At 62.9% G+C, this 451,718-nt stretch carries 455 protein-coding genes, 7 tRNA genes, 2 pseudogenes and 1 riboswitch (1 of these 465 running past the window's edge); of the genes and pseudogenes, 253 read left to right on the top strand and 211 right to left on the bottom strand.

Translation table 11 applies throughout. From position 1 onward, the window contains the following. Both V8192_RS00005 and V8192_RS00010 read left to right on the top strand, forming a co-directional pair. The coding region (locus V8192_RS00005) for an RHO alpha subunit C-terminal catalytic domain-containing protein (protein ID WP_341631007.1) at window positions 1-834 on the top strand (834 nt) is incomplete at its 5' end. A gap of 105 nt (window positions 835-939) precedes the next feature. Next, entirely contained in the window at window positions 940-1,452 is a 513-nt protein-coding gene (locus V8192_RS00010; RefSeq protein WP_341631008.1) for a hypothetical protein, read from the top strand. A gap of 48 nt (window positions 1,453-1,500) precedes the next feature. On the opposite strand, the gene V8192_RS00015 is transcribed toward V8192_RS00010, so the two are convergent. Genes V8192_RS00015 through V8192_RS00030 form a run of 4 tightly spaced genes read right to left on the bottom strand, consistent with a single transcriptional unit; the run spans window position 1,501 to window position 8,601 of the window. Further along, window positions 1,501-4,056, bottom strand: a complete 2,556-nt coding sequence (locus tag V8192_RS00015; protein WP_341631009.1) for a PEP/pyruvate-binding domain-containing protein — start codon at window positions 4,054-4,056, stop codon at window positions 1,501-1,503. A gap of 27 nt (window positions 4,057-4,083) precedes the next feature. After that, window positions 4,084-5,013 carry a DUF7064 domain-containing protein gene (locus V8192_RS00020; protein WP_341631010.1) on the bottom strand — a complete coding sequence of 310 codons (930 nt, stop codon included), beginning with the start codon at window positions 5,011-5,013 and terminating at the stop codon, window positions 4,084-4,086. 16 nt (window positions 5,014-5,029) lie between these two features. After that, a complete protein-coding gene (locus V8192_RS00025) occupies window positions 5,030-7,543 on the bottom strand; it encodes a PEP/pyruvate-binding domain-containing protein (protein ID WP_341631011.1) in 2,514 nt (837 codons plus the stop codon). After that, window positions 7,534-8,601, bottom strand: a complete 1,068-nt coding sequence (locus V8192_RS00030; RefSeq protein WP_341631012.1) for a DUF7064 domain-containing protein — start codon at window positions 8,599-8,601, stop codon at window positions 7,534-7,536. The genes V8192_RS00025 and V8192_RS00030 overlap by 10 nt, the downstream gene beginning before the upstream one ends. An 80-nt stretch (window positions 8,602-8,681) precedes the next feature. On the opposite strand from V8192_RS00030, the gene V8192_RS00035 reads away from it, so the two are divergent. Together V8192_RS00035 and V8192_RS00040 are read left to right on the top strand one after the other, a co-directional pair. Next, complete coding sequence (locus tag V8192_RS00035; RefSeq protein ID WP_341631013.1) at window positions 8,682-9,989, top strand: cytochrome P450; 1,308 nt, start codon at window positions 8,682-8,684, stop codon at window positions 9,987-9,989. Between the two features lie 11 nt (window positions 9,990-10,000). Beyond that, a complete protein-coding gene (locus V8192_RS00040) occupies window positions 10,001-10,543 on the top strand; it encodes a nuclear transport factor 2 family protein (RefSeq protein ID WP_341631014.1) in 543 nt (180 codons plus the stop codon). A 59-nt stretch (window positions 10,544-10,602) separates the two neighbouring features. Here the strand turns inward: V8192_RS00040 and V8192_RS00045 are convergent, their stop codons facing one another. Genes V8192_RS00045 through V8192_RS00055 form a run of 3 tightly spaced genes read right to left on the bottom strand, consistent with a single transcriptional unit; the run spans window position 10,603 to window position 13,316 of the window. After that, window positions 10,603-11,379 carry an enoyl-CoA hydratase-related protein gene (locus tag V8192_RS00045; RefSeq protein WP_341631015.1) on the bottom strand — a complete coding sequence of 259 codons (777 nt, stop codon included), beginning with the start codon at window positions 11,377-11,379 and terminating at the stop codon, window positions 10,603-10,605. Further along, window positions 11,376-12,539 carry an acetyl-CoA C-acetyltransferase gene (locus V8192_RS00050; RefSeq protein ID WP_341631016.1) on the bottom strand — a complete coding sequence of 388 codons (1,164 nt, stop codon included), beginning with the start codon at window positions 12,537-12,539 and terminating at the stop codon, window positions 11,376-11,378. Before V8192_RS00050 ends, V8192_RS00045 begins: the two co-directional genes overlap by 4 nt. Window positions 12,540-12,554: 15 nt before the next feature. Further along, window positions 12,555-13,316: an SDR family NAD(P)-dependent oxidoreductase gene (locus V8192_RS00055; protein ID WP_341631017.1), complete on the bottom strand. Its 762-nt coding sequence runs from the start codon at window positions 13,314-13,316 to the stop codon at window positions 12,555-12,557. Between the two features lie 84 nt (window positions 13,317-13,400). Here V8192_RS00055 and V8192_RS00060 point away from each other — a divergent pair, with 84 nt between their 5' ends. Next, window positions 13,401-14,021, top strand: a complete 621-nt coding sequence (locus V8192_RS00060; protein WP_341631018.1) for a TetR/AcrR family transcriptional regulator — start codon at window positions 13,401-13,403, stop codon at window positions 14,019-14,021. An 86-nt stretch (window positions 14,022-14,107) separates the two neighbouring features. Here the strand turns inward: V8192_RS00060 and V8192_RS00065 are convergent, their stop codons facing one another. Genes V8192_RS00065 through V8192_RS00075 form a run of 3 tightly spaced genes read right to left on the bottom strand, consistent with a single transcriptional unit; the run spans window position 14,108 to window position 19,636 of the window. After that, a complete protein-coding gene (locus V8192_RS00065; protein WP_341631019.1) occupies window positions 14,108-15,388 on the bottom strand; it encodes a peptide MFS transporter in 1,281 nt (426 codons plus the stop codon). Window positions 15,389-15,422: 34 nt separating this feature from the next. Beyond that, window positions 15,423-17,408, bottom strand: a complete 1,986-nt coding sequence (locus V8192_RS00070) for a serine hydrolase domain-containing protein (RefSeq protein WP_341631020.1) — start codon at window positions 17,406-17,408, stop codon at window positions 15,423-15,425. 11 nt (window positions 17,409-17,419) lie between these two features. Further along, window positions 17,420-19,636, bottom strand: a complete 2,217-nt coding sequence (locus V8192_RS00075; RefSeq protein ID WP_341631021.1) for a TonB-dependent receptor — start codon at window positions 19,634-19,636, stop codon at window positions 17,420-17,422. Window positions 19,637-19,774: 138 nt separating this feature from the next. Between V8192_RS00075 and V8192_RS00080 the strand changes: the two genes are divergently transcribed. Together V8192_RS00080 and V8192_RS00085 are read left to right on the top strand one after the other, a co-directional pair. Next, window positions 19,775-20,407 (top strand): helix-turn-helix domain-containing protein, encoded by a 633-nt coding sequence (locus V8192_RS00080; RefSeq protein ID WP_341631022.1) that lies wholly within the window; start codon window positions 19,775-19,777, stop codon window positions 20,405-20,407. Window positions 20,408-20,453: 46 nt separating this feature from the next. Then, window positions 20,454-21,464, top strand: a complete 1,011-nt coding sequence (locus V8192_RS00085; protein ID WP_341631023.1) for a dipeptide epimerase — start codon at window positions 20,454-20,456, stop codon at window positions 21,462-21,464. Here the strand turns inward: V8192_RS00085 and V8192_RS00090 are convergent. Both V8192_RS00090 and V8192_RS00095 read right to left on the bottom strand, forming a co-directional pair. Continuing rightward, window positions 21,458-24,940 carry a trifunctional glycoside hydrolase family 18/polysaccharide deacetylase/glycosyltransferase family 2 protein gene (locus V8192_RS00090; RefSeq protein WP_341631024.1) on the bottom strand — a complete coding sequence of 1,161 codons (3,483 nt, stop codon included), beginning with the start codon at window positions 24,938-24,940 and terminating at the stop codon, window positions 21,458-21,460. The two genes, V8192_RS00085 and V8192_RS00090, sit on opposite strands and share 7 nt — an antisense overlap. A gap of 48 nt (window positions 24,941-24,988) precedes the next feature. Beyond that, window positions 24,989-25,750: an MBL fold metallo-hydrolase gene (locus V8192_RS00095; protein WP_341631025.1), complete on the bottom strand. Its 762-nt coding sequence runs from the start codon at window positions 25,748-25,750 to the stop codon at window positions 24,989-24,991. Window positions 25,751-25,796: 46 nt separating this feature from the next. On the opposite strand from V8192_RS00095, the gene V8192_RS00100 reads away from it, so the two are divergent. Further along, complete coding sequence (locus V8192_RS00100; protein ID WP_341631026.1) at window positions 25,797-26,735, top strand: ketopantoate reductase family protein; 939 nt, start codon at window positions 25,797-25,799, stop codon at window positions 26,733-26,735. Window positions 26,736-26,745: 10 nt separating this feature from the next. On the opposite strand, the gene V8192_RS00105 is transcribed toward V8192_RS00100, so the two are convergent. Next, window positions 26,746-27,288, bottom strand: a complete 543-nt coding sequence (locus tag V8192_RS00105; protein ID WP_341631027.1) for a YdcF family protein — start codon at window positions 27,286-27,288, stop codon at window positions 26,746-26,748. A gap of 245 nt (window positions 27,289-27,533) precedes the next feature. Between V8192_RS00105 and V8192_RS00110 the strand changes: the two genes are divergently transcribed. Then, window positions 27,534-28,220: a hypothetical protein gene (locus V8192_RS00110; protein WP_341631028.1), complete on the top strand. Its 687-nt coding sequence runs from the start codon at window positions 27,534-27,536 to the stop codon at window positions 28,218-28,220. After that, window positions 28,217-28,840: a hypothetical protein gene (locus V8192_RS00115; RefSeq protein WP_341631029.1), complete on the top strand. Its 624-nt coding sequence runs from the start codon at window positions 28,217-28,219 to the stop codon at window positions 28,838-28,840. Before V8192_RS00110 ends, V8192_RS00115 begins: the two co-directional genes overlap by 4 nt. 51 nt (window positions 28,841-28,891) lie before the next feature. Here the strand turns inward: V8192_RS00115 and fahA are convergent, their stop codons facing one another. The 3 genes from fahA to V8192_RS00130 form a co-directional block, all read right to left on the bottom strand. Further along, window positions 28,892-30,178 (bottom strand): fumarylacetoacetase, encoded by a 1,287-nt coding sequence (gene fahA / locus V8192_RS00120; protein ID WP_341631030.1) that lies wholly within the window; start codon window positions 30,176-30,178, stop codon window positions 28,892-28,894. Beyond that, window positions 30,175-31,458 carry a homogentisate 1,2-dioxygenase gene (gene hmgA, locus V8192_RS00125; RefSeq protein WP_341631031.1) on the bottom strand — a complete coding sequence of 428 codons (1,284 nt, stop codon included), beginning with the start codon at window positions 31,456-31,458 and terminating at the stop codon, window positions 30,175-30,177. Before hmgA ends, fahA begins: the two co-directional genes overlap by 4 nt. 119 nt (window positions 31,459-31,577) lie before the next feature. After that, on the bottom strand, window positions 31,578-31,787 hold the full coding sequence (locus V8192_RS00130) for a hypothetical protein (protein ID WP_341631032.1): 210 nt from the start codon (window positions 31,785-31,787) through the stop codon (window positions 31,578-31,580). 81 nt (window positions 31,788-31,868) lie between these two features. Here V8192_RS00130 and V8192_RS00135 point away from each other — a divergent pair, with 81 nt between their 5' ends. Further along, the gene (locus V8192_RS00135; RefSeq protein ID WP_341631033.1) at window positions 31,869-32,375 is read left to right on the top strand and encodes a hypothetical protein; all 507 of its coding nucleotides are present in this window, start codon (window positions 31,869-31,871) and stop codon (window positions 32,373-32,375) included. On the opposite strand, the gene V8192_RS00140 is transcribed toward V8192_RS00135, so the two are convergent. The 5 genes from V8192_RS00140 to V8192_RS00160 are packed head-to-tail and all read right to left on the bottom strand — an operon-like array spanning window position 32,372 to window position 34,896. After that, complete coding sequence (locus V8192_RS00140) at window positions 32,372-32,524, bottom strand: hypothetical protein (protein WP_341631034.1); 153 nt, start codon at window positions 32,522-32,524, stop codon at window positions 32,372-32,374. The genes V8192_RS00135 and V8192_RS00140 overlap by 4 nt on opposite strands. Window positions 32,525-32,557: 33 nt before the next feature. Then, window positions 32,558-32,779 carry a KTSC domain-containing protein gene (locus V8192_RS00145; RefSeq protein WP_341631035.1) on the bottom strand — a complete coding sequence of 74 codons (222 nt, stop codon included), beginning with the start codon at window positions 32,777-32,779 and terminating at the stop codon, window positions 32,558-32,560. A 27-nt stretch (window positions 32,780-32,806) separates the two neighbouring features. Next, window positions 32,807-33,733, bottom strand: a complete 927-nt coding sequence (locus V8192_RS00150; protein ID WP_341631036.1) for a DMT family transporter — start codon at window positions 33,731-33,733, stop codon at window positions 32,807-32,809. Continuing rightward, entirely contained in the window at window positions 33,730-34,731 is a 1,002-nt protein-coding gene (locus V8192_RS00155; RefSeq protein ID WP_341631037.1) for a threonine aldolase family protein, read from the bottom strand. The genes V8192_RS00150 and V8192_RS00155 overlap by 4 nt, the downstream gene beginning before the upstream one ends. A gap of 42 nt (window positions 34,732-34,773) precedes the next feature. Beyond that, window positions 34,774-34,896, bottom strand: coding sequence for a hypothetical protein (locus tag V8192_RS00160; protein WP_341631038.1), 123 nt, complete (start codon window positions 34,894-34,896; stop codon window positions 34,774-34,776). Window positions 34,897-34,986: 90 nt separating this feature from the next. On the opposite strand from V8192_RS00160, the gene V8192_RS00165 reads away from it, so the two are divergent. Next, a tRNA-Thr gene (locus V8192_RS00165) sits at window positions 34,987-35,061 on the top strand. Window positions 35,062-35,136: 75 nt separating this feature from the next. Here V8192_RS00165 and V8192_RS00170 read toward each other — a convergent pair. The 4 genes from V8192_RS00170 to V8192_RS00185 form a co-directional block, all read right to left on the bottom strand. After that, the gene (locus V8192_RS00170) at window positions 35,137-35,265 is read right to left on the bottom strand and encodes a hypothetical protein (RefSeq protein WP_341631039.1); all 129 of its coding nucleotides are present in this window, start codon (window positions 35,263-35,265) and stop codon (window positions 35,137-35,139) included. 86 nt (window positions 35,266-35,351) lie between these two features. Next, window positions 35,352-35,750, bottom strand: coding sequence for a cupin domain-containing protein (locus V8192_RS00175; protein ID WP_341631040.1), 399 nt, complete (start codon window positions 35,748-35,750; stop codon window positions 35,352-35,354). After that, window positions 35,747-36,121, bottom strand: coding sequence for a VOC family protein (locus tag V8192_RS00180; RefSeq protein ID WP_341631041.1), 375 nt, complete (start codon window positions 36,119-36,121; stop codon window positions 35,747-35,749). Before V8192_RS00180 ends, V8192_RS00175 begins: the two co-directional genes overlap by 4 nt. A gap of 49 nt (window positions 36,122-36,170) precedes the next feature. Then, complete coding sequence (locus V8192_RS00185) at window positions 36,171-37,970, bottom strand: aminopeptidase P family protein (protein ID WP_341631042.1); 1,800 nt, start codon at window positions 37,968-37,970, stop codon at window positions 36,171-36,173. Between the two features lie 135 nt (window positions 37,971-38,105). On the opposite strand from V8192_RS00185, the gene V8192_RS00190 reads away from it, so the two are divergent. Genes V8192_RS00190 through V8192_RS00210 form a run of 5 tightly spaced genes read left to right on the top strand, consistent with a single transcriptional unit; the run spans window position 38,106 to window position 43,180 of the window. Beyond that, window positions 38,106-40,166: a S9 family peptidase gene (locus V8192_RS00190; RefSeq protein ID WP_341631043.1), complete on the top strand. Its 2,061-nt coding sequence runs from the start codon at window positions 38,106-38,108 to the stop codon at window positions 40,164-40,166. Next, window positions 40,163-40,567 carry an acyl-CoA thioesterase gene (locus tag V8192_RS00195; RefSeq protein ID WP_341631044.1) on the top strand — a complete coding sequence of 135 codons (405 nt, stop codon included), beginning with the start codon at window positions 40,163-40,165 and terminating at the stop codon, window positions 40,565-40,567. Before V8192_RS00190 ends, V8192_RS00195 begins: the two co-directional genes overlap by 4 nt. 10 nt (window positions 40,568-40,577) lie before the next feature. Beyond that, window positions 40,578-41,219, top strand: coding sequence for a maleylacetoacetate isomerase (gene maiA / locus V8192_RS00200; RefSeq protein WP_341631045.1), 642 nt, complete (start codon window positions 40,578-40,580; stop codon window positions 41,217-41,219). A 35-nt stretch (window positions 41,220-41,254) separates the two neighbouring features. Further along, window positions 41,255-42,031 carry a class II aldolase/adducin family protein gene (locus tag V8192_RS00205; RefSeq protein ID WP_373276323.1) on the top strand — a complete coding sequence of 259 codons (777 nt, stop codon included), beginning with the start codon at window positions 41,255-41,257 and terminating at the stop codon, window positions 42,029-42,031. 3 nt (window positions 42,032-42,034) lie between these two features. After that, window positions 42,035-43,180 (top strand): L-lactate dehydrogenase, encoded by a 1,146-nt coding sequence (locus V8192_RS00210; RefSeq protein WP_341631047.1) that lies wholly within the window; start codon window positions 42,035-42,037, stop codon window positions 43,178-43,180. On the opposite strand, the gene V8192_RS00215 is transcribed toward V8192_RS00210, so the two are convergent. The 5 genes from V8192_RS00215 to V8192_RS00235 form a co-directional block, all read right to left on the bottom strand. Beyond that, window positions 43,165-45,504 carry a putative bifunctional diguanylate cyclase/phosphodiesterase gene (locus tag V8192_RS00215; protein WP_341631048.1) on the bottom strand — a complete coding sequence of 780 codons (2,340 nt, stop codon included), beginning with the start codon at window positions 45,502-45,504 and terminating at the stop codon, window positions 43,165-43,167. The genes V8192_RS00210 and V8192_RS00215 overlap by 16 nt on opposite strands. A 4-nt stretch (window positions 45,505-45,508) precedes the next feature. Beyond that, window positions 45,509-46,135 (bottom strand): cupredoxin domain-containing protein, encoded by a 627-nt coding sequence (locus V8192_RS00220; RefSeq protein ID WP_341631049.1) that lies wholly within the window; start codon window positions 46,133-46,135, stop codon window positions 45,509-45,511. Between the two features lie 49 nt (window positions 46,136-46,184). Then, the gene (locus tag V8192_RS00225; RefSeq protein ID WP_341631050.1) at window positions 46,185-47,450 is read right to left on the bottom strand and encodes a hypothetical protein; all 1,266 of its coding nucleotides are present in this window, start codon (window positions 47,448-47,450) and stop codon (window positions 46,185-46,187) included. A gap of 165 nt (window positions 47,451-47,615) precedes the next feature. Continuing rightward, on the bottom strand, window positions 47,616-48,191 hold the full coding sequence (locus V8192_RS00230; RefSeq protein WP_341631051.1) for a TetR/AcrR family transcriptional regulator: 576 nt from the start codon (window positions 48,189-48,191) through the stop codon (window positions 47,616-47,618). An 11-nt stretch (window positions 48,192-48,202) separates the two neighbouring features. Further along, window positions 48,203-49,747 (bottom strand): DHA2 family efflux MFS transporter permease subunit, encoded by a 1,545-nt coding sequence (locus tag V8192_RS00235; protein WP_341631052.1) that lies wholly within the window; start codon window positions 49,745-49,747, stop codon window positions 48,203-48,205. A gap of 153 nt (window positions 49,748-49,900) precedes the next feature. Here V8192_RS00235 and V8192_RS00240 point away from each other — a divergent pair, with 153 nt between their 5' ends. Genes V8192_RS00240 through V8192_RS00250 form a run of 3 tightly spaced genes read left to right on the top strand, consistent with a single transcriptional unit; the run spans window position 49,901 to window position 51,908 of the window. Then, complete coding sequence (locus V8192_RS00240; RefSeq protein WP_341631053.1) at window positions 49,901-51,055, top strand: HlyD family secretion protein; 1,155 nt, start codon at window positions 49,901-49,903, stop codon at window positions 51,053-51,055. Then, the gene (locus V8192_RS00245) at window positions 51,052-51,195 is read left to right on the top strand and encodes a hypothetical protein (protein WP_341631054.1); all 144 of its coding nucleotides are present in this window, start codon (window positions 51,052-51,054) and stop codon (window positions 51,193-51,195) included. Before V8192_RS00240 ends, V8192_RS00245 begins: the two co-directional genes overlap by 4 nt. Next, entirely contained in the window at window positions 51,192-51,908 is a 717-nt protein-coding gene (locus tag V8192_RS00250; RefSeq protein ID WP_341631055.1) for an SDR family oxidoreductase, read from the top strand. Before V8192_RS00245 ends, V8192_RS00250 begins: the two co-directional genes overlap by 4 nt. An 83-nt stretch (window positions 51,909-51,991) precedes the next feature. On the opposite strand, the gene V8192_RS00255 is transcribed toward V8192_RS00250, so the two are convergent. The 3 genes from V8192_RS00255 to V8192_RS00265 form a co-directional block, all read right to left on the bottom strand. Beyond that, a tRNA-Pro gene (locus V8192_RS00255) sits at window positions 51,992-52,068 on the bottom strand. Between the two features lie 92 nt (window positions 52,069-52,160). Then, window positions 52,161-53,459, bottom strand: a complete 1,299-nt coding sequence (locus V8192_RS00260) for an FAD-dependent oxidoreductase (RefSeq protein ID WP_341631056.1) — start codon at window positions 53,457-53,459, stop codon at window positions 52,161-52,163. 73 nt (window positions 53,460-53,532) lie between these two features. Continuing rightward, the gene (locus V8192_RS00265) at window positions 53,533-53,847 is read right to left on the bottom strand and encodes a polyhydroxyalkanoic acid system family protein (protein ID WP_341631057.1); all 315 of its coding nucleotides are present in this window, start codon (window positions 53,845-53,847) and stop codon (window positions 53,533-53,535) included. 64 nt (window positions 53,848-53,911) lie between these two features. On the opposite strand from V8192_RS00265, the gene V8192_RS00270 reads away from it, so the two are divergent. Together V8192_RS00270 and clpB are read left to right on the top strand one after the other, a co-directional pair. Next, window positions 53,912-54,766: a hypothetical protein gene (locus V8192_RS00270; protein WP_341631058.1), complete on the top strand. Its 855-nt coding sequence runs from the start codon at window positions 53,912-53,914 to the stop codon at window positions 54,764-54,766. A gap of 65 nt (window positions 54,767-54,831) precedes the next feature. Then, entirely contained in the window at window positions 54,832-57,438 is a 2,607-nt protein-coding gene (gene clpB, locus V8192_RS00275; protein WP_341631059.1) for an ATP-dependent chaperone ClpB, read from the top strand. A 20-nt stretch (window positions 57,439-57,458) separates the two neighbouring features. Here clpB and V8192_RS00280 read toward each other — a convergent pair whose 3' ends face one another. The 6 genes from V8192_RS00280 to V8192_RS00305 all read right to left on the bottom strand — a co-directional run bounded on the left by V8192_RS00280 (window position 57,459) and on the right by V8192_RS00305 (window position 66,289). Next, on the bottom strand, window positions 57,459-57,719 hold the full coding sequence (locus V8192_RS00280) for a hypothetical protein (protein ID WP_341631060.1): 261 nt from the start codon (window positions 57,717-57,719) through the stop codon (window positions 57,459-57,461). Between the two features lie 57 nt (window positions 57,720-57,776). Continuing rightward, window positions 57,777-58,049: a hypothetical protein gene (locus tag V8192_RS00285; protein WP_341631061.1), complete on the bottom strand. Its 273-nt coding sequence runs from the start codon at window positions 58,047-58,049 to the stop codon at window positions 57,777-57,779. Between the two features lie 136 nt (window positions 58,050-58,185). Further along, a complete protein-coding gene (locus V8192_RS00290) occupies window positions 58,186-59,694 on the bottom strand; it encodes a 2OG-Fe(II) oxygenase family protein (protein WP_341631062.1) in 1,509 nt (502 codons plus the stop codon). Further along, entirely contained in the window at window positions 59,691-60,842 is a 1,152-nt protein-coding gene (locus V8192_RS00295; RefSeq protein ID WP_341631063.1) for an aspartyl/asparaginyl beta-hydroxylase domain-containing protein, read from the bottom strand. The genes V8192_RS00290 and V8192_RS00295 overlap by 4 nt, the downstream gene beginning before the upstream one ends. Before the next feature lie 3 nt (window positions 60,843-60,845). Continuing rightward, window positions 60,846-62,867: a tetratricopeptide repeat-containing sulfotransferase family protein gene (locus V8192_RS00300; protein ID WP_341631064.1), complete on the bottom strand. Its 2,022-nt coding sequence runs from the start codon at window positions 62,865-62,867 to the stop codon at window positions 60,846-60,848. A 107-nt stretch (window positions 62,868-62,974) separates the two neighbouring features. Further along, window positions 62,975-66,289 (bottom strand): TonB-dependent receptor domain-containing protein, encoded by a 3,315-nt coding sequence (locus V8192_RS00305; RefSeq protein WP_341631065.1) that lies wholly within the window; start codon window positions 66,287-66,289, stop codon window positions 62,975-62,977. Between the two features lie 231 nt (window positions 66,290-66,520). Between V8192_RS00305 and V8192_RS00310 the strand changes: the two genes are divergently transcribed. Next, window positions 66,521-67,045, top strand: a complete 525-nt coding sequence (locus V8192_RS00310) for a hypothetical protein (protein WP_341631066.1) — start codon at window positions 66,521-66,523, stop codon at window positions 67,043-67,045. On the opposite strand, the gene V8192_RS00315 is transcribed toward V8192_RS00310, so the two are convergent. After that, window positions 67,042-67,248 carry a DUF2093 domain-containing protein gene (locus V8192_RS00315; RefSeq protein ID WP_341631067.1) on the bottom strand — a complete coding sequence of 69 codons (207 nt, stop codon included), beginning with the start codon at window positions 67,246-67,248 and terminating at the stop codon, window positions 67,042-67,044. The genes V8192_RS00310 and V8192_RS00315 overlap by 4 nt on opposite strands. Before the next feature lie 5 nt (window positions 67,249-67,253). Continuing rightward, entirely contained in the window at window positions 67,254-68,639 is a 1,386-nt protein-coding gene (gene xseA / locus V8192_RS00320) for an exodeoxyribonuclease VII large subunit (protein WP_341631068.1), read from the bottom strand. On the opposite strand from xseA, the gene purD reads away from it, so the two are divergent. From purD to V8192_RS00335, 3 genes are read left to right on the top strand one after another with little or no spacing between them, the layout of a single operon-like run. Next, entirely contained in the window at window positions 68,638-69,897 is a 1,260-nt protein-coding gene (purD, locus tag V8192_RS00325) for a phosphoribosylamine--glycine ligase (protein WP_341631069.1), read from the top strand. The genes xseA and purD overlap by 2 nt on opposite strands. Next, a complete protein-coding gene (locus V8192_RS00330; RefSeq protein ID WP_341631070.1) occupies window positions 69,894-70,394 on the top strand; it encodes a hypothetical protein in 501 nt (166 codons plus the stop codon). Before purD ends, V8192_RS00330 begins: the two co-directional genes overlap by 4 nt. A 4-nt stretch (window positions 70,395-70,398) precedes the next feature. Beyond that, window positions 70,399-70,887 carry a helix-hairpin-helix domain-containing protein gene (locus tag V8192_RS00335; RefSeq protein ID WP_341631071.1) on the top strand — a complete coding sequence of 163 codons (489 nt, stop codon included), beginning with the start codon at window positions 70,399-70,401 and terminating at the stop codon, window positions 70,885-70,887. Here the strand turns inward: V8192_RS00335 and V8192_RS00340 are convergent. Continuing rightward, a complete protein-coding gene (locus V8192_RS00340; protein ID WP_341631072.1) occupies window positions 70,884-72,227 on the bottom strand; it encodes a hemolysin family protein in 1,344 nt (447 codons plus the stop codon). The two genes, V8192_RS00335 and V8192_RS00340, sit on opposite strands and share 4 nt — an antisense overlap. A gap of 123 nt (window positions 72,228-72,350) precedes the next feature. On the opposite strand from V8192_RS00340, the gene V8192_RS00345 reads away from it, so the two are divergent. Then, complete coding sequence (locus tag V8192_RS00345) at window positions 72,351-73,007, top strand: OmpA family protein (protein WP_341631073.1); 657 nt, start codon at window positions 72,351-72,353, stop codon at window positions 73,005-73,007. Here the strand turns inward: V8192_RS00345 and V8192_RS00350 are convergent. After that, window positions 73,004-73,456: a nucleoside deaminase gene (locus tag V8192_RS00350; protein ID WP_341631074.1), complete on the bottom strand. Its 453-nt coding sequence runs from the start codon at window positions 73,454-73,456 to the stop codon at window positions 73,004-73,006. The genes V8192_RS00345 and V8192_RS00350 overlap by 4 nt on opposite strands. A gap of 32 nt (window positions 73,457-73,488) precedes the next feature. After that, window positions 73,489-73,770 carry a hypothetical protein gene (locus V8192_RS00355; protein WP_341631075.1) on the bottom strand — a complete coding sequence of 94 codons (282 nt, stop codon included), beginning with the start codon at window positions 73,768-73,770 and terminating at the stop codon, window positions 73,489-73,491. A 187-nt stretch (window positions 73,771-73,957) separates the two neighbouring features. Here V8192_RS00355 and rpmB point away from each other — a divergent pair, with 187 nt between their 5' ends. Beyond that, a complete protein-coding gene (gene rpmB, locus V8192_RS00360; protein ID WP_341631076.1) occupies window positions 73,958-74,254 on the top strand; it encodes a 50S ribosomal protein L28 in 297 nt (98 codons plus the stop codon). A 213-nt stretch (window positions 74,255-74,467) separates the two neighbouring features. Here rpmB and cobT read toward each other — a convergent pair whose 3' ends face one another. After that, window positions 74,468-76,288 carry a cobaltochelatase subunit CobT gene (gene cobT / locus V8192_RS00365; protein WP_341631077.1) on the bottom strand — a complete coding sequence of 607 codons (1,821 nt, stop codon included), beginning with the start codon at window positions 76,286-76,288 and terminating at the stop codon, window positions 74,468-74,470. Between the two features lie 200 nt (window positions 76,289-76,488). Between cobT and V8192_RS00370 the strand changes: the two genes are divergently transcribed. Then, on the top strand, window positions 76,489-78,054 hold the full coding sequence (locus tag V8192_RS00370) for a M10 family metallopeptidase C-terminal domain-containing protein (RefSeq protein ID WP_341631078.1): 1,566 nt from the start codon (window positions 76,489-76,491) through the stop codon (window positions 78,052-78,054). 69 nt (window positions 78,055-78,123) lie between these two features. On the opposite strand, the gene cobS is transcribed toward V8192_RS00370, so the two are convergent. Both cobS and V8192_RS00380 read right to left on the bottom strand, forming a co-directional pair. After that, the gene (gene cobS, locus V8192_RS00375) at window positions 78,124-79,128 is read right to left on the bottom strand and encodes a cobaltochelatase subunit CobS (protein WP_341631079.1); all 1,005 of its coding nucleotides are present in this window, start codon (window positions 79,126-79,128) and stop codon (window positions 78,124-78,126) included. A gap of 39 nt (window positions 79,129-79,167) precedes the next feature. After that, window positions 79,168-79,824: a winged helix-turn-helix transcriptional regulator gene (locus V8192_RS00380; RefSeq protein ID WP_341631080.1), complete on the bottom strand. Its 657-nt coding sequence runs from the start codon at window positions 79,822-79,824 to the stop codon at window positions 79,168-79,170. A gap of 92 nt (window positions 79,825-79,916) precedes the next feature. Here V8192_RS00380 and V8192_RS00385 point away from each other — a divergent pair, with 92 nt between their 5' ends. Genes V8192_RS00385 through V8192_RS00415 form a run of 7 tightly spaced genes read left to right on the top strand, consistent with a single transcriptional unit; the run spans window position 79,917 to window position 84,116 of the window. Then, the gene (locus tag V8192_RS00385) at window positions 79,917-80,357 is read left to right on the top strand and encodes a VOC family protein (protein ID WP_341631081.1); all 441 of its coding nucleotides are present in this window, start codon (window positions 79,917-79,919) and stop codon (window positions 80,355-80,357) included. Between the two features lie 24 nt (window positions 80,358-80,381). Next, the gene (locus tag V8192_RS00390; protein WP_341631082.1) at window positions 80,382-81,062 is read left to right on the top strand and encodes a glutathione S-transferase family protein; all 681 of its coding nucleotides are present in this window, start codon (window positions 80,382-80,384) and stop codon (window positions 81,060-81,062) included. Beyond that, on the top strand, window positions 81,059-81,430 hold the full coding sequence (locus tag V8192_RS00395; protein ID WP_341631083.1) for a DUF1428 domain-containing protein: 372 nt from the start codon (window positions 81,059-81,061) through the stop codon (window positions 81,428-81,430). Before V8192_RS00390 ends, V8192_RS00395 begins: the two co-directional genes overlap by 4 nt. Before the next feature lie 29 nt (window positions 81,431-81,459). Then, on the top strand, window positions 81,460-82,299 hold the full coding sequence (locus tag V8192_RS00400) for a VOC family protein (RefSeq protein ID WP_341631084.1): 840 nt from the start codon (window positions 81,460-81,462) through the stop codon (window positions 82,297-82,299). Between the two features lie 11 nt (window positions 82,300-82,310). Then, window positions 82,311-82,808, top strand: a complete 498-nt coding sequence (locus tag V8192_RS00405) for a VOC family protein (protein ID WP_341631085.1) — start codon at window positions 82,311-82,313, stop codon at window positions 82,806-82,808. Continuing rightward, window positions 82,801-83,466, top strand: a complete 666-nt coding sequence (locus V8192_RS00410) for a dihydrofolate reductase family protein (RefSeq protein WP_341631086.1) — start codon at window positions 82,801-82,803, stop codon at window positions 83,464-83,466. The genes V8192_RS00405 and V8192_RS00410 overlap by 8 nt, the downstream gene beginning before the upstream one ends. Beyond that, entirely contained in the window at window positions 83,463-84,116 is a 654-nt protein-coding gene (locus tag V8192_RS00415) for a glutathione S-transferase family protein (protein ID WP_341631087.1), read from the top strand. Before V8192_RS00410 ends, V8192_RS00415 begins: the two co-directional genes overlap by 4 nt. Here V8192_RS00415 and V8192_RS00420 read toward each other — a convergent pair. Continuing rightward, window positions 84,113-84,691: a J domain-containing protein gene (locus tag V8192_RS00420; protein WP_341631088.1), complete on the bottom strand. Its 579-nt coding sequence runs from the start codon at window positions 84,689-84,691 to the stop codon at window positions 84,113-84,115. The two genes, V8192_RS00415 and V8192_RS00420, sit on opposite strands and share 4 nt — an antisense overlap. Before the next feature lie 22 nt (window positions 84,692-84,713). Here V8192_RS00420 and V8192_RS00425 point away from each other — a divergent pair, with 22 nt between their 5' ends. The 14 genes from V8192_RS00425 to ygiD all read left to right on the top strand — a co-directional run bounded on the left by V8192_RS00425 (window position 84,714) and on the right by ygiD (window position 95,347). After that, window positions 84,714-84,998: a BolA family protein gene (locus tag V8192_RS00425; protein WP_341631089.1), complete on the top strand. Its 285-nt coding sequence runs from the start codon at window positions 84,714-84,716 to the stop codon at window positions 84,996-84,998. Between the two features lie 78 nt (window positions 84,999-85,076). Continuing rightward, on the top strand, window positions 85,077-85,982 hold the full coding sequence (locus V8192_RS00430; protein ID WP_341631090.1) for a pirin family protein: 906 nt from the start codon (window positions 85,077-85,079) through the stop codon (window positions 85,980-85,982). Next, window positions 85,979-86,887 carry an alpha/beta fold hydrolase gene (locus V8192_RS00435; protein WP_341631091.1) on the top strand — a complete coding sequence of 303 codons (909 nt, stop codon included), beginning with the start codon at window positions 85,979-85,981 and terminating at the stop codon, window positions 86,885-86,887. The genes V8192_RS00430 and V8192_RS00435 overlap by 4 nt, the downstream gene beginning before the upstream one ends. Further along, window positions 86,884-87,333, top strand: coding sequence for a transcription antitermination factor NusB (nusB, locus tag V8192_RS00440; protein ID WP_341631092.1), 450 nt, complete (start codon window positions 86,884-86,886; stop codon window positions 87,331-87,333). Before V8192_RS00435 ends, nusB begins: the two co-directional genes overlap by 4 nt. A gap of 24 nt (window positions 87,334-87,357) precedes the next feature. Then, the gene (locus V8192_RS00445) at window positions 87,358-87,783 is read left to right on the top strand and encodes a hypothetical protein (protein WP_341631093.1); all 426 of its coding nucleotides are present in this window, start codon (window positions 87,358-87,360) and stop codon (window positions 87,781-87,783) included. Window positions 87,784-87,829: 46 nt separating this feature from the next. Beyond that, entirely contained in the window at window positions 87,830-88,810 is a 981-nt protein-coding gene (gene thiL, locus V8192_RS00450) for a thiamine-phosphate kinase (protein WP_341631094.1), read from the top strand. A 160-nt stretch (window positions 88,811-88,970) separates the two neighbouring features. Next, window positions 88,971-91,097 (top strand): sodium-translocating pyrophosphatase, encoded by a 2,127-nt coding sequence (locus V8192_RS00455; protein WP_341631095.1) that lies wholly within the window; start codon window positions 88,971-88,973, stop codon window positions 91,095-91,097. A gap of 87 nt (window positions 91,098-91,184) precedes the next feature. Continuing rightward, on the top strand, window positions 91,185-92,156 hold the full coding sequence (locus V8192_RS00460) for a quinone oxidoreductase family protein (protein WP_341631096.1): 972 nt from the start codon (window positions 91,185-91,187) through the stop codon (window positions 92,154-92,156). A gap of 73 nt (window positions 92,157-92,229) precedes the next feature. Then, window positions 92,230-92,478, top strand: coding sequence for a translation initiation factor IF-1 (infA, locus tag V8192_RS00465; RefSeq protein WP_249831543.1), 249 nt, complete (start codon window positions 92,230-92,232; stop codon window positions 92,476-92,478). Next, window positions 92,478-93,053: a Maf family protein gene (locus V8192_RS00470; RefSeq protein ID WP_341631097.1), complete on the top strand. Its 576-nt coding sequence runs from the start codon at window positions 92,478-92,480 to the stop codon at window positions 93,051-93,053. The genes infA and V8192_RS00470 overlap by 1 nt, the downstream gene beginning before the upstream one ends. Further along, on the top strand, window positions 93,046-94,011 hold the full coding sequence (locus V8192_RS00475; RefSeq protein ID WP_341631098.1) for an Rne/Rng family ribonuclease: 966 nt from the start codon (window positions 93,046-93,048) through the stop codon (window positions 94,009-94,011). The genes V8192_RS00470 and V8192_RS00475 overlap by 8 nt, the downstream gene beginning before the upstream one ends. Next, the gene (locus V8192_RS00480) at window positions 93,995-94,183 is read left to right on the top strand and encodes a DNA gyrase inhibitor YacG (protein WP_341631099.1); all 189 of its coding nucleotides are present in this window, start codon (window positions 93,995-93,997) and stop codon (window positions 94,181-94,183) included. Before V8192_RS00475 ends, V8192_RS00480 begins: the two co-directional genes overlap by 17 nt. 41 nt (window positions 94,184-94,224) lie before the next feature. Further along, a tRNA-Phe gene (locus V8192_RS00485) sits at window positions 94,225-94,300 on the top strand. Between the two features lie 198 nt (window positions 94,301-94,498). After that, window positions 94,499-95,347 (top strand): 4,5-DOPA-extradiol-dioxygenase, encoded by an 849-nt coding sequence (ygiD, locus tag V8192_RS00490; protein ID WP_341631100.1) that lies wholly within the window; start codon window positions 94,499-94,501, stop codon window positions 95,345-95,347. Window positions 95,348-95,408: 61 nt separating this feature from the next. Here the strand turns inward: ygiD and ctaD (V8192_RS00495) are convergent, their stop codons facing one another. Together ctaD (V8192_RS00495) and V8192_RS00500 are read right to left on the bottom strand one after the other, a co-directional pair. Further along, window positions 95,409-97,052: a cytochrome c oxidase subunit I gene (gene ctaD / locus V8192_RS00495; protein ID WP_341632275.1), complete on the bottom strand. Its 1,644-nt coding sequence runs from the start codon at window positions 97,050-97,052 to the stop codon at window positions 95,409-95,411. Between the two features lie 108 nt (window positions 97,053-97,160). Continuing rightward, window positions 97,161-97,469 carry a hypothetical protein gene (locus V8192_RS00500; protein ID WP_341631101.1) on the bottom strand — a complete coding sequence of 103 codons (309 nt, stop codon included), beginning with the start codon at window positions 97,467-97,469 and terminating at the stop codon, window positions 97,161-97,163. 127 nt (window positions 97,470-97,596) lie between these two features. Here V8192_RS00500 and V8192_RS00505 point away from each other — a divergent pair, with 127 nt between their 5' ends. The 6 genes from V8192_RS00505 (at window position 97,597) to V8192_RS00530 (ending at window position 99,751) form a co-directional block, all read left to right on the top strand. Continuing rightward, window positions 97,597-98,481: a LysR family transcriptional regulator gene (locus V8192_RS00505; protein WP_341631102.1), complete on the top strand. Its 885-nt coding sequence runs from the start codon at window positions 97,597-97,599 to the stop codon at window positions 98,479-98,481. 66 nt (window positions 98,482-98,547) lie between these two features. Continuing rightward, window positions 98,548-98,727 carry a hypothetical protein gene (locus V8192_RS00510; RefSeq protein WP_341631103.1) on the top strand — a complete coding sequence of 60 codons (180 nt, stop codon included), beginning with the start codon at window positions 98,548-98,550 and terminating at the stop codon, window positions 98,725-98,727. A gap of 97 nt (window positions 98,728-98,824) precedes the next feature. Next, window positions 98,825-98,983, top strand: a complete 159-nt coding sequence (locus tag V8192_RS00515; RefSeq protein WP_341631104.1) for a hypothetical protein — start codon at window positions 98,825-98,827, stop codon at window positions 98,981-98,983. Between the two features lie 109 nt (window positions 98,984-99,092). Next, a complete protein-coding gene (locus V8192_RS00520) occupies window positions 99,093-99,290 on the top strand; it encodes a hypothetical protein (protein ID WP_341631105.1) in 198 nt (65 codons plus the stop codon). Beyond that, on the top strand, window positions 99,283-99,558 hold the full coding sequence (gene sciP / locus V8192_RS00525; protein ID WP_341631106.1) for a CtrA inhibitor SciP: 276 nt from the start codon (window positions 99,283-99,285) through the stop codon (window positions 99,556-99,558). Before V8192_RS00520 ends, sciP begins: the two co-directional genes overlap by 8 nt. A 34-nt stretch (window positions 99,559-99,592) precedes the next feature. After that, window positions 99,593-99,751, top strand: coding sequence for a hypothetical protein (locus V8192_RS00530; RefSeq protein WP_341631107.1), 159 nt, complete (start codon window positions 99,593-99,595; stop codon window positions 99,749-99,751). Between the two features lie 55 nt (window positions 99,752-99,806). Here V8192_RS00530 and V8192_RS00535 read toward each other — a convergent pair whose 3' ends face one another. After that, a complete protein-coding gene (locus V8192_RS00535) occupies window positions 99,807-100,157 on the bottom strand; it encodes a hypothetical protein (RefSeq protein WP_341631108.1) in 351 nt (116 codons plus the stop codon). A gap of 403 nt (window positions 100,158-100,560) precedes the next feature. Here V8192_RS00535 and V8192_RS00540 point away from each other — a divergent pair, with 403 nt between their 5' ends. Both V8192_RS00540 and V8192_RS00545 read left to right on the top strand, forming a co-directional pair. After that, window positions 100,561-100,899 carry an MliC family protein gene (locus V8192_RS00540; RefSeq protein ID WP_341631109.1) on the top strand — a complete coding sequence of 113 codons (339 nt, stop codon included), beginning with the start codon at window positions 100,561-100,563 and terminating at the stop codon, window positions 100,897-100,899. A gap of 106 nt (window positions 100,900-101,005) precedes the next feature. Beyond that, window positions 101,006-101,866, top strand: coding sequence for a c-type cytochrome (locus V8192_RS00545; RefSeq protein ID WP_341631110.1), 861 nt, complete (start codon window positions 101,006-101,008; stop codon window positions 101,864-101,866). A 23-nt stretch (window positions 101,867-101,889) separates the two neighbouring features. On the opposite strand, the gene V8192_RS00550 is transcribed toward V8192_RS00545, so the two are convergent. Beyond that, on the bottom strand, window positions 101,890-102,930 hold the full coding sequence (locus tag V8192_RS00550; protein WP_341631111.1) for a S1C family serine protease: 1,041 nt from the start codon (window positions 102,928-102,930) through the stop codon (window positions 101,890-101,892). After that, window positions 102,923-104,671 (bottom strand): chloride channel protein, encoded by a 1,749-nt coding sequence (locus V8192_RS00555; protein ID WP_341632276.1) that lies wholly within the window; start codon window positions 104,669-104,671, stop codon window positions 102,923-102,925. Before V8192_RS00555 ends, V8192_RS00550 begins: the two co-directional genes overlap by 8 nt. Before the next feature lie 202 nt (window positions 104,672-104,873). On the opposite strand from V8192_RS00555, the gene V8192_RS00560 reads away from it, so the two are divergent. Continuing rightward, window positions 104,874-106,019 carry an alanine racemase gene (locus tag V8192_RS00560; protein WP_341631112.1) on the top strand — a complete coding sequence of 382 codons (1,146 nt, stop codon included), beginning with the start codon at window positions 104,874-104,876 and terminating at the stop codon, window positions 106,017-106,019. Between the two features lie 236 nt (window positions 106,020-106,255). After that, window positions 106,256-106,447 (top strand): DUF3008 family protein, encoded by a 192-nt coding sequence (locus tag V8192_RS00565; protein ID WP_341631113.1) that lies wholly within the window; start codon window positions 106,256-106,258, stop codon window positions 106,445-106,447. Between the two features lie 23 nt (window positions 106,448-106,470). On the opposite strand, the gene V8192_RS00570 is transcribed toward V8192_RS00565, so the two are convergent. From V8192_RS00570 to sucC, 4 genes are read right to left on the bottom strand one after another with little or no spacing between them, the layout of a single operon-like run. After that, the gene (locus V8192_RS00570; protein WP_341631114.1) at window positions 106,471-107,400 is read right to left on the bottom strand and encodes an electron transfer flavoprotein subunit alpha/FixB family protein; all 930 of its coding nucleotides are present in this window, start codon (window positions 107,398-107,400) and stop codon (window positions 106,471-106,473) included. Beyond that, window positions 107,397-108,143, bottom strand: coding sequence for an electron transfer flavoprotein subunit beta/FixA family protein (locus V8192_RS00575; RefSeq protein WP_341631115.1), 747 nt, complete (start codon window positions 108,141-108,143; stop codon window positions 107,397-107,399). Before V8192_RS00575 ends, V8192_RS00570 begins: the two co-directional genes overlap by 4 nt. After that, on the bottom strand, window positions 108,140-108,616 hold the full coding sequence (locus V8192_RS00580; protein WP_341631116.1) for a GFA family protein: 477 nt from the start codon (window positions 108,614-108,616) through the stop codon (window positions 108,140-108,142). The genes V8192_RS00575 and V8192_RS00580 overlap by 4 nt, the downstream gene beginning before the upstream one ends. Beyond that, window positions 108,613-109,818, bottom strand: coding sequence for an ADP-forming succinate--CoA ligase subunit beta (sucC, locus tag V8192_RS00585; protein WP_341631117.1), 1,206 nt, complete (start codon window positions 109,816-109,818; stop codon window positions 108,613-108,615). The genes V8192_RS00580 and sucC overlap by 4 nt, the downstream gene beginning before the upstream one ends. A gap of 31 nt (window positions 109,819-109,849) precedes the next feature. Here sucC and dinB point away from each other — a divergent pair, with 31 nt between their 5' ends. From dinB to V8192_RS00605, 4 genes are all read left to right on the top strand, one after another. Further along, a complete protein-coding gene (dinB, locus tag V8192_RS00590; protein ID WP_341631118.1) occupies window positions 109,850-110,932 on the top strand; it encodes a DNA polymerase IV in 1,083 nt (360 codons plus the stop codon). 164 nt (window positions 110,933-111,096) lie between these two features. Continuing rightward, window positions 111,097-111,630, top strand: coding sequence for a CarD family transcriptional regulator (locus tag V8192_RS00595; RefSeq protein WP_341631119.1), 534 nt, complete (start codon window positions 111,097-111,099; stop codon window positions 111,628-111,630). 139 nt (window positions 111,631-111,769) lie between these two features. Then, entirely contained in the window at window positions 111,770-112,495 is a 726-nt protein-coding gene (locus V8192_RS00600; protein ID WP_341631120.1) for a head GIN domain-containing protein, read from the top strand. Window positions 112,496-112,540: 45 nt separating this feature from the next. Continuing rightward, window positions 112,541-113,242, top strand: a complete 702-nt coding sequence (locus tag V8192_RS00605) for a head GIN domain-containing protein (RefSeq protein ID WP_341631121.1) — start codon at window positions 112,541-112,543, stop codon at window positions 113,240-113,242. Here V8192_RS00605 and V8192_RS00610 read toward each other — a convergent pair. From V8192_RS00610 to mgtE, 3 genes are all read right to left on the bottom strand, one after another. Then, a complete protein-coding gene (locus V8192_RS00610; protein WP_341631122.1) occupies window positions 113,236-113,913 on the bottom strand; it encodes a CADD family putative folate metabolism protein in 678 nt (225 codons plus the stop codon). The two genes, V8192_RS00605 and V8192_RS00610, sit on opposite strands and share 7 nt — an antisense overlap. A 197-nt stretch (window positions 113,914-114,110) precedes the next feature. After that, a complete protein-coding gene (locus tag V8192_RS00615) occupies window positions 114,111-114,509 on the bottom strand; it encodes a DUF1489 family protein (protein WP_341631123.1) in 399 nt (132 codons plus the stop codon). A 40-nt stretch (window positions 114,510-114,549) separates the two neighbouring features. Continuing rightward, window positions 114,550-115,977, bottom strand: coding sequence for a magnesium transporter (gene mgtE / locus V8192_RS00620; protein ID WP_341631124.1), 1,428 nt, complete (start codon window positions 115,975-115,977; stop codon window positions 114,550-114,552). Between the two features lie 116 nt (window positions 115,978-116,093). On the opposite strand from mgtE, the gene V8192_RS00625 reads away from it, so the two are divergent. The 3 genes from V8192_RS00625 to V8192_RS00635 all read left to right on the top strand — a co-directional run bounded on the left by V8192_RS00625 (window position 116,094) and on the right by V8192_RS00635 (window position 119,693). Continuing rightward, entirely contained in the window at window positions 116,094-116,558 is a 465-nt protein-coding gene (locus V8192_RS00625) for a peptidylprolyl isomerase (protein ID WP_341631125.1), read from the top strand. Continuing rightward, on the top strand, window positions 116,558-117,313 hold the full coding sequence (locus V8192_RS00630; protein ID WP_341631126.1) for an SDR family NAD(P)-dependent oxidoreductase: 756 nt from the start codon (window positions 116,558-116,560) through the stop codon (window positions 117,311-117,313). The genes V8192_RS00625 and V8192_RS00630 overlap by 1 nt, the downstream gene beginning before the upstream one ends. Window positions 117,314-117,383: 70 nt before the next feature. Next, window positions 117,384-119,693 carry a CDC48 family AAA ATPase gene (locus tag V8192_RS00635; protein WP_341631127.1) on the top strand — a complete coding sequence of 770 codons (2,310 nt, stop codon included), beginning with the start codon at window positions 117,384-117,386 and terminating at the stop codon, window positions 119,691-119,693. Here V8192_RS00635 and V8192_RS00640 read toward each other — a convergent pair. Continuing rightward, window positions 119,690-120,988, bottom strand: coding sequence for an MFS transporter (locus V8192_RS00640; protein WP_341631128.1), 1,299 nt, complete (start codon window positions 120,986-120,988; stop codon window positions 119,690-119,692). The genes V8192_RS00635 and V8192_RS00640 overlap by 4 nt on opposite strands. A 172-nt stretch (window positions 120,989-121,160) precedes the next feature. Between V8192_RS00640 and V8192_RS00645 the strand changes: the two genes are divergently transcribed. Continuing rightward, window positions 121,161-121,802: a class I SAM-dependent methyltransferase gene (locus tag V8192_RS00645; protein ID WP_341631129.1), complete on the top strand. Its 642-nt coding sequence runs from the start codon at window positions 121,161-121,163 to the stop codon at window positions 121,800-121,802. On the opposite strand, the gene V8192_RS00650 is transcribed toward V8192_RS00645, so the two are convergent. Next, window positions 121,799-122,971 (bottom strand): phospholipase D-like domain-containing protein, encoded by a 1,173-nt coding sequence (locus tag V8192_RS00650; protein WP_341631130.1) that lies wholly within the window; start codon window positions 122,969-122,971, stop codon window positions 121,799-121,801. The two genes, V8192_RS00645 and V8192_RS00650, sit on opposite strands and share 4 nt — an antisense overlap. 100 nt (window positions 122,972-123,071) lie before the next feature. Here V8192_RS00650 and rpoZ point away from each other — a divergent pair, with 100 nt between their 5' ends. Further along, window positions 123,072-123,413 carry a DNA-directed RNA polymerase subunit omega gene (gene rpoZ, locus V8192_RS00655; RefSeq protein WP_341631131.1) on the top strand — a complete coding sequence of 114 codons (342 nt, stop codon included), beginning with the start codon at window positions 123,072-123,074 and terminating at the stop codon, window positions 123,411-123,413. 43 nt (window positions 123,414-123,456) lie between these two features. After that, entirely contained in the window at window positions 123,457-124,119 is a 663-nt protein-coding gene (gene pdeM / locus V8192_RS00660; RefSeq protein ID WP_341631132.1) for a ligase-associated DNA damage response endonuclease PdeM, read from the top strand. On the opposite strand, the gene V8192_RS00665 is transcribed toward pdeM, so the two are convergent. Then, entirely contained in the window at window positions 124,116-124,346 is a 231-nt protein-coding gene (locus V8192_RS00665) for an aminotransferase class IV (protein ID WP_341631133.1), read from the bottom strand. The two genes, pdeM and V8192_RS00665, sit on opposite strands and share 4 nt — an antisense overlap. Before the next feature lie 94 nt (window positions 124,347-124,440). On the opposite strand from V8192_RS00665, the gene V8192_RS00670 reads away from it, so the two are divergent. Continuing rightward, on the top strand, window positions 124,441-125,721 hold the full coding sequence (locus V8192_RS00670; protein ID WP_341631134.1) for a dipeptidase: 1,281 nt from the start codon (window positions 124,441-124,443) through the stop codon (window positions 125,719-125,721). Beyond that, on the top strand, window positions 125,718-126,377 hold the full coding sequence (locus V8192_RS00675) for an MBL fold metallo-hydrolase (protein ID WP_341631135.1): 660 nt from the start codon (window positions 125,718-125,720) through the stop codon (window positions 126,375-126,377). The genes V8192_RS00670 and V8192_RS00675 overlap by 4 nt, the downstream gene beginning before the upstream one ends. Here V8192_RS00675 and V8192_RS00680 read toward each other — a convergent pair. Next, window positions 126,366-126,770: an MAPEG family protein gene (locus V8192_RS00680; RefSeq protein WP_341631136.1), complete on the bottom strand. Its 405-nt coding sequence runs from the start codon at window positions 126,768-126,770 to the stop codon at window positions 126,366-126,368. The genes V8192_RS00675 and V8192_RS00680 overlap by 12 nt on opposite strands. A gap of 178 nt (window positions 126,771-126,948) precedes the next feature. Between V8192_RS00680 and rpmF the strand changes: the two genes are divergently transcribed. The 5 genes from rpmF to V8192_RS00705 all read left to right on the top strand — a co-directional run bounded on the left by rpmF (window position 126,949) and on the right by V8192_RS00705 (window position 129,994). After that, on the top strand, window positions 126,949-127,128 hold the full coding sequence (gene rpmF, locus V8192_RS00685; RefSeq protein ID WP_341631137.1) for a 50S ribosomal protein L32: 180 nt from the start codon (window positions 126,949-126,951) through the stop codon (window positions 127,126-127,128). Window positions 127,129-127,143: 15 nt separating this feature from the next. Next, complete coding sequence (gene plsX / locus V8192_RS00690) at window positions 127,144-128,193, top strand: phosphate acyltransferase PlsX (RefSeq protein WP_341631138.1); 1,050 nt, start codon at window positions 127,144-127,146, stop codon at window positions 128,191-128,193. Beyond that, entirely contained in the window at window positions 128,190-129,146 is a 957-nt protein-coding gene (locus tag V8192_RS00695; RefSeq protein WP_341631139.1) for a beta-ketoacyl-ACP synthase III, read from the top strand. The genes plsX and V8192_RS00695 overlap by 4 nt, the downstream gene beginning before the upstream one ends. Before the next feature lie 108 nt (window positions 129,147-129,254). Next, the gene (locus V8192_RS00700; RefSeq protein ID WP_341631140.1) at window positions 129,255-129,587 is read left to right on the top strand and encodes an integration host factor subunit alpha; all 333 of its coding nucleotides are present in this window, start codon (window positions 129,255-129,257) and stop codon (window positions 129,585-129,587) included. Window positions 129,588-129,589: 2 nt separating this feature from the next. After that, the gene (locus V8192_RS00705; protein WP_341631141.1) at window positions 129,590-129,994 is read left to right on the top strand and encodes a MerR family transcriptional regulator; all 405 of its coding nucleotides are present in this window, start codon (window positions 129,590-129,592) and stop codon (window positions 129,992-129,994) included. On the opposite strand, the gene V8192_RS00710 is transcribed toward V8192_RS00705, so the two are convergent. Both V8192_RS00710 and V8192_RS00715 read right to left on the bottom strand, forming a co-directional pair. Continuing rightward, window positions 129,991-130,506 (bottom strand): SixA phosphatase family protein, encoded by a 516-nt coding sequence (locus tag V8192_RS00710; protein WP_341631142.1) that lies wholly within the window; start codon window positions 130,504-130,506, stop codon window positions 129,991-129,993. The two genes, V8192_RS00705 and V8192_RS00710, sit on opposite strands and share 4 nt — an antisense overlap. Further along, complete coding sequence (locus V8192_RS00715) at window positions 130,503-133,199, bottom strand: ATP-dependent DNA helicase (protein WP_341631143.1); 2,697 nt, start codon at window positions 133,197-133,199, stop codon at window positions 130,503-130,505. The genes V8192_RS00710 and V8192_RS00715 overlap by 4 nt, the downstream gene beginning before the upstream one ends. A 43-nt stretch (window positions 133,200-133,242) precedes the next feature. Here V8192_RS00715 and V8192_RS00720 point away from each other — a divergent pair, with 43 nt between their 5' ends. Further along, on the top strand, window positions 133,243-134,826 hold the full coding sequence (locus V8192_RS00720; protein ID WP_341631144.1) for a lysine--tRNA ligase: 1,584 nt from the start codon (window positions 133,243-133,245) through the stop codon (window positions 134,824-134,826). On the opposite strand, the gene V8192_RS00725 is transcribed toward V8192_RS00720, so the two are convergent. The 4 genes from V8192_RS00725 to V8192_RS00740 form a co-directional block, all read right to left on the bottom strand. After that, on the bottom strand, window positions 134,823-135,032 hold the full coding sequence (locus tag V8192_RS00725) for a hypothetical protein (RefSeq protein WP_341631145.1): 210 nt from the start codon (window positions 135,030-135,032) through the stop codon (window positions 134,823-134,825). The genes V8192_RS00720 and V8192_RS00725 overlap by 4 nt on opposite strands. 90 nt (window positions 135,033-135,122) lie before the next feature. Continuing rightward, window positions 135,123-136,883 carry a DUF885 domain-containing protein gene (locus tag V8192_RS00730; protein ID WP_341631146.1) on the bottom strand — a complete coding sequence of 587 codons (1,761 nt, stop codon included), beginning with the start codon at window positions 136,881-136,883 and terminating at the stop codon, window positions 135,123-135,125. Window positions 136,884-137,036: 153 nt separating this feature from the next. Beyond that, window positions 137,037-137,936: an RcnB family protein gene (locus tag V8192_RS00735; RefSeq protein ID WP_341631147.1), complete on the bottom strand. Its 900-nt coding sequence runs from the start codon at window positions 137,934-137,936 to the stop codon at window positions 137,037-137,039. 82 nt (window positions 137,937-138,018) lie between these two features. Beyond that, window positions 138,019-138,504, bottom strand: coding sequence for a (2Fe-2S)-binding protein (locus V8192_RS00740; protein ID WP_341631148.1), 486 nt, complete (start codon window positions 138,502-138,504; stop codon window positions 138,019-138,021). A gap of 124 nt (window positions 138,505-138,628) precedes the next feature. On the opposite strand from V8192_RS00740, the gene V8192_RS00745 reads away from it, so the two are divergent. Then, window positions 138,629-139,408 carry an alpha/beta fold hydrolase gene (locus V8192_RS00745; protein ID WP_341631149.1) on the top strand — a complete coding sequence of 260 codons (780 nt, stop codon included), beginning with the start codon at window positions 138,629-138,631 and terminating at the stop codon, window positions 139,406-139,408. 133 nt (window positions 139,409-139,541) lie between these two features. Then, the gene (locus V8192_RS00750; protein WP_341631150.1) at window positions 139,542-141,845 is read left to right on the top strand and encodes a bifunctional salicylyl-CoA 5-hydroxylase/oxidoreductase; all 2,304 of its coding nucleotides are present in this window, start codon (window positions 139,542-139,544) and stop codon (window positions 141,843-141,845) included. 7 nt (window positions 141,846-141,852) lie between these two features. Here V8192_RS00750 and V8192_RS00755 read toward each other — a convergent pair whose 3' ends face one another. Further along, window positions 141,853-142,131, bottom strand: coding sequence for a PilZ domain-containing protein (locus V8192_RS00755; protein WP_341631151.1), 279 nt, complete (start codon window positions 142,129-142,131; stop codon window positions 141,853-141,855). Window positions 142,132-142,276: 145 nt separating this feature from the next. Here V8192_RS00755 and ligD point away from each other — a divergent pair, with 145 nt between their 5' ends. Next, the gene (gene ligD, locus V8192_RS00760; protein WP_341631152.1) at window positions 142,277-142,504 is read left to right on the top strand and encodes a non-homologous end-joining DNA ligase LigD; all 228 of its coding nucleotides are present in this window, start codon (window positions 142,277-142,279) and stop codon (window positions 142,502-142,504) included. Here the strand turns inward: ligD and V8192_RS00765 are convergent. The 3 genes from V8192_RS00765 to V8192_RS00775 all read right to left on the bottom strand — a co-directional run bounded on the left by V8192_RS00765 (window position 142,491) and on the right by V8192_RS00775 (window position 144,069). After that, window positions 142,491-142,769, bottom strand: coding sequence for a hypothetical protein (locus tag V8192_RS00765; protein WP_341631153.1), 279 nt, complete (start codon window positions 142,767-142,769; stop codon window positions 142,491-142,493). The two genes, ligD and V8192_RS00765, sit on opposite strands and share 14 nt — an antisense overlap. A 146-nt stretch (window positions 142,770-142,915) precedes the next feature. Next, window positions 142,916-143,593 carry a cytochrome b/b6 domain-containing protein gene (locus V8192_RS00770; RefSeq protein WP_341631154.1) on the bottom strand — a complete coding sequence of 226 codons (678 nt, stop codon included), beginning with the start codon at window positions 143,591-143,593 and terminating at the stop codon, window positions 142,916-142,918. Between the two features lie 2 nt (window positions 143,594-143,595). Beyond that, on the bottom strand, window positions 143,596-144,069 hold the full coding sequence (locus tag V8192_RS00775; RefSeq protein WP_341631155.1) for a c-type cytochrome: 474 nt from the start codon (window positions 144,067-144,069) through the stop codon (window positions 143,596-143,598). A gap of 161 nt (window positions 144,070-144,230) precedes the next feature. On the opposite strand from V8192_RS00775, the gene pcaF reads away from it, so the two are divergent. Continuing rightward, window positions 144,231-145,433 carry a 3-oxoadipyl-CoA thiolase gene (gene pcaF, locus V8192_RS00780; RefSeq protein ID WP_341631156.1) on the top strand — a complete coding sequence of 401 codons (1,203 nt, stop codon included), beginning with the start codon at window positions 144,231-144,233 and terminating at the stop codon, window positions 145,431-145,433. 365 nt (window positions 145,434-145,798) lie between these two features. Then, entirely contained in the window at window positions 145,799-147,547 is a 1,749-nt protein-coding gene (locus tag V8192_RS00785; protein ID WP_341631157.1) for a thiamine pyrophosphate-dependent enzyme, read from the top strand. A gap of 84 nt (window positions 147,548-147,631) precedes the next feature. On the opposite strand, the gene V8192_RS00790 is transcribed toward V8192_RS00785, so the two are convergent. The 4 genes from V8192_RS00790 to V8192_RS00805 form a co-directional block, all read right to left on the bottom strand. After that, window positions 147,632-148,132, bottom strand: a complete 501-nt coding sequence (locus V8192_RS00790) for a c-type cytochrome (protein WP_341631158.1) — start codon at window positions 148,130-148,132, stop codon at window positions 147,632-147,634. 82 nt (window positions 148,133-148,214) lie between these two features. Next, window positions 148,215-149,111: a shikimate dehydrogenase gene (locus V8192_RS00795; RefSeq protein WP_341631159.1), complete on the bottom strand. Its 897-nt coding sequence runs from the start codon at window positions 149,109-149,111 to the stop codon at window positions 148,215-148,217. Window positions 149,112-149,158: 47 nt separating this feature from the next. Beyond that, on the bottom strand, window positions 149,159-152,227 hold the full coding sequence (locus V8192_RS00800; protein WP_341631160.1) for a TonB-dependent receptor domain-containing protein: 3,069 nt from the start codon (window positions 152,225-152,227) through the stop codon (window positions 149,159-149,161). 47 nt (window positions 152,228-152,274) lie between these two features. Beyond that, window positions 152,275-153,585, bottom strand: a complete 1,311-nt coding sequence (locus tag V8192_RS00805) for an MFS transporter (RefSeq protein WP_341631161.1) — start codon at window positions 153,583-153,585, stop codon at window positions 152,275-152,277. Window positions 153,586-153,947: 362 nt separating this feature from the next. Between V8192_RS00805 and V8192_RS00810 the strand changes: the two genes are divergently transcribed. Beyond that, the gene (locus V8192_RS00810) at window positions 153,948-154,625 is read left to right on the top strand and encodes a TetR family transcriptional regulator (RefSeq protein ID WP_341631162.1); all 678 of its coding nucleotides are present in this window, start codon (window positions 153,948-153,950) and stop codon (window positions 154,623-154,625) included. 5 nt (window positions 154,626-154,630) lie between these two features. On the opposite strand, the gene V8192_RS00815 is transcribed toward V8192_RS00810, so the two are convergent. Genes V8192_RS00815 through V8192_RS00830 form a run of 4 tightly spaced genes read right to left on the bottom strand, consistent with a single transcriptional unit; the run spans window position 154,631 to window position 160,001 of the window. Next, a complete protein-coding gene (locus V8192_RS00815; protein WP_341631163.1) occupies window positions 154,631-156,388 on the bottom strand; it encodes a thiamine pyrophosphate-binding protein in 1,758 nt (585 codons plus the stop codon). After that, window positions 156,388-157,272 (bottom strand): citryl-CoA lyase, encoded by an 885-nt coding sequence (locus V8192_RS00820; protein ID WP_341631164.1) that lies wholly within the window; start codon window positions 157,270-157,272, stop codon window positions 156,388-156,390. Before V8192_RS00820 ends, V8192_RS00815 begins: the two co-directional genes overlap by 1 nt. Beyond that, a complete protein-coding gene (locus tag V8192_RS00825) occupies window positions 157,269-158,465 on the bottom strand; it encodes a CaiB/BaiF CoA transferase family protein (protein ID WP_341631165.1) in 1,197 nt (398 codons plus the stop codon). Before V8192_RS00825 ends, V8192_RS00820 begins: the two co-directional genes overlap by 4 nt. A 3-nt stretch (window positions 158,466-158,468) precedes the next feature. Next, window positions 158,469-160,001 (bottom strand): aldehyde dehydrogenase, encoded by a 1,533-nt coding sequence (locus tag V8192_RS00830; RefSeq protein WP_341631166.1) that lies wholly within the window; start codon window positions 159,999-160,001, stop codon window positions 158,469-158,471. 116 nt (window positions 160,002-160,117) lie between these two features. Between V8192_RS00830 and V8192_RS00835 the strand changes: the two genes are divergently transcribed. After that, window positions 160,118-160,885, top strand: coding sequence for a FadR/GntR family transcriptional regulator (locus V8192_RS00835; RefSeq protein WP_341631167.1), 768 nt, complete (start codon window positions 160,118-160,120; stop codon window positions 160,883-160,885). Between the two features lie 4 nt (window positions 160,886-160,889). Here V8192_RS00835 and V8192_RS00840 read toward each other — a convergent pair whose 3' ends face one another. The 4 genes from V8192_RS00840 to V8192_RS00855 form a co-directional block, all read right to left on the bottom strand. Further along, window positions 160,890-161,219, bottom strand: a complete 330-nt coding sequence (locus tag V8192_RS00840) for a hypothetical protein (protein ID WP_341631168.1) — start codon at window positions 161,217-161,219, stop codon at window positions 160,890-160,892. A gap of 26 nt (window positions 161,220-161,245) precedes the next feature. Next, entirely contained in the window at window positions 161,246-161,686 is a 441-nt protein-coding gene (locus V8192_RS00845) for a pseudoazurin (RefSeq protein WP_341631169.1), read from the bottom strand. Between the two features lie 89 nt (window positions 161,687-161,775). Beyond that, window positions 161,776-162,762, bottom strand: a complete 987-nt coding sequence (locus V8192_RS00850) for a ThuA domain-containing protein (RefSeq protein WP_341631170.1) — start codon at window positions 162,760-162,762, stop codon at window positions 161,776-161,778. 5 nt (window positions 162,763-162,767) lie between these two features. Further along, the gene (locus V8192_RS00855) at window positions 162,768-164,798 is read right to left on the bottom strand and encodes an outer membrane protein assembly factor BamB family protein (protein ID WP_341631171.1); all 2,031 of its coding nucleotides are present in this window, start codon (window positions 164,796-164,798) and stop codon (window positions 162,768-162,770) included. A 153-nt stretch (window positions 164,799-164,951) separates the two neighbouring features. Here V8192_RS00855 and V8192_RS00860 point away from each other — a divergent pair, with 153 nt between their 5' ends. Both V8192_RS00860 and V8192_RS00865 read left to right on the top strand, forming a co-directional pair. Then, entirely contained in the window at window positions 164,952-165,329 is a 378-nt protein-coding gene (locus tag V8192_RS00860) for a VOC family protein (protein WP_341631172.1), read from the top strand. Next, window positions 165,326-166,156 (top strand): sugar phosphate isomerase/epimerase family protein, encoded by an 831-nt coding sequence (locus V8192_RS00865; protein ID WP_341631173.1) that lies wholly within the window; start codon window positions 165,326-165,328, stop codon window positions 166,154-166,156. The genes V8192_RS00860 and V8192_RS00865 overlap by 4 nt, the downstream gene beginning before the upstream one ends. Here the strand turns inward: V8192_RS00865 and V8192_RS00870 are convergent. Both V8192_RS00870 and V8192_RS00875 read right to left on the bottom strand, forming a co-directional pair. Next, window positions 166,153-167,229 (bottom strand): Gfo/Idh/MocA family protein, encoded by a 1,077-nt coding sequence (locus V8192_RS00870; protein ID WP_341631174.1) that lies wholly within the window; start codon window positions 167,227-167,229, stop codon window positions 166,153-166,155. The genes V8192_RS00865 and V8192_RS00870 overlap by 4 nt on opposite strands. Beyond that, a complete protein-coding gene (locus V8192_RS00875; protein ID WP_341631175.1) occupies window positions 167,175-168,206 on the bottom strand; it encodes an alpha/beta hydrolase in 1,032 nt (343 codons plus the stop codon). The genes V8192_RS00870 and V8192_RS00875 overlap by 55 nt, the downstream gene beginning before the upstream one ends. A gap of 148 nt (window positions 168,207-168,354) precedes the next feature. Here V8192_RS00875 and V8192_RS00880 point away from each other — a divergent pair, with 148 nt between their 5' ends. Continuing rightward, on the top strand, window positions 168,355-169,851 hold the full coding sequence (locus tag V8192_RS00880; RefSeq protein ID WP_341631176.1) for a sialidase family protein: 1,497 nt from the start codon (window positions 168,355-168,357) through the stop codon (window positions 169,849-169,851). Continuing rightward, entirely contained in the window at window positions 169,848-170,588 is a 741-nt protein-coding gene (locus V8192_RS00885; protein WP_341631177.1) for an SDR family oxidoreductase, read from the top strand. Before V8192_RS00880 ends, V8192_RS00885 begins: the two co-directional genes overlap by 4 nt. A 5-nt stretch (window positions 170,589-170,593) precedes the next feature. On the opposite strand, the gene V8192_RS00890 is transcribed toward V8192_RS00885, so the two are convergent. Continuing rightward, window positions 170,594-171,343 carry a class I SAM-dependent methyltransferase gene (locus tag V8192_RS00890; RefSeq protein ID WP_341631178.1) on the bottom strand — a complete coding sequence of 250 codons (750 nt, stop codon included), beginning with the start codon at window positions 171,341-171,343 and terminating at the stop codon, window positions 170,594-170,596. Between the two features lie 35 nt (window positions 171,344-171,378). On the opposite strand from V8192_RS00890, the gene V8192_RS00895 reads away from it, so the two are divergent. Next, a complete protein-coding gene (locus tag V8192_RS00895; RefSeq protein WP_341631179.1) occupies window positions 171,379-173,247 on the top strand; it encodes a hypothetical protein in 1,869 nt (622 codons plus the stop codon). A gap of 435 nt (window positions 173,248-173,682) precedes the next feature. On the opposite strand, the gene V8192_RS00900 is transcribed toward V8192_RS00895, so the two are convergent. The 6 genes from V8192_RS00900 to V8192_RS00925 form a co-directional block, all read right to left on the bottom strand. After that, window positions 173,683-175,191, bottom strand: a complete 1,509-nt coding sequence (locus V8192_RS00900) for a hypothetical protein (RefSeq protein WP_341631180.1) — start codon at window positions 175,189-175,191, stop codon at window positions 173,683-173,685. Continuing rightward, the gene (locus V8192_RS00905) at window positions 175,188-180,134 is read right to left on the bottom strand and encodes an AAA domain-containing protein (protein WP_341631181.1); all 4,947 of its coding nucleotides are present in this window, start codon (window positions 180,132-180,134) and stop codon (window positions 175,188-175,190) included. The genes V8192_RS00900 and V8192_RS00905 overlap by 4 nt, the downstream gene beginning before the upstream one ends. A 391-nt stretch (window positions 180,135-180,525) precedes the next feature. Then, window positions 180,526-180,798: a hypothetical protein gene (locus V8192_RS00910; protein ID WP_341631182.1), complete on the bottom strand. Its 273-nt coding sequence runs from the start codon at window positions 180,796-180,798 to the stop codon at window positions 180,526-180,528. A 94-nt stretch (window positions 180,799-180,892) separates the two neighbouring features. Next, window positions 180,893-181,573, bottom strand: a complete 681-nt coding sequence (locus V8192_RS00915; RefSeq protein WP_341631183.1) for a hypothetical protein — start codon at window positions 181,571-181,573, stop codon at window positions 180,893-180,895. Window positions 181,574-181,690: 117 nt separating this feature from the next. Then, complete coding sequence (locus V8192_RS00920) at window positions 181,691-182,914, bottom strand: hypothetical protein (protein WP_341631184.1); 1,224 nt, start codon at window positions 182,912-182,914, stop codon at window positions 181,691-181,693. A gap of 106 nt (window positions 182,915-183,020) precedes the next feature. Then, on the bottom strand, window positions 183,021-183,596 hold the full coding sequence (locus V8192_RS00925; RefSeq protein ID WP_341631185.1) for a recombinase family protein: 576 nt from the start codon (window positions 183,594-183,596) through the stop codon (window positions 183,021-183,023). A 216-nt stretch (window positions 183,597-183,812) separates the two neighbouring features. On the opposite strand from V8192_RS00925, the gene V8192_RS00930 reads away from it, so the two are divergent. Further along, window positions 183,813-186,152, top strand: coding sequence for a GmrSD restriction endonuclease domain-containing protein (locus V8192_RS00930; protein WP_341631186.1), 2,340 nt, complete (start codon window positions 183,813-183,815; stop codon window positions 186,150-186,152). Window positions 186,153-186,170: 18 nt separating this feature from the next. Here V8192_RS00930 and V8192_RS00935 read toward each other — a convergent pair whose 3' ends face one another. The 7 genes from V8192_RS00935 to V8192_RS00965 all read right to left on the bottom strand — a co-directional run bounded on the left by V8192_RS00935 (window position 186,171) and on the right by V8192_RS00965 (window position 195,407). Beyond that, the gene (locus V8192_RS00935; RefSeq protein ID WP_341631187.1) at window positions 186,171-187,010 is read right to left on the bottom strand and encodes a phosphoadenosine phosphosulfate reductase family protein; all 840 of its coding nucleotides are present in this window, start codon (window positions 187,008-187,010) and stop codon (window positions 186,171-186,173) included. Next, the gene (locus V8192_RS00940) at window positions 187,007-190,315 is read right to left on the bottom strand and encodes a hypothetical protein (RefSeq protein WP_341631188.1); all 3,309 of its coding nucleotides are present in this window, start codon (window positions 190,313-190,315) and stop codon (window positions 187,007-187,009) included. Before V8192_RS00940 ends, V8192_RS00935 begins: the two co-directional genes overlap by 4 nt. Continuing rightward, entirely contained in the window at window positions 190,315-191,232 is a 918-nt protein-coding gene (locus V8192_RS00945; protein ID WP_341631189.1) for a DUF4007 family protein, read from the bottom strand. The genes V8192_RS00940 and V8192_RS00945 overlap by 1 nt, the downstream gene beginning before the upstream one ends. A 38-nt stretch (window positions 191,233-191,270) precedes the next feature. Next, on the bottom strand, window positions 191,271-192,404 hold the full coding sequence (locus V8192_RS00950) for a cysteine desulfurase family protein (RefSeq protein WP_341631190.1): 1,134 nt from the start codon (window positions 192,402-192,404) through the stop codon (window positions 191,271-191,273). A gap of 149 nt (window positions 192,405-192,553) precedes the next feature. Continuing rightward, on the bottom strand, window positions 192,554-194,278 hold the full coding sequence (locus V8192_RS00955) for a tyrosine-type recombinase/integrase (RefSeq protein WP_341631191.1): 1,725 nt from the start codon (window positions 194,276-194,278) through the stop codon (window positions 192,554-192,556). 104 nt (window positions 194,279-194,382) lie between these two features. Then, window positions 194,383-194,475: transfer RNA gene (locus V8192_RS00960), tRNA-Ser, on the bottom strand. 44 nt (window positions 194,476-194,519) lie between these two features. After that, window positions 194,520-195,407: an aldose 1-epimerase gene (locus V8192_RS00965; protein ID WP_341631192.1), complete on the bottom strand. Its 888-nt coding sequence runs from the start codon at window positions 195,405-195,407 to the stop codon at window positions 194,520-194,522. Window positions 195,408-195,533: 126 nt separating this feature from the next. On the opposite strand from V8192_RS00965, the gene V8192_RS00970 reads away from it, so the two are divergent. Beyond that, the gene (locus tag V8192_RS00970) at window positions 195,534-195,857 is read left to right on the top strand and encodes a hypothetical protein (RefSeq protein WP_341631193.1); all 324 of its coding nucleotides are present in this window, start codon (window positions 195,534-195,536) and stop codon (window positions 195,855-195,857) included. Here the strand turns inward: V8192_RS00970 and msrB are convergent. Beyond that, window positions 195,854-196,345 (bottom strand): peptide-methionine (R)-S-oxide reductase MsrB, encoded by a 492-nt coding sequence (gene msrB, locus V8192_RS00975; protein ID WP_341631194.1) that lies wholly within the window; start codon window positions 196,343-196,345, stop codon window positions 195,854-195,856. The genes V8192_RS00970 and msrB overlap by 4 nt on opposite strands. A 214-nt stretch (window positions 196,346-196,559) precedes the next feature. Between msrB and V8192_RS00980 the strand changes: the two genes are divergently transcribed. The 7 genes from V8192_RS00980 to V8192_RS01010 all read left to right on the top strand — a co-directional run bounded on the left by V8192_RS00980 (window position 196,560) and on the right by V8192_RS01010 (window position 207,312). Then, window positions 196,560-197,171, top strand: a complete 612-nt coding sequence (locus tag V8192_RS00980) for a TetR/AcrR family transcriptional regulator (protein WP_373276300.1) — start codon at window positions 196,560-196,562, stop codon at window positions 197,169-197,171. A 320-nt stretch (window positions 197,172-197,491) separates the two neighbouring features. Further along, a complete protein-coding gene (locus V8192_RS00985) occupies window positions 197,492-197,914 on the top strand; it encodes a hypothetical protein (RefSeq protein ID WP_341631196.1) in 423 nt (140 codons plus the stop codon). After that, window positions 197,914-199,194 (top strand): efflux RND transporter periplasmic adaptor subunit, encoded by a 1,281-nt coding sequence (locus V8192_RS00990; protein ID WP_341631197.1) that lies wholly within the window; start codon window positions 197,914-197,916, stop codon window positions 199,192-199,194. Before V8192_RS00985 ends, V8192_RS00990 begins: the two co-directional genes overlap by 1 nt. Window positions 199,195-199,209: 15 nt before the next feature. Continuing rightward, a complete protein-coding gene (locus V8192_RS00995; RefSeq protein ID WP_341631198.1) occupies window positions 199,210-202,383 on the top strand; it encodes an efflux RND transporter permease subunit in 3,174 nt (1,057 codons plus the stop codon). 8 nt (window positions 202,384-202,391) lie between these two features. Beyond that, window positions 202,392-203,843 carry an efflux transporter outer membrane subunit gene (locus V8192_RS01000; protein ID WP_341631199.1) on the top strand — a complete coding sequence of 484 codons (1,452 nt, stop codon included), beginning with the start codon at window positions 202,392-202,394 and terminating at the stop codon, window positions 203,841-203,843. A 344-nt stretch (window positions 203,844-204,187) separates the two neighbouring features. After that, window positions 204,188-205,009, top strand: coding sequence for a response regulator transcription factor (locus tag V8192_RS01005; protein ID WP_341631200.1), 822 nt, complete (start codon window positions 204,188-204,190; stop codon window positions 205,007-205,009). Between the two features lie 86 nt (window positions 205,010-205,095). Further along, window positions 205,096-207,312 carry a CocE/NonD family hydrolase gene (locus tag V8192_RS01010; RefSeq protein WP_341631201.1) on the top strand — a complete coding sequence of 739 codons (2,217 nt, stop codon included), beginning with the start codon at window positions 205,096-205,098 and terminating at the stop codon, window positions 207,310-207,312. 82 nt (window positions 207,313-207,394) lie between these two features. On the opposite strand, the gene V8192_RS01015 is transcribed toward V8192_RS01010, so the two are convergent. Continuing rightward, window positions 207,395-207,485 (bottom strand) — tRNA-Ser (locus V8192_RS01015). A gap of 118 nt (window positions 207,486-207,603) precedes the next feature. Between V8192_RS01015 and V8192_RS01020 the strand changes: the two genes are divergently transcribed. The 3 genes from V8192_RS01020 to V8192_RS01030 are packed head-to-tail and all read left to right on the top strand — an operon-like array spanning window position 207,604 to window position 209,146. After that, the gene (locus V8192_RS01020; RefSeq protein ID WP_341631202.1) at window positions 207,604-207,984 is read left to right on the top strand and encodes a metallopeptidase family protein; all 381 of its coding nucleotides are present in this window, start codon (window positions 207,604-207,606) and stop codon (window positions 207,982-207,984) included. Next, entirely contained in the window at window positions 207,981-208,532 is a 552-nt protein-coding gene (gene ccmA / locus V8192_RS01025; protein ID WP_341631203.1) for a heme ABC exporter ATP-binding protein CcmA, read from the top strand. The genes V8192_RS01020 and ccmA overlap by 4 nt, the downstream gene beginning before the upstream one ends. After that, entirely contained in the window at window positions 208,505-209,146 is a 642-nt protein-coding gene (locus V8192_RS01030; protein WP_373276301.1) for a heme exporter protein CcmB, read from the top strand. The genes ccmA and V8192_RS01030 overlap by 28 nt, the downstream gene beginning before the upstream one ends. Window positions 209,147-209,159: 13 nt before the next feature. Here the strand turns inward: V8192_RS01030 and V8192_RS01035 are convergent, their stop codons facing one another. Genes V8192_RS01035 through V8192_RS01070 form a run of 8 tightly spaced genes read right to left on the bottom strand, consistent with a single transcriptional unit; the run spans window position 209,160 to window position 214,710 of the window. Continuing rightward, a complete protein-coding gene (locus V8192_RS01035) occupies window positions 209,160-210,020 on the bottom strand; it encodes a class I SAM-dependent methyltransferase (RefSeq protein WP_341631205.1) in 861 nt (286 codons plus the stop codon). Next, complete coding sequence (locus tag V8192_RS01040) at window positions 210,017-211,246, bottom strand: M16 family metallopeptidase (RefSeq protein WP_341631206.1); 1,230 nt, start codon at window positions 211,244-211,246, stop codon at window positions 210,017-210,019. The genes V8192_RS01035 and V8192_RS01040 overlap by 4 nt, the downstream gene beginning before the upstream one ends. Beyond that, complete coding sequence (locus tag V8192_RS01045) at window positions 211,243-211,848, bottom strand: SURF1 family cytochrome oxidase biogenesis protein (protein ID WP_341631207.1); 606 nt, start codon at window positions 211,846-211,848, stop codon at window positions 211,243-211,245. The genes V8192_RS01040 and V8192_RS01045 overlap by 4 nt, the downstream gene beginning before the upstream one ends. Next, a complete protein-coding gene (locus V8192_RS01050; RefSeq protein WP_341631208.1) occupies window positions 211,845-212,216 on the bottom strand; it encodes a DUF983 domain-containing protein in 372 nt (123 codons plus the stop codon). Before V8192_RS01050 ends, V8192_RS01045 begins: the two co-directional genes overlap by 4 nt. Continuing rightward, window positions 212,213-213,031 (bottom strand): cytochrome c oxidase subunit 3, encoded by an 819-nt coding sequence (locus V8192_RS01055; RefSeq protein ID WP_341631209.1) that lies wholly within the window; start codon window positions 213,029-213,031, stop codon window positions 212,213-212,215. Before V8192_RS01055 ends, V8192_RS01050 begins: the two co-directional genes overlap by 4 nt. Before the next feature lie 34 nt (window positions 213,032-213,065). Next, window positions 213,066-213,617 carry a cytochrome c oxidase assembly protein gene (locus V8192_RS01060; RefSeq protein WP_341631210.1) on the bottom strand — a complete coding sequence of 184 codons (552 nt, stop codon included), beginning with the start codon at window positions 213,615-213,617 and terminating at the stop codon, window positions 213,066-213,068. After that, window positions 213,614-213,820, bottom strand: coding sequence for a cytochrome c oxidase system small membrane protein (locus V8192_RS01065; RefSeq protein ID WP_341631211.1), 207 nt, complete (start codon window positions 213,818-213,820; stop codon window positions 213,614-213,616). The genes V8192_RS01060 and V8192_RS01065 overlap by 4 nt, the downstream gene beginning before the upstream one ends. Further along, on the bottom strand, window positions 213,817-214,710 hold the full coding sequence (locus V8192_RS01070) for a heme o synthase (protein WP_341631212.1): 894 nt from the start codon (window positions 214,708-214,710) through the stop codon (window positions 213,817-213,819). The genes V8192_RS01065 and V8192_RS01070 overlap by 4 nt, the downstream gene beginning before the upstream one ends. A 96-nt stretch (window positions 214,711-214,806) precedes the next feature. Between V8192_RS01070 and V8192_RS01075 the strand changes: the two genes are divergently transcribed. Next, complete coding sequence (locus tag V8192_RS01075; protein ID WP_341631213.1) at window positions 214,807-215,454, top strand: peptidylprolyl isomerase; 648 nt, start codon at window positions 214,807-214,809, stop codon at window positions 215,452-215,454. Here the strand turns inward: V8192_RS01075 and V8192_RS01080 are convergent. From V8192_RS01080 to coxB, 5 genes are all read right to left on the bottom strand, one after another. Further along, complete coding sequence (locus tag V8192_RS01080) at window positions 215,422-216,054, bottom strand: CHRD domain-containing protein (protein WP_341631214.1); 633 nt, start codon at window positions 216,052-216,054, stop codon at window positions 215,422-215,424. The genes V8192_RS01075 and V8192_RS01080 overlap by 33 nt on opposite strands. Before the next feature lie 79 nt (window positions 216,055-216,133). Further along, window positions 216,134-217,912 (bottom strand): TIR domain-containing protein, encoded by a 1,779-nt coding sequence (locus V8192_RS01085; RefSeq protein ID WP_341631215.1) that lies wholly within the window; start codon window positions 217,910-217,912, stop codon window positions 216,134-216,136. Between the two features lie 29 nt (window positions 217,913-217,941). Then, complete coding sequence (locus V8192_RS01090) at window positions 217,942-218,214, bottom strand: DUF4242 domain-containing protein (protein ID WP_341631216.1); 273 nt, start codon at window positions 218,212-218,214, stop codon at window positions 217,942-217,944. A gap of 133 nt (window positions 218,215-218,347) precedes the next feature. Further along, complete coding sequence (gene ctaD, locus V8192_RS01095) at window positions 218,348-220,021, bottom strand: cytochrome c oxidase subunit I (RefSeq protein ID WP_341631217.1); 1,674 nt, start codon at window positions 220,019-220,021, stop codon at window positions 218,348-218,350. Window positions 220,022-220,045: 24 nt separating this feature from the next. Then, window positions 220,046-221,167 (bottom strand): cytochrome c oxidase subunit II, encoded by a 1,122-nt coding sequence (gene coxB, locus V8192_RS01100; RefSeq protein ID WP_341631218.1) that lies wholly within the window; start codon window positions 221,165-221,167, stop codon window positions 220,046-220,048. Window positions 221,168-221,333: 166 nt separating this feature from the next. Between coxB and pyrE the strand changes: the two genes are divergently transcribed. From pyrE to V8192_RS01125, 5 genes are read left to right on the top strand one after another with little or no spacing between them, the layout of a single operon-like run. Beyond that, window positions 221,334-221,918, top strand: coding sequence for an orotate phosphoribosyltransferase (gene pyrE / locus V8192_RS01105; protein ID WP_341631219.1), 585 nt, complete (start codon window positions 221,334-221,336; stop codon window positions 221,916-221,918). Further along, window positions 221,915-222,646: a pyridoxine 5'-phosphate synthase gene (locus V8192_RS01110; RefSeq protein ID WP_341631220.1), complete on the top strand. Its 732-nt coding sequence runs from the start codon at window positions 221,915-221,917 to the stop codon at window positions 222,644-222,646. The genes pyrE and V8192_RS01110 overlap by 4 nt, the downstream gene beginning before the upstream one ends. Next, window positions 222,643-223,050, top strand: a complete 408-nt coding sequence (acpS, locus tag V8192_RS01115) for a holo-ACP synthase (RefSeq protein WP_341631221.1) — start codon at window positions 222,643-222,645, stop codon at window positions 223,048-223,050. The genes V8192_RS01110 and acpS overlap by 4 nt, the downstream gene beginning before the upstream one ends. Then, complete coding sequence (gene lepB, locus V8192_RS01120; protein ID WP_373276302.1) at window positions 223,051-223,929, top strand: signal peptidase I; 879 nt, start codon at window positions 223,051-223,053, stop codon at window positions 223,927-223,929. Window positions 223,930-223,932: 3 nt separating this feature from the next. Further along, window positions 223,933-225,141: an AI-2E family transporter gene (locus tag V8192_RS01125; protein ID WP_341631222.1), complete on the top strand. Its 1,209-nt coding sequence runs from the start codon at window positions 223,933-223,935 to the stop codon at window positions 225,139-225,141. Here V8192_RS01125 and V8192_RS01130 read toward each other — a convergent pair. From V8192_RS01130 to V8192_RS01140, 3 genes are all read right to left on the bottom strand, one after another. Next, complete coding sequence (locus tag V8192_RS01130) at window positions 225,023-225,565, bottom strand: FKBP-type peptidyl-prolyl cis-trans isomerase (RefSeq protein ID WP_341631223.1); 543 nt, start codon at window positions 225,563-225,565, stop codon at window positions 225,023-225,025. The genes V8192_RS01125 and V8192_RS01130 overlap by 119 nt on opposite strands. A gap of 17 nt (window positions 225,566-225,582) precedes the next feature. Next, window positions 225,583-225,789: a 30S ribosomal protein S21 gene (gene rpsU / locus V8192_RS01135; RefSeq protein ID WP_192588663.1), complete on the bottom strand. Its 207-nt coding sequence runs from the start codon at window positions 225,787-225,789 to the stop codon at window positions 225,583-225,585. Window positions 225,790-226,010: 221 nt separating this feature from the next. Next, a complete protein-coding gene (locus V8192_RS01140) occupies window positions 226,011-226,202 on the bottom strand; it encodes a hypothetical protein (protein ID WP_341631224.1) in 192 nt (63 codons plus the stop codon). Between the two features lie 308 nt (window positions 226,203-226,510). On the opposite strand from V8192_RS01140, the gene V8192_RS01145 reads away from it, so the two are divergent. Next, the gene (locus V8192_RS01145; protein WP_341631225.1) at window positions 226,511-227,173 is read left to right on the top strand and encodes a murein L,D-transpeptidase catalytic domain family protein; all 663 of its coding nucleotides are present in this window, start codon (window positions 226,511-226,513) and stop codon (window positions 227,171-227,173) included. A 70-nt stretch (window positions 227,174-227,243) separates the two neighbouring features. Here the strand turns inward: V8192_RS01145 and V8192_RS01150 are convergent, their stop codons facing one another. Continuing rightward, window positions 227,244-228,704, bottom strand: a complete 1,461-nt coding sequence (locus V8192_RS01150; RefSeq protein WP_341631226.1) for a L,D-transpeptidase family protein — start codon at window positions 228,702-228,704, stop codon at window positions 227,244-227,246. 188 nt (window positions 228,705-228,892) lie between these two features. On the opposite strand from V8192_RS01150, the gene V8192_RS01155 reads away from it, so the two are divergent. From V8192_RS01155 to V8192_RS01165, 3 genes are all read left to right on the top strand, one after another. Next, a complete protein-coding gene (locus V8192_RS01155) occupies window positions 228,893-229,189 on the top strand; it encodes a PilZ domain-containing protein (RefSeq protein WP_341631227.1) in 297 nt (98 codons plus the stop codon). 15 nt (window positions 229,190-229,204) lie between these two features. Beyond that, window positions 229,205-229,516, top strand: a complete 312-nt coding sequence (locus tag V8192_RS01160) for a PilZ domain-containing protein (RefSeq protein WP_341631228.1) — start codon at window positions 229,205-229,207, stop codon at window positions 229,514-229,516. 131 nt (window positions 229,517-229,647) lie between these two features. Further along, window positions 229,648-229,890, top strand: coding sequence for a hypothetical protein (locus V8192_RS01165; RefSeq protein ID WP_341631229.1), 243 nt, complete (start codon window positions 229,648-229,650; stop codon window positions 229,888-229,890). Between the two features lie 5 nt (window positions 229,891-229,895). Here the strand turns inward: V8192_RS01165 and V8192_RS01170 are convergent, their stop codons facing one another. Further along, entirely contained in the window at window positions 229,896-230,780 is an 885-nt protein-coding gene (locus V8192_RS01170; protein ID WP_341631230.1) for a peptidylprolyl isomerase, read from the bottom strand. Between the two features lie 56 nt (window positions 230,781-230,836). On the opposite strand from V8192_RS01170, the gene purT reads away from it, so the two are divergent. Both purT and V8192_RS01180 read left to right on the top strand, forming a co-directional pair. Beyond that, window positions 230,837-232,012, top strand: coding sequence for a formate-dependent phosphoribosylglycinamide formyltransferase (gene purT, locus V8192_RS01175; protein WP_373276303.1), 1,176 nt, complete (start codon window positions 230,837-230,839; stop codon window positions 232,010-232,012). 11 nt (window positions 232,013-232,023) lie between these two features. Further along, the gene (locus V8192_RS01180; protein WP_341631232.1) at window positions 232,024-232,434 is read left to right on the top strand and encodes a hypothetical protein; all 411 of its coding nucleotides are present in this window, start codon (window positions 232,024-232,026) and stop codon (window positions 232,432-232,434) included. A 6-nt stretch (window positions 232,435-232,440) separates the two neighbouring features. Here the strand turns inward: V8192_RS01180 and V8192_RS01185 are convergent, their stop codons facing one another. Both V8192_RS01185 and ykgO read right to left on the bottom strand, forming a co-directional pair. After that, window positions 232,441-232,728: a hypothetical protein gene (locus tag V8192_RS01185; RefSeq protein WP_341631233.1), complete on the bottom strand. Its 288-nt coding sequence runs from the start codon at window positions 232,726-232,728 to the stop codon at window positions 232,441-232,443. Between the two features lie 166 nt (window positions 232,729-232,894). After that, window positions 232,895-233,020: a type B 50S ribosomal protein L36 gene (gene ykgO, locus V8192_RS01190; RefSeq protein WP_006833921.1), complete on the bottom strand. Its 126-nt coding sequence runs from the start codon at window positions 233,018-233,020 to the stop codon at window positions 232,895-232,897. Window positions 233,021-233,128: 108 nt separating this feature from the next. Here ykgO and V8192_RS01195 point away from each other — a divergent pair, with 108 nt between their 5' ends. Then, window positions 233,129-234,184 (top strand): hypothetical protein, encoded by a 1,056-nt coding sequence (locus tag V8192_RS01195; protein ID WP_341631234.1) that lies wholly within the window; start codon window positions 233,129-233,131, stop codon window positions 234,182-234,184. On the opposite strand, the gene galE is transcribed toward V8192_RS01195, so the two are convergent. Both galE and V8192_RS01205 read right to left on the bottom strand, forming a co-directional pair. Further along, on the bottom strand, window positions 234,181-235,191 hold the full coding sequence (gene galE, locus V8192_RS01200; RefSeq protein WP_341631235.1) for a UDP-glucose 4-epimerase GalE: 1,011 nt from the start codon (window positions 235,189-235,191) through the stop codon (window positions 234,181-234,183). The two genes, V8192_RS01195 and galE, sit on opposite strands and share 4 nt — an antisense overlap. Continuing rightward, on the bottom strand, window positions 235,181-238,369 hold the full coding sequence (locus V8192_RS01205) for a VPS10 domain-containing protein (RefSeq protein ID WP_341631236.1): 3,189 nt from the start codon (window positions 238,367-238,369) through the stop codon (window positions 235,181-235,183). The genes galE and V8192_RS01205 overlap by 11 nt, the downstream gene beginning before the upstream one ends. A 169-nt stretch (window positions 238,370-238,538) precedes the next feature. Between V8192_RS01205 and V8192_RS01210 the strand changes: the two genes are divergently transcribed. Continuing rightward, complete coding sequence (locus V8192_RS01210; RefSeq protein ID WP_341631237.1) at window positions 238,539-239,711, top strand: M14 family metallopeptidase; 1,173 nt, start codon at window positions 238,539-238,541, stop codon at window positions 239,709-239,711. Continuing rightward, entirely contained in the window at window positions 239,711-240,397 is a 687-nt protein-coding gene (gene gpmA / locus V8192_RS01215) for a 2,3-diphosphoglycerate-dependent phosphoglycerate mutase (protein ID WP_341631238.1), read from the top strand. The genes V8192_RS01210 and gpmA overlap by 1 nt, the downstream gene beginning before the upstream one ends. 2 nt (window positions 240,398-240,399) lie before the next feature. Here gpmA and V8192_RS01220 read toward each other — a convergent pair whose 3' ends face one another. Then, window positions 240,400-240,987 (bottom strand): GGDEF domain-containing protein, encoded by a 588-nt coding sequence (locus V8192_RS01220; protein ID WP_341631239.1) that lies wholly within the window; start codon window positions 240,985-240,987, stop codon window positions 240,400-240,402. Between the two features lie 180 nt (window positions 240,988-241,167). Between V8192_RS01220 and purE the strand changes: the two genes are divergently transcribed. Further along, window positions 241,168-241,650: a 5-(carboxyamino)imidazole ribonucleotide mutase gene (gene purE, locus V8192_RS01225; protein WP_341631240.1), complete on the top strand. Its 483-nt coding sequence runs from the start codon at window positions 241,168-241,170 to the stop codon at window positions 241,648-241,650. Then, complete coding sequence (locus V8192_RS01230; RefSeq protein ID WP_341631241.1) at window positions 241,647-242,708, top strand: 5-(carboxyamino)imidazole ribonucleotide synthase; 1,062 nt, start codon at window positions 241,647-241,649, stop codon at window positions 242,706-242,708. The genes purE and V8192_RS01230 overlap by 4 nt, the downstream gene beginning before the upstream one ends. A 56-nt stretch (window positions 242,709-242,764) precedes the next feature. Here the strand turns inward: V8192_RS01230 and V8192_RS01235 are convergent, their stop codons facing one another. Beyond that, window positions 242,765-243,034: a hypothetical protein gene (locus tag V8192_RS01235; protein ID WP_341631242.1), complete on the bottom strand. Its 270-nt coding sequence runs from the start codon at window positions 243,032-243,034 to the stop codon at window positions 242,765-242,767. A gap of 47 nt (window positions 243,035-243,081) precedes the next feature. Beyond that, on the bottom strand, window positions 243,082-245,880 hold the full coding sequence (locus tag V8192_RS01240; RefSeq protein ID WP_341631243.1) for a M16 family metallopeptidase: 2,799 nt from the start codon (window positions 245,878-245,880) through the stop codon (window positions 243,082-243,084). A 381-nt stretch (window positions 245,881-246,261) separates the two neighbouring features. On the opposite strand from V8192_RS01240, the gene V8192_RS01245 reads away from it, so the two are divergent. The 8 genes and pseudogenes from V8192_RS01245 (at window position 246,262) to V8192_RS01280 (ending at window position 250,610) form a co-directional block, all read left to right on the top strand. Then, complete coding sequence (locus V8192_RS01245) at window positions 246,262-246,897, top strand: PEPxxWA-CTERM sorting domain-containing protein (RefSeq protein WP_341631244.1); 636 nt, start codon at window positions 246,262-246,264, stop codon at window positions 246,895-246,897. 715 nt (window positions 246,898-247,612) lie between these two features. Next, window positions 247,613-247,720: pseudogene (locus tag V8192_RS14605) on the top strand (PEPxxWA-CTERM sorting domain-containing protein); the annotation flags it as partial. A 95-nt stretch (window positions 247,721-247,815) separates the two neighbouring features. Beyond that, the gene (locus V8192_RS01255) at window positions 247,816-248,142 is read left to right on the top strand and encodes a DOPA 4,5-dioxygenase family protein (RefSeq protein ID WP_341631246.1); all 327 of its coding nucleotides are present in this window, start codon (window positions 247,816-247,818) and stop codon (window positions 248,140-248,142) included. A gap of 122 nt (window positions 248,143-248,264) precedes the next feature. After that, on the top strand, window positions 248,265-248,564 hold the full coding sequence (locus V8192_RS01260; RefSeq protein ID WP_341631247.1) for a hypothetical protein: 300 nt from the start codon (window positions 248,265-248,267) through the stop codon (window positions 248,562-248,564). A 140-nt stretch (window positions 248,565-248,704) separates the two neighbouring features. Then, the gene (locus V8192_RS01265; RefSeq protein WP_341631248.1) at window positions 248,705-249,220 is read left to right on the top strand and encodes a DUF4142 domain-containing protein; all 516 of its coding nucleotides are present in this window, start codon (window positions 248,705-248,707) and stop codon (window positions 249,218-249,220) included. 2 nt (window positions 249,221-249,222) lie between these two features. Continuing rightward, window positions 249,223-249,549: a cupredoxin domain-containing protein gene (locus V8192_RS01270; RefSeq protein ID WP_341631249.1), complete on the top strand. Its 327-nt coding sequence runs from the start codon at window positions 249,223-249,225 to the stop codon at window positions 249,547-249,549. A gap of 4 nt (window positions 249,550-249,553) precedes the next feature. After that, a complete protein-coding gene (locus tag V8192_RS01275) occupies window positions 249,554-250,243 on the top strand; it encodes an RNA polymerase sigma factor (protein ID WP_341631250.1) in 690 nt (229 codons plus the stop codon). Window positions 250,244-250,328: 85 nt separating this feature from the next. Further along, a complete protein-coding gene (locus V8192_RS01280) occupies window positions 250,329-250,610 on the top strand; it encodes a DUF6894 family protein (RefSeq protein WP_341631251.1) in 282 nt (93 codons plus the stop codon). A 54-nt stretch (window positions 250,611-250,664) separates the two neighbouring features. Here the strand turns inward: V8192_RS01280 and V8192_RS01285 are convergent, their stop codons facing one another. Beyond that, window positions 250,665-251,423, bottom strand: coding sequence for a CsgG/HfaB family protein (locus V8192_RS01285; protein WP_341631252.1), 759 nt, complete (start codon window positions 251,421-251,423; stop codon window positions 250,665-250,667). Window positions 251,424-251,558: 135 nt separating this feature from the next. Between V8192_RS01285 and lepA the strand changes: the two genes are divergently transcribed. After that, window positions 251,559-253,358, top strand: coding sequence for a translation elongation factor 4 (gene lepA / locus V8192_RS01290; protein WP_341631253.1), 1,800 nt, complete (start codon window positions 251,559-251,561; stop codon window positions 253,356-253,358). A 208-nt stretch (window positions 253,359-253,566) separates the two neighbouring features. Here the strand turns inward: lepA and mce are convergent, their stop codons facing one another. Genes mce through V8192_RS01305 form a run of 3 tightly spaced genes read right to left on the bottom strand, consistent with a single transcriptional unit; the run spans window position 253,567 to window position 256,011 of the window. Further along, on the bottom strand, window positions 253,567-253,980 hold the full coding sequence (gene mce / locus V8192_RS01295; RefSeq protein WP_341631254.1) for a methylmalonyl-CoA epimerase: 414 nt from the start codon (window positions 253,978-253,980) through the stop codon (window positions 253,567-253,569). Then, a complete protein-coding gene (locus tag V8192_RS01300; protein WP_341631255.1) occupies window positions 253,977-254,438 on the bottom strand; it encodes an OsmC family protein in 462 nt (153 codons plus the stop codon). The genes mce and V8192_RS01300 overlap by 4 nt, the downstream gene beginning before the upstream one ends. 40 nt (window positions 254,439-254,478) lie before the next feature. Then, entirely contained in the window at window positions 254,479-256,011 is a 1,533-nt protein-coding gene (locus tag V8192_RS01305; protein ID WP_341631256.1) for an acyl-CoA carboxylase subunit beta, read from the bottom strand. A gap of 306 nt (window positions 256,012-256,317) precedes the next feature. Here V8192_RS01305 and V8192_RS01310 point away from each other — a divergent pair, with 306 nt between their 5' ends. Genes V8192_RS01310 through V8192_RS01325 form a run of 4 tightly spaced genes read left to right on the top strand, consistent with a single transcriptional unit; the run spans window position 256,318 to window position 260,274 of the window. Next, window positions 256,318-257,427 (top strand): glycosyltransferase, encoded by a 1,110-nt coding sequence (locus V8192_RS01310; RefSeq protein WP_341631257.1) that lies wholly within the window; start codon window positions 256,318-256,320, stop codon window positions 257,425-257,427. Continuing rightward, window positions 257,424-258,599 (top strand): UDP-galactopyranose mutase, encoded by a 1,176-nt coding sequence (gene glf / locus V8192_RS01315; protein ID WP_341631258.1) that lies wholly within the window; start codon window positions 257,424-257,426, stop codon window positions 258,597-258,599. The genes V8192_RS01310 and glf overlap by 4 nt, the downstream gene beginning before the upstream one ends. Window positions 258,600-258,655: 56 nt before the next feature. Continuing rightward, window positions 258,656-259,420 carry a histidine phosphatase family protein gene (locus V8192_RS01320; RefSeq protein WP_341631259.1) on the top strand — a complete coding sequence of 255 codons (765 nt, stop codon included), beginning with the start codon at window positions 258,656-258,658 and terminating at the stop codon, window positions 259,418-259,420. Continuing rightward, entirely contained in the window at window positions 259,417-260,274 is an 858-nt protein-coding gene (locus V8192_RS01325) for an NAD(P)H-hydrate dehydratase (RefSeq protein WP_341631260.1), read from the top strand. The genes V8192_RS01320 and V8192_RS01325 overlap by 4 nt, the downstream gene beginning before the upstream one ends. Here V8192_RS01325 and pyk read toward each other — a convergent pair. Then, window positions 260,260-261,732 carry a pyruvate kinase gene (gene pyk / locus V8192_RS01330; protein WP_341631261.1) on the bottom strand — a complete coding sequence of 491 codons (1,473 nt, stop codon included), beginning with the start codon at window positions 261,730-261,732 and terminating at the stop codon, window positions 260,260-260,262. The genes V8192_RS01325 and pyk overlap by 15 nt on opposite strands. A gap of 101 nt (window positions 261,733-261,833) precedes the next feature. Between pyk and V8192_RS01335 the strand changes: the two genes are divergently transcribed. Genes V8192_RS01335 through ruvA form a run of 4 tightly spaced genes read left to right on the top strand, consistent with a single transcriptional unit; the run spans window position 261,834 to window position 263,915 of the window. Continuing rightward, window positions 261,834-262,076, top strand: coding sequence for a DUF2312 domain-containing protein (locus V8192_RS01335; RefSeq protein WP_341631262.1), 243 nt, complete (start codon window positions 261,834-261,836; stop codon window positions 262,074-262,076). 10 nt (window positions 262,077-262,086) lie between these two features. After that, a complete protein-coding gene (locus tag V8192_RS01340; RefSeq protein WP_341631263.1) occupies window positions 262,087-262,830 on the top strand; it encodes a YebC/PmpR family DNA-binding transcriptional regulator in 744 nt (247 codons plus the stop codon). Then, window positions 262,827-263,312 (top strand): crossover junction endodeoxyribonuclease RuvC, encoded by a 486-nt coding sequence (gene ruvC, locus V8192_RS01345; RefSeq protein ID WP_341632278.1) that lies wholly within the window; start codon window positions 262,827-262,829, stop codon window positions 263,310-263,312. The genes V8192_RS01340 and ruvC overlap by 4 nt, the downstream gene beginning before the upstream one ends. A gap of 12 nt (window positions 263,313-263,324) precedes the next feature. After that, window positions 263,325-263,915 (top strand): Holliday junction branch migration protein RuvA, encoded by a 591-nt coding sequence (gene ruvA / locus V8192_RS01350; RefSeq protein ID WP_341631264.1) that lies wholly within the window; start codon window positions 263,325-263,327, stop codon window positions 263,913-263,915. A gap of 36 nt (window positions 263,916-263,951) precedes the next feature. On the opposite strand, the gene V8192_RS01355 is transcribed toward ruvA, so the two are convergent. Next, window positions 263,952-265,070, bottom strand: coding sequence for a dipeptidase (locus V8192_RS01355; RefSeq protein ID WP_341631265.1), 1,119 nt, complete (start codon window positions 265,068-265,070; stop codon window positions 263,952-263,954). A 189-nt stretch (window positions 265,071-265,259) separates the two neighbouring features. Here V8192_RS01355 and ruvB point away from each other — a divergent pair, with 189 nt between their 5' ends. Beyond that, window positions 265,260-266,303 carry a Holliday junction branch migration DNA helicase RuvB gene (gene ruvB / locus V8192_RS01360; RefSeq protein ID WP_341631266.1) on the top strand — a complete coding sequence of 348 codons (1,044 nt, stop codon included), beginning with the start codon at window positions 265,260-265,262 and terminating at the stop codon, window positions 266,301-266,303. Continuing rightward, entirely contained in the window at window positions 266,303-267,445 is a 1,143-nt protein-coding gene (locus V8192_RS01365; protein ID WP_341631267.1) for a DUF3089 domain-containing protein, read from the top strand. The genes ruvB and V8192_RS01365 overlap by 1 nt, the downstream gene beginning before the upstream one ends. Here V8192_RS01365 and V8192_RS01370 read toward each other — a convergent pair. Both V8192_RS01370 and V8192_RS01375 read right to left on the bottom strand, forming a co-directional pair. Next, on the bottom strand, window positions 267,432-267,641 hold the full coding sequence (locus V8192_RS01370) for a helix-turn-helix transcriptional regulator (RefSeq protein ID WP_341631268.1): 210 nt from the start codon (window positions 267,639-267,641) through the stop codon (window positions 267,432-267,434). The genes V8192_RS01365 and V8192_RS01370 overlap by 14 nt on opposite strands. Beyond that, window positions 267,634-268,077, bottom strand: coding sequence for a hypothetical protein (locus V8192_RS01375; RefSeq protein WP_341631269.1), 444 nt, complete (start codon window positions 268,075-268,077; stop codon window positions 267,634-267,636). The genes V8192_RS01370 and V8192_RS01375 overlap by 8 nt, the downstream gene beginning before the upstream one ends. A 112-nt stretch (window positions 268,078-268,189) precedes the next feature. On the opposite strand from V8192_RS01375, the gene V8192_RS01380 reads away from it, so the two are divergent. From V8192_RS01380 to V8192_RS01390, 3 genes are read left to right on the top strand one after another with little or no spacing between them, the layout of a single operon-like run. Beyond that, window positions 268,190-268,639: a YbgC/FadM family acyl-CoA thioesterase gene (locus V8192_RS01380; protein WP_341631270.1), complete on the top strand. Its 450-nt coding sequence runs from the start codon at window positions 268,190-268,192 to the stop codon at window positions 268,637-268,639. Between the two features lie 2 nt (window positions 268,640-268,641). Next, window positions 268,642-269,937 (top strand): Tol-Pal system beta propeller repeat protein TolB, encoded by a 1,296-nt coding sequence (gene tolB, locus V8192_RS01385; protein WP_341631271.1) that lies wholly within the window; start codon window positions 268,642-268,644, stop codon window positions 269,935-269,937. Then, on the top strand, window positions 269,937-270,389 hold the full coding sequence (locus V8192_RS01390) for an OmpA family protein (RefSeq protein WP_341631272.1): 453 nt from the start codon (window positions 269,937-269,939) through the stop codon (window positions 270,387-270,389). Before tolB ends, V8192_RS01390 begins: the two co-directional genes overlap by 1 nt. Here the strand turns inward: V8192_RS01390 and V8192_RS01395 are convergent. Then, on the bottom strand, window positions 270,386-270,691 hold the full coding sequence (locus V8192_RS01395; RefSeq protein ID WP_341631273.1) for an SEL1-like repeat protein: 306 nt from the start codon (window positions 270,689-270,691) through the stop codon (window positions 270,386-270,388). The genes V8192_RS01390 and V8192_RS01395 overlap by 4 nt on opposite strands. Before the next feature lie 409 nt (window positions 270,692-271,100). Here V8192_RS01395 and V8192_RS01400 point away from each other — a divergent pair, with 409 nt between their 5' ends. Both V8192_RS01400 and pgmG read left to right on the top strand, forming a co-directional pair. After that, the gene (locus V8192_RS01400) at window positions 271,101-271,892 is read left to right on the top strand and encodes a division plane positioning ATPase MipZ (protein ID WP_341631274.1); all 792 of its coding nucleotides are present in this window, start codon (window positions 271,101-271,103) and stop codon (window positions 271,890-271,892) included. 32 nt (window positions 271,893-271,924) lie between these two features. Further along, window positions 271,925-273,304 (top strand): phosphoglucomutase/phosphomannomutase PgmG, encoded by a 1,380-nt coding sequence (pgmG, locus tag V8192_RS01405; RefSeq protein ID WP_341631275.1) that lies wholly within the window; start codon window positions 271,925-271,927, stop codon window positions 273,302-273,304. Between the two features lie 3 nt (window positions 273,305-273,307). On the opposite strand, the gene V8192_RS01410 is transcribed toward pgmG, so the two are convergent. Continuing rightward, a complete protein-coding gene (locus V8192_RS01410) occupies window positions 273,308-273,982 on the bottom strand; it encodes a hypothetical protein (RefSeq protein WP_341631276.1) in 675 nt (224 codons plus the stop codon). Between the two features lie 96 nt (window positions 273,983-274,078). Between V8192_RS01410 and V8192_RS01415 the strand changes: the two genes are divergently transcribed. Beyond that, window positions 274,079-275,053, top strand: a complete 975-nt coding sequence (locus V8192_RS01415; protein ID WP_341631277.1) for a GAF domain-containing protein — start codon at window positions 274,079-274,081, stop codon at window positions 275,051-275,053. On the opposite strand, the gene V8192_RS01420 is transcribed toward V8192_RS01415, so the two are convergent. Then, window positions 275,032-276,033, bottom strand: a complete 1,002-nt coding sequence (locus tag V8192_RS01420; protein WP_341631278.1) for a ligase-associated DNA damage response exonuclease — start codon at window positions 276,031-276,033, stop codon at window positions 275,032-275,034. The genes V8192_RS01415 and V8192_RS01420 overlap by 22 nt on opposite strands. Window positions 276,034-276,087: 54 nt before the next feature. Here V8192_RS01420 and V8192_RS01425 point away from each other — a divergent pair, with 54 nt between their 5' ends. From V8192_RS01425 to V8192_RS01440, 4 genes are all read left to right on the top strand, one after another. Continuing rightward, window positions 276,088-276,276: a hypothetical protein gene (locus V8192_RS01425; protein WP_341631279.1), complete on the top strand. Its 189-nt coding sequence runs from the start codon at window positions 276,088-276,090 to the stop codon at window positions 276,274-276,276. Next, window positions 276,273-278,684, top strand: coding sequence for a ligase-associated DNA damage response DEXH box helicase (locus V8192_RS01430; protein ID WP_341632279.1), 2,412 nt, complete (start codon window positions 276,273-276,275; stop codon window positions 278,682-278,684). Before V8192_RS01425 ends, V8192_RS01430 begins: the two co-directional genes overlap by 4 nt. Before the next feature lie 88 nt (window positions 278,685-278,772). Further along, window positions 278,773-279,057: a hypothetical protein gene (locus tag V8192_RS01435; protein WP_341631280.1), complete on the top strand. Its 285-nt coding sequence runs from the start codon at window positions 278,773-278,775 to the stop codon at window positions 279,055-279,057. A 182-nt stretch (window positions 279,058-279,239) separates the two neighbouring features. Continuing rightward, complete coding sequence (locus V8192_RS01440) at window positions 279,240-279,503, top strand: hypothetical protein (RefSeq protein WP_341631281.1); 264 nt, start codon at window positions 279,240-279,242, stop codon at window positions 279,501-279,503. Here the strand turns inward: V8192_RS01440 and V8192_RS01445 are convergent, their stop codons facing one another. Further along, the gene (locus V8192_RS01445; protein ID WP_341631282.1) at window positions 279,504-279,998 is read right to left on the bottom strand and encodes a winged helix-turn-helix transcriptional regulator; all 495 of its coding nucleotides are present in this window, start codon (window positions 279,996-279,998) and stop codon (window positions 279,504-279,506) included. 121 nt (window positions 279,999-280,119) lie between these two features. Here V8192_RS01445 and V8192_RS01450 point away from each other — a divergent pair, with 121 nt between their 5' ends. Next, window positions 280,120-280,437, top strand: a complete 318-nt coding sequence (locus tag V8192_RS01450; RefSeq protein WP_341631283.1) for a CC_3452 family protein — start codon at window positions 280,120-280,122, stop codon at window positions 280,435-280,437. A 126-nt stretch (window positions 280,438-280,563) separates the two neighbouring features. Then, window positions 280,564-282,654, top strand: coding sequence for a RelA/SpoT family protein (locus V8192_RS01455; RefSeq protein ID WP_341631284.1), 2,091 nt, complete (start codon window positions 280,564-280,566; stop codon window positions 282,652-282,654). Here V8192_RS01455 and V8192_RS01460 read toward each other — a convergent pair. Continuing rightward, window positions 282,632-284,950 carry an NADP-dependent malic enzyme gene (locus V8192_RS01460; protein ID WP_341631285.1) on the bottom strand — a complete coding sequence of 773 codons (2,319 nt, stop codon included), beginning with the start codon at window positions 284,948-284,950 and terminating at the stop codon, window positions 282,632-282,634. The genes V8192_RS01455 and V8192_RS01460 overlap by 23 nt on opposite strands. Window positions 284,951-285,043: 93 nt before the next feature. Between V8192_RS01460 and mutS the strand changes: the two genes are divergently transcribed. Beyond that, entirely contained in the window at window positions 285,044-287,644 is a 2,601-nt protein-coding gene (gene mutS / locus V8192_RS01465; protein WP_341631286.1) for a DNA mismatch repair protein MutS, read from the top strand. After that, complete coding sequence (locus V8192_RS01470; protein ID WP_341631287.1) at window positions 287,641-290,364, top strand: [protein-PII] uridylyltransferase; 2,724 nt, start codon at window positions 287,641-287,643, stop codon at window positions 290,362-290,364. The genes mutS and V8192_RS01470 overlap by 4 nt, the downstream gene beginning before the upstream one ends. Window positions 290,365-290,417: 53 nt before the next feature. Here V8192_RS01470 and V8192_RS01475 read toward each other — a convergent pair whose 3' ends face one another. The 3 genes from V8192_RS01475 to thrS all read right to left on the bottom strand — a co-directional run bounded on the left by V8192_RS01475 (window position 290,418) and on the right by thrS (window position 296,401). Next, a complete protein-coding gene (locus V8192_RS01475) occupies window positions 290,418-293,516 on the bottom strand; it encodes a TonB-dependent receptor (RefSeq protein WP_341631288.1) in 3,099 nt (1,032 codons plus the stop codon). 198 nt (window positions 293,517-293,714) lie between these two features. Continuing rightward, window positions 293,715-294,236: a translation initiation factor IF-3 gene (gene infC, locus V8192_RS01480; RefSeq protein WP_341631289.1), complete on the bottom strand. Its 522-nt coding sequence runs from the start codon at window positions 294,234-294,236 to the stop codon at window positions 293,715-293,717. 143 nt (window positions 294,237-294,379) lie between these two features. Beyond that, window positions 294,380-296,401 carry a threonine--tRNA ligase gene (gene thrS / locus V8192_RS01485; protein WP_341632280.1) on the bottom strand — a complete coding sequence of 674 codons (2,022 nt, stop codon included), beginning with the start codon at window positions 296,399-296,401 and terminating at the stop codon, window positions 294,380-294,382. A 221-nt stretch (window positions 296,402-296,622) separates the two neighbouring features. On the opposite strand from thrS, the gene V8192_RS01490 reads away from it, so the two are divergent. Together V8192_RS01490 and V8192_RS01495 are read left to right on the top strand one after the other, a co-directional pair. Next, window positions 296,623-296,838, top strand: a complete 216-nt coding sequence (locus tag V8192_RS01490) for a helix-turn-helix transcriptional regulator (protein ID WP_341631290.1) — start codon at window positions 296,623-296,625, stop codon at window positions 296,836-296,838. Next, entirely contained in the window at window positions 296,838-297,647 is an 810-nt protein-coding gene (locus V8192_RS01495) for a hypothetical protein (protein ID WP_341631291.1), read from the top strand. Before V8192_RS01490 ends, V8192_RS01495 begins: the two co-directional genes overlap by 1 nt. A gap of 125 nt (window positions 297,648-297,772) precedes the next feature. Here V8192_RS01495 and V8192_RS01500 read toward each other — a convergent pair whose 3' ends face one another. Then, complete coding sequence (locus V8192_RS01500; protein ID WP_341631292.1) at window positions 297,773-298,729, bottom strand: aldo/keto reductase family protein; 957 nt, start codon at window positions 298,727-298,729, stop codon at window positions 297,773-297,775. Between the two features lie 178 nt (window positions 298,730-298,907). Between V8192_RS01500 and V8192_RS01505 the strand changes: the two genes are divergently transcribed. Then, on the top strand, window positions 298,908-299,606 hold the full coding sequence (locus V8192_RS01505; protein WP_341631293.1) for an alpha/beta fold hydrolase: 699 nt from the start codon (window positions 298,908-298,910) through the stop codon (window positions 299,604-299,606). Next, window positions 299,603-300,304: a tetratricopeptide repeat protein gene (locus tag V8192_RS01510; RefSeq protein ID WP_341631294.1), complete on the top strand. Its 702-nt coding sequence runs from the start codon at window positions 299,603-299,605 to the stop codon at window positions 300,302-300,304. Before V8192_RS01505 ends, V8192_RS01510 begins: the two co-directional genes overlap by 4 nt. Here V8192_RS01510 and V8192_RS01515 read toward each other — a convergent pair. Further along, entirely contained in the window at window positions 300,301-301,047 is a 747-nt protein-coding gene (locus V8192_RS01515; protein ID WP_341631295.1) for an SIMPL domain-containing protein, read from the bottom strand. The genes V8192_RS01510 and V8192_RS01515 overlap by 4 nt on opposite strands. 111 nt (window positions 301,048-301,158) lie before the next feature. On the opposite strand from V8192_RS01515, the gene V8192_RS01520 reads away from it, so the two are divergent. The 4 genes from V8192_RS01520 to V8192_RS01535 are packed head-to-tail and all read left to right on the top strand — an operon-like array spanning window position 301,159 to window position 303,829. Beyond that, complete coding sequence (locus tag V8192_RS01520) at window positions 301,159-301,575, top strand: VOC family protein (RefSeq protein ID WP_341631296.1); 417 nt, start codon at window positions 301,159-301,161, stop codon at window positions 301,573-301,575. Beyond that, a complete protein-coding gene (locus V8192_RS01525) occupies window positions 301,569-302,627 on the top strand; it encodes an NAD(P)H-dependent flavin oxidoreductase (protein ID WP_341631297.1) in 1,059 nt (352 codons plus the stop codon). The genes V8192_RS01520 and V8192_RS01525 overlap by 7 nt, the downstream gene beginning before the upstream one ends. An 11-nt stretch (window positions 302,628-302,638) precedes the next feature. Next, entirely contained in the window at window positions 302,639-303,358 is a 720-nt protein-coding gene (gene gloB / locus V8192_RS01530) for a hydroxyacylglutathione hydrolase (protein ID WP_341631298.1), read from the top strand. 60 nt (window positions 303,359-303,418) lie between these two features. Next, window positions 303,419-303,829 (top strand): hypothetical protein, encoded by a 411-nt coding sequence (locus V8192_RS01535; protein WP_341631299.1) that lies wholly within the window; start codon window positions 303,419-303,421, stop codon window positions 303,827-303,829. Here V8192_RS01535 and V8192_RS01540 read toward each other — a convergent pair. The 3 genes from V8192_RS01540 to V8192_RS01550 are packed head-to-tail and all read right to left on the bottom strand — an operon-like array spanning window position 303,826 to window position 308,360. After that, a complete protein-coding gene (locus V8192_RS01540) occupies window positions 303,826-305,571 on the bottom strand; it encodes an AMP-dependent synthetase/ligase (RefSeq protein WP_341631300.1) in 1,746 nt (581 codons plus the stop codon). The genes V8192_RS01535 and V8192_RS01540 overlap by 4 nt on opposite strands. A 17-nt stretch (window positions 305,572-305,588) precedes the next feature. After that, entirely contained in the window at window positions 305,589-307,304 is a 1,716-nt protein-coding gene (gene ggt, locus V8192_RS01545; protein ID WP_341631301.1) for a gamma-glutamyltransferase, read from the bottom strand. A gap of 9 nt (window positions 307,305-307,313) precedes the next feature. Next, entirely contained in the window at window positions 307,314-308,360 is a 1,047-nt protein-coding gene (locus V8192_RS01550; protein WP_341631302.1) for a quinone-dependent dihydroorotate dehydrogenase, read from the bottom strand. A gap of 120 nt (window positions 308,361-308,480) precedes the next feature. Here V8192_RS01550 and V8192_RS01555 point away from each other — a divergent pair, with 120 nt between their 5' ends. From V8192_RS01555 to mddA, 9 genes are all read left to right on the top strand, one after another. Continuing rightward, window positions 308,481-308,879, top strand: coding sequence for an SUF system Fe-S cluster assembly regulator (locus V8192_RS01555; RefSeq protein WP_341631303.1), 399 nt, complete (start codon window positions 308,481-308,483; stop codon window positions 308,877-308,879). Beyond that, the gene (sufB, locus tag V8192_RS01560; protein WP_341631304.1) at window positions 308,876-310,345 is read left to right on the top strand and encodes a Fe-S cluster assembly protein SufB; all 1,470 of its coding nucleotides are present in this window, start codon (window positions 308,876-308,878) and stop codon (window positions 310,343-310,345) included. The genes V8192_RS01555 and sufB overlap by 4 nt, the downstream gene beginning before the upstream one ends. A 121-nt stretch (window positions 310,346-310,466) precedes the next feature. Continuing rightward, window positions 310,467-311,210, top strand: coding sequence for a Fe-S cluster assembly ATPase SufC (sufC, locus tag V8192_RS01565; protein ID WP_341632281.1), 744 nt, complete (start codon window positions 310,467-310,469; stop codon window positions 311,208-311,210). After that, on the top strand, window positions 311,207-311,944 hold the full coding sequence (locus tag V8192_RS01570) for a SufD family Fe-S cluster assembly protein (RefSeq protein ID WP_341631305.1): 738 nt from the start codon (window positions 311,207-311,209) through the stop codon (window positions 311,942-311,944). The genes sufC and V8192_RS01570 overlap by 4 nt, the downstream gene beginning before the upstream one ends. After that, window positions 311,941-313,134 carry an aminotransferase class V-fold PLP-dependent enzyme gene (locus V8192_RS01575; protein WP_341631306.1) on the top strand — a complete coding sequence of 398 codons (1,194 nt, stop codon included), beginning with the start codon at window positions 311,941-311,943 and terminating at the stop codon, window positions 313,132-313,134. Before V8192_RS01570 ends, V8192_RS01575 begins: the two co-directional genes overlap by 4 nt. Then, window positions 313,131-313,586, top strand: coding sequence for a DUF59 domain-containing protein (locus V8192_RS01580; protein WP_341631307.1), 456 nt, complete (start codon window positions 313,131-313,133; stop codon window positions 313,584-313,586). The genes V8192_RS01575 and V8192_RS01580 overlap by 4 nt, the downstream gene beginning before the upstream one ends. 61 nt (window positions 313,587-313,647) lie before the next feature. Continuing rightward, window positions 313,648-314,007, top strand: coding sequence for a HesB/IscA family protein (locus V8192_RS01585; protein ID WP_341631308.1), 360 nt, complete (start codon window positions 313,648-313,650; stop codon window positions 314,005-314,007). Window positions 314,008-314,092: 85 nt separating this feature from the next. After that, a complete protein-coding gene (locus V8192_RS01590) occupies window positions 314,093-314,383 on the top strand; it encodes a hypothetical protein (RefSeq protein WP_341631309.1) in 291 nt (96 codons plus the stop codon). Window positions 314,384-314,422: 39 nt separating this feature from the next. Further along, a complete protein-coding gene (gene mddA, locus V8192_RS01595; RefSeq protein ID WP_341631310.1) occupies window positions 314,423-315,163 on the top strand; it encodes a methanethiol S-methyltransferase in 741 nt (246 codons plus the stop codon). Window positions 315,164-315,177: 14 nt separating this feature from the next. Here mddA and V8192_RS01600 read toward each other — a convergent pair whose 3' ends face one another. Further along, the gene (locus tag V8192_RS01600) at window positions 315,178-317,475 is read right to left on the bottom strand and encodes a S8 family peptidase (RefSeq protein ID WP_341631311.1); all 2,298 of its coding nucleotides are present in this window, start codon (window positions 317,473-317,475) and stop codon (window positions 315,178-315,180) included. Between the two features lie 109 nt (window positions 317,476-317,584). Here V8192_RS01600 and V8192_RS01605 point away from each other — a divergent pair, with 109 nt between their 5' ends. The 3 genes from V8192_RS01605 to V8192_RS01615 all read left to right on the top strand — a co-directional run bounded on the left by V8192_RS01605 (window position 317,585) and on the right by V8192_RS01615 (window position 320,159). After that, window positions 317,585-318,256 (top strand): pyrimidine 5'-nucleotidase, encoded by a 672-nt coding sequence (locus V8192_RS01605; protein ID WP_341631312.1) that lies wholly within the window; start codon window positions 317,585-317,587, stop codon window positions 318,254-318,256. Continuing rightward, window positions 318,253-319,074, top strand: a complete 822-nt coding sequence (dapD, locus tag V8192_RS01610; protein WP_341631313.1) for a 2,3,4,5-tetrahydropyridine-2,6-dicarboxylate N-succinyltransferase — start codon at window positions 318,253-318,255, stop codon at window positions 319,072-319,074. Before V8192_RS01605 ends, dapD begins: the two co-directional genes overlap by 4 nt. A 74-nt stretch (window positions 319,075-319,148) precedes the next feature. Further along, window positions 319,149-320,159 (top strand): DMT family transporter, encoded by a 1,011-nt coding sequence (locus tag V8192_RS01615; protein ID WP_341631314.1) that lies wholly within the window; start codon window positions 319,149-319,151, stop codon window positions 320,157-320,159. Here the strand turns inward: V8192_RS01615 and V8192_RS01620 are convergent. Continuing rightward, window positions 320,116-320,685: a TlpA family protein disulfide reductase gene (locus V8192_RS01620; RefSeq protein ID WP_341631315.1), complete on the bottom strand. Its 570-nt coding sequence runs from the start codon at window positions 320,683-320,685 to the stop codon at window positions 320,116-320,118. The genes V8192_RS01615 and V8192_RS01620 overlap by 44 nt on opposite strands. Before the next feature lie 73 nt (window positions 320,686-320,758). Here V8192_RS01620 and V8192_RS01625 point away from each other — a divergent pair, with 73 nt between their 5' ends. Then, on the top strand, window positions 320,759-321,079 hold the full coding sequence (locus V8192_RS01625; RefSeq protein ID WP_341631316.1) for a hypothetical protein: 321 nt from the start codon (window positions 320,759-320,761) through the stop codon (window positions 321,077-321,079). Next, window positions 321,080-321,952, top strand: coding sequence for a UTP--glucose-1-phosphate uridylyltransferase GalU (gene galU / locus V8192_RS01630; RefSeq protein WP_341631317.1), 873 nt, complete (start codon window positions 321,080-321,082; stop codon window positions 321,950-321,952). A 19-nt stretch (window positions 321,953-321,971) separates the two neighbouring features. Here galU and V8192_RS01635 read toward each other — a convergent pair whose 3' ends face one another. Then, window positions 321,972-322,490, bottom strand: a complete 519-nt coding sequence (locus V8192_RS01635; RefSeq protein ID WP_341631318.1) for a response regulator — start codon at window positions 322,488-322,490, stop codon at window positions 321,972-321,974. A gap of 105 nt (window positions 322,491-322,595) precedes the next feature. Next, window positions 322,596-323,162 carry an HNH endonuclease gene (locus tag V8192_RS01640; protein ID WP_341631319.1) on the bottom strand — a complete coding sequence of 189 codons (567 nt, stop codon included), beginning with the start codon at window positions 323,160-323,162 and terminating at the stop codon, window positions 322,596-322,598. Between the two features lie 190 nt (window positions 323,163-323,352). Here V8192_RS01640 and gluQRS point away from each other — a divergent pair, with 190 nt between their 5' ends. From gluQRS to V8192_RS01685, 9 genes are all read left to right on the top strand, one after another. Beyond that, complete coding sequence (gluQRS, locus tag V8192_RS01645) at window positions 323,353-324,201, top strand: tRNA glutamyl-Q(34) synthetase GluQRS (RefSeq protein ID WP_341631320.1); 849 nt, start codon at window positions 323,353-323,355, stop codon at window positions 324,199-324,201. Window positions 324,202-324,211: 10 nt separating this feature from the next. Further along, window positions 324,212-324,418: an HIG1 domain-containing protein gene (locus V8192_RS01650; protein ID WP_341631321.1), complete on the top strand. Its 207-nt coding sequence runs from the start codon at window positions 324,212-324,214 to the stop codon at window positions 324,416-324,418. 3 nt (window positions 324,419-324,421) lie between these two features. Further along, on the top strand, window positions 324,422-324,985 hold the full coding sequence (locus V8192_RS01655; protein ID WP_341631322.1) for a cob(I)yrinic acid a,c-diamide adenosyltransferase: 564 nt from the start codon (window positions 324,422-324,424) through the stop codon (window positions 324,983-324,985). A gap of 69 nt (window positions 324,986-325,054) precedes the next feature. Further along, a complete protein-coding gene (egtB, locus tag V8192_RS01660; protein WP_341632282.1) occupies window positions 325,055-326,284 on the top strand; it encodes an ergothioneine biosynthesis protein EgtB in 1,230 nt (409 codons plus the stop codon). Continuing rightward, window positions 326,268-327,227, top strand: coding sequence for an L-histidine N(alpha)-methyltransferase (gene egtD / locus V8192_RS01665; RefSeq protein ID WP_341631323.1), 960 nt, complete (start codon window positions 326,268-326,270; stop codon window positions 327,225-327,227). The genes egtB and egtD overlap by 17 nt, the downstream gene beginning before the upstream one ends. A gap of 24 nt (window positions 327,228-327,251) precedes the next feature. Next, window positions 327,252-327,551, top strand: coding sequence for a YggT family protein (locus V8192_RS01670; protein WP_341631324.1), 300 nt, complete (start codon window positions 327,252-327,254; stop codon window positions 327,549-327,551). Then, the gene (gene folD, locus V8192_RS01675) at window positions 327,548-328,435 is read left to right on the top strand and encodes a bifunctional methylenetetrahydrofolate dehydrogenase/methenyltetrahydrofolate cyclohydrolase FolD (RefSeq protein WP_341631325.1); all 888 of its coding nucleotides are present in this window, start codon (window positions 327,548-327,550) and stop codon (window positions 328,433-328,435) included. Before V8192_RS01670 ends, folD begins: the two co-directional genes overlap by 4 nt. Next, a complete protein-coding gene (locus tag V8192_RS01680) occupies window positions 328,432-329,082 on the top strand; it encodes a hypothetical protein (RefSeq protein ID WP_341631326.1) in 651 nt (216 codons plus the stop codon). Before folD ends, V8192_RS01680 begins: the two co-directional genes overlap by 4 nt. Further along, on the top strand, window positions 329,079-329,711 hold the full coding sequence (locus V8192_RS01685) for a MarC family protein (protein WP_341631327.1): 633 nt from the start codon (window positions 329,079-329,081) through the stop codon (window positions 329,709-329,711). The genes V8192_RS01680 and V8192_RS01685 overlap by 4 nt, the downstream gene beginning before the upstream one ends. Before the next feature lie 7 nt (window positions 329,712-329,718). Here V8192_RS01685 and V8192_RS01690 read toward each other — a convergent pair whose 3' ends face one another. Continuing rightward, window positions 329,719-331,518, bottom strand: a complete 1,800-nt coding sequence (locus V8192_RS01690; RefSeq protein ID WP_341631328.1) for an AcrB/AcrD/AcrF family protein — start codon at window positions 331,516-331,518, stop codon at window positions 329,719-329,721. A gap of 91 nt (window positions 331,519-331,609) precedes the next feature. Here V8192_RS01690 and V8192_RS01695 point away from each other — a divergent pair, with 91 nt between their 5' ends. Together V8192_RS01695 and V8192_RS01700 are read left to right on the top strand one after the other, a co-directional pair. After that, complete coding sequence (locus tag V8192_RS01695; protein ID WP_341631329.1) at window positions 331,610-331,969, top strand: GtrA family protein; 360 nt, start codon at window positions 331,610-331,612, stop codon at window positions 331,967-331,969. Further along, window positions 331,969-332,697 (top strand): class I SAM-dependent methyltransferase, encoded by a 729-nt coding sequence (locus V8192_RS01700; RefSeq protein WP_341631330.1) that lies wholly within the window; start codon window positions 331,969-331,971, stop codon window positions 332,695-332,697. The genes V8192_RS01695 and V8192_RS01700 overlap by 1 nt, the downstream gene beginning before the upstream one ends. On the opposite strand, the gene V8192_RS01705 is transcribed toward V8192_RS01700, so the two are convergent. Next, a complete protein-coding gene (locus tag V8192_RS01705) occupies window positions 332,631-333,644 on the bottom strand; it encodes a glycosyltransferase family 2 protein (RefSeq protein ID WP_341631331.1) in 1,014 nt (337 codons plus the stop codon). The genes V8192_RS01700 and V8192_RS01705 overlap by 67 nt on opposite strands. Continuing rightward, window positions 333,641-335,191 carry a hypothetical protein gene (locus tag V8192_RS01710; RefSeq protein ID WP_341631332.1) on the bottom strand — a complete coding sequence of 517 codons (1,551 nt, stop codon included), beginning with the start codon at window positions 335,189-335,191 and terminating at the stop codon, window positions 333,641-333,643. Before V8192_RS01710 ends, V8192_RS01705 begins: the two co-directional genes overlap by 4 nt. 288 nt (window positions 335,192-335,479) lie before the next feature. On the opposite strand from V8192_RS01710, the gene V8192_RS01715 reads away from it, so the two are divergent. Continuing rightward, complete coding sequence (locus V8192_RS01715; protein ID WP_341631333.1) at window positions 335,480-336,742, top strand: glycosyltransferase family 2 protein; 1,263 nt, start codon at window positions 335,480-335,482, stop codon at window positions 336,740-336,742. Next, the gene (locus V8192_RS01720; protein ID WP_341631334.1) at window positions 336,739-337,140 is read left to right on the top strand and encodes a GtrA family protein; all 402 of its coding nucleotides are present in this window, start codon (window positions 336,739-336,741) and stop codon (window positions 337,138-337,140) included. The genes V8192_RS01715 and V8192_RS01720 overlap by 4 nt, the downstream gene beginning before the upstream one ends. On the opposite strand, the gene V8192_RS01725 is transcribed toward V8192_RS01720, so the two are convergent. The 3 genes from V8192_RS01725 to V8192_RS01735 are packed head-to-tail and all read right to left on the bottom strand — an operon-like array spanning window position 337,137 to window position 340,986. Next, window positions 337,137-338,027: a class I SAM-dependent methyltransferase gene (locus V8192_RS01725; protein WP_341631335.1), complete on the bottom strand. Its 891-nt coding sequence runs from the start codon at window positions 338,025-338,027 to the stop codon at window positions 337,137-337,139. The two genes, V8192_RS01720 and V8192_RS01725, sit on opposite strands and share 4 nt — an antisense overlap. Further along, window positions 338,024-339,229 (bottom strand): glycosyltransferase family 4 protein, encoded by a 1,206-nt coding sequence (locus tag V8192_RS01730; RefSeq protein WP_341631336.1) that lies wholly within the window; start codon window positions 339,227-339,229, stop codon window positions 338,024-338,026. Before V8192_RS01730 ends, V8192_RS01725 begins: the two co-directional genes overlap by 4 nt. 5 nt (window positions 339,230-339,234) lie before the next feature. After that, the gene (locus V8192_RS01735) at window positions 339,235-340,986 is read right to left on the bottom strand and encodes a hypothetical protein (protein WP_341631337.1); all 1,752 of its coding nucleotides are present in this window, start codon (window positions 340,984-340,986) and stop codon (window positions 339,235-339,237) included. 190 nt (window positions 340,987-341,176) lie between these two features. Between V8192_RS01735 and V8192_RS01740 the strand changes: the two genes are divergently transcribed. Next, on the top strand, window positions 341,177-342,733 hold the full coding sequence (locus tag V8192_RS01740) for a glycosyltransferase family 39 protein (RefSeq protein ID WP_341631338.1): 1,557 nt from the start codon (window positions 341,177-341,179) through the stop codon (window positions 342,731-342,733). Window positions 342,734-342,799: 66 nt separating this feature from the next. Then, the gene (locus V8192_RS01745) at window positions 342,800-343,510 is read left to right on the top strand and encodes an EF-hand domain-containing protein (RefSeq protein WP_341631339.1); all 711 of its coding nucleotides are present in this window, start codon (window positions 342,800-342,802) and stop codon (window positions 343,508-343,510) included. Window positions 343,511-343,577: 67 nt separating this feature from the next. On the opposite strand, the gene V8192_RS01750 is transcribed toward V8192_RS01745, so the two are convergent. The 5 genes from V8192_RS01750 to V8192_RS01770 all read right to left on the bottom strand — a co-directional run bounded on the left by V8192_RS01750 (window position 343,578) and on the right by V8192_RS01770 (window position 347,814). Next, window positions 343,578-344,870, bottom strand: coding sequence for a class I SAM-dependent methyltransferase (locus tag V8192_RS01750; protein ID WP_341631340.1), 1,293 nt, complete (start codon window positions 344,868-344,870; stop codon window positions 343,578-343,580). A 73-nt stretch (window positions 344,871-344,943) separates the two neighbouring features. After that, window positions 344,944-345,792 carry an oxygenase MpaB family protein gene (locus tag V8192_RS01755; protein ID WP_341631341.1) on the bottom strand — a complete coding sequence of 283 codons (849 nt, stop codon included), beginning with the start codon at window positions 345,790-345,792 and terminating at the stop codon, window positions 344,944-344,946. Window position 345,793: 1 nt separating this feature from the next. Then, the gene (rlmN, locus tag V8192_RS01760) at window positions 345,794-346,969 is read right to left on the bottom strand and encodes a dual-specificity RNA methyltransferase RlmN (protein ID WP_341631342.1); all 1,176 of its coding nucleotides are present in this window, start codon (window positions 346,967-346,969) and stop codon (window positions 345,794-345,796) included. Between the two features lie 24 nt (window positions 346,970-346,993). Then, the gene (locus V8192_RS01765) at window positions 346,994-347,491 is read right to left on the bottom strand and encodes a hypothetical protein (RefSeq protein ID WP_341631343.1); all 498 of its coding nucleotides are present in this window, start codon (window positions 347,489-347,491) and stop codon (window positions 346,994-346,996) included. Window positions 347,492-347,628: 137 nt separating this feature from the next. Continuing rightward, window positions 347,629-347,814 (bottom strand): hypothetical protein, encoded by a 186-nt coding sequence (locus tag V8192_RS01770; protein WP_341631344.1) that lies wholly within the window; start codon window positions 347,812-347,814, stop codon window positions 347,629-347,631. Between the two features lie 219 nt (window positions 347,815-348,033). Between V8192_RS01770 and V8192_RS01775 the strand changes: the two genes are divergently transcribed. From V8192_RS01775 to V8192_RS01795, 5 genes are all read left to right on the top strand, one after another. Beyond that, the gene (locus V8192_RS01775) at window positions 348,034-348,945 is read left to right on the top strand and encodes a sulfite exporter TauE/SafE family protein (RefSeq protein WP_341632283.1); all 912 of its coding nucleotides are present in this window, start codon (window positions 348,034-348,036) and stop codon (window positions 348,943-348,945) included. Beyond that, window positions 348,942-349,709, top strand: coding sequence for a TIGR02186 family protein (locus tag V8192_RS01780; protein ID WP_341631345.1), 768 nt, complete (start codon window positions 348,942-348,944; stop codon window positions 349,707-349,709). Before V8192_RS01775 ends, V8192_RS01780 begins: the two co-directional genes overlap by 4 nt. A 74-nt stretch (window positions 349,710-349,783) precedes the next feature. Next, window positions 349,784-351,475 carry an ATP-binding protein gene (locus V8192_RS01785; protein ID WP_373276324.1) on the top strand — a complete coding sequence of 564 codons (1,692 nt, stop codon included), beginning with the start codon at window positions 349,784-349,786 and terminating at the stop codon, window positions 351,473-351,475. Between the two features lie 164 nt (window positions 351,476-351,639). Beyond that, a complete protein-coding gene (locus V8192_RS01790; protein ID WP_341631347.1) occupies window positions 351,640-352,398 on the top strand; it encodes an EI24 domain-containing protein in 759 nt (252 codons plus the stop codon). A 51-nt stretch (window positions 352,399-352,449) separates the two neighbouring features. Then, on the top strand, window positions 352,450-352,647 hold the full coding sequence (locus V8192_RS01795; RefSeq protein ID WP_341631348.1) for a hypothetical protein: 198 nt from the start codon (window positions 352,450-352,452) through the stop codon (window positions 352,645-352,647). Between the two features lie 178 nt (window positions 352,648-352,825). Here V8192_RS01795 and V8192_RS01800 read toward each other — a convergent pair whose 3' ends face one another. Then, window positions 352,826-353,914 carry a M23 family metallopeptidase gene (locus V8192_RS01800; RefSeq protein ID WP_341631349.1) on the bottom strand — a complete coding sequence of 363 codons (1,089 nt, stop codon included), beginning with the start codon at window positions 353,912-353,914 and terminating at the stop codon, window positions 352,826-352,828. Between the two features lie 99 nt (window positions 353,915-354,013). On the opposite strand from V8192_RS01800, the gene V8192_RS01805 reads away from it, so the two are divergent. The 4 genes from V8192_RS01805 to V8192_RS01820 all read left to right on the top strand — a co-directional run bounded on the left by V8192_RS01805 (window position 354,014) and on the right by V8192_RS01820 (window position 358,106). Further along, a complete protein-coding gene (locus V8192_RS01805) occupies window positions 354,014-356,533 on the top strand; it encodes a helicase-related protein (protein ID WP_341631350.1) in 2,520 nt (839 codons plus the stop codon). Further along, window positions 356,530-356,802 (top strand): RNA-binding S4 domain-containing protein, encoded by a 273-nt coding sequence (locus V8192_RS01810; protein WP_341631351.1) that lies wholly within the window; start codon window positions 356,530-356,532, stop codon window positions 356,800-356,802. Before V8192_RS01805 ends, V8192_RS01810 begins: the two co-directional genes overlap by 4 nt. 27 nt (window positions 356,803-356,829) lie before the next feature. Next, window positions 356,830-357,168 (top strand): ferredoxin FdxA, encoded by a 339-nt coding sequence (fdxA, locus tag V8192_RS01815; protein WP_341631352.1) that lies wholly within the window; start codon window positions 356,830-356,832, stop codon window positions 357,166-357,168. A gap of 83 nt (window positions 357,169-357,251) precedes the next feature. Further along, window positions 357,252-358,106 (top strand): MipA/OmpV family protein, encoded by an 855-nt coding sequence (locus V8192_RS01820; protein WP_341631353.1) that lies wholly within the window; start codon window positions 357,252-357,254, stop codon window positions 358,104-358,106. A gap of 33 nt (window positions 358,107-358,139) precedes the next feature. On the opposite strand, the gene cysN is transcribed toward V8192_RS01820, so the two are convergent. Further along, the gene (gene cysN, locus V8192_RS01825) at window positions 358,140-360,041 is read right to left on the bottom strand and encodes a sulfate adenylyltransferase subunit CysN (protein WP_341631354.1); all 1,902 of its coding nucleotides are present in this window, start codon (window positions 360,039-360,041) and stop codon (window positions 358,140-358,142) included. Then, complete coding sequence (cysD, locus tag V8192_RS01830) at window positions 360,038-360,943, bottom strand: sulfate adenylyltransferase subunit CysD (RefSeq protein WP_341631355.1); 906 nt, start codon at window positions 360,941-360,943, stop codon at window positions 360,038-360,040. Before cysD ends, cysN begins: the two co-directional genes overlap by 4 nt. 92 nt (window positions 360,944-361,035) lie before the next feature. Between cysD and V8192_RS01835 the strand changes: the two genes are divergently transcribed. Both V8192_RS01835 and thiC read left to right on the top strand, forming a co-directional pair. Further along, window positions 361,036-361,524 (top strand): EF-hand domain-containing protein, encoded by a 489-nt coding sequence (locus V8192_RS01835; RefSeq protein WP_341631356.1) that lies wholly within the window; start codon window positions 361,036-361,038, stop codon window positions 361,522-361,524. Between the two features lie 40 nt (window positions 361,525-361,564). Next, a riboswitch (TPP riboswitch) is annotated at window positions 361,565-361,672 on the top strand. Beyond that, the gene (gene thiC, locus V8192_RS01840) at window positions 361,669-363,552 is read left to right on the top strand and encodes a phosphomethylpyrimidine synthase ThiC (RefSeq protein ID WP_341631357.1); all 1,884 of its coding nucleotides are present in this window, start codon (window positions 361,669-361,671) and stop codon (window positions 363,550-363,552) included. It overlaps the preceding riboswitch by 4 nt. On the opposite strand, the gene V8192_RS01845 is transcribed toward thiC, so the two are convergent. Beyond that, window positions 363,531-363,755, bottom strand: coding sequence for a hypothetical protein (locus V8192_RS01845; RefSeq protein ID WP_341631358.1), 225 nt, complete (start codon window positions 363,753-363,755; stop codon window positions 363,531-363,533). The two genes, thiC and V8192_RS01845, sit on opposite strands and share 22 nt — an antisense overlap. Here V8192_RS01845 and V8192_RS14610 point away from each other — a divergent pair. The 6 genes from V8192_RS14610 (at window position 363,714) to V8192_RS01870 (ending at window position 367,823) form a co-directional block, all read left to right on the top strand. Then, a complete protein-coding gene (locus V8192_RS14610; RefSeq protein ID WP_373276325.1) occupies window positions 363,714-363,839 on the top strand; it encodes a CBS domain-containing protein in 126 nt (41 codons plus the stop codon). The two genes, V8192_RS01845 and V8192_RS14610, sit on opposite strands and share 42 nt — an antisense overlap. A gap of 133 nt (window positions 363,840-363,972) precedes the next feature. Continuing rightward, complete coding sequence (locus tag V8192_RS01850; RefSeq protein WP_341631359.1) at window positions 363,973-364,419, top strand: nuclear transport factor 2 family protein; 447 nt, start codon at window positions 363,973-363,975, stop codon at window positions 364,417-364,419. Window positions 364,420-364,695: 276 nt separating this feature from the next. Then, complete coding sequence (locus V8192_RS01855) at window positions 364,696-365,739, top strand: aspartyl protease family protein (RefSeq protein ID WP_341631360.1); 1,044 nt, start codon at window positions 364,696-364,698, stop codon at window positions 365,737-365,739. 172 nt (window positions 365,740-365,911) lie between these two features. After that, window positions 365,912-366,322, top strand: coding sequence for a MerR family transcriptional regulator (locus V8192_RS01860; protein WP_341631361.1), 411 nt, complete (start codon window positions 365,912-365,914; stop codon window positions 366,320-366,322). A gap of 56 nt (window positions 366,323-366,378) precedes the next feature. Then, entirely contained in the window at window positions 366,379-367,257 is an 879-nt protein-coding gene (locus tag V8192_RS01865; protein WP_341631362.1) for a hypothetical protein, read from the top strand. A gap of 86 nt (window positions 367,258-367,343) precedes the next feature. Next, window positions 367,344-367,823: a PilZ domain-containing protein gene (locus V8192_RS01870; protein WP_341631363.1), complete on the top strand. Its 480-nt coding sequence runs from the start codon at window positions 367,344-367,346 to the stop codon at window positions 367,821-367,823. A gap of 40 nt (window positions 367,824-367,863) precedes the next feature. Here V8192_RS01870 and V8192_RS01875 read toward each other — a convergent pair whose 3' ends face one another. The 10 genes from V8192_RS01875 to V8192_RS01920 form a co-directional block, all read right to left on the bottom strand. Beyond that, window positions 367,864-369,297, bottom strand: a complete 1,434-nt coding sequence (locus tag V8192_RS01875) for a PAS domain-containing protein (protein ID WP_341631364.1) — start codon at window positions 369,295-369,297, stop codon at window positions 367,864-367,866. Window positions 369,298-369,430: 133 nt separating this feature from the next. Beyond that, window positions 369,431-370,417 carry a transmembrane domain-containing protein gene (locus tag V8192_RS01880; RefSeq protein ID WP_341631365.1) on the bottom strand — a complete coding sequence of 329 codons (987 nt, stop codon included), beginning with the start codon at window positions 370,415-370,417 and terminating at the stop codon, window positions 369,431-369,433. A gap of 343 nt (window positions 370,418-370,760) precedes the next feature. Continuing rightward, complete coding sequence (locus tag V8192_RS01885; RefSeq protein ID WP_341631366.1) at window positions 370,761-371,063, bottom strand: SPFH domain-containing protein; 303 nt, start codon at window positions 371,061-371,063, stop codon at window positions 370,761-370,763. A 96-nt stretch (window positions 371,064-371,159) separates the two neighbouring features. Beyond that, complete coding sequence (locus V8192_RS01890; RefSeq protein ID WP_341631367.1) at window positions 371,160-371,576, bottom strand: hypothetical protein; 417 nt, start codon at window positions 371,574-371,576, stop codon at window positions 371,160-371,162. Between the two features lie 7 nt (window positions 371,577-371,583). Then, window positions 371,584-372,105, bottom strand: a complete 522-nt coding sequence (locus V8192_RS01895) for a peroxiredoxin (RefSeq protein WP_341631368.1) — start codon at window positions 372,103-372,105, stop codon at window positions 371,584-371,586. A 44-nt stretch (window positions 372,106-372,149) separates the two neighbouring features. Continuing rightward, entirely contained in the window at window positions 372,150-372,584 is a 435-nt protein-coding gene (locus V8192_RS01900; RefSeq protein ID WP_341631369.1) for a DUF1810 domain-containing protein, read from the bottom strand. A gap of 48 nt (window positions 372,585-372,632) precedes the next feature. Continuing rightward, complete coding sequence (locus V8192_RS01905) at window positions 372,633-372,818, bottom strand: PspC domain-containing protein (RefSeq protein WP_341631370.1); 186 nt, start codon at window positions 372,816-372,818, stop codon at window positions 372,633-372,635. 354 nt (window positions 372,819-373,172) lie between these two features. Then, on the bottom strand, window positions 373,173-374,027 hold the full coding sequence (locus V8192_RS01910) for an SDR family oxidoreductase (protein ID WP_341631371.1): 855 nt from the start codon (window positions 374,025-374,027) through the stop codon (window positions 373,173-373,175). Window positions 374,028-374,030: 3 nt separating this feature from the next. After that, window positions 374,031-374,156 carry a hypothetical protein gene (locus V8192_RS01915; protein WP_341631372.1) on the bottom strand — a complete coding sequence of 42 codons (126 nt, stop codon included), beginning with the start codon at window positions 374,154-374,156 and terminating at the stop codon, window positions 374,031-374,033. A gap of 42 nt (window positions 374,157-374,198) precedes the next feature. Further along, entirely contained in the window at window positions 374,199-374,450 is a 252-nt protein-coding gene (locus V8192_RS01920; protein WP_341631373.1) for a hypothetical protein, read from the bottom strand. 109 nt (window positions 374,451-374,559) lie between these two features. Between V8192_RS01920 and V8192_RS01925 the strand changes: the two genes are divergently transcribed. Continuing rightward, the gene (locus tag V8192_RS01925; protein ID WP_341631374.1) at window positions 374,560-376,377 is read left to right on the top strand and encodes an ABCB family ABC transporter ATP-binding protein/permease; all 1,818 of its coding nucleotides are present in this window, start codon (window positions 374,560-374,562) and stop codon (window positions 376,375-376,377) included. Here the strand turns inward: V8192_RS01925 and V8192_RS01930 are convergent, their stop codons facing one another. Further along, window positions 376,378-377,763: a glycoside hydrolase family 47 protein gene (locus tag V8192_RS01930; protein ID WP_341631375.1), complete on the bottom strand. Its 1,386-nt coding sequence runs from the start codon at window positions 377,761-377,763 to the stop codon at window positions 376,378-376,380. It abuts the gene before it with no gap. 58 nt (window positions 377,764-377,821) lie between these two features. Here V8192_RS01930 and recQ point away from each other — a divergent pair, with 58 nt between their 5' ends. From recQ to V8192_RS01945, 3 genes are all read left to right on the top strand, one after another. After that, entirely contained in the window at window positions 377,822-379,579 is a 1,758-nt protein-coding gene (gene recQ / locus V8192_RS01935; RefSeq protein WP_341631376.1) for a DNA helicase RecQ, read from the top strand. Between the two features lie 74 nt (window positions 379,580-379,653). After that, window positions 379,654-381,879 carry a M3 family metallopeptidase gene (locus V8192_RS01940; RefSeq protein ID WP_341631377.1) on the top strand — a complete coding sequence of 742 codons (2,226 nt, stop codon included), beginning with the start codon at window positions 379,654-379,656 and terminating at the stop codon, window positions 381,877-381,879. 4 nt (window positions 381,880-381,883) lie between these two features. Continuing rightward, window positions 381,884-382,291, top strand: coding sequence for a protein tyrosine phosphatase family protein (locus V8192_RS01945; RefSeq protein ID WP_341631378.1), 408 nt, complete (start codon window positions 381,884-381,886; stop codon window positions 382,289-382,291). Here the strand turns inward: V8192_RS01945 and V8192_RS01950 are convergent. Genes V8192_RS01950 through V8192_RS01965 form a run of 4 tightly spaced genes read right to left on the bottom strand, consistent with a single transcriptional unit; the run spans window position 382,288 to window position 384,645 of the window. After that, the gene (locus V8192_RS01950; protein ID WP_341631379.1) at window positions 382,288-382,494 is read right to left on the bottom strand and encodes a putative signal transducing protein; all 207 of its coding nucleotides are present in this window, start codon (window positions 382,492-382,494) and stop codon (window positions 382,288-382,290) included. The genes V8192_RS01945 and V8192_RS01950 overlap by 4 nt on opposite strands. Beyond that, window positions 382,491-383,027, bottom strand: a complete 537-nt coding sequence (locus tag V8192_RS01955) for a DUF924 family protein (RefSeq protein WP_341631380.1) — start codon at window positions 383,025-383,027, stop codon at window positions 382,491-382,493. The genes V8192_RS01950 and V8192_RS01955 overlap by 4 nt, the downstream gene beginning before the upstream one ends. Next, window positions 383,024-384,445 carry a metalloprotease TldD gene (gene tldD / locus V8192_RS01960; protein ID WP_341631381.1) on the bottom strand — a complete coding sequence of 474 codons (1,422 nt, stop codon included), beginning with the start codon at window positions 384,443-384,445 and terminating at the stop codon, window positions 383,024-383,026. Before tldD ends, V8192_RS01955 begins: the two co-directional genes overlap by 4 nt. After that, window positions 384,442-384,645 (bottom strand): zinc-finger domain-containing protein, encoded by a 204-nt coding sequence (locus V8192_RS01965; protein ID WP_341631382.1) that lies wholly within the window; start codon window positions 384,643-384,645, stop codon window positions 384,442-384,444. The genes tldD and V8192_RS01965 overlap by 4 nt, the downstream gene beginning before the upstream one ends. 86 nt (window positions 384,646-384,731) lie before the next feature. On the opposite strand from V8192_RS01965, the gene V8192_RS01970 reads away from it, so the two are divergent. The 5 genes from V8192_RS01970 (at window position 384,732) to V8192_RS01990 (ending at window position 392,318) form a co-directional block, all read left to right on the top strand. After that, on the top strand, window positions 384,732-385,661 hold the full coding sequence (locus tag V8192_RS01970; RefSeq protein ID WP_341631383.1) for an ABC transporter ATP-binding protein: 930 nt from the start codon (window positions 384,732-384,734) through the stop codon (window positions 385,659-385,661). 2 nt (window positions 385,662-385,663) lie between these two features. Then, window positions 385,664-387,250, top strand: a complete 1,587-nt coding sequence (gene nadB / locus V8192_RS01975) for an L-aspartate oxidase (protein ID WP_341632284.1) — start codon at window positions 385,664-385,666, stop codon at window positions 387,248-387,250. A 187-nt stretch (window positions 387,251-387,437) separates the two neighbouring features. Beyond that, complete coding sequence (locus V8192_RS01980) at window positions 387,438-387,833, top strand: MAPEG family protein (protein ID WP_341631384.1); 396 nt, start codon at window positions 387,438-387,440, stop codon at window positions 387,831-387,833. A 79-nt stretch (window positions 387,834-387,912) separates the two neighbouring features. Continuing rightward, window positions 387,913-390,738: a DNA polymerase I gene (gene polA, locus V8192_RS01985; RefSeq protein ID WP_341631385.1), complete on the top strand. Its 2,826-nt coding sequence runs from the start codon at window positions 387,913-387,915 to the stop codon at window positions 390,736-390,738. Next, a complete protein-coding gene (locus tag V8192_RS01990) occupies window positions 390,735-392,318 on the top strand; it encodes a lipopolysaccharide biosynthesis protein (RefSeq protein ID WP_341631386.1) in 1,584 nt (527 codons plus the stop codon). The genes polA and V8192_RS01990 overlap by 4 nt, the downstream gene beginning before the upstream one ends. Here V8192_RS01990 and purH read toward each other — a convergent pair whose 3' ends face one another. The 4 genes from purH to V8192_RS02010 are packed head-to-tail and all read right to left on the bottom strand — an operon-like array spanning window position 392,319 to window position 397,503. Next, a complete protein-coding gene (purH, locus tag V8192_RS01995) occupies window positions 392,319-393,911 on the bottom strand; it encodes a bifunctional phosphoribosylaminoimidazolecarboxamide formyltransferase/IMP cyclohydrolase (protein WP_341631387.1) in 1,593 nt (530 codons plus the stop codon). It abuts the gene before it with no gap. Between the two features lie 17 nt (window positions 393,912-393,928). Next, a complete protein-coding gene (locus V8192_RS02000; RefSeq protein ID WP_341631388.1) occupies window positions 393,929-395,581 on the bottom strand; it encodes a heparinase II/III family protein in 1,653 nt (550 codons plus the stop codon). After that, entirely contained in the window at window positions 395,578-396,234 is a 657-nt protein-coding gene (gene rpe, locus V8192_RS02005; RefSeq protein WP_341631389.1) for a ribulose-phosphate 3-epimerase, read from the bottom strand. The genes V8192_RS02000 and rpe overlap by 4 nt, the downstream gene beginning before the upstream one ends. Before the next feature lie 18 nt (window positions 396,235-396,252). After that, window positions 396,253-397,503, bottom strand: coding sequence for an RsmB/NOP family class I SAM-dependent RNA methyltransferase (locus V8192_RS02010; protein ID WP_341631390.1), 1,251 nt, complete (start codon window positions 397,501-397,503; stop codon window positions 396,253-396,255). 31 nt (window positions 397,504-397,534) lie between these two features. Here V8192_RS02010 and V8192_RS02015 point away from each other — a divergent pair, with 31 nt between their 5' ends. Continuing rightward, window positions 397,535-397,702 carry a DUF1674 domain-containing protein gene (locus V8192_RS02015; protein WP_341631391.1) on the top strand — a complete coding sequence of 56 codons (168 nt, stop codon included), beginning with the start codon at window positions 397,535-397,537 and terminating at the stop codon, window positions 397,700-397,702. On the opposite strand, the gene V8192_RS02020 is transcribed toward V8192_RS02015, so the two are convergent. Both V8192_RS02020 and tsaD read right to left on the bottom strand, forming a co-directional pair. After that, complete coding sequence (locus V8192_RS02020) at window positions 397,699-398,679, bottom strand: NAD(P)H-dependent glycerol-3-phosphate dehydrogenase (RefSeq protein ID WP_341631392.1); 981 nt, start codon at window positions 398,677-398,679, stop codon at window positions 397,699-397,701. The genes V8192_RS02015 and V8192_RS02020 overlap by 4 nt on opposite strands. After that, window positions 398,676-399,707 (bottom strand): tRNA (adenosine(37)-N6)-threonylcarbamoyltransferase complex transferase subunit TsaD, encoded by a 1,032-nt coding sequence (gene tsaD, locus V8192_RS02025; protein ID WP_341631393.1) that lies wholly within the window; start codon window positions 399,705-399,707, stop codon window positions 398,676-398,678. The genes V8192_RS02020 and tsaD overlap by 4 nt, the downstream gene beginning before the upstream one ends. 51 nt (window positions 399,708-399,758) lie before the next feature. On the opposite strand from tsaD, the gene hemC reads away from it, so the two are divergent. The 7 genes from hemC (at window position 399,759) to V8192_RS02060 (ending at window position 408,101) form a co-directional block, all read left to right on the top strand. Continuing rightward, a complete protein-coding gene (gene hemC, locus V8192_RS02030) occupies window positions 399,759-400,670 on the top strand; it encodes a hydroxymethylbilane synthase (RefSeq protein ID WP_341631394.1) in 912 nt (303 codons plus the stop codon). Beyond that, window positions 400,671-401,336, top strand: a complete 666-nt coding sequence (locus V8192_RS02035) for a uroporphyrinogen-III synthase (RefSeq protein WP_341631395.1) — start codon at window positions 400,671-400,673, stop codon at window positions 401,334-401,336. It begins immediately after the preceding gene. Between the two features lie 41 nt (window positions 401,337-401,377). Next, window positions 401,378-402,133 (top strand): hypothetical protein, encoded by a 756-nt coding sequence (locus V8192_RS02040; protein ID WP_341631396.1) that lies wholly within the window; start codon window positions 401,378-401,380, stop codon window positions 402,131-402,133. Between the two features lie 71 nt (window positions 402,134-402,204). Beyond that, a complete protein-coding gene (locus V8192_RS02045) occupies window positions 402,205-403,290 on the top strand; it encodes a serine hydrolase (protein ID WP_341631397.1) in 1,086 nt (361 codons plus the stop codon). A gap of 28 nt (window positions 403,291-403,318) precedes the next feature. Then, window positions 403,319-403,918, top strand: coding sequence for a prolyl hydroxylase family protein (locus V8192_RS02050; protein ID WP_341631398.1), 600 nt, complete (start codon window positions 403,319-403,321; stop codon window positions 403,916-403,918). An 86-nt stretch (window positions 403,919-404,004) separates the two neighbouring features. Beyond that, window positions 404,005-404,871 carry a LolA-like protein gene (locus V8192_RS02055; protein WP_341631399.1) on the top strand — a complete coding sequence of 289 codons (867 nt, stop codon included), beginning with the start codon at window positions 404,005-404,007 and terminating at the stop codon, window positions 404,869-404,871. Between the two features lie 5 nt (window positions 404,872-404,876). Beyond that, window positions 404,877-408,101 carry a VPS10 domain-containing protein gene (locus tag V8192_RS02060; RefSeq protein WP_341631400.1) on the top strand — a complete coding sequence of 1,075 codons (3,225 nt, stop codon included), beginning with the start codon at window positions 404,877-404,879 and terminating at the stop codon, window positions 408,099-408,101. A gap of 3 nt (window positions 408,102-408,104) precedes the next feature. Here the strand turns inward: V8192_RS02060 and V8192_RS02065 are convergent, their stop codons facing one another. Further along, window positions 408,105-409,547 carry an NAD-dependent succinate-semialdehyde dehydrogenase gene (locus V8192_RS02065; RefSeq protein ID WP_341631401.1) on the bottom strand — a complete coding sequence of 481 codons (1,443 nt, stop codon included), beginning with the start codon at window positions 409,545-409,547 and terminating at the stop codon, window positions 408,105-408,107. A gap of 112 nt (window positions 409,548-409,659) precedes the next feature. Between V8192_RS02065 and V8192_RS02070 the strand changes: the two genes are divergently transcribed. Continuing rightward, complete coding sequence (locus tag V8192_RS02070) at window positions 409,660-409,893, top strand: MoaD/ThiS family protein (RefSeq protein WP_341631402.1); 234 nt, start codon at window positions 409,660-409,662, stop codon at window positions 409,891-409,893. Then, entirely contained in the window at window positions 409,890-410,348 is a 459-nt protein-coding gene (locus tag V8192_RS02075; RefSeq protein ID WP_341631403.1) for a molybdenum cofactor biosynthesis protein MoaE, read from the top strand. The genes V8192_RS02070 and V8192_RS02075 overlap by 4 nt, the downstream gene beginning before the upstream one ends. Window positions 410,349-410,437: 89 nt before the next feature. Here the strand turns inward: V8192_RS02075 and V8192_RS02080 are convergent. Next, window positions 410,438-410,512: transfer RNA gene (locus V8192_RS02080), tRNA-Gly, on the bottom strand. 147 nt (window positions 410,513-410,659) lie between these two features. On the opposite strand from V8192_RS02080, the gene V8192_RS02085 reads away from it, so the two are divergent. Then, window positions 410,660-411,568 carry a tetratricopeptide repeat protein gene (locus V8192_RS02085; RefSeq protein WP_341631404.1) on the top strand — a complete coding sequence of 303 codons (909 nt, stop codon included), beginning with the start codon at window positions 410,660-410,662 and terminating at the stop codon, window positions 411,566-411,568. Beyond that, on the top strand, window positions 411,565-412,200 hold the full coding sequence (locus V8192_RS02090; protein ID WP_341631405.1) for an LON peptidase substrate-binding domain-containing protein: 636 nt from the start codon (window positions 411,565-411,567) through the stop codon (window positions 412,198-412,200). The genes V8192_RS02085 and V8192_RS02090 overlap by 4 nt, the downstream gene beginning before the upstream one ends. Before the next feature lie 48 nt (window positions 412,201-412,248). On the opposite strand, the gene V8192_RS02095 is transcribed toward V8192_RS02090, so the two are convergent. Further along, complete coding sequence (locus V8192_RS02095) at window positions 412,249-413,463, bottom strand: UbiH/UbiF/VisC/COQ6 family ubiquinone biosynthesis hydroxylase (RefSeq protein WP_341631406.1); 1,215 nt, start codon at window positions 413,461-413,463, stop codon at window positions 412,249-412,251. A gap of 159 nt (window positions 413,464-413,622) precedes the next feature. On the opposite strand from V8192_RS02095, the gene V8192_RS02100 reads away from it, so the two are divergent. The 4 genes from V8192_RS02100 (at window position 413,623) to ribA (ending at window position 418,709) form a co-directional block, all read left to right on the top strand. Next, window positions 413,623-415,944 (top strand): FtsK/SpoIIIE family DNA translocase, encoded by a 2,322-nt coding sequence (locus V8192_RS02100; protein ID WP_341631407.1) that lies wholly within the window; start codon window positions 413,623-413,625, stop codon window positions 415,942-415,944. An 89-nt stretch (window positions 415,945-416,033) separates the two neighbouring features. Then, complete coding sequence (locus V8192_RS02105) at window positions 416,034-416,639, top strand: LolA family protein (RefSeq protein ID WP_341631408.1); 606 nt, start codon at window positions 416,034-416,036, stop codon at window positions 416,637-416,639. A gap of 205 nt (window positions 416,640-416,844) precedes the next feature. Further along, on the top strand, window positions 416,845-417,654 hold the full coding sequence (locus V8192_RS02110) for an exodeoxyribonuclease III (RefSeq protein ID WP_341631409.1): 810 nt from the start codon (window positions 416,845-416,847) through the stop codon (window positions 417,652-417,654). Between the two features lie 50 nt (window positions 417,655-417,704). Beyond that, complete coding sequence (ribA, locus tag V8192_RS02115) at window positions 417,705-418,709, top strand: GTP cyclohydrolase II (protein ID WP_341631410.1); 1,005 nt, start codon at window positions 417,705-417,707, stop codon at window positions 418,707-418,709. Here ribA and V8192_RS02120 read toward each other — a convergent pair whose 3' ends face one another. Both V8192_RS02120 and V8192_RS02125 read right to left on the bottom strand, forming a co-directional pair. Beyond that, window positions 418,710-419,378 carry an HAD family hydrolase gene (locus V8192_RS02120; RefSeq protein WP_341631411.1) on the bottom strand — a complete coding sequence of 223 codons (669 nt, stop codon included), beginning with the start codon at window positions 419,376-419,378 and terminating at the stop codon, window positions 418,710-418,712. Further along, on the bottom strand, window positions 419,378-420,034 hold the full coding sequence (locus tag V8192_RS02125; RefSeq protein ID WP_341631412.1) for a YggS family pyridoxal phosphate-dependent enzyme: 657 nt from the start codon (window positions 420,032-420,034) through the stop codon (window positions 419,378-419,380). Before V8192_RS02125 ends, V8192_RS02120 begins: the two co-directional genes overlap by 1 nt. Before the next feature lie 23 nt (window positions 420,035-420,057). Here V8192_RS02125 and V8192_RS14615 point away from each other — a divergent pair, with 23 nt between their 5' ends. Further along, window positions 420,058-420,513: a thiamine phosphate synthase gene (locus V8192_RS14615; protein ID WP_373276304.1), complete on the top strand. Its 456-nt coding sequence runs from the start codon at window positions 420,058-420,060 to the stop codon at window positions 420,511-420,513. Here the strand turns inward: V8192_RS14615 and V8192_RS02130 are convergent. After that, window positions 420,503-421,228: a hypothetical protein gene (locus V8192_RS02130; protein ID WP_341631413.1), complete on the bottom strand. Its 726-nt coding sequence runs from the start codon at window positions 421,226-421,228 to the stop codon at window positions 420,503-420,505. The genes V8192_RS14615 and V8192_RS02130 overlap by 11 nt on opposite strands. 184 nt (window positions 421,229-421,412) lie before the next feature. On the opposite strand from V8192_RS02130, the gene V8192_RS02135 reads away from it, so the two are divergent. Genes V8192_RS02135 through holA form a run of 4 tightly spaced genes read left to right on the top strand, consistent with a single transcriptional unit; the run spans window position 421,413 to window position 425,887 of the window. Next, the gene (locus tag V8192_RS02135; RefSeq protein WP_373276305.1) at window positions 421,413-421,847 is read left to right on the top strand and encodes a DUF3576 domain-containing protein; all 435 of its coding nucleotides are present in this window, start codon (window positions 421,413-421,415) and stop codon (window positions 421,845-421,847) included. 10 nt (window positions 421,848-421,857) lie between these two features. Beyond that, entirely contained in the window at window positions 421,858-424,377 is a 2,520-nt protein-coding gene (gene leuS, locus V8192_RS02140; protein WP_341631414.1) for a leucine--tRNA ligase, read from the top strand. Further along, window positions 424,377-424,874 (top strand): LPS assembly lipoprotein LptE, encoded by a 498-nt coding sequence (gene lptE / locus V8192_RS02145; protein WP_341632286.1) that lies wholly within the window; start codon window positions 424,377-424,379, stop codon window positions 424,872-424,874. Before leuS ends, lptE begins: the two co-directional genes overlap by 1 nt. Next, window positions 424,871-425,887 carry a DNA polymerase III subunit delta gene (holA, locus tag V8192_RS02150; protein WP_341631415.1) on the top strand — a complete coding sequence of 339 codons (1,017 nt, stop codon included), beginning with the start codon at window positions 424,871-424,873 and terminating at the stop codon, window positions 425,885-425,887. Before lptE ends, holA begins: the two co-directional genes overlap by 4 nt. Here holA and V8192_RS02155 read toward each other — a convergent pair whose 3' ends face one another. The 10 genes from V8192_RS02155 to hemE form a co-directional block, all read right to left on the bottom strand. Then, the gene (locus V8192_RS02155; protein WP_341631416.1) at window positions 425,888-426,787 is read right to left on the bottom strand and encodes a ParB/RepB/Spo0J family partition protein; all 900 of its coding nucleotides are present in this window, start codon (window positions 426,785-426,787) and stop codon (window positions 425,888-425,890) included. Next, window positions 426,784-427,566 (bottom strand): ParA family protein, encoded by a 783-nt coding sequence (locus tag V8192_RS02160; RefSeq protein WP_341631417.1) that lies wholly within the window; start codon window positions 427,564-427,566, stop codon window positions 426,784-426,786. Before V8192_RS02160 ends, V8192_RS02155 begins: the two co-directional genes overlap by 4 nt. Next, window positions 427,563-428,174 carry a 16S rRNA (guanine(527)-N(7))-methyltransferase RsmG gene (gene rsmG, locus V8192_RS02165; RefSeq protein ID WP_341631418.1) on the bottom strand — a complete coding sequence of 204 codons (612 nt, stop codon included), beginning with the start codon at window positions 428,172-428,174 and terminating at the stop codon, window positions 427,563-427,565. The genes V8192_RS02160 and rsmG overlap by 4 nt, the downstream gene beginning before the upstream one ends. After that, the gene (gene mnmG / locus V8192_RS02170; RefSeq protein WP_341631419.1) at window positions 428,171-429,847 is read right to left on the bottom strand and encodes a tRNA uridine-5-carboxymethylaminomethyl(34) synthesis enzyme MnmG; all 1,677 of its coding nucleotides are present in this window, start codon (window positions 429,845-429,847) and stop codon (window positions 428,171-428,173) included. Before mnmG ends, rsmG begins: the two co-directional genes overlap by 4 nt. A 43-nt stretch (window positions 429,848-429,890) precedes the next feature. Then, window positions 429,891-431,168 (bottom strand): tRNA uridine-5-carboxymethylaminomethyl(34) synthesis GTPase MnmE, encoded by a 1,278-nt coding sequence (gene mnmE / locus V8192_RS02175; RefSeq protein ID WP_341631420.1) that lies wholly within the window; start codon window positions 431,166-431,168, stop codon window positions 429,891-429,893. Between the two features lie 8 nt (window positions 431,169-431,176). Beyond that, entirely contained in the window at window positions 431,177-431,818 is a 642-nt protein-coding gene (locus tag V8192_RS02180) for a TerC family protein (RefSeq protein WP_341631421.1), read from the bottom strand. 9 nt (window positions 431,819-431,827) lie between these two features. Next, complete coding sequence (locus tag V8192_RS02185) at window positions 431,828-432,493, bottom strand: YjbE family putative metal transport protein (protein ID WP_341631422.1); 666 nt, start codon at window positions 432,491-432,493, stop codon at window positions 431,828-431,830. A gap of 14 nt (window positions 432,494-432,507) precedes the next feature. After that, complete coding sequence (rho, locus tag V8192_RS02190; RefSeq protein WP_341631423.1) at window positions 432,508-433,764, bottom strand: transcription termination factor Rho; 1,257 nt, start codon at window positions 433,762-433,764, stop codon at window positions 432,508-432,510. A 198-nt stretch (window positions 433,765-433,962) separates the two neighbouring features. Beyond that, window positions 433,963-434,415, bottom strand: coding sequence for a CopD family protein (locus V8192_RS02195; protein ID WP_341631424.1), 453 nt, complete (start codon window positions 434,413-434,415; stop codon window positions 433,963-433,965). Then, window positions 434,412-435,473, bottom strand: coding sequence for a uroporphyrinogen decarboxylase (gene hemE, locus V8192_RS02200; RefSeq protein ID WP_373276306.1), 1,062 nt, complete (start codon window positions 435,471-435,473; stop codon window positions 434,412-434,414). The genes V8192_RS02195 and hemE overlap by 4 nt, the downstream gene beginning before the upstream one ends. A 293-nt stretch (window positions 435,474-435,766) precedes the next feature. Between hemE and V8192_RS02205 the strand changes: the two genes are divergently transcribed. The 8 genes from V8192_RS02205 (at window position 435,767) to V8192_RS02240 (ending at window position 440,531) form a co-directional block, all read left to right on the top strand. After that, window positions 435,767-436,339 carry a Maf family protein gene (locus tag V8192_RS02205; RefSeq protein ID WP_341631425.1) on the top strand — a complete coding sequence of 191 codons (573 nt, stop codon included), beginning with the start codon at window positions 435,767-435,769 and terminating at the stop codon, window positions 436,337-436,339. Then, window positions 436,336-436,929 (top strand): dephospho-CoA kinase, encoded by a 594-nt coding sequence (gene coaE / locus V8192_RS02210; RefSeq protein ID WP_341631426.1) that lies wholly within the window; start codon window positions 436,336-436,338, stop codon window positions 436,927-436,929. Before V8192_RS02205 ends, coaE begins: the two co-directional genes overlap by 4 nt. A gap of 9 nt (window positions 436,930-436,938) precedes the next feature. Beyond that, on the top strand, window positions 436,939-437,637 hold the full coding sequence (gene dnaQ / locus V8192_RS02215; RefSeq protein WP_341631427.1) for a DNA polymerase III subunit epsilon: 699 nt from the start codon (window positions 436,939-436,941) through the stop codon (window positions 437,635-437,637). Window positions 437,638-437,700: 63 nt separating this feature from the next. Beyond that, complete coding sequence (gene hpf / locus V8192_RS02220) at window positions 437,701-438,267, top strand: ribosome hibernation-promoting factor, HPF/YfiA family (RefSeq protein WP_341631428.1); 567 nt, start codon at window positions 437,701-437,703, stop codon at window positions 438,265-438,267. A 62-nt stretch (window positions 438,268-438,329) separates the two neighbouring features. Further along, a complete protein-coding gene (locus tag V8192_RS02225) occupies window positions 438,330-438,794 on the top strand; it encodes a PTS sugar transporter subunit IIA (protein ID WP_341631429.1) in 465 nt (154 codons plus the stop codon). Next, window positions 438,791-439,135: a DUF1491 family protein gene (locus V8192_RS02230; RefSeq protein WP_341632288.1), complete on the top strand. Its 345-nt coding sequence runs from the start codon at window positions 438,791-438,793 to the stop codon at window positions 439,133-439,135. The genes V8192_RS02225 and V8192_RS02230 overlap by 4 nt, the downstream gene beginning before the upstream one ends. A 174-nt stretch (window positions 439,136-439,309) precedes the next feature. Further along, window positions 439,310-439,966, top strand: a complete 657-nt coding sequence (locus V8192_RS02235; protein WP_341631430.1) for a cell wall hydrolase — start codon at window positions 439,310-439,312, stop codon at window positions 439,964-439,966. Window positions 439,967-440,048: 82 nt separating this feature from the next. Then, complete coding sequence (locus V8192_RS02240) at window positions 440,049-440,531, top strand: MmcB family DNA repair protein (RefSeq protein WP_341631431.1); 483 nt, start codon at window positions 440,049-440,051, stop codon at window positions 440,529-440,531. On the opposite strand, the gene V8192_RS02245 is transcribed toward V8192_RS02240, so the two are convergent. Further along, window positions 440,528-441,115, bottom strand: coding sequence for an ankyrin repeat domain-containing protein (locus tag V8192_RS02245; protein ID WP_341631432.1), 588 nt, complete (start codon window positions 441,113-441,115; stop codon window positions 440,528-440,530). The two genes, V8192_RS02240 and V8192_RS02245, sit on opposite strands and share 4 nt — an antisense overlap. 62 nt (window positions 441,116-441,177) lie before the next feature. Here V8192_RS02245 and V8192_RS02250 point away from each other — a divergent pair, with 62 nt between their 5' ends. Together V8192_RS02250 and V8192_RS02255 are read left to right on the top strand one after the other, a co-directional pair. After that, the gene (locus tag V8192_RS02250; protein ID WP_341631433.1) at window positions 441,178-441,615 is read left to right on the top strand and encodes a YcgN family cysteine cluster protein; all 438 of its coding nucleotides are present in this window, start codon (window positions 441,178-441,180) and stop codon (window positions 441,613-441,615) included. Continuing rightward, a complete protein-coding gene (locus tag V8192_RS02255) occupies window positions 441,593-442,309 on the top strand; it encodes a M48 family metallopeptidase (RefSeq protein ID WP_341631434.1) in 717 nt (238 codons plus the stop codon). Before V8192_RS02250 ends, V8192_RS02255 begins: the two co-directional genes overlap by 23 nt. Here V8192_RS02255 and V8192_RS02260 read toward each other — a convergent pair. Further along, the gene (locus V8192_RS02260) at window positions 442,262-444,397 is read right to left on the bottom strand and encodes a transglycosylase domain-containing protein (RefSeq protein WP_341631435.1); all 2,136 of its coding nucleotides are present in this window, start codon (window positions 444,395-444,397) and stop codon (window positions 442,262-442,264) included. The two genes, V8192_RS02255 and V8192_RS02260, sit on opposite strands and share 48 nt — an antisense overlap. Window positions 444,398-444,552: 155 nt before the next feature. Between V8192_RS02260 and V8192_RS02265 the strand changes: the two genes are divergently transcribed. The 5 genes from V8192_RS02265 (at window position 444,553) to V8192_RS02285 (ending at window position 450,051) form a co-directional block, all read left to right on the top strand. Then, window positions 444,553-445,104, top strand: a complete 552-nt coding sequence (locus tag V8192_RS02265; RefSeq protein ID WP_341631436.1) for a DUF4402 domain-containing protein — start codon at window positions 444,553-444,555, stop codon at window positions 445,102-445,104. Between the two features lie 94 nt (window positions 445,105-445,198). Further along, window positions 445,199-445,699, top strand: coding sequence for a DUF4402 domain-containing protein (locus V8192_RS02270; RefSeq protein WP_341631437.1), 501 nt, complete (start codon window positions 445,199-445,201; stop codon window positions 445,697-445,699). Between the two features lie 189 nt (window positions 445,700-445,888). Next, window positions 445,889-446,377, top strand: a complete 489-nt coding sequence (locus tag V8192_RS02275; protein WP_341631438.1) for a DUF4402 domain-containing protein — start codon at window positions 445,889-445,891, stop codon at window positions 446,375-446,377. Window positions 446,378-446,484: 107 nt separating this feature from the next. Next, a complete protein-coding gene (locus V8192_RS02280; RefSeq protein WP_341631439.1) occupies window positions 446,485-447,312 on the top strand; it encodes a fimbrial biogenesis chaperone in 828 nt (275 codons plus the stop codon). Window positions 447,313-447,378: 66 nt separating this feature from the next. Continuing rightward, window positions 447,379-450,051 (top strand): hypothetical protein, encoded by a 2,673-nt coding sequence (locus tag V8192_RS02285; RefSeq protein WP_341631440.1) that lies wholly within the window; start codon window positions 447,379-447,381, stop codon window positions 450,049-450,051. 12 nt (window positions 450,052-450,063) lie between these two features. Here the strand turns inward: V8192_RS02285 and V8192_RS02290 are convergent. Then, a tRNA-Leu gene (locus V8192_RS02290) sits at window positions 450,064-450,150 on the bottom strand. 172 nt (window positions 450,151-450,322) lie between these two features. Here V8192_RS02290 and V8192_RS02295 point away from each other — a divergent pair. Further along, window positions 450,323-450,535 carry a hypothetical protein gene (locus tag V8192_RS02295; RefSeq protein ID WP_341631441.1) on the top strand — a complete coding sequence of 71 codons (213 nt, stop codon included), beginning with the start codon at window positions 450,323-450,325 and terminating at the stop codon, window positions 450,533-450,535. Window position 450,536: 1 nt separating this feature from the next. Here V8192_RS02295 and V8192_RS02300 read toward each other — a convergent pair whose 3' ends face one another. Together V8192_RS02300 and V8192_RS14675 are read right to left on the bottom strand one after the other, a co-directional pair. Continuing rightward, the gene (locus tag V8192_RS02300) at window positions 450,537-451,334 is read right to left on the bottom strand and encodes a hypothetical protein (RefSeq protein WP_341632315.1); all 798 of its coding nucleotides are present in this window, start codon (window positions 451,332-451,334) and stop codon (window positions 450,537-450,539) included. A 69-nt stretch (window positions 451,335-451,403) separates the two neighbouring features. After that, a pseudogene (locus V8192_RS14675) lies at window positions 451,404-451,460 on the bottom strand (MJ0042-type zinc finger domain-containing protein); the annotation flags it as partial. 112 nt (window positions 451,461-451,572) lie between these two features. Here V8192_RS14675 and ftsE point away from each other — a divergent pair. Next, window positions 451,573-451,718, top strand: the 5' portion of a protein-coding gene (gene ftsE / locus V8192_RS02310; RefSeq protein ID WP_341631442.1) for a cell division ATP-binding protein FtsE. Its footprint extends 562 nt past the window's final position; the window shows 146 of its 708 coding nt (coding positions 1-146); it begins with the start codon at window positions 451,573-451,575; its stop codon lies off the right edge, out of view.

Here is a 451,718-nt window from a genome sequence, read left to right on the forward strand (position 1 = left end):
GGCGGTCCCACGCTCGAGGAATATCTCAGCCCCTTGCCCGAGCATTTCAAACGCTGGCCACACGAGGAATGCACGACGAGCATCTGGGTGGCAAAGGTGCTGCACGCCAACTGGAAGGCCGTGATGGAAGCCTTCATGGAGGCCTGGCACAATTTCTCGACGCACCCGCAGATCACGCCGTTCGTCGCCGACGCGAACAGCCGCTACAATGTCTACGGCGACCACGCCAATCTCGCGCTCTCGCCGATGGGCGTGACCTCGGCCGGGATCGATGCGGACACCAAGACCGAGCAGTGGATCGTCGATGCCTACCTCGAATTCAACGGCATCGCTGCGCTGAAAGGCGGCATCGTCGTTCCCGAAGGCTCAACCGCGCGCCGAGTGCTCGCTGAATCCGCGCGCAAGGACTATACGGATTTATTCGGTCATGACCTCGAGCATGCGACCGATGCCGAGCTCCTCGATGCCATCTATTATTGTGTCTTCCCCAATTTCGAGCCGTGGGGCGGATACATGCCAAACATCTCCTACCGGTTCCGTCCATGGCCCAACCAGGACCATACGCTCATGGAAGTGCGGATCCTGACCCGCGTAGCGCCGGGTAAGCCGATCCCCCGCTCCGTGCCGATGAAGATGCTGGGCGAGGGCGAAAGCTGGGGAGCATCCGACATCGGGCCGGCGCTCGGACAAGTGCTCGACCAGGATGTCGTCAATGTCGAAGAGGTCCAGCGCGGCCTCAAGGCCTCGAAGAACAATCGCGTGGAACTTGGCAATTACATGGAGATCAGGATGCGCCAGTTCCACCAGACACTGGACAAGTACCTGAACGCGTAACCGTGAGTTCGAGATTTTCCGAGGTCGGGCGAGGCTTGCCCGAACGCATCAGCGGTCTTTCAGAAGCGATCGCGGGAATAGTGCCAAAGTAGAAAGGTGTTCGCCATGGAACGGCTGACGACGAGTGACACACGCTCGTACATCCCCGCCCTCAACCAGATCGCGCTGACCGAATACAGGGCCTATGAATTCTATCTCGCCTGGGCACAGGCAACCAGGGACAAGGACGTCGAACGCGTGATGCGTATCGTGGCCATTCGTGAGCTCGAGCATGCCGCGGCGTTTCAACAGCGGATCTTCGAGCTCGGCGACCTGCCGCTCGACGGACCTCACGATTTCGGACCGCAGTGCGATGAATGGCTTCATCTGTTTAAGTCGGATGCGTCGGATCTCGAGAAGTTTCGTGGCTTCGGATTTAAAGATCCCCATCGCCTGCCGCAGGACAATTTCCACGACCTGTTCCTCGACTGCACGCTGGACTCCGAGACGGGCGCGCTCCTTGGCCGCTATATTGCCGAAGAGCGCGAGAGCGCGAACATGTTCCTCGAAGTCTACGCCCGGTTGCTCGAACGCGAGCAGGAAGACGAGCACGATACCCAAAGCGCCACCGCGTTATAGCCAGCAACAAGGCGCCGGCGCTTGGGACCGGTCGCGCGCCCTTGAAACTCAGGATTCCTCGGCGGCAACAGCTGCATTGGCAGCGCGCCGGACGGTCCCAGCCGTCCCATTGAGTGAGACGGTCTCCCCGTTCTGAAGCAGCCGCGTGGCTCCGGCAGCGCCGATCACCACCGGAAGCCCATATTCACGGCCGAGTACCGTCGCATGTGAGAGCATTCCGCCTTCCTCCGAAATGACGCCGCCGATGATCCCGAAGATTGGCGTCCATGCGGGGTCGATCGCCTGCGTGACGACGATCTCACCTGGTTGCACCTCGCGCAGCTCCTGCATGTTGGTGACGAGCCGCACGGGCCCCGTTACCGTTCCAGGAGAGCCGCCCATCGCAGCAATGTCTGAATCGCCTGGCGGAGATGCCTCGGCTTCAAAGGGCTCCTGCCCGCGGACAAGAAAAGGCGGGGCCTTGGCGGAAACGTCGTGCCACCAGTCCCGGCGCGCAACTGCGCGCTGGCGCAATCGCTCCGCTGACAGCTCGCCATCGAGATAGGCGTAGATCTCCTTCTTCGCGACAAAGAACACGTCATCCGCGGCGGGCAACGCCCCCTCCTTGGCGAGGCCTTCTCCCATCGCGCGATAGGCCCGGCGTAGCTCGTAGAAATAGCGATCGAAGGTGTGGCGCTGGTTATCCCGGTGCATCCAGTAGCGCTGGGTTGCCCGGAGCACCTTTCTGAAGATCCCAAGTTTGAGCGGCGCCAGAGGGCCTCTGGCGACCTGGCGTTCAATTTCCGCTTCGAGCGCACGGCGCCGCTCTGCAGCACGATGATGGGCCGCTGCTGGATCAGCGTCGGCGCCCAGGCGAAGCATGTTGCTGACCTGCTCGAGGAGCATCCGGCGGGTATCTCCCCACCGCTCGTGCCGAAGATCGCGATCGGCGCAACCGCGATGCGGTTTGCGGGCCCGCAATGCATCAAGCTCAGACATGAACGGACCGGCCTCAGCCATGCCTTCCAGCTGCTCGTAAGCCCCGTCGCGAATGATTGCGGCGACATCCGGGTTCTTCAGTGCAGTCTGGGCCAGTTGCCAGACTTCCAGGTTTTCGGCGTGGGTCAGCGATCCTTCGACGCCGCTGGTGAGAACTCCAATGCTTTCTTCACTGGCGTCGGGCGCCCATCGGTCAAGAAGGTGCATCAGAAGGCCAAGAAGATCGCTTGCAAAGCCCACCGCGCAGGCAGCGTAGAGGCTGCGTTCGCGGCGCTGCCTCTCGATGAGCTCGATGAACCTCTGGATCTCCTCGAGACCTGCAGTCGCATAATCGGGACGCGCGGCTTCGATCTCGGGCGTCCAGACCTCCTTCCAGTTGCGATAATAGCGGTCGATATTCGCCCACACCGCAAGCGTTCTTGGATTGCGTGCGCTAAGCTTGAGAGTGGAGCGCCAGGCCGGGCTGGTAAGGCTCAGCGGCTGGACCTTTCCGGAAGGATCGGCAGTGCTGCTGAACTCGCGATTGGTGAACGCAAAGCCGTTGAAATAGCGGAATTCCTTGCGCCTGGGCGATTCAACTCCGTGAAGCCCTGCGACGGCTGGAAACATGTCCGAGAAAAAAGCGGCCATTTCCGAATAATAAAGCGGGGAGGTCGGGAGGCTGGAGATCGGCGACCCGTGGGCCCAGACCGCATCGGCAGGTGCGGAAAGCCCGCGATCGTCCGCCCAATCCTCGAGGAATTTGGTCAGGAAGGCATGATAGCCGGTGGTAATCGGCCTCGCCTGGAGAAGGTGGAGCTTCTCGCCTTCAAACGCCCATTCTGCATCGATCGGGCGATCAAAATACAATTCGAGCTTGATTGCAGCGTCGACGAGCAGGGCCAGCTGCGCATCGTTGAGGCTCAGTCGCTCCTGCTGCCCGGCACCGGCTTTGACCTCTTCGACGCCCTTGTTGCCAAGTTTGCTCCACACGCGCTTCGAACCGGTACGTACGTCAATCTTTTGGCCGGTTCGCTTGTCCAGCACGAATGTATCTGGCTCCGCACGGCCGGAAACCACGGACTCGCCCAGTCCGAAATTCGAGTTCACGACCACTTCATCGACCGAGTTTGTAACCGGGTGCATTGTGAAGAGGACGCCCGCCGAGGTTGCTGGCACCAGTTCCTGGACCAGGACCGCCATCGGCGCATCAATCGCCGTTTCATGCTCGACCCGGTAGCTTGCCGCAGCTGACGACGTTGCCGATTTCCAGCAGCTGATTATCGCGTCGACCAGCTCCTCGTCCGTTCGAACGCCAAGGACCGTCTGATATTGGCCCGCGAATGACGCATCGGCCCGGTCTTCTGCGGGCGACGAGGAGCGAACCGCGACGGGCGCGCGCAATTTCTTGAAGGCTTCAAGGATCTCCGACCTGCTGTCGGGATCGATTTCGCCCGCCGAGCGCCATGCTTCGAACACCTCGACCGGGATGCAAAAGCCGTTCGGGACATCGAAGCCGATTTCGCGCAACTCAACCAGGCTTGCCGCCTTGTTCCCGATCTTGGCCGCAAGATCCGGGCCTGCATCGCCCAGAAAGATCACCTTCGGCCCAGCCGCAGAAGTCACTGTCGAATATCCCTCGTCCATTGGTGCGTCCGATCTCGGGTTTGAATTTCAGCGGCGCCGCATGACGCGATGATAATATTCCCGGTTCCAGTAGAAGGAGAGGATTCCCGAGCCGCGGTGCTTTCCACCGTCCACTTCGAAGCTGAAGTAGCAGTCGTTGTTCCACACATCGTCGAACTCTGTGGGTGCCGAACAAAAGGAGACGCCTTCGACGCGGCTCAGCCTTTCCTCATTGTCGACGATGTTGAGAACGACCGATTTCTGCAGTCCGTCCTCGTCGTAATGGGGCGTAATTTCGAGCTTGGTGATCGGCGACAGCTTGGTACCGTCCCAAACGTAACCGTAAGGGAATATCCCGCCGTCGAGCAGTTGCACTTCCATCAGCTGAAAGGCCCAGTCCCGGCCGCACTGCCCGGCGATATACTTGCTCTTGTAGAGCGGACCCCATCGGCGGGGACCCCATGAATGGTCCGAATCGCCCGTCAGGTTCACCTCGAAGCGATCCCCATCGAGGGCCATGGAGCCCGTTGCTGCAAATGGACGATGATAGCGATCGCCCGCGAGGAATTTCGGGGTCTCGTAGAGATTGTCGATATAGTGCCAATTGCCGGCGAACAGGTCGATATCGAAGTCGAACTTCAGTCGCTCATGATCGTCGTAGGTGATGCGCCAGCGACGCAGCGGATCGATCCGCTTGAACTGTACGATCCCGCCGGCGTCGAGGTCGTCCCATTCGTCGGCGGGGATCGGGAATTCGCGGTCGAGATGGTAAAGGAGCGTGTTTGGTTCCCGGTTCCAGCCCTTTGTCAGATACATGATCAGGCGAGCGGTGGGTTCGGGCTTGTTGGGCATGTAACTGTAGTAGAGCGCACCGCCCATTTGCCGCTCCGGAACGTCGAAGCAGTACCACATGCTTTCTCGCCATTCGGCGATGTCGGTGTGGGGGTGGCGAAGCTCGTCGTCGGCACGGAGAACCATCTGAAAAACGCCTTTTCTATTGCTGTTCGGTTGATGCTTCGGTCGCTCGCTCGAGAATTGCGACCAGACCTTCGCCGCCGGAGACCAGAAGAAGGTCGCCGTCGCGGATGAGCGTGGTGCCGCGCTCGATTGCAGTCACGCACGGAAGGCCGAACTCGCGGCACAGAGATGCACCGTGGGCAAGTGCCCCTCCCGTCTCAAGCACGAGCCCGGAGAGCCGGGAAAAAGCGGGCGTCCAACTCGGATCCGTCTGCCTCGTCACCAGGATTTCGCCGGCGCGGACCTTCCCGAGTTCGCTGACGTCGTAGAGCACCCGGGCCCTCCCCTTTACCTCGCCTGGACTTGCCGGAATTCCCTTCAGCGCATTCGCAGCCTCGCCGGTCTCCTCGGAGACGGGGGCGTAGGCGCCTTGAAGGAACTTGGGCGGCGAGGTCCGGAGTGTGTTTTCCCACTCTGTCCGGCGGATCTTGACGCGCTCGGCGGCAAGGGCCGGCGTCAGTGACGAGTCCGCCAGAGCCTCGATTTCACTGCGCGAGAGAAAGAAGACGTCTTCGGCTTCGCCAAGCCTTTTCTTCTCGACGAGGCGGCGTCCCTTTTCGCGATAAAATCGCCTCAGGAGCCACCAGACGTTGTCATAATAGAAGCGGTGATTATCCCGAAGGCCCGCGTAGATTTCGTTGTAGGCGAACATCCGGCGAAGAAGCGGTCGACGGTACATGGCGCGCGGCCCCGACAGTGCAGCAAGCACCATCACCTGGGCGTCCCTCCGCCTAGCTGCGGCGAGCTGGTTTCGATCGCGGGGGCGCTGGCCTGGATCTGCAACGAGCGCGAGGACCTGTTTCCACAATAGATCAGGATCATCGCCCCAACGGGGATGGATGAGATCCTTGTAGTTCGCACCCCGATGGCGATGCCGGGCAAGAAAGCGCTGCAGGATCGAGGCAATGGCTGCGAGTTGCGGCTCGGTGGTTTCGGTCACCTGCCGGAAACTTGCCGACTGAAGTTTTGCAATCAGTTGCCTGGGGAGCTTTCGAATGTCGGTGGCAAGCTGCCACAATTCTTCGCTTTCCCTGACCGTGTGACTGTCCAGCAATCCCGAGGAGATGGCCCCGTACGCCTCATCGCCCTCTCCAACCCATCGGTCGAGAATGCCCGAAAGGATCAGCTTGAGATCGTGGGCATGGTAGAGAACGGCGACCTCGCACTCGACGCCGACGAGTAAAGCGAGATCCCAGATCTGTGAAAGATGGCGATCGAGCTCCTCACTCGCCAACGAACTGACGTCCACCTTGGCGAGCTCGTCGGATCTCTCGAGGAACGAGGGCCATGCCTGTTCGAGGAACCGGTGAGTGTGAAACAAGCTTCGCCTTTTCCGATTGCGCACCTCGAAATTCCAGAGACGGTGCAGCAGCGGCCGAATGCGAAGTCCTGTACGTTCAACTTTCGCTCGCTCCTCTTTGGGGAGCTGCGCAAGAAGGCTTGGCCGCCGAGCGACCGGGGGAAGATTGGAATAAACCCGGGCGAGCAATGCGGCGTCAGCGTAGGGCGCGGCCTCGTAATATTTGAAGACGGTCGGTGGGAGGTTGGCAGTCTCGCCATCGTTCTTGAGCCGAGTGAGCAAGTGCGCGGAGAGGTTCTGAACGTCGTAGAAAAGCGGTGAAACGGGGGGAGTCCAAACCTCGTCCGCGTAGGCTCTGGTCCAGCGGCGCGATGGGTCTTCGATAAAATCCGCTGAGACCGATTCAAGGCTGCGGTTGTGGAAGACGCCGCGGATCGTGGTTACCGGACGGGCCTGCAGCAAATAGGTCTGGCCGTCGCGGAATGCCCATTCGATGTCCTGCGGAAAGTCCAGCTTTTCGGCGACATTGCGCGACTGCTCGAGAACCCCTTGAAGCACGGCATCTGGGAGAGGCTCGACGTCATCAGGCCGATGCCGCTCGATCACCGTCCCTTCACGCGACACCTTTATCTGCTCGGGAGTGACGAGCCCGGACACCAGGGCTTCACCGATCCCGGGAACGGCATCGATGACCATCGTGCCAAGAGAACGGGTTACCGGATCGGCAGTGAAGGCGACGCCTGCCCACTCGGCGGCGATCATCTTCTGCACGATGACCGCCATGGTTCCCGCCGTGCCAACGCCTCGATCTTCAAGGTACGATCGGGCGCGCGCGCCAGCGTGCGACTTCCAGCAATATTCGATAGCCTCGCACACCTTGTCGAGGCCCTTCACATCGAGCACGCTCTCGAACACGCCCGCGAACGAATGGTCGGCAGAATCTTCCGCAGTCGCGGAGGAGCGAACCGCAACCGCCCCATTCCCGAGCCTCATCAATGCCGAGCCGACCTCGGATCGAAGTTCTGCGCCCAGTTTCCCGTCCTTGCTGGCGCGATACGCGCTCGTCGTGAGGACGAAGAACGGCGGCACCGGGGCGCCCAGATCGAGCAGTTTGAACAGCGAATACGCCTTGCCCCCGACATAGGTGCGGTCGCGTGCGCCCGGGTTCCAGGAAGGGCTGATCAACTCCATTGACCGGCAGCCAGCGCATCGGGAGCAATTCGGGAAGGCCAGAAATAGGAGGAAAGGCCACTGGCAGGGCCCTGTCCCTCGATCTCGAAGGCGCCCACTCCCTCGACCCCCCAGAAATCTGCGGTTGCGCGCCATCCGACACAGGAATGCATCGCCGGCATTCGCGCACGGATTTTCCGGCCGAGCGTGTCCTCGATCTCGAGTTCGATCCCGGCCTGGATTGCCTGATCATCAAAGCGGGTGCGCGAGCGGATCGTGCTGGCCGAAGCCGTTTCTCCATCAATCGAGACGAAGCCCAGGGCGATGCTGCGGTCTCCGACCCCCTGGTCGATCACCGAGATCAAAACCCGGCGATCCTCGCTCTGCATCGACCACATCTTGAACAGGTTCTGCCCGAACGCGTCCATGTCGCGCAGACCCCAGCTATGGTCAGAATCGCCCGTGCAGTTCACTGCGAGGCGTTCGCCCCCGATGTTCAGTTCACCGGTGACGGCGTGAGCGCGGTGATATCGGTTTGCCGCCATCCAAGAGGGGGTCGGATGGGCGCCGTCCGCGTAATCATAGGGAGGCGTCAGGAAATCGAATTGCAGATCGAACGAGGATCCTTCCCCATCCTCGAACGAGATCGCGCAGGACTTCAGCGGCTCGAGGCGCCGCAAATGCAAGCCGCCGAACGAGAAATCGTCAAAATCGTCATCGACCAGCGCGGTGCCATTTCGCTGGACGCAGTACAGCCAGTCCCCGGCTCGCCTTAGCTGGTGGCCCGGTTTCTCATTGGCCCGGTCAAGACAGTCCTGGGCAGCCCACAGTCCCTTGTAGAACGCCACCAGCATGCCGGTCGCCAGCGGCTGGTTCGGCAGGACCCAGACATAGATCCATCCGCCGATGCCCAGTCGCGGATCATTGAAGTTGAAATAGAGGCTTTCGCGAACATGAAGCTCGTTCCCGAGCGGGTGGCGGAGCTCATCGGTCGCCGTTAGCATCTCTTCGAAAATCCCTCCATTGGGAGATGACATGCCCGGCGAGGCGCCGATATCCGGGACGCCACTTGCGGGCAATCGGCTTCCAAGCTAATCGATTAATTAGTTTGTGCAAGGCGCATCTCAATTGCCGCGCCGGCGGATCCGAGGAGCGGGCAGTGAGAACAGCCGAAATTCCGGGCGAAGTTGCCAAAGCCATTGTTGATCCAACGGCTTACGCCCACGAGGAAAGAATCAACGAGGCGTTCGCCTGGCTGCGCTCGAATGATCCTGTCGCCCTCATCGAGGCCCAAGGTTTCGATCCGTTCTGGGCGATCACCAAACATGCTGACGTCCAGGAAGTCGGACGCAATCCGGATCTCTTTCATAATGCCGACCGGCAGGCGACGTTGATCGATATCGCAGGCGACGAAAGGATCCGGCAAATGACGGGCGGCAGCCCCCACCTGATCCGCAGCCTGGTTCAGATGGATCCGCCGGAGCACCCGAAGTACCGCAATCTCGCGGTCGAATGGTTCATGCCAAAGAACGTCAATCGCCTCGAAGAGCGTATTCGGGGGATCGCCCAGGCGGCCATCGAGCGCATGCGCGAGAAGGGCGGCGAATGCGATTTCGTGAAGGACGTCGCGCTTGGCTTTCCGCTCCACGTGATCATGGAGATCCTGGGCATCCCCGAGGAGGATGAGCCCAGGATGCTCCAGCTTACGCAGGAACTCTTCGGAGTTCAGGACACCGAGCTTGGACGCGGCGGAGAAAGCGGCGATCCGCTCGAGCATGCCGAGGGGCTCGCGGCGGTCGTTGCCGACTTCAACACCTACTTCCAGGCCATCACTGAGGACCGCAGGAAAAATCCGCGCGACGATCTCGCGAGCGTGATTGCCAACGGCACCATCGACGGTGAGCCGATGGGGGACTTCGAGACCCTCTGCTATTACATGCTGGTCGCGACCGCTGGCCACGATACCACTTCGTCCTCGATCTCGGGCGGCGTGTGGGCCCTGTGCGAGGCCCCGGGCGAATTCGAAAAGGTTAGAAGCGATCCCGCTCTCATTCCCCGGCTGGTCAGCGAGTCGATCCGCTGGGTCACTCCGGTCAAGCATTTCATGCGGACCGCAACGGCAGACGCCGAGATACGCGGCCGTCGAATTGCCCGCGGGGACTGGATGATGCTTTGCTACCTCTCCGCCAACCGCGACGAGGAAGCCTTCGAAGAGCCATTCAAATTCAAGGCCGATCGCAACCCCAACAAGCAGCTGGCCTTTGGCTACGGCGCTCACCTATGCCTCGGTCAGCACCTCGCGAGGCTCGAGATGCGCATCTTCTTCGAAGAGTTCTTCAAGCAGATTGAGTCGATCGAACTTGCAGGCCAGCCGAAGCGGTCGGCAGCGACCTTCGCGAACGGTCCCAAGACCGTGCCGCTTCGCTATCGCTTTGTGCAGTCGGCGACACGGGCTTCAACAAACTAGAGGTGACACAAGTGGACAGGCAGCGCGCGATCGAAGAAGTCATCATCAAGCAGGAAGTCCGCGATGTCATGATGCGCTACGCGCGAGGCGTGAACCGGCTCGATGGCGAACTCGTCAAATCCTGCTTTCATCCGGACGCAATCGAGCAGCACGGTTCCTATTTCGGTCCAACCAGCGAGTGGGCCGATAGCCTACCCGACGCTCTTCGCGAGGGGTTCCAGTTTACGTTCCACCTGCTCGGCAACTCACTCATCGAAATCGAGGGCAACCGGGCGGGGCAAGAGACTTATTTCATCGGTTACCACCGCTTTCATCCGGACGAGCGGGGTGAGGAAAAGGACGTGCTGTTTGGTGGTCGATACCTCGGTATCCACGAAAGCCGAGACGGCGGTCCATGGCTGATCGTCGAACGCTCGGTCGTCCATGACTGGAGCCGGGTAGACAAAGTCACCGAGAAATGGCCGCTGGTGAACGAGTTCAACCAGGGCGGCCATACGGGTGGTCGAACCGACCTGGTTTACGGACTGCTGAGCAAAGGTCCGTTCAACCGCTAGTCCGGGCCGAGCATGGTCTTTTGGGCAAGTTCAGCTCAGTGGATGCGTTGAGCTGCTCGTCATCGACCAGTCCAGTTTGGCGCGCGCTTTTCGATGAATGCCGACATTCCCTCAACCCTGTCCGCGGTCGCAGTCAGAAGGTGGAATAAGCGGCGCTCGCCGGCGAGCCCTTGCGTCAGTGTGGATTCGAAGGCGAGATCGACCATCTCCTTGTTGACCATTGCTGCCATGGTCGGAGCCGCCGCAATTGTGCGCGCGGCTTCAAGAGCATGGTCAAGGAGGCTTTCGAGCGGCACTACCCGTGAGACGAGGCCCGATCGCTCGGCTTCGTTCGCGTCCATCATCCGGCCGGTCAGGCACATGTCCATTGTCTTTGCCTTTCCGACGGCGCGCGCCAGCCGCTGCGACCCGCCCATTCCGGGGGCCACCCCGAGCTTGATCTCAGGCTGACCGAACATCGCGTTGTCCGCTGCGATGATGAAATCGGCCAGCAGCGCGAGTTCGCATCCCCCGCCAAGAGCAAAACCCGCAACGGCCGCGATCCAGGGTTTTCGCGTCCCGCGGACATCCGAATTCCACTGGGAAAAGAAATCCTCGAGATAGAGATCCGTGAAGGGCTTGGTGACCACTTCCTTGATGTCGGCTCCTGCAGCAAAAGCCTTGTCGCTACCGGTCACCACGGCGCATCGCTGATTTGGATCAGAATCAAATCGCTCGAAGGCGTCGACGAGCTCCGCAAGAACCGAGGAATTCAGTGCATTGAGTGCCTCGGGGCGATTGATCCTGAACAGGGTCACCGCTTCTTGGCGTTCGACGAGAATCGTCTCGTAGCTCATCGATATGCTTCAACAATGGTCACGTTCGCCACGCCGCCCGCCTGGCACATGGTCTGCAGGCCCCAGCGCTGCCCCCGCGCGCGCAAAGCATGGACGAGCGTCGCCATGAGCTTGGTCCCCGAGGCCCCGAGCGGATGGCCAAGCGCGATGGCTCCCCCGTTGACATTGAGCTTTTCGGGATCGGCTTCGAGCCCTTTCAACCACGCAAGTGCAATCGATGCGAACGCCTCGTTGACCTCGAACAGGTCGATGTCCTGAAGGCTCATTCCGGCGCGCTCGAGCGCTTTACGGGTCGCCGGGATCGGCTCCTCGATCATGATCACCGGATCGCCTGCGGTCACCGTCAACTGATGAATGCGCCCGATCGGCGTTAAACCGTGGTCTTTGAGGGCCTTCTCGTTGACGATGAGCGCTGCCGACGCTCCATCGCTGATCTGGCTTGCATTGCCCGCAGTAATGCTCCCGCCCTCCGCTAAAGGTTCGAGCATTCCCATGGCTTCGAGGGAGGCATTGGTACGGATCCCTTCATCCGCCGTCACGGGCCCGTCAGGCGTGAGAACAGGCACGATCTCGGCGTCAAATGCCCCCTGCCGTGCTGCGTTCGCAGCGCGCTGGTGAGACCTTAGGGCAAAGGCGTCCATGTCCTCGCGCGTCAGACCATATTTGTCCGCGATCATCTGAGCGCCGGTGAACTGGCTGAACTCGGCGACCGAGTAGCGATCCTGGATAGCCTTGCTCCACGGGCCCACGCCCAAGTCGGCCTTCCGATGCAATGAGACGTTCGAAAACATGGGCACTCTCGTCATGCTTTCGACACCAGCTGCGATGACCATGTCCTGGGTTCCCGACATGACCGCCTGCGCAGCAAAATGCAGCGCTTGCTGGGATGACCCGCACTGCCTGTCGATCGAGACTGCGGGAACGCTGTCAGGAAGTCTCGAGGCGAGCACAACGTTTCGGCCCACCCCAAACCCCTGCTCACCGGCCTGCGTGACGCAACCGACGATCACGTCGTCGACGCGCGACGGGTCTATTCCGGTGCGATCCACCAGCGCGTTGAGTACTGTCGCACCAAGGTCGACCGGATGGACGTTCGAGAGCGCCCCGCGTCGGCGCCCCGCCGGCGTCCGCAAAGCATCGACAATATAAGCCTGGGTCATTCTTTCCTCATTGCATCAACGCGGAGCCATTCGAATTGCGCCGTCCAGCCGGATGACTTCCCCGTTGAGCATTGGATTGGCGACGATGCTCTCGACGAGCTGGGCAAACTCCTCGGGCTTGCCGAGGCGGCCCGGGAATGGGACCTGCTTGGCAAGAGACGCCAAGCCTTCCTCGGGGACCGTCTGCAGCAGCGGAGTTGAGAACAGTCCCGGAGCGATCGTCATGACGCGGATACGATGTTGCGCGAGGTCGCGAGCAACGGGGAGTGTCAGGCCGACAATGCCGGCCTTGGAAGCCGAATAGGCGGCCTGCCCGACCTGGCCCTCAAAGGCCGCCACCGATGCGGTGTTGATAATGACGCCCCGCTCCTCCTCGCTGAGGTCGGCCTGGGCCAGTCGCGCCGCGAATTTGGACAGGACGTTGAACGTGCCGACGAGATTGACCTCTATGGTCCGGCGAAACTCCTCCAGCGGGTGCGCTGCAAAATCGCGCGCGACCGTCTTGGTGCCGGTCCCGATGCCCGCGCAATTGACCAAAATCCGAGGAACTCCATGGGCACGTTCGGCCTCCGCGAGCGCGCTTGAGACGCTGTCCTCGCTCGAAACGTCGGTCCTTATGAAAAGAGCGCCAATCGCATTGGCATGGCGCCGTCCAGCCTCCTCCTGCAGGTCAAATATTGCGACGGAAGCGCCCCTGGAAGCGAACATTGCCGCAGTGGCCCCGCCAAGGCCCGATGCGCCGCCGGTCACGATTGTCGAGAGGCCCTGGATCTCCATGGAATCTTGTCGTGCAGGCCTTCACTGCTTATACCGATGGGTAGATTGTATTCTCAGCGGTAGGATGTCAACTTAACCGCCGATATGACTTCAGCAAGTTCCCCCTTCCGCTCGGCGCAGCAGAGGCTCGGCGACCGCGCCGCCAAACGGCAAGCCGTGCTGAGGGCCGCAGCCCGGATGTTCAATGAGCGAGGATTCCACGACACCTCGCTTGAGGACGTCGCCGCCAGCCTGGGCATCACCAAGCCGACGATCTACCATTATCTCGGCAGCAAGGATCAGGTGCTCCTGGAATGCGTGACGATTGGCGTCCAGCAGTTGCTGGAGGCCTGCGAACAAGCGGAGAGCCAGGAAGGCAAAGCGATAGATCAGCTACGCCGGTTCCTCATTCATTACGCGCAGATCAACATGGGCGATTTTGGCCGCTGTGCCGTGCGAACCGGGGAAGAAGCGCTCTCGCCCGACAGCGCCGCTCAGCTCCGAATTCTCAAGCGCCGCTTGGATACATCGGTTCGCAAGTTGATCGATGACGGAATAGCAGATGGCTCCATAGCGACCCCGGATTCCAAGCTGCTCGCATTTGCATTGTTCGGTGCGCTCAATTGGCCAGCCCGTTGGTATGATCCCAATGGAGCGCAGAGCAGCGAAGAAATCGCGATTGCGATGGTCGACATTCTGGCGGCGGGCTTTTCTCCGCGCTCTTGAGAATATCGGGTCCTGCGCGTCGTGAGACCTGGGAGGTCAGTCTCGGGACCCCGGAAAGCGCCAAGCCGCTTCGCCGTTGCAGCGTCTCATTGGAATTTTGGCCCAAGAAGCCGAGCCATCGAGTAGAGGCTCACGGCGGCGACGATCGTCGATCCTGCGCCGAGGCAAAAGAACTGCCAGGCCGGGATCACCAGCCAATAGGCACCCATGAAGCCAGCGAAGAGGCTGCCGAGGAATTTCGCGATGTACCAGGCCCCCATCGTCATGGAGGCGAAGCGCACGGGCGCCAAAGATTCTATGAGCGTCAGGCCGGTGGGAATCACGAGCAATTCGCCGAGCGTCAGCAGGACGAAATAGAAAACGACCCAGAGCGAACTGACGCGCGCACCGGTCGAACCGCTGGCGAGCGCTGCGAGGACCATTACCAGCATTGCGGCCGCGGCGATGACGCAGCCTATCGCCATCCGCCGCAACAGGTTCGGTGTCGTCTCCTTCGCGCGGCGGGCCCGCCAGATTCGGATGAGAACAGGCGTTCCAAGGATGATCAGCAGCGGGTTGATCGACTGAAACCAGGTCGCGGGAACCGTCACATCTTTCCCGAGCAGGTTGATCGATCGGTCGGTGAAATCGGAAACCCAGAGCGCGATGACATTCCCGCTCTGCTCGTATCCGACGCGGAACAGGACAACCATGGCGATCATCAGCACGAGCACCGAGACGTCACGGCGGATGACAAGGGCCGCCGCCGGTTTCTCTTCCCGGGCTATCGCGGAGCGTGACGGTTCGGGCGGAAGGAAGCGAAGGCAGCTGCAATAAATGGCAAGACCGATCCCCATTCCAACGCCCGCCGCCGCGAAGCCCCAGTGCCAGCCATAGAGTTCGCCCAGCGTGCCGCATACGAAGGGCGCGAGCAGGCCGCCGAGATTGATGCCCATGTAATAAGCGCTGTAGGCATAGGCCTTGCGCGGATCATCGTCGGCGTAGAGGCCTCCGACCTGGATTGCGAGCGGCGGAATGAAGAGACCATTGCCGATCGCGACGAGAGCCAGCGCCGGAAACAGGAGCGCCGGGAAGGCCATTGCGAAATGGCCGAACATCATCATTACACCGCCGCTGATCACGCTTGCCGTGCGCCCGAGCCAGCGATCGGCGATAAATCCCCCGACGAAAGGGCTGAAGAAGGCTGCCGCGCCGTAAGCGCCGTAGATCAGCGAGGACTGTGCCTGCGCAAAGCCCAGCTGCTTGGTCATGTAGTAGACGAGCAGCGCCTGGAGCCCGAAGAACGAGAATTCGGCCCACATCTGGGTCGTGAACAGGACCACGAGCCCGGGCGGATGCCCGAACAGCGTCCTTGTACGACCGTCCACCTTCGCGTTGGGCCGGGGCTCCTTCACAATGCCGCTAATAGTTGAGCGACGCGGTCAGAAGTCCAAGATTCAGGAATAGCCACACAAGGAATGCAGCAGCGATCGCGACCAGAACGGACCATATGGTCGCGAGATGGTGCCGCCCCGGCGCGCTCGCGACCGTGTAGGCGTTCAAAATCGCGGCCAGGGTTCCCGCGATAGCGACGACAAGGAGGAGCTGGAGAAGCCGCATCCAGATGTCGAGGCCGCCGTTCAGCGCTGTCAGATCCTTGTCGACGGCGTTCAGGACCAGGAACCAGCCGACAGCGAGAATTATGAATAGCCACGCAGTTGCCCGCGACGCGCGGTGAAGAAGCAGCGGCCGGCCGCCGAGGTCGGCCGTATATTTGTAGCGCCGTCTCACAAGCGCGACGATGGGCCATCCAAGCGCCGCGATGACGAGGACGAGGAAGGCCAGTGCGGCAACCGGGAAGATCCAGCCGGAATTGAGCGATGCCGGTGCAGGTACAAACTCGATGATCGGCGCATAGGGCGTGATCGAGAACATCCTGATGCCGCCGCTTCCGTCCGGGATCGCCTGCAGCTTGTCGGCGCCGTTGACCTCCTGCCAGATCCAGGGCCCCACTTCCCTCCACTTGCGCGGCCCCCCCGACAGGTCCGTTATCGAGGACGCGACAAGAATGCCGTCCTTGTCGACGCCGACCGACGTTTCGCCGAGGAGTGCGGCGAGGCGCAAGAAGTTGAAGCCTCCCGCGCGGCTGCTGACGTAATGCCCGGCCATGGCCGCACCGTGGGCCTTCGCAGTGCTCGCCGTCGGAAGGTTCGGCTGAGGTGCCGGGAAGTAGCGGTCGGCGAACTGCTGCAGGAGTTCTTCGCGCAGCGCATGGGCAGCGGCGTCCTTCCCGACACTGTTCATCGAGATGTAGAGGCCCACATTCTTGTCGAGGAACAGGTGGAGGTCGGAGTGGAAGAACACCGTGTCGCCTCCATGTCCGACGATGTTCAGGCCGTTGCGATCCTCATGATAAAAACCAAGCCCCATCGCCGGGAGAGCCGTGAACGGCCTGTTCACGCTGGAATACATGAGCCCGGCCGTCTGGGGGTTGATCAGCGTGTGATTGAGATGCGCGATCATGAACCGGCCCATGTCCGCTCCGCTTGAGGCAAGCGCGCCTGCAGGCGCCATGCCGATGACCTCGTAGGGTTGCGGCTCGTCCGTTCCGGGCTTGTAGGCCTTGGACATGTACTGCCTCAGGCCCGCCGGCAGGGGCTGGTCGAAAGTCGAGTGGGTCATCCCTGCCGGTGCGAAAATGTGGCGCTGCACATATTGGTCGAACCGCTCTCCTGAGACGCGTTCGACGATATAGCCCGCAACCGACGCACCATAGTTCGAATAAGCGGGCATCGTTCCCGGCGCGTAGATCCGCTCAGGGACCCAGCGCGACAGGATCTTGCCGAGCGGCTGCGGCTTCTTCTCACCGAAATCGATCAGGTATTTCGCGGTCTCCGAAAAGCCGGGCGTGTGCGTCATCAGATTGCGAAGAGTGATCGGTTTTCCGTCTTTGGGCGGAATCTTGAAATCGAGGTAATTGTTGACGTCGGTATCGAGGTTGAGCTTGCCGGCCTGAACGAGCTGCATCACCGCCGTCCAGGTGAAAAGCTTGGAAACCGAGCCAGGGCGGAAGAGCGTGAGGTTCGGATCGACCGGTTTTTGCGCCTTGAGATCTGAATAGCCAAAGCCGCGCATCGTCAGCGGCTGCCCGTCCTTGACGACGACGACGACCGCGCCAGGGATCGCGCCGGCCTTGAGCGCATAAGGGATGTAGCCGTCGAGCCAAGCATCGACGTCCGCCTTGGTAAGATCATGCCGTCCGGTCGCCTCGGCCGAGATTGCGGGAACTTGACCCGCCGGAAGGACCGCGGCGGTCGGCCTGGTGGGTTTGAGCTCAGTCGGCGACTGGCCGGCGGCGGGGATCGCCAGGGCGGCGACCGCGGCAATCGCCCATTTCCAAATCTTCATGCCCGATCCCCTTAATAGCGATAGCCAAGCGCAAGCCCGAAAGAGCGTGGCCGGATTACAGCGGCGGCAAGGTTGCCGTTTACATCGCCGAAGAAGCCGACATTGGTGATCCCCCGCGCGTCGGTGAGGTTATGGCCGAATGCATCGATGCGGAAGCGCCCAACGTCGAGCCCCGAATGCGCGTCAATCTGACAGTATGCCGGCAACCGCCTTTGGGAGGCGCCCGCCTCGAAGTCGGCGTAGCGAACTCCGGTATAATGCCAGCTAAGGCCCGCGTGGCCGGTCACGCCTGGGCTCATGGGCCGCTCGTACTCCGCGCCGATCGTCCACTGCCACTTGGGATTGTAAGGCAGCGGGTCTCCCCTGAGGCCGCCCACCGCGGCAGGTGCGTCCTGCGTCAAATGGGCATCGACGAAGGAACCTGTCGCATAAAGCGACAGGGACCGGTCAGGATTCAGTCCCGCGGTAACCTCGACACCTTTGCTGCGCGCTGCTCCTCCGTTCACGTTGACGCCGAGATTGTCTATCTGCGCCAGTAGCTGGATGTTCTTCCAGTCGATGAGGAAGGCTGCGACCTCGAGCGAGAGCAGATGATCGTGGGTCTGTGTCTTCACGCCAACTTCGTAATTCGTCGTGGTGTCGGGCCCGAAGGTCCGCGGGACCGCATCTGACGCAAGGGGAGACACTGCGTTGGGCCCGCCTGGACGATATCCCTTCGCGACGCGCGCATAAACGCGCGTATCGGCGTTCGGCTTGAAGCTCGGCGCAATCGCATAAGTAAAGACGCTATCGGATGAGCGTCCGCTGAAAACCGAACTGCCGACGAGGAGCCCGCCGGTATCCTGTTCTTCCGACTGCTTGTTGTGACTCCAGCGCCCGCCCGCCGTGATGTCGAACTTGGGCACGATATGCCATGTGGCGTTGGCGAAGCCCGCATATTCCGTATAGCGCGAGGGCAAGTCGACGATGACGAGCCCGTCCAGTGAGGGCACCGTATCGCCGCTCACCCCGTCGACCGCGTAGAGATCCTGCCCCAGCCGGTTCTTTTCATGCGTGTAGAAGCCGCCGATCGTCCATTCGAGAACGTCATTGCGCGTCGAGGTCAGCCGCACCTCCTGCGTGAAGCGACGCTGGGTCAAGCGCTGGTTGACGCCGGCGCCGAGCGGCATTCCGAGCGCGCCGGTAAGAAGCGGACCGTAAACCGCGCTCGCATCTTCCAGGATGTGCTGATCAAGAGTCCCGTAGCTGCTGGCGGAAACGAGGCTGGCCGGGCCGAAGTCATATTCGATCGTTGCGTTGTAGATGCGGTCGCGAATGTCATTCGGTTCGGCGATCAGACGCTTGTGAGTGAGCCGGCCGTAGGCGGGATCGAGCGTCACCGGGTCGAGGTCTACCGTGTTGGTGCCGTTGCTCCGGATGTTCTCGAGCATCGCGGACACGCGGATCTTGAGCCGGCTTCCGGGTGCAAGGAGTGCCGAGAAGCGGCCGCCATAGGTGTGTCCGTCGTTGACGTCCCTGCCCTGCGTCGGATCATCAACGTAGCCGGGGTCGCGACGGTAAAAGCCCGTGACCCGGACCGCGGCGTCCTTTGACAGCGGCAGGTTGCCGGCCGCTCGGGCCCACCAGCCAAGGTCACCATGAGAGACGTCCTCGCCTCCGAGTTCCGCTGCGGCGTCGAATGCGCGCGGGTCAGGAGCGATGGTTACATATTTGACCAGTCCGCCAAGAGAATTGGCGCCGTAGAGCGTTCCCTGCGGACCTCTCAGAACCTCCACCCGGGCGATATCGAAGGGGTCGAGATCAGGCGCGAGGACGGCGCCGTTCGCAAGGCTCGTTGCCGATCCGAATGGCGTCTCGTCGATATAGGTGGCAACGGTCGCCCCGACGCCGCCAGTGTTGATGCCTCGGAGCACGATGCGCGAATTGCCCGCCTGGCTCTCGACGACGTTCGCGCTGGGGATCCGTGTCAGATAATCGGACAGACGCTGGGCATGCTGATTGTCCAGTGATGCGCCCGAGATTACCGACACGGACTGGGGAACGTCGATCAGGCGCTGGGTCCGCTTTTGAGCAGTGATGATGATGGCGTTCTGGTCGCCCTGCGATTGGACGGCCGGAGGCTGCGCATTTGGACTGGTCGCATCACTATTCTGGCCAAGCGCCGGATCCGCGATCGCAATCAGGCACGAGCCAACAAGAAACGTCCCGATATTCTGCTGAAACTTCACCCTAGCTCTCCCCGCCAGAATGGTGCCATCATTGCAGGAGTGTTTCAAGATTAGCAACTGGTTTCTGGTCAGGCCATGAATGAAGCAACAATAAAGGGAAAAGGCCCCGCGTCAGGCCGGCCCGGGGAGGGCAACCCGGTGCCTGCGCCGAGCCGTGCGATTCGCGATGTGAGGATTGCGCAGGGCCTCAGCCTGCGGGCTCTCTCGGCTCGCGCGGGCCTGCCTTATTCGACGCTCTCGAAGCTCGAAAATGGCAAGATGACGCTGACCTACGACAAGCTCATCAAGCTTGCGCAGGCCCTCAACGTGGACATCAAGGACCTCCTGGCGAACGCCGAGCAGCGCACTGCTCCGATTGCGGTCGGCCGCCGCAGCGTCACGCGCGCGGGCGAGGCGCTGGACGCCGACTCAGAGAAGCACGTCCATCACTACCCGGCCGCGGATTTGCTCGGAAAAATGATGATTCCGATCATCATCGACGTCCAGGCGAGGAGCGTCGATGAACTTGGCGGGCTGGTCCGCCACGGCGGCGAGGAATATCTCTACGTCCTTCGCGGCTCGATGGAGCTTCATTCCGATCTTTACGCGCCGCTTCCGCTCGGGCCCGGAGACTCGATCTACTTCGATAGCGGCATGGCTCATGGCTATGTCCGCACGAGCACTGAGCCATGCATCGTTCTTGCCGTCTGCGCCGGCCAGGGCATCCAGCAACTCGCCGATACGGCGAGGAAGCGTCAGCATCTGTCGGAGGGCAGGAGCGATCCTCACTGATCGTTTCAATATTTGAAACTTTCGTTTCAATTGCTATGCAGCGTGCATGGCAACGACGACGGCGTCGCGGACGCTAACCCTGGAAAAGGCCGCGATCCGGTTCGCCGAACCGTTCCGGATCACGAACTACGTGTTCGAGGCGATGCCATCGATCGTCGCCAAGATCGAGGAGAGGGGGACGACCGGTCGGGGAGAGGCCGCGGGCGTCTATTATCTGGGCGACGACCAGCAACACATGCTGGAGACGATCGAGACGGTGCGAGCCGAGGTTGAATCCGGCCTCTCGAGAGAGGGGCTTCAGGACATCTTGCCGCCCTGCGGCGGCCGAAACGCGCTTGATTGTGCGCTGTGGGAGCTCGAGGCACGGCTGACGACGCGGCCGGTGTGGCAGCTGGCCGGCGTTCCCGGTCCGAGGGCCCTCGTGACGACCTTCACCCTTCCAGCTGACGATCCTGCAATTCTAGAAACCAAGGTCGAAAGGCTTTCGTTCGCCAAGGCGATCAAGCTGAAGCTTGATGGAAACGTCGATGTCGACCGCGAGCGGATGACGGTGGTGCGAAGAGCGCGGCCTGACGTCTGGCTGGGCGTCGATGCCAATCAGGGATTTGTCGCCAGGGATCTCGAACGATTGGCAAGCGCAGCTCGCGAATTTTCGATTTCGCTCATTGAACAGCCCTTGAAGCGCGGAGACGAAGCGTCTCTCGAAGGCTGGAAGCCGGGAATACCGGTCGCGGCCGACGAGAGCATCCTGGGGCTCGCCGAGCTTCGGCAGCGCGCGTATCACTTTGATGTGATCAATATCAAGCTCGACAAGTGCGGCGGCCTCACCGAGGCCCTGCAAATGGCTCGCGAGGCACGGGCACTTGGTAAGCAGCTGATGGTCGGCAACATGGGCGGCTCGACGCTCGCGATGGCGCCGGCATTTGTACTCGCGCAGCTGTGCGATTTTGTGGATCTCGATGGCCCGTACGGTTTGGCTGACGATCCGCTCGCGAACGAAATCTACAGGGACGGGATGATCTTTGCTCCAGAGAGGATCTGGGGCTCAGGTCAGTGATCCTCCCGTGAAGGGCGAGGCGACGTCCGAAGCTCGCGATCCGCCCGCTTCGCGCGCTTACTGCGTCCTCTTGCGAGCAGCTGCACTTCGCCTGAGCGCGCAATCGAGGACCAGCCGACGCGCGGTCCGCGCAGCGCCTGAATGATCGCCTTGATCACAACGTAGTACATGATCTGGCGGTACCCGAAGCGCTGGGGAATGAGCCACACCAGCAACCGCCAATTCTCCCGCCGCTCGAGCGCGAAGGCGATGAGGCCGGCCGTGAGGTCGATCGCTGCAAAGAGAATCCAGAACAGGGCGATAAGGCGTAGATCGCCCTTCATCGCCGTATAGCCGTGCTCCTGGATTGAGCTGACCGTCCAGAAGATGTTGGCGACGAGCGCCAGGTCGATGATCGGCGAGATCAGCGCGAACAGGAGCTGAAACAGGATTGCCTGGGGGAGGCCGATGAAAGCGAGGCCCGGCGGCCGCCCGGTCGCCATGATGACCTTATGCTTCCAGACGCACTGGATGGTTCCGAAGGCCCAGCGGAAGCGCTGGCGCGCGAGCTGCCGGAAACTCTGGGGCGCTTCGGTCCAGGCGACGGCACCCTGGTCGTAGGCAACGTGCCAGCCGGCCCGCTGGACTGCGATCGTGAGGTCCTGGTCTTCGGCAAGGGTCTGGGGAGGATAGCCGCCGACCTCGAGGATCGCCTGCTTGCGCCAGGCACCCACCGCTCCCGGGACGACTGCCATTGCTCCGAGGCGCGCAAGGGCTCTGCGCTCGAGGTTCTGGGCAGTGATATATTCGAGCGCCTGCCACTTGGTGACGATGTTGACGCGGTTGCCGACCTTGGCGTTGCCGGCAACGGCAGCGAGCCGATCGTCGCCGGCAAACCAGCGCGCAAGCCGCGCAATGGTGCGGGGTTCGAACTGCGTGTCTGCATCGAGCGCGATCACGATTTCGCTTCGGGCCAGCGAAAGCCCCTCGTTCAACGCCCTCGCCTTCCCGCCATTCTCAAGCTTCAGGAGCCGGACCCGCTCATCCCCGCCGAACGCCCGCTCCACGACGTCGGAGGTCGCATCCTTCGAACCGTCGTCGATCACGATCACCTCGAGGCGCACGTCTTCGCTTGCAAGCACGTGGGTCACCGAGCGCTCGATCACCCGTTCTTCGTTGAACGCCGGAATGAGCACGCTGACGAAGGTCTCGGGATCGACCGGCGGACGCTGGATCCCCAATTCCTTCCAGGCAGAGACCAGTCCCAGGCCCGTGAGGACGAGCGCACGGCCAATGCCAAGAACGATCGCGGCGCCGAACAGGAACCCCAGCGCCCGGATTGCAAGACCGATCGTCTCGAAGAGACCAAGGTCGACCCGCGCGGCAAGATGATCCGAGGGCGAGAGCGGCGGCATCGCCTGCTGCGGCGAAAGCCCGGCAAGCTCGGAAACGGGAACGAACCGGTAGCCCTTTGCACGAAGCGTATCGATGAGGATCGGGAGCGCAGCGACGGTCTGGCTGCGGTCACCGCCCGAATCGTGAAGCAGCACGATGTTGCGGCTGCACTGCGATTCTGACTGGTCGTTGCAATTTGTACTCCCGGTCAGCACCCGCTGGAGAACGTTGTTGATGATGACCGGAACTCCGGGCTTCTGCCAATCCTCGCTGTCGACGTGGAGGCCGACCGAGACATAGCCCCGGTTCTGCGCGTCCCAGACGGGCAGGATTTCATCGGCCGTCGTCGGCTCGGCGTCGCCGAAGAAAGGCGCGCGAAAGAGCTTCAGCGTGCGTCCCGTGAACGCTTCGAACAGGCGCTGCGTCGCGTTCAGTTCGAACAGGGTCCGCGTGTTGTCGACCGTTGCGAGATTGGGGTGCGTGTAGGTGTGGCTTCCGACTTCATGGCCCTCGCGGATCATGCGCTCGAGTAGCGAGCGCTGGGTCAGCGCATTCTCGCCGACGATGAAGAAGGTGGCGGGGACGTGCTTCTCCTTGAGGATGTCGAGGATTTTGGGTGTCCACTGCGCGTCCGGCCCGTCGTCGAAGGTCAAGGCAATGAGGCCCGGCTGATAGCCCGTGCGCGTGATCGTGAAGGGCCGGGGAACGCGGACAAAGTCCACGTTCGACAGGAGGCCGTTCCGGCCCAGGGTCAGCCGCCGCTCGCCCGGCGTCGGAAGCGCAGTGATGCGAAGGATTTCCCCCTGGCCTTCGATATCGACGTTGGTCCCTTGCGCGAGGCGCGTGAGGCCCGAGGGCGTACGCGGCATCGCGACGTTGCGCCCGAAGATCGACCACAAGGCGGGGTCTTCCGCGCCGAGGCGCCACAATCCGACGTCGTGAATGCCGGCCCGGTCGAGGAGCGTCAGCTCGTTGAACGCGCTTGCCGCGTCCAGCAGCCAGACGGTGTGCTGGTGTCCCGCCTCGTCCTGGTAGGCGAAGGTGCTGTTTCCCGAGACACGGTCGAAGACGGGCGGCGCATCGCTGTCGCCCGCGTCCACCCAGGCTTCTTCGACATTGTCCGGATCGCCTCCGCCGTCGTGCCAGTCGTAGGCATAGTTGCCGATTGTCACGATGGCCTTGTCGCGGGGTACCTGCCTCAGCGCCGTGGCGATCGAGTTTACCCACCATTGCTGGGAAGCGATCGGCCCTGGCGGACCGTCGTTCGAATGTTCGTCATAGGCCATGACAAAAAGCTTGTCGGCGAGCGCCGCGAAACGCCTCAGATCCCAGTTCTGGTCGACGGGAGTAGCGACCGTCACCAGCCAGCCGTGCTTGGCGAAACGCAGCCGCGCTTCGCGCAGCAGCTCGAGGTAATTGAACTGTGAGGGTCGATCGAGCTGCTCGAAGTCGAACACGGCGCCCGAGGCATGGTTCGCGACGAGAAAGGCTTCGAGCTGATCGAGGAAGTGCCGCCGCGCGCCTGGATCGGCCAGAAGCGACTGGGCGCCGGGCTGGTCTACCTGTCCGTTTTCGAAATTCTGCACCACGGGAAGGATCAGCGGACGATGCGCCGAAGCGTTGATCACCGCTCGGCCGTTGCGATCGGGAAGGATGTTGAATTGGTGACCTGGTCCAGTGACGGTCACCCAGACCGGCGCCAGCCAGTCGAGGTCGCCGATGTGCCGCTGGAGCGAGAAGGTCGAGCTCTCGTCCCACGGCACGTAAAAGCCAACGTAGAGCGGCTTCCTCATGGCGGTTGCAACTGCGGTCGCCTTGCGGGCACCGACCTTTCGCGGACTTGGAGGCTGAGTTCCGAGCAGCCGGCGGATTGCAAGATCGAACTGGCGACTGGTGCGGGCCAGCAGCGAGGACTTGGGCGCGGGCTGAGCGACGCCGTGCTCGAGGGCAACCGGTAATGGCGCCTGCGGCGGGACGACCCGGATGGTCGCGAACAGGGCCGCGACCACCAGAAGGTTCAGGACAACGAACAGGACGATCCCGAGCGTGAAGCGCTTACGGCGCCGCCCAGAAGGGTCGTAGAAGATCTGGCGGTCAAGCATCGATCGCGCGCTACTCAGAGATTGAACGCCGCGCCAATGACGTTTCGTTCATCGACGTTCGCTGAATGTTTCGTTCATCGGCGGCACTGTTTTGTCGGCGTCCAAACCCGCAGATACATCGCCGCACGCGAGGTTCGCAGGAACCGCGATGTCCATCTTCTTGGGTCGGGGGAGATTGAGGGCCGCCATGATGGCGACAAACTCCTCAAGGGTCTTCCCGTTGCCAAGGCGGGGGTTGCGCGCCCGTTCCTGCGCGACGCTGCTGACGCGCCGCTGGTTGTAGTCGTGCGCAGGATAGACGAGTGTCTCCTCGGGAAGCGCGAAGATCTTCTCCCGCACCGAGCGGTAGAGCGTCCCCGCATCACCGTTCTGGAAGTCGGTTCGCCCGCACCCCTCGATCAGCAACGCATCGCCTGTGAATATGTGCGCTTCGCCGGCGGTCTCGATGAGGTAGGCATGATGATCGTCAGTGTGGCCGGGCGTGTAGATGGGCTTCAGTACGAGGGTGCCGATCCTCACCGGCCGTCCTTCGGAAATGGTGAAATCGACACCTTCAGCGCCGCTTGCGGCCGGAAACCCGGCTTTTGATCCGCTGAGTGCTCGAAGCCTGCCGGCGCCCGTCACATGGTCGGCATGGATGTGGGTCTCGAGGGTCGAGGCGAGTTTCAGCCCGAGGCCCGAAACGAGGTCGAGGTCGCGTTCCACGGTCTCGAAGACGGGATCGATAAGCGCCGCTTCCCCCGTCTTCTCGCATGCGAGAAGATAGGTGTAGGTCGACGACATCGGCTCGAACAGCTGGCGAAACAGCATTTGACCCCCTTGCCCACCAAGTGTCTCTTAGCCCATCGGCGGAGCCATGAACATTTGCGTTGTCGGCGCCGGCGCGATCGGGGGCTGGGTAGCAGCAAAGCTCGCGCTCGCCGGCAACCCAGTCATGGCGATCACCAGCCGCGGTGCTCTTGGTTCCGTCACGCTCCTCGAAGGCGGCGCGGCAACGACAGCCACCTTGACGCGAATTGAAGGATCGGCCGACCTTTTGATCCTCGCCGTCAAGGCCACGGCGCTCGCTTCCGCCGCTCAGTCAGCGCGAAACTTCGTCGGACCTGGTACCCTCATCGTCCCCATGCTGAACGGGGTTCCCTGGTGGTTCGTTGAAGGCATGCGGCTGACATCCGTCGATCCCGACGGAAGCGTCGCGGCCGCCCTCCCCTTCGGACAAATTCTCAGCTGCGTCGTCCACGCTTCGTGCAGCCGGTCGGATGAGGGCACAGTCGTCGTGAAGCATGCCGACAAGCTCATCATCGGCGAGCCCCATGGCGGCGAGACGAGCGAGCGGGCCGCACGCCTGTTTACCGTTTTCGACGAGGCAGGCCTTCGTCCTGACCTCAGCGGCAATGTCCGCCGCTCGATCTGGTACAAGCTCTGGGGCAATGCGACGATCAACCCGATGTCTGCATTGGTGCGGGCTCCGTGCGACCGCATCCTCGCCGATGACGAGTGCCGCTCGTGGATGCTGGAGGGCATGGCGGAACTCGCGTCGATCGGGGCAGGTGTCGGCTGCCCGATCAGCGAGAGCGGGGAAGATCGGATGGCCGTCACCGCCAGCCTCGGCTCCTTCAAGACATCGATGCTCCAGGACGTCGAGGCGGGACGGCCGATCGAACTCGAGGCATTGCTCGGAGCTCCGCGCGAAATTGCAGCGATCAAGGGGATAGCGACGCCGGCGCTCGACCGGCTTTACGGGGTCACCAGGTTGATGGCCGCAAGCCTGGGCCTGCTCCCTTGTTCGTCCTGAGGAGGCCGCATCACTCCTCGCTGTTCGGGCGGAATTTATCGTGTCGCGGGCCGCTACCGTTACGCAGGCGATAGAGGGCCACGAGGAGCAGGTCGTACGGCGTCGAGACGAACTCCTTGAGATAGTAGCTGACGAGCCTTGCCGTCGGCACATGTCCCCAGTCGGATGGCATGTGGACTGCGCGGACCTTCCATCCAAGCATCCGCAGAAGGAGCTTGCAGCGGGGGACGTGATAGCGGCTCGTGCAGGCCGCCACCCAGTCGACGTCGATAGTGCGCAGCAGCCGGTCACAATTGACGATGGAGTCGAACGTGTCGGTCGCATCCCGGTCGAAGATGATCGCCGATGGATCGATCCCTGCTGCTGAAAGACGGGAACCGATGACATCAGCCTCTACGATGCCGTTGTCGCCCGCGCCTCCCGTCGCGAGGAAAACCGCATCGTCGAGCCCGCGAGCAACCTCCAATGCCCCCAAGATACGCCTGGCGAGGGTTCCGCTTGGATTTCCATCGGCACGGACTGCGGCTCCAAAGATGATCAGGCAGGCGCTCATTGGCCCGGATTTCCGTGACCAGGATTGCTCGCGGGCGCTACTGGCATCTGGTCCTCTCGTCCGTTGCCGCATCGGGAAATATTCGAGGCCGACTTCAGCGGCATGAAGGTAGCAATACTTCGGTGAATACTGTATAAGTAAAGACAAGCACAGGTTTAGAGTCCATTGGGGCCGACCAAAGGGCTGGCACGATTTCCTCAGGTTGATCTGACGAGGGTGGGCATTGCTCACAGGGGATTGGGCTCATGAGCGAAGAAGAAGGCCAGGCCGGAACCGCGGCTACCCGTAAACCACTGAACTATGCCGGAGCAGGAGTTGTCGGCGGCGCCGGCTTTGCGGCCAGCCTGTTTGGAGTTCTTGGCCTTCAGAAGATCCTCGCGAACACAGACAATTATGCTTCGGGATATCCGATCGCAGTGTTCGGCATGGTCGCCCTGTTCATTCTCGTTTGCGGCGTAGCCTTCGCACCGCTTTCTCAGCGCGGCGCGCAGTTCGTCTGGGTCGGTGTTGTCGCGTTTGCCGGAATAATGATTGCCGGCGCCTATGTCTTTCTCAGGCAGGCCAACAATAATCCGACTGCCTATGTGACCGCTAATTTCATGCCCGACCCCTCGAGCTTTACCGACGTCGACAAGAACAGCAAGCTCCGGCTTGTGATGCAGTACAGGACAAAGAATGGCTCGAGCCAATTCGCGAAGTATGTCGATGGGGTCATCGCGGTTCGAGGAAGGGACGGCATAGACTGGAAGATCGTTGGACTGGACCAGCTGGAAAACAGTTACGTACAAAACTACAACTCAAGTCAGACCTTCAGGAAATCCCTCGAACAAGCCTGTCGCCGCGTTCCGAGCAATTCGCAGAACGGCGTCTGTGACATGGTCAACGCCCAAATGGCTACCGATGCCGGGGACGTCGTGAGACCCTCGCAATGAAGCCGATCTCGCCCGCGAGAAGGACTGCATCACGCGCGATCTCCTGCGCTGCTGCGCTTGTCATCGGCGCGACCTGTTCTCCTGCCGCGGGCGCCCCGGACAAATGCGACCCGGACCGTTCCACGATCGACCGGGCGATTGTGCTGAGGGATTCGGGCCAGCAGCGGCAGGCTGAGGCTGTGCTCAAGGGTCTCCTCAACAGGGACAAGGATAACTTCGGCGCGAATTTCATCCTTGGCACCATCGAGATCTCGTCCGGCGGAGCATCTGCCGACGCGGGATTGAATCGGCTCGTCACCACCGAGAAGAGCTTGGCCAGCAAGGACAAGGAGTGCGCAAAACAGCTGGGCTGGTATTCGATCTACAATTCGATCGGAGCGCAATTCTACCGGAAGAAGAATCTCGACAGGTCGGAGCAGTATCTTCTGCAGGGCTATGCCCATCTGGCGGACATGCCGCTCTACACGAGAAGGCTGATCCTCAGTAACCTTGGCCTGCTCTATTTTGCCAAGGGCGACGTCGATAAATCACAGAAATTCTACCGGGAGGCCGCAAGCGCCGGCAGTCCGGATGCCCGCAAGCGCCTCGCAACCATCCAGCGCATCAAAGGAAGCAACTAGTCCTTTAGAGGACCGCGCCCGAGCAATCGGTCTCGTCGGGCGCTTTGAAGATCAGCTGGTACTCGCGACGACCCGGCCGACACACTCGCCAAAGCCGATGCGAAGGCCCCCGTCCCCCTGGCACCATGCCTTCAAGATCACTTCATCGCCGTCTTCGAGGAAGCTGCGACTTTCCCCGTTTTGCAGCTGCAGGGGCTGCTTGCCGCCATGGCTGATTTCGAGGAGCGAGCCGAGACCGCCCGCATTGTCGGTCGAGAGCGTACCCGTTCCGATGAGATCGCCCGGCTGGAGATTGCATCCGTTCGCGCTGTGATGAGCGACGATCTGGGCTGCACTCCAGTACATCGCCGCGTCCGCCGAACCATGCGAGAGAATGTGCGGAGCAAGTCCTTCATCGCGCATCTTCTTGGTTGTGAGCGTCGCTTCGAGCTGGATCGAAAGGGCGCCGCTTTCGCGATCCGCCGGATCGTTCAAATAAGAGAGCGGCTCCGGGTCACCTGCGGGCCGCGGCGGCATGGCTTTCCGAAATGGCGCAAGCGCCTGGGGACTGACGATCCACGGACTGATGCTCGTCAGGAAATTCTTCGCCAGGAAGGGGCCGAGCGGCTGATATTCCCAGGCCTGGAGATCTCGCGCGGACCAGTCGTTGAGGAGGCAAAAGCCCGCGATGTGATCGCCCGCTTCGCCGACGGGGATGGAGGTTCCAAGCTCGTTGCCCTCGCCGATCCAGATCCCAAGCTCCAGTTCGTAGTCGAGGCGGCGCGTGGGACCATATTCGGGGGCTTCCGCATCCGGAGCCTTACGCTGGCCATTGGGCCGGATGACGGGTTCGCCCGACGCCCGGACCGAGCTTGCCCGGCCATGATAGCCGATCGGCACATATTTATAGTTCGGGAGCAGCGGATTATCGGGCCTGAACTGCTTTCCGACATTGGTCGCGTGATGGATGCCGACGTAGAAGTCGGTGTAATCCCCGATGATGCAGGGGACGTGCAGCCGAACCTCCGTCTGACCGACGAGCTGCGGTTCGACATCGTCCCGATATCTTTCGTCGCTCAGGATTTCGCAGAGCCGGTGGCGCAGCGCCCTTCCCGCCTCCGGGCCACGCGCGAGCCAGCTATTGAGGACTGGCTGCGAGAGGTCTTCGCGCCACTCCTCGTCGAGGAGATCGGCAATTCCCATTAGGTCGAGGACGAAGTCGCCGATCGCAACTCCCGCCTGCCGCCGCCGCTCACCGACCGAAAAGATTCCGAGCGGAAGGTTCTGGATCGGAAAATCGCTGCCCTGCGCGCTCTCGCACCAGCTTCTCAGCGCCGGATCATTGCTTTCATCGATCACGGGAGCTTCGCCTTCGGAAATCCGGTCCAGGCCATGTCATAGTCGGGTTGCGCCCTTTCGAGGGCCCAAGCCGTCGGGCGATAAGGCCAGCAGGTCTCGACCATGAATGCCATCGTTCCCGCGATCTTCACGGGCTTCAATTCAGCTTCGCTCGCCTTGCGCCAGCTCTCAACGTCGGGCCCGTGCCCGCTCATGAGGTTGTGAAGCGACAATCCGCCGGGCTGGAAGCCTTCCGCCTTGGCGTCATAGGCACCCTGGATGAGGCCCATCGCCTCGCTCATGACGTTGCGATGAAACCACGGCGGCCGGAAGGTATCCTCGCCGACCATCCAGCGGGGCGGGAAGATCACGAAATCCGCATTCGCCCGGCCCGGGACATTGCTGGGGCTGGTGAGCACGGTGAAGATCGAGGGGTCGGGATGGTCAAAGCTGATGGTCCCGATCACGTTGAAGCGGGAGAGCTCGTAGCGGCACGGCGCGTAATTCCCGTGCCAGGCGACGACATCGAGCGGGGAATGATCGAGCGTCGTTGACCACAGGCTCCCGAGCGATTTCTGGATGACCTCGGTCGGCTCGTCCTTGTCCTCGAACCACGCGACCGGCGTCTCGAAATCGCGCGGATTGGCAAGGCCGTTCGAGCCGATGGGTCCAAGTTCGGGAAGGCGCAGCGGCAGGCCGTGGTTCTCGGCGACGTAGCCGCGGCTGTCGCCCTCGACCTCGACGCGGAACTTCACTCCGCGGGGCACGAGGCCAATGGAGCCTGGCGCCAGGTCCATTCGCCCCAACTCGGTCAGGACCTGAAGCGTCCCTTCCTGCGGCATGATGAGGAGCTCGCCGTCCGCGTCGACGAAAACGCGGCGTTCCATGCTCCTCGAGGCCCTGTAGAGGTGGACGGCGACGCCTTCGAGATCCTCGGGATGTCGGTTGGCGAGCATGGTCACCATGCCGTCGACGAAATCCTTGTCAGGGGGCAGGTCCGCCGGCGGATGCCAGCGCAGCCGATTAGGTGCAAGCGGTTCCTTGCTCACGCCGGGCGCAAACAGCGGCGCGCCATCATAGCGGACGAAGGGCCGGTGATCGGCCGTCGGGCGCATCCGGTACAGCCACGAGCGGCGGTTCTCATGCCGGGGCGAGGTAAAGCTGCTGCCCGAGAGCTGCTCGGCATAAAGGCCGAACGGGGGCCGCTGCGGGGAGTTGCGGCCCTTGGGAAGTGCTCCCGGAACGGCCTCGCTTTCGAAATGACCGCCGAAACCGGTCATGTAGTGAAGGGCGTCGGTCATCGAAGGGGGAGTTACTGCCTCAACCGCGCACAATCAAACGGGCGCGGCCTCTAAGGACCGCGCCCGAATGCCCGGACGGGGACTCGCAACCCGCCCGCGCAATAGCTGCCCTCTCCTCGTCAGCTATGGTTGACGTTGACGTCGATCTTGTTGGGAATACTGACGTTGGTGCTGTGGCCAAGGCCAAGCTGACCCCGGAAGAGATAGAGCAGCACCAGTACCACGATGATCAGCAGAACGACTGCGAGAACGGCACCGCCGCCTCCGCCGCCACCTGTCTCCACCACGGTCGTGTGTTCGCGCGGACCATCATCGCGATCATCGGCCATTGGAAACTTCTCCTTGCCCTGTTGTGTTGGCGAAACGAACGAACTGCCGCGAGCGGGGTTCCGCTGTGCAGAGGAAGCACCATGAACAGAGGCGCCATCATCATTGCCGCGATCACGATAACGATGGGCGGATGCTCGAGGCACGAGGAGCGCCAGGCCCGTGCTCCAGAGCCTTATCCGGAGCGGCAGACCCCTTCCCGGCTGCCGCCCAGGCCAGCCCCGACGATCGATCCCAAGAGCAATAAAGCTGCCGAGCAGCTGGTCGAAGGCTTCGTCCGGCTGCTGAACGCCGGAAGGTTCAACGATGCCTACATGCTGCTTGGTCCCAATGCCCCGCCGCGGCCGCAATTCGACGAGCGCTTCAAGGGCTATTCCAGCTTGACCGTCTCCTCGGGAGCCGCGGGTCTCCAGGACGGGGCCGCGGGCTCGATCTACGTATCGGTGCCGCTGAAGGTCTCGGGACGCCTACGCGGTCAGCAGCTCGACAAGGACGGGACTGCCGTCTTGAGGCGCGTCAACGATGTTCCTGGTTCGACCGAGGCGCAGCGCCGCTGGCATATCGAACGGATCGACTGGAAGGACAATTAAAGGGCGTTGAGAGCGGCGTTGGCTTCAGCATTTGCTGCCGAATTGTCGCCCTGCGGCTGCGACACGGCGAAATCATAGGCAAACCAGATGATCCCTGCCGCGAAGATGAGGGCCATCCAGCGGCTCTGGAAAATCCAGCTGGTCTTCATCGGGAACATGGCCGCGATTATCGTCGGCGCGATTTAAGATTGGGTTTCCTCGCGCTCGGGCTCGTGGACAGGGGTGATCTCGCGGTAGGGAAAGTTATCGCGGATCCGGGTGTTGAAATAGACGCCCTTGGCAAAGGCGCCGCGGAATGCGTCGGCGACTTCCTGCGGCACGTTCGAATAGACATATTTGCGGCCCGTCGTGAATTCGACCCACAGGTTCGCTTCCATCTCGTCGTAGACAAAACGGCGGATCACGCTCGAAGGCATGATGGTTGTAACGCGTCAGGCGGCCTCTGGAGCCGGAGACGGGGGCCTGCCACCTCGAAGTGCTGCCGCCATGCCGCCGAGCGCAAGGACGGCCCCGGTAATCGCAAGAGCAGTCCAGTGATAGTTTTCGAGCCAGGTTGAAAAGCCCATCGCGATTACCGGCACAATGACGCCCGAGTAGGACGTCTTGGCAGGGCCGATGCGCCGGACCACCGGATAGTAGAGGCTGAAGGTCAGGACCGAGGCGAAGAAGGCAAGATAGAGGATGCCGAGCCAATATGCAGGCCTGCTGTCGAAGACCGGCGGACCGGTCATTCCCCACGCGATCACTGCGTCGATGAGCGCGCCAAGGGCCATCGACCAGGCTAGCAACGCGAAGAGCGGAAAACGGCGAAACTCGCGCCGGGCCTGCGCGACATTGCCGATCGCTGCTCCGAGCATGCCAATGAGCGTTATCCCGATGCCGGCGATGACATGCCGAGTGTCGGCGGGATGCTCGCGAAGCTCATGGACGAAGAGCATCGCGATGCCGGCGACCGCGACGAGCGAGCTCCACGCAAAGCGCCGGGTCGGCCGTTGCCCAAGCCAGGCCCAGCCGAGCAGGGTCGCAGGAATGAGGAGCAGCGCGAAAATCGTTGCGACAACACCCGAGGTAATGAACCGCTCGGCAAGATAGACGGCGTTGAAGTTGACGCAGAATTGCATGACGCCGAGGAAAACCGCCGCTCCCATCCCCCTGGCGCCGATCTTGAGGCTCTCGTTCTTCCACGTGGCGATTGCCGCCATGGCGAACGCGGCAATGATGAAGCGATAGGTCACCGACCATTGCGGCGGCACGATGCCGAGCTGGCTCCGGATGACGATCCAGGTCGAGCCCCAGATCGCCGTGAAAATGATGAAAGGCAGCGTGACGCTGCGAAAGTTCGAGGCGACCTTGCTCACAGGGCAGCGATGGCGGAAGCGAGACTCTCGAGGGCTTCGCCCTGCTGATCCCAGCTCGTGACCAGCCGTATCTGCCCTGGTCCCCAATCGTAGAAATCGAAGCCCCGGGCCCGAAGGCCTGCAGCTTCTTCGTCCGTCACGCGCAAGAAGATCTCATTGGCTTCGACGGGATAGACCAACCGGTCAGGCGCCGCAGTTGCGAGCGCTCTCGCGGCGCCATTCGCCGCGCGGGCATTCTCTAGCCAGAGATCATTCTCGAGCAACGCGAGGACCTGCGCTGCAAGAAAGCGTCCCTTCGAGAGGAGGTGCCCGGCGCGCTTGCGCCTCACCGCGATCTCGTCGGCAAGCTCGGTCCTGAAGAGGATCAGCATTTCGGCGTTAAGCCCGCCATTCTTGACGAAGCCGAAGGAGAGAACATCGACGCCCGCGCGCCAGGTTACGTCGGCAAGGCTTTCGCCGCTGCTCGCCACCGCGTTGGCAAGCCGGGCCCCGTCCATGTGGAACTTGAGGCCACGCCGCCTGGAAAGATCGCCGAGTGCTGCGACTTCGCTCGCGCGGTAGATCATTCCATATTCGGTCGCATTGGTGATCGAGAGCGCTCCAGGCTGAACCTGGTGGACGTCGTCTCGGATCGCATCGCACGCAGCCTCCACCGCTTCCGGGGTGATTTTTGCGCCTGGACCATCGAGAAGGACGAGCTTGGCGCCGCCCGTGAAGAAGCCGGGAGCTCCGGCCTCGTCAACTTCGATATGGGCGTCGCGATGGCAGAGGATCGCCCGGTACGGAGGACACAAGGCGGCGAGCCCAAGACAGTTGGCGGCCGTTCCCGTGGTCACCCAGAAGGCGCGCACCGCGGTTCCGAAGAGCTCTGAAAAGACACCGTCGAGTCGGCTGCTCCATTCATCGCCGTCATAGGCCGTGTCGAGCCTGTTCGCGGCCGCGATCGCTTCGAGCACCTTCGGATGTGCCGGAGCCGCATTGTCGGAGAAGAAGCGCATGGCCGCTGCGTCAAGCGCAAGGCGCGGCGCAAGGCAAGGGCGCTATTCGCTCTCGCCCTTGTCCTCAGTCTCGCGTGAGGCCCTCGACTGAGCCTTGCGCTTTCGAAGGTTTTCACGAAGCGCGGCGGCGAGCCGCTCCTCGCGCTTCCTGTCTTTGTCAGCCATACCAGTGAGATGCGCGCCGAAGGCGCGCGCGGCAACGGGTTGACAGGGCAAGGCCACCCCCCTCATAGGCGCGCGTCCTTCCGACAAAGTGCTGCCGTAGCTCAGTGGTAGAGCGCATCCTTGGTAAGGCTGAGGTCGTGAGTTCAATCCTCACCGGCAGCACCATTCTCGGCCTTGAGGGCCCATCGGACTGGCCAAACGCCGCGTTTCAGAGAAGCTGTGAAGGGGAAGCGAACGCCCCTAGGCGTCGCGGTCGCGGAGCGGCTTTTCTCCGAGCGCGCTCTCAATGCCGCCAGCAACGGCGTCTCCGAGCCAGATGACGGCTCCAAGAAGCAGGACGGCAAGGGCGAGAAGCAAAGCGTCAATCACGAATCGACTCCGTGATTTCCTTTTATACACAATGAATTAAACTCGCAATTAATCGCACATGGAGCTTCTGTCACAATCCGGGACGCTCACCGGGGCCGGTGGGTCGTATCCTTCCCGGGCGTGATGAACAGCGCAACGACAGGCTCCCCGGCGTCGGCAGTATGCCACGCGCCACGCGGATTGATCGCATAATCGCCAGGCCCAAGCTCATAGGACTGGCTGGACCCGTCGGGCAGCTCCTGGTGGAGGCTCATATGGCCCTGGACCACGCAGACGACTTCCTCGCCCTGGGGATGCATCTCCCAGCTCGTCCAGCTTTCCTCGAAACGGAACAGGCTCACGATCCGCCCCTCCGCGAGGTCGTCGGCGTGGCGGCTCCCATATTCATCGTACCACTCGTAGCCCGTGAACTGGGGCTCGGCGACGGCGCTGGCGCCGCTGCCAAGATGGATCGGATAGTCGTAGAGCGATTTGCCCCTGGTCATTGCGCGGTCATCGTGAAGGCATTGAGCTTGTTCCCATCGGGGTCACGGAAGTAGCCCGCGTAGAAGCCGCCCCCGCGGTCGCCGGGCGCTCCCTCGTCGGTCCCGCCGTTCGCAAGCGCGATGTCGTAGAGCTTCTGGACCTGCGCCTCATCCCTCGCTTCGAGCGCGACCATCACGCCGTTGCCGACGGTCGCCCGGTTCCCGTCGAAGGGTCTGGTAAGGCCAATGCCGGCGCCCGCGCCTTCCTTGCCCCAGGCGATGAATTGCTCGTTCTCCATCATCCGGCCGACGCCCAGTTCGCTGCACAGGGCATCGTAGAATTTGGCAGACTTCTCGCGGTCGTTGGTGCCCAGTGTCACATAGCCGATCATCGATGCTCTCCTCCCGAGTCGGGAAGAGAACATTAGAAGAACATCGCTATCAGGTCAAAATCGGCGCGCAGGCATTGCGGAGCCAGTCGAGGTCGCTTCCCGCGAGCCTCGGACCGATCCGCGCAAGGACGTGCGCGTGATAGCAGTTGAGCCATACGAGCTCCTCTGAATCGAGCATCTCGGCATCGATGAGCCGCCGTTCAATGGGCGCGAAGGTCAGGGTCTCGAAGCCAAGCATCTCCTTTTCGGCGCCCTCGATCTGCCGCTCGACGACGAGCACCAGATTCTCGATGCGGATGCCGTATTCGCCGGTCTTGTAATAGCCAGGCTCGTTCGAAAGGATCATGCCGACCTGGAGCGGCTCGTCGCCCCCGCTCTGCGAACTCCCTACCGGCGAGATCCGCTGGGGCCCTTCGTGCACCGAGAGGAAGCTCCCGACGCCGTGGCCGGTGCCGTGCGCATAATCGAGCCCGGCTTCCCACAAGGGTCTCCTTGCAAAGCTGTCGAGCTGACTTCCACGCGTTCCCTTCGGGAATACCGCCGTTGCAATGGCGATGTGACCCTTAAGGACGCGCGTGAAGCGGTCGCGCATCTCTTCGGTCGGTTCACCGATTGCCACGGTCCTTGTGATGTCGGTCGTGCCATCGACATACTGGCCGCCCGAGTCGATCAGGTAGAGCGTGCCCTTCTCGAGCTTGCGATTGGTCTTCTCGCTCGAACGATAATGGACGATGGCGCCGTTGGCCCCGGCGCCTGAGATGCTGTCGAACGAGAGGTCACGAAGCTCGGGGTTCTGCCGCCGAAGCGCCTCGAGGTGATCGGAGGCCGTCAATTCGTCGACATCGCCCTTGGGCGCTTCCTCGTCGATCCAGTGGAGAAACCTTGCGATTGCGGCCCCGTCCCGTTCCTGCGCGGCCTTCTGCCCGGAAATCTCGGCCTCGTTCTTGATGGCCTTTGGAAGGATGGTGGGATCGCGCAGCGTCAGGATCTTTGCACCGGCCTTCTCGAGTGCTTCGAATATCGCTGCAACCGCGCGCTCGGGATCGACGACGACGGTCATGCCCTTGAGGCCCGCAAGGGCGCTTTCGAATTCGCTGCGCTCGTGAAGGCGAACGCCGTTGCCGAGATGCTGGCGGACTTCGGGACCGATCTTCTCCGATGCGACGAAAAAGTCAGCGGTGCCGTCCGCATGCACCAGCGCATAGGCCAGCGCGACCGGCGTATGAGTGACGTCCTGCCCGCGGATATTGAAGGCCCAGGCGATGGAATCGAGCGCGGAAAGCACAGCAGCGTCGGCCTTGTGCTTGGCAAGCCAGTCGCCGATTTCGGTGCGCTTCTCGGCCGCCGACTTCCCGGCGTGCTGATCCGGCTGAACGACGAGGTGGGCCTTGGACGCCTCGGGGCGGTCCTTCCAGATCTCGTCGATGGGATTGCGCTCCACCGGCACCAGCTCGGCGCCGCGGCTTGCAAGGGCCTCCTTCGCCTTCTTCACCCAGTCGCGCGTGTGCAGCCAGGGATCGTAACCGATGCGCGCACCCTCGCCCGCATGCTCCTCGAGCCACTGGGTCGTGCTGGTTTCCGGTACCGACTGGTAGCTCCACTCGGTGGGGCTGACCTGCTGCCTCACCTGCAGCGTGTAGCGGCCATCGACAAAGATCGCAGCCTGCTCGGGCAAGACGACGGCAGAGCCGGCGGAGCCTTCAAAACCTGTCAGCCAGGCAAGACGCTGGGCATAGCTCCCGACATATTCGCTCATATGCTCGTCGGTGAGGGGAACGACGAAACCGTCGAGCTTTTCGGCCTTGAGCTGGTCGCGAAGGGCCTGGAGGCGGTCGGCGTAAGTGGACATGGGCTCTACTCCCGTTCGAGCCTGAGCTAGTCGAAGGGCTAGGGTTATTAAAGACCCTCCTCCCCCGCACGCCCGGTCGCAGCCCAAAGCTTTTGGACTGGACGCGATCTTCGCAACTTGGTTCTAGGACCTCCCATGGACAAGCCTTCGACCCTCCCAAGCCCGCCGACCGCCGAGCGGCGGCCCTATAGTTACGAACGCCACGGAGTGAGGATCGAAGATCCCTGGCACTGGCTGAGGGACCCCAAATATCCCAAAGTCGATGACGAGGACGTCCTTACCTACCTCAAGGAAGAGAACGCCTATTTCGAGGGGTGGAAGGCCAAGCACCAGGCCTTGCTCGACCAGCTGTTCGAAGAGCTCAAGGGCCGCATCAAGGAAGACGAGAGCTCGGTCCCGATCCGCGACGGAGACTATCTCTACTGGTGGGCGTTCAGGACCGGCGCCCAGTATCGGACCTGGTATCGCAAGCCCGCCCTCGGCGGTGACGATCAGGTGCTGTTCGACGAGCCCGTCGAAGCGGAGGGCCGCGAATATTTCCGCCTAGGCGCGCTTGAGGTCAGTCCCGACGGAATGCTCCTCGCAACCCTTGCCGATTATGACGGCTCGGAGCGCTTCGAACTGAGGATCCGCGAGCTTGCGACGGGAAAGGACATCGAGACCGTCACCAAGGTCGGCATCGGCGTTCCCGTATGGACGAGCGACAGCGCCGGCATCGTATTCTGCGAGGTGAACGACAATTGGCGCAGCTACCGTGCCCGCTTTCACCGCCTCGGCAGTCCGGTTGAGGACGACGTCACGCTCTACGAGGAGACCGAGGAGCTCGGATTTTCGGTCGGGGTCGGAAAGTCCCACGACCGCAGCACCATTTTCGTGTCGACGGGCGACAATGCGACGACCGAGGTCCGCTTCGTCTCGGCAGCAGATCCCAAAGCGCCGCTGACGCTCATCTCGCGCCGCAAGCCCAACCGCGAATATCATGTCGACGCCGCGCACGGGAAACTCTGGATCCACACCAACGACGATCACGTGAACTTCCGCCTGGCCCTCGCGGACCCGTCGGACCCTGAAAGATGGCAGACGGTGATCCCGGGTTCCGACCGCGTCTATCTGACGGGTGTGACGGCATACCGCGATCACCTCGCGATCAGCAGCCGCGTGGACGGCCTCGACCAGCTCATCCTTCGCACCTACGAAGGGGCAGAGGCGCGCATTCCGTTTGCAGAAGCAAGCTACAGCGCCTTCTTCATCGGCAACCCGGAATTCGCACCCGAGGCCTATCGCCTCGGCTATTCATCCATGGTCACCCCGACGACCGTCTATGACTATCATCCCCAAACGGGGACACTCGACGTCCTCAAGGTCCAGGAAATCCCGTCGGGCTACGATGCTTCGCAATATGCGACCGAGCGGCTGATGATCGATGCCCGTGACGGCGTGAAGATCCCTGTCTCGGTGGTGTATCGCAAAGGCTTCGAAAAGAACGGCGAGGGAAAGCTCTTTCTCTACGCCTACGGTGCCTATGGCCACGCGATCCCGCCGACCTTCAACACCAACCGAATCAGTCTCCTCGATCGTGGCTGGGCCTGCGCGATCGCGCACATCCGCGGCGGCGACGACCTCGGCTACAAGTGGTTCCTCGATGGAAAGCTCACCAAGCGGACCAACACGTTCAACGACTTCGTCGATGCGGCGAAAGGTCTTGCGGCAGCCAAATTCACGAGGCCCGGCCGCATCGCCATCAACGGCGGATCGGCCGGCGGCGAACTCATGGGTGCAGTGGTAAACTCGGATCCGGAGCTATGGGGCGCGGTGGTTGCCGACGTTCCCTTCGTCGACGTCCTCAACACGATGCTCGACGACACGCTTCCCTTGACCCCGGGCGAGTGGCCCGAATGGGGTAATCCGATCACCGACAAGGAAGCATTCCATTATATCCGGAGCTATTCGCCCTACGACAATGTGAAGTCTCAGGACTATCCGCCCCTCCTGATCACGGGCGGCCTCACCGACCCCCGTGTCACCTATTGGGAGCCCGCCAAGTGGACGGCAAAGCTGCGGGCCGAGAAGACCGACCAGAATATCCTGCTCCTCAAGATCAACATGGGCGCAGGTCATGGCGGTAAGTCCGGGCGCTGGGAGCGGCTGCACGAAGTGGCGGAGACCTACGGGTTCATTCTGACCGAGGTTAAGTGAGCCGGCCTGTTTTCGAACTGACGCTCGAGGCCGGGCCCGAGCACATTGACGAACTGGGACATGTCAACAACGCCGTCTGGGTCCAATGGATTCAGAAGGTCGCGGTCGCCCACTGGGACGCCATCGCCGATCCCGCCCACAAGGACGCCTATTTCTGGGTCGTCGTGCGCCACGAGATCGATTACCTCCGCGCAGCCCACGAGGGCGATCTGATCGTCGCCCGCACCTGGGTCGGGGAAGCGCCCAAGGGCGCGCGCTTCGAGAGGTTCGTCGAATTCACTGGACCCGCCGGGCAAATCTGCGTTCGATCGAAAACGCAGTGGGCCATTATCGACAAGGCGTTGGGACGGCCCATCCGTGTACCTGCACTAGTCATAGCCCCCTTCATTCGCGAAGTGTAATCCACCCGACATGACCCGCCCCATCCTCTACGATTACTGGCGCTCGTCCGCCGCGTACCGCGTCCGCATTGCCCTCAACCTCAAGGGCATCGACTACGAGAGCCGCCCGATCGACCTTCGCGAAGGAGAGCAGAAGGGCGAGGAATATCGCGCCCTCAATCCGCTCGGCCTCGTGCCGATGCTCGAGATCGACGGACACCGGCTCATCCAGAGCCTCGCCATCATCAACTATCTCGATGTCCGCTACCCGAGCCAGCCGCTCATTCCGGTGTCGGGAGCAGAGCGTGCGCACGTCGTCAGCATGGCGCTCACCATCGCCTGTGACATCCATCCGCTCAATAACCTGCGGGTCCTCAAATATCTCAAGAACGAGCTCCGCCACTCGCAGGAAGAGATTGATGGCTGGTACGTGCACTGGATCCTGGAAGGGCTCCCCGCGCTCGAAGCAATCGCTGCGCCGAGGGCCGGCAAGTTCCTGTTCGGCGATGCCCCGACGGGCGCCGACGTCTGCCTCGTTCCGCAGCTCTACAATGCGAGGCGCTACGAAGTCCCCCTCGATGCTTATCCGACGTTGCTGCGCGCCGAAGAGAATGCCAACAAGCTGGAGGCGTTCGCAGCCGCCCACCCGGACCGCCAGCAGGTGCCCGCATGAACCGAGTCGACAGCATCAACCGCGGCATGACCGACATGAAACCGCTCGACAGCATCGAGATCCCTTCGCTCAAGGGCAAGGTCAGCAACGAGGAATGGGAGATCCGTCTCGATCTTGCAGCAGCCTACCGGATGGTCGCCCATTATGGCTGGGACGACCTCATCTTCACTCATCTCTCCGCGCGCATCCCGGGACCCGAGCACCATTTCCTGCTCAATCCCTACAACCTCATGTTCGAGGAGGTGACCGCCTCATCGCTCGTCAAGGTCGACGTCAGCGGCAATCCCGTCGAGCCGACGCCGTTCATCACCAATCCTGCAGGCTTCACCATCCATTCGGCGATCCACATGGCGCGCGAGGATGCACACGCAGTCATGCACCTGCACACGCCGGCAGGACAGGCGGTCTCGGTCCACAATGATGGCCTGCTGCCGCTTACCCAGACTGCCATGCTGATCAGGAACGACGTCGCCTTTCATGATTACGAGGGCGTCGCGGTCGACCTTGGCGAACGCGAACGGCTCGTCGCCGATCTTGGTTCGAAGAACGCGATGATCCTTCGTAATCACGGCACGCTCGCAGTCGGCAAGAATGTGGGCGAGTGCTTCGTCCGCCTCTATTTCATGGAACGCGCCTGCCAGGCACAGGTGATGGCGCTGTCAGCCGGCGAAAACCTCAGCAACCCGCCCCAGGGCTCGCCCGAGGTCACCGCCCAGCAGGGACAGGTCGGAGTCGCGCTCGCGGCGAACCTTCTTGCCTGGCCGGCACTGAAGCGGAAAGCCTACCGCCTCGACCCGAGCTTCGCGACCTGAAGCTTGGGAAGAAGAGCGGCATCGATCAGCGATTATCGCGCGCTCGCAAAGGCGCGCCTCCCGCACTTCCTGTTCGAGTATCTCGACGGCGGCTCCTATGACGAGGTGAGCTTGAGGCGCAACGTCGAGGACCTGCGCTCGGTGGCCCTGAAGCAGCGCGTTCTTCGCGACGTCTCCTCGATCGATCTTTCAACCGATCTCTTCGGAAAAAACTGGGCACTTCCGGTGGGCCTCGGGCCCGTCGGCCTTGCAGGCCTCTACGCGCGGCGCGGCGAAGTCCAGGCCGCGCGGGCTGCCGCGGCTGCGCGGGTTCCTTTCACCTTGTCGACCGTCGGCGCCTGCTCGCTTCGGGAAGTTGCCGCTTCGGGTCATGTCCCCTGGTTCCAGCTCTATTTCGTGAGGGACCGCGGATTTGTCGCCCAGATGATCGAGACTGCGAAGGACGCCGGCTGCGAAGCGCTGGTCCTCACGGTCGATCTTGCCGTTCCCGGGTCGCGCTATCGCGACGCCCGCGCCGCGGGCGGGGGCATCAGGCGAACGAGCCAGCTCGTGACAAGACCTGGTTGGCTCTGGGACGTCGGCTTTCGCGGGCGCCCGATCAGCCTCGGCAATCTCGAGCCGATCGTCGGCAAGCGCGCTCCCCTCAGCGACTTCCAGGCGTGGATCCACGCCAACTTCGATCCATCGGTCAACTGGAAGGACGTCGAATGGGTGCGCGAACGCTGGAAGGGTCCACTCATCATCAAGGGTATCCTTGATCGCGACGATGCGCGCAGCGCCTTCGAACATGGCGCCAGCGCAATTGTCGTTTCAAACCACGGCGGGCGACAGCTCGATGGAGCCTTGTCGAGTGCCCTCGCCCTCCCCGCGATAGCGGACGAGATCGCCGGCCGCATACCGGTCCTCGCCGACGGCGGCGTTCGTTCGGGTCTCGACGTCGTTCGGATGATCGCGCTTGGCGCCGACTTCGTGCTGATGGGCCGCGCCTGGGCCTATGCGCTGGCGGCGGAAGGCGGGATGGGCGTGGCGCACGTCCTGAAGCTGGTCGAGGCCGAGATGCGGGTCGCAATGGCGCTTACCGCCTGCACCCGTGTTTCCGAGATCAATCGCGACATCCTCGCAGGGAGCGGCGTTCAGGCGACTTTCTGAATGACGCCGCCCTCGATCCGGAACAGGCGCTCGACGTCGGCAGCCGACATGGGTTCGGAGAAGAGAAAGCCCTGAACCGACGAGCAGCCGTGCGCTCGCAGCTCCATGAGCTGTGCGGTCTCTTCGACGCCCTCTGCAGTCGTCTCGATGCCAAGGGCGTTCGCAAGCTCGGTGATCGCGTGGACGATCGCGATCGCTCCTTCGCGCGTCAGCAGGTTCTGGATGAAGCTGCGGTCGATCTTCAGCTTGTCGAACGGAAAGCTCTGAAGATAGCTAAGGGATGAGTAGCCGGTCCCGAAGTCGTCGAGCGCGATACGGACTCCGAGGGCGCGAAGGCCGTGGAGAAGGCGGAGCGTGCTCTCGCCCCCTTCGAGGAAAATGGATTCGGTAATCTCGACTTCGAGCCGGTCGGCCTTGAGGCCGGTCTCGGCCAGCGCCCTGAGGACCGTTTCCTGGACACCGCCCCGATGGAACTGGACGGCCGACACGTTGACGGCGACGCGTACATTTTCGGGCCATGTGGAAGCCTGGGCGCAGGCTTCGCGAACGACCCAGGCGCCGATCGGCACGATCAGGCCGGTGTCCTCGGCCACGGGCACGAACTCTGCCGGCGAGATGAGGCCCTGTTCCGGATGCCGCCAGCGAAGCAGCGCCTCGAACGAACAGATGCGGTTCTGCTCGAGGTCGAAGAGAGGCTGGTAATAAAGCTCGAACTCGCCGCGTTCGAGCGCCTGGCGCAGGTCGCTCTCGACCTGGCGCCGCTGCTGGGCCCGCTCGTTGAGGCTCTGTTCGAAGAACGCATAGGTGCCGCGCCCGGCTTCCTTGGCACGGTACAAGGCAAGGTCCGCATTGCGAAGCAGCGTCCCGCTGTCCTCGCCGTCCTGCGGCGCGATTGCGATGCCGATGCTCGTCGAGGGCACGAACTGGTTCCCGTCGACGCTGAGCGGCTGGGCCATGGTGATGAGGATGTCGCGCGCAAGCCGGTCGATCGCATCGCGGTCTTCCCCGATGCTCTGGAGCACGACGAATTCATCGCCGCCGAGGCGAGCTACGAAATGACCGCGGGCGGCGTGCTGCACGCGGTGGGCGGCCTCGATCAGCAGCAGGTCACCGGCCGGATGACCAAGCGTGTCGTTGATCACCTTGAACTGGTCGAGGTCGAGGCAGTGAAGTGCAAACAGGCTTCCGTTGCCCTCGGACGCACGGAATGCATGTTCGAGCTGCTGCTGGAACATGGTGCGGTTGGGAAGACCGGTCAGCGTGTCGTTGAAGGCGAGCTGCGTGATCCGCTGCTCGCGCTCCGCGATCTTGGCGGCCATCTCGTTGAAGCTGTTGGCGAGCCTTGCAAGTTCGTCCTCGCCTCGAACCCGTACCTCGACGTGCTGGCCAGAAGCGAGACGTCCGGCCGCTTCATCGAGTCTCGCGAGAGGCTGAGTGATCCGGCCGGCCGCCTTCCAGGTCGCAAGGGCGACCAGCATCAGTCCAAGAAAGGTCATGATGGCGAGCGCGAGCTGAAGCTTTCTGGCATCTGCCATGGCCTGGGTGGTCGGATAGGCAAGCAGGAGGATGGCCCGCTCGCCGTTCGAAAAGGTCGGGAGCGGCTTTGCAAGTGCGATCGACTTTGTTCCTCCGACCATCATCTGGAAGGCCGCCTTCTGGCCGACATGCACCTGCGCCAGCGAGGTGGCCCTGGGGTCGAGCGCGGACATGCTGCCCGAGGCTTCGGACCAGCGGCCGTTGCCATAGGCGATCACCGCCGCGTGCAGCGGAATGGCCGACAATCGCTCGAGGCCGCGCATCTCCTGGCCGTCGAGATCTGCGGCAAAAACGACCCAGCCGATGAGCGTCGGGGCCATGATAGGCGCGGCGACCAGCTGGCGCGGACGGCCCGCGATGACGAGGACCCCGGTCAGCTTTCCATCGTCGAGCGGCTCCCAGATGGCTGAGGCGTGGACGCTGCGGACTTCCGGATCGATCGTCGAGACATGACCGTCCGCAGTCATGATGAAGGCGGTCCGGACTCTGAGGCGCGCGGCGGCATTGCCGAGCGCCGACTGCATGGTTGCCTTGTCGCCGCTCGCAACCGCTGCACGGAAGCCAAAGTCACGCGAGAGAAGCTGCGCCGCATTCTGAAGCTCGAGCGAGCGCTGCTGCCACAGGCGATCGTAGACGGCGCCGCTCGACTGGAGCTGGCTTTCGACCTCGCGCGAGGCGGCCCCGGCAATCAGGGTCGAGAGCGCCGCGGACACGGCGAGCATCGCTGCTGCAAACAGCAGCGCGAATTGGACCGTCAGCCGCGCGCTCAGCGACCGGAACGGGCGCATCTGCTTAGTATTCCGCCATGGGCATCGCCGCGGGAGGCGGACGAAGCCGGACCTGAAAGACTGCGCTGTGCTGGCCGGCGCTGACGAGCTGCTGCAGCTGGCCGCCCGGTGCGCGCAAATAGGGGTGCCAGAGCACGACGCGCCCCGGTGCATTGGGCGCATCGTTGAAGGTCGCGAACCCCTGCGTGTTGGTACGCGCGGTCCAGTTGCTGTCGGTGACGACGATGAAGGCGCTCATCTGGTCATGGATGTTGCAGCCCAGGGCGACGACGCCTGGCTTGTCGAAATGGACGGTCCGCGACTGGTCTTTCGCGAACAGTTTCAGCTCGAACTTCTTGGCGGGCGAGAAGGAATAGACGTGGTGCTTGGTGGGATCGAGATTGGGGAACGAGACGTCCGCACCAACCGGGATGATCGTCAGAAACGGATGGAATTGAAGATTTTGCTGCGAGACCACGAAGCGGCCTCCCGCCCGGGGCTGCCGCGCGGCATTTCCGGCGGGATAGAGCGTCACCACGGCCTCGCGTACAGGCCGGCCCGAAACATCGACGACGCGTACGCTGAAAGTGGTCGCCGCAAGCGGCGACGCAGCGCCGGCAAGAGCCAGAGCGACAAGGATGTTACGCACCATCGGGCAGGATTAAGACCCAAACGGTAAACGCCTCGCCTAGCGAGGATGGTTACCAGTGCATTCTGATTTCGGCCTGGAGCTCGGTTTGTCGCTGCCGCTCCTCTTCTCCGAGATATTCGCGCGCAGGCGTATTGCTCCAGACGTGGAGCAGCTCGAGCACGGCTGTAACGGGGCCCCACTCGCGCTTTCCAGCAGCCATGGCTGCCCAGCCATGCTCGTCATATTCGGCGTTCCAGAGGCTTCCCCGATTGCGCGTATCGAAAAGGTCGCCCCGCACGGCGATTCCGACCTTTCCGAAATGGCGGCTGGCCATCAGGAAAACCGAACGGAAGCGCTCGTCGACCCAGCGGCGCAGCGGCATCGGATATCCCATTCGGGTGCGGCCCTCGATCGCCTGGGCCTTGAGCTCTGTATCGGACCCGAGCTCGGCAACTGCGCCCAGATGATTGAAGCGCGTATGCCACCCCCATTCGGGAGCGCCATTCGCGTCCTCGGGGTTCGCCTCATTGTCGTAGCGGAAGAACTCGATACGAAGGGGGATCGGCGGCTGCCAGGCGAACTTGGCGTAATAGCCAGGACGGTGGGCAAACCCGCCGTGCACGTCGAGAAGCGGATGGGTGAAAGGCGCCTGGAAGCCGGTGAGATCGCCAAGTGGCGGCAACGGATCTCGGTGGAAAGCCAGCGTCGTCCGATCGTGGAGCGCCCAGCCGCGGAAGGTCAGCAAGGTGCCGGCGGTGTCGTTCGCGGCCATCAGTGCTGCGGTCGCGCGAAGCTTCTGGTTGCCGATATTTGCGGCGATCGTCCCCTCTGCCGCAAGGGGACGAACCTCCTCCCCGATCCAGCTGTTGATCGCCGAAGGCGTGACGGAATCCTTCACATGCCAGTCGGCCCCTTCATGTTCGAGGCTGATGGGCGGCCACATGAGGCCTGCCCGCGCCGTGAACGCGACATTGCCCGAGCGCATCGGCCGGAAGGTCAGGTAAGCCTGGCTGAGCCCCGCCTGCGTGCGTTCGCCGCCTTGCAGCGAAGCGACCACGACGGCTCCCAATGACCAGGTGAACTGCGGCTTCCAGACGATGCTGACGTTGCCAAGTTGCGGCTGGGCCTTGAAGTCGGAGCCGCCATCGCTGCCCGAACGAAGCTTGCCAAAGCCCCCATCGAGCCAGCTTTTTTCACCATCGGCCGCAACCAGTCGAACGTCACCGGAAATTTCCAACGCCTCGCGCGTAAAGAGCTTGAGGTCGGAGGCGCTTGCCTGGGCCGGGCATAGCGCGGCGAACGCGCAGCCGAGCGGCAGCGCGCCTCGCGTGCGCATGCGTCGTGCAAGGCAGCCCATGCCCTCGAAAATAAGCCAGGACGGTTAAGATAGTGGCTACCAAGCGCGCCTCGCGGCGCCATGCAAACAAGACCCGTGCGGACACGGCTGCCGCTAACCTTGGGGGGACGGCCATTTCGCTTGCCCCCGGATCCGGAGGGCGGTTCAGTTAAGTCGGCGCTTGAGCTGTTCCCGCGACTGAGAGAGGAACGTGCTGGACGCTTCCCTTGGCATCGCCCTTGCAAGCGTCAGAGCGCCGACCAGTTCGGCAACGGCGGACGATGCGCGTTCCTCCGGGTTCGGGACACCCAGGTTGCGCAGAGCTTTGGCGATCGCTTCGTGAAAGTTGTTGAAGCCCTCCTCGAACCGCTCCTTGGCCGTCTGAGGAAGCCGAACGGCTTCGCTGCCGAGCGCTGCAATCGGGCAGCCTTTGGCGATCCGGTCCCGATGTGTTTCGGAAAGATAATAGTCGACCAGGGCGACGAGGCCCGCTCGCGGATCCTCATTGTCGAGATAGCGCGAGACCATCGCCCTGCTATCAACAAACATCCGCTCGACCGCCGCCGCGACGAGTTCGTCCCGGTTTTTGAAATGAGCATAGAATCCGCCGTGGGTGAGCCCTGCCCGCTTCATCAGCGCCGCGACCCCAACTCCCTCGTGCCCGTGCTCACGAAGTGCCTGTGCCGCTTCGTCGAGGATCCGGGCGCGCGTGCGCTCCTTGTGCGTTCGAGCCTCAGGCATCGTCATCTCCCTCAATGGCCTGCTTCCGTCGGCGGCGCCACATTGGCTGCCGGCCTGCAGAAGGGGACCATCACCAGCGCAGCAATGAATAACCAGGCGAGCAGCCGGAAGACATCATCGAAAGCCAAGGTCAGCGCCTCGCGGCCAGCCACTCGCCCCACAAGTGCCTGTGCCATCAATGTTGCCTCCCTCGGGTCGGGAGCGATCGATGTCAGCTGGCTGGCCAGTCGACCGATCTGATCGCCGACCTCGCCGGCATTATTACCCATGGCCTCGCCAAGCCGCAGCATCGAGCGCCGCGTCTGGTCCTGAAGCAACGTATTCACTACTGCGATGCCAACCGCCCCGCCAAGGTTGCGCATGAGATTGAACAGGCCGGAGGCGAACTTGAGCTCTGCGGGAGCAAAGCCGGCGAGCGCCATATTCACGCTTGGCACGATGCATAGCATCAGCGCGAAGCCGCGGAGCGCCTGCGGCCATAAGAGCTCGTCGAACCCCCACGCGCTGGTCATCGATGAAGTCAGCCACAGGCTCGCGGCAAACAGCGAGAGACCAGCCGTGATCATGATCCGCATGTCGATCCGCTGGCTGAGCGAAGCCGAAAGTCCGACGCCGAATATCTGCGCGATGCCGACTACGAATACGGTCCCACCGATCTGAAGGCTGTCGTAGCCACGCACCCGGCCAAGATAGACCGGCACAAGGTAGATCGACGAGAACAGCCCAACGCCGATCACGAAATTGAAAACGCTCGCGAAGATGAAGGTCGGCTTGCGAAATGGGGTCAGCTTCACCAGCGGGTTCGCCGAATAGAATGAGCGCTCGAGGAACAGGACGAAGGCCACGAACGCGCACCAGGCCGCAATCTGGATCCGGCTGTCGGTGAACCAATCGTAACGTGGACCTTGCTCGAGCACATATTCGACACCGCCGAGGAAGACGGTGAGCGCGGCAAGATGAGTCCAGTCGATCCGGCCGAAAAGATCGGGCTTCGCACGATCGACCCGCAGGAGCTGTGAGATGAGAACAGTGACGGCAATGCCAGGAACGATGTTGACGAAGAACAGCCAGCGCCAGTCGAGCACGTTGGTGATGTAACCGCCAACGCTCGGCGCCAGCGTCGGCGCCAACACGCTGACGGCGCCCAGGATCGCCGGGATGAGGGCGCGCTGCTTCCCGTGGAAAAGCGTAAATCCCGTCGCGAAGACGGTCGGGATCATCGCTCCGCCCGTGAAGCCTTGGAGCGCGCGGAAGGCGATCATTGAGTTGAGGTTCCAGCTGAGACCACACATCAGGCTTGAGAGGGTGAACAAGGCTGCTGAGCAGGTGAATAGCCACCGCGACGACATCGCGTTGGCGAGATATGCAGACAGCGGTACCATCACGAGCTCGGCCATCAGATAGGCCGTCTGGACCCAGCTGATTTCATCAGGGCCTGCCCCGAGACCGGCCTGCACGTCGTTCAACGAGGCCGACACGATCTGAATGTCGAACAGGGCCATAAACTGGCCGAACGCCATCACCCCAAAAATCAGGAATTTTCGGGCCGTCGGCATCGCGGACGGATTGTCGGACCAATCCTGCGAAAGCCCCGAAAAGAGCCCGGTCAATCTCGACCCAGCTCGCAAAGCTCGTGTGGCACTAGACATATTATGTTTGTCATATATATGACGATCGTCATATTCACAAGTCGCGGACGGAGAGAACCCATGCAGCCGTCAAATGCTGAGAATGTCGTGCGCCTGGAGATGCGTCAGGAGACCGCCCTGCCTGAGCCCGTCGACAGCCCCTTGCCCCGTAGGCGCCGCATGACGTCGCGAACGACGAGCATGGCGCTGATCGCCGTGCTTGCAGCGGCCGCCGGCATATTCTGGATCGTCTCGCCGGCTAGTTCCCAAACCACAAACGATGCTTACGTCGAAGCCGATTCGACCAACGTCGCGCCCAAGGTCCGCGGACTGGTCGAGGCAATTATCGTTCGTGACAACCAGGCGGTTCGGGCCGGCGATCCGCTGCTTCGGATTGATCCCGAGGAGTTCGACGCCAAGGTGAGCGCCGCAAGGGCCGGCCTTGCTGACGCCGTAGCAGCCGTCGCGGCTGCCCGGGCGGCCGTCGAAAGCCAGAGCGCGGAAGAGCATCTCGCGGTGGCGCAGATCGGCGAGGCCGGCACCGCCATCCGTTCAGCCGACGCCGAAACCGAGCGCGCGAGCGCCGATCGTAGCCGCACTGACGCCCTCGCGGCCCAGGGCTTTGCTTCCCGACAAACGGTGGACAGCTTCAGATCGCAGGCGATCGGGGCCGAGCAGGCGGCCGCGCGAGCCCGCGCCGCGCTCGCCGTCTCGCAGCGCCAGGCATCATTGACCGCGTCCAAGCGCGCCGGCTTGCTCGCCGACGTCGACAAGGCCGAGGCGCAGCGCCTCGCGGCGCAGGCCGCGCTCGACCTCGCGCTCCAGGATCAGAGCCATGCGCTCATACGTGCGCCCGTCGATGGCGTTGTGGCCAACCGTCAAATCCGAGTCGGCGATTACGTCCAGCCCGGTTCGCGCTTGCTGACTCTGGTGCCCGTGCAAGCGGTCTATGTAACCGCGAACTTCAAGGAGACCCAGGTCCGGGACATGCGCGTCGGACAGCCCGTCCGTATCAAGGTCGACGCACTCGGCCGCCCGCTCGACGGAATTGTCGAGAGTTTCGCTCCAGGCTCGGGGTCGACCTTTTCATTGCTCCCATTTGAGCCGGGCACGGGCAATTTCACGAAGATCGTCCAGCGCGTGCCCGTGCGAATCCGGCTGCAGCCTCACCAACCGGGCCTGAACCAGCTCCGGGCGGGCCTGTCGGCGAATGTCACGGTTCGGGTGCGGCCATGATCAAGAACCGCCGCTGGGCGAACTGGCTCCGCGCGCTCGTCGAGATCGACCGGATGCCCGAAGAAATCTTGAGCGCGCGCCTCGACGAGATCGAAAAGCAACTTCGCGAACACCTCTCAAATGCAAGGGACAACCCATGACGCTCGACAATCGGACTGTGCTCATTTCGGGTGCAAACCGCGGTATCGGAGCCGCGCTCGTTCGCGAATTGCTCAAGACAAAGGTGGGCAAGATCTACACCACCGCCAGGTCCCCCGGTTCGCTTCCCGACCTCGGCGACCAGCGTGTCATCCCCCTCCAGCTCGACGTCACCGACGACGCGTCGGTACGGGCGGCAGCAGCGGCGGCGAAGGACGTCGATATCCTCATCAACAATGCCGGCACCGCCGCCTTCAGCGACTGGCTATCAAGCGAGCAGGCGGTGCTCGACGCCGACATGGCGACCAATTTCTACGGTACGCTTCGGGTTATCCGCGCATTCGTGCCGCAGTTTCAGGCCCGCCGGTCGGGTACGATCGTGAACGTCATCAGCGTTGTTGGCCTGGCCCCTGTACCTGCACTTTCTGGGTATTCCGCTTCCAAAGCTGCGCTGCAGTCGCTGACGCAGGCGCTGCGCGGTCTGCTCGCCAGTTCGGGCATCAACGTCGTCGGCGTCTATCCCGGCCCGATCGACACGGAACTCGCCCGCGATCTGCCGCTGGAAAAAGCGACTCCCGAGCACGCTGCGGCGAACATCGTGCGTGGCCTCGAGAAGGGAGAGAACTGGATCTTTCCTGATCCCGTTGCGCTCGAGATCGGCCACTTATGGGCAACAGATGGACGGCAACTCGAGGCTGCGCTTCAACTCGGATAGCCTTGAGCAGCCCTTAAAGGCGTTACGGCACGGGAGACCGCACTACGCCTAAGGTTGCTGGATATTAGGTAGAAAAGCAAAAGTGGTCGGGGAGAGAGGATTCGAACCTCCGGCCCCTGCCTCCCGAAGACAGTGCTCTACCAGGCTGAGCTACTCCCCGACCGGAACCCGCTTTGAGTGCGACAGGACGTCGCGGCGGGAGCCAAGGCCGCGGCTAGATAGAAGGGGGTAGCCGATAGCGCAAGGCCGCAATCAACGGCCCAGAACGCCGAACCAATCCTCCGGCCGGACGAACTTCTCGCGCGGGCTGCCGGGTCGCGCCCGCCCGGTCTCCGTTTCCTCGATCTTGCGCCAATCGTCATAGTCGGTGGGCATCACGCCGCGGCTCGTAAGAAGCTGCTTGAGGCCCTCGCTCCCCGGGCGTCCGTCGGAGCCCTCCGGCACAATCGCGGCGCTGATCTGGTCGGCGACCTCGTAGCCGTCGGGACGATTGGTGCCGATCGTCCCTGACGGACCCCGGCGTGCCCACCCGACGGCATACAGCCGGTCGGCGATCCGCCCGCCATCGTTCACGAACTTTCCCGACCCAAAGGGAACGTCCGCAATGGGGGACGTCGAATATCCGATCGCGGTTACAACGAGCGAGGCCTGCACCTCATAGGTCTCGCCGGTACCGCGAGCAGCGCCGCTATCGTCGAGAACGGTCCGTTCGACGATGATCCGCTCGACTTTCCCCGCTCCTTCGACAGCGACCGGCTTGGCAAAGAAATCGAAGACGATGTGCTTGGACTTGTCGTTCGGAAGATCGGCGAAACCGCGAAGGAGGCTCACTGATTTGCGTAGGCCGGGTTCCAGGGCCTCGTCGGCTTCGATGGCCGGAAAATCGCCCATCTCTACAAGCGGAACGGCAGCCTCGAGATGGGCGAGCTCTCCCAGTTCCTTCGGCGTCATCGCGATCTGGTGCGGTCCGCGCCGGCCAAGGATCGTGACGGTACGGATCGAGGAATTGTCGAGCGCATCTAGCGCGTGACCCACGATGTCCGACCCTTCGAACTCGCGCCGCGTCTTCGAGAGGATGCGGGCGCAATCGAGCGCCACATTGCCGTTGCCGACAACCGCGGCGTGGCTCCCGTGCAGAAAGGGATCGAGATCGGCAAAATCCGGATGTCCGTTGTACCAGCCGACGAATTCTGCAGACCCGACTACTCCGGGCAGGTCTTCGCCGGGGATGCCGAGCTTGCGGTCGTGCGGTGCTCCGGTCGCGAGGATGACCGCGTCATACAGCTCGAGAAGCTCGGCGACCGAGACATCGCGGCCGACCGTCACGTTGCCTATAAAGTCGACGCCGCTGCTTTCAGCGACCTTGTCGTAGCGCTTGCTGACGGCCTTCAGCGACTGGTGATCAGGGGCCACCCCGAAGCGGATCAGTCCGTAAGGGACCGGAAAACGGTCGAGGATGTCGATGCGCGCCTGCGCGCCATAAGCCTTTTCCAGTGCCTCGGCGGTATAGAAACCCGCCGGACCCGAACCGACGATGGCGAAGTGGCGCATCTAGCCTCCCGTCACTGGCAAGCAAAAGAGTAAGGCTGGATTGCCTTCTCGCTGCGCTCCCCGCAATCACCAATTAGCCGGAATGGTCCTCGAGGAGGGCGCCGCCCTTTTTCTGGAGCGCGGCCTGGACGAGCCCGGAGAACATGCCGAGCATGCCGGGAAGAAGCACGCGAAGGTGGACCTTCGTTTCCATGACGTCGATGGATGCGTTCACGGCTTCGCCCATCGCCGCGACGTTGAGGTTCAGCTGGTCGCCGGTCCAGCCCGACTGAACGCTCGCTCCGCCCGGGATATGCTGCTCGAGCTTGTGGATGTTGTTGGCGATGCGACGCCTTGCCTCGTCCTTGCCGAGGTTATGGGGCAAGTCGATGTCGATGGGTTGACTCATAATTGCGACATCGGCCGCCGTTCAGCGCTTTTCAAGCAGAGTCATAGGAGTATGCTTCCCGCCGATGAAGCTGATCCTTGCGCCACTGTTGCTTATCGCGAGCGCCGCGGACGCCCAGACGCCGCCGGCCGCTGGTCTTCTTCCGCCGGCTCAGGCTGCGGCAAACGCCTCCTGGGAACCGGCCGCGCCGTACATTACGGTCGGACAGGATGAAGCGGGCTACCGCACCTGGTATCTCGCCGCGCCTTGGCGCGCAGGGCTGGTCAGGTCGTTCAACGACTACCTTGTTGCGAACCAGGTCGGCGGGATCCTTCCGACCTGGCAGCTGCTGCGCACCGCGACCTCCTGGAAGGATTGTGGCCAGCAGCCCTTCGAAGTGCCACCCGCGGACGAATGGCCGCACATGGTACAGACGCTGCGGTACGTCAGGGACTACGTCGTTCCGGCGCTGGGACCGGTTGAACCCGTGTCCGTCTATCGTAACCCGGCGCTCAACGTCTGCGCAGGCGGCGCGCCCGAAAGCGCGCACAAGCTGGATTCTGCTATCGACCTGGTCCCGCTCCGGCCGATCGACCGGGTGACCATGATGCGGACGCTCTGCGGCGTTCACTCTCAGCATGGCGCAGCTTACAACGCGGGCCTCGGCTTCTACGCGTACCTGCGTTTCCACGTGGACAGCACCAAGTACCGCCGGTGGAACATGGACCCCGCAGTCGCGGCCGAATGCCCGCCGATCATCCATCCCGAAGACGTGGCGAGCATCGGCCAGCCGCTTCCGGCCCCTGCGCTGAACCAGGCGGCGGGGCAGGCTGCTCCTATGCAAGCCGCACCGGCTCCGCCCATGGCCGGTGCTCCGGCTTCGGCCATGAGCGTGTCCTCGCCCCCTCCTCAATCGCCGCCGCACTCTTCAAAACCTTGAGCTCTGGGCTTGTGTTGCTAATGTGCAACACCATATCGACCCCATGGAAAGAGGGGTAAGGTTTCATGGATTTTGAAAAGCTCACCGACCGCGCGCGGGGTTTCCTCCAGGCCGCGCAGACGATTGCGGTTCGCGAGCATCACCAGCGCATCGCTCCCGCCCACCTTTTGAAGGCCTTGCTCGACGATGAGCAGGGCATGGCGGCTGGCCTCATCGAGGCCGCGGGCGGCGATGCCAAGGCCGCGAGGCGCGAGGTCGACCAGCTCGTCGCGAGGATCCCGACGGTAACCGGCAGCGGCGCCACGCAGGCGCCCGCACTTGACGGAGACACCATCCGGATCCTCGACCAGGCCGAGCAGGTCGCGAAGAAGGCGGGCGACAGCTATGTGACGGTCGAGCGCATCCTCCTTGCAATGGCGCTCGCGAAAGGAACCGAGGTCGGCAATGCCCTCTCGAAAGCGGGCCTGACGCCCCAGAACCTCAATGCCGCCATCGACAAGCTGCGCGGGGGCCGGACCGCCGATACCCAGGGCGCCGAGGACCGCTACGACGCCCTCAAGAAATATGCGCGGGACCTGACTGCTGCAGCCCGTGAGGGCAAGCTCGATCCAGTGATCGGCCGTGACGAGGAGATCCGCCGCACGATTCAGGTGCTCGCCCGTCGGACCAAGAACAACCCGGTGCTGATCGGCGAGCCGGGCGTCGGCAAGACCGCGATCGCGGAAGGACTCGCGCTCAGGATCACCAACGGAGATGTTCCTGACGGCATCAAGGACAAGCGCCTGCTTGCGCTCGACATGGGCTCGCTCATCGCGGGCGCCAAATACCGGGGCGAGTTCGAGGAGCGATTGAAGGGTGTCCTCGACGAGGTGCGCGAGGCTGCAGGCGACATCATCCTCTTCATCGACGAGATGCACACGCTCGTCGGCGCCGGGAAAGCCGAAGGCGCGATGGACGCCGGCAATCTCCTCAAGCCCGCGCTCGCGCGTGGGGAGCTCCACTGCATCGGTGCTACGACGCTCGATGAGTATCGAAAGTATATCGAGAAGGATGCCGCGCTGGAGCGTCGGTTCCAGCCGGTCTTCGTGGGCGAGCCCACCGTTCCTGACACCATCTCGATCCTTCGCGGTCTCAAGGAGAAATACGAGCTCCACCACGGAGTGAGGATTACCGATGCGGCGATCGTTGCCGCGGCAACGCTCGGCAACCGCTACATCACCGACCGCTTCCTTCCCGACAAGGCGATCGACCTCATGGACGAGGCTGCAAGCCGGATCCGGATGGAGGTCGAAAGCAAGCCGGAAGAGATCGAGAATCTCGATCGCAGGATCATCCAGCTCAAGATCGAGCGCGAAGCTCTGAAGAAGGAGCAGGATCAGGCCTCCAAGGACCGGCTTTCGAAGCTCGAAGAGGAGCTCGCGAATCTTGAGCAGCAATCATCCGAGCTGACCCAGCGCTGGCAGGCGGAAAAGGAGAAGATCGCCGGCGAAGCAAAGATCAAGGAACAGCTGGACGCTGCCAGACTGGAACTCGAGCAGGCGCAGCGCGGAGGCGACCTCGCGAAGGCCGGGGAGCTCCAGTACGGCCGGATTCCGCAGCTCGAGAAGCAGCTTCTGGACGCCCAGGCCGCATCGAAAGGTGCAATGCTCCGCGAGGAAGTGACCGACCAGGATATTGCCGGCGTCGTCAGCCGCTGGACGGGAATTCCCGTCGAGCGGATGATGGAAGGCGAGCGCGAGAAGCTCCTCCAGATGGAAAGCACGATCGGCGCCCGCGTAATCGGCCAGGAAGATGCAGTGAAGGCAGTGTCCGCCGCAGTTCGGCGCGCCCGCGCCGGCCTCCAGGACCCCAACCGCCCGCTCGGCTCTTTCCTGTTCCTCGGGCCGACGGGCGTCGGCAAGACGGAGCTCACCAAGGCCCTTGCTGAATTCCTCTTCGACGATGCCTCCGCCATGGTCCGCATCGACATGAGCGAATTCATGGAAAAGCACGCGGTAGCGAGGCTGATCGGCGCTCCTCCGGGATATGTCGGCTACGAGGAAGGCGGTGTCCTCACCGAAGCGGTACGGCGCCGACCGTATCAGGTCGTCCTGTTCGACGAAGTCGAGAAGGCGCACGGCGACGTCTTCAACGTGCTGCTCCAGGTTCTCGACGACGGACGCCTGACCGATGGCCAGGGACGCACCGTCGATTTCACCAACACGATCATTATCCTCACCTCGAACCTGGGCTCTCAATATCTCGCGCAGCTTGGAGAGGACGAGCCGGTCGAAAAGGCCGAACCCCAGGTGATGGAAGTCGTTCGCGCCCATTTCCGGCCCGAATTCTTGAACCGCCTGGACGAGATCATCCTATTCCATCGCCTCAGCGCCGGGCACATGGGGCCGATCGTCGATATCCAGGTCGCACGGCTCCAGAAGCTGCTCGAGGACCGCAAGATCAAGCTTGATCTGACTGACGCTGCTCGCGCGTGGCTCGGGCGCGTGGGCTACGACCCTGTCTACGGCGCGCGGCCATTGAAGCGCGCAGTGCAAAAATATCTGCAGGACCCACTCGCCGACAAGATTCTCTCGGGCGAAATCCCTGACGGATCGAGGGTCCACGTAGACGAGGGCGAAGGCCAGCTGGTGCTGACCCTCGCGAGTGAACCGGTCAGAGAGGCGGCGGAATAATCCGCCGCCTGGCTCAGGTCCTAGTTGCCGCCTGAGGTTCCGCGCTGGGTCTGGACCTTGTCGATGTCCTGGCGGCTGACGCGACGCTCCTCGGCCCATTCGGCGCGGGTCTTGCACACTTTCGTGGCCGCGAGCCGGCTGCCGATCTCTTCCTGCCTTTCGCAGACGACCTCGTTGGGATCGCGGGTCTTCTTCGCCTGCGCCTGGTCCTGGGCAAATAGCGGCGCCGCCGTCGACACCGCGAACATGGCCACGAGGCTCGTGGTCAAAAGCTTACGCATTCGTAACACCTTCCCTGTTGCGGCCAGGCGGCTCGAAGGCGCCCGGCAAGTTTGAACTTAGTGCGATAGGTCGCGCTGCATCTGTGCCTTGTCGACATCCATCCGCTGTGTGCGCCGCTCTTCGGCCCACTCTGCGCGCGTCTTACAGACCCTCTCGGTTGCGAGTCGACTCCCGAGTTGCTGCTGTCTTTCGCAGACGATCTCGTTCGGGTCGCGGGCGGGCTTGGCACCCTGCGGCTGCGATGGCTGGGCAGGCGAGACGCTCTGAGCGAATGCCGGCGCCGACATGCCGAGCACGGCTGCGACAGTCGTGAACATGAGCTTGCGCATCACAATCCTTTCCAAGGCGCATGGAGCGCCAAGCAACTGATCATAGACGCGGCAACCTGAACCGAAGCTTGGCGAAGTCAAGCTTGCGATTATCCAAAGTGAATAGCCTGTGCCAGCAATTCGACGGAATGCACGACTAGATCGGCGGACGCACGTCGAACGCGACGGTCAAGCGCTCGCCCTCTGAAAATGGCACGGTTCCGTGCCACATCCAGGAAGGAAACAGAACGAGATGACCTCGCTGCGGCTCGATCTTCCGCCAGGCCTCCAGTGGAATTCCGAGCTGCTCCTGGGGCTGACCGAGCGTAAACCAGCCAGCATCGCCGCATTCTTCTCCTCCCCCGGAGGGCAGCGAAATATAGAGGGCCGAGCTGATCCAGCCCTGGGGATGGACGTGGTTGGCGTGCCGCCCAGCGGGGCGGAGCCGCACCGACCAGCTACCCGCAAAGCGGACCCTGCGGTCGCGCCGCTGCGACAATAGCGGGTGATTGGCATCCGGTGGCGGCAGCTGTCGAATATAGGTCTCGACGGCGCCGACGATCGCGCCGCGGAGCCGGCGGATCAGGGGATCGATCCGGCTGAGCAGCGGACCGTCCGTCTGGGTTCCTCCACGCACCGATTGATCGAGATATTCGCCCTTGGCGACATGAAGCCGGTGCAGGGTTTCGGCGAGCTCGTCCAAGTCCGGGAGCAGCGGGCGAAGGTCGAAGACCCGGACAAAATTCTCATTTCGTTCGAGCCAGTCCGAACGTTCATCTCCGCTGAGGCGCCAGGCGATCGATGCATATGGCCAGGCTGCGGCAGCCCGTTCTGACCTGAGTTCCTCGTCGATCAGCGGAAGTGCGTCCTTGATCGCGCCCAGCCGAAGCAGGTGGCGAACTCGCCAGAGACCGAGGGGGTTGCCAAGTTCCGGGCGGACTTTGAACAGGGCATCGGGGAACGATTCCGCGTCGAGTTCGGCAGCGACGATGGCACGGTAGAAATCCAGAGATTGAGGTCGGCATCCGGCAGCCTCAGCCCGCACGATATCGTCGCGGAGCGCGGCATAGTCTTCCTGCCTGAGCTCGATTCCAAAAAGCGCCAACCACAACGCCTCCTGTCTTGGAAAGCGGGAGATGGCGCGCTCGAGCGACTGAGTTGCCTCTTCCTTCTGGCCAAGGGTCGAGAGCAATTGGGCGAGTTGCTCGTGACCGGCGATCCACGCGGGAGCGCGCTCGAGAAGCGCGCTCAGCTCTTCAGCGCCGCGAATACCCTCGCCGGCAGCGTTTCTTGCCGCTGCAAGGCCAAGAGCCACCTCACCGTCCGTTGGCGCAAGAGCCCGCGCTCGGAGGAACAATTCAACGGCATTGACGCCGGCCTCGAGCGCCGCGCGCGCGTGCCCGTGTGCAATTCCAGCGTCGTTCGGCGCGAGGGCCGCGGCTCGTCCGAATGAGGCAATCGCTGCTTCATGCTCGTCAAGCGAACGCTGGAGGAGGCCCGTCCATTGCCAGAGGAGTGGTGCGTGCAGCCGTTCTGCCGCTGGAAGGAGGGCCGTCAGCGCAGCTTCTTCTTCGCCTTCGGTAAGTGCGGCGCGTGCCAGATCGTCATATGCGTCAAGATCGGCGGCTCTCGCCTGGACCGCGGCCAAGGCGCCGCGGAAACTCACAGGGCGTCGCCGACCATCCCGACACGGCCGATCAAGGCTGCCACGGCGTCGCGCTCGAGATCGCTCAAGTCGGGATGCCAGATGTCGAAGATGAAGACGACGCGAAGCTCGTCACTGGGGTTACTGGCTTCATGCTCGATCGTATCGTCGAACACGAAGGCTTGGCCAGGCTTCCACTCGCGTGTCTCGGCGCCTACCCTGAACCAGCAGCCTTCGGGAACGATCAGGGGCAGGTGGCACACGACGCGGGCATTGTTGATGCCGACATGCGGCGGGATCAGCGTGCGGGGTGCAAGAAGCGAGAACATCGCATTGGGCGAGGCGCCGTGGATAACGGGCTGATGAAGCTCACTGAGGAGCGCCATGGTCTTTGGACAATGGCGGGCGTTGGCCTCGATGCGCTCACCTTTCAGCAGCAGATGGATCGCGGTCCAGTCGGGATTGTGGTTGAGCGGTCGCCACTGGTCCATCGGCACGTGCTCGTCATATTGCACGTATGGCACCAGTTCGGCCCGCTCGGCGGCCATTACGGAACGCAGCTCCGCGGTAATGACTGTCGTCGCCGCCTCGAGCTTTTCAAGCCAGGGAAACAGCCGCCGCGGATGGAACTCGCGCTCCGTCAGCTCCGGATAATGATAGTGCGTGGGGCTGCTGTGATAATGCCGCGTGCGCCGCACGGTATTGCTGCAAAAACGCTCCATCCGCTTGCGCTGCTCATCGTTCGCCAGGGCCGCTGCGCTCGCCATGCTCTTTTGCAGCTGGTCCTGCTGTTGGGCCTGCCAGGCGGCGTAGCGTTGCTCTGCTTCGGCGATGACCGGGCCTAGCGCCTGCGGAAGGTCCGTTTCGGGCTTCTGCGCCAGGGCATGTCCCCATGCCTCGCCGGCGTCGGGTTGGTCGAGCTTCTGGAGCAGGCTCGCGCGCATCAGAAGGGCGGTGAAATCGCGCGGATTGAGCGCGAGAGCCTTGTGTACGGCGTCGAGCGCTCGCGCAGGCTGGCTGCTTGCCCGCCGCATCGCTGCGATCCGCATCCAAAGACTTAGATCGCCAGGCTGCAGCACTGCGGCCTGCTCGAGAAGCGATGCGGCTCCGCCGAAGTCGCGCACGGCCATCCTTTGATCGGCACCGCGGATCAGCTCGGCAAGAGTCATGGTCTAGATCGTATAGCCGAACTTTTGAGCCCAGGGCGCAAGAACAGGAAGCACGGGCTCCAGATGCTTGCGATAGTTTTGCCAACGCCCAACCGAGCGGCGATAGATCGGCTCGGTCACCTGGGCATAGCTTGCCGTCGTGATGAGCCCGCGCTCCGCCGCCGTCTTGGTATGGTCGAGCATGTCTTCGTGCCATTCGAGGCCAAGGGCTTCGACGATTGGTCGAAGGACGGCGCTCGGGTCTTCGACCATGCGCTCGTAGATGACCGTATGGACCGTAAGTGGAAGAATGACGCGAGCATTCTCCCAAGTGCGGAAGGTCAAATCGTAGAATTCGGCCGCGGTGTCGAGGCTGAGAAAATTCGCCATCGCGCTGTTGAGGTTGAAGTTGCTGACGAAGCAGCTGAGCAGAACATCCGCGGGATGTCGAAGCGCAAGAAGGAATGGCGACTGTGGGAACAGGCGGTGGATGAAGGCAGCCTGGTTGAGGAGCAGGGGCGCCTTGTCGACCAGCTGCGGACCCGCCGTCACGTCGACATATTCGGCGGCAATCTCGAAATAGCGTTGCTGGGCATTGCGGATTGCCCGCTCGTCCAATTTCGCGATCGCGTCAAAGCCGCCCACTTCCTGCTCGAGGCGGCTGATCACCGGGCGTTCTTCCATCACCACTGTATCAGGGTGTCCCATCATGATCGTGTCGAGCAATGTCGTTCCCGACCTTGGGAAACCAACCAGGAAGATCGGCGACCGACCAAGCGCATCAACCCGATCTGCTTGCCATTGGCGGAACCAGGATTCGGTCGTCTTTTCGAGCTGCTGACCGAGTTGTTCGCGAAGTGAGGCGGCTCGCTGGAGCGGGAGCGATGGATCGGTGGCCTGCAACTCGTTCATTCGCTGGAATGCAGCGAAGGCGCTGTCGTAATCGCGCAGCCCCTCCAGCATCTGGCCGAGCAGATGCTGCCGTCGGGGCGCCTCGAAATCCGGATCGACTTGAGCGAGAGCCGCTGCGCCCTCATCGAAGCGCTTGGCCCGCCGATCCGCGAACGCCCGCACGAGGTTGAGGGCGTTTGCGTCGATTTCCTGGCGTTCGGCGTCCTTGGCCAGGTCTTCCAGCGCACTCGGCTGGCTATGCTCATAAACGGTGGCGAGGCCGACAAACGCATCGCCATTGGCCGGGGCGCGGCGAAGGACATCGCGAAAGACCTGTTCTGCCCGTTCCATTTCCAGCATCGTCCCGAAGTGCCGTCCACGAGCAAGCAGCAATTCAAGATCATCGGGCCGCAATTCCAGCGCTCTTTCGAGCACAGGCAGGATCTCGTCCGAGCGAGCCTGGTCCTTGAGGAGATCGTGCAGGTCCATGAGCGGCTGCGGATCGTCCGGAAAGTCGTCCGCCATCTGGCGGAGGACGCCTTCTGCCTTGGCGAGCTCGCCGGTCAACCGATAGCTTCGTGCGAGGTTGATCTTGGTCGGAGCGGAATGAGGGGCGAGCGCAGCCGCTTTTTCCAGTTCGGTTATCGCTCCGACGACGTCGCCCTGGAGAAGTCGTGCATTGCCGAGGTTGTTGTGGCTTTCCCAGTCGTTCGGCTCTGAACGGACGACATGCTCGTAGGCGTCCACCGCCTCCTCGGCGCGTTCGGACATCAACGCTGCATACCCACGGATACGGGCGAGCTGCAGCGACGGATCTGAAAATGCGAGATTGCGCGAAGCCACATCAAGAACGCGTTCCATTTCTCCAGCGTTTGCAAGAGCGGTCGCAAGGTTCGTCGCAATCCTGAGATCGGTGGGGCGTCCGGCATGCGCGATTTCCAGGTGTCGGATTGCGAGTTCATTCTCGCCCGTGTCCATTCGCAACATGCCGAGGAGCGCGTTGAGCCCAACCCTGTCGCCTCCGCCCGCTAGCGCTTGTTCGGCGACGCGGCAGGCGTCCTTCAAACGGCCACTTCGAGCAAGTCCAAGTGCCTGCTGGATCGCAGAAGACGTGGTCGCGTCGAGCGGCGAGGGAGATGCTGTGGTGCTGGTCACTCGGCCACTAAGCCGGACGGCCTCCTCAATTACAAGCTCAAGTGGGCAAAAAGAAAGGGGCGATGGCCGAAGCCACCGCCCCCGAGGTTTCGATTTCCGACGAACGCTTAGAAGTTAAGCGTCGCTCCGGCGAAGAAGTACCGGCCCAGGTTGTCGTAGACACCCGGATAGGTGTTGCCGTTACAGAACACCGCCGCACAGGAACCGGCTGAGCTGCTGAACAGCGGCGGGTTCTTGTCGAAGATGTTATTCACGCCGAGGCGGAAATTGTAGTGATCGCCAACCGTGAACGTGCTCGCGAGGTCAAAGTAGCTCTGAGCCTTGACGCGGGAGTTGAGAAGCGGCGGAGCGCCACTCAAGACCTCGTCAGTGCTGAGCCGCTCGTGCTTGACCTTGCCGACATAGCGCCACTGGCCGGAGATCCCGATGCCAACCGGCAGCTGGAAGCCAAGCCGCAGCTTGTGCCGCCACTTGGGCAGCGGGTTGCCGCAGGTCGCGCCGTAGAAGCCCGCGCAATTGTAGATCGGGTTCAGGCCGTCGTTGACCAAGAACTTGTCGACCCAGGTGCCGTTGAAGCCCGCCGAAAGCGTGCCGAGGCGACCAAAGCGGTAGCTGTACGACAGGTTGCCATCGATGCCGCGCGTCTCGACGCTACCGACGTTGTGCGGAAGATCCTCCACGAAGCCGGTCGAGGTGAGCCACAGCGATCCGCCCGGATTGCGGTGGATCAGTGCGCACGACGGAGCGACATTGGTGAGCGACGTCGTGTTGTTCACGCAGTTATTCAGGATCGCGTCAGCGCCGAAGCCCTGGATCGCGTTCTTGATCTTGATGTCATACCAGTCGGCCGTGATCGCGAGACGCGGGATGAAGCGCGGCTGGAGAACGACACCGATCGTCTTCGTGGTCGCCTTTTCCGGGTTGAGGTCCGGGTTACCACCAACGAAGCCGTTGTACTGCGCGGCAGGGTTGGATGGAGTGGCCTGGCCGACAACCAGCCCCTGGGCACGGCACCCGAAGTCGTTCGGTCCCACCGCTCCCGTCGGGTTCGCCGTCGTAGCAAGCGCGCCGGAGCTGCACGGATCGGTCGAACCGTCGAGCGCGACGAACTGCGGCGAGAACAGCTCCTGGATATTGGGAGCACGAACCGCACGGTTGTAGGCACCGCGGATGCGAATGTCCCGAACCGGAGCGAGCTCGGCAGAGATCTTGTAGGTATCCGTGCTGAACTTGCGTCCCGGGACGGCAGCGCCGTTAGCAGCACCCGGGATCGTCGTGTACCACGACTTACGATAACCGGCCGAGATCGAGAACTCCTCGATGAACGAGTGCCGGATGATCGGAACCTGGATTTCGCCGAAAGCTTCGACAACGCGGAACGCGCCGTTGACCGGAAGCGTCGGAGAACCCTGTCCGGTGAGATCGCCGGTCTGGAACGACTGGTCCGGGTTCAGGGTCAGGCTTTCCTTACGATACTCGGTACCGATGTTCACGCCCACGCCCTCGTCCGACCACGGCGTCTGGATGCCATACTCACCGAGCGCGCCGGTGATGTTGGCGTCCGCCACCTGCTCCGAAGTGGTGCCGGTGATGTCGCCGAAGACGTTGAGGTAGTTGACGGCAGCCGCGGAAGGCGTGCCGAAGATGTCGTAGGGGACGCACGTCGGGTCGCTGTTATCCAGAACCGAGCGGCACTCGATGACTGATCCCGGCGTGCCGACCGCCACAACCTGGCCGGTCGCCGGGTTCACATTGACGGCGTTCAGCGCATTGACGAGCCGCCGGGCCGAGAACTCATTGCGATAGACCTGCGAATAGTCGGTGTGACCATATTGGAAGTAGGCATCATACGACCACGCCTTGTCGAGGTCGCCGCGGCTTCCAAGCACGCCGCCAAGCACGCCGCGCCATTCGGTGTGGGTCAGGTCGCTGATACGCGGACCGCCCTCAACGTTACGGCGCAGGAGGTTGAAGTAACCCTGATTGTAGGTGTTGCCGCGCGCGTCGAAGAACTGGACAGGCGCCGCACCCGGATTCGGGTTGTAGCTGGCGCCCGTGGCGAGCGGGAAGCTGCCAAGGAAGCCGTTGATCAGGTTGTTCGGATTGCAAACGACCCCGCGTGCCTGCGTCGACATGAACGGGTTGTCGCAATTGAGCGTGAACGTGTTGCCGAAGTCACCCGACGGCGCGATCTGCGCCAGCGTGTGGTCGTTCATGAACATGAATTCCATGTACGGATGAACGGCCGGGCTGATCTCGTAATCAGCAAAGGCGCCGCCAGTGTAACGCTCGTCAGGACGCTGGAAGTAGTTGGTCGGGTTGAAGTTGTAGAGCGACCGGCCCGGAACGAGCGTACGGTTCGGACCGAACGTAAAGAAGGTCGAAGACGACGTGCCAACCGGGAACAGCAGTGCGTTACCGACATCAGACGTGGCCGAGCCGCCGCAGGTGATGTTGCCGGCCCCGGAAAGACCGCAAGCCGAATAATCGCGACGCTGCTGGAGGATCGGATTGACTTTGCGGTAGCCGAAATAGGCCATCGCATGACCGCGGTTGTCGTCGAACGCTGCGCCGATCGACACTGTGCCGTCGAACGAACCGCCGTCGGCAACGCTGCCCCGCGGGAATGCGTAACCCTTGAGGCCCTGGTTCTGGCGAGCCGTGAGAACGCCGCACACGTTACCGCCATTGGCCGCCGAAGTCGGAATGCTCGGGCAGTTGTTGTCGTGCTGATAGAACGAATACTGGCCGTCGAACCGGATGCCGGTGAAACCCGTATCCATGATGAAGTTGACGACGCCGGCGACAGCGTCAGCACCATAGACCGACGATGCGCCGCCCGTCAGCACGTCAACGCGCTTGATCAGCGCCGACGGGATGAAGTTCAAGTCGGCGGCCTGGCTGGCAGTGTTCGGATCGCCCGGAACGAGCCGGCGGCCGTTGATGAGAACGAGAGTGCGCTTCGGACCAAGGTCGCGAAGGTCGACCGTCGCCGTACCCGTCGCGCCGTTCGACACGCCCGAGCCCTGGTTGGCCTGGACCGACGGCAGCTGGTTCAGCACGTCCTCGATGCGGGTCGAACCCGACAGCTTGACGTCCTGGTTGGTGACGACCGTCACAGGAGCTGCCGAGGTGAGGTTCGGCTGCGGAATGCGCGTGCCGGTGATGATGATGTCGTTCGAAGTCTGAACCGGCTTGCCCGCCGCATTGCGCGTCGGAACCGGGCCGGCCTCGACCGGGCCTGTGGGCTGCGCCGCAGCCGGGTTGGTCGCCGTGTTCTGATCCGGAACGGTCGACTGCGTATCCTTCGCAGTGCCCGGCTGGTTGGGCGTTGCGGTCTGCGCGTAAGCCGGGTTGGCAAGCATGGTTGCGCCAACCAGCAGCGTGCTCGTGAGCAGGCGCTGACGGAAATCGAGCTTCATAAAATCCTTCCCCTTCACTAGCCGAGCGGCAAGGGCACGGCTGCCGTGGCCGGCGAATGCAACTTCGCCGATCTGCCTGCTCTGATAGGTGAACCAAGGAGATGCTTGCAACGGCCACCCGCCCAATGAGGGAAAGTTGTCAAGGTGATGTATCAATTTTGCAACAGCGCCGGGTTGCGCCGAAAAGCCTAGGCAGCCTAGATTTCAGCGACTGGGGAAGGGGTGAAACTAATGCGCAATTGCTTGATCGTCGCCGGCTCGATCGCAACGATCATCGGGGTCGCTGCAGTAGCCAAGCCCTTGCCCGAAGCCGGTACCCCGGCGCAGGTCCAGGCGCTTCTCGCATGCCGCTCCATCGCAGATTCGAGCCAGCGGCTCGCCTGCTATGACAGGACGGCCCAGAGTTTCGCCGAGGCCGTGGGCAAGAAGGAGGTGGTGGTGATCGACAAGGCGCGGGCCAGTGCCGCGCGCCGCTCGCTCTTCGGGTTCACCGTTCCCAATCTCGGCGCTCTGTTCGGCGGCGGCGGAGACGAGATCAGCCAGATCGAGGGAACGGTCCAGAACGTCATCGAGAATGGCGACGGGACCCTCGTCATCACGCTTGCCGATGGATCGACCTGGAGCCAGATCGACGACACCCCGGTGGCACTGCCGCCGCGGCGCGGAGACAAGATCGTGATCAAGCGCGGCGCTCTAGGCGCCTATTTCGTGAAGGTCGGATCGCAGCCCGGCTACAAGGCCAAGCGCGTCGGCTAGCGTCGCTTGGCCTGCTCGGCCTTGAGACTGGCCTTGGCATCGACATAGGGCTCCTGCCGCTCGACGCTCCAATATTTGAGTTCGTGGAGCGGAATGCGCGCGCCCGTAACAGCGCACACGACATGGTCGCCATCGCTCAGCAGGCGAAAGGTCCCCGGAAGATAATGGACGCGGGCAGCCTTGCCGCTTCCGTGCATCAACATGCTGTTCAATCCTCTGCCGGGTCGAACAGGCCCGGCTGGGGAGGGATGTAGGGTTTGCGGCGCCTGGGCTCAACCGGCTTCGGCCCATGCCCCTCCACCGATGCATCGACCTTGCCGTCACCAAAGTGCAGCGTCAGATGGCCCGCCTCACGCGCGGCGCGCGCGTGGGTAAGAGTAGCTCCATCGCGGTTGGTGACGCGGACGTAGCCTTTCGACAGTGGCCGTTCCGGATGGACAAGCTCCGCCATCTTCCAGGCAGCGCTCAGCCTTTCCGACAGGCGCGCGATGCGCTGGTCGATGAGTTCTGAACGGAGCCGGCCCGCGACGAGGTTGAGATCGGCGCGGGCGCTTCCCGCGCGGGCGCCGAGCGAGCGCGGAAGCCGCTCCTTCAGTTCGTCGAGCCGCTGCACCACGGGCGCAAAAATGGCCTCGGGCTCGGGCCAGCGGCAGACGGTGAGTTCGAATCGCTCCCGGGTGCGCTCGATTCGCCGCGACAGGCACTGGCGGGAGCGGTGCTCGAGCTCGCTGAGTTGCGCAAAGAGTTCGGAGCGCACCGGGACCGCGATCTCTGCGGCTGCAGTGGGCGTCGGCGCGCGAAAGTCGGCGGCATGGTCGATGAGCGTCGTATCCGTCTCGTGGCCCACAGCCGAGATCAGGGGGATCGGGCTCTCAGCTGCCGCGCGCACCACTTCTTCCTCGTTGAATGGCCAGAGATCCTCGATCGAGCCCCCGCCCCTGGCAACGATGAGGAGATCGGGCCTGGGCTCGAGCAAAGGGAATGCGCGGATGGCCGCAGCAATTCGTGAAGCTGCCCCCTCCCCCTGGACCGGGACCGGCCAAAGGATAACGCGCGTCGGGCAGCGGTCCTCGAGCCGGTGGAGGATGTCCCTGATCACCGCGCCGGTAGGCGAGGTGACGACGCCGATGACGCGCGGCAGGAACGGAAGCCTGCGCTTCCTGCCCGCATCAAAGAGGCCCTCGGCTGCAAGCGCCTTTCGCCTCTTCTCGAGCAACGCGAGAAGGGCGCCCTCGCCTGCAAGCTCCATCCTGTCGACGGCGATCTGGTACTTGGACCGGCCGGGATAGGTCGTGAGCTTCCCGGTCGCGATCACTTCGGCCCCGTCCTCGGGCCTGAAAGCGAGCGCGGACGCGCTGCTGCGCCAGATCACTGCATCGATGCAGGCATTCTCGTCCTTCAGCGTGAAGTAGCAGTGTCCCGAGGCGTGCCGCTTGAACCCGCTGATCTCGCCGCGCACGCGGACCTGGCCGAAGGCATTCTCGATGGTGCGCTTGAGCGCGCCCGAAAGCTCGCTGACACTGAGCGGCGGCGAATTGTCGCCGGGTGCGACGTTCGCTAACAGGCCGGCACGCGTATCGTCAGGGAGATCCATGAATATTCTGCTCTTGGGGTCGGGCGGCCGCGAGGATGCGCTTGCCTGGCGCCTTAGGCAATCGCCGAGCTGCGACAAGCTTATCGCCGCTCCGGGCAATCCCGGGGTCGCGCGCTGGGCCGAGTGCGTGCCTGTCGATCCGGTCGATGGAAAGGCCGTGGTCAACCTCGCGAAGCAGGAAGGCATCGATCTCGTGGTCGTCGGACCCGAGGCTCCACTCGTCGCTGGCGTCGGCGATGCGCTTCGCAATGCCGGCATCAGAGTCTTCGGCCCGAATGCGGCTGCTGCCCAACTCGAAGGATCGAAGGGCTTCACCAAGGATCTCTGCCGTGCAAACGGGATCCCGACCGCCGACTATGTGCGGGTGACGACAGCCTCCGACGCCCGCACGCAGATCGGGCGTTTTGGTCTCCCCGTCGTCATCAAGGCGGACGGTCTTGCAGCGGGAAAAGGCGTGACGGTCGCCTCGTCGCTCGAGGAAGCGCTTGAGGCGATCGATGCCGCAGGCGATGGTCCGATGGTCATCGAGGAATTCCTTGCAGGGGAAGAAGCCAGCCTCTTTGCACTGGTCGATGGCGAAACGGCCGTGCCCCTCGCCTCTGCCCAGGATCACAAGCGCGTCGGCGAGGGAGACACCGGCCCCAATACCGGCGGCATGGGTGCCTACGCCCCTGCCCCGGTCCTGACGCCGCAACTGCAGGCGCGGGCGATGGACGAAATCATCCGCCCGACGGCACGCGCGCTTGCGGCTGCGGGAACGCCGTTCAGCGGCGTGCTTTATGCGGGGCTGATGCTCACGCCCCAGGGTCCCAAGCTCATTGAATATAACGTCCGCTTCGGCGATCCCGAATGCGAGGCGATCATGCCGCTCGTCGAGGGCGACTTCGCCATGCTTCTCGATGCTGTCGCCAGCGGCGAACTGGACGCTGTCCCTCGGCCCGAGCTTTCTGGCAAGCACTCGGTCACGATCATTCTTGCCGCGAGGGGCTACCCCGGCACTCCCGCAAGCGGCGGTCTCATTCGGGAGATCGAGGCAGCCGAGCAGGTGGACGGGGTGACCGTCTTCCATGCAGGTACGGCATTGAGCGGCGAGGAGCTTGTTGCAAAGGGCGGCAGGGTGCTTGCAGTCACGGCCGTCGCCGACAGCTTTGGCAATGCGCGGGCCCGGGCGTACCGAGCCGTCGACCAGATCGATTTCGCCGATGGCTTCCACCGGCGTGACATCGGCTGGCGCGAGCTTGCACGAGAAGGCGCATGAACACGTTCTGGAACTATTTCTGGCCCTGCTTTGCAGCCGGGATCGTGGCGGGCGTGATCGCAGGAGTGATCGCGTTCCATCGGGGAGCGCGCCGTAAGCGGGTGCTTGCAATCGGAGTTATTGCCTCGCTCGCCCTTGCAGCCCTCTGGCATGGACCCATCGGGGGTGCCGACCGTCTCGAACGCAGGGTGGACCGCAACGTCAAGGAGGTCCTCGCTTATTACGAGATGCCCCAGGTCACCGGACATCTGCACCGCGGTCCTCTCAGCCGCCGGCTCGTGCTTTCGGGTCCAGCGGACGATTTTCAACGCAGCGAGCTCGTGCGTCTCCTGAACCAGCTTCCGGGCGTACGCGAAACCGTGTGGAACAGTGACGGCGGAGGCCTGCCCCTCATCGTCGAGGGTCTGGGCGTTGCCCTGCTGGGCTTTCTTTTCGGGCTGCTGCTCGCCTATCTGATCGAGCTTCACCGTCGCTACAACGCACAATGGAACTGGTAACTAGATGGATCTGATCCGCGAATATTGGTGGGTAATCGTCGCCCTCCTCGTGTTGGTGCTGGCTCTCATCCTGCTGCGGCCCAAGCAGCGGGTGCAGCTCACCGACAGCGCGCCGGTGCGCCCGCACATGGCCCAGCAGAAGCGCCCGCCCGAGGGACGCGGCCTCGCCGGCGAAGCGGCGGCCGCGGCCAGCGACGTCGCCGGGGACATCATCGGCGCGCCGGTGCACCGCGAGCTCGACGGCGACAAGGAACCGCATGATGACCTCTCCCGGCTGAAGGGCGTCGGGCCAAAGTTCGCCGAGGCGCTCCGCGGCATCGGCTTCTACCGCTACGACCAGATCGCCGGTCTCAGCCCAAACGAGATCGAACGGATCGACGAACAGCTCGGGGCCTTCCGCGGGCGCCTCACCCGGGACCGGATCGCCGAGCAGGCGGAATATCTCGCCCGGGGCGACACGGACGGTTTCGAGCAGAGGTTCGGCAAGCTCTAGCCGACTGCTTCTGCCTCGCTTGAAGCGGGCCTGCGCCGCGGACGCCAGGCGATCAGCTTGTCGATCTTGCGGCCGTCCATGTCGACGATCTCGAACGACCAGCCGTCGTGCCGGAACTTCTCGCCGGTTTCCGGCAAGTGCTTGAGAACCGACAGGGCAAAGCCCGCCACCGTCGAATAGTCCCGGTCGTGGGGGAGGTTCACTCCGAGGCGGTCCGTAAGCATATCGGCGTTGGCAGCCCCCGACACGAGGAAGCTCCCGTCGTCCCGCTCGACCAGCGGAGGCTCTTCCCCTTGCTCGACGTCGTGGGCGAAGGTTCCGGCGAGCGCTGCAAGAATGCTGCCCGGAGTGACGATGCCGTCGAGATGCCCATATTCGTCGTGAACCAGCGCGAGCGGCACATCCGCGTTCCTCAGAACCGCAAGCGCATCCATTGCGTCCATGAGATCGGGAATGACGGGCGCCTTCAGGCAAAGCTGCTTGAGGTCGATCCGGCGGCCCTGGAGCAATGCGGCCATCACGTCACGGGTCTGGATGACGCCGACGATATTTTCGACCGCGCCGTCGGCAACGGGGATGCGGCTGTGCGGAGTTTCGAGAAGCGTCTGTCCGATCTCGGCAGGTTCGGCGGCAACGTCGATCCAGTCGATCTCGGTCCGGGGCGTCATTACTTCGCGGACGGGACGATCAGCGAGCCTCACGATCCCGGAGATCATCGCGCGCTCCTCCTCCTCGAGAACGCCGGCCGTCTGGGCCTCGGCGACGACGAGGTGGAGCTCTTCGGCAGTCACCTGATTTCGCGATTCGCGGTCGAAACCGAAAATCTTGAAGATCAGCACGCTCGACCGGTCGAGCACCCAGACGAAGGGCGCGACGATCTTCGAGAGCACGAGCATCGGCCGCGACATGACGACCGCGATCGGCTCGGGCGATCGAAGCGCGATCTGCTTGGGGACGATCTCGCCGACCACCAGCGAAACATAGGTGGTAAGAACGATCACGATACCAAAGCCGACGGTGTGCGCGGTCTTGTCCGACATGCCCAGCAGCTCGAGCCGCTCGGCCACGGGTCCGCCAAGGCTCGCACCTGAAAAGGCGCCCGCGAATATGGCGATGAGCGTGATGCCGCTCTGCACGGTCGAGAGAAAGCGGCCCGGATCGGAAGCAAGCTCGATTGCGCACTGCGCCCCGCGGCTGCCGCTCTTGGCCAAGGCCTTCAGCCGCGCGTCGCGCGAGGAGACGATCGCAAGCTCGCTCATCGCAAGGACGCCGTTCAATGCAACCAGGGCAAGGATGAGGAGGACGTCGAGCCAGGGTATGGGGGATAAATGGTCGCTCATGGGCGGCGATTGAGAATGTAACCTTCCCTTGTGGTAATTCACAAGCTCCCGCTCGATTCGAGATGGGGAACATCCGATACGCGCGCCGGTTTCATCGGCAGTTCAAAGGGGAGCCTATCTCGCATGAAGATCAGCCGCAGCTTCAGCAAGTTCGTCGTCGGTTGCTCGCTCGCGGTCCTTGCCGGCTGTCAGACGGCGCCGCCGCCGATGGTCGTCCCGGCTGCGTTCAGGCCGCTTGGAGTTTCTGCACCCTATCTCATGGGTGACGTCATCGGCGGAGAGCGATCGCGGGCAGCAAAGATGCGTGCTGCGAAGATTCGTCCGCTCGGTCCTGGCGAAATCGGAGCCTACATGGCCGATCTCGATTCCGAACTGAGGCGCCAGACCGCCGGGATCGGCCTCGACGTGCTCCAGGTCGGTGGCGGCATCGTCGTTCGCATCCCGGCCACCTTCACCTTCGATGCCGGGAGCGCAGCAGTGAAGGCGACGACCGACGCTACGCTCCTCGAGATCGCCCGCACGGTAAAGACCAGGAACCGCACCTTCGTCGACGTGCTCGCGCACACGGACACGTCGGGCACGCCCGAGGGCAATAAAGCCCTCTCCGAGCGGCGTGCTGCAGCGGTCGCGGCCTATCTTTCAGGACATGGCGTGTCGAAGGCCCGCATAGCCTCGCGAGGAATGGGAGAAAGCGCGCCCCTCTACTTGCCTGAGCAGAACGAGACGCAGAAGGCCGCCAACCGCAGGATCGAGATTCGTCTCTTGCCCTATCGCGGCTAGCGCCGGTCGGCGAAAAATTCCCTGAGAAGGCTGGCGGCCTCGGCATCCCCGATGCCGCCAAGGACATCCGGGCGGTGATGGCAGGTCGGCTGGGAAAAGATGCGGGCGCCGTGGACGACTCCGCCGCCCTTGGGATCCTCGGCCCCGAATCGGAGAGCTTTCAGCCTCCCGACTGAAACGGCCGCAGCGCACATGGCGCAGGGTTCGAGCGTCACCCACAAGGTGCAGTCATCGAGCCGCGAGGTTCCAAGCCGGGCTGCTGCAGATCGGATTACCTGCATCTCTGCATGAGCCGTGGGATCGCTGCTCTGGCGCATGGAATTGCGGGCCTCGGCAATGATCGTCTCGCCAAGGGTGATGACCGCGCCCACGGGAACCTCGCCTTCAAGGGCCGCCTCGGCAGCAAGGTCGAGCGCGCGGCGCATCGGAGCTGGCAGCGGAAAGCCCATGCCCGGCGCGCTAGCGGAGCCGCCCGGGACTGTCACATGGCGTTGTTGGCAGCCGCCTGGTTCTGGGATCCATCCGGCTTTTGGACGACAAGGGTCGGCACCTTCACGGTGGCTGCCTTCGTTCCCACCTTGACCGATCCGGTCTCGACGTCGAACGCGGGCGGCTGGCCCCCCTTGGCGGTCACTCCATTTCGGGTGGCACTGACCTGAGGAACCTTGCCGGTGCGAATCTGGCTGATGTTCAAGAAACCCGTCGCAATCCCTGCGATGACAACGAGGATTGCAACGATCAGTATGAAGACGAGGACGCGCATCGACATATTCCCCTGAAATGTTCCAAGTCCGGTCCGGCCGCGCCAGGCGACGCTTGCCTAACGCAAATGTTGTTAAGCGGTTGCCCGGAGGCCAAGACCCCGCAACGTTGACGCCCGCGGCTCAAGCAGCTAACGGGCGGCGCTCTCGGGCCCATGGGGTCCGCACACGAAAATCAGGAAGAAGACCATGTCGCGGGTTTGCGAGCTGACCGGCAAGGGCCGGCAGGTGGGACACAATGTTTCCCACGCCAACAACAAGACGAAGCGCACGTTCCTGCCCAACCTGCAGAACGTCACGCTTATCTCGGATGCACTTGGTCAGAGCGTGAAGCTGCGCGTCTCGACCCATGGCCTGCGCTCGGTCGAACATGTCGGCGGCCTCGACAACTGGGTCCTCAAGACCAGCAGCGAGAAGCTCAGCCCCAAGGTTCGCAAGCTCAAGAAAGAGATTGCCAAGAAAGTGGCCGAGCAGCCGGCCGCCTGATCAGCCTAACCAGCTGACTTTTCACGGATTTTCCTGAACAAAGGCTGCAAGGCACGTTCAGGCTTCATACCGCGCGAATCGGGTATAACCACCTGTATTGGCGGGGTTTATCCCCTTTTCCCCGTCGGCCTGGACACAGGCGAACTTACCCTCGGGTCGCGTATCGAGGGTGGCCCCAGCGTGCATTGTTACGCTGGGGCCGACTTTTTTTGCTCAGTGCATGTCGAACAATTGGGCCAGCTGATCGACCATTGCTCCGGCGAGCTGGTCGGCATCCATGATGGTCACCGCGCGGGTATAATAGCGGGTCACGTCATGACCTATCCCGATCGCGATAAGCTCGACGCTCGACTTTTTCTCAATCCAGTCGATCACCTGCCTCAGATGCCGCTCGAGGTAGCTTCCGCCATTGGCTGAAGCGGTCGAATCGTCGACCGGCGCACCGTCCGAGATCACCATGAGGATGCGCCGTTCTTCGGCCCGGGCGATCAGCCGGTTGTGCGCCCATAACAGCGCCTCGCCGTCGATATTTTCCTTCAGGAGGCCTTCCCGCATCATGAGCCCGAGGCTGCGGCGAGAGCGCCTGTAGGGCTCGTCGGCACGCTTGTAGACGATGTGCCTGAGGTCGTTCAGCCGGCCGGGGTTGGGAGGCCGTCCCTGGGACAGCCACGCCTCACGGCTCTGGCCACCCTTCCAGCCGCGGGTAGTGAAACCGAGAATTTCGGTCGCGACGCCGCACCGCTCGAGCGTCCGCGCAAGAATGTCGCCGCATATCGCCGCAATCGCGATCGGGCGGCCCCGCATCGAACCCGAATTATCAATCAGGAGCGAGACGACGGTGTCCCTGAAGTCGGTCTCGCGCTCGATCTTGTAGGACAAAGAGTGGCCGGGGCTCACGACCACGCGTGCGAGCCTGCCGGCGTCGAGAAGCCCTTCTTCCTGGTCGAAATCCCAGCTTCGGGCCTGCTGTGCCATCAGCCGCCGCTGAAGGCGGTTGGCAAGCCGCGTAACGACGGTCTGGAGGCCCGCCATCTGCTGATCGAGGTAGGCCCGAAGGCGCCCGAGCTCTTCTTCGTCGCAAAGGTCGGCGGCCTCGACAATCTCATCGAAGCGGGTCGTGAACGCCTTGTAGTCCGTCTCCGGAGCAAGGTCCCAGTTGCGGCGGCCAGGCGAGGCAAAGACGCTTTCGCTGAAATCGTCGCCTGCTCCCGTCTCGTCCTCACCGGCCTCCATTTCCTCGCTCGACTCGCCGTCTGCGTTCTGGTCCTCGACCTCTTCGCCGCGCATTTCGACGTCCCCGCCGCCGGGCGTTCCCTCCTCGCCCTGTTCGGTCGACTCGTCGCTGCCGTCCTCTTCGCCTTCGGCGTCGTCGCCTGCTTCGTCCGGGTCGTCCTCCACCGGCTCTTCGGCCGAGGCGAGGTCGAGGTCCTCCAGCAGTCGCCGCGAAAGGCGGGCAAAGGCGTCCTGGTCATCAAGAGTGAGGGCCAGCGCATCGAGCTCGGCCCCTCCCTTTTCCTCGATCCAGGGCGCCACCAGTTTGAGACCTGGAAGCGCAGCTGCCGGCGGCGGTTCCCCCGTCAGCCGCTCCCGGGCAATCAATCCAAGGGCCGTTGGAAGGGGCACCTCCTCCGCGCTCCGGGCGCGAACGATTGCGTCTCCCCGGATCCGGGCTTCGGTCAGCTGGGCGAGGTTTCTCCTGATGCCGCCCATGGCGCGGGCCCCCAGCGCTTCGACGCGGGCCATCTCGAGCGCATCGAACACGGCGCGCGCATCGACGTCCATCGGCGCGACCCGGCCGTGGAGTCTCGGGTCATGGTAGCGAAGCCGCAGCGCCGCCGAATCGGCGGCGCCCCGCGCCTCGGCGACGAGTCCCGGTTCAAGCCCCGGGCCTGGCGATGGCACACGCGCGGTCTTGCCCGTGGCTGCCACATGGTCGGAGGCAAATACGACCTCGATCTCCGGATCTTTTGCAATCGCGCGCGAGGCCCCGGCAAGGGCACGGCGAAAATCATCGATTGGCGAGCGCTCCGGCATTCCTCAGTTTTCCAGTACACGGCGCCACGCGGCGGGCAAGAAGCAGCGCCTGTGTCGGTTAAACAGGATCCAAACACAAAGGGTTACTGAAACATTACTTTTGAATTGACTCCGGTTCAGCCTGCCTCCAGCCTCGAACATTCGTCCCTGCGGACCCAGTAACCGGCTCGTGGGAGCGAGAGTGTTCAGGGGAGAGTTGTATGTCACTTCCGTACAAAGGCGCGAGCCTCGTCGATGCGCCCTATTCGTTCGCGACGACCGAGCCAGTTCAGTTCAGCCTCGATCCCTATGTGGGCGGAACCTGGAAAGGAAAGCCGATCCTGCCGCTGACAGGAACGAACAGCGTCACCAGCCATATCGATACCGGTCTTTCGATCCACGCGAGCAACGGCGTCATCACCTACACGTTCCTCGACAAGGACCATCTCACCGGTCTCTACAACAACCCGAACGTCGGCTTCACTGCACAATATGGCCTCTCCGTGTTCACGCCGGAGCAGGAAACGGCTGCGCGAAATGCCATCCAGCTGTGGGACGACCTCATCCCGCAGACATTCAAGGAGACCAGCGGAATGGGGGCGGACATCATGTTCGCCAACTCGCTCGATCCTGCACAGGCCTATTCATATTATCCCGGCAAGCAGGGCTGGAAGTTCCAGAGCGACGTGTTCGTCAATGACCCGAGCGTCGACAATGTCACCAACAAGTGGTTCGACTTCGGCGGCTACGGCAACACCACCCTCATTCACGAGCTCGGACACACGCTTGGGCTAAGCCATCCGGGCGCCTACAATTTCGGTCCGGGCTTTAGCGCGACCTACGCGAATGGTGCGGAATATGCGCAGGACAGCATGCAGTACAGCATCATGTCCTACTGGAGCGGATCGAACACCGCGCAGATCACGCGCGACTGGCTGAGCCAGCAGGCCAATTATCCGCAGACCCCGATGCTGCACGACATCTACGTCATCCAGGAGAAGTATGGGGCGGACCCGACGACGCGTGCAACGGATACGACCTACGGCTTCAATTCGAACGCAGGCAATGCCGTCTACGATTTCTCGCACAACCCCTATCCCAACCTGTCGATCTACGATGCAGGCGGAACCGACACGATCGACCTCTCGGGCTTCACCGCGGGGCAGTTCCTCGATCTCCATCCGGGTTCGTTCAGCTCAGTGGGAGCCGCAGTGCCGAGCCTTGCGGACGTCAACGCAGCGCGGGCGGCACTCGGCCATGAGCTCGGCCTCACCCTTCAGCCCTATACGCAGACGACCCTCAATGCGGCGAAGTCTGCCTACCTCCCTGTCATTTCGAGCAACGTCGCCTTCGATACGGGGGTCACGGGTGTGGCCGCGACCGAGTTCAGCAATCTGTCGATCGCTTACAATACCATCATCGAGAACGGCATCGGCGGCTCCGCGAGGGACGTTCTTTGGGGCAATGACGTTGCCAACGTTCTGAAAGGCATGGGCGGCGACGATGTCATTCGCGGCTTTGGCGGCAACGACACGCTCTGGGGCGGCGATGGGAACGACACGTTCGTGTTCGACAAGGACGGGTCCACCGACACGATCGCGGATTTCCAGACGGGCCACGACAAGATCGACCTCAGCAACGTCGCCGGTGCGACCGCGAGCTGGGTAACTTATGACGCCGCGCATAACCGCGTTGCGATCGATACCGACCACAATGGCACGGCCGACATGTTCATCAACATTGCCGGGAGTGCGCCCGTCACGAGCGATTTTATCTTCCACGCCTGAAACAAGCGCGGGACGAACCGCAAAAATGAGGGGCGCCGGCCAGCCGGCGCCCCTTTTTTCTTCCCTGGACTACGCCTTTCCGACGACGCTCTCGGGCAGGTCCTCGCCGAACACTCGCTGGTAATATTCGGCGATGAGCGGTCGTTCGGATTCGTCGCACTTGTTGAGGAAACTCACGCGGAACGCATAGCCGACGTCGTTGAAGATGTGGGCGTTCTGGGCCCAGCTGATGACAGTCCTGGGACTCATCACCGTCGAAATGTCGCCGTTGATGAAGCCCTGGCGCGAGAGTTCGGCGACCTTGATCATCTTGTCGACGATCGCCTTGCCTCCGGGCTCGTCATATTCACCCGTTTTGGCAAGGACGATCTGGGCCTCGACGGAAGCGGGCAGGTAGTTGAGGGTCGTGACGATATTCCAGCGATCCATCTGGCCCTGATTGATCGCCTGGGTGCCATGATAGAGGCCGGTCGTATCCCCGAGGCCGACCGTGTTGGTTGTCGCGAAAAGACGGAACCAGGGGTTCGGGCGGATCACTCGGTTCTGGTCGAGCAAGGTGAGCTTGCCCTCGGCTTCCAGAACCCGCTGGATCACGAACATGACGTCGGGCCGACCGGCATCATATTCGTCGAATACGAGGGCGACCGGATGCTGGAGCGCCCAGGGAAGAAGTCCCTCGCGAAACTCGGTCACCTGCTGGCCATCGCGAAGCACGATCGCGTCCCGGCCGACGAGATCGATGCGGCTGATATGGGCATCGAGGTTGATCCGGATGAGCGGCCAGTTGAGGCGCGCCGCGACCTGTTCGATGTGCGTCGACTTGCCGGTGCCGTGATAGCCCTGGACCATCACCCGGCGATTCTTGGAGAAGCCGGCGCAGATCGCGAGCGTCGTGTTGGGATCGAAGACGTAGGTTGGGTCGAGATCGGGAACGCGCTCGTCGGCCTCGCTGAATGCGGGGACCTCCATGTCCGAGTCGACCCCGAACAGCTCGCGGACCTTGGCGATCTTGTCGGGCGACGCCATCAGCGTCTCGGCTCGGCTCTCGGGCTGCACGTTGGGAAGATCAGTCATGGAAGGTGCCTTAAGGGAAGGGCGCGCCGGCCTCAACGTTCAGCCAATTTTTGGCGGAAGCGGAAACAGGGTCGTGAAACGTTTCGCGAGCTTCAAGTCTCCCTCGATGCGGATCAGATCCAGACGGGCGCCGCCGTGGATCACCGCGGCAATTTCGCTGGGTGCACCGCTGAAAATGACATCGCAGCCCTTGAGATCGTTGGTGCGTTCGACCTCGAAATGGGTTTCAAGAAGCGTCGCGACGTAGCGCACATCGCCGAAGTTGAAGCCGATCCGGCTCCCACCAAGCCCCTTTGCGAGCGCGGGCGAAAAAAGGGTCTGCAGCGACATCATCACCGAGACATGGCTCATCTGTAGAGTCGGGTCGTGCGCCGGGCTTCGGGCCGCCCACCGCCCCAGTGAAGCGATGAGGGGAACGACCTCGAGGCCCCAGTCGGTCGCCTCGTAAACCTGGACCGAGGCAGGGGGAGGAAGCCTCGTCCTTCGAACCAGCCGCCGTGTTTCAAGCTCAGTGAGGCGCTGGGTGAGGACATTGGCGCTGATGCCGCGAAGGTCCTGCTTCAGCTCGGAAAACCGCCGCGGTCCGTAGGCGAGTTCGCGAAGGACGAGCATGGCCCAGCGTTCCCCCAGCAGTTCCATTGCATGGGCGAGGCCGCAGGCGTCTTCGTAGCGCCGCCTTTCTTCCGTCTGTCGCAATATAGTTATCTTTTCTAACTTCTCAGTTGCGATTTATAACTTCTCGGTGCAAAGGGCAAGCGAATCGAGTCGCAAAGGAAGGGGAAAGACAAATGTCGCGCATGATCTTCGTGAACTTGCCGGTGGAGAATCTTGAACGCTCCAGGGCCTTCTACGAGGCAATCGGATTTCGCTGCGAACCCAAGTTCAGCAACGAGGCAGCCGCAATGATGGTGATTTCCGAGACCATCTCCGTGATGCTGCTCACTCATCCCTTCTATGCAACGTTCACTCGCAAGCCGATTGCGGATGCGCACGCGAGCAGTCAGGTACTGCTGTGCATTTCCTGTGAGAGCCCTGAAGAGGTCGATCGTATTACCGAGGCAGCCGCTTCGGCGGGCGGGAACGCCGACGTCGCCCCGAAACAGGAGATGGGCGTGATGTACGGCCGCAGCTTCGAGGATCCCGACGGCCACGCCTGGGAGCCGATGTGGATGGACCCCGAGTTCGCCGAAAAAGGCGCACACCCGGTCGATGAGGCCACCGCCGCGTAACATTGCAACGATAGGAGGGCCGACATGCCGGTCGATCCCAATTCGGATATCGAGATCACCGCCTACCGGTGGGTGCCCAGGTTCGCGCAGGGGCTCGTTCGCGACCTTCGCCTACGCTGGGCGCTTGAGGAAATCGGCAAACCCTATCGCTTACGCCTTCTGGATGCGACGAGGCCGCGCCCGCAGGAATATTTCTGCGAACAGCCCTGGGGCCAAGTCCCCGTCTACAAGGACAATGAGGTCCACCTGTTCGAGAGCGGCGCAATCCTCATCCATCTTGGAATGCAGGACGAGCGGCTCCTGCCGGCCGACACGCAAGGAAAGATGCGCGGCATCGCCTGGGTGGTCGCTGCGCTGAACAGCATCGAGCCCGCCATCTTCCCGCTGTTGATGGTGAACGTTCTCAACAAGGGCGAGCCGTGGACCGACGAAGCACGTCCCAAGTTCATGAAGGTCCTCAACGGTAGGTTGAAGTGCGTTTCCGACGCGCTCGGCGAGAAGGAATGGCTCGAAGACCGCTTCACGATCGGCGACCTCATGCTGGTGACGGTCCTGCGAGAGCTGCGCGGCACAGAGGGCGTCGATGAATTTCCCAACCTCTCCGCGCTCGTCAAGCGCGGCGAAGCACGGCCCGCCTTCCAAAGGGCCCTGTCCGACCAGCTCGCGGTATTCCGCGAGCACGAACCGCAAGGAGAAGCAGCATGAGCTATGTCGACGGATTCATCCTTCCGCTGCCCAAGGGCAAGGAAGACGAATATCGCAAGGTCGCGGAAACCTTCGCGAAGAAGGCCGAAGCTCAGGGTGCCATCGGCAGCGTCGAATCGGTTGGCGATGGGCTTGAGCATGGCCACACGACCGATTTCTTCCGCGCAGTGCAGGCGACGAACGATGAAAATGTCGTCTTCTCCTTCATCCTGTGGCCCTCCAAGGAAGTACGCGACAGGGCCTGGGAGAAACTGATGGCCGATCCCGAAATGCAGCCCGGAGCGCAGCCCATGCCGTTCGATGGCAAGCGGATGTTCTGGGGCGGCTTCAAGCCGATCGTGAACACGCTGGAGAAGATCTCCGCCTGAAGCGGCAAACTCTCGAGGAGGGTAGAATCATGACTGACGTGCGCGACGAGGTGGCTGGTGCCGCCACGAACGATAACGGCCAGGCCAAAGGCGCGGGCTTCATCTGGTACGAGCTGATGACCCCGGACCCGGACGCCGCAAAGGCCTTTTACGACAAGGTCGTCGGCTGGAACATCGAGGCCAAGTCCAACTTCCCCAACGGCTATCGCATGATCGGAAGGAGCGACGGCAAGTTTGCCGGCGGCGTTCTTCCGCTGACGCCGGAGATGCAGCAGCACGGGGCCCGGCCGACGTGGCTTGGCTATGTTTACGTCGATGACGTCGATGCGAGGGTCGCCGCGATCGAGCAGGACGGCGGCAAGACATTCATGGGGCCCTTCGACATCCCCGACATCGGCCGCGTCGCGATGGTCGCAGACCCCGCACGCGCTCCCTTCTACGTGATGAAGCCGATCCCTCCGGAAGGCCAGCCGGAGGCACAGAGCGACGTCTTTTCCGTCGACGAGCCCCAGCACGTCCGCTGGAACGAGCTTTCGACGACCGATCCCGAAGGCGCGGTCAACTTCTACCGCCGCCATTTCGGCTGGGGTCAGGAAGGCGACATGGATATGGGCGAGATGGGCAAGTACCGTTTCATCCAGAACGGCCCCACGACCATCGGCGCGATCATGCCCAAGCCCCCGCAGCTGCCGGTCAGCCTCTGGACCTATTACGTCGGGGTCGACGACATCGACAGGGCTTCGGCAGCGATCACGGCCGGCGGCGGCCAGATCCTCCATGGCCCGATGGAGATCCCCGGTGGCGAATTCGCGATGAACGCAATGGACCCTCAGGGCACGCCGTTCGGCCTCGTCGGCCCGCGCAAGTGAAGGAAAGCACGATGCCCGACAGCAAGATGATCACCTGCCTCTGGTTCGACAAAGGCGAAGGCCGGAAAGCCGCGGAATTCTACGCCTCCACTTTCCCCGACAGCCACGCCGGACCCGCGCACGGCGCGGTATCGGACTATCCCGGCGGCAAGGAGGGGGAGGAGCTGACGGTCGAGTTCACGGTCCTCGGGCGACCGTTCGTGGCTCTCAACGGCGGCCCGAACTTCAAGCCCAACGAAGCCGTCAGCTTCATGGTCCTGACAGAAAACCAGGAAGAGACCGACCGCTACTGGAACGCCATCACCCAGAATGGCGGAGAAGAGAGCGCGTGCGGCTGGTGCAAGGACAAATGGGGCTTTTCCTGGCAGATCACTCCGAGGCAGCTTCTGGAGCTCACCAGCGCCGGCGGCGAACGAGGCAAGCGTGCCTTCGAGGCGATGATGACGATGCGCAAGATCGACATCGCAGCACTCGAACGCGCCGTCGAAGGGGTTCCTGCCGATGCGTAAGCTCACCGGGGCCGTCTTCCAGTCACTCGACGGCGTAATGCAGGCGCCGGGCGCACCCGAGGAAGACCGGTCCGGCGGATTTGATCTTGGCGGCTGGTCCTTTCACTTCTGGGACGGCAGCATGGAGCAACCGTTCGGGAAGGTGATCGAGGCCGAATATGACTTGCTGCTCGGCCGGCGAACCTATGACATCTTCGCCGCCTACTGGCCCTACAATCGAGACAACCCCATCGGTGAACGGTTCCAGCGCATCAACAAATATGTGCTTACCCATTCGGACGAGCCGCTGGAGTGGGATAACAGCAGCAGGCTTTCCGGCGATACGGCGGCGGCAGTCGAAGACCTTAAGAAGACCGAGGGACGCGACCTCCTCATCCAGGGAAGCAGCACTCTCTACCCGCCGCTCCTTTCTCAGGGACTGATCGACCGGCTGCTGGTCATGACCTTCCCGGTCCTCCTGGGTCGCGGAAAATCCATCTTCGATGGAACGCAGCGTCCTTCCAGAATGAAGGTGACGGACCATTTCGTGTCCGACAGCGGCGTTGCGTTCGTGACCTACGAACCTGCCGGCGAAGTCCCGATGGGCTCCTTCGAGACAAGGGAACCCAGCGAGGCCGAGCTTGAGCGCCGCGCGAAGGTCGAGGCAGGCGCCTGGTGAGCCTCCAGTTCTTCGGCCACCCCTTCTCGTCCTATACCCAGAAGGTCCTCATCGCACTGTGGGCCGACGAGACGCCGTTCGAGTACCGGATGATCGGTCCTGATCATCCGGACAATTTAAACGAGCTCAAGCGGCACTCGCCCTTCGGGCAGTTCCCGCTGCTGATCGACGAGGGTACGGCCGTGTTCGAATCGACGCCCATCATCGAACACCTCCAGGCCCATCATCCCGGACCGACCAAGTGGATCCCGGAAGGCGAAACCGGGCGCCGCGTGCGCTTCCTCGACCGCTTCTTCGACCTTCACGTGATGTACAACATGCAGTCCGTGGTCGCGGACGCGCTTCGGCCCGAAGGTTCGCGCGATCCTTATGGTGTCGCCCGCGCACGCGAACGGCTGAACACCGCCTATGACTGGCTCGAAACACAATTTGACGGTGAATGGGCGGCAGGAACCATGTTCACGCTCGCGGACTGCGCAGCAGCTCCCTCGCTTTTCTATGCCGACTGGGTCGAGCGGATCGGACCCGCCCGGCCGAAACTGGCGGCCTACAGAGCGCGGCTGCTTGCCCATCGGGTCGTTGCACGCGCTGTTGACGAGGGTCGGCCTTATCGCGCGTTCTTTCCGCTCGGGGCGCCTGACCGCGATTAAGCGAAGGCGGGCGCTTTTCGCAGCAACTGATAGGCGTCGATCACTTCCCTAAGCTTGGCTTCGTGGCTGCGGTCGCCGCCATTCTTGTCGGGGTGGTAGCGACGCACCAGCGCCGAATAGCGGCGCCGGAGGGCGTGCCGGTCCGCGTCCTCGCCGAGCCCCAGCACGGATAATGCCTGATGCTCGGGTCTGCTGAAGCGCGAGACCGGCGCCCCTGCGCGTTCGCGGATACTCCCGAAGCGCGCCGAAATTGCTTCCAGCGGATCCGAGAAGTCGCTCCACCTTGGCGGCGGATCGGCGCCATTGGCGGTGAAGCTCCGGCTCGGCCGTTCCCAGCCGCCGAGCGGATGCTGCGCCCGCGTGATCTCGTCGGTGCTCATCCCCTCGAAGTAATTGTACTTGGCATTGTGCTCGCGGACATGGTCGAGGCACAGAAAGCGCCAGCTCCCCGGCCCGTCGAAATTGGCCGGCTGAAGCGGTGCCTTGAATTCTCCTGGCGCTGCGCAGCCAGGCGCTGCGCACCTTGCCCTTGCGCCTTCGACACGCCCATGGAGCCTGGATTGCTTCGTCGCCATTGATCTCCTCTATATAAGAGCGATGAACGCCCAAGCCATCGGTCCGGTCGCCACTGAGATGCTCCGGCGCCTCAGCTCGGCCCTTTCGCCATCAAGTATCGAGCTCATCGACGACAGCGAGCAGCATCGCGGCCACGGCGGCTACAACCCGGCGGGAGAAAGCCACTTCACGCTTCGCATCGAGAGCGCTGCCTTTGCAGGCAAGAACCGGATCGAGCGCCAGCGGATGATTTATTCAGCGCTTGGCGACCTCATGGAGGCGCGGGTTCACGCGCTTTCGATCCGTGCCTGGGCACCTGGAGAATAGTCGACGCCTGACATGGAGATGGCGCAGACGAGACCTGGGGCTCTATAGGGCGCGCCACACCAGCAGGAGAGCCTACCGATGGCCACCCTCGAAACGGCGTTCGAACAGGTGATCACACCCGTCACCCACGACCTTGGCGATTTCAAGGTCAATCGCTCGCTGCCCGCGCGCGAGCGGACAATGGTCGGCCCCTTCATCTTCGTCGACGAGTTCGGACCGGCCCGCCTGCCTGCCGGGCGGGGCATGGACGTGCGGCCCCACCCCCATATCAACCTCGCGACCGTCACCTACCTCTTCGAAGGCGCGATCGAGCACCGCGACAGCATCGGCTCTCACCAAGTGATCGAACCTGGCGCCATCAACCTCATGACTGCGGGAAGCGGCATCGTGCATTCCGAGCGCTCGCCGCAGGCGTTGAGGCCGGAGGGCCCGAGCCTCTACGGCATGCAGACCTGGCTCGCGCTTCCGGACGGAAGGGAGGAGGTTGCCCCGGCATTCGACCATGTCCCGGCCGCCGGCCTGCCGCTGGTCGAAGAAACCAATGCCAGCGCCCGGGTTCTCATGGGAACGCTCTGGGGCAAAACCGCGGCGACACCGTGCCACTCGCCTACCCTCTATGCCGATATCTTGCTGGGCGCAGGCGGCGCGCTCCCGCTCGATGCGGAAGCGGACGAGCGGGCCGTCATGCTCGTGGGCGGAGCGGCCGAGCTCGACGGACTGAGGCTCGATCCTTTCGCGCTGTACGTCCTTCGCCCGGGCCACGAAGGGCGGCTCTCGAGCGCAACCGGCGGCCGGGTGATGCTGATGGGCGGCCAAGCCTTTCCGAACCGCCGCTACGTGTTCTGGAACTTCGTCTCTTCTTCGCGCGACCGCATCAACCAGGCCAAGGCCGACTGGAAGGCGCTCCGTTTCCCGCTGATCCCCGGCGACGACCAGGAATATATTCCGCTTCCCGAGATCCCCGTAACGGTCAGCTATCCGTGACCCGCTTCGAGCGGGTGCCGCTGGCTACCGGCGTTACGCTAAACGTCGCGCTCGCCGGTGACCCGGTGAACCCGGCGGTCGTTCTTCTGCACGGTTTTCCGGAGTCCCACCGCACCTGGCGCGAGATTTGGGGCAGGCTTGATGAGAGCTTCTTCCTGGTGATGCCCGATCAGCGCGGCTTTGCCGGATCCGACCTCCCACAGGATATCGAGGCCTATAAGACCGATACGCTCATCGACGACATCTTTGCGCTTGCCAAGGCGCTCTCGCTCGGGAGCTTTGCGCTGGTGGGCCATGACTGGGGCGGGGCGATTGCCTGGGGCGCGGCGCTGCGCGCAGATCCGCGCCTGACGCGCCTCGCGATCATCAACGCGCCGCACCCGGTGATTTTCCAGAAAAGCCTCATCGAAAGCCCCGCCCAGCGCGAGGCCTCGCAGTACATCACCGCCTTTAGGACGCCAGGTTTTGAACGGAGCGTCGAGGCGATGGGTTTCGACGCTTTCTTCGAGAAGACGTTCGCCCGCCACGTCGACATCTCGCTGATCCCTCGATCGGAGAAGCTGCAATATATCGCGGACTGGTCGCAGCCGGGCGCGTTCAACGCGATGCTCAACTGGTACCGTGCCTCGCGCCTGATCGTCCCGCCCATCGGGATGAACGTGCCGGACGCGCTGCTGCGCGCCTTTCCGAGCATCAAGGTGCCGACCCTCGTCATCTGGGGAATGAAGGACCCGGCCCTGCTTCCAATCCAGCTGGACGGGCTCGATGAGCTGGTCGACGACCTTGCAATTATAAGACTGCCGGATGCTGGCCACTTTGCGCCCTGGGAAGCCGGCGCCGAGGTAGCAGCGGCCCTCGAGCCCTTCCTTGCCGGCGAGCACCCGGCTAGTGCCACTCGCAAATGACCGAGGCCCGCTCCCTTTCGCGTTCAGCCGCACGGCTCGCCGCCGTCCAGGCGCTCTATCAGCAGGACATGGAGGGGACCCCAGTCACGCGTCTCCTTCACGAATTCCATGAGCATCGCCTCGGGGCGACCATCGAGGACGCGACCTACCATGACGCCGAGCGCGACTTTTTCGACGATGTCGTCACCGGCGCCGATGCGCGCCGGGACGAAATCGACACCATGATCAGCGCGCGGCTCGCCCAGGGCTGGACCCTCGAGCGGCTCGACCGCCCGATGCGGGCGATCCTGCGCGCGGGCGCCTATGAGCTGCTCGCTCGCCCGGACGTGCCCGTCGGATCGGTTATTTCCGAATATGTGGACGTCGCGCACGCCTTCTATGACAAGCGCGAGAGCGGCTTCGTCAACGGCCTTCTGGACGCGATCGCAAAGGAAACCCGCTCTTAACCCTTGCCTGCTACCAGTGCAGGAATGGACGTCAGGACTCTTGGGCTGACCGCCTGCGCATTCGCCGCCGCGGCAATCGTCGCGCGCATTTTCTGGCTGTTCGCCAACCGGACGCCGGTGCTCGCTCATTCTGAAAATGTCGACGTGCTCGGCGAGAGCCTCCCGGGTGATCCCCTGAACCCGCCGGAACATCCGGAGGGTCTGGGGCGGATGTCCCCGTTCCACACCGCCGACATGCGTCTCGAATATGAGGTCGCCGGCAAGCATTACGAGCACGACGTCGAGACCCGTTCGATCGATGGGCTTGGCGTCACGGCTGCCGACGACATGCCGATCCTCTGGGCCGACCCTGCCAATCCGGCGCGGATCGAGCGCCATGGCCCCGGCTTCTGGATGATCGGGCTTCTCGTCGTCGGCTTCGCCGCTTCGGCGATTTACAGCTACTCCTAACCGCTTTCACCTTGCAGCCGCCGGGGCTGAGACTACCCTCCGGCGGATGATCCGCGAACGGGAGGTCATCGCGCGATTGCGCCGAATCGCGACAGCACCGGGAGCCCGGGGGCTTCTGGACGACGTCGCCGTGCTCGACGGCCTCGTCGTCACCCACGACAGTATTGCGCAGGGAATCCATTTCCTCGTCCACGACCCGCCCGCGAGCGTCGGCTGGAAGCTCGTCGCGGTGAACCTCTCCGATCTCGCTGCGAAGGGCGCAGCCCCTGCAGGAGCGCTGCTCTCCTTGTCGATCAGTGGTCCCGGCGAATGGGAGCTTGCCTTCCTGGGCGGCATCGAAGCCGCCTGCGAAAGCTACGGGCTGCCGCTCCTCGGGGGAGACACGATCGCCCTGCCGCCAGGATCGCCGCGAGTCCTTGGCCTCACCGCGATCGGCCGCGCTTCGGCGGCGATTCCGGCCCGTGCCGGCGGCGTTCCGGGCGATGCACTGTGGCTCGTCGGCACGATCGGCGATGCAGCCCTCGGGCTTGCCCAGCTGCGCGAGGACCGCAATGCAACGGGTCCTCTCGTCGATATCTACCGCCGCCCGGTTCCCCAGCTCGAGGCTGGCCGCCTGCTGGCGCCCCATGCCCATGCCATGATGGACGTATCGGACGGACTGCTGCTCGATTCGACCCGCATGGCCGAGGCCAGTCGCTGCGCGATCGCGATCGAGCTCGACGCGCTTCCCTTGTCGAGCGCGTTCGTCGCGGAGCGCGGACAGGGCCTCGCTGCCCGCCTGTTCGCGGCGACCGGGGGCGATGACTACGCCCTTCTTGCCGCTCTTCCTCCAGAACTCGATCCGGAAACACTTTGTTTACCAAAGGGGACGAGAATCAGCCGCATCGGTTCGCTTGCCGCAGGCCGGGGCAATATCGACCTCACGTTTGCGGGCGAACCCGTAGGATTGCCGGAGAGTCTCGGATTTGAGCACCAGGGTTCAGACGATTGCGGGCCTTCCACTTCGACAGTGGCTGATCGGCGTTAGCGGCCTCATCTCCGGAATGGCCTTTGCGCTCGTAACACTCGCCCGCTAACTCGAGGCGGTTGCCAGCCGCGAAAACGCTCCGTAAAGCTTCGCCGTTTTTCCAGGCGGCCCACTCCTGCGGCCGTATTCGCCTGCTTCAAGAACGGGGAAGCTTGAACCCATGAACCTGCTGCTTATCGCCATAATCTGCGGCGTCATCGCGGTGCTCTACGGCATCGTCACCAGTCGCCAGGTGCTCGCCGCATCGCCGGGCAACCAGCGCATGATCGAAGTCGCCGGCGCGATCCAGGAAGGCGCTGCCGCCTACCTTCGCCGCCAGTACACCACCATCGCCATCGTCGGCGTCGTGGTCGCTGCAATCATCTTCTTCTTCCTTGGTGGACTGAGCGCCGCGGCCTTCGTGCTTGGCGCCGTCCTGTCGGGCGCGGCCGGCTTCATCGGCATGAATATCTCGGTCCGCGCGAACGTCCGGACTGCGGAAGCTGCGCGCAAGAGCCTTCAGAGCGGTCTCACCACTGCCTTTAGGGCGGGCGCGGTCACGGGCCTGCTCGTTGCCGGCCTTGCGCTTCTCGCGATCAGCGGCCTCTTCTGGTACCTCACGGGACCCGGCGGCTATGCGCCCAACGACCGTCCGGTCGTGACCGCGCTTACCGCGCTTGCTCTTGGCGCCTCGCTCGTATCGATCTTCGCGCGCCTTGGCGGCGGCATCTTCACCAAGGCCGCCGACGTCGGAGCCGACCTCGTCGGCAAGGTCGAGGCGGGCATTCCCGAGGACGATCCTCGCAACCCGGCAGTGATCGCCGACAACGTGGGCGACAATGTCGGCGACTGCGCCGGCATGGCAGCCGACCTTTTCGAGACCTATGTCGTCACCGTCGGCATCACCATGGTGTCGATCGCGCTCGCGATCGGAACCTCGCCGCTGCTTCTGCCGCTGATGAGCCTGCCCCTTCTGATCGGCGGTGTTTGCATCATCACCTCGATCATCGGCACCTACATGGTGCGCCTGGGTGCCAAGGGGTCGATCATGGGAGCGCTCTACAAGGGCTTCTGGACCGCGACCTTGCTGGCCGTTCCGGCGATCTATGGGGCCGCATGGTACGCGCTCGGCGGTGACCTTCATCAGACGATCACGACCACCGCGGGCCTCAGCTTCCCGGCGACGAACCTCGTCTGGGCAAGCTTCATCGGCCTTGCCGTGACTGCGCTCATCGTCTGGATCACGGAATACTATACGGGCACCAACTACCGCCCGGTCCAGTCGATCGCGCGCTCAAGCCAGACCGGCCACGGGACGAACATCATCCAGGGGCTCGCCGTCAGTCTCGAATCGACGGCCGCGCCGACCATCGTCATCATCGTCGGCCTTATCGCGAGCTTCCAGCTCGCAGGCTTCCTCGGCGTCGCCTTCGCGGCGTCCGCGATGCTCGCCCTTGCCGGCATGGTCGTCGCGCTCGATGCCTATGGACCGGTGACCGACAACGCCGGCGGCATCGCCGAAATGTCGGGACTCGAGGAGGACGTGCGCAACCGGACGGATGCGCTAGATGCCGTCGGCAACACGACCAAGGCCGTGACCAAGGGTTACGCGATCGGCTCGGCCGGCCTTGCAGCGCTCGTTCTGTTCGGCGCCTATACCGCCGACCTTCGCGAGTTCGGGAGCCAGATCGGCGTTTCGACCAATCTCGACACGCTCTTCAGCCTGTCGAATCCGTACGTGATCGTCGGCCTCCTTCTCGGCGCGCTGCTTCCCTACCTCTTCGGAGCGATGGGCATGACTGCCGTCGGCCGCGCAGGCGGCGCAGTGGTCGAGGAAGTCCGCGGCCAGTTCCGCGACAATCCCGGCATCATGGATGGCTCGGTCCGTCCGGACTATGCGCGTACCGTCGACCTCGTTACCCGCGCCGCGATCCGCGAGATGATCATTCCCTCGCTCCTTCCGGTGCTCGCCCCGATCGTCGTCTATTTTGCGATCGGCGCTGTTGCCGGGCGCGAAAACGGCCTCGCGGCCGTCGGCGCGCTGCTTCTCGGCGTCATCGTCTCGGGCCTGTTCGTCGCCATCTCGATGACATCGGGCGGCGGCGCGTGGGACAATGCGAAGAAGTATATCGAGGACGGCAATTATGGCGGCAAGGGCTCCGAAGCCCACAAGGCCGCCGTCACCGGGGACACCGTCGGCGATCCGTACAAGGACACCGCCGGACCTGCCGTCAACCCGATGATCAAGATCACCAATATCGTGGCGCTCCTGCTGCTTGCAGCGCTCGCTGCGCACGCCGCGGCCTGATCTGGCGGCCGCTTAAAAGACGAGCCCCGTCGCGGTCCGCCGCGGCGGGGCTTTCCTTTTTGGCCTTCCGGGCGTTGAAGCGGGCGCATGCCACACGCGATCCGAGTCCATGAGACGGGGGGACCGGAGGTCCTCCGGTGGGAAGAGGTTGAGGTCGGAGCCCCCGGCCCGGGCGAGGTCAAGATCCGCCAGGAAGCCGCAGGGCTGAACTTCATCGACGTCTACCACCGCACCGGCCTTTACAGGCAGCAGCTTCCGTTCACGCCCGGCGTCGAGGGCGCCGGCATCATCGAGGAGATCGGACCCGGCGTCCGGCACCTGAAGGCGGGAGACCGGGTCACCTATGCGAGCCAGATCGGCGGCTATGCCGAGGAACGGCTGATCGATGGCGATCGCGTCGTAAAACTCCCGCCTCAGATCTCGACGGAGCAGGCTGCAGCCATGATGCTGCAGGGCCTGACGGCACGGATGCTCCTTCGTGCTATCCACAAGGTCCAGCCGGGCGAGACCATCCTCATCCACGCGGCCGCGGGCGGGGTCGGACTGATCGTCTGCCAATGGGCTAAGGCGCTTGGAGCGACGGTGATCGGGACTGTCGGCAGTGACGAGAAGGCCGAGCTTGCACGTGCCCATGGCTGCGATCACCCGATCGTCTATACCCGCGAGGATTTCGCGGCAGAGGTCGAGCGGATCACGAACGGCGCCAAGCTGCCGGTGGTCTATGACTCGGTCGGCCGCGAAACCTTCATGAAGTCGCTGGATTGCCTTGCACCAAGGGGCTTGATGGTGAGCTTCGGCAATGCCTCCGGCCCTCCCGATCCCATTGCTCCGGGCGTCCTCTCGCAAAAGGGCTCGCTCTTCCTCACGAGGCCTACGCTCAATCATTATATCGCGTCGCGCGAGGAGCTCGAGGAAAGCGCGAACGACCTTTTCGCCATGGTCGCCGCCGGCAAGGTCAGGATAGAGATCAAGCAGCGTTTCCCCCTGGAGGATGCATCGCAGGCGCATCGCGCACTCGAGGGCCGAAAGACCACCGGATCGACCGTCCTTACCGTCTGAGCGGCCCACCTTCACATTTGCGTGTCTCGCCGCTAATGCTCCGCGACTTTTAACCGGATACGAGAGGGAACGCTTGGCCAAGGAAGAATTGCTCGAGATGCGCGGCACTGTGGTGGAGCTGCTGCCCAATGCGATGTTCCGCGTCCGCCTCGAGAACGGCCATGAGATCCTCGGTCATACGGCCGGAAAGATGCGCAAGAACCGCATCCGCGTGCTGACCGGCGACGAAGTGCTCGTCGAACTGACGCCCTATGACCTTACCAAGGGGCGCATCACCTATCGCTTCATGCCCGGCCGCGGAGGCCCTCCCGGTTATCCTTGATGTCGCGGCTCGTCCTCGCCTCGGCGAGCCCGCGGCGCCTCGATCTTCTCGCCCGCATCGGCATCACGCCTGACGCGGTCGTTCCTGCAGACATCGACGAGAGCGTTTTAAAAGGCGAGCTGCCGCGGGCGCACGCGATGCGTCTCGCGCGCGAAAAGGCCCTTGCCGTGGGCCAAAAGGAGCCGGGCGCGCTCGTCCTTGCAGCAGATACGGTGGTGGCGGTCGGCCGGCGCATCCTTCCCAAGGTCGAGGACGAAGCGACGCTGCGTGCCTGCATGCGCCTGCTCTCCGGACGGCGCCACCGCGTCCTCACCGCAGTCGCCCTCCTTCTGCCCGATCAGTCCCTTCGCGAACGACTGGTCGAGACGATGATCGCGATGAAGCGCCTCAGCGACAAGGAGATCGACTATTATGCGGGCCACGGCGAGTGGAGAGGAAAGGCCGGCGGCTATGCGTTGCAGGGCTATGGCGAAGTCTACGTCCGCCACATCGCCGGGAGCTATTCGAACGTTGTGGGACTGCCGCTTGCGGAAACAAGCGTCCTGTTGAAATCCGCGGGCTACGACCATGCCTGAGTGGCTCGTCGAGCGCGGCATCGGCGAGACCCGTGCTGCCCTCGTCGAGGACGGAGAAATCATCGAGGCGCGGATCGAGCTCGACGGCGCGGTTCCGGAAGGCAGCGTCCTTAAGATGCGAATCGCCGACGTCGGTACCGGGCGCAGCGCCATCGCGGTCGCGCAGGGCGGAAGTGAATATCTGCTGCCCAATGGAGCAGCGGGGGTGTCACAGGGCGCGACGATTGCCATCGAAGTCACCCGCGTCGCGATCCCGGGAACCGAGCCGTGGAAGCGGCCATTGGGCCGGGCCACGGACAAGCCGCCTGGCCTTGCTCCTTCCTTGATCGAGCGACTGGGCGGGCGCCGCCTCGTCTTTCCCTCGAACCGCGACGAGCTCGCTCTCGCGGGCTGGAACGACCTCATCGATGAGGCACGGACCGGCGGGGTCACCTTTGCCGGGGGTGAGCTCCGCGTCTCGGTAACGCCCGCGATGACGCTGATCGACGTTGATGGATACCTTCCGCCCGACGAACTTGGGGTGCTTGGCGCGCGAGAGGCCGCCCGCGCGGTTGGACGCCTCGATATCGGCGGGTCGATCGGGATCGATCTCCCGACTGCGCGATCAAGGCAGGCCAGGCAAAGAGCGGCGGAGGCAGTCGACGCAATCTTGCAAAAGCCATTCGAGCGAACGGCGGTGAACGGGTTCGGCTTCCTTCAGATCGTGAGGTCCCGTGCCCGCCCGTCCCTCCCCGAACTTGCGCTCGACGAAGCGCCCTTCGAGGCTCGGGCGCTCCTTCGCCGCGCGGCCTTTGAACCGAGCGGATCCAAGCGGCTGGTTGCCAATCCGAGGATCATTGCCGTGTTCGAGAAGAACTCCGGCTGGATCGGCGAGCTCGCGCAGCAGGTTGGTGGTGCAGTCGAGTTGCGCGGCGAGGCATCCCTCCCCATGTCCGCCGGATATGCCGAAACAGCCTGACGCTCTCAAAACCTGCCCGCTCTGCGGACGGCCGGAGCAGCCCGAACATTCGCCCTTCTGCAGCCGCGGGTGCAAGGACCGCGATCTCCTGAAGTGGCTTGGTGAGGGCTATCGCATCCCAGGACCATCGGCCGATCCCGAAAGGGTGGACAGCGACGGGAGCGACGGTTAGGGAGCGCGCTCGCTTGAGCGGGCCAGCCGCCCGCCCCAAGAGCCCAGGTAGCTCAGTTGGTAGAGCACGTGACTGAAAATCACGGTGTCGGTGGTTCGATTCCGCCCCTGGGCACCATCCTCCCAAGTCTCGGAAAAAGACGAACTCGTGTAGTTTCGGCATGGGACGCATGATGCGCGTGCGCAATTTTTTTGGGTTCGAGCCCCGCGGAGCGCCGCGTCCCTGCCCAAAGGCGTTGGCCCGCCGCAGAGCTGGGTGCCATGACCCGGTCTAAGGCGTATTGGACTAACCTTCGTTGGATCCGAGGACGTGGAGATGACCAGACTTCCTGCTTTCTTCATTGGTCACGGCAGCCCGATGAACACGCTCGAGATCAATGGTTTCACGAGCGCATGGCGCCGACTGGGCGAGGCGCTGCCGCGGCCGCGAGCGATCCTCGCAATCTCGGCGCACTGGTTCATCGGCGCGACTGCGATCACAGCAATGGCCAGGCCCCGCACGATCCACGACTTCTACGGATTTCCCGACGAGCTGTTTTCGTTTGAATATCCGGCACCGGGACTGCCCGCGCTCGCGTCCGAGGTCGCTGATCTCGTCAAACCGCTCTGGGTCGGAGCCGATCACGACCAGTGGGGATTGGACCATGGCACATGGAGCGTGCTCGCCCACCTCTTCCCCCAAGCCGACGTCCCCGTCGTCCAGCTCTCGATCAATGCCCTGAAACCGCTCGACTATCACCTTGATCTCGCCGCGAGGCTCGCGCCCCTGAGGGATGCCGGCATCATGATCGTTTCGAGCGGAAACGTAGTTCACAATCTGAGGCTGATCGATTGGACCAGCCCGGACGGAGGCGCAGACTGGGCGCATCGTTTCGATGATACGGTGGCCGAGCTGATGACGAGCGACCCTGGCAATATCCTCAGAAGCAGCGACCACCCTGATTTTTCACTGGCAGTTCCAACACCCGACCACTTCATTCCGCTGCTGTACACGGCAGCGCTCGCCGCTTCGGGAGGCGGCGCGACCGCGTTTCTGCGAGGCTATGCGATGGGCTCGCTCTCCATGACCTGTTTCGGCATAGGCATGGAGGGCCTTCCCTGCATCGAAGGCGAAGGTGCAGCCGGCCTTCCTGAGGGCATTCCTGGCGATCAGACGAACACGTGATACGCGCCTGCTTGCTTGCCGCAATTGCTCTGCTCGCGAACAGGCATTGGCAATGAACCTGTCAGTCGATCCTGGGCAGGGTCGAATATTGGTGGAAGGGCGGCGGGCTCGATAGCGTCCATTCGAGCGTCGTTGCGCCTTCGCCCCAGGGGTTGGCCGGAGCCCTCTTGCCGGCCGCGAGCGACCAGATGAGGTTGACGAAGAAGATCGCGACGCCGGCGATGGTGATCATGTACCCGACCGTCGAAATGTAGTTCCAGTAAGCGAATGCCGGCGTGTAGTCCGGAATGCGCCGCGGCATGCCGTCGAGGCCCAGGAAGTGCATCGGGAAGAAGATCACGTTCACCCCGATGAACATCAGGAAGAAGTGCAGCTTGCCGAGCAGCTCATTGTACATCCGGCCGCTCATCTTGGGGAACCAGTAGTAGAACCCGGCGAAAATCGCGAACACGGCACCAAGGCTCAGCACGTAGTGAAAGTGCGCCACCACATAATAGGTGTCGGTCATGTACGTATCGACGCCGCCGTTCGCGAGAACGACGCCCGTGACGCCGCCAATCGTGAACAGGAAAACAAACCCGATCGCAAACAGCATCGGTGTCCTGAAGCTGATCGATCCGCCCCACATGGTCGCGATCCAGGAAAATACTTTGACCCCGGTCGGAACGGCGATGATCATGCTCGCAGCGCTGAAGTACATCTTCTCGTCAATGCTCATGCCCGTCGTGAACATGTGGTGCGCCCAGACGACGAAGCCGATGATGCCGATCGCGACCATCGCATAGACCATGCCGAGATAGCCGAACACGGGCTTGCGGCTGAAGGTCGAGACAACCTGGCTGATGATCCCGAAGCCGGGAATAATCATGATGTAGACTTCGGGGTGCCCGAAGAACCAGAACAGGTGCTGGTAAAGGACGACGTTTCCACCCCCGCCAGCATCGAAGAAGGCGGTCGAAAAGTTTCGGTCGGTCAGCAGCATGGTGATCGCCCCGGCAAGCACCGGCAGCGAGAAGAGCAGCATGAACGCCGTGACCAGTACTGCCCACACGAACAACGGCATTTTGTGCATCACCATGCCGGGTGCGCGCATGTTGAAGATGGTCGTGATGAAGTTGATCGCGCCGAGGATCGAGCTGATGCCGGCCAGATGAATGGCGAAGATGACCATGTCGACGGCGGGCCCCGAGGATCCCGCCGTCGATAGCGGCGCGTAGAGCGTCCACCCGGTTCCCGCTCCCAATCCCGTTCCTCCGCTGACGAGGGTCGATCCGAGGAGCAGAAGGAAAGCCGGAACGAGCAGCCAGAAGCTGATGTTGTTCATCCGCGGGAAGGCCATGTCCGGCGCACCGATCATCAGCGGCACGAACCAGTTGCCAAAGCCGCCCATCATCGCGGGCATGAGGGTGAAGAAGATCATGATGAGACCGTGCGCGGTGACGAGCACGTTCCAGTGGTGCGCCCATTCATCGAAGTTCGCGGTGCCCGCGCCAATCGGCCACGCCCGATTGAGCACCTGGATTCCAGGCTCCATGAGCTCCCAGCGCATGATCCCGGAGATCGCGCCGCCAATCACTCCGGCGGCGATCGCGAAAATCAAATAAAGCGTCCCGATGTCCTTGTGGTTGGTGGACATGAACCACCGGACGAAGAACGTGGGCTTGTGCTCGTCCGCACGATGCGTGTGCTCGGCCCGATGCGCCATATAACCGAGCCGGATGCCAGGCGAACTACTCACGCGTGTCCACCAATTAAAGGGGCGCCTGCGCGATCTGTCGGGCAACGCTGCACGCGGCTGGCGACCATGACCAGTCTAGTCCTGGTTCACTCGCTTGCGTGACCGATCGTTCAGATCGGATGAGAAAATCTCGCTGATCGGCGGGCGGGCGGGCAGAGCCCGCTGCCTGTTCCCCAGCAGCGTGAAGTGCTTTTCGCCTCGATACATGAGCGATGACGACTGCGGCGCGTCAACCGCGCGATGCATCAGTTTTCCGATTTTGAGCCGGGCCCAGGCAACGGTCAGCGACACGCGCAAGCGAAGATGATCCACGAACACGTAAGCCGCCGGATCGGCGTCGTAAGTACGGCTTCCGTGATAGTCTGTTTCTTTGAAGAACGACATTTCCGGGCTCCTTTCGGCGGAGCTCGGCAAATGGATGCTCCGCGAGCGATTCCGGATATGGCCTCTTGGCAGTCTGCAGACAAACGAATAGAATTGCATGTTTATATCAAAAAGACTGCACTAAAACTTGGACATCACCGCCGCCCGCACTTTCCTTGAAATCGTCAAGACGGGCAGCTTCGTCCGCGCCGCGCGCAACCTCAACGTCACTCAGACGGCCGTCAGCGCCCGCATTCGTGTTCTGGAGGACGAGCTCGATCGGCCGCTCTTCATCCGTAACAAGGCCGGCGCGCGACTGACCGGCGCCGGCGAACAATTCCTGAAATATGCAACCACGCTGGTCCAGGTTTGGGAACGTGCTCACCACGAGGTGGCGATGCCGGCCGGACGAGAGACCGTTCTGGCGGTCGGCGCCGAGCACAGCCTTTGGAATCCACTCATTCGAGACTGGCTGATCTGGATGAGAAATGAATGCGCGGACATCGCGATACGCGCTCACATCGGCGTCGCGGACGACCTTGTCGAACAGGTTCAGGATGGCGTCGTCGATCTTGCCGTAGTCTATGCGCCGCCGCAGCGGCCGGGCCTCGTGTCAGAGCTGCTGCTCGATGAAAAGCTGGTGGCGGTCTCTACAGACGTCGATCGCAAAGAGCTCATCGGCGAAGACTACGTCTATGTGGATTGGGGCCGGCATTTCGCAACAAATCACCATGCCGCCTTTCCAGATGCGCCGAGCCCCGCCCTGACGGTGGATCACGGACCGCTCGCAATCGAATACATGCTTGCGGTGGGAGGGGCGGCATATCTGCGAATGGGCGCTGCAAGGCCCTACCTCGAAAGTGGGCGGCTGCACCTCGTCAGCGGCACACCGGGCTTCTCCCACTCAGTGCATGCCGTCTATTCGGCCAAAGCGGACGAACGGGTGATGGACCGAAGCCGGGAAGGATTGCGCATTGTCGCGCGCGACCCGCTGGGACGCGGAGACCAAAGCGCTGTTAACCGGCCTCGATAACCGCCACTTGCCCTTCATCGCCGCCGAACCGAGGCGCGATCCTGGAACTCGCGACGTTGTCATGGCGTGCAGACGTACCGGATCCTCTACTATCGCCAGAGCGTGCTCGAGGACGCCGAAGACGTACAGGCCGACAATCTGCTCGAGGTCATTGGGAAAGCATCCGGGAAATCGCCTCACCTCCGAGCCGAGATCTGGTGCGGCGAGGAGTGTGTCGGCGAGATCGGAAGCTGTCCCACGGCCTAATTTCGCGCAATCGTCCGATAGTTGCATCCTGACAACAGTCGTCGCCCAACTGTCGTGAGGGGGGAACGGCGGCGAGCCGAGCCTGTTCTTTTGTCCGATGGCCGACGAAGTGTTGAAGCGTATGAAGGCCCGAGTGGCGCAATGCCGTCGGCTGGCCGAAGCGACCACCGATGCGAGGGCCGCAAAAATCCTGCGTCAGATGGCTGATGAAGGCGAAGCTGACATCAAGAGGATCGAGCTCGCACAGGAAGGTTGATGCCAAGCGGCAAACCTGGTCCTCACATCTTTGACGTTTGCACTTCGTCAATGAATGTCGATTAGCCGACGTAGTTGGCGTGGCGGTGGCTTTGGACGGAGCACCGCTGATGAGATTGTTTAAACGCGCAGCAGGGGCGGAAGCGCCCGACGACGAAGCGGCCGCAACGCGGCTGCTTGCAGTCACTCAAAGAGGCAGGGTCGAGACCTCCCGATATCCGAGCCGCGATGCGGCCGCGGAGGCTCCGGCGCCGCAACGACGGTTCGGACTCCCCAAGGAAGTCCCGGCAGCAAAACGCCGTGCCTGAGAAGCCCGGCCACGTCATCGGGCCCTTCGGGGACAAGCTCACGCTCGACCGGCTTCCGCCGCCCGACACCGCCCGATGGACCATTCGCCGGAAGGCCGAGGTGGTTGCAGCAGTCCAGGGCGGTCTCCTCAGTTTCGACGAAGCCTGCGCCCGCTACGGGCTTGCAATGGAAGAGCTCATCAGCTGGCAGGGCGCCCACCAGTCCGGCGGCATGCGAGGCCTGCGCATCACGCGCTCACAAAAATTTCGCGAGCGCTACCGCTACTAGGCGGTCGCTCGCCAAACCGACGAGGTATTTCACCATGAACAAGAAAATTCCGCTCGAGCGACTCCGCGAAATTTCAAGGCAGCGCTCGACGCACAATGTCGATGCAGAACCGGGCCTCCGCGTCGAACTCGACGCAGGCACTCAGCGCCGGCTTGCGCCCGAATGGCCGATCCGCTCGTCGCTTTGGCTTTAGTTGCGGGCCGCTCACGATCTTTTGGGTCGCAAGCGCCCCGCCGCAAATAAAATCGTCAATGCGCCTGGTTCAGGCATGCGACGTCATATTGCGAGACGCTCGCCGAGTTACGGGCATTCTGCTGCGCGGAGCCCGCGTAATGTGAGCCTGCCTTCGTATCGGAAAAGTCGAAGGGTGAGCCGCTTCCCGGCGCGCTTCCCGAATTCCCGGGCGTTGCCCCGAGGCCCAGTGCGATGAGGTCCTGGCACGATTGCCCTGGCTGACCCGATGCGTTGCCGCTGTTGAAGTGATCATAGCCATTGCCATTGAACTGGCCGTTGCCTGGTGCCGGTGTGAGCTGGGCCAGGGCTGGAGATGGCGCCAGTGCGATCATGACCGCGCCAAGCAGGATAATCTTGGCTTTCATGGGAAACTCCATTCGTTCGTTCATCGAAGCGCACGGTTGATCGCGGCCGATTTCGACCTTGACCGAAAACAATCGCGCAATCGGTCCGTGCTGCTCGGGGGCTCCAAGGTTCACCGTCCTATCGCCGGAATTGAACCTCCAGCCGATTACGATGCCAAATGGCCGCGAGACCCTGCGGGACTCCATCCATCTGCATTCCTGAGGATTGCAACGGATCCGCGCGGCAGTTCGCGAGTTCACCGGGTTGTGATTGAAAAACAGGATCTTACGCTTCGTGTAGGATCCACAATATCTGCGGCAAGCCTGCCTACGTTTCCGGACCTTAGTCGAAACTAATAAGCTGCTCTTCTAAGGCGAGTTCAAGGGTGACGGGTATCAGAGTGCAGGGGTCGAGCAATTGGGTATGAAAAGCGTGGAATTTCTGCCGAAAGTCACTCGCATGCTTGCAGCGTTGGTTTCCGGCGCGCTGGCGGTCACCCAGGCCCATGGCATCCCAAATCCGGTCCGTTATGCGTGCCCGGCAAGCGCAGACCTTGCGGTGCAGCGCAGCGGTTCCACCGCCAGCGTCAACTATGCGGGCCGCCGCTACGAACTTCAGCGCAAGCGCTCGAGCGTCGGGGCCAAATATGTGTCCCCGAACGCCGCCCTCATCATCGACGGGAACTCGGCAATATTCGTTGCCGAAGACGTCATCGATCTCGGCACCTGCACCAAAACCGTTCCCGTCGCCTCCAGTCGCTAAAAGCCCAGTTCCAAGGAGCTGACGGGAATTGCAGACCCGGTTGACGGCTGCTGTCGCGAAGCGAAACAAGTTCGGCTAAGACAGCGCGACTGGGGGTAGTTCAACGATGGCCAAGGTCTTGCGCTGGGCGGGCTATTCGCTCGCGTCCATCATCGGGTTGATCCTCGTTGCAGCAGCACTTGTCTGGATCATTTCATCGATCAAGCTGAATGCAAGGCCGCAGGCAAAGCGGGAACAGCTCGTTCAGCCGACGCCTCAGCAGCTTGCCGACGCCGGGCGCATGGGCTGGACTCTCGGATGCTTCAGCTGCCACGGCAAGGATCTTCGCGGGGGCAAGATCTTCGATCAGCCGCTGGTTGGGACGCTCTGGGCGCCCAACCTGACCATGGCCGCCGCGCATGCCACGGATCAACAGCTGGCGCAGGCAATTCGCCAGGGTATCGGCGTTGATGGGCGCTCTTTGTTCGTCATGCCGGCCGAAGCCTTTCAGCACCTGTCGGACCAGGAAGTCGCAGCCCTGATCAGGACGATCCGCGCCGCGCAGCGCGGCGGGTCGCCTACCCCTCCCAACAGCTATGGACCCCTGGGCCGCCTCGGGCTGGTGCTGGGCAAGTTCAGGACCGCACCCGATCTCGTCGCAGAATATTCGGTCCAGGAGCCTTATCCCGCGGGCCCGCAATTCGAAGCGGGGAGGCAGCTTTCGATGACAAGATGCTCGGGCTGTCACGGTCCCGCTCTTGCCGGAAAGGAAGTGGAGCCCGGGGAAACCTCGCCCGACCTGACGATCGTCGGCGCCTATGAACTCTCCGCATTCAAAGAACTTTTGCGCGAGGGTGTTCCCGCGGGGGGCCAGAAGCTTCGGATGATGGGCCCCACTGCAAGAAGCGACCTCAGCCACCTGTCCGACGCGGAAATCAGGGCTCTCTACGATTATCTGCGCGCCAGGGCGCAGCACACAAGCGGCTGACGAAGCAATTCGCTCGCTGCCTCTTAGGACGCGGCGCGCTTGATCGTGACGCTCAATTGCTTCGAACGCCGCTCGATCGTCAGGGTCGCCTTGCCGGGAATGGCATCGAGAGCACGGCTCACTTCGGACGCGCTCGAGACCGGGACATCGTTGACCGCAGTTACGATGTCACCCGCCTTGAGTCCTGCCCTCGCGGCTGCAGACTTGGGTTCGACGAGGGCAACACCAGCGCCCGAGCGGACGTCGCCGAGCCTGGTGGCAAACGGCGCAGCATAGTCGATCGCACGAAAGCCGAAGCTGGTCGCAGGTGAAAGGCTGTTTCGGATGAGCTCGTCGATGATGACGCTGGCAATCGGCGAAGGAATGAGCGCGCCTGGTGGGTTGCCTGTTCCGATCCCCAGAACACGCCCGTCCGTGGCAAGGAGCGGCACGCCGGCAGTCCAGCCCTCGGGGCTCGGCTGGAGACGCACGTAACCGACAGGGCTGCCACCGTCGGCAAGAAAGTCGCTTCCGATCATCGATGCGGCGGCGCTGCAGCCCGAGCCCGCGGGTGTCGCAAGGGAAAACCCGAACTGTCCGACACGCGGGAAGGCCTGATCGCTGTACGCGAGAGGCGCGGTGCGGATTGCCGCCTTCACGATCGCAAGACCCGAAACGGGGTCCGTTCTGAGGTCGTCCAGCGCAATCCGGCGCCCATCGCCGAAGAGGGCATCGAGTGGTCCCTGCGGAAGATCCGTTGCGGACGTGACAAGCCAGCCGTCTCCCGAATAAGCGGAAGCCGGGACCGCGCGCGAACCGTCCAGGTTCTGCGAGGGATCCTCACCACGCGGCACGATGAGCGCTACGGAGGGACAGAGGCGCTCGATGAGATCGGCAAGATCGGGAAGGCCCGGCTGCTGCCGGACGATCTGGACGATCGGACGAGCCTGCTGGGCAGCAGAGGGCTGGCGGGTCGGAGAAAGATAGCGAGCAAGCACGGCTCCCCCGAGCGCCGCTGCAAGCAACGCAGCGCCGAGGAACATCGTCCGCGCAGTCCGGGGCGGGCCGGCTTCTTCGCTACTCACCAAATATCTCGCGCTGCGCCTTCTCGACCTCATCGGCGTAGCGCCGATGCACGAACCGTTCGGAGAGAGCCCCTAGCACGGCGCCGTTCTCGTCGACGACGGCAAGATAGTCAGCCTCGCTGAGGTCGAATGTGCGGATCGCCGAACGGACATCCTGCGCCGGAGCGAGCGCAATGCCTCGGAGGATCGCGAGGCTGCCGACATCCGCCCCCGGTTCGATCGCGGTATCATATGCCAGCGCCGTATCGATGATGCCCGCATAGTGGCCGGCAGCATCGACCAGCACGACCTTGCTCGTGGAACCCAAGGGAAAGCGCCGCCGGAACGCTGCGATCGAGGTCGCGGCAGGCGTCGTCTCCGCGCCTCGCTGCATCATCTTGCCGACCGTCAGCGCTCGCATCCAGCCGATGTCGCGGGCGCTCCTGATGTTCTCGCCGCGGGTATGCAGGCGCCAGGTGGAGAAGGAGAAACCGAACGTCTCGCGGACGAACGTGCTGGCGCAGAGCGCCGCCGTGATCGCAACGCTGGTCAGCGCGAAGTCGTGCGTCACCTCCAGCACCAGCATCGACATCGTCATGGGTCCGCCGACGATCGCCACCGCCATCGCCGCCATTCCGATCAGTGCGGCATCGGAGGGGTCGACGGCAGGAAAGATGGATGCCCGGGCGATCGCCCCCGCGAACAACTGGCCCACGAGCGAGCCGATGAATAGCGAGGCGAAGAAGAGCCCGCCGCGAAAGCCGAAGCCGAGCGAAATCGTGGAAGCCGCGATTTTGACGACGAGCACGAGGAGGATGAAGCGGAGTGCGACTTCAGCGCCAAGGTCGATGTGAAGCGCGCCGTGTCCAGCCGAGAGCACCTGGGGAGTGATCATGGCAAGCGGGATCAAAAGCAGCCCGCCGACGGCCGGGCGCCACGCATCCGGAATGGACAGTCGGCGAAAGTGGGACTCGAAAAAGGTCACTCCGCGCATGATCGCGATGCCGACGAAGGCGCACAGCAGGCCCATCGTCGCATAGAGGAGGTAATCGACGGTCGTGATCGCCTTTGCGCCCGGGAGCGCGACGACATAGGCCTCGATCCCGGCGAAGCGGACGAGCAGCACTGCCGAAAGGCAGGCGGCCGCGACCGGCGCGATCGCAGCCGGCGTATAGGCTCCGATGACGATCTCGAAGGCGTAAAAGGCGCCCGTTAAGGGGGCGCTGAACGCCGCCCCGATCGCAGCACCTGCTCCAGCGCCGACAAGGATGCGCATGTCCGCTCGTCTCAGCCGCAACCATTTGCCGAGAACCGACGCGAACCCGCCGCCCGCCTGGGCGTAAGCGGCTTCGAGGCCGACCGAAGCGCCGGCGCCGTTGGAAATGATCGTCTGCGCGCAGACGATCAGGGAATCGCGGAGGGGAATGGTCCCGCCATGGAGAGCATTGGCCTCGACGACGTCGATGGCGGTTCGCCGGCGGCGGAGTACTGCGCGCGACCCAAGGCCAAGCAGAAGACCAAAGACCGGCAGTGCAAAAAGCCGGGGGAAGGCGATCGCGGGGGCAGCACTGAGGCTTGGGCCGCTGAACCCGTAGATCAGCGACTGGAGAGCGTGCGCGATAGACCGCTGGGCGATCATCAGCAGTCCCGCCGCAAGTCCTATGGCGACAGAAAGGAGTACGAGCGCCGCTTCGCTCGACCGAAAGATACGCCGGAAGGAGGCAATACCTCGATTATAGACCGGGCCTGCGACGTCGGGGATGGAGTGGAGGCGACTCACTGTTCTGTATCGAAGGACCTTGAAGGAAAGCGACGGGACGATGATTGCGCTAGGGACGACAAGCCCCTGCCCTAACGAAGTTGATGTCAAATTGAAGCACCAGGCGGCGACCGACGGGTATCACCGGAATAGTCGCTGACATGCCGGAAAGCACGGTACGGGGAGCAAAAGGAGACCGCTGCGAATGACCATCGAGGGAATCACCCCACGAACAATTTTCGATCTTCCCACTCCGGCGCTTCTCCTCGATCGTCCGCGGCTCGAGCGGAATGCCGCCAGGATGAGAGACCAGGTTCGGCGCCTCGGGGTCACGCTTCGGCCGCATGTGAAGACGTCGAAGTCGATCGAGGTCCTGAAAATCCTTGCAGACGGGCAGGACGTCCCGATCACCGTATCGACCCTGGCGGAGGCGCGCTATTTCTTCGACCACGGAATTACCGACATCATGTACGCCGTCGGCATCGCTCCGGTGAAGCTTCCCGAGGTCGCCGAGCTCATCCGGGCGGGCTGCAGGCTCCGGATCATCCTCGACACTGCCGAGGCAGCCTCGGCGGTCCGCTCATTCGCGGATGCCGAAGGCGTCCCTGTCGAAGTCTTGATCGAGGTCGACAGTGATGGCCACCGTGCAGGCGTCGCACCGACGGACGAGCTGCTGATCGCCATCGGCCAAAGGCTCGGAAAATCCCTTGCAGGGGTAATGACCCACGCTGGGGCATCCTATGATTGTCGTACGCGGCCCGAGTTCGAAGCAATGGCCGAGCAGGAGCGTGACAAGACCCTCGAAGCAGCCGGGCGCCTTCGCGCTGCGGGTCTTCGCTGCGACATTGTCAGCGTCGGATCGACGCCAACCCTTCACTATGGCCGGAGCCTCGAGGGAGTTACCGAAGGCCGTGCGGGTGTCTACGCCTTTGGCGATCTCGTGCAGGCCGAGCTCGGCACCTGCAGCATCGACGATATCGCAATCGGGGTGCTCGGAAGCGTCATCGGTCACAACCGGCACCACGGTCGCGTCCTGATCGACGCGGGTTTTCTCGCACTCAGCCGGGATCGAGGAACGTCCGATCTCCCGGTCGACTGGGGCTACGGAGCTGTCTGCGATCCCCTGACTGGTGAGCGCGTGGCCGGTGTAACGGTCTCCTCGACCAACCAGGAACACGGGATCCTGACCGCCAGCAGCGGCGAAATGGACTTTCTCCGTTTCCCGGTCGGAAGCCGGGTGAAAATATTGCCCAACCACGCCTGCGCGACTGCGGCTGCCTACGAGCGCTATTACGTGACGGAAGGCAGCGACGAGATCACCGGTACATGGGAGCGAGTGAACGGCTGGTAGCGAATTTCGCGTCGACAGAGCCCGCGGAGGGCAGGCCTTTTTGCCAATCTCTGTCGTCCGGCAAAAGCGATCTTTCGAACCCCACGGACCCGTCCGCGCCGGTTCTCTGGCGATGACCCGATGGAGATCGCACCCGTATACGCTGGTCGCATTTCTAATCTCCAGCAGCCGCCGGATCACGAAGCCTTCATCGAGCTCGAGCGTTTTACGCGCGGATCCTGAAAGGGAGAGATGACATGCCAGCCAAATCGAAAGCTCAGCAGCAGGCTGCAGGCGCCGCACTGTCGGCGAAGGAAGGCAAGACTTCCAAGAGCAAGCTCCGCGGAGCCTCCAAGCAGATGGCGCAGTCGATGAGCCAAAGCGAGCTCAGGAAAATGGCTTCGACCTCAAGGAAAGGTAAGTCGGAGCACAAGCACAAGAGCAGCTAGCCGCTGGCTTCTCTCGAGGACGACTAGAGCTTCTCCGTCAGCTCCGGAACGATCTTGAACAGGTCGCCCACGAGACCGATGTCCGCGACCTGGAAGATCGGTGCTTCCTCGTCCTTGTTAATGGCGATGATGGTCTTGGAATCCTTCATCCCCGCAAGGTGCTGGATCGCGCCGGAAATACCGATCGCCACATAGACCTCGGGAGCGACGATCTTGCCGGTCTGGCCGACCTGGTAGTCGTTCGGGGCGTAGCCGGCATCGACCGCCGCCCGGCTCGCTCCGACAGCAGCGCCGAGCTTGTCGGCAAGCGGATCGAGCAAGGCATGAAACTGTTCGGATGAGCCGAATGCCCGTCCCCCCGAGACGATCACCTTGGCACTGGTGAGTTCGGGGCGCTCGCTTTCGGAAGCGTCGAGCGAGACGAAGCTGCTCGTTCCTGGATCGGCGCCCGTCTCGACCTGCTCGGCCGCTGCCGACCCGCCTTCCGCCTCTGCCTTGGCGAAAGCGGTGGTCCGGACGGTGATCACCTTCTTTGCATCGTTCGACTTGACGGTTGCGATTGCATTTCCGGCATAGATGGGACGGGTGAAAGTGTCCGGGCCCTCAACCGAAAGGACGTCGCTCACCTGCATCACGTCGAGCAGGGCGGCGACCCGGGGAGCGATGTTCTTGCCCGTGGTCGTCGCCGGCGCGAGAAAGACGTCGTGATTATCCATGAGCTTGACGACGAGCGGCGCGACTGCCTCGGCGAGCTGGTGTTCGAGCGCCGGGGCCACTCCCTTGTAGACCTTGGATACGCCGGCGATCCTGGCAGCCGCCTCTGCAATCGGATCGATGTTATTGCCGGCGACCAGCAGGTGGACGTCGCCGAGCTTCGAGCCCGCGGTGACGGTCGCAAGCGTTGCATCCTTGATGCTCTTGCCGTCATGTTCGACCAGGACCAGAACGCTCATTTCGCAATCCCCAAACCCTTGAGCTTGCCGACCAGTTCGTCGACGCTGCCCACCTTGATCCCCGCCTGGCGCTTGGCCGGCTCGATTACCTTCAGCGTCTCCAGCCGCCGTGCGACGTCGACGCCGTAATCGGCTGGCGACTTGGTCGCGAGCGGTTTCGATTTTGCCTTCATGATGTTGGGAAGCGAGGCATAGCGCGGCTCGTTCAACCTAAGGTCGGTGGTGATCACTGCCGGAAGGCCGAGCTTCACCGTTTCGAGACCACCGTCGACCTCGCGCGTCACCGTTGCGCTGTCGGAGACTTCGACCTTCGAGGCGAATGTGCCCTGCGGCCATCCAAGAAGCGCTGCGAGCATCTGGCCCGTGGCGTTATTGTCGTCATCGATTGCCTGCTTCCCAAGGATAATGAGCTGAGGGGTCTCCTCGGCTGCTATCTTGGCGAGGATCTTTGCAACAGCGAGCGGTTCGACCTCTTCGTCCGTCTGGACGAGGATCGCCCTGTCTGCGCCCATGGCAAGTGAAGTCCGCAGTGTTTCCTGCGCTTTGGCAGGACCGATCGAGACCGCGACGATCTCGGTGACAACGCCCTTCTCCTTGAGGCGAATCGCTTCCTCGACGGCAATTTCGTCGAACGGGTTCATGCTCATCTTGACGTTGGCAAGATCGACGCCCGAACCGTCCATCTTCACGCGGGGTTTCACGTTGTAATCGATCACCCGTTTTACGGCGACCAGCACTTTCATGGGTTGAATTCCTCTTTGGACCAGGCCGTATTCCGGCCTTCGTAACGTTGGATCAAGCCTGACCATTCTCCCAATTCAGGGAGCTTGTCGTAGCCATGCGCGGCGCCGGTGCGCGCCCACGGCAACGCTTCGCCAAGGTAGGTTTCCACGAACGGTGGCTCGTTTCGAACCTGGTCGAACATCGTCGAGCGAACATTGACGAAGTCGGACAGGCCTTCGGGCTCCGTGTAGAGCCAGCTCTTGCAATGATCGCAGTGATAGTGGCGCGTCGGCCCGTGAATGCCGCCGAGGACCACGTCGCCCTTGGTCAGGCGGAAGTCGGCTGCACCATAACCTTCGGATAGAGAAAAAGCGCTCGCCGTCATGCGCTGGCAACCGGTGCAATGGCAGGCCGTCGTCAGCACGGGCTCAGCTGTCACTTCGAACCTGACCTTGCCGCAGCGGCAGCCGCCCTGACGAACGGGATCGCTCACGCCGCGACCGGCGCCTTCACTTCGGCGACGATCTTCTTGGCGGCATCGCCAAGGTCATTGGCAGCGATAATCGGAAGCCCGGATGATGCGAGGATGTCCTTGCCCTGCTGGACATTGGTGCCCTCGAGGCGAACGACCAACGGGACGTGCAGATCAACTTCGCGCGCGGCAGCGACGATGCCTTCGGCGATGATGTCGCAGCGCATGATGCCGCCAAAGATGTTGACAAGGATGCCTTTGACCGCCGGATCCGAGAGGATGATCTTGAATGCCGCGGTGACTTTCTCCTTGGACGCACCACCGCCGACATCGAGGAAATTGGCAGGTTCGCCTCCCTCGAGCTTGATGATGTCCATCGTCGCCATCGCAAGGCCGGCGCCATTCACCATGCAGCCAATCGAACCGTCGAGCTTGATGTACGAAAGGTCGTACTTCGAGGCCTCGATCTCCATCGGCTCCTCTTCGGTGAGGTCGCGCAGCTGCTCGAGGTCGGGATGGCGGAACTCGGCATTGTTGTCGAAGCCGACCTTGGCGTCCAGAACGAGGAGCTCGCCCTTGTCGCTGACCGCAAGCGGATTGATCTCGATCTGCGAGGCGTCGGTGCCGAGGAACGCCTTGTAAAGGCTGCCGAGGACCTTGCCCGCCTGCTTGGCGAGATCGCCCGAAAGACCCAGTGCGGCCGCGACTTCACGGCCATGATGCGGCATCAGGCCAGTCGCCGGGTCGATCGTGATCGTCGTGATCTTTTCGGGGGCATCATGGGCGACCTTTTCGATCTCCATGCCGCCTTCGGTCGATGCGACGATGGCAACGCGCCCGGTTTCACGGTCGACGAGCAGGGCGAGGTAGAATTCCTTCGTGATATCGACGCCGTCGGTGACGTAGAGGCGCTGCACCTGCTTGCCAGCAGCGCCGGTCTGGACGGTGACAAGCGTCTTGCCCAACATTTCGGCAGCATGCTCGCGCACCTCGTCGACCGAATGGGCGAGGCGGACACCGCCCTTGGCCGATTCGCCGAGTTCCTTGAACCGGCCTTTTCCGCGGCCTCCGGCGTGGATCTGCGCCTTCACGACCCAGAGAGGACCCGGGAGGCTCTTGGCGGCCTCGACCGCTTCCTCGACGCTCATCGCCGCATGGCCTGCCGGAACCGGCACGCCATATTTCCCCAGCAACTCTTTTGCCTGATATTCGTGGATGTTCATGGCCGCGGCCCTTAATCAGATAGGCGCTGCGATGCAAAGCGACGACCGCCCGCTCCGGAAGATCATTCACGTCGACATGGACGCCTTCTATGCGTCCGTCGAGCAGCGCGATAATCCCGAGCTCAGGGGAAAGCCGGTCGCGGTCGGTGGCGGGCACCGCGGAGTCGTCACCGCTGCAAGCTACGAGGCGCGCCCGTTCGGCGTCCGCTCGGCGATGCCCTCGGTCACTGCCAAGCGGCGCTGTCCCGACCTCATCTTCGTCAAGCCGCGGTTCGACGTCTACCGCGCCGTCAGCCAGCAAATCCGCGCGATCTTCTCCGATTACACCGACCTTGTGGAGCCACTGAGCCTCGATGAAGCCTATCTGGATGTCACCGAGGACCGTCACGGCCTCGGAAGCGCGCGGGCCATTGCCGAGGACATTCGCCGGCGGATCCGGGAGGAGTGCCGCCTCACCGCTTCTGCGGGCGTCAGCTACTGCAAGTTCATCGCCAAGCTCGCGTCCGATCACCGCAAGCCCGACGGTCTGTGCGTGATCACCCCCGAAAAGGGTCCGGAATTCGTGGCATCGCTTCCCGTCGCGCGCTTCCACGGCGTGGGTCCGGTCACTGCGCGAAAGATGGAACGTCTCGGAATTCTAACGGGCGCCGACCTTCGTGAATGGAGCATCGCCGCACTCCAGGCCCATTTCGGCAGCTCGGCGGACTGGTACTGGCGGATCTGCCGAGGCATCGACCATCGCGAGGTGAAACCCGACCGCCCCTACAAGTCCGTGAGCGCGGAACGCACGTTCGACGAGGACCTGCGCGACCCCGACCGTCTGGCGGAGGAACTCGAGCGGATCGCCGGCTATGCGTGGGTCCGGGTGGACCGCGCCGAGGTGATCGGCCGGACCGTCACGCTCAAGGTCAAGTACGGCGACTTCACGATCATCACGCGCTCGAAGAGCTTCTCGGGTCCCGTCCCCGACCAGCAGACTTTCGCCGCTGCCGGGCAAGCGCTTCTGGCGGGTCTGCATCCCCTATCCAAAGGTATAAGACTGCTTGGCCTTGGCCTTCACAACTTAACCGAGGTCAACAGCGAGGTACCAACTCAGCTGGGACTCGCAATCTGAGGTCAGTTGTGATATAAAATTGTCATACGGGGCCGCCGCGATTCAGCTGTGGCCCTTAAATTCAAGGGAAGCCACGAAACAGGCTGGGGAGCCACGACCACTGGTCGCTTTGGGGGGCGGTACTTCGGTGCTGGCTCGTCTGCTGCAATTTTGAAAGGTGAGCAATGGCTACAAAGGCGCTTAGCTTCGACGTCGGTGATTATGTTGTGTACCCCAAGCATGGCGTTGGCCGTGTCGTCGAGCTGCAGAGCACCGAAATCGCCGGAACCCGTCTCGACCTCTATGTTCTCCGGTTTGAGAAGGAGAAGATGACCCTTCGCGTTCCCGTCAACAAGGCGGACTCGGTCGGCATGCGCAAGCTGTCGAGCGATAAGACGATGAAGGATGCGCTCGAGACCCTGAAGGGCAAGCCCAAGGTCAAGCGCACCATGTGGTCACGCCGGGCCCAGGAATATGAGGCGAAGATCAACTCGGGCGATCTGACTTCGATCGCTGAGGTGGTCCGCGACCTGTTCCGTCCGGACGACGCTCCGGAACAGAGCTATTCGGAGCGACAGATTTTCGAGGCAGCATCCTCGCGCCTTGCCCGCGAACTCGGGGCGATGGAGCAGACCGACGAGAAGTCTGCGCTCGCCAAGATCCTCGAGATCCTCAACAAGGCCTGGCCGATCCATAACAAGGCCAAGGAAATCGCCTGAACCTTGCGTCTTCCCCGGGAAGGAGACGCTGTGAACGAATTGGGCGCCCAGGCTCTCTGGGCGCCCTTTTCTTTTTGCCCTTGCGGCGGTCTTGGAGCGAGTGTATTGCAACCATAACACACGTCGCAGGAGCAGCCGCATGCACAGGTCCATCGCCACCCTGATCGCCGCTTGCGGCCTCGCCGGGTGCCATGCCCATGCAGAGGACGGCGGCCCGACGGTCTCGCGCAATTACCAGATCGCGAATTTCCAGAAGATCGAAGTCGTGGGCCCTTATGACGTGGACGTCCGCACCGGCTCGGTCGCCAGCGTCTCGGCACGCGGCGGCGAAAAACTCCTCGAGCGGACCCGAGTGGAAGTACGCGGAGACAAGCTGATCATCCGTCCCAAGGAGCATCACGGCTTCTTCAACTGGAACTGGAACTGGAGCTCCGGCGGCAAGGCGGACTTCGTCGTCACCGTTCCGCAACTGTCCGCTGCGACGACCACCGGTTCGGGCGACATCCGGATTGACCGGGTCGCTGGACAGGAATTCGAGGGAACCGTCGCAGGCTCGGGCGGACTCGATGTCGGCGACGTCGAAGTCCAGTCGCTGAAGCTTGCGATTGCGGGATCGGGAAGTGCCAAGGCCGCTGGCGGCAAGACCCAGGCCGGCAAGTATGAAATCGCCGGCTCCGGCGACGTCGACGCTGGAGCAGTCCAGGCCCAGCAGCTCAAGATCTCGATCGCCGGCGCCGGCAACGTCAAGGCCCATGCCAGCGGCACGGCCGATGTCAGCATCATCGGCTCGGGCGATGTCGATGTGGCGGGCGGCGCCAAGTGCACGGTCAACAAGACGGGATCTGGCGACGTCCGCTGCTCCTGATCCGTTCTTAGAAGAGCGTTAACCATAAGAGTGGAAGGTGTCTCGATGCGCACCTTCCTTTTTGCAGCCTTCGCCCTTTCCGCCCTTGCCGCGCCGGCTTGCGGAGCGACCCGAAACTTCGGCGTCTCGAGCTTCACCAAGATCCGCGTCGACGGACCCTATAAGGTCACCATTGCGACGGGCGTCCCGGTTTTCGCCCGTGCGAGCGGCACCGCTGCCGCGATCGACCGTGTGGCCGTCGAGGTTCGCGGCGATACCCTCGTCGTCGGATCCAATCCGTCATGGGGCGGGTTTCCCGGCATCGACCCCGGACCGGTCGAAGTCAGCGTCGGCACGCACGACCTCACGAACGCCTCGCTCATCGGCGCTGGAAGCCTCGCGATCGACAAGGTGAAGGGACTGACCTTCGTGCTCTCGATCCAGGGGTCAGGGGCGGGCGAAATCGCGGATGCGAACGCCGACCAGCTGACGGTGAACCTGGATGGAAGCGCCAACGCCAAGCTTTCCGGAAGAGCAGGCAAGCTTACCGTGCTCGCGCGAGGCCTCTCCACGTTGAACGCTGCGGGGCTGACGACGCCCAATGCCGCGATCAGCGCCGACGGGACCGCGACGGTCGATACCAAGGTAACCGAAACCGCACGGATCGACGCCTGGGGACCTGCGACGATCCGGCTTTCGGGTCAGCCCTCGTGCACCGTCAAGGTGACGGGCTCGGTCACCGTCAGCGGCTGCAAGAGCGCTCAGTGAACGGAGGCGGAAGCCTCTACCCCTGAGAGAAATCCCCAGAGTGCCTGCGCGAGCTCGTCGCCTGCAGCAATGGCTTGGGCTTTCTCCTCTTCCGGCAGGCGGTCGAGGAGCGCCGCGCACACCCTCTTATGCTCGACGTCGGCCGTTTCGTGGACACGAAAGAAGCGAAGCGTCTCCTCGTCCTCGATACCGTAGCGCTCGATCAGGCCCTCGATCTTCGCTGCAGCGACAGCCGGAAACTGGCTCTCATAGGCATAGAGCGCTCCAAGACCCGCCGCGTAGGACTGGCGCGAGAGCTTGCGGAAGGTGTCGATGAGCGCCCTGGTCTCGGGATTGAGAGCCTCAGAACGAATGGCGGGCTCCGTCTCGCCTAGGCCGCACGCAAACATGAGCCACAGGCTCGCGTGATCCTGCTTGCCTGCCTCGATGCCCTCTTCTTCGGCAAGGTTCTCCGCGAGCATCCGGCGGCCCTCGCGGTCCGGGCAGGAGCTGTGGACTGCGCTCACGGCCCGCGGGAAGGCCTCCACGTGGTGGAAATACTGGCGGGCGTAGGATCGCAAGGTCTCAAGCGGGAGACGTCCCTCGGTCCATGCCTGGTAGAAGGGATGCTTGAGCATCGCACTTCCCTCGACCTTTAGATCGATCGCTTCCGAAACCGTCACTTGAGCCATCCCGTGTCTCCCTGCTGATCGGCCCCGCGTTAGTCAGGGAAGGAAGAGTCGGCAAGACGATGGTCGGGCACGAATTGGGGCGTTGATCGTTTCAGCCTCAGCCAGGGAAACAAGGGAGCTAAGCCATGTATCTTGGTATCGGCGGGCTGATCCTGCTCATCATCATTCTCTATATTCTGTTCAGGTAGGGGGCGCGCTCAGACAAGCGCGAGCGCAGCCAATCGCCCGTAAAGCTGCGGCGGCAGTGCCCCAAGACCGCTGCCGTCGTCGCTCCGGGGTGCGTCACACTCCTCGAGATAGCGCCAGCCCTGGTGGGCTCGGCGCGGGACCGGCGACACTGCCTTCAGCATCGCCGCACAGACGATATCGATCCGGCCGTCCTCGCGATCCTCGAACCGAAGGATCTCCTGCGCGGCGACCAGGCGGTGCTTGACGATCCAGTGGAGCGATCCGCCGATCAGTTCGGCAGCGCGCTTGGGACGCATGCGCGTCGCGACCCTTAACTCTCCGCCGACCGCCCGCGCAGCAATCCGTTGCTGAAGCGCCTCGAGATCCCGGCAGGCGAAGGCGACCTTAGTGAGATGGAGATTTGGCACCGCCTTGCTGGTGTCGAACTAACCCATGATTCGCAACCGTTTAACGCCCCAGGCCCGCGAGGGCGGCAAGGCCAAGGAAGCTGAAGAAGCCGGTCACGTCGGTAATCGTCGTCACGAACACTGCCGACGATACAGCGGGATCCACCCCCAAGCGGTCGAGCGTCACCGGTACCAGGATCCCGCCTAGTCCCGCGGCAAGATTGTTGATGATCATTGCAGCGCCGATCACCGCTCCAAGGAGGAAACCGCCGGGAACCGGGTGAATGACACCGAAGACGAGGGCAACTCCTGCCCCGATGAGGACGCCCAGCGAGAGGCCGTTTGCAAGCGCGATGGTGAGCTCGCGGGCAAAGGCCCGCACCGTATTGGATTCGGTCAGCTGATTGGTTGCCAGTGCCCTCACTGCAACGGCAAGGGTCTGCGTGCCGGCATTGCCGCCCATGCCCGCCACAATAGGCATGAGGACTGCAAGTACCGCATATTTCCCGATCTCGCCCTGAAACAGGCTCACCACGCTTGCGGCAAGGATCGCAGTCCCAAGGTTGATCACCAGCCAGAACAGACGGCGCCTAACGGTCAATTGCACGGGCTCGTTGATGTCGCCCTCGCCCGCGCCGGAGAGCAGGAGAACGTCTTCGCCGGCTTCTTCCTGGATGATGTGGACGATGTCGTCGACGGTGATCATGCCGACGAGACGTCCAGCATCGTCGACCACCGCCGCCGAGACGAGCGCATATTTCTGGAAGCGGAGCGCCACGTCCTCCTGATCCATGTCGACCGGGATGAGCGTCTGTTCGCGCGCCATGATGTCACTGACGAGCGTGGCGCGCGGCGTCCTCAGGATCGTCGAAAGCTTGCAGGTCCCGACCGGGTGATGGTCGGCGCTGACGACGAACACTTCCCAGAAATCGGTAGGCAGGTCCGCGGTTGACCGCAGATAATCGATGACCTGCCCGACCCTCCAGTGTTCCGGCACCGCGCAGAGGTCGCGCTGCATCAGGCGCCCAGCGGATTCCTCCGGGTAGCTGAGCGCTTCTTCGACCGCTGCGCGGTCGTCGGGCTCCATCGCCTCGAGAACCGCCTGCTGTTCGTCGCGGTCGAGATCCTCGATCAGCGCGACGGCGTCATCGGTCTCCAGCTGGCCGGCAATGTCCGCGACCTGCTGCGGCTCCATTTCATCGAGCAGGCCTTCGCGGACATAGTCGTTCATTTCGGCCAGCACGTCGGGACTGATAATCCCGGCAAGAGCCTTCACGAGGCCCTCGCGCTCGTCCCGTGCGGCAAGCTCGATGAGGTCGGCGATGTCGGCAGGGTGGAGAGGCTGGACCAGCCTTCGCGCGGTCTCGTCGTCACCCGCGTCGACCGCGTCGAGAACCCTGTCCACGAACTCCGGCCGGAGACGGTCCTCCTCGTCCACCGGCGAGGTGGAGTCGGCAGCGGGCGGGGCGATGTGCTCGCTCTCGCTCATCGAAAAACCCCTCTGCTGGACCGCCGCCGCCCTCCTATGGTCGAGGCCGCTCTGGCGCAACCACCCCTGCGACCCTAAATCGCGGTTCTTTCGAACCTTTCATCCGGGAGTAACCCATGGCTGACGCCGACCGCCTGCATCTCACCCTTTCGACCGGCGGCGATGTCGTCATCAAGCTTCGGCCTGACCTTGCGCCCGGGCACGTCCAGCGCATCACCGACCTCGCAAACAGCGGATTTTACGACGACGTCGTGTTTCACCGCGTGATCCCGGGTTTCATGGCCCAGGGGGGCGATCCGACTGGAACCGGTTACCACGGCTCCGATCTACCCAACCTCAAGGCCGAGTTCTCGGCCGAGCCTCACAAGCGCGGGGTTGCCTCGATGGCACGTTCCCAGAACCCGGATAGCGCCAACAGCCAGTTCTTCATCGTGACCGAGGACTCCCCCTTTCTCGACCGGCAGTACACCGTCTGGGGGGAGGTCGAGACCGGGATGGAATACGTCGATGCTCTGCCCGTGGGCGAGCCGCCTCGCGAGCCCGGCAAGATCGTCAAGGCGACGGTGAAGAAAGCCGGTTAGTGAACAAGGTCGCGCTCGTCACCGGCGCCTCTTCCGGCCTCGGGGTCGAGTTCGCACGGCAGCTCTCGAAGCGCGGCCACCGGCTCGTCCTCGCGGCGCGGCGCAAGGAGCGGCTGGACGAACTCGTCAGCGAGCTTGGCAATTCAAGGGCCGTCGCGATCGATCTTTCGACACCGGACGCGGCGGCACGGTTGATGGCCGATATCGAGGCGAACGGCGAAATCGTCGATCTCCTCGTCAATAACGCGGGCTTTGGTCTCATCGGGTCCTTCGCCAGGCTGGACCCCGCGCGGCTCCGGCAGATGATCGATCTCAACGTCGGCACATTGGCCGATCTTTGCAGGTCGGTCGCGCCCCGGATGATCGAGCGGAGGTCCGGGGCGATCATCAACGTTGCCTCGACCGCGGCCTTTCAGCCCGGGCCAAAAATGGCCGTCTATTTTGCAACCAAGGCGTTTGTCCTCTCGCTGAGTGAGGCGTTGCACGAGGAACTGAAGCCGCACGGGATCCACGTGACCTGCCTCTGCCCGGGGCCCACGCGGACCGAGTTCGGCGACGTTGCGGGCTTTGGAGGCAACGGCCTGTTCGAGAGGGTCGCAATGACGTCGCCAGAGGTCGTCGAGGCAGGCCTTGAAGGCCTCGAAAGAAACAAGGCGGTCGTGGTTCCCGGCCTCCTCAACAAGCTTACCGCGAACAGCGGGCGTTTCGCTCCTCGCTCGGTAGTTCGCAAAATTGCTGGCGCGATCAAATATTGAGGGGCAGTTGAAACCGGACCGCCCCGGCGCCGTTGCGTATCCGATATGATAGAGCGGGTCAGGAGAGAGAATGCCTGAAGCAGATACGATCGATCGGGTGACCTCGCGAAGGGTCCAGGTCGCAAGCCTGCCGCCTGCCGACAGCGGCCGCGGATTCGCCCGGCTTCCCGACCGGCTCATGGACGATCTCGGCCTCAACGAAGGGGACGTCATCGAGATCATCGGCAAGCGCTCCACCGCTGCGCGCGCCATCCGGCCGTATGGCGAAGATGAGGGAATCGACATCATTCGCCTCGACGGACTGCAGCGCGCCAATGCCGGCGTGGGCTCAGGCGATTTCGTCGAAGTCCGGAAAGTCGACTCGAAACCCGCGACCCGTGTCGTATTTGCGCCTGCACAGCCCAACGTTCGGCTGCAGGGCTCGGCCGATGCACTGAAGCGCACCTTCTCGGGGCGTCCCCTCGTCGAAGGGGACACCGTGGCCACGGCCGGACACCAGCGCATCAACGCCGACATGCCCGACCACATTCGGCAGTTGCTGAACGCGCCAGCCTTCGCGCTCCAGGAGCTCCGACTCGTGGTCGTGTCGGCAACGCCCAAGGGCATCGTTCACATCGACGGGTCGACCGCCGTCGAGCTCCTTCCCGAATATAAGGCAGCGGACGGCCAGCGCCGCGCCGACGTCACCTATGACGATCTTGGCGGCATGCGCGACACGATTGACGCGCTGCGCGAGATGGTCGAACTACCGCTACGGCACCCCGAGCTGTTCCAGCGCCTTGGAGTCGACCCGCCCAAGGGCGTGCTCCTTCATGGTCCGCCAGGGACCGGCAAGACGCTGCTCGCGCGCGCCGTTGCCAACGAAAGCGCGGCCAAGTTCTTCCACATCGCGGGCCCTGAAATCATGGGCTCCGCCTATGGCGAGAGCGAGCGGCGGCTGCGCGAGATCTTCGAGCAGGCAGCCCAGAACGCGCCCTCGATCATCTTCATCGACGAGATCGACTCGATCGCGCCCAAGCGCGGACAAGTGACCGGCGAAGCGGAAAAGCGGCTGGTCGCGCAATTGCTGACGCTGCTCGACGGTATCGAGCCGAGGCAGAATACCGTCGTCATCGCAGCGACCAACCGCCCCGAGGCCCTGGACGAGGCGCTCCGGCGGCCGGGACGCTTCGACCGCGAGATCGTCGTCGGGGTACCCGACGAGCCGGGACGCCGCGAAATCCTGGGAATCCACACGCGAGGAATGCCGCTTGCCGGCGACGTCGACCTCAACGATCTTGCACGACGTACCTACGGCTTCGTCGGTGCAGACCTTGCGGCACTCTGCCGGGAGGCGGCGCTGGAAGCCGTCCGCCGGATCATGCCGCGCATCAACCTTGCCGAGGAGGTCATTCCGTCGGAGATCCTCGATGCTCTTTCAGTCGAGCTTCGCGACTTCGAGAACGCACTGAAGCGCGTCCAGCCCTCCGCCATGCGCGAAGTGATGGTCGAAGCTCCGCAAGTCCGCTGGGACGACGTCGGAGGTCTCGATGCGGCCCGCGACAGGCTGCGTGAGGGGGTGGAGCTTCCGCTCAAGCACCCCGAAGCGTTCCGACGTCTCGGCATCCGTCCGGCCAAGGGCTTCCTTCTTTACGGCCCTCCCGGGACCGGCAAGACCCTCCTTGCCAAGGCAGCCGCGCGCGAAGCTGAGGCGAACTTCATCGCGACCAAGAGCTCCGATCTCCTTTCCAAATGGTACGGAGAGAGCGAACAGCAGATCGCGCGTCTCTTTAACCGCGCGCGCCAGGTCGCGCCGACGATCATCTTCATCGACGAGCTCGACAGTCTCGTTCCGGCGAGAGGAGGCGGCCTCGGGGAGCCGCAGGTCACCGAGCGCGTCGTGAACACCATCCTTTCCGAGATGGACGGCCTCGAGGAACTTCAGAATGTCGTGGTGATCGGCGCGACCAACCGCCCGACCCTCATCGATCCTGCGCTGCTTCGCCCAGGGCGCTTTGATGAGCTGATCTACGTCGGTGTGCCCGACACGGCCGGAAGACGGCGTATCCTTGCCATCCACACGACCGGAATGCCGCTCGCCGACGACGTCGATCTGGAGAAGATCGCGCAGCACTCCGATCGCTTCACCGGCGCCGATCTCGAGGACCTCGTGCGCCGCGCGGGCCTCACCGCGCTTCGGAGGGGCCTCGATACGCACCAGGTCACCATGGCGGATTTCGAGGTTGCCCTGACGGAGACCCGGGCCTCGGTCACGGCGGACATGCTCGAGGAATATGAGCGGATTCAGGAGACGCTGAAGAGCGATGCGACCCGGCCTCTGGGCGGCATCGGTTTCGTCCTTCCGGGCATGCTTCGCCCCAAGCAGGGCGGAAAGCCCTAGGCGGCGAGCTGGCGCCGGCCCACGAGCGCAAGGCCGACGAGAAGCAGCGCAAAGGCAGCAAAGGGCGAATCGTGGTTCCAGCCATAAAGGCCGATGCCCAGCGCCGGCGCGAGCACGTAGCTGATACCGTTCGCCGAGGTGATCACGCCTGCAACAGCACCCTGCTCAGCAAGCGGGACCGCGAGCGATGCGCCTGCCGTAAAGCCCGGCCGGGTAAAGCCAAATCCCCACGAGGCGACCGCAAAACCTATCGTAATCCCGTAGAGATCGCGCGAGAGCATGGTCCCGACGAGACCAGCCGCGGCGATGAGCGCGCCTGAAAGAATGAGTAACCTGGGACCAAAGTCGAGACGCGGGATCAGGCCCCACTGAGCACCCAGGGTCGCCACCGCACCTGCCATCATCACGATCGCAATCGGCCCTTCCGATCCGGAGGCAGGCAGGTGCAGGCGATCGATCACGAAGAAGCCGATGCACGTCAGCGTCGCGGCCTGCGCGTGTCCGGCAACGACGCCCGCGATGATCCAGGGCCGGATCCTGGGATCCTTCCAGCTGAGCCGCTTCTGGCGGCGCGGCGAAGTCGCGGCGGCAATGCTTGCCCCGGTCGGAGGACTGGCGAGCGAGGGATAGCTCATGGCCGCGCCGTGGCCGATCCGCCGGCCGCTCCGATCGTTGGGAAGCCAAATTGCAATCGAAAAAACCACGATGACGCCGATCAGCGCAAAGGCGAACAGCGGGCCGGCAAGGCCGACGAGAGGCAGTACGAACAATGGCGCAATGGCAGGGCCGATGATCGTCCCCAACCCGAAGGAAGAGGACAAAGCGGAAAGTGCAGCAACACGCCCGCTGCGCCGCGTCTTGGATGCAAGATAGGCCTGCGTCGCCGAGGGCGTCGCACAGCCAAGCCCGCCGTAAATGGATCTGAAGAGAGCAAACAGCGAGAAGGTCAGCGCGCCGCTGATCCAGCGATGGAGCCCGCTGAACAGGGCAATTCCGCAAAGGCTCATCGAGACGATGAAGCCGCTTACTCCCATGATCGTCAGGGTCTTTCGGCCATGATGATCGCTCTTCTCGGCCCAATAAGGCGCGAGCAGCACCCAGAGCACCGCCGACCAGGTGTAGGCGATGGCGACGTAGAAATCCTGGATGCCGATCTTGCGGCCGATCGCGGGCATGACCGATTGGAGCGCCGTGTTGCCCGAAGAGGCGACCAGCATCGCGCAGTAAAGAAGACCGAAATGAGTGTTGGTGAGCGCCGCCCGACCGACGGCCCCCTTATGCGCGATTGAAGCCACGACTCCGGGATAGGCAGCATCGCCGCCGAGCGGAACCTCTTCGTCGCATTATTCGCGCGCTTCGCAGAACAGGCGCGCGACCGGCCGCCTCCTTGTAACGTTAGGAAACCTTGCCAAGCGACGGCGCATTTGCCAACGCTCCGGCCCTCGTCTCGGCCCAAACGGAGCATTCATGCCCTCTTCTTCCGCGCGCACGTTGAAAAGTCCGCGCAGGCTTCAGCGCCGCCGTGACCGGCGCTCGCCGAGCCCGCACTGGCAATTCCTTCGCGGCTTCATCAAGAACCCGGTCATGGTCGGCTCGATCATTCCATCGAGCCGGGTGCTCATCGACAAGATGCTCGACCCGGTGGATTGGGAGAACACGAAGCTGTTCGTGGAATATGGTCCCGGTGTCGGCACCTTCACCAAGCCGGTGCTCGAACGCCTCGGGCCTGAGGCGACGTTGCTGACCATCGATACCAACGCCGACTTCACCCACTATCTTCGCGAGCGGATCGACGATCCGCGTCTGATCACGGTCACCGGCTCGGCCGCGGATGTCGAAAAAATCCTCGCCGACCGCAATTTCGGTTCGGCCGATTATGTGCTCTCGGGACTTCCGTTCTCGACCCTGCCGCCAGGCGTCGGAGACGATATCGCCAAGGCGACGGCGAAGGTCCTTCGCCCGGGCGGCGCGTTCCTGGTCTACCAGTTCAGCCCCAAGGTGTTCGACTTCATCAAGCCTCACTTCGAGCCGATCAAGCGGGGCTTCGAATGGATCAACGTCCCGCCGGCGACGCTGTTCTGGGCCTACAAGGGCGAGCCCAAGGCCTAGCGCTCCGGGCGGAAGTTGAGCCGCCTCGTCACGCTGTAGTCCATCACGTTCACGAGGAAGTGGGAAATGGCCCACTTGATCCGGCGCCATGGGTTCGCGCGCTGCGCGTGGATCTCCGGCGTAATCCATTTGCAGTCGACAAGCTCGCGCTCGAAATAGCCCCGCATCGCCTCGGCGAATGTCGCATCCTTGATCCGCAGCATGATCTCGAGATTGATGTAGAAGCTGCGATAGTCGAAATTGGACGAGCCGATGTGGACGATGTCATCCACGATGGCGAGCTTCGTATGGAGCTTCGCCGGCTGGTACTCGTAGATCTCGACATGGCGCCTGATGAGGCGGCTGTAGCTGTGGCGCGCGGCTGCCACCGTCGCATTGTTGTCGGACTTGGCAGCATTGATGATGCGTGCCCGGCCACGGCGCCCGACCTTGCCGATACGGCGGATCATCGCGCTCGGCGGCGCAAAGTACGCGAAGACGAGATCGAGCCGACGCGCGTGCTTCATGTCGCGCCCGATGCTCCGCCACCAGCTGTTGTGCATGCTCAAGGGGCCGCTGAACTTCCACTGGAGCGGACCCCGCCACTCGCTGTAGCCTGCCTCCATCCGCTGCAGCGAACGAAGCTTGGAGCCCTTCTGCCTGGACCAGTGGAACAGGCTGTCGAAATAGCGGCTCGGCAGCATCGCCTCGGGACCATCGAGCCGAAGCCACAGGTCGCGCCAATGGCTTGAGCCCTGGTCGCCAAGATAGGTCGCATCGATGTTGGCACCGCCGATGAGAACTGTCCTGCTGTCGATCACGATCAGCTTCTGGTGATTGCGCAGCAGGTAGCGGCGGCCCCAGGTGGGATTGAACACGCAATATTCTCCGCCGGCCTCCCCAAGGTCCTTGAAGAAATCCGCGGTCGCTGCGGAGCCGAAGCCATCGATCAGCAATCTGACCTTCACTCCCCGGCGTGCCGCGTCGGTCAGAGCATCGCGCACCGCGTCCCCGTCGCGATCCGGATTAAACATGTACATCAGCAGCTTGACGCTGTTCGCAGCGCCGGCGATCAGTTCGAGCAGGAGCCTGAAGCGCTCCTCCCCGCTCTCGATCAGCTCGAGCCGGTTGCCGGCAATTTCAGCCGTGATCGGAGCAGTTGAGAGAGATGGGGTGCCCTGGTCGGCCATGCCCTGCAGCTTCCTTGACTTTTTCGGCCCCTGCAAGCTATTGGCGCGACCTTCCTGAAATCCCATATTCCTGGCTTGGAATAGCTTTGCGGAGCGACGAATGGCGCGCGTTACGGTTGAAGATTGTGTCGACAAGGTCTCGAACAGGTTCGATCTGGTCCTGATCGCGGCCCAGCGCGCTCGCCAGATTTCGGGCGGCGCGGACCTCACCATCGATCGCGACCGCGACAAGAATCCGGTCGTCGCCCTCCGCGAGATTGCCGACGAAACCGTCCGCCCGCGCGAGCTCGAGGAAGCGATCGTCACCAACCTCCAGAAGGTGCGGATCGACGAGGAAGACGAAACCGAGGAACTGGCATCGCTGAGCGAGGCCGCCGAGGCGCTGCGCCTTACCGCCGCTGCTCCGCCGCGTCCGACTCCGTCGGGCGGCGACTACGAGTAATTTCGGTCTAGCCTGATCTCCGGCCGCCGGTTAGACCGGCGGCATGGTTCCCTTTTCGTTCGCAGGCGAAACGTTCTTCCCGACGGCCGAAGGCGCACTTTTCTGGCCAGCGCACGAGGCGCTGCTCGTCGCCGACCTCCATCTCGAAAAGGCGAGCTGGTTCGCAAGGCTGGGCCAGTTCCTGCCGCCGTACGATTCGCTTGCGACGCTGACTGCACTTGCCGTCGAAGCCGAACGGACGGGGGCAAGGAGGCTCTTCTGCCTTGGCGACAGCTTTCACGACCGCTTCGGGTGCGACCGCTTGCCTGCCAGTGCGCGGGAGCTGCTCACCACCCTCACCGGGAAGATCGACTGGACGTGGATCGTCGGCAACCACGATCCGGGTTTTGCCGACCATTGCGGCGGTCGCATTGCCGACGAGGTCGAGATCGGCGGGATCATCCTGCGGCACGAAGCCGCACGCGACGACACCCGGCCGGAAATCTCGGGACATTTCCATCCCAAGCTGAGGCTCCATCTCAAGGGACGTCACGTCTCCAGGCGCTGCTTCGTCACCTCGCAGAGCAAGATCATCATGCCGGCATTCGGATCGCTGACCGGGGGGCTTGATGCGCATCACCCGGAGATCCTCGGTTCGGTGGGCAGCGGGGCCGCTGCACTCGTTCCGGTCTCGGACCGCCTGCTGAGATTTCCGCTGGCCGCCTAGAGCGGGCGCACTTCAATCGCCATGGCTCCGGTCGGCGACAGGAGCAGCCGAGCAGTCGCGACGCGCGTCTTGCCGAATGTCGCCGCCTGGAGTTCGTTGCGCGCGGCGTGCCGGTCGAACTTGTATCCCTGAGCCTCGGCAGCCCGCCTCAGTCGATCAAGATGTGTGTCGAGATTGGCGATGCCCTCATCGGGATCAAACTTCATCGTCTCTTCAAGGTCGCTCATTGGTGCCCTTCATCCACGGCGGTGCGGCAAAGGACAAGTCCCCTCAGCTCGCGCTCGCATTGCGCCTTCGGGCGGCTGTTCCTAAACCCTGAGCATGACAATCAAAGCCACGTTGCTGATGGCCGCCATGCTGATATCCTCATCCGCGATCGCCCAGCCGATCGATCCCAGGGTCCAGGCGCGCATCGACCGCATCCTCAAGGCAACACCCCTTATCGATGGGCACAACGACATCGCCGAGCAGCTGCGCGAGAATCACGAGCTGAAGATCGAGAACCTCGCGAGCGGGACCGATAAATGGGCATCCCATCCGTTGATGACGGACATGGCGAGGCTTCACGAGGGTCGTCTCGGGGCCCAGTTCTGGTCGGTCTATATCCCCTCGGAAGTGACCGGAGACGCCGCGATCCGCGACACGATCGAGCAGATCGATATCGTGAAGCGCATGGTCAAAGCCTATCCCGCCGATCTCGCGCTCGCCGGCAGTGCCGATGACATCGTGCGCATCCATAGGAGCGGGAGGATCGCCTCGCTCATAGGCATCGAGGGAGGGCACCAGATCGGCGGCAGCCTCGCAGCGCTGCGCCAGTTCTACGAACTTGGGGCGCGCTACATGACGCTCACTCACTTCAAGAACAACGAGTTCGCCGACAGCGCGACCGACGATCCCAAATATCATGGGATCAACGAGTTCGGCCGGGCCGTCATCCACGAGATGAACCGGCTCGGCATGCTCGTCGACCTCAGTCACGTCTCGCCCGACACGATGCGCGCAGCGCTCGAGGTCACGAGGTCGCCGGTACTGTTCACGCACAGCGATGCACGCGCTCTTGCCGATCATCCCCGCAATGTTCCCGACGACATCCTGAAACTCGTCGCCCCGAACGGCGGCGTCGTCATGGTCAACTTCTATCTTGGCCACCTCTCACCCGAGTACATCCAGTGGTCGGCCGCCAAGGGCGCGGAGGACGCGCGCCTGAAGGCCTTATTCGTCGGACAGCCCGACCGCCGCGAAGCGGGAATGAAAGCATGGCTTGATGCGCATTCGGCGCCTCGCGCCGGCGTCGGCCTCATTGCCGACCATATCGAGCATGTCGCGAAGGTTGCAGGTTTCGACCATGTCGGCATCGGCGGCGATCTCGACGGCATCGGGATCGACGAAGCTCCCGCAAGCATGAACAGCGTCAGCGGCTATCCCCTGCTGTTTGCCGAGCTGATCCGGCGCGGCTGGAGCGACGAGAACCTCTCCAAGCTCGCGGGCGGCAATGTCCTGCGGGCGATGCGCCAGGCCGAGGCGGTCGCGGCATCGATGAAGAACGAAGCGCCGGCAACCGCGAGGCTGCAGCCCTGGTCGTCGACCGATCCCTGGAAATGAACGGGCAGCCCCTTCGCGCGGCGATCATCCCGGTGACGCCGCTGCAGCAGAACTGCACCTTGCTGTGGTGCACGGCGACCATGAGAGGTGCCTTCGTTGATCCTGGAGGCGATCTTCCACGTCTCAAGGCGGCGGCTGCGCAAAGCCAGGTTACGATCGAGAAGATCCTGCTGACGCACGGTCACATCGATCATTGCGGCAGCGCGGGGCTTCTTGCCGGGGAACTCGGCGTCCCGATCGAGGGCCCGCACGAAGCCGATCTCTACTGGATCGCGCGGCTTGCCGAGGACGGTGCGAAATACGGCATCACCGGGCAGCCGTTCGAGCCGGCACGCTGGCTCACGGACGGCGACGAAGTCAATGTCGGCGATCTTACCTTGGGCGTTCGCCATTGCCCGGGCCACACCCCCGGGCACATCGTCTTTCACCACGCGCAATCGAAGCTCGCCCTCGTGGGCGACGTGCTGTTCAAGGGTTCGATCGGCCGCTGGGACTTCCCTCACGGGAACCAGCAGGCATTGCTGGATTCGATCACCCAGCGTCTGTGGCCGATGGGCGATGAGACGGCATTCGTGCCGGGCCACGGGCCCATGTCGACCTTCGGTCACGAACGCGCGACCAATCCCTTCGTCGGGGACGCGGCGCTAGCGGCCTAGCACCTCCAGGACCACCGACGAGGTCGCCCAGAGGACGAGTGCGAGCGTCACAAGGCTCGATCCAATCATCCCGAACATCCTGAAGCGCTGCTTCTCGCTGCCATCCATGCCGATTGCATGAAGGATCCTGGCGACGATGAAGATGACGGCGATAGCGGTGAGCCCGGCACGATTGGCCCCGGAAAGCTCAAGCCCTCCCAAGAGGATGAGCACGAAGGGGGCGTTTTCGATAAAGTTTGCCTGCGCTCGCATTCGCCGCAGTAGCGGTTCCTGCCCGCCGTCGCCGACGCTTACTCGAAACTCCTTGCGAAGCGCGGCAATGCGTCCACCGAGCCATAGATTAAGAAGGGTCGAAGCGACTGTACTCGCAAGCGTCACCGGAACCGGGACCATCTACCTGCCCTCCCTCGCTTGGCCACGAAGCCCTCACGCCCTTGCAACAGCGCCCTTATTCGCTATAGGGGCCGCGGTTCGCGACGATCCGGCCGCCGCCCGCGGGGTCTCCCGCTGAGATGAGGCGCAGATCGTCGCAATTTTTATTGTTGTTCTATCTGCATGTGAAGGTGCCGCAATGGCTGTCCCCAAGAGAAAAACTTCGCCGTCGAAGCGGAACATGCGCCGCAGCCATCATGGGCTGAAGGCCACGCAGTTCCAGGAATGCCCGAATTGCGGTGAATTGAAGCTGCCGCACAACATGTGCGCGGCATGCGGCCATTATAACGGCCGCGAAGTCGTTTCGACCGAGGCCTAAGTTCGCGCCAGGCCCATGAGCGGGGGCCCACGCATCGCCATCGACGCCATGGGCGGGGACACCGGCCCAGCCGCGATGATTGCCGGCGCCTCGCGTGCGCTGAGAAAAGACCCGGCGCTCCAGTTCACCTTCTACGGCGACGAGCGACAGGTCCAGGCACAGATCGCCCAGCACAGAAACCTTGGTCCCCATTCGACGATCGTGCACTCGCCCGAAGCGATCGCCGCCAGCGAGAAGCCGAGCCAGGCGATCCGGCGGGCCCGGACGACCTCGATGGGCATGGCAATCAACGCGGTGAAAGAGCAAATTGCCGACGCTGCGCTCTCGGGCGGGAATACGGGCGCCCTCATGGCGATGTCCAAACTGGCACTGCGGACCATGCCGGGCATCGACCGACCCGCTCTTGCCGCCCTGCTTCCAACGCTTGGCGAGACCGACGTCATCATGCTCGATCTCGGCGCCAACACGGAGTGTGATGCACAGAACCTCGTGCAGTTCGCAGTCATGGGCGCCGCTTATGCACGCTGCGTGCTGGGCCTCCCCAGCCCGCGCGTGAAGCTGCTCAACATTGGTACCGAGGAGCTGAAGGGCACCGACGAGCTGAAGGACGCGGCCGCGCTGCTGCGCGAAGCGGACTATCTGCCATTCAGCTTCGATGGATTCACCGAGGGCGACCAGCTTTCACGCGGCGAGGTCGACGTCGTGGTCACCGACGGCTTCTCGGGCAATATCGCGCTGAAAACGGCAGAGGGAACGGCACGCTTCGTCACCGATCTGCTGCGCCGCGCATTCAAGAGCTCGCTCCGCTCGAAAGCTGGCTTTGCTCTTTCCCGTCCTGCACTCAACCTGCTCAAGGTCCACCTTGACCCCAACAATCACAATGGCGCCGTCTTCCTCGGCCTCAACGGTCTCGTCGTGAAAAGCCACGGCAGCGCCAATGCGAAGGGCGTCGCCAACGCCATCCGCGTCGCTGCCAGCATGGTGCGCAACGACATCACCCGGAAGATCGGTGACGACCTCGACAATTTCCGGGCACACGCCTTTGCGGGCGAGGCAGCCGAGTGAGACGCTCGATCGTCGCCGGAGCGGGAAGCGCCCTGCCGCGGCGCAAGGTCACGAATGCGGAGCTTGCGGCAACCGTCGACACCTCGGACGAATGGATCGTCGAGAGAACCGGAATTCGCAGCCGCTACATCGCCGGCGAGGGCGAAACCACCGGCAGTCTCGCCGCCGAGGCCGCCCGGCGCGCCCTTGCGAGCGCCGGCATAGAGGCGGCAGATATCGATCTCATCGTGCTCGCGACGGCGACCCCGGATCAGACCTTTCCTTCGACCGCCACGAAGGTCCAGGCGGCACTTGGAATCAACGACTGCATTGCCTTCGACGTGCATGCCGTGTGCACCGGTTTTCTCTACGCACTCTCGATTGCAGATTCGATGCTGCGCTCGGGCAATGCCGCCAAGGCTCTGGTCATTGGTGCAGAGACCTTCAGCCGGATCCTCGACTGGGAGGACCGAGCGACCTGCGTCCTGTTCGGCGACGGCGCCGGCGCGCTGGTCCTCAGCGCCCAAGAATCCGACAGCGGCATCCTGACGACCAAGCTTCATGCCGATGGGCGCCACAACGATCTACTGTTCGTCGACGGCGGGCCCTCGACTACCGGCACGGTCGGCAAGCTCAGGATGAAAGGCCGTGAAGTCTTCCGCCACGCGGTCGTGAACCTCGCCGACGTCCTCAACGAAGTGCTTGCCGATGCAGGCCTCACCGCCGGCGACGTCGACTGGGTCGTTCCCCACCAGGCCAATGCCCGCATCCTCGATGCGACGGCGAAGAAGCTGGGGCTTCCGGCGGAAAAGGTTGTGGTGACGGTGGACCAGCACGCCAACACGTCGGCAGCTTCCGTTCCGCTCGCATTCGACGCCGCGGTGAAAGACGGCCGAATCAAACGGGGTGACCTCGTCATCCTGGAAGCGATGGGCGGTGGCTTTACTTGGGGCGCAGCTGCGCTCAGGTATTGAAAAAGTTGGAATATCCGATGATTAGTCGAATTGCCGACGCAACGGATTTCCGTTACGAAAACGTAATCGATACGACGGGGGCACGTCGTTCCAGGGCGGGAGAACAAGATGGCCGATTTAGGCATCGCGCGGGTCACCAGTGAGGCTGATGCCGCAAATACCCTGACGCGTGCGGACCTCGCCGACGTCGTCCACCGCCGCCTCGGCCTCAGCCGGGCGGAATCTGCGGGCGTCGTCGAACGCGTGCTTCATCACATGTGCCATGCCCTGTCCGAGGGCGCGAACGTGAAGGTCTCGGGCTTTGGCACCTTCATTCTGCGCGACAAGGGGCAGCGCATTGGCCGTAACCCCAAGACGGGCGTCGAAGTCCCGATCGCCCCGAGGCGGGTGATGACCTTTCGCGCCAGCCAGATCATGCGCGACCGGATCGCGAAAGGCTGACATTGGCGACGGCCGGCGAAAAGGATCCCGGCGCTCTACTGACGATCGGTGAGCTGTCGCTGGAACTGGGCGTCGCCCAGCATATCCTGCGTTACTGGGAAACCCGTTTCCCCCAACTGAGGCCCATGCAGCGCGCCGGCAATCGCCGCTACTACCGGCCGGCGGACGTCGCGCTTGCACGCAAGATCAACCGCCTTCTCAACCAGGAAGGCTATACGGTCCGCGGCGTCCAGAAGCTGCTGCGGGACCGGAGCGCAGAAGCTGCACAACCTTCGCCGGATGCTGGACAGTCTCCCGCCGCAATTGCGGCCCCGGTCGCGGCCGAGACTTCGGACCATGGCGGCACAATCGACGTCTTCCGGTTGATCGCGCTGCGCGACCGCCTGCTCGGAGCGCTCGAGCCCTAGTCGAGATCCCTGGGCAGGATCAGATCGACGATCCTGCCCCGCCCGGGCGCCGCTTCGGCCCAGCGTTCGATATCCAGTTCCACCGCCGCAAGCGCGGCCGTCGGGTATTTCGCGCTGACCCGGTCGCGCAGTTTGTGTTCGTCCTCCTGCGCCAGTTCGACGAGAAGTTGCTGGAGGCCCGGATTGTGTCCGACGAGAAGCGGTGCCTTGATGCTGTCGGGAAGTGCCTGCACCAGCGACAGGAGCTTGCCGGTGTCGGCAAGGTAGAGCTGGGGTTCGAAACGTACCTCGGCGCCGAATTCGAATTTTTCCTCGATTCCGTCGATGGTTTCCCGGACCCGCGCCGCAGTGCTTGCAAGAACGAGGTCGAAGCGCATTCGGCGATGCTTCATCTCGCGCCCGATGCGCCGCGCCGACTTCCATCCGCGATCGTTCAGCGGACGGTTGAGGTCATCGAGGCCCGGGACGTCCCAGTCGGACTTCGCGTGCCGAAGGACGGAAAGCCGCTTCACTTGACCAGTTCCATCGACGCCGCGGCATCTGCCCGCAATCGCTCTCCGACGCGCGCGATCGCCTCATCGAGGGGCACCCGGTTGATGGGTACGCCCGGCGGGAATGCTTTCAGAAGGCGCGATGGCATTGCCGCCGACAGCACGACGAAGAGGCCGCAATCACCTTGCCTTCGGATCAGTCTTCCGAATGCCTGCGCAAGCCGCGCGCGCACCACCCGGTCGTCATAGGCACTTCCGCCGCCGGCCATTCGCCGCGCCGCATGCAATACCGTGGGCCTTGGCCATGGCACCCGTTCCATTACCACGAGCCGCAGCGAATCGCCCGGCACGTCGACTCCGTCACGAAGGGCGTCGGTGCCGAGAAGCGAGGCTCTGGGATCGTCGCGGAAGATGTCGACCAATGTTCCTGCGTCGATCGGGTCAACATGCTGCGCAAGGAGCGGCAGGCCGTCGCGCGCGAGCCGGTCGGCAATCCTTGCATGCACCGCCTTGAGACGCTGGATGGCCGTGAATAGTCCCAGGGTACCGCCCCGTGCTGCTTCGATGAGCCGGGCATAGGCCCCTGCAAGCGAGGCGATGTCGCCCTGCCGGACGTCCGTCACGATCAGGACTTCCGAGCAGCCCGCATAATCGAACGGGCTTTCCGCCTCGAAATGTCCTGCCGGGGTCTGCAGGTGAACTGCGCCGGTGCGCGCGTCGGCGGCCTCCCAGTCCTCGCCGCCGCGAAGGGTGGCCGAGGTGACCAGTACGCCGTCAGCGGGGCTTAGCACCGCTGCTGCCAGGGGCTTTGTGGGATCGAGCCACCGGCGATGGATCGCGACGTCGAATTCACGCCCGTCGACCCTTTCGACGGCAAGCCAGTCGACGAACTCGGGATCAGCTTCGCCACCGATCCGGGCAAGGAGCGCGATCCAGGCAGCAAGCGTCTCGCGCCGCCAGGAAAGTCCCCGGATAGCGCCTTCGACCCGTGCCCGCGCCTGGGCGTCGAGCCAGTCCGGTCCGTCCTCGAGCACTGCCTCCAGTCGACGAGCGAGCGCCGCCAGCGGCTTCTGAAGCGTATCGAGCAGCTCGGCCGCCGCAGCTGCGGCCGAGACCAGCGCGCCGTCGGGTTCTGCAAGTTCGGTCTCGAGACCGTAGCCCGCCTCCTGCGCCTTGGAGCGGGCATAGACTACACCGCGAACCTCCTGGAACAGATGTTCGATCGGGCCGAAGGGCGCACCCTCCACCAGCCGCTGCAGCCAGCCGTCCGAGGGGAGCGCCCTTGCTGCTTCCACGGCCGCCTCGAGTGCGAGTGCGCCCTCCTCGTCATAGGAGGCAACGTCCATGAGCCGGGCCGAAAGGCCGCGACGGCGGCCCCTTGATCGGCCCTCCGGGCCGACGATCCAGCGCCTGAGCTCAATCGCCTCCTGCCCTCCAAATGCGACCGCGAAGGTCGAATCGGCAGCATCGAACAGGTGGTGACCCTCGTCGAACAGGATCCGTCCGGGGGCATCCTCCCGGGCCCTTGCGGCATTGACCATCACGAGCGCGTGATTGGCAATGACGATATCGGCCTCGCGGCTCGCCCGCTCGGCGCGCTCGATGAAGCAGCGCCGGTAATGGGGACAACCTGCATAGACGCACTCGCCGCGGCGATCCGTAAGGGCGGTCGCACCGGCCCGGCGAAACAGGCTCGGCAGCCACCCGGGCAGGTCGCCCCCGACCATGTCGCCATCCTTGGTGTAGGCAGCCCAGCGGCCCACCAGCTGCGCAAGGATCGCCGCCCGGCCGGAGAAGGCTCCCTGGAGTGCGTCTTCGAGGTTCAGGAGGCAGAGGTAATTTTCGCGGCCCTTGCGAATGACGATCCGGCGTGCCCGTTCCTCCGGGTCAGCGAGGAGCTTGGGCCCTTCGCCATCGAGCTGCCTCTGCAGTGCCTTGGTGAAGGTCGATACCCACACGGTGCCCTGCGCCTGTTCGGCCCAGAGGGACGCAGGAGCAAGGTAAGCAAGCGTCTTGCCGATGCCCGTTCCCGCCTCGGCAAGAAGGAGGTTGGGCGCTCCCTTTGCTGGCTTGGGCGCGAAGACGCGCGTCACCGCTTCGGCCATTGCCCGCTGGCCTTCGCGAGCTTCAGCGCGGCCGGTCAGCGCGTCGAGCTTTTGCCGCGCATCGGCGGGCGAGACGAGGATTGTCCGCGGCGGCGGCCGCTGAGCCGATTCCTCCCACTGTTTGAGCTTCGCGAACAGCATCCGTTCCCCTCGCTCGGGCCGTTCGAGCCGCGCGCCGATCAGCGGTGCCCAGGCCCAGCCGAGGCGGTGCAGCGTCACGTTCGACGTCCACGCGCCCTCGCGCTCAGGCCATTGGGGAGCGGCGAGGTCCCCCAGCAGGGCCTCGGCAATGTGCTGCAAGGCAAAGGCTGCCTCGACGTCCGCTCGAGGGGGTTCGAGGCCGAGCTTCCGGCTGAGGCCCGCGGCGGTCGGGACTGCGAAGCTTGCCGGATGGACGAAGGCGAAGAGCTCGAGCAGGTCGAGACCGCTCAGCTCCGGGTAACCGAGGCGCTGACCAACGAGCGGCGCGTTGAGAATGATGTGCGGAGTCTCAGCTGCACGCGCGATTGCCTCGCCGCGGCTTGCCTCGCGCACTTCACCCTCGGCGCTTGCAAGCCAGATACCGGCATGGGTTGCGTGGAGCGCGGGAAGGGGCAAAGGAGCGGGCATTCCGCGGGGACCCTGCCGCCAGCAGAACAGAAGAGCAACGAATTTGGACGCCGAAACGCTTCGAACTGCCGCACTCGCTTCCAAGGCGTGGCCGTACGAGGAAGCACGCAAGCTCCTGAAACGCTGGCCGGACGGAAAGCCCGCAGGCGAGCCGATGATTTTCGAGACGGGTTATGGCCCGTCGGGCCTCCCGCATATCGGGACCTTCAACGAGGTCGCCCGAACGAGCTTCGTCCGCCACGCCTATGAGGAGCTGACCGGCGGGCCAACCCGGTTGATCGCATTCAGCGATGACATGGACGGATTGCGCAAGGCTCCCGACAATGTCCCCAACCGCGACATGCTCGAGGAAAATCTCGGCAAGCCGCTGACCCGCATCCCGGACCCGTTCGGGGAATATGAGAGCTTCGCGCACCACAATAATGCGATGCTCAGGCGATTTCTCGACCGCTACGGCTTCGACTACGAATTTCTCTCGGCGACCGATTGCTACACCTCGGGCCGCTTCGACGATGTCATCCGAAAGGTGCTGCACGGCTGGGATGCAATCATGGGAGTGATGCTTCCAACGCTGAGGGAAGACCGCCGCAAGACCTATTCGCCGGTGCTTCCGATTTCGCCCAGGACGGGACGCGTGCTGCAGGTCACGGTCGATGTGGTCGATGCCGAAGCGGGACTCATTGCATTCGATGACGAGGATGGCTCCCGCGTGCAGCAATCGGCATTCGGCGGGGCAGCGAAGCTCCAGTGGAAGGTCGACTGGGCTGCCCGATGGGCAGCGCTCGGGGTCGACTATGAGATGGCCGGCAAGGACCTCATCGACAGCGTCGTTCAATCGGGAAAGATCGCGCGCGTCCTGGGTGCCCGCCCGCCCGAGGGTTTCAACTACGAGATGTTCCTCGACGAAAGGGGCGAGAAGATCTCCAAGTCGAAGGGCAACGGCCTCAGCCTCGAGGAGTGGCTGCGCTACGGCAGCGAACCGAGCCTCAGCTTCTACATCTACCGCGAGCCCAGGCGCGCGAAGAGCCTGCACATCGGCGTGATCCCGCGCGCGGTCGACGAATATTGGCAGTTCAGGAACAATTATTCCAAGCAGCCTCTCGATCAGCAGCTCGGCAATCCGGTCCACCACATCCATGCCGGCAAGGTGCCGCAAGAGACCCTGCCGCTGACCTACGGGCTGCTCCTGAACCTCGTCAGCCTGCCCGGTGTGGCAGACAGGGAAACGGCCTGGAAGTTCGTTCAGCGCTATGCTCCGGGCACCTCACCGGCGAGCGATCCCGAGCTCGACGAACTGATCGGGCTTGCCGTGAACTATGCCCGCGATTTCGTCGCTCCGGACCTCAAGCGAAGGCGTCCGAGCGCGCTCGAAGCCGAGGCGCTGCGCGACCTCGACCAGGAGCTTGCGAAGCTCCCCGAGCACGCCGAGGGCGAAACCATCCAGCATGCGGTCTTCGAGGTCGGCAAACGGCATCCGTTCGAAAGCCTTCGGGCCTGGTTCCAGGCTTTGTATGAAACGCTGCTGGGCTCCAGCCAGGGCCCAAGGATGGGAAGCTTCATCGCCCTTTACGGGATCGGGAACAGCCGCGACCTCATTGCGCAGGCGCTGGACAATGTGGCCGCCTAGGGCGTGAGGCCGTCCGCGCTTCGACTAAGGTCGAAAAGCGAGAATGCCGCGCCCGAGGCTGCAGCCGTTGCTGCAGCAGCCTCGCGCGCTCGTTCGTACGGGCAGGAAGACTCATGATCGCCCTCGGCTGAGACGGGGCCGACGGAAGCGGATGCGATGCCGCCGATAGCGGCAACAAGCAGCAGTCTACGCCAACGTCCAGACATTCGCGTCTCCAACAGGCTCGCCTTCACCAAGCCTTCAGCCCGAACGTCAACGCCCGCTCGACACCAGTCGAAACGGATTTCGACGAACGGTCAGCTCCGCTGCTTGGCCGCCACCCAGGCGCGGATCTTCTGCTCGAGGATCTCGAGCGGAAGCGCGCCCGAATCGAGCACCTGCGCGTGGAACTGGCGGATGTCGAACTTCGGGCCGAGCACCGCCTTCGCCTCGTCGCGGAGGCGCTGGATGGTGAGCGCGCCGACCTTGTAGGCTGTCGCCTGGCTCGGAATGGCGATGTACCGTTCGACCTCCGCGGTGGCGTCGGTCTTCGACTCTCCGGAATGGTCGAGCATGTACTGGATCGCCTGGTCGCGGGTCCAACCCTTGGAATGGATTCCGGTGTCGACGACGAGGCGCATCGCGCGCAGCATCTCGTCGTTGAGGGTGCCGAACCGCTGGTAGGGGTCCTGGTAGAAGCCCATCGGATAGCCGAGCGTCTCCGAATAAAGCGCCCAGCCCTCCACATATGCGGTGTTGCCGCCGAACCGCATGAAGTTCGGGAGCGCCTTGTTTTCCTGCGCAAGGCTGATCTGGAAATGGTGGCCAGGCTCGCCCTCGTGGAGGAACAAAGTCGTCTCCTCCCAGGTGAAGCGGGAGGGAAGATCGTAGGCGTTGAAGTAGAAGGTGCCGGGGCGGGTCCCGTCAGCTGTCCCCTGCTCGTAGCTGCCGCCCGCCTCGAATTTCTCGCGATAGGCAGGGTAAGGCCGGATCACGAGCGGGGTTTTTGGAACCAGCGAGAAATATTGAGGGACTTTCGCCTCCACCGCCTGCTTGATCCGGTAGAAATCGTTCTGGAGCTGGTCCCTGCTCTTGGGCGCAAACTTCGGGCTGGTTCGCATGAAATCGAAGAAGGCGTGGAGGTCGCCCTTGAAGCCGACTTCCTGCCTCACCTTCTCGAAGTCCTTGGTGATCCGTGCGACTTCGCTGAGACCAAGCTCGTGGATCTGGTCCGGGGTCATCGGCAGCGTGGTCGTCGACTGCACCTCATAACGGTAGAGTGCGTCTCCACCCTTCATGTACATGAGGCCGACGCCTTCGCGGGCATGGCCCAGATATTCGTTCTGCAGGAAATCGCGCATGCGCTGCAGAGCCGGGTAGATGACCCCGCTGATCGACTGCCGGTACTCGTTCGTCAGCCGTTCGCGCTCGGGTGCAGCGATCGATGGAGGGAAATTCTTGATCGGTCCCCAGTAGGGCGATTCCTCGGGCTTGAGCTTCAGCTGGTTGTCGAGCTGCTCGAGCATGTTGCGGACCGTCAGCTTGGTGTCGACCACACCCTCCGCCTCGCCCTTGCGCCACTGGCGGATCGCCTCGTCGATGTTCGCGGCGAAGTCGCGGTTGCGCTTGAGGCTGTTCTCATAGTCCCCAACGCTTGCGTAAGGGGCGCCGCCGTTCCCGCTGGCAATCGTCGGATATTCCGTGTGGATGCCGAAGAAGTGATTGATCGGCAGCGCCTGGGTGAGTTGCAGTAGGTCTGGCTGGAGCGCGCGCAGCGTGTCCTTGGTCTGGAATTCGAACACGTCATAGGCAAGCTGGTCGCTCTGGCTAAGATCGCCGCGCGGGACTGTGCGGAGCGCCGCAAGATCATGCTCTGCTGCCGCCTTCTCACCCTGGTAGTGGGCATCGCTGAAGAGATCGCCGAGCCGGTCCGCATAACGATAGTCGCCCCGGAAAAGCGCCTGCAGCGGGTTGCGCTTGAGGCTCGCCTCGTCGCTTTCCTTGAAGAGCTGGAACAGCTTGTCGTGCGCACTCTGCCGAGCGGCCACGGAAGCGGGAGCGGGCTGTGCGTCAGCCACGGCAGGTAGGGCAAGGGCGAGCAGCGAACAGCAAAGGGTGAGCCGGCCAGCAAATTTCATGGAGACCTCGAATGACTTGTTGCCTTTTGCGAATGCAAAAGGGGCGCTGCGATTAGGCTCGCAACGCCCCTTCGATCAATGAGCAGTAAAGCTCTACCAGAAGAAGTTGTGAATCACATCGACGACTTCGCCGCTGTAGGTGTCAACGAGCACCGCATCATTCCAGTAGCGCACCCAGACCGTTCCGGGCGGCGGATAGGGCAGACCGTACATCGCCGGGTCGATCCAGTAGCGCTGGCCGAAGTAGAGCGGGGCCAGATTGTAGCCGACGTCGAACGGCCGATAGCCGTAGCCGAACGGATCGAAGTAGATGCCGAGCCGGAACACCGACCGATGCCGGTCACGGTAGTGCCTCCAGTCGTACCGGCGGTCGTTGCGCCAATCCCGGTTCCAGCCGCCGTTTGCCCACCGGCTGCCCTCGACGCGCCGCTGCTGGACGTCTCGCTGGCGGAAGTCGCCGCTGCGATCCTGGCTCCAGCTCTGGCGATTGCGCCACGCGCCGTCGCGCTGCGCCTGATCGGTTTGCTGCGCTTGACCGGCAAAGCCGCCCCGGTAGCCGCGGCGATCGCGATAGGTGCGCTCCGCCTGTTGCTGCTGCTCGATGACCTGCTCGCGGGTGACGTTCTGCTGGCCCTCGAAGCGTGAGCGGTCCCAGCGGCCGCCCTGTCCCTCGGCCTGGCCCTGCTGCCGACGGCCCTCGTACTGGCGCACTGCCTGCTGCTGCGCCTGCTGCTGAGCCTGCTGAGCCTGCTGAGCCTGCTGCATGCGCTCGGCATTCACGCCGCCGTTGAAGCGCTCGGTGCGGGCCTGGTCGCGCACCTCCTGGCGTTGCTCGCGCACTTCCTGGCGCTGCTCGCGCGCCTGGCTGCGATCCTCGTGCGACTGCTGGTTGTTGGATTGTGCCTCGTCATGGTGCCATCGACCCTGATCTTGCGCGAGCGCGGGCGACGCGGCGGCACCTGCAAGCAAAATGGAAATGATGAGCTTACGCATGTCAGTCACTTTCTCTGTTCCCTGGCATGCGCAATGCGACTCGACGGCTGAGCGATGGCTGAACCGTTTCGGAAGCGTATGTTCAGCCTTGTAAGTTGGCTGGCGGGCCCGCGGCCGGCGCAGGCTGAGCAGCCGAGGCCCGGGCGATCGCCTTGCGAATCCGCGGGTAAGCGCCGCAGCGGCAGATATTGGGAAGTGCCGAAAGCTGCTCCTCGCTCGGCGAAGGACTAGCTTCCAGAAGCGCCGCTATCGCCATGATGAACCCGGGCTCGCAATAGCCGCACATGGTCACCTGCTCGAAAAGCCAGGCCTGCTGCACGGGATGCGTGCCGTTCGCAGACAAACCCTCGATGGTCGTGACGCTTGCGCCCTCGAGTTCTTGCAGGGTCACGCTGCAACTCATGACGGCGTGACCATCGATGATCACCGTGCACGCGCCGCAATCGCGGCTGTCGCAGCCATATTTGGTCCCAGTGAGGTTGGAAGCATCGCGCAGCGCCCACAGGAGCGGGGTCTGCGGATCAAGCTTATATTCGATACCCTCGCCGTTTACGGTCAGTCGCACCATGATAACGAGGCTAGCGCGCAGCCTTGAATGCGTCACCCGGAACTTGTCTTGGCGCCCGATTGCCGTGAAGGAGCCGCGTCCCATTTCCACATGGATGGGCGCCCTTTAGAATAGAGGGACTGCGATGCCGCGCGTGATCACCAACAACGGCTACGATATCGGCTATGCCGAAAGGGGCGGCGGCAATGCCATCCCCATCGTGTTCCTCCACGGCGTCGGCTCGGACAAAAGCGTCTGGCATCCGCAACTGGAGCATTTCAGCCGCGAGCGGCGCGCAATCGCCTTCGATTATCCGGGATACGGAGACAGCGATCCTGCGCCCGACGGCACGACGCGCGACGACTATGCCTCGGCAATCATCTCCGCGATGCATGAGCTCGGTGTCGACCGCGCGCACATATGCGGCCTTTCGCTCGGCGGCGTCGTCGCGATCGCCACCCACCACGCCGCCCCGGACCGCTGCGCCTCGCTGATTCTCGCAGACACCTTCGCTGTCCACCCGGATGGACGCGTCCTTTACGAGCGGAGCGTCGCTGCGAGCAGCAACCTGCGAGGAGCCGCCGAAGCGCGCGTGGACGTACTGCTCGCACAGCCAGCGAACCCGGCTGTCCGCAGCGAGGTGGTCGAGACCATGGCGCGGATCGATCCCGCCGCTTATCGCATCGGCGCCCGAGCCGTTTGGCTCGCCGATCAGCGCGAGCGCGCGCAGGACATCGACGTTCCTGCACTCGTTCTCGTCGGCAACCAGGACCTCATCACGCCGGCCGAACTTTCGAGCGAGCTCGTCGACCTCGTCCCCGATTCAAGAATGCAGGTCATCGCGGGGGCGGGCCATCTCACCAATCTCGAGAATCCGGCCGAGTTCAACGCCGTGGTCGGACAGTTTATTCAAGGCCACTCCTGAGGGTCAGCAGCGATGAACCGAAAGATGCCGGTGACTCCAAACCCCTGCCTATGCGGACGCTACTGTGCCATGCTGCGGGAATGGCCTTGCGCGATTTCCTGCTGTCCGCTCGCTCTTCCCCAGGACTGAACGCATGAAGATCGCTTGCGTCGGCGGCGGCCCTGCCGGGCTCTATTTCGCCATCTCGATGAAGCTTCGCGATCCTTCCCACGAGATCGAGCTCTTCGAGCGCAACCCTCCGGGTGTGACGTTCGGCTGGGGCGTCGTCTTCTCGGATCTCACCGTCGACAATATCACTCGCAACGACCCGGTTTCCGCGCAGACCATCACGCAGGAATTCGCGCACTGGGACGACATAGACGTCCACTTCAGGGGCGAGACCATCACATCGGGTGGCCACGGTTTCATCGGCATCGGCAGGAAGCGCCTGCTCGAGATTTTGCAGAACCGGGCGCGCAGTCTCGGCGTCATCCTGCACTTCGATGCAGAGTGCGATCCTGCAGACGCCAAATGGCAAGACTATGACCTCGTCATCGCGTCCGACGGGATCAACTCGCGTTTGCGCGATGCGCAGAGCCAGGCCTTCGGAGTCGACGTCGACGTGCGCGCGAACAAGTTCGTATGGCTCGGCACCAGCAAGGTCTTCGACGCCTTCACATTTGCCTTCGAAGAAACCGAACACGGCTGGATCTGGGCCCATGCCTATCGCTTCGCACCCGATTGCTCGACCTTCATCGTCGAATGCTCCGAGGAAACCTGGGCCGGCCTCGGCTTCGACCGGATGAGCCAGGAAGAGAGCATCACTGCGTGCGAGACGCTCTTTGCGAAATATCTCGATGGCCATCCGCTGCAATCGAACGCTTCGCACCTCGTCGGCTCGGCGGCATGGCTGAACTTCCGCCGGATCAAGTGCGAGCGCTGGAACGCTGGCAACGTGGTCCTTCTTGGAGACGCCGCGCACACCGCGCATTTCTCGATCGGCTCGGGCACCAAGCTCGCGCTTGAAGATGCGATGAAGCTCGCAGAGGTGCTCGGCCGCGAGGACCTCAGCCTGGAAGCGGGGCTCGACGAATATCAGGCCGAGAGAAGCCTCGAAGTCCTCAAGCTTCAAAACAGCGCCCGCAACTCGACGGAATGGTTCGAGACGCTCGATCGCTATACCCATTTCGAACCGCTGCAGTTCGCCTATTCGCTGCTCACCCGCTCACAGCGCATCAGTCACGAGAACTTGCGGCTTCGCGACCGTGAGTGGCTGGAGACGGTGGAGCGCTGGTTCTGGAAACGCGCAACTGAGGGTCGATCCAACAAGACCGCGCCCCCGATGTTCGCTCCATTCAAGCTGCGCGAAATGCAGGTCGAGAACCGGATCACCGTGTCGCCGATGGCCATGTATTCGGCGCAGGACGGGATTCCCGGCGATTTCCACCTCGTCCATTACGGCGAACGTTCGATGGGCGGTGCAGGCCTCCTCTTCACCGAGATGACGTGCGTGTCGCCCGAGGGCCGCATCAGCCCTGGATGCACGGGAATGTGGAAACCGGAGCACGTCGCCTCCTGGAAGCGCATCGTCGAGTTCGTGCACGCGCAGTCGAAGGCCAAGTTCTGCCTCCAGCTCGGCCATTCGGGAGGAAAGGGTTCAACGCGGCTCGGCTGGGAGGGCAGCGACATCCCTCTCGAGGGGGGTAACTGGCCGGTGATGGCTGCAAGCGACGTCCCCTGGTCACCCGTGAACCAGACGCCGCATCCCATGACGCGCCGCGACATGGACGAGGTACGCGACCAGTTTGTGGCCGCGGTGGGCATGGCGCTCGAAGCGGGTTTCGACATGATCGAGCTCCATGCCGCCCACGGCTACCTGCTTTCAGGCTTCATCACCCCGCTTCAGAACAAGCGGACCGACGAATATGGAGGCTCGCTCGAAAATCGCCTCCGCTACCCCCTCGAAGTCTTCACCGCGATGCGGGAGGCCTGGCCAGGCGACCGGCCGATGTCGGTGCGCATCTCGGCGACGGACTGGGCTGGCGAGGACGGAATCACTGCCGAAGAGGCAGTGATCATCGGTCGGGCGTTTGCGCAAGCCGGGGCGGACCTCATCGACGTCTCGGCGGGCCAGACCTGGGCGGGGCAGCAGCCGGTCTACGGCCGCATGTTCCAGACGCCCTTCAGCGACCGCGTGCGGAACGAGGCGCGCCTCGCGACCCTGGCGGTAGGAAACATCTACGAGCCGGACCACGCCAATTCGATCCTTGCAGCTGGCCGGGCTGACCTGGTGGCGCTCGCCAGGCCCCATCTTGTCGATCCGTTCTGGACGCTGCGGGCAGCGGCGCAGCTCGACTACCGCGACGTCCATGTGCCGCCGCAATATCTCAACGGAATGTCCCAGCTGGCGAGAAATCTGAAGCGCGAGGCCGAGGCCGCCGCGGCCCTGAGAGCGTGAGCCCCGCCTAGAGCGCCACCGGCTCTGCAAAGACGCCGCCCGCGTCGTGTCCGGAAGCCCAGCAGATGATCGCCCTTATGGGATCGAACTTACCTGCCTCGAGCGTCACTTCCCGCCCGACCTCAAGCGGATCCATCGTTCGCAGCCGAAAGCCGTCCGCCGACACGTTCAAAATCTGCGCCTCGGCCTGACCGTCGTTCCAGCACACGCGCACGTCGAATTCGGCGTCCACGCGGGGGTCCCTCGGGAGCCATTCGCTTCCCTCGAGAATCGCTTCGTGTTTCATCTGGCGTCCACTTCAGCTCGTCCATGACCGATTGCCGTGCTTGCCCGTTGTCCAGACAGGCATGTGCGCGGCAATCTTCCGCATGCACCGGTTCCACCATGCCGATTTTGCACAGGATGGCTGATCAGGTCCTGAAGGAAGCTGGTTGCGATTTCGTTTACCACCCGAAACGGCCGCGGGGTCGCGCAATCAGCGGACCGCGACGGCGATCCAGCCTTATTCGGCCCGTGCGCGCCCGGGCATGCCGGCAGCGGCGCCGGTCGACTGGGACAAGCTCGAGGTGATCGAGGGTTCCGATGCATTCACCATGGCGAAAAGCCGCGGGCTGAAAGGATTGGCAGAAGGCGGAGTGTGGCTCCTTAGGCTCCGGTGACCGGTTCGGCCCACTCGCGGGCTTTCTCGACGGCATTCAGCTCACGGATCAGCGCATCGACGCTTCGGGTGAGGTCATTGAGAAAGGTGATCTCGTGCCGGGCGCCCCGATAGCTCTCCGCCATCAGGATCGCGTCGATGAGAATGGGGACGACGACGCTTTCGGGATCATCGATGTCCTCGAGGCCGCGAAGCTTCGCGAGCGCTTTTCGCCGCGCTCCGACCGTGTCGTTCATCGCCTCGGTCCGTCCGATACACCATGCCATTGCCGCTCTCCCGCTTGACGCCCTCGAGGATACGCCTGCCGCGCCAATCGGAAAGTTCGAGCCGCCGCACCGGCGGTGCGGCTCGGCGCTAGTTGGTGTTAACGCCTGGCGGAAAACACAAGGCGAACGACGTCTTCGGGACCCGCTCAAGCTCCGGGCCAGGGAAGGCCCTTGGAAATCCACCAGGCACCCGCCGCGGCGATCAGCGCAGTCACCAGGCCTCGCCATGCCGGCGCCGCCGCGGGTTCAACCACCCCGTCGCCGACCTCTTTGCTGCCCGTGACCATCGGACCCACGAGGTTGTCGCGCTTTATCAGGAGGTAAAAGAGGATCGCGAGAACATGGAGGGCGACGACGGCAAGGATGATGTCGAACAGCCACGCGTGGGAGTCCCGGGCCCACTCGGCCGTGTCATAGGACACGAACTTCGCGAGCGATCCAGCCTCGATGCCGTCGACGTCCTGCGCAAAGAGCCCCAGGCCCACCTCGATGATCATGAGGCCAAGCAATGCAAGGACGCTGAGCGCGCCCAGCGGATTATGGCCGAGGCTGGCGGGCGAACGGCCGCGCAGATAGGCCGCGATCGCGCGCGGGCCTTTGACGAAATGCGCGAACCGCGCCGTCGAGCTTCCGAAAATGCCCCAGAGAATCCGGAACAGCAGCAGGCCCAGTGTCAGGTATCCGAGCTTTTCGTGAAGCTCAGTGCGACCCGAGTGCCAGGTCCACCACAAGGACGGCAGCAGCAGCGCAAGGCTCCAGTGAACCAGCCTCACCGGAAGGTCCCAGAGCCGGATTCGCCGCTTGTTTGAGCTCTCGCCCGCCAAGCCTATTTCTTTTGCCGGAACGTGTCGTGGCAGGCCTTGCAGGCTCCCCCGACCTCGTTCGCAGCCGCCTGCGTGGCGGCGACATCGCCTGTCCCGGCGGCAAGGGCGAGGCCGTGGGCGGCGCCGGCAAGTCCGGCCGCCCGCTGCTTGAACAAGGGCAATTGCTGCCAGATGATGGCCAAGGCCTCCGTCTTCACGCCCGGCTGCTCACCCGTCCCGCTCGGAAACCAGCTCGGGATCTGCGGCGCCAGGGCTTCGATCAGATGCGCATTGGCCGAAATCGCCGCAAGATTGGGTTGAGACTGGTCAAGTTCGTCCTTGATTGCCTTCGCGGCCTTCGCGATCTCCTTGTAATGGGTGATGCGCGCATCGACGGATTTCTGCACGGCAGCCGGGTCAGGCGGAGCAGCGGCCAGCGGAATACAGATGAGGCCAGCCCCCATCGTCAAACCGACAAGCCTTGCGGCTCCATGCATGGATGGTCTCCAGCCAGCTTCCTTGACAAGGCGGCGACAATGTCGCGGCAATCTTCGACTGTCCATTCGCTTCAACGATGCCTTTCCGCGATCAACGGCTGCGGGCAATCTGTGGGCCGGATGGACGAAATGAGTTCAAAAATTTCCGGGAGTCCTAGTCCGTGACACAGGCTTATATCTGCGACGCCGTGCGAACGCCGATCGGGCGTTATGCGGGAGCATTGTCCTCGGTGCGCGCCGACGATCTTGCGGCAATTCCGATCAAGGCCCTCATTGAGCGCAATCCCACGGTCGACTGGGGCGAACTCGACGACGTGATCTTGGGCTGCGCCAACCAGGCGGGCGAGGACAACCGCAACCTTGCACGAATGGCGGCGCTCCTTGCTGGTCTTCCGGACAGCTCGGGCGGCGTGACCCTGAACCGCCTCTGCGGTTCGGGTCTCGATGCGGTGGCAATGGCTGCGCGTGCCATTCGCGGCGGCGAATCGGACATGATGATCGCCGGCGGCAGCGAAAGCATGAGCCGCGCGCCCTTCGTCATGGCCAAGGCGACCAGCGCGTTCGACCGCAATGCCGAGATGTACGACACCACGATCGGCTGGCGCTTCGTCAATCCCAAGATGAAGTCGGCCTACGGGGACGACACGATGCCAAGCACCGGCGAGAATGTTGCCCAGGAATTCCAGGTCAGCCGCGAGGATCAGGACGCGTTCGCACTTCGGAGCCAGGAAAAGGCTGCAAGAGCGCAGGCGAGCGGCCGGCTCGCCGCCGAGATCGTTCCCGTCGAGATCCCGCAGCGCAAGGGCGATGCTGTCCTCGTCGACAAGGACGAGCATCCCCGCGCGACCTCGATCGAGGCGCTTGCCAGGCTCAAGCCCATCGTCCGCTCCGATGGGACGGTCACGGCGGGCAATGCCTCGGGCGTCAACGATGGCGCCGCAGCAATCATCATTGCCTCGGAAGAGGCGGTGAAGCGAAACGGTCTTACACCCCGCGCCCGGGTTCTGGGGGCAGCGGTTGCCGGCGTCCCGCCACGGATCATGGGCATCGGCCCTGCGCCGGCTTCCGAGAAACTGATGAGGCGGCTTGGTCTGAAGATCTCCGACTTCGACATCATCGAGCTCAACGAAGCGTTCGCGGCGCAAGGCCTGGCCGTCCTTCGCCAGCTCGGAATTGCGGATGACGACGCGCGCGTGAATCCAAACGGCGGCGCAATCGCCCTTGGCCATCCGCTCGGCATGTCCGGGGCAAGGCTCGCACTCACCGCGACGGAGGAGCTTCAGCGAACCGGCGGCAAGCTGGCGCTTGCAACCATGTGCATCGGCGTCGGCCAGGGAATCGCCCTGGCGGTGGAGCGGATTTAGTTCGGGCTCATGGCTGCTGGGGGAGTGAGCGGCTGGCCGAGTTTGGAATGCCCGGTGGACGCGGTTTCGACCGTGCGGCGGCGATCCAGGCTCAAATCCAGGCGAATTCATGGATCGTAAGGCCCGCTAGTCCGTATCAGTATCGACATTCATCCGGCAGGGTTGAGAACTGGGCGATTTTGGAGCGGGTTGCTTTTGAAGGCTTTGCCCGGAACGCGTCATGGGCGTGGGTGATGTTTCCAAGGGTAGCCCCGCGGGATCAATGCGCATGGTCCACCCGAGGCAGGCCGAGCCGCGTCTTCAACAAGCGGCGGACCCTTTGGCGACGTCCGGGTTTTTCAAGGAATTAGCAGGAGCTAGCGACCATGGCCGACACCGGCGGCGACATCCTCGTCGAAACCCTCATCAAGTGGGGCGTAGACACGATCTTCGGCATCCCGGGCGATGGGATCAACGGAGTGTTCGAGGCGCTCCGCAAGCGCCAGGACAAGGTCAGGTTCGTCCAGGTTCGCCACGAGGAAGCGGCGGCCTTTGCGGCCTGCGCCTACGCAAAGTTCACCGGCAGGCTCGGCGTTTGCCTTGCAACGTCCGGGCCGGGCGGCATCCACCTCCTGAACGGCATTTATGACGCCAAGCTCGACAACCAGCCAGTTCTCGCGATCACCGGCGCGCAGCACCATGACCTTATCGAGACGATGACGCAGCAGGACGTCGCTCTCGACAAGCTGTTCATGGATGCAACCGCTTATTCGGTCCGCGTGATGGGACCCGCTCATGTCGAGGATGTGGTGGAGCAGGCTTGCCGCACCGCTCTTGCCTACCGCCAGCCGACTCACGTGATGGTGCCGGTCGACTTTCAATCGCAGCCGGTGAAAGACCGGTCAGAGCGCAATGTCGCCCACCATGTCTCAAATGTCATGGCTCGAGGCGGTCAGCGGCCCAACCCGGAAATGCTGCAGCGCGCTGCTGATATACTGAATGAGGCGGAAAAACCCTTCATTCTCGCGGGCCGTGGATCTATCGGCGCAAGGGACGAACTGCTCGCAATTGCTGAGCAGCTTCAGGCACCGATCGGAAAGCCGCTCTTGGGCAAGGAAGCGGTGCCCGACCAAAGTCCATATTCGACAGGGGGAGTGGGCCTCCTGGGCACCAGGCCGAGCCAGGAAGCGATGGAGAATTGCGACACTCTGCTGATCGTCGGCTCAAGCTTCCCCTACATCGAGTTTTACCCGGCACCGGGCCAGGCCAGGGCCGTCCAGGTGGAGCTCGACCCGAAACGGGTCGGTGTTCGCTATCCGGTTGACGTCGGGCTCGTCGGCGACAGCAAGATCGTCTTGTCCGAGCTCCTGCCGCTCTTGAGGAAGAAGGAGAACGGCAAGTTCCTCGAAAAGGCCCAAAAGGCGATGGGCGAGTGGCGCGAGCTGATGAACGAGCGCGGCACGCGCCAGGACATGCCGATGAAACCGCAGGTCGTCACTCACGAGCTCAACAAGCTGCTCGACGATGATGCGATCCTCATCACGGACAGCGGCACGATCACGACCTGGACCGCGCGCCATGTCGACATGCGCGCGTCGATGCAGTTCAGCTGCTCGGGAACCCTCGCCAGCATGGCCTGTGGGCTTCCCTATGCGATCGGCGCCGCGAGTGCATATCCCGGGCGCCAGGTTGTCGCGGTGATCGGCGACGGGTCCGCGGCGATGCTGATGGGCGACCTGGTGACACTGAGGAAATACGATCTCAATGCCAAGATCATCGTCATCAAGAACAATACTCTTGGCCAGATCAAGTGGGAGCAAATGGTGTTCCTCGGCAATCCCGAGTTCGGCTGCGAGCTCGAGCCCATCGACTTCGCCAAGGTCGCCGAAGCGTGCGGCATCAGCGCAATCCGGATCGAGGATCCGGCGCGCTGCGGCGAGCAGCTGCGCGAGGCGCTTGCGGTTGCGGGGCCTTGCCTCGTCGAAGCGGTTGTTGACCCCTATGAGCCACCGATGCCGCCCAAGATCGAAGTAAAACAGGCGCTGCACTTGGCCGAATCCCTCGCCAAAGGAACTCCGAACGCCATGAAGACGGCGCTGACTCTCGCCTCCGATACGGTGCGCGAGCTCGTCTAGCGGCAAGGGTCAATGGTGCGAAGCTTGCCCTCCCGGCCGATCAGCGGGCGATAGCGGGCCTTCCTCCGTGAATGCCCGTTCCGTTCAGCTGTTGCCGCGCTCGCTCGTCCTTGGCGGAGGCGGCGGAATAGGAATTGCGGCGGGCGCGGCGCCCGGCGGCTGGGCCGGAGGCGATGTCAGCGGACGCTGTGAACCCCGGTGACAGGTGAAGCAGGTCACTTTTGCGTTGCTGAAGTCGGTCACTCCAAAGTCCTGCTGGTTGATGCGGTGAACCATCGCCAGCATCCGTCGCGCGGTCAGCTTTTCCTTTTTGGCGTCGGAGGCAAAATCGTAGGTGGAGGGCGGCTGCCCCTCGACGCCGACGTGGCAGAAAGTGCAGCGGACCCCGAGCGATTGCGAAAAGAACTTCATGTTCGCGAGAAGCTGGGGACGCGCAATGTCCTTGGGAAAGACCTGAAGGTTCTTGAGCGGTGCGCGCGCGGGCGCCCCCGAAGTTGGAGCCGGAACGGTCTGAGCCGTAGCGACTGAAATGCTAAAGAGCATAACTGCTCCCATCAGGGCGACTGCAGGAACCCGTGACCGCATGAAGTCCTCCTATTCTTGTTCCGGCATGAGGCGGCTTGTCCAAAGGCCAGTCAACATTGGCAGCTGCCCGCTCGTCTGCGCATCAGTTCGGCCAGTGCGCGAGAGCATCCGCAAGCATACGCTCCCGATCAGCAGTCAAGCCGGTGAAGATATCGAAGGCGGCTGCGGCCTGAAAAACGACCATTGTAATCCCGTCGAGGGTCCGGCACCCGATTGCCCGGGCTTCCTTGAGAAGCTCGGTCTCGAGCGGGAAGTAGACGATGTCGGCGACCCACATTGACGGGCGCAGGGCATCCATCGGCAATGGCGATCCGGCGTGGCCCACCATCCCGACCGGACTTGCATTGACGACCCCGTCGGCAGCGCCGAGCACCGCATTCAGGTCCTCTGCTACCTCTACGTTTGCATGGCGGAAGGAACTCGTAAGGGCGGCCGCGAGAGCCGCCGCCCTTTCCTTTTCCACGTCGAATAAATGCAAATTCGACGTGCCGTGTTCCAGAAGTGCATGTGCCGTGGCAGCGCCGGCGCCGCCGGCTCCCAGCTGCACGACCTGGTTGAAGTTTGCGCCGGCAAGGCCGCGCCTCAGACCCTCGGCGAAGCCCAGATAGTCGGTATTGTAGCCGACTGCGCGACGATCACGGAACGCGACGGTGTTGACGGCGCCGATGCGCCGAGCGCCATCAGCGAGCTCGTCCAGGAACGGGATCACTCTTTGCTTGTAAGGGTGGGTGATATTGAGCCCGGCAAAACGCATGCGCCTTGCTGCATCGAGCGTCATCGGGAGTGCCTCGTGCCGCTCTGGCGCCTCGGCCAAATCATAGAGTGAATAGACGAGGCGGACGCCTTGCGCGTCCGCCTCGCGTTCGTGCAGCCAGGGTGATCGCGAAGCGCCGATCCCCTCGCCTACCAGGCCGGCGATGAAATGGGGTGTTGCCCTACCGGGCGGCGTCGCGCCTGATTTCACTGTGGACTGGTCCATCGTTTGCTGCTTGCGGGCCCGGCGGTCCGCCGGGCCCGCAGCTTCGCTTACCAACGGGACCGCAGGCCCACGCTCACGACCCGGCCGATCGGATTGCCCGAGAACGGATCGTAACCGCCGTTGGTATTGTTGTAGAAGGGAGGCCTCTTGTTGAAGATGTTCGTTACGTCGAGATAGACGTCGGCCTTGGGGAGGAAATTAAAGGTGCTTCCCGGAATCTTGAAGTCAATGTGTCCGTCGAAGGTCGTGTAGGCCTTCACGGGATCACCGCCGCTTGGAACACCACCGGAGATGACGACCGGGTTGATCGCGTTGCCACTCCAGTTCCTATATCCTCCGGAGTGATTGACGTAGAGAACGCCGCGCACCGGTCCGACGTCGAGGCCGACATTGGCGCGAGCATCGAGCCGGATCGACGGGAAGGTCGTGTTGAAACCCGTGGTGTTCAGCACGCTGAACGTCGGACCCGTACCAAAGCTCTGGTCGAACTTGGTCTTGTACGAGATCGCAAGATCGGCGTCGAAGCCACCCCAGGGCGTGTTGTGCCGATAGTAGGCTTCTCCGTCGATTCCTTCTGCCGTCAGGTTGAGAACATTCCCCTGCCTGAAATCGTACACATAATAATACGTGCCATTGATGGTCGTCGTCACCGGCCGAGTTCCGATGAGCGTACGCAGTGCCGGCGAAGCTCCCGTTACACCGCCCGGAAAGAGTGTCAGGCGTGATGGATCACCGAGAACCGCGAATGCGGCCTGCGGGGCGGTGATGCCGCCCTTGATCTCGTTATGCCACCATGTCGCACTCAATCTGAGGCCATGAAGCAGGGTCGGCAGAATGTCGGCGCCCAGCGACCAGGTACGGCCCTTTTGCGGTTTCAGCGCAGCATTACCGCCGTTGATCTGCAACCCGCGAATTGACGCTGTGCCGATCGTGCAAGTGGTCGCAGTGCAGCTGACCCCCGGAATACTTGTCACGCCCGGGAAGGTCGCGATCGGCACGGCAAGATTGGTCGGGCCCGTGCTGACGCTGGTTTCTGCCGTTGTTCCGTTGCCGTCAGCGCCGAAGCTGGTCAGCGCCGGAGCGACGAACGAGCGAGCCCAGTTACCACGGAGCCGAATGCCACGGACGACTTCCCAGTTCGCGCCGATCTTCGGATTCTTGGTCGAACCAAAGTCGCTGTACTTGTCGTAGCGCCCGGCGAGGTTGACGTCCAAGCTGTAGGCCAGCGGGAAGTGCATTTCCGGGCTGATGACCGGGATGAACAGCTCCGCAAAAGCGGACTTCACGTTCCGCTTATAATCGAGGTGAAGATAGTTCGAGTTGGAGCTCGCAGGACCAAGCCCGTTCGGACGGCTGGTCGTCTGGCCGATCGTGTAATGCATATACTCGCCGCCAAGCGCGAGCTTCAGCGCGCCGGCAGGGAGTCTGAAGAGATCACCATTCACCTGGGCTCGGAATTGCTCGAACCCTTGCTTTGTGTCCTGATCGACAGTCGAATCCGACAGCGTGCGAAGGAGCGCCGCCGACGTGAGATTCGCACTGCCAAGATGCCAGACATCGAGTGCATTTGCGGTCGTCAGCGGCGAACTCGAGTTCGACTGACCGGTCGGAAGCGACACTGGGCCGCCGTTCAGCGCCAGCACGGCGCAGCTCGTGCACAACCGTCCGACGTCGCGGGAAATGCTGTCGCTGTCTCCGAACACCAGCCCGGCGCTTGCGCGCCAGCTCTCGCTGAACTTGTACTCGGCGTGTGGATAGACGTACCAGATCTTCTCTCCGGCCAGATTGTAGGCGCCGGGCCCGAGTAGCGAATCTCCTGAAAAGCGAACAATGTAGGAAGTCGCTGTCGTACCGGGGATCGGGACGAAGAACGGATTTATGCTCGAACCCGCAGGAGGTATGCTGCCAGGGCCGTAGACCGTCGCCTGGACAGCCGTACCTCCGGCGCCGCGCGAGGTGCGCGTGTAGTCCTTGAGGTTCGAATATATGAAGTCGGCCCCGACCGTCAGTCGGTCACCAATTTCCTGCTCGGCCTTGACCATGAAATTGTGGCGCTTCTCGTCAGGCAGCAGGTCGCCGTACCGGTTGAGATCGCAAAATGCATTGGACTGCGCATTGGAAACGGGATTGCCGTAGACACCCGTCGAGGGATCGGCCCTGTAGATCGTCGATCCGATCTGCACGGTGGCAGGGTCACAGGAAAAGCTTCCAAGATTTGCGCGATTCTGCGCGTTCGCGCTGCTGAGGTCGATGCCGGCAGCTGTCGCTTCATCGGCATTGAACGCATCGAGATACGAGCGCGAGCTATACGCAAGGCTGCTGCGATGGGAGTAGTTGTACGCGGCGAGGACCCATCCGCTGCTCCACGTCTGGCCGGCTACAACTCCGGCCTGCTGCGTGTGGTAATTGTTCCCGAACCCGAGCTGACCACTCACTTCGACGCCATTGAAGTGACGCCGTGTGATAAAGTTTATGACGCCGGCTACTGCGTCCGAACCGTAGACCGACGAGGCGCCGTCCGGAAGAACTTCAACGCGCTCGATTGCGTTCGGCGGAATGATGTTGGGGTCAGCCAGCGCGTGGTTCACGCCGGCAAGCGGGAAGCGGTGACCATCGATGAGGATCAGCGTCGAGTTGCTGGCGCTTGCGCCAAGACCGTGAATGGTCGGCGCATTGGTTCCTGACGCATCGGCGCTTCCGAAAGAACCTTGGCCTGCGCTCGCGAGACCGACAACCGAAGGAACGGTCTTCAGGATCTGCTGGACAGTTTGGACGCCGGTCTGCTCGATTGCCTGGCGACCGACACTGATCAGGTTCGAACCGACTGGCGCGACGCCGCGAATGCTCGTGCCTGTCACGATGATTTCATTGGTCGGAGCATTGGTCTGCGCAGCCGCACCAGGGGCCGCAGTCTCGGCCGCGACAGCGGCATTGCTGGACTGCTCCGGCGCCTTGTCGCTTGCAGTCGCCGGCCGTACCTGGCTCGACGTTGGCGATGCATTTGGCACCGGAGGCGGCGGCGCCACGGTCGCCTGCGCATATGCGGGGCTCGCGAGCACGAGCGTCAACGACATTGCAGAAACGCCGCATTTCAGCGCGCGGTGGAATTTCGGCATCTTTCCCCTCTCCTATTAACTAACCAATTCGTACAACAGCCACGAACTTAAATTTCCTCGAGGTCGACGCGACGCACGTCACCGATGATGAAGATGTATGCGGCGGCACCGATCAGACCCAGGACAGCGATATAAGCGAGCGCGAAATAGAAGGATCCGGTCGCCTGAAGGATGAAGCCCACCACCAGCGGAGTGATGATGCCGGCAAGGTTCGCGCAGAAATTGAAGACGCCGCCGGTAAGACCGATGAGCGGCTTTGGCGCCACGTCGGAGATCAGTGTCCAGCCAAGGTTGACCATGCCCTGCCCGAAAAAGGCGATGGACATGACGAGAATGACCAGCTGGTTGCTTGATACGAAGTTCGCCAGAACGATTGTTGAAGCGAGTAGCAAGCCGGCGACAATCGGCAGCTTTCGACCGACATTGGCCGATCCGGTTCGCCGAATGAGGGCGTCCGAAAGCATCCCGCCCAGCAGCACCCCGACCGTTGCGGCAATGTAAGGCATGACCGCGAAGAAACCGGACTTGAGCCAGTCCATGTGCCGCTCTGTCGCAAGATAGGTTGGAAACCAGGTCAGAAAGAAAACGAGCGTCGAATTGCCGCAGAACTGGCCGATCGAGGCGCCGAGGATCTGCCGCTTGGCTAGGATGCGGCGGGCGAGATCCCAGGAAAATGGCACCTGTGCGCCGCGGTGTCCCAGGCCGCCCCCGGCCTCGATGTGGTCAAGTTCAGCCTGGCCGACGAGCTTGCTTTCGTGCGGCTCCCGATACGAGGCGTACCAGATGATCGCGTAGGTAACCCCGATCGAGCCGCAGATAAGGAACAGCGAGCGCCATCCGAAGGCTGCGACGATCCAGAACAGGAGCGGACTGAAGAAGGCCAGTCCCGCATATTGACCGACGGAATAGACACCGTTCGCGCGGGCGCGCTCCTGCTGCGGGAACCAGGTGCTGAGGACACGGCTGTTGGCTGGAAAGCAGGGCGCTTCGGCAACGCCGAGTCCAAGTCGGAAGCTCAGGAGGCTGGCGACGTTCTGTGCAAAGCCGTGCATCAGCGTAAACAAGGACCAGACGGCAAGCGACAGCCCGTACGTGACGCGCGTCCCGAGCCTGTCGAGCATCATGCCGCCGGGTACCTGCGCTATCGCGTAGGTCCATGAGAATGCCGAAAAGATGATGCCCATCATGGCGGGCGAGATGCCAAGCTCCTTGGTCATCGACGGAGCTGCAACGCCCATGACCGCTCGGTCGAGATAATTCAGCACCGTAGCGAGAGTGATGAGGATGAGGATGATGAGTCGTACCCGCGTCGCTCCGCTGCGCGGGGCGACAGCTGCGTGTGCAGCGCCGCTGCTCACAGCACGTTTCCTGCGGAGCAATACGAGCGCGACAAATTCGCAATGGAGCGCGCTCTCCCCGCGCGCCTGCAACGAATCACTGGTCTCTCCCCAAGCAGATGGGGCGATGCCCATTTCTGCCGCAGCTTGAATAAACTGTTTCAATTGTCTTGCAACGAAAAATGTAGAACAAAAAATGTCGACAGGTCGCATTGCACGACGTTGTTGCCTGCCAATCACACCTGTAGGTTCGGCGGACGGCGGGGCGCCGAGCGCCGTCGACATGGTTGTCATTGAGGATTCTAACGCGCGTCGAAATTGACGTTCGGATTGCTCACTGCACAATGGTTTCTGCGACGTCATTTTTGAAACGAGGAGAAGGTGTGGCGCTAATCGCAGGAGGCCGGGCAAACCGCCGCCATGCCGCGCCCGCAAAGCGCTCCGAGCGAACGCACGATGCCGAGACAACTCGGGAAGAGATTCTCGAAGCTGCGACTGAAGAATTTGCCGACAAGGGACTGAGCGGCGCCCGCATCGACAAGATCGCCGAGCGCACGAGCACCAGCAAGCGGATGATCTATTATTATTTCGGGAGCAAGGACGCGCTTTACCGCGCCGTTCTCGAGCGTGAATATTCACGCATTCGGCGAGCGGAAGCCTCGATCGCCCTCGACCGACTCGCGCCCGACAAGGCGCTCGCAGAACTCGTCCGCCGGACGTTCGCTTCGCACTTGGAACGGCCAAACTTCATCCGGCTCGTGATGAACGAGAACATCCATCGCGCCGAGCATCTGAAACAGGTGCGCGGCCTGAAGCGGCTCAACGCGACGATGATCGATTCGTTAGCTGCAATCGTCGAACGTGGCGTCAAATCGAAGCTATTCCGTCGCGGGATCGATGCGCTCGATCTTCACACCAACATTACGGCGCTCTGCTTCTACACCGTCTCCAATCGCTACACCTTCCGCCAGGGTTTCTCGCGCGACATGTGGTCGCGCGCGGAAGTTGAAAAGCGCCGGGAACAGATCGTTGACGTCATTCTGCGCTGGTGTGCCGCCTGATCGCGTCAGGTGGTGACGTGCGTGACCTTCTGGCCTGGCGAATAGATGTCCATGATGTTCCAGTGACCCGTCGTTGGCACGGGCGCATTCTCCATGATCACATCGAGGACGACCGGGCGATTGCTGTTCACAGCCGCTTCGAGCGCGGGCTTGAACTGGTCGGCAGACTCGATCGTCACTCCCTCGACTCCATAGGCCCGCGCCATTGCCGCAAAATCCGCTGAGTAGGGACAGCCGTTCTTTTCGAACACGGTTCCGAGCGTGGTCCCGAAGTGGGCCTTTTGAAGCCCGGCAATGGTGCCGAAGGCCCGATTGTTCATGACGACCCAGACCACCGCGATATCTTCCTCGAACGCAGTCGCGAGCAATGCCGGGTTCTGTCCGAACCCGCCATCGCCGACCAGGGACACGACAACCCGGTCGGGTGCAGCAATCTTCGCGCCAATGGCCGCCGGGGCGCCAAAGCCCATGGTCGCATAGCCGCCCGGCGTCAGGATCGAGCCCGGCGTGTAGATGGGAAATTGCTGTCCGACCCCGTTCTTGTTCCAGCCCACATCCGTCGTGATGATTACGTCGCGCGGAAGAACTGCCCGGGCGTCAGCAAGGATGCGCTCGGGACGCATCGGAAACTGATCGCTGCGCTCCGCTTCCGCGTTGCTCGCGGCAAATTCGCCGCGATACTCTTCGATGGCTTGGCGAAGCCGGTCGGCCTTGCGGCCTGCCGGATACAGCTGGCGCGCTGCACGGTTGAGCGCGACGAGCGCCTGCTTGAGGTCGGCGATCGCGCCGATCTCGACCGGATAGTTACGGCCGATTTCCGAGGCATCGATGTCGATCTGGATGAGCTTCGTTTTGGGAATGTCGAAGGTATACGCACTTTCCCACGAACTGCTGTCCGCTTCCTTGAAGCTGGTCCCAAGACCCAGCAGGAAGTCGGCGTTACGACAGCTGTCATTGACGAACTGAGTGCCCCAGAACCCCGTCATGCCGAGCGTCATCGGATGATCGTCGGGTATGGCGCCCTTGCCCATCAGGGAATGGGCAACAGGAATGCTCATGTGATCAGCGAATGCAGCTAGCTCTTCGCTTGCGCCGGCGATCAGAACGCCGCCTCCCGCGTAGATCACCGGTCGCTCCGCATCGCCAAGCGCAATGACGATGCGCTTTGCAATCTCTTCGTCGAGCGCCGGCTTCACGATTTCCGTGGTGTGCGATTTCACGCGCTCGAACAGATCGATGTCGATCTTTGCCGAGAAGATGTCCATCGGCACGGAGACCAGGACCGGCCCGGGACGTCCGCTTTCCGCAAGCTGAAAGGCCTTGGAGATGATCTCCGGGAAAAGGTCCGGGCGCTCGACACGCCATGCCCGTTTCACGAACGGACGATAGACTTCCCATTGGGCAGCATCGGCATGGAGATTGATTTCCTGATGCGGATGCTTGCCGTAAAAATGACTCGGCACGTCACCGGCGATCACCACCATCGGAATGGAATCGAGCGCAGCGTTTGCAACGCCGGTCGCCGCATTGGTGAGCCCGGGGCCGAGATGCGAGAGAACGACGCCTGCCTTCTTCTTGACACGCGCATAGCCGTCCGCCGCGTGCGCGGCGATCTGCTCGTGCCTGACGTTGATGAACTTGATCGGGCTGTTCGTGAGCGCGGTCAGCACCGCGATGTTCGTGTGGCCGCAAAGTCCGAAAATATGCTCGACGCCGCGATGCTCGAGATATCTCACCAGCTGGTGAGAGACGAGGTCCTTCATCATGCTCTCCGTGGTCCCGCTCGCGGGCTGTTCGATGGTTGTGAGGTCTCGGGCGCGGCGCCGAGCGACCGCCGCTTGGGCCCGGTGTAGGTGAACGGAATGGTCTTGGGCATCGGCCCCTTGATCCGTCGGCCCTCGCGCTTCTGCTCCCAGGCGTGGGAGAGGATCCCGACGGAGCGCGAAAGAATGAAGAGCCCGCGGCCCATTTCGGGCTCAAAGCCCAGTTCGGAAAAAATGACTGCGGTGGACCCATCGATGTTCATCGGGATGGGCTTACCCTTGTGGCGGGTAAGCACGGCCTCAACTGCGCGGCCGATCGCAATATATTCGCCGCTGACCTCACCCGCAGCCGCGGCATCCTCCACCAGTCCAAGCAAAGGCGCGGTGCGCGGGTCGACAGGGTGCCACCGGTGCCCGAACCCCCCGACGATCTTGCCGTGCTTCTCCTGGTATTCCGGAAGCGCGGCTTCGACCGCTGCTTCGAGACCGCGTCCATCCGCCGAATGCCTGCGGATCATCTGATAGAATTCCATGCACTGCTGGCCCGCACCCCCGTGCACGTCCGCAAGGACATTGATCGCGGACGCCATTGCATTGTTGAGTTCGGCGCCGCAGCTGATCGCCATCCTCGAAATCGCGATGGACGGGGCGTGCGGACCATGGTCGACGGACGCGACCAAGGCGGCTTCGAGCAGCCGCGCCTGCGCGGCACTCGGCAATTCGCCGCGCACCATCAGCCAGATCATCTGCGGAAAGCTGATCGATCCGATCAGCTGTTCGATCGGGTATCCCCTGATGTCGATCTCGCCCGGATGGATGTCGATGATCGACGTGCTCCACCAGCGCTCGGCGTCTTCAAGGATCTGTTCGGGTCCGTCCCTCATATCGCCGAAGCCTCCCGTAGCGCTGCGACTTCCGCCGGCGAGTAGCCGACCTCTCCAAGAATCTCGTCGGTATGCTGGCCAAGCTCTGGAGGCGGACAGGTGAGCCGGCGCCCCCCTCCGTTCAAGCGATAGCCCGCCGTGACCAGGTGGAGCGGCTTGCCGAGCACCTCGAAATCCTCGAGCTCCTCCACCAGTTCGCGGCCGCGTACCTGATCCAGGTTCAATGCGTCGGGGACGCTCAGCACGCGTCCGGCGGGGACGCCGGCGCCGTTCAACATGCCCTCCCATTCTGCCGCCGTGTGCGAGGCGAGTCCTCTTTCGACTTCGGACGTGAGGGCAGCGCGATTTCGCTTGCGGTCCTCGCGATGTGCGAAGCGCGCGTCGTGGACGAGTTCCTCGCGTCCAATCAGCTTCATCAGCGCGACAAACTGCTCCTGCTTGTTTGCAGCGATATTCAACAACCCGTCAGCGGTCCTGAATGCGCCAGACGGCGCAGCCGTGAAATTGTCATTTCCCATCGGCACGGGATCCTGGCCAGCGATCAGGTGGTTGGAAACAATCCAGCCCATGGTCGCGAGTGTTGAATCCAGCATCGAGACGTCGATGAAGCATCCCTCGCCGGTCGAGCGCTGACTTACGAGGGCACTTGCAATTGCGAAGGCTGCGGTGATGCCGCCGATGCTGTCGCAAACGGGATAGCCGACGCGGAGCGGCGCACTTTGCGCGTCGCCCGTTATGCTCATGACCCCCGACAGGCCCTGGACGATCTGGTCATAAGCGGGTGCCGAGCGCATCGGGCCTTCCTGTCCAAAACCCGAGATCGCGCAAAACACCAGGCGGGAATTGACCTCCTTCAGCTCCTCGTAGCCGACGCCGAGGCGGCTCATAACTCCCGGCCGGAAATTCTCGACGAGGACATCGGCCGTTGCCACTAGACGGCGAAAAGCCTCTTTGCCCTGCTCCGATTTCAGGTTGATGGTGACGGACTTCTTGTTTGCATTCTGCGCCAGGAACGATGCACCCATGAGCTTGCTGCTGAGCTCCGGCGAAGCTCCGAGCTGCCGCGCAAGATCACCGCTCCCGGGGGCCTCGACCTTGATTACCTCGGCGCCGAGCAGGGCAAGCTGGTAGGCGCAAAATGGTCCCGCCAGCACGTTTGTCAGATCGAGAACTCGGATTCCCTCGAGAAGCATTTGTCAGCGCCTGATGAACGGGTTCGGCACATCAAGATCGCTCGACAGCCACACGGTCTTTGTATCGAGATAATCCTTGATCGCGTCGGGACCGGACTCGCGGCCGATGCCTGACCGCTTGAAGCCTCCAAAGGGCGAGGTGAAACTCGTCGCCCGGTAGTTGTTGACGTAAATGGTGCCCGCCTTGAGGCGCTCCGCGACAAACATCGTCCGCTTGAGACTTTGTGTCCAAACGCCCGCTGCGAGACCATAAGCGACGTCGTTCCCGATGCGGACGGCATCATCCTCGTCCGTGAAGCGGATCACCGATAGGACCGGCCCGAAGATCTCCTCCTGAGCAACCCGCATCTTGTTGTCGACGTCCGTGAAGATGGTCGGCTCGACAAACTGGCCCGATCCGATATCGGCCCGCGCGTTGCCGCCGTAGGCAAGCGTTGCTCCATCCTTCTTGGCGATCTCGATGTACGAGAGGATCTTGTCGAACTGCGGCCTGGTGGCGACCGGTCCGATCTGAGTCGAGAGATCAGCGGGGTCTCCGATTTTCGCATCCTTGATGAAGGTGATCAGCCTCCTGATGACCTCGTCGTGGATGCTCTCCTGCACCAGCAGCCGCGACCCCGCCTGACAGGTTTGTCCGGTCGCGGCGAAAATCCCCGATACGATGCCCTTGACCGCCTGATCCAGATCAGCGTCATCGAACACGATGTTCGGCGACTTGCCGCCAAGCTCCAAAGTAACGGTCTTCATTCCCCGCGCTGCAGCTTCGTAGATCCGTTGGCCTGCGGCCTCTCCGCCCGTGAACCCAATGTGCGCGACGTCGGGATGACTGACGAGCGGTTCGCCGACCTGCGGCCCAAAGCCGGTGACGACGTTGATCACTCCGGGCGGGACGCCCGCCTGCGTCGCGATGGCCGCGAGCTCGACCATGGAGGCGGAAGTGAATTCCGAAGGCTTGATCACTGCGGTGCAGCCAGCAGCAAGCGCGGGGGCAAGCTTCCAGCTGGTGAGCGTCAGCGGCGAGTTCCACGGCGTGATGATCGCGACGACGCCCTTGGCTTCATAGACCGTGTAGGCGAATACCCCTTCCTTGTCGGTCGGGATGACGGCGCTCTGCACCTTGTCCGCAAGACCGGCATAGTAGTGGAAATATTCTCCCAGATAGCGGACTTGAGCGTTCACCTCGGCTGCGAGCTTGCCGTTGTCCCGGCGTTCGATTTCCGCAAGCAGATCGGCATTGGCGATGATCGCGTCGGCAAACGTGCGCAGGATCTTTCCGCGCTGCGACGGCCTCAATCCCGACCAGCCGTCGAATGCGTCCTTCGCCGCGGCGACGGCGTCGTCGACGTCTGCCGGTCCGCATCGTCCGATCAGCGCCCAGGTCTTGCCGGAATAGGGATCCTGCGTTTCGAAATAATCGCCGGACAAAGGTTCGCGCTCGGCGCCGGCGATATAGGGTCCGTAGCGGCGGAGTGCTCCGGCGCTCGCCGTGCCGGGCTCGGCCTCACGGGCGGTTTTTGTCTCTGTCGAAGCTGGCATCTCTTCCCTCGCTCAGCGAATATTGTACTACATTATCTTTGTCGAGTCAGATTCAACCCCTGATCGTCCCCATGCTCGTTCTCGACATCACCTGCTGCGGCCCATAACATCAAACGATGCATCCCACGCGACCAGCAACCCCTCGTCCCCGCAAGATTACGCGTCGTCCAACGGAGGAACTGAAGACGCGCCTGCACCAGTCGCTCGCCCGCGAGATCGGGACAAAAATCGTCTCCGGCGAATATCGGCCGGGAGAAAGCCTGCCCGGTGAAATCGTCGCAAGCCAGTCGCATCAAGTCTCGCGCAACGCCTATCGCGAAGCCGTCCGCATTCTGGCCGCCAAAGGACTGGTCGAGAGCCGTCAGAAGGCCGGGACCCTGGTTACAGAACGAAGTCGCTGGAACATGCTCGATCCTGACGTCCTCGATTGGACGCTATCGAGCGGCCCGGCGCCGAGCTTTCGTGATGCGCTGTTCGAATTGCGGTCAATCGTGGAGCCTGCTGCAGCATCGCTTGCAGCGCAGCGGCGCAATGACCAGGATTTGTCGGCGATGGAAGATGCGCTTGAGGAAATGCGCCGCTGCGACCGCGACAGTCCGGAAGGCGAGCTTGCCGATGAACAGTTCCACGAGGCCATTTTCTCGGCCGCTGGCAACGACGTCCTTTGCCGTCTTGCAAGCATTATCTCGGCGTCCGTCAAGTTCGTCGCGGAGTTCAAGCGAGAACAGCATATCGACCGCGACACGTGGCCCGATCACAAGACGCTGTTCGAAGCGATCAAAGCGCGGCGCTCCAACCAGGCTCACGATGCGATGATGTTCCTGATCGCGCACGCGCGCGAAGACATCGAGAGCGCGCCGCCACAGCGCGCCGGCAAGCCCTAGGCGATCATTTCGGCCCGTAATGGGCAACGAGGAAGTCGCTCACCTTCTTGCTGTCCTCTGGCGTGATCTGCATCCCATGGTCGACCATGCGATCCATGGTTTCCGCCCATTCGTCGGCGGTCTTGTTCTGTGCGGTGACCGTATCGAGCGCATGGCAGGCCGCGCAATGCTCCTGGAGAAGGGCCAGATCTAGACCCGCCTTGGCTAGGGGTTGACCTGGTGCGGGCGCAGCCGGGAGTGGCGGCGCGGCCGATTTCTTCACGCCCTGGGCAACCGCAGTTCCCGCTATCAGCATTGCGAGGAGAAGCGCGACGTTTGCATGGCTGATCTTCACGGAACACAACCTCTCTAGATTCGACGCTATTTCGCCTGGCCCAGGAACTTCGTCATTCGCATTCGTGCCAGTGGCGGCAACTTTTCGAGCGAGGAGATGAATGAGGCCTTGTTGGGAGCCGAGCCCACTTCGACGAGGCCAACCATTCCCATCGCGAAATGGGGAAGACACTTGTACCCATAGAGGCCCGGCCGCGTGAATTTCACGACCAGGTCGCTGTTCATCTTGCCGGTGAAGAGCGCTCCGCGCGGCGGCGTAAGCTCAGGGATGCTCTGTGCGTTGTGGCTTTTGTCCTGAGCGACAAATCGAACGCTGTCGCCAGGAGCGATGCGCACGAAGGCCGGCGTGAAATCCATCATCCCGTCGGCACCGTGGTTCACCATTGCCACGCGCCACTCCCTGGCAAGCGCGGGAGAGGCAGTGAGCGCAAGTGCGCACAACGCTGCAATCCCTGGAAGAAGCCTCACGAATGTCCCCTTGAAGACCTACCGTTCGTTCTCGATGTACGAACGGGCGGCTGAGCCGTTGGTGAATGAATTGTCCGACATATCACGCGTCATTGGCAGAAGGGCGCTTCGCCCATGACGGACTTGATGCCGCCGACGATCAAAGCCTGAAACTGCTGGGCCCCGGCGAAATCGCTGTTCTTTTCATAGGCACGCGCATCGTGGCCGAGGGTGGTCAGCCAGGATTTTCCGCCGTCATAATATTGGCACCAGGCGACGGGGTGAAAGGTCCCGTGTCCGGGATGATGACCAACAACGGACTGCATGCGCGGCGGAAAACCGGCCGGAAATACACCCGCGGGCGGGCGCGGCTGCTCGATCGCCGCGCCGTAACTTTTCTCGTCGACCGTCGCGAGAAAACGCACCTTCGTCGGGAAGGGAACAAGGTTGTACCACTCGTCGCCGAAATGCCACCGGGCGGGCAGGGTTCGCGTTGACCAATCCCTGCCGTCAACCACCACCACGTCCGCTTGTCGGAAAGGTCCGTGGTCGTAGTAATTGGTGCCGCCGAGCAGTCCCTCATACCAGGGCCAGTTGTACATTGTGCCGAACGCATTGTGGATGCCGACGAAGCCGCCGCCAGCCCGCAAATACTGCCGCAGTGCCGTCTTGCCGTTGTCGTCGAGATTGTCGCGCGAAGTGGAGATGAAGACGACGGCATTATATCCGTTGAGGTTGACCATCTGCGCGGGGTCTTCGGTATAATCCAGCGCCCAGCCATTCTCGGCGGCAATGCGCTGCATCTCGCGCTGTACGACATTGTCCGGACCAAGCGTTGGATTAATGCCGGGCCCCAGCGGCTTTCCGAGCGCAGCGTGCCGGGGACCCGCCGTGTGCGTGTAAAGAAGCACCCGATATTTCGTCGTCTTTTCCCGCGGCCAGTCGTGGAAGCAGCGCGGATTTACACCGCGGCAAACCCCATATTCGGGACTGCCAAGATTGTCGTTGACCGCTCCCCCGGGGTTACCGACCTGCGAGGAGACCGGCGAGGCTGCAACCGCAAGGGCCGCAGCGAGAACAAGTGAGATGGATCGCATCACCATCACCTCCGCGGCAGCGCGAACACGGTCAGCTGGTCGCTCTCGATCGGGGTCGCGAGGAAGCTTCCGCCGGTTGATACGATCGCGACATATTGCCGGCTACCGACCGAGTAAGTGACCGGATTGGTATGCGCGGGCGCAGGAAGCTTGTAGGTCCAGAGCTCCTTTCCTGTGCGGGTGTTGAAGGCTCGGATACGGCTGTCGTCGGTGCCCGCGATGAAGGTCACTCCAGACGCAGTGGTGATGGGTCCGCCGATCGAGGGCCGGCCCGTCAATTGCTTGTCCGGCGGAAGATTGTCCGAAACGCCGAGAGTGGATCGCCATGCAATCTCACCCGTGTTGACGTTCACGGCGACCATTTGTCCCCACGGTCCCTTCTCGCAAAGGAGCCGCGTCTTGGGCTCCCAGAACCGGCCGTTGAGCGGCCCGCGGTTGGTGAAGAAGCCTTTGCCGTCAGGTGCGATCTGCATGATCTGGCCGAGCTCGAACACGTTGACGACGTAAAGTCCAAGCTTCGGGTCAAAGGAGCCGCCCGCCCAGTTCACCCCTCCAAGAGTGCCCGGAAAATAGACGCTTGGACGGTTATAGGTCGGCGGATTGAAGGGACCGCCAAAGGCCACCTTGCTCGCGAGATCGCGGCAGAACTGCTCATGCTCGGGCGTCAGGTCCGAGACTTCGTTCGCGCTGAAGCTCATCCGCGCGAGCGGCTCGGGCCTGGTTGGAAATGGCTGCGTTGGCGAGGCCATCTCGCCCGGCACATCGCTCTTGGGAACCGGCCGCTCGACAACCGGATAGACGGGCTTCCCGTTTCTCCGGTCCAGGATGAACAACAGGCCATTTTTCGACGTTACGGCAATTGCCGGGATCGTCTCGTTTCCGTGTCTGACATCAAGAAGTGTCGGAGCCGACTCTGCATCATTGTCCCACAGGTCGTGATGGACCAGCTGGAAATGCCACAAATATTTGCCGGTGGCCGCATCCAGCGCGACGATCGACGTGCCGAACAGATTGTCGCCGGGCCTGTCGACGCCAATCCGGTCGCTCGTGGGGGCGCCGAACGGCAGATAGACGATGCCGCGCTGAGGATCGAGGGACATGAGCCCCCAGACGTTGGTGCCTGATCGGTTATGGCCGCTGTTGTTCGCCCAGCTGTTGCCGCCCAGTTCGCCCGCGTCGGGCGATGAACGAAAGGTCCAGAGGAGCTTGCCCGTACGCGCGTCCCAGGCGCGAACATCGCCCCTCGAGCCACCGATCCCTTCGCCGACGGACGAGCCGGTGATCACGACGTTTCGATAAACGATCGGCGGAGAAGTCAGGGAATAGGGTTTGTTGGGACCGCCGACCATGACGTCGGGCGTGCGAAGTTCAACGACCCCATTCGTGCCGAAGCCGGGGTATGGTGACCCATCCGACGCGCGGACCGATCGGAGCTTCCCGTCGCTGGTTCCGAAAATCAGCGCCGGCGGCGACGTCCTGTCACCCGCCCAATATTCCATTCCGCGCGTCGCAGGATTGACGCCCTTTGGAAGCTCGCTGACCCAGAGCTGCCGGCCAGTCGCCGCATTCAAGGCGACGATGCGCGAATAGGGAGTTCCCAGGTACATGACGCCGTGAACGACGAGCGGGATTGTTTCGGATGCAGTGAAGCGTCCGTTCGAGAAAAGTCCGGCCGGACCTCCGGGGCCAGACGGGCTGCCAGGCCCTCGTCCGGCAGCGGCACCGGGCGCGTTCTGCCCGGGCCCGCCCACCTGCTCGGCCTGTGCCTGCTGGCGTTCAGCCGCAGTGGGGCCGGTCGCCACCGCCCCGGCAGGTTTCATGTGAAAAATCCAGGCCGGCTGCAGCGTGGCGACATTGGCCGGCGTGATCTGAGCCAGAGGTGAATAGCGCGAGGCACCGGCATCCCGGTTTGCCGTCGGCCAGTCGTCCGCCGGGGAAGCAACCGCCGGCGCAGCTGCAATCGAGATCGACGACGCGATCGCGACAAGAGCGGAACCGGCTCGGACGTTCAGTCCGGCGCTACGTGAATTCTCCATTTGCTGCCCTTCACAACCTCAACGGGCGGTGCGAATCTGCGGCCGCCTGATCCCTCTTTGCTCAGCGCGTGATCACGCTCGCATTTATCCCAAGGAATGGTCAAGTATTTTGTCGTACATTATACGAACATTCCCTCCCCTGGACGAACTGCAATGACCCAACTTGCTCACGTGAACATCCGCAGCACCGATTTGGAAGAGAGCGTCGCTTTCTATCGCGACATCCTGGGTCTTAGGCCGGGTCCCGCTGCAACGCGTCCGCATTCGAACGACCACGTCTGGATGAGCGACGAACATGGCAACCCGTGCATTCACTTGCAGCGCACGGACGCTGCGGCTGCGGACGGCCGCGAGCATGCAGGAATGCACCATCTCGCTCTTGCCTGCTCGGATGCGGAAAATTGGCGCGAGAAGCTCAGGTCGATGGGTATCGATTATCAGGAAAGCGAGTTTGCCGGCGCGAATCTTGTCCAGATCAACCTGCTTGACCCCGACGGAGTGCGGATCGAGCTGTTGTTCGAGGCGGCATGACAAAATATTCGCTCGCGCAGCTCACGGCTCTTCGCGCCTCGCCCCCCGAGCTCGTCCGCATCGCGGCCGCGGCGGGCTACGACTATGTCGGCCTGCGCCTGTTGGAAGTCACCGGAGGAGATGCATGGCCGCTTGCCACTGACCCGCAGCTCCTTCGCGAGACGCGAGCGGCGATGCAGCAGACCGGTGTCGGCGTTCTCGACGTGGAGCTCGTCCGTCTCACTCCCGATTTCGACGTCGCTGCCCTGCGCTCAACATTCGAGGTCGCGGCCGAGCTCGGCGTCCGTCACATTCTCAGCCAGGCCCATGATCCGGACTGGGGACGGCTCGTCCACAATTTCGGCACGCTTTGCGATGTCCTTGGAGCCTATTCCCTGACGGCAGACGTCGAGTTCCTCACATGGACCAGGATGCGGGGCGTTGAGGACGTGGTTGAGCTGCTGCGCGCCGCGAACCGCGGTAACGCAGGGCTCGTCGTCGATACATTGCACTTCTACCGCTCGGACTGCCGTCTCGAAGACCTCAGAGATCTTCCGCCCGAATGGTTTCACTTCATCCAGATTTCGGATGCTCCCGCGGCGGGACCGGATAGCGTCGAAGGCCTGATCTTCGCGGCTCGGGAGGACCGTCTCGAGCCCGGCGCTGGAGGACTTGACCTGCTCGGCCTGCTTCTGGAGCTGCCCTCGGACATCGACATTGCCATCGAGATCCCAAACAGCCGGCTCGCAGCTGAGACGAGCGACGAGGAGCGGGCAGCGCGTGCACTTCAGGCGACAAGGGCTCTGGTCGAAAAGGCAAGAAGCGCCCGCATCGCCGGCTCGCGCTAGATTGATTTGAGTTCGACCCAGGCCTTGTCACGGGCCGATCGAAAGAGTGCCTCGATGACCTCGAGGGTTATGAGCGAGTCCTCGATTGGCCAGTGGCGGAGGTCTTTCCCATCCATCAGGCGCGAGAAGCGCTCGATCTGAAGCGCGTATTGATTGACCGCCTGGAACTCGCGGATTTCCGTGGGAAAGGCACCAACGCTCGTAAGATCGCCCATCTCCACTGCGCATTTTGCAGGCCTCGCCTGTGCGTAGGGAAAGTTGGCGCGGAGCCATCCGCTCGAACCGAGGATCGAAAATTGCTGATGGGTCGCCCACGCTGCAGTTCCGCCCTGCGAACCAGCCGTGAAACTTGCGTGGGCTTCGCCATAGTCCAGGATCGCCGTGACGAGTCGATCCACGCCGAAACTGGGATCAATGTCCATCGCCCCGCAGACGCGGAGTGGCGGACGCCCAAATACGAGGTTGCAGGCGGCGATCACGTAGGTCCCGAGATCGTAGGTGGCACCGCCGCCGAGGCCGGGCTGGTTTCGGATGTCGGCTGGATTCAGGAACTGCTTTGCGATCGTGCCCTGCACCGCGAGCGGCCGTCCGATCCCGCCGGAAGCCAGCACCTCCCCGATAAACTCCCATTGGGGATGGTTTCGAAAGACGAGTGCTTCTTCGATGAGGCCGGAGGATGCATCGCGAACACGGATCAATCTCCGGACGTCATGCGCGGAAAGGCATAGCGGTTTTTCACACAGGACAGCCTTGCCCGCCCTTAGCGCCCGCTCGGCCCATTCGACGTGAAGCTGGTTGGGTAAGGGGATGTAGACTGCATCCACGTCAGCCTCGCCGAGCAACTCCTCGTAACTTCCGTAGGCACGGGAAATGCCTAAATCCGCGGCGATCGCCTGTGCCCGACTTCGATCGCGCGAAGCGATTGCGACGCACTGGGCTATGCTGGTCTGCGCGATCGCCGGGATCGTCCGTTCAACCGCGATATTCGCGCCGCCAAGGACGCCCATCGGATCACTGCTCAGTCGATGCCGCTCTTCGTCACGTGCCAGCCGGGCCCCGTGCACAAGGTGCACTTTGCACCCCGGAACATGGCCGCGGCGGCCTGTTTTCCCTTCAGTCGCCAGTCGAGCCAGGCAACCGCAATTGTCGCGAAGAAGCCGCCATTTTCCTGCCCGTAGGTTCCAAGATGCGTCATATTGTCCTGCCACGCACCGAACACCGGAATTTTGCGGTCGCCAAGCCGGCGCACGTTGTCGATCGACGCATTATAAGCGACGTCATGCTGCGCATCGCCGTGGACATAGGCGATCGGCGTATGGATCGTCCCGAGCACCGCTGATGGATCAGTCGGGTTGTTCGGGATCATCCCGACACCGCTCGACCAGATCATCAGTGTCGTGATGCGCGGATCGCCGGCGACGTTCAGCGCCTGCACGCCGCCGCAGGACTGCCCCATGACCGCGATCTTCGACGTGTCGAGCCGGTGATAGAATGGACTGCCCTTGCGCTCGTTCTCGCGGCCGGCCCAATCGATCGTCTCGATCAGCTGCTCTTTGGTTGTCGTGCCGGGCGCCCGCCGTGCGTTCGCCGCACGCTGTTCGGGAGTGGGCGGCGGAGGAGGCGGGCTCCCGGGTGCACGCACCGCCGGGTTCTCCTGCGGCCCAACTTCGAGCTTGTCACTAGCCATGACGCCGTTCGCTGCGACCAGATAACCATGGCTCGCGATCTCGGTCAGGAAATAGCGGAATCGATTGCCGGCATTGATGCACGCGCCATTGCCGAAGGCGACGATGGGGAGCTTGCCTGACCTTGCGATATTCTTCGGATAATAAAGCACGTGCGCGGGCAGACCCGCGTCTGTCGCCATGATCGCCTTGTAAGGGCCCGAGCCGAGCGGCTGATCGTACGGACGCACCGGCTGACGACCAAAGGGCAGCGGGCGGCCATCGGCATCCTTGTCGGGGCCGAGGACCGGCGCAGTCGGTACCTGCGCGCAAACACCGGATTGACCAACGCCCAGCGCGACAATGAAAGCCACGAGCTTATTCATGGACTGACCCCTCTCCCAGAAGGTGACCTGCGTTTCGAACGTTCCACCTTCTCCTGTTTCAGTCAATCATTTTGTCGGACAAAATACTTTGCTATGCACCCGCCTGGCGGGCCGGGCGTCCGAGCTTCGCTCGAGGGGAGACTTACCTATGATCAAGCGTGCCTGTCTGATGGTTACCGCTGCTTCGCTCATCGCGCTCTCCGGGATCGCTGTTGCTCAGGCAGATCCCGATGAGGATGGTCCGGCATCCAGGGCGGGAGGCGCTGCTTTGCCTGCCGCTTCGGACGAATACCTACTTCTTGGCGATGCCACCCGCGGCGCGGGGGAGCCGATGATCGCGGTCGACCCCACCAATTCCAACAACATCATCGCCGTTGCCATGGGGAACATCCAGCAGGTCGGTGGCAAAGCCGCGACGCAGAATTCGACCGAGCTCTATCATTCGATCCCCCGCTCGACGATCACGTGGCTTGCAGTCACGCACGATGGAGGGGCGAGTTGGGCCGTCGGCGAGCTTCCGATCCTCTCGGGCCAGCTAACCCGCTGCCCGGACGCATTCGCGGACGTAACCAGGGATGGGACTTTCATCGCCGGCTGCGAGCCGCGCCAGACGATCGACCCCGACGACCTCGGCATGTCGGCGATGATGATGTCGAGAGACAAGGGGAAGAGCTGGGGGGCGGTCGTGCAGCTGGTGAGCGACTTTCAGCTCAATCGCTTTGCCCCGGGCCTGAAACCCATTTCGGGCGTTTGGCCAAAGGGTGGCAAGTCGGCGTCCAATTCTCCCTGGGACCGCCCCTTCACCTATATCGATGACAGCACGGGCGTGATTTATGCGCAGGCCGGCGGGGGCCTGACGGAGGTCGGCGCCGAGCCTGGCAAGCGCCGCTCGCAGGCGTATCTCACATCTTCGACTGACGGCGGTCGGACATTCGGCACCGTCTATTCGTGGGATTCGAGCCAATGGCCCCAATTGAGCCGCGGCCTGTCGATGAGCGCCGGGCATGGCGTTGTCGCAGTGACGTACATCGCAAGCCGGGTCCCGGCATCCGAGCACGCTCGATGTCCCTGTGCGGTTCTCGGACTGAGCCATGATCGGGGCCGGTCCTTCGCCTATCGCGTGTTGCGCAACGTCGCCGTTCCCCCCATCGGGCCTGGTCCGCAGCCCTCGATCGGCCTTAGCCGGATTGCCATCGATCCGACCAAGACGGGCCGAATCGCAATGCTGCAGGCGGACGGGCCCAGCCTGTCTGTTTCGGTGAGCGAGAATTGGGGTGCGACATGGGGCCCGTTCATCCCGGCAGGAACAGCGCCCGGCTCGACGAGCACGAGCAAGCAGGCGTTCGAATATTCGCGCGGCGGGGTGCTCGGAGTGATGTGGCGCGCGATTTACCCCGATCAGAGCTACGACATCTGGGCATCCATATCGCGAGACGGGGGCCACGGTTTCACGGGCCCCCTTCGCGTCAGTCACGCGCGCTCGCCAGGATTAAACCCACTGCGCAATGCGGGCCGCTTCGGCGACGACATCCAGGATTTCTCGATGGACGGGGCGAACATGCACATGGTCTGGGGCGATTCTCGCGCAGGCTTCCAGGGCGTGTTTTACGGGCGGGTCCCGCTCTCGGCCTTCCCGGCGCGGTGACCGACAATATCGCTGGCAAGGTCGTCGTCATCACCGGGGCGAGCAGCGGACTCGGCGCGGCCGCCGCTCGTGAGCTGGCGAAAAACGGCGCACGCCTGGTCCTGGGAGCACGCCGCCTGGAGCGGCTGCGCGACCTTGCGGGGGAGCTTTCGCTCGATGAGGATGCCGCGGTCCGAACCGATGTCACTTGTTTTGAAGACGTGCGCGATCTCGTCGACCATGCGATCCGACGTCACGGTCGAATTGATGTGATGGTCAACAATGCAGGCGTCATGCCGCACTCCCCGCTCGATCGGCTAAAGGTCGACGATTGGAGTTGGATGATCGACGTCAACATCAAGGGCGTCCTCCACGGGATCGCGGCGGCCCTCCCGCACATGCAAGCAAAGAAGAGCGGCCAGATCATCAATGTCTCGTCGGTTGCGGGCCACAAGGTGCGTCCGGGCGCGTCGGTATACGCGGCGACCAAGACCGCAGTCCGCGTCATTTCAGAAGGACTGCGCCAGGAAGTGAAACCCTGGAACATCCGGGTGACGGTCATCTCTCCAGGAGCCGTCAGCAGCGAGCTCGCCTCCAGCATCACCGAACCCGACGCTGCCGAAATGTTCGAGCGTTATTATGCCGACACCGCAGTTCCGGCTGACTCATTCGGTCGCTGCGTAGCTTTCGCGATCGCTCAGCCCGCCGAGATCGACATCAACGAGATTCTCTACAGGCCGACGAGACAGGAGTTCTAAGAAACTCAGCCAGGTTTGCGGAACTTGAGGATGAACTGATCGGTCTTCCCGCGAATGCCGGTCTCCTGGACCTTGGCCGTGTGGTCGTCCGCAGGATGACGCAGGAGATTGCTTTCGGCGGCAAGCCTGAATCCGGCAGCCTGGACCTCGCGGCGCACGACGGGATCCTCGATCCGGTGCAGCGTCGACGTTTGGCTGGCACCAGCGCCTTTGGCGGCCTCATGGTCGACGATAAAGTAGATCCCGCCAGGCCTCAGAACGCGAAACGCCTCGGCATCATAGGATTGAGCGGCGTCGCCCGTCGGCAGCTTGCTGTTCTTGAAGTCATGATAGTTGAGCGTCGTCCAAACGAGGTCGACCTTGCCTGTCACCGGGATGGTCCCTGGTGAAGCCGCCACGATGGTGAGGTTGGAACGCTTCTGGGCAAGCTCCTGAAGCGCCGGGGACGGTCTGGCCGTGATTGCATAGACATGGCCGGCCGGACCGACCGCTCCCGTCAGGATTCGGGTGAAATAGCCCCCTCCCGGCGCGAGCTCGGCGATTGACATGCCCCTGCTGACGCCGGCGAAAGCGAGCAGCTCGGCAGGCTTTCGATCAGCATCCCGAGCGACGTCTTCGGCGGGCCTTATGGGGTCGGCGAGGACTTGAGTGAAAGCGCCGGCATTGGGCGCTGCGGCGACCGCGATGATACTGGCCGCAATTGCTACCGAACCGACAGATGCCAGGGCGACTGCTCTTAAAAGAATGAACTTCATCAAATCCTCCTGAAGCTCCGCGCTTGTCGCGGTTCTTGAAGCTGGCCCGCAATCTACACACTCACCGAAATTCTCTCTCGTTAAAAAGTTTTGCTGGGGCCTGCTTTTCACCAACTGGCCTGGATCGTGAGCTGTCCGGAACGATATTCCGGACCAAGATTCTGGAGACCAAGACTAATGTTCACATCTCCGTTGCAGACTTTCGGCTTAGAAATCCGCGGCTAGACAAAGGAGGGAACAGCCGTAGTTTCGACGACGCTCGCTTCATTTCCCGAGGAGCCGTGCTGGTGCGTCAAATCATCGTTGTTTCTGCCGGAGTTCTCTTTGCGCCGCTGGCCTTCGCATCCCCGGCACGCGCCTCGGATCTTCCTAACCCGACAGAGCTGATGACACCTGCGGAGCAATCGCTGCTCAATGACGCATTGCGAACGGGGATGGGGAAGGAAGCAAACAAGGCCGAGAGCCTCGCGATATTGGATTACATTCTCGCCAAGGATCTCGAGCCGACGAAGTTCCGCGGCTACGTACAAATGGTCCGATCGGGATTGCTGCTGGACGCTGATCGCAATGAAGGTGCGATGGTCGCAGCCGATGAGGCCGTCCGGTTGTTGCCCGGCTATAGCGCCCCACTCATTGCGGCCATGGAGGCTTACGCATACTCGGACAAAGCGGCCGAAGGGGCTGACTTTCTGCTTCGTGCAGCTGACGTCGACCCTGATGGCGTCAAAACTCACGTCGACGATTACGATATTTCCAATCTCGTTCATCGCCTTGAGGCGGCGAACGACGACCGTAGGCTTCAGACCTTATGCGACCGCATGCTCGCGATCGGTTGGAAAGGTCAAACATTCGACGCTCGATCAAAACTGGCGGCTCAGGCGATCAAGCTGCATCTTGGCAAGAGCGATCTCGTTGGCGCTCGAGCGCTTGTGCCCGAACTGCTCGAGCCACGTCAGACTTACACGATGCTGGCCAGCAATCGCTATCGCGCTCTCTGGCCCGACCTGGAGAAGTGGGCAGGTCCCAAGCTGGCTCGTCAATGGGAGCTGTACCTGACCGAGGCACGTTCACGTTGGTCTGCCAGTCATGCGCCCGAAGCGGCCGCGACATATCTGGATGCTCTCCTGACAGCGGGCAGGTATTCCGAAGTCGCCAACGACATCCTTCCAGTATTCAGTCACCTCGACAAAGTTCGAGACTATGAGCTCATTTTTCGAGTGTCTGGCGTTGCCACCGCACTGGGAAAGCTGGGCAGATGGAACGATGTTCGAGCACTCTACGCAACCGCCGAGCGAACGTGGCCCCTCGGTGAGGACGTAAACACACTCAATATCACCGCAAATGAAGCGAGATATGTCCTCTATATGGGGGAGCCGAAACGGGCCCTAGATCTAATGGATCGCACCATTGCTGAGGCTGAGCGTAACCGGCAGTCCGTGAACTCTGACGCGCTCATTGGGATGCACTTGGAACGCACGTGCATTCTGCACGAACTTGGACGGGACAAAGATGCGGGCAGTTCGCTGGCGATCGCCACTGGCATGGGTGACACAGAAAGCTCGGTTAAGCTGAGGCTATGTATCGGCGATATCAGTGCCGCGCGCGACGCACTCGTCCGCGCACTGAATGACGAAAGTCATCGGGATGCTGCAATTGCTCTTCTCCAACGCGACGGGACGCCGCTTCCAAAGAGTGCTTTCGAGCTTCGGCTTCGCAAGCAGTGGGACGCCCTGCGATCGGACCCGGAGGTTCTCGCGGAGCTCACCAAATACGGCCGGATCCTGCCGTTCACGCTGAACGAAGCAGCGCAGTTCGCCCCGGCCGCCGGAAAAGTTCAGCAAAACGCCGCGCCGCCTCTCAGAGCGAACTTATCCCTGAAAACGGCAGTCGAAACCTCGCATTAAGAGTTCACATTTGTGGAAGCCAATGAGGGAGCAACTCCACGGCGGATTGGACCAAGCTTCGCGCAAGGAGAATCTCACTCCTTCGGGGACGCGCAACGCACCGCTCGGCTTCAACCATAAGGTAAAGACCAGGCCGTCCGAGTGCCCGCCGGGCTTCACGTGCTGGATCCTCCTGACCGATCACACTTAACGGTTCACACATTCGTTCCCCGCGATCGCGAATCGCTTCGGCGAATTTATCCGGCAACGGATGAACGGGAGCTAGCATGAAACGGCCGCTTTCTGCCCTTTTTGCGGACTGGGATGGACAGCGCCGGATTGGGTTTGGCGGAGACGGAGGGAAACTCCTCCGCCCGCCAGACGTCATTATTTTTCAATAGCTTAAACAGAGGCTCCCCAGACTTTTTGGGGCATGATTTTGTAGCACTCGGTTTCTCAGCTTGGGTCACCACCCGCTTCCGCGGCCCCCTCCTCGACGAGATTTCCTGGTGCTGCAAGTTGCTTCTCGAGAAAGTCACCCAATCGAAACGGCGCTGTGTTGCTTGCGAGCAGAACTGCAGCCCGTTCAACTACTCTCTCATCGAAACTGACGAACCCCAGAGGCACAGGTATTCCCGACTGTTGTCCCACGGGCGCATGGACGGATGCTGCGACGAACGCACCTGGAACTAGCAGCATCTCGAAGCCTGCGGGGAGAACTCGCGAGTCAGATTGATGGCATCGATCGAATGCCTCTCTCAGCCAACGCTCAGGCGAGCCAACCGAAAGGGAGATTGCCTGGACAGGGCGACGAACGGCCAAATCGTCGTTTGTTCGGACCATTTGGTCACGAATTTGATCGATCATTTCTGACATGATCGCGGTACTGCCCCACTTGGGTGCCTGCGGCACAACCCAGAAGAGGGCCGTCGATGCACGCTTAGTGCGTCGCAATCCGTACGAGGCCACCTCAAACAAGCGGCGCGCGTTTTCTTCTGTGAAAATGCTGCCGACAACGGGTGCAGTTTGACGATCGACACGAATATCACCTTGGCTAGTGAACGCGTGCCGATAAAATCTTTGAACGTTCAGACCATCGCGCCGCGTCCACTCCTTCAGGTACTCCGGTGCGAGATCGACCAGTAGCTGATAAGCCTCTCCATCGTCTTGCCTGCGAGCGATTGTTAGATTTTCAACTACGTCAGCTATGCTCCGTGCAACCGCTTCACGGTCAGCAAGATCATAATCGGAGCGCCATTCGGAGAGGTCTATGTCGACGTGCGTCGGTCTAAGGCCACTCGAAACCAAGCGCACACGAACGAGCGTAAAGAAGCGGTCCTCCGGCCTAACGGCGTCTATTGAGTATAGTGCTCGCCGCGCGGTCGCGGTTGGATCCAGGCGGGGCGCGAACTCCCGAAAGAAGCGACGGAATGACACGGGGACTCGTTCCGTCGCGGCGCTAACCAGCTCCTGATCGGTAAGCGGTAACTCAGGCAGACTGGCTTCGAACCGGGTAAGGTATTTCTTCTCGGCGGGAGCAAGCGAAATCAGGTCAAATCCCGCTCGCGCAGTCTTTCGCTCAACCTCAAAAATGAGAGGTTCCTCTTCGCCTGGGCGGAACAGCCCGTGGCCCGTGCTCGTAAGCGTCAGTCGACCATCAAGCCGTTGAATATAGTCCGCCTCCTCAACTTCATTGAGCACATAGCCCATTTCCCGACGACTGTAGCCGAAGAAGGACTGAACCGCGTCTTCTGTGCAGCTGCCGATAGTTCGCACGAACCGAAGCAAGAACTCTGCAGTTACCGAGACTTTCCCGACTTCTGCGATCTTGTGGTCCACCAAAAAGCGACGACACGGCAGTCTCAGATCAAGAATGGCGAGAGGAAGAGGCCCGTCTTCGGCTTCTTCAATGAGGCCTTCCCGGTGAGGACGAACCGTCAATCGATTGCGCGTCTTGTCCGTCATTTGGCCATCTCCAACGCGCCGTCGGCTGACGATTCCGGAGGCTCGTCCTCAACATTGCCTTCCAGCAGCTCAGACGCGCTGATTATCCGAGCTTGTTCATCCTGCACGAGCCTCGTGAACTCTCGGACGATTCGATCCATCGGCCCTGCACTGCCCCAGCGGCTGCGACTGCCAACGAGAATGAGTCTGTCCATGGCGCGGCTCATTGCCACGTTGATTCGATTTGGCTTTGCCAGGAACCCCGGCTTGATCGTCTCGGTGCCGTCCTCCCTTGGACCATCCCAGTTATTGCGAACTAAGGAAACGATAACGATCGGGTTCTCTTTGCCTTGGTAGCTATCGATCGTATCGATCTTCAGACTGCCGCGGAGCATGGGGTGAATCGCAGCAAGGCTCAGCTTCCGGCGTAAGAGATCTCGTTGTGCAGCGTAGGCACAGATGATGCCAATCGCGTGTGGGTGCGCTCGCGATTGCTCCAGCCAGTCCACAAACGTCTGAGACTCACTCCAACGCCTGAGGAGCGCAACAATACAATCTGCCTCTATCGGGTTAGTCAGGCTTTTGCGGTGATCGCGTTTTGATTGCTTCGCGCGCTTGCCTAACGGTGAGGTGTCGATCCACGTGACGGTACTGGAGATCTCAGGTGGAAGCGCCGCGACATCTATGATCGGATCCTTCCTCCCATGCACAAGTTTGCCTTCGTAAAATGACTTGGAAACAATCTCTCCGATCGCCGGAAGCATTCGATATTGACGATTGAGGCTGTGCCCAGCTTCTTGGCCGTATTTCGTTTCGAAAACTCGCTCGAAGTCGCTGCGCTTAACTTCCCCGACCCCTATGTTGAGGCGGTTTGATACATCCTCGATCAGAGATTCAGGGTGCTGCGGCTGAAGCTGCAGCTGGTCGCCTATCAGGACGATCCACGCGCCCGATTGGATTGGCACTGCGAGTTCGCTAGCAGTGCATCGAGCCGCCTCGTCGACGATTACAAGATCAAATGGCGTGGTGGTCAGTCCCAGCGCGGAGCGTCCAAGCCCGACACAGGTACCCGCGACGATTTGGCGGGTGCCCGCCAGAAATGTTTCGAGACTTCGTTCCTGCGTTGAGACGGTTCCCACAAAATCTCGAGCGAGTGCCGCCACCGCCTGGAACCGAGCTACGCGATCTGGGCTTGGTCGTTCGCCGAAAGGAACACTTCCAAGACAGGCTCCAACCGCTTGCGAAACAATATCATCGGCAGGCGCGTCGAATGCGATCGCCTGGTCGATCGTAAGCGGCAGCAGCTGTTGCCTGATCGTTTCGCGGAGCGCGAAGGTCCTTTCTTCAGCGCCCTCTTTCTGTGTCAAAGCTTGCAGATGCTCAGCCACAGGGCGGACAGCAAGTTCGAGATGCGTCAGTTCTCTTCCGAGCTCCTCTGAAATGCCAAGCTCATGCGCAGCGACAGAGAGCCGCTCTCTAAGCTCTGCGCGGAAGCGGTCTTTCTGAAGCTGTTCAACGCGTTCTACGTGGAACGGAAGAAGGGGATCGGACACAACATTCTCGTTCCCGACGCGCAGAATGCTCGGAACCTCACCTGTGCGTTGGAATAGCTTTAGGACTGCCTCGGCAGCATTGTTCACAGCTTCGTGAGCCTGACTCGCAAGCAAGACATTTCGTGCCAGCCCGGAAGTCAGCGCGGCGTGTACCAAGGCCGCAATGAAGTAGGTCTTGCCCGTGCCTGGAGGGCCTTGAACGAGAGCAAGCGGCCGAGTTCGAAGAACTGCGGAAAGCGCCTCGGCCTGCTTCTCATTGAGCTCATAACGGCTCTCTAGGTCGGCAGGCGAAATCGCGCCGGACAGTCGCTGCGGCGAGATGCCCGTGCGAGGATCCAAAACGTTGATTAGATTGCGAACGCGCGATGTCCCGCCCGTTATCCGTTTAACGGCCGCTTGGCGCCTATCTAGGCTCGTCTCCTCGAAGCGGCTGCGAAACCTAAGCTCGTCTCCCTGTTCCACAAGCGGAGCGCCGCTTTTGTGCTCAAATCGGAGGCTCTCGAGGTAAAGTGTGTCAGGTCTTGAGCGCTGAAGATCGAGTTGCGCCACCGCTCTCCAGTTTCCGTGACGGTCCTCTCTTTCAACGAGAACTCGGTCGCGACGGTTGTAATCGAAAGACCCGCTCAACAGCTCGAAAGGCACCTTGTGCCGCGTGATTGAACGATCAAAGGCGCTGTCTTCGGACACTTGGCCATACGTGATCAGCTCGCGCTCAGACTCAACCAGAACGTTCCACAGACGCGCCACATCGATTTGGCCAGAAGGAGCAGGCTCAGCTGCTATTTCCTCGACCAGGTCATCTTCTAGAAGATCGGTCGGTGCAGCCTCTTCTGTCTCTTGCTCTTGCTCTTGCTCCTGCGACTGCTCTTGCTCTGACTCCTTCTTGGGTGAGGCTGGCGTCAGCGCTTCCTGAACATCACTTCTCTCCAGGATCGGCGCGAGTTGCGAGAGATCAGTGGCAGGTCCGTCCTCGACGAAGATGCGACCCGAAATGTTGCCGAACTCAAATCGGGACAAAGATCGTATCTTTCCCTGATCCAGAGCTCGCCGCTCAACTCGTTTAGGGATGAGTTGGGCATCCAAGTTGATTTCGATCTCTTCGCAAGCGCCGCGAATAACGAGAGCGCGGCGCCAGGGCGCGCGTCGTAGATAGTAGTATCCTTCGTCCGGAAGGAGCGGGCCCGATTGTGCGTGCGGACTTACGATTGTGATTGCTGGCAACACGTCCGTGACAGGGTCGCCGGCCTGAACCGCATCAAGGAGCGGGAGCAGTGTTGAGTTCGCTGGCTCGTCGGTTCGTATATGTGTTGCCGCTGCCAGGACGCGCTTAGCGGCGGCGGACTTGTTATTCGCAAGGAGTTCGTCCGCGATCTGAGTTACAGCGAAGCAATCCCGTTCGTATCGGCCGCCAGACTCAGGGGAATATCTGCTCGAAAGACGCTCGCCGTCATCGGTCGAGCTGAAATCGATAAGATCCACGATGATGGGCTCGCTGGGCGAATCCGCGCGCACTAGGATGTTTGCTGGCTTGAGGTCGCCATGCGCGAGCCGCGCCGCGTGAAGCTCACTAACTCGGTTCGCTAATCCCGCAATGAAATCAACGCGAGCCTCTTCAGTCCAGTCGCTAAAGGAGCGCTCGAGGAATGCCTCGAGGTTAGGCAAATCATACCAGGCTTGAACGAGAACGATCGCATCTCCGAGCCACATAGCATCAAGCACTTTGGCACAACCGTCTGGCTGAACAGTCGCGAGCTCAGTGGCCCGATCCAAGAAGTCCAATATGCGTGGCCCCTCACGCTGCTGATCTCCCCAAGCCGCACGTTTCCAAACTTTGACAAGAACATCATCTTCGCCGCGGCGCGACTTCCAGAGCGTAGTGGCGTCATCGTCACGCAAGACCTCAGACGGAGGAAAGGCTTGAACGAGCTGGATCTGGCTCCGAATCTTGCCGCGGTGACGCTCTAGACCCTCCAAAACTTCGGCAGGATTTGGACGAATCGCCGTGGCCGCATTGAAGGCCGACAGAGCTTCGCCCGCGTTTAGGAAGCGGGCCTTTGGATCCCACGAGAGTGCCTGAGCGAACCAATCGTGGAGTTCGGCAAAGTCTCCGCTTGGATCGGCGTTACTATTCCATTCGGGAAAACCAAGCGGGGCGGCGGGCAGCTTCCCGACTAAGATTCGATGAATAGCCGTTGCGACAAGGAATACGTCACGTTGTTTGGAAGATCCTGCGTCTCCGAACTCATCCTCCGGAAGGCGATCACTCGACAGGAACTGGAAACGATCCGCGCCTAAGGTTCTGACTTGGGGGTAGCTGGCGGCCATTAAATGCGAGAGACGCACGGTGGACGGCCGTTGAACCCAGATGCTGTGTTGTCCCAAATCTAAATGAGCTGCTTCCGCCAAATGCAGTGCGTCGAGGGCTGAGAGAAGTTGCTTCCCCAGCTCCACGCGATCAGCGCGAGTAAGCTCTGAAAGCTCAGTGCCCGCGAAATCCATCAAACGTAGCAGGCGGCGTTTCCGGTCGAACACTTCCCAATAGCGGACGCTTAGATTGGGGTCGCGAGTCCTGCCTCCGATTATCACTTGGTCGCAGTCATCACAGCGATCCCGCAGGTAGGCAATTACCTCCTGTTCTCGGCCAGCTATTTCGCTCCTTCCCTCTTCAGTCTGGAATCGTGGATCCGCCTTCGTGAAGTCCCACAACCTCAGGACGCCAAGCGTCGGCGACTGGCGCTCGTCACTAACCTCGAACTCAGAATAGATACCTTTTGGATGTTCAAAGACCGCTGCGTCGGATGTGGCAAAGAATCCGCCGTATGAACGGCGGCCAGGCACGAAGATGCCCTTGCTGACATTGAAGAACATGAAGAGTTGGTTCTTCCATTCCGTACTTGTCAGGGGTGCGTCGGGCGGAGCCTTACCGAACGTTTCGATTCGCTTCGGAACGGACTTCAGTGAGGACACGAACTTGTCGATGCCCATCACCATTTGAACCTCGGTTTCCGCAATGCCGGACAGGTCACGACATTGCGTCAGGACGACCATGCCCTGAACTTTGGGCGTGATGACCCTTTTGCCTTTCGAATAGCGCCTCAGATGACTCTGCAGTTGGAGATAGACGTCGCGGGCATTTCGCGCGATTTTTGCGACCGGAGACGGCCCGTTGTCTCGGCCATGGTTGAACCAGTGCCCCTCGCGACTCTCAATCGGGCCTTTCCAATCCTTGAGATCGACAACCAAAATGCGATCGTCGACAACCATAATGACGTCGATTTCGCGACTAGTTCCAGGCGCATTTGCCAAATCGAGGTTGGTGAAGGCGAACCAATGGGAAGGTAGTCCCGCGAGTGACGAGATCCCCTTGACCTCTCGTTCGTGCAGCCCGCGGCCGCAGTTGATGATCTTCACGCGATAACCCCCCCGGGCAACTACTCGCCCGGAAATGTCATTCCAGATGTCTGGGGTTTAACGCAAGTATAGGAAAGCGTGCTTCCAAGACCGTCGCTTTCGAGAGACTGCAACGTATTCCAACGAATCCGGATGGGTTGCAGCGCGCGATAACCAGCCGCCCGCCCCTGTGGCGGCAGGATCCCAACCGGGGCATTGGCAGATCAACGTCACCAAGGCTGACCGACCAGTTCACCATACGGCGCTGGTATCCGACAGCGCGGGATTATGGGTGCATACCGAAGAAGTATGAACTCTTCGGGGAAGAGGGTTTGAGGCTGCCACCACAACACCTTCCCACACTCGTCAGTGAGGAAGCACAGAGGGATTTCATCCCAATCGACGAACGCGATCACGCCAAAGCTTCCGCGCTCGAAAATAGGCTCATGATCGGCACATCGGTGTTGATAGCCGAGAAATATGAAACGGCTTCCGCAATGCATCTGGTGATCTCCAGCGAATAAAGACCACCGGAAAAAGTGACGCCGAAAATGCGGCTTGCAACAACTTTCGGTTGCAACCGGTTGCAATCAAAAAGGTGGGAAGCACCCCCATTGTTGGTGGCGTGAACCCCCCGATTGTTGCTCGAACCACCCCGATGCGCGGGGAACTGCGAACCCAGCAAACGGGGGTCAAACCCTCAAGAAGGAACCCTCTGATTAGAAACGCTCAGACAGAAGGGGCGCGTCGCTACCGCAACGCGCCCGGCCATCTTTTTCTTACGCTGCCGCTCGGAGTTTTCTCCGGGAGAATGATTTCCACTCTTCAGGCGTCAAACGCTCGACCTCTTCCGGAGAAGCTACAATTTCCTCATGGGTCACGAAATCGCAACTTAGGACCTTCCGGAGACGAAGCACGCCTTCCTCAACTGCTGTAATCCGCCAGACTGCGTCGAGCCTTCGGACGTGCTCGCCGGACACGAACGGTGCGCAGGTTGGCAGAACGCCCGAGCCAGCTTCGACGAGCCATTTAGAAAGCCGCGTGCGTGACAATGGCATGTAGACGTTCGCTGGCGTGGCGCTCCCACGCTTGCCCGGAAACACTTCAATAGCACCCTTGCGTCGCAAGCTGTTCATTGCAGTCCGCACCGTGTCTTCTTTCTTGATCCCGCATCCGGACGTTATCGGTTCACCGTCGGGCGTGCATTTTAGCTCGCCCCTTTCGTCTCGCATCCCCTCAAGGAAATGGTCCATGGAAATCGCTTCCGCGAACTTCTGCCAATCGAGTGTTCGGCTTTTAATAAACAGCCAGACCCGAAGCTCAGAGCTGCGCAAGCGGGGAAGTAACTGACGGAAGATGGTCCGCTCCCACCGCCGCTCAACCTCGCTTCTTACGGGGTTCAGAGATGATGCGAACTCATTCCAGATTTCTGGTTCTTGGCCGATGTAATATTTAGTCATTTCGCCTCCTAGAGAGTTGATGGAGGCGGGCTAATATTCACATCTTTGGCCCGATTTCTACAAGTTTCGGTTGCAACGGGTTGCAACATAAAATCGCATAAATACAATAGCTTGTTATCACCAGCGAGACGGCTTGAAATCGTAATCATCGGTGTCGCCAAACAACTGCAAATCCGCGAAACGTTTCTCAATACCGTCCGGCGATAGAAGAGCCTCGCGCTTCGATAGATGGTCCTGCGCCCAGCAAAGAAACATCGACACTCGGGGGGACACGTCCCCGGAGGTGTGATCGAGCAGCGCCCTGATCAGACCGCGAAGCCTCTGCATCTCTTCGAGCTCGCCGAGGATGGTCGTCAGACCCGCTAAGCGTCGTTCTTGGATGTGCCGCGAACGTGCCGCCTCCTCGCGTTTCTGCCGCTCATCCTCGATGCGTCTTGCTTCAGCGTCCCGCCTTGCGCGATCCTCAATCTTGGCGGCGGCAAAAACCGCTAAGCCCACGGCAATGTCATCGGCCATATTGTCGAGCCGTTGAACCTTAGCGTCGCGGAAGCTCCGACGCGGCGACAGTCCCCAGAAGTAGCTGTGCTCAAACTCAAATGTGAGCTGTCCTGTGGGACGATAATCCCACTCGGGGAAGCGAGGTCGGTCAAAGCTCCAATCATCCCACGAACGACTGGCGATTTGTCTGTCGCGTTTGCGCTGCCATGCATCGAGTTTCGCCTGTTCAGCATCGCTTAGCACGTGCTTCTCGCGCTTCACTTGCTCCGTGATAGAGAAGCCGACGGATTGACCGTCGCGCTCAAACACGGCGACGCTCTGGCCCGACTGCAACGCGAAACCTTGCCGCGCAGCAGCCCACACGAGCTTAGGCAGCAGGATTGCCAATCGATCTATCGATTGCGGCGATACCTCGCAGGAAATCACTCCGAGGGGACCGACTGCGACCAAACCTCTCTCGTCGGACTTTGCCTTTCGGAGTTGACCCAGAGTGTGTTCGACAATTCGATTTGGCTTCTCGGTAGCTTCATCGTCGTTAGTGGCCGCAATGATCCGCGCCTTCTCTCGCGCCTCCGCGAGCGATGCTGGTTCTCCGCTTAAGTCAGCGCCCGCGATTGTGATCTTGCCAGATGTTCCATCTTTCAATTTTGGAAGCGAAGTTTGCGTTACCTTCTTTCCAGCCGCTTTCTTTGCCCACCAGCCCAAAGGTGGAGTAGGAATATTCTGCTTCCTGCACATCTTGTGAAGCGCGACATCTGAAATTGCGAATTGCTTCGCCAGGTGTGTCATCGGCTTCGTCCAAACGAGTTCGTAGAACTCCTCACGAGTGAAGCTCGTAGCCACGCGTTCCTTCCTCCTGATGCAACTCGGTGGAGCGTGCGAGACGGTTACTCGCTCGTGTCAATCAGCGCCAGTTTGCAACCGGTTGCAATGCGGCAGGAGATGATCGCTAGTCGGCGCAGTAGCGAAGCACGGTGTTCTTTGAGAGGCTGAAGTGCGACATCGTCTCCCGCACTGTCTTTCCATTACTCTTGCGCCATTCGCGGACAGCCTTGGGGTCTGCCGCTAGCGGACGGCCCAAATTGGACCGCCCCCGGTGGGTCTTGCCAGTCCGCAGATACGCCTCGCGAGCCGCTAATCGACCGGCATCGCAGCGCTCCTTGATACGGTGGCGTTCCATGTCCGCGATTTGCGCGAGGACAGCAACGATCAGTTCGCCAACGCCTTTGCCAATCGGCCCCAAGCCCACAATTTCCAATGTGACGCCCTGTTCGATGAGGCGTCGAACCGTCGCTTGCACGTCGAGGGCATCACGACCCAATCGATCCAGCGCATACACGCAAAGCGTATCGCCCTCGCGCACGTAGGACAGGAGCTTTGCAAATCCCGGACGAGACGCCGCTGGCGTAGCTCCGCTGACACCCTCGTCCACAAACTCGCGCTCGAAGGGACCGGCCAAGGCTCGGCGCTGGGCTTCAATGCTCTGACCTCCAGTCGAAACTCGAAAATACGCAATGCGGCTCACAGATCACTCCTCGCAGGTCCCAAAAGATAGCTGCCACTTTAGGAACCGGTGCCAGAAGTGCAAACGGTATCTTTCGGCACCAGCGTAGTCAGACATTTGCATGGTCCCAGAAGTTACAAGTTCTGAGCCTCCTCCAAAATAGAACCGCCACCCGCCACCGCTTGGCGCTTCAATGCTGTTGCTGCTAGCAGAGCATCAAAAGGGGTTCTTCACCACATGACTGTTCAGATCGACCAAATCTTCACGGCTGAAGCTGAGGGCGTTCAGGCCTTCCTGAGCAAGGCTGGTCAGGGATGCTATATCCCACCGTATCAGCGCGCTTATGCCTGGGACCGCGGCAACGTCGATCGGTTGTTAGAAGACGTCCTGAGCGGCCTCAATCATTTGATGACCAGAAAGCAAGCGATCAGCTTTCTCGGTACAATCATTGCTATCCACGACACGAACTTCGTTCACGTGAAGCCGATCTTTCGGACCGAGGTTCCTCCGCGCGTTATGACAATCATCGACGGTCAGCAGCGGATCAGCACGTTCGCGATGATCAACATCGCCCTTCATGACCAGATTCGAACGCTGATACGCCGTTTCGAGAAAGCAACAGGCGAGGAGTTTGAGTGGGCCGTCGAGCAGTCAAAAGAAGCACTAGCGGCTTTGTGGCGCAGCTTTGTTCATGAGCAAGCCACCGGCACTCCTCCCGTTTACCGCTATTACCCGCGGGTTATTCGCGCCATGGAAGATGCGTGGTCGCGCAGGCAAACACAGGCGATCTATGCATCGCCGATTGCTCGATTGATTTGGTCTTACATAAGCCACGTCGACGGCAGTTCGACTGACCCCTTTGAATACAAGGCACCCCTCGTCGGCGGCGAACCTGACCCACGGCACGCAGCTGTCGCGGATGTTTACGCCCACATCACTAACGAGTTGCGACGGATTGCACGAAACCCGGACAAATATGATTTTCCGGATCTCCAGCAGCTCGTTCAGGATGCGCCTTATGTTGAGGCTCTGTGGGGCTTTCCGGCTTCGGATGCCGTTGTAAAATACATCACAGAGCGTTCGGACCACCGCCTTTACAGCCACTACGTCCAGCTTTTCCGTTCCCTGATTTTTCTCAAATATTTTGGCAATCGCGTGGCTTTGACCATTGTGACCACGCGAACGGAAGACGACGCGTTCGACATGTTCGAAGCGCTGAATACCACTGGCGAGCCACTCACTGCGTACGAGACCTTTAGGCCCAAAATCATCGAGGCCGAGGGACTGGAGCATTTCGAGGCCTCACCGTCTTTCGACTCACTGAAGCGGATCGACAGGTACTTAGAAACATTCAAGAAGGCGGACGATCGGCAAAAGGCGACGGCCGATATGTTGATCCCCTTTGCACTGGCACAGACCGGTGAGAAACTTCAGAAAAACCTCAGCGACCAACGCCGTTATCTACGCGACAACTTCGCCGTAGATGATCAGCCACTGGATGAGAAGCGCAGGGCTGTTGCTTCCATGGCCAATCTCGCCGCGTTCATGCAAACCGGCTGGAACATTGCTTTGGATGATGTCCCTCAACTGGAAGACGCGCCCGCTTTCGATGATCTAACAGGTTTCGCTTTCCAAGCGCTGCGCAACCTCAAGCACAACATTACAATCGCGGCTCTTTCGAGATTCTACGATGAGCTTCGCGGTGCGCAGCCAGAAGAACGAGAGCAAAAAGCGCGTGATCTCTCCGAAGCAATCCAGGCCACAACAGCATTCTCGATGCTCTGGCGGGGAGCGAAGGGAGGTACCGAGAACATCGACACCCTCTATCGAAACCTACTCAGGGACGGTGATCCGCTTTCGAACATCCCGCCGCTCTCTGAGCGAGTGAAGACCCCTAAAGGCGAGAGCAAAGGTGTGGTTTCTCTCGCAAACTATCGGCGGCTGCTTCGTGAGCGCTTCCTCAAGGAGTTTCCGGCTAAAGATGACTGGGTGAAAGCCGCGAGTAGAGTACCGATCTATCTCCATTCGGGAGTTGTAGCGAAGTTCCTACTCATCGCCGCTAGCCACGACACGCAGCCGGATCAGAAAGAGCCAGGTCTAATCGAAAGAGGGAGATCGGGTCTGGCGCCAACGATGAATGCCGCTGCCTGGCGCGCGGACTCGATGTTCTCCGTCGAACATGTTGCGCCTCAGTCCATGTCCGCTGGTTGGGATCAAGATATCTACGAACCAGGCAACCTAGCTTACGATCGGTTGGGCAACCTAACGTTGCTGCCGAGCAGGGCCAACGAATACGTAAGCAATCGCAGCCCGTCTCATAAGTTGCTCCTTTACCGTTACTTCTCTTCGGCAACGGACCAGGATGCAAAGAATGTTGAAGCGGAGTTTAAGCCTGCGGGCCTGGCAGTTAGCCTAGCGGGGGAAAAGGTGCTCGGAACATCTCCGTACCTCCCAATGTGCCGCGCAATCGCCTCGTACAAAGGCCCTTGGGATGTTGCCATGATTGAGAAGCGCTCACGTCGGCTGGCAGAGCTCGCTTATGACAGCATAATCGGCTGGCTGGGGAATGGTAACTAGGTTTGATGAGGTGGGGCGCTACTTGTGGCAGATAACGCATCCCCCCGATGCCTCGTCGATGCCATATATATCATCGATCGTCTCGGGCGGGCGGGCCGACAACGGATTAAGTGGACGCTTCCGACGTAGCCTGTCGCGTCGCGCTTCATAGTCCGCCTTAATCTGAGCGACCCGTTCCGGCTTAATTAGGTCCGTAAGACTCTCTCCCATGCTCCAAGTGAAGGGCGAGCCGTCTTTGAGTGCGGTTTTCTCGTAGTCGATGGCTTCGGCGAATCGATCTGGATGCTCCTCGTAGAGCCGCACCCACTCAATCTTCTGTTGAAAGAAGCAGAAGGTGCAGCCCGAGCGCGATCGCCAGCGATAATACTCGGGCTCACCGACATCAGCTGACTGAAGGATCTCTATAACGCCGGCGCGATCCACGCCGGCCTCACGCAACGGGAAATGGACGCGCATATTCGGGTGCGTCGCTTGGTAGCCGTCCCGCGCCGGTTCATCTGCGCGAATGGCGACGTACGAATGAACGATCGTGCCGTCGTCCAGGTCGGCTCTAATCCAGTGCTCGAGCGGCCTTAGCTTTAGCTGCCGCGTACACCAACGCGTTCTCGGCGAAGGTAGGAAGTTGCCATATTCCGCGAGCCAGAAATCGAAATCCCGATCTGGATTGAGCCGTTGAATCGGCCGGCCAAGAAAGCCCTCAAGCCGGTCGAGAAATTCGTAAACCTCCGGTAATTCCTTCCCCGTGTCAGTGAAGAAGTATTCGAGCGGAAGCTCGGGCCTGTGTTGCCGGAGATATACTGCAAGCGCGGCGCTGTCGCGACCACCGGAAAGTCCTAAGATATGCCTCTCCGGGGTCATGCTGCCTCGGCCTCTGGCTCGGACGTCACCTCACCGCTCAACCCTGCCACTGCTCTCGCAAGGGCAGCCAGCTGTAGTCGTTCTGTACCGCCCGTGCTGCGGAGACCCGAAAGGACTTGTTCGGCAAGCTTTGAGGCTTCCAACTTCTCGGCTTCCGTGAGTTCGAAGCTCTGGACGAGCGGGAGGATATTGGGGTCGACGCCAACGACTAGGGCCACCGCTTCTGTAGAGGACTTGCGCTCGCGCACCACAGCCACGGCTTCAAGCTCGCGGAAGCGGCGACCAAAGCTAGCAAGTTGCGTGAAAGCCTGTTCACGATCCCGGTCACTCCAATTCATCAGCGGCTTATGGACCAACAAGCTGGCGAGCCCTTCGACGTCACGATCGCCGTCGTCGAAGCCCGCGGCGCGCGTGGCGAAGGCATCGAAGGTCAAATCATTGGTAAGACCCTTGATCGACTGCACGCGCTCGGAAAGTCCCGCGAAATGCTCAGGATCGGTCCCAAGCGCACGGGCGAGAGCAACGGTGACCTCCTCTCGTAGCGTCGGATAAAGGCTCTCGCACTCTACGAGAGAAGACATGACAACTTCGCTCGAAAGCGAATCACCGAGCGCATCGGGCAAGTGTTCAAATAGTAAGACCTCCGGGTCCCTGCCCTTCAGAACAACAGAGCGAACCAGCTGCGCGCTTTCGCTAACGAGTGCGCTACGACGCGAGAAGTTCGGAAGCTCGTCGAAGCGTTGATACAAGGCTTTCGCGACTTCGAGCGCTGTACCTTCCTCCTCAACGCCAAGCCTCTGGGCCAGTCCCGTTAAGAAAGCCGCTTCGCGGACGGACCTGTCGATATGGCGCAGTCGGACGACCGTTCCCTTTTGTAAAAGCTTGTCGGCAAATACATCGTCGAACGCGGTCTGAAACACATCGTCTAAATACACTGCAAGTCGATCGCGGTTCGCCATCATGTACGCGAGCGCCAGGACCGGCATCAGCCCTCTCTTTATCCCATAGGGTGGGGCGGCCCACCGATCGAAGAGGTCAGACAGGAGAATGTTGTTCGACTCTTCGAGATATCTCCATGCGGGGCGCAGCGATTGCCCAGCCTTGCTATCGTCGGGCGCATAAAAGTCTATCACGCCGTCTTCTTCACGGTGAAGGCCGAGCGGCTGAAGAACAGTTAGGTAGAGACCCTTGTGCGCGGGATAGCCTGCGATCCCGAGCTCCCTTTCCCGCGGCCGCAAAACCATAGCCCGACAGAGATCGCGCAGCGCCGCCATGGCGCTCGACGATGGTCGGTCACGCTGAAGCAATTCGGAAGCAACGATCGGTGCTTCTGGGAAGACCGCATCTGCTAGGGCGCTCGCAACGACTGAGAGCGGGCCTATTGCCGACTTAAGCGGCTCGACCGCCAACCACCATTTGGCACCCTCTAGGCTTTGACCAATCAGGCGGTGAAGTTCGTCAATTGCACGGCCTTGACGCGCGGCGATTTCGCGCTTGGCGATGCGGTCTCCTTCGAGCTGTGGATGATCGCGAAATACGCGCTCCACGGCTACGAGTTCGGAGACTGTCAGACGAAGATCGTCCCCAGATTGTGCTGCTGCGACGGCCGCGACGACGCCCCGCTCCTGGAGAGAGCAGGCCAGTCTCTTCGCTGTCTTTTCTAGCGCTGACCCCTTGAGCGACCCATCGGAAAGCAGAAGGATGAGCAATCCGCTTCCCTTTGCGGACTTTGCTGACACGCGATCAGCAACTTCGTGATTGTCATCAGAATCGCCGATCAGTTCGAGGCGAATTTCAAACGTCCGGAGCGCGCCACGGTCGAAATAATGCCGTTTAGCGGCTGCAGATCCAATCCCGATCCGCTCCGGGATTTCGGCTAGCGTATCGCGATCCGGTGCTCCGCTTGCACGCGCGACCGCTTCCTCGAGATCGAAATCGCTGCCAGCAAATAGAGCATAGCCGCCAAGCCTAGGCTGGCGGATGAGGATCGCCCACTCGAGGAGATCCTTGATGGCTTTGCCAACCTCCTCCGCGCCCGCCATGGGCAAGGATGCAGCAAGGAAGTCATCGGCAACCGCGACGCCACTTCCGTTCCGGAAAAGCTCTATGACCGCCGCCGCCTTAGTGAGTTCAACATGTAGCGCGCTGCCCTTTGCGCCAGCCCGCTCGATTGCTTCGAACGCAAGGCTGAAGCGGTGACCTTCTGGCCCGCTCGCAAGCGCCATTCCAAAATTGGCCCCAAGATAATCCCAAAGGCGCGCGGGATCATACGTGTCGTTCCCTGTCGCGTTGCCAAGGAATTCCTGAAAACCGTGAGGCTCCGCGGAGCTCAGAAAACCGAACACCGAGCGCTCGTTTTGCGCGAAACGCTGACGTGATACCGGCCCCAAGAGCAACGCGGTGACTGGATTGAGCGGCCAAGTTGCAGCCAGCGCTCGAGAAAGGTTCTCGACGTCGGCGGGTCGGCGCTTCGCTACCGCTTCCGCAACCCCCTTTGCTTTAGCGTAAGCTGAAGCCGGCCGCTGCTCACACGTGATCGCTTGCCCAAGTAAGCCGACTGTTTCGTCGGCACCACTCAAGAAGGCGATGTCGTGAAAGCGGCCCTGAACCTTGGCCCATTCTTTGCGCGCGTCGCGCGCCGCTCGCGCCGCGTATTGGTCGAAGGATTGATGGAGGATACCAACGACGACGAGGCGCCCGTTGCTCCGGGATGCTTGCTCGGCAAGATCCTGAAGGAGATGAACGTCTCCCCCTTCGATCGCCTCATGCTCGAGCATCTTACCGAGTTCGTCGAGGATCAGGAGGATGCCGCACCGGCTCTTGCCGGAGTCTGCGAGTAGGCGCTCGACCAAGCGTTCGTCAGATTGCACGAGACTTGCTTGAACGTCAGCAGACCACCCGAGCGGCTTGGTCGCAGCCTGCACGATCGTCTCACGAAGACGTGCCCGGCTCCCAGTAACCGCAATCACCGTCCAGGAGCCGCGCGGCGCCGGAAAAGCTGTAGCGAACTTCCGCGTCAGGTCCTCGCCAGCAATCTCCGCGGCGAGCGCCCGGTTGCGCTTCGATCCGCCGACCAAATTGGCGATCAGGAGCGCGGCGCTTGATTTTCCGCCGCCATACGGGCCCGTCCAGGTGAAGGCCCCCTGCCGACTTTCTGCCTGGCTGGCGACCATGGTGGATAGCGCTTTGACAATGCTCGCCTGGAGCACATAGCCGACCAGCGGCGGAGTCCCTTCCAGATCAGCATCAATCCGGGCTGACCGCGCAAACCGACGATTGATCTGAACTTCGTTACTGAGTGGCATCACGCGGCCCTCAGCACTGGCGACAGCGGGCTATAACCATGCTTGAGCAAAGGAATGGGATTGTACGGGCCAAGCTGGTGAACCTGCCGGAGACCCGCCGTATCGCGCCATTCCCAAGCGCCTCCGGTCTGGTCAGCGACCTTCATGAGGCGCGACACAACGCTGTCTTCATCGAGCTTAAATACTCGTCCGGGCGAACCCGAACCGTAGCAGATCTGCTCCGCAGTCAGCGCGGTTGCGTCTCCTTCGCGCCTCCAGAACTCGGCTAGCGCGAAATTGAAGACGCCGTCGGTCAACGTCGGCTTCGGCCCGCGAACAAACTCGTGCCACCCGCCGAGACGCGCCTCCCGGATTAAGCCCAGTTCGGCGAGCAGCGGCTCCGCCGCATCTTCGCCGTGTGAACCTACTTTGCGGACGTAACTCCTTAGGAATACTTCGATGTCGCGTTTCAACGTGCCGCGTGTCACTCGCCAATTCGACTTCTTCGCGAGTGCCTCCAATTCGTCGGCGAGGCTATGAGCATCGAATTCGATCGATGCGAGTCTATTGAAAGCATACCACGAGGTAGTCGTCTTCCCGAGCGTCGACGCGACATGCCAATGGACAAGCCAAATCGTGGATGGCCGCTCGAGATACGGATCCAGGCCGCCATCGCTCAGAATAAGCTGGCCGAGCCTCGACGCCACGAGATCCGTCCCGTCTTCTTCAAAGAAGCCGGACGCCAACGCCCAATGACGCATCGACGCAGCCATATTGCGCCCCACGCCGTACGTTGCGATTGCTTTTTGTTCTTGAAATGTTCTAAGAGGGGCTCGGTCGCCGATGCTGTCGAAAACCTTCTTCAGCCACAGCAGGCGAAGCGGGAAGGTTTCATGACCTGCGAATTGCGGCTTTTCTCGTATCCCCCGGGTCGACATGGCCGGATGCTACTGGACGACACGTCCAGTAGCAAGCTCTAGTGGCTCGCTGAAGCGATTTTCTCTGCCGCTCTCGCGACATCCTCGTCGGTCACGAATCGACCGCAGAAGAGACGCACAACCTCGCTCGCCTCAAGTTCGGAAAATCCCATTGCTTCAAGCACATGGGAGCGCCTGAGCTGACCTGACGTACAGGCTGATCCGGTGGAAATCTGCACCTCGCGAGCAAGTTTAAGGCACAGGTCCTCAGCATCAATTCCATCGATGGCAATCGCAGCACTGCCGGGAACCACCGGGTGTGGGCCTGAGATCCGCCGGTAACGAATTTGCCGTTCAGCAAGGCCGACCAGCAGATCATTCACCCGCGCCACGTTCTTGTTCGCGTCGGTGAGCCGCTCCGCCGAAGCGCGCGCCGCCGCGCCAAAACCGGCAATTAGGGCGACGGGTTCGGTGCCTGGACGCAAGCCGTTTTCCTGCCCTCCGCCATAAGTAATCGGCAGCGGCTTCGTTGCGGCCGCCGAGACGAACAATGCGCCAATACCCATAGGACCGTACATTTTGTGGCTGGAGATGCTCAGATAGTCGACCCCGAGCTCCACGACATCCGTGGGGATCTTGCCCACGGCTTGCGCAGCATCGCTATGGAAGAGCGCACCGACCCGATGCGCGGCGGCTGCCGCTTCCTCGATGGGTTGGATGACCCCCGTTTCATTATTTGCTGCCATGATCGAGACCAGAGCTGTCTGTTCGTCTACGAGAGCCTGAAAAGCCGTCAAATCGAGCCTGCCGAACCGATCCACTGGCGCCAAGTTGACCTCATAGGCCTCCCAGCGGAGTGCCGCTGCTGCCTCAAGCACTGCCTTGTGCTCGATTGTCGAAACGATGATCTTGTTCCGGTCCGATCCACTCTTACGGAGCGCGCGCGCCACGCCGATGAGTGCAAGATTGTCCGCCTCAGTTGCACCCGAGGTGAAAACAATCTCTGTAGGGGCTGCATTGATTAGGCTCGCTACCAATGCCCGCGCCGATTCAACCGTTCCAGCCGCGCGCTGGCCAGCGGCATGCTGAGACGAAGCATTTCCAGGCTCGTCGAAGGCCGCAAGCATCGCCTCTCGAGCTTCGGGTGCAAGCGGCGTCGTCGAAAAGCCGTCAAGATAGACGGGCTCATTCATGCCTACGAGCTTAGGGCTTGCAACGGGTGCATGCATGTTGATCTTCATGCAAGCGATAGCAGAGCAGCGCAACTCGAACGGTCCGCCAGCAGTGGAGCACCCTGAGGTGCGTGAACGGGTACTAGTCTCACGGACCCCCGGGGACGGCGCTATCTTTGGACTTCACTCGTGTTCGTACCTTGGGGGACAATAGCTTCCAGAGGCGCTATTCCACCACGGTTGCAACCGGTTGCAAAATCTCGCGAAGTCTCTCCTTCTGTGGGAGATACCCCCGCTGAACGAGCCTCTACGAACTCGTAGCGCGGATAACGCGAAAGCCATCTGAAGCTCGTGCGGACGAGGACGTTGCCATACGATTGATGGACGTCTCTTGCGGCGTGTCCGAGAATAGCGCGGCAAACGTCATCCGGTATGCCTATGTCATTCGCGACGGTGACGAACCGATGCCGCCAACCGTGATTGGGCTGAAGTTCGGGGTCGTCGAGGCCGACTGTCTTTCTGACCCACACGGCCACTCGCTGCGCCGCTTTCGTGTATTGCGGGTTGGCACTGGATGCCTTCCGCCTATTGGCCGGGTCGTAAAAGAGCGGACCGGAGCGCTTGGTAACCGCCTCAACGAAGCCCTGTTCAATCAAGTGGGGATGGAGCGCCACTTGCCGCGCAAAGTGCCCCTTCTGTGAACCCGCTTCAGGCCGAACGGTGACATACCAAATCCCATCTTCGGTCTGGCCTATGTCCTCACGGCGAAGTTGCGCCATCTCTGCAACACGTGCGCCCGTGTATGCGCAAAGCCACGGAAGCCACCTTCTCGCGAACATACCAAAGCTGTGGTTCGCATCGCTGCCGACCGCCAAGGACGCGGCGAGAACCAACTTGGCCTCGGCTTCAGTGAAGCCCTTTTCGGGTCGATTTCTTACTACCGGTGGCGTGTGGACGGTAATGCCCGAAGCCGGGTTATCCGACATCAAGCGGTTCCGCTTAGCCCAGCCGAAGACCGCCTTCGCCGCTCCGATATACCCATTCCGAACAGTCTGACCTGCTCGCCCGGTTCCGCTTTGGAGCAGCGCATCCTTCCACGTGACGATGTCATCCGGTCTTACACTTCCGGCGTCCTCGTGGCCCAAGTGGGCGATGAGTGAGTTCAGCGCGGTGCTCCACTTTTTGACTGTCTTCGCGGCGGGTTTTCTTTCAGCGAGGTAGCCATCCAAGATCGTCGTAATCGAAACCGATGATTGCTTTTCTCCGTGCTCGCGGTCTCGCTGATACTCCGACGCGGCGAACATCGGATGGGTCGGCTGGTGGGCCTTCCCGATCTGTTGTTCTACTTCGACACGTTTGGACAACTCGTATTGTGCACGGCCCACTCGATCTTCGAGAAACCGGAGAAGCTCGCCGTCGGAAGGCAAGATCCAGCCGTTCCTCTCTGCAAGGCCTTCGGCGATCCAGCACGTGAGCAGCGGCATGTCTCGCGTCCTCGGAGACGACACCCGAAGGACCGCGTTCTCGATATGCTGGATGTCCCGCACCTTCTGCTCGCCATCCGCCCCGAAAAGTGAGGTGCCGAGACTGCTTTCCCGGTCGAGGAGCCACTCTCTGACTACTCGTTCCATCTCGTCGCGATCAGGCACTCGCTTGATGCGGACAAGTTGGACGGGATTATGCGACTTGGATTGTCCCCGCGCCTCGGCGATCAGCCGCTCGCAATATGTCCGGTGGAAGGTCGCAAGCTGCTCTGCGTCCCTTCGAGTAACGTCGCCGAAGCTTCTCACGTACTCCGTCACGCCGCCGAAAGCGTCCCGCGCATCGAGCGGTATGACCTTGCGGAAAGTATAGCTGTTACCGCGCAGGATCAGGTTTTTTGCAACGCGCTGCACTATTGGGCGCGATGGACGTTTTGGAGCACTCATATGGAGCAGGCTATCGGCGGAAGCCGCTGATTTCCAATGTTTTCTACTATATCAGCAGCTTGGAAAAGCGCTGGCGGAGACGGAGGGATTCGAACCCTCGGTACGGGAATTCCCCGTACGGCGGTTTAGCAAACCGCTGGTTTCAGCCACTCACCCACGTCTCCGGGAGGCTTGAGGCCCGGGCCTATATAGAGCCGTTTCCCGGCGTTCAACCGGCCCGCACCTCGATACGCGTCGTGAGGCTCATCTCTTCTCCAGGCCCAAGGACCCGCATTCCAAGTTCAGGCCACTCGCTTGCCGGCGCATTGAGCGCCGCATTGGCGTGCGTCACCGGTTCGGCAACGAAGATCCCGCCTTCAGGCGGTGAATAGACCTGGAAGAAACGAGCCTCTGAGGAAGTTAGGTAGATCTCGAACGGCCAGTCCGGATCGCTCATTCGGGCGTGACCGTTCCAACCCGAAAATCCATTGTCGAGATGCTGGCCGCAAATCAGCCGGTCCTCAAGATCGTAGCGCCCTTCCGCCGCTACCTTGTCGAGGGGCAATACATTCTCGTCGACCGTCCAGGCCTCGCGCACGCCGGTATCCAGCTTGGTCTTGGGTCCGCACGGAAAATAAGGATGCTGGCCAAGACCACAGGGCATCGGCTCGTCCGACATATTGTGGCACTCGAGGGTCAGCGTGAGACCCCTTTCGTCGAGCAGGAACAGCTGGCGCGCTTGGTAGTCCCAGGGCCATTCGCCTCCATGATGCCGATACGTGAGCGTCGCGCGCGTCTCGCTGCAATCCTGGGTTTCCCAGGGGTTCAGCCAGCCCTGGCCATGCAGTGGACTCGGATCACGAGGCATGTTCGGCCGAAGTCTGATTGTCCTGCCGCGGAAGCGGAATTCGCCGCCACGGATCCGGTTCACGAAGGGCACGAGGGGAAAGCAACTTGCCTCGAGGACATTTTCGAGAGGAGTGTGGCATTCGCGCAATATCGGCCATACCGCTCCGCCAGCAGTCCATTCGAAGGCCGAAATTGCGCCGCCAATCCGGGGGCTTAGCTCGATTCTGAGATTTCCAGCCGACAGGCCGATCGTCGGTTGCGTCGCCATTTCTTTCCGTTTCTTTTCAAAACTATTCACAGGAGAGCAACTTCCTTGGGGATAAGCGGCGAATAGGCGTTGCACGCGGATTCGCGGCAGCGGTATCTAACGCCCCGGGGCCGGGGAGGGTCACGAATGAGTAGACGCGTCAAGGAATTCGTCGACGTGGCGGACCATGTGTCCATCGACGAGCTCATCCAGAAATTGAGCGAGATCCGCGACAGCTTGCCGAAGGAGGCCGGTGCCGAGCTTCGCCTGCGCGGCGACGATATCTTCGGCCACCGAATCACGGTCAGCTACTTCCGCGACCAAACGGAAGAGGAAGCGGAAATAGAGAAGCGCTATGCCGACGCGGCGCGCGAAGCCAAGGAGCGCGAGCTTGAAAGGCTTCAGGCCGAGCTGGGCGTCGTCTGCTATGCAGCGCCTGGCAAGCGCGGCAAGCTGAGGATCGTCGCCTAGCTCTGAGCCGGACGAAAGTTCAGCGCGAGCCCGTTCATGCAGTAGCGAAGGCCCGTAGGTTTCGGGCCATCATCGAACACGTGGCCAAGATGGCCGCCGCAGCGTGCGCACAGCACCTCCGTTCGCTCCATCATCAGGCTATTGTCGGAGCGGGTCACAACTGCCTTGGGCAGCACTCTCCAGAAGCTCGGCCAGCCGGTGCCGCTTTCAAACTTGGTCGTCGAGCTGAACAGCGGGTTGTCACACCCGGCGCAGGCAAAAACGCCGCGCCTATGCTCCTTGAGAAGCGGGCTGGTGAAGGGCCGTTCGGTCGCCGCTTCCCGAAGGACTGCGTAGCGGGCAGGCCCGAGCAGCCGTTGCCATTCGGCGGGCGAGTGATTGACTGGGAAGCGCAGGACAGGCGCTGCGCCGCTCGAGCGCCCGAACGCGAGCATGCCGCCTACAGCTGCAGCGCCAGAGAGACCAAGGAATGCACGTCGATCGATCATTTCGCGAGCTCATATGGGGGCTGACGGGTTTCTGAGCTTCAATGTAGGAAGTTTTCCCCCGGCGGCCAGATAAGCGAGATCGCTGTCTCGCAGGGCCGGCACGAGCGCCGGCTTGCGGCAGCTCTCAGGGCCGTTTGCCCGCCTGTCCGATGGCTGAAGCTATGTCCCTATTGTTACTGGACTTTCGCTGTCCGTAGATTATGTACCGATCGATATGAATAAGCCCGACTCCATTTGTGTCCGAGGCCGGCCTCGCGAGTTTTGCGTGGACGCGGCGCTCGCGCGCGCGCTCGAAGTGTTCTGGAGCAAGGGGTACGACGGCGCGTCCCTCAACGACCTCACCGATGCGATGGGGATCAACCGACCGAGCATGTACGCCGCGTTCGGCAACAAGGAAGAACTCTTCAAGAAGGCGCTGGACCTCTACGAGCGCGAGAAGATGGCCTATATCGGCAGGGCGCTCGACCAGCCGACGGCCCGGCTCGTCGCAGAGACGATGCTGCGCGGTGCAATCGACGTGGCTTGTGGGGGCGATCAGCCACACGGATGCCTGCGGGTCATCAACTCTGTCGCCTGCAGCCCTGAAGCAGGGTCAATCCGCCACGAGATCGTCGAGCGCGGAAAGGCCGGACGCGCTTCACTTGCCGCCCGGTTCGAGCGCGCGAAAGCCGAAGGCGACATTCCGGACCACGTCGATCCCCAGGGCCTTACCGGGGTCCTTGTCGCAATGCTCCAGGGTATTTCCCTGCAGGCGAGTCAGGGCGCTCCGCGAGAGGAGCTTGAGCGGCTTGCCGACACCAGCCTCTCGCTCTGGCCGTCGGCCTGATTTATCGGGACCCCCACTTTTTTTATCGACCGGTATAGAAATTGGCTTGACGCCGCCCGGGTGTCTTTATACTGAGCGGTACAGAAGTCCTCCAGCGGTCTGTGGAGGATTTTGATCATCGACTGACAAGGGGTGCGTCAAACATGATTCACAACCGCTTGAGGGCCTGACACCCGGCCACTGTTAGTATCAGAGAATCCGATCAAGCCGGTGCAGCTTAACGCTTCACCGAAGTGATCCCGCATGCCTGGAAGAGCAGCACGCGAGGGGCATTCCCCTGCGAACGACCACGCTCGCCCGGAGAAAAGGAGGAAGTGCAAATGGCGTATCTCGCCCGAATTGAGCCGGTGCATGAAGCACTCGTGCCCCCGACCCTGGCACACATCGAACTGGCCCATCGCGAGGAGGCGGTTGCCGAAGCGCAATTCACCGATCTCGAATGGTCGATCATCCGGCTCGCACAAGTCCACGGGCTATGGACGCTGCGTCCGGCGACCCGGATGCGGAGATTCTGGAACCGCCTGCTTGCCCGCAACCCCAATCCGACCCTCTCCAATCCGCGGCTGGAAAGCCTGCGCCGTATGGCCGTCCTGAGCTGGCACTTCGGTTTCACCGTCGACGGCCAGGACATCGCCGACTTTACCCGCGCGGGCTTCAGCCTCGAACAATATGAGCTCCTCGTCATCAGCATCCTTGGCGCAGGCTCCAACGACAACCCTCTTCCAAACGCAGGACGCGCCTGATGTTCTTTGCAAAGAACGAGTTCGATCCATCGACTGCCAGCCCGACGCCGCGCTTCGCCCGGCTCCGCCGCAACCCGCGAGTGGGCGCGCGCGGCTACGCAGCGCTCGGCTTGCTCGGCGCCGCCGGCCTCGGGTGGTGGATGTTCGGCGGAAGCCATCAGCCGGTCGCCGCAATGCCGGTTGCCGAGGTCGCCGTGGCTTACCCGCTTCAGCGCAACATCGTTGAATATGACGAGCTCACCGGCCGCTTTGAACCAAGCCAGTCGGTAGAAATCCGCCCGCGCGTGTCGGGCCAGCTGCAATCGATCAACTTCCGTGACGGGCAATATGTGCGCAAAGGACAATTGCTGTTCACGATCGATCCGCGCCCGTTCGCTGCGGCGCTTGCTGAAGCGCAGGCGAAGGCTGCAGCGGCGCGAACGGCAGCCTCTCTTGCCGACGCCGAACTTGGACGTGCGCTTCGCCTGGTGGCGGATCTCGCGGTCTCCCGTGAAGAGGTCGACAATCTCCGGGCGGCTGCGCGATCCGCGCATGCCAATATCGCCGCTGCAGATGCTGTCGTTTCCCAGCGTCGCCTGGATCTCGATTTCACCAATGTCCGCGCGCCGATCAGCGGGAAGATCTCCTATCGCCGCGTTGATCCTGGCAGCCAGGTCGCCAGCGGCGCCGGCAGTGCGGGCACCTTGCTGACCACGATCAATGCTATCGATCCGATCTACTTCACCTTCGACGTCTCCGAAGGTCTTCTTCTCAAGGCGCAGCGCGAACGAAACGCGGGAGCGGTCGGACCCCAGTCGGTCGACATCCGACTTCAGGACGAGGCCGATTACAGGTGGCACGGCCGCATCGATTTCACCGATAACGGTCTCGACGCTGCGTCGGGCACGATCAAGGCCCGGGCGATCGTCGCCAACAACAACGGATTCCTGACGCCGGGCATGTTCGGGAGCATGCGACTTTCAACCGGCCGCCCTGTCGCTGCCCTGCTGCTTCCCGACAGTGCAGTCTCGACCGACCAGGCCGGAAAGTCGGTACTGACCATTGGCAAGAACGGTCAGCCGGTACCGGTTTCCGTCAGCGTCGGGCCCGTGATCGATGGCCTCCGGGTGATCAAGTCGGGGCTCCCGGCCGATGCCAAGGTCGTCATCCGCGGGCAGCAGCGCATGATGCCCGGTATGCCCATTCAGCCCAAACTGACGCGCTTCGCGGCCGATACCACGCGTGCCGCAAGCCCCGTTTCCACCGAGCAGCCGGCCAGCAGCGCCGCCTTCGCGAACTAGGAAAGAGACTTAGACTTGCGCCTGTCGCGAATCTTCATCGACCGTCCGATCTTTGCTGCGGTCATCGCCATCATCATCACGCTGGTCGGCGCCATCAGCTACTTCGGACTTCCCGTCGCACAATATCCGAACGTCGTGCCACCGACGATCCAGGTGAGCGCGTCCTATCCCGGCGCCTCGGCCGAAACCGTCGCCAACACCGTCGCGGCACCTCTGGAGCAACAGATCAACGGCGTCGACGACATGCTTTACATGTCGAGCCAGTCGACGGGCGACGGGCGCGTGACCATCACTGTCACATTCAAGCTCGGTACCGACCTCGATAAAGCCCAGGTGCTCGTGCAAAACCGGGTCGCGCTCGCGACGCCGAGCCTCCCGGAAGATGTCCGCCGGACGGGCGTTGTTACCAAGAAAGCGCTCTCGTCCTTCCTCATGGCGATCAACATCATCTCGCCGGATCATTCGCGGGATCGCGCATACCTGTCGAACTACATCTTGAGCCAGGTACGTGATCGCCTCACCCGCATCGACGGCGTGGCCGACGTCGTGATGTTCGGCGGCCGCGACTATGCAATGCGCGTCTGGATCGACCCGGACCGGGCTGCAGCCCGGAGCCTCACGGGCGACGAGATCGTTACGGCGCTGCGCTCGCAGAACATCCAGGTTGCGGCGGGCACCCTTGGGCAGCCCCCTTATGCGACCAAGTCCGCCTACCAGCTGAACGTCGAGACACAGGGCCGGTTCAAGGACGCCGCGGAATTCGCCAACATCGTCATCAAGACCTCGCCGGACGGGGCCGTTACGCGCCTGTCGGACATCGGCCGGGTGGAACTGGGGGCGGAGGATTACGGGGTCAACGGCTATCTGTCGGGGCAGGAATCGCTCATTCTCGGTATCACTCAGCGGCCCGGCACCAACGCCCTTGCAGCCGAGCGGGGCGTGCTCAAAGAGATGGCCTCGGCCTCCAAGGATTTCCCGCAGGGCGTCGCCTATCGCGTGATCTGGAATCCGACCGAGTTCATCAGCGCCTCGATGGATGCAGTGAAGACAACGGTCTTCGAAGCGGTCGCTCTAGTCGTGCTTGTCATCCTCGTCTTCCTCCAGAGCTGGCGTGCGGCGATCATTCCGGTGGTCGCCATCCCCGTTTCGCTGGTAGGTACCTTCGCAGTGCTCGCGGCGCTCGGTTACTCTCTCAACACCCTCTCGATGTTCGGACTGTTGCTGGCGATCGGCATCGTCGTCGACGACGCGATCGTCGTCGTCGAGAATGTCGAGCGCAATCTCGAACATGGCCTCAGTCCAAGGGAGGCCGCACGGCGGTCGATGGACGAAGTTGCGACGGCACTTGTCGCGATCGTCCTGGTACTGTGCGCAGTGTTCGTGCCGACGACGTTCATTCGCGGCATCTCGGGCGAATTCTACCGCCAGTTTGCAGTGACGATCTCCAGCGCAACTCTCATCTCGCTTCTGCTGTCGCTGACGCTCTCCCCGGCACTTGCTGCACTGCTGCTCAAACCCCGCAGCGACCATCGCGCGGAGTTCGGGTTCATGGGCGTTATCCATCGTACCGGAGACGGGTTCAACGCTGCCTTCGAGCGCCTTAGCGCTTGGTACGGCCGCGTGACGCACAAGCTCATTGCCAATCCGCGCAAGGTCCTGCTCGCCTACGGCGGCCTCATCACAGCGACGATCCTGTTGTTCTCGATCACGCCGAGCGGCTTCATTCCCGCGCAGGATCAAGGCTATTCGCTTGCCGTCGTGCAGCTTCCCGCCGGCAGCTCGCTCGAGCGCACCGATGCCGTGCTACGGAAGGTCGCGGCGCGCCTTTTGAAGATCGACGGAGTTGCGGACGCGGTGATGTTCGCAGGATACGACGGCGCCTCGGGAACGCAGGCGTCGAACGCGGCCGCGAGCTATGTCCCGTTCAAGCCATACGACTGGCGCGCGCGTCACGGCCGGAGCGAGCAGGCCATCGAAGCCGACATGCGCAAGGCAGTCGCGGACATTGACGAAGCCAATGTCTTCATCGTCTCGCCGCCGGTCATCCAGGGCCTTGGGTCGGGCGGCTTTCGCATGATGATCGAGGACCGGGGCGGCAACGGTTTCGATGCCATGCAAGGCGCTGCCTTCGGGGTCATGGGCGAGGCGGCCAAGACAAAGCAGCTCGCCAATGTCTTCACCCTGTTCAACACGTCGACGCCCCGCGTCTACGCCGACATCGACCGCACGAAGGCCGAGATGCTCGGCGTGCCGCCGGAAAGGGTCAATGACGCGCTGCAGGTCTATCTCGGCTCTGCCTACGTCAACGATTTCAACCTTCTTGGCCGCACCTACCATGTGACTGCACAGGCGGACGCGAGGTTTCGCGACAATGTCGCGGACATCTCGCGCCTCCAGACGCGGTCAGCGACCGGCGCAATGGTACCGCTGGGCTCCATCGCGACCTTCCAGGACCGCACAGGCCCCTATCGCGTGACGCGCTACAACCTGTTCCCGGCGGTCGAGATGGACGGCCAGCCCGCTCCCGGCTTCTCAACTGGCCAAGGCATCACCGCCATGGAGCAGATCGCGAAGAACCTGCCGCCGGGCTTCAAGACGGAATGGACGGACATCGCTTTCCAGCAGAAGGCGGCCGGCAACACGGCCGGTATCGTCTTTGGTCTTGCCGTCGTGTTTGTCTTCCTGGTCCTTGCGGCGCAGTTCGAGAGCCTGACGCTTCCGATCGCGGTGATCCTGATCGTGCCCATGACGCTGCTTGCCGCCATGACCGGCGTGAACCTGCGCGGCATGGACAATAACGTCCTGACGCAGATCGGACTGATCGTGCTCGTCGGACTTGCAGCAAAGAATGCGATTCTGATCGTCGAATTCGCAAAGCAGGCCGAAGATCGCGGCGCGTCGATCCTCGAGGCTGCGGTGGAAGCGGCGCGGATCAGGTTGCGGCCTATCCTCATGACGAGTTTTGCGTTCATTCTTGGCACCTTGCCGCTGGTCACGTCGACAGGCGCAGGCGCGGAGCTTCGCCAGGCGCTCGGCACGGCCGTCTTCTTCGGAATGATCGGCGTGACCGCGTTCGGCCTCGTCTTCACCCCGACCTTCTACGTCGTCAGCCGTACCGCCGCACAGCGCGTGCAGCGCTGGCGCGCTCGCCGCGGCGGATCGGCCGCGGTGCTTCAGCCCGCACGATGAGAGCAAACATGACCCCCCTTTTCCGACTGTTCGCCAGCGCAACGCCCCTCGCGCTGGCCGCCTGCGCCGCCGCCGGACCGAGCCTTCCCCCTCCCCAGCTCCCGGCGTCGGCGCAGGCTCCTTTTGTTGAATCGCGCGTCGCTGGCGTCGCACAATCTCCCGCGCGCGACGATTGGTGGCGTCTCTACAATGATCCGATCCTCGACGGCCTTATCGAGCAGGCGTTGGTCGCGAACAAGGACCTCGCAGTCGCTGTCGCAAATCTCGACATCGCGCGGGCCTCGCTTCGCGGAACGCGCAGCGAGCGTCTGCCGCAGACGCAGGTCAATGGCGGTTCACAATATGGCCTGCCGCCGGGGCTCGATCGCGCTACGGGCCAGCACGCTGACTGGACGCTCTCGACGGGTTTGGCAGTTTCCTATGAAGTCGATCTGTTCGGCCGCGTTCGAAACGACATCAAGGCGGCCCATGCCGACGTCGAGGCCGCGGAAGCGGACCGCGACTCCGTGCAGGTCGCCGTCGTTGCGGAAACGACCCGGGCATATGCCGACATCGTATCGAGCGAGCGCCAGCTCGAAGTCGCACGTCACACGGTCGACTTGCTGGATCAAAGCGTCGCGCTGGCCGACAAGCGCTTTGAGGCCGGCCGGACCAGCCGCCTCGACGTCGTCCGGATCGCTGCACTCCGCGATCAACAGCGCGCACTCATCCCCGGGTTTCAGGCCGACCTCGACGCGGCCGCTTTCCGGCTCGCGACGCTGACCGGTCGGACACCGGCAGAGCGACCGGTGATTAGAACCGATGCAAAGCTGCTGCAGCTCGCAGATCCGATCCCGGTGGGCGACGGGCGCAGCCTCCTCGCGCGGCGCCCCGATGTGCGCGCCGCCGAACGCCGGCTTGCCGCCGCCAGCGCCCGCGTCGGAGTGGCGACCGCCGATCTTTACCCCCGGATCACGCTAGGCGGCGCGCTGGCGACGAGCGCGACCGGAATTGCCAGCCTTTTCTCGGGCGGCGCCGTCGGCCTCATATTGGGGTCACTGCTCAACTGGTCCTTCCCGAACCAGCAGGCCGCCAGGGCAAAGGTCGCCGGCGCCAAGGCCGAGGGACGTGCTGACCTTGCACGTTTCGACAAGACGGTCCTGACTGCGCTCGAGGAGACCGAAACGGCCCTTTCACGCTATGGCAATGAGATCGGCAGGAGGCAGGCGCTCCAGGCGGCGCGCGACCAGGCCGAACAGGCAGCGCGCATCACGCGCGCGCAGCTGCGCGAGGGACGGGCCGACAGCCTGACTGTGCTTGATGCCGAACGAACTCTTGCGCAGGCGGAAGCGGACCTCGCCGCTTCCGATGCCCGGTTGGCGAATTCGCAGGTGGACCTTTTCCGCGCCCTGGGCGGAGGCTGGCAAACCCGGAAGCAGCCGGTTGCTTCCGATACGTCCGTTCAAAGGTCCGGACTTTAGAAGGCATTCGAAAGCTGTTTTCTCTCAGCCCGGCGGCTAGGCGCCCATGCGATGCGCGGTGAAATTCCCCGCGCGAAGCTAGGAGCTGGGACTGCTATTCGATGGAGCGGTCACCCACCAGAAACAGGGCCAAAGCGGCCGCTCTCGTCAGAGCTTACGAAAAAGCACGGCACCGAACGTTGCCGGCGCCCCGACAAGAGCTTCGAGGAGCGGCGATCGGACGACCGGCCGTTGTCTTGGAGTATGGCCGGACGTGCACCGTCTCTTCAGGCCTGCTCATCCCACCTCCTTTTGGCAAATGCTGACTGTTGCGAGATTGGACCTGGAGGCGCAAAAAAAGTGCAATGAGGCAAGGACCGATTGTTTCAGCGACGGGGGGCGGTCAGCCACAGCTCGCGCGGCTGGCGCTCGCCGGCACAGCGGTGGTGTTCGCAGGCTATGCGCTCGCGCTCAGCATCGGGCACGGTTCTTCGCTCGCGGATGCGCTACCAGGAAGCGTTGCCAACACAATTCCGGCGGTCGTGTTCGGCGCTGTCGCCTATGAGATCGTCCGAAAGTGGCTGGTCTACCGCAGCCGGGCAATACAGGTCGGTGGCCACATCCTCATGTGCGCCGCCTATGCGCTGCTGAGCTATTGGCTGCTGATCGTCCTGCTTGGTGCCGTGAACGCTTTTTCGGCCATTCAATTCAATGTCGAGCCGTTCCCTGTCCGCGCGTCCGTTTGGCAATTGCTCGAGAATGCGACCATCTATGGGATCATTGCTGCGCTTGCCTATGTCGGCACCGGCCATCCCGAAGTGAGACTGGTCGTCGCCGAAGGCGAGGAAGATACGCGCCCGGGGCTGTCGCGCTATTTCATCCGCACCGGCGACGAGATGCAGCCCATCGACGTCGGCTCGATCATCAGCATAAGGGGCGCGGATGATTATGCGGAGGTCTCGACGCTGGGCGGCACACATCTGGTGCGCATGACACTCACCGAATTTGAACAGTCGCTCGACCCTCAGCGGTTCATCCGGGTCCACCGCTCGCGCATCGTAAACGTCGAGCGAGTGGTTCGAGCGGAACCGGCCGGCGGCGGCCGATTGCTTCTGCACATGCAGAACGGCGAAGCGATTCCGGCAAGCCGGGCCGGCTCACGCCTTCTTCGCGACCGCGTTCTTTAGGCCGCGGCTGGGGAGCGCTCACCGGCGAGGATTGTTCGCTCGCCGATTTTCTCTCCGTCCCGGCGGCGGGGTCCTACCCTTGCCGCATGACCCGGATCCTCTCCCTCGGCGCGCTCATCCTGCTTGCGTCCAGCCGCGCGGTCGCAGCGCCGCCACCGCAAAATCTCGCGGATGCGCTGATCGGCGGTTACGCGGACGCGACTGACGGTAAGCGCATTTCGACGCTAATGCGCCTGCAGCTGGACGCCGGTCGGTGGCAGGATGCGGAACGCTCGGCGGAGCGCCTCACCCAAGTCTACGGACGAACCGAGCCGGAGCACGCCTTCTCGATATTGCCTTGGCGCATTTATGCGCGCGCCCGCCGTCACGAGGCGTCGGGCGCGTCGTGGCGGGATGCGCTCGCGCGAGCATTCGCTGAGCTCTACGGCGGCCTTCCCGATCGCGAGGTTGCGCGAACCTATGGCTGGATGGGCGGCAACTTGGATGCGGTCCGTCAGGCGCTTCAAAGCGCCGAGAAAGTCTGCGCGGACAAGCCGCTCGATCACTGTGCCGGCGCGGCAGACATTATTGCCGCGCGCCAGTCGGTGATCGAATTCGAATCCCTCCACCCCGCCATCGACCCGCTGCTTCGCGCCGACCTCGACCGCCGGTTCATCGTCGAGGACCATCTAGCGATACCGACACCGGACGGCGGAAAGGTAGCGGCGATCCTCGTTCGACCCCGTTCGACCACCAAAGTCACCTCGCTCCTCGATTTCACCATCTATGCGAATCATTTCTTTGGGCTTGCGGGAGCCGTCGAGATGGCCGGGAACGGCTACGCCGGAATGACTGCCTACACACGCGGCAAGGAATGGAGCCCGGGACCGCCACTGCCCTATGAGCACGACGGCGCCGACGCCGCGACGGTCATCGACTGGCTTGCCGCTCAGCCGTGGAGCGACGGGCGTGTCGGCATGTTCTCGGGGAGCTACGATGCGTCGACCCAATGGGGCGCATTGAAGCACCACCCGTCTGCGTTGAAAGCGATCGCGACGCACGCGAGCAATGCACCCGGGATCGACACGCCGATGCAGGGCAATGTGTTCCAGAGCTTCATCTATCCGTGGCCTTTCTACACAACAGACGTGCCCGGGCTGGACGATGCCAATTACAGCGACAGCGACCGCTGGTCGGCGCTCAACCGCAACTGGTACGTCAGCGGGCGGCCGTACCGGGAACTGCCGCTGATCGACGGAGAGACCAATCCGATTTTCGGGAAATGGCTCGACCATCCGGCTTATGATTCTTACTGGCAGAGCTTCATTCCCGTCGGAAACGAGTTTGCTTCGATCGACATCCCGGTGTTCGTCGAGACCGGATATTTCGATGGCGGGATGGTCGGTGCGCTCTACTATTTCGAGCAGCATCTCGCGCATCGCCCGGAGGCCGACGAGCGAATGCTGATCGGCCCCTATCATCACACCGCAATGGGCGGGGGCGTGCTGCCGATGGTCAACGGCTATAGGATCGACCAGGTCGCGATGCAGGATCTGAGAGGGCTGCGGCTCAAGTGGTTCGATCATGTGTTCCGTGGCGCGGCTCTACCCGCAGTCCTCAGCGACCGCGTGAATTTCGAGGTCATGGGCGCCAACGAGTGGCGCCACGTGCATTCCCTCAAAGCGATGGCCGACGGCAGCCGCAAACTCTATCTCGGCGGACGGCGACAGGGCGTCCGGTGGCTATTCGGCGAGGCTGCCGCCAAGGGTGTCGGTCCTGAATTGCGCGTCGACTTTGCAGATCGCAGCGACGTCGATCTCCGGGTTCCCGACAGCGGCTTCGACACGCGCAACGCCCTTGTCTTCACGACGCTTCCGTTGACGAGGCCGACGGAAGTCGCCGGACTCTTCAGTGGCCATTTCGAGATTATCCCGAACAAGCGCGACCTCGATTTGGCCGTGAACTTTTTCGAAGAGACTGTCGATGGCGCGTACTTCCCGCTCGCGAGCTATCTCGGGCGCGCAAGTTTCATCGCCAATCGCAGCGAGCGGCATCTGCTCACTCCTGGAATTCCCAATATTCTCGATTTTCAAAGCCAGACCGTGACCGCCAAGCTGCTGCCGCCCGGCAGCCGAATTGTGGCGGTGGTTGCAGTACCCAAGCAGCCGGATGTCGAGATCAACTATGGTACCGGCCGCGACGTCGCAGATGAATCCACCGCGGACGCGAAGGAGCCGCTGGTTGTGACGTTTGGCACTGGCAGCTACCTGAAGCTCGGTTTTCGCGATGGCTCTTCCAGGATGAGCCGCAAATCCGCCCGGTGACCAGACCCTCACCGCGAGGGGCGCAGTTCGACTCCGTTCAATGCGATATTTTTCCTATTTTCATTCAATGGTTTGTGCTGCGTGGCGGAGCGGGAGGGATTCGAACCCTCGATACGGTTGTGCCGTATACTCACTTTCCAGGCGAGCGCCTTCGACCACTCGGCCACCGCTCCGCATGCTCTGGAAGAGGCGCCATCTAAGGGGCCTATCCCTTTCGGGCAAGGTTGCCGCAAATCGCGCGCGTCCCTAGTTCCTTGCGCCATGACGCCTGCCGAGCGCCAAGTTGGCCGAGTGCCCACGAGTGATGAGATCGACGCCATCGCGCGGCGAACGCTCCAGCGCCTGCCCTCGCCGTTCAGGGAGAGCCTTGGCGACGTGGTGCTGTCGATCGAGGAGATAGCGGACAAGGAGACCGCACGGCGCCTCGATCTAGAGCATCCCATGCAGCTGAGCGGCCTTTACGAAGGCGTTTCGCTGAACCGCCGAAGCATAAGCGAGTCCGGCACCTTGCCCGAGCGGGTCACGCTCTACGTGCAGCCAATAATTGCCGAATGGCGCTCGACACCGTTCAGCCTCGACCAGATCGTCAGCCACATCGTCATCCACGAGATTGGTCATCATTTCGGTTTCTCCGACGAGGACATGCACTCGCTCGAGGATGGAGCCGAATGACGGCGCTGCTGCGGTTCGAGAATGTGGACCTGCGCCGCGGCGGGCGCCTGCTTTTCGAGGCGCTTTCGCTGGAACTCGCGCCTGGTGAACGTCTCCAGATTGCCGGGCCCAACGGGAGCGGAAAATCCAGCCTGATCCGGCTCGCTGCAGGACTGCTGCAGCCCGAGCGCGGCACCGTCCATAGGACGCGCCTCGCGCTCGCAGACGATGCAGTCGCGCTTGATCGCGAACTGCCGCTGGCCCGGGCTCTGGGATTTTGGGGCGAAGGAATTGATGAGGCCATGGAGGCTCTCGACCTGGCCCAGCTGGCACGCGTTCCCGTCCGGCTTTTGTCGTCGGGCCAGCTCAAGCGCGCGACGCTTGCACGGGTCTTTGCGGCATCGGCGCCGCTGTGGCTGCTCGACGAGCCCTTGAACGCGCTCGATACGAACGCTGCGGAGCGTCTCTCAAACCGGATCGACGAGCATCTGAAAAGCGGCGGCGCGGTGCTTGCGGCTTCGCACCAGCCCCTCGCGGGCGAATGGCCATTGATGGAGCTCGCGGCTTGATCGGCGCACTTATCGCGCGGGACGTCCGGCGAGGCTTCACGGGCGCCGCGTGGCTGCCGATCGCCTTCTTCCTGCTGGTGGCGGCGCTCGTCCCGTTCGCGATCGGTCCCGACGCGCGCCTGCTTGCTCGGATCGGTCCCGGCATGTTGTGGATCGCTGCACTGACGGCCGCATTGCTTCCGGTCGAGCGGCTCATCGAACCCGATCGGGCGGACGGGATACTCGACCAGCTGGCGCTTCATGGCCTTGCTGAAGAAAGCGTCGCATTCGCGAAGATCACGGCGCATTGGCTGACCTTCGCGCCACTGCTGCTCATCGCCGCGGTTCCGGCTTCCGTGCTGGTCGCGATGGACGGCGCCACCCTCGCGCGCACTGAAGCCGCGCTTGCAATCGGCACGCCCGCGCTCGCAGCACTTGCCGTATCCATTGCGGCGGTGACTGCGGGACTTCCCCGCTCGGGATCGCTTGCGGCCCTGCTCCTTCTGCCGCTGGCGGTGCCGCTGCTCATTTTCGCGGTTGCCGACGCGCTGCTCCTCGAGGCGGCGATGTCGCTGTTGCTGACAGCAGGCGCGCCCTTTGTCGCAGGCGCCGCGATAAGGGCAGCGCGAACCTAAAGCGGGCGCTGCGTCAGTTTGACCATCTTGCGAAAATTGCCGTCGGCAGGAGCAAGCCTCTAGCCTCTTCCCGCACCGCCATCTCGCCCATCTCGACCCTGCCGCCGAGATCGCCGAACAACTGCCTCACCAGTTCGCCGATCGCGAGCGCAGACATCCGGACAGCGTAGACGGTCAGCACCAGGAACCTGCTCTTCTCGTCAAGCAGACGCCGGCAATCGGCAAGGAGCGGCGCCAGATTCTCTTCGAGCCGCCAGACTTCTCCGGTCGGCCCGCGTCCGAACTTGGGCGGGTCGAGGAGAATGCCGTCGTAGTGCCTCGAGCGCCGCACTTCCCGAGCAGTGAACTTGCCCGCATCATCGACGATCCAGCGGATCGGGCTCCCGTCCATTCCGGAAAGCTGGGCGTTCTTCTTGCCCTGCTCGACCGATTTCTTCGATGCATCGACATGGACCAGCCGCGCCCCGGCATCGCTCAGCTGCAGCGTGCCGACGCCGGTGTAGCCAAAGAGGTTGAGCAAATCCGCGTCATGGGAGCGATCGCGCATCCAGTCCCATTGCGGGGCCATGTCGGGAAAGAAGCCGAGGTGCCGGAACGGTGTCAGCGATGCGTCGAACCTCACATTGCCGCGCGACAGCTCCCACTGGCGCGGCAAAACGCGATGCTGCACCCACCGGCCGCCGCCTTCCTCGTCGGAGCCGGGAACGAACGTGGCGTCGGGATCCCAGTGGCTCGCCGAGGGCGCCCACATTGCCTGGGGCTCAGGACGGACAACCTTGAACTTGCCGTACCGTTCGAGCTTTTGCCCCCCGCCACAGTCGATCAAAGCCCATTCATCCCAAGGCTCCGCGATGATCGTGGTGAGGTCGCTCACGCCGCGAGGGCGAGCTTCGCGCCGACGGAAGCCAGGGCCGCGGGCCCCTCGAGCAGCGCACGTCCAGCCGAGCGCGCATCTTCAACCGTGACGCAGCGCATGTGCTCGAGCAGTTCTGCAAGCGAGAGGATCCGGCCGAAGACCTCGATCGATCTGGCCATGTGATCCGCGCGCCCCTGGGGCGTCTCGAGCGACATGAGGATGCCCGCTTCCAGCTGGGCACGTGCACGGCTGAGCTCCGCCTCGCTGAGTCCCTCGGCGGTTGCGGAAAGCGTTTCGCGCGCAAGCTGCACCGATTCGCCCGCTCTTCCCCGGTCAGCAGCGCAGCCGATGCCGACGAGACCCGTATCCGAAAACGACTGGGTCCAGGCGTAGATCGAATAGGCAAGTCCGCGTTCCTCGCGCAGCTCCTGGAAAAGCCGGGAGGACGTACCGCCGCCAAGCGCCTGGACGAACAGTCCAAGAGCGGGATTGCGGGGGTCGTTTGCGGGCAGTCCTTCGAATGCAAGGCACCAATGCGCCTGTTCAAAGGCTCGCCGGTCGCCCCGCGAACCGCCTGTAAAACGAGCAGGCGCGATCGCCGGCGCATCCTGGGTGTCCATGTCCCCGAACAGCGCTTCCGCGAGCTTCAAGACCTTGTCTGCCTCGACCCTGCCGCTCGCGGACAGCACCAGCCTCGAGGGTACGAACTGCTCTTCGAGCCAGGAGCAGCAATCCTTGCGCCCCGCCGCCCTGACGGTTGCTTCAGTGCCCAGGACCGGACGGCCGATCGCCTGGCCGGCAAAACCGGCTTCGAACAGATGATCGTGCACGAGATCATCGGGCGAATCGACGACTTCTCCCAGTTCTGAAAGGATCACCTGCTTCTCGCGGGCAAGGTGCTCCTCCTCAAGGTGTGGCTCGCGGACGAGATCCGCGATGAGCTCGGTGACGAGAGGCAGGTCGCGCGCAAGAGCGCGTCCATGGAACACCGTCTGGTCGCGGGCGGTCCAGGCGTTGAGGCTGCCACCGACGTCTTCGATCACTTCGGCCAGCGCCCGCGTGTCGCGGCCACCGGCGCCCTTGAAAACCATATGTTCGACGAGATGGGCAAGGCCGCCCAGTGACGCGGCTTCCGAGCGCGAGCCGACGCTTGCATAAAGTCCGACGGCAACCGACTCCGCGCCGGCAAGCGGATCGACTGCGACCGTGAGGCCGTTCGGAAGGACGTGTTGCTCGCCGCTCACCTTGCCTTGTCCCTGAGATGCTTGCGCACTGCGAGAGCATAGATGACGAGCGCTGCGGCGGCCAATCCGAACCAGGTCGCCGCATAGCCGCGATGCCCGGCCGGCGTGATCGCGCTTGCCGATGCGACGCTCGGCGTCTTGCTCGGCTGAAGACCCGGCGGCGCCGTCGCAGCGACCAGGCGAATGCGCGACGCGCGGTCAGGCACGATGATGCCGCTGACCGGGCCGCCCGCCCAGTTCACCTTGGCATTGGGATTCTTCGACCAGCCGACTTCTACAGCCATGCCGGGCCCTTCAGCTCCGGTCGTGCAATCGAGGATGTGGACGTAGCCTGGCTCACCACTCTGGTTCTCGCCGGCAATCGCGCGATGCGCCGCGACCCTTAGACAGACCCCCGTCGCATGGCGAAACAGAGGTAGCTGGCCTCCAGGGACGGGCATGGTCGGGAAGACGATCGGCGCCCGCGTTTCCGCATTCGCATATTGGGCAAGGAGACCCTCTTTCCATTTCGCGCGCTTCAGCTGCCAGTCGCCAAGGCCGATCATGACCCCGACGGCGGCAAGTACGAGGAGCGTCGGGACGATGGGGATGCGGCTTCTCATTTGACTATCCGGCCTTCACGCGCGCGGTGGCGATATTCCTGGCCCAGAAGCCAGGCCTTGCTGAGGCGAAGGCCGCCAATGGTGAGCGCCGAGGCGACGGGGATCCAGACGAGGTGCACCCACCAGGGAGGCGAGAATGCGCCGTCGACGATCAATGCGCCGACGACGGTGATCGTCCCAACGATGAAAATGAGGAAGGCGGCCGGCCCGTCGCCGACGTTGAAATCGGAAAAAGAGAGCCCGCATGAGCGGCAGCTGTCGGCAAAACGGATCCAGCCGGAAAAAAGGCCGCGCTGGCCGCAGCGCGGGCAATTGCCCGCTATTGCTGCGGCTATCGGCGCGGTCTCAGCCGGCGGCTCGGGGGTCACCCCGCGTGCGGCGCGCCCCAGCCGCCCCAAAGATAGATGGACGTGAAAAGGAACAGCCACACGACGTCGACGAAGTGCCAGTACCAGGCGGCCGCCTCAAAGCCGAAATGCTGCCTTGGCGTGAAATCGCCCTTGTTCGCCCGGATAAGGCAGACGATCAGGAAGATCGTTCCGACGATGACGTGAAACCCGTGGAAACCCGTCGCCATGAAAAAGGTCGAACCGTAGATGCTGCCCTTAAAGGCAAAGGGCGCATGAGCATATTCATATGCCTGCACGCTCGTAAAGGTGAGGCCAAGAAGGATGGTCAGCAGCAAGCCAAGCTTGAGGCCCTGCCGATCGCCATGGATCAGCGAATGGTGGGCCCAGGTAACCGTGGTTCCCGAGCAGAGCAGGATGAGGGTGTTGAGGAGCGGAAATCCCCAGGGGTTCAGGACCTCGATACCCTTGGGCGGCCATTGGCCTCCAACTGCCTCGACGGCCGAGGGGAAGATGGCGCTGTCAAAGAAGGCCCAGAACCAGGCGAGGAAGAACATCACCTCCGAGGCAATGAAGAGAATCATGCCATAGCGAAGGTGCAGCTGGACGACCGGCGTATGATCGCCCGAATGAGCCTCGCGGATCACGTCACTCCACCACAGGAACATGGTCGCAATGACGAGGGCGAAGCCCAGGATCATCAAGGGCACGCCGAAGCGGTTCGCATGGAACCACATGACCGTGCCGCTGAACAGTACGCCGCCCGCGATCGACCCCAGCAGCGGCCATGGGCTGGGGTTCACCAGATGATAATCGTGGTTCTTCGTGGCGGCCATTCGTTACGCTTCCCTCTTTGGCTTTGATCGGCCTCTAGCGGGCCGCGGTGCCGGTTTCCACCGGGTAAAATGTGTAGCTGAGCGTGATCTCGTCGACGTCCTTGGTATCCGGGTCCTGCTTGATCTTCGGATCAACGAAAAAGATCACGGGCATGTCAACCGACTGGCCGGCCTTCAGAGTCTGCTCAGAAAAGCAGAAACACTGGATCTTCTTGAAATATTTGCCGACCTGCGCGGGGGATACGTTGTAGACCGCCTGCCCGGTCCACGTCCGGGCACTGAGGTTCTGCGCCCGGTAGTAAATCTTCGTCTGGGCCCCCGGCCGGATCCGAACGCTGTTCTGCTCAGGCTCGAAACGCCAAGGCAGTCCCGGGTGGATATTGGCATCGAAGCGAACCCCGACCTGTCCGGGAACGGCGCCCGGCGCCTTCTCGGCGCGCTGGGTCGTCCCATCGAAGCCCGTCGCTTCGCAAAAAGCGCGGTAGAGCGGCGAGGAGGCAAAGGCGAGGCCGACCATCGCCGCAACAATCACGACCATGATCAATGCGGTCTTGCCGTTCCTGGCATTAGCTACGGCACCGTTCACCAGTTCATTCCCGTTTTCGCGATGGTGATGAAGAACAGGAGGACGACGAAGGCACCAAGCAGCAGGGCGACGATCCGTGCGCGCGCCCGCTGGCGCTTGCGGATCAGTTCAAGCTCCCCATCGGCAAGTTCGGGCCACTTGTAGGCAGGAGGCACCCAGCGTCCCCCGCTGGCCGAGCCACGGTCCTGGTCCTCGGTGCTCACGCCAGCCACCGGTCGGCAACAAGCACGGCAAAAAGCGCGAAAAGATAGAAGACCGAGTAAGCGAACAGGTGCTTCTCCGCGTCCATCTCCTTAGGCTCTGTCGATCGGCTCGCGGCGACCCTTCCCGCGAGCACCACGAAGACGAAGCTCAAGACTGCCGCGCAGCCGCCATAGACCAGTCCCGCAAGGCCAAGGAGCCACGGGGCCACGGCCGCAGCAGCCATCGGCAGACTGTAGAGGAAGATCTGACGCCGCGTCGTCTCATGGCCTGCGACCACCGGCAGCATCGGGATCCCGGCTGCCGCATAGTCGGAGCGGACGAAAAGGGAGAGTGCCCAGAAGTGGGGCGGTGTCCACAAGAAGATGATGGCGAACAGCAGCAGCGGCAATGTCGAAACATGCCCCGTTGCAGCCACCCATCCGATCAGCGGCGGGAAGGCGCCCGCAGCGCCGCCGATGACGATGTTCTGCGCAGTCCGGGGCTTCAGCCACACGGTGTAGACCAGCACGTAGAAGAGGATTGATACGGCAAGCAGGGCCGCCGCAAGCCAGTTGGTCGCAAGACCCATCAGCAGCACTGAGAAGCCGCCGAGACCGACGCCGAAATGAAGTGCCGACTGCCTTTCCATTCGCCCCGCCGGGAGCGGGCGACTGGCCGTTCGCCGCATTTTCGCATCGATGTCCGCTTCATACCATTGGTTGAGTGCGCCGCAGGCGCCGGCGCCAAGCGCAATGCAGAGGATCGCGGTAAAACTGAGCACCAATGGCAGGCGGACGGGCGCGACAAGCAGTCCGCAAAGCCCCGAGAAGACGACGAGGCTCATGACGCGCGGCTTGGTGAGGGCGAGAAAATCGCGCCAGTCGGCCGGCAGCGCGGCTGGATTCGTCATCTCCAGGGTGGGCATGGCTCGCGCCTATAAGGGGTTGGCCAGAAGAGGAAAAGCCTCCTGTGGCGACATTCCTCCTCGCTTTGCTATCAGACACTCATGACCCATCGACTCCTTGCAGCCGTACTCATGACGCTCCTTTCGGCGCCAGCCCTTGCGCAGACGGCCGCGGCGGCCTCTTCGCCGCCCGGCGCAGCCAGGGAAGATCTGGTGCCGGTCGCGATCGATACCAGTCTTGGCCGGATCGTGATCGCGCTGGACCGCGGGCGGGCACCGGTGACCGCTGCAAACTTTCTTCATTATGTCGATACGCATCGCTTCGACGGCCAGAATTTCTACCGCGCAATGCATATGCCCGACGGCAAGGGCGGATACGGCGGGCTCATCCAGGGCGGGATCACGACCGACGCACGCAAGCTCTTTCCACCGATAGCGCATGAGCCGACGAGCAAGACCGGCATCCACAATGTCGCGGGTGCAATATCGATGGCTAACGCTGGCCCTGGAACAGCTCGTGCAGATTTCTTCATCCTGCTGTCGGACATGCCCGGCCTCGATGCCAATGGTCCCGGCGGGGATGCCAACGGTTTTGCAGCCTTCGGCCATGTGACCGAGGGGATGGACGTCGTGAGGAAGGTATGGGAATCGCCGGTCTCGCCCACCAAGGGCGACGACGCCATGAAGGGCCAGATGCTCGACCCGCAGGTGAAGATCCTACACGCCGAGCGGCTTCAACCCGCCAAGTGAGGCCGCGCGGCGACGCAAGACCATGCCCACGCCGGAAAGCCCGATCAGCATCATCGCCCAGCTCGCAGGTTCCGGAACCGCGACCAGGAATCCCCGGATCTCGCCGCTTGGAAACTGCGACGTGTGGATGTTGAGATAGGCTTCGCCCGACGCCATTGCACTTAACAGCGCATCTCTGGCGCCGGCAGTAGTCCCCCCGTGAGCAGTGACGAATGCCGGATTGTAAGTCGAAGCCGTCAGCAGGTTGAAGAGGTTGTCATAGGTTCCCGAAGTCACCCCTAGCGGAAAACCGGGGAAGGTCGGCGTGGTCGTGGCAACCATCGCGGTGCCGGTAAAGGGTGCTGCAGTTGCCGCATGGATGTGCGAAGCGGTCGTGCCCGTCGTGAGGCCGAAGAAGCTCACCTGCACGCGCATGGTGTTGAGCACGTCGTCGATCGTCACGATCGCATTTCCGGTGCCGGGCGAAACGTTGGGCGGCGATTCATTCGGGCCGCTGAGGTTCGCCGTATAGACTGTTATCGTTGCCTGGGCGGTGCCGGCCAACAAGAAGGCGGCCGCAGCCGCCGATCGAACGAGAATCCTGATGGAGCGAACTTCCACGGCACTTCTCCCTGCATGAGGAGCGCGAACGCGGTCGTTCGCCAAATGCTCGAGGCGCCTGTTCGTTCCGGTTTCTGTATCAGCGGCCGCAGCTGGCCGAAGCTTCAGGCGGGGGGGCGGCATCCTTGAGGCCCAGGCGCTTCCTTGCCGCCGCAATCATGTCCTTGAACCGTGGATGGTCTCGGAGCGGGTTGAGGTCGGGGTCAGCCTCGACAAGGCCAAGGTGAAAGGCGCCCGCGGTTGCGAGCGAGCGTTCCAGGTAGCGAAGCGCTTCTTCCTCATCTCCGAGGTAACTCGCCAGCGTGCAGGCAAAATTATAGCGCATGCTAAGATTGTCGGGATCCACGAGAAGCGCGCGCTCGATCCATTCGCGGGCACGCTCCGAATGCCCCAGGGCCGCATGCGCCAGGGCCCCGAAGCTCATTGCCGCCCCGTTGCTTGGATCAGATGCGAGGACCTGCTCGGCGTGCTGGACGGCGTTTTCCGCCGCAATCTTCTCGGCCGAGCGATTGCCCAACGCGTGATGTAGCGTGACGAGTCTTGCCCAAGCGTGGACGTCCGCTTCCATCAGGGAAATCGCCTTTTCGAGGAGCTCCCTGGCATCCTCGAGGCGCCCCTGGCGCATTCGCACGCGGGCAGCCTCCTTGTTCACTTCCCAGGAATCGGGGTCGAGCTCGAGAGCCGTCTCGATCCGCGCATCTGCCTCCGCCTCTTTTCCCCTGTCCTCGCACCGGCGGACCATCGGCAAGTGCGCTTCAGCGATCGCCGGGTCGATCGTCAGCGCCGTATTCGCCGCCACGAACCCGTCATCGACTTCGCACCGGAAAGCGTAGCGAAGGTTCGACTGGGCCATTGCGAGAAGCGCCCAGGCACGGGCATAGTAAGGATCGATCTCGACGGCACGCCCGCAGATGCGCATGACGCGTTCTTCGCGCCTCAAGTCGCCGATATTGCCCGTCAGCCAATATTGGCGTGCGAGCAGGTAGAGGTTGTACGCTTCGGCACTCTGCGTCCCGCGCTGTTCGATCGCCTTCTTCTCAGCCGGGAGAAGCTTGAGCTTAAGCGCCGCGACGATGGCCTTGGAAATCTCGTCCTGGATCGTGAAGATGTCCGTAAGGTCGCGATCGAAGCGGTCGGCCCATACGTGCCCGCCCGACTTGCCGTCGATGAGCTGGGCGTTGATCCGCACCTTTTCGCCGACCTTGCGAACGCTCCCTTCAAGGACGTGAGTGACGCCGAGCTTTCGCGCCACATCGCTGACGTTCACCGACTGTCCCTTGAAGGTGAATGCAGTATTCCTCGCAATCACCTCAAGCGCTGAGATCTTTGAGAGGTCAGTGGTGATGTCCTCACTGATCCCGTCACTGAAATATTCCTGCTCGGCATCGCCGCTCATATTCTGGAACGGGAGGACGCAGACCGAAACCTCGCGCGAAGCGCTTCGCTGGACAGGCTCGGGCTCGGCACGGGAGCCGGCAAGCTCGGTGACGCTGGCGACCAGCTTGCGCCAGCCGGGCGCGGTTCTCTGGCCGTCCCATCCCTTGAGATCGGCGCACTGGATCTGGTTGAACGGCAGCGGTGGAAGCGTTCCATCAAGGCTTGCCTGAATAAGCGTCAGCGCAGCGCGGGCGGTATCTGCTTCCGCCCGAACCCAATGCGACTTGGATGCTTCTGCGGACCACAGCACGACCACGGCCTTGGCGCCGTTGATCCGCTCCTCGATGACTTCGGCATAAGCACGGTGAGCAGGCAGCTCATCGTCGCGCCAGACTTCGAATCCTCCCTCGCGCAGCCCGTCGGCGATGAGGCTGGCGAGCGCCTCGTCGGGCCGCGCATAAGAAATGAAGACATGCGACATGCGCTCAATTGCCCCAGCGCGTCAGCGCGCTACTCTGCTGTCGTCGGATCGATGGTCGTGCGCACCTGCGAGATCTTGTTTGCGGGAAATCCCCCGCGCTGCGCGTGTTCGCGGATCATTTCCTCGTTGGGAGCGCGATAAACGCAGTAGATCTTGTTGTCGGTGACGTAGCTGTGGACCCATTGGATCTGTGGTCCAAGATCGCGAAGTACCGAACAGGACGTCTGCGATGCCATCTTCAGGTCCTCGGGACTGAGCTTGCCTGCTCCCGGCATTTCCCGTTCGATCACGAACTCGGGCATGGCATCCCCTTTCGATCGTTCCTGTTGACCGGCAAGATCCATAACACCGGTTAACCGGAATGTCCGCACGGGATCGCAAAATGAAAAAGGCCCCGGTTTCCCGGGGCCTTTCCATGAGGTGAGCTCAAGATCCTCAGTCGATCCTGGGCAGGGTCGAATATTGGTGGAAGGGCGGCGGGCTCGGTAGCGTCCATTCGAGCGTCGTCGCGCCCTCGCCCCAGGGGTTGGCCGGAGCCCTCTTGCCGGCCGCGAGCGACCAGATGAGGTTGACGAAGAAGATCGCGACGCCGGCGATGGTGATCATGTACCCGACCGTCGAAATGTAGTTCCAGTAAGCGAATGCCGGCGTGTAGTCCGGAATGCGCCGCGGCATGCCGTCGAGGCCCAGGAAGTGCATCGGGAAGAAGATCACGTTCACCCCGATGAACATCAGGAAGAAGTGCAGCTTGCCGAGCAGCTCATTGTACATCCGGCCGCTCATCTTGGGGAACCAGTAGTAGAACCCGGCGAAAATCGCGAACACGGCACCAAGGCTCAGCACGTAGTGAAAGTGCGCCACCACATAATAGGTGTCGGTCATGTACGTATCGACGCCGCCGTTCGCGAGAACGACGCCCGTGACGCCGCCGACGGTGAACAGGAAGATGAAGCCGATTGCCCAGAGCATTGGCGTCTCGAAGCTGATCGATCCGCCCCACATGGTCGCGATCCAGCTGAAGATCTTCACGCCCGTCGGGACTGCGATGATCATGGTCGCGGCCGTGAAGTACATCTTCTCGTCGACACTCATGCCGGTAACGAACATGTGGTGCGCCCAGACGACGAAGCCGATGACGCCGATTGCGACCATCGCATAGGCCATGCCGAGATAACCGAACACGGGCTTGCGGCTGAAGGTCGCGACGATCTGGCTGATCATTCCGAAGCCCGGCAGGATCATGATGTAGACTTCCGGGTGCCCGAAGAACCAGAACAGGTGCTGGTAAAGGACGACGTTGCCGCCCCCGCTCGCGTCGAAGAAGGCAGTGCCGAAATTGCGGTCCGTCAGCAGCATCGTGATCGCGCCGGCCAGAACCGGCAGCGAGAGCAGCAGCAGGAAGGCGGTGACCAGGACGGACCACACGAACAGCGGCATCTTGTGAAGGGTCATCCCCGGAGCGCGCATGTTGAAGATGGTCGTGATGAAGTTGATCGCGCCGAGGATCGAGCTTGCACCTGCAAGGTGCAGCGAGAAGATCACCATGTCTACCGATGGGCCCGCCGAGCCGGAAGTGGAGAGCGGCGCGTAGAGCGTCCAGCCGGTTCCTGCACCAAGGCCGGTGCCGCCGCTGACGAAGGTCGAGCCGAGGAGAAGTAGGAAGGAGGGGACCAATAGCCAGAAGCTGATGTTGTTCATCCGCGGGAAGGCCATGTCCGGCGCACCGATCATCAGCGGCACGAACCAGTTGCCAAAGCCGCCCATCATCGCGGGCATGACGGTGAAGAACACCATGATGAGGCCGTGCGCGGTGATCAGCACGTTCCAGTGGTGCGTCCATTCATCGAAGTTCGCGGTGCCCGCGCCAAGCGGCCACGCCCGGTTGAGCACCTGGATCCCAGGTTCCATGAGCTCCCAGCGCATGATCCCGGAGATCGAGCCTCCGATGATCCCCGCGATGATCGCGAAGATCAAATAGAGGGTGCCGATATCCTTGTGGTTCGTGGACATGAACCAGCGGACGAAAAAGCCCGGCTTGTGGTCCGCATCATGGTGCGCGCCATGCGCCCCGTGCTGCTGGAGATGAAGTGCGTCGGCGGTCGTGCTCATGGGTCTACTGATCCGATCGGCTTATTAGTTCGTACGGTTGGCGACGTTCGGGTTGCCCGGTGCAGGCGCGGGGTTCGCGGCGGCGGTCCCGGCGACTGCAGGAGCCGCCGGCGCATTGCCGGCTGAATTGGTCGCATTGGGCAGGGCGGCCGTCGTCGGGGCGCCGCCCGTCTTGGCGGCCGGCAGGTGGCCGCCGTTCTGGGCAATCCACTGCGCGAACTTCGCGGGCGTGGTTACCTCGACAGCAATTGGCATGAAGCCGTGCCGTGCGCCGCAAAGCTCCGAGCACTGGCCGTAATAGACGCCCTGGCGCGAGGTCATCGCCCAGGTCTCGTGAAGCTGTCCCGGGTTCGCGTCCTGCTTGATCCAGAATGCCGGCACCGCGAAGCTATGGATAACGTCATCGGCGGTGATGATGAATTTCACGACCTTGCCGGCCGGAATCACCAGACGATTGTCGACCGCGAGCAGCGGCGGACCGTCGGCGTTGGTGCGCGCCCGTTGGTTGGCCTGACGGGTCGGATCGTTCGCCTCCTTCAGCATGTAGCTGTCAAAACTGACGCCGTAATCGGGAAGCTCGTAGGACCAGTACCACTGATGACCGGTCACCTTGACGGTAACGTCGGCCGGGGGCGGCGAATATTGCTTCCGAAGGAGCCGGATGGAGGGAATCGCGATGCCCACGAGGATCAGCACCGGGACCAGGGTCCAGATCACTTCGATCAGCGTGTTGTGCGAGTTGCGCGAGGGCGTCGGGTTGGCGGCCCGACGGAACCGTACGAGCGCAATGATCATGAGGACGAGGACGAAAGCGCTGATGAGTGCGCAAAGGGTCAGCAGCCAATTGTCGTGGAAGGCGAGAGCCTCCTGGCCGATCGGGGTGACCTGGTCCTGGATTCCCTTGCGGCCATCGGGCTGGCCGATACCGGGCGTTGGGAGCACGTGGCCAACACTGCCATAGACGATCGGCAGCTGGGCGGTGTCGGGCTTGCTGGCGCTCTGAGCGGTTCCGGCCGGCGGTGTTGTGCCGGTGGTGGCCGGTGTCGAAGAAGCGCTATTCTGGGCAGGCGCTGTCGCGGCAGCCTGGGCGGCCGCAGGGGTGAGGCCCGCCGCGGCCACAGCAATCGCCCATCCAATCAGTCTCATTGTCACCCCGGTTTTGCGAGCATTGGGACGAGGACGCGAGAACCGCGTCCCCCGAATATGGGCGTCTCTATAGTCGCGGCTTTTCGGAGCCTCAAGCGGGTGTTCCAAGATGCTGCTCGGCGGATGTTGAAGGCGCCTGCGCCGCAGCCTAAACGGCTCCCGCATGATGAGCGACGACGAGATTCTTGGCGAGTTCCGCGCCGCCGGCGCCCTCCTCGAAGGGCATTTCATCCTTTCTTCGGGCCTGCGCAGCCCCAAATACCTCCAGTGCGCGCGAGTCCTGATGGATCCCGCCCGGGCCGAACGCCTGGCGAAGGCGCTCGCGGCGAAACTTCCCGATGAACTGCGCTCCTCCATCGACGCCGTGCTCTCGCCGGCGATGGGCGGGGTCATCATCGGGCACGAGATGGGGCGAGTTCTTGAAAGGCCGGCGATGTTCCTTGAGCGTCCTCAAGGAAGGTTCGAGCTGAGGCGCGGGTTTCGTCTCGACCCCGGTGCAAGAGTGCTCATGGTGGAAGATGTGGTGACGACAGGATTATCGTCACGCGAAGCGATCGAGGCCGTGCGGGAGGCCGGCGGCGTGGTCATTGGCGAGGCAGCGCTTGTCGATCGCTCCTCGGGGAAAGCCGAGCTTGGCGTCCCTTTCTATCCACTGATCCGCATCGACGTCCCGACCTATGAAGCAGGGGCCATCCCCGCTGACCTCGCCGCGATACCTGCCGTGAAGCCCGGGAGCCGAGCCGCCGCGTGACCGGCAAGCTCCGCCTCGGGGTCAATATCGATCACGTCGCCACCATCCGGAACGCGCGTGGCGGCGACCATCCCGACCCGGTGCGCGCCGCGATCCTTGCGGCACAAGCGGGGGCCGACGGCATTACTGCGCACCTGCGGGAGGACAGACGGCACATCACGGATGAGGATATTGACCGGTTGATGGCCGGGATCCGCCTTCCCCTCAACCTCGAGATGGCCGCAACCGAGGAGATGCTTGAGATCGCTCTTCGTCACAAGCCGCACGCTGCCTGCATCGTCCCCGAGCGCCGCGAGGAACGCACTACCGAAGGCGGCCTCGACGCGGCCGGCCAGCACGATCACCTTGCTTATTATGTCGACAGGCTCGGCTCTGCGAACATCCGCGCCAGCCTGTTCATCGAACCAAGCGTCGAGCAGGTTGCCGCAGCGGTGCGCCTCCGGGCTCCGGTCGTCGAGTTTCACACGGGAAGATATGCGCATGCCGCAGGCGAGGATCGAGCACTCGAACTGAAGCGTATCGCCGACTGCGCGGCCCTCGCGGTCAAGAACGGGATCGAGCCGCACGCCGGGCACGGCCTTACCTTCGACAATGTCATCCCCGTTGCTGCAATTCCCCAGATCGCCGAACTCAACATCGGGCATTTCCTCATCGGTGAGGCAATCTTTACGGGCCTCGATATTGCCGTGAGTCGCATGCGCGGCCTCATGGACGAGGCGCGCGGGTGATCGTCGGAATCGGATCGGACCTTTGCAACATCGAGCGGATCCAGAATTCGCTCGACCGCTTTGGCGAAAGGTTTCTCAACCGCGTTTTCACCGAGACCGAACGCAGGAAAGCGGCCAGCCGGCCGCACACGACCGCCGGGACGCTCGCCAAGCGCTTTGCTGCCAAGGAAGCCTTCTCCAAGGCGGTTGGAACGGGGTTCAAGCGCGGCGTATTCATGAAGGATATCGGGATCGTGAACGCGCCGTCGGGCGCTCCGACCATTGTTGCGACGGGCGGCGCCAAGGCGCGGCTTGACGCCCTTGCACCGGAGGGGCACGCCATCGACATTCATTTGACAATGACCGATGATCACCCTTGGGCGCAGGCCTTCGTCATCCTGACCGTCCGCAAGCTGGAGTCCTGATTGAACGACACCGTGCCCGAAGCGAGCGCCGACCAGCCGGCGGCACCGCCCGCAGAGAAGCAGGAAAGCAAGGGGTCCGCGCTGTGGCGCGAGATCAAGGGCCTTTTGTGGGTGCTGCTTGCTGTCCTCGCCTTCCACAGCTTCATCGCAAAGCCCTTCTACATCCCGTCGGAATCGATGATGCCGGGGCTTCTCACCGGCGACCGGCTGGTGGTCAGCAAATATCCCTATGGCTGGTCCTGGGTATCCCCGAGCTTCCACGTTTTCCCACCAATCCAGGGGCGGCTGTTCGGTCGGATGCCCGTGCGCGGCGACATCGTGATCGTAACGCCGCCTGGACAGCGCAGCGATTATATCAAGCGTGTCATCGGGCTTCCCGGCGACACCCTGCGGATGGTCGGGGGCCAGCTCTACATCAACGGCGAGGCAGTGAAACGCCAGATGCAGTCGCCGCAGATGGTCCCCATCGACATCAACTCGCCGTGCGGCTCCGGCACGGACCCCGCGCTCTATGACTTCAGGGTCCAGGGGCCCGATGGAAAGGCCTATTGCCGGGTGCCTGTCGTCCGCGAGACCCTGCCCAACGGGCGCAGCTACGAGACGGTCGAACTGGGCCGCTCGAGCGAAGACGATTTCGGACCGGTCACGGTCCCTCCGGGACGCCTCTGGCTGATGGGCGACAACCGGGACGATTCGGCTGACAGCCGCGTACCTGAGTGGCAGGGCGGCCTCGGGGGCCCGGTTCCCTGGGAGAATATCGGGGGCCGCGCCGAGTTCATCACTTTCTCGCTCGACGGCTCGACCGTGTGGTGGAACCCGCTTAGCTGGTTCAGGGCTCTGCGGCACGGCCGCGCCGGACGTTCACTCAGGAACAGCTGACCCTTGTCCAAGCCGCCGACCATAGAGCCGCACGTGGAGCGGCCGGGTCCAGCGGAATTCCGGGACCCCTTCGTTCGCCGCGAAATGCAGAAAGCGGCGGTATGGTTCGGCATGGCACTCGCGATCGCCGGGGTGATCGTGCTCGGCCAGCCGCTGCTGCTCATCATCGGGGGCGCCATCTTCGCCGTCTTCCTGGACGGAGGCATCCGGCTTGTCGGCCGCTTCGTCCCTGTCCCCCGCGCCTGGCGCCTCGGGCTCGTGCTCGTGCTCGGCTTCGGCTTCATCGGGTGGGTGATCTGGTTTGCCGGGACGACCATCGGCGCGCAGTTCGAAACGCTGCGCGAGGTGGTGACCGCGCAGTTCAACCGCCTCATTCACTTTGCCGAGACGCTCGGGCTGATGCCCACCGGCGAACCGACCGATCTTGGAAGCCAGCTACTGGGCGGCATCGGCCGCCTGACAAGCGCCGTGGGCAGCGTCATCGGCGCCGTCGCGAGCATCATCGCGATGATCGTCATCGGCATCTTCCTCGCCTCGGAGCCGCGGCTCTACGACCGCGGCATCGCGTGGATGCTGCCGCTACGGGCACGTTCGGGCTTTTACCGCATCGCCGAGCACGCCGGCTTCACGGTCCGGCGCCTTCTGTTCGGCCGCCTCGTCGCCATGCTGTTCGAAGGGGTGTTCACCTGGTTCATGCTGATGCTCGGGGCCATTCCGATGGCAGGTCTTCTGGGCCTTGTTACGGGCGTACTCGCATTCATTCCCAACATCGGCGCCATCACCTCAGGGGTGCTGATGATCGCAGTCGGTTTCAGCGCCAGCCCGCACCAGGGCATCTGGTGCATCATCGTCTATTTCCTCGTGCACAACATCGATGCTTACGTCGTCGTGCCCTACGTCGCCCGCCGGACGGTCGATATTGCGCCGGCAGTATTGCTGGCCATGCAGCTTCTGATGGGCGCGCTGTTCGGCGTTCTCGGCATCCTCTTTGCCGATCCAATCCTTGCGACGCTGAAGGTGGTTCTGATCGATCTTAGCCGGCAGCACGCCGAAGAAGTAAATGAGCCGCCGGCGGTGGTCGCCGGTGACAGGGCTACTGCTGCGGCTCCGGCCCCTGCTGCTGCTGCTGCTGCTGCTGTTGCTGAGCCTGCATCTGCTGCATCATCGCCGCGCCGCCGCGGGCGATCTTCCGGACCCGCACCTCGAAGGTAAGCGCGCTGTTCTTGGGAAAGCTCGGCGGCGGGGGCGAGCCGCCGAAGGCCAGCCGCTGCGGCATGGTGAAGCGATATTCACCGCCTTCCTGCATCTTGGCCATGGCCTCGGCAAAACCGGGGAAAACCTGGTCCATCGCGAAAGGCTGGGCGCCGCCATGGCTTTCGCTGCTGTCGAGCACCGCGCCGTCGTCGGCCGTCAAGATGTAGTCCATGAGCGCTGCATCGGCGCGACCGATCGGTTCACCCTTCCCGGCCTTGATCGTGCGGAACTGGAGCCCGCTTGACGTCAGGACCGGCCGGAGTGAACCCGCGCCGATCCATGCAAGTCCAATCCCGGCGGCGATGATCGCGAGGAAGGCAAGCCACAACGCGAGCGTCCGGCCGCTTCGGGCGGGACGATGGGCGGCTTCTGCGACGGACACGTCCTGGCGCTTAAGGCTTAACGGGAGCCTTCGCGCTCGGCGCGCTTGCGCTCGAGCTTGCGGGCGCGGCGGATCGCTGCAGCCCGCTCGCGGGCCCGCTTTTCCGACGGCTTCTCATAATGGCGGCGCAGCTTCATCTCGCGGTAGACGCCCTCGCGCTGCAACTTCTTCTTGAGCGCGCGCAGCGCCTGCTCGACATTATTGTCGCGAACGATGATCTGCATACGGACCCGTCACACTCCTATTCAATCTGTTTCACCTGTCCCGACGCTCGTGGGATCAGGATTTTTGCAGCAATACGCTATCGTCCTCCGGAGGCATTCCTGCGGCGGCGGCTGCCCCATAGCAGCGGGCCGCGCCGCGTTCAAGGCACGCCGGCCAGCGTTTCCACCCGATTGATTTTTAGGACCAGCGCCCGCGGCACGAGTTCGGGAGCCCGGTCAATTCACCCCAGCCTGTAGGCCGAAGCGAGCTGTTCGAGGTGATCCGCGGTCCTCTTTTGACGCTGAATCCAGTCGGCGGTGACGTCCACATTGTCGTGGAGGAACTTCACTGCTCCCGTTTCCATGAATTCAATGTCGCCGCGAATGCGCTCAACTTCCAGAATCAACTCCTCGACGATCAGCTCCGGATCCATCTCAACCTCTTGAAATCAGGTGATTAATCACCATTTCCTCATGCACGCATCAGCGTCCCGGCCAAGAAGGCCGCTACCGCGACTGAAGCGTATAGGATCGGGTGGCCGAAGGCGACGGCTTTCCGGGGGTGCCGGGGGACTGCTTTTCCAGCGAGACTCTGCACATTCTGCCAGGACGGCACGACGAACCGTTCACGAGGCAGGACGGAAGGCGAAACCCGAAGCTATGGGTTATCGGCCATTAACCCATTGAATGTTAGACAGTTGGTTTCCGGCGGAGGGAAAGAATGTCGTTGAACAGGCGGGAAATGTTGCGTCTTGGTGCTTATGCGGGGGCGGGGGCGATCCTTTCCACTGCAGCAAGCTCGAGCGTGCTTCCGTCGCTGGTTGCGCCCACTGCGCCCGATCCTCTTGCGCCGCTTCAGGCTCAGCCTGCGCAGGTCGTGACACCGACGGCTCCGGGCGGAATTGATCCGCAGCTGTTCGCAAGGGCAAAGGCGGCGCTCGATCAGCACCAGATCTACGCTCGCGACACCATCGGCATCGCCGACTTCTCTAAACCCTCGGCCGAAGCGCGGTTCCACCTCGTCAATCTTGCAACCGGCGAGGTCGAGAGCCACCGCGTCTGCCACGGCCGCGGTTCGGACCCGTCGCACTCGGGTTATCTCGAGCGCTTTTCCAATGACTTCGGTTCGTACGCGACCTCGAACGGCACCTACGCGACTGCCGATTATTACGACGGCAAATATGGGCTTTCGATGAAGGTTCGCGGTCTCGACTGGACCAACAACAATGCAGAGGCCCGCGCCATCGTCATTCACAACGCCTGGTATGCAGAGGACGACATGATCCCGCTGCATGGCCAGCTCGGACGTTCCGAAGGCTGTTTCGCAATGTCTCGCGAAAGCCAGTATGCCGTTATGCGCAAGCTTGCCGGCGGCCGCATGATCTACGCAGATAAGCTCGCCTGAGAAACTGGCGGCGGCTGCCGCCGCGGCGTTCTCGGCAGCCTAGCCAGTCGCCATTCGAACAGGCAAAAAACTAGCGCGCCGCGACCTCGTCGGCCGTCTTCACCTTCGGCTTGGGCTTCGCCGGTGCCGCGACTTCGTCCTTGGGCTTGGGCGGCGTTAAGCTCGCACCGCCGTCCTTCATGTCGAGCGCGGCCATGGCCTTGGAGTCGCGGCCGTAGAGGTCCTTGTACTGGACGATCCTTCCGTCGTTGAGCGCGGCTGTGCTGAAATAGACGATGTAGACGGGCACCGCCTTCACGAAATTCGCCTGGACCGTCTTCTTGCTATCGAGCGCCGTCTCGATCCTGTCGGGGGTCCAATCGCCGCCGTCATCTCCAAGCAACTGGGTCGCAAGATCGAGAATGTGCTCGGTCCGGACACAGCCATGGCTGAGCGCGCGCGTCGCGTCGTTGAAGCGGCTGCGGGCGTTCGTATCGTGAAGGTAGATGGCTTTCGAATTCGGCATCACGAACTTGACCTGGCCGAGCGCGTTGGTCGGTCCGGGCGGCTGACGCCAACGCTGGATCGAGCCATCCGGCGCCTTTACCGGCACGAAGCCCTTCTTGCCCGCAGCTTCGTGCTCGATACTCTTGGGCACTTCCCACCAGGGATTGAGGATCACGCCCGTCGCCAGAGCGTAGAGCTGCGGGGTCGGCGTCGAGAGCTTGCCGGCGATCGCCCGCTGCTTCCAGCGATTGACCCCGTTCTCGACCAACGTCGCGTGAAAGCCGGGCACGTTGACGATGATATACTTGTCGCCAAGGTCTCGCGGCAGCCAGCGCCAGCGATCGAGGTTGAGGCGGATCCGCTCGCGCTTGGCTTCATCGCCAGCCGGCGTCGAGGCGAGCGCTTCCTTCAAAGCGGCATATTGGGGATGCGTCGGCAGGAGCCCGTTCAGCGCCTGCGCGAGGTTGTGCTGGGCAAGCGCGTTCCGAAGCAGCGCGTCCTGCTTGGCGGCATCAAGATCCTTGTCGACAATCCACCAGTCGATGCGAGCCGGCTTCTTGATATGTCCAAGCGCAAGGTCGGAAGAGAGGAGGTTGAAGCGCTCCGTTGCGGCGGCGGAAAAAATTGCCGGGTTCCCCGTATCGACCGCAGCCTGCAAGCCGGCTGGATCATAATCGGCGGGATTGAGCCCTTCGGCCCCGACCTGCCCGATGTAGGCAATGAGGGCGAGCGCGCTCGGTGCGTCCCACACCGCCGGCGGAAGCGGAGGCGGAAGTGGAGCGCTTTGCGCCGTCGCCGGCTGGTCAGCCTTGAAATCCGGGTTGTTGGGAGCAAGTGCGTCGGGTGGGGTCCTTGCGCCGGGCTTTGGCTGAACGACAGGGGCGGTACGCGGCAAACGGACCTGCGCCGGACTCGTCGTCGGCGCCTGGGTCGGCCCTGCGCGCGGCGGAACGGCGCCCATCGGTTGGATCTGCGCGAATGCTGGACCCGAGGCGATTCCACCGATCGCCGCAATCCACACAAGAGCGGTCGGACGCCGCTTCATCGGCCTAAGCAACATGTTCATTTCAAACGATAACCCCGCTTCCCTCACCATCAATACATCGCTTGCCTGACAACCGCCAGCCGCCTTGGCGATAGAGGCGTTCCTCTCGTCGCTGGCCTGCCCTGTCTCGCAAACGAATCCTTAAGCGAGGATTGCTAGGATCGCCTCGGCGGAGGTGGAGGAGTTGAGTGGCGTCTTCTTTTTTTCTCGACGGGTCGATGATCTCTCGCGCGGAGAAGCGCAGCGTCGATGAGCGGGTCGAGTCCCGGTATCCCTCGACGTCCAGTACGGGCGTTCTCGAGTTTCGCGGCCGCAAGCATGTCGTGCGGCTGGTCAACGTTTCCTCATCAGGGGCGATGGTGATTTTCCCGCACGTGCCCAACATTGGTGAGCGCCTGCCCCTCCAGATCCTTGACCACGGCGTCGTGACGGCACAGGTGCGCTGGGTAAGGGACGGGCGCATCGGCCTGTCCTTCGCGGCCTGACGGGAGCAGCCGCGGATGGAGATGAGTTTCGTGTCGATCAAGGCCCGCATCGCCGAGGATCACAGCGATGAACGCCGGCGCACTGCGCGCACGCCCGTCGAACTCGAAGCGAAGATGCGAGAGCTTGGCGCCAGCGGCGTCGAGGCCAAGGTCCTCAACATCTCGGAAAAAGGCTTCATGGCAGAATCCGAAGGCCGGTTTGAAGTGGGCTCGCGCGTTTGGCTGATCCTGCCTGGCCGCGAACGCGCGAATGCCGTCGTGAAATGGATCGCCGGAGACAAGATCGGCGCCGAATTCGACGGCGAGGTCTCGCTCGATCAGTCCTAGGAGCTCGGCTGGTCCGCAGAGCGGCTCCGCTCACCGTTAAGCACCCCTCACCAGCAAGTTAAACCTGCGTCACTGCCTGCAACCGCTTTTGCGGTCGCTCGTTGGCCTCGCCGATGAAAGGAAGGTTTGTGATGCCGATCACCCCCGGCGACGCTTGGAGGCCTTACGAGCGGGGCTATCATGTTGTGTACCGCGAGCATGAAGTGAACCATTGTCCGGGCTGCGGACGCACTCACTGGATCATCGGACGGATCTCCGCCGAATGCGCTTTTTGCACGACGGCGCTTCCGCTCGCGGAAGCGAGCATGCGCTCCCACAACGGTCCGGTGACGATCCAGCACAAGAACCGCGACACCCACGCCTGGGCCGCCTGACCCTTTCAGGGTTTCTTGCGCACCGGCACCTGGACGTTGCACAGGTCCACGCCGCCTGCAGGCCGGATGTAGAAATCGTCGTGCCGGTTCCGGCGCACCTCCAGATAGCGGGCGAAGGTCGCTCCCGCCGTATCCATATATTCGTATGAAGGGCGATCCCGTGCGGGAAGAGCGCTCGCGAGCTCGACCCGGGCGATGGGCACATATTGCGCCTTGTCCTTGTAGAAACCGAGCGCCTCGGTGCCGCGCGGAAGCGAGCTCAGGTGATCGATGCCATCGATTACCCGGCCGACGAGCGCGATGTTGCGATCGAGCTGGCGCGGCGCCTGGCCGATGACCGCGTAGAGCTCGCCGCCGGTGCCCGTGTCGGGCGACAGGTCCCGGCCGACCCCGACGCTTGCGTAGCAGTGCGTGAGGTTCGCCCAGCCCTCTTTTCTATTGTAGGCGACCGGCCAGCCCTCGACGAACCCGGCGCCTGCCGCATAGGGGTCCGGCGAACCCAGCGGCGTGATTTTCAGTCCCTTCAGCGGCCGGGTATATTCGGCTGGGGGCTTGGCCGTCACTCCCTTCGGCCAGGGCCTGTCGCTTTCGTTCCGGCCCCACTGCGCGACATAATTGTCCTGCACGCGGTAGACGCTCGCGCCGGCCCAATAGGCGCCGCGCGCCAGCGCCTGGATATTGGCGACGTGGACGGGGGCGAACGCCGGCGCGAGCTGCACCACGACGCGCCCGCCGTTTGCAAGGTCGATCAACAGAAGGTCTTCGCTGGAAATGGCCTTCCACGCGCCCGGGGGAGACTTCGCGACGATGTCGGCGGGCGTCAGCAGCTTCCCGGGCGACGCGGCTCCGACCATGAGCCCGGCGGCAGCGAGAATGAGAATATGGCGCATGACTATCCCCCTTTGGCGATGGTCTAGCGAAGCAACAGCCGCGCCGCTATCCGCGCTTGATGTATCTCACGACGCTGATGCTCCTGGGCTCAGGCGAGCTCGGCCGCGAATTCGCTATCGCGGCCAAGCGCCTTGGCTGCCGGGTGGTTGCCTGCGACCGCTATGCCAATGCTCCCGCAATGCAGGTGGCCGACGAATTCGAGGTCTTCCCGATGCTTGACGGCAGGGCGCTGCGGGCTGCCGTCGAGAAGCATCGGCCGGCAGTCATCATCCCGGAGATCGAGGCAATCGATACGGAAACGCTTGCTGCTCTCGAGACGGAGGGATGGCGTGTCGCGCCTTCGGCGAAAGCCGTACGGCTCACGATGAACCGCGACGGCATTCGCGACTTCGCAGCGAGGGACCTCGGGCTGGTGACCTCGCGATACCGGTTCGCCGAAACGCGGGAGGAAGCCATCGCCGCTGCTCAGGAAGTGGGTCTTCCGTGCGTCGTCAAACCCGTGATGTCGAGTTCAGGCAAGGGCCAGAGCACCGCGAAAGACCTTGAGGGCATCGGCAGTGCCTGGGACTATGCAGTCGCGAACATGCGCGGCGACCGGCCCCGCGTGATCGTCGAGGAGTTCGTCTCGTTCACGAGCGAAATCACCTTGCTCACGGTGGCGACCAAGGACGGGGTGATCTTCTGCCCTCCCGTCGGACACCGGCAGGAGGCCGGTGATTATCGCGAGAGCTGGCAGCCGGCCGCCATTCCCAGGGAGGCACTGCAATCGGCCCGGTTCCAGGCGCGCAAGGTGGTGGAAGCGCTGGGCGGACACGGCATCTTCGGCGTCGAATTCTTCGTGCGCGGCGATCAGGCGATTTTCTCGGAGCTTTCACCGCGTCCCCACGACACCGGCATGGTGACCCTTATCAGCCAGTTTCCGAACCAGTTCGAGCTGCACCTTCGAGCGATTCTGGGCCTCCCGATCCCGTCGATAGAGCCCGCCGGTCCCTCGGCGTCCGCCGTCATTCTCGCGAGCGAAGAGAGCGACACGATCGCCTACGATGGCCTTGCCGAAGCCCTTTCGCTCGGCGCTCCTGGACACGCGGTCGACGTCAGGATCTTCGCCAAACCCAAGACCCTGAAGAACCGCCGCATGGGCGTCGCGCTTGCACGGGGCGAGAACGTCGAGGAAGCGGTCGAGCGGGCGAAGGCCGCAGCCGCTCGCGTCCGAATTCGTTATACTTGCTGAAGGAGGAGTTCATGCGCCGCTCTTGCTCGATCGCGTTACTGGGGCTCCTGGTTGCAGCCTGTGACAACGGCCAGCCGCAACAGTCGAACCAGCCAACGATCAAGGTGCGTTCGAAAGAACAGGAACAGCTCCACCAGCTCGATGCCTTCAACCTCGCAATCGGCCTGAAGCGCGCGATTTACGATGCAGGATACACCTGCAAGCGTGTGACTGACGCAGGCTTCGTCGGCACCTGGAAGAATCTCGACATGTGGATGGCGCACTGCGAGTATGAAAAGGGAACGCCGCGCGACTGGGCAATTTTTGCCGGACCCGACGGCGGCGCCCAGGTCCGCGACTGCAGCGACATTCATCCGGGCGACGGGCTTCCGGCCTGCTCGATCAAGGAGCGGCCGAAGGGCAGCTTCAACCAGTTGAAATGATGTGCGTCAGCCAGTGCTTCCCGGGTTGCACTGTCGCGTTTCCCGATACTCGCCCGTCGCCGAGCGCTCCTTCACGGTGACGCAATTGCCCTGGCGCGTTTCTTCGCGCCAGCTGCCGTCGGGCTTCGTGATCCGGTTGCCGCGCGGGACGCGGTTGCCGCGCTGGTCGACCTCGTAATTCCAGTTTCGCGGTGTGCGCTGACCCTGAGCCTGTGCGTGAGCGGATGAAATAGAGACTGCCGCGAGGCACGCGGCAGTGCCGATGACCAGCGCCCTTGCTGTGGTTCCCCTCATCCTGGCATTCCTCTCCTCGGCCCCTCTATCGCCTGATGTTGGATCGGTGCGAGAGAATCGCAATGGCGCAAGCCTCCGGCAAGCGAAGGAAAGGCGCCAGCTTGGAGAAGAGCAACCGGCGCTTGGCCTGTCCCCAGCCGATGACCGACCGGTGGCAAGATGGTGGTTAGCCCTGGCGCGCCTTGAAGCGGCGGTTCGTCTTGTTGATGACGTAGGTCCGGCCGCGGCGACGGATGACGCGGCAGTCCCGGTGGCGCGATTTGAGCGACTTCAGAGAATTGCGAATCTTCATGGCCGGGCGCCTGCTCGTGTCTCGTATCTTAGGTTGTCGGGTGGGTTCGATTGAACCGGCGGCTCCCCTAGAGAGAGCTGCCCGCCAAGTCAAGGCAGCGTCCGCCTCATGCACCCGACTGCGAGTATCGGCGTTGGTGGCGCCATGGCCTGGGACATCGTCTACGGCGCGGCCGGCGCCATACTCGCCTCGATGACGCTTCTCGACGTCTTCGAGACCGTCGTCGTCCCTGGCGGAAGCCGGGCATCGCTGAAGGTCGCAAGGCGGCTCGTCATCATTCTCCTTCCGCTCTGGAAAGCGGTGCGCGGCAGGCGGCACGGGCTTTCGGGATCATTTGCCCCGATGGTGCTCGTCCTCTCGTTCATGATCTGGATCACGCTGCTCGCATTCGGCTTCGGACTGATGGCCTATGCCGCGCGATATCATTTCCAGCCGGTGCTGAAGAGCATTCCTGACGCCGTTTACATGGTCGGAAGCTCGCTGGTCACGATCGGCGTCAGCGACGAAAATGCGCTGGGTTTCGGCCGCTGGCTCGTTCTTTCGGCCGGCTTCTGCGGCCTTGCCGTCATGACCATGGCAGTTACCTACCTGCTCGAAGTTCAGGGAAGCGTCTCCAAGCGCGACATTGGGATCATCAAGCTCAACACAGCGGCAGGCCAACCACCCTCGGCCCTCACTCTCCTTCAGCGTTTCGCTGCAATCGGCAATCGAAGCGAGCTGGTGGAAATCCTGCGCGGAGCACGCGACTGGTGCGCGACGGTGCGGCAGAGCCACTCCAACCATCCCTCGCTCATCTATTTCCAGTCGGTTGCGACGGGAACCGGATGGCCTGCAGCGCTGGGCGCGATGCTCGATCTCGCGCTCCTTTGCGAGCAGTGCATCGAGGACGAGACATTGCGCGGCGCCGCGGTGCTCCTGCGCGAGGAAGGCAGCGACATGGCGCGGGAACTTGCCGACGTCGTTCACCTGAAGCCAGAAAAAGCGGACGGAAACGAGCCGGAGTTGAAGCAGGCCGCCGAGCAGCTGCGTGCCTCGGGATATCCCATCCGCGAAAATGTCAATTTCAGTGCGATGGCCAGTCACCGCGCCCTATATCGAAGCTGCGTCAAGGCGCTTGCGGATCACCTTGGAAAGCCGGCGTCCACACTTGTCCGCCAGGGCTAGCCGGCCGCGTTCTCGCGCTCCCCGAGCATTTTCTCCCACCCGAGCGCGTCGCCCACGATCCTGTCGATATCATCATAGGTGGGTCGCCAATCGAGCGTCTCGAGGATTCGCGCATTCGCCGAGACCAGCATCGGCGGATCCCCGGCCCGGCGTCCTTCCATGACCCGCCTGATCGGCGTTCCCGTCGCCCGGTCCACGGCATCGAGCACCTCGAGAACGGAGAGGCCGCGGCCATAGCCGCAGTTCATCACGAGATTGTCCCGAGGGTTTGCGATCAGCCATTCGAGTGCCGCCACGTGAGCAGCCGCAAGGTCGGAAACGTGAATATAGTCGCGAATGCATGTCCCGTCGGGAGTAGGATAATCGGTTCCGTACACGGCGACATGGTCCCGTTTTCCGACTGCAGTCTCGACCGCGACCTTGATGAGGTGCGTGGATCCCTTGCCCTGCTGCCCCGTCCGGCCTTGCGGGTCGGCGCCTGCAACGTTGAAATATCGCAGGGCACCGTAGTTGAACGGATAGGCAGCCGAGGCGTCGGCAAGCATCCGCTCGGTCATCAGCTTGGAGGCGCCGTAGGGATTGATCGGTTCCTTCGGATCATCTTCCGCTACCGGCACTTTTTCGGGCGCCCCATAGACGGCCGCCGTCGAGGAAAAGAGGATGTGCTCGAGGCCTGCGTCGAGCGCGGCGCTGATCAGTGCATGGGTCGCGACCGTGTTGTTGCCATAATATTTGAGGGGGTGCTCAACCGATTCCGGGACGACGATGGAGCCGGCGAAATGCATGATCGCCCGGATGCCCTGCTCCTCGAAGATGCGCCGCACCAGCGAGTGATCGGCAATATTCCCCTCGTAGAACGGCACGTCGTCCGGCACTGCCCGCCGGGCGCCGTTCGAAAGGTCGTCGATCACCGACACGCTCCAGCCCGCGTCCTTGAGTGCAAGCATGGCGTGGCTGCCGATGTAACCGGCGCCGCCGGTGACAAGGACCGGAAGCTTATTCACCATCGTCTTCATCCTCACTGTCGTCAGCGGTCGCAGTCCCTTGCTCGACCGCCGGCTCGGGCTTTCGCTCGATCGGAGGAAGGTGCGCAGCGGCAAGTTTCGCGTTCAGCGGCGCAAGCTCCGTACCGAGAAGCTTATCGAGCGCCTGCAGTTGGCGGTCGAGCCGCTGCGAGAGTTCGCTGAAAACCGCATAATCCTGCTCGGTCGGGGCAGCCTCGCCGTCCTCGACCACGCCCGCTAGAGCAGCGAGCTTGTTGTTGAGCATGATCGGATAGTTGAGTGGGTCCTGGGAGCTGCGGTTACGGGTCTGGTAGATGCTTGCCTCGATCGCCGAGAGGCGCTGCTCGAGATCATCGCCCGACCTTCTGATCTGGGGATCGCTGACCTTCCTCAGATCGCCGTCGATCTGAGCGCGGACCCCGCGGATCAACAGCACTGCATCATTCGCCTGCCCGACCTTCGCGTCGATGGCGCGCGCAAGATCGAAGCGCTTCTGGAGATCCGCCTGGCTGACACCGGTGACCCTGGGATCCAGCCGGATCTCGGCCGACTGCACCTGCGTCTGCCCATCGGCGGTCAGCCGAACCTGATACTGCCCGGGCAAAGCGAGCGGTCCGCGGTTGCGGCCGGCCCAGAAGATCATGCCCTTGAACTCGGTGAAACCCGGATAGTGCATGTCCCATGTATAGCGATTGAGGCCGGGCTTGATGCTTGGCTTGGGCACGGGCTTGGGTCCGAAATCCTCTTCGTCCCCACCCTCTTCGCCCTCTTTCTTCGGCTTCTCGGCGGCGCCTTCGAAGCTCCGCACGACCTTGCCCGAGGGATCGAGAATGTCGATCGTGAGCTTGGCCGGGGTCTTTGGCAGATAATAATCGATCATTAGGCCAGGATCGGTGCCCCGGGTGGCGGGAGCAGGCCGGAACAGGCGAACCGCCTTGTTTCCGCGCGCGGCATCGAGCTGTCGAAGAACGTCGATATTGTCGAGTATCCAGAAGGATCGCCCGTGCGTTCCGATCACGAGGTCGTGATCCGTGACAGCGAGGTCAGCGACCTGCGTTACCGGGAGGTTGCGCTGCAGCTTCTGCCAGCTGAGCCCGTCGTCGAAGCTCACCCAGACTCCGCGCTCCGTCCCGAGATAGAGGAGGCCGGGCCGCGCCGGATCCTCGCGAACGCTGCGAACGATTTCGTCGGCAGGAATCCCGTGCGTGATCGGTCGCCAGTGCTTCCCATAGTCCGTGGTCTTGAAGAGATAGGGCCGCATGTCGTCGAGGAGGAACATGTGCCCGGCAAGGAATGCGGTCCCCGGGCGGCTCGGCGAATCTTCGATCGTCGTGATCTTGAGATATTTGGGAAAGGTCCTTGGCGTGACGTTCTGCCAGGTACGGCCATTGTCCCGGGTCACGTGCACCAGACCATCGTCTGAGCCTGTCCAGATCACGTCCTTCTCGAGGCGCGAGGGTGTCAGCGCGAAGACCGTACCATAGGTCTCGACGCCCGTCTGATCGAGCGTGATCGGCCCGCCCGATGGGCCGAGCGTCGCCGGGTCGTTGCGCGTCAGATCCGGGCTGATCTTCTCCCACGACTGACCCCCGTTGGTGCTTCGCCAGACGTGCTGGGAGCTCGCATAAAGAGTGCCCTTGTCCTGGGGATCGAAGACGATCGGATAGGTCCACTGGAACCGCTCCGGGATGTCCGAGGCCGAATGACCCATCGGATTGTCGGGCAGGATATTGACCGCGCGTTCCTGCCCGTTGGAATAATCGAACCGATCGAGTTCGCCGCCGTAGCTCCCCGCATAATAGATGTTGGGGTTCGACGGGTCGTTGGCGATATAGCCGCTTTCGCCGCCTCCGACCGAGAAGCCGTACTGGCCGCCGAGCACATTCATGTGCTTCCAATCCTTGCTCGGCACGCAGATCGTCGAATTGTCCTGCTGCGCCCCGCACACGAGGTAGGGAAAATGGCCCGTGATCGTCACTCGATAGATCTGGGCGGTCGGATATTCCTCCTTGGTCCAGGTCTGGCCGCCGTTGGTGCTGACGCTTGCCCCGCCGTCGTTCGCCTCGATCATCCGCTGGTTGTTGTTCGACGCGATCCAGAGGTCGTGGTTGTCGCCGTGCGGCACCTTAATCTTCGTCTTGAACGTCTTGCCCCCGTCATCCGACCGGAAGAACTGGACGTTGGTGACGTACACCCGGTCCTTGAGCTTGGGGTCGGCGGTGATGCGGCTATAGTAGAAGGCGCGCTGTCTCAGATCGCGGCTCTCGTTCGTCCGCCGCCAGGTTGCGCCGCCATCGTCAGAGACGAACACGCCGCCATCGCGGTTCTCGACGATCGCGTAGACGCGGCTGTCGTCCACGGGCGAAACGCTGACGCCGATCTTCCCGTCTAGACCCGCGGGCATGCCAGGGTTGCGGGTCAGCTCGGTCCAGTGTTCGCCGCCATCGATGCTCTTGAACAGGCCGCTTCCCGGTCCGCCCGAGCTCATGCCCCAGGGCCTGCGCCAGGCTTCCCAGAGCGCTGCGTAGATGATTTTGGGATTCCTGGGGTCGATCGAAAGGTCGACGGCACCTGTTCGCGGATCGCGGTAGAGCACCTTGCGCCAGGTCGAGCCCCCGTCGGTGCTCTTGTACACGCCGCGCTCGGGCGTCGCCGTCCCATAGTGTCCGAAGCCCCCGACGAAGATCGTGTTGCAGTTCGTGGGATCGATCCTGACACGCGAGAAATTCTGTACCTGCTTCAGGCCGACGCTTCGCCACGTCTTCCCCCCATCGGACGATTTGTAGACGCCGTTCCCGGGCATGATGTTGCCGCGCAGCTCGGTCTCTCCGGTCGTGAAATAGACGATGTCCGGGTTGGCCTCGCAGACGGCAACGCCGCCGACCGCCGAATTATCGACGTCCTTGTCTGTCGTCGGCTTCCAGCTGACGCCGCCATCGGTGGTTTTCCACAGTCCCCCGCCCGTCGCGCCGAAATAATATTCAAGCGGCCGCGAGGCACTGCCCGCGACCGCAATCGAGCGACCGCCGCGGTTCGGCCCGATGTTCCGCCACTTGAGACCGGAAAGATATGTCTCGTCCACAGTGTAGGGCTTGGTCGGGATATTGTGTTCGACCTGGCCGAACACCGGCGCTGACGAACATAGAAGGATGGCAACAACGGCAGCAGAGCGAGGCTTCATCGCGCGGCTTTCTCCCGGAAGGCTGCACCTCGCGGACGCGGGGCGGCCCGAGACGCCTAAGAGCGGGTCAGGACAAGGTCAAACTCATCGTGGCGGAGCAAGCCGGTTTGCCTGATCCTGAGGTCCGCACTATCAGCGCGCCGAATTCCACCTCTTTCGAGAAATATCCATGGCAGTCACGATTTCGAGCGCGTTCGACGCGGGCAATATCCGAGTCCTCAAACAGGATGGCGACAGCGCCGATCTGGAGATCGTCAAGGACCACATGAGCGACTTCTATCAGTGGTTCTATTTCCGCGTTGCGGGCGGCGGCGGACGCGAGCTGACGCTCAGGATCACCAATTGCGCGGGTTCCGCATATCCGCACGGGTGGCCGGACTACAAAGGAGTGATGAGCCTCGACCGCGAGGAGTGGGTACGGATCCAGGACACGAGCTATTCGAACGGGGTCCTGACGATGAAGCTGACGCCGCCGCAGGACGTGGTCTGGATTGCATATTTCGCGCCCTATTCGATGGAACGCCACCACGACCTCGTGACCCAGACGGCAACGATTGCGGGCGTCGACTACCGCTCGCTCGGAAAGAGTCTCGATGGACAGGACATCGACTGCCTGACGATCGGCGCGGGGCCGCTCAGCGTCTGGCTCTATGCCCGCCAGCACCCCGGCGAAAGCATGGCCGAATGGTGGATGGAGGGCGCGCTCGAGAAGCTGACCGACGATGATGACCCGGTTGCGCGCGTGCTGCGCAAGGAATGCACGTTCCGTGTCGTCCCGAACATGAATCCGGACGGCTCGCGCCGCGGGCACCTGCGCACCAATGCCGTGGGCGTCAATCTCAACCGGGAGTGGCACGCACCGACTGCCGAAAAGAGTCCCGAAGTGCTTTGCGTGCGCAACGCGATGGACGAAACCGGCGTCGACTTTGCCATGGACGTCCACGGCGACGAGGCCATTCCGGCGAACTTTCTTGCAGGCTTCGAGGGGATTCCCTCGGTCACCAAGGCGCAGCTCGACCTGTTCGGCGTCTTCAGCGAAACGCTTGAAAGGCTTTCGCCCGATTTCCAGCGCAGCAAGGGTTATGAGATCCCAGCTCCCGGCAAGGCGAACATGTCGATGTCGACGACGCAGCTTGCCGAACGCTACGGTTGCGTGTCGATGACACTCGAAATGCCCTTCAAGGACAATTTCGACCTTCCCGACGAAGTCTACGGCTGGTCGCCGCAGCGTTCGAAATATCTCGCCTCGGCTTGCCTCGACGCCGTCCACGCGGTTCTTCCAGAGCTCAAGAAGGCCAAGACGGACGCGAACCGCACCGCCAAGCAGACCGAGCCGGCCTGATGCCGACCTTAGTGCTGCTGCGGCACGGCCAGTCGCAGTGGAACCTCGAGAACCGCTTTACGGGCTGGTGGGACGTGGATCTCTCTCCCGCGGGCGTCGAGGAAGCTCGCCTTGCAGGATCGCTCCTGCGCGAAAAAGCCTTCGACTTCGATTGCTGCTTCACGAGCGTCCTCACCCGCGCGATTAGGACGCTCCACCTCGTTCTCCACGAGATGGACCGCCTGTGGCTGCCCGTGAGCAAGGACTGGCGCCTCAACGAACGCCACTATGGGGGGCTCACCGGCCTCAACAAGCAGGAAATGATAGACAAGGTCGGAGCCGAGCAGGTCAAGATATGGCGGCGCTCCTTCGACATTGCGCCGCCGCCTCTGGAAGCGGGCAGCCGCTACGATGTCAGTCAGGACCGGCGCTATGCAGGCATCGAGGTCCCGCGGACGGAGAGCCTCAAGGACACGATCGCAAGGGCAGTGCCTTATTATGAGGCGGAAATTGCGCCGGCGCTTTCATCCGGAAAGCGCGTCCTTGTCGCCGCGCACGGCAACAGCCTCCGAGGAATTATCAAATATCTGTCCGGTATCGGGGATGACGAAATCGTCGGTCTCGAAATTCCGACTGGCAAGCCGATCGTCTACGACCTCACAGATGACCTTTCGGTTATCCGCCGATATTATCTCGAAGAGGACTGAATTTAGGCGGCCGCCTTTCGCCGGTACATTGCCTCGTCGGCCCGTTCCATGACCGCCTCGGCAGTGTCGAGCGCATCGATCATGCCGACGCCGATTGCGACGCTCAGCGGCAATGCCTCGCCGTCGTGGAGGAACTCACAGGCCGAGATCTGCTCGATCAACCGCGCTGCCGTCTCTTGCGCGGCGTTTTCATCGGAATTCTCAAGGAGGATACCGAACTCGTCGCCGCCGATCCGCGCAACGACGTCGCTGTGGCGAACCCCCTTCGAGAGGAGCACTGCGACCTGAATCAGGGCTTCGTCGCCGGCGCGATGACCGAACGTGTCGTTGATCATCTTGAGGCCGTCGAGATCGACGAACAACATCGCCCCGTTCACTCCGTAACGATCGACTCGCGCGATCAGCCGCTCGAGCTCGCGCATGAAGCCGCGCCGATTCGGCAGGTTGATGAGAGAATCCTGATGCGCGAGCTGGTCGAGCTGCTCGACGCGCTCCTGCAGGCGCGCGACCTTGCCTCTCAACGAACTGATCTCTTCGATCAGACGCTTTCTATCCTCGACGTCTACAACGTCGGTCACTTGGTCAGACATTGCCCCTGAGCCTTTGCTCTTGTCTGTAACGCCACCATAGCGCGATTCGAAACGTCTGAAAACGCAGGACCATCGCCACATTCGACTCCTAACGCGACTCGCCTCGCGAAAGCTCCGATTGCGTAGCCAGAATCGCACCCCTAAACGAGCCGCATCCTACAACTGGTTCAAGGCGGGACAATGACGGAGCCGCAGGTCGGCATCATCATGGGCAGCAGTTCCGACTGGGAGACGATGCGCCACGCCGCCGACACGCTTGACCAGCTGGGCGTTCCGCACGAGCGGAAGATCGTGTCCGCCCACCGGACGCCAAGACGGCTTTATGATTATGCCCATTCGGCGAAGGAGCGGGGCTTGAAGCTCGTCATTGCCGGCGCCGGAGGCGCTGCGCATCTTCCCGGGATGACGGCGTCGATGACGTCCCTTCCGGTACTCGGCGTGCCGATCGAGACACAGGCGCTGAAGGGCATGGATAGCCTGCTCTCGATCGTCCAGATGCCAGCCGGAGTTCCTGTCGGAACGCTGGCGATCGGCAAGGCCGGGGCAATCAATGCCGCATTGCTGGCGGCGGCGATGCTCGCGATCAGCGACGAGGCCCTTTCGAAACGGCTCGAATCCTGGCGCGAGGCCCAGAGCGGATCGGTGGCCGAAGCTCCGGAATGATTGCGCCGGGCTCGACCATCGGAATCATCGGCGGCGGCCAGCTTGGCCGGATGCTCGCAATTGCGGCGGCCCAGCTCGGCTACAAGTGCCACATCTTCGACCCGCACGAATGCCCGTGCGCGGCAGACGTCGCTGCCTACGTAACGCGCGCCGCCTTCGATGACGTCGAGGCCTTGCGGCGCTTCGGCGAGGACGTCCAGGTCGCGACGTACGAATTTGAGAACCTGCCGGTCGAAGCACTCAGTGTTCTTGGCGACAAGCTGAAGCCCGGCACCCGATCCCTTGCGATCGCGCAGGACCGGGCAGCCGAAAAGAGGTTCATCGAGCGAGCGGGCGCGCGCGTGGCGCGCTGGCAAGAAATTTCGACTTTTGCCGACGTGACTGCCTCGGTCCTCGAGGTCGGCTTGCCCCTCGTCCTCAAGACTCGCCGCTACGGTTACGACGGCAAGGGGCAGGCGTGGGTTCACTCCAAGGAAGAGGAAGCGGCAGCTTGGAAAGCGATCGGCGAGGAGCCCGCGGTCGCCGAGGCGGCGGTCGATTTTCTCGCGGAATTTTCGGTAATCCTCGCCCGCTGGGAAGACGGGCGTCATTGTTTCTGGGATTCGCCGCAGAACGAACATGGCGAAGGCATCCTTCGCCGCTCGAGTGTCCCCTGCAGCGAGGCAGTGAGCCTGCAGGTGCCACCGGCGCGCGAGGCATCCCTTCGCATCGCCGAGGCGCTTGGCCACGTCGGCGTACTCACCGTCGAGTTCTTCGCGAGCGTGGACGGACCGCTCGTCAACGAGATCGCTCCCCGGGTCCACAACAGCGGCCACTGGACGATCGAGGGTGCAGTCACTTCCCAGTTTGAACAGCATATCCGGGCCATCTGCGGCCTTCCTCCGGGAATTACCGGCCTCACCCGGGGCGGCGCCCTCATGGAAAACCTGATCGGTGAGGAAGTCGGGCGCTGGCCCGAGCTCATGAAAGAGCGCGGAGCCCATGTTCACATTTACGGCAAGGACGACGCGCGGCCGGGAAGAAAGATGGGGCACGTGACGCGGGTCAGCCGCGCATGACCGGGCCTCGGTAAGTCGGCGAGGGGCGGAGGCGCGCCGCCCATACCTGGCTCGCGCTACTTCTTCCCGCGCTCCGACTTGGTTACGTCGCTGACGTTCTGGTCATGGCCGCTCTTGCTGCTGAAGAAGGCTGCGGCGAAGAGCCCGCAGCCCAGAAGCACGGAGAAGAACACCCCAAGCGTCGTTGCGATGATCGTGTTCGCATCAAGCGACCCGGTGGAATAGAGGTAAATGAGTGCGGCGGCGACCATCAGGACCGCGATCACCGCGATCCAGGCCATGATGCGTTTGAACTCGGCGACCGCCTGCTGGCGTTCAGTCGACATGAATCGTCAATAGCGACGTGTCGCTGCAGTTCCCACAGTCGAAGAGCCTATGGCGCCTCGACCACCTCGATCGGCATTCCTAGCCTCTCGAGCTGCGGCCGGACCTTGGCTGCATCACCCACCACGATCCAGGTGAAGGCTTTCGGATCCAGCGCCGCGCGCGCCGCCCGATCAAGGCTGGCGGTGGTCTGCGCCCGGTATTCGGGCGCAAGCGTCTCGTAATAATTGTCGGGCCGACCGAGCATGTCGTTGTTCATCATGGCTCCAAGGACGGCGCCAGAAGTCTCGAATTCGCCCGGCAGCTGGTTGATGTTCTTGGTGACCACGCGGTCGCGCTCCTCCTGGGTGACGCCCTTCGTCGTCACGAACTCGGTGATCTGGCGGTTGAGTTCGACGAGCGACTCCCCCGTCCGGTCGGCCTGCACCGGTGCGGAAACGACATAGGGAACCGCGTGAAGCATGAGGCTTTCATCGCCGCTCACTCCGTAGGACCAGCCCTTGTCCTCGCGCAGATCCATGTTGAGGCGCGCAAGGAAGTCGCCGCCAAGCGCATCGTTCGCAGCGTCGAACGGGATGATATCGCCCCTTGGGTCGAGCGGAAGCAGCTCGCCGCCGACGATGCTCGATTGCGGTGCACCGGGCCGGTTGACGAGAAGCATGCGCGGGGACCCGGGGCGCGGGGGCAATGACGGGAACGCCTTGGTGCCCTTCGGGCCTGCGGGCGCTGTCCAATTACCGAAATGCGCCTCGATCAACGGCTGGAGTTCGGCGAGCGGGCGATCGGACACGATGAAGAGCTTGGCATTATCCGGCCTCAGCCAGCGCTTTTCGAAGGCAAGCATGTCGGCCCGCGAGAATTTCGCAATCGCTTTGGGATCGCCGCCGGCTGGTGCGCCGTAGGGATGGGCCGGTCCGTAGAGGACCACCGGCAGCAGCCTTCGGGCGACCCGGGTCGGATCCTTTTGCGTCTGCGCAATCGCGGTCAGCAACTGCGTCCGGATCCGCTCGACATCTGCGGGGCGGAATGCCGCATCCTTTACTACCGCGGTCATGAGGTCGAGCGAGGGCGCTAGGTTGGGCGAAAGGGCGTTGAGCGTGACGTAGGAACGATCGGAGCCGTTTGAGCTGTTAACGTCTGCGCCGAGCCGCTCCTCGGTTTCCGCGACTTCCTGCGAGCTCAGGGTCGAGGTGCCTTCATCGAGAAGGTCCATGGTCATCGCCGCAAGCCCGCGCCCATCGGCGGGGTCGGTCGCGCTCCCCGCGTCGAACGCCAGAGCGACCTGTGTGATCGGGACCCCTTGGCGCTGGACGTAGTCGACGGGGAGGCCGTTCGAGAGCTTCGTATGGGTAATGGTGGGGAAATCGAGAGCGGCGAGCTGGCCCACGGGCGGCACCTCGCGCTCGCCCTTGAGCGCACCCTTGCTCTTGTCCGCGCCTGGCTTCGGCGGCTCGACCGATTTTGCTTCCTGATAGTTCGGCCGATCCCCGGGCGAGAGCGTGATCTTGAGGGCCGGCCGCGTCAGCCAATGCTGCATCGCCGCGCGAACCGCAGCGGGAGTGATAGATGCATAGGCAGTGAGCGTCCTTTTGTAGAAATCGCTGTCATGGGCGTAGGTCGCGCCTTCGGCGAGCGTCTGACCCTTGCCGCCGAACCCGCCGACCTGTTCGAGGCCCCTGATGCGGTTGGATACCTCGCTCATCACAGCACGCTGGACCTCGTCCGCGGTTGGCCCCTTCGCAATATAATCGGCAAGGATCTCGTCGAGCCGATTTGAAACCCTGGCGGGATCCACCCCTGGCTTCACATAGGCCGTTACGTTGAAGATGCCTGCGCGCTCGAGCGGGGTCATTTGCGCGACAACGGCAACGGCAAGCTGCTCATCGCGCACCAGGATCTTGTCGAGACGCGAACTTGCAAGGCCGCCCAGGATCGAGCCGCCGATGTCCAGGGCCGCGAGCTGACGATCGAGAACGCCGGGGACGGCCCAGTAACGTTGGAGCTGGACCGTCGCGACATGGTCCTGCATCGCGATCGATTTGGGTCGCGGAAGTGAGGGCACGCTCGCCATCGCCGGATGATTGACCGGCCCTGCCGGGATCGGTCCGAAATATTTCTGTGCGAGGCGCCGAACCTCAGCGGGCTTCACGTCGCCAGCGACGACCAGAACCGCGTTGTTGGGACCGTATTTGTCCCGGAACCATTGCTTGACGTCGCCAAGTCTCGCCGCGTCGAGATCGGCCATCGAACCGATCACCGTGTGGTGATAGGGATGGCTGCCCGGGAACAGGTTCTCGAACAGCGCATATTGAACCAGCCCGCCGGGACGGCTGTCGCCCTGCCGCTTCTCGTTCTGCACCACCCCGCGCTGGTTATCGAGCACGCCTTGCGTCACCGCGCCAAGCAGGTGACCCATGCGGTCGCTTTCCATGAAAATTGCGCGTTCGACCGCACCTGCCGGTACCGTCTCGAAATAATTGGTGCGGTCCTGCGCGGTGGTGCCGTTGTAGTCGGTCGCCCCGACCTGCTGCAGATAGGTGAAATAGTCGCCCGGCAGGTTCTCGCTGCCATTGAACATCAGATGCTCGAAGAGATGCGCAAAGCCCGTCTTGCCCCGCGGCTCGTCCTTTGATCCGACATTGTACCAGACGGTCACTGCCGCAACGGGCGCCTTGTGGTCCTCGTGGACGATGACCGTAAGACCATTCTTGAGGCGAAAGGTCGTGTGCGGGATCGAAACCTGACTGACCAGCTGGGGCAGGGGAACGGGCTGCGCCGATGCAGCGAGGGCGGGCGAGGCGAGCATCGTCGCAGATGCGAGCAGGACAAGGCTGCGGGTCATGCGCATCAGTCTGAATTCTCCGGCGATTTTTACGTGGCGAGCGCACGCGACCTTAGCGGGGGCGCATGGCAACGCAACGGCGTCGGTCGTGCGAGACCGGTCTTTCGGCGCCTGGATCCATCGAACAGCGACCGACCACAGGGCCTTCAGAAACCCTGACCTTCACCTTCGATTCCAGGAACGGGTTTTACGGTCGCGGTTAACGACTTGTCTCGGTTTGGGACATTTCTTCTCTAATATCCTCAGTTTCCGAGGGAAATGTGCTGGTTCATCAGTGGGTGACGCAAACCCGCAAGCAAAAAAACAATTAACAACCCGGAACGTTTATGTTTTAACGCGCAGTTAACAGCCTCACCGATTCGGGGGCAGCGTAAGGGAGGTCGCTTTATGCGTAAGATAGTTCTTTCATTGGTTGCGGGCGCGGCAATGGCCGCTGCTTCAGCAGCGAACGCAACGTCCTTCGTCGGAGGATCGCAGGGCTGTTTCGTGGTGCCGGGACCCGGCACCTGCGTCGCTGGATCCACAGCGACGGACAATGGACTCACCTATACAGGTGGCACCGCGACCTTTTCACAGAACACTGACGCGTCAGGGTTCGCCGCAATCGGCGGTCCAACCAACAATTTCGGCACGATCACTCTCGCGCCGAGCGCACACAGCTACACCGGAGATCTTTTCAACCTGCTGGTGACTTTCACTCAGCCCGCGGGTTCCGGCACGGGAACGTTCATGGCGAACCTCCTGGGCTCGCTGACGTCCTTTGGCACGGGCGGGGTCCAAATCACCTTCAACAATCCCGATGTGAGCGTCACTTCCCCGTCTGGGCCGTTCACCCTCCATGTGAACAACGTCTCCTTCAGCGGCAGCCCGCTCCTGGGCGATACGGTTCTGAGGCAGGATATCAGTGGTTACGTCCAGGCAGTTCCTGAGCCCGGCACCTGGGCGCTAATGCTGCTTGGCTTCGGCGGGATTGGCCTTGCCATGCGCCGCCGCCGCCGGCCGGTGCTCGCGCAAGTCGCGTAAGACCCGACGGGCTTTAAAATTAGGGCGGTCCGGATCCACTCCGGGCCGCCCTTTTCTTATCGCGTCAGATGTCTTCAGACGCCTCGTGGGGGAAATTGCTTAGTAAGATTAAATGGCGGGTAATTGCGGAACCCAAAGGTTAACGACCCGTTAAGCGGCGGCAGATCGAATTTAATCGGAGGTCGTCATGCGTAGACTAATAATTATGGCTCTGGGGGGGGCGGCACTAGCCACGACCTCCGTTGCAAATGCCACGTCCTTCGTCGGAGGATCGCAAGGCTGTTTCGTGGTGCCGGGACCCGGCACCTGTGTCGCTGGATCCACAGCGACCGACAATGGACTCACCTATACAGGTGGCGCCGCGACCTTCGCACAGAACACTGACGCGTCAGGGTTCGCCGCAATCGGCGGTCCAACCAACAATTTCGGCACGATCACTCTCGCGCCGAGCGCACACAGCTACACCGGAGATCTTTTCAACCTGCTGGTGACCTTCACTCAGCCCGCGGGTTCCGGCACGGGAACGTTCATGGCGAACCTCATGGGCTCGCTGACGTCCTTTGGCACGGGCGGAGTCCAAATCAGCTTCAACAATCCCAATGTGAGCGTCACTTCCCCGTCTGGGCCGTTCACCCTCCATGTGAACAACGTCTCCTTCAGCGGCAGCCCGCTCCAGGGCGATACGGTTCTGAGGCAGGATATCAGTGGTTACATCCAGGCAGTTCCTGAGCCAGGCACCTGGGCGCTAATGCTGCTTGGCTTCGGCGGGATCGGCCTTGCCATGCGCCGCCGTCGTCGGCCGGTGCTCGCGCAAGTCGCGTAACACGCAAGACGAACTTCGATTGGGGCGGCTCCGCATTGCGGAACCGCCCCTTTCTTTTATGGCGTCACCCCATGTTTCTATGAGCCAATAGCGCCATGACCGTTCGGAACTTTCATGCCCACATCTATTTCGACCGGGGCGAGGATGAACTCGCACGAGGCGTCGCGGAACGCGCCCGAGCGGCGTTTGGAGCTGCAGTCGGCAGCTTCCACGAGCGGCCTGTCGGCCCGCATCCCCGCGGAAGCTGCCAGTTGACGCTGTCCTCTGAGGAGTTTGGCAGGTTTGCGACGTGGGCGTCGCTCAATCGGGGCGATTTGACGATCTTTGCCCATGCCAACACCGGCGATGATCTTGCCGATCACACGAGGCACGTCGTGTGGTTCGGACCGAGCGAGACACTCAAACTCTCGATCTTTCGCTGACTTCGCGCCCCGCCTGCGCGGAAGCGCAGTTCGCCGCATCCTCGTGAACGAGATGCAGCGCGCACGCGTTGCGCGCTCGAAGGCGCGGACTTTCCCGTTCGTCCGCGCAGGAGGTTCAAACCATGTCGAAAACCCTGATCATCCTTGCCGCGGGTGCGGCAACGCTCATGGCGTCTCCGGCGGCGGCCCGTCATCACCGGCACCACCATCGCTATTACAGCTATTCCTACAGCTATTCGCCCTACCGTTACGCTAGCTACGGTTACCGGGCCTATAGTTATCCGGGCTACGCCTACCGGGCATATGGCTACAGCTATCCTTCCTATGGATATGCCTATCCCTCGTACGCCTATTCACCCTACGCCTATAGCTACAATCCCTATGCCTATTCATCCTACGGATACCGCATTCGCTGGCGCTGATCTCAAGGCAAAGGACTGATGGGAGGCCGGCGCGCAACCGCGCCGGCCTTTTTGCACCCGCGGGAACCTTGCCCAAGCTCGCGGCATCCAATCGGCCAGGCACCCATCCTTGGGCGCCTTGAACCCCGAGGGGAAAGCCGATGAAACTGACGATTGCAATGCTCTCCGCAGCCGCGCTGGTCGCGCCTGCCTCGGCTGGGGCCGCTGCCCCGACCGACCCGCAGATCGCCCATATTGCCTATACGGCGGGCAGCATCGACATAGCCGCCGGCAAGCAGGCGCTTGCGAGGGCCCACGACAGGAAGGTGCGCGATTTCGCCAAGGAAATGGTCCGTGACCACCAGGCCGTGAACACCAAGGCGCTTGCGCTCGTGAAGAAATTGCACGTGACGCCGCTGGACAATCCGACCAGCCAGGGCCTCACAAAGGCCGCTGCGGCCGAAAGCGCCAAGCTTGCAAAACTCAAGGGCCGCGCCTTCGATCGCGAGTATATCAATAATGAGGTCGCCTACCACAAGACGGTCAACCAGGCCCTCGAGGGTACCCTAATTCCCTCGGCCAAGAACGCCGAGCTCAAGTCGCTCCTCGAAACCGGCCTGACCTTGTTCCGCGAGCACCAGGCACACGCCGAACAGGTCGCGAAAGCAATGAAATGAAGGTGCACCCGCCACACCCGGCGCTCGCCGCCCTGTGTGGCGGCGTCCTGCTATTCGCCGCTTCCGCTGCAGCAGCCACGCCCAAGACCTACACCATCGTCATCGAAAAGATGAACTTTGGCCCGGTCCCAACCCAGCTGCACAAGGGCGACACGCTCGTCTGGGCGAACCACGACTTCCTCCGGCACAGTGCTACGGCGTCGAACCACGCCTTCGACGTCGACCTGCCGGCGGGTGTCAGCAAGAAGATGCTACTGACGAAAAGCGGAACGTTTGCGTTCCTGTGCCGCTATCATCCCGGCATGCGGGGGACTCTTGTGATCAGGTGAGGAAATGAGCGTCCACGTCCACACTTCGCCCGATTATGCCGCTCTTGGCGATGCCGAGCTCGCGCGCCGCTGCGTGGCGCGCGAACGCGATGCGATCAGCCATGTTGTTGCAGCCAACAATCAGCGTCTCTTTCGAACCGCCTGGAGCATTCTCAAGAACCGGTCGGAGGCGGAGGAAGCGGTCCAGTCGGCCTATCTTCAGGCCTTTGCGGCGATGGGATCATTCGAAGGCCGCTCAGCCCTCTCGACCTGGCTCACGCGGATCGTGATCAACGAGGCGCTCGGCCGACGCCGTTCCGATGAGCGTCGCCGCCGGCAGCTGGAAGAAAAGGGCATCGCGGTGATGGATACCTATCGCGACACGCTGATGCGCGGATCACAGGCCGAGGCCCCGGACGTCGCCGTCGCCCGCCAGGAGATCAGGGGGCTATTGGAGAAGGCCGTCGCGGCTCTCCCCGACAATTTCCGGACCGTGTTCGTCCTGCGCGACATCGAAGGCCTCAGCGTCGAGGAGACCGCACAGGTCCTGGGGACCCCGGAAGCGACGGTGAAAACCCGGCTGTTCCGGGCGAGACGACGGATGCAGGAGATCCTGGCCCCGGAGCTCGGCAACGCGCTGAGCGGCACGTTTCCCTTCGCGGGTGCGGACTGCGCGGCATTGACGCGCCGGGTACTGGCCGCACTCGGTCTCTAGCTTCGGCGCTGCGGCGACCGACCGTCCGGCTCCTCGATCAGGATTATTTCTGCAGCCGCTGGCTTGCGGCGAAGTGTCGGGCTAAATGTCGTCCACCCGACTCACCGTGCCCAGATTCTTTTTCCACGTCGAAGGTAGCCCGGACAATCTGGGCCTCGAACTTCCATCAATCGCCCAGGCGAAGTGCGAGGCGGCTCGCTATGCCGGTCACCTCCTGTGCGATGCTGCAGACAGCTTCTGGGCGACCGCCGAATTCAACATGCAGGTCGCCAACGAGACCGGCCTGGTCCTGTTCACGATCACCATCAGCGGGACGGACGCTCCCGCCATCCGTCATGAGCCGGTGATCGAGATCAAGCCCGCATGAAAGAAAGGCGCCCCTGCGGTGGCAGGAGCGCCAATCGGTCGACAAGCCTTGAATTCAGCGGGCGGGCGCAGCCGCCGAGACGCCGCCAAGCTGCGTGACGAGCTTCTTGTAGGCATCAAGATAAGCCAGCACGATGACCTGGCCAATCTCGGTATTCTGGTAGCCGTAGCCCCCGGCCGCCGCGAAGCCGCCCCACCAGCCCGCGCCGCCGCCTGCACCCCAGCTGACATCAGTCTTGCGGGCATAGCCTTCGGTCAAAGCCTCTTCCTCGGTCGTGCGGGCATTCACCAGCGAGAGGGTGACGTTCGCCTCTCCCTTCTTGACGTTGATGCCGCCCGCGAGTGCGCCGACAGCTCCGCCCCAGCCGCCAAAGTGGCCAAGCAGCCCACCAATCGCTGCTCCGGCCCCGCCGCCGCCGCTATTCTTGTTGGTGCTGACGATGTCGGGCTGAAGGAAATAGTCTGCGGCCTTGACCTGGCCCGCACCCATGCGGCTGCCGCGCTGGAGCTCGCCCTGGTCGGCAAGCGCTCGTTCCATTGCGCGGCTCTGCATCGCACGATCCCGGTTGACCATGCTGAAGCAGCCCGATTGCTGCACGAACACCTTGATGATGGCCTCGGGACTGCCAAGGTTGAGCTCGCGCCACCATTCCTTGTCCGGCGGGACGATCGCGAGGGTACCGATGCGGTGAGTGCAGACGGGGATTTGCGCCTCGCCCCGCTCCTGATCCTTGCGTCCCGAGCTCGGATCCGCAAACGCTGCAGTCGACAGGCATGCCAGCGCCGCGCCGGCCAAAAGTACAATCCTGGTCATCGAAAAGGCCCCCTTCGAATGATGCTTGCCGTTTAACAGGGATTTACCCGAGTCGGAAGGCGCGGCCTGCAGCTGTTCCGATGAATTTCTGCGCTTGCTGACAGCGTGACGCGGCCCTGCTAGCGCCGCGCGCAAATGCAGAAAATCGACCGGATCCGCAATTTCTCGATCATCGCCCATATCGACCACGGCAAATCCACTCTTGCCGACCGGCTGATCCAGGCGACGGGGGGACTGAGCGCGAGGGAAATGACCTCCCAGGTGCTCGACAACATGGACATCGAACGCGAGCGCGGGATCACCATCAAGGCCCAGACGGTGCGGCTCGAATGGCAGGGCTATGAACTGAACCTCATGGATACGCCCGGCCACGTCGACTTCGCCTACGAGGTATCCCGCAGTCTAGCGGCATGCGAGGGCGCGCTCCTCGTCGTCGATGCTGCACAGGGGGTCGAAGCGCAGACGCTCGCAAACGTCTACCAGTCGATCGAGCATGACCACGAGATCATTCCGGTCATCAACAAGATCGACCTGCCGGCTGCGGATCCCGAGGGAGTCCGCCAGGAGATCGAGGAGATCATCGGTCTCGACGCATCGGACGCCGTCCTTGCCAGTGCCAAGACCGGCATCGGCATCGAGGACGTGCTCAACGCCATCGTCGCCAAGATCCCGCCTCCCAAGGGCGATGCGGCCGCTCCGCTCAAGGCCATGCTCGTCGACAGCTGGTACGACCCCTATCTCGGCGTCGTCATTCTCGTGCGGGTCATCGACGGCTGTCTGAAGAAGGGCATGCAGATCAAGTTCATGCAGGCCGGCACTGCCCATCTCGTCGACCGCGTCGGCGCGTTTCGCCCCAAGATCGAGCAACTTGGCGAGCTGGGGGCCGGGGAGATCGGCTTCATTACTGCCCAGATCAAGGAAGTTGCCGAGACCCGCGTCGGTGACACGATCACCGATGCGAAGAAGCCTGCGGCCGAACCCCTTGCCGGCTTCAAGGAAGTCCAGCCGGTCGTCTTCTGCGGACTCTTCCCGGTGGACGCCAACGACTTCGAGAAGCTTCGGGACAGCCTTTACAAGCTGCGGCTCAATGATGCGTCTTTCAGCTTCGAGATGGAAACCAGCGCTGCCCTGGGCTTCGGCTTCCGCTGCGGCTTTCTTGGATTATTGCACCTGGAGATCATCCAGGAGCGCCTCACCCGCGAGTACGACCTTGATCTCATCACCACGGCACCAAGCGTGGTCTACCAGGTACGGCTGCGTGACGGCGAGGTCCGCGACATCCACAATCCCGCCGACTGGCCCGACGCCAGCCTCATCGAGGCGGTCGAGGAACCCTGGATCGACGCGACTATCTACGTCCCTGACTCCTATCTGGGGGCGGTGCTCAAGCTCTGCCAGGATCGGCGCGGCATCCAGAAGGACCTGACCTATGTCGGCACCGGCAGCCATGCCCGGGCGATGCTTCGATACGAGCTTCCGCTCAACGAGGTCGTGTTCGACTTCTATGACCGGCTGAAGTCGATCAGTCGTGGATATGCAAGCTTCGACTACCATCAGGTCGGCCACCGCGAGGGCGACCTCGTCAAAATGAGCATCCTCGTCAATGGCGAACCGGTGGATGCGCTCTCGATGATCGTCCACCGTGCCAATGCCGACGCGCGCGGCCGCGGCATGTGCGAACGCCTCAAGGACCTCATTCCGCGGCACCTTTTCAAGATCCCGATCCAGGCGGCGATCGGCGGCAAGATCATTGCTCGGGAAACGATTGCCGCACTCCGCAAGGACGTCACTGCCAAATGCTACGGCGGGGACGCGACGCGCAAGCGCAAGCTTCTGGAAAAGCAGAAGGAAGGCAAGAAAAGAATGCGGGAATACGGGTCGGTATCTATCCCGCAGGAAGCCTTCATCGCGGCCTTGAGGATGGGCGAGGAATAGCGCTCTGATTCGACTCGATCATTAATTTCATTTAACGAAATTGCCGAGGTCGAGACTCCCTTCGTTCGGCTGAAGGATTGTTAAGCCTCGCTCGGAGCGGCTCGGCAGTGGGGCAACCTGTCGGGCCGCTTTTTCCGCCTGATGGGCGCTCTCGTCGCTCCTCGATCCGTCGCTGTTGCCGGCCGTTCTCAATGCCTCTCCTGCACGGCTAGCGCCCGGGCGTTTCCATGATTTCCGTCAGCACCCCGCCCATGTCCTTGGGGTGGATGAAAAAGACAAGCGTCCCGTGAGCCCCGATCCGGGGTTCCCCGAGAATTCTCGCGCCCTTGGCTTCGAATTCGGCCTTGGCCTCATGAATATCGGCAACCTCGAAACAGACGTGGTGCTGCCCGCCCAGAGGGTTCTTCTCGAGGAACTTCCTGATGGGCGAGCCCTCGCCCAAGGGTTCGATCAGCTCGATCTGGCTGTTGGGCGTGTCGACGAAGCAGACGCGAACACCCTGCGCCGGCAGGTCGAACGGCAGGCCGTGCGGCTCGGCGCCGAACATGGAGCGATAGACCTCAAGGCTCTTTTCGATCGAGGGCGTTGCAACGCCTACATGGTTGAGACGGCCCAGTTTCATGGTTCGACTGTCACTTTCGTGTTCACAGAGTTCGCAATGAAGCAATCTTCATGGGAGCGATGATGGAGACGGGCGATCTCTGCCTCGCTGGGCCGAAGGTCTTCGGCCCACTCGACATTCGGGCGCAGGGTGACACTCGTCACTGCAATCTTATTGTCCGGCCGCTTCTCCATAATCCCTGTCGCTTCATCGCTGTAGCTGTCGACCACGAAGCCGTCGCGGCGCGCATAGTCGATGAAGAAAAGCATGTGGCAGGACGAGATGGCGGCGATGAAGGCTTCCTCTGGATCGACCCCGGCTGCGTCCGCTGTTCCCGGCGGCACATTGTCGGGACTGGCGCTTGCCCGAACGACCGCACCGCCGTCGAATGCCCAGCTGTGGGCCCTGCTGTAGCGGCCCCGCGAAAAATCTTCGCCAGGGCTGCGGGCCCACCGGACAGTGGCCGTATGGCGGCTCATGCAAGAGAATTCCGCCGGAAGCATCGGGGGCAGTGCTCGATCACAGCGGAATGTTGTCGTGCTTCTTCCACGGATTTTGCAGTTCCTTGTTCCTGAGCTTGCGCAGTCCCATCGCGACCCGCCGACGGGTGGAATGCGGCATGATCACCTCGTCGATGAAGCCCTTGCTCGCGGCAACGAAGGGATTGGCAAAGCGCTCTTCATATTCCCGCGTCCGTTCGGCGATCTTGGCGGGATCGCCGATGTCCTTGCGAAAGATAATTTCCACCGCACCTTTCGCGCCCATGACGGCGATTTCGGCCGTCGGCCACGCATAGTTGAGATCGCCGCGCAAATGCTTCGAGGCCATGACGTCGTAAGCGCCGCCATAGGCCTTGCGCGTGATGACCGTGATCTTGGGAACCGTCGCCTCGGCGTAGGCGAAGAGGAGCTTGGCGCCGTGCTTGATGATCCCGTGGTGCTCCTGTCCGACGCCGGGAAGGAAGCCCGGAACATCGACGAATGTCAGGATCGGGATGTCGAAGGCGTCGCAAAAGCGGACGAAGCGGGCACCCTTCTTGGCGCTGTTGATGTCGAGGACGCCGGCAAGCACCATCGGCTGGTTGGCGACGACGCCCACGGTGCGCCCCTCGATCCGGATGAAGCCGACGATGATATTCGCGGCATGGGCCGGCTGAAGTTCGAAGAAGTCGCCCTCGTCCGCGACCTTCCGGATGAGCTCATGCATGTCATAGGGCGTGGCGGCGCTGGGCGGGATCAGCGTATCGAGGCTGTCATCGAGCCGGTCGATCGGGTCCTCGCACGGGCGCTCGGGCACCTCGTGCCGGTTCGAGAGAGGCAGGAAGTCCACAAAGTCCCTGGTCGCCAGCAGCGCATCGATGTCGTTCTCGAACGCGACGTCGGCTACGCCCGACTTGGTCGTGTGGGTGACGGCCCCGCCAAGTTCTTCCTGGGTCACGACTTCGTTGGTGACCGTCTTCACGACATCCGGGCCCGTCACGAACATGTAGGACGAATCCTTCACCATGAAAATGAAGTCGGTCATGGCGGGCGAATAGACAGCGCCTCCCGCACATGGTCCCATGATCAGGCTCACCTGCGGGATCACCCCCGAGGCGAGGACATTGCGCTGGAACACCTCGGCATAGCCGGCAAGGCTCGCGACGCCCTCCTGGATGCGCGCGCCGCCGGAATCGTTGAGACCGATGACGGGAGCTCCGACCTTCATGGCCATGTCCATGACCTTGCAGATCTTCTGCGCATGGCGCTCGGAAAGAGAGCCGCCGAACACCGTGAAATCCTGTGCGAAGACATAGACCAGCCGGCCGTTGACCGTGCCCGAACCGGTGACGACACCGTCCCCGGGAACCTGCTGCTGATCCATTCCGAAATCGACCGCATTATGCTCGACGAACATGTCGTATTCTTCGAAACTGCCGGGATCGAGCAGCACGGATAACCGCTCCCGGGCTGTCAGCCGGCCCTTCGAATGCTGCGCTGCAATACGCTTTTCGCCCCCCCCGAGTCGCGCCAGCTCGCGTCTCTTTTCGAGCTCCTCGATCGTCGTTGCCAACGCTTTTCCTCCTTGCAGCAGCGGCTGCTGCCCTGCCTTTTACCCCTTCCACGGGTCTTTCATCGGGTCAATCGGGCGGACTGGCGCTTGCTGCAGTGCAACATGGCCTGAATCGTATTAACATCGATCAACGTTGCGGAACCGCAATGCCCGTCGACCCGTTCATCCTACGTTATCAAAAACACGGAGGTACAACGCAAAATGCTGACTCGCGTCGGGGTGCCAGTTGAGTCTCGAGCCGAGCCCTCGGCGCCGGACCCAGAACCTGTAACTTTGATTTGCTTTTCGCACCTGCGGTGGAATTTCGTGTTCCAGCGGCCGCAGCATCTCATGAGCCGCTTCGCGCGCGAGATGGACGTCGTCTTCTGGGAAGAGCCTGTGGAAATTGCAGCCAACGAGACGGCATATCTCCAGGTTCGCGAGGCCCCTGAAGCGTCGAACGTCCGCATCGCCGTTCCGCACCTTCCCCAGGGCATGCCTGAGGACGCACGCGAGGCCGCGCTGATGCGTCTCCTCGACGCGCACATCGCGTCGGTCCGGGGTGCGCTGATCTCCTGGTATTATACGCCGATGATGTTGCCCTTCTCCCGGCACATCGAGGCTGACGTGACAGTCTTCGACGCGATGGACGAACTCAGCAAGTTCAAGTTCGCGCCGGTCAAATTGCTCGATCTGGAACAGGAACTGATCGACCGTGCGGATGTGCTCTTCACCGGAGGATCCAGCCTGTACGAGGCGAAGAAGGACCGGCACGACAACGTGCATTGCTTCCCATCCTCGGTCGACCGCTGCCATTTCCTCAAGGCACGCTCCCGGCAGTTCGAGCCCGCCGATCAGGAAGACCTGCCCAAGCCGCGGTTCGGCTTCTACGGGGTCATCGACGAGAGGTTCGATACTGACCTTCTCGACAAGATCGCGCAGATGCGTCCCGATTGGACCTTCGTGATGGTCGGTCCGGTCGTGAAGATCTCTTCCGAGGACCTGCCCAAGCGGCACAACATCCATTATCTCGGCGGCAAGACCTATGACCAGCTGCCGGCCTACCTGTCCGGGTGGGACGTGGCGCTCATGCCGTTCGCGATGAATGAATCGACGCAGTTCATCTCGCCGACGAAGACGCCGGAATATCTTGCGGGCGGTGTGCCTGTCGTATCGACCCCGATCAAGGACGTCGTGCGCCACTATGGTCAGCTGGAAGGCGTGAAAATTGCCGCCACTCCCGAAGAGTTCGTCGCCGCCTGCGAGCAAGCGCTCGAGCTTTCGCGCAATCCCGAAGGTGGCTGGCTCGGCGAGGCGGACCTGATGCTGTCGGCAACCAGCTGGGACACGACTCAGGCCCGGATGGCCGGCCTCATACGCGACCTTCTTGGGACCCGCGTCGGGAGCAACGCCGCGATCCTGGTGGCGGCAGAATGAACGCGCCTTTCCGCGCCTCGAAGCGTCGCTACGATTACCTGGTCGTCGGGGCCGGCTTTGCGGGGTCCGTCCTCGCCGAGCGGCTCGCAAGCCAGCACGGAGCGCGGATCCTGCTGGTCGACAGGCGGCCCCACGTCGGCGGCAACGCCTACGACGAGCCGAATGAAGCCGGAATTCTCTACCACAAATATGGTCCGCACATTTTCCACACGAACAGTGAGCAGGTGGTCGATTACCTCTCGCAGTTCACGAGCTGGCGGCCCTACGAGCACCGCGTGCGCGCTTACGTGCGCGGACAGCTCGTCCCGATCCCGATCAACCGTACGACGCTGAACCTCCTGTTCGACGCCAACCTCGAGACCGACGAGGACGCCGCCGCTTATCTCGCGGCTCGCGCGGAACCCGTGGACGAGATCACGACTTCGCAAGACGTCGTGGTCAATGCGGTCGGCCGGGAACTCTACGAGCTCTTCTTCCGCGGCTACACACGCAAGCAATGGGGCCTCGATCCCAGCGATCTCGACAAGCAGGTGACGTCGCGAATTCCAACGCGGACGAATACCGACGACCGGTATTTCGCAGACACCTTCCAGGCGATGCCGCTTGAGGGCTACACGAAGATGTTCGAGCGGATGCTCGACCACCCGCTGATCGACAAGCGGCTCGGCACCGATTTTCGTGATCTCAAGGAAGAGGCGGACGGACTTGCCGATCACATCATCTACACGGGGCCGATCGACGAATATTTCGACTTCCGTTTCGGCAGGCTGCCGTACCGGTCGCTGAAGTTTGACCACCAGACGCTGGAGCAGGAGCAGTTCCAGCCGGTTGCGGTGGTCAACTATCCGTCGGAAGATGTCCCGTTCACCCGGATCAGCGAATACAAGCACCTGACGGGCCAGCAATCGCCCGTTACGACGGTGACGTACGAATATCCCTCGGCCGAAGGCGATCCCTACTATCCGATCCCGCGCCCCGAGAACCAGGAGCTCTTCAAGCGCTATGAGGCGCTTGCTGATGCAACGGACGACGTCACCTTCGTCGGGCGCCTCGCGACCTACCGCTATTACAACATGGACCAGATCGTCGGACAGGCGCTTGCGACCTTCCGGCGCCTTGACCAGAGGAAGCAGGGTCAGGAGCTCGGAGAGACTGCAGTCGCAGCGGAATAGCGGGTTCGGCACAATCCTGATGCTCATGCTTTAAGCGCGTCAGGAGGACATTGCTGATGCGTCAGAACTGGCCTGAAAGGCTGTGGCTCGTCCGGCACGGGCAGAGCCAGGGTAATGTCGCGCGCGACGCTGCTGACGAATCCGGCGCGCACGAAATCGACATCGACCTGCGGGATGTCGACGTGCCTCTTTCCGCCCTTGGCACCAGCCAGGCAGAAGCAACGGGGCGCTGGTTCGCGGCTCTCCCGCGCGAGGAGAGACCGGAGATCATTCTCTCCTCGCCCTATGTCCGCGCAAAGCAGACGGCCGAGATCATCTGCAGGGAGGGCGCCCTTGCCGGCGGTGCGACGCGGACGATCGTCGACGAGCGCCTGCGCGAGCGCGAGTTCGGGATTTTCGACCGGCTGACCGCGATCGGAATCCGCGAACGATTCCCGGAGGAAGCAGCTCATCGCCGACGGCTTGGGAAATTCTATCACCGCCCGCCCGGCGGCGAGAGCTGGGCCGACGTGATCCTGCGGCTGCGGTCCATGCTCAACACCATCAACCTTCACTATTGCGACAAGCGGGTGCTGATCGTGTGTCACCAGGTGGTGGTGCTCTGCTTTCGTTATATCCTCGAAGAACTCGACGAGGAGACGATCCTCTCCATCGACAAGCAGGCCGAGGTCCTCAATTGCGGCATCGCGGTCTACGAATTTCAGCCCGATGCCAGGGGTTCGTGCGTTCCTGCACTCGAGATCTGGAATTACGGTGCTCCACTCGAGGCAGAAGGGGCGCCAAAGACGTCCGCGCCGGATGCCATGGCAGGCACGAGGTGAGGCCGGTAGCGCTGGATAGCGCGGCTCTTCAGAAACATCCGCTGCCGCCCGTCATCGACGGCGACAAGGAAACCAAGGGGCGCATCCTCATCATTGCCGGCAGCAGGCAGGTGCCGGGCGCCGCGTTGCTCTGTGCAACTGCGGCCATGCGGGCAGGCGCGGGCAAGCTGCGGATTGCCACCATCGAGAGCGCCGCGCTCCAGACTGGTCTCGCCATGCCCGAGGCGATGGTGACCGGTATGGCGGAGGACGCCAGGGGCGGCTTTGCAGTCGCCGCTTCAAGACCGCTTGGAGAGCAGGCAGCAACGGTCGACGCGGTGGTCGCCGGCCCCGGTATGGCGGAGGGCCCAGCTTGTGCGGAGATCGCGGCCGCACTTCTGGAGGCAAACAGCGCCATCGCGCTCGATGCAGCACTGCTTCACGCGCTTCGAGCGCCGGTCACGCAGCGGCCTAGCCTGCCGGTACTCCTGCCACATTCGGGCGAGCTTGCCTCCCTCCTCGGCTGCGATGAGAAAGAAATCGACAAGGACCCCCTGGGCTGTGGCGCGCGCGCCGCCAAACTCTATCGGTCGGTCGTCCTGGTGAAAGGTGTCGACAGCCATGTCGTCACTCCCGCCGGCGATGCCTGGTGCTACAAGGGGGGCTCTCCCGGGCTCGGCGTATCCGGCAGTGGCGACGTGCTCGCTGGCATTGTGGGAGGGCTGCTCGCACGCGGGGCCGACCCGCTTTGCGCACTCCTTTGGGCGGTCTGGCTGCACGGCGAGGCGGGCGCGGCGCTCGAGAGGAAAGTCGGTCCGATCGGCTTCCTCGCCCGGCAGATCGCCGGGGAGATCCCCGCGCTACTGCCCCGCTGAATTCTTGTGATAGCGTTCGAGCTCGTCCCCGATCAGGCGGACGACGTGCAGGACGTTCGTGGAGCCGGCCGTGCCAAAGGGGATGCCGGCCATCAGGACGATCCGGTCGCCGCCCTTCGCAATCTGGTGCCGAAGAGCCATGCGTTTGCCCTTTTCGACCATTTCCTCGAAACTTCCCACGTCGCGCGAATGAATCGCGTGCACACCCCACAACAGGCCCATCCTGCGCGCCGTGTGCTGCGACGGGCTCATTGCGAGCAGCGGCACCGGCGGTCTCTCACGCGCAATCCGGCGCGCTGTCGCGCCCGAACTGGTGTAGCAGACCATCGCCGTCGCCGAGACCGTCTGGGCGATTTGCCGCGCCGAGCCGGCCAGCGCGTCGGCAGTCGTGGGCTCGAGCCGCGTCTGGGTGAAATGCACTCGCGCCTGATAAGAGGGATCGCGTTCGGCGCTCGTTGCAATACGGTCCATCATGGCGACGGATTCGCACGGATATTGGCCGGTCGCGCTCTCGGCCGACAGCATCACGGCGTCCGCGCCGTCGTAGATGGCCGTTGCAACGTCGCTGACCTCGGCGCGGGTCGGTGTCGGCGAGGTTACCATCGATTCGAGCATCTGCGTCGCGACGACCACCGGCTTTCCAAACTGCCGCGCGCACGCGACGATCTTGTTCTGGAGGGGTGGAACCTGTTCGGGGGGCAGCTCGACGCCAAGGTCGCCGCGCGCGACCATCACCGCATCGGCAAGCGCGATGATGTCGTTCAGCCGATCGATCGCCGCGGGCTTCTCGATCTTGGCAAGGAGCGCAGCGCGGTCACCGATGAGCGTCCGCGCCTCGGCGACGTCCTCGGGCCGCTGGACAAAGGACAAGGCGATCCAGTCGGCCCGCTGCTCGAGGGCGAATTGCAGGTCGTCGCGATCCTTGTCAGTCAGCGCCGGGATCGGGATGACCATGTCCGGGACGTTGACGCCCTTGTTGTCCGATACCGTCCCGCCGACCTTGACCTCACTGACGATCTGCCCGTCGTCCGCCTCGAGAACGTTGAGACGCACCTTGCCGTCGTCGATCAGGATATTCGTGCCGGGCCGGACAGATTCGAACAATTCCGCGTGGGGCAGCTGCACCCTGCCGCTGTTCCCTGCCTCGTCGCTCCGGTCGAAGATGAATCTCTTGCCCTTTTCGAGCAGGGTTCGGCCCCCTTCGAAATGGCCGACGCGCAACTTTGGGCCCTGAAGGTCGAAGAGGATCGTCGTGGGCCGGTGGAATTCCTTTTCGAGCGCCCTGATCGCGCTCACGAGCTTGGCTTTCTGCTTCTGATCGCCGTGGCTCATGTTGATGCGGAAGGCATCCGCGCCGACGAGCATGAGCTTGCGGATCGTCTTGGCATCACTCGACGCTGGGCCGAGCGTCGCGAGTATCTTTACCTTGCGCGCGCGAGGCGCGAGAGTTTCGGTCACTGGCACGTGTCCTTGATCGGGGCCTAGGCCTTAGCCGCTTGATATGACGGTTCAACCCGCTACAGCCCGGCGCAACCATTCAAATCAGTGGAGTAATGAAGATGGCGGAGGGCACCGTCGCGGCCGACCAGCTGCGGCTGTTCATCGAGCGGATCGAGCGACTCGAGGAAGAGAAGAAGGGAATCGCGGACGATATTCGCGACGTCTATGCCGAGGCCAAGGCCAACGGCTATGACACCAAAACCATGCGCGCGATCGTCCGCCTGAGAAAGATGGAGACCCACGCCCGTCAGGAAGCCGATGCGCTTCTGGAGACCTATCGCCAGGCGCTTGGATTGGAATAAGGGTTCCGCCATGGCCGGCCATAGCAAGTTCAAGAACATCATGTACCGCAAGGGAGCGCAGGATAAGAAGCGCTCTGCCCTCTTCTCCAAGCTCAGCCGCGAGATCACCGTCGCAGCCAAGATGGGCCTTCCCGATCCGGACGCAAACGCACGGCTCCGTGCCGCAATCATCGCCGCCCGGGCGCAGTCGATGCCCAAGGACAACATCCAGCGATCGATCGACAAGGCGGCTGGCTCGGACGCCGATAATTACGAGGAAATCCGCTACGAAGGCTTCGGTCCCGGCGGCGTCGCGATCATCGTCGAGGCCTTGAGCGACAATCGCAACCGGACCGCGACCAACGTCCGGACCATCTTCTCCAAGAACGGAGGCAACCTTGGCGCGGGCGGCAGCGTCAGCCACGGCTTCTCGAGGCTCGGACTGATCGAATATCCGGCCAGTGCCGGCGACGCCGACAAGGTGCTGGAAGCGGCGATCGAAGCCGGGGCGGAAGACGTCGAAAGCGACGAAGACGGCCATCGCATCTGGACCAGCATCGAAAGTCTGCACGAAGTCTCGCGCGCTCTCGAACCGATGCTCGGCGAAGGCGAGGGAGCAAAGCTCGCGTGGCGGCCTTCGACCGAGGTGGAGGTCCGCGGGGACGATGCGCAGCAGCTGATGAAGCTTATCGACGCGCTGGAAGAAGATGACGACGTCCAGACCGTCTGGGGCAACTACGACGTGCCGGAAGACGAACTGGAGCGTCTCGTCTGAGGATTCTCGGCCTCGATCCAGGCCTTGGCACCACTGGCTGGGGTCTCATCGAAGCGCAGGGCAATCGCCTCGTCCATGTCGCAAACGGCCAGATCAGCACCGACAGCAACGAACCGCTCGCGGTCCGGCTCGCGGCGCTTGCAAACCATCTCGAGGCGCTGATTGCCGACCAGGCCCCGGCAGCAGCAGCCGTCGAGGAAGTCTTCGTGAACCGAAACCCCCAGTCCACGCTGAAGCTCGGGCAGGCACGCGGCGTAGTCCTCATGTGCGCTGCACGAGCAGGATTGGAGATCGGCGAATATCCGCCGAGCCTCGTCAAGAAAGCGGTCGTCGGGACCGGCGGCGCCGAGAAGGCACAGGTCCACGCAATGGTGTCCCGGCTGCTTCCCGGCATCACCATCGCCGGCACCGATGCCGCCGACGCTCTCGCCGTCGCGATTACCCACGCCCATCATCTGGCGACGGCGCGGCGCATCGCCTAAGCCTTACTGCCGATGATTGCTCGTCTTTCGGGAATCCTTGCTGAAACCGCTAGCGACAGCGCGGTGATCGACGTCGCCGGCGTCGGCTATCTCGTGCACCTCAGCTCGAAGACCCTCGACAGCCTTGGCGCAGTTGGCGCAGAGGTGCTTCTTCTGACCGAGCTCCAGGTTCGCGAGGACGCGTGGACCCTTTTCGGCTTCGGCTCTGCCGCCGAGCGCGAGTCGTTCCGCGCCTTGACCTCGATCCAGGGCGTCGGCGGGCGGCTAGCACTGGCAATTCTCTCCGTTCTCTCCCCTGACGAACTTGCCCGCGCGGTTGCCAATGACGACAAGGGCATGATCGGCCGCGCAAACGGCGTTGGACCCAAGCTTGCGGCCCGCATCGCCAACGAGCTGCAGGGAAAACTGGGCGTCATCGGTGCAGGCGGTGTCGCGCCGCCGCCGCGGGGAGGGGCTGCGGCCGACGCTCTCTCGGCGCTTGCCAATCTTGGTTTCAGGCCGGCCGAAGCAAGCGCGGCGGTCAATGCCGCCCAGGACGAGCTCGGCGTTGGAGCCAGCCTCGATGCGCTTGTCCGCATGGCACTCAAGAAGGCAGCCAAGTAGCGAGACGCTGGACCGGTTGCGCCCCTTGCGCTGCGGCTAGCCCCAGACATCACTGTAGAGACGAAGCAGGTTCTGTCCGAGCAGCTTCTCGACGCGCCGCGTCGTCCAGCCGCGCCTGGCGAGGTCGTTCCCGAGCCGCTCGAGTTTGTCGATCGAATTATAATCGCGAACCAGCGGAAAGACGTCGGGACCTTCTCCGGGCGCCGCAATCCCGGCGGCGTGACGCTGCTCATAATCCTTGCGGGCATCGTCGATGGCCTTGGCGTCGAGGATGACCGGCAGCACGCCGCCATCGGTGCCGATCGAGACGTGGTCCTCGCCCGCGACCTTCGCGACGTGATCGATATGATCAAGAAGCATGGATCCGCTCGCATGCATGTCGGCTGCGAGATACGGCATGAAATAGACACCGACGACACCGCCCTTGGCAGCAACGGCGCGGATTGCCTCGTCGGAGACGTTGCGCGGATGGTCGGTGATCGCGCGCGCGCCTGTATGGCTGATGGTCAGCGGCCGCTCGGCGAAGTCGATCGCCTGCCCGATCGTGCGCGCACCTCCGTGCGAGAGGTCGAGCAGAAGCTTCTGGGATTCGATCCGCCGGATAGTGTCCCGGCCAAGGCTGCTGAGGCCCGAATTGCGGGGTTCAATCGATCCATCGCCGCTGAGGTTCGCAAGATTGTAGGTGAGCTGGACGCAGCGGATTCCGCCTTTCTTCATTTCGGCGAGACGGTCGAGTGCTGGCCCCACCATGGCCGTGTCCTGCGTACCAAGGATGATTCCGAGCTTCGCCTCTCGCTTGCAGTCCATGACGTCCGACGTCTGGGTGACGAGCTTCAGCCGATCGGGATTCGCCAGCAGCTGATTGTGATACTTGGCAAGGTTCCTGGTGAATTCTTCCCAGGCGTCGGCATGATTGCCGACCGGGAGCAGGGTATCCCTTACGGCCGTTATTCCCGTGGATCGAATCTCCGCCCAGGCGCGATCGGTCAGGCGAAGCTCGCCTCCAGCCCCGTAGGGGTCGCTGATGCCACCCAGGCCATCGATGATGGTGGAGCTTCCGTACCAGGAGCGCGACGCAGCAGTTCGGGCCATCGCACTGCCAGCGAGCGCCGTCGCGGCCATGCCTCCCAACATGGTTCGCCGATCGATGTGCATCCCAATCGCCTCCCTCGCCGCCATTGGTTAGCAGCGCGCTCAAGGTCGGCAAATTGCTCTTCTTCAGCGGCTGCTGATGACGAACCAGACCTGCGGCGAACAGGGTCGCCCGGTTCGAAACCGCGCTGCCGCGGCAATGCAGTGGCGGCGGCTGGATTGCTTCGCTACGCTCGCGCCGACGAATGAGCCATGGCCACTGACCCCGCCCGCATCACGACGCCCGAAAGGACGGCCGAAGACGCCGATGCGGCGTTGCGGCCCAAGAGCCTCGACGAGTTCATTGGCCAGCAGGCGGCGCGGGAGAACCTGCGTGTATTCGTCGCCGCCGCCAGGAGCCGCGGCGAAGCGCTCGACCATGTCCTCCTCCATGGCCCGCCGGGACTTGGCAAGACGACGCTCGCCGGCATCCTCGCACGCGAGATGGGCGTGGGATTTCGCGCGACATCAGGCCCCGTCATTGCAAAGTCGGGCGACCTCGCGGCGCTGCTCACCAACCTCGAGGACGGCGATGTCCTTTTCATCGACGAGATTCACCGGCTCAATCCCGCGGTCGAGGAAGTCCTCTATCCCGCGATGGAGGACCGCGCGCTCGACCTGATGATCGGCGAGGGCCCCTCGGCCCGTTCGGTTCGCATCGAACTGCCGCGTTTCACCCTCATCGGCGCAACGACGCGCCAGGGCTTGCTGACGACGCCGCTTCGCGACCGGTTCGGCATTCCCGTGCGGTTGAACTTCTACACGGTCGAGGAACTGGAACAGGTGGTGCGCCGGGCCGCCCGTCTGCTGGGCGCAGGCCTCAGCGGCGACGGCGCCCAGGAGATTGCACGGCGGTCGCGGGGGACGCCGCGCATCGCCGGCCGCCTGCTTCGCCGGGTGCGGGATTTTGCGCATGCGGCGGGGTCGGAGACGATCGATAAGGACCTGGCCGACAAGGCTCTCTCGAGGCTCGAGATCGATGCTCTCGGGCTGGACGCGATGGATCGCCGCTACCTCACGATGATCGCGGACCTCTACGGCGGCGGGCCGGTCGGGGTGGAAACGCTGGCAGCGGGCCTGTCGGAGCCTCGCGACACGCTCGAGGACGTTATCGAACCCTATCTTATTCAGCTTGGCCTCATCGCCCGGACGGCACGAGGACGCTGCCTCAACGGGCGCGGCTATGCTCATCTGGGACTGCCTGCACCCAAGGGAGGACAGGGCGGTTTGTTCGACCAGGGAGCTGCATCCGAATAATGCGTCATATCATTCTTGCCGCGGCTGCCTTGCTCGCAGCCCCGGCTCCCGCTCAAGCACAGCCCAACATTCCCCAGGCGCCCGACTATGCGAAGGATTCGACCTGGCTATGCCTTCCGGGCCGGCTCGACACCTGTTCGACACCCCTCGCAACGACCGCCCTTAATCCCAACGGTTACGGCTCAACCGGCAGGAGCAGCGTCGCGAAGAACCCGCCGATCGACTGCTTTTACGTCTATCCGACGGTTTCGCGGGACCAGGGCCTCAACAGCGATCTCAATGCTGGTCCGGACGAAAAAGACGCTGCGGAGGTGCAATTTGCACGTTTCGCCGGCGTGTGCCGGCCGTTTGCGCCCATCTACCGACAGATGACCGTCGGTGCGATCGTCGCCATGTCGACCGGAGCCGATATCAGTCGGGCAGCTGCCCTTGCCTATGGCGATGTCGCGGCCGCCTGGCACAATTATCTCGCGACCCGAAGCAAGGGACGCCCCTTCGTTCTTGTCGGGCACAGCCAGGGGAGTGCTCTTCTCCAGCAGCTCATTGCGCGCGAAATTGAAACCAACCCGGCACTCGCCGCCCGGATGCAGCTGGCGATCATTCCAGGATTCAACCTTCTGGTGCCCCAGGGGAAGCTCGTCGGCGGCACGTTCAAGAAGACGCCGCTCTGCAGCCGTCCGGGCGAAAATCACTGCGTGATCAGCTGGACGAGCTTCCGCGAAAAGAATGTCCCTCCGGACGGCGCAATGTTCGGAGTTGCGGATCAGGCGGGCATGACGGTCGCCTGTGTGAACCCCGCCAGGCCGGGCTCGGCAGGCTGGGTGCCGCTCGACAGCTATTGGTACGCTCGGTCTACCTATCCCGTCGCCGGCGGGCCAATCGTGTGGTCTACGCAGGGCCCTCCGCCGACGCCGTATCTCAGGACCGAAGGTCTCGTTTCGGCAAGGTGCGTCAATGAGGGGCAACGCGGTTACCTGTGGATCCGCACCAACGCTGATCCGAGGGACGCGCGGACCGACCGGATCGGCGGCGAGGTCGCGATCATGGGCATGTTCATTCCAGGATGGGGCATGCACCTCGCCGACATGAACGAAGCTCTGGGCGACCTCGTCCGCGAAGTGGGCGAAATCAGTCCTCGATAATCCTGAAGAGCTTGTCGACGGGCGTCTCAAGCGCCTCCGCGATCTTGAGCGCGGTGAGCGTTGAGGGAACAAAGATCCCGTTTTCGATGGTGTTGATGGTCTTTCGGCTGACGCCGACCCGCGCGGCCAGATCGGCCTGCGTCCAGCCGCGCGCATCGCGCTCCGCGCGAAGCGAGTTCGCGAGCCGCTCAGCCAAGCCCGTGGGCCCGCCGCTCGCGCACCGCAAAGCTGATCAGGGCCGATCCGACCCCCAAGGTCACGAGAATGTGGACGCCCTCGTTGAAGGTAAGAGGGTCGAAGATCGATTCGACGTAGAGCGCGAGGGCGGTGATGATTGTCACCCAGAATCCCAGGGCCTGGGACGCGAGCCTGTTCAGCCTGGATGTCTCATCGTTCAGCAGATCGCGCACCCTCCTTCCCCGCAGCAGGAACCCTCCGGTCGCAAGCAGCATCAGGATGAGGATAACGAGGATGAGCCAGGCACCGACGCGCGCATGGGAATCGCGCGTTGCCGGGGAGCTTGCGAAATAGAGGCTCTGCCCGCTGAAGAAGACAATCGCCAGAACAAAGAAGATGCGCGAACGCGCGCGTCCCATACGCTCGGCCTCTTCGACGTCATGAACATCGTGCATCGAACCCAACCCTCCGCTCGTGTAACTTGTAGGTGACATGTAACCTTAGCGTTACACGCTCGTCAAGCGGGGTTGCGGGAAAGAGTCGCGGCTCGCTAAGGCCTCCCCTGACATGCGCCCCAATTCCCTCGACACGCCGTATCGCGGAGGCTTCGTCGGCAACGAGCACCGGTTCGCGCTGACGGTCTATTTCGAGGACACCGACGCTTATGGCATCGTTTATTACGCCAATTATTTGAAATTCATGGAGCGCGCGCGCTCGGACATGATCCGCGCGGTCGGCGTCGACCAGGGCGCCGAACTCGGCCGATCGGGCAGCGCCTATGCAGTGGTCGAAGTCGACATCAAGTATCACCGGCCGGCACGGCTCGGCGAAGACCTGCAGGTCATCAGCAAGGTCGATCAGGTCCGCGCATCCTCGGTTCATATTCAGCAGCGAGTCATGCGCGGGCCGGAACTGCTGACCAGCGCCAAGGTCACTGCGGCTTTCCTCGACGCTGCAGGACGGCCGCGGCGGCAGCCGAACGAATGGGTCGAACAGTTCAAGGCAATCACGACATAGCGATGAAGCGGTATTTCCTTTCCTTATTGCTGCTTGCCTTTGCAGGTGAGGCCAATGCGCAGCAGCCCGGCACGCCGACTGCGACGGTCATTGCAATCCCGCCATTGACGAGCCCGGATAGCGGCACGCGCGGCAACCAGATGCTCGCTGTCGGCTGGAACGTCACCCAGCTGATCGCCACAGACCTCCAGCAGACCGCCGAGGTCATGCCGCTCCCGCCCAACCGGGACGATTATTATTCCTACCCCGAGGTAACCGCCCCGACCTTCTCCAAGTGGCGCTCGGCCGGAGCCAAGGCGCTCGTCATGGGCTTCGTCCAGTCGCGCTCGGACGGTCGGCTTACCGTCGGGTGCTACGTCTATGATCTCGACAAGGGCCGGGAACTCGCGCGGAAGGGTTTCGTCATCGGCCCCACCGACTGGCGGCGCGCCGCACACAAATGTTCGGGTCTCGCCTATACCGCCATCACCGGCGCACCCGGGATGTTCGACACGCGCATCGCCTATGTCGCCGAAAGCGGTGCTGGCGACGGCCTTGTTCGACGGATCGCCGTGATGGACAGCGACGGCTACAATCACAAGTACCTGACCCCCGGAACGGGGATGGTGCTGACGCCGCGACTTGCGCCCAAAGGATCGCAGCTTGCCTATGTCAGCTTCGAAGGCGGAAACCCAAGCATTCACACGCTTGACGTCGGCTCGGGCCAGGATCGGCCCTTGCTGGCGAACGGGGCCACGAGCTTCGCTCCGCGCTATTCGCCCGATGGCAGCAAGATCGTCTTCTCGATGATGCTGGGTTCCAACAGCGACATCTATGTCGTTGGCGCAACTGGCGGCCTTCCGCAGCGCCTCACCACCGCCCCGGGGGTCGACACCGATCCCAGTTTTTCGCCGGACGGAAGCAAGATCGTCTTCGAAAGCGACCGCGGCGGATCGCAGCAGCTGTACGTGATGAACGCCGACGGCTCGGGTGAGCGGCGGATCAGCTTCGGCGGCGGCTGGTATGCCACGCCCCAATGGAGTCCGGATGGAAACTGGATCGCGTTCACGCGGCGCGCCCAGGACGGCCGGCGGATCGGCATCGTCAAGCCGGATGGCACGGGCGAGACCGTTTTGACCACTGGACCCGGGGACGAAGGTCCGAGCTGGGCAGCGAGCAGCCGCGAAATCCTGTTCCAGCGAAGCGATGCGGCAGGCCGATCGGGGCTCTACCGGGTGACGCTCGACGGTTCGGCGCCGCGGCGGATCACGATTCCGCAGGATGGCTCGGATCCCGACTGGTCGGGAGTAATGGACTGATGCGCAGGCACCAGCTTTTGTTCGCCCTCCTCGCAGGCGCCGCAAGCGCTGCCCCGGGGCAGCTGTTTCCACTGATCAGGTCGCATAACGCGCCCCCTCCCGTGGTTCAGGGCATCGATGCCCTTCGTGCGGAATTCGCTGCCCAGTCAGGGGGTACGACCGTCTATTTCGGTGCAGGAAGCGCGATCCTCGGCCCTCCGGCAAGGACCGTGCTGGTGGCGCAGGCGGCGTGGCTTCGGCGCCACCCCGAAATCGTCGTCCGGGTCGAAGGCTACGGAGACAGCGGTGATACCCGTGACCATGCGCTGGCCGTTGGCGCGCGACGGGCCGAAGAGACCCGGAACTATCTCATTCTGCTCGGCGTCCCCTCCGCGCAGGTGTCGACAACGACCTGGGGCAAAGAACGGCCGGGCCTCGGCCGGGCCGTTACAATTCTGGTTCGCTCGACTTAGGCAGCGCGGCGCTGGCAACCGGTCGCCGCGAGCCACGCGCGCGCCTGGCGCTGGGCTTCGGCGATCTCGCGCGCCGTCATCTCGAGCGCGATCTCGGCGCGGCACTCCTGGCCCCGCGTGCAGCCAGAAAGCGCTGAAAGGTTGAACCATTTGTGCGCTTCGATGAGATCCACTCCCACCCCGCTGCGGCCCGTCGAAAAGGTGATGCCAAGCTCGAACAAGGCATCGACATCCCCGGCTTCTGCATCCGCGAGCCTGCTTCGAAGCAGGAATTCCGCGCTCTTTTGACTAATCGCCCCCATTTTGTGTCCCCCTCAGGTCCCTCGTTGGACATGAGGTTCGTCCCCGAACCGCAAAAAAATGGTTAACGCGATTCAACCACCTCAAATTGGTAGATCGTCCATCAAGCGCGTGGTCCCGATTACGGCCTGCGCAATGAGCGCGTGTCGGTGACTTGCTCGAACGTCGACGGATCGACGAGGGCGAAATAGTCGCGACGATCGAGGCGGCTCTTGCGCGTTTTTTTGCCTCGGCGATCAGCGCTACGTCGCCCGCGGGGAGCGAACCCATGGTCGGCATCATGGCCACCGGGTCCTCAACGCGCGCCTCGTGCCAAATCTTCACTGTTAAGAACGATTTGCGCCGCCCGGCGCCCTCAGTTAATCTTTACCGGGGCGGCGCCTTGCACGCGCGCCGGGGGAAAGATCAAGCATGAGCCAGCCGCATTTCATCGTCTTCGCCAACGAAAAGGGCGGAACCGGCAAGTCCACGACGGCAGTGCACACCGCAATTGCGCTCGCTGCCTCGGGGCACCGCGTCGGCGCGCTCGACCTCGATAGCCGGCAGCGCACCATGACCCGCTATCTCGAGAACCGCGACGCGACGATGAGGCGTCTCGAAAAGGAATTGCCGCAAGCGGCATATGAGGTGCTCGAGGACCAGACCGAGGAAGGCCTTGGCGAAGCGATTGCCAGGCTCGCTGCCAGGGCCGATGTCATCGTCATCGACACGCCGGGCCGCGACGACCCTGTCGCGAGGGCCGCGATCCTCAAGGCCGATACTCTGGTGACGCCGATGAACGACAGCTTCGTCGACCTCGACCTTATCGGCCAGGTGCATCCGGAAAATTACAAGATTACCCGGCCGAGCTTCTACGCCGAACTCATCTGGAACAGCCGCACGCAGCGCGCCAAGGTCACTGGCAAGAGCGTCGACTGGGTGGTGTTGAGAAACCGTCTTCAGCATATCGAATCGCACAATCTGAAGCGCGTCGGCGCAGCGCTCGACGAGCTTGCCCGACGCGTTGGCTATCGCGTGATCCCGGGACTTGGAGAGCGGGTCATCTATCGCGAACTCTTTCCCAAGGGCCTGACCCTTCTCGATTTGCAGCAAATCGGAGATGTCGGGATCGGCCACATCACGGCGCGCCAGGAACTGCGCGAGATGATTGCGGGCCTCGCCATCCCGGGCCAAGAAGAGCAGAAGCTCGCCGCCGTCGGTTGAACCAATTCGCATTCGCTGCGTAAGGCAGCGCAATGACCCACAAGTTCAACCCCACCGTCCTTCGCGAATATGACATCCGCGGAATCGTCGGCGCAACGCTGACCGAAGCCGACGCCTATGCCCTTGGCCGAACCTTTGCGGCGATCACACGGGAGGAGGGAGGCCGCCGGCTGGCCGTCGGGCGTGATGGCCGCTCGCATTCGGGCATGCTCGAGGCAGCGCTGGTTCGGGGACTGACCGAAGGCGGGGTGGACGTCGTTCTTATCGGCATGGGTCCATCGCCAATGCTCTATTTTGCAACCTACTATCTCGACGTCGATGGCGGGATCCAGGTTACCGGAAGTCACAACCCTGCCGACTACAACGGCTTCAAACTGCTGCTGAAGGGCCGCTCCGTCTTCGGGGTCGAGATCCAGGAAATCGGCAAGCGCGCAGCAGCGGGCAACTGGAGCGAGGGCCACGGAACGACCGAGGAGGTCGACATCCGCGAAGCCTATCTGAACCGCCTTCTCGAGGGTTTCGCGGGGCGGGGCTATCGCATTGGCTGGGACGCCGGGAACGGGGCTGCAGGACCCATCCTCGACATGCTTGTAGAACGGTTGCCGGGGCAGCATCACGTCATCTTCAGCAAGGTGGACGGCAGCTTTCCCAACCACCATCCCGACCCCACGGTCGAGAAAAACCTGGCCGATCTCAAGGAGCTCGTCGCCCGGGAGCAGCTCGACTTTGGAATCGCGTTCGACGGCGATGGCGACCGCATCGGAGCAGTGGACGGCAACGGCCGCGTGATCTGGGGCGACCAGCTGCTGATGATTCTCGCCGAGCCGGTGCTGAACGAGCTGCCAGGAGCGACCATCATTGCCGACGTCAAGGCCAGCCAGACCCTGTTCGACCGGATTGCCGAGCTCGGGGGAACGCCGCTGATGTGGAAGACCGGCCACAGTCTGATCAAGTCGAAAATGAAGGAAACCGGCGCACCGCTCGCCGGCGAAATGAGCGGGCACATCTTCTTCAAGCACCGCTGGTACGGTTTCGACGATGCGCTCTACGCTGCTGTCCGGCTCATCGAAGCGGTGAGCGCGAGCGGCAGGAGCCTGACCCAATTGAGGGATGCGATGCCGACGGCGGTTGCGACCCCAGAATTGCGATTCCAGGTGGACGAAAGCCGGAAGTTCGCCATCGTCGAGGAGGTCCGCGACCGTCTCGGCTCTGACGGCGCGAAGGTCGACGCCACGGACGGAGTGCGGGTCAGCACGGCCGACGGCTGGTGGCTGCTCCGCGCCTCCAATACGCAGGACGTCCTTGTGGCACGTGCAGAAGCGAGCGACGAGGCGGGCCTCGGAAGGCTCGTCGATCAGATCGACGCACAGCTCGCAAAATCAGGCGTGGAGCGGACCGAAGCGGTCCATTGAACCTCAGGCTCCCGCGAAGAGCAGCAGTGCCGCCGCAAGGACGAGGGCGGAGACCGACAGTGCCGCCAATGCCCATAGCGCACCATTGAGGGACCCACGTCCCCCTTCCCTGGTAAACCAGGCTGCCTCGACGCCGAGGTAGAACAAGGCCGCGACGACTAGCATGACCTGGGCAGCGGCATCGGCGGTCTTGGACGGGAGGCGCGAGACGCACTCTGCGGTGCTGCACAGGAGCACGACCGGCGTCGTCGCAAAGCATTGTGCGTAAAAATAGGGCTGGAGAGTGACCCGGTCCAAGGGCTGCCGCGTCGCGGCAATACCGAACGCGCCGGCAATCACCGGAAGGGTCGCAAAGGCGATCAGCCGAAAGAGGATCAGGCTCGTATTGTCCTGAATGAGCGCTGCAAGGCCGATCCCGTTGTCGATGAGTGGGCTATTCCCGACGACCGCCACTTCGAACGCGTGCGAAGCAAGAAGAGTGAGCAGAAGGAAGATCGGGGGACTAACGACGTCCCTGAACTGGTCGGCGACCGCGAGCTGCAGCTCCCCCTTGCTTCGTTCCATCATCCGTAGGGGGTGCCGGACAGATCGCCACAACGTGCGCGGATAGAAGACCGCCCACGACATGATCTCGTAGAGAAGGACCTCGAAGGACTTGAGGAAGATGATGAACGGCACGAGCCCCCCGAACCTGCCCGCCTCGCGTGTAACCCATGTGATCAGAGCCCACCAATGTTGTTTGATCGAACAGTCGGTGACTGCCGAGCCCGATTAATGTATGGAAATGCGATGCTGGATCAGCCTGCTCATCCGGACAGCGAGCATGAGCGGCTCCAACTGATGTTCGAACGTGCGCCCGGCTTCATGGCCCTGGTCGAGGGCACCAACCTGCGCTTCATCGTCGCCAATGCTGCATTCCGTCAGCTCGTCGGGCGCCAGGACCTCATCGGACAGCCGCTCACGGAGGCGCTTCCGGAACTCGACGAGCAGGGGTTTGACGATCTCTTGAGCGGCGTCAGCAGATCCGGAGAGCCTTTCGTCGCCCACGCAATGCCGCTTACGGTGGTCAGAGAAAATCTTGCTCCCGAGGAGCTCGTTCTCGACTTGGTATTCCAGCCAGTCCCAGGATCGGGCAGCCAGAAGCCCGCCATTTTCATCCAGGGACAGGACATAACCGACGACAAGCGCAGCCAGATGCTGAGGACCGCTCACGCCAAGGTCCTCTCGCTCGCAATCGGGGACAGTCCGCTCGAGGACACCCTGAACGCGCTTCTGAGGATCGTGGAGGGCTCCTCCTCAACCGGAATGCTCGGCTCGATCCTGCTCCTCGATGCGGAGCACAAACACCTTCATTATGGCGCAGCCCCAAGCCTTCCGCGTGCTTACAGCGAGGCAATCGACGGGGTCGAGATCGGTCCCTGCGCAGGATCCTGCGGGACCGCGGCATTTCTCGGGGGCGCCGTCTACGTCTCGGATATCGCGACCGATCCCCTCTGGGCCGATTACAAGGACATTGCGCTTGCCCACGGACTTCGCGCCTGCTGGTCAATTCCGATCCTAACCCGGGGCCGCGAAGTGCTTGGGACCTTCGCCATGTACCACCGCGAAGTGCGCGAGCCGACGGTGCGCGATCTGATGCTCGTCGATCTCGTCATCCAGACGGCGGCGCTGGTGATCGATCGCGAGCGCGCGCACCGTGCGCTCGCCGGAATGCCGACCATCACCCTTCAGTCGTCTTCGTCCTCATAGCCAACGAGGTTCAGCTCGCATGCCTTGATCTGGTGCGTCATGCACCAGTGCTTCAGCGCTTCCTCGCGCCCATGCGTGATCCACACCTCTGAGGGTTCCAGCTCGCGGATCGTCGTGGTGAGTTCGTCCCAGTCGGCATGGTCGGAAATGACCAGCGGCAGCTCGACGTTGCGCTGGCGCGCACGCTGACGGATCCCCATCCATCCCGAGGCCATGGCTGTCACCGGATCGGGCAGGCGCCGTGACCATCGGTCGTTGAGCGCCCCTGGCGGAGCGATCACGACATGCCCCGCCATCTCCTGCTTGGTCGCCGACCCCGCGTGGCGAAGGTCGCCCAAATTCACGCCGAAGCTCTCGTAAAGCTGATTGAGCCGCTCGATCGCCCCGTGGAAATAGACGGGAGCATGATGCCCACGCTCGCGCAGTTCGCAGATCACGCGCTGGGCCTTTCCGAGCGCATAGGCGCCAACCAGCACACAGCGGCTCTCGTCCGCGTGCAGCCGGTGCAGCAGGCGGTCGATCTCGCTTCCGGTCTCGGGGTGACGGAAGACCGGGAGGCCGAAGGTCGCCTCGGTAATGAAGATGTCGCAAGGGACAGGGACGAAACACTGGCAGGTCGGGTCCGGGCGGCGCTTGTAATCGCCCGATACGACAATCTTCTCGCCCTTGTGCTCAAGGACGATCTGCGCGCTTCCAAGAACATGACCGGCGGGAACGAAATTGACGTCCACATCGCCCACTCGAACGACTTCGTCGTAGGCGGCGCCCTGAGCGCCGGATTGAGGACCATAGCGGCATTCCATGATCGCCAGCGTTTCGGGGGTCGCAAGAACCGCACCATGACCACCGCGTGCATGATCGGAGTGTCCGTGGGTGATCATCGCCCGCGGCTTTGGCTGGGAGGGGTCGATCCACGCGTCGGCCGGGCGCACGTAGATCCCCTCCGGGTGAGACTCGATCCAGGAACCCAATCGCGCCATTGCGAGCTATATAGGAAAAGAAGGCGGGGAGTTCCCCCCGAACGGAGGAAAAGAATGGGCCAGGCGAACTGGTGGGTAATGGATATCGTCGGGCCGGCGATCCTGCTGATCGTGCTCGTCTGGCTGGTGGTCCGCGCGAGCTCGAAACGCGGCCGCGGCGACAAGCAGCGCTCCGAACAAGGTACACGTGACCTCTACCGCGAAGAGGAGGAACGGCGCCGCGACGGGACGGACAAGCTCTGAACGACCTTCCCGAGGTCGTCCGGCGCTGGTTTGAGGCCAAGGGCTGGTCGCCGCGGCGGCACCAACTGGAGATGCTCGAGCTCGCGCGTGCCGGACGCAGTGCGCTGCTCGTCGCCGCAACCGGTTCCGGCAAGACGCTCGCCGGTTTCCTTCCGACCATCTGCGAACTCGCCGAGCAGCCCAGCGACACTCTCCATACGCTCTATGTTTCGCCGCTGAAGGCCCTCGCGGTCGACGTCCATCGCAACCTCACCGGACCCATCGAGGAAATGGGGCTCTCGATCCGGGCCGAGACGCGTACCGGAGACACGCCGTCCGACCGCAAGGCACGGCAGCGCGTGAAGCCGCCCCAGGTACTGCTGACGACTCCCGAATCGCTCAGCCTGCTCCTCAGCTATCCCGACTGCTCAACGATGTTTGCGAACCTGCGAACCATGATCGTCGATGAGCTGCACGGCTTTGCCAAGGAAAAACGCGGCGATCTTCTCGCCCTGTCGATGTCGCGGCTTCAGAAACTCGCGCCGGGCCTGAGGCGGGTCGGTCTGTCGGCGACGATCAGCGAGCCCGATTCCTATCGTTCCTGGCTTGCGCCCGATGCGGACCTCGACGGGGTCGACCTGGTGCTCGGGGAGGCGGGTGCGGAGCCCGACCTTTCGATCCTCATCCCGGAAAACAAGATTCCCTGGGGCGGCCATTCAGGCCGGCACGCCGTTCGCGAAGTGATGCAACTCATCGAGCAGCACAGGACGACACTCGTCTTTTGCAACACCCGCAGTCTTGCAGAGCTGATTTTCCAGGACCTCTGGCTGGTGAATGACAAGGGGCTGCCTATCGGCATCCACCATGGCAGCCTCGCGGTCGAGGCGCGCCGCAAGGTCGAAGGCGCGATGGCGGCGGGCAAGCTTCGCGGCCTTGTCGCAACGGCCAGCCTCGATCTCGGCATCGACTGGGGGGACGTCGATCTCGTGATCCAGATGGGCGCCCCCAAAGGCAGCTCCCGCCTCCTGCAACGGATCGGCCGGGCCAACCATCGGCTCGATGAGCCAAGCAAGGGGATCATCGTTCCGGGCAACCGCTTCGAATATCTGGAAGCCCGCGCAGCGCTCGATGCGATCGAGGATGGCGAGCTCGACCCCGAAGTGTTCCGCCCCGGTGCGCTCGACGTCCTTGCCCAGCACATTCTTGCAATGGCTGTGGCCGCCCCCTTCCAGGAGAACGAGCTTCTCGAGGAGATCCGATCGGCGGCTCCTTATGCGGGCCTCAGGAAGGAAACGTTCGATGAGATACTGAGCTTCATTGCGACGGGGGGTTATGCGCTGAAGGCTTACGACCGGTTCCGGCGTCTCGTATCAGAAGCCGGAGGAATGTGGCGGATCGCAAGGCCCTCGGTCGCCCAGCAGCACCGGCTCAACGCGGGCGTCATCGTCGAGCAGCCGCTGCTCAGCGTCCGGTTCAGGAACGGCCGCAAGCTCGGCACGATCGAGGAGGGCTATGCCTCAACGCTCAGTCCCGGAGACCATTTCTATTTTTCCGGGCTCAGCCTCGAGGTCGAGCAGTTCAAGGATACCGACATCATCGTCCACGCTTCCGCCAAGAAGGCGCGGATCGTCACCTATGGCGGGCAGCGTATGTCCATGTCGACGCATCTTGCGAACCGTGTCCGTCACATGCTGTGCGACCGGAACGACTGGAGTCGGTTCCCCGACGACGTCCGCGAGTGGCTGGAGGTACAGTCAGAACGCTCGATACTCCCCGAGCCGCACCAGCTCCTCGTCGAGACTTTTCCGCACGAACACCAGCATTTCATGGTCGCCTACAGCTTCGAAGGCTGGAACGCGCACCAGTCGCTGGGCATGCTGATCACGAGACGAATGGAAAGCGCTGGCCTAAAACCGCTCGGCTTTGTCGCGAACGATTATGCGCTTGCCTGCTATGGGCTCGAGCCGATCAGGGACCCCAAGGCCCTGTTCTCAGCCGACATCCTCGAACAGGAGTTCATCGACTGGGTGGAAAGTTCCTATCTTTTGAAGACGGCCTTTCGAGAAGTCGCAGTGATCGGCGGCCTGGTTGAGCGGCATCATCCCGGGAAGAAGAAGTCCGGGCGGCAGGTCAGTTTCTCGACCGACCTCATCTATGATGTCCTGCGGCGATACGAGCCGCAACACCTCCTTCTTCGCGCTGCCTGGGAGGATGCTCGTCGGCGGATGACGGAGCTGGGGCGCCTCGTGCGCCTCGTCGACCGAGCTTCCGAGACCATGCTTCACGTGGAGACGGGCCGGATCACGCCGATGGCGGTTCCCTTGATGGTCATCGTCGGCCGCGAGGCGCTCCCGCCCGGAGCCGAGGCGGATGAGGTATTGCTGACGCAGGCGCAGATGCTTGCCGAGGAAGCGATGAGCCTCGCTTAGGAGTTTGTCCTGCCGGCGATCCGATGCAGGCCGTCCTTTCATCGCTTTCACCATTGCACGGCCAAACTCCTCGGGCGAGGATAGCGCCATGCGCAATGCTCTTTTGGCCCTTGCTCTCTATCCGCTCCTTTCCGGGTGTATTGTCGGAACGGTCGCGTCGACCGCCGTTGATGTCGTGACCTTGCCGGTCAAGGCGGTGTCGCGGGGGGTGGATGCCGTCACGACCAGCCAGAAGGAAGCCGACGAGAAGCGTGGCAAGCAGGCGCGAAAGGCCGACGAGGAACGGGGAAAGCAGATCCGTCTCGCCGAGGAGCGCTGCCGGCAGGGAAAGCCCCTGCCGACCGACAACTGCGCTGCGGTCGCCCAGCGCTGAGGTACTTCCTCGACACCGAGTACAATGGCTGGAGCGGAGCGCTTCTCAGCCTTGCCCTGGTCCCCGACGAGGGAGAGGAGCTTTACCTGACGCTGGATTGGAGCGGGACGCTCGAGCAATGGGTCGAGCGCAACGTCATTCCTTACCTGGACGCCGTGCCGGAAAGCCTGGTGTCGCCGCGCATGAGCCGCACCGACGCTGCCCGGACCATCGCCCACTACCTTGCTGGCGATGCCGATCCGGTGATCGTCGCCGACTGGCCTGAGGACATAGCGCTCATGAGTGCGTTATTGGTCACGGGCCCCGGAATCATGGCCGAAGTACCGGGTCTTACTTTTCAGTTCGTGCCGTTGACCGGCTTCAGCACGGCAGCGAACAGCAAGGTGCCGCACAACGCCCTTCACGACGCGCGAGCGCTTCGCGACCACATTCTCAGCCTCGAATGATCATTCCGCCGCGGTGCGCAGCGCCTCCGAGCCCTCCCGCTCGATCCAGGTAAGGTCCTTGAGCTTCAGTTCGCGACCATCGTGCGAGAGGACGCACATCTTGCGCACCGGCTTGTGATCCAGCGCGTCGGCGAGCACCACCTTCATGCTGCCATAACCCCACTGCTCGCCCCATTGCCTCAGGGCGAGCACTACCGGGAGCAGGTCTTCGCCCTTTGGAGTCAGCGAATAGATGACCCGGCGTCCGTCGTCGGGATCGGCCCTGCGCTCGAGGATGCCGCCGCCCACGAGCTTCGAAAGCCGGTCGGACAGAATGTTCCGGGCTATTCCGAGCCCGGCCTGGAATTCCTCGAAGTGCCGGAGACCATTGAGCGCGCCGCGCAGGATCAAGAAGGCCCATTTCTCGCCAATCAGCTCGACAGCTGCCGGAAGCGGGCAGGACAAGGCGGCCTGTCTGAAGGCATCGATTCCGGACGTCACCGTATCTGCCGGCATCCGCGGTCCTCTCCCTCGTAGAAGCTCATAGAAACACAAAACGGTTCCAAAGAACAGTTGCAAAGCAAGACCCATCCTCTTATTCAGTTTCGTGTCGCAACTTTCAAAGAGGTCAATAGCGATGTTCCGCTCAATCCTGGTCCTTTGCGCTGCAACGCTTGCCGCGGCGCCCGCCGCCGCTGCCAATTACAGCGCCAAGCTTGCTGCTCCCGCCCAGGGGCGGATCGTTGCCCGCGACATCAACTGGGTCTGCGGCGGCGGAACCTGCGAAGGCGCCACCCAGGAGAGCCGGCCTTCGGTCCTGTGCCAGGCACTGGCCAAGCGAGCCGGACGGATCGACACCTTCCTTGTCGACGGCCAGCCGATCGCCGGCGGGGAGCTCGACAAGTGCAATGCCGCCGCCAAGCCTGCTTCAGGCAAGGTGATCGCGGCTCAATAAGCAAGGCTTGGGAGCCGCGGGACTGCTTCCTCGCAGCCCCAAAGCATGGACTTCGTGCGCTGACCGGGTGCCCGCCTCCCTCTTTCGCGCTTGCACAATAGCGCTTGGGTCCCCCATCTTAGGTCGGTGCTGAGACAGTATGAGCTGGTCGAGAAGGTCCGCTCCTATGATCCGGATGCGGACGAGGGGCTGATCAACCGCGCCTATGTCTTCTCGATGAAGGCGCATGGGGATCAGCAGCGCGCCTCGGGCGATCCCTATTTCAGCCACCCGATCGAGGTCGCCGGAATCCTGACCGACCTCAAGCTCGACGACCAGACGATCGCCACCGCGATCCTCCACGACACGATCGAGGATACTCTTGCAACCACCGACGAGATCGAGAAGCTGTTTGGAAAGAACGTCGCGCGGCTGGTCGACGGCGTCACCAAGCTCAGCAAGATCGAGGCCCAGTCGGAAAACGAACGTGCCGCTGAGAACCTGCGAAAATTCCTGCTGGCGCTGTCGGATGACATCCGCGTACTCCTCGTAAAGCTCGCCGACCGCCTGCATAACATGCGCACGCTTCACCATATTCCTTCCGAGGAGAAGCGGCGGCGCATCGCGCGCGAGACGATGGATATCTACGCGCCGCTCGCCGAACGCATCGGCATGTACGAGATGATGACCGAGATGCAGACCCTCGCGTTTCGGGAACTTGAGCCGGATGCGTACGCCTCCATCACAAGGCGCTTGCAGCAGCTGACCGAATCCGGGGGCGACCTTGTAAGCCGCATTGGACTTGGACTTCAGCTTTACCTTGCCGACAATGGTCTATCGGCGGAGGTCACGGGCCGGCAAAAGCACCCTTACTCGATCTGGAAGAAGATGGCCGAACGGCACATCAGCTTCGAGCAATTGTCCGATGTCATGGCCTTCCGGATCATCGTCGAGGACGTGGCGGACTGCTACCGTGCGCTCGGACTGCTCCACCGCCGCTGGCCGATGGTTCCAGGTCGTTTCAAGGACTATATCTCCACTCCCAAGCGCAACGGCTATCAAAGCCTCCACACTTCCGTGATCCACGATTCCAAGATGCGGATCGAGATCCAGATCCGCAGCCAGGAAATGCACGAACAGGCCGAGCGCGGACTGGCTGCACACTGGGCCTACAAGGAAGGACGACCCAAGGGCGACATCACCATCCCGTGGGTCGACGATCTCGTCGAGATCCTGGAACATGCCGAAAGTCCCGAGGAACTCCTCGAGCACACGCGGATGGCGATGTACCAGGATCGCATTTTCGCCTTCACGCCAAAGGGCGAACTGATCCAGCTCCCAAAAGGCGCGACACCGGTCGATTTCGCCTACGCAGTACATACCGATCTTGGCGACCGCACCGTCGGCGCGAAGGTGAACGGCCGCGTCGTGCCGCTTCGAACGATGCTGGAGAACGGCGACCAGGTCGAAATTCTTGCCTCCGAGGCACAGCACCCGCAGCCCTCGTGGTTGCGGTTCGTCGCCACGGGCAAGGCGCGTGCGGGCGTACGCCGGTTCGTTCGCCATAAGGAACGTGACGAGACGATCCAGCTGGGGCGCAAGATCTACGACGAGATCGTCCAGCGCCTGCCCGCCGAGCTCGATAAGGACGCACAGAAGCGTGCCCTCAAGAAGCTGAAGATCGAGAATGAAGACGAGCTGATGATCGCAATCGCGCGCAAGCGCGTCAGCGACGAGGCATTGATGGAAGCCCTGATGCCGGGTTCAGCGGGCGGAGACGTTGCGCCGCGACCGATGGGACAGCGCAAGGCGATCTCGATCAAGGGCCTCACTGCGGGTGTCGCCTATCATCTCGCGCAATGCTGCCATCCAATCCCGGGCGACCGAATCGTCGGTCTTCGGCGCGAGGACGAGGAAATCGAGGTTCACGTCATTGGCTGCGACACGCTGGCGAGCGGGATCGATGCAGACTGGCTTGACCTTGCCTGGGGTGAGGGTTCGGACGGCGGCGCGGCCCGGCTAGCCGTCATTTTGCGAGACATTCCCGGAGCGCTCGGCACCATGTCGAGCATTCTCGGGTCAAAGCACGCAAACATCATCAATCTTCAGCTGGTCCATCGCGACGGCAGCTTCCAGACTTTCCACCTCGACATCGAGGTTCACGACCTCGCGCACCTTCACGCGATCATCGCTGCGCTGCGCGACGCCGAGCCGGTCAGCTCGGTCGAGCGGATCTAGCCGAGCCGGCTGACCGCGCCGCCGCTCTCTGGTGCCGCGCATGGGCGTCGCCGGCTGCTAGGACGGCGAGCATTACGAGGTCGGACGCGCTAGCCGTCATCGGCGCGATCTGAACCGGGTGTTCGAGGCCCAGCATGTAGGGTCCAAGGACGCTGTCGCCGCCAAGCTCGCGAAGGAGCTTTGACGAGATGCTCGCCGACTGGAGGCCCGGCATCACCAGGATGTTCGCGGGCCCCGACAGGCGGGTGAAGGGATAATAGCGCTTCTGCATTTCGTAATTGAGCGCGACATCCGGCGCCATTTCTCCTTCAAACTCGAAATCGGCATGGAAACCGGACAGGAGCTCGACTGCTCCCCGGAGCCCCTCGATGTGCACGCCCGGAGGATTGCCGAAGGTCGTATAGCTGATGAAGGCGACCCGGGGCTCGAGCCCCATTCGCCGGGCAAAGGCGGATGCGCGCATCGCGATTGCTGCATATTGCTCGGGCGTCGGCCGTTCGGTGACCGCCGTATCAGCGATCAGCACCGTGTGGTTGCGGCTGACGATCACCGTGACTCCAAAGGGGACGGCCCCAGGCTCGTCCTCCACGACCAGTCTGACTTGCCTCAGCGACTGGCTGAATGGCCGCGTCGTTCCGGTGATCATCGCGTCGGCTTCGCCAAGGGCAAGCATCGCGGCAGCAAAATAATTGCGGTCCTGATTGACGAGCCGTTCGACTTCGCGACGCAGCATCCCGTGACGCTGGTGCTTGGCATAGATGAAGTCCACCGCACGGCCGACCAGCGGCGAGTTACGGCTGTTGAGAACTTCATACTCCTTGGGGTCGTCGACGCCCATTTCCGCAAGGAGATTGTAGACCTCCTCGCGACCGACCAGGACGGGCGTGCCATAGCCGGCTTCCCTGAACGCAATCGCCGCTCGGAGCACGCTCGGCTCTTCGCCTTCCGCAAACAGCACACGCTTGGGATTCTGGCGGGCGTTCTCGTAGGCAAGGCTCATCACCGATACCGTCGGATTGAGCCTTGCCCTCAGCTCCTGGCGATAGGCCTCCATGTTGGCGATCGGCTTTTGCGCTACCCCGCTCCTCACGGCGGCCTCCGCGACCGCCGATGCGACGACCTCCATGAGCCTTGGATCGAAGGGAGCCGGGATGATGTAGTCGCGCCCGAAGCTGTGGGTACGACCGCCATAGGCTGCGGCCACTTCCTCCGGGACGGGCTCGCGAGCGAGTTCGGCGAGCGCTTCTGCCGCCGCAATCTTCATCTCGTCGTTGATTGCCGTCGCACGCACGTCGAGCGCGCCGCGGAAGATGAAGGGGAAGCCGAGCACATTGTTGACCTGATTGGGAAAGTCGGACCTCCCGGTCGCGATGATCGCGTCAGGCCGGGCCTCCATTGCATCCGGCGGCCAGATTTCCGGATCAGGATTGGCCATTGCGAAGATGATCGGCTCCTTCGCCATTGAGGCGACCATCGACTTATTGACCACATTCGCTGCCGACAGGCCGAGGAAAACGTCCGCGCCTTCCAGCGCCTCTGCAAGCGTACGCTTGTCAGTCTCCACCGCGTGCGCCGACTTCCACTGGTCGAGGTCGGTGCGGTCTTTCGTGATCACGCCCTTGCGGTCGCACATCAGCACATGGTCGCCCTTGACGCCCATCGCCTTGATGAGCTCGGTGCAGGCGATCGCCGCGGCGCCGGCGCCGTTCACCACGACCCGGATGTCCGAGAGTTCGCGATGCGTGAGGTGGCACGCATTGATGAGTCCGGCCGCCGTGATGATCGCGGTCCCGTGCTGATCGTCGTGAAAGACGGGAATGTTCATCCGCTCGCGCAGAGCCTGCTCGATGATGAAGCAGTCGGGTGCTGCTATATCCTCCAGGTTGATCCCGCCGAAGCTCGGCTCGAGTAGCTCGACGGCATCGATGAACCGCTGCGCATCCTCGGTCTTCACCTCGATGTCGATGGCATCAACGTCGGCAAAGCGCTTGAACAGGACCGCCTTGCCTTCCATCACGGGCTTGGACGCAAGCGCCCCGAGGTTGCCAAGTCCCAGAATTGCGGTTCCGTTGGAGATCACCGCAACGAGATTGCCCTTGGCCGTGTAGTCATAGGCGCAGGTGGGATTGTCGGCGATCGCCCGTACGGGCGCCGCCACCCCTGGCGAATATGCAAGGCTCAGGTCCCGCTGTGTCGCCATCGGCTTGGAAGCGATGATCTCGAGCTTTCCTGCGCGTCCTCGCGAGTGGAATTCGAGCGCTTCGGCCTCGGTGTATCTGACGTTGCTTTCGGACATGGCGGGGTGCTTAGCGGAGAGCCCGCGCAAGAGTCACGTGCACGTGCGATTTCCGGGGTCGATTGGCGGCTGCCCAACCGCTAGGTTTCCCCAATGGCCCGCGCCGATGCCCCTACCCCGATGATGGTCCAGTACCGGCGTCTCAAGGAAGAGGCCGGTGACGCGCTCCTCTTCTATCGGATGGGCGATTTCTTCGAATTGTTCTTCGATGATGCAAAGACGGCCTCGGCATGCCTCGACATCGCGCTGACCAAACGCGGGGAGGACGCGGGCGAGCCTATCCCGATGTGCGGCGTACCCGTCCATTCTGCCGAGTCCTACCTCGCCCGGCTGATCAGGGCCGGGCACCGAGTCGCGATCGCAGAACAGACTGAAAGCCCCGCCGAAGCGCGCAGAGCGCGCGGTTCGAAAGCCCTCGTGGAAAGGGCGATCATCCGCCTCGTGACGCCCGGGACGCTCACCGAGGAGACGTTGCTCGAATCCTCCTCCGCCAATTGGCTCGCGGCAATTGGCCGGGCTGGCGATGAATGGGCGATCGCTGCCGCTGATATCTCGACCGGCCGCTTCGAACTGTTAAGCAGTGGCCTTGGCGAGCTTTCCGCGGAGCTTGCACGCCTGTCGCCGGCTGAGACGATAGCCGACGGAGCCGTGCCCGCCATCGCAACCAGCCCGGGGAAAGGGGGGTTCGACAGCCTTGCGGGCGAACGGGCTTTGAAGGCGAGGTTCGGTCTTGCAACGCTCGACGGCCTGGGCTCGCCCTCGCGCGCCGAACTTGCCGCCGCGGGCGGCCTTCTCGCCTATCTCGACGCGACCCAGAAAGGTGCCGGCATCCTCCTCGATGCGCCTCGCCGAACGACGCGCGCGAGCCAGATCGCGATCGATGCGGCGAGCCGGGAGAGCCTCGAACTCACGCGCTCGATGTCGGGAACCGTTGCAGGCAGCCTTCTTGGCGAAATCGACCGCTGTCAGACGGCGGCCGGCAAACGCCTGTTGTGCGAGGACATTTCCGCCCCTTTGACCGACATCGCTGCGATCGAATCGCGGCTCGCGCTTGTCCAGTGGCTGCACGAGGACGCTATCCGGCGCGAACACGTCCGCTCGGCACTGAAGGCCATGCCGGATTTCTCGCGGGCCCTGGCGCGCCTCGCAGCCGGGCGCGGTTCTCCCCGCGACCTCGCAGTGCTTCGTGACGGCCTCTCGGCCGCGGAGGCGCTCCGAGGCGAGCTGCAATCGGAGCCGGGCCGACCCGCGCTGCTGGGGGCGCTTCTGCCGCAGCTCGGCGGTCACGACGAGCTGGTCGGCACGCTCGCAAGCGCCCTCATCCTCTCGCCTCCCCTGGACGCCTCCAAGGGCGGTTACATTGCCGAAGGCTATGACGCGGATCTCGACAGCCTTCGCGAGGCTGCATCGAACGGGCGGCGCGCCATCGCCGCGCTCGAGGCGAAATATCGCGACTCCGCTGGGATCGGCTCGCTCAAGATCCGTCACAATGCCGTCCTTGGCTATCATGTCGAAGTGTCCGCAAGACATGCCGACAAGCTCATGTCGCCCGACAGCGGCTTCACTCATCGCCAGACCCTCGCCGGCGTGGTGCGTTTCAATTCGCCGGAGCTTCACGACGAGGCGAGCCGGGTTATCGAGGCAGGAGCGCACGCGCTTGCGGCCGAAGCGGCACACGCGGCAGCACTCGCCGAGCTGGCGGTCGCTGCCGCGCCGCAGATCACCGCTACAGCGCAGGCCATCGCGCGCATCGACGTTGCATCGGGTCTTGCAGATCGCGCTGCGCAGGACGGCTGGACTCTGCCGCATCTCACTTGTCAGCCATGCCTCGAGATCGAGGGTGGCCGGCATCCGGTTGTCGAAGCCGCCCTGCGCAACCTCGGCGAGCGATTTGTCTCCAACGATCTCTCGATGGGACCAGCCGATCGCCTTTGGCTGATCACGGGCCCGAACATGGGCGGCAAGTCGACTTTTCTCCGGCAGGCGGCACTGATCGCCGTCCTCGCGCAGGCGGGCAGCTTCGTCCCGGCAGCCCGCGCGACCATCGGCATCGTCGACCGGCTGTTCAGCCGGGTCGGGGCATCCGACAATCTGGCGCGAGGCCGCTCGACCTTCATGGTCGAGATGGTTGAGACGGCCGCGATCCTCTCGCAGGCAGGTCCGAACAGCCTCGTCATTCTCGACGAGATCGGCCGCGGCACCTCCACCTACGACGGACTGGCGATCGCCTGGGCGGTGGTCGAAGCAATGCACGACCAGATCAAGTGCAGGACCTTGTTCGCGACCCATTATCACGAGCTGACGCGGCTCGCCTCGCGGCTCGACTGCTTGTCTCTTCATCATGTCCGGGCGCGCGAATGGAAAGGCGATCTGGTCCTGCTGCACGAGGTTGCCGCCGGGGCGGCGGACCGCAGTTACGGCATTGCCGTTGCCAAGCTCGCTGGCCTTCCAGCCTCAGTGGTTGCCCGCGCTCGCTCTGTATTGGCCAAGCTCGAAGCCGGCCGCGACGCGACCGGCGGCATCGCCGCGGGCCTCGATGACCTCCCGCTCTTTGCAGCTGCCGCGGAACCCGAGCAGCGCGCTGATCAGCTCGCTGCGGCGCTCAACGACCTCGACCCCGACAGCCTTACTCCGCGTGAAGCCCTCGAAAGCCTGTATCGGCTCAAGAAGCTGGCAGCCGAGCAGGGTAGATGACGCTCGCCGAGATCGATCATCGCCGCGCGATCATCGACCGCCGTTCGATCAGCGACCGGCTTGAGGCTCTCCCCGCAGGCAGGATGCGCACCGCCGAAGCCACCGCTGTCCTGCGAAATGCGCTGGAATATGGACGTGCTGAGATCGCGAAGCGACTGGAGCAAGAGCCCGGAGCCGGCCGCGCAGCTGCGCAGGCGACCGCTTATCTCCACGATCAGCTCGCGAGGCTCGCCTGGGATTTCGTCTGCATCAGCGAACAGTCCTGCAGCGAGGTGGCACTTGTCGGCCTTGGCGGCACTGGCCGGGGTGAAATGGCGCCGTTCAGCGACCTCGACCTCATGTTTCTGACGGTAAAGGCAGCGCAGGCCGATCAGGAACGCGCGGCCGAGGCGATGCTTCACATCCTGTGGGACCTCAAACTGAAGGTCGGCCATTCGGTGAGGTCGATCCCGCAGCTCATTGCCCTTGCAAAAAAGGACATGACGATCCGGACAGCCTTCCTCGAGGCCCGCTGGATCTGGGGCAGCGAGGCCGCCTTCGATGCTGCCGTCGCGCGGTTTCGCAAGCAGGTGGTCTCCGGGACCGCCGCGGAATTCGTCGCCGCGAAACTTGCCGAACGCGATGAGCGGCACGTGAAGATGGGCGACAGCCGCTACGTCGTCGAACCCAATGTAAAGGACGGCAAGGGCGGCCTTCGCGATCTGCATGCGCTCTACTGGATCGGGAAATATGTGCACCGCGTCGAACAGCCGGGCGATCTCGTCAAATCCGGACTGCTGACCGCTGCCGAGTTCCGCCGTTTCGACCGCGCCGAACGCTTCTTGTGGTCGGTGCGGTGTCATCTGCACCTGCTTGCCGGGCGTGCAGAGGAACGGCTGAGTTTCGACTACCAGCGGCAGATTGCCGAGATCATGCATTACGCGGACCGCCCGGGAAAATCGGCGGTCGAGCGCTTCATGCAATTCTACTTCCTCAACGCCAAGACGGTGGGAGACCTTACCGGCGTGTTCCTTGCCCAGCTCGACGAGCAGCTCGGCAAGAAAGGCTTCCGCTTTGCACTTCCAACGATCCGTCGTCGGCCCAAGCGGCTTGGCGGTTTTGTGCTCGACCGCGGCCGGATTTCAATTCCGGACGACGCTTTCTTTCGGACTGATCCTGTTCGACTTCTCGAGATGTTCGCGCTCGCAGCGCGTGAGCAGCTCGAGATCCATCCGGCGGCGATGCGCGCGGCAACCCGCGACGCAGTGCTCATCGACCGCCTGGTTCGAGATGATCCTCGCGCCAACGCGCTCTTCCTCGATGTACTGACGTCCCTGCATCACCCGGAGACGGTACTCCGGTGGATGAACGAAGCTGGGGTGTTTGGCCGCTTCGTGCCGGATTTCGGCCGCGTCGTCGCCCAGATGCAGTTCGACATGTATCATCATTATACGGTCGACGAACATTCGATTCGGGCAATTGGCCTGCTCGCAGCGATCGAACGCGGGGAGCTCAAGAACGAGCATCCGGTCTCAACGGCCATTCTCAACAAGCAGATTGCCTCGCGCCGCGTCCTCTACGTTGCGGTGCTGTTGCACGACATCGCGAAGGGCCGGGGCGGCGATCACAGCGTGATCGGGGCCGAGATAGCACTCAAGCTGTGTCCAAGGTTCGGCCTCGACGCCGGCGAGACCGAAACCGTGTCCTGGCTCGTGAGACATCACCTGCTGATGTCGTCCACGGCATTCAAACGGGACTTGGCTGATCCCAAGACGATCGAAGATTTCGCACAGCAGGTGCAAAGTCCCGAGAGACTGCGCCTCCTTCTCATTCTGACGGTGGTCGACATCCGGGCAGTTGGTCCGGGTATTTGGAACGAGTGGAAGCGGACATTACTGAGGACATTGTTTGAAGCTGCCGAGGAGCGTCTCCGTCTCGGCCACAAACAGCATGGGCGCACCCAACTGGTGGACCTGCGGCAGAAGGAGCTTGCTTCGATCCTCGGCTGGAAGGCAAGCGCGGCCCGTGCTCACGCAAGACGGCTTCCGGACAGCTATTGGTTGGCCGAGCCCCCCGGCTGGCAGCTTGCCAACGCCAAGCAGGTCGCGGCGGCTGAGGCGCACATCGGTGATGCAAGGCCGAACGTGGTCGTAGAGGACGACCCCGAAACCGGCGCAACGCGCGTCAGCGTCTTCACTCCGGACCGGGAAGCCCTGTTCTATCGCATCTGCGCCGGCCTTGCGGCGGCAGGCGCCAACATCATCGATGCACGCATCCACACCACGCGGGACGGAATGGCCCTCGACAACCTCCTGGTGCTGGACGGGCGCGGCCATGCCTACGGCGACCGGCGCCTCCGTTCACGGCTGGTGAAATCGCTCGAGGAAGCGCTCTTGAGTCCGGAACCGCCGGCGGTTCCCAGCGGGGAGAGCCAGCGACGCGGCTCCGCCTTCGAGGTCGCGCCCTCCGTCGCGATTGCCGACAGGGCTTCGACACGAACGACGGTCGTCGAAGTGAATGCGCGCGATCGCCCGGCGTTGCTGGCGGGACTGGCAGGAGCCATTCACCGCTCTGGCCACACCATCCATTCCGCGCACATCGCGACCTATGGCGAGCGGGCAGTCGACGTTTTCTACCTGACACGCAGCGACGGAAGAAAGCTTACCCACGAAGATGGAGAGGCGCTGCGGATGGCCCTGCTGGAAGCCGCGCGCGAGGGTTACGAGGCAAGAGCCGCATAGGAAAAGGCCCCACCCAAAAGGTGAGGCCTTCCCCTTTTGATCCAGCTGGAAGCCTAGATCCCGCGCTCTGGCGCCGGTGGAGGCGGCGGAGGCGGAGGCGGAGGCGGCGGGCATGTTGCCGTTGCAGCAATTACCGATCCATCCGGGCAGGTCTGCGTCGCCGGAGGCGGCGGCGGAGGTGGGGGCGGCGGCGGGGGCGGCGGCGCAGCGTGATGGAAGCCCATCTTTGCACGCAGCGTCAGCCCGAACGTCCGCGGTTCGCCCAGGAATGCGCCGTAGAGCTGCGTCGAGCGTCCGATAAACCCGGCCTGGACGGCACGGGTGGTCCCCGATCCCTGCAACGGCGCATCGAAGCCGACCTGGATGTATCGCTTGTTGAACAGGTTCTGGCCCCAGAGCTCGATTGCCCAGGAGTCGTCGGGACCGTGCACGCCGACGCGGCCGTTGAACAGGGCGAAGGCCTTCTGGGTCTTCTCGATGTCGAGGTCCGAGCCGGTATTGAACTGGCTCATGTAGCGGCCGTCGAAATAGATAAGGCCGCGAAGTCCGCCGCTGCCGATCGGCGGCGTCCATCCGATCGACGAAGTGATTGTCCACAGCGGAGCGTTGGAGATCCTGCGACCGGGCAGCTGGAACAAGGCATTGTTCAGGGCGCGGCCGTCGGCACCGATCAGGTTCTTGCGATACTTGGTGTCAGCCATGGTCACGCCGGCATTCCACGAAAGATCGGGAAGCGGGCGTGTGAACGCCTCGAGCTCGAACCCCTGGCTGCGCACGCCCGCGCCCTTGTGACCCGTGCAGGCGCCGGTGCGGGGATTATTATCGGTGTCCGCGCCATTGAGGTCGGTGCTGCAGCTGTTGATGGTCTCGACGAAGAAGTTGAGGCCATTGAAGGTATTAAGCTGGAAGTCCCGGAAGACCTGGTGGAACAGAGCGAAATTGAGATCGATTCCGCGGCCATGATATTTGAAGCCCGCTTCAAACGCGTCGTTGATCTCGGGCTTGAACTGAAGGTCGTTGCCGGAAGCAACGATCCCCTGACAGCCCGTCTGGGCTGCGCTGACGCAGACGGCGCCGCTGCCCGACAGCGGCGGATTGCCAAGGACGGCAGTTGGCGGAGTGGCAGGAACGGTCGTCGGCACCGTCTGGGCACGCCAAAGCGCCGAGCGATCAAGGTTGAAGCCGCCCGCCTTGTAGCCCCGCGAATAGCTCGCGTAAGTCAGCAGCCGGTCGGTCGGCTTGTAGCTGATTACTGCCGTTCCCGAGAGCTTCGATTCGCTGCGCGAATCATCGATCGCGAACCTTCCTCCAGGGGCGGCCGGAATGACGCAAGGCAGCTGCTGGAGACCGCTGCCCGAGAGCAGGGTGCACAATAAGTTGTTGTCGAACAGGGACGCGGTGAGCGATTTCTTCTCATGGGTGTACCGCGCACCGAGAGTGAGCTTCAGCTGGTCGGTGATCGAGATGATGTTGTGCGTGAAAACGGCCCAGTTGTTGCTTGTCTGCCGGTAGGAATCGTCGAGGCCCACGCCAGTGAAGCTGAGCGCCGGGCTCGTAAGGTTCGAAAACCCACTGTTGACGAAAGGCGCTCCGGAAAAATTCGGCAGGGGAAGCGTCGGCGGCAGGCCGACGTTGGAGAGCCGCGCGAAGGCCGAGAGCGCCGCGATGTTGCTGGCGATATTCGCGGCTACGGTCGGATTTGGCGCGGTAGCAAGCGAAGCGAGCAGCGATGCACGCACACCGGCTGCAACGGCGGGGTTGAAGCACGTCGGCGAGGCACCCGGAGCAAGAAGAGATGACGGGGAACCTTGAGCGACGAAGTTTGCAGCAACGAGGCAGTTGCCGAACCTGCCGTAATCGCTGCCGTAGGAAAGGTTGTCGTCGACGCCGAGCTTCTCGTTCGCGTAATAGCCGCCGATCAGCCAGTCGAGCCGGTTGTTCCAGGCATTGCCCTGCAGGCGGAGTTCCTGGGTAAAGGTCTTGAACCGGTTGAACGAGCCGCCGTCGCTCGCGCGGTAGAGCAGGTCGAGGTTGTTGAAGTCTGCGTCCTGGCCGCGCGTATATTTGTTGTAGCGGTATGCCGTGATCGAGGTCAGTTCGGCGACGCCGAAATCATAGACGATCTCACCCGAGAGTCCCCAGTCCCGGACGCGCGAATCATAGTCGCGCCCAGGCGTGATCGATACCCGCCTTGAAAAAGTGTCATCGTTGATGATGCCGCCAAGCGCACGTTCGATCGCGGCAATGGTCGAGGGCTGGTCACCCGCCGCCGTGACGTCCTTGGCCGGAAGATAGGTGGCGCCGCAGCATTCCTCCTTGAGCCTAGAATAATCGCCAATCAGCCGTACCGACAGATTGTCGTTCGGCTGGAACAGCAGCTGGCCGCGCAGCAGCCAGCGGTCGCGGTCATTGATGCGGCGCCCCGAGATAACGTCTTTGAGGAAACCGTCGCGCTTGAGATAAACGCCGTCGAGACGTGCGGCGATCGTGTCGCTCAAGGGGCCGGTAACACTGCCCTGGAATCGGCGCATCGAGTAATTGCCAACGTCGACCTGGCCGTCGATCTCGGGCGTGAACCGCGGCTTGGCGGTGATGATCGAAATCAGACCCGCCGAGGTATTGCGTCCGAAAAGAGTGCCCTGCGGACCGCGCAGCACCTCGATCCGGTCGAGCGGACCCAGTTCACTGAGCCCTACGCCGGCGCGCGAGCGATAGACGCCGTCGATGAAGATGCCGACCGAACCTTCAAGACCCGGGTTGTCGCCGACGGTACCAACGCCGCGAATGCGCGCCACTGCGGCGCCGCTCTCCGACGAGGTGGATGAAACGAGTAGCGAGGGCGCCACCTGGTTGAGCTGGCGGATATCGTCCGCGCCCGTGTTGCGAAGATTCTCCGCGGTGACCGCGCTCACCGCCATCGGCACGTCTGACAACGCCTGGTTACGGCGCGTCGCAGTGATCACGATGTCGGCGGTGTCGACGGGCTGCTGCTGGCGCGCCCGGTCCTGCGTCGCGGCCCCTTCGGTCGCTCCCGGCGTGGGTCTTGCCGACTGTTTGTCCGTGTCAGTGTTGGAGACGGAAGTCTGGGCGAACGCCGGAGTCGCGACGGCCATCAGACCAGCCGACGCCAGGAAGGCGGACTTGCGGATCATTTCTTTCTCTCCCCCTCGGACGAACGACGCCCGGTTGAGAGTGAGGCTAAACCCGAAAAGCGTTCAAAGGAAAGCGCTGCAGCTGCTGGCGGCAAACAATGGGGGACGCCTGCAGCAATTTGGCAACAGCAGTGTAAGTAAGGGCCATGGGCGGAACGTCCGGCAAGCGTGGCCGCCCATGGCGCTCGAACTCGAATCTTACTTGGGAGCCAGCACCATCAGCATCTGGCGGCCTTCCATGCGCGGATGCGCTTCGACCTTTGCCATCTCGGCCGTTTGCTCCTGGACACGGCGGAGGACCGCCATTCCAAGCTCTCCGTGCGCCATCTCGCGGCCGCGGAAGCGCATGGTGACCTTCACCTTGTCCCCTTCCTCGAGGAACTCGAACACCTTCTTCATCTTGGTGTCGTAGTCGTGGTCGTCGATGTTCGGACGCATCTTGATCTCTTTGATCTCCTGCGTCTTCTGCTTCTTGCGCTGCTCGGCGGCCTTCTTCTGCGCTTCATATTTGTAGCGCCCGATATCGAGGAACTTTGCGACCGGCGGATCCGCGTTCGGAGAAATCTCGACGAGATCGAGTCCGACTTCCTGCGCCTGTTCGAAGGCTTCGCGCGTAAACATCACGCCCAGATTTTCGCCGTTCTCATCGATCACCCTGACCTTGGGCGACTGGATGAACTCGTTGTAGCGGGGGCCACTCATCGGCGGCGGGGGTGCCATGGGACGGCGTGGATAGGGCGGCGGTATAGCGAAGTCTCCGAATAGTTGTTGGCAGCGTTGAGAGTTAAGCACTCGCGGGCTTCATGAAAAGTCCGCGTGAACGAATGTGAGTCTTTTTTGCCGCGACCTGTGGCGCGGAGTCGTCATGCCGATGGCTTAAGGTCGGGCGGCACCGCTTGGTTCCGTATCATTGCGACGACTTCGTCGAGACTCATCATCATCTGGTGATCGTCACTTCCAAGGCGGCGCACCGCGACCGTTCCCTCCTCCGCCTCGCGCTTGCCGACAACGAGGAGCAACGGAACCTTGGCGAGGCTGTGCTCGCGCACCTTGTAGTTGATCTTCTCGTTGCGAAGGTCGGTCTCGACCCGGATCCCGGCCGCCGCCAGCCTCGCGGCAACGTCCTTCGCATATCCATCCGCCTCGGAAACGATTGTCGCCACAACCGCCTGGACGGGCGCCAGCCACAGCGGGAACCTGCCGGCATAATGTTCGATCAGGATACCAATGAAGCGCTCGAAGGTACCGATGATCGCCCGATGCAGCATGACGGGGCGGTGCTTCTGACCGTCTTCGCCGACGTAATTGGCATCCAGACGTTCGGGAAGGACGGTGTCGGCCTGGATGGTCCCGACCTGCCAGGTCCGCCCGATGGCGTCAGTCAGGTGGAATTCGAGCTTGGGGGCATAGAAGGCGCCTTCGCCCGGGAGCTCCTCCCAACCATATTCGGCAGTGTTCCGGCCCGCCTTCTTGACCGCGTCGCGCAATACCTGCTCGGCGTGATCCCATTCCGCGTCCGTGCCGTACCGCTGGTCGGGCCGCAGGGCGAGCTTGATCGCGTAGCTCTCGAAACCAAGGTCGCGATAGACGCTGTCCAGAAGGTCGCAGAATTCGACGACCTCGTCGACTAGCTGTTCCTCCGTCACGAAAATATGAGCGTCGTCCTGGGTGAACTGGCGCACACGAAGTATGCCGTGCAGCGCGCCGTGCGGCTCGTTCCGGTGACAGCAGCCGAACTCCGCCAGTCGAAGCGGAAGGTCGCGATAGCTCTTGATGCCCTGATTGAAGATGAGCACGTGGGCGGGACAGTTCATCGGTTTCAGCGCCATGAGATCCCCGCCACCCGACAGGATCGGCGCATCCTCGTCCGTCGACGGGATCTCGTCGGGGACGACGAACATATTCTCCCGATATTTTCCCCAGTGCCCGCTCTTTTCCCATTGGCGCGCGTCCATCAGCTGCGGCGTCTTCACTTCAAGATAGCCGGCAGCGTCGAGCCGCCGGCGCATGTAAGCCTCGAGTTCGCGCCAGATGATATAGCCGTTGGGATGCCAGAAGACGCTGCCGTGCGCTTCCGCCTGGAGGTGGAACAAGTCCATCTCCTGACCGATCTTGCGATGGTCGCGCTTGGCTGCCTCCTCGAGCCGGACGAGATAGGCATCGAGCTGCTTCTTGCTTAGCCATGCAGTTCCGTAGATCCGGCTAAGCATCGGGTTCTTGGGATCGCCGCGCCAATAGGCACCCGAGACCCGCGTCAGTTTAAAGGCGCTCGGGTCGAGCTTTCCGGTGGAGGCGAGGTGCGGTCCGCGGCAAAGGTCGATCCACGCTTCCTCCCCGGCGCCGGTGCGGTACATGGTGATGGTTTCGCCGGCAGGCAGATCCATAACCCACTGGGCCTTGAACGCCTCGCCTTGCTTCTCAAAGAAGTCGCGAACCTCGTCGCGCGACCAGACCTCCCGCACGAGCGGCTTGTCGGCGGCGATGATGCGCCGCATCTCCTCCTCGATCAGCGGCAGGTCTTCCTCGGTGAACGGCCCATGCTCCGAGCTCGGTGCGAAGTCATAGTAAAAGCCGTCCTCCGTCGCGGGGCCGAAGGTAATCTGCGTCCCTGGAAAGAGGTTCTGCACGGCCTCCGCGAGGATATGCGCAAAGTCGTGACGGACGAGCTCCAGTGCGTCCTTCTCGTCGCGCGAGGTGATGAGGGCGAGGCTGGAATCGCCCTCGAACGGACGCATGATGTCCCTGACCTCGCCATCCACCTTGGCAGCAAGGGCAGCCTTGGCGAGCCCGGGCCCGATCGCCGCTGCGACGTCGGCCGGCGTCGACCCCTCGGGCATTTCCTTCACCGAGCCGTCGGGAAGGGCGATCTTGAACATCTTGGTCATGACGAGGGCCATGTAGCGTCGCTCGGCAGCCCTCTCAACCGCAGCATCGGTTCTGCTCCCACTATTGCGTGCGCCTGATCCCGCACCGCCTCGTTGATCAGGCGCGCCCGGAAGCGACGGCGACGTAAAGGTCAGTTGACGACTTTGGTCGCATTGAAGTAAAGTTTACTTGTCTTAGTGACAAAGAAGCTTTACGCGCGCTTCTGCCGGAGGGAGTGAACGTGGAAAACCGTCTTCGTCTTCTACGCGCCGCGCGCAACTGGAGCCAGCAGGACCTTGCCGGACGCCTGGAGGTGTCGCGTCAAAGCGTCAACGCGATCGAAACCGGCAAATATGATCCCTCTCTGCCACTGGCGTTCCGCATTGCCGAACTATTCGACCGGTCCATCGAGGATATCTTCGTGTCTCCTTCCCGTCGCAGTTCAAAGGCAATCTAGTGATCGCGCTGCTTCTCGCGGCCCAGCTGCTGACACCGGACGTCGAATGCCACTTCGATCGCGCGACCTTCGAGTTTGCAGGATCGGCGCTCGAGCAGGCCCGCTGTCTCACGCGCCATGTGGATCCGGGCGGCAGTGCAGAAGCGCAACAGGACCTGCCGCCGACGCTCGCCCGTCTGATCGGCCAGCCCGCCCACATCAACGCGGCGAAACTTGCAGCGGAGCTTCGGCGCCAGGGGATCGCGCTGCCGGCGACGACACCAGTGTCGGAAACGCTCGATCATCATCGGGCCATCTATTTCGTGATCCACGACACGAGCTCGCCCTGGATCGGTACGAGGGATTTCCCGCGAGGCTTCGACAAGCAGGCCTATTTCAACGATGTCAGGCAATTCCTCGGCAAGGACGCGGTCGCCCACCTGTTCAACGATCGCCGTGGACGAGTGAGCGTTGGTCATGATCTCGAAGTCGGCTGGCGCGCAACCAAGCTCGAAAGGATCCTCGGCGAACCCCTACGCGGCCGCTTCCTGCACGTGGAGAATGTGCAGCCGCGGCGCGAGGACTCCTCGGGGCCTCCTCACAACGATCGGATCGGACCCGATCCCGGCTTCACCCGACGGCAATACCGGACGCTTGCCTTCCTCTACGTTCTTGCAAGCGCGCGTGCGGGGACGTGGATGATCCCGGCGTTCCACGCCAATATCGATCGCGGCATTCCCGAAGCGCACGACGACCCGCAACATTTCGATCTTGCGTCATTCGACCGCGAAGTGGACCGCTGGACCAGGCGCCTTCAAAGCGCTCCTTGAGTAAGTGCCGGCGGTGTCGGTGCGCCGCGGGAGTTCAGGAAGCTCAGCCGGGATGCCGAGGGCGGCCGGCGAAAAGCTGAAAGTCCGGCCGGTCGAGGAGATTGTGTCTATCCCCTCGTTGAGAGTCAGGCTTCGACGCGGCCGAGGACCTCGTCGATGATTTGCTCTGCGCGCATGAACAATTGGGTGTCGATGATCACACCCGATGCGCCCGCGTTCTCGCGCACCTGCTCCGGCCGCGACGCCCCGATTATTGCGGAAGCGACGTTGGGCTCCCGCAACACCCAGGCGAGCGCAAACTGTGGCAGAGTGAGGCCCGCCTCGTTGGCGATCGGCTTCAGCTTCTGGACGGCGCGAAGGACGTCGGGCTGCATCAGCCGGTCCATCCATCCGCCCATTTCCTCGCTCGCCGCCCGCGAGTTCGAAGGCGGCGGCTGGTCAGGGTCATACTTGCCGCTAAGGACCCCCTGGCCGAGCGGAGACCAAACGATCTGCGAGATGCCATTGGCCGCACAGAGCGGGATCACCTCTTTTTCGGGCTCTCGCCACAACAGCGAATATTGGGGCTGGCTCGAAACGAACCGGGCGACGCCAGTCATGTCAATTGCCGCCTGGATCTGCTCTGCAGGCCATTCGGAAAATCCGATGTAGCGGGTCTTGCCTTGCTCGATTGCGCGGGTCAGCGTCTCCATCGTCTCCTCGAGCGGCGTTTCCCGGTCGTAGCGATGGCACTGATAGAGATCGACGTAGTCGGTTCTCAGTCTCCGGAGGGAAGCATCGAGCTGCTTCTCGATCTGGCCGCGCGAAAGGCCGCGATCGTTCGGCCCCATGGGAAAATAGACCTTCGTCGCCAGCACATAGGATTGGCGGGGCCGCCCATGCAGCGCCTCCCCAAGAAAGGATTCCGCCGCGCCCTGCCCGTAGACATTCGCAGTATCGATGAAGTTGATGCCCTGCGCGAACGCCTCTTCGAGGCAGGCGCGTGCGCTCTCGGCTTCGACGCCGACGCCATAGGTCAGCCACGATCCCAGGGAAATTTCGGAAATCTCGAGATCGCTGCTGCCGAGCTTGCGGGTTTTCATGGACCTGCCTCCTTTGCTTGTTGACGACAACCGGCCGCATACGTGCCTGTTCCGGACCGCCCGTTGCCGAAAGGGACAGGCAAAGGCGCCTATAGGACCGGCCGCCACGGGAGCGAATCATCAGTCAGTCGGTCAATCGACGAGTTGCTGCCCGGCGACGAAGCGCTAGGGCAGGTACATGAGCAAGGTTGCCTATCTCGAGATCGCTGACCGACGCATTGCCTATCGCCAACGTGAAGGCGGTAGTCCGACACTGGTGTTCATGCCTGGCTATGCGTCGGACATGGAGGGTACCAAAGCGCTTGCGATCGACGCGTTCGCGGGGCGCCGCGGGATCGCGATGCTGCGCTTCGATTATTCCGGTACTGGATCGAGCAGCGGCCGGTTCGAGGATGGGACCCTTGACCTCTGGCTGGAGGAAGCGCTGCAGGTCATCGACAGGCTTAGCCGTGGTCCGCTCGTTCTCATCGGATCCTCGATGGGGGGCTGGATCGCACTGCACCTCGCGCTTCTGCGCCCGGAGCGCGTTCAATCCCTCGTCGGAATAGCCGCGGCTCCCGATTTTACCGATTGGGGATTTACGAACGATGCGGCAGCGAAGTTGACCGACGAGGGACGGATGACACGCCGATTCTGGGAGTCGGGTCAGCGGCTGCTCCTTGGCGGGTCAATCGGGGTCGATTGTCCGGTCCGGCTCATTCACGGCGAGTGCGACGAAGAGGTTCCGCTACGCGTCGCCTTCAAGACGCTGCGGGCACTTCGTTCATCCGATGTCCAGCTCAATGTGCTCAAGGACGGCGGTCACCGGCTGTCCACTCCGCATGAGATCGACGCGATCCTGCGGACCGTTGCCACCCTGCTGGAGCCTGCGCCTTGATCCCTCTTCTCATTGCTCTCGCCGCGGCAGCTGCCGCTCCCGCCGCCAAAGGCACGTGCCCGGATCTTGTCACGCCTGATGCCCTCGTTTGCCGCGCACTGGATGCGCAGAAAAGGGGTGACAATGAGTCAGCGGCGCAGGGTTTCGAGGAAGCGGCCAAGGCTTCCTTGGAAAAGGACCCCAGGACTGCGCGCATGTACGCGGCCGCCGGAAATTTGTGGATCGCGGCGAACCAGCCGGGCAAGGCCGCGCTCGATCTCGACAGGGCGCTCGGCCTCCCGGGCCTCGAAGCCGAGCAGCGCGGTGAGGCGCTCCTCGACCGCGCCCGCGCCGCCGAGGCGCAGGACGATCTCAGGACCGCGCGAGCAAAGGCCAACGAGGCATCGGCGACGATCTCCGAGGATCCTTTCTTTTGGTATTTTTCGGCGGCCCTCGCGATCCGCGAGAATGACCCGCTGACAGCAAAGAGCGCGATTGCGAAGGCGCTGATCCTGGCGCCGAACGATCCCGCCGTTCTCTTCGAAGCGGGGCACGTGTCCGACTTCACGGGCGACGACGAGGCTGCGCGTACGTATTGGAAGCGTGCCCAGTCGGCCGATCCCAACGGCCCCGTCGGCAAAGCTGCCGCCAAGGCCGTCGAGATGCTGGGTGTGACGCCCACGCTGAAGACTGAAGCCGTTCCGGCGAAGAATAACTAACCCAGATCGTAATCGATCGTCGTTACGACCCGCACCTTCTGGAAGGGCGTGCTTCCGCCGGACGAACTACAGTCGTCACAGTCCTCGCCGTCCCGCGGACCAACCGAGAAATAGCCTTGGCTCGCGGTCTTGATACGGCCGACCGTGGCTCCGCTGTCACGCGCGAACTGCTCGGCGCTGCTGCGCGCGTTCCGGTTCGCCTCGGCGATCATTCGCGGCTTGAGTGCGTTCAAGCCGGTGAAGCTGTAGGTGATATTACTGTTCGATAGCTCGACACCCTCGCGCAGCAACTCGGCCTGGCGGCTCGAGGCGTGCCGCACGCGCATGACGTCGCTTGTCCTAAGCTGGATCGAGCGGCTGACGGTCAGTCGCTGGGGTCCCGCCGGCCGGCCATCCTTGTCCCTTGGCTGGTCCCGGCTGAACGATACGTCCGCGTCCGTGATTTCTGCTGGCGAGAAGCCGGCACGACCGAAGAAGGTGCGGACCGCGTGCGCCTGCTGGTCAACCGATTGCTGGACCGATCCTAGATCGTCGCCCTGGTGAGAGAAGTTGATGGACCAGGTCGCGAGATCGGCAGTGACATTACGTTCTGAAACGCCGCGCACCGTAACCGTCCGGTGCTCGGCCATCTTGGAGCGCCTGAGACCGTCACCCAGGGCATAGCCACTGGTGGTGAGGCCGACGGCAAAAATCGCCACCGCGCCCAAAAGGACGACGCGGCTGTCCTGCAGCTTGTTGATCATGGGATGAAAACCCGTGCGTTCGTCCGCATATAACGAGCAGCCACCGGTCACGATCGCCGGTCACGACTGCGACGAACCGTGCATTTATAGCGATGAATCGAGGGACGCGAAATGAAATTCCTGCATTCGATGATCCGCGTGTCGAATCCGGACGCGACTGTTGCATTCTTTCAACTGCTCGGTCTCGAAGAGCGGCGGCGAATGGAGAATGAAGCCGGCCGATATACCCTCGTCTTTCTCGGCGTTCCCGGCGACGAGGGAGGCGAAGTCGAACTGACCTACAACTGGGACGAGGGCGGCTATGACGGCGGGCGGAATTTTGGCCATCTCGCCTATCAGGTCGATGACATTTACGAGACCTGCTCCAGGCTCATGGACAATGGCGTGACCATCAACCGCCCGCCCCGCGACGGGCGCATGGCCTTTGTTCGAACGCCGGATAATATTTCGGTGGAACTCCTCCAGAAAGGGGCAGCGCTCCCGCAGTCGGAACCCTGGGCATCCATGCCGAACGTCGGGCAATGGTGAACTGGCCCGGCAGCGGCTTTCTCGATCTCGTCGGCTGCTCGGAGCCGATCATCCAGGCCCCGATGGCCGGCGCCGGCGGCGTTGAACTTTGCGTTGGGGCGATCGAAGGCGGAGCTCTGGGCTCTCTGCCGTGTGCGCTTCTCTCGCCGGGCGAAGTTCGAGCGCAAGTTGCCGAGGTCCGCGCGCGCGCCAGCGGTCCCCTCAATCTGAACTTCTTCTGCCACGCCATGCCGGGCGCCGTGGACGACAGCGCGTGGAGAGCCTTGCTGCTGCCCTATTACGACGAATTCGACGTGCAGCCCGAAAAAGGCGGCGCGCTCCGCCTGCCGTTCGACGACTCGATGTGCACCGCCGTCGAGGAGGCAAGGCCCGAGGTCGTCAGCTTTCACTTCGGGCTGCCCGATGAAGGTCTCCTTGCGCGCGTCAGGGCAACAGGGGCGATCATCATCGGCAACGCCACCACCCTCGAGGAGGCCCGCTGGCTCGAACAGCGCGGGGTCGACGCGATCATCGCTCAGGGCTTCGAAGCGGGCGGCCATACAGGGCGCTTCCTCGGATCCAGCCCCGAGGAAGCACTCGGGCTGTTCGCCCTTCTGCCCCAGATTGTGGATGTCGTGTCGGTCCCAGTCATCGCCGCTGGCGCCATTGCCGACGGCCGCGGGATTGCCGCAGCTTTCCTTCTGGGCGCGAGCGCGGTCCAGCTTGGAACAGCGTACCTCCACACGCCCGAAGCTGCGATCAGCGAGGTGCACCGCGCAAGGCTTGCTGACGGTCGGACCCTGTTCACCAACCTCCTGACGGGCGGCCTAGCCCGCGGCGTCCACGGCCGCCTCATCGACGATCTGGGCGCGGTTAGGCCAGAGGTGCCTCCCTATCCGCTCGCGAGCCTAGCTCTTGGCTCCATCCGCGCAGCAGCGGAAAAGCGCGGGGAGTTCGGCTTCGGCCCGATGTGGGCCGGGCAAGCTGCACCGCTTGGACGGGCGCTTCCGGCGGCCGAACTTACCCGCAAGCTTGCGGCCGACGCGCTGGCGATCATCCGGGGCCGGGCGTAATGGCGCCTGAGATGAAGATCGTGCCGGTACTCGCTTTTAGCGACAATTACCTGTGGCTCGTCCACGACGAGGTGAGCGGCGAAACCGCCGTGGTCGACCCCGGGGACGCGGCGCCGGTCCTTGCCGAAGCGGACCGGCGAGGCTGGGCGATCACGCAGATCTGGAACACGCATTGGCACCCCGATCACACCGGCGGAAATCTGGCGATAAAGAAAGCTACCGGCGCCCCGATCTACGGCCCTGCAGGCGAAAAGATTCCCGGCCGCGACATTGCGCTCACGGAAGGCGGCGAGCTGCGCCTCGGCACGCATGTCGGCCGGGTAATCGATGTCCCTGGTCACACTCTTGGACATATCGCGCTCGTCTTCGACAAGGACGGACTCGCCTTTGTCGGTGACACCCTGTTCGCAATGGGATGCGGCCGGCTGTTCGAAGGGACGCCGCAGCAGATGTTCACTTCGCTTGGGCGGCTCGCCGAACTTCCTGGCGACACCCGGCTCTATTGTGCGCATGAATATACTCTCTCGAACGCTCGTTTTGCGGCTCATGCGGCGCCTGACAACGAGGCTATCGCTCAACGTCTCGCGGAGGTCAGCCGCCTGCGGGAAGAAGGGAAGATCACCGTTCCAACGACCGTTGCGCAGGAACGTGAAACCAATCCTTTCGTTCGCGCCACAAACGTGGATGAGTTCGCGCGTTTGAGATCCGAGAAAGACAGCTTCCGTTCATGAGCGGAAGCGTTGTAATTCGTTCCTGCGCGCCCCGAGGGATGTCCCTATGAGGAGGTCAACATGCGTGTGATCCCGTTCCTGACAGCGGCAGCTGCACTCACCTCGTGTACCATGTCGGCGGCGCCTCCTGGCGGACAACTGGCGTCGCAGAGAGAATTCCAGCAATTGCTCTACGGCAAAGTGGCGCAACGTCCGATCAGCTGTCTGCCTCACTATCTGTCGAACGACATGCGCGTCATCGACGATGACACCATCGCTTTTCGAAGTGGCAGCAACCGTGTCTATGTTGCGCGCATGCAGGGCAGCTGCAACGGTCTGACTCAAGGCCATAATGCCCTGGTGACCAGGCAATTCGGGAGTGCCGATCTATGCCGGGGCGACATCGCCCAGGTCGTCGACACCATGAATGGCTTTACCGTCGGCAGCTGCGTCTTCGGCGACTTCACGCCCTACGTGAGACCCGGAACCTAGCGGCCGTAAAGCGCATCGAGACGGCCCGCATAGACGTTCGAGATGATATGGCGCCGGATCTTCATGGACGGCGTCAGCTGCTCGTTCTCGATTGAGAAGGCGTCGTCCGCAAGCGCGAAGCGTCGCACTTTTTCGATTACGGACAAGTCGCCATTGACCCTGTCCACAGCGCGCTGGAGCTGGGCGTGAAGGTCCGGAGCTGACGCGATTTCGGGGTCGGGAACGAGAAGCGCCACAAGGTGCGGACGGCGATCGCCATAGACCATCGCCTGCGCGATCTCCGGCTGCAGCGTCAGCATTCCCTCGATCCGCTGCGGCGAGACATTGTCGCCCTTATCGTTGACGATCAGGTCTTTCTTTCTGTCGGTAATGACGATCCGGCCGGCTTCGTCGAAATGCCCGACGTCGCCTGTTGCAAGCCAGCCGCCGCTCAGGACCCGCGCGGTCTCCGCGGGATTGCGCCAGTAACCCTTCATCACGTTCTCGCCGCGGACCATGATCTCGCCGTCTTCGGCAATGCGCACCTCGCAGTTCTTGACGGGCGGACCAACCGTCTCAAGGCGGATTCCGACGCTCGGCCGGTTGCAGCTGATGAGCGGTGCCGCCTCGGTCTGGCCGTAACCCTGCAGGAAGGTGATCCCGAGTGACTGAAAGAAAACGCCCACTTCCGGGTTGAGGGGCGCACCACCCGAGACCCACGCCTTTTGCCGTCCGCCGAACCGTTCCCGGATCTTCCTCCGCAGCGTCAGCGACAGGATGCCATCCATTGGCAGGTCCCATGGTTTGACCGCGCCATTGTAACGGTCGCTGCCGATCTTCAGCGCCCGGTGCAGAAGATATTTCGAAAGGCCGCCCTGCGCGGCGACCGACTTCAGGATGCGTGCGCGGAGCAACTCGAACAGCCGCGGCACGACGACCATGATCGTCGGCTTCACTTCCTCGATGTTCGAGGCCAGTTTTTCGAGGCTCTCGGCGTAATAGATCTGTCCACCAAGTGCGACGGGGAAATGCTGGCCGCCCATATGCTCGTAGGCGTGACTGGCCGGCAGGAACGACAGGAACACCTCGTCGCCCCAGCCAAAATCGGTCGAGATGATGTCGGTCGCGCCCTCGAGGTTGTGAAGGATTGCGCCGTGATGCTGCTGGACACCGCGCGGAGCGCCACCCGTGCCGCTCGTGTAAATGATGCAGGCAAGGTCATCGCGCCCGATGCCCGCGACTGCCTTCTTCATCAGGGCGACATCGCCGTCACTGCGCGTCAGGTCGGCCCAGTGATGAACATTGACCCAGTCGGGCACCTGCCCCGAGCGGATTTGTTCGATGCCGATGATGTGGTGGCACTCGGCCGACGTCAACACCGCGGGCACGAGATTTCTGGCGAGCTTCTGGCTCGAAACGATCACTGCGCGAGCTCCTGAATTACCGAGCACATGCGCATGATCGCGGGTGGTATTGGTCGTGTAGGTCGGGACGGTCACGCAGCCCGCCGCCATGATCGCAAGGTCGGCAATCAGCCATTCGGGCCGATTCTCGCTGACGAGGGCGACCCGGTCTCCCGGCTCAAGTCCGATCCGTTTCAGGGAGGCGGCGAGCGCTGCCACCTGCCGCGCCGCCTCGCTCCAGCTGATGGGACACCATTCACCGTCTCGCTTTGCCCAGAGAAACGGTTGTCCCGCCTTTTCCTGCGCACGCGAAAGAAAGAGCGAGACGAGATTGTCGAAACGTTCGAGCTGTCGGGCCAAGTTCCCCCCTTGGAAATCTATTGGGCGACCGCCGCGCCCTCGCTGCGGGGATCAGCGCCCCCCATCCAGCCGCGGTTCGACCATTCAACGGCATTCGCCTTGAAGCTCGGATCGCGGACCTGCACCTTGTGCCCCAGCTCCTGAAGCTGCGGCGCCATAGCCTCGAGGAAGCTTCCGCGCTCAAGAAAAACCGTGTCGCCGCCCGGCGCGAAAATCACCGGGAGCGCGATCGCCTGCTGAGCCGTGAGATGCCAGTCGATCACACCGATGATGGTCTTGAGCACCTGCGCGGGGATTGTGGCACCGCCCGCAGCGCCGACCGCGAGGCGAATTCGGCCGTCAGGCCCCCAGACGATGGTCGGGCTCATCGAGCTTCGCGGTCTCTTGCCGCCCTGGACGCGATTGGCCGTCAGGCACCCATCCTTGCCTGGAACGATATTGAAGTCGGTCAGCTCGTTGTTGAGATAATAGCCGCTCGTCATCAATCCGGAGCCGAACACGCTTTCGATGGTCGACGTTTCCGAGGCGACGTTGCCCTGCGCATCGACGGCGACGAAATGCGAGGTGCCCCGTTCTTCAACCGGTGCCGCAGTGCAAATCCGCTTGGCCGCTCCAGCCGGATGCCCGGCTGCGACGTTCGCCATCGTCCTGTCAGCGGAGATGAGGGCCGAGCGGCCGGCGAGATATCGGGCATTCATGAGCCCCGCGACAGGCACCGGAACGTAATCCGCATCGCCAAGATACTGGTCGCGATCTGCATAAGCGAGGCGCATCGACTCCGCGATAAGGTGCCAGGAAGTCGGAGAATGAGGCCCAAGCGCCGACAGGTTAAATCGCTCGAGCTGCTTTAGCGTTTCGAAAACCGTTGTTCCGCCTGACGACGACGGGCCCATTCCGCAGACCCTGTACCCGCGATAGGTTCCGCAGACCGGTGCGCGGATCCTGGCATCATAACTTGCAAGATCGCCGGTGCTCATCTTCGAGGGATGGAGCGGTGAACCATTGACGGTCGCAACGATCGCCTGCGCGTTCGGGCCGACGTAGAAACTGTCAGCGCCCCGCGCTGCAATCCCCTCGAGGAAGGCTGCAAATGCCGGGTTCTTCACGAGTGTTCCGACGGGAAGCGGATTGCCGTCTGAACCATAGAAGATGGCACGGGCCTCGGCGGACATTGCTCCCGTTCGGCGACTGCTGTTCAACGCGTTGTAGAGGCGTGGCGTGACCTTGAATCCGTCCCGGGCAAGGCGGATTGCGGGCTGGAACAATATTGCCCAGGGAAGCCTGCCATATCGCTTGTGCGCCATGGCCATCATCCGAAGATTCCCCGGAACTCCAACGCTCTTGCCTCCGGGTACCGCCTCCTCGTGCGCCATCGGTTGGCCGTTTTCGTAGAACCACGTTCCTCCCGCCGCGTGAGGCGCCGTCTCGCGGCCATCGAACGTCACTGCAGCATGGCCATGATCGGAGTAGACGAGATAGCCCCCGCCCCCGATCCCGGAGCTTTGCGGTTCGACGACATTGAGCGCCAGAAGGGTCGCAAAGGCCGCGTCAGCGGCGCTGCCGCCGCGCCTCAGCATGTCGGCGCCCGCTTCGGCCGCACGCGGATCGGCGGCGCTCACCATCCCTTTTGCAAGCAGGATGGGAGGACCGCGAACGATCGGCTTCGAGGCGGTGGCGGAAGGGCCGGCGAGCGCTAAAAGTCCGGCGGCCAATGCAAGAGAACGCAGACGCATCCCCGCGCGCTACCCTGTCCCTACTGCCTCGGCAATGTTGGCATAACCTTCGCGCTTCAGCCGGTGCGCAAGGCCCCGGGCGATCCGGCTTGCGATGCCGGGCCCCTCATAGACCATTGCCGTATAGAGCTGGACGAGACTCGCTCCGGCCCTGATGCGCTCCCACGCATCGTCGGCCGTCGAAATGCCGCCAACGCCGATGAGAGGAATTTGCCCGCCGGATGCCGCCTGGAATTCGCGCAGCGCCTTCAGTGCCAGCGCCTTGAGCGGTGCCCCCGAAAGGCCGCCCGGTTCAAGTGCATGGCGCGATCTGAGCGGCGGCCGCGAGACCGTGGTATTGCCGATGATTATGGCGTCGACGCCGTGCTCGATGGCGACCCGGACGATCTGGTCGGGCTCGCCCTCACCAAGGTCAGGCGCGACCTTGAGGAAGATTGGCGGTCCCTTCTTCGGCCGGGCCTCGTTCACGGCCGAAAGGAGGGCTTTGAGAGCGCCTTCATCCTGCAACTGGCGAAGGCCTGGGGTATTGGGCGAGCTGATGTTGATCGTAAGGTAACGCGCGAGGGGGGCCATGGCGCGCACGCCGTTCGCATAGTCAGCGATCCTGTTCTTGCTGTCCTTGTTCGCACCGATGTTCACGCCAATGATCCCGTGCATGCGCGTACAGTCAATGAGGCGGCCGTAAGCGGCTGGCTGGCCCCTGTTGTTGAACCCCATGCGGTTGATGACCGCGGCGTCCTGGCGGAGCCGGAACAGTCGAGGCCTTGAATTGCCTTCCTGCGGCTGCGGAGTGAGCGTGCCGACCTCGACGAAGCCGAATCCGATGGTCAGCATCTGCTCGGGGACTTCAGCGTCCTTATCGAAGCCCGCGGCAAGGCCGACGGGAGTGGGAAATTCGAGTCCGGCGACCGTAGTCCGGAGCGATGCTGGAAAGTCGGGTGGTCGCCGTGGTGGCATCAGCTTGAGGACCTTGATGGTCATGCGATGCGCGGTTTCAGCGTCAAGGGCGAAGGCCAGCGGGCGAATGAGTGGGTAGAAGCGCACGGAAGCGGCCATACCCCCATGGGGAGCTTGTTTCAGCACCCATGAATAATATTGGGGCCCTGACCGATGCAGAACCGGTTGAGTTTCGGGCGCCGAACTCCTAAATCGGACTGGAATGATCCGAATTAGACCATGCGCCTGAGCCATCTTGCCGATTATGCAGTGGTCCTGATGACTGCGGCCGCCCGCCGTCCTGCGACTGCTCGCCTCAGCGCAACAGAGCTTGCCGCGGAGACGGGGGTCCCGCTTCCCACCGCCCAGAAGCTGATGGGACAGCTCGCTGCCTGCGGCCTGTTGCGCAGCGCTCGCGGCGCTTCGGGCGGATTTTCGCTCGCAAGATCCGCCGTCGAGATCAGCCTCGCGGACATCGTCGAAGCGGTCGAAGGCCCGATTGCAATGACGGTCTGTTCAGAAGGACGGACCGACTGCGCGCTCGACGCGCACTGCCGCGTCAAGCCGCACATGGGCGTCGTCGGCAATGCCGTGCGCGGTGCCCTTGGCGCTGTCAGCCTGACGGAACTGGCACGATGACCGACGACATCCGCAATGCCGAAGTCCATGAAGCCGTCAATCGGGACTATGAATGGGGCTTTGTTTCGGACGTCGAGCAGGAGTTCGCGCCCAAGGGGCTCGGCGAGGACACGGTCCGCTTCATCTCGTCGAAGAAGGAAGAGCCTGCGTGGATGCTCGAGTGGCGCCTCAAGGCGTATCGGGCCTGGCTCGAGATGGAAGAAGTCAGCTGGGCCAAGCTCGATATTCCAGCGATCGACTACCAGGATGCCTATTATTACGCGGCGCCCAAGCAGAAACCGAAGCTTGCCTCACTTGACGAGCTCGATCCCGAAATTCGCCGTACCTACGAGAAGCTCGGCATCCCGATTGAGGAGCAGAAAGTCCTCGCGGGCGTCGAAGGCGCAGCCAAGGTTGCTGTCGACGCGGTGTTCGACAGCGTCAGCGTCGCGACCACCTTCCGCGAGGAATTGAAGAAGGCCGGGGTGATTTTCCTCAGCATTTCCGAAGCGATCCGCGAACATCCCGATCTGGTGAAGAAGTATCTGGGGTCGGTAGTCCCGCAGCGCGACAATTATTTCGCCTGCCTCAATAGCGCTGTCTTTTCCGACGGCACGTTCGTCTACGTGCCCGAGGGCGTGCGCTGTCCGATGGAGCTTTCGACCTATTTCCGAATCAATGCGGAAAATACCGGGCAGTTCGAGCGAACGCTGATCATCGCCGACAAGGGCGCCTACGTATCCTACCTCGAAGGCTGCACGGCGCCGATGCGGGACGAAAACCAGCTGCACGCCGCCGTTGTCGAGATCTACGCTCACGATGACGCCGAGGTGAAATACTCTACCGTCCAGAACTGGTACCCGGGCGACAAGGAAGGCCGCGGCGGCATCTTCAATTTCGTGACCAAGCGGGCACTGTGCGCAGGCGATCGCTCGAAAGTCAGCTGGACCCAGGTCGAGACCGGGAGCGCCATAACCTGGAAGTATCCCAGCTGTATCCTCAAGGGCGATTCAAGCGTGGGCGAATTTTATTCGGTGGCGTTGACCAACAATCGCCAGCAGGCCGACACCGGAACCAAGATGATCCACATCGGGGCGAACACGCGTTCGACCATCGTCTCGAAGGGGATCAGTGCGGGCAGGTCCAACAACACTTATCGCGGGCTGGTCCGGGTGCTTCCGCGTGCGGAGAATGTGCGCAACTTCACCCAATGCGATTCCCTGCTTCTCGGCGGTGACTGCGGCGCGCACACGGTTCCCTACATCGAGGTCAAGAACCCGACCGCGACCATCGAGCACGAAGCCACAACCTCGAAGATCAGCGAGGACCAGCTGTTTTACGCCATGAGTCGGGGACTTGATCAGGAAGCAGCGGTCGCGCTCATTGTGAACGGCTTCGCACGCGAGGTCTTGAAGCAGCTGCCGATGGAATTTGCAGTCGAGGCCCAGAAGCTGCTTGGAATTAGCCTGGAGGGCTCGGTCGGATGATGCCGTTGCTGTTTTTGGCCGCGGCGTCGGCCGAGGCGTTCGACCATGACGCGGCGGACAATATGCGCCGTCACTTTCACATCAATTGCCCGGCTGCCCGCTCGGAGAGATCGAAATGAGCATGCTGGATATCCGGGATCTTCGCGCGAACGTCGGTAACAAGCCGATCCTCAACGGCGTCTCGCTGAGCGTGCCGGCCGGCGAGGTGCACGCGATCATGGGTCCCAATGGCTCGGGCAAATCTACGCTTGCGTACATATTGTCCGGCCGCCCGGGCTACGAGGTGACCGGCGGCAGCGTCTCGTTCGATGGCCGGGACCTGCTGGCCCTGGAGCCGCACGAACGCGCGGCAGCGGGGCTTTTCCTGGGCTTTCAGTATCCGGTCGAAATCCCTGGCATCTCATATCTCCAGTTTCTTCGGGAGAGCCTCAATGCGCAGCGCCGCTCGCGCGGCGACTCCGAAATTTCCGCCGGCGAATTCATCAAGTTCGCACGCGAACAGGCCGCCTTGCTCGGAATGGACGCCGAAATGCTGAAGCGTCCGGTCAACGTGGGATTTTCGGGCGGCGAAAAGAAGCGCGCCGAAATGGTCCAGATGGGAATCATGGCGCCAAGGTTCGCACTTCTGGACGAAACGGACAGCGGGCTCGACATCGATGCGCTGAAAGCCGTCGGCGCAGGGATCAACCGGATCATGCGCTCTCCCGACAAGGGCGTCCTTCTCATCACCCACTATCAGCGGCTGCTCGACTACGTGGAGCCCGACCGGGTGCACGTCCTTCGTAACGGGCGGATCGAGCGGAGTGGCGGTCCCGAGCTTGCCCGCGAACTCGAGCGCGAAGGCTATTCGGAGGCTGCCGCGTGACCGCTCCCTTTCCTACCCGGCGCCAGGAGGAATGGCGCTATGCCGACCTCGACGCATTGAAACCCGTCTGGGAGCAGTTCTCAGAACCAATGACACTGATCGTTGGTCCAGGAGAGGAGCTGGAGGAGGTGTGGCTTCCCGACGCGTTGGACGTCCAGCTGCGCCGTCTCAACATATCGCTTGGCAAGAGGGCCAAGGCGCGCATTTTTGCACTCAACAACGCCGACGTTTACGGTCGGATGGAGCTTGAGGTCAGCCTCGGGGAAGAAGCGCAGTTCGAGCTTTTCGGTGCCAACATCGGAACCGGCCTTTCGACCAACGAATTCGTCACCAGCATCCGGCACCTGGGTCTTGGCGGCCGCTCGCGGCAGGTCGTTCGTTCGGTCCTTGGCGGCAGGGCTACCGGGTCTTACCTCGGCAAGGTGGAGGTTGCTCGGGGAGCCCAGCGAACCGACGCGGAACAGTCAGTGAAGGCGATGCTCCTCGACCGGGGGGCAACAGCGAACTGCAAGCCGGAGCTCGAGATCTTCGCGGACGACGTGAAGTGTGCGCACGGTGCAACCGTTGGAGAGCTTGACCCGATCCAGTTGTTCTATGCCCAGAGCCGCGGACTCGATCCGGCGCGCGCACGGGCGCTGCTCCTGGAAGGTTTCGTCATGGGCCTGTGGGACAGCGCCCAAGGAAGTGACGCCATCTGCCAGGCGGCGCGCGAAGCCTTGCGGAGAATCGTATGAACGCTCCTGCGCGCATCAACTCCGCGCTCGACGTGCGCGCGCAGTTTCCGGCCGTCGGAAGCTGGCACTACCTCGACAGCGCGGCGACCGCGCAGAAGCCGCAGGCGGTCATCGATGTGATCACCCAAGCCTATGCGCGCGATTACGCGACCGTCCATCGCGGCGTCTATCAGCGATCATCCGAGATGACGGGCCGCTATGAAGCCGCGCGGGCCGCAGCTTCGCGACTGATCGGCGGCAAGGCTGACGAGCTGGTCTTCACCCGTGGTGCCACGGAAGCAATCAACCTCGTTGCGCGGACGCTGCCCAAGGAAGGGCGTTCCCGTGTCCTCCTCTCGCAGCTGGAGCACCACAGCAACATCGTTCCCTGGCAACTCGCCGGCTTCGAGGTCGATGCGGTGCCGCTCACCGCTGAAGGAAAAATCGACCTCGACGCAGCAGAAGCGATGCTGACCAAGGATCATCGCGTCCTCGCACTTGCGCACGTCTCGAATGTTCTTGGCTCGGTGCTCGACGTGAAGCGGGCCGCCGGAATCGCGCATTCCAGCGGCGCGCTTCTGCTCCTCGACGGCTGCCAGGCGGTTCCCCGGCTGCCCGTCGACGTCGCCGACATCGGTGCCGATTTCTACGCTTACTCTGCGCACAAACTGTATGGCCCGACCGGCATCGGCTGCCTGTGGGGCCGATCCGAGCTGCTTGGCGCGCTTCCGCCATGGCAGGGCGGCGGATCGATGATCGATCGCGTCACGTTCGAGCGGACAACCTATCTCGATGCCCCTGCACGGTTCGAAGCAGGCACGCCGCATATCGTGGGAGCCATCGGGCTGCACGCAGCAATCGGCTGGGTCGAAAAGCTTGGCCTCGAGAATATCCATGCGCACGAGTGCGCGCTTGTCACCGAGGCCCGCTCGGCGCTCTCGAACGTCGGCGGGGTCACCGTCTACGGCCCGGAGGATTCGGCGGGAATTGTGAGCTTCAATGTCGATGGGGTGCATGCGCACGACACCGCCACCATATTGGACGATGCGGGCGTCGCGGTCCGCGCCGGCCACCATTGCGCGCAGCCGCTGATGGACTGGCTTGGGGTGAACGCGACGGCGCGGGCGAGCTTTGCTGCACATAGCGACAGCTCGGACATCGAGGCGCTCGTGCGCGGAATCGAACAGGTGAAGCGGATCTTTTCGGCATGAACCGGGAAAAGAAGATCGAGACCGAGGAAGTCGACGCCGTTGCTGCGCCTCCGCGCGGACGCGTTACGCCGGACTTCGAGCGAAAGAAGGACTATCTCGCAGGCTTCCTCGCCGGCGAGAAAGCCGACGCGTCAAAGGCTGGCCCGGGAGGCGATCTTCAGGTCGCCGTCGTTGAGGTACTGAAATCCATCTACGACCCGGAAATCCCGGTAGACATCTACGAGCTCGGCCTCATTTACGATGTCGCTATCAGCGAGGATGGAGACGCCACCATCACCATGACGCTGACCACCCCGCACTGTCCGGTCGCCGAGTCGCTTCCTAACGAGGTCGAGCTGCGCGTCCTCTCGGTACCTGGAATACGGGACGCCATTGTAAACCTCGTGTGGGATCCGCCGTGGGACCCGTCCAAGATGAGTGACGAAGCCCGCCTCGAGCTCGGGATGCTTTAGCGATGGTCTTGGATTTTCTGCGGCGAAACGCCACATCTCCAATCGTGGTTGGAGCGCTTCGTTGAACAAGGAAACCAGACTGCGCGCCCGGCCTTCGGCGATCACGCTGACGCCGGACGCCGAGGCTCGCATCGCGGAGCTGATGAGCCGGGCGCCCGAAGGCGCCGTCGGGGTGAAGCTGTCGACGCCGCGGCGGGGTTGCTCCGGCCTTGCTTACTCGGTCGACTACATCATGCAGGAACAGCCCTTCGACGAGAAGATCGAAACGCCCGGCGGAACATTCTTCGTCGACGGAGCGAGCGTTCTTTATCTCGTCGGCTCGACGATGGACTGGCGCGAGGACGATTTTGCCGCCGGCTTTGTGTTCGACAATCCCAATGCGAAAGGCGCCTGCGGCTGTGGAGAGAGCTTCACCGTTTGACCCTCCTCAGGTGCTGCGTCCGGGCGAGAATGCTTCACCCCTTGGAGCGACAGTGCTAAACTGACCGGCGAACGGGAGGTAAGCGATGCGAGTCACTTCCGCCTTCGCCTTTCTGGTCCTGACCTTGTCGACACCCGCTTTCGCCGCCTCGACCGGCGCTATTCCGCCCGCGGCGCTCCAGGGCGGACCCAGGGACTGTCCGCACACGTCTTCATACCTTGCGGACAAGAGCAGCATTTATCGCGGCGCGCCGCTCGCTCCGAAAAAGCTGAACCAATTGCCGCCCGGCACCACTTACATGGCGGTCTATCGGCGCATCGATGGATGCGAAGTGCCGCTCACCATGGTCGAGTACAGGAATCCGCGTCGGCGCTAGTTTCATCAAAGCCTGACGCGTCGAAGGGGGAACATCGACATGTCACGTTCACTCACGATGCTGTTCGCGATCGTCTGCTACGCGATCTTCTTTGCGACTTTTCTCTATCTCATCGTCTTTGTAGGCGACCTGGCGCTCGGCGTGCGCACGGTCGATGTCGGCCCCGAAGCGTCCCCGATGGCTGCAGGGGTGATCGATATCGCGCTGATCACGTTATTCGGACTCCAGCACAGCGTCATGGCGCGACCGGCTTTCAAGGCCAGGTGGACCCGCATTGTCCCTCCGCCCGCCGAGCGCAGCGTCTACGTGCTTGCCGCGAGCATCGCGCTAATGATCCTCTTCATTGCCTGGCACCCGATCCCGCAGATCGTCTGGAACGTCAGCAACTCCGCTCTGAAGGCCATCATCTGGGTCATCTTCTGGATTGGCTGGGCGACGGTTCTCATCAGCACGTTCCTGATCAATCATTTCGAACTCTTCGGGCTGCAACAGGCCTGGTTCAACATGCGCGGCCGCGAGGCGGAGAAGCCTGAATTGAGGCAGCCGATGTTCTATCGCTGGATCGCTCATCCGCTTTACGCAGGTTTTTTCCTCGCCTTCTGGGCGGCGCCGGAAATGACGCTTGGTCACCTGCTGCTCGCACTTGGCGTTTCGATCTACATGCTGATCGCCATCCGTTACGAGGAGCGGGATCTTACCGACCTCTTCGGCGAGGACTACCGAAGGTATCGCGCCGGGGTCGGCGGCCTCGTCCCGCGTTTTCGCCGGCGAAGCGCCTAGCTCCGAGCTTCTCGTTAGAAGCTCAGGCTGAACCGGACCGCGGCACCCCGGTCATCGGGCATGCTCGCAATATGTCCGGGCTGGCGCCGGTAGAAGAGATTGCCACCGACCCACCCGTTGCCGTGCAAGAGGTTCGTTCCGTAGCTGAGCTCGGCATCGAGCTCGCGCCCGCTTGGAGTGAAGGACAGACGGCTGAGCGAGTCGGTCGCGGCGAGCCTCGCATAATCGTAGGAAGTGGGCAGCATCAACGCCAGGCCGCCATGCTCGACGCGCAGGGGCTGAGCAACGCGCAGCCCGATTGAATCCGCACCCGAGAGGATAGCGGTCTTGGCGAGATCGAGCGCGTAAGCGTCGGTTTCGAACCGGCCCCCGTTGAAGTGGGTCCAACCGCGGCGTGCCGTGAGAGTGGTCGACCACCCGCCGCCGAAATCGTGGCGGGCCTCGGCATCGAGGAACAGGGTCGAGGCGCCCCCGCCGCCGAGCACTGGCGACATGCGTCCTCCAAGAAGCGACCGCCTTTCGTCGAGCCGGCTTGCTGCGATCGATAGCCAGCTGCGTCCGAGCGCGCGGTCTGCAGCAAGGCTCACAAATCTATACGGAGATCCTGTCGCGCTGGTCCGGACCTCTTGCCAGACGCTTCCGCTCTCGCCCGAGATGGTGATCGCCGCCTTCCCGAACCGGTGACGCACGGCAATGCTGCCGCCTCGCCTCGCCGAGAAGCCGGGATTTCCAATGATATCACTGGCAATCAGGAACGAACCGGCACCTGCACCGGTCAGACGGCGCTCCATCGCCTTTGCTCCATCGGCAAAACCGAAGGCGACGGCGGTCTGGTCACCGAGCCTTGCAAGTGCCGAGCCTGCGACCAGCCGCGATTTGCGCAAGTCTTCGGGGCCGATGCCCATCGGATTGAGCGTGTAGAGACCGTGGCGCTCGCTGACGCTCATGGCGATACTGAACGGTCCGGCCTGGGCGCTCGAGACACGAACGTCGTTCTGAAGCGACCGCGACAAGGGATGATCGGCGTCTGCGCGGCGAAGGCTCGCGGCAAGGTTCAGCACGTAGGCGCGGTCGTAGCCGTCGACGATGATTGCACCCAGCGACTTGGCGGTCGCAGCATCGCCTGCAGATGGCGGCAGGTCGCCGCTCGCTCCTGCAACCGGGATCTTGCTGCCCGCAAGGCTCGTGGTGCCGATCGGCTGGAACGCCCGTTGGATGTTGAGCCGTCCATTGCCGTAGGTGGAATCGACACCCGTGGACCCGAGGTCGTCGGCGGTCTGGAACAGGATCGAGACAATCTGCTTGCCGGTAAGATTGGGGAAGGCCTGAGCCATCAACGCGACGGCACCGCTGATCGCCGGTGCCGAGAAGCTCGTTCCCGACCAGTAGAACTGCCCGCCGGTATTGTCCGGCGCCCGGTCCATGTAGCCAAGGGCGGTCAGATAGTAAGGGGCGCCGGACCCGGCCCGATTGGAGAAATCCGAGATGGTGCTGATGTCGGTGCCGCCGGCCGAAGAAGCAACTCCGACCGAGCCCGCAATGATCACCGATCCGGGGAAGTTCTGCGCCGGTATCAGTGCGAAGGGGTCGGAATTTGCGCCCTTCACAGGGTCCGTTCCCTCATTGCCCGCCGAGATCACCAGCACGATGCCGGCGTTGACCGCGCGCTGCATCGCGGAGAGCAAATTGCTGCTGGGAGACGAGCCGCCGAGTGATAGATTGATGACCTTGGCCCCGGCGACCCGGGCAGCGTCGATCCCGGCCGCGATCGCCGGGTCGTAGAACTGGCACCCGTTCGACTGCGAACAGCTGCCGGGACTGTCGGCGCGTTCGCTGATGATGGTCGCGTCGAAGGCGACACCCATGGTGTTCGAGCCATTGCGGGCCGCGGCTGCCACTGCAGTGACCGCCGTGCCGTGACCGTCATCGTCGCCGACGCCGCGGCTTCCAGCGACGTCGCCGCTCGCCGCGTCGATCCGGCCGGTGAATTCGTCGAGGAGCGGATTAACGCCGCTGTCGACCACGCCGATCTTGATGCCGTGACCCGTCGCACCCGCATTGTATGCGGCAATGGCGTTGGACACGACCGAATATTGGGAGTTCTGATATTCGGCGGTATTGTAATTCGTGCCCGAAGGCGTCGGTGTCGGGGTTGGTGTCGGAGTTGGTGTCGGAGTTGGTGTCGGAGTTGGTGTCGGCGTCGCCGGTGCCGACGGAATGGGAGAAACCCCGCTACCGCCGCCGCAGGCGCTCAGTCCGAACGCCACAACGAGCATGCAGGTGCTTGCCCTCATGAGGCGGTTTTTCACCATTTGATCTCCGCTCAAGCCGTTGAAAAATCACGGCTTCCCCAGATACAATATGGTTTAGAAGAGGTTTCAATTTGCTTAAGGGGCCGAAACGGCTAGGCCGCGCCCTCTCATGGACCCGCGTTTCGAACATATCCGCGACTGGATCTTCGATCTCGACAACTGTCTTTATCCCGCCTCGACGGGACTATTCTCTCTCATCGACGAACGGATGGGCGCTTACATTCAGCGGCTCCTCGGCTGCGGACCCGAAGAAGCAAAACGCGTCCAGAAAGCGCATTTCCACGAGCACGGGACGACACTCGCCGGCCTCATGAAGGAGCACGCCGTCGACCCGCACGATTTCCTTGCAGACGTGCACGACATTCCGCTCGATCTGGTGAAGGCCGATGAGCGCCTCGTCGCCCTTCTGCCGCAGCTGCCGGGGCGGCGTTTCGTCTTCACCAACGGCGATGCGCCTTATGCCCGGAGAGTACTCGAAGCGATCGGCGTCCACGAACAGTTCGAGCACCTGCACGATATTCATGCAAGCGAGCTTCGTCCCAAGCCCGACCCTCACGGCTATGCTCTCCTGTGCAGCGGCTTCGATATCGATCCTCACCGCGCGTTGCTGGCCGACGACATGGTCCAGAACCTTGCACCGGCGAAGGCTCTTGGAATGACCACTGTCTGGATCGACAACGGCTCCGAGCGGGGCAATCACAGCTACGATCCCGCCTTCATCGATGTCCGGGTCAGCGACATCGGCGAGTGGCTCGAGTCCATTCTTCAGGAGACAGCATGAACGAGCTCGAGCCGCTGATTGAGCAGCTGTGGGAAGCCCGCGACAAGCTCGGCCCAGAGGCCGACACCGAGGTTCGGCGGCTGGTGGGCTGGGCCGTTGGCATGCTCGATACGGGCCACGCCCGTATTGCCCAGAAGGTCGACGGCGAATGGAGAGTCAACCAGTGGCTCAAGAAAGCCGTCCTTCTCTCGTTCCGCGTCAATCCCATGGAAGCGGTTTCCGGTGGACCCGGCGGCGCCCACTGGTGGGACAAGGTCACCTCGAAGTTCGCGGGCTGGGGTGAGAAGGAGTTCAGGGAGGCCGGGTTCCGTGCCGTACCCGGCGCTATCGTTCGGCACGGCGCCTATGTTGCGCCGGGCGCGGTACTGATGCCGAGCTTCGTGAACATCGGCGCCTTTGTCGGCGAGAACACGATGGTCGACACCTGGGCCACGGTCGGAAGCTGCGCACAGATCGGCAGGAACGTTCATATCTCGGGCGGTGCAGGCATCGGCGGAGTCCTCGAACCGCTCCAGGCAGGACCGGTAATCATCGAGGACGATTGCTTCATCGGTGCCCGCTCCGAGGTTGCCGAGGGGGTCGTCGTCGAGCAAGGCTCGGTCCTGTCGATGGGCGTGTTCCTTGGCGCCTCGACGAAGATCGTCGATCGCGCAACGGGCGAGATCCGCTACGGCCGAGTGCCGCCATATTCGGTCGTCGTTCCCGGTAGCCTTCCCGGCAAGGACGGCGGACCTGCGCTTGCCTGCGCAGTGATCGTCAAGCGCGTGGACGAGCGTACGCGTTCGAAGACGAGCATCAACGAACTCCTGCGGGACTAGATAAGGCCAACTTATCGGGGCAGGGTGGCCATTTGTTGGCTGGGAGAGCCGCTAATCCATAAATGCTTTCGGCCATGAAGCCGATCGATCCCCATGCATTCGACCGCAAGCTCGCGGAAGCGGCCCCCGCCCCAACTGCGCATGATCCGCACATGATTCGTTCGCAGATGAACCGCGGCGACTGGCTGATCCTGGGACTGCTGGCCATCATATGGGGCGGCGCCTTCTTCTTCATCGGGGTCGCGGTCCGACATGTGCCGCCCCTCACTTACGTCTGCCTACGACTGACGATCGCTGCTGCGGCCATGTGGATCTATGTACGGGCCCGCGGCGAGAGCATCGCCCTGCCGCGCCCGGTGTGGGGTTCGATCGTGCTTCTCGCGATACTCAACAATGCGCTTCCCTTCGCGCTGTTCGGCTGGAGCCAGACCCACATCGCGAGCGGACTTGCATCCATTCTCAATGCGACGACCCCCATCTGGGGAGTGGTTGTCGCGCACTTCCTTACGCACGACGAGCGGATGAACCCGCGCAAGATCGGTGGCGTTCTGCTCGGCTTCGCCGGCGTCGCGACGATGATCGGTCCTTCGCTTCTGTCGAACCTCGGAGGCGCTGCACTTGCCGAAATCGCCTGCGTCGGAGCATCGCTGAGCTATGCCCTTGCTGCCGTCTGGGCCCGTCGCTTCCGACGCCAGGGCATTTCTCCGCTCAGCGTCACGACCGGCCAGCTCACCGCCGGCGCAGCAATCATGCTGCCACTCTCCCTTCTCGTCGACCGGCCCTGGACCCATGCCATGCCGCCGATCGGTGCGATCGGCGCAATCACTGCCCTCGCCCTGTTCTGCACCGCGTTCGGCTACGTGCTCTATTTCCGGCTGATCGCGACTTCAGGCGCAACGAACGCCCTTCTTGTGACGTTGCTCGTGCCGCCGGTTGCTATCGTATTGGGCAGCCTGTTCCTCAATGAGACCCTCGCGCCGCAGGACTTCATGGGGCTTGGCCTGATTGCGCTCGGCCTCGCTGCAATCGACGGGCGGCTGCTCAGCTTCCTGTTGTCGGGCCGCCGGCTTCGGCAAGCAGCTTAGCAGCTTGCGGGCTCGTCCAGTCGAGATCGCCGACGTAGCGCCACACTTCCCTGCCGCCGGCATCAATCAGGATCGAGGTCGGGAGCACCGTATCGGGTCCAAGAGCCCCCGAGAGGGCCATCTTTTCATCCTGGTAGGGCTCGAGCGTCGAGATTTGGTGTGCCCGGAGGAAGGCAACGACCGACGCGTGCGGACCGCTGTCCTGGCTCACTGCAAGCACCTGGATTCGGCCACTTCGTGCCAACTGGTCGAGCGTCGGCAATTCCTTGACGCATGGCGCGCACCAGCTGGCCCACAGGTTCACGAGGACGGGCTTGCCTTTGAAATCAGAGATCTGCGCGGGCTTGCCGGCCGCATCGGTGAAGGTGGCCGCAGGCGAAGCCTTGCCCTTATTGTCACGATGGACACCCTTGATGCCGGCCTCGCCGGCGCCGGCAGCGCTTTCGTTTGAAGCAGGCACCTGCTGGGCTTTCTGTCCGCAGGCTGTGAGAAGCAGAACGGCGACGAGGATGGCGGAATATCGCATCAGTCGCCCGATAGGGTCCACGCGTTGCCGCGGCAAGCTGGCGGAAGCGCCTTGGACCGGCTACGCGAAGGTCATGAAGCGGCTCGGAAGACTCGCCTGCATTCTCTTGCTCGCAGGCTGCGGGCGGGAGGCCGGCCTCCGGCCTGCGGCCGGCCGTTCCTTGCCGGTGAAGCCGCTGATGGCGCGCGAAACGCCGACGGCCGAACAGTTGCTCACGCCCCCTGTCTATGCCCGGCCAGAGCGCGTGGACGAACTCGTCAAGCGGTCGCGCCCGCGGCCGCAGGACCCCTTCGACCTGCCGCCGCCGACCGGCGGGTCCGCGCCCTCGCAGCCCGCGGGCACCGATCCCGGTGCCGTCACGAACAACACGACCGTTTCCAATCCAGGAGAGTGAATGTCCGATCGCGTTCGCAAGGCGGTGTTTCCCGTCGCCGGCCTCGGCACCCGCCTGCTTCCCGCCACCAAGAGCATTCCCAAGGAGATGATCACCGTCGTTGATCGGCCCCTGATCCAATATGCCGTCGACGAGGCGCGCGAGGCAGGGATCGAGCAGCTTATTTTCGTAACCGGACGCGGGAAGTCCTCGCTCGTCGATTATTTCGATCAGGCCTATGAGCTGGAGGCCACGCTCAAGGCGAAGAACAAGAGCCTCGAGGTCCTCGAACCCTCGAACGCCTGCTTTGGCGAGGTGGTGACGGTTCGTCAGCAGCAGCCTCTGGGACTGGGCCACGCGGTCTGGTGCGCACGCCATATCGTCGGCAACGAGCCGTTTGCGGTCCTCCTTCCTGACGAGCTCATGAGCGGCACGCCCAACTGCCTCGCGCAGATGGTGAGCGCCTATGAGAAGGTCGGCGGCAACGTCGTCGCGGCGCTCGAAGTGCCCGAAAGCGAGACGCACAAATATGGCGTAATCGAACCCGGTGCGAGCGATGGGCGACTGACGGACGTCCGCGGGATGGTCGAAAAGCCCGCCGCGGGCACGGCTCCGTCCAACTTGATGATCCCAGGGCGTTACATCCTCCAGCCCGAGGTTATGCGCGAGCTGGACGCTCAGGAGACGGGTGCCGGAGGTGAAATCCAGCTCACGGATGCCATGGCTCGACTGATCGGCAAGCAGCCCTTCCACGCTTATCGCTTCGAGGGCGAACGTTATGATTGCGGCAGCGCCTCGGGGTTCGTGATTGCAAATCTTGCGATGGCGCTCGAACGCAAGGATGTGGCTCCTGCGGTGGATGCGTTCATGGCTTCGAGGCGGTCAAGGGCGTGAGCGTGGGTCGGCGCAGAGCTTAGCGCGGCTTCGAGCGTTCTGCGCTCAGCTGATCGCGCAGTTCCCCAATCTGTATTGCCCGTTCGACGACGCGGGCATCGAGCGCCGCATTGTCATCTTTCAATCGCCGGATCGATCGCGCCCGCTCGATCCGCCGGTCTATGCGGGCGAAGAGCACATCGAAGTGGAAGGGCTTCAGGATTACGTCGTCAGCGCCTGCCTCATAGGCCCGCACGGCACCCTTGGGCTGCGACTTGCCGGTAATAAGCATGACTGGGATGTCGTTCCACTGCACCTCCCCGCGTATCGCCCGGGCGAGCTCGGAGCCGCTGATCCTTGGCATGTTGAGTTCGGCAAGGACGAGATCGATCGGAAGTCGGTAAAGCTCGGCAATCGCCGCTGGCCCGCTGTCGGCCGTCGTCACCCGGTACCCGTGTTCGGCGAGACGCCGCGCGAGCACGCCAAGGTTCGTGCGATTGGGCTCGACAACGAGAATCCGGGGGCGCTCGTCGGCAGCGGCGGGATAGCGGTTGTCCATCGCCTTCGCGATATGCGGAAAATGGTTAATGCGATGATAAGGTTCGGGGCATGTGGCGGCTCGAACCGCCCGAAAATCGTCGCGGCGAGGATGCGGTCCGACTCCTTACGGTTCCAGCTCGACATCCCAGTAGAGATAGTCACGCCAGCTCTCGTGCAGGTAGTTGGGCGGAAATGCCCGTCCGTGCTCCTGCAGCTGCCAGGTCGTTGGGCGAATGGGCTCGCGGTGAGGGTGCATGTGAGCTTCGGCCGGCGTTCGACCGCCCTTGCGCAAATTACATGGAGCGCAGGCGGTCGCGACATTCTCCCAGGTCGTGCGACCGCCCTGGGCGCGCGGAATCACATGGTCGAAGGTGAGCTCGCGCGCCGTACCGCAATAAACGCAACGGAATTTGTCCCGCAGGAACAAGTTGAACCGGGTGAACGCTGGATATTCGTTGGGACGCACATAATCCCGAAGAGCGATGACGCTCGGGAGCTTCAGCGCCATGCTGGGAGAATGCACCTCGCGGTCATAGTGGGCGACGACGTCCACGCGCTCGAGGAACATCGCCTTGATCGCCGTCTGCCAGGGCCAGAGCGACAGAGGGTAATAAGAGAGCGGCGTATAATCGGCGTTGAGAACCAGCGCCGGGCAGCTTTCAGGATGGCGGATCAACTCAGGATGGTACATGCGTCAGCCAACACAGCCTTTCGTTCGGTTCGAACCGAACTGCAGCTCCCCGGCCCCGTCGCACTCAAGGAGGAGAGGGCATAGTCGGCCCATCTTCCCTTGTCGACCGCCGGATGCCAAGCCGGCGTGACAGCCCTATGACACCATTTTCAATGACTCAGCGTCAAGAGTCCTTTCGGCAACACAGATCATGATTGTGACGCGCTTTGCGCCCTCGCCGTCTGGACGGCTGCACCTCGGGCACGCGTTCAGCGCGGCGATCGGGCACAGGCGTGCGCGGGAAAGCGGCGGGCAGTTCTGCCTGAGGATCGAAGATCTCGATCAAAGTCGGTGCCGCCCCGAATTCGTCGAGGGTATCTTCGAGGACCTGCGCTGGCTCGACTTTCGCTGGAAAGATCCCGTGCTCGTCCAGTCGAAGCGCACCGCTGCCTATGGTGCCGCACTCGGCGAGCTTCGCTCGCGCGGTCTTGCTTTTGCGTGCTTCTGTACCCGGGCCGACATCGCCCAGTCGCTGACTGCACCTCACGGAGATGCTGCTGCCTCGTATCCGGGTACTTGCCGCGCGCTTCCCGACGACGCCGGACGGCGGGCGACGACGCCGCACTGCTGGCGGCTCGATTCGAGAAAAGCGCTCGAACTCGCGGGACCGCCCTCGTGGACCGAAGCCGACGGACGAAAGTTCACCGCCGCGGCCCGCGATATCGGCGATGCAATCCTTGCTCGCAAGGACGCGCCCGCTTCCTACCATCTCTCCTGCATCCTCGATGATGCGGCAAGCGGCGTGACCATGGTCGTGCGCGGCGCTGACCTTAGATCCTCGACGCCGATCCAGCGCCTGCTGCAGCAGCTGCTCGGGCTTCCCGAACCTGCCTATCTTCATCACCCGCTCGTCACCCACCAAGACGGGCGGCGCCTTGCCAAGCGCGACCTTGCACCAACGCTCGCTGCAATGCGGTCGGCAGGAGTTGATGGCCCGTCGCTCGCTGCAGACCTCGCTACGGGCAAGCTTCCCCTTGGTTTCGCTTTTCGCGACGAGTAGAGCGCGCATCATGACTGCGATCCTGATGGTTCTTCTGCTCCTCGTCATGGCGGGCGTCGTCTATGTTCTCGTGCGCGGCGTGATTGCCATGGCATCGGGCAAGGACGTGACCGGCGAGCAGTCTCAGCTGTGGATGCGCCGGAGGGTGCTGTTCCAGGCGGTCGCGATCGTCATCGTGGTCCTAATCCTCGTCGTCGCCGGATCGGCGAACCGCTAGAACTTGGTCAAGCTCAACAAGATCTACACGCGCACCGGCGATGCCGGCAGCGCCGGCCTTGTCGACGGCAGCCGCGTCAGCAAATCGAGCCTTCGGATGACTGCGATCGGCGAGATCGACGAAGCCAATGCCGCTGTCGGAATGGCGATCGCTGCAGTCGGCACGGGCGAGGTCGCCGACAGACTCCTGCGAGTCCAGAACGACCTATTCGATCTCGGCGCCGACGCCGCTACGCCCGGCATGGTCGAGGGAGCACTGCGTATCACCGCTGCTCAGGTCGAGCGCCTCGAACGCGAGATCGAGGGGATGAACGAGGGGCTCGCACCGCTCACGAGCTTCATCCTCCCGAGTGGATCTACCGGCGTTTCCGCGCTCCATCTTGCGCGCGCCGTCGTGCGGCGCGCGGAACGGGCCGCCGTCTCCCTTACCGAGAGCGAGCCGCTTAATCCGCAGCTCCTCGCTTATCTCAACCGATTGTCGGACCACCTGTTTGTTTCGGCGCGCTATGTCGCTGCGCGGGAAGGCGGCGATGTTCTCTGGAAGCCGGGCGGAACGCGCGGTGAATAGCTCAAAAACGGAACATTTCGCGAACTTGTGACTGTACGGCGCGGCCGTTTCGTGGCAGTGGGCGAGCGCATGGCCAGGGAGGATTCGCCCAGAGCCCCGGAGGCGATCGGCGAACGGCTGTTCGCCACCCGCAAGCTGACGCTCGAGCTCGCGGCGCGGCTTTCCGACGCCGACGCGACGATCCAGCCATTTCCCGACGCATCGCCGGCCAAATGGCATCTCGCGCACACGACCTGGTTTTTCGAGACGTTCGTGCTGAGGGATCATGTGCCGGGCTATCGCCTCTTCGACGAACGCTGGGCCTTCCTCTTCAACAGCTACTATGAAGCGGAAGGGCCGCGTCACGCCAGGCCGCGTCGGGGAATGCTGAGCCGCCCCTCGCTCGACGAGGTCCGGGCCTATCGTGCCCACGTCGACGAGGCACTCGAAGGTGCGCTTGCATCGCTCGCTGCCACCAATCTCGTAGAACTGGGCATCAATCACGAACAGCAGCACCAGGAGCTGTTTCTTACCGACATCCTCGCAACGTTCGCCGAAAACCCGCTCGAGCCTCACTACGGCGAGCTTGCGCCGCCGGTGTGCTTTGCAGCCGAGCCGCTGAGCTTCCTCGCGGGTCGGGAGGGAATCGTCGAGATCGGCGCGACTGACGAAGGGTTCGCGTTCGACAGTGAGCGGCCCCGCCACCGCGTTTTTCTCGAGAGGCACGCGGTCGCGAACCGCCGAGTGACGAACAGGGAATGGCGCGAATTCATGGATGATGGAGGCTATGCGACACCCGCCCTGTGGCTGTCGGACGGTTGGGCCTGGGTCCAGGAGCAGGCGGTGTCTGGCCCGCTCTATTGGGGCACCGATGGAAGCGAGTTCACGCTTGCCGGTCGACGAGAGATCGACTGGACGGCGCCCGTCGCGCACGTCAGCTATTATGAAGCCGACGCATTCGCCCGTTGGGCCGGCGCGCGCCTTCCAAGCGAGGCCGAGTGGGAAGATTTCGCCGGTTCCGCCGATCCGCATATTGGCAACCAGCTCGACAAGCCTGGAGCCGTTGCCCCCTCTCCGGGTGGTGGTATTTTCGGTGACGTGTGGGAGTGGTCCACCAGCGCTTTCGCATCCTATCCCGGCTTCGCTCCGGCCAAAGGTGCAGTCGGGGAGTACAACGGCAAGTTCATGTCAGGACAGCAAGTACTGAAAGGCGCGAGCTGCGCGACGCCCCGCGGACACAGCCGCGCTTCGTATCGCAACTTTTTCCCACCAGCCGCCCGCTGGCAGTTCACTGGAGTGCGCCTTGCTCAAGACGCTTGATCCCCAGACCCTGGCTTTCAGAGACGACGTGCTCGCCGGTCTTGGAGCGCCCGTTCCCGCAGTTCCCGCACGGTGGCTCTACGATCGTCGCGGCTCCGAGCTTTTCGACGAGATCACGCGACTTCCCTCTTATTACCCGACGCGGACCGAGACGGCGATTTTCAATAAGTCCATGCCCGACATCGCTGCCCGAGTACCCAAGGGCGCAGTCGTGGTCGAATTCGGCGCCGGGTCCCAGACAAAGACGCCCCTGCTCCTGGAAGCGATTGCCCCTGCGGCCTATGTCCCCGTCGACATCTCCGGCGATTATCTTGAGCATAGCGCGGCCGAGCTTCAGCAACGATTTCCCAAAATCGAGGTGATCCCCGTAGTTGCCGACTTCGCGCGCCCGTTCTCGCTGCCGGGGGGCATCGAACACCTTCCAAAGCTCGGATTTTTTCCGGGCTCGACCATCGGAAACTTCGTTCCATGGAGCGCGACCGGTCTCCTGCGCCAGTTCCGCAGCCTGCTCGGATGCGGTTCACAGCTGCTGATCGGCATGGACCGGGTAAAGTCCGTCCAGCGACTTATCGCGGCCTATGATGATCCTGAAGGTGTGACCTCCAGCTTCACCCTCAATCTTCTCACCCGCATCAATCGCGAACTCGACGGCGACATTCCGCTCGATGCATTCCGGCACGAGGCACGGTGGAACGACATCCTCTCGAGGATCGAGATCCACCTCGTCGCACTGCGTGACGTGGAGTTTAGCATCTCGGGCAAAAGCTTCAGATTCGCTGAGGGCTCGTCAATGCACGTCGAGAACAGCCACAAATATGGCCAGCGCGGCGCGCGGGTTCTGCTTCTTGCCGGCGGCTGGACCCCGATTGCCGAATGGTCGGACCCTGCCGGCGATTTTGCCGAAATCCTCGGCGTTGCCGAGCCGGAGAGGTTTGCGCCCTAACAGCGGCGCGGCTAAGCGAACGCCATGCTCATCGCCATCGTCCAGATTGCCGACCTGCTGCTCAGCATCCTCACCTGGATAATCATCATCCAGGTGGCCCTGAGCTGGCTGTTCGTTCTCAACGTGTTGAACACCAGTTCTCAGGGAGTCCGCACCCTCGCGGTCGCAATCGACCGCCTGACGGCGCCTCTTTATCGACCGATCCGGCGGATCCTGCCGGACTTCGGTGGCATCGACTTCTCTCCCCTCGTGATCCTGATCCTAATTCAGGTAATCAAGAAGCTGCTCGGCGGCGTCGTGATGCAATATTACGGCGTCGGATGACCGCACGCCTGATCGACGGAAAGGCCGCGGCGCTCGCCTTGCGGCAACGCATCGCCGCCCAAGTCGTGTCGTTTCGCGAGGCCGTGGGCCGCGCGCCCGGGCTGGCCGTGGTGCTCGTCGGCGATCACCCACCCTCGGCGGCCTATGTGCGCTCAAAGGTCAAGGCGACGCGCGAAGCCGGGATGGAGAGCTTTGAACACCATCTTCCGACCGAGACGAGCCAGGCCGATCTGACCGAGGTCATCGATCGTCTGAATGCCGATCCCGCGGTCGACGGCATCCTCGTCCAGCTTCCACTTCCGCCGCAGATCGACGAGCGCGTGATCATCACCCGCATCTCGCCGGACAAGGATGTGGACGGCTTCCACCCGGTCAACGCGGGGCGTCTTGCGATCGGGCTTCATGGCTTTGTGCCCTGCACCCCGCTCGGCTGTCTCATCCTGCTCCAGCAGGAGCTCGGAGACCTAAGCGGCCTTGACGCGATCGTCGTTGGCCGATCCAACATTGTCGGCAAGCCCATGGCGCTGCTTCTTCTCCAGGCGAACTGCACGGTTACGATTGCGCATTCACGAACGCGCGATCTGCCGGCAGCGGTAAGGCGTGCCGATATCGTCGTCGCTGCAGTCGGAAGACCCGAAATGGTCCGGGGCGACTGGATCAAGCCCGGCGCAAGCGTCATCGACGTCGGCCAGGAACGCGTGAAACAGCCCGACGGGACGCTCAAATTGCTTGGCGATGTCGCTTTCGCCGAAGCGATCAAGGTTGCAGGAGCAATCACTCCGGTGCCCGGCGGCGTCGGTCCGATGACCATCGCCTGCCTCATTCGTAACACCTTCGTGTCCGCGGCGCGGCGCGAGAATATTCCATTCGAGAAGTCACTATGATCCTCGTCTTTCTCCTTATGGCGGCCCCGGTCGCAGCAGGGCCATCGACAGCGGTCGGGGCCGAGCTGGCATTCGCGCGCGACGCGAAGCGGGTCGGCCAGTGGACGGCGTTTCGCAAATGGGCAGACCGGGACGCCGTAATGTTCACCCCGCAAGCCGTCTGGGCACGCACCTTCCTGAGGCCGCTCAAGGATCCGCCGAACGCGATCAGCTGGCGTCCGGCACACAGCTATGTGTCCTGCGACGGTCGAACGGCCGTGAATACGGGACCCTGGTTCAAGCAGGACGGGACGCAGGGCGGCTATTTCACGACGGTTTGGCAGCGAACGACGAGCGGGTGGCGCTGGGCCTATGACGGCGGCGGCCCTGCGATGGGGCCGGTGCCCAGCGGGAAGGCGCGGGTTCACCCCGCGAGCTGCGCCGGCAAGGCTCCCGGTCCCCCGGTGATGCCGCCACCGCCGCTCTCCCCCGGCAAGTCGCTGACGACGCCGGTGGACAACGGGCGCGGGCAGTCGGCCGACCGGACGCTCGGCTGGGACTGGAAGGTCGAGAAGGACGGCGCGAGGCATTTCCGGGTCTATCAGTGGAACGGAGTCCGCTACCTGGAGGCACTTGCCAACGACGTTCCGGCACCAAGAAACAGATGATCGAACTGTTCGGGTCAGCCCTCGTCACCTTCCTGGTGATTATCGACCCGCCGGGCTGTGCGCCCATCTTCGCCAGCCTTACTCGCGGAACTCCGCCGGCACATCGTCGGGTGATGGCGATCCGGTCGTCGCTGATTGCCTGGGCGATCCTGATGTTCTTCGCGCTGCTCGGTCGACCCTTACTTGCGGCGCTCGGGATCAGCCTCGCGAGCTTCCGCATCGCGGGCGGCATCCTGCTCTTCTACATCGCCGTCGATATGGTGCTGGAACGCCGGACCCAGCGACGCGAGGAGCGCGCCCATTCCATCGAAGGGACGCCGCAGGCCGAGGACATCAGCGTCTTCCCGATGGCCATGCCGATGATTACCGGACCCGGGTCGATCGCCAGCGCGATGCTGTGGGTATCGCGGGCCGAAGACCCGCTCCACATTGCCGTCGTCCTTGCCGCCATCACCGTCGTCATCCTCATCACCATGGCGACGCTGCTCGCTGCCGGCCCGCTCATGAGGCTCATCGGTGACAAGGTCGAAGCGGCGATAACGCGCATCCTGGGCGTGATCCTCGCCGCTCTTGCCGCCCAGTTCATCATCGATGGCTTGAAGCAGAGCTTCCCCCACGCGCTCTCCTAGGCGAGGCTCAGCCGACCACCTTCCACATCCTGTAGGGCGAGTCCTTGGGAAGCTGGACCGGTGTGAGCCAGCCAGGCACCGCGCCCCGCTCCAGTTGCACGTAGAAGCCCTTGGGGGTTTCCGCGGCGAAGATGGTGGTCGTGGAGCTGTTCGGACAACTGAGCACGTAGTTCGCGCGATATTTGGCGGCGAGCCGATGCGCCTGGTCGGCTGAGCCGCGCCAGAAATTCATCACGTCGGCAATCTGCTGTCCGTTGCGGTGATAGGGACCCGCGATCGAATCATGATGAGTGACCGTTATCAGTCGCGGCCCAAGATCGACAAAGGTGAAGACGGTGCCCCTGGGCTGGAGCGCGACGGGGTGAAGTCCCCAAAGCGATCCGCAAAGGCGGTTGGCCTTGCCGATCTGGGCGTCGCGCGCCGTCGGCCTTGGTTCTGGAATGAAGTCCAGCACGAACGGGACCAGGGCTCCCGCACCAACAAGAAAGACGAGGACTGCACCGCCGACCCGCGCGATCGAACTGCGGCTGTTCCAGAATAAGGGGAGCAGCATCCAGACGATCGCCGCGGCGCCGACGACCGCCATCATCTGCGCAGCCGGACCCGTGCGCGTCTGCCACAGCAGGAGGGCCGAAGCAGCAAAGCCCGGGAGCGCCGCGCCAAGGACACGCCGAAATGCCTCGCGGTCGCCGCGTTTCGACCAGATCAGCAGTATCCAGCCGATGGCGCCGGTGATTGGCAGGGCGACAATCAAGGTCGCGATCCGCCAGCCATGCATCCAGAAGGGCCGGGCTTCCTTCACATGACTGAGCCACAGGCGCTCGACTTCGGGAGACACTCCCTCCAGCCGCTGGAGGCAGTGCGGCCACATGAAGGCGTGGAAGGAAGCGATGATGATCGCGGCGGCGAATGCCAATGCCAGCCTTCTCTTCCAGTCCGCCGGAGAGAGCCAGGCCAGGGCAAACATCAGTGCGCTCCCGATCAGCGCATCTGACAGCCAGACCGGCGAGAGGGCGTCGCAGACCGCATACCAATTGTCGTTGGAGGCAAAGACGAGGAACGCGAGTGCAGTGCCGCCACCCAGGGACACGGCATAGGCGCGAAGCCGGTCACGCTCGCCGACATCCTCCACCCAGAACAGGACCATCGCGCCGCCCGCGAGTGCCAGATAGATGATCATCTCGAGGCCGATCGCGAGCGACAACGCGCTCGAAATGCCGAGGATCAGTCCGCCGCGAACGCGGTCCCGATCAGCAATTGCCGCGATGCTGAGAGCGAGCAATGCAAGCTGCCAGCCATGGTGGTCGATCCGTTCGGGCTCAAACATGCCGTTGGTCGAACCGGCGAAGAACAATCCCAGAAAAACGAGCGGATAAGCGATTGGCCCGAGCAGGCGCCGCGCTGTCAGCGCCGTCGAGAACAGCAGAAGGAGATAAGGAAGCAGTGGGGCAATCGCGACTGCCCAGCGCTCGGCGGCAGCCCCACCCACAAACGGTCGCAATCCGAGGATGAGGCCCGCAATCGGAAGGTCGACGAGCCGCGACCAGTGGATGTTTGCCCCGACTGGCGGATTGAGCCGATACTGCCGAAGATCGTACCAGCCCTGTCCATGCAGCAGCGCGCGGACCTGCATGATCCGCATATTGTCGTCAGTATCGCCAAGCCCGAACCAGCGAATGTTGCTCCAGCTGGAATATATCCACCATGCGCAAAATCCGAGCCATGCAAGGACGACGATGGTTTTCCAGCGACGCTCGACGAAGTCGAGCGCACGGCGTTCCCATTCCTCCTCCTTGCTTTGAGCCATTTTTCGGGCTGTAGCCAATCAACCTTAAACGGCAAGCAGCCGGGACATGGCTTCCAGATTAAACTTTCCCCAAGAGACTTTCAGACAATTGGTGCGCTTTACGATCGTCGGCTTGTCGCTGGCGATCGTTTACTCGGGCATCTACTGGTACCTCGCGACCTACGTGATGGCGCCGGTCCTTGCCGTGGTGATTGCCTTCCTGGTCTCCGTCAGCATCGGCTTCGTCCTTCACAGCCGCTGGAGCTTTCGCGGGCACGGCGCGCGCGAGGATCACCGGCTCAAAGTGAAGTTCCTCCTTGTTCAGAGCTCGGGCTTCCTGCTCAATGAGGCGTTCACATGGGCGCTCACGGGACCGCTGGTCCACGGTCCTACATGGTGGCCGCTCATTCCCGCCATCTTCGTGACGCCGCTTGCGACCTTCGTGCTCAATCGCCAGCTGGTTTTCCGCTGATGGAACGCGCTGTGTACCAGCAGATGGCGGAGCTCGATGATCGGCATTGGTGGTATCGCGCCCGCCGCCAGATCATTGCCGATCTGATCCGCCGCGAGGTGCTGCCTCCCGCGGATGCGAAGATTCTCGAGATCGGCTGCGGCACCGGCCACAATCTGACGATGCTTGGCGGCTTCGGCCATGTCGAAGGTCTCGAGCTCGACGACGAAGCGCGGGCACTCTCCGAGAAGCGCCTCGGGCGCAAGGTCATGAGCTCACCGCTTCCCGAGCTCGGTGAAGTTCCTGACCGTCACTATGACCTCATCGGCGCCTTCGATGTGATCGAGCATATCGAGGACGATGCAGCAGCGCTGGCGTCCATTGCTGCCAAGCTCAAGCCTGGCGGCAAGTTCGTGATGACCGTGCCGGCACATCAATGGATGTGGTCGGCGCACGACGTCGTCAATCATCACAAGCGTCGCTATTCCCGGCGCCTGTTGAAGGAGCTGGTCAACCGTTCGCCATTGAGGCTCGAGCGGATCGGCTATTTCAACAGCTTTCTGTTCCCGCTCGCCGTTGCCGAACGGGCAGCTTCCAGGCTCCGCCGCAAGGACAGCGCCGACGTGAAGCTGCCGCCCCGACCGCTCAACGCCGCTCTCGAGAGAGTCTTTGCGGCGGAACGCTATTTGGTGGGGCGCCTGCCCTTGCCGCCGGGCTTGTCGCTGTTCGCGGTGGCATCGGCGAGATAGCCCAGTTTCGCGTTTCCGCGTTCGCCCCCGGCGACCTCCTGAACGATGTAGAGTGGCCGGCGCTTTGCTTCATTGTAGAGGCGCCCGATATATTCGCCCATCAAGGCGAGCACGAACATCTGGATCGCGCCAAGAACCACGACCACGAGCATCAGCGACGTCCATCCCTGGATACTTCGTCCGGCGATCCAGGCGTAAGCGATATAGAGGATGAGGAGGACGGAGCCGAACGAGAGCCACAGGCCAGCGTGGCTCGCGAGCTTCAATGGCGCAGACGAAAAGCCGGTCAGCGCGTCAAACGCGAAACGCAGCATTTTCCTCAGTGGATATTTGGTCTCGCCTGCGAACCGCTCCTGGCGGTCGTAGGAGAAGGGCACTTGCCGGAAGCCGATCCACGCCACCATTCCCCGAATGAAGCGTGCCTGTTCAGGCATCGCGAGCAGCGCATCGAGCGCGCGCCTGCTCATCAGTCGGAAATCGCCGGCGTCGAGCGGAATATCGACCTCCGTCGCTCTCGAAAGCAGCCGGTAGAAGCCGTGTGCGGTCACACGCTTGAATGCCGTTTCACCCGCCCGGCTTCTGCGCACGCCGTAAACAACGTCCGCATCCTCGTCGCGCATGCACTTCAGCATCGCGGTGAGGAGTTCAGGCGGATCCTGCAGATCGGCATCAATGACGAGGATCGTATCGCCCCTGCAAAGATCAAGGCCCGCCGTGAGCGCAAGCTGGTGCCCGTGATTGCGCGACAGATTGACGGCGACGAGCCGGGGATCATTGCGCGCCATTTCCCGCATCATGGCCCAGCTTGAATCGCGCGATCCGTCATTGACGAGCATGAGCTCGTAATCATCGCCAACTGCGTCTCGCGCAGCAGCCCCGAGGCGCCGATGAAGCTCCGGCAGGCAGGCTTCCTCGTTGAAGCACGGAACGACGATCGAAAGCTTCATGGGTGCGTTTTGTAGAGGATGCTCCCGGGCCCGCGCCAGACCGGCTTCATGTCGGCCACGGTTTGGGGGCTGTAGGGAGGCACGTCGATCAGCCAGACGTAGTCAAAATCGCCTCGCGGCAGGTTTGCGAGCGAATTGTCGATCATCCGATGGAGGGGATCGACACAGTGGTTCGGCCGCACGAGCTGCGAGGGATCGGCCGCGTAATAGCCCGCGGCGCGATATTTGAGGTCGAGGAGGTTCACGCCCTCCAGAAGCCACTGGTCATTCGCGAAGCCGTTGCGGCGAACGATCACCATCGCTCCCAAATGTCCGTTGCGCAGCAGCGGCCAATATTCCTCGCACGTCATTCCCACGAGGCTGATGACCCGCGTTCCTTCAGGCATGTGATCAATCGCCTCGAGCTTGGCGCTCTGGTCTCTCGCGGCGAGGCCGAGGCTCAGAGTGTTCGCCGCAGTGCGCGTCGCGAAGAACAGCAGGCCAAGGACTGCGAGGACCTGCGCGGTGGTTCGGTCAGGAGCGCCGCGGAAACGAATTGCAAGCAGTGCAACCGCCATCAGATAGGGAACCAGCCGCATATCGGCATAAGCCGACCCGAAGATGATCCGCGGAAGGATCGCGAAGGAAATCGCAAGCACGATCGCGGAGAACGCGAGGTTGCGCGACAAGGTGAGCTTGCGGCTGACGAGTGCGTACACAAAGGCCAATGCGGCAGCGATCAGCGAACCGATATCGAACCACTTCCAGCGGTCGCGAAGGGCCGAATAGATCCAGCGCCACTTCACCCGCCAGTTGAACCAGTCGATCGTCTGACCGCCGTGCGTTTCGCTGCGCCAGATGAGCATCACCAGGATCGGAAGAGTCATTACCAAGGTGTGCAGTGCCGCCTCGATCCCGGCCCGCCACCAGGAACGCCCACGGTCATGAAGCCGCACTGCATCTGCAGAAAAGCACATGAGGCCAAGGAGGCCCCAACCATAGGTGTGGCAGAAGAACACGATCAGCGAGATCGGAACGAACAGCCAACCTCGCAGCTTGGTTCGCTCGAGGCGCCCGAGCCGCAGCCATAATCCGAAGGCGAGGAAAGCGAATGCCACGGAAAGAGTAAAATTCACGAAGCCGAAGAGAAACGGATATCCATAGATGAACGGCAGCGCGAAAAATGCGGTCGGAGGTACTCGCCCGTGCACCTCGCGCGCGACCCAGAGCATCCCCGCAGCGGTCATTGGGGGTATGAGCAGCACGATGAGCTTCACCGCTAGTTCAAGCCCGAGCAGCCTGCCCAGCGGGATGATCAGGAGATCGACGCCGAGATTGCCGATCGCAGCCCAGTGATAGTCATAATATTGCTGGAGGAACGGCGAACGATTGAGATCGAGTTCGACCCGATAGCGTCCCATGTGACCGAAAAGGTCGACGAGTGGCGGGATCGGCGGATAGAGCAGCGGCACCGTCGTTGCGAGCACGACGAGTGCAAGGAACCACGGCGTTTCCCACCAGGGTCGCGCTTCAGCTGCCTGCACCGCCGAAGCGGTTTCAACCCCCATCGTCACACGCCTGTGATGCCTTGCCCGCGCGCCTCCTAGCGGTGTTCGCCCAATTGTCCATGAGGCGAAGCGCGGGATTACATGCTGTTAACGCGCCCGTGCTCATTTGGAAATGCAGCGGGCCGAACTCGTTTGGTCGCGCGGCCCGCATGTTCATCGACCGCGCAATCGACGGGAGCGACCCGCCAAATGGCCCGCAGTCAGGCGGCCGTTCAAATTCCTTCCAAACATAATTAACGGTTCCTTAGACGCTCGCTCCTAACCCTGTGGCAAAGCATGGGGGAATGAATGCGGCACGAGCCTGCCACTCAATTTGAGGACGCGGCCGCACGGCCGGCTGACATCGATGTCACCATCGTGATGCCTTGCCTCAACGAAGTGCAGTGCCTGCCCCACTGCATTGCGAACGCCCGGGACGCGCTGCGACGCATTGCCGACGAATACGGACTGCGCGGCGAGATCGTGGTCGCCGACAACGGCTCGACCGACGGCAGCCAGCAGTTGGCGACGCGCCTTGGCGCGCGGGTTATTCCGGTCGCTGATCGCGGGTACGGGGCAGCATTGATCGGTGGCAGCAAGGCCGCTCACGGGCAATATTTGCTGATGGGCGATGCCGACGGGAGCTACGACTTCACCGACGGCGTGGAGATGATCGCCAAGCTCCACGAGGGCGCAGACCTTTGCATGGGTTCGCGGTTCAAGGGAAACATTTCGCCAGGAGCGATGCCGTGGAAAAACCGGTACATCGGGAACCCGGTCCTCACCGGCATTCTCAACCTTTTTTTCCGTCCGGGCATCAGCGACGCCCATTCGGGCCTGAGGGCCATACGCAAGCACGCTTTCATGGAGCTCGACCTTAGCGGAGCCGGAATGGAATTCGCGAGCGAGATGGTGATCAAGGCAGCGCTAAAGCGCCTTCGCATCTCGGAAATCCCGGTCAAGCTCCTCCCTGACCTGCGCGACCGTGCGCCGCACCTGCGCCCATGGAGGGATGGCTGGAGGCATTTGCGCTACCTGTTCATGCTCTCCCCGACCTGGCTATTCGGCGTACCTGGCGCCGTGGGCATGACGGCCGCAAGCGCGATATTCATCGTCGCGCTACTTCATCTGCTCGGCGCGGCGTCGGGGTCCGGACCTTTTGGTGCAAGCTGGACTATTGCCGCCGGATTCTTGTTCACCGTCAGCCATCTGGCACTTCTTATGGCCCTCACCACCCACCTACATGGCGTGCGATGCGGATATCGGCGGCTGAGGCCGTTACTTCGACGATCGGAAAAGCTCCTGACGCTCGAGCGGCTTCTGATTACCGGCTGCTCACTGATTGCAGCCTCGATCGCCGGCTTTGTCGCAATCGCGATTTACTGGACCCAATCTAGCTTCGCCGCGCTCCCGAATACGCTGCCGCTGACGCTCTGCGCGGTGGCGGGAGCAAGTGGAGCGCAGACCATCTTCGGCGCCTTCCTCTTGGCAATCATTGCTGGCCACGAAGCGCAATTCGTTCCTGTCGACGATGCGGACCGCACCATCGGCACATTCGCTGCCGCCGCATGATGCCGGGATTGCTGATCAGGGGCCCGCGTTACCTCGCCGTCAGCGTCGTCTGCGTGGTCGTGAACAACGCCCTTCTCATCGGACTCGACCGCCTCGGCGTCTACTACGGCTTGAACGTCCTGATCAGCGCCGCGGTGATGATCCCGTTCAGTTTCGCGCTCCAGGTCCGCGTCACCTTCGCCTGCGAGCCGACCTTGCGCGCGTTTGTTCGCTATGCAGCCATCCTCCTGGTCAATTTGCCGGCCGCCTTCTTTCTGCTCGCACTAATCCACGACTGGGGACGGGTTTCGATGCCTTACGCCGCTCCGGTTGTGACGATGATCATGTTCCTGTGGAACTTCGTTGGCAGCCACTGGGCATTGCTGGCGCCCAGGTCGTCGTCAGGCCAGCCCGGCTAGTTCCTGCGAGCCACGACCCTGATCGCCGAAGGGCGACCGCAGAGTTTCTCTCCGAGCCACTGAATCGGATGAAGCAGGATGCCTGCCAGAAGGAACACGAGACTGTTCCTGGCTCGCAGCGCGTTCGCGAGAGTCCGACCCATCGTCGGCACGCAAACGTCGATCGTGCGGACGAGTTCGAGGCCGCTGCGCCGAACGAGGCCTTCAAGGCTCGTCTTGCTGAAATGCGTGCGGTGGAACGGCAAATACCAGGCATCCCAGGACTTGCCGATCAGCGCTGCCCAGACGCAGTCTATGTTCGGTACCTCGATGACAATGACGCCCCCCGGGCGCGCCATTCGCGCGATGCGGTCGAGGAGGCCGGAAGCATCGTCGTCATGCTCGAGGACATGCATCGCAAGGACGAGGTCGAATGTCTCTTTTAGCTCGCCAAGCCGGTCCATCGGAACGTACCGGCCGTCGGCAAGATCGAACGGCGGATCCGCGTGGAAATCGCTGCCGGTGACCGCCCCGACCCCGAGAACTTCATCCAGGCATCGCGTGAAGAGTCCGCTTCCGCAGCCGAAATCGAGTACCCGCGCGGGGTGAATGCCGGCGTCTTTCAGAAGCGCGCGCGCCTGCCGACGGAACGCGACCGTTTTGATCCTGTGGGCAAGGCCGGAGGTCCGCGGCTGAAAATCCTGACTCTCCCTTCCCTCGTAAAGGAACGCGACGTCGGCAAGCGGCGGAGTGGTGATGCCAATGCCGCAGTGAAGGCAACGCACCACCTCGACGTTGCCGACGTTACCGCTCTTGTCCTCGAACGAGCCAAGGCTCTCGTATTCGCAGCGACCTTGCGGGCCTACGGGACACACTTGCCGTAAAGATCCGGCCGCGACGACGTTCATGCTGCACCCGAATCCTTCAAAGCGAGAGGACGCGCCCTGGCGCTCGGACGCGCGAGCTTAGCTGCCGAGCTATAGTCGGCGACAACGCGCTCGAGCGAATGAGACAGGGACAGTCTTTTCTCGTTCTCACGATACCATTGCCGCGTTGCTGCTCGCAGCACGTCTCCCCCCGCAATGCATGAGTTGATGGCATCCGCCAGCAAAGCCGGTTCGGGAGCGGTCACAGTGAAGCCGTTGCGGCCATCGTCGACCAATTCCGTCGCCGCATTGTCCTCGCCGGCAACCACGACGACCGGGATGCCGCGTGCCGAGGCCTCCACCACGATCATCCCATAGCCCTCCCGTGCCGACGGCTGAACGATTGCCGTGGCAGAGGACATAGCATCGTCAATCTCTTCCGCGCTGACAAATCCGGGAAGCCGAATTCGATCTGCAAGGCCAAGCGCGTCCACCCGGTTCCTGACAGTGCGGAAGTCAGGGCCGTCGCCGTAGAGGCTCGCACGAACCTCCGGGTCCCGTCTCATGACCAGCGCGAGCGCATCGACCAGCAAGGTCAGCCGCTTCTCCGATATGAATCGCCCGGCGTAGACGATAGTCGGCGGGGGGGCCGCCGAGGCGCGCGGCTCATGCTTGCCGCCGGCATATTCGCCGGTCAGGAGCGTGACGTCGCCGGATACACCCATGTCTCTCACACGTTTCCGGTGCAGCTCGCTGAAGGCATACGCGAGCTGCGGAACGCGGGCACAGAGCAGTTGCACTGTCCAACCGACGAACCCTGCAGCTCCAAGATATTCGCGCCAGTAATTGCGGCTCCAGACTTCGTGCCAATCCACCGCAATCCGGAACCGTGCAAATGGCCGCACGAGCCCCGCGGCCAACACCGAGAAATAGGGAAAGGATGCCGTGTGCACCCAATCATAGGCGTTCCGGTGGCGCACCAGATGCCAGAAAACGCCGAGGCCGAAGCGCAGCGGCGGCAGGATCCGGCGCTTGCCGTCCTCGTACAGCGGCATGGACGGACCAACCGCGATCACGTTCAGGCCGGCGAGGGGCTGCAAGTCGTCATTTCCCCACTGCCGGAGGGTCAGGTACGTCACCTCGTGCCCTGCTGCAGCGAGCTGCTCCGCGAGATTGCGATACCAGCGTTCGGCGCCGCCGATTGTCCACGGAAACAGGCAATCGTAGATGATGCAGATCCGCATAGGCCTCACTTCGTCGGTCGCTCGAATTCGGTTGGAACAACGGCCGCGTGCAGGCACCCTGGCTTCATCCGGCCAACCGTCTGGTCGAGCAATTCGAACCTCGGGCTCTGCTCCGGAACGTTCAGACCAAAGCCAACCCGGTGCATGTCATTGCGCGTGATCATCGTCACCGGCCCCATGTCGCAAAGCCGGCCGATGAGTTCCGCGTTCACGCGGTTGCCGGAGAAACGCAGCGGACGGTTACGCAGGTCCGGCAGGTTGCGGACCTGGTCGAGCGGGTGGACTGCCCAGCCTCCGTCGGCAGGATTGGAAACCGCGGTATCGATCACCACGAACGGCGTGTCCTGACGCGCGACGAGCTTCTCCAGCGAAAGATACGGCCGGGCGAACGCGTGGGTCGTTACGAGCAGAGCGGGAATTGCGACCAGCGCTGTGATCGCGCTCAAGGACAGGGCCAGGCCGTCTGCTTGCGCGCCGAGGCGCCGTGCGAGCTCGCGGTAACCAAAGCCCGCGAGCAGCGCGAAACTGCCGAGATAGGGACTTAGATATCTGAAGCCCCAGCCGAGGCCCTGATAGGGCAGCAGGATCATCACGATAACGAGCCACAGGACGATGCCGAACAACAGCGCTCCAGCAAGACTGCCACCCCGCCGCATTGCGACGGGCACAGCTGCAACGAGCAAAGGCAACAACGCGAGGTTCTGCCAGGCAAGGAAACGCATCAGGTTCAGCACCATCAAACCGGTAGTCCCGGGGGTTCGGTGAAGAAGCAGCGGCAGGACGCGCTCGGTGAGGAAGTTCCGGTGTGTTTCGCCGACGCCGCTCGCTGATCCGGCCTGAACGGCGGGGAGCATAGGGTAATAGGCCCACCACAAGACGATCGCGGAGTAAGCGAGAGCATAAACCAGGACGAGGCGCCAATGGCCCTCGCGCAATCGCCAGAGGAGGAATGGCGCAACAAACACCGGATGAAAGACCAGTTGGTGCAGTCCGACGGCGACGAAACCAGTCAGAATGGCAATTGCATGACCGCTCTTTCCCCCGCGCTGGAATGCCGCAAGCCAGATGAGGTTCAACGCCATGTGCGCCGTCACCGAGAAAGCCGTCATCGCGTTGACGAGCATCTGGGCGGACAGGACGTAAACGAGCAACACCACCCAGCAGGCCCGTTCGTCGTGAGTACCGAACTCCCTGCGGGCGACGTCGAGCAAGGCTGCTGCGCCGGCGACCGCCAGGAGCGGGTTCAGCCAGACCGGATCAGCTAGCTTCGAGAATGCAAGCCTCAGCAGCGCATTCATCGGGAGATAGCCCGAGACGAGCCCGGTCGGCATTCTCTCGTTGAGAAGGAAGTCTGGAACGAGCGCTCCGGCATACGGCCGCCAGCCTGGAGCCAATGGCATCGCCAGGCGCCACCGGTCATAGACCGCCATGTCGAATACGACCATGTGCTCGTCGCGCGAGAGCGGATATTCGCCGAACACCGCGTACGCCCCCAGGACGACCAGCGCCGCAACAGCAGCAGCAAATGACAGCAACACCCAAAGGTGCGGAAGACGCGAGGGCAGCCGCCACTCGGGAGCCTTGAACGCGGCAATACATACGACGCCCGAAAGGACGATGAGGACCAGCGCGTCCTGCGATTGCGCTTGGTAAAGCGTCAGGGCATTGCCCGTGACCCTGAGACAGCCGATCGCTGCGAGGAGCAGAATGACGGCAACGCCGGCCGTCGTTCTCCGCCACTCAATCGCCTGCCCCATTCCCTCTCCCCTTCGTAAAGCCGCGTTAAGCATAAAATCCAAAGAAAGGGTTGAGTGACCCTGCATCTCCGGGGCCAGATTCCAAACTCGCCATGATTCTTGCGCTCGTGAGGGCGTCGCCGGCCTGATCGTTCACCATTCACAGCGAATTACGAGGCGTTAACCATATTGGCCCTAGGCAAACCGCAACATGGACGCAGCTTCGTCACTTAACCGGCCGGCCGCTCAGCGCCTCGAATGGCGTCCAACTGCGCTTCAGCTGACGATCGGGCTGACGCTTCTCGCCTTTGCTCTTCGAGTGATTGATCTTGGCGGGCGCCCCCTGTGGCTCGACGAGGCATATAGCGCTTGGTTCTCGAGCCGCGGCTGGCACGAACTGTGGATACAGGTACCGACCTACGAGCCGCACCCCCCATTCTACTATTCACTGCTCAAGATCTGGCGCCTGCTGTTCGGGGGAAGTGCAGTTGCGCTTCGAACTTTCTCTCTTGCCCTTGCACTGGCCACAATTCCGCTCGTCACGGCCGCAAGCCGCGAGCTCGAGCGCCAGAGGCCAACTGGCCATCCGATGCTCAGTGCAGGCATTGCGGGCTTTCTTGCAGCCGCCGCGCCGACTCTCGTGCTGCTCGGGCAGGAAGCGCGCCCCTATCCGCTGCTGATCATCGCCTATGCGCTCGCCAGTCTCGGTGTGCTCCGCCTCATCCGTGAGTTCGGAAGTGGTCCGGGAACGTGGCGTTCCTGGCTGATGCTCGCCGCCGGCACCGAGCTTGGCCTTTGGGCGCACGGACTCGGCATCATTTATGCGGCCTGCCTCGGCGCCGCCGTTGCTCCCGTCTGGCTCAGGGGGATCGATCGAACCCGTCTGCTGCGAGGACTTGCCGCGAGCAGTCTCATCATCCTGCTCTACCTTCCCTGCCTGCTGATGATTCTGAATCGCGCCGCCGACTGGAGCGGCAAGGGCTGGTTGACGTGGAGCCCGATCATGGCGCTCCAGCTTCTTAGTCTCTACGCCGTCCCGGTCGAAGTCCTGACCGTCGGCACTGCAATTGCTGCCCTCATCATGCTTCTTCTTGCCAAGCGGGCCGTCCAGTACTGCCTGAAAACGCCAGGCTGGTCGGGGGAGCGCGCCGTCCTCCTCCTCTGGTGGGGGCCGCCGCTGACCGCGATCCTGATCTCGCAGCTGATGATGCCGGTCTTCCTCATCCGTACCCTGGCGCCGACCCTGGTTCCGGCCGCGCTTGCACTCGGGCGATCGCTTGCCCGAACCGAGTCCGCTCGCGAGCGGGTCTACTTGTGCCTTGCGCTCGTGATCACCCTTATTCCGGGCAGCGTTGAACTTGCGAAGCGCCCTGCAACAGAGCCCTGGGATAAAGTCGCGGCCTATCTCAACCAGAACGTGCACCCGGGCGACCAGGTCTGGCTGTATCCCAACGATAGCGCCCTTCCCCTGGTCCAAGCCGGCGCGTCGATGACGATGCGCGGGATTCCGGGAAACTATCCTGCCGTTGGAATGAAGGGGCCGATCCGCGCGGGCTCTCCTGCGGTCGTCTCCGTGACCGCGGCTCAGGCTGCCCTGCTCGTCAGGGACCGGGCAATCGATGAAACGCACACAGTCTGGCTCGTCACCCGCCAGAGCGGCGTGTTCGATCCCTCGAACGACATGCCTGCAGCGCTTGCCCGCACTCGCCGAGCCGCGCCGACCCAGAAATGGGGCTACATAAACGTGACGCCTTATTACCGCCGCTGACCGTTCAATCAGCAGAAAGCTTGGTTGATTTAGCGCTTCCTCAATCTTGATGAGGAGGCAAAGGTAATGAACAGGCTTCTAATCGGCAGCGCTGCCGCTTCGCTACTCCTTGCATTTGCCCCGTCGGTTGCGCAGCCCGCGCCTCCTCCGCCGGGCGTGGCGCAGGGAACAGCACCTGCGACATCCGCGCCCCAGCTTCTCCCCAGGCATGAAGTCCGGATGAAGATCATGTCGGACAGGGTCATGACCCGTGCGGACGTGGGTGAACATGTTCGCAGGCTCTTTGCCCGCTTTGATTCAAACCATGACGGCTTCATTACGCGTGAAGAGATCGCCTCCGCCGGAAAAGGCATGATGGCCATGCACCGCGACATGGAAAAGCGCGTTCCAGAGCACGCGATGATGATGGGCGACCGCTCGGCACTCTTTGACCGGCTCGATACCAATCACGACGGCAGCATCAGTCGCCAGGAGTTCATGGCGAGCCGGTCGGAGGTTCGCGAACAGCGCGTGATCATCATGCATCCCGACGGCGCTGCGACTGGCCAGTCACCAATGCCGGGCATGCAGGAAATGCGCATGCACGCGATGGGCGGCTTTGGCGGACACCTGTTCGAGATGGCCGACACCAACCACGACGGCCGCGTGTCACTTCAGGAAGCGCAAGCTGCCGCGCTTGCCCACTTCGATCGGGCCGATCTCAATCATGATGGCAAGCTGACGCCTGAAGAGCGCCAACAGGCCCACGAGCTAATGCGCGAGCACCATCGAAGCTAAGTCGCTCCCGCAATTGGCTCGCCTTCGGGGGTATCAGGGGGCGGCCGCCTGCGGCGAGCCTATCTCCTCAGGCTACCGTCGGCTCGAACGTCTTTCTGGGTCGAGCGGGCCGCGACTTCTTGACGGAAGCCGTGGGTATCGACCCGAGCTCACGGTAACGCCGCTCCGCTTCAAGCATGTAATCGCGCGTTATCGGAAGCGCGCGCCGATCGCGGATGTACTGCACCTGATAATTGCAGGCGGCGCCGTTCTCGAACATCACGATGCCGCCGGCGAGATAGAATTCCCACATGCGGAAGAACCGCGCATCGTACATCTGCTCGATCTGTGCACGCGCGACCTTCGCACGCTCGAGCCAGTGCCTCAACGTTAGCCCATAATGGAGGCGCAGGTTCTCGACGTCGCTGGCGATCAACCGGACCTTCTCGCTGGAGGATGCCATGTCGCTGAGGGAGGGCAGGTAATAGCCTGGGAAGATCCATTTGTCGGTGAAGGGATCGGGTGAGTTTGATGCCTCGCCGAGCTTGCCGATCGTGTGAAGCAGCATCACGCCTTGCGGCTTCAGCAGCGTCCTGCACTTGGCGAAGAACTCGTAATAATGCTTGATTCCGACATGCTCGAACATTCCAACTGAAACGATGCGGTCGAATTTCTCCTCGAGCAGCCGGTAGTCCTTGAGCTCGAACTTCACATGGTCGGAAACGCCAGCCTCGGCGGCGCGCTGGCGAGCGATCTTCAGCTGGCGCTCCGAAAGCGTGACGCCGAGCACGTCTACATTCGCCACCTTGTGGAGGAACAGCGCCATGCCGCCCCAGCCGCAGCCGATGTCGAGAACGCGCTGTCCGGGTTCCAGCGCAAGCTTGGCCGCGATATGGGCTTTCTTGTCGAGCTGGGCCTGCTCGAGGCTGTTCGCCGGATCTGTGAAATAGGCGCAGCTGTACTGCTTGTCCTCCTCGAGAAACAATTCATACAGCTCGTCCTTCAGATCGTAATGATGCGCGACGTTGCGCCGGGCCCGTTTCAGGTTGTTTTGCTTGAACAGCCTGGCAAGATTCAATTTGCCCTTTGACAGGGCCTTGCGGCCCTCGCCCCAATCTTCCCATCGGTTGGAACCGACAATCATCTCCAGAAGATCGAGTATCGTCCCATCCTCGATCACCAGCCGCGCATCCATATAGGCTTCGCCCAGGCCAAGGCGCGGGTTCTTCAAGATTTCGAATGCGACCTTGCGGTCGGTAAATTGCACCGTCAGATGCTTGCCTCCGCCCGCGCCGTAGGTTTGGGCGGGCTTGCCCGGCAATTTCAGCGTGATGCTGCCCTTTGTGAGCAGCTTGTCCACGAGCCTACCGATCAGCGACATGGCTCTTCACTCCGTTCCATTTGTGGGGCGAATTGCCATGCGTGGCGCCGCGCCGCAATTGATACAACGCAATTCAGTGTGATTTGCGGTGCCGCTCGCCCGCGAAGGCCCAGCGGATGGTCTGCGCAATGCCAAAGGTCGCGCCGCGCACGAACGGGGGCGCCAGAGGACGCGCCAGTCCATGCATCTCGCGTGCAAAGCGTGGCATGAGGTCAACAGCAGCATTCATCAAAAGCCGCCGGACGGGAGCTTCACCGAGCGATTTCGCGGGCGCCTTGAGCACCAGGTCCCGGAACGCCCGCGTACGCTGATCGGCCCTGAGATCGCGCTGAAACTCATGGACGAGCCGTTCGGCCTCGGCGCGCGTGGCGGGGACCGGATCAGCGTCCAGAAGCCGCGCGATCTCGCCGCTCTCGGCGAAATAGCGATCCTGGTCGACGAGGCTCATCTGCGGTTCGGCGTAGCGCCGCCATGCTTCCAGGAAATTGATCGCGCCGGCCACATGAACCCAGGCGAGGAGCAGCCGGTCTGTCGCTCGATATCGGGTGCCGTCCGGCAACGCGCCGCTGACCTGTTCGTGAATTGCCTTGACGCGAGCAATTGCTCCAAGCGCATCATCGCGATGTCCGAAGGTCGTGAGGGCGATGAACCGCGCTGTCCGGCGTAACCGACCGAGCTGGTCTTCGGCGACGTCGCTGTGGTCCCAAACGCCACCGAGCGCCGCCGGATGCAGCATCTGCGTCAGGAGCGCCGCAATCCCGCCGACCATCATGGAGATCACGTCGCCGTGGACACGGCGGATGACTGCGCCCGGTGGAAAGAGCGCCTCATCAGACGCCGGCACGGGCTTCTCGCCCCTTGATTGGTCGTTGAACGTGATGCGCACCTGCCGCACCAGGGCACGGCGGACCGGGGCGAGCATGTCAGGCTGCCTCGCGGCTCCGCCGCCTGCGTTCCGCGGCGGTCTTCAGCTGACCGCAGGCGGCGTCGATGTCGCGGCCGCGCGGTGTTCGTACCGGCGCGGAAATTCCAGCTTCGAAGATGATGTTACTGAAGGCCCTGATGCGCGTCTCGCTCGAGCATTCATAAGGCGTCCCGGGCCAAGGATTGAAGGGAATGAGGTTGACCTTCGCCGGCAACTTATACTTGCGGATGAGGCGGACCAGTTCGCGTGCATCCTGGTCGCTGTCGTTCTTGTCCTTGAGCATCACATATTCGAACGTGATCCGGCGCGCATTGTTGGCGCCGGGGTATGCGGCGCAGGCCTCCAGCAATTGCTCGATCCCGAACTTGCGGTTGAGCGGCACGATCTCGTCGCGGACCTCCTTGCTGACGGCGTGCAGCGAGACTGCGAGATTGACCCCGATCTCTTCGCCTGCACGGGCCATCATCGGGATCACACCGGAGGTGGACAGCGTGATCCGCCGCCGCGACAGCCCCAGTCCGTCCCCGTCCATCACGATCTTCAGCGCGTCGCGGACGTTGTCGAAATTGTAGAGCGGCTCGCCCATGCCCATCATGACGATGTTGGTGAGCATCCGGCCTTCCGGCTGGCTCGGCCATTCTCCGAGCGCGTCGCGGGCCAGCATCACCTGGCCGACGATCTCGGCCGGCTCGAGATTGCGCACGAGGGCCATCGTTCCGGTGTGGCAGAAGCGGCAGTTGAGCGTGCAGCCGACCTGACTCGACACGCACAGCGTCCCGCGACCGGGGTCGGGGATGAACACCATTTCGAAATCGTGTCCGTCGTGGGTCTGGAGGAGCCACTTGCGAGTGCCATCGGACGAAACCTGCGCCTCGACCACAACGGGACGCGAAATCGTGAAACGCTCGGCGAACCAGCCGCGCTGCGCCTTGGCGATGTCGCTCATGTCCGCAAAATCGCTGACGCCGCGATTGTAGATCCAGTGCCAGACCTGCTTTGCCCGGAGCTTTGCCTGGCGCGGTTCGAGACCGGCCGCCTCGAACTCGGCGAGGATCCGGTCCTTCGTCATGCCAACCAGTTCCACCCGTCCGTCGGCACGCGCGGTTGCGGCCCTCGGGACAGGCACAGGATCGGCGGCGCCTGGAATCGGCATCAGGGTCGTGTCAGCACTCATCGGAAGGCGGCTATGTAGTTAGGATCAGCGGATTTTGCCAGCACCGCGAAGGGAGCAGCGCGCCGCGGCGGCATCGATTGCCGTCGGAGCGCCGTCAAGCAGATAAGGATCCGAGAAGTGCGCGCCGGCCTCGTCCCGGCTCTCGATGCGCATCGAGGTTCCATCGCGTAGCGCGGCAATGATGGCCTGCGCCTGAAGCGGGCCCCGGCTCCAGGCCCATCCGGCCCGCGTAACCAGCAGGAACGGCTGATCGCCAACCTGGAGCATGACGCTCGAATCTGCACGCGGCACCCGGCTCAGCCGCGCATGAAATTCTCCCCAACGCCGATGGTCAGGCGTGAAAGTGACGCCGGCGACCGGCTGCACCTTGTCCTTTGGCGCAATCTTCTGCGAGCGCGACAAGGCTTCGCAAGTATCGCCCCGGTCTATCGCGGCCCAGGCCCCGCCTGCATAGACGATGCTTCCGCGCGCCTCTGCTGCGCTCGCTGTCATCGTCAGCGCGAGGATCAGTGCGATTTTCACGTACAGGAAGGCTAACAGCCGCGGGACGGCTTCGCCATGCCCCAGTCATCAGACGAAGCGACGGTCATCCCCAAGGATCTCCGGGACGAACCTGCTCCTGGGGGACGCCCTTATCTGTTGCGGAAAGGAATGACTTGTCAGGATTCGCTGACGGGCTCCAGCTTCTCGCCGGTTTCCACGACCACGAGGGAGCCGGCAACAAGCTGCACCAGTTCGCCGGTCTCGAGCTTCATGCGGCAGACCTTCCGCAGGAAGCGCCGGTCCTGAAATTCGTAGACGGTAACCTCGTCACCGTTCCCGTCCCTCACCGAAATAGTACGCACAAACCCCACTCCGCTCTCCCCTGAAGGCGGACGATTCGGCGGACAAAACTTAACCTGGTTTGGTTTTTGTGCAATGGTCCGCTTTGCATGCGTCTTGGACCGACCGCCAGCTGCGGGGATCGATATCGCTGCCAGGCCGTCGTCAAACCATTCGGCGGTGCATTTCGAAATGCACGCAACTTGGCCGGACGCGCTGTTTGCGGCTAGTCCATGAAAACGATGGACATCTACCTCCCGATCGCGGGCCAGTCGGTCAACGCGCTGTTCATCGTCGTTCTCGGCTTTCTTGTGGGCGTGCTGTCCGGAATGTTCGGCGTCGGCGGCGGGTTTCTCACGACACCGTTGCTCATCTTCTACGGAATTCCGCCCACCGTCGCGGTCGCCTCGGCAGCAACACAGATTACCGGCGCCAGCGTTTCGGGTGTCATGGTGCACATGCGCCGGGGAGGCGTCGACCTCAAGATGGGCGGCGTGATGATCGTCGGCGGCTTCTTCGGATCGGTCGTCGGGGCTGCGCTGTTCCGGCTCCTCCAGTCGAGCGGCCAGATCGATGTGGTCATCGGCCTCCTCTATGTCCTCATCCTGACCTCGATCGGTACGCTGATGCTGAAGGACAGCCTGACGGCGCTCGGCTTTCTGCCAGGCCCTGCCCCAGACCAGCCCCGGCCGCGTCACAATCGATGGGTCGCATCGCTGCCGTTTCGCTGGCGCTTTCACGGATCCGGGCTCTACATTTCGCCCGTCGCACCCGTCGCGCTTGGCTTTCTTGCCGGAATGCTCACCGTGTTCCTCGGTATCGGCGGCGGCTTCATCCTTGTACCCGCGATGATCTACCTCCTCAACATGCCGGCGCGGATCGTCATTGGCACGAGCCTCTTCATGGTTCTCGCGGTCAGTGCCGGAACCACGATGGTCCACGCGATCACGACCCGTGCGGTCGACGTCGTCCTTGCAGGATTGCTGCTGGTCGGGGGCGTGATCGGCGCGCAGTACGGCGCTTTGCTTGCACTGAGGGTCAAGCCCGACATGCTGCGCCTTGCTCTGGGGGTGATTATCCTCCTGGTGGCGCTGAGGATGTTCCTCGGGCTGTTCTGGCACCCAGATGAGATCTTCTCGATCGAATATCTGTGAAGCGCACGCTCCCCCCGGTCCTGCTTGCCCTTCTTGCTCCGCTCCTGATCGGGACCGACAAGCCCGTGCTGGTGCCCGACATTTCCGCGCGCCAAGTGCAGATTCGTTACAGCTTCACCGGCGCCCAGCTTCTGCTGTTCGGCGCCGTCATCTATCCCGGCGGTCGGCCGCCGGACCGCGAGCTCGACATTGCAGTCGTTCTGCGCGGGCCCGTCCAGCCCATCCTCGTCAGGGAAAAGCAGAAAATCGCCGGTATCTGGATGAATGCGGACTCCAACCGTTTCCGGTCCGCGCCGAGCTTTTATGCGGTCGCCTCTTCACGTCCCATCGGCGATCTTCTCGATGAGCGTACTGCCGCCATTTATGAGCTTGGTGTCCACAATCTCCAGTTGTCGCCCGGCGGCGGCGCATTGCCGGAGAAGGAGCGACGCTTCGAAGCTGGCCTTCTCGACCTTCGCACCCGGAGCGGACTATATTCCGAGAGCCCGCGCGGCGTCGAAATCACCAGCGGAGTCCTCTACCGGGCCGTAATCACCATTCCGAGCCAGGTGCCTGTCGGAACCTACACCGCCGAAACCTTCCTTATCGACCGCCACAAGGTGATCGCCGCAGCGACGCGCGACATCCAGATCAACAAGTCGGGCTTTGAGCGCTATGTCGCGCTTGCGGCCCGCCGCCACCGGTTCCTTTATGGCCTTGCCTGCGTCCTTCTTTCGCTGGGGCTCGGCTTTGCTGCCGCAATGGCGTTCCGGCGCCGGTTCTAACACCTGTCCTAAAGTTAATCTTAACCGCTTCGCGCTATGCCGCTTCGCAATAGGAGTGGGAGCGAATGGAGAACATGGACGATCAGCCCGATCTGCGGGAGTTCCTCAATCAGGTCAGCAGTTTCCAGGAGGAAGGCGCGCCGGAAGCACCGGCAAAGCCCACCGCCGCCGCCGTCAAGGCCGGCGCCATCGGCCGGGTCGTGGAGATCGCCGGCTCGGGCTCCCAGATTCGCCTCGATGCCCAGAAGGTGGCTGATCTCCAGTCCCACAAGGATGCCTCGATTGCCATGTCGGGCCAGGTGGGCAGCCAGATCAAGACGGTAGTTGGCAACAGCTGGCTGATCGCCAACGTGCGCACCTTGAAGGCTGGTGATGACGGCGACCTCGTCGCTTACGTAGATTTCCTTGGTGAAGGCACTCGCGATTCGAACGGCAAGATGAGCAACTTCCGCCGAGGCGTCACCCGGTACCCGATCCCGGGCGCCGAGATTCTTCCGGTCTCGACCGAGGACATGCGCGCGATTTTCGCGGCCAGCGATGAGCCCCATATCGAGATCGGCACCGTCTATCCGACCGACGATATCCGCGGCGCGCTTTACGTCGACCCGATGCTCGGCAAGCATTTCGCGGTATTGGGATCAACCGGCACCGGCAAGTCGACCTCGGTCTCGCTGATCCTTCATCGCATCTCCGAGCTCAGCCCCGAAGGTCACATCGTGATGATCGACCCTCACGGTGAATATTCGGCCGCGTTCAAGGGCTGCGGTGAGCTGTTCAATGTCGACAACCTGCAGCTGCCCTATTGGCTGATGAATTTCGAGGAGCATTGCGAAGTCCTCCTCACCACGCAGGGAGCGGAGCGCGAGCGCGATTCCGACATCCTTGCAAAATGCCTCCTTGCCGCCCGCACCAAGGGCAAGGACATGAGCCAGTATGGCAAGGTTACGGTCGATAGCCCCATTCCCTACCTCCTGACCGATCTCAACGGGATCATCGTCAACGAGATGGGCAAGCTGGACCGCGCCGGCGATACCTTGCCATTCCAGCGACTGAAGACGAAGCTCGACGAGCTTCGCGCTGACCCTCGTTACACCTTCATGTTCTCAGGAATGCTGGTGTCGGATTCGATGGGAAGCTTCGTCGCCAAATTGTTCCGGCTTCCGAGCCAGGGCCGTCCGATCTCGATCGTCGACGTTTCGGGTGTCCCCTCAGAGGTGACCTCGGTCGTGGTGTCAGTCCTCGCCCGGATGGTATTCGACTATGCAATCTGGTCGAGAACCGAGGCGCAGCGCCCGCTCCTGCTCGTCTGCGAAGAAGCGCACCGATACGTTCCCAAGGACGAGAACGCCGGCGGCCAGGCCGTGCGCAAGATCCTGGAAAGGATAGCCAAGGAGGGCCGCAAGTACGGTGTGTCGCTGGGTCTCATCACGCAGCGCCCGTCGGATCTTGCCGAGGGCGTGCTGTCGCAGTGCGGCACCATCATCTCAATGCGTCTCAACAACGACCGCGACCAAGCCTGTGTCCGAGCGGCGATGCCCGAAGGCGCCCGCGGCTTCCTCGATGCGATCCCGGCGCTTCGGAACCGCGAATGCATCGTGTGCGGTGAAGGCGTCGCGATCCCGATCCGCGTGCGGTTCGACGACCTTGAGCCGGAGAAGCGGCCTGCCTCGTCCGATCCAAGTTTTGCACGTCTGTGGCGCGAGACCGGTGACGAACCGGGCATCATCTCGCGAACCATAAAGCGCTGGCGGGGCCACGGCCGCTAGGATTGAAATGACGGAGCAAGGACGAGGGGCGCCTGGTCCCCTCGCCGGCTTCGCGGGAGACGAGCCTGGGCAATTGTCCGGCGTTCCACTGCGTTCTTCCACAAAGCAGTCGGGGGCCGTTTCTCTCGATTGCATCATAGCCTCGCCACGCGCGTTCAGCACTGATGCTGCGTGCCATTGCCCTCGCATTCGCGGATCTGGGACAGCCCCGCGTGATGGCAATCCTGTTCCAGGCGCTTGCCGCCGCTTTGCTCGTCTTCGTTGCCGCCGCGGCGCTGATCTTCTGGCTGCTGGCGGGTTCCGATCCCTGCTCGAGCATCGGAGTTTCTTCCTGCAAACTTGACGCGGGAGCGGGAGGCATCGGCGCGATCCTCCTTACCTTGCTTGCCGGCTGGTTCCTGTTTCCCGCAGTTGCAATCATGGTGATCACGACATTCGCCGACCGCATTTCGCGGACGGTCGAGGAGCACCGTTATCCGGCGGCGGCCAAGAAGGCGCACCCCATCGGCATCGCCCGGGGGGCCGTCATGGGCCTTCGATCCGCCGGACGCCTCATCCTCTTCAATATTCTCGCGCTCCCCTTTTACCTGCTGCTCCTGATCACCGGAATCGGACCCTTTGTCCTCTTTATCATCGTCAACGGCATTGCGTTCGGGAGGGACCTGGCCGAACTCGCGGCGGCGAGGCACGGAGACCGGGCATCGCGCCGCGCATGGCTCCGGGCGACGCGCGGTGAGCAGCACCTCATCGGGACGGTCGTCAGCATCCTTTTTCTGGTCCCTTTTTTGAACCTCATCGCGCCCGTCGTCGGAACGGCTGCTGCAATCCACCTGTTCAACCGTTCCTTCTGGACGACCAGCGACAGGAGCAAGGAGTTCGCCGCGTCAGGCGATCAACCTGCCGTTATCGAGAAGCACTCATGAACGGCCGTTTCTATAAGCTCACGATCGACGGACGACGGGCGGGAGCAATAGATGGACCTCAATTACCTTTTCCACCGGCAGCAGGTCGAACGGACGCGGGCAGAGGCGGCGGGTAGCGAAGAAGCGCGGGCTGCGCATGAGCAGCTGGCGCGCTGCTACGAAGCGCAAATCAATCAGGCGACCGGCAGGGAGTTCGAATTCCCCGCCGAGGCTCACATCGAAAGCAACCGGTCGAAGAACGAACGGTAGCGTCGAAGCGCGATCCTGAGTGTGGTCTTGTCCATTAGGACCTCCAGACCGGCGATCTGGGCAAATTTCACGCCTCCGGGACGAACGGCCGTGCAGCGAGCTGGTTCCGGCTTTTGAGACGAACCTCAGACCGGCCGTCCGTCATGAATTCAGGCGCCCCGGCAACGTGCGGGCGTCCCTAGGTTCGCTTCGTCCCTATGCTCAGAAGCGCCTTCAGCCGCTCCTTGATCCCGTCCGCAATCTTGGTGTCGATCACCCTCGCGCTCGTGAAACGCACTGCGAGCGGATTAACCGGCTGGCCGCTCATCCGAACCTCGAAATGCAGATGGGGACCGGTCGAAAGGCCTGACGAACCGACATAGCCGATGAGCTGCCCCTGGCGCACGAAGCTTCCCGGCTGGGCGACGATCTCGCTCATGTGGCCGTAGAGGCTGACGAGCCCGCCTCCGTGCGCGATCTGCACCTCGCGCCCGTAGCCGCCGGACCAGCCGGCGCCGATTACCTGCCCGTCTCCGGCCGCGACGATGGGGCTGCCCCAGCCGGCGCCGATGTCGACGCCCGCATGGAAGCGGGTGAAATGCAGGATCGGATGATAGCGGTTCCCGAAATAGGAGGTGATCGGGCCGTTGGCTGGCATCGCGAGGCCGCTGCTGGTTGGGGCCGGGCGAGCCATATCCGCCGCATTGATCCATTCGCTGCCGCCTCCCGTCGTCCACCTGACGAGCTGAAGGGCGGCAGCTCCGAAGCGGTCGAGGCCGGCATAGAGCAATTGCCTGTCGGTGCCGAGCACGAGATCGAAGCTGTCGCTGGGTTCGACCGCACCGACGTCGATCTGCGTCGCGAGAGCCGCAAGATATTGTGCAGCCACCTGCGGTGACGCCCCCGCCGCGCGCAGCGACCAGTAGAGGCCCTCACCGGCACGGCCGCGGATTCGCTGGGGTCCGATCGGCGATACCGCTGGCCTTTCGGCGCCTGCGCTCACCTGGACCGTAACCGCGCGTTTCGGAACGTATCCGACCTCCGAGACCATTGGGGTCGGCGCCATTGGCATCCCGGTCACGCCGCCGCCGGACAGGGGTGCAACACCAAGGGCATGCCATTGCTGCTGCCGGTCCGGGGCCATCGGAACCGGCGGAAGCGAAGCCCAGGCAACACCGCTGAACAACAGCGCCAAGGCGCCCACGGCTGCCCACGGCTGATGGCGCCGCAGAGCGATCGTCCGGGCTTTCGTTCGGCGGCCGAACATCTGGGCATGATCGATCGGCATCAACACGCGGGCTGGTCTCTCGAATCGAGGTTAAGACCGCCTTAAAAGTGCGATGAAAGGAACCTTGCGCTTCGCCGAAGCGCTGCCACATTGATCATGATGGCGCGCCGTTCTGACGCTCCGGTCCGGGCCATCCTCGGGCCGACCAATACCGGGAAGACCCATCTCGCGATCGAGCGGATGTGCGGCCACTCCTCGGGTGTCATCGGCTTTCCGCTGCGTCTTCTCGCCCGCGAGGTCTACGACCGGGTCGTAACCATGAAGGGCGAGAGCCAGGTCGCCTTGCTCACCGGCGAAGAGCGTATCGTCCCGCCCCGCGCCCGCTACTTCCTATGTACTGCCGAGAGCATGCCCGTCTCGGGCGGCGATGCCCATCACGACGAGGAAATCGGTCGGGATTTCGCCTTCGCCGCAATCGACGAGGCACAGCTCGGCATCGATCCTGAGCGGGGCCACGTCTTTACCGACCGGATGCTCCGCGCCCGTGGGCGCGAGGAGACTCTGATTCTGGGATCCGACACTCTTCGGCCAATCGTCCGGGCGCTCCTCCCCGACGCCGAGATCGTCAGCCGGCCCCGTTTCTCGACGCTTCGCTATGCGGGAAGTGTCAAGCTGTCCCGCCTGCCGCCACGATCGGCGGTCGTCGCCTTCTCTGCCGAGCAGGTTTACGCGCTTGCCGAGATGCTCCGCCGCTTCAAGGGCGGTGCCGCCGTCGTCATGGGGGCGCTCTCGCCCGCGACCCGCAACGCGCAGGTTGCAATGTTCCAGCGAGGCGAGGTCGACTACCTCGTGGCAACCGACGCGATCGGCATGGGCCTCAACATGGATGTTACCCATGTCGCATTTGCCGGCCTCGAGAAATTCGATGGCCGCCGTGATCGCCGCCTCACCATCGCCGAAATGGCGCAGATCGCGGGCCGCGCGGGGCGACATCAGAAGGACGGCACCTTCGGCACCCTTGGCATAACGGAGGACAGCGGAGGCTTCAGCGAGGAGGAAATTGCGGCGATCGAGGAGCACCGCTTCCGGCCGCTCGACAGCGTTTACTGGCGCAACGCCGAACTCGACTTCACGGATGTCAGAACGCTCATCAGCAGTCTCGAGGAAAGAAGCGACGACCCGCTCCTGAGCTCGGCACCCGAGGCGATCGACCTCGCCGTGCTGAAGCTCATCGCGGAGGACCCGGCGATAGCAGCGAAAGTGGGCGTCCAGGCCCGCCGACTGTGGGCCGCGTGCGGTCTTCCCGATTTCCGGAAAGTCGGCCCGATGCATCATGCCCGGATGGTGCGCCGTCTCTTTTCCTACACCGGCGAGGGCGGCCACGTGCCGCACGAGTGGTTTGCCGCCGAGGTCGCGCGCCTCGACAATGTAAGCGGCGATATCGAGGCGCTGGCCGACCGTCTCGCAGGAATTCGCAGCTGGGCCTACATCGCGCATCGCGCCGACTGGCTGAAGGAACCGGCGAAATGGGCAGAGCGGACGCGGGAGGTCGAGGCACGGCTCAGCGATGCCCTGCATGAACGGCTGACCCAACGCTTTGTCGATCGCCGGACCGCAGTTCTCGTTCGCGACATCGGCGCCCGCGGCTCCGATGCACTTCCCGTCACCGTTGCGGCTGACGGGGAGGTCAGCGTCGGCCCGGAACCAATCGGGCATCTCTCGGGCTTCGACTTCCGGGTCGATCCCACCGCAAGGCTCGCCGACAAGCGCCTTCTGCTTGCTGCGGCCGAGCGCCGGCTGGGCGACGAGCTCGATCGCCGGGCCCGTGCGCTGGTGGAGGCGGGCGACCAGGCCTTCGAGCTCTCGGTCGAGGAAAGTGGCGGCATCGCGGTCATGTGGGAGGGGCATGTGCTCGCGCGCCTCGCGCCGGGTCGCTCGCTGCTCGAACCTGCACTCCGCACCGCCCGCGCGCTCGATCGCCTGTCGGCTCCGACCCGAGCGGCGCTGCGCGAGCGGCTCGAGCGCTGGCTCGACGCCCAGATCGATCGCCACCTGCGTCCCCTAAAGTCGCTGGCTGCGGCAGCAAGCGACCCTGCAAGCTCGCCTGGAGTGCGTGCGCTTGCCGCGATGCTGACCGATGCCGGCGGAATCCTTCCCCGCAAAAGCGCTCTTAGCGCCATCGCCCATCTCGAGCAGCCGGACCGGCAGGCCTTGCATCGCCTGCGCGTTCGTCTGGGTCCGCTCGACGTGTTCCTGCCGCTGCTGCTGAAGCCGGCCGCCCAGCAATGGCGCGGCGCCCTGCTTGCAGTGAGGCAGGGCCAGACGATGCCGGTGCTCCCGCGCCCGGGATCTGCGACGCTTGCCGGCGACGCCGATCCGCGCGGCGCGGCCCTTGCCTACCGAAGGCTCGGCTCCGTCTGGCTTCGGATCGACCTTGCGGACCGGCTCGCAAGCCATGCGCGCAAGGTCCGTTCTGCCGGCGGAGAGGATCCGGTCGATCGGGCCCTGGCCGTTTCCATCGGCCTTGGCGAGGATGCGCTTTCCCGGCTTATGAACGAGATTGGCTTCACTCGTGCCGGCGATGCCTGGCGCTGGCGCGGCCGGCGGGGGCCGAGGACCGATCGCAGGGGAGCGTCCAGCCACGCCTTTGCCGAATTGGAGAAGCTGCGCCGAAAGTGAGGATCGATCGCTTCCTCTTCTTCATCCGCCTCCAAAAAAGCAGGACGCTTGCTCAGTCGCTGATCGAAAAGGGGCATGTCCGCCTCGACGGCAGGCGCGTCGAGAAAGCGAGCGAGGAAGTCCGCGTCGGCAGCACGCTCGCCTTTCCGCTTCACGACAAAGTGCGCGTTCTGAGGGTCCTCAGCCTCCCCTCAAGACGGGGTCCCGCATCCGAAGCGCACGCCTGCTACGAGGAAGTGGGAATTGACGAGGCCAGACCCGCGACCTAGCGAGACGTGCGAAGGAGCCATGCATCAATGACTTACGTCGTCACCGACGCCTGCATCAAATGCAAATATATGGACTGCGTCGAGGTCTGCCCCGTCGATTGCTTCTACGAAGGCGAAGTGATGCTGGTCATCAACCCCAACGAGTGCATCGACTGCGGGGTATGCGAGCCCGAATGCCCCGCCGAGGCAATCCTTCCCGACACCGAAAGCGGGCTCGAGAAATGGCTCGAGCTCAACTCGAGCTTTTCCGCGGACTGGCCGAACATCACACGCAAGAAAGACAGTCCGGCGGATGCCGACGATCACAAAGGAGAAGAGGGCAAGTACGACAAGTACTTCACGCCCGATGCCGGAGCTGGCGACTGAGTCGTTACTGGAGAGGTTCTAGGCCGGAACTTCCCATCGGTTTGTCCGCTATGGCGGTGCCGGAAAGGAAACGGGGGATTCCCATGCACCGATTCGCATGCATTGCGCTTGTTGCTGCTTGCTTCACGAGCTCTGCCGGGCTCGCACAGTCATCCCCATCAGCAACGCTTCCGACTCCGCAGGAGATCGCGAACAAGGATAGTCTCACGGTGGGCGTCGGTGCGGCAGTGCTCCCGGATTACGAGGGCTCGGACGATTATCGCATCATTCCTGCGGGCGCGATCCGCGGCAAGCTTGACGGTATCTCGTTCATCACGCGGGGCACCTACCTTTACGTCGACGTCGTTCCCAGCTCAGGCAAGTTCGGGTTCGATGCCGGCCCGATCATCGGAGCTCGCTTCGACCGCCGCCATCACACCGATGATCCAGTCGTGAGACTGATGGCCAAGCGCAAGACCGCGATCGAAGCCGGCGGATTTGTCGGCGTCAGCTTTCGCGGGCTGACCAACCCCTATGATACGCTCGCGCTTCGTCTCGACGTGCTCCACGACATCGGCAGCGCGCACAAGTCGACTGTTGTGGCTCCCAATGTCGATTTCTCGACACCCTTGTCGCGCAAGACCTATGCGAGCCTCAACGTTGGTGCCGAGTTCGTCACCAACAAGTTCGCCGATTATTATTTCAGTGTCGGACCAGCCGATTCCCTCGCCACAGGCGGCGCGCTTCCTGTCTTCGATGCGGGTGGCGGCATGAAGAATTGGAAAACCTCGTTGCTGCTCAACCAGTCGATTACCGGCGACCTTCTGCACGGTTTCTCGGTCTTCGGTCTGGGCCAATATTCGCGCCTGGTCGGCGATTTCAGACGCTCCCCGATCGTCTCGCAGCGCGGGAGTCCCAGCCAGTGGATCGGCGCGCTCGGCCTTGCGTACACCTGGTAGCCGGCCCTTGCGCGGGCCTGGAGGGCAATCCGGTCAGGCCGAGCGCCGTTTCGTCAATTCCTCGACGATGAGTTCGGCCGCCTCCTCGGCACTGAGCTTCGTCGTATCGATGCGGATTTCGGGCGCTTCGGGCTCCTCGTAGGGACTGTCGATGCCGGTGAAGTTCTTGAGTTCGCCGGCGCGCGCCTTGGCATAAAGTCCCTTGGCGTCGCGCATCTCCGCCTCAGCAAGGGGCGTATCGATGAAGATCTCGATGAACTCGCCCTCGGGCATCATCTTGCGGACCATTTCGCGCTCGGCGCGGAACGGCGAGATGAACGCCGTGAGGACGATGAGGCCTGCGTCCGCCATGAGCCTTGCGACCTCGCCGACCCGCCGGATATTCTCGATTCTGTCAGCATCGGTGAAACCAAGGTCGCGATTGAGCCCGTGACGCACGTTGTCGCCGTCCAGAAGGAACGTGTGGCGACCGCGTCCCACCAGCGCTTTTTCGACCAGGTTTGCAATGGTCGACTTGCCCGCCCCCGACAATCCCGTGAACCAGAGCACCGCCGGCTTCTGGCCCTTGAGCGTCGCATGGGTTTCACGGCCGACGTCCAGGTGCTGGCGATGGATGTTGAGCGCGCGACGTAGCGCAAAATGGAGCATCCCGCAGGCGGCCGTCGCATTGGTGAGCTTGTCGATGAGGATGAAGCCGCCAAGTACGCGGTTGGGACCCGATCCCTCGACCGCATAGGGCTCGAACACGATCTCGCGGTCGGTGGCGATTTCCGCGATCCCGATCGCGTTCATTGCAAGCGATTTCGCGGCGAGATGATCAAGCGTGTTGACGTTGATCTCATACTTGGGCTCGTGGACGGTCGCAGTGACGGTCTGTGTGCCGATCTTCATCCAGTAGCCGCGGCCGGGAATCAGCTCATGGTCGTCCATCCAGACGATCGCCGCTTCGAACTGGTCGGCGGCTTCAGGGGGATCGTCTGCAGCGGCGATCACGTCCCCGCGCGAACAATCCAGCTCGTCGCCCAGAGTAAGCGTCACCGACTGGCCGGCAACCGCCCGCTCGAGGTAGCCGCCGGCGCCGAGGATCCGGTCGATCTTCGTCACCCGGCCCGACGGCAGCACGCGCACCTTGGTGCCAGGCGTCACCGTTCCCGAAGCAATCTGCCCCGCGAAACCCCGGAAATCCTGATTGGGACGGCTGACCGCCTGCACCGCGATCCGGAAAGGCTTCTGCGCGTCGCCCGTCAAGTCGAGTGGAACTGTATCGAGGTGGTCGAGAAGGGTTGGACCTTCGTACCATCCCATGGCGGCACTCGGCCCGGCGACATTGTCGCCGGCTAGGCCCGACACCGGGATGGCGAGCCAGTCCGCAAGCCCGATCTTTTGCGCAAAAGAACGGTAATCGGCGACGATCGCCTCGAAGGCCCCCGGATCGTAATCCACCAGGTCCATCTTGTTCACCGCGAGCACGAAGCGGCGCACACCGACGAGCTGCGCCAGATAGGAATGCCGGCGCGTCTGGGTGAGAACGCCCTTTCGCGCATCGACCAGCAAGACCGCAAGTTCGGCGGTCGAGGCACCAGTCACCATGTTTCGCGTGTACTGTTCGTGCCCCGGCGTATCGGCGACGATGAACTTGCGCTTCTCGCTTGCAAAATAGCGATAGGCGACATCGATGGTGATGCCCTGCTCGCGTTCAGCCGACAGGCCATCGACTAGCAATGCAAAGTCGATGGCTTCGCCCTGCGTCCCGTGCTTCCTGCTGTCACTCTCGAGCAGCGCCAGCTGGTCGTCGAACACCTGCCGGGTTTCATAGAGAAGCCGCCCGATCAGCGTCGATTTGCCATCATCGACGCTGCCGCAGGTGATAAACCGGAGGAGCTCCTTGTGCTCCTGTTCGGCAAGCCAGGCCTTGATGTCGGCTGGCGAGCTCAAAAATAGCCCTCCTGCTTCTTCTTCTCCATCGATGCACTTCCCGAGTCGCGGTCGATCGCCCGGCCCTGCCGCTCGCTGACCGGGCTCGTCAGCATCTCGGCGATGATGTCCTCGACGCTGGACGCCTTGCTTTCGACGGCTCCCGACAATGGATAGCAGCCAAGCGTCCTGAACCGCACGGTGCGATGAACGACCTTTTCGCCCGCCTGCAGCCGCATGCGCTCATCATCGACCACCAGGATGAGGCCATTCCGTTCGACCGTCGGCCGCTCCGCTGCAAAGTAGAGAGGCACGACCTTGATCCCCTCGCGAAGGATATATTGCCAGACGTCCAGTTCGGTCCAATTGGACAAGGGAAAGACGCGCATGGTCTCCCCCCTGTTCTTCCTGACATTATAGAGCGACCAGAGCTCCGGACGCTGCCGTTTGGGGTCCCACCGGTGGTTCTTGTCACGGAAGCTGAACACTCGTTCTTTGGCCCGGCTTTTCTCTTCGTCACGCCGAGCGCCACCGAACGCCGCGTCGAAACCATAGGTATCGAGGGCCTGGCGGAGCCCCTCCGTCTTCCACATGTCTGTGTGGATCGGGCCGTGGTCGAACGGATTGATGCCCTTATCGAGAGCCTCGGGGTTACGATAGACGATGAGCTCTATGCCTTGCTCCGCAGCGACCTCGTCGCGCTCTTGGTACATGAGCTTGAACTTCCAGGTGGTGTCCACGTGGAGCAGCGGGAACGGAAGCGAGCCGGGCAGGAAGGCCTTCTTGGCGAGGTGCAGCATTACCGCCGAATCCTTGCCCATCGAATAGAGCATAACCGGTCGCGCAGCCTCGGCGACCGTCTCGCGCAGGATGAAGATGCTTTCTGCCTCGAGGCGGTCGAGGTGGGACAGTCCGTTGATCATCGGCAAAGCCGTTTGCCCGCTTCGCTGCAGATTGTCACTTGCGACGCGCCCATCAGCACCTAGGCTTGGGACAACTTGTCGGGAGATCAATCATGACGCGCCCCCTGTACCTCCTTGTTGCCCTTTCCCTTGCCGCGCCCGTCGCTGCCCAGCAGCAAGGCTCTGCCCAGCCCAAGCCCGTCTCCCGCACTGCCGTCGCAGCAAAGCTCGACGGCGCGTTCGCCGCTGCTGACACCAACCATGACGGGTTCCTCAGCGTTGCCGAGGTCCAGGCCCTGGAGAACGCCGAATTGCAGAAGGTCCAGGCAGCCTTGCGCGCACGCGCCGCGGCCCAGTTCAAGGCGCTCGACACCAACAAGGACGGACAGTTGAGCTTCCAAGAGTTCGCCGCGGCGACGCCCAACGTGAAAGCCAACGATACTCCGGCCGTTCTTCTCCAGAAGTGGGACACGAACCATGACGGGAAGGTCAGCGCTGCCGAGTACCGGGCCCCGACCCTTGCCAAGTTCGACAAGGTCGACCTCAACCACGACGGCATCGTCACTCCTGATGAAGAGCGCCGGGCGATGTCCCAGAAGTAGAGGGCGGGCCTAGCGCCGGCATCCCGCTGCGCCTAAGGACGAGTCTTCCCTGGGGAGCTGCAAGAGCAGCTGAGATCGGCGTGAAGCGCCGGGACCCATCGAACCTGACCCGGCTCATACCGGCGTAGGGAGAAGGAGAGTCCAATGGCCGACGTTCCGGCACGCACAGAGCTTAAAGTCACTACCGGCCCGATCCGCGGCTCGCGCAAGATCTATGTTGAAGGACAAAGCGGGCTCGGCGTCGCTATGCGCGCGGTCGATCTTGAACCCTCCTCGGGCGAGCGCCCGGTCGTCCTTTACGACACGAGCGGCCCCTACACCGATCCGAACAGCCGGATCGACATCATGGCCGGCCTTCCCGAGCTCCGCCGCGAGTGGATCCGCGAGCGTGAAGACACCGAGGAAATCGTTCAGCGCGAGGTTCGGCCCGAGGACAATGGACAGCTCGGGCCAGACCGTTCGGGCGGCGTCCAGCCATTCCCCAATGTCCGCAAGAAGGTCCTGCGGGCCCGGACCGGGGCCAATGTCACGCAGATGCATTACGCAAGGAAGGGCATCATCACTCCGGAAATGGAGTATGTCGCCATCCGTGAGAACCTTGGCCGCGAGGCCCGTTCTGCAAACGCCCGTGACGGCGAGTCCTTCGGCGCGGCCATCCCGGACTTCGTCACTCCCGAGTTCGTCCGGGACGAGATCGCCCGCGGGCGGGCCATCATTCCCAACAATATCAATCATCCTGAATCCGAACCGATGGCGATCGGCCGGAACTTCCTCGTCAAGATCAATGCCAACATCGGCAACAGCGCGGTCGCAAGCGACGTTGCCTCGGAGGTCGACAAGATGGTCTGGGCGATCCGCTGGGGCGCCGACACGGTGATGGACCTCTCGACGGGCCGCAACATTCACGACACGCGCGAGTGGATCATTCGGAACTCGCCGGTGCCGATCGGTACCGTCCCCATCTACCAGGCGCTGGAGAAAGTGGGGGGAATCGCCGAGGACCTGACGTGGGAAATCTATCGGGATACGCTGGTCGAACAGGCCGAGCAGGGTGTGGACTATTTCACCATCCACGCGGGTGTTCGTCTGCCCTACGTCCCGCTCACGGCCAAGCGCGTCACCGGCATCGTCAGCCGAGGCGGTTCGATCATGGCCAAGTGGTGCCTGGCGCATCACCGCGAGAGCTTCCTTTACGAAAGGTTCGACGAAATCTGCGAGGTCATGAAGGCCTATGACATAGCCTTCTCCCTCGGCGACGGTCTCCGGCCCGGCTCGACGGCCGACGCCAATGACGAGGCACAGTTCGCCGAACTCTACACTCTGGGAGAACTCACGAAAAAGGCCTGGGAGCATGATTGCCAGGTGATGATCGAGGGTCCCGGCCATGTCCCGATGCACAAGATCAAGGAGAACATGGACAAGCAGCTCGAATGCTGCGGCGAAGCCCCCTTCTACACTTTGGGACCGCTGACGACCGATGTGGCGCCGGGATATGACCACATCACTTCGGCGATCGGGGCGGCGATGATCGGTTGGTTCGGGACCGCAATGCTCTGCTACGTCACGCCCAAGGAGCATCTGGGTCTTCCCGACCGCGATGACGTTAAGGTTGGCGTTGTTACGTACAAGCTCGCCGCCCACGCGGCCGATCTCGCCAAGGGCCACCCGGCCGCCCGGCTCCACGACGATGCGCTGAGCCGCGCCCGGTTCGACTTTCGTTGGCGCGACCAGTTCAACCTCAGCCTCGATCCCGATACGGCCGAAGCGTTTCACGACCAGACCTTGCCCGCTGAAGGCGCCAAGACCGCGCATTTCTGCAGCATGTGCGGGCCCAAGTTCTGCAGCATGAAGATCACGCAGGAAGTGCGAGATTTTGCGGCAAGGCAAACCGCGTCGAATTCCGACAAGGGAGAGGACCTGCCGGACGCCGGGGCCGTCACCGACGCAGAAGCGGAAGCAGGCATGGCGGAGATGAGCAAGCGCTTCCATGAGGAAGGCGGCGAGATCTACCTGCCAGCGGCCGAGTAGGGCACGGCCAGATAGCAGTCGCGCCACCCGGCCTCGCGCGCAGCAACGCTCTTGAGTGGAAGGTCGGAGGCCGCGGGGGCGGCCGGCTCGGCGATACGCTGCCGGATGCCTCGACCCGCTTCGCTTTCCGGGAAACGCCTTGCGACGAGGTCGCCGACATGATGGTCGAGACCGGCGTCGGCAGAGTTCCGATCATCGAGCATAAGGACCCCCGGGTCGTCGGTATCATCTCCCGGCAGGACCTCCTTAAAGTCCGGACCCGCCAGAAGAGCGTCGAGCAGCGCTGATGCTCCTTGGACGGCCGGCCGTGCTATAAGCTGCCCTGTCAGCTTGCTGGCGAGTCGGTGTCACCGCGGTGTTGCGCCGCCGGACGTACCGTCCCCGGCCCGAGCGCCGCGCGGGTTCAGCGGAGAAGCTCCCATGTCCCAGAACAACGTGCAGATCGCGAGCCGCCTGTATGACGCGTTCAATCGCGGCGATCTTCAGGCATTTGAACAGAGTGTCAGCAAGGATCTCGTGTGGAACGAAGCTGAGAGCGGCCTCAATTGTCAGGGCAATCCCTATCGAAGCTTTGCGGCCGTTCGCGACGGCGTGTTCGCGCCGACCCTGCGGGATTTCCGCGGGTTCCAGGTCGACCTCGAGCAGCTGATCGACGCAGGCGACTACGTGATCGGCACAGGCCGCTACCGCGGCACGAGCACCGCGACGGGCGAGGAGCTTTCCGCCCAGTTCTGCCACATTCTCCACCTCGATGGGGACGGAAAGCTCGACCGGCTGCAGGAATATGCCGACACGCTGCACGAAGCTAAGGTCACCGGCCAAACGCAGCGGATCGAGAATATCCAGATCATCCAGCCGGCCCTGTAACCGGCTCGCAAGGAACGATTTCGCCTGTCGGGGGGATAGTGCCAGTCTCCCTGCGCCTCATGACCCCCTGGAAGCTGCTCGGCTACCGCGGGATCGCTGCTCTTGCGGAATTGCGATTCTCGAACCCTAAAGGGCGGGACGAAGGTCGGGCGTTCCCCTGTCGAACACTTCGACCGTGCGTCTAGAATGTATGGCCGGACAGACATTGTTCACCAAAAGAGGCATATCTGTTGGACGCCAGGAGATGATCTTTTGTCGACGCCTCGCCGCGCTTTGATGCCCGCGTTGGCCCTGATGGTCTCGGCTTTGGCTCCGTCAGCCATCGCCGAGCCGCCGAAGATCAGCAAACCGCGACCTGCTCCCGACGTTTCTCCGCAGGTCGAGCCCTTACCGCCCGCACAGTTCGACAATTCGCTCGCGATCGGCGGACAGGACGTCAAAGCGCGAAGGGTCAGCACGCGTCTCAGCGTCGACGTGGAGGTGAACGGCCACGGCCCATATCGCTTCGTCGTGGATAGCGGCGCCGACACCTCCGCGGTCGGCCTGCGCATTGCCCACGACCTCCAATTGCCTCTCGGCACCCCGGCGGTCCTGAACGCGACGACCTCGCGAGATGTGGTTGACCGGGTGAAGATCGATTCGCTCTCGCTCGGGCCCAGCACGATCCGTGACCTCGAGGTCCCGGCGCTGAAGGAAGACGACATCGGCGACCAGGGCCTCATCGGTATCGACGCGCTCGTGCAGCAACGCCTGATGATGGATTTCGAGAAGAAGGTGATCAAGGTCGAGGACGCGCGGATTCCGATCAAGTCCATTCCCGGCGAGATCGTGATTGTCGCGCATCGCCGGCGGGGGCAGCTGATCCTCACCGCAGTAAGGGCAGCAGGCTTGCCTCTCGACGCCGTGATCGACACCGGGTCCGAAGTGACGATCGGCAACTCGGCCCTGCGGGAGAAACTGCTGCACCGGTACAACAATTTCTACACGGTCGAGGCAACGGGAGTGACCGGGGTCACGATCAAGCTTCAGATGGCGACGATCCCGGAACTTCAGCTGGGTCCCGTGGTCCTTGCCGACGTCCCGATCGCGTTCGCCGATGTGCCGCCCTTCGAACTTTTCGGGCTGTCGAAAGAGCCTGCGCTTCTTCTTGGAACGGATTTACTGGCGACGTTCCGGCGGGTCTCACTCGACTTTCGTGCGAGGAAGGTCCGCTTCCAATTGAGGCGCTGCGGACCTGAAGGAATTGTCATCAGCACTTCGCCGTCCGGCCTTGCAACGCGGCTTTCATCGGCCGGCGGTCCGGAGGTTTGCGCAAGCTAGGGCCGCGCCGGGACGCGGCCCTTCTCGGTGTCAGCAATTGCAGTTCTTGCAGGTGCAGGGATTGCAGCGACATCCGCCCTTGGTGCAGCTGCAGGCGGCCACTTTTTCTATCTTTTCCATTTGGATTCTCCTTCTGTCCAATAGCGGACGAAAGGCGTATGCATTCCGTACCATGGTACGGAATCAAGCAAAAAATTCGGACACGATCGGCGGGCTCGCAAAGGCTGCGGGCGTGGGGGTTGAGACTGTCCGTTATTATCAGCGACGGGGACTGCTGCCGGAACCGGCTCGGCCGCCAGGCGAGGTTCGCCGCTACGGTCTGGAGGAGGTGAGGCGATTGCGGTTCATTCGATCCGCGCAGGCAGCCGGCTTCACGCTCAACGAGATCAAGGAACTGATCGATCTCGACGCATCCGATGACCGCGCGCGCGCGCGCTCTCTCGCCAGGGCCCGTGTCGCCGCACTCGATGCCAGGATCGAAGAGCTCCGTGAGGCCAGGGATGCGCTCGCGACGCTCGCCGCCGCATGCGCCGGTGGGGACAGCGGCCCCTGCCCGATCCTCTCTGCGTTCGAATCGCGATGAGCCGGTTTCGGCCAGAGAAATACGGCCGTAGCCCTCAGCCCGACGGGAGACTGCTGATGCTTCCTTCCCGACTCGCCCTGTTCGTCTGCGGCGTTGTCGGAGCGTCCGCGGCGTCGGCCCAACCGGCCCCTCCGCAAAGCGAGCCCATCGTCGTCGAGCGCATCGCGGACTCGCAAAAGCAGATCGACCACTTCATCAGCCAGCTGACCCCTGCGCCGATCCACGGACAGCTAAGTCGTTTCGAGACCAAGGTCTGCCCCTTGTCGATCGGGCTAGCCCCCGAACGGAACGCCCTCGTGATCGAGCGGATGCGCCGCGTCGCGGCCGCCGCCGCCATTCCCCTCGCTGCGCGCGATTGCCGGCCAAACGTCATCCTCATCGTGACGAACAGCAAGAGCGCGCTGCTGGAGCAGCTGTCCAAGAAGCGGTCCTACATGTTCCCGGACAGCTGGAGCGTTTCGCATATCCATGAACTCGAGCGAGATCCTGCGCCGGCGCTCGCCTGGGCCATCGAAGGCGTCACGACGGGAGACAGCGCGCCTCTGGACTATGGGAGTGAGGCGCCCCTGAACCGTACCGCGCGAGCTGCCTCGCGCCTGACCCCGGCAGCGCGCCCCTATTTCACGGCCTCTGTCGTGCTTGTCGAGGCCAAGGCGCTGGATGGCCTGACGACCACGCAGCTTGCAGATTATGCCGCGATGCGAGCCTTCGTTCGAACCGATCCAACCAAGATCGACGCCTCAGCGCCCACGAGCATCCTGGCTCTTCTCGATACGCCGATGGGCCAGCCAGTCCCGCTCACCCTTACTCCCTGGGACATGAGCTTCCTCAAATCATTCTATGCGACGCGCGCCAATGCCTACGCCGAATATCAGCGCGCCCAGATCAAGACCCTCATGAATCGCGACCTGGATCGCCGCAGGAACGAGCATTAGCGACCAAGCTCGCCCGCCAATTGCAGCCAAAAAGAACCATTTGTTCACCACTGGGCGAGCACAAGGACCCTTAAGGGGTAAGACTCATGGCCACCGCACAAAAAGTGCAGTCCGACCGCCGCCGCGTCGAACGGCTGGGGCTGCGCCTCAACGCGACGATGCGCGACAGCACACGCAGCCGTGTTCGCGCTCGAGTCATCGACATGTCGACGCACGGATGTCGCGTAGAATGCTCGACGCCAGTGGACGACGACAGCTGGGTCTGGCTCAGCATCGCGGGCCTCGAGAACCAGTTCTGCCGGGTGGTCTGGCATCACCAGGAATTCATCGGCCTTGAGTTCGAAAAACCGCTTTCAGACGGGGTCTTCGAGCGGCTTCTTGCCGACCAGGGGCAGCTACCCGAAAATACGATCAAGGAATTGCGCGATATCGCGAGCCGGACCCATTGGCTGGCCCGCAAGGCCGAGGACACGGACATCGCAATTCTCGCGGACCTGTCACGCAAGTGCGCCGTCGATGCAGTCGTCGCGGGCCTCAAACGCGGCGAAGGCAAAAGGCGCCGCTAACCCCCTTTTTTTGCGTTTTTTTCAGGGATCGGGCCGCCGCTCAGGCAGCCTTCGACTGTCCCCCGAGGATCGGACCGATGCCTCCTGAAGCCTCGATCTTCTCGGCAAGCGCACCGCGGGGCAGTTCCTCGTCGAACGCCCAGGCAAGTACCGCCTCGAGTTGCTTGATGGTCGGCTCGTCGCACATGCCTTCGAACGCAAGCTTTACGACCGGCTTCATCGGCGAGCGAAGCTGGATCTTGAGGCCCTGAGCCTCGACAAGACGGAGATATTCCTCCGGCGATTCCTCGGCATCGAGGGCGAAATCATAGGCAGCGCTAAGGGCCTCGTAGAGAGCCGCATTGGCCCTGAGCTTGGCCTGGCGGGCCTCGTCGGCTTCGGCGCGAACTTGGGCTAGTTTGCTCTGCAAGGATCCCTCCGATGCTACTGGCGCAGATTGTCTGGATGGTTGGACCAAGGGCTCGGGGTCGGGCTGCGACTCTGCTGCGACCTCTTCCTCGATGATTGGCTCTTCAGGGGCCGGGACGCTAGCAGTGAAGGGTTCTTCGACCTCAGCTTGGCGCGCGGGCTCTTCATCGACATTTTCCGTCTCAATGACGGGGTCGACCTTCACGGGCTGGCTTCCGTAGAAACCGGTGAGACCAGCTAGGCTGTCGAGCAGTTTCGAGAAGCCCGGCGCTGCCTTCGCTACCGCAGCAGCGGCCGGCTCCTCAGGGTCGTCCTGCTCGAAGTCGGTCTCCTGCTCTTCCGCGGCGGCTTCGGCGGCCGGCGGCTCCGGAGCTTCGGCGAGAGGTTCGGGGCCGTTTGCTTCGCCAACTTCCTCGTTGATCTCGTCAACAGGTTCCTCGACGACTTCGTCGCTGCACTCCTCGACTGCGTCTTCGGCCGGTTCCTCAGCTTTGGCTGCGACCGGCTCTTCGCTCGGAGCGGCCTTGGTGTCAGCTTCCTGCACCTTCTTCTTTGCGGCGGCCTTAGTCGGTGCCTTGTCGAGGCTCACGAGCGCGTAGACGTAATCGACCCAGGCGCCGCCGGCGCTCAATGGCAGGAGGGTTACCCAGCAACGGGTCTTGCCTTCAGGCCCCTCGAAGTCATCCTCGAATGCAAGGAAGTCGCGGCTGATGGCGACGATCGGCAGTTTCTTGGCGATACAGGCGAGAAGCGACGGGTTGGGCGCATCCATGATACGCTCGGGCCAGTCTTCATCGCGAAGCGCCTCGCCCAAGTGACGGATTTCGGCGTCGTGGCCGCCGCTGATCAGTTCGAACAGACCGCTGTTTGGTCCTGCATCGGACAGTTCGAGCGGGTCGAGATCGTGTAGGGGCGGAAATTCCTTGTCACCCCGAATCGACAACCAGTAGTTGAGCACGCTCGCGTGGCGGCGCCGCTCCGCGGCGTCGATCGTCTTGAAAGCCGTCAGCAGCGTTTCCGCTGCCGGCTGCTCGGCTGCTTTCACACCCGAACTGGGCGCCCCCATGACCGACTCCGCTTGAATAATCGAGAAAGTGCTTCTTGCGCCCCCGATGCTTCAAAAGGGTTAACGCGTTGGAATCGAAAACCGCCGCCCGGTTTAAGCCGAGCGGCGGTTTCGCCTTCAAATGACATGAGCGTTAAGCGAGCTCGCGCTCCTGCTCCTCGACCATGGCCTCGGGGAGGCCGGCGTCCATATCGACAGGCTCTGCCCTGCCGGCGGCAACATCGCGCTCGCGCTTGTCGAAGAAAGCCGCGCGCTTCAGCCGTGCCCTCAGCGAGACGGAAGGATTGTTAGCGCTGGGGCCCCGGTACGCGCGCTGGATCCAGGTTTCACCCGGAAGGCGGTCATCCTCTGTCCCCGCCTCCTCGCTTCTCCGCACCGTTTCGCGCGATCCCTCGCTCTCCCGCCACGAAAAGGCCGAGGCTGCCGGCGCAATCACCGCCGGCTGTTCCTCATGGAGGAGCGGCTCGGGGAAGTTCTCGGAAGTTTCGACGGGCTCCGCTGTATCTTCCTCTACCCACTGCTCCTCATCGTCGTGGCGGCGCCGCGTTAGCGCGACTGCCGCGCCGCCAATCGCGAGGAAGGCGAGCGCGCCGCCCGCAATCGGGAGCGTGTCGTCGTGCTTCTTGGGCGGCTTGGCCGCGGCCGTCGGGGTCGGCGCCGGGCTGGCGTTGACGTTTACGAGCGGCTTCACGGCCGACTGCGAAGTCTGCGCTGCGGGCGCGGGCGCGAGCGCGGGCGCGGGGGCGGGAGCCGCCGCCGGTAGTGCCGCATGCGTTGTCACGCTCCTGGTGGCGACGTGCGTGTGCGCGACCGGCGCGCTGGCAGCGGTATGCGCGGTGCGCGTCGTTCGTTTCACCGTCTTGGCCGCGCTCGTCGACGCGGTCTTCGCATCACGTGCAGGCGCCGTTGCGTCAACAGCGGGAGCAGCCGCACTGGTGTCGCTCGCGGCGGGCTGAGCCTCGCTCGCAGGCGCCGGCTGGTCCTGGGCGGTGCCCGCCGCAGGCGGATCGACCGGAACCGGTTGCGCCTGCTGAGCGAACGCACTGGTTGAAGATAGCGCCAGGGCCGCGGCAATCGCGGGGAGGGCGCTGGTTCGAAGGTTATGATTGATCGTCTTCATGATGTGTAAAAACACCCATGAACGGATGATGGTGGCAAAGTTATCGGCTGCTGGAGGGGTTCCGCCGACGAACCGAGTGTGACTAAGCGCCTGATAAACTGACGTTTACCCCTCTGGCCCTAAAGCAGATTGGCAGCGTGGCAACGATGAGCCTGGAATAGTTGCGGCGCATCGACCAGGGCGATCCTTGGCCCGCAATGGCGATGAGCGGTTTCACCCTCTTACTGGGAACGAGTTCTTCCGGGCCTTCGATGAGCCGATTTCCCTGGCGACGCGACCCACACGAAAAAGGGCGCCCGGTGCCGGGCGCCCTTCCGTCTTCGACGCGTGCTCTCGCGTGAACTTATTTGCTCTTGTTCTCGGTCGCGTTCGAGGCCGAGTTCTTCACGGCAGCTGCCTGGTTCGAACCCTCGTTCTTGATGGCGGCCGCCTCGTTCTTGCTCTCATTCTTGACGGCGTTAGCCTTGTTCTCGGCGCTGTTCATGATGTTCGCGGCTTCGTTCTCGCCTGCCGCAGTCACGTTCTCCGCCTGGTTTTGGGCGTTCGCCTGGATCTGCGATGCCTCGTTCTCGGTCGGGCTCTTCTTGTTGCAGGCCGCGAGCGCAAGAACGGCCGCGGCGAGGATCATTGTGGTGCTGGTTTTCATACGCTTTCCCCGTGTTGGTGCCTTCTCAAGGCGACGACGGCAAATAAGCGTCGCCCAATGACCGGCGCATGTCCGCAACATTAACTGCCGTTCGATTCAGCAACCGATCGAGACCTGCGTCAAACCACTCTTCACGAGGCGCACAGCACTCTTGGATGTGCCGGGCGCGAGCTCGACTCGAACCTCGTTCAGATCGGGTTTGCCCGGTTCGCTGAAAGTGGTCCGGAAGTGGCGATGACTGAGCAGGAGATGTTCATCCAGTGGCTTGCAACCGGTCGATCCAAGCGAGTGGATTCCAACGAGCATGCCGTCGGCATCATAATATTCGGCATAGCGCCACTCGGCATCGATCCCGCCGTCCTTGATGATTCCCTTGCATTCGGCGCGGATCGCGGAACACACGACCTCGGTTTCCGGGTCATCGGCCCAGCGGGGCTTCGGATCATAGTCGAAGCTTGGGGGCGCCGCGGCCGCGCCAAGCGCAAGCGCCGCGCCGACCAGAGACCCCCGCACCGGAAGCCTATTTCAGGGCTTTTACGGCCGCGAGCGTTTTCGCGACGTGCTGGCTGAAGTCGAGGTCATCGTGGACCATGACTATCTTGCCATCCTTGCCAATTACGTAGGACGTGCGGGTCGTGATCCCGGGGTGAGCCGCCCAGGCCACATCATATTCCTTCTGGATCTGGGGCGTCGCGGTCGCGACCGGAAAGGCGCTGCGGCATTCCTTCGTCGAGAAGTCGTGGAGAGTCGCGAGATTGTCAGCAGACATTCCAATCACCTGCCCGCCGGCCTTCTTGAAATCACCGATCGATTCACTGAACGCATGCGCTTCAGCGGTGCAGCCTGAGGTGAAGGCCTTCGGAAAGAAATAGAGGACCACCGGGCCCTTCTTCAGCTGGTCGGCAAGATGAATTTTGAATTCCTTCCCGCCGACCGCGCCAGTGGTCGTGAAATCGGGTGCCTTCTCGCCGACTTTCAGCGCCGCGGTAGCGGGTGTGGTCACGAGGATAGCGGCGGTTAATGCGAACAACAGCTTGCGCATGACGGTCTCCCTCTCCGATGGCTGATCAAAGGTTGGTGCGGTGATTAGCGCGGCGAGTTCAAAAGCGCGAGGGTACGCTGGTCCGGCTCCCCGCCGTAGAAAGCGCGAAGGGCCGCGACGAACGGGCCGGCTGGCTCAATCTCTCCGAACAGCGTCATGCTCGAGCGCAGTTTCAGCGCGTCGACGGTGCCAAGGATTTGCACTGCAGTCCGGCGGCCAGCCCACGGCAGGATCGCCTCGACGCATTCTTTCAGCCTTGGTCCAAGAAGAGGGTGCGCGAGATAGGAGCGCGCCTCCTCGATCGATGCGATGCCGTAGAATTGGGCGGCCGGGCTGCTGCCAAGGCCTGCAAGCTGAGGGAAGATGAACCACATCCAGTGGGTCCGCTTCGCGCCGGCGGCCAGTTCCGCAAGTGCTTGCTTGAAAGCGCCTTGCTGGGCATCCACGAAACGGCGGAGCTTGAAGGGATCATCGTCCACCCGTGCATCATGGTCCGCACGGGGGCGAGGGGAAAGAGCGGCTCGCGCCTATTGGTGCGGCGCGAGCAGCCCCGTGAGAATATAGAAAAAGATCATGACTGGCCCGGTGAGCAGGGTCAGCGCGACGAAGCCGAGCCGGACAATGGTTGGATCCATACCGGTATAATCGGCAAGACCGGCGGCGACACCCATGACCTTGGCATCGCCGCGGTTGATCAGGAAACGTCCGTTCATCTTGAGTTTCCTTTGGTTCAAGTGACTTCAGGCGATCGGCAGAGACGTGGCGGCCGAAACAAGCAGAAGCGCGGAAATGAATGCGCCGGACATGATGGTGACGGCCTGGCGGGCGGAGTCAAAAGAAGCGAACATGGATATTCCCCTTGTCATTTTAGTGGCGAACCCGACCATCGGGTCCGTACCATCTTCAATGCAGGGAGCGTGCCAATTGGAAAAAATCTTTTATTTTCAGTGGCACCAGCAATCGCGGCCCCGATAGCAGCAGCGAAAGTCGCCGCGTGTTGGGAAAAAATCCCAATACCGATGCCTCGTCATGGACGCATGGCTGTCCGGAACCGGACAGTTCGACCATCAGCTCGCGGTGGTATTGCCTCCGTCCGGGTGAAGGACTTGGCCCGCCATGTAGCTCGAATCCTCGCAGGCGAGGAACAGGAAGGACGGCGCGACCTCGTTGGGTTGACCGGGACGGCCCATCGGCGTGTCCTTACCGAATTCCGGAATCTTCTCCTTGGGCTGGCCTCCCGAGGGGTTGAGGGGCGTCCAGATGGGACCGGGCGCAACACCGTTCACTCGAATGCCGTCCTTGATCAGATTCTTCGCGAGCGAGCGGGTGAAACCCAGGATCGCACCCTTGGTCGAGCTATAGTCGAGCAGTCCAGGTGATCCCTTGTAAGTCGTCTCGGACGTACAATTGATGATCACCGCCCCTTTTCCGAGATGCGGCACGGCGGCCTGAGTCAGGAAGAACATGCCGAAAATATTGGTCTGGAACGTACGGCGCAGCTGATCCTCGCTGATGTTCCCGATGTCCTCGTCGTAATGCTGCTCGCCGGCATTGTTGACGAGGATGTCAAGCCGGCCGAGCTGTTGAACGGTTTGCTCCACGGCGCGTTCGCAGAAGCGCTTGTCTCCGATGTCGCCTGCAATGCTGATCGCCCTGCGGCCTTCCTTCTCGACGATCTCCTTCGTCCTGGCCGCATCGTCATGTTCGCAAAGGTAGAGGATCGCGATGTCTGCTCCCTCCCGCGCGAACAGGGCCGCAACCGCGCGGCCTATGCCGCTGTCCGCGCCGGTAATCAGCGCGACTTTCCCCTTCAACCGACCGGATCCCGGATAGCGCGGCTCCCAGTCGGGCTTGGGTTCGAGCCTGCTTTCGTGGCCCGGCAGCCGGTCCTCGTGAATCATCGGTTCGATGACGTCGGACATGGACTACTCCTTTGGCGCGACACCCATCCCCTCGCGTTCAAACTCGGCGGATGTCGCCTGGCTTAGACGCTTTTGGTCAGCGCGCTTGTCGCGCTTGGTTCGCTCGCCCTTGGCTTCTTTGTTTTTCATGGCAGCGGGAAAAACCGCGGCGGCGGAAGCCGGTTCCAGCCGTCAGCTGCGGCGGACGCCGCCTGGAAGCGCCCTGTCGCGCTCGGCATGGGCAGCTGCTGCGCCGCTGCCCCGCCGGCATCTTGCAACCAGGGTCGGAAAGTCGAAGTTGCTGTTGCCTTCGAGCGCCTCGATCGTCGCTGCCGAGCATTGGGCCTCGCTAGAATAACGTGTCTGGAGCGTTGCGACCGGAGTGCAGCTGCCGCCGCCATCGGCACAGCCAAGGATAGCAATCACGAAATAAGCAGGTCCCATTTGGAGATCCCCGATAAGCTGTTGTTCTAACCGATGAATTTCAGCACGGTTCCCGGGACCAAAGTCGCTCTCGTTTGCTCCTCCAGCCTCACGACCCTACCTAGGGGGAATGGCTGCAGCCAAGACCGAGACAACCAAACCGAACGCCGGCTTTGCCGCGCTGTGGCGCTTCCTCCCGATGCTCTGGCCCAAGGGGCAAGCGGAGCTAAAGGCGCGCGTGATTGTAGCGGTCCTGCTGGTGCTAGCCGGCAAGGCGGCCACCCTCTTGATGCCCTTTGCCTACAAGGCGGTCATCGATGGCATGGCGACCCACCGCTCGTCGCTCGCCATGGTTGCCGGGCTCGTAGCTGCCTACGCGGCCGCAAGGTTCGCCGGCGTCTTGTCGGACAATCTTCGCAATGCCCTCTTCGAGAAGGTCGGCCAGGACGCTGCGCGCCGCCTCGCCGGCACGGTATTTCGCCACATCCATGATTTGTCGCTGCGCTTTCACCTCGAACGCCGCACCGGCTCACTGACCAAGATCGTGGAACGGGGAACCAAGAGCATCGACATGATGCTCTATTTTCTTCTCTTCAATATCGGCCCCACGCTGATCGAGCTGACCGCCGCGTGCATCATCTTCTTTGTAAAGTTCGGTGCTGGCCTCGTCGCGGCGACACTCGGGATGATGGCGTTCTACATCGCGTTCACGAGGCGGGTGACAGAGTGGCGCGCGAATCTGCAGCGGGAGATGAACGAGGTCGACAACAAGGCGATCGGCCGCGCCGTCGATTCCCTGCTGAACTACGAAACCGTCAAGTATTTCGGTGCCGAAGAGCGAGAAACGGACCGGTACAACGAAGCGATCGCGGCATTCGCACGCGCAACGGTTCGAAACGAGGTATCGCTCGCATGGCTGAACATCGGCCAGGCGCTCATCACCAATTTGATGATGGCCGGTGCAATGATCTTCACCGTGTGGGGCTGGAGCAAGGGCCGCTTCACCCCCGGCGACGTCGTGTTCATCAACACCATGCTTCTCCAGCTCTTCCGGCCACTGGATATGCTGGGCTGGGTCTATCGTTCGATCCGCCAGGGACTGATCGACATGGAAGCAATGTGGAATCTCCTCGATACTCCCGCCGAAGTCACCGACAAGGCCGGCGCCGCTGCCTTGAAGGTCACGCATGGGCGGGTGCGCTTCGAAGACGTCCACTTCGGATACGAGCCGGGCCGGGAGATCCTCAAAGGCCTCGAGCTCGACATTCCGGCAGGCACGAGCTGCGCCATCGTGGGCCCGTCAGGAGCCGGCAAGTCGACAATCGCGCGTCTTCTGTACCGTTTCTACGACCCCTCTTCGGGCCGCATCGCGATCGACGGCCAGGATATCGCGGCCGTCCAGCAACGAAGTCTTCGCGCCGCCATCGGTATCGTTCCCCAGGACACCGTGCTGTTCAACGATACGATCGGCTACAACATCGGCTACGGGCGCGAAGGAGCCTCCGAGGCGCAGATTGAAGGGGCGGCCCGCGGGGCCGCCATTGACGGCTTCATCGCGGCGCTGCCCGAGGGATATGGATCGATGGTTGGCGAACGCGGTCTCAAGCTCTCCGGCGGCGAGAAGCAGCGCGTTGCCATCGCCCGCACCCTGCTCAAAAACCCCCCAATCCTCGTGCTGGACGAGGCGACCAGTGCGCTCGACAGCCGCACCGAACAGGCGATCCAGGAAACGCTCGACGAGGTTGCCGAAAGCCGGACGACCATCATGATCGCTCACCGACTTTCGACCATCGTCAATGCCGACCAGATCATCGTCCTCGACGAGGGCCGGGTTGCTGAGCGCGGCACGCATGAGGAGCTCCTGGAGCAGGCCGGACTTTATGCGGACCTGTGGTACCGCCAGGCGGCCGAGCAAATGCTGGAGGAGACCGCCCAGGCAGCGGAATGATCAGCGTCGAAGGCCGCGGAGCACATTACCTTCGGTGCTGAGATACAGGCCTCGATAATCAACGCGGGGGGTGTCGGCGAAGATCAGATAATAATATTTCATCTGCTCCGACCACCAGTATCCGGGGCAATGATCGCTCTGGACCTTGGGGAAAGCAGTGACGTCGGCGAGATCGGCATAGCCGTAGCGCGCCTTGTTCCAGCGCTTCATCGCCAGAAAATGGTCCCGGACGATGTGCCGCCATTCCTCGCGGCCATCGAGCAGCCAGTGGTTGAACGCGGCGTCGGCAAGCTCCGGGCGAAGATCGTTGGTCTTGCTAAGCGGCCGCAGGTCCGTTGAATCAACGCTTTCCGGTAAAACACCATAACGGGCCTGCACCCTTGCCCATGTCCGCGTGTGGGCGAGGCCAGGCGCGCGGTCGCCTCCTTGCGCGAGGAGGCCGCCGTAGAACGAGCCCAGTTCATCCTGCTCGGAATCGAGCGGCTTTCCGCTTTCGAAATCAACGTTTGCAAACCAGAGGTTTCCAGCGCGCCGAAGCGGCTGGTGCGCAAGGATCGCAGCCGTGCAGATGCGGTACATCCTCAGGCAGTCGCGATCCTTGAGCAGGTCCCAGCCGTCCCACAGATATTCGTAATAACTGTCCGACGGCGGACCAATGGTCGCGCGGCGGCTTTTCCACTCGCCCGTCATGCAGTCGATGCTGTCGGCCAGCAGCCCGATTTTTGATCGACGCTCGAACATCGAGACAAGCGCCCGCTTGGCCGCGGCGCGGTATCGATCGTCACCCGTCGCTCGGCTGAGAAAACCGAATTCCGGAATGAAAGTCCCGGTCTCCGCCGGATTGGTTTCCCGGCCGCGCAGCGCGCCGGTCCTGAGATTGACATAGCGATGGGGAATTCCGAGCGGGGAAGCGGAAAAGCTCGGAAGCAGGCGGTCGGCACAGTCGCGCGCCTTGGCGAGGAGCACCGGATCGCCGCATGCATGATAGGCCGAGAGTAAGCCTCCAACGAGCCGGATTGACGTTTCGAAGACGGATACTTCGCCGTCGACGTCGAAACTGAGGTTCGACTTCACCCATTGGACGCCCTCATCGAATTCTTCGTCGAGGCCCATGATCCACAAGGTGTCGAGCGCTTCGATGAGTGAAAGCCCGAGGTGATGGGTCTTGAGCGGGAAGCTTTCCGAGCCGCCGCTGATCGGCCTGATCTGATCCTTGCCCCAGGCATGCTCCCGATAATTGCGCCAAGCCCAGCGCATTTCGGCCTTCACGTCCGAAGCGAGCGAGTGCCAGTCCAAAGCCGCCGCCGGCACCGATCTTCCGTGGAGCAAAAGAGTCGCTCCGCCGGTCCGAAGCAATGTGCGGCGGGTGATGGGGGATAAGTCCATCAGGCAAGGCTAGCGAGCACGGCGGCCTCGCGCTACCGCTCCTCGCGGCAACGCTTTCATGAACAATCCGCACGAGCTCCTCAAAACCGTCTTCGGCTTCGACCGCTTCCGCGGCGTGCAGGAAGGAACGATCGAGCGCGTGCTTGCAGGAAAGCATTCGCTCGCGGTTATGCCGACGGGCGCCGGCAAGTCGCTTTGCTACCAGCTGCCGGCAATCGCCCGTGACGGGACCGCCCTCGTCATCTCCCCGCTGATTGCATTGATGCACGACCAGATCCGAAGCGCCAATGCTATGGGGCTTCGGGCGGCGTCGCTGACCTCGGCTGACGCCGACCGAGGAGAAACCTCCAAACGCTTCTCTGCCGGGGACCTGGACCTCCTCTATGTTGCGCCCGAGCGCGCGACGAGCGAGGCCTTCCGGCGCTTCGTGAAGTCAAGAAAGCTCGCCCTCATCGCCATCGATGAAGCGCACTGCGTCAGTGAGTGGGGTCATGATTTCCGGCCGGATTACCGGCAGCTGAGGGGACTCCTGGAAGAATTCCCCGACGTGCCGCGCCTGGCGCTCACGGCCACTGCGGACGAACGGACTCGGCTCGATATTCTGACGCAGCTCGGAATTCCCGGGGACGGCCTCATCATCGCCGGCTTCGACCGGCCCAACATCCGTTATCACGTTCGGCCCCGCGATGGCCTGTCGCAACAGTTGAGGACGCTGCTCACAGGGCAGCCGGGACCCGGCATCGTCTATGCGCCGAGCAGGGACAAGACCGAGCGCATCGCGGAGCAACTCGCAAAAGACGGTCGCAGTGCGTTGCCCTATCATGCGGGCCTCGACCCCGCTGTTCGAGCGCGCAACCAGGCCGCATTCGTGCAATCGGAGGATATGGTAATCGCTGCGACTGTCGCGTTCGGGATGGGTATCGACAAGCCCGACGTGCGTTTCGTCGCGCATGCCGCCATCCCAAAGTCGATTGAGGCATTTTATCAGGAGACGGGACGGGCCGGCCGCGACGGCGAGGCCGCCGAGGCCTGGCTTTTCTGGGGAGCGGAGGACTTTGCCCGCGCTCGGCAGCGGATCGAGACCGAGGTTGAACCCCAGCGTCGCCCCGGCGAGCGCGAGCGGCTCAATGCGCTTGCGGCCTTTGTCGAAGCATCGGGTTGCCGGCGCGCGATCCTGCTTCGCCATTTCGGCGAAGAGCCGGCAGTGCGATGCGGCAATTGCGACAATTGTCTTGATCCGCCGGCAACGCTCGATGCAACTCAGGTCGCCCGCAAGCTGCTGTCGGCCGCGTTTCGAACGGAGATGCGCTTCGGAGTGGCGCATCTCGCCGATGTTCTTGCCGGCAAAGACAATGAAAAGGTTCGCAGCTTCGGCCATCATCGCCTGTCCGTCTTCGGAATCGCAAGCACCGAGGAACTGAGGCTTGTCCGACCGGTGGCTCGCGCCCTCATTGCGCGCGACGCGCTTCGCGCCGATGCCTTTGGCGGTCTGACCTTCGGACCTGGCGCCCGATCCATCCTCAAGGGCGAAGCGGAAGTGACCATTGCCGTCCCCCCGGCACCGAAACGTCGTGGCCGAAAGGCCGCAGCCGGACCTTCGGACCCGTTGTTCGATGCGCTGCGCGAGGTGCGCCGCAAGCTTGCCGCCGAAATGAGCGTGCCGCCCTACGTCGTCTTCCATGATTCGACGCTTCGCGAGATTGCTGCCGCAAAGCCCGCGAACCTTGATGAACTGAGCCGGATCCAGGGCGTCGGAGCAGCGAAGCTGCAGCGCTACGGGCAAGCGATGCTCGCAGCCCTTTCTACCAACGGCTGATGTTCAGACTTGCGAAACTCGCGACCAGGTTGAAGAGACGATAAACGACAGTTCCCAATCCTTCGGGGAGAGACATGATCCACAAGCTATTTGCCGCGACCGCGGCCATTGCCGTTGCGACCAGTACGGCGAGTGCGGCCCCTGCTCCAAAGAAGGCAAGCGCAGCCGCCCCCGCAACGCTGCCGGCCTCCAATCCGTTTGCAAGACCAAGCACGCTGCCTTTTCAGACCCCCGACTTCTCGCGCATCAAGGACTCCGACTACCTGCCAGCTCTTCTTGCCGGGATGGCGGAGCAGAAGCGGGAAGTAACGGTCATTGCGAACAACCCTGCGCCCCCGACCTTCGACAACACCGTGGTCGAAATGGAGCGTTCAGGACTGCTGCTCGAGCGCGCCAGCCTTGCTTTCAGCGCGGTCAACGGCGCGAACACCAACGATACGCTCCAGGCAACCGACACCAAGACGGCTCCCCTGCTCGCAGCGCACAACGATTTCATCTATCTGAACCCGAAGCTCTACCAGCGCTTCAAGACCCTGCACGATCGTCAGTCGCAACTGAACCTCAATCCCGAACAGGCAAAGCTGCTTGACGTCTATTACAAGCAGTTCGTCCACGCAGGGGCTGAACTGCCTGCGGCAAAGCAGGTCGAGCTCAAGGCGATCAACAAGCGCCTTAGCACCCTCCAGACCGAGTTCGGCCAGAAGCTTCTGGCGGCGGCGAAGGCGGGAGCACTGCACGTCGACAACCCGGCGCAACTTGCTGGCCTTAGTGAGCAGCAGCTCGGTGCTGCGCAGCAGGCGGCCAAGGACCGCAAGGTCACCGGCTATGTCGTTCCGCTCCAGAACACGACGCAGCAGCCTTCGCTGTCGTCCCTAACCAGTCACGACACGCGCCAGAAGCTCTTTGATGCGAGTCTCAACCGTGCCGAGCACGGGGATGCAAACGACACGCGGGCGACCATCAGCGAGATCGCACAGCTTCGCGCCAGAAAGGCCGGGCTGTTCGGTGCGGCCAATTTTGCCGACTATAATCTCTACGACCAGATGGCGCAGAACCGTGCAACGGCGGTCGGCTTTCTCGACCGTCTCGCTCCTTCGGTTTCAGCCAAGCAGCGCCGGGAATGGGCCGACATCGTCGCCCTGGCCAAATCGCAAGGTGCCACCTACCAGCCTACCGCGGCCGACTGGAACTTCTACGCCGAGCAGATCCGCAAGCAGCGATATGCGCTCAACCAGGACGAGCTGAAGCCCTATTTCGAGTTCAACAAGGTCCTGACGGACGGCGTCTTCTATGCCGCCAACCAGCTCTATGGACTGACGTTCACCGAACGCCACGATATCCCGACCTGGAGTCCCGACATGCGCGTGTTCCAGGTCACCGACCAGGACGGCAAACCGCTGGCACTGTTCATGATCGACCCGTGGAAGCGGGACAACAAGTCGGGCGGCGCCTGGATGTCGAACCTCGTCAACCAGTCGTACCTGCGCCAGACGCAGCCGGTCGTCTTCAACGTCCAGAACTTCAGCAAGCCCGCACCGGGACAGCCGATGCTGATCAGCTGGGACGACGTCACCACAATGTTCCACGAGTTTGGTCATGCGCTGCACGGCATGTTCGCATCGCAGACGTATCCGACCTTGTCGGGAACGAACGTCGCGCGCGACTTTGTCGAGTTCCCCTCGCAGTTCAACGAGAACTGGGCGCTCGATGCCAAGATCCTTCCGCACTATGCGGTTCACTACCGGACGGGACAGCCGATCCCGCAGGATCTCATCAAGAAGATCCTGGCCGCACGAACATTCAACCAGGGCTACGAGGTGGGCGAGGCGCTGTCGGCGGCCCGGCTTGACCTCGACTGGCACTCGCTTTCGCCGACCGCTCCCCGACAGGACGTCGACCGGTTCGAGGCGCAGGCTCTTGCACGCGGCGGCTTTGACACGGCCGACGTTCCGCCGCGCTACCGCTCCAGCTACTTCCTCCACATCTGGAGCAATGGTTATTCGGCAAGCTACTACGCATACGCCTGGACCCGGATGCTCGGTCAGGATGCGTTCGCGACATTCGAACGCAACGGAGGACTGACCAGGGCCAACGGCCAGCGCTTCCGTGACCTGGTCCTCTCGCGGGGCAACACTCTCGACCTTGCGCAGATGTACCGGTCGTGGGCGGGCCACGACCCGAGTATCCAGCCCTACCTTGACTATTATGGTCTAAGCGGAGGGGTTGCCCCTGCAGCTGTTCCGTCGGTTGCTCCAGCCGCACCAGCCGCTGCAGCACCGAAAAAAGGCGAAAGAGGATAAGCCCATGATCCGCCAGCTCGACGATCGCACCTTGGTCAGCGGCCAGATCGGTGCGCACGAGGTCGCCGGCCTGGTAGAGCAAGGGGTGACGGTTCTCGTCAATAATCGCCCCGATGCAGAAGAGCCTGGGCAGCCACTCGCTTCCGATATCGAAGAAGCGGCAGCCCAGGCAGGCATCATTTATCATTTCGTCCCGATCATCCGCGGCATCGGCCCGGCTGACGTCGAGGAGATGCAAAAAGCGCTGCGCGAAGCGGCAGACGGCAAGCTTCTTGCGTTTTGCCGATCCGGGCGCCGATCGGCGTTCGTCTGCGCACTTGCCCAGCGGGACGAGGGCGCGTCTCGCGAAGACGTAGTTGGACGGCTGGCGGACGCGGGTTTCGACCCGGACCCCATCGCCCACCTGCTTTAGGGCTGTTTCGAAAGCAGCGCCTCGGCCTCTCCGAAGTCCTCGTCCAAGACCATCAGCCGGATCGGCATGAACAGGCCGCCGTAGAAATAATTGATCTCGGTATCGAACAGCACGGCCTCAATGCCTTCGCTTTGAAGGTATAGTCGGGCAAGGTCGGCTTCGACGCGCGTGTTGAAACACGCCGCTTCTACGAGGTCGGTCACCAGGGCGTCACTTCCCGGGCGGCCAGTTCGTCGCTGCGAGGGGCGCGCCCGAGGATCGCGTTGCGGTGCGGGAAGCGGCCGAACCGCTCGATGACGTCATGATGCCGCTTCGCATACTTGAGGTGGCGAGGGTCGCCGAGCGCCGTGAACAACAGCATCGAGCGGTTCTGGTCGGCGAGGTTCTCGCTGTGCTGAAACGGCATGTAGAGAAAAGCCCGCTCGCGCGGCGCAAGCTGTTCATCGAGGCCGCCCTCCACTGCTCCTCCTGCAATCGCCAGTGCAAGATGGTCGGTTGCGAACTGCTCGGCATTCCCGCGAAACATGTTCCTTGGGAGCTGGTCGAACAGGACCACTGCAGCAAGCGCCGTGAGGGCGTCGCCAAGAAATTCGGAGACCGGCAGTTGCCGCTTCTCGATCCAGAGCTTCAGGAACAGCTGCCTGATCTGCCAATCAAGCGCCGCATCCGAGTTGAATTGCTTACCGTACGGCAGTCCGAACCAGAATTTGAGGACATCGGCACGCCAATCGCTCAAGCAGCTGTGCCCCCGACCGTAAGGCCGTCGACCAACAGGGTCGGCTGACCGACACCGGCGGGAACGCTCTGGCCGCCCTTGCCGCAAACGCCCACGCCCTCGTCGAGCGCAAGGTCGTTGCCGATACCCTTGACCCTGGTGAGTACCGTTGGACCGTCCCCGATGAGAGTTGCCCCCTTGATCGGTTCGGCAATCTTGCCACCACGGATCCGGTAAGCCTCGGTGCAGGAGAAGACGAACTTCCCGCTGGTGATATCGACCTGTCCTCCACCGAAACTCTTTGCGTATATGCCGTCGCTGACGCGGCTCACCAATTCACCCGGGTCGTCCCTGCCGCCCAGCATGAAGGTGTTCGTCATGCGCGGCATTGGAGCATGCGCAAAGCTCTCGCGGCGCCCATTGCCGGTGGGCTCCATGCCCATCAGCCGTGCGTTAAGGCGGTCCTGAAGATAACCCTTGAGAATGCCGTCCTCGATGAGCACGGTCCGCCGGGTCGGGGTTCCTTCGTCATCGATGGTGAGCGAGCCGCGTCGCTGCTCGATTGATCCTTCGTCGATTACAGTGACACCAGGTGCAGCAACGCGCTCACCGATGCGGCCCGAAAAGGCTGACGTGCCCTTGCGATTGAAGTCGCCTTCCAGCCCGTGGCCAACCGCCTCATGCAGCAAGACACCTGGCCAGCCCGGGCCCAGCACGACAGGCATCTCGCCGGCGGGCGCTGCGACCGATTCAAGATTGGTGAGCGCCTGCGCAAGCGCGATGTCGATCGCTCGTTCCCACTGGTGCTCTTCGAACAGGGCGTCGTACAGGTAGCGGCCTCCGAGCCCGTGATAGCCAGTCTCGCGCCGCCCATTCTGTTCGGCGACGATCTGGACTCCAAGTCGAACCAGCGGTCGGACATCAGACGCGACAAAGCCATCGGCACGAACGATGTCGATCACGCTCCAGCTCGCCGACAGGGCGACGCTTACCTGGCAGACGCGGGGATCGCGCGCACGCGCCGCCGAATCGATACGTTGGCAAAGCGCGACCTTGTCCGCGAAGGGAACGAGGCTGAGAGGGTCGGCGGCTCCGTACATTGCCTGGTTGGTGCGCGGGGGCGATATTGCCGGGCCCCCCGTCGCAGGGTCGAGGAGACTAAGCGTCGCCGCAGCGCGATCGATCGCGGCCCTGCTGATCTCGTTGGCGTGGGCAAAGGCCGTCGTCTCGCCGGAAACGCCCCGCAAGCCAAAGCCCGACGAGCTGTGATAGTCGGCGGTCTTCAGGCGGCCATCGTCAAACCCGAAGGCTTCGCTTGCACTGTACTGGAGGTAGAGCTCACCATCGTCGTGAACCGACAGATGCCTCGCTGCGAGCCCGCGTGCCTCGTCAGGGTCAAGGTCGCGGTACAGAAACCGCCGGGGATCGCCGAGGGTCATGCCGCCTTGCTGTCCGCCGGTCCCCCCTCAAGGACAAAACGCCGATCGCAATAGCCGCACTCGACAAACCCCAGTTCCTCATCGATCCGCAGGTAGACCCGCGGGTGACCAAGATCCGGCGAAATCTCGCCCGACCCGTCACATGCGACCTGCAGGCTCGAGACGCGGATCACTTCGGGCGGGGGAATTTGCGATGGCATGAAACGCAATTAGGAGCACCCGCTGCCCGTCACAAGAGAGCCCGAGCTTGTCGCGCGGGAACGCCGCTCTTATGCCGCAAGGCACCATGGATGAGCCCGCGATCCGTATCGAAGCCCTTTCGAAAACCTATGCGGGCGGCAAGCAAGCCCTGAACGAGGTCACATTCGACGTGCCGCGGGGCCAGATCTTCGGGCTGCTCGGGCCCAACGGGGCGGGTAAATCGACCTTGATCAATATCCTTGCCGGTCTCGTGGTGAAAACCGGCGGCAGGGTCACGATCTGGGGCTTCGACATCGACGAACATCCGCGCAATTCGAAGCGATCGATCGGCGTCGTTCCGCAGGAGATCATCTTCGATCCATTTTTCACCCCGCGCGAGACCCTGGAGATCCAGGCCGGCCTTTACGGGATCGCGCGCGAGGATCGGATGAGCGACGAGTTGCTCGCCGCGATGCACCTCAGTGACAAGGCCAATGCTTATTCGCGCACGCTGTCAGGCGGCATGAAACGGCGGTTGCTCGTGGCCAAGGCGATGGTTCACTCGCCTCCGATCCTGGTGCTCGACGAACCGACGGCAGGAGTAGACGTCGAGCTTCGCCGGCAGCTTTGGGATTATGTTCGCAGCCTTCATGCGCAGGGCGTCACGATCGTCCTCACCACCCATTATCTCGAAGAGGCCGAACAACTTTGCGACCGCATCGCAATCATCAATCACGGGCAGGTGATCGCGAATGAGCCGACGCGCGAGCTGGTCTCGAAGGCGCAGGAAAAGGCCGTCGTCGTTACCTTCGATCGCGACGTCGCCAACGTGCCGGTCAATGATTGTTTCGAGAACATCGCGCTGGTCAACGAGCGGACGCTGGAGATCACCTACCGCAAGGACAAGGTGAACGCCGGCGAGGTGCTGAGCGCGCTGACTGCCGACGGGTTGGGCATCGTCGATGTCTCGACGCGCGATCCGGACCTTGAAGACGTGTTCCTCAGCCTCACCTCGGCTGCACAGGAAGCCGCGTGACGATCACGGCCGACGTCCTCATCGTCGGCTCGGGCGCAGCGGGCCTTACCGCGGCCCTCAATCTTGCCGAAACCCGCAAGGTGGCGGTCATCGCAAAGGGCGCCCTCGGGGAGGGCGCGACCAGCTGGGCGCAGGGGGGGATCGCGGCCGTACTGGAGGAGGGCGACAGCTTCGAGGCCCACGTGAACGACACCATGATCGCCGGCGCAGGCCTCAACGATCTCGGCGTGGTCGAGCATGTCGTCGAGGCCGCACCGCGCGCAATCGAGCATCTGATCGAGCTTGGAGTGCCGTTCGCCCAGGAAGGCAATGCGCTCCACCTGACGCGCGAGGGAGGCCATAGCCATCGCCGCATCGTGCATGTGGCCGACGCCACCGGCTATGCCGTCCAGCAAGCGCTTGAGGCAGCGGCGAAGAAGCATCCCAACATCATGCTTGTGCCTGACATGGTCGCGATCGACCTCGTCACCGGCCGCCATGCGACGCACTTCTCCACGAGCGGCGCGGTCCACGGGCTCTACGCCTACAGCCGGAAGAAGAAGAAGGTCGAGACGCTCACTGGAAAGGCGACGATACTAGCGAGCGGGGGAGCGGGCCGAACCTACCTCTATTCGACCGCTCCACGGGGTGCGACCGGCGACGGGATTGCAATGGCATGGCGCGCCGGCTGCCGCGTCTCGAACATGGAATTCATGCAATTCCATCCGACCTGTCTCTATAATCTGGAGGTCAAGAATTTCCTGATCACCGAGGCCGTGCGCGGGGAGGGCGGTCAGCTGAAGCTCCCGCCCGGTGTGAAGGGCGGGGGCACGCGTTTCATGCCTCGCTTCGATGAACGTGCCGAACTCGCTCCCCGCGACGTCGTCGCCCGGGCGATCGACCATGAAATCAAGCGGCTTGGTCTTGACTACGTCCACCTCGACATTTCGCACCGCGACCCCGAATTCGTGAGGGCACACTTTCCCAATATTTTCGAGAAGCTGCTGACGCTCGGGATCGACATCACAAAGGAACCGATCCCGGTGGTCCCGGCGCAGCATTATACTTGCGGCGGCGTGATGGTGGACCTCGATGGCTGCACCGACGCACCGGGGCTCTATGCGGCGGGCGAGGTCACCCAGTCGGGCCTTCACGGCGCCAACCGCCTTGCCTCCAACAGCCTGCTGGAGTGCCTCGTTTTTGGAGAAGCGGCGGCAAGGCACATCAACTCGAATTTCGACGCGCTTCCCGAAATCCCGGAGATCCGGGCGTGGGACGAGAGTCGCGTTGCCGACAGCGACGAGGAAGTCGTCATCGCGCAGACCTGGGGCGAGATCCGCCGGTTCATGTGGAACTATGTCGGGATCGTCCGCACGACCAAGCGCCTCGAGAGGGCAAAGCACCGAATCGACATGCTCCGGCAGGAAGTGAAGGACTATTATGCCCATTTCCGCGTCACTCCGGACCTCATCGAGCTTCGCAACCTAGTCGAGGTCGCGGACCTCATCATTCGCTCGGCCTTGTCACGGCACGAGAGCCGCGGACTTCACTACACGCTCGATTATCCGCGGATGCTTTCAGAGGCGAAGGACACGGTGCTGATCCCGTAAGGGCCGCTGCAATGTTTCCGGCGGTCTCGTTCCCTGGTCTGGTCGATCGCGTCCCTCGGGGGCCAGATCGGCATCGACCGGAAGGCCTTGCGCCGGCGATGGAGAGAAGCACCGATCGGCGTTTCCGGCACGCTCGCTTTATGACAGGGTGCATTAGGGAAAGCCTAGCGGGAGGGGGCAACGGCACATGCCGGTAGAAATCCGAATTCTGGCGCTCGGCGCTCTCCTGCTGTTCATCTACATCTTCACCGCCGTACGATTAAAGACGGCGCAATACGGTCGCCGGTGGAACGCGGGACCCCGCGATGAGGAGCTGCCTGCGGCCAATGTCCTCACGGGCCGCGCAACGCGCGCCCAGAACAATTTCCTGGAGACCTTCCCGATCGCAATCGTTGCCCTCATCGGCATCGTTGTCGTCAACCGGACGAGCGAGACAACCGCTCTGGGCGGTTGGATCTGGCTCGGTGCGCGCGTCATCTATCTCCCGCTCTACGTTGCGGGGATCCGGGTGGTCCGAACGGTCGTCTATGTCATCAGCATGGTGGGCCTTGCCATGGTCATCTGGCCGCTGCTCTTCGCCTGATACCGGGCAAAGACAGGCGCGACTTCCTATATTGCACTTGTCTTCCTTCCAGCTGCCACCCTGCTAAACCCGCTCCTTCATGTCCGAAGCTGATCCTTCCGTCCGCCCGCACCTCTACCTAGTCGACGGTTCGAGCTACATCTTTCGCGCCTACCACCGGCTGCCGCCGCTCACCAACCGGCATGGCACGCCGGCGGGCGCCGTCTACGGCTATACGACGATGCTCTGGAAGCTGGCCGACGGACTGACCAAAGCCGATGGTCCAACACACATGGCGGTGATCCTCGACGCGTCGGAACAGACCCATCGAAACCAGATGTACGAGCAGTACAAGGCGCACCGGCCCCCTCCGCCAGAGGACCTGGTGCCGCAATTCCCGCTCATTCGAGTCGCGACACGGGCCTTCTCCATACCGTGCATCGAGGAAGCCGGCCTGGAAGCCGACGACATCATCGCCTGCTACGTAACGGCCGCCAAGCAGGCGAACTGGAAGGTCACGATCGTCAGTTCCGACAAGGATCTGATGCAGCTCATCGACGAGGATGCCGGCATCGACATGCTCGACACGATGAATGACCGTCGGATCGGACGCGAGCAGGTGCTGGAAAAGTTCGGCGTGCCTCCCGAGAAGGTCGGGGACGTGCTCGCGTTGATGGGAGACAGTGTCGACAATGTGCCGGGCGTGCCCGGGATCGGTCCGAAAACCGCGTCCCAGCTGATCCAGCAGTTCGGCGACCTGGAGACCGTCCTCGCTTCGACCGAGCAGATCACCAAGCCCAAGCTCAAACAGTCGCTGATCGAGCACGCCGATGCGGCGCGGCTGAGCCGCGAACTCGTGCGCCTGGTATGCGAGGCGAAACTTCCGCAGCCCCTCGAGGAGCTCGCGCTGAAGGGGATCCCCAAGGAGCCTCTGGCGGATTTCCTTGAGGATCAGGGCTTCAAGTCGCTGCTCAATCGCCTCAACGGCGGCGGTCCGGTCCAGGGGCGCAGCAGCAGCGGCGGCGGGATCAATGACGTCATGGCGTCGATCGACAAGGAACCCGCCGGACCTGCACCAGCCGAGCAAATCGACATCGACCGGTCAAAATACGAGACGGTCACCGACGAGGCGGCGCTCGACCGATGGATCGCGGAAGCGACGGCCCAGGGTTTTGTCGCAATCGATACCGAAACCGACTGCATCGACTGCATCATCGCAAGGCTTGTTGGTGTCAGTCTTGCCACGGGACCGAACAAGGCCTGCTATATCCCCGTCGGACACAGCGGCGCCGATCTTTATTCGGATGCACCCAGCCAGCTCCCGGAGGCGGTTGTCCTCGCAAAGCTGAAGCCGCTGCTCGAAGATCCCGCGGTGCTCAAGATCGGACATAACCTGAAGTACGACTGGGTCATGTTCGACAAAACGGAGATCACTGTCGCCCCGATCGACGACACGATGGTGATGAGTTTCGACCTCGATGCGGGACGCTCGTTCGGCCACGGGCTCGAGGAACTGGCGAAACTCCATTTCGACCACGAGTGCATCCCCTTCAAGCAACTCTGCGGAAGCGGTGCAAAACAGATCACGTTCGACAAGGTGCCCCTCGACGCTGCGACTGAATATGCAGGCGAGGATGCCGACATTGCATTGCGCCTGTGGCTCCGGCTCAAGCCGCGCCTCGCCGCCGAAAATGCAAGCCGGGTCTACGGCCGGGTCGACAGGCCGCTCGTTCCGGTGCTCGCGCGAATGGAACAGCGCGGGATCAAGGTCGATCGCGAATATCTGGCGCGTCTTTCCGCCGAGTTCGGAAGGGACATCCAGTCGCTCGAAGAGCGAATCTACGAAGCAGCGTGCGGCCCCTTCACGATCGGATCGCCGCAGCAGCTCGGGCAGGTGCTCTATGAACGTCTGGGTCTGAAAGGAGGCCGCAAGGGCAAGAGTGGCCAATATTCGACGGACGTAAACGAGCTCGAGCGGCTCGCAGCTGAAGGCGTCAGCTGCGCGAGCCTTGTCCTCGAATGGCGACAGCTGACGAAATTGAAGTCGACCTACACCGACGCCTTGCAGGCGCAGATCAATCCGGCGACCGGGCGCGTGCACACGAGCTTTTCCCTTACCGGCGCCCAGACGGGGCGGCTTTCGTCCAACGACCCCAACCTCCAGAACATCCCGATCCGCACCGAGCTCGGCCGCAAGATCCGCGACGCTTTCGTGGCGGAACCTGGCTACAAGCTATTGAGCGCAGACTATAGCCAGATCGAACTGAGGCTCGCCGCGCACATGGCGGACGTCCCTTCGCTCAAGGAGGCATTCCGGTCGGGAGTGGACATCCACAGCCTCACTGCGGAAGAACTGTTCGGAAGGGTCGATCGCGACACGCGCAACCAGGCGAAGACGATCAACTTCGCTATTCTCTACGGAAGCTCTGCCTGGGGCATCGCGGGACGCCTCGGCGTGCCCAAGGACGAGGGCAAGGCCATCATCGATCGATATTTCGAACGCTTCCCCGGCATACGCGCATTCATTCACAGCACGCTGGCTGCAGCGCGGGAGCGCGGTTTCACGGAAACTCTGTTCGGCCGGAAGACCCATTTCCTTCCGAATATCCGGTCCCCCAATCCGTCGATACGCGCCGGCGCCGAGCGCGCCGCGATCAATGCTCCGATCCAGGGAACGAGCGCCGACCTCATCAAGCGGGCGATGGCGCGAATGGACGATGCCCTCGCAGACGCGGGTCTCGGCGCGGTCCGCATGCTCCTGCAGGTCCATGACGAGCTGGTGTTCGAAGTGCCGGACGGGCAGGAGGATGCGGCGGCCGAGGTGATCAAGCGCGTGATGGCGAATGCAGCCGAGCCGGCGATAAACCTCGACGTGCCGCTGGACGTCGAGGTGGGCTGGGGCGCGCATTGGGGCGAAGCGCATTGACCCAGGCGAGGCAGGGCGCGGCTCTCTCGGAATCACCGAACAGCAGCGCCCCCGATGCCGACATGGCGACCCTGGCGCGGGGCGGGCGCCTCAACATATTCGGTTTTGTGCTTCGGCTTGCCGGGATGGTGCCATTCCTGTTCATCGGCGGCCGAATTTATGGGCCCGCGGCGCTTGGTCGCTTCGCATATGCGGTGCTGACGGTGGAGTTCGCCGCCCAGATTGCCGCTCTTGGGTTGAGACGCGGCCTTGCCCAGCTCCTCGCCGATGCCAAGAAACCTCAGGCCTGTATCATCGCGGACGCCTTGCTGGTCGCGGCGATCGGATCGGCGCTCGGAATGGCCATTCTCATCATCTTCCCCAAGGCGATGTATCCGACCACCCCGGTCGGCGGTCTCGATCGGCTGCTCGCGATAACGGTCCTTGCCATATCCTGGACGGACATCACGCTTGCGGCGCTCGCTTATCACAACGACGTCGGCTCGACCGTCTGGGCGCGCTCGATCGTCCAGCCTTGGACAATCAGCATTGCCGCCTTTGGGCTCTCGTTCGTGCCGATCATGGTCACCCGCGGCGATGGCCTGATCATCGCCTATGTCCTCTCGATGGTCGCGGCGCTCATTGCCGCCCTCATCCCGCTCTTGCGCCGTTACGGCCTGCCGCACGAATGGATGCCCGACCTCGCCACGTCCTGGGGCACCGCCGTGCGCAACGTCCCGGTTGCTGCCGCCGATGCGGTCGAGTGGGCCTCGCGCCGGATCGATCTTGCAGTACTAGGCGCCTTCATGCCCGCAAGCTTCGTGGGCATTTATTATGCCGCGCAGCAGGTCGCGACGCTTCCGGCCAAGCTCAAGACGAGCTTCGAGCCGGTACTGGGCCCGGCGATCGTCCGGCGGATCGCGGCGAACGACCGCGCCGGCGTCGCGAAGCAGGTGCGACAAGTCACTTACTGGATCATTGCCGCACAGGTGGGAATCGCGCTTGCGCTCGGTATCCCGGGACGAGCCGTCATGGGGCTCGTCGGGTCCGGGTTCACGGCCGGTACCGCGACGCTGGGCTTCCTGCTCGCGGCCGAAGTCATCGCGGCAACCGCGGTCGTGAGCGAAGCAGCACTCATCTTCGTTGCGCGGACCCGCAACATGATCATCAGCATCATCATGCTCGCGATCGAGGCCGGGCTCGCCGCGGCGCTGATCCTGATCATGCGGCGCGAAGGACTAGAACCGGCGTTTCAGGCAACTGGCCCGGCAATTGCCTTGTGCATTGCCCTGGGTTTTGCCTCGATCGCCAAATCGCTGCTGCTCAGGCGGCAGTTAGACGCGCCGGTTTCGGGTTGGCGGTGGAGCATCGCCTGGGCCGCGGCAGGAGCAATCGCTATCGGGGTGCCCGTCCACTTCTTTCTATCCGAGACCCTTCAGCTCATCATCGGGACGCCGCTCATACTGGCGGCTTTCGGAGCAGTCCTGTGGACCAAGGGCTTCGGCCCGGACGACCGTGAGCTGTTCCGGATGCGGAAGGCCCAGGTGGAGGAACTGCGCGAGGCCGAAGCGCGTGACCAGGTCGCCGACGATATCGTTTGATCAGTGCCGGAAGTGTCTGACGCCGGTGAAGAGCATCGCAAGTCCCGCCTCGTCGGCGGCGGCAATGACTTCGTCGTCGCGGATGGACCCTCCCGGTTGAATGACAGCGGTTGCTCCGGCTTCTGCGGCGGCAAGCAAGCCGTCCGCGAACGGAAAGAAGGCGTCGGACGCAACCGCTGAGCCGACCGTGCGCGGCTCTGGCCAACCGTTCGCCTCAGCTGCCTCCCTTGCGCGGATCGCAGCAATCCGAGCACTGTCGCGGCGGTTCATCTGGCCGGCACCAATGCCCGCTGTCACTCCATCCTTGGCATAGACGATGGCGTTTGACTTGACATGTTTGGCGATGGTCCACGCAAACAGGCAGTCACGAAGCTCCTGCTCGCTCGGCTGCCTCTTGGTTACGCACCTCAGCCTTTCCCGCGTGACGATCAGATTGTCGCGGTCCTGAACGAGGATTCCGCCTGCGATGATGGCGATCGTCTGACCGGTCCGCCCTGGATCAGGCAGTCCGCCTGTCAGAAGAAGCCGCAGGTTCTTCTTCCGCGCGAAGATCGCCTTGGCATCGTCATTCGCGTCCGGGGCGACGACAACCTCGGTGAAGATGCCGGTGATCGCTTCGGCAGTCGCCGCGTCGAGCGGCCGGTTAGTCGCGACGATCCCGCCGAACGCCGAAACGCTGTCGCACGCGAGGGCCTCGTTCCACGCGTCGATGAGGTCGTCCCGGGTCGCGACGCCGCAGGGATTGGCATGCTTGACGATGACGACCGCCGGCGGGCCGTCGCGGAACTCCGAGACCAACTCGAGGGCCGCGTTCGCATCGTTCAAATTGTTGTAGCTGAGTTCCTTGCCCTGCACCTGCTCGGCCTGCGCGACCCCGCGGGCCGATGGGCCGACGGGAACATAGAGGGCCGCCTGCTGGTGCGGGTTCTCGCCGTAGCGCAGCTGCATCTTGAGCGTGCTCGCCATCGTCCAGCTCTTGGGAAAGCGTTCGCCCTGGTCAGAAAAGGCAAACCACTGCGAAATGGTGGAATCATAAGCCGCAGTCAGTGCGAAGGCCTTGGCGGCAAGCATCCTCCTCAGCTCGAGGGTCGTGTTGCCCCCGTAGGCATCAAGCTCGGCCAGCAGGGCCTCATAGTCGGCGGGGTCGGTCACGACCGCGACATGAGCGTGATTCTTCGCCGCCGAGCGAACCATCGAGGGGCCGCCGATGTCGATATTCTCGATCACCGTGTCACGGTCCGCGCCGCTCATGACGGTGCTGAGGAATGGATAGAGATTGACGATGACAAGGTCGATCGGAGCGATCGCGTGCTCCTCCATCGCGGCTGCATGAGCAGGATTGTCGCGTATGCCCAGAAGACCGCCGTGGACCTTGGGATGGAGGGTTTTTACCCGGCCATCCATCATCTCGGGAAAGCCGGTCAGATCACTGATGTCCTGGACGTCGAGGCCACTTTGGCGAAGTTTCGCTGCAGTTCCGCCGGTCGAGACGATGTCGATCCCATGCCTTGCAAGTCCCCGCGCGAGCTCGTCCAGGCCGCTCTTGTCTGAAAGCGAGATCAATGCCCGGCGTACCGGAACGAGATCGGTCATCAATGTTCCTTCTTTGGTTAGCTGGCGCGACGGAAGGTCCAGCCGATTTCGCCGCCCAATGCCGACACTTCACCGACGATGACAAGCTGGCTTGTTCGCTGGGGCCTGCCGCGGCCATCAATCCAGAGGCTTTCCTCGGTCGCAAGGTTGCCGCCCCGGCAGCGGAAATTCCACGGTGGAGCTGCCTTCGAGCGAAGGATCGCGCCCATGCCATCGGCAGTGATTGTGGCTTCGACCCCCGGAGCAAGGTGAAAGCGCACGGCGTAGGGGGCGCCCTCACGGATCTTTCTTCGGCCCTTGGCGATCAGCTGGTCGGCGCCCCGCAGCTCCTTCCCGTCGTTCCCGAGCATCAGGCTGCGCTTGTGGACGAGGCCGAACGACCGGACATAACCGTCGTGGCTCGCCTCGAGGCGGCTTGCATCATTGTCCTCGCTGCGGTCGATGACGACATCCTCAACGCCCTTGCCGAGCGAACCGTCTCCCAGGATGTTGGTCGAATTGGTATCCGAAAGGACGAGCGTGCTGTGAGCTGCCGTGGTCCGGAGGCCCTCCACCAGTTCGGTCGGCATGTCGGTTGGCAGCAACCCGGGACCCCCGCAATTGACAACGAGACGTTGCCCGCCGTCGGATAACTCGAAGGCCAATGTGGAGGCAGAGCCCTGTTCGGCAATCTTCTGCGGCGGCGGGGGCGCAGCATCGAGGACCAGGATCGTGCCCAGCGCCGACATGCGCTGATACCCCCATCCGCGTGCCTGCCTCAGCGGCCGCGCTCTCAGGCCGCAGCCGTCGATGAGGGCCGTGAGACGCGAGGCTTCTCCTGGACCGCAACCCTGCCAGCTCGACAGCGCGCCGTCGCCCATCATCACTCCGTGAAGGGCTGCAAGCGACGCCTGCGCGGATGCTTCGATACCGTCGGGGATCGTCTGCTTGGCAGCAAGATAGCAGGCCCGAAGAAGGCCAAAGCGGTCGACGAGCTGCACCTGCTCGAATGGCGATCGGCTTATGAGGCCACCATCGTCGAACTGGGCCGACGCCAGGGCCCGGGCGAGACCCGCTTCACCCCGCGCAACTCTGGGCACACCCCCCTGAACGAGAAGCCCTGCCGCGACCACGCCGCACCAGGCAGTGATGCGATCGAGGCCGGCTGCCGCCTTGTCCGCATTGGCATCGAGATGCCGGGCGCCACGAGCAAGCGTATTCAGCAGCGCCGATCGGTATCCGGTGTCGCTGCTCGACAGTATGTAGGGAGCATAAGCGGACCAGAAGAGAATTCGCTCGCCCCACAGTCCCGGTGCCCATGCCTCGTCGACCTTGGTGCCGTGAGCGAGAAGCCAGCGGCCCACAACGGCTTCGGCGAGTTTTGCACCCTGTTCGCGCGAAGCGGCCGCTGCGAGATCACGGAGCCAGGAAAAACCCTGGAGCTGCTGTGCCAACGGCGAGCTCGAACCCAGCTGGGCAAAATCGAGATCCTTGAGAGGCAAAGTGTCGGTACCAAGGGTGAACCGGCCGGCGAGCAGTGCCTGTCCGCGCTGCCGCTCGCCCTGGACATGGTCGCGCGGGACGGCAACGAGTTTGAGCGCCTGCTTGGAGCGCTTGAGACGCCAGAAAAGTGAGCCCCGCGCAAGCTTGCTGACGATAGCGCGCTCGGCGGCCGACCCATCGCCGCTCAATTTTGTCCCCTGAGCGCCTTGATGTTGTCGGCATAAGCGCCAGGTCCGCCGCGGAATGCGGCGGTGCCGGCAACGAGCACGGTGGCGCCCGCACCGACCGCTTCGCGCCCGGTTTCAGGATCGATGCCGCCATCGACCTCCAGCTCGACCTTGAGACCGCGCTTGACGATACGCTCCCCGATCGCCTCGATCTTGCTCAATTGGCTGCTGATGAACTTCTGGCCGCCAAAACCGGGATTGACGCTCATCACCAGGACGAGATCAAGGTCATCGAGCACATAGTCGAGGGCGTCCACCGGTGTTGCCGGGTTGAGTGAGACGCCCGCCTTCTTCCCGAGTGCCTTGATGCGCTGGATGGTGCGATGGAGGTGTGGACCGGCTTCTGGATGAACGGTAATAATGTCAGCCCCGGCCTCGGCGAACGCATCGAGGAATGGATCAACCGGCGAGATCATCAAGTGAACGTCGAACGGCTTTGGCGTGTGCGGGCGAAGCGCTTTCACGACCCCTGGCCCGATGGTGAGATTGGGGACGAAATGGCCGTCCATGACGTCGATATGGATCCAGTCGCCGCCTGCGTTGTCGATCGCGCGCACTTCCTCGCCAAGTTTCGCGAAGTCGGCGGATAGGATGGAGGGAGCGATGAGGGGCATGGGTCTGATTAAGCGGGATTAACCGGCGCGGACAAGGCGCGCCATGAAGAAGCCGTCCAGTCCCCCGTCGGCTTCAAGCAGGCCGGGCACAATCCGAACCCATCCTTCGGGCGATATCGGCACGAATCCCGGGAGATCCGCGGGCATATCGAGGCGCATGTCCGGGTGGCGGCCGAGAAATGCCTGGACCACTTCCTCGCCCTCCTCGGGCTCGAGCGAACAGACCGAGTAGACGAGCGCTGCTCCCGGGCCCAGCCATGCCACGGCGCGATCCAGGAGCTTGCCCTGTTGCTCGGCGCTCTGCTCGATGATCCTTGGATGAGCGCGATAAAGGACCTCGGGATGGCGGCGGAACGTGCCCGTTGCCGAGCAGGGGGCGTCGAGCAGAATCGCGTCGAAGTGCCGCTCCGGCGTCCAGGTGAGCGCATCCGCTTCCACAAGGCGCGCTTCGAGATGAGTGCGCTCGAGATTTTCGCGTAGTCGTCCAAGACGACTTCCCGACGAATCGAGCGACGTCACGCGGCGCCCGGCGGACGCGAGTTGCATCGTCTTGCCGCCCGGCGCCGCACAAAGATCCAGAACGTCCCCTGGTCCACCTTGAATGAGACGCGCAGGTAAGGATGCGGCCAGATCCTGGACCCACCAGCCGCCTTCGCCGAACCCCGCAAGCGCCGGGACCGACGTGCTTGCCAATCGGACGTGGCTCGGAGCGAGCGAAACCCCGTGATTTTGCGCTGCATAGGCCTGTGCTTCCCCGTCCCGGGCGAAGGTGAGGTCAAGCGGCGGCCGGACGGAGATTTGCCGGCGAGCCGCTTGGACGGCATCTTCTCCCCACGCGGCTCTCCACCGGGCTTCGACCTCGGCGGGAAGACGGGGCGCGTCCATCGATGGCACGCCACGCCGAAGAAGCGTGCCGAGCACGCCATGGACCAGCCGGCGTGGCCCGCCATCGACGAGCGGGAGTGCTGTCGCCACCACAGCGTGATCCGGTGTTCCAAGGCCGATCTTTTGGGCAAGCGCCAGGCGCAACACCATCCTTGCCTTGCTGTCTGAGGGAAGCCGGTTGCGGGTCGCACTGTCGACGAGCGCGTCAAGATCGGGGATCCGCCGAAGCGCCTCGCCGGCGATTGCGACCGCGAGTGCATGATCGGGCGGTGAAAGGTTACGGATGACCAGGGCCGCGGCGTCCAGCGCCTGTCCGCGGCGCATCACCGCATCGAGCAGCTGCAGTGCTGCCTGGCGGGCTCCCAGCCCTTCAATACTTGGCACGAAGCATCCCGATGCTCATGTTGATGTCGCCATGAAACGTCCAAAACACCTCGATGCCCCCGGCTATCTCAGCCCCTCGCCGCCTGTGCCGGAACCGGGCGAGCCCTTGGCTCCCGGTACGCCGGCCGGAGAGGAAGAACGCCCCGATCCCACCCGTTACGGCGATTGGGAAAAGAAGGGCATCGCCGTCGATTTCTAGACGCCTTCGGCCCGGGGGGGACGACTGAGAAGTGCGTCGAGCACCTGATCGACGCTCGCGCGGCCTGCGATCAGCGCGTCGACAGCATCGACGATGGGCATGTCGACGCCTTTGCTGCGCGCCAGCCGCGCAAGGACCGGTGCAGTGAAGGCGCCTTCCGCTACGGTCTTGCGGTCGGAAAGGAGCTCGCCCGCCGAGCGGCCCTCGCCAATCCCCTTTCCAAGCGAATAATTTCGCGAGCTGGTCGAGGAACAGGTGAGCACCAGGTCGCCAAGTCCCGACAGCCCGGCCAGCGTCTCGAGGCGTGCCCCAAGAGCGAGGCCGAATCGGGTCATTTCGGCAAAACCGCGGGCGACCAGCGCGGCCCGGGCGTTCTGGCCCAGCCCCTTCCCCTCGACGACGCCGCAGGCAATCGCGAGCACATTCTTGACTGCCCCGCCGATTTCCGCCCCCGCGACATCATTGGAAACGTAGACCCTGAAGGTGGGAAGCGCGATGCGGTCTCGCACGCTTCGGGCAAGCTGGGGATCTTCCGCCGCAAGGGTCACTGCAGTGGGCAGGCCCCTTGCAACCTCATGCGCAAAAGTGGGTCCGGACAGGACTGCGACCTGCGCGCCGGGGCACGCCTCCGCTGCAACCTTGTGAAGGAGCTGCCCGCTCTTTTCTTCCACGCCCTTGGAGCACAGGATGAGCGGCCTTTGGCAATTTTCAATCCGTTCGAGCACGGTTCGCATGTGCTGCGCGGGAGTGACGAGGAGCAAGCAGTCGCACGAGCCGAGCTCTGCAAGGTTGCAGGTTGCGCGAATTGCGGCGTTCAGCGGGATGCCGGAGAGATAAATAGGGTTTTCACGCCGGCTGTTGATCGCCTCGACGACGTCCGGCTCAAGTGCCCAAATCAGCGTTTCACGATCGCCTTCGGCGGCCACCTGCGCAAGGGCGGTGCCCCATGCCCCCCCTCCGATGATTCCGATCTTCATGCCTTCGCACCGGCGCCGCGGACCTTTTCGGCGCTTTCGTCAAGCGGCCAGCGGGCGCGCGCAGGCACGTCGAGGGGGTCCTGCGCGCCCGTAGCAAAGCGCTCGATGCCGGCCCATGCGATCATCGAGGCGTTGTCCGTGCACAGCCAGCCAGGCGGCACGCTGAAGCGACGGCCGTACTGCTTGGCAAGCTCAGCAAGGGCATTTCTGACCGCCTGGTTGGCGGCAACTCCGCCCGCGACGACGAGCGCTGGGGCCCCGCTCGCGTGGAGCGCGAGCCGCGTGCGGTCGACAAGACAGTCAATCACCGCCTGTTGAAAGCTCGCCGCGAGGTCTTCCGGCGCGTACCGGCCCGAGGCAACGGCCCGCTGCACCGCGCTTTTAAGACCGGCAAAGGAAAAATGGGGCTCTCCCGAGCCGACCAGTGGACGCGGCAGCGGAACGGCGGCGGGGTCGCCTTTGATTGCCAATTGCTCGATCGCAGGCCCTCCTGGATATCCAAGGCCGAGGAGCTTTGCGGCCTTGTCGAACGCTTCGCCTGCGGCATCGTCGATGGTTGTTGCAAGACGCCGGTAATCCCCCACTCCCAGGACCTCGAGGAGCTGGCAATGCCCGCCCGACACGAGCAGCAGAAGATATGGGAAGGGAAGGTCTGGATCGGCGAGCCTCGGGCTTAGCGCGTGCCCTTCCAGATGATTGATTGCGAGCAGTGGCTTGCCTGAAGCGAGCGCGAGACCCTTGCCTGCAAGCAGCGCCACCATCACCCCTCCGATGAGCCCGGGACCTGCAGTTGCGGCAATCGCGTCAACATCATTGATCGACATCTTGGCGTCACTCAGCACCTTCCCGATGAGCGCTGGCAGGATCTCGACGTGCGCACGCGCAGCAATCTCCGGCACAACTCCGCCATAGGGTTGGTGCGCGCTGTTCTGCCCGACCACGAGTTGCGCGAGGATGCGCCGGTCGCCGGTCACAAGCGCCGCTGCGCTGTCGTCACAGGAGGATTCGAGGCCGAGGATCACAGTCATTACGCGCCCGGCCCTTTGCCTGATAAGGGAAACTTGCACTAGGGGTGGTGCATGCAAGGACTTCGCCTCGGGACTCGAGGGTCGCCGCTCGCGCTGGCCCAGGCGCGCAAGGTCGCGGCCGCGATCGAGACGGCACAGCGCTGGCCCGACGGTTGGGTGCAGATCGTCGAGATCAAGACCACCGGCGACAAGGTCCCCGGCAAGCCGCTGGCCGAGATTGGCGGAAAGGCAGTGTGGACCAAGGAGCTCGACCGCGCGCTGATGGACGGCGAGGTCGATTTTTGCGTCCATTCGATGAAGGACGTCGAAAGCGTCCGCCCCGAAGGAATCCACATCGCCGCAGTACGGCCTCGCGGCGACGTGCGCGATCGAATCATCGGGGCTGACTCGATCGACAAGTTGAAGGCGGGGGCAAGGGTCGGGACCTCCTCGCCGCGCCGGGCTGCGCAATTGCGGCGACTAAGGCCTGACATCGAAATTGTCCCGTTGCGCGGCAATGTCGAAACCCGGCTGATGAAGGTCGAATTGGGCGAGATCGACGCGACCCTCCTTTCGGCCGCGGGGCTGAAGCGGCTCGAGATCGGCGCCGGCACCGCAATTCCGACCGAAGTGTTGCTTCCTGCTCCGGGGCAGGCAGTCATCGGCATGGAATGCCGGACCAATGACACACGGACCCAGAGCGTGCTCACGTCGGTGAACAACGACATCACCTATAATTGCGTAATGGCGGAGCGCGCATTCACCAGGGCGCTGGGAGCAAGCTGTCATTCACCAGTCGCTGCCTTTTGCGCCTTCGAGGACGGCGACCTTCGGCTCCGCGCGCAATTGTACAGCGAGGATGGCAGCGAGATGATCGAGGACCGGACGGTGTTCGACTGCGGGGAGGAACACAAGGCCGAGGAGCTCGCGCGTTCGCTGCTTGCAAGGGCGCCCGAGGCGATCCGGAGGCTCTTCGGCGGCTGAATGCGGCGGATCCTGGTTTTGCGCCCGGAGCCCGGCGCCAGCGCGACGGCAAGGAAGATCAGCGGGCTCGGCCTTGAAGCCATTGTCGTTCCGCTGTTCGAGATTGAGCCGGTGGCCTGGGAGGCACCGGACCCTTCCCGTTTCGATGGGCTGCTCCTCACCAGCGCCCAGGCCCTTCGCGTCGGAGGACAGGAGCTCCGTCGTCTACGAGGCCTTAAGGTTTATGCTGTCGGAGAGGCGACTGCAGAAGCTGCACGCGCGGCAGGGTTCGATATTGCGGCAATCGGCGAAGCGGGGGTCGAGCAACTGCTCGGCGCGGTCGGAACGGACCTCAGGCTGCTTCACCTGTGCGGCGAAGATCGCAAAGCTCTGGATGGGGCAACCCAATCGATCAGACAGATGGTGGTCTACCGTTCAACAGCGATCAGGACACCCGACCTTAGCGGCATTTCGGGAAGCGTCGCTCTTATCCATTCACCAAGGGCCGGCAGGCGTCTTGCCGAACTGGTTGATGATCGTAGCTCCATCGCAATCGCCGCGATCAGCGCAGCTGCGGCAGATGCGGCCGGCCACGGGTGGGAGAGCTCGCGGGCGGCGCAGAGCTCCACGGATGATGCGCTGCTGGCCCTCGCGGCGCGCCTGTGCAACAACCCGCCCCCGGAATGAACGGTAGCGGCAGCCGAAGCGGCATGGGTTGGGGCGGACGGATGCTCGTTGGGTTGGTGCTGGTCCTCGCCGGCGCCGCTGCGGCGGTCTGGAGTCTTGCTCATTACGAGCCCGCTGCAAGGTTCCTCGGTATCGTACAATCGCAGCCGGTTGTCCGTGCGCCAAAGCCGGCTGAAAGCGTGCCGGCGCCGGAATCGGCGCCCGTCAGGGTCGGCCCCGCCAGCGACGCCCGCATCGCGGCACTCGAGCAGCGCCTCAACGATGTCCAGAATGCGACCGAAAGGGCCGAGGGCTCAGCGGGACGTGCCGACGCCCTGGTGGTCGCATTTGCGGCGAGGCGCGCGATCGATCGCGGTGTTGCGCTCGGCTATCTTGAGAATCTCTTGGTCGAGCGTTTCGGCCCCCAGCACCAGGCGGCCGTCGCAACCGTCATCACCGCCTCGCACCAGCCGGTGAGGCTCGAGGACCTGATCAGCGAATATGAGAGCCTTGGACCGCAGCTGCGCCGGGGCGGCCCGCAGGATAGCTGGTGGACGGGGCTCAAGCTCGAACTCGGCTCACTCATCGAAGTGCATCGGTCCGAACGGCCGGCGACCAATCCCGAGGCGCGCTTCAATCGCGCGCTGCAGCGGCTTTCCGGCGGCGATGTCGACCAGGCACTCGCCGAGACCATGCGGCTGCCCGGTGCAGCCAATGCAGGCGACTGGATCCAGAAGGCGCGGCGCTACATTGCCGCCCATCGGGCGCTCGACGAAATCGAATCGGCGGCCTTGCTCGGCGGCAATAGTCCCGCCTGAACAGGACGGGTTCAGGTGCCGCAGGGCAACACACTGGAATCGTTATAAAGATTGCAAGATGAGATGAAGTCATGACGTTGCTGGACCGTTTCGGGATCGGATTGGCCGTGATTACGGCAGTGTCGGTTGTCGCATCGGCGGCTACCAAGACGCCGGCGCCCGAGGCCTCGCAACCGCGAGCCGCGGTCGTCCGCCCGGCGGCGCCGGCTCCTCAGTTCATCCGCAGCCGGATCACCGACCTTGGACGCGCGTTTGATGGGCGTGTCGGCATTGCGGTCAAGTCGATCGATGATGGCTGGACCACCGGATGGAAGGCGGACGAGCTTTATCCGCAGCAGAGCGTCAGTAAGCTGTGGGTCTCGATCGCCGCGCTCGATGCCGTTGACAGGCACAGGGTCGCCCTCGACGACAAAGTGACTCTCACACGCGGCGATCTCACCCTGTTCCACCAGCCGATCGCTGCCGAGATCCTCGGCACCGGCACCTATACGACCACGCTCGGCGACCTGATGGTCAAGGCGATCACGACCAGCGACAACACCGCCAACGACAAGCTGATGCGCACGGTTGGAGGACCCCGCGCGGTGCGCTCGATGATTGCCGGCAAGCACCTCGGGGCGATCCGCTTCTATGATGGTGAGCGGGCACTCCAGAGCCGGATCGCCGGCTTGATGTGGAGTCCGGCCTATTCGATCGGCAACGCCTTCTACGATGCGCGCGATGCGCTCCCCCTGGGATTACGCGAGGCGGCCTTCGACCGTTACGTGAACGATCCCTATGACGGTGCCGCGCCGAGCGCCATCGTCGGGGCGCTCGCGCGGCTCAAGCGCGGCGAGCTGCTGTCGCCGGCCTCGACCGCGTATCTGCTTGAAACGATGAGCCATACCCACACTGGTCCGAACCGGCTGAAGGGCGGCCTTGCCCCGGGCTGGGTGCTCAACCACAAGACCGGGACCGGCCAGGTCCTGGGCGCGCAGCAGGCCGGGTACAACGACATCGGGATTCTCACCGCGCCTGACGGCAAGAGTTATGCTGTCGCGGTAATGATCAAGCTGACATCCGTTCCACTTCCTGTCCGGATGACCTTGATGAACGACGTTGTCCGGGCTGTGATCGCCCAGCACGACATGCTTTCCGCCCCTGCCGCCGGGTCCTGAGGTGGACCCGGCTGAAAGGCTAAGGATCGTGCCTGGCGTCCAGCGCGTTCCCACGCGCGAACTCGAGCTGTTCATCCTCAGGCACTTTCTTGATAGCGAGACATGCGCAGCAATGGTCGAGCTCATCGATGCAGGGCGCCGGCCATCCCAAATCTCGGACGATCTTGGGATAGCCAGGTTTCGGACCAGCGAGACGTGCGACCTTGATTGGCACGACGGGGTCGTGAGCAGGGTCGAGCGGCGCATTGCCGAAGTGCTCGGCCTCGATCTCGCCGCGAGCGAGCCGCTGCAAGGCCAGCGCTACGCGCCGGGCCAGGAATTCATGCCGCATACCGATGCGTTCGAGCCCGGGGGGTATGATTTCCTCGTTCACACTGCGAAAACCGGGCAGCGCACCTGGACCGCGATGATCTATCTGAACGAGCCGGACGACGGGGGCGCCACCCGCTTCAAGTCGATCGGCAAGACGGTTCGGCCCGAGACCGGCAAGCTCCTTGCCTGGAACAATCTGCTAGCCGACGGTCGCCCGAACCCGGCGACCCTGCACCAGGGGATGAAGGTGCGCCGGGGCACCAAATATATCCTGACCAAATGGTTCAGGGAGCGCGCCGCGGCTGCCAACGCGTGAGCCGCTTCGACGAACGGCGGCTGGCTGCTTGATTAAGATTAACAGCAGTTCCATGCTCGGCCCATTCACTCGGAGGGGGCGAGTTTATGACGGTCCGTTACTGCCTTGCCGCGCTGCTTCTTGGCTGCGCGGCGTTTCCAGCGGCCGCACAAGACGCGCAAAGCCTGGTTGCCAAGAATCTCGAGGCGCGCGGGGGTGCTGCAGCGGTATCCGCAATCAAGAACGTGCGGTTCGAGGGTCGGACGATCTTTCCCGGCGATTTCGAGGTCACTTACAAGGAGACCCATGCGCGCATCGGCGCTGGCGCTGCGGACCGCGTCGAATTCGGTCTCCAGGGTCTGGACATTATCCAGGCCTATGATGGCCATGGCGGCGGCTGGAAGGTTAACCCGCTTCAGGGGCGCAAGGATGCCGAGAAAATGTCTGCCGACGAGGCGCGTTCACTCGCCGACAGCGCCCTGATTGAAGGCCCGCTGCTCGCCTCGCGAACCGACGGCAGCACCGTCACTTACCTTGGTCGAGAAGATTTCGACGGCACCCTCGCCTACAAGCTGAAGGTCGCGCAGAAGGATGGCGACGAGTTCGTCTACTGGCTGGACCCCGACACCTATCTGGAAATCAAGGTCGAGGAGACGCGCCGGATCCGTGGCGCTGAACAGACCAACGAGACCGAACTCGGCGACTATGAAAAGGTCGCCGGCGTCTATTTCCCGATGTCGGTCGAAACCTGGCCCCAGGGCCAGGACAGCAACCGGTCGCGAACGATCATTGCGACCGGCACCGCCAATGTTCCCGTCAGCGACGATTATTTCGCAGAGCCGCGCGGTCCCGGAACACCCGCAAAGGCGACTGCGGCCGAGCCGCCCGATGCATCCAACAAGACCAAGGCAAAATCGCCCGCAAAGAAGCCGGGAGATCAGCCGGTACCATCGAAGCCGGGCAAGGGGGAGTAAGGCCGATGCTGCGCAAGATGCTTTTCGCCAGTGCGGCTTCATTGCTGGTGACGCCCGCCGCGGCCCAGACGGTGCCGGCCGACACGGCCGCCATCTCAGGACTTGCTGTCCGCAACATCGGCTCGGCGACAATGTCCGGACGCATTGCCGCAGTAGCGGGCCACCGCGCCGCGGACGGGAAGGTCACGCTGCTCGTCGGCTCCGCCTCAGGCGGGGTGTGGATGTCCCAGGACGGCGGCACGAACTTCAAACCGGTATTTGACAAGCAACCCGTGAAATCGATCGGCGCAGTCGCGATCGATCCCAGCAACGCCCAGGTCATGTGGGTCGGAACGGGCGAGAGCTGGACGCGCAACTCGGTATCGGTCGGGGACGGCGTCTATAAGTCGACCGACGGCGGCGAGACGTGGACCCACATGGGGCTCCCCACGACCGAGCGGATCAGCCGCATCATGGTCAACCCCAGGAACGGCAACGTCGTCTATGTCTGCGCTCCTGGAGCCTTGTGGTCGGATTCGCCCGATCGCGGCCTCTACAAGACGAGCGACGGCGGGCGAACCTGGTCGCAGATCCTCAAGGGCGCGAACCTCTCGACGGGCTGCTCGTCTGTGGCCATGGATCCTGCAAACCCCGAGCATCTGCTTGCCGGCCTGTGGGACTTCCGCCGCAAACCTTATGAGTTCCGGTCGGGCGGCGATGGTCCCGACAAGCCTTCGGGAAGCCGGTTCGCTGAAAGCCGGGATGGTGGGAAGACCTGGACTGACCTCAGCGTCCAGAACCGAAAGGGACTTCCGGCCTATCCCTGGGGACGCCTTGAGATCGCTTACGCGCCCTCCAATCCCAAACGCGTCTACGCGTTCATTGAGAATGTCCGCCCGGCACTGTTCGTTTCCGAGGATGGCGGGCAGACGTGGCAGGAGCGCGACCGCAGCCAGGGCATGGTCTGGCGTCCCTTTTATTTCGGACGGCTGGTCGTTGATCCCAAGGAGCCTAACCGGCTCTTCAAGATGGGGCTGGGTCTGATTGTCTCCGACGACGGCGGCAAGAGCTTCGCCAGCGCCTCCGGTGGATCGCACGGTGACTGGCACGACGTCTGGATCGATCCCACCAACACGAAATATATCGTCGGCGGCGACGACGGCGGTCTTTGGTACAGCTATGACGGCGGCAACAAATGGTGGAAGGCGAATAACCTTCCCGTAAGCCAATTCTACCATGTCAGTGCCGACACCAAGGACCCCTACCAGGTCTATGGTGGCCTGCAGGACAACAGCTCATGGGTGGGTGACCAGGAATATCCCGGCGGCATCACCAACAATCGGTGGGAAAATCTCTACGGAGGCGACGGCTTCTGGGCGTTCGCCGACCCTTCAGATCCTGATTACGCCTATGCCGAAGCGCAGGGCGGTTACATCGGCCGGGTCAACCGCAGGACCCTGCAGCAGCGCCTGATCCAGCCGACTGCCGGCTATAAGGAAAAGCTGCGCTACAACTGGAACACACCGATCGCCCTCTCGCCCAACGAGAAGGGCACGATCTACATCGGCTCCCAGTTCCTGTTCAGAAGTCGCGATCATGGCGTGACCTGGGACCGAATCTCTCCCGACCTCACGACCAACGATCCAGTTCGGCAGCGGCAGGAGGAATCAGGCGGGATCACTGTCGATAATTCGTCGGCCGAGATGAACACGACCATCTATTCCATTTCCGAAAGCCCGCGCGCGGCCGGGCAGATCTGGATCGGCACCGACGACGGAAATGTCCAGATAACGCGCGACGCCGGTCGCACATGGGCCAATCTCACTCCAAATCTCGGGATGCCCGCTGGCAACTGGATCAGCTGGGTCGAGGCAAGCCGCTTCGATCCTGCTGTCGCTTACGTGACCGACGACCGCCACGCCTATGGCGACATGCAACCCTATCTTTATCGGACTGCCGATTATGGCCGGACGTGGCAGCGGCTGGTGGGAACGGGGACTGCGGGCGTCCGCGGCTATGCTCACGTCATCAAGGAAGATCGGCTCAATCCCAACATCCTGTTCCTCGGGACCGAATTCGGACTCTATGTTTCGCTGAACAGGGGCCAGTCCTGGGCACAGTTCAAGCCCAACAACTTTCCCGATGGGGTCGCCGTACGCGACATCGCGCTGCAGGACCGGGAGGACGATCTCCTTCTAGCGACCCACGGACGCGGAATCTGGGTCGTGGATGACATCAGCCCCCTGAGGTCATTGAGCGCGCCGATCCTCGCAAGCACGGTATCGCTCGTCCCGTCACGACCATTGGAGCAGCGTATCGAGGGGAACGGCGGCTGGGCCGAAGGCGATGCAAGTTATGCCGGCGAGAATCCAGCGGACGGCGCCGTCATCACTTACTACCAGAAAGCACGCCACGTGATCGGGCGAATGAAGCTCGAAATCCTGGATTCGAGTGGCAAGGTCGTCGACGAACTGCCGACCTCCAAGCGCCGCGGCCTCAATCGCGTGGTATGGTCGATGCGGACGAAACCTCCGCTGGTACCGCCCGCGGCCTCGCTTGCCGGCTCATCGACACAGGGCGAACGCTTTCTTCCGGGCACTTATACGGTGCGCCTGACGAAGGCTGGACAAGTCGTCAGCGAACCGCTGACGATCTCCCTCGATCGCCGGGCGACGTTCAATGTCGCTGATCGCCAGGCTCAGTTTGCAGCCTCCGAGCGTGTCAAAGGCCTGTTCGCAAGGATGAGCAAGGTCGTGGCCGAGATCAACGGCGTTCGCCAGCAGGCCGGTGCCCTCGCCGCGAGCCCATCGGCCCCTGCCGATGTGAAGGCCGCCGCGGCGCAGCTGTCGGACAAGGCGGATACTCTTCGAAAGCAGATCGTGGCGACGAAGGAAGGCGGCGCGATCACGGGCGAGGAGCGGCTGCGTGAACACGTCGACCAGATCTACGGCGCAATCAACTCGGTCGAAGACAGGCCCACGGCTTACCAGATGGCGAGGATCGACGCCCTCGACCGCGAGCTATCCGAGGTCGAGAAGCAATGGGCCGCTATGCAGGCGGCTGACGTCGCGTCGTTCAACGCCAAGCTCAAAGCCGCGAACCTCCCCCCGCTCACGATTGCGGAGTTTCGGTACGATCCCGACGAACTTGCGCGCGGGGGCCGCGCGGCGGCCCTGGTGAGCGGCCTTGTAGGTACGCACTTCTATGGCAATGCGCGCGCGCTCGAGCGGGATCGGGCCGAAAAAGACTAAGGCTTACTCGGTGCCGTCGGAGCCGCCGTGGCCCATGGGTTTTACATGAACCGTCTTGATGTTGACGAACTCGCGAATGCCGAAGGCTCCGCACTCGCGGCCGTAACCTGAGTGCTTTACCCCACCAAAGGGCGTCCGGGGGTCCGAACGGACGTTTTCGTTGACGAAGCTCATGCCCGCTTCAAGCTCTTCGGCGGCGATGCGCCTGCCCCGCGCGAGATCGGAGGTTAGTACTCCTGAACCAAGCCCGAATTCGCTGTCGTTGGCGATCTGGATAGCGTCTGCTTCGTCCTTCGCAGCAATGATCGCGGCGACGGGCCCGAAGACTTCCTCGTCATGCGCAGGCTGACCGGTACGGACGTCGGTAAGCACGGTCGCCGGGTACCAGGCTCCAGGCTGGTCGGGCACCTTCCCCCCAAGGAGCAGTTTCGCCCCCCCGGCGATGCTTTGCTCGACCTGCTTGTGGATGTCGTCGCGAGCCTTCAGGCTCTGCATCGGGCCAAGCTTCGTGCCCTCAATTGAGGGATCACCCATTTCATAGACCTTCATTGCCTCCACCATTGCTTCCTCGAAGCGATCGAGGATCGAGCGGACGACGATGAAGCGCTTGCCGGCGATGCAGCTCTGGCCACCGTTCACCATGCGAGCAGTGGCGGCAATCTTGGCGGCCGCCTTGACGTCAACATCCTCGAGGATGACGTAGGCATCCGAACCGCCAAGCTCCAGGACGCACTTCTTGAGCACGGATCCTGCGGCGGTGGCCACCGCCTTGCCTGCGGCAACGCTCCCGGTCAGCGTCACGGCAGCAATATTGTCATTCTTGATTAAGGCTTCGACATCGCTGCTCTTCAGAAGGAGGGCGCGAAAGAGGTCCCTCGGCAAGCCGGCCTCGTGGAACACTTCCTCGATCGCGAGGGCACAGCCAGGCACGTTGCTTGCGTGCTTGAGAAGCATCCCGTTGCCAGCCATCAATGCCGGCGCTGCCGCGCGGAAAACCTGCCAGAAAGGGAAATTCCACGGCATGACCGCAAGAATGATCCCGAGGGGATTGAAGGCAACGAACGCCTCCCCTCCGCCGATGTCGGCCGGTTCGTTTTCGAGATAACTTTGGGCGTGATCGGCAAACCAGTCACAGTGGAAGGCGCACTTCTCGACCTCGGCCCGTCCATCGACGAGCGTCTTGCCCATCTCGGCCGTCATCAGGTGGGCGAACTCGAGTTCACGCCTGCGAAGCACGTCGGCGGCCTTGCGAATGACCGCAGATCTTTCATCGAAGCTCGTCCGGCGCCACTCGAGGAATGCCGCGCGCGCTGCCTTGGCGGCCGCAAGACCATCGTCGACCGTGTCCAGGTCGTACGACTTGCCGGCCACGCCCGTGGCGGGGTTGATGGTCTGCAGCTTCGAAGCCGACGCCTGCGGACGAGTTAGCTCTGCCTGTTCAGCCATGGACGAGTCTCCTGCTTGCCGGGCAACTAGACCTGTAGCGCCTCCCGACCAAGGCGGTTGACGTCAACGCGCCTTGCCGCAAGACCGGTGCAGCGAGAGGAGAGTGCGGGTGATGATCCGCTTCTACGGCAGACTTGCCGATGCGATCGGGCGGGAAGCCAATGTCGAGACACTTGGCGGTACCTCGGTCGGCCAGATCCGCAGCCGCCTTCTTGCCGACCATCCGCACGCGGCCGAGGCGCTCCGACGGTCGCGCGCTTGCCTGAACGACATGTTCGTCGAGGATGTTCAGCTCGTCACCGACGAAGACCAGGTGGATTTCCTGCCTCCGGTGTCGGGCGGATGAGTGTCGTTGCACAGCTTGAGCTTCATGCGCTCGATCCGCAATTTGAACTCGCCGAACTGACCGAGCGGGCAAGAGGCGACGGAGCGATCGTGAGTTTCGTTGGCCTCGCGCGGTCCGAAGCGACCGACGGCGAAGCGGTGGACGCGCTCGTCCTCGAACATCATCCGACGCTGACCCGCCAGTCTCTCGAGGAGATTGCAGTCGCCTGCGCGCAGCGTTTCGACGTCAGCCACGTGCGCGTGGTGCACCGTTCCGGGGTCATCCCCGCTGGAGAGCCGATTGTCTTTGCGGGCGCCGCCTCAGTGCACCGGCGCGCCGCTTTCCTCGCTGCCGACTATCTGATGGACCGTCTCAAGACCGAAGCGGTCTTCTGGAAACGCGAGATTGGCGACAAGGGCTCAACCTGGATCGAGCCGACCCAAGACGATTGCGCCGACCGCGATCGATGGGGGTAAAGGCCTTCCCAAGGTCACTCGGGGACCACGGCTACTGCAAACGGACTGGCTTGCCCCCTAGGGGATCAACGCGAAACCCCCGAAGTCGCTGGAGCGGGCGAAGGGATTCGAACCCTCGACCCCAACCTTGGCAAGGTTGTGCTCTACCCCTGAGCTACGCCCGCTCTTAGCTGACGCCGGAACTTCATCCAGCGGAGGTGAGGCGCGCGCCTAGCATGGCGACGCGCGCCCCTGCAAGGCGCTTGTGGCCGCCCCGACAGCCGCCCATATGGGCGCAACAGAACGGTTGTTGAAGGAGCCTGCGCAAAGCCGTGGCGACGTTGGGACTTACCGAAGCCGAGCGCGAATCAATTGAGCGCTTCGAGCACGACATCATTCAGCCCTCGATGACGGCGCTGGTGATTCTCGATTTCTGGGCCGAGTGGTGCGGGCCGTGCAAGCAGCTCTCGCCCATTCTCGACAAGGTCGCTGCCGACTATGCGGAGAAGGGCGTCCGGCTCGCGAAGATCGACGTCGATCAGGACAAGCTGCTCGCGTCGCAGTTTCGAATCCAGTCCATCCCGACCGTTTATGCGATCTATCGCGGTCAGCCTGTCGCGGACCTCACGAATTACCGCAGCGAAGGGCAGATCAAGAAGGCGATCGACCAACTTCTCACGCAGCTGAAGATCGAGCCGGAAGGGGCCCCGCCCAAGGCCGAGATCGAACCTCTTGTGGCAATGGGCGAACAGATGCTTTCCGATGGCGACGCCCCGCGAGCCGCAAACATCTTCCGGCAGGTCCGTGACATGGCACCCGACAATCCTGAAGCGATCGGCGGCCTCGTTCGGGCATTGATTGCGGCAGGCGAGAGCACCGAGGCCCGCGAAATCCTTGACAGCCTTGCAAGCGAGCTTGCCAACACACCGGAAATGGCCCGCGCGCGCGCGGCGCTCGAGGTGGCAACGGCAGCACCGTCCGAGGATACGTCCGCGCTTCAGTCTCGCCTTGCGGCCGACCCGGACGATCACGAAGCCCGCTTCGAGCTCGCGAACGCGAGGATGGCCGCGGGTGATCGCGATTCGGCGGCGGACGAGCTCCTCGAGATTGTTCGGCGCGATCGGGAGTGGAATGAAGGCGCAGCTCGCCAGCGCTTTCTTCAGCTCCTCCAGGCCCAGGGCCTGGAGGATCCCTGGTCGAGCGCGCAGCGACGCCGGCTATCGGCCCTCCTTTTCACATGAGCCGCACGATCCGAGTCCCTGTCTTTCCGCTTCCGGGCGCAATTCTCTTCCCGCGTTCACAACTTCCACTGCATATCTTCGAGCCGCGCTACCGCGACATGGTCCGCGACGCCATCGATGGCGCAGGACAGATCGCCATGGTCCAGCCGCATCGGCTCGACGATGATAACAAGGCATCGCTCTACGGCGTGGGGTGCGTCGGCGAAATCGTCGGCGTCGAAGAGCTGGATGACGGGCGGTTCAACATCGTACTCCTGGGATCCAGCCGTTTCAGACTTCTTGGCGAGGCGGACGTCGACGCCCTTTACCGCTGCTTCGACGTCGATGTCGAAGCCTTCGACGACAGCGAGCCTCCTCCTCTTGCCATCGTCCAGCGAGCCGAGGTCGAACGGGAGGCCCGTCGCCTCGGGGATGCCCTGGGGCTGGCTGTCGACTGGGCTGCAGTCGCGCGCCTCGACGACGAGATGCTGGTCAATGCGATCGCGCAGGTGGCCCCTTTCGATGTCGGGGCGAAGCAGGCGTTGCTCGAAGAAGAAGCGCTTGATGGCCGCGCCGACCTCCTGGTCCAGCTCATGCAGTTCCATCGAATGGCGGTCACTGGCGGCGTCGAGATCGAGCCGACGCTCCAATAAGCGCGCGGAGTAGAGCCAGGGCCTCACGCCCCGGCAAGGTTGTAGCTTTCAGATCGGCAATCCGCGAAGCAGCAAGGGCAGATCGCCGCTCGTCCCCCGCGCTTCGCCCATCAGCCGGTTGCGGAGCGGGCTGATCCGGCCGACCAGCGCCATGCCGAAGCGGCGAACGGCGGAGGGAAGCGCGCCGGGAATTCCGTAGATCCGCGTCAGCGTATCGGTAGCGAATGCAACGGACAGCGCGTCAAGCGAACGCCAGCGCTGGTAGCGGTCGAGCAATTGCCTGTCGCCAAGATCAAGACCCAGCCGTGCGCCCTCGACGAGTACCTCGGCAAGCGCTGCAACGTCGCGGAAGCCGAGGTTCAGGCCCTGGCCGGCGATCGGGTGGATTGCATGTGCGGCATCGCCGACCAACGCGAGGCGGTGCGCGCTTATCTGTGCGGCATGGTGAAATCCCAGGGGGAAGGACGACCGCGGAGCGAGCATTCCGACCTTGCCAAGGAAGCCGCCCATCGCGGCCTCGGCTTCGCTTGCAAAGTCCTCGTCACAGAGGGAGAGCCACCCTGCCGCATCTTCGTTGGGCACCGACCAGACGATCGCCGAGCGATGACCGGCCGCATCGTCGTTCATCGGCAGGAGGGCAAAGGGGCCGCCGGGATAGAAGATCTCGTAGGCGACATGGTCGTGCGCGCGTTCATGGCGCAGCACCGAGACAATCGCCTGATGATTGTACTTCCACCGCGCGATGTTGATTCCCGCCGCCTCGCGGGTCTTGGAGTTTCGGCCGTCGGCGGCGACCAGCAGGGGGGCGCTGAGCTTGCGGCCATCTTCGAGGGACACGACGACACCGTGATCGCCGCGGTCGATATTCGACACTCTCGATTTCCACAGAAGCCAGACATTCTTCCCCGCATCGGCCCGCGCGTGAAGAGCGGCCCGCAGATGCCGATTCTCGTGCATGAAACCGAGCGGCTCGCCGTCTTCAGGATCGAAATGAATCCCGCCGGGCTTCAGCCCATCGGCGACCGCAATGCGCCAGATCGGGCAGCCAGGCTCAGCAAGGTGGTCAGCAACGCCGATGGTTTCCAGCATGCGCATCGAACTGGAAGATACCGCGCTTGTGCGCCCGTCGAACGAAATTTCGGCTCGCGGGGCCGGGTCGGCGGGATCAACGACGATCGCAGACACGCCGCTCGAATCGAGCGCAGAGGCAAGTGCCAGGCCGACGAGTCCACCTCCGAAAATGATCACGTCTGCGCGGTCCATCACCGCTCCTATATCGGCACGATCGTGCGCAGGGGAGGGGGTTGAAGAGAGCGGCGTGCACCGCCGGTGCCACGGACCTTGCGAGAAATCTGCCCGACGATCCTTGACCGGCGACTGAGCGTGAGGGATTCTAGATCGGGATTTCTTGGGGGTGGGAACATGGCAACGGTTGCAACGCGCGCGCCCAAGCGGGAGCTGGCGCCCGACTGGCGGGACGCGCTGCGCGAAACCTCGCGGCGCCTGCTCGTGCGGAGCTGGGGAGCGCTGCTTGTCGGCCTCAGCCTTGCCGCGGGCCTGGCGCTTGCGACGCACAATCCCAACGACCCCTCGCTCAGCACGGCCGCCGGAGGGCCGCCGACCAATTGGCTGGGGAGCTTCGGGGCATATCTCAGTGACGGCCTATTGTTGCTGTTTGGCCTTGGCGCCGCACTTTTCGTTCCCGTGATTGCAATCGCGGGGATCAGGATGATGCGTCTGGAGCCGGCCGGCAGAACCGGCAGGGGACTGCTGCTTGCCGCAATCGGAGCCATCCTGCTCGGCGTCGCGCTCGGCCTCACGAGTGCGTCCGCCGTGTCGGGCCTTCCTGCGGGTTGGGGCGGTGCGATCGGTCTTGCTGGTGCACATGGAGCAGGGGCGGCGATCGACCTCATCCCCAACGCGCAAATCGCTGGCCCCACGCGCCTCGCCGCGTTGCTTTTCTTCGGTCTTGCGGGTCTTGGAATTGGCTATCTCGCTCTTGGACTTACCGAAGATGAGCGCGGCTGGGTGCGCGGTATCTTCCGTCGCGGGCGGGCGGAGCGCCGCGCTGCTCCGCGCAAGACCGAGATTGCCGAGGAGCGGGCGATTCCCGCCGCTCCGCCAAAGGCACGCCCGACGGTGGCCGTTTCCGAAGCGGCACGATCTGTCGCCGCCGGACGCGGCTCGGGCCGCAAACCTTCCGTCACCCAGCCTGGTCTGGCGCTAGGCGACAGCTATCAGCTTCCCACCACCGAGCTACTCTCTCCGCCGCCCAAGGAGTCGCGTCAGCAGATCGACCGTGCCGGACTTGAGCGTAACGCGCGCCTGCTGGAGACCGTTCTCGAGGACTTCAACGTTCGCGGCGATATCGTCGAGGTGAGGCCCGGGCCGGTCGTTACCATGTACGAGCTGGAACCCGCGAGCGGAATCAAGGCCAGCCGCGTAATCGCACTCGCGGACGATATCGCCCGGAACATGTCGGCTCTCTCGGCACGCGTTGCGACCATACCTGGTCGCAGCGTCATCGGCATCGAGCTGCCCAATCCGAAGCGGGAAATGGTCAGCCTGTCCGAACTCATCGGCAGCCAGGCGTTCGAAGATCAGAATATGTCGCTGCCGCTCATTCTGGGCAAGAATATCGCGGGCGATCCGGTCATCGCGGACCTAGCCCCGATGCCGCATCTTCTCGTTGCCGGCACCACCGGCTCGGGCAAGTCGGTCGGGCTCAACTGCATGATCCTCTCGCTCCTTTACCGGTTCGGGCCGGATCAGTGCAAAATGATCATGATCGATCCCAAGATGCTCGAGCTCAGCATCTACGACGATATTCCGCATCTGCTTGCGCCGGTCGTGACCGAGCCCGGCAAGGCGATCCGCGCGCTCAAGTGGACGGTCGAGCAGATGGAAGAACGCTATCGCATGATGGCAAACCTTGGCGTTCGGGCGCTTCCGAGCTTCAACGCCAAGGTACGCGAGGCCAAGGCGAAGGGCGCGAAGCTCGGCCGCCGCGTCCAGACTGGCTATGATGCAGACACCGGCCAGCCGCTCTACGAGACCGAGCAGCTTGAATATGAGGTGCTGTCGCAGATCGTCGTCATCGTCGATGAGCTGGCCGACCTCATGATGACTGCGGGCAAGGAGGTCGAGTTCCTGATCCAGCGGCTGGCGCAGAAAGCGCGCGCGGCTGGCATTCACCTCATCATGGCGACGCAGCGTCCATCGGTCGATGTCATCACCGGCGTCATCAAGGCCAACCTCCCGACCCGCATCAGCTTCCAGGTTACCAGCAAGATCGACAGCCGGACGATCCTTGGAGAGCAGGGAGCAGAGCAGCTCCTGGGCAGGGGTGACATGCTCTACATGCCGGGCGGCAAGCAGATCATTCGCGTCCATGGGCCATTCGTCACCGATGAAGAAGTCCGTTCGGTCGCCGAGCATTGGCGCAAGCAGGGCGCTCCCGATTATGTGCAGGCGGTGACGGAAGAGCCGGAGGACGGCGGCTATCTGTTCGACGGCCAGCCAACCGGCGAGGACGATGCCGAGACACAGCTCTATCGGAAGGCGATCCAGATCGTCGCGGAAAGCCAGAAGGCCTCGACTTCCTACCTCCAGCGCCAGCTCCGGGTCGGCTATAACAGCGCGGCACGCCTTATCGAGCGAATGGAAAAGGATGGGCTGGTCGGGCAGCCCGATCATGTCGGCCGCCGCGAAGTGCTGATCGATCCTGACGGCCATCCAATCTGAGGAATGAACGGAACGGAACCGGAAGGTTCACTCCGCATTCAAAGCAGGATCGCCAGATTCCGGCGGAAAAAATCCCAGGAGCTTCGACAATGACCTTCAAGACGTTTGCGCACGCGCTTGTGCCGGTGGTCCTGATTGCCGCCGCGCCGGCGATTGCTGCAGCGCAATCGCCCGATCTCGAGCGTCTCAAGACGCACCTCGGCGCAGTTCAGACGATGACAGCCAATTTCACCCAGACCGACGACAAGGGCCGCGTCGCGACGGGCACATTGCAGATGAAGCGCCCCGGGCGCGTTCGGTTTGAATATAGTGGCGGCGACCTGCTGCTGATTGCCAATGGCAAGACGCTGACGTTTCTCGATTACTCGGTCGGACAGAAATCGAGCTATCCGCTTGGCCGGACGCCGCTTGGACCACTGCTTTCCGGCTCACCCGACTTCAATGGCAAGGCCGAGATCCTGCCCAACCCCGATAACCGGATCCTCGTCGCAAGGGCCCGAAATACGGGCCAATACGGCCAGCTGACCCTGGCCTTCCTCCGCAACGCTTCCGCACCGGGCGGACTGCAGCTTTACGGCTGGACAGCGATTGACCCTCAAAACCATCGTACGACGGTGAAGCTGTCGGATGTCCGGTTCAATGTCGCGGTGCCGGAATCCGCGTTCACCTTCGCCGAACCGAAGAAGAAAAAGTGACGAAAAAAGTTTCGAATCGCGACTTGTTCATCCCGGCGTCAGGGGACGGGGGCTAAAACAGGTCGATCCTGCAATGGCTTGGGGTTTCCCCCTGTTACCCGGGTCTGCAGGTTCCCTTGCGTGACAAACGCTCGGTCGGCCCTCGCTCCATGCCCCCGGAGCGAGGGCCTTTGCCCATTCTGCTCCCTCGCAATGCTCAGTCAGCATGGCTAAATCGGCCACCGTGGCGACAATCAAGATTGCATCCTGGAACATCAATTCCGTCCGCGCGCGAACGACGCTCGTTGAGCGCCTCATCAGCGAGCAGCAGCCCGATATCCTGTGTCTGCAGGAGACCAAGGTGCTCGACAGCATTTTCCCAGCCGATCTGTTCCGCAAGCATGGCTACAGGCACCAGCAGCTCAACGGACAAAGGATGCACCACGGCGTCGCAATCCTTAGCCGAGTGCCGCTGAAGGACCCCGGCAAACACGACTGGCAGGACAATGGCGAAGCCCGGCACATCGGCGTTCGCCTCGAAAGCGGTATTCGGCTCGAGAATGTCTACGTCCCGGCGGGCGGAGACACGCCCGATCGGGCCGTCAATCCCAAGTTCGGCCAGAAGCTCGATTTCATCGAGCGGATGACACGGTGGTCGGAGCGCCTCGAGGAGCCGACGGTCATCGTTGGCGACTTCAATGTCGCGCCACTGGAATGTGACGTTTGGAGCCACAAGGCCCTGCTGACCGTGGTTAGTCACACTCCCGTCGAAGTTGACGCCCTCAACAGGCTGCAACAGGCGCACGGCTGGATTGATATCGGTCGCAAGTTTGTTCCTGCGCCTGAGCGCTGCTTCACCTGGTGGAGCTACCGCTCGCCCGACTGGACCAAGAACGATCGCGGCCGCCGCCTCGATCACATGTGGGCTTCGCCCGAGCTTTCCGGCCACCTCAAGAGGCACGTCGTCCTTGAGCCCTGCCGCAACTGGGACCGGCCGTCGGACCATGTGCCTCTGATCTGCGAGATCGAGGCTTGAGGGAGGAGGGACTCCGGGCGGCGATTGCCGCACTGCGGGGCGGGCAGCCGGTGCGGGTAGTCGGCGAGCACCCAGTCACCATCCTCGCTGTCGAGACTGCAACTCAGGAGCTTCTCGACCTCCTCGATTCGGGCCGGGAGGCGAAACTGCTGATCAGCGGTAACCGTGCGGCCGCGCTCCGTCTCGCCAACGAGCGCGACGCGGCAGACCCCGCGACACCTGTCACCATCGAACAAGCACCCTGGCTCGACCAGGGGGCCGCCCTCGCGATCGCCGATCCGTCCCTGGACTTTGATCGTGCACCAATCGGTCCCCTTCAACCTGTGGCCTCAGACTGTGCCAGGACGGGCCGCGCCGCGCTCGATCTTGCTCGCGCAGCCGGACTTTTGCCGGCTCTCTGGCTCATCGACACCGGAAAAGCCCCGGTTGAAGTCGAAGCAGACGAGATTGAACGCGAAGGGCGGCAGCCATCCGTCGAGATTGTTGCGCGCGCCAAGCTGCCGCTCGAGGAAATGCCGCCAACCCAGATCGTCGCCTTCAGAGCTTCAGACGATGGCCAGGAGCATGTCGCCCTGGTGGTTGGCTCGTTCGGCGGAAAACCACCGCTGGTGCGCCTTCATAGCGAATGCCTGACGGGCGACGTGTTCGGCTCGCTGAAGTGCGATTGCGGGCCACAACTCAAGGAAGCAATGAAGATCATCGGCCAGAGCGGCGGCGGCGTGCTGCTCTATCTGCGGCAGGAAGGGCGGGGAATCGGTCTTGCCAACAAGATCCGCGCCTATTCGCTTCAGGATCGCGGGCTGGACACGGTCGATGCCAACAGTCGCCTTGGCTTTGCAGACGACGAGCGTGATTATGGCCACGCCGCCGCTATTCTCCGGGCTCTTGGCATCAATGAGGTGCGGCTACTAACCAACAACCCAAATAAGGTCGAAGGGTTGGAGACAGCAGGCATCAAGGTGAAGCAGCGCGTCGCCCATCAAATGCCCGCCAATCCGCACAACGCCGATTATCTCGAGACAAAGCACAAACGCAGCGGTCATCTGCTCATCTGATCAAAGGCCAAGCATTCCGGCAACCTGATCGAAGCTGGAAGCGACCTCCTTTACACCGAGGGCGCGGAGCATGTCCGCATGACCGTCGAGGCAATGAGACCCGGCCGCAAGACCGATGACCCGCGCGCCCGAGGCGAGGGCGCCGGTCACGCCGACCTTAGAATCTTCGACGACAACGGTCCGATGAATATCTGCACCAACACATTCGGCCGCATGGAGGTAGAGATCGGGTTCAGGCTTTCCACGGCTGACATGCTCCCTGCCGCTGTAGATGTGGGGTTCGAACGCATCGCTAAGACCAAGATGGGCGAGATGAGTTCGCACCCAACGGGTGGAACTCGACGAGGCGATCGCTCGCGGCAGGTCCGGTGGGAGCTTTCGAACGAATTCTACCGCTCCCCCGATCGGTTCGATGCCGTCAGCGAGTGCGCGGCGGCTGGCCTCGCTCATCCGGTCGTGAAATTCATCGGGAAGCTGCCGGCCGATACGCGCCTCGATCTTCTCGATCACGTGACGGCCGGCAAGGCCGGTATAATGCTCGATCGCCTCCTCAAAGCTGGTTGGATGTCCAAGGCCGGTCAGCAGCTCGGCGGTAAGACGATTGAGCTCGAACTCGCTTTCGAGGAGCACGCCGTCGAAATCGAAAATGATCGCGTCGATGAAGGTCATCATTCCTCGAACAACGCAGTACCGACCCGGACCACCGTTGCTCCGAGCATGACCGCTTCCTCATAATCTCCTGACATTCCAATACTTAAGCCCATGACGTCATGCCGCCGGGCAAGGTTGGCCAGCAAGGCGAAATAGGGGGCGGGCTCAACCCCCGCCGGCGGAATGGCCATCAGGCCCGAAAGGATCAGGGGCGAGGCACGCACGGCTTGGACGAGGGAAGCGATTTCATCGATGCGACAGCCCCCTTTCTGCTCTTCCTCGCCGATGTTTACCTGGACGTAGACGCTCGGAAAGGAGTCGACCCGCGGCGCCTCCTTCACCAGTGCCTCGAGCAATGAAGGACGATCGACCGAATGGATGGCGCCGAACAGCCTGACGGCCTCTGCGGCCTTGTTCGACTGGAGCCGTCCGATACCATGCAGGCGCACCTGCGGATGTCGGCTGAGGATTGGGGGCCATTTAGCGAGCGCCTCCTGGACCCTGTTCTCGCCGAAATCGCGCTGCCCTGCAGCGATGAGGGCCTCGATCTCGTCTTGGGAACGACCCTTGCTGACGGCGATCAGCTGGATCTCACCTGGATCACGCTTTGCGAGCGACGCAGCCTTGGCAATTTTGCCGATGATCTGCTCGCGGCGGTCGGCGGCCCTTTTCATGCGTACGCGCTATACGAACCGGCATGAAGGCCCGCCAGACTATCCCGAGGCAATGGTTGATCGTGCGTGGGGACGACGAGTGGGGCGTGCTGTTGAGCCGCGCGAGGACGCTGCCCGCTGGCAGCGGAATCCTGCTGCTTGCAAAACTGCCTTTGGCCACCCGGGGCCGGCTGCATTATTTAGCCAGAGCCCGCGCGATCACGGTGTTCGAAGAACCGCGGAGGGCCGCGAGAGTCCACAATCTGCGAGAACTCACTCGGGCGAGGCTTCAGCGCACGCCCCTCATTTTGATTTCGCCGCTGTATCTGACGAGTAGTCATCCGGAGTGGAAGCCGCTTCCGAGAATGCGCGCTGCGGCGCTGGCCCGGCTCGCGGGTCGCAGGGCGATCGCACTTGGGGGCATGAATGCCAGACGCCACGCGAAGGTCGCGGCTCTCGGCCTCGTCGGCTGGGCAGGAGTTTCGGCGTTTAGAACTTGAACGCAGTGCCGACGTAGACCGCCTGGCTGTCGCGACGGTTGTCCTGGAAGGCAGGTATCCGATCGCGCTCGATATTGTAGCGGACGCCGCCGGTCAGCGCGATGTGGCGCGATAGTGAATAAGAGCTGCCGACATCGACGGACACATTGTCGCCCTGGCGTAGCGCAGGGGCCGGGCTGCCTGTAGCCCGGTCCGCCCGGACGGCGACACCGGTGCTGAGGCGGTTGCTCAGCGAATAGCTGACGCCGAGAACGGCGCTCTCGCGACCGCCAAGAGCAGGATCGGCGCTCTTTACCTTCGCGACGTCGCCGGCAACGGCGAAACGCCGCCAGCCCACCGCGACACCAAGGTTGTAACCGGTCGGAGTGAGCGCGTTCACCGCCGTCGTACTTGCAGCCTGTGCAATCTGTGTCTGCGCGGGCGCGACGACGCGCGCGCGTATCGCCACTCGGACCTGCGAGGGCCGGCCCTTCGCGGGAGCCGGCGTGAACTTGAAGTCGGACAGAGGCAGCTGGTCCTTGCCCGCGAGGGCAGCGGCAAGCTTGGGATCGGCGTTGGCCGGCGTGAACGAGGAAACCGGGTCGAAGCTGAGCGAAACGGCCGGCGCACGCTTCTTGGGCGCGCTCATCGCAAACGCCGGGGACAAGACAAGACCGGCCGCGGCGACTGCCGCAGCCAGCTTGGCTCCCTGACGCTGCGCGACTCTCAACACCATTCAACTCCCTGTCAGGGACTCGATATAGTCGTAACGGGCTGAAGGTTCCATGAGCCGAATCGATTCCTCCGTCCCCTGTTGCCGACTCAACACATTCTCATCCGCTCACGGCACATGCTTGCGGGCGGGGCTTGACGATCTATAACGCCGCACAAGCCCATTCTCCGATGTTCGAGGACCGACGATGAACCGCCTGTTTACGACCGCTACCGCACTGATGGTCCTTGCCGTCGCGACCCCCGGCTGCTCGCGCAACCGGAACCTTCCGACGCAGCTTGCGCCTTCACAGGTGACCACGCTCGCGATCAATTCCTATCTGTGGCGAGCAGCGGTGGACACGGTATCCTTCGCTCCGTTGCTGCAGGCGAATGCCCAGAGCGGCGTGATCATCACCGACTGGTACACGAACCCGAAAGCACCGGGCGAGCGCGTAAAGCTCACCGTCGCCGTTCTCGATCCCGACCTTCGAACCGACGCGCTTAGGGTTTCGGCCGCCAAGCAGGTCTACCAGAATGGCGCCTGGGTTGATGCGCCGGTCTCTGCCGCGACGGTCCAGAAGCTCGAGGACATCATCCTGACCCGGGCCCGCGACCTGCGCCGCGCCGCCGTTCGGGGATAGTTCTTCCGTCATGAGCGGCCGATTCGACGCGGCTGGAGCCGACCGCCGCTGGCAGGCGCGCTGGGAGGAAGCGCGCTCGTTCCGTGCGGACAGCGACAGCAACAAGCCCAAGACCTACGTGCTCGAGATGTTCCCCTATCCTTCTGGGCGCATCCACATGGGCCACGTCCGTAACTACACGATGGGCGACGTCATCGCCCGCTTCCGCCGAATGCAGGGTCACGAAGTGCTGCACCCCATGGGCTGGGATGCTTTTGGAATGCCCGCAGAGAATGCGGCGATGGAGCGAAAGGTCCACCCTGGAGAATGGACGTGGGCCAACATCCGGGCCATGCGCGAGCAGCTAAAACGTCTCGGTTTCGCGCTCGACTGGGAGCGCGAATTCGCGACGTGTGATCCCGATTATTACGGCCACGAGCAGGCCTTGTTCCTCGACCTGTTCGAAGCCGGTCTCGTCTACCGCAAGGAGAGCGAGGTCAATTGGGATCCGGTCGACATGACAGTGCTCGCCAACGAGCAGGTAATCGATGGGAAGGGCTGGCGCTCAGGCGCCACGGTCGAACGGCGCAAGCTCTCCCAGTGGTTTCTCAGGATCACCGATTTCGCCGACGACCTGCTCGAGGGCCTCAAGACGCTCGACGACTGGCCCGAGAAAGTGCGGCTGATGCAGGAAAACTGGATCGGAAAAAGTCGCGGCCTCCAGTTCCGCTTTCGCCTTGCGAAGAAGGTGGGCGAGGTGGAGGCGGTCGAGGTTTTCACGACACGGCCGGACACGATTTTCGGAAGTAGCTTCGTTGCGGTTGCCCCGGACCACCCGATCGCACAGTCCGTCGCCGCCACTGACGCCAAGGCCGCGGAATTCATCGCCGAGTGCAAAGCCGGCGGGACAAGCGCGGCCGAGCTCGAGACCGCGGAAAAGAAAGGATTCAGGACTTCGGTCGAGGTCGTGCACCCCCTCGACGCGGAATGGCGGCTGCCGCTCTACATCGCGAATTTCGTGCTGATGGACTATGGTACCGGAGCGCTGTTCGGTGTGCCCGGGCACGACCAGCGCGACTTCGACTTCGCGACAAAATACGGCCTCCCTATCAAGCGCGTCGTTGCTCCCAGCGCCGATCTCGCATCCGAGCCGATCGGCGCCGAAGCGGAGCCGGCGCCCGGGATTGCCGTCAATTCGGGTTTCCTCGACGGCCTTCCCACCGAGAGTGCATCAGCCGAGGTGATCCGCCGCGCCGAGGCAGCCGGATGGGGCACCGGCACAGTCCAGTACCGGCTGCGCGACTGGGGAGTTTCCCGCCAGCGATACTGGGGCACTCCGATCCCCATCATTCACTGTCCCTCGTGCGGGGCCGTTCCGGTTCCCCGGGAGCAGCTTCCCGTGGTCCTTCCCGCCGAGATCGACTTCGACAAGCCCGGCAATCCCCTTGACCGCCATTTTGCGTGGAAGAATGTCGACTGTCCCACCTGCAGCGGATCGGCGACACGGGAGACCGACACGCTCGATACCTTCGTCGACTCCAGTTGGTACTTCATTCGCTTCGCAAGCCAGCCTTCCGACAAGCCGTTTGACCGGGCGGAGGCGGAAAAATGGCTTCCGGTCGCGCAATATATCGGCGGCGTCGAACACGCGATTCTTCACCTGCTGTACGCGCGCTTCTGGACACGGGCGCTGAAGCAGCTCGGCGAGATCGGGATCGATGAACCGTTCAAGGGCCTGTTCACGCAGGGAATGGTGACGCACGAAACCTACCGTGCCGGCGATGGCAGCTGGCTAAGCCCGACCGAGGTCAAGCGTGACGGAGACGACTGGGTCCATATCGTCAGCGGCGAGCCGGTAACTACCGGCCGGGTCGAGAAGATGTCGAAGTCGAAGCGCAACACGATCGACCCGGAACCGATCCTCCATAAATACGGCGCTGACGCGGTCCGCTGGTTCATGCTCTCGGATAGTCCGCCAGAGCGGGATCTCGAATGGTCCGAGGCTGGCATCGAGGGAGCGTCGCGGTTCGTGCAGCGGGTCTGGCGGCTGGCAGGTGCCAGTCAGCCTGCCGCGGGCGAGGACAACGAGCTGAGGCGCAAGCTCCATCGTACGGTCGCCGCAGTTGGCGAGGCTATCGAGGCGCTCCAGTTCAATAAGGCCGTTGCGCAGCTTTACGAGCTGACGACAGCGATCGAGAAGGCGAAGCCGTCCGCGACCCGGCATGAGGCGGTTCGCACGCTCATCCTGCTGGCGGCACCCGCGGCTCCCCATCTTGCAGAGGAGGCCTGGGCAGCGCTTGGCGAAAACGGCATGATCGTCGATGCGCCATGGCCGGATTTCGATCCGGCGTCGCTGGTTGATGATGAGGTTACACTCGCGGTGCAGGTCAATGGCAAGCTTCGCGACACGCTCAGTGCTCCGCGCGGTCTCGACCGGGCCGCCGCCGAAGCGCTCGCGCTCTCTTCCGAGAAGGTCCAGCGCCAGCTGAACGGCGTCAGCCCGCGCAAGGTCATTGTCGTTCCAGACCGCTTGGTGAATATCGTCGCATGATGCGGCGCGGCGCCTGGATTCTCGCTTTTCTGACCCTTTCGGCCTGCGGTCTGCGACCACTTTATGGTGGCGGCAGCAGTGGCATCGTCGCTTCGACCATGCGGTCGGTCACGGTCGGTCCAATTGGCGGTCAATCCGGCTGGCTGATGCGCAACAAACTGGTCGAACGGCTCGGGGAGAGCGGGGGAGCAGCCCCTGCCTACCGTCTCGACGTCACTCTGGACGACAATATCACGGCGTTTGGCCTGCGCGGCGATCGCGCCGCAACGCGCGAGCGCCGCACGCTCCGGGCTCGCTATCAGCTGGTTCAGCTTAGCAATGGCACGGTGGTGCTCGATGCGACTGCGGGCTCCGACGCGGGCATCGACATCGTCAGTTCGGAATATGCGACGGTTGCAGCGGAGCAGACCGCGCTTGAGAACCTCACCGACACGGTTGCTGACCAGATTGCGGCGCGTCTCGCACTTTATGCCTCGCGGACGGCCGCGACGAAGTGAAGGCGACGAAGGGCAGCATCGGCCGGGCGCTCGACCACCCAAGCAAAGACATCCGGTTCTATCTTTTTCACGGCCCTGACGAGGGGCAATCACGGGCGCTTGGAGCCCGCCTCGTCGAAGCGCTCGGCGCGGCCAAGGCCCCGGTTAGCACGGCCGCGATCAAGAGCGACCCTGCTTCGCTTGCTGACGAAGCGGGCGCAATGAGCCTCTTTGGCGGAAAGCGCGTCGTGTGGATCGAGCCTGCCACGAAGGACATCGAACAAGGAGTCCTCGCGCTGCTCGAGGGAGCGGTGCCCGAGAGCCCCGTAGTCGCCATTGCAGGAGCGCTGCCCAAGACATCTGGCCTTCTGAAAATCGCGGAAGCTTCGGCGCTGGCGCTCGCATTCGCTTCCTACGTCCCCGAGGGCCAGGACGCCGAGCGCATGGTCGTCGATCTTGGTCGCCGGTTCGGCCTCAAGATCAGTGCGCAAGTTGCGGTGCGCCTCGCCGAGAGCGCGGCCAATGACCAGGCCGTCATAGCCAAGGAACTCGAGAAACTTGCACTTTACATCGATGCATCGCCGCAGATGCCCAAGGAACTGGAGCTTCGCGCGGTCGACGAGATTGGTGTCGAGAGTGCAGAGGGGGACTTTCAGCGGCTCGCGGACCTTGCTCTCGAAGGCGAGATCGACGAGCTTGCCGAGGAACTGGCGCGCCTGCCCCCAGGGGGCAACGAAGGCATACCAGTGGTCCGTTCGCTGCAGCGCCGGTTGATGATGCTTGCTCCGCTGCGGGCCCGGGTCGAGCGCGGTGAACGGTTGGACGCCGTCTTGACGTCATCGGGTAGAGCCGTGTTCTGGAAGGAAAAAGGTAGGGTTCAGCGGATGCTGTCCAAGTGGACGGCCGAAAATCTCGCGACCATGGCCGTGCGCATTGGCGATCTTGAGCGGACTTTGATGTTTACCCCGGCACCGGAGCGCGAAGCGCTGGGCGAGGAATTGCTCGCAATCGCGCGAAAAGCGCGCAGCCTCTAGTTAGATCGGTTCCCCGGACAGCCGCTGACAAACCATATCGAGTTGGTCGAGGCTCGAATAATGAAGCGCGACCGTACCGCCCTGCCCCTTGTGCGTGACCTGGACCTTCAACCCCAGGATGTCGCCGAGCTGGCGTTCGAGGGCATCGAGGTCAGCGTCGACAACCCTGGCTCCGTTGCGAGCGCCCGACCGGCCGGCCTGCGCACCGTGACCGGCCCGGCCCTTGTCACGCCGAACACGCTCCTCGACCTGGCGCACTGAAAGGCCCTTCGCGATGATCTCGCGGGCAAGAGCATCTGGGTCATCTGCACCCGCGATCGCCCTTGCATGACCCATACTGATATCGCCTCGCATCAGCGATTGGCGCACAAACTCAGGAAGATCCAATAATCTCAACAGGTTGGCAACATGGCTGCGCGACTTGTGCACAAACCGGCCGACATCGTCCTGCGTGTGACCGTGTCGCTGAATGAGCTGACGATAGCCCTCGGCCTCCTCAAGCGGATTGAGGTCCTGGCGCTGGATATTCTCGATGAGGGCCAGTTCGGCGGTCGTCGAATCATCGACCTCGCGAACGATGGCCGGAATGCTGTGCAGCCGTGCCCGCTGGGCTGCACGCCAGCGTCGCTCGCCGGCGACGATCAGATAGTCCTCCCCATTCGGCCTGAGCAGGATCGGCTGGAGAACCCCGCGCTCGCGAATCGAATCCGCAAGTTCTTCCAGCGCGTCCTCATCGAACTGCACCCGCGGCTGACTGGGATTGGGCTTGATCCGCGCGACGTCGATTTCACGAACCCCGCCACGGGAACCGTCTGCGCCCGCAGACGGCGGACGAGCGGCCTCGCCGAGGAGCGCCTGAAGCCCCATGCCAAGGCCCTTGGCGGGCCGGTCGGCGCTCATGCCGCGACAGCCAACTGGGGAAGCCGGCCAATCAACTCCCGTGCAAGCCGGACATAAGCTTCAGAGCCGGGACATTTGAGGTCGTAGATCAGTGCCGGCAGTCCATGGCTGGGTGCCTCGGAAAGCCTGACATTGCGAGGAACGACCGTCTCGAAGACCGCAGCCCCAAGGCATGCCCGGACATCCTCGGAGACGGCCTGGGAGAGATTATTGCGCCGGTCGAACATGGTGAGCGCAACACCCAGGATCGATAGCTGGGGGTTGAAGGCGACCCGGATCCGTTCGACCGTCTGGAGCAGCTGGCTAAGCCCTTCCAGCGCGAAGAACTCGCACTGCAGCGGAACAAGAAGATGGCGCGCAGCCACAAGTGCATTCACGGTGAGGAGCCCGAGCGAGGGCGGGCAATCGATGAGACAGATATCCCAGCGTCCAGCGGGTGCCAGGGACAGCGCCTTGTCGAGACGGTGGGCCCGATCCTCGAGGCCCACCATTTCAACCTCCGCCCCTGAAAGGTCGACGGTTGCAGGGAGGAGATCGAGCCGCGGAACCCGCGTCGCGACTGCTGTTTCGGCTGCTGAAGCACTTCCGATCAACACGTCATAGCTGGACCTCGATCGTTGCGCCTGCGTAATACCAAGGCCGGTCGAGGCGTTTCCCTGGGGATCTAGATCGGCGAGGAGGACCCGCCAGCCGATCGCTGCAAGCGCGGTCGCGAGATTGATGGCCGTTGTCGTCTTGCCGACGCCGCCCTTTTGATTCGCCACCGCTATCCGGATCATGGCCTCGTCCTCACCCCTGAACCGACGATGATGAAAGACTGTGCGTCGGTAGCACTTTGTTCCACGTGGAACGCACCTTGCCACGTGCGCTCGGCTTCGGCCAGTTCCGCCATCGCACTTCGCCCCTTCGGAAGCGCCCAGACGGTATTTCTTGTGGACAGATGTGCGGATATTTTGAGCAACTGGCAAAGATTTGCGACCGCCCGGGCGGTGATCACATCGTAGGTTCCCGTTGCGCGTTCGGCCTTCCCGGGGAACACGCTGACGTTGAGTCGGAGCGATTCGCCCACTTTGTGGAGAAATTCCGCGCGGAGCCTGCGCGGCTCAATAAGTGCGACCGGACCCTCGACGATGCAGGCGATGACGATTCCGGGCAGTCCCGCACCCGCGCCGACATCCACCCAGGCCGAACCGCGATGTGGTTCGAAGCGGACCAGTTGCGCGGAATCGAGTATATGCCGCTCCCACAGCCGTTCGAGCGTCGACGCAGAAACGAGGTTCTGGCGACTGCTCTCCTCGCGGAGGAGAGCGGCATAGGCCTCAAGCTTTTCGAATGTTTCACGTGAAACATCACGGCGGCCCATGACACGGACCAGACCGTCCCTCATGCGGCGCTGCGATTTGCAGCAACGTAAAGCGCGGTGAGGGCTGCCGGCGTAATGCCGGGGATCCTCGACGCCTGATCGAGTGTTTCCGGGCGGACGGAAGACAGGCGTTCCACCATCTCGCCGGATAGGCCCGGTATGGCGGCGAAATCGAGGCTGGCTGAAAACCAGAGCCGCGAATCGCACTGGACAACTTCCCATTCGCGCTGCTGCCGCGCCACGTAGGGCGCATAGAGCGCGTCTGCCCGCCCCTCCTGTGTTTCCCCCCATTTCGGAGAACCTCGAAGTTCCAGGTGCTTCTCGATCTGGCGCCGCCGCCGCGGCGACAAGCAGCCGGCCAGCAGCGCAGTGCTGCCAAGTCGCGACGTCGCATTGTCCGCGCGGAGCGAAAGTCGGTACTCCGCCCTCGCGGTCATCATTCGATAGGGCTCGCTGACCCCCTGCAAGGTGAGGTCGTCGATCATGACCCCGACGTATGAGGTCCGCCTGTCGAACCGCACCTCCTCGATCCCGAGCGCGAGCGCCGACGCGTTAAGGCCCGCGACGAGGCCCTGCGCCGCAGCCTCCTCATACCCGGTTGTCCCGTTGATCTGCCCCGCAAGGAAGAGTCCGGGGACCTCCCGGACCTCAAGCGTCTGGTTCAGGCGCCGGGGATCTACAAATTCATATTCGACGGCATAGCCTGGCCGAACGATCTTGGCGCGCTCCAGGCCCGGGATTGACCGCACGAAGGTCTCCTGGACGTCCGCCGGCAACGACGTGGAAATTCCATTCGGGTACACCAGCGGGTCATCAAGCCCCTCGGGCTCGAGAAAGACCTGGTGGGCGGGCCGGTCCGAAAAGCGCTTCACCTTGTCTTCGATCGACGGGCAGTAGCGCGGGCCCCGGCCCTCGATCGCCCCCGCGAACAACGGCGATCGGTCAAAGTTTGCACGAATGAGATCGTGCGTCTGTTCGGTGGTGCGGGCGATGGCGCAGCACAACTGAGGCTGCGCGACGAAGTCGTCGAACGCAGACATGGTCCACTGGTCGATGTCGCTCGGCTGCTCCTCGAGGCGAGCCCAGTCTATGGTTCGTCCGTCGACCCGCGGCGGCGTCCCCGTCTTGAGACGCCCCTGCCCAAGGCCGACCTCCCTTAGCTGGCCTGCGAGCGGGATCGTCGCGCGCTCACCCTGCCGACCGCCCTCCGTCACTTGCTCGCCAACGAACATCCGGGCGTCGAGGAATGTCCCGGTCGTGATCACCGCAGCCCGGCACGGAAGTGTCCGCTCGTGCGTCCTGACCCCGACGAGGCGGCCGCCGCTTAGTACCAGCTCCACCGCCTCGGCGAAAACGAACTCAACATTCTCCAGCTCGAGCAGCGAAGAGATTGCAGAGCGATACCTCTTGCGATCCGCCTGCACTCGCGGCCCCCAAACCGCCGGCCCCTTGCTTCTGTTGAGCATCCGCCGATGAATTGCGGAACGGTCGGCTGCACGTGCCATCAACCCATCGAAAACATCGAGCTCCCTCACCAGATGGCCCTTTCCTACGCCGCCAATCGAGGGATTGCAGGACATTTGCCCTGCGTCTTCACGCCGGAAGGTGATGAGGCCGACGCGGGCGCCACGTCGGGCCGCCACGGCCGCAGCCTCGCACCCGGCATGGCCGGCGCCGATCACCAGAACATCGTGCATGGATCTGTCTTAGCTCATGAGTGTTCCACGTGAAACACCGGGCTCACTTCCCCAGGCAAAAGCGTCCGAACAGTGCGTCCAGCACGTCCTCCACTCCGGCGCGGCCGGTCAATCGGTCGAACGCGCCCCGGGCCATGCGCAGGCCCTCCGCCACCAGAACGGGATCGCTACATGAAGCTGCAGCGAACAATGAATCCGCGGCCTCCCCGATATGCCGAGCCTGCCGCCGGTTGAGCGCAATTGCGTCATCCGACGGCAAGATTGCCCGCGCCCGCGATTCAATGATCTCAAGGAGGCTTGCCACCCCCTCCCCTGTCACAGACGAAACGCCAAGCGAGCCCGGAGGGGTTCGCCCACGTTCGGGAAGGTCCACCTTGGCATGCACCATGACGATTTGCCGATGGCGAGGGGCGACCCCCTCCTCGCCAAGCCACACAAGCACGTCGGCGGACTCGATCAACTTGCCCGCACGCGCCACGCCAATGGACTCGACCTGGTCCTCGGTATCGCGCAGACCCGCCGTGTCTGTGAGCCGCACCGGAACGCCGCCGACGGAAAGCGGGACCTCAATATGGTCGCGTGTCGTCCCTGGAAGGTCGGCGACGATCGAGCGATCTTCACCTGATAAGACATTGATAAGGCTTGATTTCCCGACATTTGGCGGCCCCGCCACAACCACTCTAACCCCATCCTTCAGGGGTTCCACCCGGGGACGCCCGAGCCACTCGCGGAGCTCGTCCCCGAGCACCGTGCAGGCGTCCAACAGGGAGCTGTCGATCGCCTCGTCCTCCTCGTCATAGTCGATGGCCAGTTCAGCTCGCGCCGACAATCCAAGGAGGCGGTCCTGCCACGCCGAAATCTGCTTCCTCAAGCCGCCTTCCGCCAGAGCAAGCGCCGACTTGCGCTGCGATTCAGTCTCGGCTTCGAGGAGATCGGCAAGACCTTCCGCTTCAGTCAGATCAATCCGGCCGTTCTCGAAGGCGCGGCGGGTGAACTCGCCGGGCCGTGCCTCCCGCAACCCGTCGATGGCCGACAACGCACGGAGCACAGCATCGACAGTCGCCCGGCCGCCATGACATTGGAGTTCGACAATATCCTCGCCAGTCGAGCTTGCAGGACAATCGAACCGCAGAACCAGCGCCTCATCCAACAGCTCGCCCGACACGGGATGGCGCAGCTCGCGCACCCCGGTCGTGCGGGCGGCGGGAAGCGATCCCGCAATCTGCTCTCCGGCGTGTCTCGCGGCTGTTCCGCTGATACGGATCACTGAAATCGCTGCCGGCGGACGACCGCTCGACAGCGCGAAGATGGTGTCCGTCATCGTGCAGGCTAGCTGAAGAGGGGAGCGATCACCGGCGCTACATGTCCTGCGCCCTCATAGATCATCTTGACCGCAACCCACAGTATCACCGCAAGACCGCCCCATGCGATCCAGCGGTACTGGTCGATGTACCGGGCGATCACGTTGGCCGCGGCGCCCATCAGGATGACGGACAGAGCCAAGCCAAATATGAGAACGTAAGGGTGCTCGCGCGCGGCACCGGCGACTGCAAGCACATTATCGAGGCTCATGCTGACGTCGGCCAGGGCAACGCCCCAGGCAGCGCTGGCAAAGTTCTTGGCAGGCCTCAGTCCCGAATGCTCGTCACCGAGGACTTCTTCGGAACCGGTGCTTTCGTCCTTGTGGCCAAGCTCCCGGTACATGCGCCAGGCGACCCACAGAAGAAGAATCCCTCCGGCCAGCACCAGCCCGACGACCTGAAGCAGCTGGGAAACCAGCAAGGCGAATGCGATCCGCAGCACCAGCGCTGCAGCAACGCCGATCAGGATCACTTTCTTCCGCTGCTCAGCCGGGAGCCCCGCCGCAAGAGCCCCGACGACGATCGCATTGTCACCGGCAAGAACGATGTCGATGAACAAGATCTGGAGAAACGCAGCGACAGCGCCGCCACTTAGAAATCCAAGGTCCATAAAACCGGCCTAGCCGAGGCCCATGAGGTGCCTCAAGCCCATCACATGCTCTCCGCCCATGAACCCTTCGTAGATCATGCCGCAGGCGACCCACAGGATGAGGGCGAGGCCGACATAGTTGATCCAGTGATATCGCTGGATGAGCTTTGCCACGTAATTTGCAGCAAAACCCATAATGAGAACCGAGAAACTGAGGCCGACTACCAGGAGCGCCGGATTCTGGCGCGCAATCGAGGCCACCAACAGTACGTTGTCGAGGCTCATGCTGAGATCGGCAACCGTAATTGCGATGGCGGCCTGCAGCAGCGTCTTGCTCGCAGGCGGCCCTTCAATGGCAAGCGTAGCCGGATCATCGGCGACGACATCGGCTTTCGGGTGAAGCTGCCGCCACATGTTGTACGCTACCCACAAGAGCAGCAGCCCGCCTGCAAACATGAGGCCGGTGATCCTGAGGAGCTTCGTTGCAAGTACCGCGAAGGTGATCAGGAACAGCAATGCCATTCCGACCCCGAACATCAGGACTTTGCGGCGGTCTCGCGCGGGAAGACCTGAAGCAAGCGAACCCATGATGACGACATTATCGCCCGCCATCGTGAGGTCGCCGACGATTATCTGGCCGAGCTTGGCAAGCCCGCCGGCGGTGAAGATCGCCCCGAAGTCGAAGCTTTCAAACACCGCCGGCTAGCGCCCTACTGGTTCATCGAGGCAAAGAAATCCTCGTTCGACTTCGCATCCTTCATCTTGTCGAGAAGGAACTGCATCGCGTCGACCGTGCCCATCTGCATCAGAATTCGTCGCAGCACCCACATCTTTGTAAGGGTGCCCTGCTCCACCAGCAGTTCCTCCTTGCGGGTTCCCGACTTGCCGACATCGAGCGACGGGAAGATGCGCTTGTCGGCAACCTTCCGGTCGAGAACGATCTCGCTGTTGCCGGTGCCCTTGAACTCTTCGAAGATGACTTCGTCCATCTTCGATCCCGTATCGATGAGCGCAGTCGCGATAATCGACAGCGAGCCGCCTTCCTCGATGTTACGAGCGGCGCCGAAAAAGCGCTTCGGCCGCTGCAGCGCGTTGGCGTCGACGCCGCCCGTCAGCACCTTGCCGGAGCTTGGAACAACCGTGTTGTAGGCCCGGCCAAGGCGGGTGATGGAATCGAGCAGGATCACGACGTCCTTCTTGTGTTCGACGAGACGCTTGGCTTTCTCGATCACCATTTCGGCGACCTGGACGTGGCGGCTGGCAGGCTCGTCGAAGGTCGAGGAGATGACCTCGCCGTTCACCGAGCGCTGCATGTCGGTCACTTCTTCGGGACGCTCGTCAATCAGCAGGACGATGAGGATGACCTCGGGATTATTGTCCGTGATCGCCCGGGCGATGTTCTGCAGCAGGACCGTTTTGCCGGTCCGCGGCGGAGCGACGATCAGCGCGCGCTGGCCCTTGCCGAGCGGCGACACGATATCGATGACCCGGGCGGACTTGTCCTTGATCGTGGGATCGAGCGTATCCAGCCGAAGCTTCTCGTCGGGATAAAGCGGCGTCAAATTGTCGAAATTAACCCGGTGACGGACTGTTTCAGGGTCATCGAAGTTGATCGTGGTAACGCGGGTCAGCGCGAAATAGCGCTCGCCCTCCTTCGGACCGCGGATCTCACCTTCAACCGTGTCCCCGGTACGAAGCCCGAAGCGGCGGACGATCGACGGCGCGACGTAAATGTCGTCAGGACCAGCGAGATAATTGGCTTCGGGCGACCGTAGGAAGCCAAATCCGTCGTTCAGCACCTCGATGGTGCCCGAACCCATGATCTCGACGCCGTTTTCGGCCTGGACCTTGAGGATCGAGAACATGAGATCCTGCTTGCGCATCGTTGATGCGCCCTCGACGCCCATCCCCTCGGCCATTGCGACGAGATCAGCGGGAGTCTTTTTCTTCAATTCTTTCAGATGCATGTGGATATTCTTTTCTTGGGGAGTGGTGCTCGAGCTTCTCAAAACTGGTCGAAAGCTGAGACGCGGCAGGACGCCGCGACAAGGAGAAGGGAACGACGCCGGCTATTTAAGGAAACTGGCCGGAGCCGCTCTGGACTGGACGTATGTTGGCCCTGTGCCTGTGTCAATCAGCACTGGGGCCTCGGAGCGCCGAAACGTTCAGAATGGGCGAACGATTACCAGAACCACGATCAGTGCTGCAGCGATCCCCGGAATCTCGTTGATCATTCGAACGGCCCGGCCCGAAAGCGGCCGCTGACCGCTTGCCAGTTTCTTTCCATAAGCGCCGAGCCAGCCCTGGTACCCACTGAGGGCGATCACGAGCGCGAGCTTGGCATGGAACCAGCCCTCGCTCCAGGCGCCGATGTGGAAGGCAAGCATCAGGCCGAGCGCCCACACGACTATGATCGCTGGCGTCAGGATGATTGAGCGAACCCGCGCCTCGCGCTCGATCCATGCGCGGTCCTCGGGTGATCCGACAGTCGCTTCCTGGTGATAGACGTAGAGACGTGGCAGCAAGAACAGGCCGGCCATCCAGAAAATAACGAAGGTCAGATGGGCCGCCTTGACCCATGGGTAGGCCAGCCCGAGCCAGCCGACGTAGTTGTTCACCGTTCCCCCTTCACCAGTGCAACCAGCTGCTCGACGTGAGCAATGGGCGTATCTTGAAGAATGCCGTGCCCGAGATTGAAGATGTGAGGGCGGCCGCTGAAGGCGTCAAGGATGCCGCGGACGGCCGATTCGAGGACTTTCTCCCCAGCAACGAGCGCTAGGGGGTCAAGATTGCCCTGGAGCGGAAGATTCGCGGGAAGCTCCCTTGCCGCCCAAAGGGGATCGACGGTCTCATCGAGGCCGATTGCATCAACGCCAGTCTCCCGGGCGTAGGCGCCAAGCTTCCCCCCCGCACCTTTTGGAAATCCGATGACCGGAACCCCCGGATGACGCTTCTTCAGCGCCGAGACGAGCCGAGCGGTAGGAGCGATCACCCAGCTTTCGAATTGGGCGGGCGACAGGCTGCCCGCCCAGCTGTCGAAGAGCTGGAGGACTTCGGCGCCCGCTTGTGCCTGTCCCGAAAGATAGTCGAGCGTCACCTCTTCGATCCGCTCGCTGATGGCGCGAAAGGCCCCGGGATCGGTATAAGCCAGTCTGCGTGCTTCGGCCTGGTCACGACTGCCCTGTCCAGCGACCATGTAGGTGGCAACCGTCCATGGGCTGCCGGCAAAGCCGATGAGTGCTTTGCCCGCTGGCAGTGCCGCTTTCACCTTGCACACGGTATCGTAGATGGGTTCGAGCCGCGCAGGATACGCCGTCAGTTCATCGACCGAGCAGTTCGCAAGGGTGGGCGTCAGGCGTGGTCCCTCGCCGGTTACAAAACTCAAATTCTGGCCGATTGCGAACGGGACGATCAAAATGTCGGAAAAGAGGATCGCGGCGTCGAGTTCGGGAAATCGCCTCAGCGGCTGGAGCGTGACTTCCGCCGCGGCGTCGCTGTCATAGACGAGATCGAGAAAGCTTCCCTTCTCCTGACGAAGGGCACGATATTCGGGCAGGTATCGTCCGGCCTGGCGCATCATCCACATCGGCACCGGGTCGACCCGCTGACTGCCAAGGACTGCGATCAGCGGCTTGGCCACCTGCATATCGGGAAGCTCGGAAGGCATGAAAGCCACCCTTCTTCTCTCCTTATTATATTTAGAATCTAAGATTGAAGATGTTGTTGGGAGCGGGAGTGCGGGGTTTAGGCGCGGCTACCGGAATTGCCAACAAGGTGCCCGGTGCGCGTCTCTATGGGCTAGGGCGGGTTGGACCGATTCGATCCCATGATTCACAGTCTGGGGATGGATTCAGTCCCCGTGGATGAATCTTCGAATGATGGCTGCGGCAGGATCGACAAACGGTCGGTTGAAGCCGTCCCCAGCACCGAGCTAGCGTTGCTACGCGTCTTTTCCACAAGGTTGTTCGATTGAGCCTGATCCTCGCCTCTACCAGCGCAATCCGCCGGCAAATGCTCGATGCTGCTGGTGTCGATTATCGGGCGTGCAAGCCGGACGTCGATGAGGATCTCCTCAAATCGCGTTTCGACAAGGCGGGGGAGATCGCCACCGCACTCGCCGCTGCAAAGGCCTGCAGTATCGAAACCGACGACTGGGTGATCGGAAGTGACAGCGTGATCAGCGCTGGCGGACGGTTGTTCGACAAGCCGCGAGGGAAAGCCGAGGCGGCCGGGCATCTGCGCTTCTTTTCGGGTAAGACAATGTTGCTAACAAGCGCGGTCGCCCTCGCGCGTGCTGGCAATATCGACTGGCTTCATGCCGAGACCGCGCGGCTCGAGGTCCGCGAACTTTCGGATCAGTTCATCGACGCCTATCTCGATGCCGAATGGCCGCAGGTAGGCTATACCGTTGGGGTATTCCGGCTGGAGGCACGCGGAGTGCAGTTGTTCGACAGCATCGAAGGTGACCATTTCACTATCCTCGGGATGCCGCTCGTGCCGCTGCTTGCAGCGCTTCGAGACCGGGGATTGTTGCTGTCGTGATCCGGATCGCGCTGACGGGTTCGATCGGGATGGGAAAGTCGACGGTAGCGGCAATGTTCGAACGTGCAGGCCTTCCGGTTTTCGATGCGGACGCCGTGGTCAGGCAGCTGCAGGGTCCCGGTGGCGGGCTGGTCACGAAAATCGGCGAACTCTTCCCGGGAACGGTCCGCTGCGGCACGCTCGATCGCGATTGCCTTGCTCAAATCGTTCTTGGGGACCCGGTCAAACTCGCGGCGCTGGAGCAGCTCGTCCATCCTGCTGTGCGCGGCGCTCGAGACATTTTTGCTAAGGAGCATCCCGACGCCTCGGCGCTGCTGTTCGAGATCCCGCTCTTGTTTGAAACAGGAAGCGAAAAGGAATTCGACAAGGTTGTGGTCGTCTCGGCGCCGGCCGGGGTCCAGCGCTCAAGGGTCATGGCACGGCCAGGGATGACCAGCGCCAAGCTCGATTCGATTCTGGCCCGGCAAATGCCTGATGAGGAAAAGCGCAGGCGTGCCGATTTCGTCGTGGACACGGGGGGTGACCTATCCACAACTGAGAGCCAGGTGCGCGACATTCTCACTTGTCTTGGAATTGGGCCCGTCCGATAGATTCGCTTCATGCGGGAAATCGTCTTCGACACGGAAACCACGGGCCTGAACCCCCTGAGCGGTGACCGTATGGTCGAGATCGGTTGCGTCGAGATCTTCAACCGGGTCGAGACCGGGCGGCACTTCCATGCCTATTTCAATCCCGACAGGGACATGCCGTTCGAAGCGCAGGAAGTGCATGGGCTCACGAACCTGTTTCTCTCCGACAAGCCTCGGTTTTCCGAAAGGGTCGACGAGCTCCTGGACTTTCTCGGCGATTCGCCACTCGTTGCGCACAATGCAGGCTTCGATTTCGGTTTCCTCAATTTCGAGCTCGAGAAGTGCGGGCGCGTTGCCGTTTCAATGGGCAGGATGGTGGATACGCTGACGCTCGCCCGCTCCAAGCATCCTGGCGCGAAGCACAGCCTCGATGCCTTGTGCATGCGGTTCGGCATCGATCGCAGTCACCGGGTGAAGCATGGGGCCCTTCTTGATGCCCAGCTTCTCGCGCAGGTCTATGTCGAGCTGACCGGGGGCCGGCAGATCGGACTCGGACTCGTCGCAGAAGCTGGATCCGTCTCGGTTCGGCAGTCTTCACGTCCAATCATCGTTCGCGAGCCGCGGCCGCCCCGTCCCCACGCGCCGTTGGCGGAGGAACTCGAACGGCATCGGGCGTTTATTGCAAAGCTGGTCAACCCGCTTTGGGAACGCTTCGCGTCCATCCACTAAGCGCCGGTTGACGCGAGGTTCGGCGCGGTCCTAAGCGCGCCTGACACGAAGGAGCCAGGCAAAGTGGACGTACGGGTCGCGGGTCATCAGGTCGATACCGGCGATACGCTGCGCGAGCATGCTCAGCGGCGCGTTGCCGAGATTACGGAGAAATACTTTTCGCGATCGGTGGGTGCGAACGTCACCTTCGGGCGCGGTCCAAACAACGACTATACCTGCGACATCATCGCGCCCGTCGTGCAGGGCGTAGTGCTCAAGGCTTCCTACAGCGGCCGGGAGCCAGAGATCGCATTCAACGGCGCTGCAGACCGCATCGAGAAGCAACTTCGGCGGTACACGCGCAGGCTGAAAGATCACAAGGTCGATGAAGACGCGCAAGCCTATGTTGAGAACGCCGCTTACACCATATTCTCTGACGCGGGTGCGGAACCGGAAAACACCGAATTTCCTGCAATCGTTGCCGAGACACGGGTCGACATTCCCGAAGCCAGCGTCTCCGATGCGGTTATGCTGATGGACCTTCGCAACACGCCGGCACTCATGTTCAAGAACAGCGCAACGGGCGAGTTCAACATGATCTACCGCCGAGAAGACGGAAATGTCGGCTGGGTTGAGCCGCATACCGACTGAACCCATTTAAATCACACGCGGCCAAGGTGCGACTGGTCGCACCAGTCACGAGTTTTACTTGTATGCACCTTGCCGATTTTCTCGATTGCGACGCGATCAAGACCGCCCTTCCTGGCGGTAACAAGCGATCGCTGATGAAGCAGCTGGCCGAGCTTGCAGCGCAGCGCATTGGCGTTGGTTCGGCATCGGTTCTTGCCGGCCTCAATGAACGTGAGCAATTGGGCTCAACGGGCTTTGGGCAGGGCGTCGCCATACCGCACGCCAAGATCGAGGGCCTCGGCCAGATATACGGGCTCTTCGCGCGGCTCGCCGAACCCGTCGATTACAAGGCAATCGACGGGCGGCCGGTAGATTTGGTGTTCCTGCTCCTGTCGCCTCCCGATGCCGGCGCGGAACATCTAAAAGCGCTGGCGGCGATCAGCCGAGTGACACGGGACGCTGCAAATCTGGAACGACTGCGTGGTGCGCGCAGCCGCGACGCCCTGGTAGCGCTGCTGATGGGCGCCGACGAACGGGACGCCGCCTGACCAACGAGCGGCTCCCCACGCACCTTGAGGTCGCCGCGCTCTTGCGGCGCGCGGCCGTCGAGGGTGATTTCGGGGCAATAATGAGAAAGGGCGACGAGGAGCGCGGTTCGCTCCTCATCTTCGTTTCCAGCCGGGGCAGGCACGTTGCTTGCCTCGAGCGCGTCCTCGACCTCGATGGAGGCTATCGCTGGGAAGTGGTTGGCCCCGCCGAATCGGCGGGTTCCACCGAAATTGCCGATTTCCTCGCCCGTCGCGCACGCTTCGACGAGGATTTGTGGGCGATCGAACTGGATATCGCGGAGGCCGAACGGTTCATCGCTGAAACGAAGTTAACGGGTTGACCCTCACGGCGAGGGCGTCAAATCTGCGCTCAACAACAAGAGCGGGGGGCATTCCTTCAGCAGCAATTGCAGGGAATGCCACGCAAGACGGGGAATCACCACGGGCGCTGGCGAAGTATTCGCAAAGTAATTGGGCGCACCTTTTGGCGGTTCACCGCACTCTCAACGGTCCGAATGTTGGCTTCTTTTCGCTCAGCACTGCTGATGGTCGCTGCGCTTACCGTCATGATTATTGCTCCGGCGCAAGCCGGGCCAACGGCGGAGCCGGTCATGCCGGCTACCAGCGCGACGCTGCCGAAGGTAGCGGTTCCTGAGCTGCTCGACCCGCAGGGCGAGCCGACCCTCTCCCAGCCTCAGGCGACGGAGGGTCAAGACAATAACAATGATCAGGATGCGGCCGCGGCAGTGAAGCCAAGCGGCGATCTCGCGGCGATGGTCGCCCAGCTTCGTGGCCCTGAAGCGGGCAGCCGCGAACTGGAGTGCCTCGCAACTGGCATCTACTTTGAATCGAAGAGCGAGCCCCTCGCCGGTCAGCTTGCGGTCGGCAAGGTGATCGCAAACCGGGCCCAGAGCGGCGGCCGGTTCCCCGGCACGTACTGCGGCGTGCTGTTCCAGCGCGGGCAATTTTCGTTCGTGCACGGTCATGCCCTTCCTGCAGTTTCGCATCTCAACCGCCAGTGGCAGACGGCTGTCGCAATCGCGAAGATCACCGACAAGGGACTGAAGGAGTCGGCAGTTGGTGACGCGCTCTTCTTCCACGCGCGTTATGTCGCTCCGGGCTGGCACATGAGGCGGGTCGCCTCGATCGGCAATCACGTCTTCTATCGCTGAGACAAGGCGAACAAGGACAAGCAGCGGGCGAGCCTCGAGCTCGCCCGCTTTCTTTTTGGCCACGATTTGTTCTAGTGAGACGATGGCCACGCTCGAGTCTCCTTGCTTCGTCGACGGTCCGCCGATTGCGTCGGAGGTCGCCCGCGGAGTCACTCGTTTGTTCTGCCGCCAGGACCTGTTCGCGGTCTGCGAAATGCCCCTTCCCAACGGTCGCCGCGCCGACCTCATGGCGATCGATTCGAAAGGACGATTCACGATCGTGGAAATCAAGGTCGCAAAGGCGGACCTGATCGGCGATGGCAAGTGGACTGACTATCTCGATTATTGCGACCGGTTTTTCTGGGCGGTTCCGGCAAACCTTGCCGGATTCCTCGACGAGGAGCGTTACCTGCCGGGAGCAGCAGGGCTGATTGTCGCGGATCGATATGACGCAGCCGTCGTGCGGGAGGCGGTCGATCGGCCTTTGGCTCCCGCGCGCCGCAAGGCCGAGCTACTGAGGTTTGCGCGCCGGTCTGCTCGGCGGCTCGCCGCGCAGGTCGATCCTTCGCTGGGTGACCTTACCTAGCGCTTGGCAGCCGTGCCCTTGGGCTTCTTGTCTTCGATCAGCTTCAGGATGTCGCGAGCGCGCGGATCGCGCGTTGCATAGTCCCGCGCCGAGTAGCCGGCAGCGTGATCGGTTCGGTCGGGGTCGGCACCGGCATTGAGAAGCTGGCGAACGATCGGTGTTTCTCGCTGCTGCACGGCGATGATGAGCGGGGTTTCGCCCATCCTGTTCGGCCCATCCACCTTGGCTCCAAGTGCCAGGAGCCACTCGATCGCATTGTCGAAGCCAACCCGGGTGGCAGCAATCAGCGGCGTATCGCCGCCCTTCCCCGCAAGGTTTGGATCGGCGCCTTTGGTCAGCAGGAAGCCTGTCCACTGCTCGTCGCCACGGCTGATGGCGACGATGAGGCCCGTGTTTCCATCGCCATCCTTGGTGTCCACGAAACCCTTGGAATGAGATTCGAGAAGCTGCGTGGCCTTGTCGCCGTCACTTTTCTTCACCGCTTCGGTGAAATCGTATCCCGCATTGGCGCTGCTTGACTGGGCTGCGGCGGGCGAGGCCAGCAGCGCGGCTGCAGCGCACATGACAAAAGCTAGCTGTTTCACGATCTTAAGCCCCAAAGTCCCGCTTGATCACTCGCGCTTAGCAGAGCAAGGCTCGACTTCAAATGAACGGACCCGCGCCATTTTGGGAAAAACCCCTAGCGGAACTCGACCGTGGCGAGTGGGAAGCCCTGTGCGACGGCTGCGGACGATGCTGCGTCCACAAGCTCGAGGACGAGGAGACAGGCCTCCTCTATCCGACCAATGTCGCTTGCAAACTGCTCGATCGCCGCAATGGCCGGTGCATGGATTATAAGAACCGAATGGCGCTCGTGGCCGACTGCGTAAAGCTCGATCGCAAGAATCTATCAGGTCTCGATTGGTTGCCGTCGACCTGCGCATATCGGTTGCGTGCCGCGGGGGAACCGCTGCCTGACTGGCATTATCTCGTTTCGGGGAGCCGCGAGACAGTGCACGAGGCCGGCCAGTCCACGCGCGGCTGGACCGTGAGCGAAGACGACGCCGGCGAACTCGAATATCATGTTGTCGAGCGCACGCTCTGAAGCCGGCCTTGAAGCGGGCCTTCCCGCGCCGATCGAGATACGACCGCTGAAGTCGGCGCGGCGCCTTCGCCTGAGGTTCGACGAGGCAAGCGGAACGCTGAAACTCACATGTCCATGGCGGATGAGCCGAAAGGCCGCGCTGAGCTGGGCGCTCGACCAGCGGGAGTGGATCGCAGCGCAGGTCGAGCGAATGCAGCCTGGCCAGCCGTTCGAGCCGGGAGAAACGATCCCGCTGGAGGGCCGGGAAGTCTGCATCGCATGGGATGAGGAAGCGCCCCGAAGCCCGGTTCTCGCCGATGGCGTCCTGTGCCTCGGCGGGCCGAAGTCCAGCGTCTCGCGGCGGGTTGAAAGCTACCTCAAGAGGCGCGCGATCGAGACGATGTCACGGGAAGTGGCTGAATATGCATCATTGATTGACGTGACGGCGTCGGCGGTCAGCGTTGGCGATGCGGGCACCCGCTGGGGCAGCTGCTCCTCCCAGCGCAAGATCCGCCTTAGCTGGCGGCTGATCCTCGCTCCCCCCGCAGTCCGGCGGTATGTTGTGGCGCATGAGGTTGCCCACCTCGTACACCTCGATCACGGTCTTCAGTTCAAGGCGCTCGAAGCGCGGCTGTTCGGGCCCGGTCTTTCCGAGGCGAAGGCGACGCTACGTCGAATAGGGCCGCGGTTGCGACGGGTCGGACGGAGGCGTTGATTCAGGCTGTCGCGGCGGCGGCGGAGGTTGTCGCGGCTGGGGCTGGGGCTGGGCGTAGCCGGGCTGGCGCGGTTGCTGCTGCGGCGGAAACGCCTGGTCGAGTTCCTGTTGCGAGGGCTCACCGGTCCCGTCGGGCCGGACCACAGGTTGTGGTTGCGGAGACCCCTGGTCGGGGGGCGGCGTACCAAGTGGCATGCCGTTTTCGTCGACCATCGGCTGCATGCCGTTAGCGTCGACCGGCTGGTCGCCATACATTTCTTCCTCGGGCGTCAGCTGCCAGTCGGGCATCGGCACCTGCGTCTCGAATTGCTCGACAGGCCTGCCGGCGACCGCAGTGGACATGAAATCGTGGAATGCGCGGGCAGGCGCGGTCCCGCCCTGAAGGCCTCCGACGGGCCGTGCATCGTCGCGGCCCATCCAGACGCCCGTTGTGAGACCGCTCGAGAAGCCGATGAACCAGCCATCCTTGTTGAGGGTGGTGGTCCCCGTCTTTCCTGCGACCGGCCGTCCGATCTGGGCTGCGCGGCCCGTTCCGGACAGGACCGCCGACTGGAGGAGGTCTGTCATCTCGGCCGCTACCCAGGGAGCAACGAGCACTCGGCCCTCGTCGCCTTCATGCTGGTAGAGCATGCGGCCGTCGGCGGTCACCACGCGCCTTATTCCGTAAGGTGTTACAGCAACACCCTTGTTGGCGACCGACGCAAACGCGCGTGCCATGTCGATAAGCCGAACGTCGCTCGTGCCCAGGACCATGGACGGGTAGGTGGCGATGGGCGAAGTGATCCCGAATCGGCGGGCCATGTCGGCGATCGTCGAGAAACCCACCTGGGCACCGATCTTTGCGCTGACGGTATTGAGCGATCGCGAAAAGGCTTCGCGCAGCGTTACCGGCCCGAGATTCTCGCGCTCGGCATTGCGCGGGCTCCACCCATCGATCGTCACCGGTTCATCGACGATGGTGTCGGTCGGCTTCATGCCCGATTCCAGCGCCGCCAGATACACGAACAGCTTGAACGCAGATCCTGGCTGCCGCTGTGCCTGGGTCGCGCGGTTGTAAATCGAGGACACATAGTCCTTGCCGCCGACCATTGCGCGCACCGCGCCGTCACGGTCGATCGCTACCAGCGCGCCTTGCGCACCGTCAGGTGCGTTGGCTCGGACTGCACGGTCGGCCGCGACCTGCATCGCCGGGTCGAGGGTGGTCCAGACGTCGATAGGATCCTTGGTCTGGTCGATCAGCGTATCGAGTTGAGGGAGCGCCCAGTCCGTGAAGTAACGGACGCTGTTCTGGTTGACGGTCTGCTGGATGCGGACGCTTGCGGGGTCGACCTGCGCTGCGGTGTCGGGGGTGATGAAGCCGTTCTTCACCATGGTCTGAAGGACCACACCCGAACGTGAGCGCGCCGCTTCGATGTCGGCCGTGGGCGAATAGTTGGAGGGCGCCTTTACAAGGCCCGCGATGATCGCGGCTTCGCCGAGGCTAAGGTGGTCGGCGCCGTGACCGAAGAATTTGCGGGAGGCGGCATCGATTCCATAGGCGCCGCCTCCAAAATAGACGCGGTTGAGATAGAGCTCGAGGATCTGGTCCTTGCTGAACTTGCGCTCGAGCGCCAGCGCGAGGATCGCTTCCTTGATCTTTCGGCCAAAGCTGCGGTTGTTGGTGAGGAAGATGTTGCGGGCGAGCTGCTGGGTGATGGTCGAGGTTGCGCTCACCCGGTGCCCCTTGGCGAGTGCCGATGCGATGGCGCGCCCGATACCGATGGGGTCGACGCCGATGTGGCTTCTATACCTTCGATCTTCGGTGGAGATCATCGCCGCCCGCATCTCGGCAGGAATCTGATCGTAGGTCAGCCACTGGCCGAAGCTTGGCCCGAGCGACACCAGTACCTGGCCATTGGCCGCGCGCACCCGGATCATTTGTCCAAGGTCATTGCGCTTGGTGAGCTCGCCGTAGCCTGGAAGGTAGGCGACCGCGACCGCTACTGCGACGACGAGCGCCAGGATCGACAGCAGCGCGGCGTAGCCGACGCCTTTGAGGAATCCTGACAAGGTTGAGCGTCCCGTGGACTTTGGTTGCGTTCGCGGCATTCGTGACGGGGATAGAAAGCTGGGCGCGAGCCGACAATAGCGGGCGTCGCAAAGCCTGGATCGACCTTATGAAGTGGACCCGCCCGCTCTGTCTTCCCGAAGGTTAGCGCCAGCTTAACCCTGTCTTAGCGCCTCTCCGCATAGAAGAGGAGGCCATGGCCGCCCTCAAACATCTCGCGCTGCTGATTGCCGGACTTGCCGGGGCCGGTCCCGTCTATGCGCAATGTCGGCTCTGCGATCAGCCGGCTGCGGCAACGCCGACGCAAACTCCGCCGGGCGACCTCGAACTTCGGATCGAAACCAGCCTGAACTTCGACAGGCTCGTCCTCTCGGGCAACGGCCAGGGCGGAGCGGTCATCCGCCCTACCGGTGCGAATGGGGCCGACGGGGCAGTTATGGAAATTGGCCCGCGGGCAACGGTCGGGACAGTTTCGGTGCACGGCCAAGCCAACCGCGAGCTCAGCATCGACATGCCGCACAGGATCGAACTCTATTCCGGCGCGGGAGGCCGTATCAGCCTCTTGGACATTTCCACCGACCTGCCCTCGACGCCGAGACTCGATGCGGGAGGAAACCTCAGTTTCCACTTCGGCGGGCGTCTTGTCGTCTCCGGGAGTGACGAAGGCCAGTTTCGCGGCGACCTTGTGATCAACGTCGATTATGCGCCCGATGCATCCATTTCGGCGGGAAACCTAATCGCTCGTTAACCATAAGCTTGAGCGAAGCTGTAAGCGGTTCTGGTTAATGCCGCCCCTACCATCTTGGCCGTGTTGCTGGCGTGTCAGAAGGAGTGGGGATCGGATGAGCAAGCTTTTCGCAGCCATGGCGAGCATCGCGCTTGCACTCACCAGCACGGCGGCGAATGCCGTCAGCCCCGCAACGCAGGCAACCGCTACCGCCCGTATCTACAAGGCGCTGCAGATCTCGTTCGTTCAAAATCTCGATTTCGGCACGCTCGTGCTGAGTTCGGGCACCTGGTCGGGACAGCTCATCAACATGGACCAGGCAGGCGCCCTTACCGGCTGCGGTACGAACGTCACCTGCACAGGTTCGCCCGTCGCTGCAAAATATCACCTGGTCGGAACCAACAATGCCATAGTGAAGATCACCTCGCTCCCGTTCAGCCTTACGGGTCCTGGAACCATCGCGTTCACGCCCAATGCACCCGCCACCGTCAATCTTGGGGCGACAGGGGCGACCACGGGCGTAGATTTCTCGATCGGCGGCTCGATCACACTCAATTCGACGACGCCGGACGGCGTCTACACGGGCGTGTTCGCAGTGACGGCCGATTATCAGTGACTCTCGGACTTGCGGCTCCGGCCGCTTAAGTGGGGAAGGGGCCGCCGGCTGGCGGCCCCTTTTTTGTTCGGTAAGCGACCTTGGTTAGCTTCCGGTCATGGTTGACCGAAAATCAACCAGTTCGGTTCTATCTTCGCAGGACCCTCCGCTTCGGAGAATCAACACTTGCGTCTTGCCAGAGCCCGGATTGTGCGTGTCATCGCCCTGCTTGCCTGCACGTCGGCCGGAGCAGCAGCGCGTGCGGCAAGCGTGACGGCTTCGGTGAGCGCCAGCAACGTCAAGCCGCTCATCATTGCCAAGCTGACCGACCTTGATCTTGGCAGCGTGACGCTCGGCCCGGGCGCCTGGACCAATGCAACCATATCGATCTCGCAAGCCGGGGCGCTGGGCTGCGCGAACACCAACCTCACCTGTACGGGTGCCACCAGTGCCGCAAGCTATAACGTGCAGGGATCCAATCAGCAGGTCGTCAATATCAGCGCGCCCAACGTGACCCTGGTCAACCAAAACGATCCCACCAAGACGCTGACGCTGACGACCGATGCCCCTCCTAGCCTCACGCTCGCAAACTCGGGCTTTCCGGGTACGAACTTCTCCATTGGTGGGTCCGTCACGGTCGACTCGACGACGGCTGCGGGAACCTACGTCGGCACCTTCAACGTCACCGTCGACTATTAGGCGTTCGCCGGTGCCGATTTACTGGTCATGGTTGACCGAAAATCAACCATTCCGGATCAAAATGCGCGGCGATGGCTCCAGTCCGGGGCCAAGTGGGGATCGCTGAAATGAACAACTGGACCAGGTCCATCCTCGCCGCGAGCCTTGTCGCGGCTCCGATCATTGGGTCGCCCTTTCCTGCGAAGGCCGGCGTCGGCGACCTCCTCGTCGCACCGACGCGGCTGGTGCTGGACGGACGGAAAGGTGCCGAGGTGATCCTCAACAACATCGGGGACGAGCCGGCGACCTACCGCGTCTCCGTCGAGTTTCGACGGATGACGGAGCAGGGCGATCTCATCGACGTGACCTCGCCGTCCGACGCGGACAAGAAAGCGGAGGACATGATCGTCTATGCGCCGCGCAAGGTGACACTCGCGCCTCACGAGCCCCAGGCGATCCGCATTGCCGCGCGGGCACCGCAGGGACTTCCCGACGGCGAATACCGGGTGCACCTGCTGTTCCGCGCCGTGCCTGCTCCGACGCCGGTCGTCCAGTCGGCCGACGATCCACCCAAGGGAGTCCAGTTCAAGCTGACTCCGATTTACGGGGTGACGATTCCGGTAATCGTTCGCCTTGGAAACCTCCAGGCGACGGCCGGGATCGCCAATGTCCATCTCGAAAAGAAAGACGGATCGCCCGTAATCGCTCTCGACCTCGTGCGTCAGGGCACCCGCTCCACCTATGGTGAAGTCCGGGTTCTCAAGGCCGGCATCAAGGACCCGATCGCAGCGGAGAAGGGTGTCGCCGTCTATACCGAGGTGGGCAAGCGTCACGTCAGCCTTGCCGTCGCCGACAAATTCAGAGCGCAGGCGAGCGGTCCGGTGACAGTCGAATATGTTGAAACCTTCGAGGATGGCACGCGCCTCCTTGCAGAAACGCAGGCGGTGCTCCGCTAGGCCCGGCCGGAACCCGCGCGAGCCAATCCGATGTTTCGCGGCCTGTCTCGGCTGCGCAAGGCGGCTATGCTGCTGGCGCTCTGCGCCGGCAGTCTCGGCGCAACCGTGCCTTCGCCGCCCATCGCTCCGGCCTGGACAGCCGATCCCGACGAGCAGTTCATACTCGACGTCAACATCCACCAGCTGCGGCTCGGTGATACCGTGCGCGCCTACACGGCGCCCGAAGGCACGTGTGTCGTCTTAGGCGACTTTCTGACGGCGCTTGATGTCCCCATGCGGATCGATCTTAACGCCAGGCGCGCTAGCGGATGGGCCTTCAGCGAAAATAACCACATCGACATAGACTATGGCGCGCTCAGGGCCAGCTACGGCGGCGGGAAGACCGAGGACATTGCGCCCGCGACCATCCGCGAGACCCCCGATGGCTGGTGCGTTCAAAGCTCGGCGCTGAGCCGCTGGTTCGGGATCGGTGTAAAGGCGATGACGGCCGGCTCTGTGCTCGTCCTGAGCTCGGACCGGAAGCTGCCGGTCGAGCTCGCAATGGAGCGGCAGAAGCGCGCGGCGAACATCCATCATGGAACTTTCGATCTTTCAAGCCTTCCCCAGGTGCGCATTCCCTACCGAATGTGGCGCGCTCCTGCGCTCGATTTCGTGGTGAGCGGCGGCATTACGTATCGCGCGAGCGATGGTGTGCGCGTCGACCGCCAGGTCTCGGTCTATGCCGCGGGCGAGATCGCCCGGCTCTCCTATGACGCGCAGATAACAACCGACGACAGTGGGAAACCAAGCCTTCTTCGCCTGAGGGCTTTCCGATCAGATCCGGACGGGCGCCTGCTCGGGCCGCTCAAGGCCACCCATGTCGGCTTCGGTGATGTCGAGGGCTTCGACAGCAGCCTTACCGGCTCGTCTTCGGCGGGACGCGGCGGCGTTCTTACCAACCGTCCCCTGACCACTCGAACCGCGTTCGACCGAACCCGTATCGAGGGTGATCTTCCAAGCGGCTGGGAAGCGGAGCTTTACCGCAACGGTGAGCTTCTCGGATTTGCGAAATCCGATCCATCCCAACGCTATATCTTTGATGACGTTCAGCTTCTCTACGGCGACAATCACATCCGCGTGGTACTCTACGGTCCCCAGGGACAGATCCGCGAACGCAACGAAGAGTTCAACGTCGGCGAGGACGACGTACCCAGGGGGAAGACCTGGTACTGGATCGGCGCGAACCAGCCGGGCCGCGACCTCGTCTCACTTGAAAAGCCGCCGGATGACCGCTTGCAGCCCCGATGGCAGGCCACCGCAGCGGTTGAACATGGGCTCGATGCCCGCACGTCGGTCGGCGTGCTGGCTCGGGCAATGCTCGTTGGCGACCAGCGCCTTACCTTCGTCGAAGGCACGGTGCGCAGGTCGGTCGGCGGCGCTCTCATCGAGGTGAGCGCGGCGCGCGAATCGAACGGAGGAACGGCGGCGCGCGCCCGGTTGCTAGGCAAGCTTGGCAGCGTCTACGTGAATATCGACGCTCTTATCGCGAATGATTTTCATTTGCGTGGTGGTCCCGAGCAATCCTACAGGGAAGCACGGCTCGCGCTCGACGCTCCGCTCCATGTCGGAAGAGCCATCCTCCCGGCACATGCCGAGGCCCACCTCATCGACCGCGCCGATGGATCGAGGATGCTCGAGGCCGCCGCCCGCCTGTCCGCGAACGTCGATCGGTTCAATCTCGGCACCGAGGTGCGCTATCACAAGGATCTCGTCGCCGCGGGCCCTTCCGAGCCCGCCGAAGTCACCATTGGACTGATCGGCAGCGGCCACATCGGGGGCGTGCGCATTCGCGGTACGGCCGACTTCGACATTGGCGCGCCTCGGCGCTTCAAGGATGCCGAGCTTTCCGCTTACTGGACTGCAACGGAGCATGGGGACTGGGAGGCGGTGGCTGCCTACGATGGCACCGCGCATCGTGCGCGGGTCCGGTTGACGCACATTCTGCGTCTCGATTCGATTGCGATCGCCCTCAGCGGCGAGGCGGCAAGCAACGGAGATGTGGCCGCCGGATTCAACCTCAACTTCTCGCTGGATCCGCACCATGGAGTGACGGTCTCCAGGCGTCCGCTGGCGCAGGGAGGGATGGTCCACGCTACAGTCTACCGGGACCTCAACAGTAACGGCGCACTGGATCCGGGCGAGCCGCTCGAAAAGGGCGCGCTCATCACGACCGGGAATACCCAGGCCGAGCGAAAGACCGATTCCACCGGATCGGTCACTATCGGGGGTCTCACGGCCTATCTGCCCGTGCCCGTTGGGATCGACGTCACCAGCCTCCAGGATCCGATGCTCACCCCCGAGAAGGCCCTCCAGGTGGTCGTCCCCCGGCCGGGTATTCCCGCCGACGTCCAGATCGGGCTGGTCGGTGGAGGCTCCGTCGAGGGCTCCTTGATCAAGAGCGGCGAGCTGGGATTTGAAGGCGTCGACCTCGAGCTCGTCGACTACACCGGCAAGGTCGCCGGTACGGCGCGCACCGATTTCGATGGTTTCTTCCTGTTCGACCGCGTGGCCTATGGCCGTTATTCGCTCCGGGTGGCGTCGAGCTCGGCGGCAGCCGCCAAGATCGCCGCTGGTCTTGCGCAGCAGGTCGCGGTCAGCGCCGACCATCCGGTCGTTCGCCTTGGAGCCATCCAGCCGCTACCCCAATCCAATATCGCGGCAGCTTCGCCGCCGGCGATTGGAGCATCCGGCCTGAAATAGGGATCGGGATGCTGGTGCGGTCGAGAAGACTCGAACTTCCACGGCCTTTCGGCCACAGCGACCTCAACGCTGCGCGTCTACCAGTTCCGCCACGACCGCACGTCATGAAATGATCCGGCCTTGAGAGCGGCCGGCTGGCAAGGCGCGGCCCCTAGCAAAGGCTCAACAGGCGCGCAATGCCATCGAGCGATGAGACAAATCCGCTCCACAATGGTACAATTCCTAAAGCAGCATTTACCATTTGCGAGCCAGGGCGTTAGCGCTGACGCCAATGATGCTATTTGCTGCCGCCCTCGCGATCGTCCAGCCGCAAGCTCCGAACGCTTCCGCGGTCGTTCAGGCGACTGCGACGATCCGTGTCGTCGCCGCGGTACGACTGAAGCTGGGTGGTGAAATCAGTCCAGGGGCTCCGCCGCCGCGCGTCTCGTTCGTCAAGATGGCCGACGGCACGTCGCGGCCAGCGAAACTCATCGAATTTCAATAAGCTACCCGGTTCGCCCGCCCGGCCGTCCAAGCGTGATGGTGAGCTCCTCGCCGCCCGGCGGGACGCTGACCTCCGCGCTGTTGAAACTGGCGCTCGCTCCTGCGGCAAGTGAGGGCGCTGGCGGCTGAATCGTCCAGCTGTAAACGACTTGGCCGCTCTTGTTCTTCAGCTGTGCCTGGATCGGCGGAACAATCTGCTCCTTTGCCGAGGGATTGATGACGCGCCCGGTAAGAGTGAGAAGATCATTGCCGCTCTCGAGATGCTGGCGGTCCATGTGCGTCGTCACCAGCTGAAGTGGTGTTGCATCGGTTGCAGCAAGACCGAGCCGGGCCTTGAGATTGGCAGGTGCTAAAAACCAGAACAGCGCTGCGAGTACGACCACGACCAGCAGCCCGACGATGACGGCGGAAAGCGGGCTGCGGCGCTCGACCTGTGTGTCATCCGCCGCGAACGGACTGAACATGTCTGGGGCGGTCTCGGCCTCCGGCGGCTCCTTCCAGTCACCCGTAGCCGCCGCTCCTTGTTGGCCAACGACATCCCCGGCATCAGCCTCGATCGGCGCTTCGACGACTCCCTCAGTAAGAGGCTCGGCGGCCCGCTCATCAACGAGAGCCTCCTCGTAAGCCCGTTCCTCGGCTTCAGGACCGCTTCGCGGCTCTATCAACGTCGCCTCGGCGAGGCTTTCGTCTTCGTCCTGAGCGGGCTCATCGATCCGATCGCGCACATCCTGATCGGTGCCGGAGGCGAGGTCCTGTTGCTCCTCGGGAGGAGATTGCTTGAAATTCTCCTCTCTGGACACGGCGAGTTCCGGATCTTGGTGCCAGCTGTGCTTGCAAGCGGCGCACCGCACTTGTCTGCCTTCCGGCGGAATTGCGCCATCCTTCACCACATATTGCGTGCCGCAATTGGGGCAGGTGAGGATCATCGGTACAAAAGCCCTCTTCCGGGACGGTGAGCGCACGGTAAACAGGAATGAGTAGGGCTTGGCAAGTTTGAGCGGCTTGCCAGGCCAACATGCAAACGCTTGGGGGAGGTTCGTGGCGGCAGTAGCCGAATTTGACAGCGTCGGCCTGCGCTACGGCACGGGCGCCGAAGTGCTGCGCGATCTTGATTTCCGGCTGCGGACGGGCTCGTTCTACTTCCTTACGGGACCTTCGGGTGCCGGCAAGACGTCACTCCTCAA

It is taken from the genome of Sphingomonas agri, from assembly GCF_038148795.1.
GTDB classification, from domain to species: domain Bacteria; phylum Pseudomonadota; class Alphaproteobacteria; order Sphingomonadales; family Sphingomonadaceae; genus Sphingomicrobium; species Sphingomicrobium agri.

Coding starts and splice junctions, on each gene's coding strand:
- V8192_RS00010 (WP_341631008.1), top strand. CDS start 940: ATGGAACGGCTGACGACGAGTGACACACGCTCGTACATCCCCGCCCTC.
- V8192_RS00015 (WP_341631009.1), bottom strand. CDS start 4,056: ATGGACGAGGGATATTCGACAGTGACTTCTGCGGCTGGGCCGAAGGTG.
- V8192_RS00020 (WP_341631010.1), bottom strand. CDS start 5,013: ATGGTTCTCCGTGCCGACGACGAGCTTCGCCACCCCCACACCGACATC.
- V8192_RS00025 (WP_341631011.1), bottom strand. CDS start 7,543: ATGGAGTTGATCAGCCCTTCCTGGAACCCGGGCGCACGCGACCGCACC.
- V8192_RS00045 (WP_341631015.1), bottom strand. CDS start 11,379: ATGAGCTACGAGACGATTCTCGTCGAACGCCAAGAAGCGGTGACCCTG.
- V8192_RS00050 (WP_341631016.1), bottom strand. CDS start 12,539: ATGACCCAGGCTTATATTGTCGATGCTTTGCGGACGCCGGCGGGGCGC.
- V8192_RS00055 (WP_341631017.1), bottom strand. CDS start 13,316: ATGGAGATCCAGGGCCTCTCGACAATCGTGACCGGCGGCGCATCGGGC.
- V8192_RS00060 (WP_341631018.1), top strand. CDS start 13,401: ATGACTTCAGCAAGTTCCCCCTTCCGCTCGGCGCAGCAGAGGCTCGGC.
- V8192_RS00070 (WP_341631020.1), bottom strand. CDS start 17,408: ATGAAGATTTGGAAATGGGCGATTGCCGCGGTCGCCGCCCTGGCGATC.
- V8192_RS00085 (WP_341631023.1), top strand. CDS start 20,454: ATGGCAACGACGACGGCGTCGCGGACGCTAACCCTGGAAAAGGCCGCG.
- V8192_RS00090 (WP_341631024.1), bottom strand. CDS start 24,940: ATGCTTGACCGCCAGATCTTCTACGACCCTTCTGGGCGGCGCCGTAAG.
- V8192_RS00095 (WP_341631025.1), bottom strand. CDS start 25,750: ATGCTGTTTCGCCAGCTGTTCGAGCCGATGTCGTCGACCTACACCTAT.
- V8192_RS00100 (WP_341631026.1), top strand. CDS start 25,797: ATGAACATTTGCGTTGTCGGCGCCGGCGCGATCGGGGGCTGGGTAGCA.
- V8192_RS00105 (WP_341631027.1), bottom strand. CDS start 27,288: ATGAGCGCCTGCCTGATCATCTTTGGAGCCGCAGTCCGTGCCGATGGA.
- V8192_RS00110 (WP_341631028.1), top strand. CDS start 27,534: ATGAGCGAAGAAGAAGGCCAGGCCGGAACCGCGGCTACCCGTAAACCA.
- V8192_RS00115 (WP_341631029.1), top strand. CDS start 28,217: ATGAAGCCGATCTCGCCCGCGAGAAGGACTGCATCACGCGCGATCTCC.
- hmgA (WP_341631031.1), bottom strand. CDS start 31,458: ATGACCGACGCCCTTCACTACATGACCGGTTTCGGCGGTCATTTCGAA.
- V8192_RS00130 (WP_341631032.1), bottom strand. CDS start 31,787: ATGGCCGATGATCGCGATGATGGTCCGCGCGAACACACGACCGTGGTG.
- V8192_RS00135 (WP_341631033.1), top strand. CDS start 31,869: ATGAACAGAGGCGCCATCATCATTGCCGCGATCACGATAACGATGGGC.
- V8192_RS00140 (WP_341631034.1), bottom strand. CDS start 32,524: ATGAAGACCAGCTGGATTTTCCAGAGCCGCTGGATGGCCCTCATCTTC.
- V8192_RS00155 (WP_341631037.1), bottom strand. CDS start 34,731: ATGCGCTTCTTCTCCGACAATGCGGCTCCGGCACATCCGAAGGTGCTC.
- V8192_RS00160 (WP_341631038.1), bottom strand. CDS start 34,896: ATGGCTGACAAAGACAGGAAGCGCGAGGAGCGGCTCGCCGCCGCGCTT.
- V8192_RS00175 (WP_341631040.1), bottom strand. CDS start 35,750: ATGACCAGGGGCAAATCGCTCTACGACTATCCGATCCATCTTGGCAGC.
- V8192_RS00180 (WP_341631041.1), bottom strand. CDS start 36,121: ATGATCGGCTATGTGACACTGGGCACCAACGACCGCGAGAAGTCTGCC.
- V8192_RS00185 (WP_341631042.1), bottom strand. CDS start 37,970: ATGTCCACTTACGCCGACCGCCTCCAGGCCCTTCGCGACCAGCTCAAG.
- V8192_RS00190 (WP_341631043.1), top strand. CDS start 38,106: ATGGACAAGCCTTCGACCCTCCCAAGCCCGCCGACCGCCGAGCGGCGG.
- maiA (WP_341631045.1), top strand. CDS start 40,578: ATGACCCGCCCCATCCTCTACGATTACTGGCGCTCGTCCGCCGCGTAC.
- V8192_RS00205 (WP_373276323.1), top strand. CDS start 41,255: ATGAAACCGCTCGACAGCATCGAGATCCCTTCGCTCAAGGGCAAGGTC.
- V8192_RS00215 (WP_341631048.1), bottom strand. CDS start 45,504: ATGCGCCCGTTCCGGTCGCTGAGCGCGCGGCTGACGGTCCAATTCGCG.
- V8192_RS00220 (WP_341631049.1), bottom strand. CDS start 46,135: ATGGTGCGTAACATCCTTGTCGCTCTGGCTCTTGCCGGCGCTGCGTCG.
- V8192_RS00225 (WP_341631050.1), bottom strand. CDS start 47,450: ATGCGCACGCGAGGCGCGCTGCCGCTCGGCTGCGCGTTCGCCGCGCTA.
- V8192_RS00230 (WP_341631051.1), bottom strand. CDS start 48,191: ATGCCTGAGGCTCGAACGCACAAGGAGCGCACGCGCGCCCGGATCCTC.
- V8192_RS00235 (WP_341631052.1), bottom strand. CDS start 49,747: ATGCCGACGGCCCGAAAATTCCTGATTTTTGGGGTGATGGCGTTCGGC.
- V8192_RS00240 (WP_341631053.1), top strand. CDS start 49,901: ATGCAGCCGTCAAATGCTGAGAATGTCGTGCGCCTGGAGATGCGTCAG.
- V8192_RS00245 (WP_341631054.1), top strand. CDS start 51,052: ATGATCAAGAACCGCCGCTGGGCGAACTGGCTCCGCGCGCTCGTCGAG.
- V8192_RS00250 (WP_341631055.1), top strand. CDS start 51,192: ATGACGCTCGACAATCGGACTGTGCTCATTTCGGGTGCAAACCGCGGT.
- V8192_RS00260 (WP_341631056.1), bottom strand. CDS start 53,459: ATGCGCCACTTCGCCATCGTCGGTTCGGGTCCGGCGGGTTTCTATACC.
- V8192_RS00265 (WP_341631057.1), bottom strand. CDS start 53,847: ATGAGTCAACCCATCGACATCGACTTGCCCCATAACCTCGGCAAGGAC.
- V8192_RS00270 (WP_341631058.1), top strand. CDS start 53,912: ATGAAGCTGATCCTTGCGCCACTGTTGCTTATCGCGAGCGCCGCGGAC.
- clpB (WP_341631059.1), top strand. CDS start 54,832: ATGGATTTTGAAAAGCTCACCGACCGCGCGCGGGGTTTCCTCCAGGCC.
- V8192_RS00280 (WP_341631060.1), bottom strand. CDS start 57,719: ATGCGTAAGCTTTTGACCACGAGCCTCGTGGCCATGTTCGCGGTGTCG.
- V8192_RS00285 (WP_341631061.1), bottom strand. CDS start 58,049: ATGCGCAAGCTCATGTTCACGACTGTCGCAGCCGTGCTCGGCATGTCG.
- V8192_RS00295 (WP_341631063.1), bottom strand. CDS start 60,842: ATGACTCTTGCCGAGCTGATCCGCGGTGCCGATCAAAGGATGGCCGTG.
- V8192_RS00305 (WP_341631065.1), bottom strand. CDS start 66,289: ATGAAGCTCGATTTCCGTCAGCGCCTGCTCACGAGCACGCTGCTGGTT.
- V8192_RS00310 (WP_341631066.1), top strand. CDS start 66,521: ATGCGCAATTGCTTGATCGTCGCCGGCTCGATCGCAACGATCATCGGG.
- V8192_RS00315 (WP_341631067.1), bottom strand. CDS start 67,248: ATGTTGATGCACGGAAGCGGCAAGGCTGCCCGCGTCCATTATCTTCCG.
- purD (WP_341631069.1), top strand. CDS start 68,638: ATGAATATTCTGCTCTTGGGGTCGGGCGGCCGCGAGGATGCGCTTGCC.
- xseA (WP_341631068.1), bottom strand. CDS start 68,639: ATGGATCTCCCTGACGATACGCGTGCCGGCCTGTTAGCGAACGTCGCA.
- V8192_RS00330 (WP_341631070.1), top strand. CDS start 69,894: ATGAACACGTTCTGGAACTATTTCTGGCCCTGCTTTGCAGCCGGGATC.
- V8192_RS00335 (WP_341631071.1), top strand. CDS start 70,399: ATGGATCTGATCCGCGAATATTGGTGGGTAATCGTCGCCCTCCTCGTG.
- V8192_RS00340 (WP_341631072.1), bottom strand. CDS start 72,227: ATGAGCGACCATTTATCCCCCATACCCTGGCTCGACGTCCTCCTCATC.
- V8192_RS00345 (WP_341631073.1), top strand. CDS start 72,351: ATGAAGATCAGCCGCAGCTTCAGCAAGTTCGTCGTCGGTTGCTCGCTC.
- V8192_RS00350 (WP_341631074.1), bottom strand. CDS start 73,456: ATGGGCTTTCCGCTGCCAGCTCCGATGCGCCGCGCGCTCGACCTTGCT.
- V8192_RS00355 (WP_341631075.1), bottom strand. CDS start 73,770: ATGCGCGTCCTCGTCTTCATACTGATCGTTGCAATCCTCGTTGTCATC.
- rpmB (WP_341631076.1), top strand. CDS start 73,958: ATGTCGCGGGTTTGCGAGCTGACCGGCAAGGGCCGGCAGGTGGGACAC.
- cobT (WP_341631077.1), bottom strand. CDS start 76,288: ATGCCGGAGCGCTCGCCAATCGATGATTTTCGCCGTGCCCTTGCCGGG.
- V8192_RS00370 (WP_341631078.1), top strand. CDS start 76,489: ATGTCACTTCCGTACAAAGGCGCGAGCCTCGTCGATGCGCCCTATTCG.
- cobS (WP_341631079.1), bottom strand. CDS start 79,128: ATGACTGATCTTCCCAACGTGCAGCCCGAGAGCCGAGCCGAGACGCTG.
- V8192_RS00385 (WP_341631081.1), top strand. CDS start 79,917: ATGTCGCGCATGATCTTCGTGAACTTGCCGGTGGAGAATCTTGAACGC.
- V8192_RS00390 (WP_341631082.1), top strand. CDS start 80,382: ATGCCGGTCGATCCCAATTCGGATATCGAGATCACCGCCTACCGGTGG.
- V8192_RS00395 (WP_341631083.1), top strand. CDS start 81,059: ATGAGCTATGTCGACGGATTCATCCTTCCGCTGCCCAAGGGCAAGGAA.
- V8192_RS00400 (WP_341631084.1), top strand. CDS start 81,460: ATGACTGACGTGCGCGACGAGGTGGCTGGTGCCGCCACGAACGATAAC.
- V8192_RS00405 (WP_341631085.1), top strand. CDS start 82,311: ATGCCCGACAGCAAGATGATCACCTGCCTCTGGTTCGACAAAGGCGAA.
- V8192_RS00410 (WP_341631086.1), top strand. CDS start 82,801: ATGCGTAAGCTCACCGGGGCCGTCTTCCAGTCACTCGACGGCGTAATG.
- V8192_RS00420 (WP_341631088.1), bottom strand. CDS start 84,691: ATGGCGACGAAGCAATCCAGGCTCCATGGGCGTGTCGAAGGCGCAAGG.
- V8192_RS00425 (WP_341631089.1), top strand. CDS start 84,714: ATGAACGCCCAAGCCATCGGTCCGGTCGCCACTGAGATGCTCCGGCGC.
- V8192_RS00430 (WP_341631090.1), top strand. CDS start 85,077: ATGGCCACCCTCGAAACGGCGTTCGAACAGGTGATCACACCCGTCACC.
- nusB (WP_341631092.1), top strand. CDS start 86,884: ATGACCGAGGCCCGCTCCCTTTCGCGTTCAGCCGCACGGCTCGCCGCC.
- V8192_RS00445 (WP_341631093.1), top strand. CDS start 87,358: ATGGACGTCAGGACTCTTGGGCTGACCGCCTGCGCATTCGCCGCCGCG.
- thiL (WP_341631094.1), top strand. CDS start 87,830: ATGATCCGCGAACGGGAGGTCATCGCGCGATTGCGCCGAATCGCGACA.
- V8192_RS00455 (WP_341631095.1), top strand. CDS start 88,971: ATGAACCTGCTGCTTATCGCCATAATCTGCGGCGTCATCGCGGTGCTC.
- V8192_RS00460 (WP_341631096.1), top strand. CDS start 91,185: ATGCCACACGCGATCCGAGTCCATGAGACGGGGGGACCGGAGGTCCTC.
- V8192_RS00470 (WP_341631097.1), top strand. CDS start 92,478: ATGTCGCGGCTCGTCCTCGCCTCGGCGAGCCCGCGGCGCCTCGATCTT.
- V8192_RS00475 (WP_341631098.1), top strand. CDS start 93,046: ATGCCTGAGTGGCTCGTCGAGCGCGGCATCGGCGAGACCCGTGCTGCC.
- V8192_RS00480 (WP_341631099.1), top strand. CDS start 93,995: ATGCCGAAACAGCCTGACGCTCTCAAAACCTGCCCGCTCTGCGGACGG.
- ygiD (WP_341631100.1), top strand. CDS start 94,499: ATGACCAGACTTCCTGCTTTCTTCATTGGTCACGGCAGCCCGATGAAC.
- ctaD (WP_341632275.1), bottom strand. CDS start 97,052: ATGGCGCATCGGGCCGAGCACACGCATCGTGCGGACGAGCACAAGCCC.
- V8192_RS00500 (WP_341631101.1), bottom strand. CDS start 97,469: ATGTCGTTCTTCAAAGAAACAGACTATCACGGAAGCCGTACTTACGAC.
- V8192_RS00515 (WP_341631104.1), top strand. CDS start 98,825: ATGGCCGACGAAGTGTTGAAGCGTATGAAGGCCCGAGTGGCGCAATGC.
- V8192_RS00520 (WP_341631105.1), top strand. CDS start 99,093: ATGAGATTGTTTAAACGCGCAGCAGGGGCGGAAGCGCCCGACGACGAA.
- V8192_RS00530 (WP_341631107.1), top strand. CDS start 99,593: ATGAACAAGAAAATTCCGCTCGAGCGACTCCGCGAAATTTCAAGGCAG.
- V8192_RS00535 (WP_341631108.1), bottom strand. CDS start 100,157: ATGAAAGCCAAGATTATCCTGCTTGGCGCGGTCATGATCGCACTGGCG.
- V8192_RS00540 (WP_341631109.1), top strand. CDS start 100,561: ATGAAAAGCGTGGAATTTCTGCCGAAAGTCACTCGCATGCTTGCAGCG.
- V8192_RS00545 (WP_341631110.1), top strand. CDS start 101,006: ATGGCCAAGGTCTTGCGCTGGGCGGGCTATTCGCTCGCGTCCATCATC.
- V8192_RS00560 (WP_341631112.1), top strand. CDS start 104,874: ATGACCATCGAGGGAATCACCCCACGAACAATTTTCGATCTTCCCACT.
- V8192_RS00565 (WP_341631113.1), top strand. CDS start 106,256: ATGCCAGCCAAATCGAAAGCTCAGCAGCAGGCTGCAGGCGCCGCACTG.
- V8192_RS00570 (WP_341631114.1), bottom strand. CDS start 107,400: ATGAGCGTTCTGGTCCTGGTCGAACATGACGGCAAGAGCATCAAGGAT.
- V8192_RS00575 (WP_341631115.1), bottom strand. CDS start 108,143: ATGAAAGTGCTGGTCGCCGTAAAACGGGTGATCGATTACAACGTGAAA.
- sucC (WP_341631117.1), bottom strand. CDS start 109,818: ATGAACATCCACGAATATCAGGCAAAAGAGTTGCTGGGGAAATATGGC.
- dinB (WP_341631118.1), top strand. CDS start 109,850: ATGCAAAGCGACGACCGCCCGCTCCGGAAGATCATTCACGTCGACATG.
- V8192_RS00595 (WP_341631119.1), top strand. CDS start 111,097: ATGGCTACAAAGGCGCTTAGCTTCGACGTCGGTGATTATGTTGTGTAC.
- V8192_RS00600 (WP_341631120.1), top strand. CDS start 111,770: ATGCACAGGTCCATCGCCACCCTGATCGCCGCTTGCGGCCTCGCCGGG.
- V8192_RS00605 (WP_341631121.1), top strand. CDS start 112,541: ATGCGCACCTTCCTTTTTGCAGCCTTCGCCCTTTCCGCCCTTGCCGCG.
- V8192_RS00610 (WP_341631122.1), bottom strand. CDS start 113,913: ATGGCTCAAGTGACGGTTTCGGAAGCGATCGATCTAAAGGTCGAGGGA.
- mgtE (WP_341631124.1), bottom strand. CDS start 115,977: ATGAGCGAGAGCGAGCACATCGCCCCGCCCGCTGCCGACTCCACCTCG.
- V8192_RS00625 (WP_341631125.1), top strand. CDS start 116,094: ATGGCTGACGCCGACCGCCTGCATCTCACCCTTTCGACCGGCGGCGAT.
- V8192_RS00635 (WP_341631127.1), top strand. CDS start 117,384: ATGCCTGAAGCAGATACGATCGATCGGGTGACCTCGCGAAGGGTCCAG.
- V8192_RS00645 (WP_341631129.1), top strand. CDS start 121,161: ATGCCCTCTTCTTCCGCGCGCACGTTGAAAAGTCCGCGCAGGCTTCAG.
- V8192_RS00650 (WP_341631130.1), bottom strand. CDS start 122,971: ATGGCCGACCAGGGCACCCCATCTCTCTCAACTGCTCCGATCACGGCT.
- rpoZ (WP_341631131.1), top strand. CDS start 123,072: ATGGCGCGCGTTACGGTTGAAGATTGTGTCGACAAGGTCTCGAACAGG.
- pdeM (WP_341631132.1), top strand. CDS start 123,457: ATGGTTCCCTTTTCGTTCGCAGGCGAAACGTTCTTCCCGACGGCCGAA.
- V8192_RS00665 (WP_341631133.1), bottom strand. CDS start 124,346: ATGAGCGACCTTGAAGAGACGATGAAGTTTGATCCCGATGAGGGCATC.
- V8192_RS00670 (WP_341631134.1), top strand. CDS start 124,441: ATGACAATCAAAGCCACGTTGCTGATGGCCGCCATGCTGATATCCTCA.
- V8192_RS00675 (WP_341631135.1), top strand. CDS start 125,718: ATGAACGGGCAGCCCCTTCGCGCGGCGATCATCCCGGTGACGCCGCTG.
- V8192_RS00680 (WP_341631136.1), bottom strand. CDS start 126,770: ATGGTCCCGGTTCCGGTGACGCTTGCGAGTACAGTCGCTTCGACCCTT.
- rpmF (WP_341631137.1), top strand. CDS start 126,949: ATGGCTGTCCCCAAGAGAAAAACTTCGCCGTCGAAGCGGAACATGCGC.
- plsX (WP_341631138.1), top strand. CDS start 127,144: ATGAGCGGGGGCCCACGCATCGCCATCGACGCCATGGGCGGGGACACC.
- V8192_RS00700 (WP_341631140.1), top strand. CDS start 129,255: ATGGCCGATTTAGGCATCGCGCGGGTCACCAGTGAGGCTGATGCCGCA.
- V8192_RS00715 (WP_341631143.1), bottom strand. CDS start 133,199: ATGCCCGCTCCTTTGCCCCTTCCCGCGCTCCACGCAACCCATGCCGGT.
- V8192_RS00725 (WP_341631145.1), bottom strand. CDS start 135,032: ATGTCTGGACGTTGGCGTAGACTGCTGCTTGTTGCCGCTATCGGCGGC.
- V8192_RS00735 (WP_341631147.1), bottom strand. CDS start 137,936: ATGCGTAAGCTCATCATTTCCATTTTGCTTGCAGGTGCCGCCGCGTCG.
- V8192_RS00740 (WP_341631148.1), bottom strand. CDS start 138,504: ATGGTGCGACTGACCGTAAACGGCGAGGGTATCGAATATAAGCTTGAT.
- V8192_RS00745 (WP_341631149.1), top strand. CDS start 138,629: ATGCCGCGCGTGATCACCAACAACGGCTACGATATCGGCTATGCCGAA.
- V8192_RS00750 (WP_341631150.1), top strand. CDS start 139,542: ATGAAGATCGCTTGCGTCGGCGGCGGCCCTGCCGGGCTCTATTTCGCC.
- V8192_RS00755 (WP_341631151.1), bottom strand. CDS start 142,131: ATGAAACACGAAGCGATTCTCGAGGGAAGCGAATGGCTCCCGAGGGAC.
- V8192_RS00765 (WP_341631153.1), bottom strand. CDS start 142,769: ATGGCATGGTGTATCGGACGGACCGAGGCGATGAACGACACGGTCGGA.
- V8192_RS00775 (WP_341631155.1), bottom strand. CDS start 144,069: ATGCATGGAGCCGCAAGGCTTGTCGGTTTGACGATGGGGGCTGGCCTC.
- V8192_RS00785 (WP_341631157.1), top strand. CDS start 145,799: ATGGCCGACACCGGCGGCGACATCCTCGTCGAAACCCTCATCAAGTGG.
- V8192_RS00790 (WP_341631158.1), bottom strand. CDS start 148,132: ATGCGGTCACGGGTTCCTGCAGTCGCCCTGATGGGAGCAGTTATGCTC.
- V8192_RS00795 (WP_341631159.1), bottom strand. CDS start 149,111: ATGGACCAGTCCACAGTGAAATCAGGCGCGACGCCGCCCGGTAGGGCA.
- V8192_RS00800 (WP_341631160.1), bottom strand. CDS start 152,227: ATGCCGAAATTCCACCGCGCGCTGAAATGCGGCGTTTCTGCAATGTCG.
- V8192_RS00815 (WP_341631163.1), bottom strand. CDS start 156,388: ATGAAGGACCTCGTCTCTCACCAGCTGGTGAGATATCTCGAGCATCGC.
- V8192_RS00820 (WP_341631164.1), bottom strand. CDS start 157,272: ATGAGGGACGGACCCGAACAGATCCTTGAAGACGCCGAGCGCTGGTGG.
- V8192_RS00825 (WP_341631165.1), bottom strand. CDS start 158,465: ATGCTTCTCGAGGGAATCCGAGTTCTCGATCTGACAAACGTGCTGGCG.
- V8192_RS00830 (WP_341631166.1), bottom strand. CDS start 160,001: ATGCCAGCTTCGACAGAGACAAAAACCGCCCGTGAGGCCGAGCCCGGC.
- V8192_RS00835 (WP_341631167.1), top strand. CDS start 160,118: ATGCATCCCACGCGACCAGCAACCCCTCGTCCCCGCAAGATTACGCGT.
- V8192_RS00850 (WP_341631170.1), bottom strand. CDS start 162,762: ATGCGATCCATCTCACTTGTTCTCGCTGCGGCCCTTGCGGTTGCAGCC.
- V8192_RS00855 (WP_341631171.1), bottom strand. CDS start 164,798: ATGGAGAATTCACGTAGCGCCGGACTGAACGTCCGAGCCGGTTCCGCT.
- V8192_RS00860 (WP_341631172.1), top strand. CDS start 164,952: ATGACCCAACTTGCTCACGTGAACATCCGCAGCACCGATTTGGAAGAG.
- V8192_RS00865 (WP_341631173.1), top strand. CDS start 165,326: ATGACAAAATATTCGCTCGCGCAGCTCACGGCTCTTCGCGCCTCGCCC.
- V8192_RS00875 (WP_341631175.1), bottom strand. CDS start 168,206: ATGAATAAGCTCGTGGCTTTCATTGTCGCGCTGGGCGTTGGTCAATCC.
- V8192_RS00880 (WP_341631176.1), top strand. CDS start 168,355: ATGATCAAGCGTGCCTGTCTGATGGTTACCGCTGCTTCGCTCATCGCG.
- V8192_RS00890 (WP_341631178.1), bottom strand. CDS start 171,343: ATGAAGTTCATTCTTTTAAGAGCAGTCGCCCTGGCATCTGTCGGTTCG.
- V8192_RS00900 (WP_341631180.1), bottom strand. CDS start 175,191: ATGACGGACAAGACGCGCAATCGATTGACGGTTCGTCCTCACCGGGAA.
- V8192_RS00915 (WP_341631183.1), bottom strand. CDS start 181,573: ATGACTAAATATTACATCGGCCAAGAACCAGAAATCTGGAATGAGTTC.
- V8192_RS00930 (WP_341631186.1), top strand. CDS start 183,813: ATGACTGTTCAGATCGACCAAATCTTCACGGCTGAAGCTGAGGGCGTT.
- V8192_RS00935 (WP_341631187.1), bottom strand. CDS start 187,010: ATGACCCCGGAGAGGCATATCTTAGGACTTTCCGGTGGTCGCGACAGC.
- V8192_RS00940 (WP_341631188.1), bottom strand. CDS start 190,315: ATGCCACTCAGTAACGAAGTTCAGATCAATCGTCGGTTTGCGCGGTCA.
- V8192_RS00945 (WP_341631189.1), bottom strand. CDS start 191,232: ATGTCGACCCGGGGGATACGAGAAAAGCCGCAATTCGCAGGTCATGAA.
- V8192_RS00950 (WP_341631190.1), bottom strand. CDS start 192,404: ATGAATGAGCCCGTCTATCTTGACGGCTTTTCGACGACGCCGCTTGCA.
- V8192_RS00965 (WP_341631192.1), bottom strand. CDS start 195,407: ATGGCGACGCAACCGACGATCGGCCTGTCGGCTGGAAATCTCAGAATC.
- V8192_RS00970 (WP_341631193.1), top strand. CDS start 195,534: ATGAGTAGACGCGTCAAGGAATTCGTCGACGTGGCGGACCATGTGTCC.
- msrB (WP_341631194.1), bottom strand. CDS start 196,345: ATGATCGATCGACGTGCATTCCTTGGTCTCTCTGGCGCTGCAGCTGTA.
- V8192_RS00980 (WP_373276300.1), top strand. CDS start 196,560: ATGAATAAGCCCGACTCCATTTGTGTCCGAGGCCGGCCTCGCGAGTTT.
- V8192_RS00985 (WP_341631196.1), top strand. CDS start 197,492: ATGGCGTATCTCGCCCGAATTGAGCCGGTGCATGAAGCACTCGTGCCC.
- V8192_RS00990 (WP_341631197.1), top strand. CDS start 197,914: ATGTTCTTTGCAAAGAACGAGTTCGATCCATCGACTGCCAGCCCGACG.
- V8192_RS01000 (WP_341631199.1), top strand. CDS start 202,392: ATGACCCCCCTTTTCCGACTGTTCGCCAGCGCAACGCCCCTCGCGCTG.
- V8192_RS01005 (WP_341631200.1), top strand. CDS start 204,188: ATGAGGCAAGGACCGATTGTTTCAGCGACGGGGGGCGGTCAGCCACAG.
- V8192_RS01010 (WP_341631201.1), top strand. CDS start 205,096: ATGACCCGGATCCTCTCCCTCGGCGCGCTCATCCTGCTTGCGTCCAGC.
- ccmA (WP_341631203.1), top strand. CDS start 207,981: ATGACGGCGCTGCTGCGGTTCGAGAATGTGGACCTGCGCCGCGGCGGG.
- V8192_RS01030 (WP_373276301.1), top strand. CDS start 208,505: ATGGCCATTGATGGAGCTCGCGGCTTGATCGGCGCACTTATCGCGCGG.
- V8192_RS01045 (WP_341631207.1), bottom strand. CDS start 211,848: ATGAGAAGCCGCATCCCCATCGTCCCGACGCTCCTCGTACTTGCCGCC.
- V8192_RS01055 (WP_341631209.1), bottom strand. CDS start 213,031: ATGGCCGCCACGAAGAACCACGATTATCATCTGGTGAACCCCAGCCCA.
- V8192_RS01070 (WP_341631212.1), bottom strand. CDS start 214,710: ATGACGAATCCAGCCGCGCTGCCGGCCGACTGGCGCGATTTTCTCGCC.
- V8192_RS01075 (WP_341631213.1), top strand. CDS start 214,807: ATGACCCATCGACTCCTTGCAGCCGTACTCATGACGCTCCTTTCGGCG.
- V8192_RS01085 (WP_341631215.1), bottom strand. CDS start 217,912: ATGTCGCATGTCTTCATTTCTTATGCGCGGCCCGACGAGGCGCTCGCC.
- V8192_RS01090 (WP_341631216.1), bottom strand. CDS start 218,214: ATGCCCGAGTTCGTGATCGAACGGGAAATGCCGGGAGCAGGCAAGCTC.
- ctaD (WP_341631217.1), bottom strand. CDS start 220,021: ATGAGCACGACCGCCGACGCACTTCATCTCCAGCAGCACGGGGCGCAT.
- coxB (WP_341631218.1), bottom strand. CDS start 221,167: ATGAGACTGATTGGATGGGCGATTGCTGTGGCCGCGGCGGGCCTCACC.
- pyrE (WP_341631219.1), top strand. CDS start 221,334: ATGAGCGACGACGAGATTCTTGGCGAGTTCCGCGCCGCCGGCGCCCTC.
- rpsU (WP_192588663.1), bottom strand. CDS start 225,789: ATGCAGATCATCGTTCGCGACAATAATGTCGAGCAGGCGCTGCGCGCG.
- V8192_RS01140 (WP_341631224.1), bottom strand. CDS start 226,202: ATGGATCCGGAGCTGATCGTCGAGGAGTTGATTCTGGAAGTTGAGCGC.
- V8192_RS01145 (WP_341631225.1), top strand. CDS start 226,511: ATGTTGCGTCTTGGTGCTTATGCGGGGGCGGGGGCGATCCTTTCCACT.
- V8192_RS01150 (WP_341631226.1), bottom strand. CDS start 228,704: ATGAAGCGGCGTCCGACCGCTCTTGTGTGGATTGCGGCGATCGGTGGA.
- V8192_RS01160 (WP_341631228.1), top strand. CDS start 229,205: ATGGAGATGAGTTTCGTGTCGATCAAGGCCCGCATCGCCGAGGATCAC.
- V8192_RS01165 (WP_341631229.1), top strand. CDS start 229,648: ATGCCGATCACCCCCGGCGACGCTTGGAGGCCTTACGAGCGGGGCTAT.
- V8192_RS01170 (WP_341631230.1), bottom strand. CDS start 230,780: ATGCGCCATATTCTCATTCTCGCTGCCGCCGGGCTCATGGTCGGAGCC.
- V8192_RS01180 (WP_341631232.1), top strand. CDS start 232,024: ATGCGCCGCTCTTGCTCGATCGCGTTACTGGGGCTCCTGGTTGCAGCC.
- V8192_RS01185 (WP_341631233.1), bottom strand. CDS start 232,728: ATGAGGGGAACCACAGCAAGGGCGCTGGTCATCGGCACTGCCGCGTGC.
- ykgO (WP_006833921.1), bottom strand. CDS start 233,020: ATGAAGATTCGCAATTCTCTGAAGTCGCTCAAATCGCGCCACCGGGAC.
- V8192_RS01195 (WP_341631234.1), top strand. CDS start 233,129: ATGCACCCGACTGCGAGTATCGGCGTTGGTGGCGCCATGGCCTGGGAC.
- galE (WP_341631235.1), bottom strand. CDS start 235,191: ATGGTGAATAAGCTTCCGGTCCTTGTCACCGGCGGCGCCGGTTACATC.
- V8192_RS01205 (WP_341631236.1), bottom strand. CDS start 238,369: ATGAAGCCTCGCTCTGCTGCCGTTGTTGCCATCCTTCTATGTTCGTCA.
- V8192_RS01210 (WP_341631237.1), top strand. CDS start 238,539: ATGGCAGTCACGATTTCGAGCGCGTTCGACGCGGGCAATATCCGAGTC.
- gpmA (WP_341631238.1), top strand. CDS start 239,711: ATGCCGACCTTAGTGCTGCTGCGGCACGGCCAGTCGCAGTGGAACCTC.
- V8192_RS01220 (WP_341631239.1), bottom strand. CDS start 240,987: ATGTCTGACCAAGTGACCGACGTTGTAGACGTCGAGGATAGAAAGCGT.
- purE (WP_341631240.1), top strand. CDS start 241,168: ATGACGGAGCCGCAGGTCGGCATCATCATGGGCAGCAGTTCCGACTGG.
- V8192_RS01230 (WP_341631241.1), top strand. CDS start 241,647: ATGATTGCGCCGGGCTCGACCATCGGAATCATCGGCGGCGGCCAGCTT.
- V8192_RS01235 (WP_341631242.1), bottom strand. CDS start 243,034: ATGTCGACTGAACGCCAGCAGGCGGTCGCCGAGTTCAAACGCATCATG.
- V8192_RS01240 (WP_341631243.1), bottom strand. CDS start 245,880: ATGCGCATGACCCGCAGCCTTGTCCTGCTCGCATCTGCGACGATGCTC.
- V8192_RS01245 (WP_341631244.1), top strand. CDS start 246,262: ATGCGTAAGATAGTTCTTTCATTGGTTGCGGGCGCGGCAATGGCCGCT.
- V8192_RS01255 (WP_341631246.1), top strand. CDS start 247,816: ATGACCGTTCGGAACTTTCATGCCCACATCTATTTCGACCGGGGCGAG.
- V8192_RS01260 (WP_341631247.1), top strand. CDS start 248,265: ATGTCGAAAACCCTGATCATCCTTGCCGCGGGTGCGGCAACGCTCATG.
- V8192_RS01265 (WP_341631248.1), top strand. CDS start 248,705: ATGAAACTGACGATTGCAATGCTCTCCGCAGCCGCGCTGGTCGCGCCT.
- V8192_RS01275 (WP_341631250.1), top strand. CDS start 249,554: ATGAGCGTCCACGTCCACACTTCGCCCGATTATGCCGCTCTTGGCGAT.
- V8192_RS01280 (WP_341631251.1), top strand. CDS start 250,329: ATGTCGTCCACCCGACTCACCGTGCCCAGATTCTTTTTCCACGTCGAA.
- V8192_RS01285 (WP_341631252.1), bottom strand. CDS start 251,423: ATGACCAGGATTGTACTTTTGGCCGGCGCGGCGCTGGCATGCCTGTCG.
- lepA (WP_341631253.1), top strand. CDS start 251,559: ATGCAGAAAATCGACCGGATCCGCAATTTCTCGATCATCGCCCATATC.
- mce (WP_341631254.1), bottom strand. CDS start 253,980: ATGAAACTGGGCCGTCTCAACCATGTAGGCGTTGCAACGCCCTCGATC.
- V8192_RS01300 (WP_341631255.1), bottom strand. CDS start 254,438: ATGAGCCGCCATACGGCCACTGTCCGGTGGGCCCGCAGCCCTGGCGAA.
- glf (WP_341631258.1), top strand. CDS start 257,424: ATGAACGCGCCTTTCCGCGCCTCGAAGCGTCGCTACGATTACCTGGTC.
- V8192_RS01320 (WP_341631259.1), top strand. CDS start 258,656: ATGCGTCAGAACTGGCCTGAAAGGCTGTGGCTCGTCCGGCACGGGCAG.
- V8192_RS01335 (WP_341631262.1), top strand. CDS start 261,834: ATGGCGGAGGGCACCGTCGCGGCCGACCAGCTGCGGCTGTTCATCGAG.
- V8192_RS01340 (WP_341631263.1), top strand. CDS start 262,087: ATGGCCGGCCATAGCAAGTTCAAGAACATCATGTACCGCAAGGGAGCG.
- ruvA (WP_341631264.1), top strand. CDS start 263,325: ATGATTGCTCGTCTTTCGGGAATCCTTGCTGAAACCGCTAGCGACAGC.
- V8192_RS01355 (WP_341631265.1), bottom strand. CDS start 265,070: ATGCACATCGATCGGCGAACCATGTTGGGAGGCATGGCCGCGACGGCG.
- ruvB (WP_341631266.1), top strand. CDS start 265,260: ATGGCCACTGACCCCGCCCGCATCACGACGCCCGAAAGGACGGCCGAA.
- V8192_RS01365 (WP_341631267.1), top strand. CDS start 266,303: ATGCGTCATATCATTCTTGCCGCGGCTGCCTTGCTCGCAGCCCCGGCT.
- V8192_RS01375 (WP_341631269.1), bottom strand. CDS start 268,077: ATGCACGATGTTCATGACGTCGAAGAGGCCGAGCGTATGGGACGCGCG.
- V8192_RS01380 (WP_341631270.1), top strand. CDS start 268,190: ATGCGCCCCAATTCCCTCGACACGCCGTATCGCGGAGGCTTCGTCGGC.
- tolB (WP_341631271.1), top strand. CDS start 268,642: ATGAAGCGGTATTTCCTTTCCTTATTGCTGCTTGCCTTTGCAGGTGAG.
- V8192_RS01390 (WP_341631272.1), top strand. CDS start 269,937: ATGCGCAGGCACCAGCTTTTGTTCGCCCTCCTCGCAGGCGCCGCAAGC.
- V8192_RS01395 (WP_341631273.1), bottom strand. CDS start 270,691: ATGGGGGCGATTAGTCAAAAGAGCGCGGAATTCCTGCTTCGAAGCAGG.
- V8192_RS01400 (WP_341631274.1), top strand. CDS start 271,101: ATGAGCCAGCCGCATTTCATCGTCTTCGCCAACGAAAAGGGCGGAACC.
- pgmG (WP_341631275.1), top strand. CDS start 271,925: ATGACCCACAAGTTCAACCCCACCGTCCTTCGCGAATATGACATCCGC.
- V8192_RS01415 (WP_341631277.1), top strand. CDS start 274,079: ATGTATGGAAATGCGATGCTGGATCAGCCTGCTCATCCGGACAGCGAG.
- V8192_RS01420 (WP_341631278.1), bottom strand. CDS start 276,033: ATGGCGCGATTGGGTTCCTGGATCGAGTCTCACCCGGAGGGGATCTAC.
- V8192_RS01425 (WP_341631279.1), top strand. CDS start 276,088: ATGGGCCAGGCGAACTGGTGGGTAATGGATATCGTCGGGCCGGCGATC.
- V8192_RS01435 (WP_341631280.1), top strand. CDS start 278,773: ATGCGCAATGCTCTTTTGGCCCTTGCTCTCTATCCGCTCCTTTCCGGG.
- V8192_RS01440 (WP_341631281.1), top strand. CDS start 279,240: ATGAGCCGCACCGACGCTGCCCGGACCATCGCCCACTACCTTGCTGGC.
- V8192_RS01445 (WP_341631282.1), bottom strand. CDS start 279,998: ATGCCGGCAGATACGGTGACGTCCGGAATCGATGCCTTCAGACAGGCC.
- V8192_RS01450 (WP_341631283.1), top strand. CDS start 280,120: ATGTTCCGCTCAATCCTGGTCCTTTGCGCTGCAACGCTTGCCGCGGCG.
- V8192_RS01460 (WP_341631285.1), bottom strand. CDS start 284,950: ATGTCCGAAAGCAACGTCAGATACACCGAGGCCGAAGCGCTCGAATTC.
- mutS (WP_341631286.1), top strand. CDS start 285,044: ATGGCCCGCGCCGATGCCCCTACCCCGATGATGGTCCAGTACCGGCGT.
- V8192_RS01470 (WP_341631287.1), top strand. CDS start 287,641: ATGACGCTCGCCGAGATCGATCATCGCCGCGCGATCATCGACCGCCGT.
- V8192_RS01475 (WP_341631288.1), bottom strand. CDS start 293,516: ATGATCCGCAAGTCCGCCTTCCTGGCGTCGGCTGGTCTGATGGCCGTC.
- infC (WP_341631289.1), bottom strand. CDS start 294,236: ATGGCACCCCCGCCGCCGATGAGTGGCCCCCGCTACAACGAGTTCATC.
- thrS (WP_341632280.1), bottom strand. CDS start 296,401: ATGACCAAGATGTTCAAGATCGCCCTTCCCGACGGCTCGGTGAAGGAA.
- V8192_RS01500 (WP_341631292.1), bottom strand. CDS start 298,729: ATGAAAACCCGCAAGCTCGGCAGCAGCGATCTCGAGATTTCCGAAATT.
- V8192_RS01505 (WP_341631293.1), top strand. CDS start 298,908: ATGAGCAAGGTTGCCTATCTCGAGATCGCTGACCGACGCATTGCCTAT.
- V8192_RS01515 (WP_341631295.1), bottom strand. CDS start 301,047: ATGATCAACAAGCTGCAGGACAGCCGCGTCGTCCTTTTGGGCGCGGTG.
- V8192_RS01520 (WP_341631296.1), top strand. CDS start 301,159: ATGAAATTCCTGCATTCGATGATCCGCGTGTCGAATCCGGACGCGACT.
- V8192_RS01525 (WP_341631297.1), top strand. CDS start 301,569: ATGGTGAACTGGCCCGGCAGCGGCTTTCTCGATCTCGTCGGCTGCTCG.
- gloB (WP_341631298.1), top strand. CDS start 302,639: ATGAAGATCGTGCCGGTACTCGCTTTTAGCGACAATTACCTGTGGCTC.
- V8192_RS01535 (WP_341631299.1), top strand. CDS start 303,419: ATGCGTGTGATCCCGTTCCTGACAGCGGCAGCTGCACTCACCTCGTGT.
- ggt (WP_341631301.1), bottom strand. CDS start 307,304: ATGCGTCTGCGTTCTCTTGCATTGGCCGCCGGACTTTTAGCGCTCGCC.
- V8192_RS01550 (WP_341631302.1), bottom strand. CDS start 308,360: ATGGCCGCTTCCGTGCGCTTCTACCCACTCATTCGCCCGCTGGCCTTC.
- V8192_RS01555 (WP_341631303.1), top strand. CDS start 308,481: ATGCGCCTGAGCCATCTTGCCGATTATGCAGTGGTCCTGATGACTGCG.
- sufB (WP_341631304.1), top strand. CDS start 308,876: ATGACCGACGACATCCGCAATGCCGAAGTCCATGAAGCCGTCAATCGG.
- sufC (WP_341632281.1), top strand. CDS start 310,467: ATGCTGGATATCCGGGATCTTCGCGCGAACGTCGGTAACAAGCCGATC.
- V8192_RS01575 (WP_341631306.1), top strand. CDS start 311,941: ATGAACGCTCCTGCGCGCATCAACTCCGCGCTCGACGTGCGCGCGCAG.
- V8192_RS01580 (WP_341631307.1), top strand. CDS start 313,131: ATGAACCGGGAAAAGAAGATCGAGACCGAGGAAGTCGACGCCGTTGCT.
- V8192_RS01590 (WP_341631309.1), top strand. CDS start 314,093: ATGCGAGTCACTTCCGCCTTCGCCTTTCTGGTCCTGACCTTGTCGACA.
- mddA (WP_341631310.1), top strand. CDS start 314,423: ATGTCACGTTCACTCACGATGCTGTTCGCGATCGTCTGCTACGCGATC.
- V8192_RS01600 (WP_341631311.1), bottom strand. CDS start 317,475: ATGGTGAAAAACCGCCTCATGAGGGCAAGCACCTGCATGCTCGTTGTG.
- V8192_RS01605 (WP_341631312.1), top strand. CDS start 317,585: ATGGACCCGCGTTTCGAACATATCCGCGACTGGATCTTCGATCTCGAC.
- dapD (WP_341631313.1), top strand. CDS start 318,253: ATGAACGAGCTCGAGCCGCTGATTGAGCAGCTGTGGGAAGCCCGCGAC.
- V8192_RS01615 (WP_341631314.1), top strand. CDS start 319,149: ATGAAGCCGATCGATCCCCATGCATTCGACCGCAAGCTCGCGGAAGCG.
- V8192_RS01620 (WP_341631315.1), bottom strand. CDS start 320,685: ATGCGATATTCCGCCATCCTCGTCGCCGTTCTGCTTCTCACAGCCTGC.
- V8192_RS01625 (WP_341631316.1), top strand. CDS start 320,759: ATGAAGCGGCTCGGAAGACTCGCCTGCATTCTCTTGCTCGCAGGCTGC.
- galU (WP_341631317.1), top strand. CDS start 321,080: ATGTCCGATCGCGTTCGCAAGGCGGTGTTTCCCGTCGCCGGCCTCGGC.
- V8192_RS01635 (WP_341631318.1), bottom strand. CDS start 322,490: ATGGACAACCGCTATCCCGCCGCTGCCGACGAGCGCCCCCGGATTCTC.
- V8192_RS01640 (WP_341631319.1), bottom strand. CDS start 323,162: ATGTACCATCCTGAGTTGATCCGCCATCCTGAAAGCTGCCCGGCGCTG.
- gluQRS (WP_341631320.1), top strand. CDS start 323,353: ATGATTGTGACGCGCTTTGCGCCCTCGCCGTCTGGACGGCTGCACCTC.
- V8192_RS01650 (WP_341631321.1), top strand. CDS start 324,212: ATGACTGCGATCCTGATGGTTCTTCTGCTCCTCGTCATGGCGGGCGTC.
- egtB (WP_341632282.1), top strand. CDS start 325,055: ATGGCCAGGGAGGATTCGCCCAGAGCCCCGGAGGCGATCGGCGAACGG.
- V8192_RS01670 (WP_341631324.1), top strand. CDS start 327,252: ATGCTCATCGCCATCGTCCAGATTGCCGACCTGCTGCTCAGCATCCTC.
- folD (WP_341631325.1), top strand. CDS start 327,548: ATGACCGCACGCCTGATCGACGGAAAGGCCGCGGCGCTCGCCTTGCGG.
- V8192_RS01680 (WP_341631326.1), top strand. CDS start 328,432: ATGATCCTCGTCTTTCTCCTTATGGCGGCCCCGGTCGCAGCAGGGCCA.
- V8192_RS01685 (WP_341631327.1), top strand. CDS start 329,079: ATGATCGAACTGTTCGGGTCAGCCCTCGTCACCTTCCTGGTGATTATC.
- V8192_RS01690 (WP_341631328.1), bottom strand. CDS start 331,518: ATGGCTCAAAGCAAGGAGGAGGAATGGGAACGCCGTGCGCTCGACTTC.
- V8192_RS01700 (WP_341631330.1), top strand. CDS start 331,969: ATGGAACGCGCTGTGTACCAGCAGATGGCGGAGCTCGATGATCGGCAT.
- V8192_RS01705 (WP_341631331.1), bottom strand. CDS start 333,644: ATGAAGCTTTCGATCGTCGTTCCGTGCTTCAACGAGGAAGCCTGCCTG.
- V8192_RS01710 (WP_341631332.1), bottom strand. CDS start 335,191: ATGGGGGTTGAAACCGCTTCGGCGGTGCAGGCAGCTGAAGCGCGACCC.
- V8192_RS01715 (WP_341631333.1), top strand. CDS start 335,480: ATGCGGCACGAGCCTGCCACTCAATTTGAGGACGCGGCCGCACGGCCG.
- V8192_RS01720 (WP_341631334.1), top strand. CDS start 336,739: ATGATGCCGGGATTGCTGATCAGGGGCCCGCGTTACCTCGCCGTCAGC.
- V8192_RS01725 (WP_341631335.1), bottom strand. CDS start 338,027: ATGAACGTCGTCGCGGCCGGATCTTTACGGCAAGTGTGTCCCGTAGGC.
- V8192_RS01730 (WP_341631336.1), bottom strand. CDS start 339,229: ATGCGGATCTGCATCATCTACGATTGCCTGTTTCCGTGGACAATCGGC.
- V8192_RS01735 (WP_341631337.1), bottom strand. CDS start 340,986: ATGGGGCAGGCGATTGAGTGGCGGAGAACGACGGCCGGCGTTGCCGTC.
- V8192_RS01740 (WP_341631338.1), top strand. CDS start 341,177: ATGGACGCAGCTTCGTCACTTAACCGGCCGGCCGCTCAGCGCCTCGAA.
- V8192_RS01745 (WP_341631339.1), top strand. CDS start 342,800: ATGAACAGGCTTCTAATCGGCAGCGCTGCCGCTTCGCTACTCCTTGCA.
- V8192_RS01750 (WP_341631340.1), bottom strand. CDS start 344,870: ATGTCGCTGATCGGTAGGCTCGTGGACAAGCTGCTCACAAAGGGCAGC.
- V8192_RS01755 (WP_341631341.1), bottom strand. CDS start 345,792: ATGCTCGCCCCGGTCCGCCGTGCCCTGGTGCGGCAGGTGCGCATCACG.
- rlmN (WP_341631342.1), bottom strand. CDS start 346,969: ATGAGTGCTGACACGACCCTGATGCCGATTCCAGGCGCCGCCGATCCT.
- V8192_RS01775 (WP_341632283.1), top strand. CDS start 348,034: ATGGACATCTACCTCCCGATCGCGGGCCAGTCGGTCAACGCGCTGTTC.
- V8192_RS01785 (WP_373276324.1), top strand. CDS start 349,784: ATGGACGATCAGCCCGATCTGCGGGAGTTCCTCAATCAGGTCAGCAGT.
- V8192_RS01790 (WP_341631347.1), top strand. CDS start 351,640: ATGCTGCGTGCCATTGCCCTCGCATTCGCGGATCTGGGACAGCCCCGC.
- V8192_RS01795 (WP_341631348.1), top strand. CDS start 352,450: ATGGACCTCAATTACCTTTTCCACCGGCAGCAGGTCGAACGGACGCGG.
- V8192_RS01800 (WP_341631349.1), bottom strand. CDS start 353,914: ATGCCGATCGATCATGCCCAGATGTTCGGCCGCCGAACGAAAGCCCGG.
- V8192_RS01805 (WP_341631350.1), top strand. CDS start 354,014: ATGGCGCGCCGTTCTGACGCTCCGGTCCGGGCCATCCTCGGGCCGACC.
- fdxA (WP_341631352.1), top strand. CDS start 356,830: ATGACTTACGTCGTCACCGACGCCTGCATCAAATGCAAATATATGGAC.
- V8192_RS01820 (WP_341631353.1), top strand. CDS start 357,252: ATGCACCGATTCGCATGCATTGCGCTTGTTGCTGCTTGCTTCACGAGC.
- cysD (WP_341631355.1), bottom strand. CDS start 360,943: ATGATCAACGGACTGTCCCACCTCGACCGCCTCGAGGCAGAAAGCATC.
- V8192_RS01835 (WP_341631356.1), top strand. CDS start 361,036: ATGACGCGCCCCCTGTACCTCCTTGTTGCCCTTTCCCTTGCCGCGCCC.
- thiC (WP_341631357.1), top strand. CDS start 361,669: ATGGCCGACGTTCCGGCACGCACAGAGCTTAAAGTCACTACCGGCCCG.
- V8192_RS14610 (WP_373276325.1), top strand. CDS start 363,714: ATGGTCGAGACCGGCGTCGGCAGAGTTCCGATCATCGAGCATAAGGAC.
- V8192_RS01845 (WP_341631358.1), bottom strand. CDS start 363,755: ATGCTCGATGATCGGAACTCTGCCGACGCCGGTCTCGACCATCATGTC.
- V8192_RS01850 (WP_341631359.1), top strand. CDS start 363,973: ATGTCCCAGAACAACGTGCAGATCGCGAGCCGCCTGTATGACGCGTTC.
- V8192_RS01855 (WP_341631360.1), top strand. CDS start 364,696: ATGCCCGCGTTGGCCCTGATGGTCTCGGCTTTGGCTCCGTCAGCCATC.
- V8192_RS01860 (WP_341631361.1), top strand. CDS start 365,912: ATGGTACGGAATCAAGCAAAAAATTCGGACACGATCGGCGGGCTCGCA.
- V8192_RS01865 (WP_341631362.1), top strand. CDS start 366,379: ATGCTTCCTTCCCGACTCGCCCTGTTCGTCTGCGGCGTTGTCGGAGCG.
- V8192_RS01870 (WP_341631363.1), top strand. CDS start 367,344: ATGGCCACCGCACAAAAAGTGCAGTCCGACCGCCGCCGCGTCGAACGG.
- V8192_RS01875 (WP_341631364.1), bottom strand. CDS start 369,297: ATGGGGGCGCCCAGTTCGGGTGTGAAAGCAGCCGAGCAGCCGGCAGCG.
- V8192_RS01880 (WP_341631365.1), bottom strand. CDS start 370,417: ATGAAGACGATCAATCATAACCTTCGAACCAGCGCCCTCCCCGCGATT.
- V8192_RS01885 (WP_341631366.1), bottom strand. CDS start 371,063: ATGAAAACCAGCACCACAATGATCCTCGCCGCGGCCGTTCTTGCGCTC.
- V8192_RS01895 (WP_341631368.1), bottom strand. CDS start 372,105: ATGCGCAAGCTGTTGTTCGCATTAACCGCCGCTATCCTCGTGACCACA.
- V8192_RS01905 (WP_341631370.1), bottom strand. CDS start 372,818: ATGAACGGACGTTTCCTGATCAACCGCGGCGATGCCAAGGTCATGGGT.
- V8192_RS01910 (WP_341631371.1), bottom strand. CDS start 374,027: ATGTCCGACGTCATCGAACCGATGATTCACGAGGACCGGCTGCCGGGC.
- V8192_RS01915 (WP_341631372.1), bottom strand. CDS start 374,156: ATGAAAAACAAAGAAGCCAAGGGCGAGCGAACCAAGCGCGACAAGCGC.
- V8192_RS01920 (WP_341631373.1), bottom strand. CDS start 374,450: ATGGGACCTGCTTATTTCGTGATTGCTATCCTTGGCTGTGCCGATGGC.
- V8192_RS01925 (WP_341631374.1), top strand. CDS start 374,560: ATGGCTGCAGCCAAGACCGAGACAACCAAACCGAACGCCGGCTTTGCC.
- V8192_RS01930 (WP_341631375.1), bottom strand. CDS start 377,763: ATGGACTTATCCCCCATCACCCGCCGCACATTGCTTCGGACCGGCGGA.
- recQ (WP_341631376.1), top strand. CDS start 377,822: ATGAACAATCCGCACGAGCTCCTCAAAACCGTCTTCGGCTTCGACCGC.
- V8192_RS01940 (WP_341631377.1), top strand. CDS start 379,654: ATGATCCACAAGCTATTTGCCGCGACCGCGGCCATTGCCGTTGCGACC.
- V8192_RS01945 (WP_341631378.1), top strand. CDS start 381,884: ATGATCCGCCAGCTCGACGATCGCACCTTGGTCAGCGGCCAGATCGGT.
- tldD (WP_341631381.1), bottom strand. CDS start 384,445: ATGACCCTCGGCGATCCCCGGCGGTTTCTGTACCGCGACCTTGACCCT.
- V8192_RS01965 (WP_341631382.1), bottom strand. CDS start 384,645: ATGCCATCGCAAATTCCCCCGCCCGAAGTGATCCGCGTCTCGAGCCTG.
- V8192_RS01970 (WP_341631383.1), top strand. CDS start 384,732: ATGGATGAGCCCGCGATCCGTATCGAAGCCCTTTCGAAAACCTATGCG.
- V8192_RS01980 (WP_341631384.1), top strand. CDS start 387,438: ATGCCGGTAGAAATCCGAATTCTGGCGCTCGGCGCTCTCCTGCTGTTC.
- polA (WP_341631385.1), top strand. CDS start 387,913: ATGTCCGAAGCTGATCCTTCCGTCCGCCCGCACCTCTACCTAGTCGAC.
- purH (WP_341631387.1), bottom strand. CDS start 393,911: ATGACCGATCTCGTTCCGGTACGCCGGGCATTGATCTCGCTTTCAGAC.
- rpe (WP_341631389.1), bottom strand. CDS start 396,234: ATGCCCCTCATCGCTCCCTCCATCCTATCCGCCGACTTCGCGAAACTT.
- V8192_RS02015 (WP_341631391.1), top strand. CDS start 397,535: ATGAAACGTCCAAAACACCTCGATGCCCCCGGCTATCTCAGCCCCTCG.
- V8192_RS02020 (WP_341631392.1), bottom strand. CDS start 398,679: ATGAAGATCGGAATCATCGGAGGGGGGGCATGGGGCACCGCCCTTGCG.
- tsaD (WP_341631393.1), bottom strand. CDS start 399,707: ATGACTGTGATCCTCGGCCTCGAATCCTCCTGTGACGACAGCGCAGCG.
- hemC (WP_341631394.1), top strand. CDS start 399,759: ATGCAAGGACTTCGCCTCGGGACTCGAGGGTCGCCGCTCGCGCTGGCC.
- V8192_RS02035 (WP_341631395.1), top strand. CDS start 400,671: ATGCGGCGGATCCTGGTTTTGCGCCCGGAGCCCGGCGCCAGCGCGACG.
- V8192_RS02040 (WP_341631396.1), top strand. CDS start 401,378: ATGCTCGTTGGGTTGGTGCTGGTCCTCGCCGGCGCCGCTGCGGCGGTC.
- V8192_RS02045 (WP_341631397.1), top strand. CDS start 402,205: ATGACGTTGCTGGACCGTTTCGGGATCGGATTGGCCGTGATTACGGCA.
- V8192_RS02055 (WP_341631399.1), top strand. CDS start 404,005: ATGACGGTCCGTTACTGCCTTGCCGCGCTGCTTCTTGGCTGCGCGGCG.
- V8192_RS02060 (WP_341631400.1), top strand. CDS start 404,877: ATGCTGCGCAAGATGCTTTTCGCCAGTGCGGCTTCATTGCTGGTGACG.
- V8192_RS02065 (WP_341631401.1), bottom strand. CDS start 409,547: ATGGCTGAACAGGCAGAGCTAACTCGTCCGCAGGCGTCGGCTTCGAAG.
- V8192_RS02070 (WP_341631402.1), top strand. CDS start 409,660: ATGATCCGCTTCTACGGCAGACTTGCCGATGCGATCGGGCGGGAAGCC.
- V8192_RS02075 (WP_341631403.1), top strand. CDS start 409,890: ATGAGTGTCGTTGCACAGCTTGAGCTTCATGCGCTCGATCCGCAATTT.
- V8192_RS02090 (WP_341631405.1), top strand. CDS start 411,565: ATGAGCCGCACGATCCGAGTCCCTGTCTTTCCGCTTCCGGGCGCAATT.
- V8192_RS02095 (WP_341631406.1), bottom strand. CDS start 413,463: ATGGACCGCGCAGACGTGATCATTTTCGGAGGTGGACTCGTCGGCCTG.
- V8192_RS02100 (WP_341631407.1), top strand. CDS start 413,623: ATGGCAACGGTTGCAACGCGCGCGCCCAAGCGGGAGCTGGCGCCCGAC.
- V8192_RS02105 (WP_341631408.1), top strand. CDS start 416,034: ATGACCTTCAAGACGTTTGCGCACGCGCTTGTGCCGGTGGTCCTGATT.
- V8192_RS02110 (WP_341631409.1), top strand. CDS start 416,845: ATGGCTAAATCGGCCACCGTGGCGACAATCAAGATTGCATCCTGGAAC.
- V8192_RS02120 (WP_341631411.1), bottom strand. CDS start 419,378: ATGACCTTCATCGACGCGATCATTTTCGATTTCGACGGCGTGCTCCTC.
- V8192_RS02125 (WP_341631412.1), bottom strand. CDS start 420,034: ATGAAAAGGGCCGCCGACCGCCGCGAGCAGATCATCGGCAAAATTGCC.
- V8192_RS14615 (WP_373276304.1), top strand. CDS start 420,058: ATGAAGGCCCGCCAGACTATCCCGAGGCAATGGTTGATCGTGCGTGGG.
- V8192_RS02130 (WP_341631413.1), bottom strand. CDS start 421,228: ATGGTGTTGAGAGTCGCGCAGCGTCAGGGAGCCAAGCTGGCTGCGGCA.
- V8192_RS02135 (WP_373276305.1), top strand. CDS start 421,413: ATGAACCGCCTGTTTACGACCGCTACCGCACTGATGGTCCTTGCCGTC.
- leuS (WP_341631414.1), top strand. CDS start 421,858: ATGAGCGGCCGATTCGACGCGGCTGGAGCCGACCGCCGCTGGCAGGCG.
- lptE (WP_341632286.1), top strand. CDS start 424,377: ATGCGGCGCGGCGCCTGGATTCTCGCTTTTCTGACCCTTTCGGCCTGC.
- V8192_RS02155 (WP_341631416.1), bottom strand. CDS start 426,787: ATGAGCGCCGACCGGCCCGCCAAGGGCCTTGGCATGGGGCTTCAGGCG.
- V8192_RS02160 (WP_341631417.1), bottom strand. CDS start 427,566: ATGATCCGGATAGCGGTGGCGAATCAAAAGGGCGGCGTCGGCAAGACG.
- rsmG (WP_341631418.1), bottom strand. CDS start 428,174: ATGAGGGACGGTCTGGTCCGTGTCATGGGCCGCCGTGATGTTTCACGT.
- mnmG (WP_341631419.1), bottom strand. CDS start 429,847: ATGCACGATGTTCTGGTGATCGGCGCCGGCCATGCCGGGTGCGAGGCT.
- mnmE (WP_341631420.1), bottom strand. CDS start 431,168: ATGACGGACACCATCTTCGCGCTGTCGAGCGGTCGTCCGCCGGCAGCG.
- V8192_RS02180 (WP_341631421.1), bottom strand. CDS start 431,818: ATGGACCTTGGATTTCTAAGTGGCGGCGCTGTCGCTGCGTTTCTCCAG.
- rho (WP_341631423.1), bottom strand. CDS start 433,764: ATGCATCTGAAAGAATTGAAGAAAAAGACTCCCGCTGATCTCGTCGCA.
- dnaQ (WP_341631427.1), top strand. CDS start 436,939: ATGCGGGAAATCGTCTTCGACACGGAAACCACGGGCCTGAACCCCCTG.
- V8192_RS02225 (WP_341631429.1), top strand. CDS start 438,330: ATGCACCTTGCCGATTTTCTCGATTGCGACGCGATCAAGACCGCCCTT.
- V8192_RS02235 (WP_341631430.1), top strand. CDS start 439,310: ATGTTGGCTTCTTTTCGCTCAGCACTGCTGATGGTCGCTGCGCTTACC.
- V8192_RS02240 (WP_341631431.1), top strand. CDS start 440,049: ATGGCCACGCTCGAGTCTCCTTGCTTCGTCGACGGTCCGCCGATTGCG.
- V8192_RS02250 (WP_341631433.1), top strand. CDS start 441,178: ATGAACGGACCCGCGCCATTTTGGGAAAAACCCCTAGCGGAACTCGAC.
- V8192_RS02255 (WP_341631434.1), top strand. CDS start 441,593: ATGTTGTCGAGCGCACGCTCTGAAGCCGGCCTTGAAGCGGGCCTTCCC.
- V8192_RS02260 (WP_341631435.1), bottom strand. CDS start 444,397: ATGCCGCGAACGCAACCAAAGTCCACGGGACGCTCAACCTTGTCAGGA.
- V8192_RS02265 (WP_341631436.1), top strand. CDS start 444,553: ATGGCCGCCCTCAAACATCTCGCGCTGCTGATTGCCGGACTTGCCGGG.
- V8192_RS02270 (WP_341631437.1), top strand. CDS start 445,199: ATGAGCAAGCTTTTCGCAGCCATGGCGAGCATCGCGCTTGCACTCACC.
- V8192_RS02280 (WP_341631439.1), top strand. CDS start 446,485: ATGAACAACTGGACCAGGTCCATCCTCGCCGCGAGCCTTGTCGCGGCT.
- V8192_RS02285 (WP_341631440.1), top strand. CDS start 447,379: ATGCTGCTGGCGCTCTGCGCCGGCAGTCTCGGCGCAACCGTGCCTTCG.
- V8192_RS02295 (WP_341631441.1), top strand. CDS start 450,323: ATGATGCTATTTGCTGCCGCCCTCGCGATCGTCCAGCCGCAAGCTCCG.